Origin of the sequence: Nonomuraea sp. CA-141351 (genome assembly GCF_050944675.1) — a bacterium.
In the GTDB taxonomy this organism is placed as follows: domain Bacteria; phylum Actinomycetota; class Actinomycetes; order Streptosporangiales; family Streptosporangiaceae; genus Nonomuraea.
In genome coordinates this window covers 11636876-12093034 of the sequence record NZ_CP191982.1, presented here as the reverse complement: position 1 = coordinate 12093034, position 456159 = coordinate 11636876, and the positions used below count along the sequence as shown (strand labels likewise).

405 protein-coding genes, 4 tRNA genes, 3 rRNA genes, 2 pseudogenes and 2 riboswitches (2 of these 416 only partly in view) are annotated in these 456159 nt (G+C 68.2%); of the genes and pseudogenes, 230 read left to right on the top strand and 184 right to left on the bottom strand.

Annotated elements, in window-relative coordinates:
• From ACQPWU_RS56890 to ACQPWU_RS56850, 9 genes are all read left to right on the top strand, one after another.
• Window positions 1-1062, top strand: partial view of a hypothetical protein gene (locus tag ACQPWU_RS56890; protein WP_433435415.1) — the 3' portion only. The gene continues 54 nt to the left of window position 1, outside the view; only the last 1062 of its 1116 coding nucleotides appear in the window; its start codon lies beyond the left edge, outside the window; it ends in the stop codon at window positions 1060-1062.
• A gap of 154 nt (window positions 1063-1216) precedes the next feature.
• Entirely contained in the window at window positions 1217-2515 is a 1299-nt protein-coding gene (locus tag ACQPWU_RS56885) for a helix-turn-helix domain-containing protein (protein ID WP_433435414.1), read from the top strand.
• Between the two features lie 55 nt (window positions 2516-2570).
• Window positions 2571-3824, top strand: coding sequence for a hypothetical protein (locus ACQPWU_RS56880; RefSeq protein ID WP_433435413.1), 1254 nt, complete (start codon window positions 2571-2573; stop codon window positions 3822-3824).
• Window positions 3821-7123 carry a hypothetical protein gene (locus tag ACQPWU_RS56875; protein ID WP_433435412.1) on the top strand — a complete coding sequence of 1101 codons (3303 nt, stop codon included), beginning with the start codon at window positions 3821-3823 and terminating at the stop codon, window positions 7121-7123. The genes ACQPWU_RS56880 and ACQPWU_RS56875 overlap by 4 nt, the downstream gene beginning before the upstream one ends.
• A gap of 167 nt (window positions 7124-7290) precedes the next feature.
• A complete protein-coding gene (locus tag ACQPWU_RS56870) occupies window positions 7291-10191 on the top strand; it encodes an RNaseH domain-containing protein (RefSeq protein WP_433435411.1) in 2901 nt (966 codons plus the stop codon).
• 873 nt (window positions 10192-11064) lie between these two features.
• Entirely contained in the window at window positions 11065-13965 is a 2901-nt protein-coding gene (locus ACQPWU_RS56865) for a hypothetical protein (RefSeq protein WP_433435410.1), read from the top strand.
• Entirely contained in the window at window positions 13962-15053 is a 1092-nt protein-coding gene (locus ACQPWU_RS56860; RefSeq protein WP_433435409.1) for a hypothetical protein, read from the top strand. Before ACQPWU_RS56865 ends, ACQPWU_RS56860 begins: the two co-directional genes overlap by 4 nt.
• On the top strand, window positions 15050-20617 hold the full coding sequence (locus tag ACQPWU_RS56855; protein WP_433435408.1) for a DEAD/DEAH box helicase: 5568 nt from the start codon (window positions 15050-15052) through the stop codon (window positions 20615-20617). Before ACQPWU_RS56860 ends, ACQPWU_RS56855 begins: the two co-directional genes overlap by 4 nt.
• Complete coding sequence (locus ACQPWU_RS56850) at window positions 20614-21855, top strand: PD-(D/E)XK nuclease family protein (RefSeq protein ID WP_433435407.1); 1242 nt, start codon at window positions 20614-20616, stop codon at window positions 21853-21855. The genes ACQPWU_RS56855 and ACQPWU_RS56850 overlap by 4 nt, the downstream gene beginning before the upstream one ends.
• On the opposite strand, the gene ACQPWU_RS56845 is transcribed toward ACQPWU_RS56850, so the two are convergent.
• The 14 genes and pseudogenes from ACQPWU_RS56845 to ACQPWU_RS56780 all read right to left on the bottom strand — a co-directional run bounded on the left by ACQPWU_RS56845 (window position 21852) and on the right by ACQPWU_RS56780 (window position 34964).
• Window positions 21852-23687: a Druantia anti-phage system protein DruA gene (locus ACQPWU_RS56845; RefSeq protein WP_433435406.1), complete on the bottom strand. Its 1836-nt coding sequence runs from the start codon at window positions 23685-23687 to the stop codon at window positions 21852-21854. The two genes, ACQPWU_RS56850 and ACQPWU_RS56845, sit on opposite strands and share 4 nt — an antisense overlap.
• A gap of 143 nt (window positions 23688-23830) precedes the next feature.
• The gene (locus ACQPWU_RS56840; protein ID WP_433435405.1) at window positions 23831-25288 is read right to left on the bottom strand and encodes an ATP-binding protein; all 1458 of its coding nucleotides are present in this window, start codon (window positions 25286-25288) and stop codon (window positions 23831-23833) included.
• A 423-nt stretch (window positions 25289-25711) separates the two neighbouring features.
• Entirely contained in the window at window positions 25712-27043 is a 1332-nt protein-coding gene (fxlM, locus tag ACQPWU_RS56835) for a methyltransferase, FxLD system (RefSeq protein ID WP_433435404.1), read from the bottom strand.
• Between the two features lie 136 nt (window positions 27044-27179).
• Window positions 27180-27710: an AAA family ATPase gene (locus tag ACQPWU_RS56830; RefSeq protein WP_433435403.1), complete on the bottom strand. Its 531-nt coding sequence runs from the start codon at window positions 27708-27710 to the stop codon at window positions 27180-27182.
• Window positions 27711-27721: 11 nt separating this feature from the next.
• Window positions 27722-28399, bottom strand: coding sequence for a GNAT family N-acetyltransferase (locus tag ACQPWU_RS56825; protein WP_433435402.1), 678 nt, complete (start codon window positions 28397-28399; stop codon window positions 27722-27724).
• A gap of 29 nt (window positions 28400-28428) precedes the next feature.
• Complete coding sequence (locus ACQPWU_RS56820) at window positions 28429-29478, bottom strand: alpha/beta fold hydrolase (RefSeq protein ID WP_433435401.1); 1050 nt, start codon at window positions 29476-29478, stop codon at window positions 28429-28431.
• A gap of 71 nt (window positions 29479-29549) precedes the next feature.
• The gene (locus ACQPWU_RS56815; RefSeq protein WP_433445600.1) at window positions 29550-29981 is read right to left on the bottom strand and encodes a hypothetical protein; all 432 of its coding nucleotides are present in this window, start codon (window positions 29979-29981) and stop codon (window positions 29550-29552) included.
• 130 nt (window positions 29982-30111) lie between these two features.
• Window positions 30112-30312: pseudogene (locus ACQPWU_RS56810) on the bottom strand (transposase); the annotation flags it as partial.
• A gap of 61 nt (window positions 30313-30373) precedes the next feature.
• Entirely contained in the window at window positions 30374-30904 is a 531-nt protein-coding gene (locus ACQPWU_RS56805) for an NUDIX domain-containing protein (RefSeq protein WP_433435400.1), read from the bottom strand.
• A 28-nt stretch (window positions 30905-30932) separates the two neighbouring features.
• Window positions 30933-31751 carry a phosphotransferase family protein gene (locus ACQPWU_RS56800; RefSeq protein ID WP_433435399.1) on the bottom strand — a complete coding sequence of 273 codons (819 nt, stop codon included), beginning with the start codon at window positions 31749-31751 and terminating at the stop codon, window positions 30933-30935.
• 322 nt (window positions 31752-32073) lie between these two features.
• Entirely contained in the window at window positions 32074-32280 is a 207-nt protein-coding gene (locus ACQPWU_RS56795) for a hypothetical protein (protein WP_433435398.1), read from the bottom strand.
• Complete coding sequence (locus ACQPWU_RS56790; RefSeq protein ID WP_433435397.1) at window positions 32267-32824, bottom strand: GNAT family N-acetyltransferase; 558 nt, start codon at window positions 32822-32824, stop codon at window positions 32267-32269. The genes ACQPWU_RS56795 and ACQPWU_RS56790 overlap by 14 nt, the downstream gene beginning before the upstream one ends.
• Before the next feature lie 54 nt (window positions 32825-32878).
• A complete protein-coding gene (locus tag ACQPWU_RS56785) occupies window positions 32879-33508 on the bottom strand; it encodes a 2'-5' RNA ligase family protein (protein ID WP_433435396.1) in 630 nt (209 codons plus the stop codon).
• The gene (locus ACQPWU_RS56780; RefSeq protein ID WP_433435395.1) at window positions 33483-34964 is read right to left on the bottom strand and encodes a hypothetical protein; all 1482 of its coding nucleotides are present in this window, start codon (window positions 34962-34964) and stop codon (window positions 33483-33485) included. The genes ACQPWU_RS56785 and ACQPWU_RS56780 overlap by 26 nt, the downstream gene beginning before the upstream one ends.
• Before the next feature lie 301 nt (window positions 34965-35265).
• Here ACQPWU_RS56780 and ACQPWU_RS56775 point away from each other — a divergent pair, with 301 nt between their 5' ends.
• The 4 genes from ACQPWU_RS56775 (at window position 35266) to fxlM (ACQPWU_RS56760) (ending at window position 38524) form a co-directional block, all read left to right on the top strand.
• Entirely contained in the window at window positions 35266-36147 is an 882-nt protein-coding gene (locus ACQPWU_RS56775) for an SAM-dependent methyltransferase (protein ID WP_433435394.1), read from the top strand.
• Window positions 36144-36452, top strand: a complete 309-nt coding sequence (locus ACQPWU_RS56770; RefSeq protein ID WP_433435393.1) for a hypothetical protein — start codon at window positions 36144-36146, stop codon at window positions 36450-36452. Before ACQPWU_RS56775 ends, ACQPWU_RS56770 begins: the two co-directional genes overlap by 4 nt.
• 395 nt (window positions 36453-36847) lie before the next feature.
• Window positions 36848-37159, top strand: coding sequence for a hypothetical protein (locus tag ACQPWU_RS56765; RefSeq protein WP_433435392.1), 312 nt, complete (start codon window positions 36848-36850; stop codon window positions 37157-37159).
• 87 nt (window positions 37160-37246) lie between these two features.
• Window positions 37247-38524 (top strand): methyltransferase, FxLD system, encoded by a 1278-nt coding sequence (fxlM, locus tag ACQPWU_RS56760; RefSeq protein ID WP_433435391.1) that lies wholly within the window; start codon window positions 37247-37249, stop codon window positions 38522-38524.
• A 543-nt stretch (window positions 38525-39067) separates the two neighbouring features.
• On the opposite strand, the gene ACQPWU_RS56755 is transcribed toward fxlM (ACQPWU_RS56760), so the two are convergent.
• Window positions 39068-40420, bottom strand: coding sequence for a hypothetical protein (locus ACQPWU_RS56755; RefSeq protein ID WP_433435390.1), 1353 nt, complete (start codon window positions 40418-40420; stop codon window positions 39068-39070).
• Between the two features lie 254 nt (window positions 40421-40674).
• On the opposite strand from ACQPWU_RS56755, the gene ACQPWU_RS56750 reads away from it, so the two are divergent.
• The 13 genes from ACQPWU_RS56750 (at window position 40675) to ACQPWU_RS56690 (ending at window position 51093) form a co-directional block, all read left to right on the top strand.
• Window positions 40675-41124, top strand: coding sequence for a 6-pyruvoyl trahydropterin synthase family protein (locus ACQPWU_RS56750; protein ID WP_433435389.1), 450 nt, complete (start codon window positions 40675-40677; stop codon window positions 41122-41124).
• Entirely contained in the window at window positions 41091-41843 is a 753-nt protein-coding gene (locus ACQPWU_RS56745; protein ID WP_433435388.1) for a 7-carboxy-7-deazaguanine synthase QueE, read from the top strand. Before ACQPWU_RS56750 ends, ACQPWU_RS56745 begins: the two co-directional genes overlap by 34 nt.
• 111 nt (window positions 41844-41954) lie before the next feature.
• Entirely contained in the window at window positions 41955-42593 is a 639-nt protein-coding gene (folE, locus tag ACQPWU_RS56740) for a GTP cyclohydrolase I (protein WP_433445546.1), read from the top strand.
• A 136-nt stretch (window positions 42594-42729) separates the two neighbouring features.
• Window positions 42730-43311 carry a phosphoribosyltransferase gene (locus ACQPWU_RS56735; protein WP_433435387.1) on the top strand — a complete coding sequence of 194 codons (582 nt, stop codon included), beginning with the start codon at window positions 42730-42732 and terminating at the stop codon, window positions 43309-43311.
• Window positions 43295-44116 carry a methyltransferase domain-containing protein gene (locus ACQPWU_RS56730; RefSeq protein WP_433435386.1) on the top strand — a complete coding sequence of 274 codons (822 nt, stop codon included), beginning with the start codon at window positions 43295-43297 and terminating at the stop codon, window positions 44114-44116. The genes ACQPWU_RS56735 and ACQPWU_RS56730 overlap by 17 nt, the downstream gene beginning before the upstream one ends.
• The gene (locus ACQPWU_RS56725; RefSeq protein WP_433435385.1) at window positions 44113-44829 is read left to right on the top strand and encodes a thymidylate kinase; all 717 of its coding nucleotides are present in this window, start codon (window positions 44113-44115) and stop codon (window positions 44827-44829) included. Before ACQPWU_RS56730 ends, ACQPWU_RS56725 begins: the two co-directional genes overlap by 4 nt.
• Window positions 44819-45856, top strand: coding sequence for a radical SAM protein (locus tag ACQPWU_RS56720; RefSeq protein WP_433435384.1), 1038 nt, complete (start codon window positions 44819-44821; stop codon window positions 45854-45856). The genes ACQPWU_RS56725 and ACQPWU_RS56720 overlap by 11 nt, the downstream gene beginning before the upstream one ends.
• Window positions 45853-46962 carry a DegT/DnrJ/EryC1/StrS family aminotransferase gene (locus ACQPWU_RS56715; RefSeq protein WP_433435383.1) on the top strand — a complete coding sequence of 370 codons (1110 nt, stop codon included), beginning with the start codon at window positions 45853-45855 and terminating at the stop codon, window positions 46960-46962. Before ACQPWU_RS56720 ends, ACQPWU_RS56715 begins: the two co-directional genes overlap by 4 nt.
• An 89-nt stretch (window positions 46963-47051) precedes the next feature.
• Entirely contained in the window at window positions 47052-47825 is a 774-nt protein-coding gene (locus ACQPWU_RS56710; protein WP_433435382.1) for a thymidylate kinase, read from the top strand.
• Entirely contained in the window at window positions 47822-48637 is an 816-nt protein-coding gene (locus ACQPWU_RS56705) for an HAD family hydrolase (protein ID WP_433435381.1), read from the top strand. The genes ACQPWU_RS56710 and ACQPWU_RS56705 overlap by 4 nt, the downstream gene beginning before the upstream one ends.
• 4 nt (window positions 48638-48641) lie before the next feature.
• The gene (locus ACQPWU_RS56700; RefSeq protein ID WP_433435380.1) at window positions 48642-49634 is read left to right on the top strand and encodes a phosphoribosylaminoimidazolesuccinocarboxamide synthase; all 993 of its coding nucleotides are present in this window, start codon (window positions 48642-48644) and stop codon (window positions 49632-49634) included.
• A 91-nt stretch (window positions 49635-49725) separates the two neighbouring features.
• Entirely contained in the window at window positions 49726-50391 is a 666-nt protein-coding gene (locus tag ACQPWU_RS56695; RefSeq protein ID WP_433435379.1) for a 3'-5' exonuclease, read from the top strand.
• A 60-nt stretch (window positions 50392-50451) separates the two neighbouring features.
• Entirely contained in the window at window positions 50452-51093 is a 642-nt protein-coding gene (locus ACQPWU_RS56690; protein ID WP_433445545.1) for a mycothiol-dependent nitroreductase Rv2466c family protein, read from the top strand.
• Between the two features lie 92 nt (window positions 51094-51185).
• Here ACQPWU_RS56690 and ACQPWU_RS56685 read toward each other — a convergent pair whose 3' ends face one another.
• Complete coding sequence (locus tag ACQPWU_RS56685; RefSeq protein ID WP_433435378.1) at window positions 51186-51737, bottom strand: NUDIX hydrolase; 552 nt, start codon at window positions 51735-51737, stop codon at window positions 51186-51188.
• Window positions 51738-52207: 470 nt separating this feature from the next.
• On the opposite strand from ACQPWU_RS56685, the gene ACQPWU_RS56680 reads away from it, so the two are divergent.
• Complete coding sequence (locus ACQPWU_RS56680; RefSeq protein ID WP_433435377.1) at window positions 52208-54142, top strand: ATP-binding cassette domain-containing protein; 1935 nt, start codon at window positions 52208-52210, stop codon at window positions 54140-54142.
• Between the two features lie 393 nt (window positions 54143-54535).
• Here the strand turns inward: ACQPWU_RS56680 and ACQPWU_RS56675 are convergent, their stop codons facing one another.
• Both ACQPWU_RS56675 and ACQPWU_RS56670 read right to left on the bottom strand, forming a co-directional pair.
• Window positions 54536-56368 carry a S9 family peptidase gene (locus ACQPWU_RS56675; protein ID WP_433435376.1) on the bottom strand — a complete coding sequence of 611 codons (1833 nt, stop codon included), beginning with the start codon at window positions 56366-56368 and terminating at the stop codon, window positions 54536-54538.
• A 19-nt stretch (window positions 56369-56387) separates the two neighbouring features.
• Complete coding sequence (locus ACQPWU_RS56670) at window positions 56388-57395, bottom strand: LuxR C-terminal-related transcriptional regulator (protein ID WP_433435375.1); 1008 nt, start codon at window positions 57393-57395, stop codon at window positions 56388-56390.
• 1512 nt (window positions 57396-58907) lie between these two features.
• Between ACQPWU_RS56670 and ACQPWU_RS56665 the strand changes: the two genes are divergently transcribed.
• A complete protein-coding gene (locus ACQPWU_RS56665) occupies window positions 58908-59393 on the top strand; it encodes an AfsR/SARP family transcriptional regulator (protein ID WP_433435374.1) in 486 nt (161 codons plus the stop codon).
• Between the two features lie 54 nt (window positions 59394-59447).
• Here ACQPWU_RS56665 and ACQPWU_RS56660 read toward each other — a convergent pair whose 3' ends face one another.
• Complete coding sequence (locus ACQPWU_RS56660) at window positions 59448-59837, bottom strand: helix-turn-helix domain-containing protein (RefSeq protein WP_433435373.1); 390 nt, start codon at window positions 59835-59837, stop codon at window positions 59448-59450.
• A 282-nt stretch (window positions 59838-60119) separates the two neighbouring features.
• Between ACQPWU_RS56660 and ACQPWU_RS56655 the strand changes: the two genes are divergently transcribed.
• Window positions 60120-60881 carry an ATP-binding protein gene (locus ACQPWU_RS56655; RefSeq protein ID WP_433435372.1) on the top strand — a complete coding sequence of 254 codons (762 nt, stop codon included), beginning with the start codon at window positions 60120-60122 and terminating at the stop codon, window positions 60879-60881.
• A 1425-nt stretch (window positions 60882-62306) separates the two neighbouring features.
• Here the strand turns inward: ACQPWU_RS56655 and ACQPWU_RS56650 are convergent.
• Complete coding sequence (locus ACQPWU_RS56650; protein WP_433435371.1) at window positions 62307-62552, bottom strand: hypothetical protein; 246 nt, start codon at window positions 62550-62552, stop codon at window positions 62307-62309.
• A 512-nt stretch (window positions 62553-63064) separates the two neighbouring features.
• Between ACQPWU_RS56650 and ACQPWU_RS56645 the strand changes: the two genes are divergently transcribed.
• The 6 genes from ACQPWU_RS56645 to ACQPWU_RS56620 all read left to right on the top strand — a co-directional run bounded on the left by ACQPWU_RS56645 (window position 63065) and on the right by ACQPWU_RS56620 (window position 67486).
• Entirely contained in the window at window positions 63065-64303 is a 1239-nt protein-coding gene (locus ACQPWU_RS56645; protein ID WP_433435370.1) for a MarR family transcriptional regulator, read from the top strand.
• 145 nt (window positions 64304-64448) lie between these two features.
• A complete protein-coding gene (locus tag ACQPWU_RS56640) occupies window positions 64449-65453 on the top strand; it encodes a DUF932 domain-containing protein (RefSeq protein ID WP_433435369.1) in 1005 nt (334 codons plus the stop codon).
• Between the two features lie 60 nt (window positions 65454-65513).
• On the top strand, window positions 65514-65915 hold the full coding sequence (locus ACQPWU_RS56635; RefSeq protein WP_433435368.1) for a hypothetical protein: 402 nt from the start codon (window positions 65514-65516) through the stop codon (window positions 65913-65915).
• 22 nt (window positions 65916-65937) lie between these two features.
• A complete protein-coding gene (locus tag ACQPWU_RS56630; protein WP_433435367.1) occupies window positions 65938-66495 on the top strand; it encodes a hypothetical protein in 558 nt (185 codons plus the stop codon).
• Window positions 66492-67070, top strand: a complete 579-nt coding sequence (locus tag ACQPWU_RS56625; RefSeq protein ID WP_433435366.1) for a hypothetical protein — start codon at window positions 66492-66494, stop codon at window positions 67068-67070. Before ACQPWU_RS56630 ends, ACQPWU_RS56625 begins: the two co-directional genes overlap by 4 nt.
• Entirely contained in the window at window positions 67067-67486 is a 420-nt protein-coding gene (locus ACQPWU_RS56620) for a hypothetical protein (RefSeq protein ID WP_433435365.1), read from the top strand. Before ACQPWU_RS56625 ends, ACQPWU_RS56620 begins: the two co-directional genes overlap by 4 nt.
• 150 nt (window positions 67487-67636) lie before the next feature.
• Here the strand turns inward: ACQPWU_RS56620 and ACQPWU_RS56615 are convergent, their stop codons facing one another.
• The 9 genes from ACQPWU_RS56615 to ACQPWU_RS56575 form a co-directional block, all read right to left on the bottom strand.
• Window positions 67637-68338, bottom strand: coding sequence for a hypothetical protein (locus ACQPWU_RS56615; protein WP_433435364.1), 702 nt, complete (start codon window positions 68336-68338; stop codon window positions 67637-67639).
• 105 nt (window positions 68339-68443) lie between these two features.
• A complete protein-coding gene (locus tag ACQPWU_RS56610) occupies window positions 68444-69385 on the bottom strand; it encodes a C40 family peptidase (protein ID WP_433435363.1) in 942 nt (313 codons plus the stop codon).
• Window positions 69386-69424: 39 nt separating this feature from the next.
• On the bottom strand, window positions 69425-70315 hold the full coding sequence (locus tag ACQPWU_RS56605) for a replication-relaxation family protein (protein WP_433435362.1): 891 nt from the start codon (window positions 70313-70315) through the stop codon (window positions 69425-69427).
• Window positions 70316-70373: 58 nt separating this feature from the next.
• Window positions 70374-72899, bottom strand: a complete 2526-nt coding sequence (locus ACQPWU_RS56600; protein WP_433435361.1) for a type IV secretory system conjugative DNA transfer family protein — start codon at window positions 72897-72899, stop codon at window positions 70374-70376.
• The gene (locus tag ACQPWU_RS56595) at window positions 72896-74695 is read right to left on the bottom strand and encodes a VirB4 family type IV secretion system protein (protein ID WP_433435360.1); all 1800 of its coding nucleotides are present in this window, start codon (window positions 74693-74695) and stop codon (window positions 72896-72898) included. The genes ACQPWU_RS56600 and ACQPWU_RS56595 overlap by 4 nt, the downstream gene beginning before the upstream one ends.
• Window positions 74692-75645, bottom strand: a complete 954-nt coding sequence (locus tag ACQPWU_RS56590) for a PrgI family protein (protein WP_433435359.1) — start codon at window positions 75643-75645, stop codon at window positions 74692-74694. Before ACQPWU_RS56590 ends, ACQPWU_RS56595 begins: the two co-directional genes overlap by 4 nt.
• Window positions 75642-77099: a hypothetical protein gene (locus ACQPWU_RS56585; RefSeq protein ID WP_433435358.1), complete on the bottom strand. Its 1458-nt coding sequence runs from the start codon at window positions 77097-77099 to the stop codon at window positions 75642-75644. Before ACQPWU_RS56585 ends, ACQPWU_RS56590 begins: the two co-directional genes overlap by 4 nt.
• 245 nt (window positions 77100-77344) lie before the next feature.
• Complete coding sequence (locus tag ACQPWU_RS56580; RefSeq protein WP_433435357.1) at window positions 77345-77743, bottom strand: pilin; 399 nt, start codon at window positions 77741-77743, stop codon at window positions 77345-77347.
• A gap of 302 nt (window positions 77744-78045) precedes the next feature.
• A complete protein-coding gene (locus ACQPWU_RS56575) occupies window positions 78046-78873 on the bottom strand; it encodes a hypothetical protein (protein ID WP_433435356.1) in 828 nt (275 codons plus the stop codon).
• 724 nt (window positions 78874-79597) lie between these two features.
• On the opposite strand from ACQPWU_RS56575, the gene ACQPWU_RS56570 reads away from it, so the two are divergent.
• From ACQPWU_RS56570 to ACQPWU_RS56555, 4 genes are all read left to right on the top strand, one after another.
• Window positions 79598-80509: a hypothetical protein gene (locus tag ACQPWU_RS56570; RefSeq protein ID WP_433435355.1), complete on the top strand. Its 912-nt coding sequence runs from the start codon at window positions 79598-79600 to the stop codon at window positions 80507-80509.
• Between the two features lie 11 nt (window positions 80510-80520).
• Window positions 80521-81399, top strand: a complete 879-nt coding sequence (locus ACQPWU_RS56565) for a TRM11 family SAM-dependent methyltransferase (protein WP_433435354.1) — start codon at window positions 80521-80523, stop codon at window positions 81397-81399.
• A 314-nt stretch (window positions 81400-81713) separates the two neighbouring features.
• Entirely contained in the window at window positions 81714-81992 is a 279-nt protein-coding gene (locus ACQPWU_RS56560; RefSeq protein WP_433435353.1) for a helix-turn-helix domain-containing protein, read from the top strand.
• A gap of 5 nt (window positions 81993-81997) precedes the next feature.
• Window positions 81998-83617 (top strand): tyrosine-type recombinase/integrase, encoded by a 1620-nt coding sequence (locus tag ACQPWU_RS56555; protein ID WP_433435352.1) that lies wholly within the window; start codon window positions 81998-82000, stop codon window positions 83615-83617.
• A 233-nt stretch (window positions 83618-83850) separates the two neighbouring features.
• Here ACQPWU_RS56555 and ACQPWU_RS56550 read toward each other — a convergent pair whose 3' ends face one another.
• Window positions 83851-84153, bottom strand: a complete 303-nt coding sequence (locus ACQPWU_RS56550) for a hypothetical protein (RefSeq protein WP_433435351.1) — start codon at window positions 84151-84153, stop codon at window positions 83851-83853.
• 191 nt (window positions 84154-84344) lie between these two features.
• The gene (locus tag ACQPWU_RS56545) at window positions 84345-84935 is read right to left on the bottom strand and encodes an ATP-binding protein (RefSeq protein WP_433435350.1); all 591 of its coding nucleotides are present in this window, start codon (window positions 84933-84935) and stop codon (window positions 84345-84347) included.
• Between the two features lie 117 nt (window positions 84936-85052).
• Between ACQPWU_RS56545 and ACQPWU_RS56540 the strand changes: the two genes are divergently transcribed.
• Together ACQPWU_RS56540 and ACQPWU_RS56535 are read left to right on the top strand one after the other, a co-directional pair.
• Window positions 85053-85883 carry a helix-turn-helix domain-containing protein gene (locus ACQPWU_RS56540; RefSeq protein ID WP_433435349.1) on the top strand — a complete coding sequence of 277 codons (831 nt, stop codon included), beginning with the start codon at window positions 85053-85055 and terminating at the stop codon, window positions 85881-85883.
• Window positions 85862-86074 carry a DUF397 domain-containing protein gene (locus tag ACQPWU_RS56535; protein WP_433435348.1) on the top strand — a complete coding sequence of 71 codons (213 nt, stop codon included), beginning with the start codon at window positions 85862-85864 and terminating at the stop codon, window positions 86072-86074. The genes ACQPWU_RS56540 and ACQPWU_RS56535 overlap by 22 nt, the downstream gene beginning before the upstream one ends.
• A gap of 177 nt (window positions 86075-86251) precedes the next feature.
• Here ACQPWU_RS56535 and ACQPWU_RS56530 read toward each other — a convergent pair whose 3' ends face one another.
• From ACQPWU_RS56530 to ACQPWU_RS56520, 3 genes are all read right to left on the bottom strand, one after another.
• Complete coding sequence (locus ACQPWU_RS56530) at window positions 86252-86596, bottom strand: hypothetical protein (RefSeq protein WP_433435347.1); 345 nt, start codon at window positions 86594-86596, stop codon at window positions 86252-86254.
• Window positions 86597-87053: 457 nt separating this feature from the next.
• Window positions 87054-87126 (bottom strand) — tRNA-Lys (locus ACQPWU_RS56525).
• A gap of 49 nt (window positions 87127-87175) precedes the next feature.
• The gene (locus tag ACQPWU_RS56520) at window positions 87176-88330 is read right to left on the bottom strand and encodes an acyl-CoA dehydrogenase family protein (RefSeq protein WP_433435346.1); all 1155 of its coding nucleotides are present in this window, start codon (window positions 88328-88330) and stop codon (window positions 87176-87178) included.
• A 91-nt stretch (window positions 88331-88421) separates the two neighbouring features.
• On the opposite strand from ACQPWU_RS56520, the gene ACQPWU_RS56515 reads away from it, so the two are divergent.
• Entirely contained in the window at window positions 88422-88706 is a 285-nt protein-coding gene (locus ACQPWU_RS56515; protein WP_360684829.1) for a PspC domain-containing protein, read from the top strand.
• Here the strand turns inward: ACQPWU_RS56515 and ACQPWU_RS56510 are convergent, their stop codons facing one another.
• Entirely contained in the window at window positions 88707-89969 is a 1263-nt protein-coding gene (locus ACQPWU_RS56510; RefSeq protein ID WP_433435345.1) for an MFS transporter, read from the bottom strand.
• A 110-nt stretch (window positions 89970-90079) separates the two neighbouring features.
• Window positions 90080-90430, bottom strand: a complete 351-nt coding sequence (locus ACQPWU_RS56505; protein ID WP_433435344.1) for a metallopeptidase family protein — start codon at window positions 90428-90430, stop codon at window positions 90080-90082.
• 33 nt (window positions 90431-90463) lie between these two features.
• Between ACQPWU_RS56505 and ACQPWU_RS56500 the strand changes: the two genes are divergently transcribed.
• From ACQPWU_RS56500 to ACQPWU_RS56475, 6 genes are all read left to right on the top strand, one after another.
• The gene (locus ACQPWU_RS56500; protein ID WP_433435343.1) at window positions 90464-92023 is read left to right on the top strand and encodes a metallophosphoesterase family protein; all 1560 of its coding nucleotides are present in this window, start codon (window positions 90464-90466) and stop codon (window positions 92021-92023) included.
• Window positions 92024-92096: transfer RNA gene (locus ACQPWU_RS56495), tRNA-Glu, on the top strand. It abuts the gene before it with no gap.
• A gap of 89 nt (window positions 92097-92185) precedes the next feature.
• A tRNA-Asp gene (locus ACQPWU_RS56490) sits at window positions 92186-92260 on the top strand.
• 5 nt (window positions 92261-92265) lie between these two features.
• Window positions 92266-92342: transfer RNA gene (locus ACQPWU_RS56485), tRNA-Phe, on the top strand.
• Between the two features lie 108 nt (window positions 92343-92450).
• Window positions 92451-93245, top strand: coding sequence for a barstar family protein (locus tag ACQPWU_RS56480; RefSeq protein ID WP_433435342.1), 795 nt, complete (start codon window positions 92451-92453; stop codon window positions 93243-93245).
• Between the two features lie 334 nt (window positions 93246-93579).
• Window positions 93580-93750: a hypothetical protein gene (locus ACQPWU_RS56475; RefSeq protein WP_433435341.1), complete on the top strand. Its 171-nt coding sequence runs from the start codon at window positions 93580-93582 to the stop codon at window positions 93748-93750.
• Between the two features lie 4 nt (window positions 93751-93754).
• Here ACQPWU_RS56475 and ACQPWU_RS56470 read toward each other — a convergent pair whose 3' ends face one another.
• From ACQPWU_RS56470 to ACQPWU_RS56455, 4 genes are all read right to left on the bottom strand, one after another.
• Window positions 93755-94162 (bottom strand): SRPBCC family protein, encoded by a 408-nt coding sequence (locus ACQPWU_RS56470; RefSeq protein WP_433435340.1) that lies wholly within the window; start codon window positions 94160-94162, stop codon window positions 93755-93757.
• Window positions 94155-94484: an ArsR/SmtB family transcription factor gene (locus tag ACQPWU_RS56465; protein ID WP_433435339.1), complete on the bottom strand. Its 330-nt coding sequence runs from the start codon at window positions 94482-94484 to the stop codon at window positions 94155-94157. The genes ACQPWU_RS56470 and ACQPWU_RS56465 overlap by 8 nt, the downstream gene beginning before the upstream one ends.
• Window positions 94481-95017 (bottom strand): TIGR03086 family metal-binding protein, encoded by a 537-nt coding sequence (locus ACQPWU_RS56460; protein ID WP_433435338.1) that lies wholly within the window; start codon window positions 95015-95017, stop codon window positions 94481-94483. Before ACQPWU_RS56460 ends, ACQPWU_RS56465 begins: the two co-directional genes overlap by 4 nt.
• Before the next feature lie 299 nt (window positions 95018-95316).
• On the bottom strand, window positions 95317-95619 hold the full coding sequence (locus ACQPWU_RS56455) for a hypothetical protein (RefSeq protein WP_433435337.1): 303 nt from the start codon (window positions 95617-95619) through the stop codon (window positions 95317-95319).
• Window positions 95620-95629: 10 nt separating this feature from the next.
• On the opposite strand from ACQPWU_RS56455, the gene ACQPWU_RS56450 reads away from it, so the two are divergent.
• The 3 genes from ACQPWU_RS56450 (at window position 95630) to ACQPWU_RS56440 (ending at window position 99127) form a co-directional block, all read left to right on the top strand.
• Window positions 95630-96079, top strand: a complete 450-nt coding sequence (locus ACQPWU_RS56450) for a helix-turn-helix transcriptional regulator (protein ID WP_433435336.1) — start codon at window positions 95630-95632, stop codon at window positions 96077-96079.
• A 5-nt stretch (window positions 96080-96084) separates the two neighbouring features.
• Window positions 96085-96495 (top strand): VOC family protein, encoded by a 411-nt coding sequence (locus ACQPWU_RS56445; protein WP_433435335.1) that lies wholly within the window; start codon window positions 96085-96087, stop codon window positions 96493-96495.
• A 253-nt stretch (window positions 96496-96748) separates the two neighbouring features.
• Window positions 96749-99127 (top strand): ATP-binding cassette domain-containing protein, encoded by a 2379-nt coding sequence (locus tag ACQPWU_RS56440; protein ID WP_433435334.1) that lies wholly within the window; start codon window positions 96749-96751, stop codon window positions 99125-99127.
• Between the two features lie 95 nt (window positions 99128-99222).
• On the opposite strand, the gene ACQPWU_RS56435 is transcribed toward ACQPWU_RS56440, so the two are convergent.
• Window positions 99223-99897 carry a hypothetical protein gene (locus ACQPWU_RS56435; protein WP_433435333.1) on the bottom strand — a complete coding sequence of 225 codons (675 nt, stop codon included), beginning with the start codon at window positions 99895-99897 and terminating at the stop codon, window positions 99223-99225.
• Window positions 99898-100072: 175 nt separating this feature from the next.
• On the opposite strand from ACQPWU_RS56435, the gene ACQPWU_RS56430 reads away from it, so the two are divergent.
• From ACQPWU_RS56430 to ACQPWU_RS56420, 3 genes are all read left to right on the top strand, one after another.
• Window positions 100073-101284, top strand: a complete 1212-nt coding sequence (locus ACQPWU_RS56430; RefSeq protein ID WP_433435332.1) for a HupE/UreJ family protein — start codon at window positions 100073-100075, stop codon at window positions 101282-101284.
• Window positions 101285-101387: 103 nt separating this feature from the next.
• Window positions 101388-102944 carry a fibronectin type III domain-containing protein gene (locus ACQPWU_RS56425; RefSeq protein WP_433435331.1) on the top strand — a complete coding sequence of 519 codons (1557 nt, stop codon included), beginning with the start codon at window positions 101388-101390 and terminating at the stop codon, window positions 102942-102944.
• Between the two features lie 144 nt (window positions 102945-103088).
• Entirely contained in the window at window positions 103089-104093 is a 1005-nt protein-coding gene (locus tag ACQPWU_RS56420; RefSeq protein WP_433435330.1) for a WxL protein peptidoglycan domain-containing protein, read from the top strand.
• A 69-nt stretch (window positions 104094-104162) separates the two neighbouring features.
• On the opposite strand, the gene ACQPWU_RS56415 is transcribed toward ACQPWU_RS56420, so the two are convergent.
• The 7 genes from ACQPWU_RS56415 to ACQPWU_RS56385 form a co-directional block, all read right to left on the bottom strand.
• Entirely contained in the window at window positions 104163-105383 is a 1221-nt protein-coding gene (locus ACQPWU_RS56415) for a cytochrome P450 family protein (protein WP_433435329.1), read from the bottom strand.
• On the bottom strand, window positions 105287-106612 hold the full coding sequence (locus ACQPWU_RS56410) for a cytochrome P450 (protein WP_433435328.1): 1326 nt from the start codon (window positions 106610-106612) through the stop codon (window positions 105287-105289). The genes ACQPWU_RS56415 and ACQPWU_RS56410 overlap by 97 nt, the downstream gene beginning before the upstream one ends.
• Window positions 106609-107187 carry a GTP-binding protein gene (locus tag ACQPWU_RS56405; protein ID WP_349454274.1) on the bottom strand — a complete coding sequence of 193 codons (579 nt, stop codon included), beginning with the start codon at window positions 107185-107187 and terminating at the stop codon, window positions 106609-106611. Before ACQPWU_RS56405 ends, ACQPWU_RS56410 begins: the two co-directional genes overlap by 4 nt.
• Window positions 107168-107518 (bottom strand): DUF742 domain-containing protein, encoded by a 351-nt coding sequence (locus ACQPWU_RS56400; protein ID WP_433435327.1) that lies wholly within the window; start codon window positions 107516-107518, stop codon window positions 107168-107170. The genes ACQPWU_RS56405 and ACQPWU_RS56400 overlap by 20 nt, the downstream gene beginning before the upstream one ends.
• Window positions 107515-107922, bottom strand: coding sequence for a roadblock/LC7 domain-containing protein (locus ACQPWU_RS56395; RefSeq protein ID WP_433435326.1), 408 nt, complete (start codon window positions 107920-107922; stop codon window positions 107515-107517). The genes ACQPWU_RS56400 and ACQPWU_RS56395 overlap by 4 nt, the downstream gene beginning before the upstream one ends.
• Before the next feature lie 55 nt (window positions 107923-107977).
• On the bottom strand, window positions 107978-109558 hold the full coding sequence (locus ACQPWU_RS56390; protein ID WP_433435325.1) for a hypothetical protein: 1581 nt from the start codon (window positions 109556-109558) through the stop codon (window positions 107978-107980).
• A gap of 603 nt (window positions 109559-110161) precedes the next feature.
• Window positions 110162-112201: a cellulose binding domain-containing protein gene (locus ACQPWU_RS56385; RefSeq protein ID WP_433435324.1), complete on the bottom strand. Its 2040-nt coding sequence runs from the start codon at window positions 112199-112201 to the stop codon at window positions 110162-110164.
• 114 nt (window positions 112202-112315) lie between these two features.
• Here ACQPWU_RS56385 and ACQPWU_RS56380 point away from each other — a divergent pair, with 114 nt between their 5' ends.
• On the top strand, window positions 112316-113173 hold the full coding sequence (locus ACQPWU_RS56380; protein WP_433435323.1) for a fructosamine kinase family protein: 858 nt from the start codon (window positions 112316-112318) through the stop codon (window positions 113171-113173).
• Here ACQPWU_RS56380 and ACQPWU_RS56375 read toward each other — a convergent pair.
• From ACQPWU_RS56375 to ACQPWU_RS56355, 5 genes are all read right to left on the bottom strand, one after another.
• On the bottom strand, window positions 113170-113898 hold the full coding sequence (locus ACQPWU_RS56375) for a hypothetical protein (protein WP_433435322.1): 729 nt from the start codon (window positions 113896-113898) through the stop codon (window positions 113170-113172). The two genes, ACQPWU_RS56380 and ACQPWU_RS56375, sit on opposite strands and share 4 nt — an antisense overlap.
• Before the next feature lie 127 nt (window positions 113899-114025).
• The gene (locus tag ACQPWU_RS56370) at window positions 114026-114493 is read right to left on the bottom strand and encodes a hypothetical protein (RefSeq protein ID WP_433435321.1); all 468 of its coding nucleotides are present in this window, start codon (window positions 114491-114493) and stop codon (window positions 114026-114028) included.
• A 105-nt stretch (window positions 114494-114598) separates the two neighbouring features.
• Entirely contained in the window at window positions 114599-115153 is a 555-nt protein-coding gene (locus ACQPWU_RS56365; RefSeq protein WP_433435320.1) for an exonuclease, read from the bottom strand.
• Between the two features lie 19 nt (window positions 115154-115172).
• Window positions 115173-116618: a hypothetical protein gene (locus ACQPWU_RS56360; RefSeq protein WP_433435319.1), complete on the bottom strand. Its 1446-nt coding sequence runs from the start codon at window positions 116616-116618 to the stop codon at window positions 115173-115175.
• Between the two features lie 33 nt (window positions 116619-116651).
• Window positions 116652-117134 (bottom strand): hypothetical protein, encoded by a 483-nt coding sequence (locus ACQPWU_RS56355; RefSeq protein WP_433435318.1) that lies wholly within the window; start codon window positions 117132-117134, stop codon window positions 116652-116654.
• Window positions 117135-117201: 67 nt separating this feature from the next.
• Here ACQPWU_RS56355 and ACQPWU_RS56350 point away from each other — a divergent pair, with 67 nt between their 5' ends.
• Complete coding sequence (locus tag ACQPWU_RS56350; protein ID WP_433435317.1) at window positions 117202-117666, top strand: DUF1772 domain-containing protein; 465 nt, start codon at window positions 117202-117204, stop codon at window positions 117664-117666.
• 33 nt (window positions 117667-117699) lie between these two features.
• Here the strand turns inward: ACQPWU_RS56350 and lpdA are convergent, their stop codons facing one another.
• Both lpdA and ACQPWU_RS56340 read right to left on the bottom strand, forming a co-directional pair.
• The gene (gene lpdA, locus ACQPWU_RS56345; RefSeq protein ID WP_433435316.1) at window positions 117700-119079 is read right to left on the bottom strand and encodes a dihydrolipoyl dehydrogenase; all 1380 of its coding nucleotides are present in this window, start codon (window positions 119077-119079) and stop codon (window positions 117700-117702) included.
• Between the two features lie 20 nt (window positions 119080-119099).
• A complete protein-coding gene (locus ACQPWU_RS56340; protein WP_433435315.1) occupies window positions 119100-119474 on the bottom strand; it encodes a tautomerase family protein in 375 nt (124 codons plus the stop codon).
• Between the two features lie 19 nt (window positions 119475-119493).
• Between ACQPWU_RS56340 and ACQPWU_RS56335 the strand changes: the two genes are divergently transcribed.
• Genes ACQPWU_RS56335 through ACQPWU_RS56325 form a run of 3 tightly spaced genes read left to right on the top strand, consistent with a single transcriptional unit; the run spans window position 119494 to window position 121768 of the window.
• Window positions 119494-120144, top strand: a complete 651-nt coding sequence (locus ACQPWU_RS56335; protein ID WP_433435314.1) for a response regulator — start codon at window positions 119494-119496, stop codon at window positions 120142-120144.
• Window positions 120145-120150: 6 nt separating this feature from the next.
• Complete coding sequence (locus tag ACQPWU_RS56330) at window positions 120151-121203, top strand: quinone-dependent dihydroorotate dehydrogenase (RefSeq protein WP_433435313.1); 1053 nt, start codon at window positions 120151-120153, stop codon at window positions 121201-121203.
• Window positions 121204-121213: 10 nt separating this feature from the next.
• Window positions 121214-121768 carry a GNAT family N-acetyltransferase gene (locus ACQPWU_RS56325; RefSeq protein WP_433435312.1) on the top strand — a complete coding sequence of 185 codons (555 nt, stop codon included), beginning with the start codon at window positions 121214-121216 and terminating at the stop codon, window positions 121766-121768.
• Between the two features lies 1 nt (window position 121769).
• Here ACQPWU_RS56325 and ACQPWU_RS56320 read toward each other — a convergent pair whose 3' ends face one another.
• From ACQPWU_RS56320 to ACQPWU_RS56305, 4 genes are all read right to left on the bottom strand, one after another.
• Window positions 121770-123362, bottom strand: coding sequence for a beta-N-acetylhexosaminidase (locus ACQPWU_RS56320; RefSeq protein WP_433435311.1), 1593 nt, complete (start codon window positions 123360-123362; stop codon window positions 121770-121772).
• On the bottom strand, window positions 123359-124171 hold the full coding sequence (locus ACQPWU_RS56315) for an N-acetylmuramoyl-L-alanine amidase (protein WP_433435310.1): 813 nt from the start codon (window positions 124169-124171) through the stop codon (window positions 123359-123361). The genes ACQPWU_RS56320 and ACQPWU_RS56315 overlap by 4 nt, the downstream gene beginning before the upstream one ends.
• Window positions 124172-124263: 92 nt before the next feature.
• Entirely contained in the window at window positions 124264-124512 is a 249-nt protein-coding gene (locus ACQPWU_RS56310; RefSeq protein ID WP_433435309.1) for a hypothetical protein, read from the bottom strand.
• A gap of 120 nt (window positions 124513-124632) precedes the next feature.
• Complete coding sequence (locus ACQPWU_RS56305; RefSeq protein WP_360684736.1) at window positions 124633-125682, bottom strand: LacI family DNA-binding transcriptional regulator; 1050 nt, start codon at window positions 125680-125682, stop codon at window positions 124633-124635.
• Between the two features lie 155 nt (window positions 125683-125837).
• Here ACQPWU_RS56305 and ACQPWU_RS56300 point away from each other — a divergent pair, with 155 nt between their 5' ends.
• Complete coding sequence (locus tag ACQPWU_RS56300; protein ID WP_433435308.1) at window positions 125838-126488, top strand: TetR/AcrR family transcriptional regulator; 651 nt, start codon at window positions 125838-125840, stop codon at window positions 126486-126488.
• A 131-nt stretch (window positions 126489-126619) separates the two neighbouring features.
• On the opposite strand, the gene bldC is transcribed toward ACQPWU_RS56300, so the two are convergent.
• Both bldC and ACQPWU_RS56290 read right to left on the bottom strand, forming a co-directional pair.
• Window positions 126620-126823, bottom strand: coding sequence for a developmental transcriptional regulator BldC (bldC, locus tag ACQPWU_RS56295; protein ID WP_013133571.1), 204 nt, complete (start codon window positions 126821-126823; stop codon window positions 126620-126622).
• 322 nt (window positions 126824-127145) lie between these two features.
• Entirely contained in the window at window positions 127146-128009 is an 864-nt protein-coding gene (locus tag ACQPWU_RS56290) for a hypothetical protein (protein ID WP_433435307.1), read from the bottom strand.
• Window positions 128010-128116: 107 nt separating this feature from the next.
• Between ACQPWU_RS56290 and ACQPWU_RS56285 the strand changes: the two genes are divergently transcribed.
• Window positions 128117-129196: a Glu/Leu/Phe/Val family dehydrogenase gene (locus ACQPWU_RS56285; protein WP_433435306.1), complete on the top strand. Its 1080-nt coding sequence runs from the start codon at window positions 128117-128119 to the stop codon at window positions 129194-129196.
• 150 nt (window positions 129197-129346) lie between these two features.
• Window positions 129347-129577 (top strand): DUF3073 domain-containing protein, encoded by a 231-nt coding sequence (locus ACQPWU_RS56280; protein WP_433435305.1) that lies wholly within the window; start codon window positions 129347-129349, stop codon window positions 129575-129577.
• Between the two features lie 154 nt (window positions 129578-129731).
• Here ACQPWU_RS56280 and purM read toward each other — a convergent pair whose 3' ends face one another.
• Window positions 129732-130757 carry a phosphoribosylformylglycinamidine cyclo-ligase gene (gene purM / locus ACQPWU_RS56275; protein ID WP_433435304.1) on the bottom strand — a complete coding sequence of 342 codons (1026 nt, stop codon included), beginning with the start codon at window positions 130755-130757 and terminating at the stop codon, window positions 129732-129734.
• Window positions 130758-130824: 67 nt separating this feature from the next.
• Window positions 130825-132261, bottom strand: a complete 1437-nt coding sequence (gene purF, locus ACQPWU_RS56270; protein ID WP_433435303.1) for an amidophosphoribosyltransferase — start codon at window positions 132259-132261, stop codon at window positions 130825-130827.
• Window positions 132262-132492: 231 nt separating this feature from the next.
• On the opposite strand from purF, the gene ACQPWU_RS56265 reads away from it, so the two are divergent.
• Window positions 132493-133485 carry a hypothetical protein gene (locus ACQPWU_RS56265; protein ID WP_433435302.1) on the top strand — a complete coding sequence of 331 codons (993 nt, stop codon included), beginning with the start codon at window positions 132493-132495 and terminating at the stop codon, window positions 133483-133485.
• Here ACQPWU_RS56265 and ACQPWU_RS56260 read toward each other — a convergent pair.
• Complete coding sequence (locus ACQPWU_RS56260; protein WP_433435301.1) at window positions 133482-133919, bottom strand: sterol carrier family protein; 438 nt, start codon at window positions 133917-133919, stop codon at window positions 133482-133484. The two genes, ACQPWU_RS56265 and ACQPWU_RS56260, sit on opposite strands and share 4 nt — an antisense overlap.
• A 114-nt stretch (window positions 133920-134033) precedes the next feature.
• Here ACQPWU_RS56260 and ACQPWU_RS56255 point away from each other — a divergent pair, with 114 nt between their 5' ends.
• A complete protein-coding gene (locus tag ACQPWU_RS56255; RefSeq protein WP_433435300.1) occupies window positions 134034-136094 on the top strand; it encodes a PhoX family protein in 2061 nt (686 codons plus the stop codon).
• A gap of 35 nt (window positions 136095-136129) precedes the next feature.
• Window positions 136130-138004, top strand: coding sequence for an ABC transporter ATP-binding protein (locus ACQPWU_RS56250; RefSeq protein WP_433435299.1), 1875 nt, complete (start codon window positions 136130-136132; stop codon window positions 138002-138004).
• Here the strand turns inward: ACQPWU_RS56250 and ACQPWU_RS56245 are convergent.
• Window positions 137971-139386, bottom strand: a complete 1416-nt coding sequence (locus tag ACQPWU_RS56245; protein WP_433435298.1) for a DHA2 family efflux MFS transporter permease subunit — start codon at window positions 139384-139386, stop codon at window positions 137971-137973. The genes ACQPWU_RS56250 and ACQPWU_RS56245 overlap by 34 nt on opposite strands.
• Before the next feature lie 72 nt (window positions 139387-139458).
• On the opposite strand from ACQPWU_RS56245, the gene ACQPWU_RS56240 reads away from it, so the two are divergent.
• From ACQPWU_RS56240 to ACQPWU_RS56230, 3 genes are all read left to right on the top strand, one after another.
• A complete protein-coding gene (locus ACQPWU_RS56240) occupies window positions 139459-140097 on the top strand; it encodes a TetR/AcrR family transcriptional regulator (protein WP_433445543.1) in 639 nt (212 codons plus the stop codon).
• A gap of 10 nt (window positions 140098-140107) precedes the next feature.
• Window positions 140108-140854 carry a methylenetetrahydrofolate reductase gene (locus ACQPWU_RS56235; protein ID WP_433435297.1) on the top strand — a complete coding sequence of 249 codons (747 nt, stop codon included), beginning with the start codon at window positions 140108-140110 and terminating at the stop codon, window positions 140852-140854.
• A gap of 191 nt (window positions 140855-141045) precedes the next feature.
• The gene (locus ACQPWU_RS56230; RefSeq protein WP_433435296.1) at window positions 141046-142173 is read left to right on the top strand and encodes an integrin alpha; all 1128 of its coding nucleotides are present in this window, start codon (window positions 141046-141048) and stop codon (window positions 142171-142173) included.
• A gap of 77 nt (window positions 142174-142250) precedes the next feature.
• Here the strand turns inward: ACQPWU_RS56230 and ACQPWU_RS56225 are convergent, their stop codons facing one another.
• Genes ACQPWU_RS56225 through ACQPWU_RS56215 form a run of 3 tightly spaced genes read right to left on the bottom strand, consistent with a single transcriptional unit; the run spans window position 142251 to window position 146421 of the window.
• On the bottom strand, window positions 142251-143696 hold the full coding sequence (locus tag ACQPWU_RS56225; protein WP_433435295.1) for an MFS transporter: 1446 nt from the start codon (window positions 143694-143696) through the stop codon (window positions 142251-142253).
• A 16-nt stretch (window positions 143697-143712) separates the two neighbouring features.
• Window positions 143713-144375 (bottom strand): Crp/Fnr family transcriptional regulator, encoded by a 663-nt coding sequence (locus tag ACQPWU_RS56220; protein ID WP_433435294.1) that lies wholly within the window; start codon window positions 144373-144375, stop codon window positions 143713-143715.
• A 33-nt stretch (window positions 144376-144408) separates the two neighbouring features.
• The gene (locus ACQPWU_RS56215) at window positions 144409-146421 is read right to left on the bottom strand and encodes an adenylate/guanylate cyclase domain-containing protein (RefSeq protein WP_433435293.1); all 2013 of its coding nucleotides are present in this window, start codon (window positions 146419-146421) and stop codon (window positions 144409-144411) included.
• Window positions 146422-146617: 196 nt separating this feature from the next.
• On the opposite strand from ACQPWU_RS56215, the gene ACQPWU_RS56210 reads away from it, so the two are divergent.
• On the top strand, window positions 146618-147496 hold the full coding sequence (locus tag ACQPWU_RS56210; protein ID WP_433435292.1) for a hypothetical protein: 879 nt from the start codon (window positions 146618-146620) through the stop codon (window positions 147494-147496).
• Between the two features lie 51 nt (window positions 147497-147547).
• On the opposite strand, the gene purL is transcribed toward ACQPWU_RS56210, so the two are convergent.
• From purL to purS, 4 genes are all read right to left on the bottom strand, one after another.
• Window positions 147548-149800 (bottom strand): phosphoribosylformylglycinamidine synthase subunit PurL, encoded by a 2253-nt coding sequence (purL, locus tag ACQPWU_RS56205; RefSeq protein WP_433435291.1) that lies wholly within the window; start codon window positions 149798-149800, stop codon window positions 147548-147550.
• Window positions 149797-150477 (bottom strand): phosphoribosylformylglycinamidine synthase subunit PurQ, encoded by a 681-nt coding sequence (purQ, locus tag ACQPWU_RS56200; protein ID WP_433435290.1) that lies wholly within the window; start codon window positions 150475-150477, stop codon window positions 149797-149799. The genes purL and purQ overlap by 4 nt, the downstream gene beginning before the upstream one ends.
• Before the next feature lie 207 nt (window positions 150478-150684).
• A complete protein-coding gene (locus tag ACQPWU_RS56195) occupies window positions 150685-151071 on the bottom strand; it encodes an ATP-binding protein (protein ID WP_360684844.1) in 387 nt (128 codons plus the stop codon).
• 219 nt (window positions 151072-151290) lie between these two features.
• Entirely contained in the window at window positions 151291-151536 is a 246-nt protein-coding gene (gene purS / locus ACQPWU_RS56190; RefSeq protein WP_433435289.1) for a phosphoribosylformylglycinamidine synthase subunit PurS, read from the bottom strand.
• A gap of 227 nt (window positions 151537-151763) precedes the next feature.
• Here purS and pdhA point away from each other — a divergent pair, with 227 nt between their 5' ends.
• The 4 genes from pdhA to ACQPWU_RS56170 all read left to right on the top strand — a co-directional run bounded on the left by pdhA (window position 151764) and on the right by ACQPWU_RS56170 (window position 155775).
• Complete coding sequence (gene pdhA / locus ACQPWU_RS56185) at window positions 151764-152855, top strand: pyruvate dehydrogenase (acetyl-transferring) E1 component subunit alpha (protein WP_433435288.1); 1092 nt, start codon at window positions 151764-151766, stop codon at window positions 152853-152855.
• 60 nt (window positions 152856-152915) lie between these two features.
• Entirely contained in the window at window positions 152916-153896 is a 981-nt protein-coding gene (locus ACQPWU_RS56180; protein WP_433435287.1) for an alpha-ketoacid dehydrogenase subunit beta, read from the top strand.
• 11 nt (window positions 153897-153907) lie between these two features.
• Window positions 153908-155350, top strand: a complete 1443-nt coding sequence (locus ACQPWU_RS56175) for a dihydrolipoamide acetyltransferase family protein (RefSeq protein WP_433435286.1) — start codon at window positions 153908-153910, stop codon at window positions 155348-155350.
• A 131-nt stretch (window positions 155351-155481) separates the two neighbouring features.
• Window positions 155482-155775 carry a Dabb family protein gene (locus ACQPWU_RS56170; RefSeq protein ID WP_360684673.1) on the top strand — a complete coding sequence of 98 codons (294 nt, stop codon included), beginning with the start codon at window positions 155482-155484 and terminating at the stop codon, window positions 155773-155775.
• On the opposite strand, the gene ACQPWU_RS56165 is transcribed toward ACQPWU_RS56170, so the two are convergent.
• Both ACQPWU_RS56165 and ACQPWU_RS56160 read right to left on the bottom strand, forming a co-directional pair.
• The gene (locus ACQPWU_RS56165; RefSeq protein WP_349454212.1) at window positions 155772-155996 is read right to left on the bottom strand and encodes a hypothetical protein; all 225 of its coding nucleotides are present in this window, start codon (window positions 155994-155996) and stop codon (window positions 155772-155774) included. The genes ACQPWU_RS56170 and ACQPWU_RS56165 overlap by 4 nt on opposite strands.
• Before the next feature lie 72 nt (window positions 155997-156068).
• Window positions 156069-157007, bottom strand: a complete 939-nt coding sequence (locus tag ACQPWU_RS56160; RefSeq protein WP_433435285.1) for an MBL fold metallo-hydrolase — start codon at window positions 157005-157007, stop codon at window positions 156069-156071.
• Window positions 157008-157228: 221 nt separating this feature from the next.
• Between ACQPWU_RS56160 and ACQPWU_RS56155 the strand changes: the two genes are divergently transcribed.
• Window positions 157229-157678 carry a hypothetical protein gene (locus tag ACQPWU_RS56155; RefSeq protein WP_433435284.1) on the top strand — a complete coding sequence of 150 codons (450 nt, stop codon included), beginning with the start codon at window positions 157229-157231 and terminating at the stop codon, window positions 157676-157678.
• Between the two features lie 29 nt (window positions 157679-157707).
• Here ACQPWU_RS56155 and ACQPWU_RS56150 read toward each other — a convergent pair whose 3' ends face one another.
• The 3 genes from ACQPWU_RS56150 to ACQPWU_RS56140 form a co-directional block, all read right to left on the bottom strand.
• Window positions 157708-158091, bottom strand: coding sequence for a VOC family protein (locus tag ACQPWU_RS56150; protein WP_433435283.1), 384 nt, complete (start codon window positions 158089-158091; stop codon window positions 157708-157710).
• A 31-nt stretch (window positions 158092-158122) separates the two neighbouring features.
• The gene (locus ACQPWU_RS56145) at window positions 158123-158437 is read right to left on the bottom strand and encodes a DMT family transporter (protein WP_433435282.1); all 315 of its coding nucleotides are present in this window, start codon (window positions 158435-158437) and stop codon (window positions 158123-158125) included.
• Between the two features lie 32 nt (window positions 158438-158469).
• A riboswitch (guanidine-III (ykkC-III) riboswitch) is annotated at window positions 158470-158528 on the bottom strand.
• A gap of 25 nt (window positions 158529-158553) precedes the next feature.
• Window positions 158554-159351, bottom strand: a complete 798-nt coding sequence (locus tag ACQPWU_RS56140) for a class I SAM-dependent methyltransferase (RefSeq protein ID WP_433435281.1) — start codon at window positions 159349-159351, stop codon at window positions 158554-158556.
• 102 nt (window positions 159352-159453) lie between these two features.
• On the opposite strand from ACQPWU_RS56140, the gene ACQPWU_RS56135 reads away from it, so the two are divergent.
• The 4 genes from ACQPWU_RS56135 to ACQPWU_RS56120 all read left to right on the top strand — a co-directional run bounded on the left by ACQPWU_RS56135 (window position 159454) and on the right by ACQPWU_RS56120 (window position 163024).
• Window positions 159454-161259: an acyl-CoA dehydrogenase gene (locus ACQPWU_RS56135; RefSeq protein ID WP_433435280.1), complete on the top strand. Its 1806-nt coding sequence runs from the start codon at window positions 159454-159456 to the stop codon at window positions 161257-161259.
• Between the two features lie 166 nt (window positions 161260-161425).
• Complete coding sequence (locus ACQPWU_RS56130; protein ID WP_433435279.1) at window positions 161426-161887, top strand: helix-turn-helix domain-containing protein; 462 nt, start codon at window positions 161426-161428, stop codon at window positions 161885-161887.
• Window positions 161888-161917: 30 nt separating this feature from the next.
• Window positions 161918-162469, top strand: coding sequence for a PIN domain-containing protein (locus ACQPWU_RS56125; RefSeq protein WP_433435278.1), 552 nt, complete (start codon window positions 161918-161920; stop codon window positions 162467-162469).
• A gap of 90 nt (window positions 162470-162559) precedes the next feature.
• A complete protein-coding gene (locus ACQPWU_RS56120) occupies window positions 162560-163024 on the top strand; it encodes an N-acetyltransferase family protein (RefSeq protein ID WP_433435277.1) in 465 nt (154 codons plus the stop codon).
• Here the strand turns inward: ACQPWU_RS56120 and ACQPWU_RS56115 are convergent.
• The gene (locus ACQPWU_RS56115; protein ID WP_360684649.1) at window positions 163003-163545 is read right to left on the bottom strand and encodes a PadR family transcriptional regulator; all 543 of its coding nucleotides are present in this window, start codon (window positions 163543-163545) and stop codon (window positions 163003-163005) included. The genes ACQPWU_RS56120 and ACQPWU_RS56115 overlap by 22 nt on opposite strands.
• Before the next feature lie 71 nt (window positions 163546-163616).
• Between ACQPWU_RS56115 and ACQPWU_RS56110 the strand changes: the two genes are divergently transcribed.
• Window positions 163617-164381, top strand: a complete 765-nt coding sequence (locus tag ACQPWU_RS56110; RefSeq protein WP_433435276.1) for an alpha/beta fold hydrolase — start codon at window positions 163617-163619, stop codon at window positions 164379-164381.
• Here ACQPWU_RS56110 and ACQPWU_RS56105 read toward each other — a convergent pair.
• Complete coding sequence (locus tag ACQPWU_RS56105) at window positions 164359-166374, bottom strand: molybdopterin-containing oxidoreductase family protein (protein ID WP_433435275.1); 2016 nt, start codon at window positions 166372-166374, stop codon at window positions 164359-164361. The genes ACQPWU_RS56110 and ACQPWU_RS56105 overlap by 23 nt on opposite strands.
• 204 nt (window positions 166375-166578) lie before the next feature.
• On the opposite strand from ACQPWU_RS56105, the gene ACQPWU_RS56100 reads away from it, so the two are divergent.
• Window positions 166579-168954: a lysylphosphatidylglycerol synthase transmembrane domain-containing protein gene (locus tag ACQPWU_RS56100; protein WP_433435274.1), complete on the top strand. Its 2376-nt coding sequence runs from the start codon at window positions 166579-166581 to the stop codon at window positions 168952-168954.
• On the opposite strand, the gene mgrA is transcribed toward ACQPWU_RS56100, so the two are convergent.
• Complete coding sequence (mgrA, locus tag ACQPWU_RS56095; protein WP_433435273.1) at window positions 168923-169921, bottom strand: L-glyceraldehyde 3-phosphate reductase; 999 nt, start codon at window positions 169919-169921, stop codon at window positions 168923-168925. The two genes, ACQPWU_RS56100 and mgrA, sit on opposite strands and share 32 nt — an antisense overlap.
• Entirely contained in the window at window positions 169918-172005 is a 2088-nt protein-coding gene (locus ACQPWU_RS56090; RefSeq protein WP_433435272.1) for a S9 family peptidase, read from the bottom strand. The genes mgrA and ACQPWU_RS56090 overlap by 4 nt, the downstream gene beginning before the upstream one ends.
• 439 nt (window positions 172006-172444) lie before the next feature.
• Between ACQPWU_RS56090 and ACQPWU_RS56085 the strand changes: the two genes are divergently transcribed.
• The 3 genes from ACQPWU_RS56085 to rrf all read left to right on the top strand — a co-directional run bounded on the left by ACQPWU_RS56085 (window position 172445) and on the right by rrf (window position 177552).
• A 16S ribosomal RNA gene (locus ACQPWU_RS56085) occupies window positions 172445-173964 on the top strand.
• A 304-nt stretch (window positions 173965-174268) separates the two neighbouring features.
• Window positions 174269-177373 (top strand): 23S ribosomal RNA (locus ACQPWU_RS56080).
• Between the two features lie 62 nt (window positions 177374-177435).
• Window positions 177436-177552: ribosomal RNA gene (gene rrf, locus ACQPWU_RS56075) — 5S ribosomal RNA — on the top strand.
• Together the 16S, 23S and 5S rRNA genes form the textbook arrangement of a ribosomal RNA operon.
• 67 nt (window positions 177553-177619) lie before the next feature.
• Here rrf and ACQPWU_RS56070 read toward each other — a convergent pair.
• On the bottom strand, window positions 177620-178879 hold the full coding sequence (locus ACQPWU_RS56070) for a nucleotide sugar dehydrogenase (RefSeq protein WP_433435271.1): 1260 nt from the start codon (window positions 178877-178879) through the stop codon (window positions 177620-177622).
• Between the two features lie 38 nt (window positions 178880-178917).
• Entirely contained in the window at window positions 178918-179904 is a 987-nt protein-coding gene (locus ACQPWU_RS56065) for a methyltransferase domain-containing protein (RefSeq protein ID WP_433435270.1), read from the bottom strand.
• Between the two features lie 245 nt (window positions 179905-180149).
• Between ACQPWU_RS56065 and ACQPWU_RS56060 the strand changes: the two genes are divergently transcribed.
• From ACQPWU_RS56060 to ACQPWU_RS56050, 3 genes are all read left to right on the top strand, one after another.
• The gene (locus ACQPWU_RS56060; protein WP_433435269.1) at window positions 180150-182429 is read left to right on the top strand and encodes a hypothetical protein; all 2280 of its coding nucleotides are present in this window, start codon (window positions 180150-180152) and stop codon (window positions 182427-182429) included.
• Window positions 182430-182524: 95 nt separating this feature from the next.
• Complete coding sequence (locus ACQPWU_RS56055) at window positions 182525-183586, top strand: ice-binding family protein (RefSeq protein ID WP_433435268.1); 1062 nt, start codon at window positions 182525-182527, stop codon at window positions 183584-183586.
• A 715-nt stretch (window positions 183587-184301) separates the two neighbouring features.
• On the top strand, window positions 184302-184514 hold the full coding sequence (locus ACQPWU_RS56050) for a hypothetical protein (protein ID WP_433435267.1): 213 nt from the start codon (window positions 184302-184304) through the stop codon (window positions 184512-184514).
• Window positions 184515-184517: 3 nt separating this feature from the next.
• On the opposite strand, the gene ACQPWU_RS56045 is transcribed toward ACQPWU_RS56050, so the two are convergent.
• Window positions 184518-186596 (bottom strand): DUF4082 domain-containing protein, encoded by a 2079-nt coding sequence (locus ACQPWU_RS56045; RefSeq protein WP_433435266.1) that lies wholly within the window; start codon window positions 186594-186596, stop codon window positions 184518-184520.
• 726 nt (window positions 186597-187322) lie between these two features.
• On the opposite strand from ACQPWU_RS56045, the gene ACQPWU_RS56040 reads away from it, so the two are divergent.
• The 5 genes from ACQPWU_RS56040 (at window position 187323) to rfbB (ending at window position 192979) form a co-directional block, all read left to right on the top strand.
• Complete coding sequence (locus ACQPWU_RS56040) at window positions 187323-188846, top strand: DegT/DnrJ/EryC1/StrS family aminotransferase (protein ID WP_433445541.1); 1524 nt, start codon at window positions 187323-187325, stop codon at window positions 188844-188846.
• Window positions 188847-188850: 4 nt separating this feature from the next.
• Window positions 188851-189837, top strand: a complete 987-nt coding sequence (locus ACQPWU_RS56035) for a glycosyltransferase family 2 protein (RefSeq protein ID WP_433435265.1) — start codon at window positions 188851-188853, stop codon at window positions 189835-189837.
• A complete protein-coding gene (locus ACQPWU_RS56030; protein WP_433435264.1) occupies window positions 189834-190787 on the top strand; it encodes a WxcM-like domain-containing protein in 954 nt (317 codons plus the stop codon). The genes ACQPWU_RS56035 and ACQPWU_RS56030 overlap by 4 nt, the downstream gene beginning before the upstream one ends.
• A gap of 150 nt (window positions 190788-190937) precedes the next feature.
• Window positions 190938-192005: a glucose-1-phosphate thymidylyltransferase gene (locus tag ACQPWU_RS56025; protein WP_433435263.1), complete on the top strand. Its 1068-nt coding sequence runs from the start codon at window positions 190938-190940 to the stop codon at window positions 192003-192005.
• Window positions 192002-192979 carry a dTDP-glucose 4,6-dehydratase gene (rfbB, locus tag ACQPWU_RS56020; protein WP_433435262.1) on the top strand — a complete coding sequence of 326 codons (978 nt, stop codon included), beginning with the start codon at window positions 192002-192004 and terminating at the stop codon, window positions 192977-192979. Before ACQPWU_RS56025 ends, rfbB begins: the two co-directional genes overlap by 4 nt.
• A gap of 121 nt (window positions 192980-193100) precedes the next feature.
• Here the strand turns inward: rfbB and ACQPWU_RS56015 are convergent, their stop codons facing one another.
• Window positions 193101-196631 carry a DUF4082 domain-containing protein gene (locus ACQPWU_RS56015; protein ID WP_433435261.1) on the bottom strand — a complete coding sequence of 1177 codons (3531 nt, stop codon included), beginning with the start codon at window positions 196629-196631 and terminating at the stop codon, window positions 193101-193103.
• Window positions 196632-196888: 257 nt separating this feature from the next.
• Between ACQPWU_RS56015 and ACQPWU_RS56010 the strand changes: the two genes are divergently transcribed.
• Window positions 196889-199513 (top strand): hypothetical protein, encoded by a 2625-nt coding sequence (locus tag ACQPWU_RS56010; RefSeq protein ID WP_433435260.1) that lies wholly within the window; start codon window positions 196889-196891, stop codon window positions 199511-199513.
• 309 nt (window positions 199514-199822) lie between these two features.
• Here the strand turns inward: ACQPWU_RS56010 and ACQPWU_RS56005 are convergent, their stop codons facing one another.
• The 4 genes from ACQPWU_RS56005 to ACQPWU_RS55990 all read right to left on the bottom strand — a co-directional run bounded on the left by ACQPWU_RS56005 (window position 199823) and on the right by ACQPWU_RS55990 (window position 202440).
• Window positions 199823-199990, bottom strand: a complete 168-nt coding sequence (locus ACQPWU_RS56005; RefSeq protein WP_433435259.1) for a hypothetical protein — start codon at window positions 199988-199990, stop codon at window positions 199823-199825.
• Between the two features lie 179 nt (window positions 199991-200169).
• Complete coding sequence (locus ACQPWU_RS56000; RefSeq protein WP_433435258.1) at window positions 200170-201003, bottom strand: class I SAM-dependent methyltransferase; 834 nt, start codon at window positions 201001-201003, stop codon at window positions 200170-200172.
• A gap of 45 nt (window positions 201004-201048) precedes the next feature.
• Complete coding sequence (locus ACQPWU_RS55995; RefSeq protein ID WP_433445540.1) at window positions 201049-201894, bottom strand: FkbM family methyltransferase; 846 nt, start codon at window positions 201892-201894, stop codon at window positions 201049-201051.
• A gap of 234 nt (window positions 201895-202128) precedes the next feature.
• Window positions 202129-202440 carry a hypothetical protein gene (locus tag ACQPWU_RS55990; protein WP_433435257.1) on the bottom strand — a complete coding sequence of 104 codons (312 nt, stop codon included), beginning with the start codon at window positions 202438-202440 and terminating at the stop codon, window positions 202129-202131.
• Window positions 202441-202637: 197 nt separating this feature from the next.
• Between ACQPWU_RS55990 and ACQPWU_RS55985 the strand changes: the two genes are divergently transcribed.
• The 4 genes from ACQPWU_RS55985 (at window position 202638) to ACQPWU_RS55970 (ending at window position 208790) form a co-directional block, all read left to right on the top strand.
• Window positions 202638-203810 (top strand): glycosyltransferase, encoded by a 1173-nt coding sequence (locus ACQPWU_RS55985; protein ID WP_433435256.1) that lies wholly within the window; start codon window positions 202638-202640, stop codon window positions 203808-203810.
• Window positions 203811-203857: 47 nt separating this feature from the next.
• Entirely contained in the window at window positions 203858-205702 is a 1845-nt protein-coding gene (gene asnB, locus ACQPWU_RS55980) for an asparagine synthase (glutamine-hydrolyzing) (RefSeq protein ID WP_433435255.1), read from the top strand.
• A 661-nt stretch (window positions 205703-206363) separates the two neighbouring features.
• Window positions 206364-207254 carry a glycosyltransferase family 2 protein gene (locus ACQPWU_RS55975; RefSeq protein WP_433435254.1) on the top strand — a complete coding sequence of 297 codons (891 nt, stop codon included), beginning with the start codon at window positions 206364-206366 and terminating at the stop codon, window positions 207252-207254.
• A gap of 252 nt (window positions 207255-207506) precedes the next feature.
• A complete protein-coding gene (locus tag ACQPWU_RS55970; protein ID WP_433445538.1) occupies window positions 207507-208790 on the top strand; it encodes a UDP-glucose dehydrogenase family protein in 1284 nt (427 codons plus the stop codon).
• Here the strand turns inward: ACQPWU_RS55970 and ACQPWU_RS55965 are convergent.
• Entirely contained in the window at window positions 208778-209812 is a 1035-nt protein-coding gene (locus ACQPWU_RS55965) for an NAD-dependent epimerase/dehydratase family protein (protein WP_433435253.1), read from the bottom strand. The genes ACQPWU_RS55970 and ACQPWU_RS55965 overlap by 13 nt on opposite strands.
• 370 nt (window positions 209813-210182) lie before the next feature.
• Between ACQPWU_RS55965 and ACQPWU_RS55960 the strand changes: the two genes are divergently transcribed.
• The 3 genes from ACQPWU_RS55960 (at window position 210183) to ACQPWU_RS55950 (ending at window position 214653) form a co-directional block, all read left to right on the top strand.
• Complete coding sequence (locus ACQPWU_RS55960) at window positions 210183-211313, top strand: glycosyltransferase (protein ID WP_433435252.1); 1131 nt, start codon at window positions 210183-210185, stop codon at window positions 211311-211313.
• 164 nt (window positions 211314-211477) lie between these two features.
• Complete coding sequence (gene asnB / locus ACQPWU_RS55955) at window positions 211478-213367, top strand: asparagine synthase (glutamine-hydrolyzing) (RefSeq protein ID WP_433435251.1); 1890 nt, start codon at window positions 211478-211480, stop codon at window positions 213365-213367.
• Window positions 213364-214653: a lipopolysaccharide biosynthesis protein gene (locus tag ACQPWU_RS55950; protein WP_433435250.1), complete on the top strand. Its 1290-nt coding sequence runs from the start codon at window positions 213364-213366 to the stop codon at window positions 214651-214653. The genes asnB (ACQPWU_RS55955) and ACQPWU_RS55950 overlap by 4 nt, the downstream gene beginning before the upstream one ends.
• A gap of 293 nt (window positions 214654-214946) precedes the next feature.
• Here the strand turns inward: ACQPWU_RS55950 and ACQPWU_RS55945 are convergent, their stop codons facing one another.
• Window positions 214947-216365: a hypothetical protein gene (locus ACQPWU_RS55945; protein ID WP_433435249.1), complete on the bottom strand. Its 1419-nt coding sequence runs from the start codon at window positions 216363-216365 to the stop codon at window positions 214947-214949.
• A 182-nt stretch (window positions 216366-216547) separates the two neighbouring features.
• On the opposite strand from ACQPWU_RS55945, the gene ACQPWU_RS55940 reads away from it, so the two are divergent.
• Genes ACQPWU_RS55940 through ACQPWU_RS55920 form a run of 5 tightly spaced genes read left to right on the top strand, consistent with a single transcriptional unit; the run spans window position 216548 to window position 222114 of the window.
• The gene (locus ACQPWU_RS55940) at window positions 216548-217705 is read left to right on the top strand and encodes a glycosyltransferase (protein WP_433435248.1); all 1158 of its coding nucleotides are present in this window, start codon (window positions 216548-216550) and stop codon (window positions 217703-217705) included.
• The gene (locus tag ACQPWU_RS55935) at window positions 217702-218655 is read left to right on the top strand and encodes an NAD-dependent epimerase/dehydratase family protein (protein WP_433435247.1); all 954 of its coding nucleotides are present in this window, start codon (window positions 217702-217704) and stop codon (window positions 218653-218655) included. Before ACQPWU_RS55940 ends, ACQPWU_RS55935 begins: the two co-directional genes overlap by 4 nt.
• A 45-nt stretch (window positions 218656-218700) precedes the next feature.
• Window positions 218701-219690, top strand: a complete 990-nt coding sequence (locus ACQPWU_RS55930) for an NAD-dependent epimerase/dehydratase family protein (RefSeq protein WP_433435246.1) — start codon at window positions 218701-218703, stop codon at window positions 219688-219690.
• 8 nt (window positions 219691-219698) lie between these two features.
• Window positions 219699-220727 carry a glycosyltransferase family 4 protein gene (locus ACQPWU_RS55925; protein ID WP_433435245.1) on the top strand — a complete coding sequence of 343 codons (1029 nt, stop codon included), beginning with the start codon at window positions 219699-219701 and terminating at the stop codon, window positions 220725-220727.
• A 4-nt stretch (window positions 220728-220731) separates the two neighbouring features.
• A complete protein-coding gene (locus ACQPWU_RS55920) occupies window positions 220732-222114 on the top strand; it encodes a polysaccharide biosynthesis tyrosine autokinase (protein WP_433435244.1) in 1383 nt (460 codons plus the stop codon).
• Here the strand turns inward: ACQPWU_RS55920 and ACQPWU_RS55915 are convergent.
• From ACQPWU_RS55915 to ACQPWU_RS55895, 5 genes and pseudogenes are all read right to left on the bottom strand, one after another.
• On the bottom strand, window positions 222095-222667 hold the full coding sequence (locus tag ACQPWU_RS55915) for a hypothetical protein (RefSeq protein ID WP_433435243.1): 573 nt from the start codon (window positions 222665-222667) through the stop codon (window positions 222095-222097). The two genes, ACQPWU_RS55920 and ACQPWU_RS55915, sit on opposite strands and share 20 nt — an antisense overlap.
• A 62-nt stretch (window positions 222668-222729) precedes the next feature.
• Window positions 222730-224403, bottom strand: a complete 1674-nt coding sequence (locus ACQPWU_RS55910) for a DUF4012 domain-containing protein (protein ID WP_433435242.1) — start codon at window positions 224401-224403, stop codon at window positions 222730-222732.
• An 88-nt stretch (window positions 224404-224491) separates the two neighbouring features.
• The gene (locus tag ACQPWU_RS55905) at window positions 224492-225001 is read right to left on the bottom strand and encodes a hypothetical protein (RefSeq protein ID WP_433435241.1); all 510 of its coding nucleotides are present in this window, start codon (window positions 224999-225001) and stop codon (window positions 224492-224494) included.
• Between the two features lie 546 nt (window positions 225002-225547).
• On the bottom strand, window positions 225548-225688 hold the full coding sequence (locus tag ACQPWU_RS55900) for a hypothetical protein (RefSeq protein WP_433445598.1): 141 nt from the start codon (window positions 225686-225688) through the stop codon (window positions 225548-225550).
• Window positions 225689-225797: 109 nt separating this feature from the next.
• Window positions 225798-225929: pseudogene (locus ACQPWU_RS55895) on the bottom strand (PhzF family phenazine biosynthesis protein); the annotation flags it as partial.
• Window positions 225930-226112: 183 nt separating this feature from the next.
• Here ACQPWU_RS55895 and ACQPWU_RS55890 point away from each other — a divergent pair.
• Window positions 226113-226496 (top strand): cell division protein SepF, encoded by a 384-nt coding sequence (locus tag ACQPWU_RS55890; RefSeq protein ID WP_433435240.1) that lies wholly within the window; start codon window positions 226113-226115, stop codon window positions 226494-226496.
• Between the two features lie 27 nt (window positions 226497-226523).
• Here the strand turns inward: ACQPWU_RS55890 and ACQPWU_RS55885 are convergent, their stop codons facing one another.
• The 5 genes from ACQPWU_RS55885 to ACQPWU_RS55865 form a co-directional block, all read right to left on the bottom strand.
• On the bottom strand, window positions 226524-227855 hold the full coding sequence (locus ACQPWU_RS55885) for a hypothetical protein (protein ID WP_433435239.1): 1332 nt from the start codon (window positions 227853-227855) through the stop codon (window positions 226524-226526).
• Between the two features lie 113 nt (window positions 227856-227968).
• Window positions 227969-229696 (bottom strand): arginine--tRNA ligase, encoded by a 1728-nt coding sequence (argS, locus tag ACQPWU_RS55880; protein ID WP_433435238.1) that lies wholly within the window; start codon window positions 229694-229696, stop codon window positions 227969-227971.
• The gene (locus ACQPWU_RS55875; protein WP_433445536.1) at window positions 229693-231978 is read right to left on the bottom strand and encodes an HAD-IC family P-type ATPase; all 2286 of its coding nucleotides are present in this window, start codon (window positions 231976-231978) and stop codon (window positions 229693-229695) included. The genes argS and ACQPWU_RS55875 overlap by 4 nt, the downstream gene beginning before the upstream one ends.
• Before the next feature lie 49 nt (window positions 231979-232027).
• A complete protein-coding gene (gene plsX / locus ACQPWU_RS55870) occupies window positions 232028-233047 on the bottom strand; it encodes a phosphate acyltransferase PlsX (RefSeq protein ID WP_433435237.1) in 1020 nt (339 codons plus the stop codon).
• A 478-nt stretch (window positions 233048-233525) separates the two neighbouring features.
• Window positions 233526-234083 carry a DUF1707 SHOCT-like domain-containing protein gene (locus ACQPWU_RS55865; RefSeq protein WP_433435236.1) on the bottom strand — a complete coding sequence of 186 codons (558 nt, stop codon included), beginning with the start codon at window positions 234081-234083 and terminating at the stop codon, window positions 233526-233528.
• A gap of 178 nt (window positions 234084-234261) precedes the next feature.
• Here ACQPWU_RS55865 and ACQPWU_RS55860 point away from each other — a divergent pair, with 178 nt between their 5' ends.
• A complete protein-coding gene (locus ACQPWU_RS55860; protein ID WP_433435235.1) occupies window positions 234262-235578 on the top strand; it encodes a KamA family radical SAM protein in 1317 nt (438 codons plus the stop codon).
• Between the two features lie 438 nt (window positions 235579-236016).
• On the top strand, window positions 236017-237045 hold the full coding sequence (locus ACQPWU_RS55855; RefSeq protein WP_433435234.1) for a hypothetical protein: 1029 nt from the start codon (window positions 236017-236019) through the stop codon (window positions 237043-237045).
• A gap of 979 nt (window positions 237046-238024) precedes the next feature.
• Here ACQPWU_RS55855 and ACQPWU_RS55850 read toward each other — a convergent pair.
• The 3 genes from ACQPWU_RS55850 to ACQPWU_RS55840 all read right to left on the bottom strand — a co-directional run bounded on the left by ACQPWU_RS55850 (window position 238025) and on the right by ACQPWU_RS55840 (window position 240442).
• Window positions 238025-238180, bottom strand: coding sequence for a hypothetical protein (locus tag ACQPWU_RS55850; RefSeq protein WP_433435233.1), 156 nt, complete (start codon window positions 238178-238180; stop codon window positions 238025-238027).
• A 467-nt stretch (window positions 238181-238647) separates the two neighbouring features.
• Entirely contained in the window at window positions 238648-239514 is an 867-nt protein-coding gene (locus ACQPWU_RS55845) for an ABC transporter ATP-binding protein (protein WP_360688311.1), read from the bottom strand.
• Window positions 239507-240442: an ABC transporter permease gene (locus ACQPWU_RS55840; protein WP_433435232.1), complete on the bottom strand. Its 936-nt coding sequence runs from the start codon at window positions 240440-240442 to the stop codon at window positions 239507-239509. The genes ACQPWU_RS55845 and ACQPWU_RS55840 overlap by 8 nt, the downstream gene beginning before the upstream one ends.
• A 472-nt stretch (window positions 240443-240914) precedes the next feature.
• Between ACQPWU_RS55840 and ACQPWU_RS55835 the strand changes: the two genes are divergently transcribed.
• From ACQPWU_RS55835 to ACQPWU_RS55815, 5 genes are all read left to right on the top strand, one after another.
• Complete coding sequence (locus ACQPWU_RS55835; protein WP_433435231.1) at window positions 240915-242555, top strand: peptide ABC transporter substrate-binding protein; 1641 nt, start codon at window positions 240915-240917, stop codon at window positions 242553-242555.
• Between the two features lie 128 nt (window positions 242556-242683).
• Window positions 242684-243628 (top strand): ABC transporter permease, encoded by a 945-nt coding sequence (locus ACQPWU_RS55830; protein ID WP_433435230.1) that lies wholly within the window; start codon window positions 242684-242686, stop codon window positions 243626-243628.
• Window positions 243621-244595, top strand: coding sequence for an ABC transporter permease (locus ACQPWU_RS55825; protein WP_433435229.1), 975 nt, complete (start codon window positions 243621-243623; stop codon window positions 244593-244595). The genes ACQPWU_RS55830 and ACQPWU_RS55825 overlap by 8 nt, the downstream gene beginning before the upstream one ends.
• A 13-nt stretch (window positions 244596-244608) precedes the next feature.
• On the top strand, window positions 244609-245643 hold the full coding sequence (locus tag ACQPWU_RS55820) for an ABC transporter ATP-binding protein (RefSeq protein WP_433435228.1): 1035 nt from the start codon (window positions 244609-244611) through the stop codon (window positions 245641-245643).
• Window positions 245630-246643 (top strand): ABC transporter ATP-binding protein, encoded by a 1014-nt coding sequence (locus ACQPWU_RS55815; RefSeq protein ID WP_433435227.1) that lies wholly within the window; start codon window positions 245630-245632, stop codon window positions 246641-246643. Before ACQPWU_RS55820 ends, ACQPWU_RS55815 begins: the two co-directional genes overlap by 14 nt.
• A gap of 50 nt (window positions 246644-246693) precedes the next feature.
• Here the strand turns inward: ACQPWU_RS55815 and ACQPWU_RS55810 are convergent, their stop codons facing one another.
• From ACQPWU_RS55810 to ACQPWU_RS55790, 5 genes are all read right to left on the bottom strand, one after another.
• Window positions 246694-247878, bottom strand: coding sequence for a lipid-transfer protein (locus tag ACQPWU_RS55810; RefSeq protein ID WP_433435226.1), 1185 nt, complete (start codon window positions 247876-247878; stop codon window positions 246694-246696).
• The gene (locus ACQPWU_RS55805) at window positions 247875-248279 is read right to left on the bottom strand and encodes a Zn-ribbon domain-containing OB-fold protein (protein ID WP_433435225.1); all 405 of its coding nucleotides are present in this window, start codon (window positions 248277-248279) and stop codon (window positions 247875-247877) included. Before ACQPWU_RS55805 ends, ACQPWU_RS55810 begins: the two co-directional genes overlap by 4 nt.
• 26 nt (window positions 248280-248305) lie before the next feature.
• A complete protein-coding gene (locus ACQPWU_RS55800; RefSeq protein WP_433435224.1) occupies window positions 248306-249472 on the bottom strand; it encodes a S8 family serine peptidase in 1167 nt (388 codons plus the stop codon).
• Window positions 249469-249966 (bottom strand): hypothetical protein, encoded by a 498-nt coding sequence (locus ACQPWU_RS55795; protein ID WP_433435223.1) that lies wholly within the window; start codon window positions 249964-249966, stop codon window positions 249469-249471. Before ACQPWU_RS55795 ends, ACQPWU_RS55800 begins: the two co-directional genes overlap by 4 nt.
• A 192-nt stretch (window positions 249967-250158) precedes the next feature.
• Entirely contained in the window at window positions 250159-250965 is an 807-nt protein-coding gene (locus ACQPWU_RS55790) for an SAM hydrolase/SAM-dependent halogenase family protein (RefSeq protein WP_433435222.1), read from the bottom strand.
• 111 nt (window positions 250966-251076) lie between these two features.
• Between ACQPWU_RS55790 and ACQPWU_RS55785 the strand changes: the two genes are divergently transcribed.
• From ACQPWU_RS55785 to ACQPWU_RS55775, 3 genes are read left to right on the top strand one after another with little or no spacing between them, the layout of a single operon-like run.
• The gene (locus ACQPWU_RS55785) at window positions 251077-251376 is read left to right on the top strand and encodes a DUF3263 domain-containing protein (RefSeq protein WP_433435221.1); all 300 of its coding nucleotides are present in this window, start codon (window positions 251077-251079) and stop codon (window positions 251374-251376) included.
• A gap of 39 nt (window positions 251377-251415) precedes the next feature.
• Window positions 251416-252186 (top strand): trehalose-phosphatase, encoded by a 771-nt coding sequence (gene otsB, locus ACQPWU_RS55780; protein WP_433435220.1) that lies wholly within the window; start codon window positions 251416-251418, stop codon window positions 252184-252186.
• Window positions 252187-252221: 35 nt separating this feature from the next.
• On the top strand, window positions 252222-252794 hold the full coding sequence (locus ACQPWU_RS55775; RefSeq protein ID WP_433435219.1) for a hypothetical protein: 573 nt from the start codon (window positions 252222-252224) through the stop codon (window positions 252792-252794).
• Between the two features lie 8 nt (window positions 252795-252802).
• Here the strand turns inward: ACQPWU_RS55775 and ACQPWU_RS55770 are convergent, their stop codons facing one another.
• Window positions 252803-254233 carry an alpha,alpha-trehalose-phosphate synthase (UDP-forming) gene (locus tag ACQPWU_RS55770; RefSeq protein WP_433435218.1) on the bottom strand — a complete coding sequence of 477 codons (1431 nt, stop codon included), beginning with the start codon at window positions 254231-254233 and terminating at the stop codon, window positions 252803-252805.
• 31 nt (window positions 254234-254264) lie between these two features.
• Here ACQPWU_RS55770 and ACQPWU_RS55765 point away from each other — a divergent pair, with 31 nt between their 5' ends.
• From ACQPWU_RS55765 to groL, 5 genes are all read left to right on the top strand, one after another.
• Window positions 254265-254819: an RNA polymerase sigma factor gene (locus tag ACQPWU_RS55765; protein WP_433435217.1), complete on the top strand. Its 555-nt coding sequence runs from the start codon at window positions 254265-254267 to the stop codon at window positions 254817-254819.
• Between the two features lie 79 nt (window positions 254820-254898).
• A riboswitch (SAM riboswitch) is annotated at window positions 254899-255040 on the top strand.
• A gap of 13 nt (window positions 255041-255053) precedes the next feature.
• A complete protein-coding gene (thrC, locus tag ACQPWU_RS55760; protein WP_433435216.1) occupies window positions 255054-256286 on the top strand; it encodes a threonine synthase in 1233 nt (410 codons plus the stop codon).
• Between the two features lie 24 nt (window positions 256287-256310).
• Window positions 256311-256586 carry a MoaD/ThiS family protein gene (locus tag ACQPWU_RS55755; protein WP_433435215.1) on the top strand — a complete coding sequence of 92 codons (276 nt, stop codon included), beginning with the start codon at window positions 256311-256313 and terminating at the stop codon, window positions 256584-256586.
• A gap of 244 nt (window positions 256587-256830) precedes the next feature.
• Complete coding sequence (locus ACQPWU_RS55750; protein WP_238503559.1) at window positions 256831-257031, top strand: cold-shock protein; 201 nt, start codon at window positions 256831-256833, stop codon at window positions 257029-257031.
• A gap of 524 nt (window positions 257032-257555) precedes the next feature.
• Window positions 257556-259181, top strand: coding sequence for a chaperonin GroEL (gene groL, locus ACQPWU_RS55745; RefSeq protein WP_433435214.1), 1626 nt, complete (start codon window positions 257556-257558; stop codon window positions 259179-259181).
• A gap of 78 nt (window positions 259182-259259) precedes the next feature.
• Here the strand turns inward: groL and ACQPWU_RS55740 are convergent, their stop codons facing one another.
• Together ACQPWU_RS55740 and ACQPWU_RS55735 are read right to left on the bottom strand one after the other, a co-directional pair.
• Window positions 259260-259790, bottom strand: a complete 531-nt coding sequence (locus tag ACQPWU_RS55740) for a YbhB/YbcL family Raf kinase inhibitor-like protein (RefSeq protein WP_433435213.1) — start codon at window positions 259788-259790, stop codon at window positions 259260-259262.
• 88 nt (window positions 259791-259878) lie between these two features.
• Window positions 259879-261879: a HelD family protein gene (locus tag ACQPWU_RS55735; RefSeq protein WP_433435212.1), complete on the bottom strand. Its 2001-nt coding sequence runs from the start codon at window positions 261877-261879 to the stop codon at window positions 259879-259881.
• 390 nt (window positions 261880-262269) lie between these two features.
• On the opposite strand from ACQPWU_RS55735, the gene ACQPWU_RS55730 reads away from it, so the two are divergent.
• Window positions 262270-262605, top strand: coding sequence for a hypothetical protein (locus tag ACQPWU_RS55730; RefSeq protein WP_433435211.1), 336 nt, complete (start codon window positions 262270-262272; stop codon window positions 262603-262605).
• Between the two features lie 227 nt (window positions 262606-262832).
• Here the strand turns inward: ACQPWU_RS55730 and ACQPWU_RS55725 are convergent, their stop codons facing one another.
• The 3 genes from ACQPWU_RS55725 to ACQPWU_RS55715 all read right to left on the bottom strand — a co-directional run bounded on the left by ACQPWU_RS55725 (window position 262833) and on the right by ACQPWU_RS55715 (window position 266553).
• Window positions 262833-264479, bottom strand: coding sequence for a DNA repair helicase XPB (locus ACQPWU_RS55725; RefSeq protein WP_433435210.1), 1647 nt, complete (start codon window positions 264477-264479; stop codon window positions 262833-262835).
• A gap of 141 nt (window positions 264480-264620) precedes the next feature.
• Window positions 264621-264977, bottom strand: a complete 357-nt coding sequence (locus ACQPWU_RS55720; protein ID WP_433435209.1) for a hypothetical protein — start codon at window positions 264975-264977, stop codon at window positions 264621-264623.
• A 100-nt stretch (window positions 264978-265077) separates the two neighbouring features.
• Window positions 265078-266553: an AMP-binding protein gene (locus ACQPWU_RS55715; RefSeq protein ID WP_433435208.1), complete on the bottom strand. Its 1476-nt coding sequence runs from the start codon at window positions 266551-266553 to the stop codon at window positions 265078-265080.
• A 353-nt stretch (window positions 266554-266906) separates the two neighbouring features.
• On the opposite strand from ACQPWU_RS55715, the gene ACQPWU_RS55710 reads away from it, so the two are divergent.
• Complete coding sequence (locus ACQPWU_RS55710) at window positions 266907-268343, top strand: hypothetical protein (RefSeq protein ID WP_433435207.1); 1437 nt, start codon at window positions 266907-266909, stop codon at window positions 268341-268343.
• A 173-nt stretch (window positions 268344-268516) separates the two neighbouring features.
• Here the strand turns inward: ACQPWU_RS55710 and ACQPWU_RS55705 are convergent, their stop codons facing one another.
• On the bottom strand, window positions 268517-270913 hold the full coding sequence (locus ACQPWU_RS55705; protein ID WP_433435206.1) for a helicase-associated domain-containing protein: 2397 nt from the start codon (window positions 270911-270913) through the stop codon (window positions 268517-268519).
• Window positions 270914-270958: 45 nt separating this feature from the next.
• On the opposite strand from ACQPWU_RS55705, the gene ACQPWU_RS55700 reads away from it, so the two are divergent.
• On the top strand, window positions 270959-271879 hold the full coding sequence (locus ACQPWU_RS55700; protein ID WP_433435205.1) for a hypothetical protein: 921 nt from the start codon (window positions 270959-270961) through the stop codon (window positions 271877-271879).
• On the opposite strand, the gene ACQPWU_RS55695 is transcribed toward ACQPWU_RS55700, so the two are convergent.
• Window positions 271872-272489 carry a TetR/AcrR family transcriptional regulator gene (locus ACQPWU_RS55695; RefSeq protein WP_433435204.1) on the bottom strand — a complete coding sequence of 206 codons (618 nt, stop codon included), beginning with the start codon at window positions 272487-272489 and terminating at the stop codon, window positions 271872-271874. The two genes, ACQPWU_RS55700 and ACQPWU_RS55695, sit on opposite strands and share 8 nt — an antisense overlap.
• 83 nt (window positions 272490-272572) lie before the next feature.
• Complete coding sequence (locus ACQPWU_RS55690) at window positions 272573-272968, bottom strand: hypothetical protein (protein ID WP_433435203.1); 396 nt, start codon at window positions 272966-272968, stop codon at window positions 272573-272575.
• Window positions 272969-273086: 118 nt separating this feature from the next.
• On the opposite strand from ACQPWU_RS55690, the gene ACQPWU_RS55685 reads away from it, so the two are divergent.
• Both ACQPWU_RS55685 and ACQPWU_RS55680 read left to right on the top strand, forming a co-directional pair.
• On the top strand, window positions 273087-273707 hold the full coding sequence (locus ACQPWU_RS55685; protein ID WP_433435202.1) for an HAD family hydrolase: 621 nt from the start codon (window positions 273087-273089) through the stop codon (window positions 273705-273707).
• A gap of 88 nt (window positions 273708-273795) precedes the next feature.
• Window positions 273796-274191, top strand: a complete 396-nt coding sequence (locus tag ACQPWU_RS55680; protein ID WP_433435201.1) for a cold-shock protein — start codon at window positions 273796-273798, stop codon at window positions 274189-274191.
• 266 nt (window positions 274192-274457) lie between these two features.
• On the opposite strand, the gene ACQPWU_RS55675 is transcribed toward ACQPWU_RS55680, so the two are convergent.
• Complete coding sequence (locus tag ACQPWU_RS55675) at window positions 274458-275969, bottom strand: MFS transporter (RefSeq protein WP_433435200.1); 1512 nt, start codon at window positions 275967-275969, stop codon at window positions 274458-274460.
• 125 nt (window positions 275970-276094) lie between these two features.
• Here ACQPWU_RS55675 and ACQPWU_RS55670 point away from each other — a divergent pair, with 125 nt between their 5' ends.
• Window positions 276095-276898 (top strand): DUF3027 domain-containing protein, encoded by an 804-nt coding sequence (locus tag ACQPWU_RS55670; protein WP_433435199.1) that lies wholly within the window; start codon window positions 276095-276097, stop codon window positions 276896-276898.
• A gap of 57 nt (window positions 276899-276955) precedes the next feature.
• Window positions 276956-280000 carry a sacsin N-terminal ATP-binding-like domain-containing protein gene (locus ACQPWU_RS55665; RefSeq protein ID WP_433435198.1) on the top strand — a complete coding sequence of 1015 codons (3045 nt, stop codon included), beginning with the start codon at window positions 276956-276958 and terminating at the stop codon, window positions 279998-280000.
• A gap of 295 nt (window positions 280001-280295) precedes the next feature.
• Here ACQPWU_RS55665 and ACQPWU_RS55660 read toward each other — a convergent pair whose 3' ends face one another.
• Complete coding sequence (locus ACQPWU_RS55660; RefSeq protein ID WP_433435197.1) at window positions 280296-280508, bottom strand: DUF2530 domain-containing protein; 213 nt, start codon at window positions 280506-280508, stop codon at window positions 280296-280298.
• A gap of 83 nt (window positions 280509-280591) precedes the next feature.
• Between ACQPWU_RS55660 and ACQPWU_RS55655 the strand changes: the two genes are divergently transcribed.
• The 4 genes from ACQPWU_RS55655 (at window position 280592) to thpR (ending at window position 284506) form a co-directional block, all read left to right on the top strand.
• On the top strand, window positions 280592-282034 hold the full coding sequence (locus ACQPWU_RS55655; protein ID WP_433435196.1) for an NCS2 family permease: 1443 nt from the start codon (window positions 280592-280594) through the stop codon (window positions 282032-282034).
• Window positions 282035-282153: 119 nt separating this feature from the next.
• A complete protein-coding gene (locus ACQPWU_RS55650) occupies window positions 282154-282606 on the top strand; it encodes a MarR family winged helix-turn-helix transcriptional regulator (RefSeq protein ID WP_360696511.1) in 453 nt (150 codons plus the stop codon).
• A gap of 23 nt (window positions 282607-282629) precedes the next feature.
• Window positions 282630-283853, top strand: a complete 1224-nt coding sequence (locus ACQPWU_RS55645) for an MFS transporter (protein WP_433435195.1) — start codon at window positions 282630-282632, stop codon at window positions 283851-283853.
• A 95-nt stretch (window positions 283854-283948) separates the two neighbouring features.
• Window positions 283949-284506 carry an RNA 2',3'-cyclic phosphodiesterase gene (gene thpR / locus ACQPWU_RS55640; protein WP_433435194.1) on the top strand — a complete coding sequence of 186 codons (558 nt, stop codon included), beginning with the start codon at window positions 283949-283951 and terminating at the stop codon, window positions 284504-284506.
• Window positions 284507-284702: 196 nt separating this feature from the next.
• Here thpR and ACQPWU_RS55635 read toward each other — a convergent pair whose 3' ends face one another.
• Entirely contained in the window at window positions 284703-285671 is a 969-nt protein-coding gene (locus ACQPWU_RS55635; protein WP_433435193.1) for an aldo/keto reductase, read from the bottom strand.
• Window positions 285672-285758: 87 nt separating this feature from the next.
• Between ACQPWU_RS55635 and ACQPWU_RS55630 the strand changes: the two genes are divergently transcribed.
• Window positions 285759-287045, top strand: a complete 1287-nt coding sequence (locus ACQPWU_RS55630) for an MATE family efflux transporter (protein ID WP_433435192.1) — start codon at window positions 285759-285761, stop codon at window positions 287043-287045.
• Window positions 287046-287122: 77 nt separating this feature from the next.
• Window positions 287123-288154, top strand: coding sequence for a hypothetical protein (locus ACQPWU_RS55625; protein ID WP_433435191.1), 1032 nt, complete (start codon window positions 287123-287125; stop codon window positions 288152-288154).
• A gap of 212 nt (window positions 288155-288366) precedes the next feature.
• On the opposite strand, the gene ACQPWU_RS55620 is transcribed toward ACQPWU_RS55625, so the two are convergent.
• Window positions 288367-288732: a hypothetical protein gene (locus ACQPWU_RS55620; RefSeq protein ID WP_433435190.1), complete on the bottom strand. Its 366-nt coding sequence runs from the start codon at window positions 288730-288732 to the stop codon at window positions 288367-288369.
• 71 nt (window positions 288733-288803) lie between these two features.
• On the opposite strand from ACQPWU_RS55620, the gene lhgO reads away from it, so the two are divergent.
• From lhgO to ACQPWU_RS55590, 6 genes are all read left to right on the top strand, one after another.
• Window positions 288804-289991, top strand: coding sequence for an L-2-hydroxyglutarate oxidase (lhgO, locus tag ACQPWU_RS55615; RefSeq protein WP_433435189.1), 1188 nt, complete (start codon window positions 288804-288806; stop codon window positions 289989-289991).
• A gap of 20 nt (window positions 289992-290011) precedes the next feature.
• Entirely contained in the window at window positions 290012-290704 is a 693-nt protein-coding gene (locus ACQPWU_RS55610) for a response regulator transcription factor (protein ID WP_349449128.1), read from the top strand.
• Window positions 290704-292116: a sensor histidine kinase gene (locus tag ACQPWU_RS55605; RefSeq protein ID WP_433435188.1), complete on the top strand. Its 1413-nt coding sequence runs from the start codon at window positions 290704-290706 to the stop codon at window positions 292114-292116. The genes ACQPWU_RS55610 and ACQPWU_RS55605 overlap by 1 nt, the downstream gene beginning before the upstream one ends.
• Window positions 292117-292181: 65 nt before the next feature.
• A complete protein-coding gene (locus tag ACQPWU_RS55600) occupies window positions 292182-292838 on the top strand; it encodes a response regulator transcription factor (RefSeq protein WP_360696520.1) in 657 nt (218 codons plus the stop codon).
• 51 nt (window positions 292839-292889) lie between these two features.
• The gene (locus ACQPWU_RS55595; protein WP_433435187.1) at window positions 292890-294605 is read left to right on the top strand and encodes an ABC transporter; all 1716 of its coding nucleotides are present in this window, start codon (window positions 292890-292892) and stop codon (window positions 294603-294605) included.
• A 2-nt stretch (window positions 294606-294607) separates the two neighbouring features.
• The gene (locus ACQPWU_RS55590; RefSeq protein ID WP_433435186.1) at window positions 294608-296416 is read left to right on the top strand and encodes a GTPase; all 1809 of its coding nucleotides are present in this window, start codon (window positions 294608-294610) and stop codon (window positions 296414-296416) included.
• Between the two features lie 73 nt (window positions 296417-296489).
• Here ACQPWU_RS55590 and ACQPWU_RS55585 read toward each other — a convergent pair whose 3' ends face one another.
• The 3 genes from ACQPWU_RS55585 to tdh all read right to left on the bottom strand — a co-directional run bounded on the left by ACQPWU_RS55585 (window position 296490) and on the right by tdh (window position 299754).
• Window positions 296490-297392, bottom strand: coding sequence for a LysR family transcriptional regulator (locus tag ACQPWU_RS55585; protein WP_433435185.1), 903 nt, complete (start codon window positions 297390-297392; stop codon window positions 296490-296492).
• A gap of 92 nt (window positions 297393-297484) precedes the next feature.
• Window positions 297485-298654: a glycine C-acetyltransferase gene (locus ACQPWU_RS55580; RefSeq protein ID WP_433435184.1), complete on the bottom strand. Its 1170-nt coding sequence runs from the start codon at window positions 298652-298654 to the stop codon at window positions 297485-297487.
• On the bottom strand, window positions 298654-299754 hold the full coding sequence (gene tdh, locus ACQPWU_RS55575; protein WP_433435183.1) for an L-threonine 3-dehydrogenase: 1101 nt from the start codon (window positions 299752-299754) through the stop codon (window positions 298654-298656). The genes ACQPWU_RS55580 and tdh overlap by 1 nt, the downstream gene beginning before the upstream one ends.
• Window positions 299755-299914: 160 nt before the next feature.
• Between tdh and ACQPWU_RS55570 the strand changes: the two genes are divergently transcribed.
• From ACQPWU_RS55570 to ACQPWU_RS55545, 6 genes are all read left to right on the top strand, one after another.
• Window positions 299915-301048: an ROK family transcriptional regulator gene (locus ACQPWU_RS55570; protein ID WP_433435182.1), complete on the top strand. Its 1134-nt coding sequence runs from the start codon at window positions 299915-299917 to the stop codon at window positions 301046-301048.
• Window positions 301049-301199: 151 nt separating this feature from the next.
• Window positions 301200-302111 (top strand): ABC transporter permease, encoded by a 912-nt coding sequence (locus ACQPWU_RS55565; protein WP_433435181.1) that lies wholly within the window; start codon window positions 301200-301202, stop codon window positions 302109-302111.
• An 11-nt stretch (window positions 302112-302122) separates the two neighbouring features.
• Entirely contained in the window at window positions 302123-302989 is an 867-nt protein-coding gene (locus tag ACQPWU_RS55560; protein WP_433435180.1) for a carbohydrate ABC transporter permease, read from the top strand.
• Window positions 302990-303013: 24 nt separating this feature from the next.
• The gene (locus ACQPWU_RS55555; RefSeq protein WP_433435179.1) at window positions 303014-304639 is read left to right on the top strand and encodes a hypothetical protein; all 1626 of its coding nucleotides are present in this window, start codon (window positions 303014-303016) and stop codon (window positions 304637-304639) included.
• 15 nt (window positions 304640-304654) lie between these two features.
• Complete coding sequence (locus ACQPWU_RS55550) at window positions 304655-305824, top strand: Gfo/Idh/MocA family protein (RefSeq protein WP_433435178.1); 1170 nt, start codon at window positions 304655-304657, stop codon at window positions 305822-305824.
• A 233-nt stretch (window positions 305825-306057) separates the two neighbouring features.
• A complete protein-coding gene (locus tag ACQPWU_RS55545; RefSeq protein WP_433435177.1) occupies window positions 306058-306588 on the top strand; it encodes a hypothetical protein in 531 nt (176 codons plus the stop codon).
• Between the two features lie 84 nt (window positions 306589-306672).
• Here the strand turns inward: ACQPWU_RS55545 and ACQPWU_RS55540 are convergent, their stop codons facing one another.
• From ACQPWU_RS55540 to ACQPWU_RS55510, 7 genes are all read right to left on the bottom strand, one after another.
• Window positions 306673-307749 (bottom strand): SPFH domain-containing protein, encoded by a 1077-nt coding sequence (locus tag ACQPWU_RS55540; protein ID WP_433435176.1) that lies wholly within the window; start codon window positions 307747-307749, stop codon window positions 306673-306675.
• 3 nt (window positions 307750-307752) lie between these two features.
• Window positions 307753-308184: an NfeD family protein gene (locus ACQPWU_RS55535; protein WP_360702361.1), complete on the bottom strand. Its 432-nt coding sequence runs from the start codon at window positions 308182-308184 to the stop codon at window positions 307753-307755.
• A 73-nt stretch (window positions 308185-308257) separates the two neighbouring features.
• A complete protein-coding gene (locus tag ACQPWU_RS55530) occupies window positions 308258-309403 on the bottom strand; it encodes an Ig-like domain-containing protein (protein WP_433435175.1) in 1146 nt (381 codons plus the stop codon).
• Window positions 309404-309489: 86 nt separating this feature from the next.
• Window positions 309490-310593, bottom strand: a complete 1104-nt coding sequence (gene fahA / locus ACQPWU_RS55525; protein WP_433435174.1) for a fumarylacetoacetase — start codon at window positions 310591-310593, stop codon at window positions 309490-309492.
• The gene (locus ACQPWU_RS55520; protein WP_433435173.1) at window positions 310590-311363 is read right to left on the bottom strand and encodes a hypothetical protein; all 774 of its coding nucleotides are present in this window, start codon (window positions 311361-311363) and stop codon (window positions 310590-310592) included. The genes fahA and ACQPWU_RS55520 overlap by 4 nt, the downstream gene beginning before the upstream one ends.
• A complete protein-coding gene (locus ACQPWU_RS55515) occupies window positions 311345-312514 on the bottom strand; it encodes a homogentisate 1,2-dioxygenase (RefSeq protein ID WP_433435172.1) in 1170 nt (389 codons plus the stop codon). The genes ACQPWU_RS55520 and ACQPWU_RS55515 overlap by 19 nt, the downstream gene beginning before the upstream one ends.
• A gap of 79 nt (window positions 312515-312593) precedes the next feature.
• Window positions 312594-313223, bottom strand: coding sequence for a helix-turn-helix domain-containing protein (locus ACQPWU_RS55510; protein WP_360696020.1), 630 nt, complete (start codon window positions 313221-313223; stop codon window positions 312594-312596).
• A 76-nt stretch (window positions 313224-313299) separates the two neighbouring features.
• On the opposite strand from ACQPWU_RS55510, the gene ACQPWU_RS55505 reads away from it, so the two are divergent.
• The 3 genes from ACQPWU_RS55505 (at window position 313300) to ACQPWU_RS55495 (ending at window position 315641) form a co-directional block, all read left to right on the top strand.
• The gene (locus tag ACQPWU_RS55505) at window positions 313300-313923 is read left to right on the top strand and encodes a hypothetical protein (RefSeq protein ID WP_433435171.1); all 624 of its coding nucleotides are present in this window, start codon (window positions 313300-313302) and stop codon (window positions 313921-313923) included.
• A gap of 39 nt (window positions 313924-313962) precedes the next feature.
• The gene (locus ACQPWU_RS55500; RefSeq protein WP_433435170.1) at window positions 313963-315078 is read left to right on the top strand and encodes an NAD(P)/FAD-dependent oxidoreductase; all 1116 of its coding nucleotides are present in this window, start codon (window positions 313963-313965) and stop codon (window positions 315076-315078) included.
• A gap of 98 nt (window positions 315079-315176) precedes the next feature.
• Window positions 315177-315641 (top strand): hypothetical protein, encoded by a 465-nt coding sequence (locus ACQPWU_RS55495; protein ID WP_433435169.1) that lies wholly within the window; start codon window positions 315177-315179, stop codon window positions 315639-315641.
• Here the strand turns inward: ACQPWU_RS55495 and ACQPWU_RS55490 are convergent.
• The gene (locus ACQPWU_RS55490; protein ID WP_433435168.1) at window positions 315633-316883 is read right to left on the bottom strand and encodes an MFS transporter; all 1251 of its coding nucleotides are present in this window, start codon (window positions 316881-316883) and stop codon (window positions 315633-315635) included. The genes ACQPWU_RS55495 and ACQPWU_RS55490 overlap by 9 nt on opposite strands.
• Window positions 316884-317060: 177 nt before the next feature.
• Here ACQPWU_RS55490 and ACQPWU_RS55485 point away from each other — a divergent pair, with 177 nt between their 5' ends.
• Window positions 317061-319352, top strand: coding sequence for an MMPL family transporter (locus tag ACQPWU_RS55485; RefSeq protein WP_433435167.1), 2292 nt, complete (start codon window positions 317061-317063; stop codon window positions 319350-319352).
• Between the two features lie 126 nt (window positions 319353-319478).
• The gene (locus ACQPWU_RS55480) at window positions 319479-320774 is read left to right on the top strand and encodes a hypothetical protein (protein ID WP_433435166.1); all 1296 of its coding nucleotides are present in this window, start codon (window positions 319479-319481) and stop codon (window positions 320772-320774) included.
• Between the two features lie 145 nt (window positions 320775-320919).
• Here the strand turns inward: ACQPWU_RS55480 and ACQPWU_RS55475 are convergent, their stop codons facing one another.
• Window positions 320920-321900, bottom strand: a complete 981-nt coding sequence (locus ACQPWU_RS55475) for an aldo/keto reductase (RefSeq protein WP_433435165.1) — start codon at window positions 321898-321900, stop codon at window positions 320920-320922.
• 62 nt (window positions 321901-321962) lie between these two features.
• On the opposite strand from ACQPWU_RS55475, the gene ACQPWU_RS55470 reads away from it, so the two are divergent.
• The 4 genes from ACQPWU_RS55470 to ACQPWU_RS55455 all read left to right on the top strand — a co-directional run bounded on the left by ACQPWU_RS55470 (window position 321963) and on the right by ACQPWU_RS55455 (window position 325973).
• Complete coding sequence (locus tag ACQPWU_RS55470) at window positions 321963-322841, top strand: LysR family transcriptional regulator (protein ID WP_433435164.1); 879 nt, start codon at window positions 321963-321965, stop codon at window positions 322839-322841.
• Between the two features lie 31 nt (window positions 322842-322872).
• Complete coding sequence (locus ACQPWU_RS55465; protein WP_360695993.1) at window positions 322873-323073, top strand: EF-hand domain-containing protein; 201 nt, start codon at window positions 322873-322875, stop codon at window positions 323071-323073.
• 63 nt (window positions 323074-323136) lie between these two features.
• Complete coding sequence (locus tag ACQPWU_RS55460; protein ID WP_433435163.1) at window positions 323137-324282, top strand: helix-turn-helix domain-containing protein; 1146 nt, start codon at window positions 323137-323139, stop codon at window positions 324280-324282.
• Between the two features lie 29 nt (window positions 324283-324311).
• Complete coding sequence (locus tag ACQPWU_RS55455) at window positions 324312-325973, top strand: alpha-amylase family protein (RefSeq protein ID WP_433435162.1); 1662 nt, start codon at window positions 324312-324314, stop codon at window positions 325971-325973.
• Window positions 325974-326253: 280 nt separating this feature from the next.
• On the opposite strand, the gene ACQPWU_RS55450 is transcribed toward ACQPWU_RS55455, so the two are convergent.
• Window positions 326254-326850 carry a TetR/AcrR family transcriptional regulator gene (locus ACQPWU_RS55450; RefSeq protein WP_433435161.1) on the bottom strand — a complete coding sequence of 199 codons (597 nt, stop codon included), beginning with the start codon at window positions 326848-326850 and terminating at the stop codon, window positions 326254-326256.
• 69 nt (window positions 326851-326919) lie between these two features.
• Here ACQPWU_RS55450 and ACQPWU_RS55445 point away from each other — a divergent pair, with 69 nt between their 5' ends.
• From ACQPWU_RS55445 to ACQPWU_RS55435, 3 genes are read left to right on the top strand one after another with little or no spacing between them, the layout of a single operon-like run.
• Entirely contained in the window at window positions 326920-327654 is a 735-nt protein-coding gene (locus ACQPWU_RS55445; protein WP_433435160.1) for an SDR family NAD(P)-dependent oxidoreductase, read from the top strand.
• A complete protein-coding gene (locus ACQPWU_RS55440; RefSeq protein ID WP_433435159.1) occupies window positions 327654-328421 on the top strand; it encodes an alpha/beta fold hydrolase in 768 nt (255 codons plus the stop codon). Before ACQPWU_RS55445 ends, ACQPWU_RS55440 begins: the two co-directional genes overlap by 1 nt.
• A gap of 25 nt (window positions 328422-328446) precedes the next feature.
• Window positions 328447-330195, top strand: coding sequence for a bifunctional metallophosphatase/5'-nucleotidase (locus ACQPWU_RS55435; RefSeq protein WP_433435158.1), 1749 nt, complete (start codon window positions 328447-328449; stop codon window positions 330193-330195).
• 124 nt (window positions 330196-330319) lie between these two features.
• Here the strand turns inward: ACQPWU_RS55435 and ACQPWU_RS55430 are convergent, their stop codons facing one another.
• The 4 genes from ACQPWU_RS55430 to ACQPWU_RS55415 form a co-directional block, all read right to left on the bottom strand.
• Window positions 330320-331060 (bottom strand): cytochrome d ubiquinol oxidase subunit II, encoded by a 741-nt coding sequence (locus tag ACQPWU_RS55430; RefSeq protein ID WP_433435157.1) that lies wholly within the window; start codon window positions 331058-331060, stop codon window positions 330320-330322.
• Between the two features lie 9 nt (window positions 331061-331069).
• Complete coding sequence (locus tag ACQPWU_RS55425) at window positions 331070-332317, bottom strand: cytochrome ubiquinol oxidase subunit I (protein ID WP_433435156.1); 1248 nt, start codon at window positions 332315-332317, stop codon at window positions 331070-331072.
• 97 nt (window positions 332318-332414) lie between these two features.
• On the bottom strand, window positions 332415-333083 hold the full coding sequence (locus tag ACQPWU_RS55420) for a response regulator (RefSeq protein WP_433435155.1): 669 nt from the start codon (window positions 333081-333083) through the stop codon (window positions 332415-332417).
• A complete protein-coding gene (locus tag ACQPWU_RS55415; protein WP_433435154.1) occupies window positions 333080-334216 on the bottom strand; it encodes a sensor histidine kinase in 1137 nt (378 codons plus the stop codon). The genes ACQPWU_RS55420 and ACQPWU_RS55415 overlap by 4 nt, the downstream gene beginning before the upstream one ends.
• A gap of 52 nt (window positions 334217-334268) precedes the next feature.
• Between ACQPWU_RS55415 and ACQPWU_RS55410 the strand changes: the two genes are divergently transcribed.
• A complete protein-coding gene (locus tag ACQPWU_RS55410) occupies window positions 334269-334490 on the top strand; it encodes a hypothetical protein (protein ID WP_433435153.1) in 222 nt (73 codons plus the stop codon).
• Between the two features lie 149 nt (window positions 334491-334639).
• On the top strand, window positions 334640-335956 hold the full coding sequence (locus ACQPWU_RS55405) for an FAD-dependent monooxygenase (RefSeq protein WP_433435152.1): 1317 nt from the start codon (window positions 334640-334642) through the stop codon (window positions 335954-335956).
• Here the strand turns inward: ACQPWU_RS55405 and ACQPWU_RS55400 are convergent.
• Window positions 335878-338757, bottom strand: coding sequence for a BTAD domain-containing putative transcriptional regulator (locus ACQPWU_RS55400; RefSeq protein ID WP_433435151.1), 2880 nt, complete (start codon window positions 338755-338757; stop codon window positions 335878-335880). The genes ACQPWU_RS55405 and ACQPWU_RS55400 overlap by 79 nt on opposite strands.
• Window positions 338758-338856: 99 nt before the next feature.
• Between ACQPWU_RS55400 and ACQPWU_RS55395 the strand changes: the two genes are divergently transcribed.
• The 7 genes from ACQPWU_RS55395 (at window position 338857) to ACQPWU_RS55365 (ending at window position 342865) form a co-directional block, all read left to right on the top strand.
• Window positions 338857-339300: a sulfurtransferase TusA family protein gene (locus ACQPWU_RS55395; RefSeq protein ID WP_433435150.1), complete on the top strand. Its 444-nt coding sequence runs from the start codon at window positions 338857-338859 to the stop codon at window positions 339298-339300.
• 68 nt (window positions 339301-339368) lie between these two features.
• A complete protein-coding gene (locus tag ACQPWU_RS55390; protein WP_433435149.1) occupies window positions 339369-340379 on the top strand; it encodes a LacI family DNA-binding transcriptional regulator in 1011 nt (336 codons plus the stop codon).
• Window positions 340380-340803: 424 nt separating this feature from the next.
• Window positions 340804-341598: an alpha/beta fold hydrolase gene (locus tag ACQPWU_RS55385; RefSeq protein WP_433435148.1), complete on the top strand. Its 795-nt coding sequence runs from the start codon at window positions 340804-340806 to the stop codon at window positions 341596-341598.
• A complete protein-coding gene (locus ACQPWU_RS55380; RefSeq protein ID WP_433435147.1) occupies window positions 341595-342041 on the top strand; it encodes a YdeI/OmpD-associated family protein in 447 nt (148 codons plus the stop codon). The genes ACQPWU_RS55385 and ACQPWU_RS55380 overlap by 4 nt, the downstream gene beginning before the upstream one ends.
• A gap of 76 nt (window positions 342042-342117) precedes the next feature.
• The gene (locus ACQPWU_RS55375) at window positions 342118-342255 is read left to right on the top strand and encodes a hypothetical protein (RefSeq protein ID WP_433435146.1); all 138 of its coding nucleotides are present in this window, start codon (window positions 342118-342120) and stop codon (window positions 342253-342255) included.
• A 6-nt stretch (window positions 342256-342261) separates the two neighbouring features.
• Window positions 342262-342612, top strand: coding sequence for a nuclear transport factor 2 family protein (locus tag ACQPWU_RS55370; RefSeq protein ID WP_433435145.1), 351 nt, complete (start codon window positions 342262-342264; stop codon window positions 342610-342612).
• 37 nt (window positions 342613-342649) lie between these two features.
• Window positions 342650-342865, top strand: coding sequence for a hypothetical protein (locus ACQPWU_RS55365; protein WP_349449176.1), 216 nt, complete (start codon window positions 342650-342652; stop codon window positions 342863-342865).
• A 69-nt stretch (window positions 342866-342934) separates the two neighbouring features.
• Here ACQPWU_RS55365 and ACQPWU_RS55360 read toward each other — a convergent pair whose 3' ends face one another.
• Window positions 342935-343603 carry a TMEM175 family protein gene (locus ACQPWU_RS55360; protein ID WP_433435144.1) on the bottom strand — a complete coding sequence of 223 codons (669 nt, stop codon included), beginning with the start codon at window positions 343601-343603 and terminating at the stop codon, window positions 342935-342937.
• 35 nt (window positions 343604-343638) lie between these two features.
• Window positions 343639-344256 carry a TetR/AcrR family transcriptional regulator gene (locus tag ACQPWU_RS55355; protein WP_433435143.1) on the bottom strand — a complete coding sequence of 206 codons (618 nt, stop codon included), beginning with the start codon at window positions 344254-344256 and terminating at the stop codon, window positions 343639-343641.
• A 45-nt stretch (window positions 344257-344301) separates the two neighbouring features.
• Here ACQPWU_RS55355 and ACQPWU_RS55350 point away from each other — a divergent pair, with 45 nt between their 5' ends.
• Complete coding sequence (locus ACQPWU_RS55350; protein WP_433435142.1) at window positions 344302-345240, top strand: beta-ketoacyl-ACP synthase III; 939 nt, start codon at window positions 344302-344304, stop codon at window positions 345238-345240.
• Window positions 345241-345256: 16 nt separating this feature from the next.
• Here ACQPWU_RS55350 and ACQPWU_RS55345 read toward each other — a convergent pair whose 3' ends face one another.
• Entirely contained in the window at window positions 345257-346270 is a 1014-nt protein-coding gene (locus ACQPWU_RS55345; protein WP_433435141.1) for a LacI family DNA-binding transcriptional regulator, read from the bottom strand.
• A 109-nt stretch (window positions 346271-346379) separates the two neighbouring features.
• On the opposite strand from ACQPWU_RS55345, the gene ACQPWU_RS55340 reads away from it, so the two are divergent.
• From ACQPWU_RS55340 to ACQPWU_RS55315, 6 genes are all read left to right on the top strand, one after another.
• Window positions 346380-347654, top strand: coding sequence for an ABC transporter substrate-binding protein (locus ACQPWU_RS55340; RefSeq protein WP_433435140.1), 1275 nt, complete (start codon window positions 346380-346382; stop codon window positions 347652-347654).
• A complete protein-coding gene (locus ACQPWU_RS55335) occupies window positions 347651-348565 on the top strand; it encodes a carbohydrate ABC transporter permease (protein ID WP_433435139.1) in 915 nt (304 codons plus the stop codon). The genes ACQPWU_RS55340 and ACQPWU_RS55335 overlap by 4 nt, the downstream gene beginning before the upstream one ends.
• Entirely contained in the window at window positions 348562-349326 is a 765-nt protein-coding gene (locus ACQPWU_RS55330) for a carbohydrate ABC transporter permease (protein WP_433435138.1), read from the top strand. The genes ACQPWU_RS55335 and ACQPWU_RS55330 overlap by 4 nt, the downstream gene beginning before the upstream one ends.
• On the top strand, window positions 349319-351151 hold the full coding sequence (locus ACQPWU_RS55325; protein ID WP_433435137.1) for a glycoside hydrolase family 127 protein: 1833 nt from the start codon (window positions 349319-349321) through the stop codon (window positions 351149-351151). Before ACQPWU_RS55330 ends, ACQPWU_RS55325 begins: the two co-directional genes overlap by 8 nt.
• Before the next feature lie 36 nt (window positions 351152-351187).
• Window positions 351188-355198, top strand: a complete 4011-nt coding sequence (locus ACQPWU_RS55320) for an Ig-like domain-containing protein (RefSeq protein WP_433445534.1) — start codon at window positions 351188-351190, stop codon at window positions 355196-355198.
• 154 nt (window positions 355199-355352) lie between these two features.
• A complete protein-coding gene (locus tag ACQPWU_RS55315; RefSeq protein WP_433435136.1) occupies window positions 355353-357452 on the top strand; it encodes a sensor histidine kinase in 2100 nt (699 codons plus the stop codon).
• Here ACQPWU_RS55315 and ACQPWU_RS55310 read toward each other — a convergent pair.
• Complete coding sequence (locus ACQPWU_RS55310) at window positions 357439-358335, bottom strand: SDR family oxidoreductase (protein ID WP_433435135.1); 897 nt, start codon at window positions 358333-358335, stop codon at window positions 357439-357441. The genes ACQPWU_RS55315 and ACQPWU_RS55310 overlap by 14 nt on opposite strands.
• Window positions 358336-358447: 112 nt before the next feature.
• Between ACQPWU_RS55310 and ACQPWU_RS55305 the strand changes: the two genes are divergently transcribed.
• The 5 genes from ACQPWU_RS55305 (at window position 358448) to ACQPWU_RS55285 (ending at window position 363477) form a co-directional block, all read left to right on the top strand.
• Entirely contained in the window at window positions 358448-359119 is a 672-nt protein-coding gene (locus ACQPWU_RS55305) for a winged helix-turn-helix transcriptional regulator (protein ID WP_433435134.1), read from the top strand.
• A 69-nt stretch (window positions 359120-359188) separates the two neighbouring features.
• Entirely contained in the window at window positions 359189-359884 is a 696-nt protein-coding gene (locus tag ACQPWU_RS55300) for a CTP synthase C-terminal region-related (seleno)protein (protein ID WP_433435133.1), read from the top strand.
• Window positions 359881-360750, top strand: coding sequence for a LysR family transcriptional regulator (locus tag ACQPWU_RS55295; protein WP_433435132.1), 870 nt, complete (start codon window positions 359881-359883; stop codon window positions 360748-360750). Before ACQPWU_RS55300 ends, ACQPWU_RS55295 begins: the two co-directional genes overlap by 4 nt.
• 76 nt (window positions 360751-360826) lie before the next feature.
• Complete coding sequence (locus ACQPWU_RS55290; RefSeq protein WP_433435131.1) at window positions 360827-362023, top strand: site-2 protease family protein; 1197 nt, start codon at window positions 360827-360829, stop codon at window positions 362021-362023.
• Between the two features lie 161 nt (window positions 362024-362184).
• Complete coding sequence (locus ACQPWU_RS55285) at window positions 362185-363477, top strand: ArsB/NhaD family transporter (protein ID WP_433435130.1); 1293 nt, start codon at window positions 362185-362187, stop codon at window positions 363475-363477.
• On the opposite strand, the gene ACQPWU_RS55280 is transcribed toward ACQPWU_RS55285, so the two are convergent.
• The 4 genes from ACQPWU_RS55280 to ACQPWU_RS55265 are packed head-to-tail and all read right to left on the bottom strand — an operon-like array spanning window position 363470 to window position 367644.
• Window positions 363470-363928: a DUF1348 family protein gene (locus ACQPWU_RS55280; protein ID WP_433435129.1), complete on the bottom strand. Its 459-nt coding sequence runs from the start codon at window positions 363926-363928 to the stop codon at window positions 363470-363472. The genes ACQPWU_RS55285 and ACQPWU_RS55280 overlap by 8 nt on opposite strands.
• Before the next feature lie 17 nt (window positions 363929-363945).
• The gene (locus ACQPWU_RS55275) at window positions 363946-366180 is read right to left on the bottom strand and encodes a xanthine dehydrogenase family protein molybdopterin-binding subunit (RefSeq protein WP_433435128.1); all 2235 of its coding nucleotides are present in this window, start codon (window positions 366178-366180) and stop codon (window positions 363946-363948) included.
• Entirely contained in the window at window positions 366173-367150 is a 978-nt protein-coding gene (locus tag ACQPWU_RS55270; protein WP_433435127.1) for an FAD binding domain-containing protein, read from the bottom strand. Before ACQPWU_RS55270 ends, ACQPWU_RS55275 begins: the two co-directional genes overlap by 8 nt.
• On the bottom strand, window positions 367147-367644 hold the full coding sequence (locus ACQPWU_RS55265) for a (2Fe-2S)-binding protein (protein ID WP_433445533.1): 498 nt from the start codon (window positions 367642-367644) through the stop codon (window positions 367147-367149). The genes ACQPWU_RS55270 and ACQPWU_RS55265 overlap by 4 nt, the downstream gene beginning before the upstream one ends.
• Window positions 367645-367760: 116 nt before the next feature.
• Between ACQPWU_RS55265 and ACQPWU_RS55260 the strand changes: the two genes are divergently transcribed.
• A complete protein-coding gene (locus tag ACQPWU_RS55260; protein ID WP_433435126.1) occupies window positions 367761-368405 on the top strand; it encodes a TetR/AcrR family transcriptional regulator in 645 nt (214 codons plus the stop codon).
• A gap of 39 nt (window positions 368406-368444) precedes the next feature.
• Here the strand turns inward: ACQPWU_RS55260 and ACQPWU_RS55255 are convergent, their stop codons facing one another.
• Together ACQPWU_RS55255 and ACQPWU_RS55250 are read right to left on the bottom strand one after the other, a co-directional pair.
• Window positions 368445-369209 (bottom strand): class I SAM-dependent methyltransferase, encoded by a 765-nt coding sequence (locus tag ACQPWU_RS55255; RefSeq protein WP_433435125.1) that lies wholly within the window; start codon window positions 369207-369209, stop codon window positions 368445-368447.
• A 44-nt stretch (window positions 369210-369253) separates the two neighbouring features.
• Window positions 369254-370177, bottom strand: a complete 924-nt coding sequence (locus ACQPWU_RS55250) for an AraC family transcriptional regulator (RefSeq protein ID WP_433435124.1) — start codon at window positions 370175-370177, stop codon at window positions 369254-369256.
• A 113-nt stretch (window positions 370178-370290) separates the two neighbouring features.
• Between ACQPWU_RS55250 and ACQPWU_RS55245 the strand changes: the two genes are divergently transcribed.
• Window positions 370291-370842, top strand: coding sequence for an NADPH-dependent FMN reductase (locus ACQPWU_RS55245; RefSeq protein WP_433435123.1), 552 nt, complete (start codon window positions 370291-370293; stop codon window positions 370840-370842).
• A 164-nt stretch (window positions 370843-371006) separates the two neighbouring features.
• On the opposite strand, the gene ACQPWU_RS55240 is transcribed toward ACQPWU_RS55245, so the two are convergent.
• A complete protein-coding gene (locus ACQPWU_RS55240; protein ID WP_433435122.1) occupies window positions 371007-371636 on the bottom strand; it encodes a TetR/AcrR family transcriptional regulator in 630 nt (209 codons plus the stop codon).
• Window positions 371637-371724: 88 nt separating this feature from the next.
• On the opposite strand from ACQPWU_RS55240, the gene ACQPWU_RS55235 reads away from it, so the two are divergent.
• The 3 genes from ACQPWU_RS55235 (at window position 371725) to ACQPWU_RS55225 (ending at window position 374442) form a co-directional block, all read left to right on the top strand.
• Window positions 371725-372699, top strand: coding sequence for an aldo/keto reductase (locus tag ACQPWU_RS55235; RefSeq protein ID WP_433435121.1), 975 nt, complete (start codon window positions 371725-371727; stop codon window positions 372697-372699).
• Window positions 372700-372765: 66 nt separating this feature from the next.
• The gene (locus tag ACQPWU_RS55230; RefSeq protein ID WP_433435120.1) at window positions 372766-373524 is read left to right on the top strand and encodes a DUF429 domain-containing protein; all 759 of its coding nucleotides are present in this window, start codon (window positions 372766-372768) and stop codon (window positions 373522-373524) included.
• Between the two features lie 3 nt (window positions 373525-373527).
• The gene (locus ACQPWU_RS55225; RefSeq protein ID WP_433435119.1) at window positions 373528-374442 is read left to right on the top strand and encodes a hypothetical protein; all 915 of its coding nucleotides are present in this window, start codon (window positions 373528-373530) and stop codon (window positions 374440-374442) included.
• Between the two features lie 22 nt (window positions 374443-374464).
• On the opposite strand, the gene ACQPWU_RS55220 is transcribed toward ACQPWU_RS55225, so the two are convergent.
• Window positions 374465-374845, bottom strand: coding sequence for a winged helix-turn-helix transcriptional regulator (locus ACQPWU_RS55220; RefSeq protein ID WP_433435118.1), 381 nt, complete (start codon window positions 374843-374845; stop codon window positions 374465-374467).
• Window positions 374846-374977: 132 nt separating this feature from the next.
• On the opposite strand from ACQPWU_RS55220, the gene ACQPWU_RS55215 reads away from it, so the two are divergent.
• Window positions 374978-375865: an alpha/beta fold hydrolase gene (locus ACQPWU_RS55215; protein WP_433435117.1), complete on the top strand. Its 888-nt coding sequence runs from the start codon at window positions 374978-374980 to the stop codon at window positions 375863-375865.
• A gap of 4 nt (window positions 375866-375869) precedes the next feature.
• Here ACQPWU_RS55215 and ACQPWU_RS55210 read toward each other — a convergent pair whose 3' ends face one another.
• The gene (locus ACQPWU_RS55210; RefSeq protein WP_433435116.1) at window positions 375870-376742 is read right to left on the bottom strand and encodes an SAM-dependent methyltransferase; all 873 of its coding nucleotides are present in this window, start codon (window positions 376740-376742) and stop codon (window positions 375870-375872) included.
• A gap of 71 nt (window positions 376743-376813) precedes the next feature.
• On the opposite strand from ACQPWU_RS55210, the gene ACQPWU_RS55205 reads away from it, so the two are divergent.
• Window positions 376814-377224, top strand: coding sequence for a helix-turn-helix domain-containing protein (locus ACQPWU_RS55205; protein WP_433435115.1), 411 nt, complete (start codon window positions 376814-376816; stop codon window positions 377222-377224).
• Between the two features lie 109 nt (window positions 377225-377333).
• On the opposite strand, the gene ACQPWU_RS55200 is transcribed toward ACQPWU_RS55205, so the two are convergent.
• Both ACQPWU_RS55200 and ACQPWU_RS55195 read right to left on the bottom strand, forming a co-directional pair.
• Entirely contained in the window at window positions 377334-378575 is a 1242-nt protein-coding gene (locus ACQPWU_RS55200) for an MFS transporter (RefSeq protein ID WP_433435114.1), read from the bottom strand.
• A 136-nt stretch (window positions 378576-378711) separates the two neighbouring features.
• Window positions 378712-379116, bottom strand: coding sequence for a RidA family protein (locus ACQPWU_RS55195; protein ID WP_433435113.1), 405 nt, complete (start codon window positions 379114-379116; stop codon window positions 378712-378714).
• Between the two features lie 209 nt (window positions 379117-379325).
• Between ACQPWU_RS55195 and ACQPWU_RS55190 the strand changes: the two genes are divergently transcribed.
• The gene (locus ACQPWU_RS55190) at window positions 379326-379706 is read left to right on the top strand and encodes a winged helix-turn-helix transcriptional regulator (RefSeq protein WP_433435112.1); all 381 of its coding nucleotides are present in this window, start codon (window positions 379326-379328) and stop codon (window positions 379704-379706) included.
• A 60-nt stretch (window positions 379707-379766) separates the two neighbouring features.
• On the opposite strand, the gene ACQPWU_RS55185 is transcribed toward ACQPWU_RS55190, so the two are convergent.
• Window positions 379767-384362, bottom strand: coding sequence for a CHAT domain-containing protein (locus ACQPWU_RS55185; RefSeq protein ID WP_433435111.1), 4596 nt, complete (start codon window positions 384360-384362; stop codon window positions 379767-379769).
• 78 nt (window positions 384363-384440) lie between these two features.
• On the opposite strand from ACQPWU_RS55185, the gene ACQPWU_RS55180 reads away from it, so the two are divergent.
• On the top strand, window positions 384441-384791 hold the full coding sequence (locus ACQPWU_RS55180; protein WP_433435110.1) for a hypothetical protein: 351 nt from the start codon (window positions 384441-384443) through the stop codon (window positions 384789-384791).
• Window positions 384788-385564 (top strand): hypothetical protein, encoded by a 777-nt coding sequence (locus tag ACQPWU_RS55175; RefSeq protein WP_433435109.1) that lies wholly within the window; start codon window positions 384788-384790, stop codon window positions 385562-385564. The genes ACQPWU_RS55180 and ACQPWU_RS55175 overlap by 4 nt, the downstream gene beginning before the upstream one ends.
• A gap of 130 nt (window positions 385565-385694) precedes the next feature.
• Here the strand turns inward: ACQPWU_RS55175 and ACQPWU_RS55170 are convergent, their stop codons facing one another.
• The 6 genes from ACQPWU_RS55170 to ACQPWU_RS55145 form a co-directional block, all read right to left on the bottom strand.
• Window positions 385695-386144, bottom strand: coding sequence for a spore-associated protein A (locus ACQPWU_RS55170; RefSeq protein WP_433435108.1), 450 nt, complete (start codon window positions 386142-386144; stop codon window positions 385695-385697).
• Between the two features lie 608 nt (window positions 386145-386752).
• Window positions 386753-387034 (bottom strand): hypothetical protein, encoded by a 282-nt coding sequence (locus ACQPWU_RS55165; RefSeq protein ID WP_433435107.1) that lies wholly within the window; start codon window positions 387032-387034, stop codon window positions 386753-386755.
• Window positions 387035-387302: 268 nt separating this feature from the next.
• Window positions 387303-387989 (bottom strand): response regulator, encoded by a 687-nt coding sequence (locus ACQPWU_RS55160; protein ID WP_433435106.1) that lies wholly within the window; start codon window positions 387987-387989, stop codon window positions 387303-387305.
• Window position 387990: 1 nt separating this feature from the next.
• Window positions 387991-390018, bottom strand: coding sequence for a histidine kinase (locus ACQPWU_RS55155; protein WP_433435105.1), 2028 nt, complete (start codon window positions 390016-390018; stop codon window positions 387991-387993).
• Window positions 390015-390713, bottom strand: coding sequence for a hypothetical protein (locus ACQPWU_RS55150; RefSeq protein ID WP_433435104.1), 699 nt, complete (start codon window positions 390711-390713; stop codon window positions 390015-390017). Before ACQPWU_RS55150 ends, ACQPWU_RS55155 begins: the two co-directional genes overlap by 4 nt.
• Before the next feature lie 299 nt (window positions 390714-391012).
• Complete coding sequence (locus tag ACQPWU_RS55145) at window positions 391013-391975, bottom strand: zinc-dependent alcohol dehydrogenase family protein (protein WP_433435103.1); 963 nt, start codon at window positions 391973-391975, stop codon at window positions 391013-391015.
• Between the two features lie 74 nt (window positions 391976-392049).
• On the opposite strand from ACQPWU_RS55145, the gene ACQPWU_RS55140 reads away from it, so the two are divergent.
• Together ACQPWU_RS55140 and ACQPWU_RS55135 are read left to right on the top strand one after the other, a co-directional pair.
• Complete coding sequence (locus ACQPWU_RS55140) at window positions 392050-392619, top strand: TetR/AcrR family transcriptional regulator (RefSeq protein ID WP_433435102.1); 570 nt, start codon at window positions 392050-392052, stop codon at window positions 392617-392619.
• A 214-nt stretch (window positions 392620-392833) separates the two neighbouring features.
• Window positions 392834-393172, top strand: a complete 339-nt coding sequence (locus ACQPWU_RS55135) for a DUF6193 family natural product biosynthesis protein (protein WP_433445532.1) — start codon at window positions 392834-392836, stop codon at window positions 393170-393172.
• 40 nt (window positions 393173-393212) lie between these two features.
• Here ACQPWU_RS55135 and ACQPWU_RS55130 read toward each other — a convergent pair whose 3' ends face one another.
• From ACQPWU_RS55130 to ACQPWU_RS55120, 3 genes are all read right to left on the bottom strand, one after another.
• Window positions 393213-393524 (bottom strand): hypothetical protein, encoded by a 312-nt coding sequence (locus ACQPWU_RS55130; protein WP_433435101.1) that lies wholly within the window; start codon window positions 393522-393524, stop codon window positions 393213-393215.
• A gap of 117 nt (window positions 393525-393641) precedes the next feature.
• On the bottom strand, window positions 393642-393935 hold the full coding sequence (locus ACQPWU_RS55125; RefSeq protein ID WP_433435100.1) for a hypothetical protein: 294 nt from the start codon (window positions 393933-393935) through the stop codon (window positions 393642-393644).
• Entirely contained in the window at window positions 393932-394153 is a 222-nt protein-coding gene (locus ACQPWU_RS55120) for a hypothetical protein (RefSeq protein ID WP_433435099.1), read from the bottom strand. Before ACQPWU_RS55120 ends, ACQPWU_RS55125 begins: the two co-directional genes overlap by 4 nt.
• Before the next feature lie 97 nt (window positions 394154-394250).
• On the opposite strand from ACQPWU_RS55120, the gene ACQPWU_RS55115 reads away from it, so the two are divergent.
• The 5 genes from ACQPWU_RS55115 to ACQPWU_RS55095 all read left to right on the top strand — a co-directional run bounded on the left by ACQPWU_RS55115 (window position 394251) and on the right by ACQPWU_RS55095 (window position 398262).
• Window positions 394251-394517: a GntR family transcriptional regulator gene (locus ACQPWU_RS55115; protein WP_433435098.1), complete on the top strand. Its 267-nt coding sequence runs from the start codon at window positions 394251-394253 to the stop codon at window positions 394515-394517.
• 176 nt (window positions 394518-394693) lie between these two features.
• Window positions 394694-395038 carry an effector-associated constant component EACC1 gene (locus ACQPWU_RS55110; RefSeq protein ID WP_433435097.1) on the top strand — a complete coding sequence of 115 codons (345 nt, stop codon included), beginning with the start codon at window positions 394694-394696 and terminating at the stop codon, window positions 395036-395038.
• Complete coding sequence (locus tag ACQPWU_RS55105; RefSeq protein ID WP_433435096.1) at window positions 395035-396654, top strand: caspase, EACC1-associated type; 1620 nt, start codon at window positions 395035-395037, stop codon at window positions 396652-396654. The genes ACQPWU_RS55110 and ACQPWU_RS55105 overlap by 4 nt, the downstream gene beginning before the upstream one ends.
• Window positions 396655-396782: 128 nt before the next feature.
• On the top strand, window positions 396783-397691 hold the full coding sequence (locus ACQPWU_RS55100; protein WP_433435095.1) for an HNH endonuclease: 909 nt from the start codon (window positions 396783-396785) through the stop codon (window positions 397689-397691).
• A gap of 151 nt (window positions 397692-397842) precedes the next feature.
• On the top strand, window positions 397843-398262 hold the full coding sequence (locus ACQPWU_RS55095) for a transposase family protein (RefSeq protein WP_433435094.1): 420 nt from the start codon (window positions 397843-397845) through the stop codon (window positions 398260-398262).
• Between the two features lie 460 nt (window positions 398263-398722).
• Here ACQPWU_RS55095 and ACQPWU_RS55090 read toward each other — a convergent pair whose 3' ends face one another.
• The gene (locus ACQPWU_RS55090; protein ID WP_433435093.1) at window positions 398723-398956 is read right to left on the bottom strand and encodes a hypothetical protein; all 234 of its coding nucleotides are present in this window, start codon (window positions 398954-398956) and stop codon (window positions 398723-398725) included.
• Window positions 398957-399069: 113 nt separating this feature from the next.
• Window positions 399070-399678 carry a TetR/AcrR family transcriptional regulator gene (locus ACQPWU_RS55085; RefSeq protein ID WP_433435092.1) on the bottom strand — a complete coding sequence of 203 codons (609 nt, stop codon included), beginning with the start codon at window positions 399676-399678 and terminating at the stop codon, window positions 399070-399072.
• 263 nt (window positions 399679-399941) lie between these two features.
• Here ACQPWU_RS55085 and ACQPWU_RS55080 point away from each other — a divergent pair, with 263 nt between their 5' ends.
• The 4 genes from ACQPWU_RS55080 to ACQPWU_RS55065 all read left to right on the top strand — a co-directional run bounded on the left by ACQPWU_RS55080 (window position 399942) and on the right by ACQPWU_RS55065 (window position 407523).
• Window positions 399942-400502: a hypothetical protein gene (locus ACQPWU_RS55080; protein ID WP_433435091.1), complete on the top strand. Its 561-nt coding sequence runs from the start codon at window positions 399942-399944 to the stop codon at window positions 400500-400502.
• Window positions 400503-400762: 260 nt separating this feature from the next.
• Window positions 400763-404023 (top strand): glycosyl hydrolase 2 galactose-binding domain-containing protein, encoded by a 3261-nt coding sequence (locus tag ACQPWU_RS55075; protein ID WP_433435090.1) that lies wholly within the window; start codon window positions 400763-400765, stop codon window positions 404021-404023.
• Between the two features lie 39 nt (window positions 404024-404062).
• The gene (locus tag ACQPWU_RS55070; RefSeq protein ID WP_433435089.1) at window positions 404063-407005 is read left to right on the top strand and encodes an AfsR/SARP family transcriptional regulator; all 2943 of its coding nucleotides are present in this window, start codon (window positions 404063-404065) and stop codon (window positions 407003-407005) included.
• 77 nt (window positions 407006-407082) lie between these two features.
• Window positions 407083-407523, top strand: a complete 441-nt coding sequence (locus tag ACQPWU_RS55065; RefSeq protein WP_433435088.1) for a YbaB/EbfC family nucleoid-associated protein — start codon at window positions 407083-407085, stop codon at window positions 407521-407523.
• Window positions 407524-407535: 12 nt separating this feature from the next.
• Here ACQPWU_RS55065 and ACQPWU_RS55060 read toward each other — a convergent pair whose 3' ends face one another.
• The 4 genes from ACQPWU_RS55060 to ACQPWU_RS55045 form a co-directional block, all read right to left on the bottom strand.
• Window positions 407536-408237 carry a hypothetical protein gene (locus ACQPWU_RS55060; protein WP_433435087.1) on the bottom strand — a complete coding sequence of 234 codons (702 nt, stop codon included), beginning with the start codon at window positions 408235-408237 and terminating at the stop codon, window positions 407536-407538.
• A complete protein-coding gene (locus tag ACQPWU_RS55055) occupies window positions 408221-408550 on the bottom strand; it encodes a hypothetical protein (RefSeq protein ID WP_433435086.1) in 330 nt (109 codons plus the stop codon). Before ACQPWU_RS55055 ends, ACQPWU_RS55060 begins: the two co-directional genes overlap by 17 nt.
• 72 nt (window positions 408551-408622) lie before the next feature.
• On the bottom strand, window positions 408623-409888 hold the full coding sequence (locus ACQPWU_RS55050) for an MFS transporter (protein WP_433435085.1): 1266 nt from the start codon (window positions 409886-409888) through the stop codon (window positions 408623-408625).
• Entirely contained in the window at window positions 409885-410769 is an 885-nt protein-coding gene (locus ACQPWU_RS55045; RefSeq protein WP_433435084.1) for an alpha/beta fold hydrolase, read from the bottom strand. The genes ACQPWU_RS55050 and ACQPWU_RS55045 overlap by 4 nt, the downstream gene beginning before the upstream one ends.
• 99 nt (window positions 410770-410868) lie before the next feature.
• Here ACQPWU_RS55045 and ACQPWU_RS55040 point away from each other — a divergent pair, with 99 nt between their 5' ends.
• The 3 genes from ACQPWU_RS55040 to ACQPWU_RS55030 all read left to right on the top strand — a co-directional run bounded on the left by ACQPWU_RS55040 (window position 410869) and on the right by ACQPWU_RS55030 (window position 413281).
• The gene (locus ACQPWU_RS55040) at window positions 410869-411348 is read left to right on the top strand and encodes a MarR family winged helix-turn-helix transcriptional regulator (RefSeq protein ID WP_433435083.1); all 480 of its coding nucleotides are present in this window, start codon (window positions 410869-410871) and stop codon (window positions 411346-411348) included.
• A 71-nt stretch (window positions 411349-411419) separates the two neighbouring features.
• Complete coding sequence (locus ACQPWU_RS55035; protein ID WP_433435082.1) at window positions 411420-412838, top strand: DHA2 family efflux MFS transporter permease subunit; 1419 nt, start codon at window positions 411420-411422, stop codon at window positions 412836-412838.
• 11 nt (window positions 412839-412849) lie between these two features.
• Window positions 412850-413281 carry a pyridoxamine 5'-phosphate oxidase family protein gene (locus ACQPWU_RS55030; RefSeq protein WP_433435081.1) on the top strand — a complete coding sequence of 144 codons (432 nt, stop codon included), beginning with the start codon at window positions 412850-412852 and terminating at the stop codon, window positions 413279-413281.
• A gap of 13 nt (window positions 413282-413294) precedes the next feature.
• On the opposite strand, the gene ACQPWU_RS55025 is transcribed toward ACQPWU_RS55030, so the two are convergent.
• The 3 genes from ACQPWU_RS55025 to ACQPWU_RS55015 form a co-directional block, all read right to left on the bottom strand.
• A complete protein-coding gene (locus ACQPWU_RS55025; protein ID WP_433435080.1) occupies window positions 413295-413606 on the bottom strand; it encodes a hypothetical protein in 312 nt (103 codons plus the stop codon).
• A 224-nt stretch (window positions 413607-413830) separates the two neighbouring features.
• Window positions 413831-415906: a DUF6571 family protein gene (locus ACQPWU_RS55020; RefSeq protein WP_433435079.1), complete on the bottom strand. Its 2076-nt coding sequence runs from the start codon at window positions 415904-415906 to the stop codon at window positions 413831-413833.
• A complete protein-coding gene (locus ACQPWU_RS55015; RefSeq protein WP_433435078.1) occupies window positions 415906-416136 on the bottom strand; it encodes a hypothetical protein in 231 nt (76 codons plus the stop codon). Before ACQPWU_RS55015 ends, ACQPWU_RS55020 begins: the two co-directional genes overlap by 1 nt.
• 221 nt (window positions 416137-416357) lie before the next feature.
• Here ACQPWU_RS55015 and ACQPWU_RS55010 point away from each other — a divergent pair, with 221 nt between their 5' ends.
• The 6 genes from ACQPWU_RS55010 to ACQPWU_RS54985 all read left to right on the top strand — a co-directional run bounded on the left by ACQPWU_RS55010 (window position 416358) and on the right by ACQPWU_RS54985 (window position 425399).
• On the top strand, window positions 416358-418193 hold the full coding sequence (locus ACQPWU_RS55010) for an ABC transporter ATP-binding protein (RefSeq protein WP_433435077.1): 1836 nt from the start codon (window positions 416358-416360) through the stop codon (window positions 418191-418193).
• Complete coding sequence (locus tag ACQPWU_RS55005) at window positions 418193-420025, top strand: ABC transporter ATP-binding protein (RefSeq protein WP_433435076.1); 1833 nt, start codon at window positions 418193-418195, stop codon at window positions 420023-420025. Before ACQPWU_RS55010 ends, ACQPWU_RS55005 begins: the two co-directional genes overlap by 1 nt.
• Before the next feature lie 162 nt (window positions 420026-420187).
• Entirely contained in the window at window positions 420188-421522 is a 1335-nt protein-coding gene (locus ACQPWU_RS55000; RefSeq protein WP_433435075.1) for an ABC transporter substrate-binding protein, read from the top strand.
• Window positions 421522-422436, top strand: a complete 915-nt coding sequence (locus ACQPWU_RS54995; protein WP_433435074.1) for a carbohydrate ABC transporter permease — start codon at window positions 421522-421524, stop codon at window positions 422434-422436. The genes ACQPWU_RS55000 and ACQPWU_RS54995 overlap by 1 nt, the downstream gene beginning before the upstream one ends.
• Window positions 422433-423242, top strand: a complete 810-nt coding sequence (locus ACQPWU_RS54990; protein WP_433435073.1) for a carbohydrate ABC transporter permease — start codon at window positions 422433-422435, stop codon at window positions 423240-423242. The genes ACQPWU_RS54995 and ACQPWU_RS54990 overlap by 4 nt, the downstream gene beginning before the upstream one ends.
• Window positions 423243-423245: 3 nt before the next feature.
• Window positions 423246-425399 (top strand): family 43 glycosylhydrolase, encoded by a 2154-nt coding sequence (locus ACQPWU_RS54985; protein WP_433435072.1) that lies wholly within the window; start codon window positions 423246-423248, stop codon window positions 425397-425399.
• A gap of 69 nt (window positions 425400-425468) precedes the next feature.
• Here the strand turns inward: ACQPWU_RS54985 and ACQPWU_RS54980 are convergent, their stop codons facing one another.
• Window positions 425469-425741, bottom strand: coding sequence for a restriction endonuclease (locus ACQPWU_RS54980; RefSeq protein WP_433435071.1), 273 nt, complete (start codon window positions 425739-425741; stop codon window positions 425469-425471).
• A gap of 247 nt (window positions 425742-425988) precedes the next feature.
• Window positions 425989-426711 (bottom strand): hypothetical protein, encoded by a 723-nt coding sequence (locus tag ACQPWU_RS54975; protein WP_433435070.1) that lies wholly within the window; start codon window positions 426709-426711, stop codon window positions 425989-425991.
• A 499-nt stretch (window positions 426712-427210) separates the two neighbouring features.
• Here ACQPWU_RS54975 and ACQPWU_RS54970 point away from each other — a divergent pair, with 499 nt between their 5' ends.
• Both ACQPWU_RS54970 and ACQPWU_RS54965 read left to right on the top strand, forming a co-directional pair.
• Window positions 427211-427591, top strand: a complete 381-nt coding sequence (locus ACQPWU_RS54970) for a VOC family protein (protein ID WP_433435069.1) — start codon at window positions 427211-427213, stop codon at window positions 427589-427591.
• 247 nt (window positions 427592-427838) lie between these two features.
• The gene (locus tag ACQPWU_RS54965; RefSeq protein ID WP_433435068.1) at window positions 427839-428216 is read left to right on the top strand and encodes a hypothetical protein; all 378 of its coding nucleotides are present in this window, start codon (window positions 427839-427841) and stop codon (window positions 428214-428216) included.
• A 228-nt stretch (window positions 428217-428444) separates the two neighbouring features.
• Here ACQPWU_RS54965 and ACQPWU_RS54960 read toward each other — a convergent pair whose 3' ends face one another.
• Window positions 428445-428987 (bottom strand): MOSC domain-containing protein, encoded by a 543-nt coding sequence (locus ACQPWU_RS54960; protein ID WP_433435067.1) that lies wholly within the window; start codon window positions 428985-428987, stop codon window positions 428445-428447.
• A gap of 53 nt (window positions 428988-429040) precedes the next feature.
• Window positions 429041-429628, bottom strand: a complete 588-nt coding sequence (locus tag ACQPWU_RS54955; protein ID WP_433435066.1) for a DUF6879 family protein — start codon at window positions 429626-429628, stop codon at window positions 429041-429043.
• 87 nt (window positions 429629-429715) lie between these two features.
• Here ACQPWU_RS54955 and ACQPWU_RS54950 point away from each other — a divergent pair, with 87 nt between their 5' ends.
• Both ACQPWU_RS54950 and ACQPWU_RS54945 read left to right on the top strand, forming a co-directional pair.
• Window positions 429716-431047, top strand: a complete 1332-nt coding sequence (locus ACQPWU_RS54950; RefSeq protein ID WP_433435065.1) for an MFS transporter — start codon at window positions 429716-429718, stop codon at window positions 431045-431047.
• A gap of 10 nt (window positions 431048-431057) precedes the next feature.
• Complete coding sequence (locus ACQPWU_RS54945; RefSeq protein WP_433435064.1) at window positions 431058-431930, top strand: dioxygenase; 873 nt, start codon at window positions 431058-431060, stop codon at window positions 431928-431930.
• Here ACQPWU_RS54945 and ACQPWU_RS54940 read toward each other — a convergent pair.
• The 3 genes from ACQPWU_RS54940 to ACQPWU_RS54930 are packed head-to-tail and all read right to left on the bottom strand — an operon-like array spanning window position 431921 to window position 433952.
• Window positions 431921-432082, bottom strand: coding sequence for a hypothetical protein (locus ACQPWU_RS54940; protein ID WP_433435063.1), 162 nt, complete (start codon window positions 432080-432082; stop codon window positions 431921-431923). The genes ACQPWU_RS54945 and ACQPWU_RS54940 overlap by 10 nt on opposite strands.
• The gene (gene add / locus ACQPWU_RS54935; protein ID WP_433435062.1) at window positions 432079-433011 is read right to left on the bottom strand and encodes an adenosine deaminase; all 933 of its coding nucleotides are present in this window, start codon (window positions 433009-433011) and stop codon (window positions 432079-432081) included. Before add ends, ACQPWU_RS54940 begins: the two co-directional genes overlap by 4 nt.
• Entirely contained in the window at window positions 433008-433952 is a 945-nt protein-coding gene (locus tag ACQPWU_RS54930; RefSeq protein ID WP_433435061.1) for a nucleoside hydrolase, read from the bottom strand. The genes add and ACQPWU_RS54930 overlap by 4 nt, the downstream gene beginning before the upstream one ends.
• 71 nt (window positions 433953-434023) lie before the next feature.
• Here ACQPWU_RS54930 and ACQPWU_RS54925 point away from each other — a divergent pair, with 71 nt between their 5' ends.
• The 3 genes from ACQPWU_RS54925 to ACQPWU_RS54915 all read left to right on the top strand — a co-directional run bounded on the left by ACQPWU_RS54925 (window position 434024) and on the right by ACQPWU_RS54915 (window position 437511).
• Window positions 434024-435016, top strand: coding sequence for a LacI family DNA-binding transcriptional regulator (locus ACQPWU_RS54925; RefSeq protein ID WP_433435060.1), 993 nt, complete (start codon window positions 434024-434026; stop codon window positions 435014-435016).
• 123 nt (window positions 435017-435139) lie between these two features.
• Complete coding sequence (locus ACQPWU_RS54920; RefSeq protein WP_433435059.1) at window positions 435140-436504, top strand: cytochrome ubiquinol oxidase subunit I; 1365 nt, start codon at window positions 435140-435142, stop codon at window positions 436502-436504.
• Window positions 436505-436506: 2 nt separating this feature from the next.
• Window positions 436507-437511 (top strand): cytochrome d ubiquinol oxidase subunit II, encoded by a 1005-nt coding sequence (locus ACQPWU_RS54915; protein ID WP_433435058.1) that lies wholly within the window; start codon window positions 436507-436509, stop codon window positions 437509-437511.
• A gap of 14 nt (window positions 437512-437525) precedes the next feature.
• Here ACQPWU_RS54915 and ACQPWU_RS54910 read toward each other — a convergent pair whose 3' ends face one another.
• Window positions 437526-438764: a serine aminopeptidase domain-containing protein gene (locus ACQPWU_RS54910; protein WP_433435057.1), complete on the bottom strand. Its 1239-nt coding sequence runs from the start codon at window positions 438762-438764 to the stop codon at window positions 437526-437528.
• Window positions 438765-438820: 56 nt separating this feature from the next.
• Between ACQPWU_RS54910 and ACQPWU_RS54905 the strand changes: the two genes are divergently transcribed.
• Genes ACQPWU_RS54905 through ACQPWU_RS54885 form a run of 5 tightly spaced genes read left to right on the top strand, consistent with a single transcriptional unit; the run spans window position 438821 to window position 443205 of the window.
• Window positions 438821-439366, top strand: a complete 546-nt coding sequence (locus ACQPWU_RS54905) for a helix-turn-helix domain-containing protein (RefSeq protein ID WP_433435056.1) — start codon at window positions 438821-438823, stop codon at window positions 439364-439366.
• Between the two features lie 49 nt (window positions 439367-439415).
• Window positions 439416-440225: an AraC family ligand binding domain-containing protein gene (locus ACQPWU_RS54900; RefSeq protein ID WP_433435055.1), complete on the top strand. Its 810-nt coding sequence runs from the start codon at window positions 439416-439418 to the stop codon at window positions 440223-440225.
• A 41-nt stretch (window positions 440226-440266) separates the two neighbouring features.
• Window positions 440267-441643, top strand: coding sequence for a pyridoxal phosphate-dependent decarboxylase family protein (locus tag ACQPWU_RS54895; protein WP_433435054.1), 1377 nt, complete (start codon window positions 440267-440269; stop codon window positions 441641-441643).
• A gap of 52 nt (window positions 441644-441695) precedes the next feature.
• Window positions 441696-442610, top strand: coding sequence for a TIGR04222 domain-containing membrane protein (locus tag ACQPWU_RS54890; protein ID WP_433435053.1), 915 nt, complete (start codon window positions 441696-441698; stop codon window positions 442608-442610).
• Window positions 442611-442653: 43 nt separating this feature from the next.
• Entirely contained in the window at window positions 442654-443205 is a 552-nt protein-coding gene (locus ACQPWU_RS54885; RefSeq protein WP_433435052.1) for a GNAT family N-acetyltransferase, read from the top strand.
• Here ACQPWU_RS54885 and ACQPWU_RS54880 read toward each other — a convergent pair.
• Entirely contained in the window at window positions 443195-444052 is an 858-nt protein-coding gene (locus ACQPWU_RS54880; protein WP_433435051.1) for a hypothetical protein, read from the bottom strand. The two genes, ACQPWU_RS54885 and ACQPWU_RS54880, sit on opposite strands and share 11 nt — an antisense overlap.
• 302 nt (window positions 444053-444354) lie before the next feature.
• On the opposite strand from ACQPWU_RS54880, the gene ACQPWU_RS54875 reads away from it, so the two are divergent.
• From ACQPWU_RS54875 to ACQPWU_RS54835, 9 genes are all read left to right on the top strand, one after another.
• Complete coding sequence (locus ACQPWU_RS54875) at window positions 444355-445299, top strand: pectate lyase family protein (RefSeq protein WP_433435050.1); 945 nt, start codon at window positions 444355-444357, stop codon at window positions 445297-445299.
• Window positions 445300-445483: 184 nt separating this feature from the next.
• Window positions 445484-446161: an HAD family hydrolase gene (locus ACQPWU_RS54870; protein WP_433435049.1), complete on the top strand. Its 678-nt coding sequence runs from the start codon at window positions 445484-445486 to the stop codon at window positions 446159-446161.
• Window positions 446158-446616 (top strand): DMT family transporter, encoded by a 459-nt coding sequence (locus tag ACQPWU_RS54865; RefSeq protein WP_433435048.1) that lies wholly within the window; start codon window positions 446158-446160, stop codon window positions 446614-446616. Before ACQPWU_RS54870 ends, ACQPWU_RS54865 begins: the two co-directional genes overlap by 4 nt.
• Before the next feature lie 3 nt (window positions 446617-446619).
• Entirely contained in the window at window positions 446620-448239 is a 1620-nt protein-coding gene (locus tag ACQPWU_RS54860; RefSeq protein ID WP_433435047.1) for a questin oxidase family protein, read from the top strand.
• 11 nt (window positions 448240-448250) lie between these two features.
• Window positions 448251-448904, top strand: a complete 654-nt coding sequence (gene upp, locus ACQPWU_RS54855; protein WP_433435046.1) for a uracil phosphoribosyltransferase — start codon at window positions 448251-448253, stop codon at window positions 448902-448904.
• Window positions 448901-452662 carry an amino acid adenylation domain-containing protein gene (locus ACQPWU_RS54850; protein WP_433435045.1) on the top strand — a complete coding sequence of 1254 codons (3762 nt, stop codon included), beginning with the start codon at window positions 448901-448903 and terminating at the stop codon, window positions 452660-452662. Before upp ends, ACQPWU_RS54850 begins: the two co-directional genes overlap by 4 nt.
• A gap of 3 nt (window positions 452663-452665) precedes the next feature.
• Complete coding sequence (locus ACQPWU_RS54845) at window positions 452666-452893, top strand: tautomerase family protein (RefSeq protein ID WP_433435044.1); 228 nt, start codon at window positions 452666-452668, stop codon at window positions 452891-452893.
• Window positions 452890-453825: a pseudouridine-5'-phosphate glycosidase gene (locus tag ACQPWU_RS54840; protein ID WP_433435043.1), complete on the top strand. Its 936-nt coding sequence runs from the start codon at window positions 452890-452892 to the stop codon at window positions 453823-453825. The genes ACQPWU_RS54845 and ACQPWU_RS54840 overlap by 4 nt, the downstream gene beginning before the upstream one ends.
• Before the next feature lies 1 nt (window position 453826).
• A complete protein-coding gene (locus ACQPWU_RS54835) occupies window positions 453827-454966 on the top strand; it encodes an LLM class flavin-dependent oxidoreductase (RefSeq protein ID WP_433435042.1) in 1140 nt (379 codons plus the stop codon).
• 41 nt (window positions 454967-455007) lie between these two features.
• Here ACQPWU_RS54835 and ACQPWU_RS54830 read toward each other — a convergent pair whose 3' ends face one another.
• Window positions 455008-455835 (bottom strand): nitroreductase family protein, encoded by an 828-nt coding sequence (locus ACQPWU_RS54830; protein ID WP_433435041.1) that lies wholly within the window; start codon window positions 455833-455835, stop codon window positions 455008-455010.
• A gap of 99 nt (window positions 455836-455934) precedes the next feature.
• Here ACQPWU_RS54830 and ACQPWU_RS54825 point away from each other — a divergent pair, with 99 nt between their 5' ends.
• Window positions 455935-456159: the 5' end (the start) of an acyl-CoA dehydrogenase family protein gene (locus ACQPWU_RS54825; protein ID WP_433435040.1), read on the top strand. 963 nt of this gene lie beyond the right edge of the window; 225 of the gene's 1188 nt are visible here — the first part of the coding sequence; it begins with the start codon at window positions 455935-455937; its stop codon lies off the right edge, out of view.

Here is a 456159-nt window from a genome sequence, read left to right as displayed (position 1 = left end):
CTGCTCTGGAAGCCCAAAGAGGGCGCAACGTCGTCCGTGGAGGAGTTCATTGCCGCGCGGGCGCTGTTCATAGAACTTCATGACGACGCTGACTGGAACCCCTGGGTCCTGAACGACCGGGCCAAGGACCTGGAGAGAGCCCAGCAGATCATGGGCGAATGGGCACGCGCCGAACCAGGCCACCGCCCCATGACCAAGAAGCAGATCGACGCGATGATGGCCCGCCAGGATCGCGAGTTCAAGGCGCGGCAGGCCGCCGACCGTGAGCGTTGTGATCGTGACCGCTTACGATATGACCCAGAGCGCGAGCATGCGAGGCTGTCTCTGCTCGAACTTCAATCTCGGATGGAGTTCGAACTGCATGAAGTTGCCGGACTGCGTGATGGCACACGCTTTCCGGCAATGGACCCGCGCAGACGCGCCGAACAGGTGGCCGAACACGACCGCACCATCGCACAGCTGAGATCAGTGATCGAACGGCTCACCAACCTCGTCGGCGACCCCGAGGACGTCGTCGACGCGCATGGCCGGCTGCCCAAGGGTCGGCGCGAAATCACATTATTCTACTACCGTCTAAATCGGCAGTCCGAGGTCGAGGAGTTGCGCGCCAAGCTCCCCGAGATAGACGCCGCTCTGAAGGCAGCCACAAGCCGAGATGAACGCTCCAAGCTCCAGATAAAGTTGGGCTTGGCACGTCAAAAACTGGAGAAGCTCCTCGCCGTCCCGCCACTTGCGTCCGAGGACATGTGTGCGGACTGTCTGGCTCCCTTCTCCAGCCACGGTTGGTCCACTCCGCCTTGGGATGGTCCATGTCCGGCATGGCCCAGCTGGGCTGCTCGGCTCAAGGAAGCTCGGAAGATCCTTTACAGCGCTTCCGCTCCGAAGCAGCCGGTGGCTCCGTTGAAGCCAAAAGCTGAACCGCTCGCGGTGATTCCGTCAGGCCTGCCGATCCCGGAGGTCGTCGAGCGCTTGAAGGAGCTTCAGGACCAGTACCCCGATGCTGAGGTGCGGCGAGGACGAGCCAACCGCTGGGAGCTCTGGCCTGGATCCTCAACGGCCTGAAGATACGCAGGTGTGCATATCTGCATGACGGGTGGCTTGATCTATCAGAAACGAGCGAAGCCGTGATGGGCCTGCCAGGCACAGCTCGACGATCAGGTCACGGCGCCTGGCCGGCAGATCGGCCAGGCTCTGCTGGTAACGCCATGCAAGCCGGATGATCTGTGTGGATGGCATTATCGGCAGGCGCACAGTTGCAGTGAACAGTTCGCTGCGTTTTCCTGGGAACATGGCACAGTCGATCTCGTCCCAAGCTCTCGCGCGTCAGCGCGAGTTCGTAGGCATGAGCGTGACGGAGCTGGCTGAGGCCGTCGGCGTTACTTCGCGCGCCGTTCGCTACTGGGAAGCTGGAACGCGGACAGTGGGTGATCGTTCCTTTGGGCGGCTGCTTGAGGTTTTGGGTTGTGATGCACAAGATCTGACTGGACGTGAGCGAGGAACTGAGACCCTTACGGATCTGCGGCGCGCCGCGGGTATGAGCGCGGAGGAGACTGCATCCGCGCTGCGAGACAAACGAGCTGCGCAGGGGTTGAATGTCAGCGCGGAGAAGATCCGTGACCTGGAGTCGGGCAGACAGGTACGCGGCTGGACGTGGCGATCTCCGGAGACTCCTGGGCGGGTAGTGCGGTTGCTGGCCCAGGTGTACGGGGTTCCTGATCGCCTGGTGATGGACGCTTGGCGTCGTTGTCGTCCACAAGATTCTCTTCCGGTACTTTCGGCTCGGCAACCCCGCCAGATGCCAACCGAATCTCTGACTGCTTGGCATGGCCTCAACGAGCGGCAACGCATTTATCTGACCTGCATCTTCTTGCAGGACCAGGAGGAAGAAAAGGAGCAGCAGCGCAAGCGGCACGCCGGCGAGGTGAGCCAGCCGGCGGCTGTATGGCGACGTATGACTATGGCGCTCTCGGCCCCACCCAACCTCGTTGGGTACACCACTTTGCAGGAGCGGTTGCGCCAGGCCGGCGTTCATGATCCGGGAGCCGGATCCTCGATGGCGGCCCTGGAGCGGCGCGATCTGATCAGAGCATATCGGGACCGGATTTACATCAACGGGATAGGGGATGTGCCGCGTACTCGGGTGGAGATGACCCGGCGTGGCAGGGCTGTCGCCCGTGCGGGTCTCGACGTTCCTCGCGAAACAGGTCCGCCCGCGCCGCTGCTTTCGCAATGGTTGTGGAAGATCACGATCCGGGTTGCACGGGCTGGTGAACAGGGTGTGGACGGTAGCCTGGCCGGGCGTGGACCGCACTACCTGGCCGTAGGGCAAAGTCCTGACGGGCGCACCCCGAGCAGGGGGTTCATCGTGCTCCGCCACCCGGATGGAGTGACCCATGGACCGTACCGGTGGTTCCTCACCGACTCTGGGAAGCGTCACGTTATCGACTACCTTGACGCTTATCGCACCATGTATCCGGAAGTCGGTACTAAGGGCGTCGAAGAGATTTCCCGTTGATTCTTCCGGGAAGCTCTCCACTTTTTGTCGGCGCCTTGGCGTAGGGTTCCGGCTCGTGACGCACGCTGACGACACAACCGACATTCAGCAGACCCACTCCCTCCTGGAAATCGTCAAGGCATTCGCCGTATGCGAGCACGCGATAGCTGGCGAGGACCTGGATGGTCCAAAGCGTCTGGGGCATCTCATCGAGGCCCACGCCATCCTGATGGCGGTTTGCGGGCCTGGGCATCTGATCCGGTTCGAGGAACTGCTGGGCAGGCTTACCGGTGACCGAGCGGGTTCCCTTGAGGGCCTGTTGCCCGACTGGATCGACACCGAGGCCCTCGCGGGTGTGCGGCTCCTGGACAGCGAAGGCGTGGCTACCGAGGACGGTTTCGACTTTCGGCACGAAGCTCAGCGCGTTATCCGGGCCGCGGAGAAGGTCGGTAGGTTCAGCGGCCAGGTGACGAAGCCCAAGCTCGACGACGAGTACAGCCAGGAAGCCGTCTTCAGCGCGATCAAGGGTCCCTTTTATGTGAGGCACCGCACCACGTTGGTGGAGAATCCGACGGTCCGTGTCGGCGGACTCACCGATCTTAAACTGCCGTCCCGCGCCAATGGCTTCTACAAGCCGGTTCCGCAGTACGCGCAGCACAACGGATGGTGGTGGGCCTGCCCCGCCTGTGGGTGGCCGATGAAAGTGACGGTCACCCGTTCGGGCGCACGTACCCGCGGCAGGGTCCGGTGCCTTTATCACTGGCATGAGGAGACGGGTGCGTCCTACGAATTCGTGATGACCTCCAGGAAGAAGACGGCGCCTGAGCTGAGTCCGACCTTTGAGTGTCGGGTGCCGTCCGGACGGTCCGCCCGCTTGTGGACGGGTGCCGTGCCGCGGTTGCCGGAGGCCAAGCCGGTTGAGGACTACATAGCGCTCGTGCGGCCTGTCTGGCGGTACACAGTTGTTCCGGGCTTGCCGGAACTGAGTCTGCATCGGGCTGTGGCAGATGCGCTGAAGGGTACTTCTTGGACGTCTCACCTGTGGCCCAACGGGGACCAGTGTGATCTGTGGATCGCCCACCAGGACGGCGGAGAATCGAGGTTCCCCGCCGACTTCAAGGACTATACGTGGGTGAATCATCTGGTCAGCAAGCTGCACCTCGACGGCGGTGACAGGGGAGGCGCGGAGTATCTGGTTGTTCCTGATCATCGGCAAGAGCAGGTGGCGCAACTCGACATGGTGTGCCGCATGCACGGGATGAAGGCGGCGATGACGGCAACCGCCTATCTGGAAATGATCGTCACCGAGGTCAGGGAAGGCCAGGTATGAGCGGGGAGATGACGGGGCGCGAGGCGGGTCTGGCAGGGGCACTCGCGCTGGCGGCGCTCTACTTCCCCCGCAAGGACGATGAGGACCGCATCCTGGCGGGATTCGAGGAGGCCACGTTCTTCGCGCACCGCAAACCGCAGGCATGGTCGGGATGGGCCAGCCTACCGGCAACGGAGCGCGACGCCATACGCCAGGTGATGGTCTTGATGTCGCCGGAATGGACCGATCCGAAGAAGCTCAAAGCGGCGGTTCTCGCGCTGCTCGGTACACATGCCCCCGATCCGGCCCTGGCCGATAAGTCAGGCGGTTCTCTGCGTCTACCAGAAGGCGAGCCTCACCTGGCCGACGCGGTCATCCCCCGAGTGGGAGGGGCCTACCTCGCGTACGCACAGCGTGTCACCGGCCCGTTCTTCACCTTCGGCAAACGTCCTAAAGCCCAGGCATTCGCGGGTCCGGGAACCTACAAGACCAGGACCGCCTACCTGGGTAAGGAGCACGGCACGACCAGCCGCACCATCCACATCCCAGAAACCCCCGGCTTCCTCGAAGCACCCGGCCACGAGGCATTGCCCCAGGTGAGGACCCGCCCGCAGCGGGACCGGGTAGCGCCGTCGGTAGAGTCCCTCCTCAAGGTCGCCAAGACCCTGAGCGAACAGGACAAGAGCGTCGCCTACTTGCATCAGACCCTCAAGGGCTTCTTCAAGGGCATGAAGACCACCCGAGGAGAACTGACTGAGCTCGACTTGACGTCAGGAGACCTTCAGGTTCTGAACGCACCCACAGGAAGCGGCAAGACGGTCCTCGTCAGGGTGCTGGCATCGTGGGCCGCCCTCAACAGCATCCGGATCGCTCTCGCGGTGACCGACGTTCGCGCCACCCTGGACATGGCCTGGGACATCAACAAGGACCTTGCCTACTTGCATCGGATTGGAAAGCTCGCTGATCCAGCGCACTGCACTCCGCTGATGTCGCCGGCCAGCATGCATCGTCGGGCCATGGACTACGCGGCCCTCAGCCCGTCTGGCCGGATAGACCAGTGGGATCTCCGGACCAGGACCGATCTCGGCCTACTGTCGGCAGGCTGCGCCCAGCGAGCCTTAATGGACCCGCCGACCCTGTATCCATACGGCGAGGAGAACTGCACCTCACTGACCTCCGTGGCTAACGGCTCCGTTCGTCACACCTGCTCCTTCGCACCGGTGTGCGGTAAGTTCCAGCAGTTCTACCAGGCGACCGACGCGGCCGTGATCGTCACCAACCACGCTAACCTGCTGGAAGGACGCACCCGCATTGGCGTCGTCCTGGACGGACAGGAGTTCCACGGCAAGGCCCGCGGTACCAGCGGCATGAGCGTGCTGGAGCTGACGCTGCGGTCCTGCGACGTCCTCATCATTGATGAGATCGACGCCTTCCAGACGCAGGCCATCAGCCGCTGCACCTCCGAAATCACCCTGGCGTCCCGGAAGCGGACCACCGCGCTCCGAGAGATCGATCAGGACGCCAAGAACCTCCCTCTTGCCCATGAGATGGACCTGGTGTCCCCCGTTAGCCATGCCAGGCTCATGGCGGAGATGCTGCTGTTGTGGCTCTGCTCCGATAGCGGGTTGAAGCTGAACCCGGGCAACGAAACGGATGGCCCAGATGGGGCCAGCCGTGACAACGCCGGCTGGCGGTTGGCCCGCTCCCGTGACCGAGAAATCCTCCAGTTGCTCTTTCCGGACGAGACCTCAGCCGAAGAGATACCCCCAGAACTCTTCTCGCTCCTTGACGAGCTCATGCCCGCACGCTGGTACGACGACTCCGCGCCGGGTGAGAGTCCTGGCTTCCCCAGTGGGGCCGATTGGGAAGCCATTCAGGCTGCCCTCACGATCCTTACCGCACAACGCGGTCAGGACTACCTCACCGAGACCCGCGAGGAAATGCGCAAACTCCTCGCGGACATCGTGCCGAACGCGCACAAGCGGTCCGCCACGGTGAACCTCCTGGTCACCCGCAGCGTGCTACGAGAACTCGACACCGCTTTGGACAACCTTCGGGAACAGGCGCAGGCACTGCGCTACCTCGATCTCGGGTCCGTCCGCAAGATCCTCGAAACCATGCGGAGCGGCACAGTCGTCACTCTCTACCCGCTGGCGATGCTGGGCCGATCCATCCACGGTTACCAGGTCAAGGGAATGGAGAACAAGGAGAGGGAAGCCGAACTCCTCTCCCGCTCCTTCGGCGGCGACCCGCACACCTTCGTCTCCGAACTCGGGGGCCTCACCTCCTTGCTGACCGCCGGCGTGCAACGCCCGATCATGGGACTGTCCGCAACCGCCTACCTCCCACAGGCGGTACAGGAACACATCCACGCCCCCGTCCGCTGGTGGCTGCCCGACACCCGCCCCGAATCCATCGTCACCGTTCCTACTCCCGTCCGCGGGCACAACGGCGATGCCATGAGGATCGGAGGACTTCCACCGGAACGGAAACCCAACGCCCTGCGGGATCTCGGCAGGGGTCTGTACGAGCAGCAACTCGCCAGGCGGTTGGCTTCCTTGGAGCGGAAGGACAAAAACCGGGCCCGCGTCATCCTCGCCGTCAACTCCTATGAGCAGGCCGCCTACCTCGCCTCCGGGGTGGCTCAGGCCGACGGCTTGAGCCACCGGGTATGCCTCCTGGTGAAGAGGACCGAGAAGCAGAGCTATGAGGAGCACCTGCCCGCGCAGGTCGACAGGATGATCCGGGAGGAGCTGAAGGACTTCCCCGAACGTGGAGAAATACTGATCGCTCCCCTCGCGGTCATCGGACGGGGCCTCAACATCGTGGTCGGCACCAGATCGGCGGTCAGCGACATCTACCTGTGTGTTCGCCCTGTCCTCAGCATCGAAGACACTGACTGGCTGCACGCGAGCGTCAACGCCGTCGGTATCAATTCTCTCCCGCCAGGCGGGAGTGATGAGCCCTTGGCCGCCGTCATGACGGCCAGCGAGGCATCCTGGAGGCAGCTCTCCAAGATTCTGCGTTCGCCAGCCCGGTTCTCCAACATGGACCACGACCTCCGCAAGGAACTCGTGGCGAGCATGCTGGTCATGCTCATCCAACTCGCGGGCCGTGCCCGCCGGGGCGAGACCGATATGACGCTGCACATCGTGGACCACTCGATCCACGACAAGAAGTTCAGTTCCGACCTGGCCACGATCATCAAACAGATCTACGCCGACTGGAACCCGGAACAGCGCGCGGTGATGAATGAGCTCTACGGCCAGGCACTACAGGCATTCCTGACGTACGCGGGCCTCGACAGCGCCATCATCTGAACTACCGACCCGTCTTCGTCTCCCCCGGGACGGAGGTCGGCATGCTTCCCACATCCGGGGGAGGAACCCGAAAGGCGAGGTACTCCACGATGGGGCGAGGCAACACGCGGCGGGATCTCACCGCGCACACCACATCGATCAGGTGCACCAGGGAACTCCTGGACGGCATGACAGCCCTGGTCTGGGACTTCGGCGATTTCCACTCGCCGACGCGCCGGGCATGGCGGGACCTGGGGAGCCTGGCCGCACGGAACCAGAAAAGGATCAACGGAGAGCAGGAAGCCGACCCGTTCCTCATCCCCTATTCCATCGCTGTCACCGTGCTCCAGCAGATCACTGATGGCTATGTCTACCTGGACAAGTACCTGGCATTCATGGTCACGCTCAACCCTGTCGAGCCCGCGATCCTCGAGACCGTCTTCACCTACCTGGAAGGCGTCGTCCGCAGGATTCCTCTTGACGAGATTCCCTTCATGGACCGGCCCGACCTGGCCCGCCGGATCTCGACCACCAGCGCACAGCGCCTCAGCCTCGCGGACAACATTCTCCACAAGGAGGACGGCCAACCCGCCAGCCCGGACAGCTGGGCCTATGAAGCGGTGAGATGGCACATCGCCAAGAAGTTGGCCTCCGCTTCGTTCCTCGACCGGGAAATGGAGCCGATTCGGGAGGAATACGAGAGCAAGGACGGCGAGAGCAAGTACAGGACAGTCGGCTGGAAGCCCTCGGGCAACATCGCGGCCGTGGAGTACCGGCCGACCAGCGACGGCGACCTGATCGCTTGGGAAGATCCAATGGGCCCGATCCCAGCGCGTCTCGCCCACCCGGTCAACCTCAGCGATGTGGCCACTGCCCGCCCCGAGAACCCAACCCGGGCTCAGGTTCAGTACGCGCTGTCCCGCCTCTCGATCAAGATGGCCACCTACACAGCCGAACCTGTTCCGATCCTGAACCTGGACGCCCATGTCCGTCGCATCAACAACACCGTGATCCACGCCAGCACCGTCCTCGTAGATCAAGGAAAGGACCGGCCGCTGCTGTCGCTTTCTCTGGACGGGCGCGGCCTACACCGGACGAACAAGCACGCGCTGGAAATCCTCTCGAAGATGGACGCCGACAGGTCCTCTCTCGACCTCATCGAAGACCGTGTGGAACATGAGCACAGCCTGCTGAAGGTCTTGGATGAAAACGGCAAGCGAGTGGAGATCCTGACCCCGGCACCTGGAGCGGTCAGGCCGACCATGCCGAAGACAGACACCTTCGCCGTCGGCGCCGGGGCGGGCATCCACCATCTGGCGCTGCTCAGGGAACACCTCGAGCGCGTATTCGGTGACAAGGTTTCTCCCTTCGACCTGCGGTCGAAGGGAAACGTCTTCGGGAAGAGAGCCCACGAGCCGGCTAGCGCCGCCGAAGGCAAAGAGCGCACGCAGAAGAAGGACAAGGGGGAATACATCGACCTTGTGGGTAAGCCGTCCCCCGAGAGCATCCGTCGGTCGATTGAGGCAGCTGGATATCAGAGGCTTCGTATCCTCTGCCTGTGGTATCGACACGAGACCCGGATGCGTATGATCCACGGCCTCGCCCACTCCTACGATCTCAATCCAGATGATCTCGACCCTGTCGACGGTGAATTCCTCCAAGTCGCGCCCGGAATCGAGGCCGTCTTCTATGACGCCCGAGATCTCCTGGAACACGGGCCCGGCACCGAGCGAGCTGCGGACACCGAAAAGATCACCAGCCGGTTCGCGGAGCCGGACATCCTCCTCGCCGCCTGGTGCGAAACAGAGCTCCCCGTGCAAGGCGAAGCTCATCTGGGCATGAAAGCCACCGATATAAAGAAGGCTCTGGAAGAGAGCGACGCCAAGCACCAGGTCGTGCGCGAGCTCGCCAAAGCAGCGGTGCCATCCCAGTTCCTCATCGGCCGCTCGTACGACCCCTTCACCAAGACCTTCAACGTCATCAAAACGCCTGAGAAGGCATTCGAGGACCATCGCGTCTACATGGGACTGCTGGACCTCTACCGGTCCTGCGGCGTCGTGGACGACCGCTTCGAACGCGCGCTCTACCCCGACGACGACCCCTACCCACTGCCTCGTCTGGCGTTCTGCGGCATCCACATCCGCAAGCAGGCCACCGACTCCAAGTACAAGGGAGCACCCAAGAGGATTATCACCGCCTGCGCGATCATCCCCTCCGCCCAGCCCGGAGGCCCCTGGCGCATGCTCGGCTGGAGCAACATCCACCCGGAATGGGAGCACTACACCCAAGCCCAAAGCCATTTCCACGCAGTGGACTACCCCCTTCACACTCAGGACGGGAATAGTGACTTCCAACGCTGGGCGCAGGCCGGCGAGGACGTCCGCATCGCGCTCCAAGAGCTCCAGGACGAACTCGACGGGCTTCCATACGTTCTGATGATCGATGGCCACGCGTGCCGCCGGGTATGGCCTGGCCTTCAGAACAGCCAACAGGGCCTCGGAAAGAAGCCCGACGATCCGCGGCTCTGGCTCCCCGGAACCGGACTCCCTCCTTCTTGGAATCCCGTCAGCATCATCCGGATGAACTGCGCACAGGAAGAAATGCCGCGCCTAGCCTCCGTGACCGAAAAGCAGAAGAACGGCAAGGATGTTCCGCTTAAGACCTCCAGCGACCTGTACTACCCGGCGGATCAAGCCGAAGGCCATCCGTGGTTTCTATTCACCGAACCGAGAAACTACGGCAAGAAGCGCCACGGCCAATGGAAGACACGCTGGCGCGCCGACCCAGGTCAGGCGTCAAACAACGCCGATGAGCGCAAAGAAAACGAGCTCAACGCCCCGTGGTACGCCATGACCACCCGCGAGATCACCCCGATGTACACGAGAGACGGCTACAGCCGGGAACTCCTCGCTGTCGCTGCCGCGCGGCTGAGCCACCAGGCCCTCTCATGGTCGGACCGGACCCGCTACCCTGCCCCTCTCCACGCCGCACTTCAAATGGATCTCGGTCACCCGCAGTACCGTCGCTCCGCACCGAAAGACCCCGAGAGCATGGAGATCCTTAGGCAGGCCACTGGTAACGATGTGTAGGGGCAAGCCCTGCCTCTTGGGAGGCGTGATCTCGTCGTCATCCGGCTCGGTCGGCCGAACGCTTCTGAGACTGACATTCCATGGAGTTTCGGATGTTCCGCCAGGTAGAAACATCCGAGAGAGTGGGGATTCGGCTCTCAAAGGGAAATCCGATAATTCCACTCCTCTAGTTCGAGGAAGGATAATCTGCCACATGCAATCGAAAGTGATCCTAAATTGGCTTTAGGGGATCGGTGAGTGATTTTTTCGGTCTCAACGGGATCTGGTTCAAACTTCGTGACGCGGTAACTGTGCGCCTGCCGGTAATGTCATCCGGCCAGGTCATGGCCTTGCGGAGTTTCTCCGGGCGTGCGTGAGCTTCGGTCACGCAGCGACGCGAACCGAGTGCGGCATGATGATCGGTCGCGCTCCTTCGCCTGCCCTATCTGACCGTCACGAACGCTTTCGCCGCGCGACGGCTACTGCCAAGGGGCGATCGAGCCAAAGGCATCGGGATCCTCGCTCTGTGCCACCAGATCACCATCCTCGAACGACAGCTCGGCGCCGACGCCAGAGTGAGATTCGCTCCCGAAGACCGTGTCTTCCTGGCCGCCCTCCTACATCGCTGCCTCACGGGGTCCTGCGCCGACTGCGGCTTCTCGTTCGGCCGGGTACCGTCCTGCGCTGGCACCGTGATCTGGTGAAGCAGCGGCGGCCCGTACCTGCCGGCCAAAGCGGCCTAGCTAGGCGCCGCCCACCGTCCGCTCCATCCGTGCCCTCGGGTTGATGGCGGAGCCCCCATGAAGATCGAGGGCAACATTCGCGCTATGGTCCTCCCAAAATGTCAGTGTCCTGTCGCACACTGGGTCCAAGCCAAGACGAGGCATAAGGGAGGTGGCATCGAGTGTGGACGGGATAATACGTAGCGATTCGGCAGAAATTCTCCAATACCTGCACAAACATCTCGATAACCACTTTCGGGCGCTGTGCGAAGGTCGGCAGCTGCTGCAGCCGACAGCTCCTGTCTTTGCGCTGGAGCATGACCTCAGCGGCGTCGAGTTCGAGTTGCTCCTAGCTGCGGTGCGTGGCGCTGTTGCGCACGGATTCGATGCTCGCTACCACCTCTGGTGGTTACCCTTCGTGGTGTACGCCGCCGAGATCGGTTACGACTATGTCGGTGGCGAGTACTGGCCACTCTTTGCCCAGAAGACACCAGGCTGGGAGAGCAGCAAGGGTTGGAACGTTTCCGGCAACCGCGTCCGCATCAAGCAGTGGTTTAAGCAGTTCTCGGTCGACTATGGGGGGGTCGAGCCGAAGGGCAGCTTCGCCACGAACTTCAACATCATAGCCTGGCCGATTACACATGCCGTTATGCCAGCCTACCTCCAGCGGCAGTTGGCCCTGCTTCTGTTCGAGTCGCGCGCAGTACTGACCACGGAGCTGCTGAGTGATCCACGCGCAATGGGTGCATGCTTGGCGTCGCGCACGGGGCGATACAGCGAGCGGTTCCAGATCTTCTGTGCTAACCAGAGCCTTCTCGGCCAGGTCGCCGCGGCGCTGCTCGCAGGCGACGACGAGGAGTCCCCTTATCTTGTGCGGTCGACGCTTATTCGTCTGGTCGACGACCTGTCCAGCGAGCGACAGGCACGTACCTGGTTGACTAGCGCCAAGCGCTCGGCTGACTTGGTACGTTCCAGAGGATTTCGTCCGAACAAATCGGAGCTTGGGGCTGCGCAACGAGGGAAGCGTCTCCCGGCTATCGTCCATCCGAAGCTTCTGCTCCGGCGTGAGAACGATGGCTGGCGTCCGTACGTGGAATTGCCCGATCTCACGCCGCTGCAGGCGCGGCAAAAGCAGGTCGAGCAGGAACTCCGGAATCTGCGCCCGAGGGTGAATGGCCACCGTGGCCCACTTCCCCGAGGAAAACTGATGTATCCGGACACGGTGCTCCTCTCCGCTTGGCCTCGGCCCGATATACCACTTATCCAGTTGGAGCGCGGTTCACCGGCCGTGAACAGTGTTCTCGCCGAGAATTGCTCCATCAGTCGAGGCCCGTGGTGGGTGTTCCGGAAGCAAGCAGACGGGCTGGCTATGGAGGTCAGGGGCAAGTTCGTGCGGCCCGGCCACGAGTATTGCCTAGTTGGAGGGGTCGAGACTGATCCTCCAGCGCTGCCATGGGTTGATAAAGCGATTGTCTTGGCTGACGGAGTGCACGCCTTCGATCTGAAGGTGCCGCAAAACGTTGCTGAAGCGGACATTGTCCGGCTTGCCGCGGTAGGCCTGTCGGTAGTGTCGGATGTCTCTATCCGACCGGTCGGGCTCGTGCCGGGTTCCTGGGATGGGGAAGGTGCTGTCGAGTGGCTGGCCGAGGAGCCAGCAATGCTGGCGGTGCGGTCTACGCGAGCCGCGGATAAGTGCGCGGTGACCGTCGATCACGGCATGCCCTTCGTGCTCGATTGGCCTTCGGCCGAGCCAGAGTTGATCTTCGCTCTTGAGGGCCTCGCAGTGGGCATACATGAGGTGCGCGTGTCGCTACTGACGGCAGGCACGAGCGCATCCCTTGCAGGTGGTTCGCTGATGGTGACGATCCGCGACGCGCACGCGACTTCTGCAGAAGGCACGGAGGGCTCGGGAATCCGGCTGTTTGCCACACCAGCACGCCCAAAGCTGACCGAGCTCTGGGATGGTAAGGCCGCCCTCTCGGTCGATGGACCGCTCAATGCAACAGCGGAACTGACGATCGTGCTGCGTGACGATGCGGGGAAAGAACTGGCACAGCATCCTCAGGTCATCTCACTTCCCTTCAGTGACGGCGCTTGGAAGAGGTTCGCAGATCAGCACCTGCGCAAGGGAAACCTGCTCGGCTCCTACGACGAGGCCGAGGCTTGCGAAATATCGGTGTCTCGGAGCGGAGTGGGCTTCGCGTCGCTGATCTGCGAACGAGGCTTCGACCCTCTCCGTTGGGTGCTTACCAAGCGCCGCCGCGGCGGACACGAAGCACGCCTAATTGATCGCACAGACGGAGGCACCCAGGTGCGCCTGTTTCGGACGGAAGCGCCCCTGATCGGTGAGGAATGCGATGCCCACGAGCCGATAGCCGTCCCAGTGAGTGGCGGAATGCTGGAGGCGACGTCCGGCAACGTGACCGCTGGCATCATACTGCCGCCTGAGCCTAACCGGCTGCGCCAGACGCCGTATGACCGTCCAGTGGTCCGGTACGCAAACCAGTCACTGTCCGAGGTGCAGCGCCTCATCGTTGGCCACCGTCGCTGGCTAGACGCTGATCTGCCTGCTGATCCCTTTGCTCATCGTCAGAGGGAACAGGCTCTCAGCGCCATCACGACCGCCCTCGTGTCCCTTGTCGCCGGAAAGAGGTGGGCTCGCCTGGAACGCAGACGCGTCCCTCTCAGTGGTCGCAAGCCGCCTGACTTGTTGGACGAGATGCAGGAACTCGTGGGCGACGCTCCGTTGCAGCGTGCGGTGGCCCAGCAGATCGCTGACCATCTCTGGCAGTGGTTGGACTCGCCGGCTGCGCTGAGAGAGGGATTCGCCGAAGCGATAGCTGCCATCGCGGGAGGCAGCGGTATCGGCGATTCGCGTACCGCAGCCGAGTTTCTACTGCAACTTGCTAGCAGGCCGGGACATCTCGCGAGTTGGGGCGAGACTGAACGAGATAGGTTCTTGAACTGTGTGCTCCACTCTCCCGTCCTCATCCGGGCGGCCCGATTCGCGGTGCTTGGAACTGAAGAGCTACAGGAAATATCGGACTATCCGATTGCCGGAGATCATCGATGAGCATAATTCCGCTCAGTGGCCGAGAGACTGCAGAACGTACTGTTCGCGCGCTGGGGCTGGATGAGACGGTAACTGACATTTCCTCTACGGAGGCGCTTTGCGCTTCACTTCGCCGCGCGGCTTCGTTCATGTGCCCGGCGACGCCGCGCCAACTCGTGGAGGCCGTACTTGAGGCAGTCAGCTTCCTCGATGAATCATTATCCATGAGCCGTAGCCGGGTCGCGGAGCAGTTGGATCTGTTGGTGTCGATTGGTGACCTGGTCGAACTCCCTCGACCGGGGGGTCATGGAGGGCGGCAGCTATACCTGGCGCCGCCGTCATATGTGAGGAAGGCGCCCGGGCAGCACCTCCTACTTGGCGTGCGCCCCAACGGTGCACCGCTCGTTGACGAGTCGGTGGGCGCGGAGGTGCAGTACGAGAACCATACGCGCTTTGTTGAACTCGACGCCGAGGTGGCGCCTGTCCAACTGCGTGCCGCTGGCCTACACGAGATCCGCCGTGAGCACTGGCTCAAGCACCCGAGTGTGAGTCGAGCTGCCGATGTTGTTGGTGCGATGCGTCAGCGCTTGGATAGGGCGGCGGAGTCTGGTTACATCGACGGCCTGACGATCATTGATTCAGGGAAACCCGTTCGCTACTATCGCGGCCGCTGGCGGCTACTCGCGGACGGCGATTCTGGAGACTTCGTTGGCCGTCGACCTCAGGCATACGGCTCGGACCTGTGGTGCCTCGTGCGTATCGAGCAAGGCGTGCCTCGCGCGCTTGTGGATCTACCTGTCGATGACCTTGCTGGATCAGGGTGCGATGAGGCGTGGCGCTTTCAGGCAGCCATCGATGCCGTGGCGGATCAGCCACAACTGCTACGCGTCCGGTCTGCTGTAGGAGCGGACGGGAGCCGAGTTCTGGACTTGTTTGGCCCTGTGCCCGGGTGGGCGCAGCGCCATCTCGAACTCGTGGGAATCCCTGTCTCGCGGACAAGGGGAGCGTTGATCTCCTATCGCGTACCGATTTCCGTAATCGGCGAGTTGTCGGCTTTCTTCGTTGACATGCTGTGGATGAGCATCAGGGAAGAGGGAGAAGTAGTGTGACGGTGGAAGCGCCTACGATCGCGGAGACGGTCGCGAAGATTCAGGCTGCGCTTCAGGACTACATCGAGGCGACCTACCACGTTGGGCATCCAACCGTGATTGAGCAGCGTCGTGTCCTACTCGAGCAGGAAGGTGTGCTGTTCCGCGCGCCTTTTATCGAGAGCACTCCCCGCTATCAGGCGGGACGACGCTTTGCCGGTCTCGAACTCGACGCTGCTGTCCACGCGCTCTTCGGCAGCCTGACGACACATGTGGGTGGGCTGAGACCGCTGCTTTATGACCCGCCCTATACCCACCAAGCTGAGGCGCTCGAGTGGACGGCTCGCGATGGCCTCAGCCTGGCGGTCACTACTGGCACGGGCTCGGGAAAGACGGAGTCGTTTCTCCTGCCGATGCTGGCGAAGCTTGCGGCGGAAGCTGCCCACAAGCCCGAGTCGTTCGCGGCGCCCGCTGTCCGGTCCTTGATCCTCTATCCGATGAACGCGCTAGTGAACGACCAATTAGGTCGTCTTCGACTACTGCTCGGCGACCCACGCGTCAGTGGCCAATTCAGCGCCTGGGCTGGCCGTCCAGCCCGATTCGCGCGCTACACCAGCCGAACGTTGTACCCCGGTGTACGGAAGGTTGGGAAGGATCAAGCGCGGCTTCGCTCGATCGAGGACTTCTACATTCAGCTGATCGACCAGGCGTCCGACCCGTCATCGCCCTGGCGCGACGACGCAGCAGCTCTCATCGACAAGCTGCGGTCACGCGGAAAATGGCCAGCCAAGCCGGACCTGAAGGCATGGTATGGCGAGAAGGCTTCCCGCTGGAAGAACAAGGATGGCGAGTTTGTCCGGGCTGTCCTTCAGCCCGACGACCCCGAACTGCTGACACGCCATGAGGTGCTAGAGGCACCTCCAGATGTGTTAATCACGAATTATTCGATGCTCGAGTACATGCTGATGCGCCCGCTCGAGCGGCCGGTGTTCGATGCTACGCGGGCTTGGTTGGAGAACAACCCCGACGAGAGGTTTCTCCTGATCATCGATGAGGCCCATCTCTACCGAGGTGCGGCTGGCGCCGAGGTTGCACTTCTGCTGCGGCGCCTTCGCGCGCGGCTTGGGATCCCGCCGGACCGGTTGCAGGTGATCTGCACCAGTGCGAGCTTCGCGAGCGCTGAGTATGCGCGTAAGTTCGCCGCGCAGTTGAGCGGCAAGTCCGAGGTCGACTTCAGGACCGTGGAGGGTCGGCTCGCGTTGCGGGAACTGGCCGAAACAGGCAGCGACCAGGACGCGCAGGCCCTCGCTTCAGTGCCTATGCACGCCTTCTATGAGGGTGAGGGCGACGAGGCTCGCATCGCCGCCGTTCAGGGTCTTCTGAATTACCGTGAGGTAACTGTGACGGAGGGCGCGACAGTCGGCGAACTCCTGCACGATGCACTCAGTGCCTTCGGTCCGATGAATCTACTGGTCAACGAGACCATGAAGCAGGCGCAGCCGGTAAACGAGTTGGGCGCGCTCATCTTCCCAACGGTAGAGAAGGAATTTGCTGACAGGGCCGTTTCCGCGCTCGTGGCGCTTGGCAGCGCGGCGCGCCGGTCGGCGGATGACGCGGGTCTGCTGCCGTGTCGTGTGCATACGTTCTTTCGTGGTCTGCCCGGCCTCTGGGCCTGCCTCGACCCGGACTGTCCGGACGTTGACCGGGAGGCGCACCCGCTTCCGGGGCCGGTGGGTAAGCTCTACGCACAACCGCGGGCAACCTGCAGTTGTGGCGCCAGAGTCTTCGAGTTATTCACATGCCGGCACTGTGGCTCCGCCTATGCGCGGGCCTACACCGATGACGTCCTCGAGCCGTCCGACCTGTGGCACGAGCCAGGGGGAACGTTCCAGTCGGCATCAGGTTTCATTCCAGAACTCCAGCCCCTTGACCTCCTGCTCGAGCATCCGTCCGAGGGGGATGTCCTACCCGCCGACCTCGATCTGATCACTGGTCGGCTCAATCCGGAAGAACTTGGTTCCCGCATCCGCGGCGTCTTCATTCCTCGACTTCGGGGAGGAGAGTCCGTCAAGGGTGACGACGATGACGATGAGGAGCAGGCCGAGGCAAACGGAGAGTTCAAACCCTGTGGTGTCTGCGGGCAACTCGCGGGCTTTGGTCGATCATCGGTGCAGGATCACCAAACGAAGGGTGATCAGCCGTTCCAAGCCCTCGTGACACGTCAGATCGAGGTTCAGCCGCCAGGCGCACAGCCGTATACCGACTTTGCGCCGTTGCGCGGTCGTAAAGTACTCGTGTTCTCGGACTCCAGGCAAGTCGCCGCCCGGCTGGCACCCAACCTGCAGAGCTATTCGATGCGAGACGTCATTCGGCCCTTGATCTTGCGTGGGTGGCGGGAACTGGCGAATCAACCGTTGCTGGCGCCGTCGCTCAGCTTGGAGCGTCTGTTTCTGGCCGTGACGGTCGGAGCGCGGCTACTGTCGGTGCGATTGCGCCCGGAACTGCGTCCCACGGAGACACTCCACATCTTGGGCCAGGTCGCACAAGCGATCGACAAGGGTGCGCTCAAGGGTAACGTGGGTGAGTTGGTGCCACTCCTGAGCACCGCCTCGCCGCCGCAGTCGCTGTTGCGGGCTATGTATGCAACGCTGACAGATAGGTACTACGGGCTGTCGTCCCTGGGGCTGGCTTCTCTCCGTGAGCGGGCGGATCTGACCGATGTGTTGCTGACGAGCCTGCCGGACATCGAGGGGGTCGCGACCAGCGCCGATGCCAAACTCGCTCTCGTGCGATTGTGGCTGGCGCAGTGGAGTACTCCTGCCCGCGGGATCTGGTTCCCGTCAATGACCGACGGTGACTGGTTGCAGACGAAACGCGGCGTCAAATCGCACGCTGGTAAGTTCCAATCGATCGAGCGGTGGCTTGATTCGAGCTCGGCAAAGAAGAAGTTCAGAGATGGCTGGCTGCAGACGTTGCTCACGACTTTCTGCGAACCGGTGGCGGGCAAGTTTCGTTTGTCGGCCACGAAGATTGCCCTGGAAATTGGTGGGCTGTGGGGCTATTGCATGCGCTGCCGCTTTACACAGCGGCCGTTCCCCGGCACAGCTCGGTGTGTCAGCTGCGGCGCCGATCAGGTTAGGACGCTCAACCCTGAGACCGATCCGGTCTTCCAAGCCCGTAAGGGTTACTACCGGGCCAGCGCGGCCCGGGCTCTCAGCGACCCGGCTGAATCGCCGATGAGTATTATTGCCGCCGAGCACACGGCGCAGCTCAATGCTGCCCAGTCCGACGCAGCGTTCTCCAAGGCAGAAGAGCACGAATTGCTGTTCCAGGATGTGGACCTCGGATTGGCCCGCCCAGGAGAGCAGACACGCGCCGCCATCGACGTTCTGTCTTGCACGACAACCATGGAAGTGGGCATCGACATTGGCAGTCTGACCGGCGTCGCTCTTCGCAACATGCCACCATCGCGCGCCAACTATCAACAGCGTGCAGGTCGGGCGGGTCGTAGGGGCAACGCAGTCGCCACTGTGCTCGCCTTCGGGAGCGCCGACACACACGATGACCACTACTTCCGTCAGCCAGAACTCATGATCAGAGGGAAAGTCGATGACCCGGTGCTGACAATGGACAACGATGAGATCGCTCGGCGTCACGTCATCGCGTACCTGCTTCAGCGCTATCACCAGGATCGGCTGCCGACGATTGACCCAGACGAGCAGCCGCAGCTTTTCGAGGTCCTTGGGACTGTCGAGGCATTTGTGAGGACAACCTCACCGCTGAACCGGACCGACCTGGAAGAGTGGCTGAAGACCTGGGAGAGTACGCTCCGTGAGGAGGTTGCGTCGTGGCTTCCCGATGAGTTGAGCCAGGCCGATCGCGAATCCGTTCTCGGAGGCGTCGTCGCGACGACGCTCCATGAGATTGACAAGGCTCTTGACCTTGACCTCGACGGTAGTCTGCCCAATACCTCCGAGGGTGATGCCCCACCGGAGTCCGATGAGGTGGAAGCAGACGGCCCGGCCGAGGACGGTGCCGAGGAGCCGAGCGTCCAGCGGAGTCAGACGAACCTACTCGACCGACTGCTGTACAAAGGAGTGCTGCCGCGCTACGCGTTTCCGACGGATGTTGTTGCCTTTCACGTCTTCGATCTCGATCGATCGACACGCTTCAAGGCCGAGTTCCGCTACGAGCCCAGTCAGGGTCTCCCGGTGGCGCTCAGCCAGTACGCACCGGGCAAAGTGGTGTGGATCGACAACAAGGAGTGGACCTCGGGCGCTATCTACGCGCCGGTCCAGAAGGAACGCTTTCAGGCCTGGCAGGACAAACTGCTCTACTTCGAGTGCCAGGTCTGCCACTACGCCAAGCACTTCCCCTATGACCAGGCTGAGCGCGGGGAAGAACGCGACTGCCCGGCTTGCGGCGCCGTGGACAAGTTCGGTAAGGCCAAGAATTGGATGCGTCCACCGGGGTTTGCGCACCCGGCCGAGAAGGATCCCGGCACAAGTCCCGACGATGCGCCCGCGGTCAGTTATGCCACGCGGGCCAAGCTCATGGCGCCTGGACCAACCGAGAAGACTGCCTGGCAGCGCGTCACTGATTCCCTGGAGCAGACGTATCGCCGCGAGACCCTGCTCGTCAGTAATACGGGCCCGCGCAGCGAAGGTTACACCTACTGCACCCGCTGTGGGCTCATCGAGCCGACAGCGACCGCGTCGGGTGTGGTGATTGGAACGCACAGGAAGCCTTACCCAGACGAGAAGGAACCGAATTGCGCCGGCTCGGCATCGACGCGGGGCTTGGTACTGGGCACGGACTTCATTTCCGATGTGCTCCTGGTTCGCATGAAAGTAGCTGCGCCCATCACCCTTAGGCCAACGTTTCTGTCGACGCACATCGCGCTTCGTACGGTTGCTGAGGCACTGACAATTGCTGCGACTCGAAAGCTAGATATCGAGGCGACGGAACTGCAGGCGGAGTACCGACCTGCGCTGACTTCGTTGGGTAGGGAAGGCCTCGAGGCCGAGATCTACGTGTACGACACACTCGCTGGCGGTGCAGGCTTCACCCGCCGGGTCAACGACTACGGTATGGAGATCTTCGAACGGACACTGGAACGTCTCGAGGACTGCCCAGCAAATTGTGATGAATCCTGCTATCGCTGTCTGCGTAGTTTCCGCAACCGGTTCGAGCACAACCTCCTCGACCGGCACGTCGGCGCCAGTCTTCTGCGCTACTTGATTCACGGAACCCTACCGGTCTTGGACAAGGAGCGGCTCGAGCGGTCATCCGACAGGCTTTTCGAGGATCTCATCGGTCGAGAGATCAGCGGCATCCGGTTCGAACGAGGCATCGCGATCGAGATCGAGGGTATCGGGCCGGTCACTGCGCCCATCCTGGCGACGCGGAGCAGCCAGCAGTGGATTTTCGGTGTGCACGGTCCCCTGACCCCCGATGTGGCACCGACCGATGAGTTACGCGACGCCAAGGAATTCGGCAGTGTCCCGGTAAGTTTGATCGATGACATGGTGATCTCTCGCAATCTCCCGTTCGCCAGCCAACTAGTTCAGCGGGCACTGACGTGAGCGAGAGGATCTCGTTTCCCACCGGCGTCGAGGCATCCGAGGCGCTGTTGCCACGGCAACCTGCATTTTGGAGCCACTCCTCCTTACGCGAGATGGAGGCGTGTCCGCGACGCTGGATGTTGTCGCGGTCGGAGTATCCGAAGCTTTGGGAGAAGCGTGGTTACCCCCAACTCCCTGTCGCCGCGACCCTCTTCGGAGATGTCGTACATGCGGCGCTCGAAACCATCGTCCGGAAGCTAGTGACAGCTGGATGCACATCGCCCCGGAATGCGCAGGCAGTCCAGGTACTCCGCGACCTCGGTGGCATCACAGCTGTGGTGGAGGCGGCATCGGGCGATCGGCTAGCCAGGTTGAAGGGCAATCCTCGCCTGGACGATGATCGAATGAAGCGCATAAGCGTCGAACTCAGTGACCGTGTCCCTCAGGCGCGCGTTCACGTACAGGCGTACTTGAGTCGGACCGCGCTGCCTCCAACTCCGCAGACAGCCAGGCCCCAGGCCGATCCCGGGACGTCGGTGGGTGGACCGGCGTCCGGCCGAAGGCCTGCGGGGCTGGGTACACATCCTGAGATCCCGTTGGTTTCTGAGACGCTGCGGTTGATGGGCCGCGTCGATCTGCTCACTGCTACTCAGGACCGTGTCGCCATCACCGACTACAAGACGGGCGCAGAGGATCCGAGTCACCTCGATCAACTCCGGCTATACGCAGTGTTGTGGGATCTTGACCGGATCGCTAACCCCGACCGGAGGCCGGCGACCGAGCTGACCGCCTCCTATCCAACACATGAGATCACGGTACCTGCACCGGAAGAACCCGAGCTGCGGGATCTGGAGGAAACCGTAAGGCAGAGGATCGCCACTGCGGAGACCGAGTTGATCGCATCCGTACCAAAGGCACTCCCAGATGGCCAGAAGTGTTCACTCTGCCAGGTGCGGCAGCTCTGCGATGCTTACTGGGAGCAAGCGCCGGAAGTCCACACGCTTTCTGCTGGAGCTTGGTTCGACTACCAGGGTGTTGTCGGCCCTCAAAACGGCGCGCGCAGTTGGTGGCTGCTCAGTGAGCGCACCGGTCAGAAGACGATGCTGCTCCGGACAGCGGCGACCACGAATGCGTTACCGACTGGTCGTCGGATTCGCGTGCTGAACCTTCGACTTGACGACGATCCCGAGGTGGAGATAACCGTGGCGACACTGACCGCAGCATCGGAGATTTTTGTCCTGACCAACAAGGAGAGTTAATGGTGTTCGTCGCCACCAGGGTGTTGGGGGGCGAACGAGACCAATTCGTCTTCAATAGGCAACGGTACGCGGGCACCGTGCCGCACCGGCCGGACCAGCCGGTGGGAACGCATGGACTCCAGGACATTCTGGCTCGTCGCCCTCCGCTGGCACCAGCGCTCGAGCCACCAGTCGGCGACCTTGGTGTCTGCGTCGGACAGTTCGGGATTCAGCAGATACTTCGGTTCCCGGTCGATGCCGAGTGAGTAATCTCGCAGGTTCTCGACCAGTGGAACGCCATAGAGGATGCGTTCGCGCCCGTGCCTAAGTAGTTCGTTGGCGGGCCAACCGAGTGCGGCGAGCCCTAGCCGCACCTTGCGTAGGCGAGGGCTGACACCCTCACCGAACAGGCTGTTGACCCGGACGAGTGAGCCGCGCAGCCCCGAAAGCCTGACGAGGGCGTCGACGGTCTCTTCTGAGAAGTGAGAGGTTCCAAATGACCGTGATCGTCCGAGTTCGTGGAAGCCCATACGCGTGTTGCTGTCGCCCCCCATGATCTCAGCAGGCCAGAACAGCCGGTTGTACTGGCTTGATCCGGTGCCGTAGAGCGACGTCGTTCCTACAAAGGAGAGGCGGGCTTCGCGCAGGATGGGACGACCCGCCATCGCCGACGCGATCTCGCTTGGGCGCGCGTACTTCTCGCGGTAAGCGGCCAGTACCCGAGGCGAGACGGCCAGCGCGCCCACCAGTTTCCCCGCTGCCAGCGCGTTGTAGGGTGCCACGGCGCCGCAGACGGTGAGGTCGGCGATGACGGTTCCGACTCGTTCTCCTCTTGCACGGCGCACCACGCGACGCATCTGCGTACGCGCTTTAGGATCCGAAAAGGCCTTTATGAGTCCTTCAACCGTGGGAGGGGAGAGATAGGTCCCGAGCAGAGTCGCAATCTCTAGGGCCTCAGCGAGCGCCGACGAACGCTTGCTCCGAAATAGGTCCGTCGTGGCACGATGCACCCACGCGTCGCGCTCGATGTTGCGGACCTCGCGGATTGTGCCGGCCTGGTGGTGCCTCTGACGATGCCGCTCGGCGTCAGTCCGCAGCCGGGCAATGACCTCAGGGGTAGGTGTCGCCAGGTCGGTGGGTTGGAGAATTCCATCGCGGAGGAGATCGTCGACGTAGATCTCACTTTGCTGGCAATGGATCCGCTGGGCCAGCCAGCAGGCCATATCGCCAGTGGGCTGAGCTTGCACCTGCTTGAGGAACTGATCGGTCTCCCAACCCATCCAGTGGTCGCGCTCAGCGATCTGGACGACCGGGCTGGAGATTGCCGCCAGCCCGATCACGGCGTGGAAATCGGTGGCTGCATCCCGGATCAGGATGGGCATCGAGCGGCCCGGAACAGTCGCGTAGGCGTTGGACCAAGTGTGGCGAAAGTAGCGCCAGATGTCGTGGAGCTTGAAACCGGTCAGCTCGCACGTCGAGGAGTCGACAATCTGCACGTAGGGTTTGATGACATCCGTGGACGCACCGGTACGCTCAAGCGCGTCCGCCAATTCTCGGCCGTCGCGCATCAAGTTGAAGATGGAGACCAACCGGTCACCCTGCTGGTGCGTGCGCTCCATGCTCTCGACGAATCGTCGAACGCTGCCCTTCCTGAGCTGCTCATCCCGGCGTAGGTGCTCTTGACTCCGGATCCGGGCCTTCTCCGCCTCGCGGTTGCTGTGCACCGACGGGGGCGCAAGGACAGCCCTGGACTTGTCGATCCGAACTGTCCAGCCTTGATTCACAAGATCGATGGTGGTGTGAGCCGCTGCAGCAAGTAGAGGCTGGTCGTATAGCTTGGTGATCTTGGCCATCCGGATCCAGTGGTCGCGGTCACCTAGAGCCTCGGCGTCCTCCGTAGTACTCGCGAGGAGGGTGCAGAGTCGGGCGAACCCTTGCCGTTCCCTAGGGGAAGCATCGGCCGGGAGGCTTAGGGGAACGAGCATGGCCTCTTGTTTCATGACTTCTGGAGCATCCGTCCGTAGGTCCTGCTCCACAGTTGCAGGAGAGCGTCGCAGTTGTGGCCGTCACGGTCCAGGAGCGTTGTGGTGCGGGCCAAGGATAGGAGGAACAGTTCGAGTGCAATGCGCAATTCTGCTGCCGCCTCATCACTCAGCGCCTGGAGAGGACGGTACAACGCCGCGAAGGCGGGATGGTCGATGTTCAGCGTTACGTCGAGCGTGCGCCGCTTCAGGACTGAGGTGAACATCGTCTCGATTGGAAGTTGCTCCGACCCGATCCGGTAGCTGAGGGCGCCTGAGCCCTTCCCAGCCGTCCGGATGACGGGCAGGTCGACATCCGCAGCCTCCGCTATCCGGCACGATGCCTCCGTCGCCGCTTGAAACTTGACTTCCTCGAAGGCGTGGCGCACGCGCGAGTTCAACAGCCTGGCGATCGACTCCAACTCCGGCCCGAGGGCCTCCTGAAGGACCTGAGAAGGCCGGATGCCTTGCTTGTTGATGGTAATGCCAAAGTGCTCATCGAGGATGGGGTCGAACTCGATCTCGCAGCGCCACCAGTCGTCATAGTTCTCCCTTCGCTTTGCGCCCATGAGGTGCCAACCGGTTGCGATCTCGCGACCGGCACGGAGGATAGAGACGCCGGCTCCGCCGACGATGCCGATGCGTCGCTTGGTCACATTGTCTAGATGATGCCAGTGGTGAACCGGCAGCATCGCGAACCTAACTGTGACGAAGGCCGTCTCGCCGGACGACGCTGCGAGTTCGTAGCGGAGCGGTTCGAAGGCCAGGCGTGCGCTGTGCCCTTCGACCTTCGCCGTCAGCAGCAGGGGATCGACCGGATCGACCCGTGTCCCGTTGATGGTCAGGGTGAGGCCGCCGTTGCGTAGGAAACGCCGGTACATGCGTCCGAGATCGCGGCGCAAGGCGCGTTCAAGCCAAGCGAGGCGCTGGTACTCGATGCGGTCGCAGTCTCGCCAGATCACCAGGCAGCCCGAGCCTGTGCTGACGCCAGTTTGGCGAGCAGCACGAAGATCAACTGGGGCTCCCGCGGCAATTGCGTCGACGTCTAAGAAGACCTGGTTTGCGGTGTGGCCGTTCTGCCAGGAGGTCACCTCGACTCGCCGAGCCTGACTGAGGGACGCAGCGGGCAGGCCCATACCGAACCGACCGAACGACTGACGCTCGTCGAAACGTGACGTGCCGCCGAAGCGGAGACACGCCTCGAGTTGGGAGCGTGACATGCCTTCCCCGTTGTCCTCGACACGAATTTCCGGTAGGCCGCCTGCTTTGGGGCGTGTGATCGTGACCTCGACTGCTGTTGCGGATGCCTGCAGCGAGTTGTCTATAAGTTCTGCGAGGGCGGTCGCGAGGCTGACGTAGCCTGACTCTCGGACTGCGCGGATGAAGTTGGAGGAGACCAGGAGGTCGTCCTTGCGGTGCGTCTGCCGGCCCATCGCATCTCCCGATGACTTGCTCAAGTTCCTGAGTCGAGAGTAGCTGCATCGAGGTCGCCTGGAAAGTTGATCGTTTCACGGCAACCCCATGCGGATAGGGCCTGTCCAGCGCCGAAACTAGTGCGGAGCGGTTGACCTGGTCTTCTAGGTTTGACTATCGGCCTGTCTCGTCTCCTTGTATCTGCTGGTGGTCCGAGTGGTTCGGCTGGGCGGTTCTGCTCACGCGGAGCAACATTGGCAAGGTAGATGGGTGCTGCGTCGCCAGGTCGTCTGTCCTAAGCGAACTGGGCCGATAGAGCGCTGTGGGCCGCGCTGACACCCCATAGCTTCCGCCCTGCCGGGGCACCTTCGGGAAGAGACGGACACCTGCCCCTGATGGGGATGAGACGGTCGGTGACCCAACGCTTCTCACTGGTGATCGATTTACGGCCAGGCGATGACCATTTGTGTGTGGCGTTTCGGGAAGATCCGGCCGATGGCTGGGACGGGCATCGCGGTGTCTGCGGGGTAAAGGGTGAAGTCGGGACCGTGGCCGTGGCGCCGATCGCGATCCCAGGTCTGCACGTGAGTGAGCAGTCGATGGGCAGGTTCCGCGCCGTGGCGGCCGTGCCCGTGAACGCCGAACTCGTGGTGGTGGAGCCGCTCGCTCTTGCAGTCCCTTTCGCGGACCGTGAGGTAGGCGAAGCTGTCGGGCGTGACGAGGGCCGGGCAGAACCACCGGACGGCGGGCTTGACGACGTCACTGTCCCGGTCCGGGTCTCGCCAGATCAGGCCGAAGGTGTCGTCCACGGTAGCGAGCCACAGATGCAGCGTGCCGAACGGCTCGGTGCTTACGACCACGACGCCGGTCCACACCTCGGTCGGGTCATCGGCGAGCGCCAGATCCAGCGCGGAGGTATTTAGCGCGGGGCCGGCGTCGATCGTCAACGTCACTGCTCCGTCAGCGAGGGCCGCTACCTGCTCCTGGTGCGCTCCCGCACCTTGCATGGGGACGAACCCGCACACCGTCGGGTTAAGCCCGACGAATCGGTCTCCTTCTCGGATGAAGGTTATTGACCGGGTGATTCCGCAGAACCGCAGCGGCACGACCATCCGGCCGCCTGGGGCGAGCAAGTGTCCCCATGGGCAGTCCCAGGCGCCGACCGTGACGAGGATGGCATCGTAGGGCCCGTGTTCTTCGGCGGCGTGCTCAGCGTCTCCGAGCACGACCTTTACCTGTGGGTAGCCGGTCTCTGGGAGGAAGCGGGTGGCTCGCTCGGTGACGAAGGGGTCGATGTCCACGGTGACCACCAACCCCTCAGGGCCGGCGATTTCGGCGATGAGTGCGGCGTTGTAGCCGCCACTGCCGATTTCCAGCACTCTGGCCCCGGGCGCGAGTCGCGCGGCTTCGAGCATCTCGGCTTGGAGCCATGGCGCGCTGACTGAACTGGTCGCCTTGCCGGCAGCGTTGCGCTTGGTGATGACGATGTCCATGGCGGAGTAGGCGGCCGAAAGCGATGACGCTTCGGGAGCGAACTTTTCGCGCGGGACCCTCGCGAAGGCCTCGGCGACTTCAGGGGAGCGGATCGAGCCTCGTTCCTTCAGCTGGGCGACCGTGTCGGCGCGCAGGCGATCGGGAGACGCCGATAACAGAGTGTTAGTGGTCACTCGCTCAACGTTAGCTCCGTCCTCCGGCAGTTTCGGGATGATGGGCGGTGCCCCAGAGCATGACATCAGGATCTCGAAGGTCTCCAGGTAGATCACCACCTTCACCATGACAGCGTCTCGACCAAGCCTGTAGGTCGGCCTCGCAGGTGGCGTATTCGACCTAAGACCTGCGCGAAGCCCAACAGGTGCTCGCCGAGCGCTCGCGAGCTGAGCCGATAGACGCGGATAGTCGTCCCGGTACTGGCTACAGTCTCTCAGCGTCGAGCGGTGCCTGAGTCAGACGCGCCGCCTGAAGGACTACCTGTGTCGACTCCTGCAACAACACGTGTTGGTCGATGATCTGCTCGTGCCCGCCCGGCAGGAGGTCGCGTTCGACATACCACTCCCGCATCTGCTCGGGGGTGAACGCCGCTCGCTGCGGGCGGGATTCATGACGACGGAGGGTCTCCTCCCACGGGATGTCCATGTAGAAGAAGGCGGCGAGGCCGTGGTGCTCGCGACGGAGATCGTCGAGCATCACGGCGTAGCGGCTGGCGGTCAGGATCCCCTCCAAGATCACGTGGTGGCCGTGGCCGAGAGAGTAGAGGCAGATCGTCTTGAGCAGGCCGATGTTGACGCCATCTGGTACGTCGAGTTCGCGGAGCATGTCGCGGCGAACGACGTCTTGGCCGACCAGGGCGAGCCCGCGCTTGCCGTACGTCTCACGCACGGCTCGTGCCAGCGTCGACTTGCCCGAGCCGGAGTTGCCGCGGATCACGATGAGCGAGGTCTCCACGCTGGGCAACGCTACTGGGCCGCCTGGTCGACCGGTGCACCGAAGAGCTCGAGGCAGTCCGGCGTCGCCCCTTCCACGGATACGCCAGGCAGGCGGTGGGCGGCCCAGTCGGAGGCCTCCAGCAGCATGGTGTGCTCTACGATGCGCATTCCATCCCGGCTGAAGGATCGCCGGCCGTTGTAGAAGTACCCGAGCTTGTGCGACACCCTTTCCGACGCGGCGTTGCCGTCGATGAAGGAGGAGCATGCTTCGACGGCTTGAAGGTGGGCGAAGGTGAACTCCAGCGCGGCGGCTCTGGCCTCGGTCCCATACCCCTGAGCCTGGTGGCTGCGGGTGATCCAGGAACCCGTCTCGACGCAACGCACCGTCGCGAAGTCGGTCGCCCACAGGTTTTGCAGACCCACAGCGACACCGTCGATGCGGATGGCCAGATGCAAGTCCCAGCTTGTTGGACGCCAGTGGGCCAGCGCCCGCCAATGATGCTGCAGTAGAAGCCGTTCCATAGTTGGTGACGGCTCGTACAGGAAGGCTTTCTGATATCGGGGCTCCTCGACAGGTTGGATATCGCGCGCCGCTCGTGCCAGGTTCAGCAGATCCCGGTTGTCGGGTGTCACGAGTTCCAGGCGGGGGGTGCGCACCCGGAGCGCGAAAAGCGGCCACAAGGCGGCCAGGTCTTCCCGCACGTTCATCTCTCCCTTCGTAGCGGTTGTCAATCGGTCTACGCGTGAGCGCGGACTCGCCGCACGTGAGCGAGCACTTCGGCGACGACCACCTCCGGCTGATGGCGGTGGACATGATGTCCGGCAGGATCTGCCACGACGTGCCGGGCGCTCGATGACAGGCTTACTAAGTCTTTTTGCAGTGGCTCCCAGATGTCGTAGAACGCCGACCGCCTTGCGATGGCCGTCGGATCCGTCAGGTCGGGGTCGGTGCGGCTAGAGCTGACGACGGTAAGGGGGGTCGAGCCCAGGGTGGGTGCGGCACGGAGCACCTGGCGTGGGTTGATGGTGATGGTGGCCAGCATTTCGCGGAGCTCGCCGCGCCGCTGCTGGTCACTGAAGTCCAGCGTCATCCTGGCCCGGCTCCACTCGGGCGGGAGCCGCCGCGCGGCGACCTCGCGCGTCGCCGCGCCGTTCCAGCCGAGCTCGTTGGCCAGGCGACGCAACCCAAGCGGGGTCAGCCGCCACTTCACGATGCGCCAGAGCATCTTGGTCCTGGTCCAGGGGAAGTGGCGGCCTTGTTCCGGGTGGCTGGCGTCGACTAGGACTACCCCGGCAACCTGCTCGGGTTGCGCGGCGCAGAACAGCCGGACGACGTATCCGCCGGCGGAGTGTCCGACCAGGATGTACGGCGGGCTGATCCCCGCTTGCTGCAGCGCCCGTCGGAGGTCGTCGGCATGTCGGCGGGCGGATCCGGCGCCCCATGCTGGGTCGCTCCACCCCAGATGCGCCTTGTCGAACAGAACCGTCGTCGTCTCCGCGGCGAGCTTGGGCAGCAGCCCGGCCCAGTTCAACGCGGGCTCCCCGAGCGCAGGAACGACCACCACGGCGGGCGAGCCGACGCCGTCGCGCCAGAGATGGATGCGGCGGCCCCCAATGTCCACCAGCATGCCGGGCGGCATAAACCGCTGCCGGTCACGGCGCGAGGCCAAGGTTTGGTAAGCGGCACTGGCCACAGCCGCGGCGCCCGCCGCGAGTGCCACTCGGGTGAGGATCTGGGCCAGGGTGCTCGATCGGCTGGAGCGTGAACGGCCGCGCGTCGGGGTCATCGGCAGGTCCCTTCAGACGATGACTGTCACTGCTGGTGTTACCCGGAAAGGGAAGGGGACTTCTGCGGCCATCACACCCACGCCATGACCAGCTGGGTGTGATGCTTCGGAAAAATCCGACCAACGGCGTGGGCCGGCACCGCGGCGTCGGCGGGGGAGAGGGTGAAGTTCGGGCAAGGTTGGTTGCGCCAGTCTCGGTCCCAGATCTGCACGGGGTCATGAAGCTGTCGGGCAAGTTGGCCGCCGTCGTGGCCGTGGCCGCGGACGCCGAACTTCCAATGACGCTCCTCGGCCTCGTCGTCGTGAGGGACTTCGTGGAGGCTGAGGTAGGCGAAGCTGCCCGGGGTAAGGAGGGTCGGGCAGTGCCAGTGCATCGCCAGGTCGGCCAGGTTGCCTGTCGGATCCGGATCTCGCCAGATCATGCCGAATCGGTCGTCGACCGTCGCGGTCCGCAGGTGCATGGAGTCGAACGGCTTTCTGGGGTAACCCGATTCTGCTCCCATCTCCGTAGAGAGTCACAGCGTCATGGTGGCGGTTAGCAGGCGCTGGATGAACATGTCCTCGCGCTGGCGCAGCCGGAGCCATATGCCGGCTTCGGTCGACTCGGTCAGGCGGCGCCAGCGTCATGCCCGACCCGAAGCCGAGTTCCTGCGGAAGGTGTTCCCAGGTGATCCCGGTGTGCAGTACGAACAGGATGCCCTGGAACGCCAGCCGGTCAGGATGCCGCTTGCGCCTGGGGTGGCGGGCCTGACGCCTGGCCTTGGGCAGCAGTGGCTCAATCACTGGCCACAGCTCGTCGTCGAGTTCCCAGGGCTTCGCCGAGCCACCCAGCACTCCCGGATCATCAGTCCCGGAGCGATCCGACCACCTTCGAGATCATTTTGCTGGGGTCCCTCTACACCCAGCGGTAGTTCGCGTCTGTAACGGGCGGCAGATACGGATTGCCGACAGGGGCATCCGGAGCGGCCAATGCGCTTACGGCGGGCCCGATCAAAGGAAAAAGCGGGAGATCCTTGGCTTTCCTGTAGTTCACCCACTCGATGATGCCCGGCTCCACGCTGCCGTCCTCGAGTTCGTCCCACTCCACTCTGGCGAGCTGGGCCCGCACCTTCGGCGTGATGTAACAGCGGAAGATCATGTGAATTTTGCGCGGCGGCGCTGTGGGGCCCGGCCGGGTCACCATCTGATCTTGAACCCAGCAGAGCTCGGGCGGGGTCGCGTCGTCGAGGCCTAGCCGAAGTTCCTCGGCGAGTTCTCGACGGAGAGCATCGAGCAGGTCCTCCCCAGGCTTCACGTTGCCGCCCGGCGGTGTGTAGTGCGAGCCGGTCGGCCGGTCACGGCGGATCAGCGCGACATCGTCGCCACAGAACACCAGGGCGCCGACGCGGATCTTCACGCGGGAGAAAGGCGCGGTCGGGTCGGTCATGCAGGCAGTATTGCCCCGTGCAGGTCTGTCAGCTGAGGAGTTCCAGAACTCTCTCAGCCTGCCGCTCCACGGTGCCTACCGGGTTGTGCGGTGTCGCCGGCCCATCGGGGCCGAGCTGGAGAAACCAGCCCAGAGCAATCAGGCGGCGGAAATCGCGTACCCGCTGGGCTTCTCCCGGGGTTAGGTCGATGTGGACCAGTAGCTGCTCTGCGTCCAGGGCGCCGTCAACGCGGGAGATATGCTCGCAGACCTCGCCGAGCTCGAAGGCGCGGTCGTTGCGGCCCGAGTCTTCCCAGTCGATGAGACGCATGCGTCCCTCGTGCTCGTCCCATAGGTAGTTGGCGTGGCTTCCGTCCGCCAGCCCGAGGACGGGCGGCAGTGGGTTCGTGGTGAGCTGGTCGGGGGCGTTGGAGGCCAGCCAGGCGACCCCCGCGCGGAACGCCTCCTGTACGAGGGGGTTATTGCCGAGATCAGGCTGCTTGTCGGCCCAGACGCGGGTCTTGTCCACGGCTGCTGCGGGCCGCCAGGCGGCGGGCTCGACTCCTTCCACGACCTCGGGCGGGATCTGGTGCAGCCGGTTCAGGGCGGTAGCCATGGCCTTGATCTGCTCGCCGGTGGCCTGCTCGCCGCGCAGGGTTCGGCCGGGAAGCCTGCTCATCACGATCACGGGTGGGTGAGCGTTGAGCGCGGCTTCCAACGGCGTGGGCGCCAGACCAGGCGCGTGTTCGGCGAGCAGGGTGAGCGCCGCCCATTCCCGGAGGGGCTCTCCTCGCTCCCATGATGTGTAGCGCTTGACCACGACATCGTCACGGAAATCGAGGATGTGGGTGCATCGGCCAGCCGTCATATGCTCGCTTCGCCCTTTCTGTCCCTCCAGCCGGAGGACAGCGGGTCCTCCGGTCACGTCTCGCGGAGGGAGAGGAAGGGCTGAGACTACCGCAGGTCGCGGCCTGCTATCAGGGCGAGCGGAGATCGGGCACCGGCACGATGGGTAGTGCTTGTGCCGTCGCTCGGTGTCGGAGAGGGCGAACCGGCGCGGTCCAACGCGGTGTCCCGCAGATCTGACAGGCGCGGCACCAAGGTGAGCGCCAGTTCCTCGACGGGGTGGAGCAGCCCTAATGAGCAGGTTTTGGCCGTCCAGACGCGGGCGTCGACGGGCCAGGCCATGTTCAGGCCGATCTCTCCCTTGTGGACCACCCGTTGAACGGAACGGGGATGCCTTGGGTGTTCCAGTAAGCGGACGCGTTGGTCGCCTTGGTCTGCTCGAAGACCGGGTAAAACTGCGGGTAGCGGGGGCTGGCGCGGAGCATCCGGAACAGCATCTGCCCCAGCAGCACAGGTGCCGTGCTGGCCGCGGCGCCGTCAGCCAGCCACACCCGTCCATTCGGGAGCAAGGATGGAGTGGACGACCGAATCCCGCCACCCGCTGGCAAGGTTGAGGTGCCCTCGGATGATCCCCTCCTCGACCATGCCCGCCTTGGCCATCACCGCGGCGGACGCCTCGTTGAGCGGGCTCCGTGCACCCCAGATGCGGTAGACGCCGAGCTGCTCGAACCCGAGCTGCAGCAGAAGCCGCACCACCTCCGTGCCGAGTCCCTGTCTCCACCGGTCAGCGCGCAGCGCGAACCCGAGCTGCGCGCTGTTCTGCAGCGGATGGCCGACGTCGATCGCTAGCCGCGCGAACGCCACCAACTCGTCGTCCGGCACCACCACGGCGAGTGAATAGTCCATGCGCGGTTCGGCCTCGGCCGCGCCCCCGACGCCCTCGATGGTCTTCTCTACCTGCTCCCGGGAGCGCGGCTCGAAACTCATATGCTCGGCCACCCGCGGGTCGCCGTAGATGGCCAGCAGCGCGTCCACATCGGCCGGTGTGAACTCCCGCAGGGCCAGCCGCGTGGAGGAGATCGCTACCGGGTACATGCACCACCGATCCTCAAGGCGCAGGTTTCCGCAGGGACAGCATTATCAGGGTGATCAGCTCGCCCCGAAGGGCGCACGCTGGATGAGGTGCCACTGGTAGATGCCGTTATCCCGGTTGATGTCGATCAGCGAGACGCGGTTCAGCATGGCGGGGATCGCGGCTGCGTGGCGGGCGAGTACGTCCCGGATCGGCGTAAGCGGCATCCCGCTGATGTGGGAATAGGCGAGGCTCACGTGCGGGACGAACCCGTCGTCCGTTTCGGGCACCCGGGCGGCGCCCCACACGTCTGCGATGCCGTTGCGGACGGCACGTCGTACCGCAGCCACGGCTTCTACGGGACGGACAGGTAGGTTGATGCCTTCAGGGTCCACGACGGGGGGCCCCAACGTGACCTGCACGGGCCCGATCTCGGCGACGCGCTCACTCACGGCAGCGGCGATCGTGTTCAGGGTCTGCTCGCTCACCTCGTCGGTGAACCCCACGCCCTGCAAGGTCATATGGAGCCAGCCCAGCGGGATCGGACCCACCGCTCCCGTCGCCTCGAGCTCGGGGCCGATCCGCTCCGCGAACTCGTGAATGGCTGGCTGATCCTCTACGAGGATGTGCCAGGTGTAAAAGGAGCGGCCCTGTCGCCAGCCTGGCCGCCACCACCAATGGTTACGCGTGGTCTCTTCCGCTTCCAAGGGCTCGCCTTTCCATCCGCGAGGTCGTCGCCGCCCGGAAGGCGCCGATCGCGTCACTGATCCTTCTGCCATCCCTGCTCGCGCGCAAGGCCGGACGCATCCTGGTAGTGATCTCGTCGAGTTGCAGCAGCAGCGGGGCCGGCCGCGCGTCTGCGGGGGTGTTCAGCACCGGCGCCAACTCGTTGCTGGCGGCGTCGAGATCATCGAGGTCGATGTGGGCGCGTACGACATGCAGTTGGGTCATGCGTTCGGTGCCGAGGTTCCGGTCGGGTGCTGGCTGGGTCTGGGAGAGCGCCACGGACCGTTCGGCCAGCTCCAGCGTCAGAGCGGGCTCGGCGAGCACGAGGTAGGCGTCCGCCCAATAGCTGAGGGCCCGTTCGGGGGTGCAGCTCAGTACCCCGCCCGGACAGTCGTGTTCCTGCATGGCTGAAATGTCACGAGCTTGCTCCAGGAGCGCTCGCGCTTCTCCGAGCCGTCCGAACCGCGCGTAGTCGAGCGCCAAGGTGCTCGCGAGCATCACCTGAGTCTGCCCGCCAGCTCGCCTGGCGAAGAACAGGCCGCGTTCTGCTTGATGGATGGCGTTTTCCCGGTCGTTCGCCCAGTAGGCCGTCACTTGCCGTGTCTTGCACACCCAGGCGCGGAGCGCGTCATGCCCCGACTCTTGTGCGAAGTGCCAGGCGGCTCGGGTGTGGGCTGCTGTCGCATCGACGCGTCCCAGGTCTGTACTCGCCCACCCGAGAAAGGTCATGGTCCAGCCGACGACCAGGTACAGGTCTCTGCGGTATTGAAGCGACTGGTGTCCCTCAAGCAGAGAGAGGGCTTCGTCCCGAATGCGTCTCACGTCCGCGAGAACTTCGCTCATGGGTTTTTTCAGGTAGTTGTGCGCGGCTTGCTGTAGTTCCGCATTGAGCCGGGCGATGGTGTCTGCTCCCACGTTGCTTCGCTCCGCCTGAGTCAGGATTTTGGAGGATTCTCTCGCGTATAGGGACAGTTGCTGCGCAGGGTCGAGCGTGCGGCGATTTCTCAAGTCGATCAGCGAGGGGTGGGATACCTCGGGTGTGCCCGGATATGGCGTGTTCGTGGTGTCCCTCAGTTTGGGCGGCGCATAGTTCTCATCCAGCGGGCGATAGTCGATGAGGTCGATTTCTGCTCTTTCGTCGGCCCTGTAGAGGGCGTACTCGGCCTCGGTGAGCAGGCTGCGGGCCTGTGCCTGGTAGATGCGTGCGAGGGTGTGCAGGGCGGCGACGCTCGGGCGGCGGCCCTGGGTTGGCCAGGTCTCGTACTGGTAGATCCGCGACTTCACCATTGTGGCGTCGCCGGCGTCGAGCGCGTTCCACCGGTCTGCCACGTCTTGGTGGCTGAGGTCGTGTGCCCATCGGAAGGCGACCCGTGGCGATATCTCGGGATGGTCGGTTTCCCAGACGGCGGCGATGTGTTCCCATGTCAGCCCGCGCATGCGTAGCTGGTGTGAGCGGAGGGTTCGCTGCTTTTTGGGGGGAGTTGTCATCGCTCGTCCTTATCGAACGGGAACGCCTCGACCTTCAACACATTACGCTTACCGACCGGCTTCCTAACGGTTAACTTTCGCAGCACCCGACCGGGCAGTTTCGCAGGTCGAAGGGACTGCGAAGCGTTAACTATTTCGGATCTCTCTACGCCTCGCGTCTGAGCGTTTACTGACTTTAGCCCTGACGGACCAAGACGGGAGCGGTCTTGCCCGTACTTCCTTACCGCTCCCCATAGCACCCGAGGCTTCGATGACGACCGACGTACCTGTCGCCCCGTCCTTTGACGACAAGGCGACTGCGGCCAACGCGCTGGCCTCCAGCCTGCGGACGCCAAGCAGCCGTAGTGATCTGTCAGCGATCGCCCGCGCATACGACGTCGGGCTGGGCGGCAAGGACCATCCAGACCGGATCGCGTTCGAGAAGCTGCTGAAGATCGAGCCGAGGCTGCCAGTAGCCATGTCCGAGAACCGCGCCTTCCTCGGCCGCGCGGTCATGGCCGCCTCCCTGCTCGACATCAAGCAGTTCCTGAACCTCGGCTCCGGCCTGCCGTCCCCGGACGGCATCTCCGTGACCGATGTCGCGCGCCGCTACCACCCGGACGCTCGCATCGTTCACGTGGACGTTGCCGAACTGGTCGCCGTATACGGGCGTGCTCTGCTCGCCCGGGACGACAACGTGCTCGTGGTGCATGAGGATGCCCGCGACCCTGATCGGATGCTGAAACAGGCAGCCGAACTGCTCGACCTGGAGGAGCCGGCCTGCATCATCGCCACGGCCGTGGCGCACTTCTGGGCCGACTCGGACGACCCAGCCGGCGTCTTGCGCCATTACATGCGGGCGTTCCCTGCCGGGTACCTCATCCTGTCGCACGCCTGCGGCGAGGAGATGTCGCCCGACGATTTCGCCCAGCTCCGCGCCACGTACGAGGAAGCGTTCGCATCCATTTACCCGCGCACCCGCGCCCAGATTGTCACGTTCCTGGACGGGCTGGAGCCCCTTGAGCCGGGCCTGGTGGAGGCGTCCCAGTGGCGCAACGACGACCGGCAGATCGACGTTGGCAAGGCGTACTTCCTCGCAGCCGTCGCCGGGTTCGGCCTGTACGCCCAGAAGCCCGCGAGGAGCGCGGCATGACCGTCGACAACGCCACCGAGGTCGTGAGCGACGAGGCAGCCCAGCGCCTGGCCGCGCAGTTGCAGGAGTCGTGGGGCGGCCGCTGGCAGGTGATGTGGGAGCCTTGGGGCCGCAAGTTCCGGGCGTTCCCGGCGTACGACATGGACGTCAACACCCCGGTCCAGGGCGAAAATCTCCGCGAGCTGTGGCGGGCCGTCCTCGACGTCGATCAGGCGCTGCTGTTCGCTGTGGCCGAGGCCATCCCGGCGCACCCTCCCACGGTCGTCTACATGCCCCCCGGCTTCCTGCAGGAGGTGTTCGGGTGATCAGACGGGACGTGGCCGGGCCGGCGGCCCCGCGCGCAGGCGGGAATGCCGCGCCACGTCTTGGCGCGGCCCGGCCCGCGGATAGGGGCGGTGCTCTCCTTGCCGGCCGCGCACCACGGTGCGGGCTTAACCAACCCTCGGAAGCCATTCCCTCCTGGCCCGCGCCGCCTACCACTCGTGCCCCACGCTGGAGCCCTTGTCCGGCGTGGGGCACGAGATCCACGAGTTCGAGGCAACCAACCGAAGGTCACCGATGGACGCCCTCATGCTGGTCGCGCTCCGACGCGGCTACCTGTTCGCTTACCGCAGCTCCACGCCCGCAGAGGGAGCCTGTTTGCGGGTTACCGCTCGATCGCCCGCACCACCATGCGCCGTATCGAGCACGGAGACAGCAGATGACACAGCCTGCTCGCCACGAGCGGCGAGCTGACGCACCCACCGCCGACACGTTCAAGTGGATGCCGTACGTCTCGCACGGCGGCATTCTCCGGATCGGCGATACCTCGTGCTGCGGCCGGTACGAGTTGGCATCCGAGGGGGGCCAATTCTTCGTGCTACGCCACACCGACGACGGTTACGAAGAGACCGGCCGAGGCCGCGCCCATCCCAAGGTGGTCGAGATCTACACCGCCTTGGTGATCGAGCATCACAACGACAAGCACGCCCGCCGCGGGGAGAGGCCGAAGCTTGACGACTTCCTCCTCTGAAGGGGACGGCGTGGCTAATCCCGGGGCTGCCCCCAACAGCGACCATCGATCAGTTGCCCATCACGACCAAGAAGAGGGGACCTACCTGTGACCACCGACAACGACGTCCAGGACGCCACCGCGCTGCGTGATGCCATGACCACCGCCGTGGCGGTCAAATGCGCGGAGTGGGGCTTCCCGCTGCCCGTGCGGGTCGAGGCCGCGTTCCGTACGGTTCCCAGGCACCTCTTCGCCCCCGAGGTGGCGCCGGACAAGGCGTATGCGCTGGACATCGTCGTAGTCAAGCACGACGAGCACGGCGCGCTGATCTCCACCATGTCCGCGCCCGAGATCCAGGCTATGCAACTCGTGCAGGCCGACATCAGCGCGGGGATGCGCGTGCTGGAAATCGGCTCAGGTGGGTACTTCGCTTCCCTGCTTTCGGAGCTGGTCGGCCCGACCGGTCAGGTCACGACCGTGGACATTGACGCCGACGTGACGAGCCGGGCCCGCGCCTGCCTGGACGCCGCCGGGTATCCGCAGGTGCGGGTCGTCACGGCCGACGCCGAATACGGCTGGGAGGCCAACGCTCCGTACGACCGGATCATGGTCACCGTGGGCGCGTGGGACATCCCTCTGGCTTGGCGCGAGCAGCTCGCCAAGGGCGGCAGGATCGTTATCCCGCTGCGAATGAAGGGCATCACCCGCTCCCTCACCCTCGAACGCGTCAACGACCACCTGGTCAGCGTGTCGCAGGGCGTCTGCGGCTTCGTCAAGATGCAGGGCGCCGGCGCCCACGACGAACACCTGCGCCTCTTGAACGGCGAGAAGATCGGGCTGCGTTTCGATGACGGCAACCTTGCCGACCCGCACAAGCTGGACGGCGTGCTCGCCAGCGAGCCCGCCGCGGCATGGTCCGGAGTGACCGTGACCCCCGCCGAGCCCTTCCCCGACCTGCCCCTGTGGATGGCGACAGCGCTGCCCGGCTTCTGCAACATGACCGTGAACACCCCCGAAGGCGAAGACCCCGGCATCGTGTCCGAGGAGGGCGGGCGCTGGTTCCCCTACACGGCAGTGCAGGGAGACTCGTTCGCCTACCTGTCCATCCGGCCTGCCGGAGAGGGCCGCGACGAGTTCGGCGCACACGGCTACGGCCCCCACGGCAGCGAGGTCGCCCAGGCGATCGTGGAGCAGGTCAAGGTCTGGGACCGCGACTACCGCGGCGGACCCGGCCCGCAGTTCCAGGTGTGGCCGATCGACCACCCTGTCGAGGTGCTTCCCAAGAGTGTGGTCATCACCAAGCAGCACACTCACGTCACGATTTCCTGGCCGGAGGTGGGAGAGGCAGTTCAGGACCAGGTTGCTCCACCCATCCAGTCACAGTGAGAGGAGGAAGGCCATGCTCGGTACCACCGCTACGGCGACGGCGTCGGAGCTCACGTCTTGCAGCCGGCCCACTGAGGTGTGCCCCTCACCGTCGGAGGCCCTATCACGGGAAACGCTCTGACCAGAACTCCCCGTTGTGCTCTGACACCGAGCAGGTTCCTCGGCATTCCCACAGGCCTGCGGTATCGACGACGCCCCGCCGCGCTGTGAGCCACATCACGAATGCCGTCACGACGCGCCTGGCCCGGCGTTCGAGCCGGCACAGGCCCACCGCGAGCGAGGAGCACCTGCCACGACAAAACCGCTGACCATCCGTGCCCCACCTCACCCGGTAGCAGCGACCTAGCGACCCAGGAGGCCACGGCTATGTTGATGTCTTTGTTCTGCGCTGTGGAGTGGGGCCCGTTCATGCTCGCAGCCGCCCCCGCCCAAAGGATGACTCAGCATGGAGTCTGCGCTGCCCCGTCAACGCAGCCTCACGGCCTTGATGGCGCCTCAGCCACGCCATACGTCCCCGACAGCAAGCCGCTCTTGCTCAGAGGATCACATACTGGCGAAAGCATCGTGGAAGGCACTGGCCTCGGCGCATTCTGGCCACCGCTGAAGCAGCTCGACCTCCAGCACGCGCAGCTCCTGGCGGATCCGAGCCGAGCCGGTCTGATGGGCGGCCGTGAGCGCTTCCATGCCCAAACTCGTGGCCCGCGACGGATCCTCTTGCGCAACGGCGACCGCCAGCTTGGCGGTGAGATGGCCACGATCCCGAGCGAGATTGCCGGCGAGGCTCGCAATCTGCTCCTCCAGGATGGCCACGGCCATCCCGGTCTTGCCAGCGGCGCGATAGCAGACAGCGCTCTGCTCTCGCAGCGTGGCCAGATCGTAGTGATGCAGGTAAACGGGCACGTTGGGTTCGCGCACCTGAATGTGGTCGGTGAGCGTTTGCGCGGCCCGGTCCAGCAGGGCGAAGCATTCGCCAGACTCACCGAGCATCACCAGGCCACGAGCCTGCTGCTGTGCCGCCAGTGCATCCAGCTTGGGCTCCCGACCGTCCAGGCTGCGACGCGCCGCAGAGGCGAGCTGGACCACCGCGGCGTAGTCGCCGGCGAGGGCGGCGATGTTGGCCTGCCGCACCAGTGCATACGCCGACATGGAGGTATCGCCGGCGCATTGCGCCCATTCGCCGGCGCGGCGCGTCCACTGTGTGGCCGCCTCCAACTGCCCCAGGTCCTGATGCAGCCAGCCGGCCATCTCGGCGTAGTGAGCGAGTACCTGCAGCAGAGGTTCGGCGTGTGCCGCTCCCGCACTGCGGCGCAGGTCGTCGAGCACGTCAATCTGTGCGAGTACCGGCTTCAGCAGGGATCGCGGGCCGAGCATCTTGTCGGCGGCGTAGTGCTCGGCCAGCACCCGCCGGAAGTAGTTGAGAACCTCACCGTCGAGGCGAGTCGGCGATGTGATCGTCTGTGCCACGCGCTGAATCTGGTCGGGATCGGTGAACCCGGGGAAGATCGAAGCGGACGCGCCACTGGCGAGCAGCTGGGTGAATTCGCGTCGCGAAAGGGTCACAGGCACGCTCCTTCCCTCCAAGTGAAGCTCCAGCATGACCCGTTCACCGCCGCTCCCGCCACCGACCGCCGCGGTCAAAGGGGCGGCGTGTCCGTCATCGGCTATCTGCCGCAACGCCACGAGCAGCCCCTTCGTGGCGAACACCTCGTCCAATGCCGCCGCTTGGTGTTCTGGGAGAAGGAATTCGCCGCGTTCGGCCCTGCCGAGCCGGCTGAAGTCGTAGTGAGCGAGCTCGCCCGTCTCCCGCAGCGTCATACAGGCGCTGGTTCGCAGATGCCGCAAGACCAGCCCGATCATGCGAGCCGCGCACGCGTGCTGCTCATCCACCCGCTCCACGGCGATCAGCTCCTCTCCTGCCCGGCTGTCTTGTGGCCGCCACAAGACAGCCACAGCAGCCCTGTAGCCGACCGCCCATCACCGGGTGACGATGCGTTACAAGAGGTTGATCGGAGCGTAAGCCCGAAGGTTGAAGAACGCAGCAGGTTTCATCAGACCCTCACCGCGCGGTCACAAGCCGAACTGCGCCACGAGCCGCCGCACATCGCCCATCTGCATGTGATCTGGCCGGCGGCAGAAACGGAGAGACCACGATGACATCGCCCCGCCCCGGCCTGGCGCCCTCCTGGCCTCAGCCTGAGCTGCAAGGCCTGGGCAGCGCCCGGCTGACCATCGGCAAGACCTTCACCTTCGAGGCGTCCCATCTCCTGTACGGGCTGCCTGACGGGCACAAATGCGCCCGCCTGCACGGTCACAGCTACCAGGTGGCCGTCGAGCTCACCGCCGACCAGTTGACCGGCCCAGGATTCGTCACCGACTTCGGCGACCTGTCGCCGTTCGGCGCCTACGTCGCTGAGTACTTCGACCATCGCCACCTGAACGACGTGCTCGACGTCGAACCGACCTCCGAGCGGCTGGCCATCCACCTGGCCAGGTGGTTCCTCGACAACGTGCAACCGGTCATCGCCGGGCGGCTGGTCGCCGTCACCGTGAGCGAGACCCCGAAGACGTGGGCGCGCTGCACGGTCGGAGACGCATCATGACCGCCACAGCGGTGTCCGCACCATCCCGCGCCGCAGAGCTCTTACTCGCCGAGCGCTTCGGCCCGACGCTGCAAGGCGAGGGACCCAGCATCGGCCAGTCCGCGCTGTTCATCCGCCTATCACGATGCAACCTGTCATGCACCTGGTGCGACACGCCGTACACGTGGGACAGCGCGCGGTTCGACCTGCGGCAGCAAAGCGAGCGCACCTCCGTCGCCGACCTGGTCGCGTGGGCGCTGGCCCACCCTGTGCCTCTGATCGTCATCACGGGCGGCGAACCGCTGCTGCAGCAGCGCCACCTGCCCGCGCTGGCCGAGCCGCTGCTGCAGGTCGGCCGCCGTCTGGAGATCGAGACCAACGGCACCGTCGCTCCCGATCCGGCGCTGCTGCTGGACGGGCTGCGCTTCAACGTTTCCCCCAAACTGGCAAACACCGGCATGCCAGCCGACCGACGCATCAAGTCCGCCGCCCTGGAGACGCTGTCGGCCAGCGGGCAGGCGGTGTTCAAGTTCGTCGCCCGCGACGCGGCCGATCTTGACGAGATCGCCGAGCTCGCCGAGCGGTTCGCCATGAAGCAGGTATGGGTGATGCCTGAAGGCGTCACCGCCGAGCACGTGCTCGGCCGCGCCCAGGCGCTGGCCGAAACGGTCATCGCCCGCGGCTGGTCGCTGTCCCTACGGCTGCACGTCCTGCTGTGGGGCGATGAACGTGGCCGATAACCGCGCTGCCGCTCGCGCATGCGCCCCCTCTGCCTGGCCTCTGACGAGCCACCGCTCCGTGCCTCGTGGCCCAGTCCCTGGAAGCGAGGAAGGAACATGACCACGAACGCCGTGCAGTCCTTTGATACGGCGCATCCCGGCCGAGCCGTTTCACAGCCGACCGATGACGTACCACGCTCGACGGTAGACACGCCCCGCGTGACCGAGCTCATCCGCGAACTGCTCATCGCTCTCGGAGAAGACCCGCACCGCGAGGGCCTGCTCGACACGCCGACCCGCGTCGCGACCTGGTGGCGCGACTTCCTGTCGCCGGACCCCTCGGCGATGGCGACGTGCTTCACCGAGACCCACGCCAGTGACCAGCTGGTGGTGGTCGGGGGGCTGACCGTGTGGTCCCTATGTGAGCACCACATGCTGCCCATGAAGCTGGACGCGCACGTCGGCTACCTCGCCGACGGCACTGTCCTGGGGCTGTCGAAGTTCGGCCGGATCGCGCAGCGCTACGCTGGGCGCCTCCAGATGCAGGAGCGCTTCACTCGCCAGCTCGCCGACGAGGTAGTCGCAGCCATCGGCAGCGAGGACGTGGCCGTCACGGTGCACGGCCTGCACCTGTGCATGAGCATGCGGGGCGTCCGAATGGAGACGGCCCTCACTTCCACCGTGCACGCCGGCGGCCGGTTCAAGACCGATGCGCTGCTCTCCCAGCAGTTCCTCACTCTCACCGCCGCCGGCCAGCGAGGGACAGCGTGATGGCGATCAACCCTCAGCGGTGGCGCCTTCCGGCATCTCCAGCGCCTGCACCTGCTGGCGTCCGCCGACGCCCACGGACGCTGACGACCAACGCAGGTCACTGCCCCGAGGGTGACGAGGAAGCGAGGCGACATTCATGTCGGACGCACTACCTACTCAGAGCGCCGTTTCCGAACCTCATGCCGCAGCGGTCCTGCCAGCGACGGCGACGGGTAGCGACGGGCGGGAGGTCACGCACCTGACGTGGCCTCGAACGGAAGAGCTGGTCAGCCGGATTGCCGAGGCGATCAGGGATGACAGCGCACCCCAGACCCTGGTCGCAGTCCTGCGCGGTGGTGGCATTCCGGCCGTCTGGCTCGCCCACAAACTCCAGCTGCGGGATGTCCGAGGGGTCGAGGTAACCCACACCGCGGACGACAGCACCAACGCCGCGAAGACCCCGCAGCCAGTGGCCGTCAACCCGGACTCGCTGGGCAACCTCACCGGCCGAGACGTCCTGATCGTGGACGACGTCGCTGGCACCGGGCACACCCTCGCCGCCGCGGCCCGACTGGCCGCCGACGCAGGAGCCAGTCGGGTTCGGACCGCGGTGTGCGTGGTGAACGAGGACAACTGGACCGGCCGCCTCCCGGCTGAGGCGACCGTCACCTACATCGGCACGGTCACCCACGGGTGGGTGGTCTTCCCCTGGGAGGGGCACGATGAGCACGAGCACTGAGCTTCCCGAGCAGTTCCGCACCCGGCCCGGAACCCCCATGATGGGGCCCTACAGCACCAACCAGATGGATGACTTCTACGCGGCGCTGCACCGCGGGGAAGCTAACCCATCGGGGCTGATGAACCTGATGCAGCACCTCATCGTCGCCGAGCGGTGCGCGCCGGGCGCGACGGTGCTGGACGTGTGCTGCGGCCGCGGCCTGGCGCTGCCGCTACTGCGCCGGTACGCGCCGGACATCGCACAGTACGTCGGGCTGGACATCAGCCCCGGCAACCTGAACGAGGCTCGAGAACGGCTCGCGTTCTTGCACGAGACGTACGGAGAGCTCTTCCCGGTCGAGTTCGTCGAGTGCGATGTGGCCCAGCCCTGGCCGCAACTGCCCGCCTTCGACGTGGCGCTGTACACCTCGGCGCTGGAGCACCTGCCCTTCGAACTCGGTGTGCGCAGCCTGCGCAGCACAGCCGAGGCGCTCGCGCCCGGCGGGGTGCTGTTCCTGTCCACGCCGCAGGCGTTCGGGCCGCCGCCGCGGCCTCTGCAGTACCGCGTCCACGTCTACGAGTGGTCGCGGGAGGAGGTGGAGCAGGTCGTCGGCGAGGCGGGCCTGGTAGTCGAGGACGTGATGGGCCTGCTGCCCGAGCTGGACGCGGTGGTCGACGAGCTCACCGAACGGTACGGGCAGGGTGCGGCCGACTGGTACCGCGACCTCACCGCGCGCGTCCCTGGGGCGTTGCTGGACACGGTCTCGGCGGTGTTGGTGCCGAAGACAGCGACCGAGCTGCTGTACGTGTGCCGGAGGCCCGCATGAACTCCGCCGCTGTTCCCGCGCCGCGCCGTGAGCCCGCCTTTGCCCGGCCGCTGTGGGTGACCATCGAGGGCATCAACGGCGTCGGAAAAACCATCGCGGCCCGAGCGCTCGCCGCCTCGCTCGGTGAGCGGTGCCTGCTGCTGGACGAAGTTACCGACCAGGCCGGCTACACCCTGACCGGACGCGTGATCTCCGCGCTGGCCGCGGAGGACGACGTGTGTCTGCGCACCGGACACCCAGTCGTGGAGACGTTGGCCCTGCTCGCGCTGAAGATCCGCGAGGCCGAGCGTCTCGCCGCCATTCCGACCGTGCCCGAGGTGGTCATCGAGGACCGCGGCGTCGACACCGTCGCCGTCTACCAGGCCGCGATCCTCTGTGCGCAGGTGCCGGAAGCCGATCCCGCGCACGTCGCACGGCACGTGCTCTCGACTATGTCACGGTGGCGGCCCCTGCCCGACGCCACCATCCTGCTGACCGGCAACCGACAGGTGTGCACGTGGCGCTTCGCCGACCGGATCGGACGGACGCTGGCGCCACGGGACGTGCACGTGATCGAGCAGGCCGACGCTCTCTACGCCGGGCTGGCCGCCGCTGAGCCCGACCGCTACACCGTGATCGACACCGCCGGGCGGCCCGTCGAGGCCGTCGCCGACGCCGTGGGCGCGGTCGTGCAGGACCTCGTGAAGCAGCGGGAGGCTGACCGTGCCGCGTGATGCGACTCTGCTCTGGGGCCTGCGCTCGCCCTGCGCCTTCGCCTGCCCTCACTGCTACTTCGGCACGATCGAGGAGCACAAACAGGCTCCGCCCGACGAGGTCGGCGTTCTGTCGCACTTGTCCCGCACCGACCTGCCGCCCCGGGCGCTCAAGGCGTTCGCGCGGACCCTGGACGGCTCGCCGATCCAGCGGGTGGTCATCGCCGGCGGCGAACCGCTGGACTGGCCTCCCACGCTGGAGGTGATCGAACTCATCAAGGAGGCCGGCTGTCAGGTCGTGATCGCCACCAACGGGATTCCGCTCACTCGCCCGCCGGTGGTCGAACGGCTTATCGAGCTCTGCGTCGACGGCGTTTCGGTCTCCGTGGACAGCGCGAACGCGCAGACCAACGACCGGCTGCGCCCGTCCCGTTCTGGGCGCTTTGGCTACGTCGATGTCCTGGCCGGTATCCGCGCCCTGCTGGACGCCCGGGGCGACCGGCACGCGCCGCGGGTCGGGATCTACACCGTGGTGATGCGGGAACGCTCGCACGAGATCACCGACATGGCCCATCTGGCCGACGAACTCGGCGTGGACTACTACGTCCCCCAGCCGATCTCGCTGACGCCCGACCACAAGCTCTTCGCGGAGCTGACCCACCGCGGCGAAGACGTGCAGGCCGTAGCTGAGGAGCTCAGCCGTCTCTACGACGAGCCGGGCAGGCTGGCGCTTCCGGACCCCTCCTACGCACGGCGCTTCATCGCCGCGATCTCCACCCAGGACAGCGGGCATGTGCCCGACTGCTTCGGCGGCGCCCGCCTATTCTTCATCCAACCTGACGGCTCGGTCTGGGACTGCCCGTCCGATCGCCGGATCGCCGCCACCCCACCCGAGCGGCGGCGCACCATTCGAGACGGCGACGCACGCACGCTGTTCGCCGAGAGGCCCGCGTGCACGAACTGCTCGCTGTTCAGCCGAGACTGCGTGAACATGTGGCCGCTCGTGCTGGACATGCCGCGGCTGCTGAACCCGGAGGCTGTCCGATGACACTCCCTCCGGTCTCCGGCGGCGCACAGCCGCTCGCAGATCAGCTCGCCGCCGTGCTCCATCAAATGCCCGACCCGAGCGGTGGTCCGGCCGCCGGACAACTGGAGCGCGACCTGGCCGAGGCGTTCGGCGTCCCGCACGCTGTCGCGGTAGCCTCCGGCACCGCGGCCCTGCACGCCGCGCTGTCCGCCTGCGGCATCGGCCCCGGCGACGAAGTACTCGTGCCGGCGTTAACCGTCGTCATGACCGTGGCGCCCCTCCACGCCCTCGGGGCAACGCCAGTGTTCGTCGATAGCGACACGGCCACCCTGGACCTGGACTACAACGACGCGGCCCGCAAGGTCACCTCGCGGACCCGGGCGATCATCCCGGTGCACCTGTGGGGCCGGATGGGAGACCCGGCGGCCCTGACGGCGTTCGCATCCGAGCACGGGCTCGCCATCGTCGAGGACGCCGCGCAGGCCGCCGGCACCGCGCACGACGGGCAGCAGGCCGGCACGGTCGGCACCGTTGGCTGCTTCAGTATGAAGGACGGCAAGATCCTGTGGAGCGGCGAGGGAGGCTTCCTGCTCACCACCCGCCGCGACGTGGCAGAGCACGCCAGGGCGTTCCGCAGCCACTGGCAGCCGGCTCCTCCGGGCGAGGCCCCGCTGAGCCGCCTGGCAACCAACTCCCGCCTCGCTGCTCCCCTCGCCGCAATCGCCCTGGCCAACCTCCGCCGCCTCACATGCCTGGTCGAACTGCGCCGTGCACAGACCCGCTACCTGCTGCATGCCCTGGAGCAGGCACCCGGCCTGATCGCCCTCGCCCCGGCCATGCGCGAGGAGTGGAACGGCTTCGCCCCGCTTCTACACATCGACCTGCCGAACCCCCGGGCGTTCGCCGAACACCTCACGCAGCAGGGGGTGCCGAACTCCACCGGCAGCTTCCGGCTCGTCCCCTGCGACACCCGCCCTATGTTCACCGACCGCGACCGGCCGTGCCGCGGCGCCGCCCAGATCCTCGACCACATGCTCGCCGTCATCCTCACCGAACGCGACACCGAGACCACACTCGACCGCTACGCCGCCGTCATCACCACAGAGGCCACCGCATGGGCCACGTGACCGCCAACCCGGAACCCAGCACCGACCAACCCGACCGGGACGACTCTTCCGGCAGCGCCCTGTCCTCGCCCCTGAACGGATCTTGCCGCATGACGATCACACCGGTACGCCATTCCTGCACCCGAGGCCCGCTGATCTCCGTCGAAGGCATCACCGGAGTCGGCAAGACGTATCTGACCAACCGCGCCGTCGACGAAGCCTTCGACGACAAGCCGCTGAGGCTCGACGGGTTCTCCCAGCGGGCGAACGGGCGCCCTGGACTGGGCGAAGCCCTGCTCCGCTGCCTGCGTGAGGCCAGCGCCGGGGACCCGTTCCTTCGCGGGGGCACTCCCTTGGCCGAGGCGGTGTTCCTGCTGGCCATCAAGCGGTATGACCTGGACACCGTCATTCCCGAGCTGTCCAGCGGGCGTGCCGTCGTCGAGGGCCGCGGCGTCGATTCCACGGCGGTGTGCCAGGCTCTGCAATTGCGCCCCGACGACCCGGACGCTGCCCTTGAGACGGCAACCGCCCTGCTGGAGTTCGCCTCCTCCTACCGGCCCCTCCCTGATCTCACGATCCTCGTCACCGACGATGCCTGCGAGGCCGTCGTGCGCGCGCAGCGGCGTGACCGGTGGGTCTTCACCACCGAGCAGGCCACGTTCATGCGTGAGGCATGTGCGCTCTTCGAGCGGCTCGCCGCCACCGATCCGGCACGCTACCGGGTCGTGGACCGGCGCAGCGTCGGCGAGTACGAGGCGGCCGAGCTGATCCGGGCGTGGATCCACGACGCCGGAACCAGCCTGGGCTGCTTGCCCGAGCCGTGGCAGGGCCCGGGAGTCCGGTGCATGTGCTGCGGTCACCGCGCGGAATCGGCGCCGGCATGAAGCAGGCGGCCCGCCCCTCGACCTCCCCGGCCCCGGCTTCACCGAGGTGCTGCGCGCCCGCGATCCCCGACGGCATCGAGGCCCTACTCGTCGACTTCGACGGAACCCTCGCCGACACGACGCCCAGCCATGAGCAGGCACTACGAGCGGCACTACAGCCACACGGCGTCGACCTGGACCACGACTGGTATGGCCGACACGTCGGCCTGTCCATCCGCGACCTGCTGGCCGCGCTACCAGACGGCCGGCAGTTGCCTCACGACGAGATCATCCGACAGAGCCGCACCCACCTGCTGGCCAACGTGCACGCCATCACCCCCATCGCGTGCGTCATCTCCCTCTTGCGCGCCGCGCGCCGTGCTGGACTGCCCTGCGCCGTGGCGTCGGGCGCCAGCCGACTTCTCGTCGAGCCCGGGATCGACGCTTTGGGCCTGAGACCGGAGTTCGCAGCCGTCGTCGCGCGAGAAGACGTTCCGCACGGCAAGCCGGCCCCGGACCTGTACCTCGCGGCTGCCCGACGCCTCGACGTCCCGCCGGACCGCTGCCTCGCCGTCGACGACGCTCACGACGGCGTTACCTCCGCCCACGCAGCCGGCATGCACGTGATCGCGGTGGTAGACGGCCACCTGGCTCCCACCGACGAAGGCGGTGAGGGAGCCTCCGCTTTGCTTCAGGCGCCAGGGCGCCGATGCCGAGCGGGACGCCACGGCGTAGCGGGCTCCGGCCAGCCGCCGCCCGCGAGGCGGCGGTCGCACCGAACGACGCTTCGCCGGACACCACGGCGCCACGATCAGCAGATTCCCGCCAGATGACGGCATGAGGCCGTCGCACCAGGAGAGCATGATGCCCGTCCTCCACTCGACCAAGAACCTGGAGATCATCGAACCACCCACGACGAGGAGGGAAGGGGTCGGAATCTTCGAGTACACGGACAACTACACGGTGTTTCATTACGGCAGGATGCCGGACCTGATCCCCGGGAAAGGCGAGGCGATCTGCCGCATGGCCGTCTTCAACTTCACAATGTTGGAGGCGGCGGGCGTGCGAACCCATTTCCGCCGGTTCATCGCCCCGAATCGGATCGAGTTCGATCTCGCGCGTGTCCCGGACCCAGACGCCAGGCCGCTCAACCCGGACGCTGGAAACTATCTCGTTCCCGTGCAGGTCCTCTTCCGCAACGAGCTCCCTCAAGGTAGCTCCGTTCACCGCAGGCTCGCAGATGGGGCGCTGACACCGGCCGAGGTCGGCCTCCGCGGCATCCCCGAGGTCGGCAAGATGCTGCCGCATCCGCTCATCGAGTACGCGACGACGCGAGAAGACGTCAACCGGTTCATCGGCGAGCCCGAGGCCCAGCGCCTCGCCGGCCTGAACGACGAGCAGTTCCAGACGATGCGCGACACCACTGTCAAGGTCAACGAGGTGCTGACCGAGCACGCACGCAAACTCGGGCTGAGCCACTCCGACGGCAAGCTCGAGTACCTGGTGTCGAGCGATGCGCGCATCGTGCTTGCCGACAGCCCGGGTACACCTGACGAAAGCCGCCTGATGTTCCACGGAGTGCACTGCGGGAAGCAGGTCCTGCGGAACTGGTACGTGGACAACGGGCTCGAGGTGCCAGTCAGCAAGCTGACCGCCGACGGCGTGCCCAGGAGCCAGTGGCCGCGTCCGGCACCACTCCCGCCCGAATTCCTGCCGGTGATGTCGGACCTGTACCGGTCCCTGTGCGAGACCTGGACGGGCGAGCGCCTCTGGAACGCGCCGGACCTGCACACCGCCACTCAGGCCGTTGCCCGCCTCATCGGTCAGTGACGGCACACGACGGCTGGCACTCAGGCATGCTCTCCTCGATGTGGCGGACGTGGGCCGGCAACGCCGCGGACCCTGCGAGAACGGTGGATACATGGGCGGATTGACGGAAGACCCTGCCTTCCTGGCGACGACGTTCGTGGTCATCGACTTCGAGGCAACAACCCCCAAGGGCTACCCGGCCCAGCCCATCGAGGTCGCCGCTCTCGCACTCCGCTACGAGGAAGGCGCGTGGACGGCGGCCTGCAGGCCGTTTGCATCTCTCATCCGGCCGCCCGCGTTCGCCCCGGTGACGCCAGCCGTTACGGCTCAAACCGGCTTGACCGTCGAGCAGGTGAATCAGGCCCCCAGCCCGGCCCAGGCGCTGGGCGCGCTCGATAGACGGTTCGCCGCGGGCAAGCAGTACCTGCTGGTGGCTCAACACGCCGCCACCGAGGCCAACATCATCTACAACCAGCGCGAGCACTGTCCGGCGCTGGCCCGCATTGATCTTCTTGACACCATCCCGCTTGCCAAATACGTCGTCCCAGGCCTGCCGAGTTACCAGCTCGACATGCTGCTGGCGCACTTTTGCATCAAGCAGCCGGCGGATCGCCACAGGGCCTACGCCGACGTTGACGTCACCGCGCAGGTGTTCGTCCGGCTCGTCAGCGCCGCGGACGAGGGCGGTCAGCTCAGCGATCTGGCGGCTCTGGTGAAAATCGCGGGGCGCACGGCCAAGTGCAACATGCCCGCCCAAGGCGGATTGTTCGATATCTAATCTCCCGGCCGGGAGAGGTCATAGGCGAAATCGGTCTGAGAGAGGACGGTGCTCATCTTGATGATCAAGGAACAGCCGGACCGCGACGAGGTCCCGTTCTGGTTCGATCCGCTGTGCCCCTGGGCGTGGATCACCTCGCGCTGGCTCCTGGAGGTCGAACAGGTTCGGCCAGTGCACCCGGATTGGCGGATCATGTCGCTGGCCTACCTAAATCTCGTCCAGCGCGAGGGCAAGGGACTCAGCGAAGCCTACCGGGACCTGATGACGAAGGCATGGGGTCCGGTGCGCATCTGCGCGGCAGCCGCTGAGCACGGTGGCCGTGGCGTCCTCGGACCGCTGTACACCGCCATCGGCACCCGGCTGCACAACCAAGGACGTCGCGATGATCCCACGGTCATAACCGAAGCTCTCGCGGAGGCGGGCCTGCCCGACTCACTGGCCGCAGCCGCCCCAAGCACGGAGTTCGATCAGCTCATCAAGGACTCGCACGACGAGGCGTTCAACGAGGTCGGCCTCGATGTCGGGACGCCCGTTCTCCGCATCGCGGGTACGGCCCTGTTCGGCCCCGTCCTCAGGCAGGCCCCCCGCGGTGAAGCTGCCGGACGTCTCTGGGACGGGCTGGTCCTGGTCGCCGGGACGCACGGCTTCTTCGAGCTCAAGCGGAGCCGGGACCGAACCGTCAAACCGTCCTTTGAGGAGTAGACACCATGGCCCGGCCGACGTCGGCTGAGGTTGCGACCGGTGCGCATCGTGATCCGGCGCCGCTGCCGACCGGAAGCGTTCGCCGGGGCCGGTCAACCGATCCGGGCCGGTACCGCTCGCGCAATGCGGTGCCCGACAAGGCGCTCGGCCTCGGCGAGCGGGTACCAGGCGGCACCCGTCACCTCGGACTCCTGGATACGCCCCACGTCCGCATCTGTCACGAAGGCGAATCCGATGTCGAGGTGATAGTGCTCCGGCTCATCCTTCGCTGGCCGGGCTGGAACCGCGCCGTACTCGATGTAGACGGGGGTCTGCGACGCCGGGACAACCTCTGCGGGGTCAATCCCGGTCTCCTCCGTCAACTCGCGCACTGCCGCACCGATCAGCGTGGTATCGGTCGGCTCCAGGTGACCTCCGGGCTGCAACACGATCCCGTACGCGAGGTGCTCGACAAGGAGGACCTTGGCGCCACCGCGGACCAGCAGCGCACCGACAGTCACGTGCATCAGAAAATTCCGCCGCGAGGCGAAATCCCCTCCCTGAGACAGCAGGTGCACCGGCTCAGACAGCAGCGCGGCCTCGTCTGGGTAGCGGTCAAGGTAGGCGGAAAGCGCGCTCGAGATGTCGGAGTCACTGATCGCCACGGGACACCCCCACACCAGCCCGAGAGCGAAGTTCTTCGTGACCGACTGCTCGGATGCGAGCGATGAGCACTGACACAGTCAGCTCCTCCTCTGGAGGCTCGACAAGACCGACACGCCAGACACCCAACGACACATGAGCCCATGTGTCATCGACGCGAGAAACACTATCCCCATCGACCTCACCGGCACCGATGAAACTCCAAGTGCGTGAGGGATCTCAGGCCCCGCCATCCCGGCCTTCTTCTCCAGGCCCTCCTCTGATCATGCAAGGAAGGAGTCGATCACGGTGAGCGGCGGAATTGTCGGTGGCACCTGAGACTGTTACTCACAGCACTTGCTAAGGAGCTCTTCGTAATGACGATGGGAGGTGAGGCAGCCAGTCGAGTGACGTCCGGGCCGTACGCGCAGTACTGCAGAGCACGCAATGCCCTCGCCCCGTTCGCCCCCGCACCGGAAAGGAGCCCGCTGACGTGTCCGACAAGGCAACCGTCGCCGATCCCACCCCCGAACAGCACCAGCACGGCGAAGAACAGCAGCACAACGAAGAGCTGACGTTCAACTTCAGCGGCGGCGACACCGAATGGACAGATCACCTCACCTGGAGGCAACTCAGCCGACGCCTGCCGCAACTGGTCCGCCGATCGTTCGCTCTGGCCTGGGCCGTGGACCGGCGCGCAGTGATCGTCCTGCTGGTCTGCCAGATCATCTCCGGCCTGGCGGAGGCGCTCGGCCTGCTCGCCACGACCGCGGCGCTCGGCGCGCTGATCCAATCCGCCCATGACCCCGCGCACCTGCGTGAGGCCCTGCCCTCGATCGTGGTCCTGGCCGGTGCTGCCGGTCTGCGCGCACTTCTGGGCATCGCGGTAGGGGGCCTGTCGAACCGGCTGGGCCCGCGCATCGGCCGCGAAGCCGAGTACCGCCTCCTGGAGGCGGCCACGAACGCTGAGATGGCCGCCTACGACCACCCGGGGTTCGATGACCGGTGCGACAAGGCCGACCGGGGCGTCAGCGTCAGCCAGGACATGATCGGGGAATCTCAGAACCTGGTCGCATCCCTGACCACCCTGATCGCCGCCACGGTGGTGATCGCCACACTGGCGCCGGTCCTGCTGCCCCTGCTTGTGCTGACCACCGTCCCGCAGGCACTGGCGTCCCTCGCCGGTGAGCGGGTCGCCTACCTGGCGATATTGAAGACCTTCCAGGAGCGCCGGATGCTGAGCATGCTGCGCTGGCACCTGACCCACAAAGAGCAAGCCGATCAGATCCGTACGGACACCCTGGCCCCCTACCTGCTCGCCAAGTACAGGGCGTTCGGCGTGCGGGTGGACCGGGTCAACGATGACGCCGCCTGGAAACGCGCCAAGATCAACCTCGTAGGGTCCTCCATCGGCGGCCTGGCCTCGGCCCTGATGTGGGCCGGGGTGATGCTGCTGCTCGGCACCGGGGCCATCACCGCCGCAGCGGCCGGCACGCTGGTCTTCGCGCTGCGCTCGGCCTCCTCAGGGCTGCACGGCATCGTCGGGTACGGCTCGGAGCTGATGCGCACCGGCCGGTACATGGACGACTGGGAGGCATTCATTCAGGAGACCGCCGGGCAGCGCCTGGATCGGGGGACCATCGTGCCGGACCGCCCCAAGCAGGTCGCGCTACACCAGGTCACCTACCGCTACCCCGAGGCCGAAGCCGCCACCCTGCACGAGGTGGACTTCGAGGTCCGGCAAGGCGAGATCGTCGCCGTGGTGGGGGAGAACGGCTCCGGCAAGACCACGCTCATGAAGCTGCTGTCCGGGCTCAACCTGCCCACAGAGGGCGTGGTCACCTGGGACGGCGTCAGCACCCGCGACCTGGACCCGCACGCCCTGTGGAAACAGTGCGCGGTCGTGCCGCAGGAGTTCGCCCGCTGGCCGATGACCGCCCGCGAGAACATCCACCTCGGCCAGCCCCAGCCCGGCGGGGATGACGCCGTCCATCGCGCGGCGGCCGCCAGCGGCGCCGACGCGGTGATCAACGTGCTGCGTAGTGGCTTGGGTACGCTGCTGGCGCGTGAGTGGTGGGGCGGCCAGGCCCTCTCCTCTGGGCAATGGCAGCGCATCGCGGGAGCCCGAGCGATCCACCGGAACGCCGGCCTGCTGGTGATGGATGAGCCTACCTCCGACCTGGACGCCCGTGCCGAACACCTGGTGTTCACCGGGCTGCGCGAACTCGCGCAAGACCGGGCGATCGTTCTGGTCACCCACAACCTCGCCAACACGGTCGTCGCGGACCGGATCGTGGTCATGGAAGGCGGGCGCGTGACTGCCGAGGGCACGTTTTCCCAGCTGACGACCCAGCCCGGTCTCTTCCGCGATCTTTGGCTCCTCCAGCAGGACCGCGGTAACGCTTCGCTGGAGGGGAAGACATCATGACCGCTACCAGACAGCGGTCTTCGGCCATGATGGACGGCCGTCCCGCCGGACGGCCGCATCTGCCACCTTCCCCTGGCCGGGTGGGAACTTTGCCTCCGGTTCCGGCCGCATCTCCGAGGTAGCCGCGCGGGGGCACATCCACGCAAGCTGGCGCAGGGCACGCTCTGATCTAAGTAGCGATCTTCAGGCCGTGGCTGCGAACCCCAGATACCTGGCCACGGCAAAGCGCCTCCGAGGTAAGGCCCGGCCCGGAGGCGTGGCCGTGGGGCGACGGCTGAGCATCGTCCCACGGCCACCAACCTGGTGTCCGGCGGGAACAAGGACACGACGTCATGGACCTCTGACGGCGCTCATCTGAAAGATGAGCGCCGTCAACTGTTCTATCTAGAACTTTCAGCCCACATGGAGCGGTTTGGGGCGGTCGGCCGTGGTGGCGATCAGATGGTTGTGGAGGAACGCGCTGATGGCCTCGTACGCGGTCAGTTCGTTGGCGCGGTTGGTAAAGCCGTGGCCTTCGTCGGGATAGATGTCGTAGCGGACTTCGACGCCGCGTTCGCGTAGCCGGGTGACGATCTGGTCGGATTCGGCCTGAGGAACGCGTGGGTCATGGGCTCCCTGGAGAACGAACAGGGGAGCGTTGATGCCATCGGCGTAGGTGACGGGACTGCGCTCTAGGAGGTGTTCGGCGCGCGTGTCGGGGTCGCCGAGGACGGTGGCGACAAAGGTCTTCCAGGTAGGGGGCGACGCCTTCGCCAAGGTTAGGAGGTTACTCGGACCGCACATGGAGACGCCCGCGGCCCAGGGGTAAGGGAGACGGGCCAGGCAGGACAGAGCGGCGAAACCACCGTACGAAGCTCCCATGACGGCGAGGCGGTTCGGGTCGGTCCAGTCGAGGGTGTGGAGGTACTTGACGGCGTGGTCCAGGTCGTCGAGGTCGATGCCGCCCCAGTCACAGTAGATGAGCTTCTGATGCGCGGTGCCGTAGCCGGTGGATCCGGCGAAGTTGGGGGCCAGGATGGCGATGCCCTGGTGGAGAAGATGCTGATAGAGACCAGAGCGGGCGTAGAGGGGGCGTTCCTGCGATTCCGGGCCGCCGTGGATGGACAGCAGGACCGGGTGCGGGCCGGGGCCGTCCGGGCGGTAGAGCAGAGCGTGGACGTCGCGTCCATCGCGAGCCGGGTAGGTGATCAGCTCGGGGGCGACGGGGTCGATGACGTGCAGTGCCGGAGGGCGGGTGTCGGTGAGGTAGCGAAACTCGTGGCGGGCTAGATCCAACACCGCTATTTCCGCCGGCCTCGCCGCGGAGTTGATCAGGACGACCGCGAAAGAGGCGTCAGGCGCCAGGGACAGCGCGGAGATGACGCCGGGCGGGATGCCGGGCAGCGAGATGGGGCTGCCGTCGCGGTCGGCGTGCAGGCGGGAGCTGCCGCCCTCGTTGACTGACCAGATGCGGACTCCCGCGGCGGCGTCGAGGACCTCGACGTCCCACTTCGGGCGCGCGATCGCCTGCAGGGATCTGGCTGCGAGGTCGTAGAAGGCGGCGGCGGTGAACTCGCTCCAGTGGTCGGTGAGCAAGTGGAAGCCGCTGGAGTCTGCTGCCCAGACTCCGGGGTCGAAGACGCCCTCACCCAGGGCGGATGTCAGGCAGACCGGCTCGGCGTCTGGGTCACTCAGGTCGGTGAGATAGACGGCTATGTCGGTGTTGGAACGGAACCCGGTCGCCAGCAGCCAGCGGCCGTCGGGGGAAAGGCTGACGGCCTCGAACGCGACCCCTGGCGGGGGCGTGAAGCGGCGGAGCTCACTGGTCTCCAGATCGTGGACGATGAGGTCCTGAGCGGCGGGGTCGCGGTCGTTGGCGGTGTAGGCCAGGAAGCGGCCGGTCGGGTCGAACGGCGACGTGGCCAGGACACGCTGACAGTCCGGACCGGAGCTGATCTCGGTCAGGCCGCTGCCATCCAGAGCGACGAGGTAGAGGCGGAACTGCTCGTCCCCGTTCTCGTCGGCGGTGAAGACCAGCCGACCGCCGGAGGGGGTCCAGGCGATCTGGCGGACTGTCCGGTCGTCGAAGCCCGCCACGCGGCGCGACTCGCCACCGGTGACGGGAACGACCCACAGGTCGTAGCGCCCAGAGGCGTGGCTGGAGTAGGCGACCAGTTGACCGTCCGGGGACAACGCAAGGGTGGGCTGGAATCGTTGCTGGGGCACGAAGTCCAGGTATTCGGGCATGTGACAGGGCCTCTCGGGTTCAGTTAATCCAGCCGCGGCGCGCTGCGGCGGCTCCGGCGGCGAAGCGGGTCTCCACGTCCAGCGCATCGCGGATGGCGGTCCAGTGTCTGCGCATGGTGTTGACGCTGATGTCCATCCGCCGGGCAATCGCCTCGTCGGATAGTCCTTGATTGAGCAACTGCAGTACCTGCGACTGCGCAGGGGTGAGTGGCCCGACGGCTTCCATGCTTCCGAGCGGGATCGCCTTCTCCCAGAGCAGTTCGAAGTACTCGCGCAGCGCACCGACGATGACGGGCGAGCGTATGAGCAGAGCCCCGCCCATCCCTGTGGGCGTCAGCGGAAGGAGCGCGACTGCCTCGTCTGCGAGCTTCATCTTCATCCCGATGCGAGGCAGCAGCCGCGCCTGTTCCCCGGCTTCCACCGCAGCCTCGATCGTCTTCGCACCGATCGGGTGCTCAGCGCAGCGGGTCTCATAGATCGCCCGGCATTGCACCTGGCCCTCGAAGACCGGTAGCGGTACGTACCCGGTGGAGTCCTCGACGGGCGCCTCCAGGACGTAGTTGTCCAACGTGAGCCAGTCGTGCCGCGCGGCGTTGATGAGTGCGTAGGACAGGCGGCTGATCTCGTCCCGATCGGTGACGATCTGCACGAGCCGGTCCATCGCGGAGTTCGAGGACGCTGCGGCCGGCGTCTGGTGGAACTCCCTCAGTCGCTTGTGTCCCGCCAGCAACCGCTCCTGATCGCTGACGAGACGGCGTGAAAGATCCGTCAAGACGCCCTGCAGCGCGAGCTCTGGGGGAGCGGGTACGAGACGCGGCGGCATCGAGGGGCCGTCCGGCCGGCGATGAGCCATCCCACGGGCCGTAAGTTCCGCGACCTGCTCACTGCTTCCCAGCAGGGACGCGGCGTCGTCCTCAGGGCAGCCGCCCTCCGTGAGCAGCATGGAGTACGACACGAAGATCTCTTCCGGGACTACGCCCTCCAATAGGCGCTGCGCTTTGACCTGATCCTGTCCGTCCACCGCCACCTCCGATCAGAGAGTAGTGGCCCTAACACGTGCTGTGATGGCTCTTTCTGCCGTGTCGGGCGATGAGTGGTTCCGAGCGATGGTGAGTTCTCACCATCGAGCGCTGTGCTCCAGAGGCCCGCTGTCATAGGCGTTCTCGCTGTCCTGGACACCGCGCTATCGGCCAGTAGCTGCCGTGGAGAGTTTCACCACCCCTGTTGCGGTGCCGCGCACGGTCTGATCAGTGCGAAGGCTCAGAAGTGGCAGGGAGGCAGTATGCGGCGGCAGCTCGTCGTAGACGTAGCGAGGAAGCTGAGCGCAGCGGTTGCGGCGTCAATTCTGGTTGGCGTCAGTTCGCCAGCCAGTGCGTTGGCTAACGCAGAGCCTTACTGTCCGCAGGTGGGCCGAGCGCCACGTCAGGTGTACGACATCGAGAAGTTCTGTGCGTTGGTGTATGGCGACCTGATGGAAGGCCGGGCGCTGGATCTCCTGGAGTTGCTGGAACGGTCGCAGCGCAATCCGGTGCATGCCTCGCTCTCTCCAAAGCCGCAGAAGGTGTCGAAGCCACGTGATGTGGTTGTTTCTACGGTGAAACAGCCTGAAGCTGAGCCAGCTAGATTTCGTAGTAGCGATGCCGAACCGCGCATGCCGCGTGAAAGCGGCCGGGAAGCTGACCGGGCTCCGAGTCGAGTTCTGAACCGAGATCGTCAGGCAAGGGCCGACCGTCAGCAGCGCCAACGGAGGGACCGTAGGGAGCCATCGTCCACGATGGTTCTCACACCACCGGCTCCATCGGAAACGCCGTCGGCATCGGCCTCCACGTCTTCCCCTGTGCCTGCACTGGGCGATGCGGTGAGGCCGAGGACAGAGTCTGAGGCGAGAGGCCCGCTGGGTGCTGCACTGGCGTTCGGGCTCATGCTCATGGTCCTAAGCGCTGCGCTTATCCGTCGTCTACGGTCCTGGCCCGTGCAGGCGAGCGCGGGCTCTGCCGTGAGCCTGTCTGGAGGTGCCGCCTGTCCACGCGATATCGATGGTCGCAACGGTGAGGACGCCGCAGTACCCCCGGCGGTAGTCCTGGCATCCGCTGGGGCGCAGGCACCTGCGGTCGACTGCGTGACGACGGAGTCGGTTGCCGTCGTTAAGGGCAGTGAATCTCTGGCGGTGCCTACGTCTCAGCTTGACCAACCCAGCTCCCGCCCGGCGGTCGCAGAGGCAGGTGCGGAAGCGGAGGCTGAGGCACCCTTCGTGCCAGGCGCTTCAGCCGGGCCAGGGTCAGGGTTCGTAGCGGCGGAGGGGAAGGCGAAGGTCGAGGTGCTAGGGGTACCGCGACTGTCGTTTGGCAGGTCGGAGGTCTCCTTCGGCCGTGCCGAGGCGCGGGAGTTGTTTGCGTTGCTCTCGGTGTCGCGGGACGGAGTTTCGGCGGAGGGGATCGCCGAGACGCTGTGGCCGGGGGAGGTTGGCGGGCGCCGGTTGGAGTCAGCGGTACGGGAGATCAACCGGGCTATGCGGCAGGCGGTGGGGTGTGCGGCCGGCGTGCGGTTCGTGCTGAAGTCCGGGGAGCGGCGACTGCTGCCTGCGGCATCGTTCGATGTGGACTTTTGGCGGTTCGAGGACGCGTGCAAGCTGGCCTCGATCGCGGCCGAGGACGCTATGCGGGTGGCGGCGTTGCATGAGGTGCTGGCCTTGTATCGGGGGGCGCTGCTGGCTGGGTGTGATGATCTGTGGGTGCTGCCGTTGCGGCAGGCCGCTCAGCGGCAGGCGGCGGATGCCGCTGAGCGGCTGGCCGAGCTGGTGCGAGCCGATGATCCAGGCCGGGCGGTGGACGTGCTGCGGTTGGCGGTCGAGCGCATCGATCCGTGCAGTGAGACGTTGTGGTGCCTGCTGATGTCGGTTCAAGGCGAGCTCGGGCGCCTGCCTGCGGTACGGCGTTCGTTCGAGTTGTTGAGGGAGCGGCTGGCGGAGATCGACGCGGTGCCGAGTGCGCAGGCGCGGCAGGTGTATGAGCGGTTCATTCGTTAACCGGGCGTCGATGAGCGGCGGATAGTGGAGACCTGGCGATGCCCTGGCCGGGGCTCACCCTTCTTCGTGAAGAATGCGCTGGTCGTGCCCTGCGTAGGTGGCCAGCATCTCGGCCGTGAGCAGATGGGCGGGGCGGGTCCTGTAGATGCGGGCCAGCAGGCAGAGCGTGGAGACGGAGGGGCGCCGGCCTGCTTGCGGCCAGTTCTCGTAGTCGTAGAGGCGAGACTCGCGCAGTCCGGCGCCGATGGTGTCGGCGAGCTGGTGGAAGACCTCGATCGTCTGCGCCGCGGTGAGTCCGGCGGCATGCCGGTAGAGGCGGAGCGGGGTGGCGGGGTGGTCGAGGCTGAGGATGACGGCGATCTGGTCCACGGTGAAGCCGTGCTGGCGTAGGTATCGGCTGCGGCGGCGGCAGTCGAGAAGCGTCTGGTATCCGGTACCTGACATGCGTTGACATCCCCTTTCCCGCCCACGCGCGGTGGGCGAGTCGGTGCCCCGCACCCGGGGTTGGGGGGACAGTAGGCGGCCTTTGGGGAGGGGCTCCAGTCTCCGCGTGGGGTGATCGCCGGGGTCGGTCTCGGGTGTCGGCGGTAGTGGGAATGGTGTTGCCGCAGGCCGGAGCGGGTGGGCGCGTGGTGGCGGGTTGGGGGTGTGATTCGGGCGGCGAGGTGAGTGATCGTGCAGGCCGCTCCCCGGATGGGCCGGGGGCGTGACCGAAGGGACATCCGCATGGACACACGCACACAGCACGCCAGTTCGGCCGAGCTGAACCCTCTCCTCGTTTCGTCGAGGTGCCAGCGGCCGTCAGCGGTGGAGGAGTTCCCGGATCTGGCGCCGGGGCTGGTGATGTCGACACTGCGCGCCTCGCAGGTGTGGAGCGGGATGGCCTGGCGGCGGGCCTTTCCCGGGCGGGGAGATCAGTCGGCTCCCGCGCGCCGCATGGTGGGCGAGCTTCTGGCCGACACCGGCCGGGTGGATGACGCGCGGTGGGTGACGGCCGAGCTGGTCAGCAACGCGCTGCGGCACTCGCGTTCGGGCCGGGAGCGGGGGTTCTTCGTGGTCGAGGTGCTACGCGGCACAGACGTGGCCCGGATCGTCGTCTATGACCTGGGCGGCGGCCCATCCCCAGACTTCTCCCGCGCGCCGGGCTCAGTGCCCGAGGCGGCCGAGCACGGGTGGGGCCTGGCCGGGGTGGCTGAGCTGGCGGCCCGGACGGGGATCGCGGGTGATGCGATCACGGGCCACGCGGTCTGGGCTGATCTCGCGCTGGAGCCGGTCCCTGCTGGGCCGAGTGACCCGGTGATCATCGGCGAGGTCGCCTGCCCCCGCTGTGCGTTCGTGGGGGAGCAGGGAGCCTCGGGCGATGTACCGGATGGTCGGCTGGGCGCCCTGCGGGAGGGCGTGACGGTTTCGGCGAGTAGGCCGGGGCTGGTTGGCGAGGAAGGAGCTGCTGGCCTGGACCCTTCCGCAGGCTTGTGGGAGGCAAGCTGAGGCCGAACGCGGACCAGGTGTCCGCATTCGGGCAAGAGCCGTGGGCACAGCAGGCGCTGGCCGGGCTGCGCTGGGACTGGCCCGACTGGGCCTTCCTGGTGGTCGGCTACCAGTGGCTGGCAATGCGCGGCAAGCAGGTCATCATCAGCGCGACCGGGCCGCAGGAGTTGCGTCATGCCCTGCCACCCATTCCGTCTAGGCCAAACTCGGCCGTGCCGGGCGCGTTCGAGCGCGGTGGCCCAGAGCCTGGTCCGGTACTGCCGGCTTTGGCCGGGTTGCTGGATGGAGAGCCGGGCGTGAGCTGGACGAGGGCGAGTGCGTCCCCCCCGTTGGACTCGGCGTCGATATCGGGCGCGGGCGCGGGTGGGGCGCATGCGGGTCATGGTTGCGATGCTGGGCTAAGCGGCACGCTGACGGCCGCTGCGCCGCCGCCGGGGGCGTTGGTCGCCGAACGGTCGATGACGGGCACGTGGGCGGTTGCTGGCGCTGACGGGGCGCGGGCGGGGCGGTGGCCGAACGGATGGTGGCGGTGGGGTCGGCGTCGGGGCCGCTCGCAACCAGGTGCGCGAGCCGGGGAAGATGCTCGTCCAGCTGGCCGTGCCGGGCACGTGGATGGGGGTGGGCCTCGTCATCGCCGTACTCGGTCGAGGTCCTCGAAAGTGGCTGCCGCGGTCGCAGTCTGAGGCCGGAGCCCAGCCCCGACATGATGGCCGGTGCTGGCTTGACACCTGGGGCGCAGGTGGGCGTCGATACCGGTCCGCCCGTCCCGTGCGGAGGGGGCGCTGGGCGGGCGGACCCGGGTGGGTTCGCCTCGCGTAGGGGGCGAGACGAATCCACCGCTGAGGGACAACCGAGGTACCACGTGGGTGTCGCGGTCGCTGTAGCGGGTTCAAAAGCAGGGCGTTGTTCGCTGTCGCGCTCGGTGTCGCCCTTTGTTGTCGCGTCCGCTGTCGCCGCTGAGAGCGCATCACCCGTGGGCGGGCCGTCTGCTCAGGTCATGCGGGTTTCGTCCGAGGCGATGCACGCCCCGACTCGCCCTAAGGCGAGCCTAGGAATATATGTGCGGGCCCGTTGTGGTGCGGTCCTCATATTATTGCCGGGGTTCCCGTCGTTGATTGCTTTCCGTCTTCTGCTGGCCGGCCTTCTCACGGCCGGCGCGAGGCCGGCCGTTGGGAGGCCGGCCGTTGGGAGGGCCTCGAAGGAAGCGAGCAGAACCTCGCCCGCCCGGTCGGTCGCCGTCCGCCGAGGTTCGGCCGGTTGCCTGACCGCGCTGTCCGGGGCAGCCGGTCGCGTGCGGCCCGGTGCCTGTGCCGGGTGTGGTGCGTACCGCCCCGGCCCGCGCGGAACCGTTGTCGGATGGGGTTGAGTATCGGTAGGGGCCCCGGTTCGCCGCAGGGCGTTCCGGGACCGGGGTATCACGTGGGACTAGCTGATGGCCAGGGTGCCAACGGGCGAGACATCCGTGTATGTCGGGAGATCAGCCCGCATGGGATGGTGGTCACAGAGGATGTCGGTCAGGTCGGCGGCGATGGTGTCGTCGTCGTGGGGATCGCCTTGTTCGGCGCGGTTGTCGCGTAGCTGGCACATGTCCTCGTAGCTGATGATCTCCAGTAGGGCGGCGTCGTCGCCGCTTTTGGGACGGGTGATGACGGCGTCGGTGCCGTCCCACATCAGCGTTCATCCGGGGCCGTAGGCCGACAGCCCGCGTACGTGCGAGGCGTTCACGATGACCTCGTCGTCGGCGGTAATCGTGTGTCGCATCATGCGTGCGTTTTCCTTTCGCTTCCCGGTTCCGAGCGCTGGGGGTCCCCGCGCATTTCTATGGACGCTCGGCTTCTAATTGATGTCAAGCCTGATGCGCGATTATTTGCGAGGTGCTGCCAGCTCCGAATCGGGCAACATGGCATGGTCCGCCGTCGTTCGGATAAATGTCGGGTGACTCGTACGCGCGTCTATTGTCAAGCCGGTCCGGCGACCTTCTCGCGAGATGTTTTCCAAGTTTGCAGAAGGTGTCGTTAGGTAAGCCTCTCCAGCCGTCGCGGTGACGAAAAATGTTTCCGGTATCCCTTGCTATGCGCCACGACGCGAGACATGGTCGAGCCGCAAACGAAAACATCGGCCGCGCACCGGCCGGGAATTCAACCGGGAAGGGCATCGGAAGAATGGCTATTCAGGCCACGGAAATGGTTGTCACGGAAAACGCCGCCAATGACACGGACGCCCTCGCTGGCGCGCCTGTGGCGGCCCCTGACGGCCCGGCTATCCAAGCCTCGGACACCGACAACGAGGGCGGGGCGGAAGCCCGTGTGGCGGCGGTACGGGCCGCGCTGATCGCCACGCCGGGCGGGTCGGCCACGGCGATCGGGGCGGCCGCCGGGATGAGCCGGGTGGCGGTGGGCAAGATCCTCAACCAGCTCGAAGGCGACGGTCGGGCCCGGCGTGTGGCGGGCGGGCATGACGGTCAGGGTCGGGGGCGCACCCCGGACCGGTGGTATCTGGCCGACAACGACGACATGACCGACAGTTCCACGGCCGCCTTGGAGCAGATCGTAAAGGTCGACCTCCCCGATCCAGCGGAGGCCACGCCTACGGCTGCCACAACAGACGACCTGAACGTGGCTGATCTGTATGAGACGACGGAGGACGCCACCGGGCTGGACACGCACCAGGAGGCCGTACTGGCCGCGTTGGAGGGCAACTCCGGCTGGTCTGCCGCCGCGATCGGCGTAGCGGCCGGGCTGACCCAGGAGGCCGCGATCAAGGTGCTCGATCAGCTGGTGGCGGCCGGGCTGGCCTCGCGCGGAGACGACGAGGACCGGAACAAGGACGAGTGGTACCCGGCATCCGGCGACGAGCCGACCGCCTGCGACGAGGCTCCCGAGGTGAACGTGGAGCCTATCCAGACCTTCCCGCCGGACGCCGACGAGACTCCAGTTGAGCCGACCGCTGAGCCGGTTGCCGACACCGATCCGGCCTGGGCGAGGGTACGGGCCGAACTCCTTGAGTTGGCTGACCTGCTGTCCGGGACGGTCACCGCGAAAGACGACAACGGCGATGCGGTGATGGCGTTGGGTCGCCTCGAAATGGCGATGGCCAAGGCCGCTCAGGTGCATCGGACGGCCCGCGCGGTGCTGACCGGTGTCACCCCCGCCCCGGCGCGGACGCCGTCCACCCGCGCTGGCAACGACGGCGGGGGCGGGGTGACGGTCCGGCCGGGCGCGCTGCGTGATCGGGTGCACGCCCACCTGACCGAGCACCCCGGTAAGGAGTTCACCCCGTACGAGATCGGGCGGGTGTTGGACGCCTCGTCCGGCGCGGTGGCCAACGCGTTGGACCGGCTCGTCAGCCTCGGTCAGGTAGCGCTGACCTGTGAGCGGCCCCGCCGGTTCGCCCTCGCCGCCACCGACAGCACTAGCGACTGATCTTCACGCGGGCGGGCTACCCCACCAGCCCGCCCGCCCCGGGCACGCGTCGCCTGGACCCCGGCCTGTCCCTGGGACGGCCACACCAACGATCCGCATCAACAAGTCGCCTTACCTGCTTCATCACGCCTGAGGAGGCACCGTCATGGCCCACGAGATAGAGATCTTCGCCAACGGCTCAGCCGGTTTCGCCGCTGCCGGGAAGCCCGGCTGGCACGGGCTCGGCTACACCGCGCCCGGCCCGATGACCGCCGAGGAACTCCTGAACAACGCCCAGCTTGCCGGATGGGATGTGCGCAAGGTCGGGGTCGGTCCGGTGACCGACCCCGTCACCGGACAGCCCGTTACCGCCGATGAGGATTTCCTGGTCGTCCGCACGAACCCGGTGACCGGTCAGCCCGAACGGCTCGGCATGGTCGGCAAGGACTACAAGGTCGTACAGAACGAGGAGGTCACCGACTTCCTGCAGACCCTGGTGGACGAGTCCGGCGCGGTCTTCGACACCGGCGGTTCGCTGAACGGCGGACGGCGGGTCTTCGTCACCATGCGCCTGCCCGAGCCGCTCATGGTCGGCGGGTTCGACCAGGTCGACCTGTACCTGGCGGCGTTCTCCCGTCACGACGGTTGGGGCGCGTTCACCACCGTTGCGACCCCCGTCCGTGTGGTGTGCGCGAACACCGAACGCGCGGCGTTGCGTAACCACGCGGCCAAGTTCACTGTCCGGCACACCGGTCACATCGCCGGGCGCATCGCGGAGGCACGCGAGGCGCTCAAGCTGACGTGGCGACACGGGCAGGCGTTCGCCGCCGAAGCCGAGAAGCTTCTTTCGGTTCCGATGGACGTCAAGGAGTTCCGGCAGTTCGCCGCCGCCCTCCACCCCATGGACCCCAACGCCAAAGAGTTGCGGCGCAAGAACCACGAGATGACGATGCGCGAGCTGGAGTGGCTGTTCACCAGCGCCCCAACCCAGGAACCGATCAGGAACACCCGCTGGGCCGCCTACAACGCCGTCACCGAGCGGCTCGACCACAAGAGCCCCGTGTTCGGCAGCCGTGACATCGGCACCGTGCGGGCCGAGCGAGCCCTGCTCGACGACCACGACAACACCAAGACCAAGATCCGCGCGTTCAAGCTCCTCACCACCGCCTGAGCGCCCGGCTGATCCGGTACGGCCCGTTCAGGGCCGTACCACAACCTCAAGGAGAAGATCATGGGACAGCTCGAGACCATGGCCGAGACGCATTACACGCGCACCTCGATCGAGGCGTGTGAGGCGATCGACAAACTCACCTACGCCGCCGAGTCCGGCAAGGGCCTCGCCTCCGAGGACCTGGCCCGGCTCGCCGTCACCCAGTTCGTCTGCGGCTGGTGGCAGCAGGTCATGGACCTGATCAACAGTGAAGGGCTCGACGGCGCCGAGGCCGTCATGCGCACCCGTCACCAGGCCGAACAGCACCTCCTGAACGGCAGCCCGCTCCTTTACGCCGACCTCTTCGCGCAGGCGATGGCTCAAGCCCGCCGCCAGGCCGCGCAGGGGTTCCTGGCCACCACCCGGTCCTTGGCCGATGCCCTGGCCGGGCCTGCCACCCCGGCAAGCCACTTCGCGAAATAGCCCTCCAACCAAGGAACCCAGCATGACGAACATGCCCCCTGACCACCGTCAGCCGTATGAGAAAGGCGGTACGGACGTATCCGGCGCGCTTGATCAGCAACCCACGGTCACTCCCGACGTGCCACCCACTGAGACAGAAGACCAGCTCACACGGATCGAGTGGCGGGTAAAGCAGGTGCTCGCCGCTAACCAGCACGCCGCCTACGCCGCTGCCGCCGAAGTGGCGTACCTGTTGCAGCGTGGGCTCCGGCTGACTGGCGAGCCGCTCTACCAGGCCAGCTTCACCCAGGCGCTGCGCATGTGGTGGGAACTGGTGGACGAGCAGATCAACCAGCACCACCTCGAAGCCGACCACGCGGTACGCCGGGTCCGCTCGTGGGCCCGTACGTACCTGACCGCCGAGCCCACCTCCACCAAGCCGGGAACCCTGTTGGACCACGGCCTCGCGCACGCATCCCGCGCCGCAGCCCGCCGGTTCCTGGCCGCCACCGGCGAGCTGCTCGCCGAACACGCAACGTGCCGGGGAAACGCCCCGGCCCCGAACTCGAACATCGACTCAGAGCGGAGGAGCACCTCATGACCAGCCATCCCTCGAGCCCGCCCACCAGCCCCAGCCCGCCCGCGCTCGCTTCCCGAGCGGTGTCACCGCGCGCGGTGGCCGAGCGGGCGCAGCAGACACACGAGGAGGTGGTGCGTGACCTGGCGCAAAGCTTCGCGCAGGGGCAACGCGTGACGGCCCGGCAGGTGACCGTCGGGCTTCGCGCGCAGACACTGCACACCTGGTGGAGCATGATCCTGCGGCACGACGCCGACATGAACCCCAGCGGTGGTGGGGACAGCATCCACGGACTGGAGCGGTACGCGTCCTGGATCGCCAGCTACCTCACCCACCACCCTGCCGACGGCGCCGCCGCTCCCGCAACTCAGGAAGTGGCGGAGCGGGGGTTGGCGGAAGAAGACCTGGCTCTCGTGCACATCGACTACGGATTCGCTCTCGTCCGGCGTTCGGCCGCACGCGAGTTCCTCAAGGTAGCGGCGAGTATCTCGCCGACAGTTCCGGCGGAGCGTCTCCGCGACCAAGACGGCGGTCGTGGAGACGCTCGCTTGCGCGGATCGGCTTCTCCGGCGGCGGCATGGAGGGGGACGGGCCGATGAGCGCCAGCACCATCAGGACCGGTCAGTCCAGCGGCGACGCGGAGGCGGTCACGAACTCGGCCGAAGGTTCGTACGGCGAGATGTTCCAGCTCATGGCGTGGCGGTGGAACGTCTCACACGCCAAGAAGCTGACGGCGGACCGTACTCCGGGCGGACGAGTCGAGGTGGCTGCCTGGGCTGGGCTGCTGCAGCTGATCCACATCGACGATGAGCACGCCCAGCAGGTGGATCTGTCCGAGCCGCTGATCGTCGTACCGGTCCCCAACGGGGGCCTCCTGGTCATCGACGGCTGGCACCGCATCCGCAAAGCGCTGACCAGCGGGGTGAAGCACCTGCTGGCTCACGTGCTGAGCGTTGAGGAAGAACTCGCCTGCCGCGTTCACGGCGGGGAGAAGGGCGAGGGCTGGATCCGGTAGTCCGGTCCGGTGGCGTAGGTAGCCTGCCCCGGCCAGCACAGGCGAATTGTGCTGGCCGGGGCAGACCTCCTGCACCACCGGCCCCGACCTCTCGATGGACACGGCCTGGGTAGCCGCAGGAACCGAGATCGCAGTGCTCACTCCCGCGTTCTACTCTGCGGCTTTGGCGCGGGCCCGCTCGATTCTGGCCTGCACCTCGGCAAGCTTCAGCTTCGCAGCGGCATCGGCTTCGCGTAGCTCTCGAGCTTCTGTCTGGTTGGTGTCCTTCTCGGGCTCCGGCTTGATCATCTCAAGAAGTGGTGTCCCGCCGTCGGCGGCCGAGGAAGGGCAGGGATAAAGGGTGTGGCCGAGGAGCCGCAATGTCCATGGAACCGCCTGGAGGTATTCGACCAGGCTGGTTTCGTCCTCATCAGAGAGGGTGAGGTCGCGAGGGCGGTTTCGATTCTGCAAGTCGACCTGTGCGGCGTCGGCGAGGCCGTCGTAGAGCTTCCCTTCCAGCCAGGCGGCCTCTCCGCTGTGCAACTGGTGGCCGCCTTCGCTCCGGATGAGCAGGGCGCGGTACCAATGATCACGTTGTAGCTGTTCAAGTACGCGCTTGCGCAAGCCCGGCGTGGTGGCCTTGCCGACGTAGGCTCCCCATCGGTCCATCGCGTCTGGTCGGTCCATGAGGAGATATACGCCGGGGACGTTCCAGTCTTCCGGCGTGCGGATGGCGTAGTCCCGGTCGACGACGAGCATGCCCGCGACTTTGTGCTTGGGCTGGATCTTCAAGGGGCCATTCAGATCGAGCGGAAGGCTCACGATGAGCGGCGGCGGGGCCAGGCGCAGCGCGTTCGTCTGAATCTCCTCCAATCGCACCGTCGTACGAGGGCTTCCCGGACAGTATCGAAGGTGTACCTCAGCGTGACCGCGAATTGGAGAAGAAAGCCTTGCACCTCACCCGCCCTACAGCTCTTGTCAGCGGGGATTGGAACGGCTGAGGGGCCGGGTGAATCCGATCAGATCCCGCCGCTGGTAGGAGCTGATTTTGACGACTTCTCGGCGGTTGGGTGCATGGATCATCTGACCATTGCCGATGACGAGGCCGACGTGTCCGGGGCCGTCGTCTTGCATGTTGAAGAAGGCGAGGTCGCCGGGCTGTTCCTGGCCGGTCGGGATGCGCGGACCGTGTCGCCATTGGTCAGCGGCGACGCGTGGGATGGCGATTCCGGCGGCTTGGAAGGCGCGCATGGTCAGCCCGGAGCAGTCGAAGGCATCCGGACCCTCGGCTCCCCATACATACGGCTTACCGAGCTGAGCCTGGGCGTAGGCGATGACGACCGCCGCGTGCTCGCCGGGCATGACGGTGACGCAGGAGCCGGTGAGGGCGTCGACGGTTCGCTGTGCTAGCGGCTCCCATGAGGCGTACGCGTTTGGGGTGTTGGAGCGTTGGACGGCTTGGGCCGCCTTGGTCAGCGGCAGCTGTACCCAGTCAGGGACGGCGACAAGGTGGGTGTAGAACTGGCGGGCCGCGTAGGTCGGGTTGAGGATCTGCTCGGGCGTTCCCCATCCCTGGCTGGGACGCTGCTGGAACAATCCCAGCGAGTCGAGGTGACCGTAGCGCAGGTTGCGGAGCTTGGATTCTTGGAGGGCGGTCGCTACCGCGATCACCGCTGCTCGGGAGGGAAGGCCCAGTTGGAAGCCGGTCTGCACGATGAGCGCGGCGTTGCTCTGCTGCTCCTCATCCAGACCGTCGAGGGAGGCCACGGCCGGGCCGCCTTGCGAGTTGCTGTTCGTGGTCGTGATGACGCAGCCGATCCCTCCGGGCGTTCCGGAGCTGGTGAGGATGCTCGTGATGGCTGCGATGAGCGCGAAGACGATGAGCAGCAGGAGGGCGGCGCCGGCCGCGGCGTACTTCACCTTGGTGTGCCTCCTCTCGGCGAGGCGATGTTCGGTGGGCTACGCGTCGATCTCGTCCTGCTTGGTGGCGGGGTGGGCCAGATCAGGCCAGGCGTCAGCGAGCTCGGCCAGCCGGAGTCGAGGGCCGTCGTGGTTGACGGGTAGCCAGACAGGTCCGGCTGGGCCGTCGCCCAGGCTGGTGTGGATGGCGGTGGCGACCGGCACTTCTACGTTGGCCAAGAGCCTGCGCAGGTTCGTCTCTCGAGCGCGGCTGGGCAGCCATAGCAGCACGGGCGTCGTGATCTGGGTGGCGTCGGCGAGCTCGGCGTAGTCGGGCAGCTTGGCGGCGACCTTGTTCAGGGACTCTGTGCCGGTGTCGTGTTCGAGGAAGAAGTCGATGACTCGGCCGTTCTCGGCCCAGCGGCCGTAGGCGTCGGGGCGGGCCAGGTCGCCCCAGAGCTTGGCGCAGCGCTTCTCGGACCACCACGCCAGCACCTCCGCACTGGTTTCGGCTCTAGCGTGGCGGGCTTGGTAGTGCAGGTCGGCGAAGAAGTCGTTGACTCCGACCTGGTGGCCGGTCTTGGTCGAGACGGAGATGGACATGGCCAGGTCGGGGTGGTAGCCGAACTCCTTGACCGTCACGCCTTCGCGGATGGCGAGGAGCTCGGCACCGGCGCGGCCGAGGATCCAGTGATTGGGTGCGGAGCCTCCGTACGGGGTCCAGGGTCGGAATCGGGTGACGGTGTGCAGCTTGTGCAAGATCCCCATACGGCGGCGCGTGGACTGCGGGATAGCGAAGAAGATGCGTTGGATCTGATGGGTGGTCAGGACGCGGTGCTCGTGCAGATGGGCGAGGATGTCGTAGTCGCGGGGCGTCAGGCGGGCGGCGAGTTCGGCCATGGCGGCGGCATCGAAGCGAGGCAGGCCGCGCGGGATGCGGGTGGATCGCATGGGCTTCTCCTTGAGGTGAGAGCGGGGCGCGGATTGGAGCGGGCGGTGATGTGTTGAGTCATGAGTCCGGCTCTTTGGCCGGTGGCGCTACGGCGGTCTGAGCGCGGGGGCGTGGGTCGGTGCCGGAGGCGCTCGCGCGTCGCCTGCGTCCCGCTCTGGGCATCGCAGGGTCGGCGGGTGGCGTGGTGAAGCGTTCACGGGATGCCTCTCGGATGGCTTGCTCGCGCCCTGCTGTTGCGGGTGGCAGCGGTCGGGTGCGCAGGGTGAAGGCGGGTGCCTGCTGGCCGTCGATGATGAGGCGGGCGGCGGCTTGGTAGGCGCCGAGGTGGGTGAGGTCGTGCGGGGTGATCAGTGGCGAGGTGTGGTGTTTGAGGTCATTGGCGTCTTTGGGTGACGCGGCGAAGTAGATCTTGTTGCGGGCGTCCGCTGAGAGGGCTTCGCGGAGGTCGGCTGGAAGCTGGTCGAGATGCTGGTGGGCCAGGACGAGGGAGAGCCGGTAGCCGCGTGCCTCGGCCAGGACGTCGTTGATGTGGCCTGGCAGGTTGAGGAAGTTGTGGCATTCGTCGATGACCAGCGAGGCGTCAGTGCGGCTGGCTTCGGCGAGGTGGGCGCGGCGAGTGGCGGCCTGCCAGGTGTGAGCGAGCAGGATCGAGCCGAACAGGCGGGCGGCGTCATCGCCGAGAATGCCTTTGGGCAGGCGGGCCAGGACGAGGCCGCCGTCGCTAAGGAGCTGGCCGATGGGAACCGTGGTGTTCGGGCTGGCCAGGGCCTGCCGGACGAATGGGCGTAGGAGCACGGCGCGCAGCTTGTTCATGACGGGGCCGATGACCGTGGCTTGTCCGGCTGGGGTGAGTGCTTGGTAGGAGTCCCAGAAGCCGGCCAGAAGCTCGTCGTCGAGCCGTTTGGTGACGCGGGCTCGGAAAGCGGAGTCAGTCAGCAGCCGGGGAACCTCGCCTAGAGTCGCCTTGTGGCCGAGCACTTTCGTCAACGTCAAGCAGGTCGAACGGAGGAGGTCATCCACGCGTGGTCCCCAGGCCGAGGAGAAGCAGCGGTGGAAGATGGTGACGACCGAATCGACGGCGAAGGCGGGATCGTGTCCAGCCAAGATGTTGATGGAGGGCGGCCGGGCCGGGTCTTGCGGGTCGAACACGACCGTCTTGCCGATCGCCCGCCGGGGCAAGCGGGCGAGAATGTCGGAGATGAGGTCGCCTTTGGGGTCGATGACCAGGGAGCCTCGACCGGCCTGGGCGTCGGCGAGGACGAGGTTGGCGAGCAGGGTGGATTTGCCGACACCGGTGCCGCCGAGGACGTGGGTGTGGTGGCGGCCGTCGGCGATGGGCATGGCGACGGGCCGCGTATGGCCGCTGTCGCTGTCGCCCAGCACGCGGACCGGCCCGGAATCTGACCCTCGTGGTACGACCGGCGGCGGGGCTATGGGACGCGCCCCGGCGCGGGTGATGCCGGGGGCGTCAACATCCCAGGGCAGGTGGGCGAGCGCGGCCAGCTCGCCGACGGAGAGCAGGTAGCCGGTATCGAACCGGCGGGAGCTGGTCCGGGCATGGGGCCGGAAGAGCCGGGCTCTGCGCAGGTACTGGTGACCGGAGGTGAACAGGGCGAAGACGCCGGCGAGGGTGTGTGCTTGGCCTCGCAGCCAGCCGCGGACGGAGTCCGGGTGGGGGTGGGAGTCGTTGGCACGGCTCGTGGCGACGGCGTAGTGGATGGCGACGGTGTAGCGGGGCTGGCCTGCCTTGGCGAGAACAGCACGTACCTGCTCGGCTCGTTCGGGGAACATGCGGGCCAGTTCGCCGAATCGATGATGGCTGGAGGCAGGCGCGAGTTCGTCGAGGACGTGGCCGAGAGTGGTCTGAGTGCGGGCGCCGCGCAGGGCGGCTGCTGCTCGATAGGCGTGACGCAGGCGTTTGCCTGTTGTGGGGCGCGCCAGAACCTGGACAAGCGCGTGTTCGCCCTCGCGGAGAGTGCTCATGGCGGTGAGCAGCGAGCGGATCGGGTCGTTGTCGTGGTCGGTTTTGAGCGGGTAGTGTTCGGGCCTTCCCAGGACGAGCTTCCCGCCAGCGGCCCTGGCATCCGAGGGCAGCGGTGGAGAGGCTGTATGGGTGGTGGTAGTTGCGCCAGGCCAGGCGGCCTGGATGGCCTTCTCCACGGTGCCGGGTGGGATGACGCCGGGCACCCACAAGCGGATCCGTACACCGGATTCACTGGCGAGGTACTCCCAGGCTAGGTGCGGTTGGCCGGTGAAGAGGCGCTTCCAAGCGGGTCGGAGAAGTCCGATCAGCTGGCTCCAAAGCACGACCGCGCCCTGTGGGTCGCTGGTGGGTGGGGAAGAAATTTCGATCAAGCGAGCGTTCGGAACGAGTTCGGCGTGGTGGAGCCAGCCCAGCAGGTAGCGGACGACGGTTGTCACCACGCACAGCACTAGAACCGAGAGAGCTAGACGAGGTCCGTAGGCGAGCAGAAACTCAGGCAGCCGTGCAGGTAGCTCGCGCAGGAAGTCCAGGATGGTCTGCACATCGTGGTCGTCGATGTCGCAGAGCAGGCACGGCCCAGCAGAAGCGGATGACGTCATAGCGGGTCGCCTTCGTCGTCGTGGTGATGATCGGCCGCAGGCGTGGGAGCCTGTGGCGTACGGCGGTCGATCTCGGCCAGCTCGGCGGGGTCGGTCGTGATCAGGTCGTTTTCAGCGGGCGACGCCACGATGCTCAGCGCTGCTCGATTCGCGGGCCCGGCGATGAGCAGGGCTTCGCCCCGATCTGCTGTGAGCAGGAACTGGCGTTCACCGTCGGTGAGGTCGAAGGCGTCACCGACGGCGCCGATGGCCTGCGGTGCTTGGCGGAGCAGGATCTGGCTGGCGGCATTGGCGACGATCGCCTGCCCCAGCTCCGAGCCGAGCAAGTCGGCGGCATCCTGAGTGACGACCGCCAGCCCAGCCCAGTGCTTCCGCGCGGCCTTGGCCATCCGGAACAGGAAACGGGCGCCCTCAGGCTCCTTCATCAGCAGCCAGGCTTCGTCAACGACGACCAGGCGTTTCCTGCGGTCGCGGGGGTTGGCGACCCGCCGCCAGACCGCATCCAGTGCCAGGAGGGTGCCGACCGCTTTCATCTCTTCGGGGAGGTCGCGCAGGGAGAAGACGATCAGGTGTCCGGCTGGGTTGGTCGTGGTCGGGCCGTCGAACAGTTCGCGGTAGGAGCCGGACACGTACGGCGCCAGCTGCGCGGCCAGCTCAGCCCCTTGTTCCGAGGACTTCAGGGTGGTGACGAGGTCGGCCAGTAGGGGCGCGGGCTTGGTCCAGGTCACCGGGTTGTGGGTGATCCCGGCCTCCTGGTAGGTGGCTATGACGGCCGCGTCCAGCGCCGCGCGTGCCTGTGCGGTGAGTTGGCCGCCGAGCATGGTGGCGGTCAGGGTTTGCAGGAACATGGCTCGCCGGGCGAGCACGTCGTCTTGTGGGCCGTGGCTGGCGGGCAGGTCGAGGGGGTTCCAGCGCACTCCGGCGGCACCGAGGTGGAGGCACGTGCCTCCAACTGCGCGGGCCAGGCGGGCGTACTCGTCTTCGGGGTCGACGACAGCTACTTCGACGCCTTGATACAGCAGGCGCAGGGCTTCGAGCTTGGTGAAGAAGCTCTTGCCGGCGCCGGAGCGGGCCAGGACCACGGAATTGTGGTTGTCCTGGTTGTAGCGGTCCCACACGATGACGCCGGAACCGGTGGCGCTCAGCCCGTACAGCACTCCCGTATCACCGACCGGAGCCGCGAGGTCAGATGAGGTGAACGGGAAGGCGGCGGCCAGGGCGGTGGTGTCGAAGCTGCGCGTCATGCGCAGCGAGTCGACCGCCAACGGCAGGCTCGTTGTCCACGCTTGCAGGGCCCGGAAGGTGGTCGGCTGAGTGTCCAGCAGGAGGGATGAGGCCAAGGCGCGGACCCGCTCCACCTCTGCTGCCAGCTCGGGTTCGGTAGAGGCGTGGATGGTGAGGTAGAGGCCGACTTTGAACAAGCGGCCGTGTCCCCGGGCAAGGCTGTCGGCCAGGTTGGTGGCGTCGTCGGCGGCTGCTTCCGCCGCGAAATCTTGAAGACGGCCATGCTGGGCGTCGGTTCGGCTGGTTGATTCCAGGCGGGCGAGCTGGCGGCGCAGCCGCATCGCCGCCACGGCTTGGGGAATCGGCTCGACATACAGGGACACGTCCAGGCGCCCCGGATAGGTGAGCAACGGCTCCAGCCAGCCCGCGCCGACTTCACGGGGGTAGCCGGTTACGGCGAAGGACGCGGTCATCCCGTTGGGCAAGGTGAGCTTTCGAGCGCCGACCTCCAGGGAGCCTGGCTCGGTGAGGGCGCTGGCTTCCGTTGGCTGCGTTCGACGGCGTAGTTTCATGCGGCCTCCTCACCGCTGATGAAGGCGTCAGGGAGGGCTTGGCCGGCGGGATGCCAGCCGCCGGGATCGAGGCACTCGGTCAGCACCTGGTGCGCTGCGGAGGCGTCGAGGACACGGGTGGTGACGCCGAGCGCGGCCAGGCTGCGCTCGGCTTCTGCGGCTCGACGCAGCGCCACGGCGGCGGAGGCCTCTCGCCGTACCGAGCGCCGTCCTCGCCCGGCGGCGTGGTTGTCGCGCAGCACGATGAGGACCTGACGGGCCAGCAGCTCGCGCGAGCAGTTCAGCTCCTCGAGGAAGGCAACGTGCTGGCTGGCGGCGTCGGCGAGTGCTGGATGTGGTGAGCTCTCGGCGCACCGCTCCACAGTGTCGATCAGATTGCCGAGATCAACCGGCCGCGCGCGGACGAGGATTTGAACTGGTGATTCAAGGGAGTTGAGCCAGCGACCGAACGCGCCGGCCAACGCGGCCTGCTCGCCTGCGGTGCGCAGGTGGAAGGACAAGGTGCCGGTTTCGACGAGTACGGCGACACCGCCATCAGCCAGATCCAGGGCTCCGTCAGTACGGATGGCCCGCACCGGCAGCCGCAGCGGCGTGGGCAGCTTGCCACGCAGACGGCACCAACGCGGCGGCTCAACGACACCCGCCGGAGCGGCCACCAATCTCTTCGTCGAACGGGCGAACCGCAGCGCGGCGAAGACGAACTGGTCCAGGCTCAGGCCGTCACGGCGGCCGAGCGCGATGGCCATGCCGAGTGCCGCCAGCGGAAGCAGGACAGCGGCGAGGATCACGATGGGCAGGAGCTGGTGGAACAGGTAGTAGATGGCGGCGGCGACGCCGCCGGTGGTGGCGATGATGAGGATTTGGCGGACGGTGAGCCCGTAGGCGATCTTGTCTGGGCGGTCGATGTCGGATGGGATCTGGGCGATCAACAACTGATCCGCCTCGTTCATCGGCTGTCCCTTCTCGGGATGCGGCTGTTTCTCAGGACGCGCTGTGGCGGCGGGTCCAGCCGCAGGCGGAGCTGGCCAGGCCGGGGCGCGCGGGTGGGCATGCCGGGCAGCCGGTCTTGGATCCAGGGCGGGCGCGGACGGATCCACGGTCCGGTGGCGGGCGTGGGCGCTCTTGGTGGTGCGGGCGTGCGTGGGAGGCGGGTGACAGGGAACGGCAATGCCAGCTGCCGGCCCTGCCGAGCTCGCCGCGCGGCCGCCGAAGACGCTGCGGGAGCGGACGCCGAGGTGGTGGTGGAGTTGGGCGGCGGGCCGAGGGGTAGCTGGAGTTGCTGCCAGGTGGGTGTGCGGGTGGGCATGGGTGACGCTCCTGTAGGTGTGGCGGACGGGCCGGGGCCGTTGGGGCCGCGTCCTCGTGGTCCACGGGGGCCGCGCTGCGGGCCGCCGCTGGGCGGCCGTCCGCCGTGCCGGTGGGCGGCGGTGGTTGTGGCCTTGCGCTGGGCCGCGCGCTGTCCGGCCTTGCCGAGAGCCCGAGCGGCGCCGAGGGTCTTGTAGACGATCACGGCCTTGATCAGCCGTTTGAGCATGTGGGGCTGGCCCTGCTGCCAGATGGTGCGCGCAACCCAGCCGGGAATCTTGATCAGCACGTAGAGAATGCCGATCACGATGAGAGCGTCCAGGGTTCGGTTCACCGTCGGGCGCACTGCTGTGAGGGCCGCCTCCCCGATGCCTGGATCGGCAGGCGGAGGCAGGTAGGTGTCGGGCGAGTCGGTGAGGAACAGCTTGAACGCCAAGATCAGACCCAGTGCCTGGAGGATCTGGATGGCGAGCAGCCCGATGAAGCATCGCCACCACAACCGCGCGATGCCTTCGGTCTGCGGCAATGCGTGGCACAGCAGCGCCAGCGGTGCGGCGATGATCACGAACAGCAGCAAGGTGACACGGATGATGGCGATGAAGGCCAGGAGGAAGCCCATCAGAACGGCGGCGCCAATCAGCAGCACGAGGAACAGCGCCGTCCCCTTCGGGTCCTTGATCAGCGCATCGACCTTGGCCGCGATCAGGTTCCCGGCACGCTGACCGTTCACCCCATCGCCGAGCAGAGCCGCGACGAGAGAGTTGGCGAGTTCGATGGCGTACTGGCACACGGTGAGTGAGGAGTTCAAGGCGATCACGGCGACCACCAGGCGTGGGATGACCTCACTGGGCGTGGTGGAGGTTTGTGTGCTGCCGTAGGCCATGACGATCACGCCTGCGGCGAGCACCATGAGGGCGAGCAGCGCGTTGGCCACCAGGCGTACGTGCTGGGACAGCTCCTGGATGCGGGCGAACATCGATGGCGGCGGCGCGGACAGTAGAGCTTGGCCGACCAGGACGAAGGCGGGGTTGATGGCGTCGGTGACCAGAGTGGTGAACCAGCCGTTCATTGCCTGGTTGATCTTGCAGCCGATGTCCATCCACCCGCACCCGTCCACACCTGTGGACGGTGTGGAGGCGGGTGGAGAGATCCAGCTCACTTGCGGCGACGGCTGCGGGCTCCGACCGGAGCTGGGTACTGGGCTGGGCGTTGGTGTGGGCACCGCGGAGGCCGCGACCGCAGGGAGGGCGAGCAAGGTAACGACCGTCACCATGACCGTGAGCGCCTTACGCAGCCACCGAGTGAGCGAGCCCGGCAGATCTGGTGGGTGCTGGCGAGTCATTGTCAGGCTCCCACGATGCCTTGGAGGATCGAGACCAGGAGCGGAGCCAGGATGGCGATGCCGTAGCCGAGGGCGGCGTAGCGGAGTGTCTTCTTGGCGGCTTCGACTTCGCCGGGATCGCCGCCGGCCAGGATGTATCGGACTCCTCCGACAGTGAGGAAAAGTGTCGCCAAGGCGACGAGCAGACCCACGATGACGTTGCGCAGGTTGTCGATCACCGTGTTCAGCGAGGTAGGCGCCTGCTCCGGTTTGGCCAGGGCGTTCGCGGCCGTGCTGATGTGAACGGCGAGGGCGTATTCGAGCAGTGTGCCCAGGACGATGGAACCGAGGATGAAGCCGGCGATGAGCAGAACTTTGAGGGCGAAGCGGGGTATGGCGGTACGACGCGGGCGGGATGTCATGTGGTGCCTCCCGACGGATGCGAGCTGGCTTGGGTGGGTGAGGCTGACCCTCATGGGGAGGGCGGCGCGGAGGCACCGGACCCGGCGCGGGGCCGAGTGGGCGTCCTCCTTCAAGCGGCGGATGGCGGTGGACCGGGGTGACAGGGACCGGTGACCAGGTGCGGCCCCGGGCCGGGTCGGTGTTCTCCGCGCTGCCTCTCTACCTGGACAAAGACCAGGTCGAAGAGCCGAGTTAGGACATCAGCGCCAGCGGAGTTTGCTCACTCTTTGCTGCGAGCCGCCGCGGGAGCCGATGGCGATCGCTACAGGCCGCCGTCGAGGAGCGCCTGGTAGAGAGCGTTCTCGGCACGCTGGCGGCGCTTGAGAGCGGTGCAGTAGAGCAACCCGCGGTGGCGGCAGTAGGAACTGAGCGGGATGCCCTCCAGCCGGGTGAAGCCGATCATCTGCGCGTCCTCAGCGGTGATGACACGCTGGCGGACGGCTTGGGCTAGGAGCAGGTCGGGGTGGCCAGCAGGATAAGTGAGCGCCTGCTGCTCGCCGTCGTTCCGATCGGGGTCGGCCAGCAGGTCTGGCCGTTCGGGGGCGTGGGCGCGTAGGACGGCGAACTGGGTCAGCCGCGACAGCCGCAGCACCGGATGGGACCAGGTCAGGTTCACCCGGCAGACGGCTTCCATGTAGCAGGCCAGTACTTCGGCCTCCAACTCTTCCCGATCGACGGAGATCCTGTCGGCGAGAGCTGCGGTGAGGCGATGCAGCATCGGGATGGCCAGCACGACCGTGGCGACCATCCACGCGCCTCGCTGGGCGCGCGCCTGGCCGATGAGATGGCGCCATACGTGATCGCGGGTGGTACGCGAGCAGCTCGGGTGCAACACCATCGCGCGCAGGTCGTCCAGCGCGATCATCCGGGCGGGCAGGCCGTGACCGAGCTGGCCGCCGTCGACTGAGAGCGGTTGTGGGCCGCGCATCAGCAGCTCGAAGGAGCGCTCGGCCACATCCAGCGGCAGCGAGTTGCCCCGACGGCTGGGGTCGTCCACGTGGCAGGTCGTCTCGCAAGCCGTCGTGTCGGTGGGGTCGAGGGCAGGGGCGGTGGTGGTGTCCGTGGAGGGACGGGCCGAGGTGTGGAACATTGCAGCTCCCGAAGACGTGATCGGTTCGGACGCTGCTCATGCCGTCAGAAGGCCTGGGCAGGAGCCGTGCAAAAAGCGTGCAGACATCGGGCGAGGAAAAGATCTCTTCAAGAGCAAGTCATTCCACTGAACCGCCTCTGACCTGCGAAAACGTCGAGAGTTGCGCTACGTCAACCCGAAGAGAAGTTATGGTCGAACGTCGCTCGAAAGGCCGCTGACCAGCGGAATCGGTCAGGCCCTAAGATTCCCGGGTCAAAGATCGTTCAAGTTCGCGACGGCCTTGAGATCCGCTCGCCCGCTTCCCGAGTCTTCCCGTTGAACACGGCGCCCGAGATGGCTGCGTTCGTGGCTGGGTCAGTTCGCCGAGATCGTCCGCCGCCTCCCCGCTGAGAATGAACGGGCGAACGCCGACTTCCGGCCGGTGTCCGCTTCTTGCACGAGAACGCTATGAACTGCGAAAACACGTCAATGGGCCGAGGGGAGGCTGGGGCGCTGGTCGAACAGAGCGGTGGCCAGGCCGACAGGCCGTCACCACCAGGCATTACCGATCCTTTGCGTGATGGGCTGTCCTAACTCGTGCCTGGCGGCAGGTATTTGGATAAGTGACAGGATCCGGTGGCCCGAGTGATGGGGCCACACCCGCATGACAGCACGCACTACCTGCTCCACCCGTTCCAACCATGGTTCCGACTCCGCTCACCGGGCCGCCCGCGAAGCTCAGGAAGTGGCTCGGCGGCATCTGCCGCTGAGCGTCTGGCTGGCCGCAGCCGATGCCGAGTCCATCTCCGCCTGCGAGCGTGGGTGCTGCGTCCCGGTGAGCGGGCCGCTGGCCCGTCACCTCCTCTCGGCGTGCACCCGGCTCGGCGATACCGTCATCCACCTCGGCGCCACCGACCACCAGCTCGTCTCTGCCGCCTTGTTGATGGGCTGCCGAGCGACCGCCACGTTCGCCGATCCCGCCCTGGCCGGGGTCACCTGGACCCGGCTGACCCGTACTCGCCTCGAGCACGACCTCCAGGTCGCCGACCTACGCGTCATCCGGCCGGAGAACTCCGCGCAAGGGCTGGAGGACTTGTCAGGCACCGCTGCGCTGGTCGTAGTCCAGCAGTCGTGCACGCCGTCACCTGGAGACGCCGGCCGTTCCGCTGCCGACGCGGATGCTTCGGACGTCCGGCTGATTGACGTGTCCGCCGCGGCGGCACTGCTGAAGCCGGGCGGGCATCTCGCGGTAGTCACTGGCCTGCACCGCGCAGAAGATCGTGTGGTCGACCCGGTGCCGGAGATCATTACGCGGGCGCGGGGAGTCCGGCTGAGGTACCTGCAGCACATCATTGCGTTGCGTCTCCCGGTGCGGGGCGAGCGGATCGACCGAGCGATGTCGCATCGCGAGGTCGCAGCGGCGCAGGCGTTGCCGCCGTGCGCCGGGCTGCCGGTCAGCGCCCGCGTTCACTCCGACGTGCTGCTGTTCACCAAGGTAACGGGGCTCTCTGATGGCTCCTGCGAGTTGGGGGAGTCTCGGCACAAGCCCGAGGCGGGAGAACTTGCCAGCTCCAACAGTTCGGCCCCGGCAGCCGATCCACCCTCACCAACTGGGGCCGAGCAGAGCGGCACGACTCAGGCCGGTGGCGGCCGTTGATGATGGTCGAGGTGACAGCGTCAGTGTGGGCGACTGGGCAGCGGCAGTCGCGGGTGCAACGGCGGGGCCGGTACGTGCCGGAGTCGATGCGGCATCCGGGCAAGATGCTCCCGTCCATCGCCTCCAAGGTGATCGAGACGTACACGCGGCCCGGCGAGCTCGTGGTCGATCCGATGTGCGGGATCGGTACCAGCCTTGTCGAGGCTGTCCACCTGGGGCGGCATGCAGCCGGAGTGGAGTACGAGGAGGGCTGGGCGCGGCTGGCGGTCGCCAACCTTGCCCACGCCCAGCGGCAGGGTGCGTCCGGGCTTGGCCGGGTGGTCGCCGGGGACGCGCGCAACATCGCCGCTCTGCTTCCCGATCTGCTCGGGCGAGCAGCGCTGGTGCTTACCTCGCCGCCGTACGGGGCGGCCACCCATGGTCACATCCGTTCCAGCCGCGACAGCGGCCAGCCCGGCGTGCGCAAGTGGAACCACCACTACTCCAGCAACCGCGCCAATCTCGCCCACCAGAGCCTGCCCACGCTGCTGGAAGGCTTCGGCAGGATCCTGTCCGGCAGCGCGCGACTGCTGCGGACGGGCGGCGTCGCGGCGATCACCGTGCGCCCGTATCGCGTCAAGGGCGAGCTGATCGATCTGCCCGGCCACGTGCAGAAGATCGCCAGCCAGGCAGGGCTGGTGTTCGCTGATCGGCTGGTGTGCCTGCTGTGCGGGCTCGGTGACGGCAAGCTCATCAACCGCTCCTCCTTCTTTCAACTTCACGAAGCCCGCAAAGGTTGGGCACGCGGGCTGCCCATCCACGCCAGCGCGCACGAGGATCTGCTGATCTTTCGCAAGCAGACCCGGCCACCGTCCGGACTGGCGGACTCAGGGGTCCGCGAGCAGGAATAACCCGGGATGCGTCCCGGACCCGGCCGGGCCCTGGGTGGGCCGGGTGACCAGCGGATTTCGCTTGACGTGGGCCATGGAGGTGGGCGTCGATACCGCCCGCACCGGTCACGCCCGGACCGGCACCTCCACGGCCCGCTGTGCCCGCCCGTCCATGAATGACACGGCATAGACGGGCCTCGTGTGCCGGGCGGTCGGGGCCGGGGCGTAGCGCCCGTACAGCCCCATCCCCGGCCCTGCCTTTCGGACGCGTGTCGCGCACTGCGGCCCGTGCCGGACGGGAAATCGCACAGATCTTCATTCTGCGGAGGTGATCAGTGAAGCACTCGAACCGACTGGAGCTCCTGCATGGAGACGCGGAACTCGCCCCGTCTGCGGATGGGCCCGAAGTGATGGGCCTGGTGGCAGCGGGCCGCCTGCTCGGGATGGGCCGCACCAAGGCGTACCGGCTTGCCCGAGCAGGGCAGTTCCCGTGCCGGGTGCTGCGGGTCGGCGGCAGGTACGTGGTGCCGGTACGCGGCGTGCGGGCGCTGCTCGGCTACATCAACGACCGCGATGGCGAAGGCCGTCTCGGCAGCGAGCGTGAGAAGGGATAACCCTGGTGGCGAACGGATCCACCTACAAGACCTGTGCCTGCAAGGACGAGGAGAGCGGCAAGAAGCTCGGCAAGAAATGTCCGAAGCTGCGCCGGGTCGGCGGCAATGGCGCGCGCTGGAGCAGCACCCACGGCAAGTGGGCCTATCAGCTGGAGCTGCCCGCCCACGCTGACGGGCGTCGGCGTAGCCCACTCCGGAGAAGCGGCTTCGCCTCCTTGGAGGACGCCGAAGCCGAACTCGACCACGCCCGCGGCTTGCTGGTTCTCGATGATGACGCGCGAGTGCGGCGGCAGATCACCGAACTGATGCTGTCGGTGCTCAAAGACACCAAGAGGCTGCCCGACATTGAAGAGGTGCGGCGTAAGGTCCGTACGCACCAAGATCTCAACCGGCAGGTCACGGTGGCCGAGTGGCTGGAGGAGTTCATGAAGCGCAAGCGGGGCCTGGATGACACCACCCGCCGCGCCTATGAGTCGCATGTCCGCCTCTACCTCAACCCGTACCTGGGAGACATCCGGCTGGATCGGCTGCGGGTCTCCGACATCGCGGGCATGTTCGACGCGATCGAGGAGTTCAACGAGGTCATCGCCACCGAGCGGGCCAGCGGCGACCCGGCCCGCCAGGCCAGGGTTCGCTACCGACGTCCGGTCGGACCGTCGACGGTGCATCGCATCCGCGCTACTTTGCGCCACGCGCTGAACGTGGCGATCAAGCAGGACCGGCTGCTGGACTTCAACCCCGCCGCCGCGGTTGAGCTCCCGCCCGCCGTACGGCCCAAGCCAGTGGTGTGGACCGAAGGAAGGGTCGCACAATGGCGCCTGGATCACGAAGCGCACCTGGACAGAACCCGGCGGCTGCGCGACGGTAAACGGGTCGACCCGATCGCGGTCTATGTCGGTGCGCCTCGGCCGTCACGGGTGATGGTGTGGACCGCCCCACAGACCTCGGACTTCCTCGCCTTCGCCAGGCGAGACCGGTTGTTCGCTCTCTACCGGCTGATCACCTTGCGCGGGCTGCGCCGTGGCGAGGCGGCGGGGCTGCGCTGGAGCGACGTCAACTTTCGCGAGGCGACGATCGGAGTGCACTGGCAGATCACCCAGCTTGGCTGGCGGCCGGTGCAGGGCAAGCCGAAGACCGAGGCCAGCGATCGCACGATCGCGGTCGACGCTGAGACCATGGCGATCCTCAAGGAGCACAAGAAGCGCCAAGCCAAGGAGCGCCTGGCCGTAGGGGAGGCGTGGGTCGAGAGCGGCTTCGTCTTCACCGACGGTCTGGGTCGGCCCCTGCATCCCCAGCATGTGACTGATGCCTTCTACTGGCTGGCCTACCAGGCAGGACTCCCACCTGTCCGTCTCCACGACCTCCGCCATGGGGCGGCCACGATGATGCTGGCCGCCGGAGTCGAGTTGAAAGTCGTCCAGGAAACGCTCGGGCATGTCTCATCCGCCTTCACCCGTGACACCTACACCAGCGTCTATCCCGAGGTTGCAGCCGCTGCTGCTGAGTCTGTTGCAGCCCTGGTCGCGACCCACCCCGTGTCGCCCAATCCGCCCCGGCCCGGCCGGGGTCGGCGAGCCTCTGCCGGTGATGGGGGCGGAGTACTCATCCATCTGCCGACCACGTAACCGCCGCCGATCCGACTCGTGGCGATAGCAAGGGGACAGCTGGTCCGCCGGACGATCCAACGGCGGGCCAGCTTTCCTGTCTTGCTTCTCCTGGAGGGAGATCGGCTGCTTGGCCGGTGCTCTACGGCCGTGAGCACCCGCCCCGGCAGCCTTGAAGTCCGGCAGCAGCTTATGGAGGGACCTGCCGCCGGACGCATGTGACGGGTGGGCGGCCCTGGCGTCAGAGTGCGAGTTCAGCTGGGGCAGCTTGCGGGGGTCAGCACGTGATGGATGCGCTGGGCAGCTGGGGCGAGTTCACCGACGGTCGTGATCTCCTCGCCCCAGGACCATCGGAAGCACCACGTTCCCTCCGCCGGCGTGGCCGTGATGATCTCGGTGAGCGTGGCCATGTCGGGGTTGATCACGCGCAGGTGTGGCAAGCCCTGCGGTGGGGTGAGCAGACGTGCGTGCAGGCCTCGCTCGTGCAACTGGTCAAGGAGCTGGGTGAGGTGGCCGGTGGCCTCAGCCGCGACGGTCGGGTCGACGGGTTCAGACATGTACGGCTCCGGGTGTGGTGGGTTCTTGATCGGGAGGAACGCGGCGTGCTCCAACAGCTCAGCGCGCCGCAGGTCGCCGCGCGGACCGGTGTGATGGCGCGGTAGGTCGGTGGGTGGTGACGCGTCCGGCGCGTTGTCGGCGCCACAGCACCCCCAGGACGAAGACGGCCGGGAAGAACATCAGCCGCTCATCACATGAGGGCTGGAAAGCGTAATTCGATGTCTGGCTCGGTGGGGTTGGTGTCGAGGTAACACCAGACGACGCGATGCGCGCTTTGGGGCAGAATGTGACTTCCCCAGCGACCCCGCGAGAGCGTGGCCACGATGGCGAGTCCGCGGCCGTTCTCGGCCCGGCGGTTCAGACTCGGCAGCTGAGGCGGAATGCAGTACGGCACTGACACGGTCGAGCCTGGATCGGTTACCGCGAGCCGGAGAAAGTCCTCGCTCCGCGATAGCTGAATGCGAACCCAGCGCCGGTCGAACCCGGTGTCGGCATGTTTCACAGCGTTGGTGACCAGCTCAGAGGCGGCCAGCATCGCGGCTTCACGCGCGGGATGGTCGCGGCCGATCCATGCGGTCACCGCCTGACGGGCGAGGCGCAGAGCCAGGGCATTGCGCGTCAGTTCGGAAATTCCCAATTCCACCAGGCCCGTCGTCGAGAGCATGCCAATCACCGCCTTGTCGCATTTATCAATCTTTATGGCGCAGCATGCCACATGGATTTCTAGATCAAATGTTGGATAGGAGTTGTGGAGTCTCTTGTTTCCCTGTGGCCTCTTCATAGCTTGCTGCCTAGGCGGTATTTTGTGGGGCAGTCTCCGACGCCATTCATCCGACAGGTTGTCGGCTCAGTGTGCGTCGGATGCGCGGATGGTGTGGGTTCCTCATGGGAGGTGGGCATGCCTGCGGCACGGAAGCTCGATCCGAACGCGAGCAGGCCAGCGGCCTTCGGAGCTGAGCTGCGGCGATTGCGTGGCGAGGCGCGGCTCACTCAGGCCGAACTCGGGCATCGGGCCGGCTACTCGGCAAGTCAGATCGGCGCGGTCGAGGTTGGTAAGCGTCCGCCCACCGAGCAGTTCCTCACCGAATGCGACAGGGTGTTGGGGGCGGGACTGCGGGAGTTGTGGGCCTCGTTGTCCCATTACAAGGACAGCGCCCCCACCTGGTTCGCGCCCTGGCTGGAGGAGGAAGAGCAGGCGCAGTCGCTGCGGACCTGGCAGCCTCTGGTCGTTCCGGGGCTCTTGCAGACCGCCGATTACGCGCAGGCCCTGCTGGAGCGGGAGTCGGGCTTCGACCGGGAGCGGATCGAGACTCTGGTAGCCGGACGGCTGGCCCGGCAGAAGATCCTTACCCGGACCAACCCGCCGCGGTATCTGGTGGTGCTCGATGAGGGCGTCCTCAGTCGCCCGATCGGCGGGCCAGAAGTCATGCGTGAGCAGCTTGCGCGGCTGGTGCAAGCCGCGCAGGCGCCGCACATCACCATCCAGATCTGTCCGCTCGGCGCCAGCCCCGGCCTGAGCGGAGGTATCGTCATCGCCCAAGCACCCAACGGCAGCCGTCACACGGTTTACCTGGAGACGGCTGCCGAACCCGTCGTGACGAGCAATCCCGAGGTGGTCGCCGTCGTTACCATGAAGATGGACGCCATACGGGCGGAATCCCTCCCACAAAGCGCGTCGGTCGAGTTCATCCAGAAGGTGGAGGAGACATGGACCTCACGGCCGAGCTGAAGACGGCGGCCTGGCGCAAGGCAACACGCTCGACCGGTAATGGCGGAGACTGTCTCGAAGTCGCTCCGCTGTCGAATGGCCGAGTCGGCATCCGCGACACCGAATCCCCCGAGCAGGCGCCGTTCGTCGTACGGGCTGAGGTATGGGCCGCGTTCGTTGACGGAGCCAAGAACGGCGAGTTCGACTTCTAACTTCTGCCACCCCACTGCCGCGAAGACCCCCGGCCTTCACGCTGGGGGTCTCGCATGAAATGGCACAACCGAGCCGGTTGTGGCCGCGCCGAGTTGAGGCGCCCCGGCCAGGCCCCCGCCTGCCGCTCAGCTGGCGCCATGCACGCAGGCGGTGCGAGCCTGACTGGTCGGCCCGGCCTATCCGAGAAAACCGGCACGTGAGACCCAGATTGAGGGTCGGCAGGAGCCGAATGCACGGCCTTCGCACAGTTTGAAGACGGTGATGCGGCTGAGGTGGGTGGTGTCGGTTCCGCAGCCCCAGCGGGCGCCGTCGGAGTCGACCACGGTCCACTTCTGCAGGTACGTGGTGGCGTATTCAACCCGGACGGCGCGGCCGTCCCGGCTCAGGTCGCAGACCGTGATGTGCTTGCGGTCGGGCGAGACCGTGACCGAGCCCCAGCCGGCGTCATCCTGCCAGCCGTCAGAGGAACTCGCGGCAGCTGGCGAAGCTGCCAGGAGGGCGGTGAGGGCGGTGGCCGCCAATGCGATACGAGGGAACACGTGCGATCCGTTCCGGTGAGGAGATCAGAACGGAGCCAATGTGGAGGCAAGGAGCCCTTAGATCCCGCAGGACAGCGCCCCTCATGACGTGCCTTGATCAACATTTGCCCTGCAGCTCACCATGACGCCCGGCGTCCCTCTTGCCGCGCTGCTGCTTGACGAGAATCCGTTAGCCAGAGGGAACCCTGCCCCTTGACCAGCGTTTTGCGCGGCTTGCCAAAAGGGGGATGCTCGGCCGGATGAAGTCTTCCGCCTTGGTCTTCTCTTGACCTTCCGAGTGGTCTGCCCAGACGTTGGGTGCCTGAACGATCTACCGGCCCCGGTCACATGTGCCCAATCCGTGCCCGCGAGCAGCCGACGAGCAACCATCCGCGCGTCTCGGCCTCGCGCAAGGCACCTCGGGACCGCGAAATTGCAGGTCAGATGGGGTGTAGGGTAGTAGGGCGCCCGGGGCTCGAACCCGGAACCTACGGATTAAAAGTCCGCAGCTCTGCCAATTGAGCTAACGCCCCTCGCAACAGCAAGGGTACAGAGATTACCGCCCTGCCCGCGACGCCCGCATCACCGGTAAGCGGCCAGTCCCGTCAGCGCCTCCCCGAGCACCAGCGTGTGGATCTCTTGCGTCCCCTCGTACGTCAGCACCGACTCCAGGTTGTTCATGTGCCTGATCACAGGGTACTCCAGCGTGATCCCGTTACCGCCCAAGATGGACCGGGCCTGGCGGGCGATGTCGAGGGCGGCGCGTACGTTGGCCAGCTTGCCGAAGCTGATCTGCCGGGGCTCCAGCTGCCCAGCGTCCTTGAGCGCACCCAGATGCAGGGCGGTGAGCCCCGCCTGGGCGGCGCCGACGTACATCCAGGCGAGTTTCTCCTGCGTCAGCTGGAACGCGCCGATCGGCTTGTCGAACTGGACGCGGGTCTTCGCGTACTCCACCGCCGCCTCAAGGCAGGCGCGGGCGGCGCCCACGACGCCCCAGATGATGCCGAAGCGGGCCTCCGAGAGGCAGGAGAGCGGGCCGCGGAGGCCGGCGACGCCCGGGAGGACGGCGGAGGCGGGCAGGCGGACGTCGTCGAAGTAGAGGGACGAGGTGATCGAGGCCCTTAGGGACAGTTTCTTGTGGATCTCAGGGGCGGAGAAGCCGGGGGTGGAGGTCGGTACGACGAAGCCGCGGATGCCTTCGTCGGTCTGCGCCCACACCACGGCCACGTCGGCGATGGAGCCGTTGGTGATCCACATCTTGGAGCCGTTCAGGATCCAGTCGGATCCGTCTTTCTTGGCATAAGTCCGCATATTGGCGGGGTCGGACCCGTGGTCCGGCTCCGTCAGCCCGAAGCAGCCGATCGCCGTCCCGGCGGCCATCCGGGGCAGCCACTCATCCTTCTGCTCATCCGAGCCATATCGCCAGATGGGGAACATGGCCAGCGAGCCCTGGACGGAGACGAAGGAGCGCAGGCCCGAATCGCCGGCCTCCATCTCGCGGCACGCCACCCCGTACGACACCGCGTCCGTCCCCGCGCAGCCGTACCCCTCCAGGTGCATGCCCAGCAGGCCGAGCGAGCCTAGCTCGGGCGCGAGCTCGCGGGCCGGGAAGACAGCCTTCTCGAACCAGTCGCCCACGTACGGCAGGATGCGGTCGGAAACGAACGACTTGACCGTGTCGCGGATCAGCCGCTGGTCGGCGTTGAGCTGGTCGTCCAGGCGAAGCAGGTCGTCCATCGCGGGTCCCTTCGTTACATAGGGGGCTACCAGGGTTCTACCAGGGGGAATCCTGATGTGCGAACACCGGGTACAAGGGCAGTCTTGGGGCATGAGCGAATACAACGTCAAGAAGCTGCGTCGGACTCACAAGGGCAGGATCGTCGCGGGCGTCTGCTCCGGCATCGGCGAGTACGTCGGGATCGACGCCAACCTGGTGCGCATCGCACTGGCCATCGCGACGCTCTTCGGCGGACTGGGTGTCGGCGTCTACGCGATCGGCTGGCTCCTCATGCCCGAGGAGGACAGCGACACCTCCATCGTGCAGGACCTGATCCACAAGCAGCAGGACCGCAGCAGAACGGACTGGAGCGGCGAGCACAAGCCGCAGCAGTGATCAGGCCGTGGCGGGCACGTGTTCCCGGGCCTCGGTCCAGATCATGGCGAGCACGGCCGCGCAGATCACCCCGGTGATCCCGGCCAGCGCGACCACCGGCTCTGGACCGAGTCTCTCCGCCGCGAACCCGCCGGCCAAGATCCCGATCCCCTGTACGGCCATCAGCCCCGACTGCACGAGGCCGAACGCCTGGGCGCGACGTTCGGCCGGAACATGCTGGACGAAGGCGGCATTGGCCGCGAGCTGGTACGCCCCGCCGATCCCCGACAGAACCCACGCGGCGAGCACCACGGCCAGCGGCGGCCGGAGCGCCGTCACGATCAAGGGCGCGCAGCTCAGCATGGCCATCAACCCCATAAGCCGCAACCTCCGCTGCGGCCCTACGAACCTGCTGAAAAGGAACGCCCCCACCACCGTTCCGGTCGGCATCGCCGCCATCAGCAACCCGGTGATCACGGGGACCGGCAGCGTCCCTGTGGCGAGCTTGGCCGCGTACGGCACCGCGATGCCCTCAGGCAGGATGTAGAAGCCGCACAACCACGCGAACAGGACAAGCGTCCGCAGCGGCCGCGATCCGAAGACGAGCCGGGCTCCCGCCGCGGTCATGGTCCACATGGACGGTTTCGTGCCGTCGCGGTTGGCGGCGGGGCGGCGCCGTACCCCGGAGATCAGGATCAACGCGGAGCCGAGGAACGTCGCGGCGTCCAGAGCGAGCGCCCGGTAGGGGCCTATGGTCGCGATGACCGCTCCGCCAGCCGCGAAACCGAGCATCTGTACGGCCTGGTTCGTCATGTTCTGGAGGGCCGAGCCGATGACGTACTGGTCGCCTTCGAGCACTTCGGGCAGCAGCGCGGCCCGCGCGGCCGAGAACGGCGCACTGAGCAGCACCACCAGGAACACCAGCGCGCACAGCGCCCAGAACGGCATGCCGGGCACCGCCATCACGCCCACCAGCACGGCCCTGATCAGGTCGCAGATGAGCATGACGCCCCTGCGCGCGAACCGGTCCGCCAGGCCGGCCAGCAGCGGCCCTCCCACGATCGGCGGGAGGTACGTCAGCGCGTACACCGCGGCCGTGGCCAGCGGCGAGCGCGTGCGATCGTAGACGAGTACGGCGAGCGCCACCTGCGCGAGCTGGTCACCCAGGAGCGAAAGGCCCTGGCCGTACCAGAGCGCCCTGAACTCCCTGATGGCGATGACTTCTCGGTATGTGGCTTGGTCCTCGGCACGGCGATGCCGTCCCTGCGGCCGTCGCGCCCGCATGGCCCCCATTGGACTCCGCTGTGCCTGACTTACGGTGCTCGGTGTGTTACCTAAGGTGCCCGATCATTATGGCAAGCCGCAACCCAAAGCAGCGAACCAAAAGCAAAGGGTTACCAACCCAGCTCGTGAAGTCTGGCGTCGTCGATGCCGAAGTGATGCCCGACCTCGTGGAGGACCGTGATGCGGACCTCGTCGACGACGTCCGCCTCCGTATCGCAGATCTGACATATCGGATGACGGTAGATCTCGATGCGGTCGGGCAGGACTGCTGAGTACCAGTCGCCGCGTTCGGTGAGGGGGACACCGGTGTACAGGCCGAGCAGGTGGGGCTCCGGCGGGTCATCGACGACCGTTACGACGACATTGCTCATGGCGCGGGCGAGGTCAGGGGGAATCGTGTCCAATGCCTCGGCCACGAGTTCTTCGAACTTCTCCCGCGAAACCTCGATCACGCTGCCCATTCTGCCTCGTCGCTCGGGTAGGCAAGAAACTGTATGAAGTTCGTTCACAGGTCAAAAGCAGTCATCAACTCCAGGACGGCGAGAGCGGCGGCGGTGCTCCTCGTCGCCGCTGTGGGTGCCTGGCTGGGCATCTTCCTCAGCGGCACCGTACGCGCCCAGATCGGTCCCGTGGAGACCGGAATGTCGCTCCGCCCGGCGTGGAACGGCGAGACGGTCGTGGACGCCAGTCCACTGGGCACGCTCACGTTCCGCACGCACGACGCGCCGCTGCGGCTGCGCATCACGCTCGAGAACATCGACCAGGACCGCGCCAAAGCCCTCATAGAGGACCCGCGTCTGGCCGACCGTCTGCCCGGTCTCATCGAGAGCGACCTCCTGGACGGCGTGCGCGCCCTTGTGATCCGCTCGCTCCTGTGCGCGGGGGCGGGGGCGTTGATCGCCGTCCTGATGGTCTTCAGGCGCCCCCGTGTGGCCTTCGCGGGCCTTTTGGCCGCCGCCGTGGGTCTGGCGGCCACGGGAGCCCTCGCAGCGCTCACCTTCCGTCCCAGCTCGCTCGTCGAGCCCCGCTACTCGGGGCTCATCGCCGCCGCGCCATCGCTGGTGGGCAGCGCCGAGTCGATCGTGTCCCGCTTCGAGTCGTACAGGTCGCAACTCACCAAGCTCGTCACGAACGTCTCGAAGCTCTACGACACCGTCTCCACCCTGCCTCTGTACGACACCAACCCCAGGACCATCCGGGTCCTCCATATCTCCGATATCCACATAAATCCCATCGCCTGGAACGTCGTCCGCTCCCTCAAGGACCAGTTCGGCGTGGACATGATCATCGACACGGGCGACATTTCCGACCACGGCACCAAGGCGGAGAACAAGTTCGTCGACGAGATCGGCCGCCTGGGGGTCCCGTATGTGTACGTACGGGGCAATCACGACTCGATGACCACCCAGAAAGCGGTCGAGAAGCAGAAGAACTCCGTAGTCCTCGACAACACCACGGAGACGGTGGCGGGCCTGAAAATCTACGGCCTAGGGGATCCTCGCTTCACCCCGGACAAGTCCGTGGCGACAGACTCGGACCCCGCCGTACTCAGCCAGTTCGCCCGCTCCCACCTCGGCCAGGTCGGCAGCCCGGACGTGATCGCCGTACACGACCCGGACGTCGGCAAGGGCTTCTCCGGCGTGGCGCCCTTGATCCTCGCCGGCCACACCCATGCGCGCAAGACGACCCTGCTCCCTTCGGGCACCCGCCTGCTCGTCCAGGGGTCGACCGGCGGCGCCGGCCTGCGCGCCCTCGAACACGCCCAGCCCACGCCCGTGCAGGCCTCGGTCCTGTACTTCGACAGGGAGACCAAGCGCATGCAGGCGTGGGACGACATCACGCTGGGCGGCCTGGGGGAGCAGTCGGTGTACATCCAGCGTCACGTGGAGCCCGACCCACAACGTATGATTTCTCCGGAGCCAGCGAACGCCCCGTCGCCAACGGGACCGGTCACTGGCACTCCGACGCCGACCACCGGTCAGCCGCTTTGGCATCAAGGGCAATCGTCCCCTATGCTTCAGAGGTCTCCGACGGAAGGCGACAGGGAATCCTGAGCCCCCATCGTCTAGCGGCCTAGGACACCGCCCTTTCAAGGCGGCGGCACGGGTTCGAATCCCGTTGGGGGCACTGCGAGCGTTTGGCGCACCGGAAAACGGCTGGTCCAAGACCACCGAAGAGCTGGTAAGCTAAGCGAGCGCAAACGGCAAGAAACGCAAGGTCCTGTAGAGCAGTTTGGAGTGCTCGCCACCCTGTCAAGGTGGAGGTCGCGGGTTCAAGTCCCGTCAGGACCGCTCTGGGTCAGGTAGCTCAGTTGGTACGAGCGTCCGCCTGAAAAGCGGAAGGTCGGCAGTTCGACCCTGCCCCTGACCACCATTTTGAGCAGCAAGAACGCCCCGAACGGATCCTCGTTCGGGGCTTTTTTGATCTCCTCTGACAGTAACAGTGACAGCAATGTCATTGATCGCGGGTGAGGATGGGTGCATGGATTCCGTCCAGCCGAAATTTCTTCTGGTCGACGAGGATGATCAGATTCTCGGGGTGTGCCTCGATGCCGAGGGCGTCTTCGTCGAGCCGACGGAAAGTGACGAGGACCTCACGGTAGAAATCCTGGGATGCTCTCTTGCTCAGCGCTTACGTGACTACCTTGAGGGATCCAAGCGCTATCGCCAGAGGAATCCACTGGACTCGTTATGGCTCCGGATGCTCGACATGGCAGGGGAGCCGCTCGTGGACTTCTGGGCGGGCGAGATTCTCGAATGGCGACCCTCGCGACTCGATCCTGAGCGGGTCGACATCGTCGCTCTGTGGGGGCTCGACAGTCCGTCGGCCGGCGCGCGGGATGTCTGGGAGCGCTGGCGTTCGGCTCGGCCTGATCAGCTCAACCAGTGGGCGGTGTACGGGCCGGAGGGCAGACGGGAATGGCTGACCATCGTCGGCCGCAGCAAGTTTCGGAGGGCCGGAGGACTCGATCGTCTGCCAGGATGCGTGTACCACCTCGATGGAACCCACGTCACCGATGAGGCCGCCTTCTACCTTGCGATTGGAGAGGCCATCAACGGGCCTGGCGGCTACTTCGGCTGGAACCTCGCCGCGCTGGACGACTGTCTGCGGGGTCGCTTCGGAGCTAGGACGCCGTTCACGCTGGTCTGGAGCGACTCCCAAGTTGCGCGGCGGTCCCTGACAAGGGCCTCGGAGGAGGCGGATGACGCTCCGGCCTTTTTCGAGATCGTTCAGACGATCTTCGGGGAGCGTGATGTGGATGTCGTGTTGAGGTGACTACCAGTCTCGTACGCCGGCAGTTGACCATGCACCTTGACCGCTCACCCGCCCAGGTGGAGAAGGCGTCGTCATGGTGTCGCAGCGCGAATACGAAGCGATGCGCGAGACGCTCTGTCCTCGTGCAGCCACAGGTCCCATCTCTGCCGATCTTCCCTCGTGCCCAGCCGGTCGGGTGCCGGTCGTCTGGTAGCAACAGGTGCTCGCGTTCGGGTGCAATCTGATTGATTGAGGCTGAGACCATCGCCAGTCCTCCAGCGACAGCGGACGTCTGCCACAACCTCCTTGCGGACTTACGTCCAGGGACCAGCGGCTCACGAAGGTGGCGTCACTCGTGTTCGGGGCTCAGCTGCAGGCCGACACGGGGGAGTGGAGCAGCTACGCGAGGCACGAGCAGGTGACCGGGACCCCGGGGACGCGCATCGCCGGCGGCACCGGCGAGATCCAGCGCAGCACGGTCGGCCGAGCGCGTGCTCGGCCGCCCCGGGAGCCCCGGCCGACCTGATCGATCAGGCGGCGGCGGTGGTGGCCGCCGTCTGAGCGAGGATGCCGAGGAAGTGCGGCCAGCCCTCGGCGTGGGGCGGGACCTGCGACTCCGGCAGGTTCGAGTGGGTCAGGTCGACCCGCGTGCCGGTGGCCGTCGGCGTAAGGCGGAACGCCACCTTGGTCGATCCGGCGGGGAGGACGTCGTTGGCCTCCAGGCCCCAGGTGACGATGAGCGAGCGGGGCCGGTCAACCTCGACGAACTCGCCGCGGATCGGGTTCCCGTCGATGTCGACGGCGAACACGCCGCCCGGCCGGGGATCGAGCTCGGCGCGCTGGCCCATCCACGCCAGCACCCCGTCGACCGTGACGAGGTGGTCGAACACGATCTCGGGCGGGGCCTCGATGTCGATGGAGGTTGCGAACTCAGCCATTGGTCCTCGCGGTCTTCTCGGCGGCGGCCTTGAGAGCTGCCAGGTGATCGGGCCAGAAGCCCTCCAGGAACTGGCGGACGACGGCGAAGCCGTCGGCGCGCACGACGAACAGGTGGCGGGTACCCTCCCGCGTCTCGGTGACGAGCCCGGCCCCCCGGAGCACCCGGAGGTGGTGGGAAACGGACTGTTGGCTCATCGCCATAGCCTCGGCGACCTCGCCCACCGCCCGGGGTTCGTCCCGAACGATGCTCAGGATGGCGCGGCGGTTGCCGTCGGCCAGCGCCCGAAGGGTGCTGTCCAGCACCTCGGCGGCGGCGCTCACGGCGTCCGGCCGAGGTAGGCGACGAGCTGCTCGGACGGCGTGGCGCCGATGTCGAGCGCCGGGCCGAAGGCGTCGCCGCGCTGCGCCTCCCCTACGGCCGCGTGGGCGAAGGCGAGGATGGCGAGCGCGAGGTCGTCCGGGATGGACGCCGCTTCGCCGCTCGCCTGGCTGATGTCCCAGCCGTGGACGACGGCCTCGAGCAGGTTCGTCGACGCCATGACCGGCCCGGGCATCGCCCCGAACGGCGGTTCGTAGGTGCGGTCCATCGCGCCGGGCTGCCTCCAGGCGAGCCGGGTCCGGGTCGCGAGGTCGGCCATGGCGGCGTCCCATGGTCCGGTGGCGGTGGCGCCGCCGCCGTCGAGGGCGTCGGCGAAGATCGCCAGGCTCTCGACGGTGTGGTCGAGCAGCGTCCGGAGGTCCCAGTCGTCGCAAGGGGTGGGGGCGTCGAGGGCATCGGCCGGGACGGCGGCGATGCGGGCCGTCGTCCACGCCAGGCCCTCGTCGACCAGGTCGAGGGTGTCGGTGATGAGCATGGACACTATACAAACATTGATTTGTACAAAAATCAATTGGTCATTTGTGGACGGACCGTGAGGTAGGACGTCTCCCGACATCGGAGGAGCCATGGACGTGCGCAACCTCGCCCAGCTGTACGACCTCGAGCCCCTCGACTGGGGTTCGATCCAAGCGGCTGACACCGGCGCCGCATCTGCTGAAGTCGTGCTCCATGGCACATCACCGTGGTCTCGGTGAGCCTCTGGCGCTAGTCGTGATCAGCCCGGTTCTGAAGCATCTGCCGTCAGTCGTGCTGCGATGTCGTCCCAGTCCGGTCCTACGCGGACAGGCCGGGCGGAGTAGTGCCCCGTACCTTGGCGAACACGTCGATGACGACCATGCGCGAGCCGGGGTTGCGTTCCAGCCATCGGGCGATGGCCTGGTCTCCGCCTCTTGAAAGGGTCTCGTACGCGGTCGCCAAGGTAAGGCCGCGTGGTGCGGAGCTGCTTCCCAAGATCTTGCCATACGGGATTGGAGACGGCGCGGCGTGTCCTCCCTGGTACCCCTTGAGCTCGTAGGCCTCGATGTGGAACAGGGTGGGACGCCGGCGGCGCTGGGCAAGTCCGGTGCGACGTGGCACGATCGCGTAGGTGACCAGCAGACCCGCCGCGGCGCAGCACCTGCGCGACCTCGCGCGGTTGCGCCGCGTACGCGACCGGATCGACCGGGAGTACGCGAAGCCGCTCGACGTCGAGGCGCTCGCCCGAGGCGTGAACATGTCGGCCGGGCACCTCAGCCGTCAGTTCCGGCTCGCGTACGGCGAGTCGCCGTACGCCTATCTCATGACGCGGCGCATCGAGCGCGCGATGGCGCTGCTGCGACGTGGCGACCTCAGCGTCACCGAGGTCTGTTTCGCGGTCGGCTGCGCGTCGCTGGGCACCTTCAGCACCCGCTTCACCGAGTTGGTCGGGGTGCCGCCCAGCACCTATCGGATCCAGACAGCTCACGCGACGGCGGGGATGCCGTCGTGCGCGGCGAAACAGGTGACCAGACCGGTCAGGAATCGAGAAGCGCGGGTCACGGAGCCGCAACTAGCCTGACCGCCATGTGCATCACCATTCACGCGAGCTTCCTCCCGCACGACGACCCGGACGCGTCCCTGGCCTTCTACCGCGACATCCTCGGCTTCGAGGTCCGCAACGACGTCGGATACGGCGGGATGCGCTGGATCACCGTCGGCCCCGCCGACCAGCCCGATACGTCCGTCGTCCTGCAGCCGCCGGTCGTCGACCCCGGCATCACCGACGACGAGCGCCGCACCATCGTCGAGATGATGGCCAAGGGCACCTACGCCGGAATCGTCCTGGCCACCACCGACCTCGACGGCACCTTCGAGCGCCTGCAGGCCGGCGACGCCGAGGTCGTCCAGGAGCCGGCCGAGCAGCCGTACGGGGTTCGCGACTGCGCCATCCGCGATCCCGCGGGCAACCTGATCCGCATCCAGGAGCTGCGCTGAGCCGTCCGGCGACCGCAGCACAGACGGCACCCGTGAAGGCGCCGAGGTGAACGGGCTGCCCGGCCGCGAGTCGATGCGCGACGGACGCTGCCTCGGACGCGCATCGCGCCATGCCGGACCACACCGCCGATCAGGTAGACAGTAGACCGTTGCCGCGACCGCGCTGAGGCGTACTGCTCGAGGCTGGTCATATCGAGCCAGGCGACGCCGATGGAGACCGCGAAGGCGGCCCCCCGTAACAGATGGAGACACGATGAGAACGGACGCGCAGTCGCCTGCGCCGCACGTTGCCGACAGCCACGACTTGATCCGCGTGCACGGCGCGCGCGTGAACAACCTCAAGGACGTCAGCGTCGAGATCCCGAAGCGCCGGCTGACGGTGTTCACCGGCGTCTCCGGCTCGGGCAAGAGCTCGCTGGTGTTCGGCACGATCGCCGCGGAGTCGCAGCGGATGATCAACGAGACCTACAGCGCCTTCGTGCAGGGCTTCATGCCGACGCTGGCGCGGCCGGAGGTCGACGTACTCGAAGGGCTGACGACCGCGATCATCGTCGACCAGCAGCGGATGGGTGGCGACACCCGCTCCACGGTCGGCACCGCCACCGACGCCAACGCGATGCTGCGCATCCTCTTCAGCCGGCTCGGGCAGCCGCACATCGGCTCTCCTCAGGCGTTCTCCTTCAACGTCGCCTCGATAAGCGGAGCGGGTGCGGTCACGCTGGAGCGCGCCGGGAAGACCATGAAGGAGCGTCGCAGCTTCAGCATCACTGGCGGCATGTGCCCGCGCTGCGAGGGCAGCGGCTCGGTCAACGACATCGACCTGACTCAGCTGTACGACGAAACCAAGTCGCTCAACGAGGGTGCGCTCACCATCCCCGGCTACAGCATGGACGGCTGGTACGGCCGGATCTTCTCTGGCTGCGGCTTCTTCGACCCGGACAAGCCGATCAAGAAGTTCACCAAGAGAGAGCTCAACGACCTGCTCTACAAGGAGCCGACCAAGATCAAGGTCGACGGCATCAACCTGACCTACGAGGGTCTGATCCCGAAGATCCGGAAGTCGATGCTGTCCAAGGACGTCGACTCGCTGCAGCCGCACATCCGCGCCTTCGTGGAGCGGACGGTCACCTTCGCCATCTGCCCCGAGTGCGACGGCACCCGGCTCAGCAAGGAAGCCCGGTCGTCGAAGATCAAGGGGATCAGCATCGCCGACGCCTGCGCGATGCAGATCAGCGACCTGGCCGAATGGGTCCGCGGCCTCGACGAGCCGTCGGTGGCGCCGCTGCTCACGACTCTGGTGCGGACCCTCGAGTCGTTCGTGGAGATCGGGCTGGGCTACCTCTCGCTCAACCGTCCGTCGGGCACGCTGTCCGGCGGCGAGGCGCAGCGCGTCAAGATGATCCGCCACCTCGGCTCCTCGCTCACCGACGTCACGTACGTGTTCGACGAGCCCACCATCGGCCTGCACCCCCATGACATCCAGCGGATGAACGACCTGCTGCTGCGGTTGCGGGACAAGGGCAACACGGTGCTCGTCGTGGAGCACAAGCCGGAGGCGATCGCGATCGCCGACCACATCGTCGACCTCGGCCCCGGCGCCGGTACGGCGGGCGGCACCATCTGTTTCGAGGGCACCGTCGAGGGGTTGCGGACCGGCGGCACCATCACCGGCCGCCATTTCGACGACCGGGCCGCCCTCAAGGAGACGGTACGGACGCGCAAGGGCACCCTGGAGATCCGTGGCGCGACGGCGAATAACCTGCGGGACGTCGACGTCGACATCCCGCTCGGGGTGCTCTGTGTAGTCACCGGCGTGGCGGGCTCCGGCAAGAGTTCGCTCATGCACGGGTCGGTCCCCGCCTCGGCGGGTGTGGTGTCGGTCGACCAGGCGCCCATCCGCGGCTCGCGACGGAGCAACCCGGCGACGTACACCGGACTGCTCGACCCGATCCGCAAGGCGTTCGCGAAGGCCAACGGCGTGAAGCCGGCGCTGTTCAGCGCCAACTCCGAGGGCGCCTGCCCCACCTGCAACGGCGCCGGCGTCATCTACACCGACCTGGCAATGATGGCCGGCGTCGCCAACACCTGCGAGGAGTGCGAGGGGAAGCGGTTCCAGGCAGCGGTGCTGGACTACCACTTCGGCGGCCGCGACATCAGCGAGGTGCTCGCGATGTCGGTGAACGAGGCCGAGGAGTTCTTCGGCGCCGGCGAGGCGCGTACGCCGGCCGCGCACGCCATCCTCGGCCGGCTCGCCGACGTCGGGCTCGGCTACCTCGGCATCGGCCAGCCGCTCACCACGCTGTCCGGCGGCGAGCGGCAGCGCCTCAAGCTGGCCACCCACATGGCCGACAAGGGCGGCGTGTATGTCCTCGACGAGCCGACGACCGGCCTGCACCTCGCCGACGTCGAGCACCTGCTCGGCCTGCTCGACCGGCTCGTCGACTCCGGCAAGTCGGTCATCGTCATCGAGCACCACCAGGCGGTCATGGCGCACGCCGACTGGATCATCGACCTCGGCCCCGGCGCCGGCCACGACGGCGGCCGGATCGTCTTCGAGGGCACACCCGCCGACCTCGTCGCCGCCCGCTCCACCCTCACCGGTGAGCACCTCGCGGCCTACGTCGGCGCCTGATCGAGGCCCTCGCGGACACCGCGAGACGATTCACCCCGGCGAACTCGAGCGTTCGCCGGGGTGGCCGACTCGTCACCCATGCGCCCACAGGCCGGCTAGTCGAGCCAGACCACGATGCCGGTCAGGCCGTTGAGCACGGCCGCGACACCGGCCCGGACGGCGCGTCCGGCGCGCTCGGCGGTGAAGGTGGCGGGATCGTACGTCGAGGACATGCCGAGCCCCTCGCCGCGGAACGACGCGCCGGTCCAGTCGGCGGCGGTGACGTTCTCCGTGGGCTCGGCCAGCTCGGCGCCGACCACGAGGAACCGCTGGTCGAGGTGGTTCGGAGTGACCATGGCCAGGGGGTCGACGAGGTCGTTGCCGGCGCTGATGATGAGGTCGGGCGTGAGGTTGATCGCCCTGCTGATGCTCGGGATGTACTGGTCCGGCTTCGTGGCCGCGATGGTCTTGAGGCTGACGTCCTCCTCCTCGGCCCACTCTGTCACGGCGTTCACCAGCGTCCTGGTCTGAGGGTCTTCTCCCGCGGTGAGCAGCACCACGCGGTAGCCCTCCGACGGACGGACCCCGTCCCAGGAGCGGGGCCGCGGCGTGATCGTCGCCTCCGGGGCGGGCGGTGCGGCCGGGTCGGAGAACCCCGGGCCGAGGGTGCCGACGGCGGTGGGCTTCTCGTGCGGCCGGGACCAGTCGTCGCTTGAGCTGCACCCGCTGACCAGTACGGCGGTCGCGACTGCCGCGGCCAGGATGCCGGCGGGCAGAAGCCGGGAGCGCATAGAGATCGTCCTTCGGGGGTGGTGGGGAAGTGCGCCTACTTCCTACCCCATCACCTGGGGCTTTTCGAGACGGCGGCTCTTTCCGCCGGGAGTGGTTCGTCGTCGGTTTGCGCGTGAGCTGCCGTTCGTTCATCTGAGCCGAGCAGATTGCGTTCGCAAACCGAAGAGGAGTCACATGTTTCACGCCGCTCGGCGTCGTGCCTGTGCCGTCGTCGCCGCGGTAGCCGTGGCCGTTCTGCTCAGTGCCGTGCCCGCTCTTGCCCACGGGTTCACCTCGACCGTGTACGTCGACCTCACCTCGCCCGGGATCGGGCACGTCCGCTCCGAGCTCGAGCTGGAGTACGACCTGCTCGTCGTCTCGGCTGCCGACTCCGAGAAGGACGATCCGCTCTTCCGGGCGGGCACCGCGGCGTTCGAGGCCCACGACGCGGCGGAGCAGGCCGCCGCGCTCCACGCCCACGCCGGCTCGGTGGTCGCGTACGTGACCGAGCGCTTCGGCGTCACGGCCGAGGGCGCGGCGTGCACGGCGGCCCAAGACGGCGACTTCACGATCGAGCAACGCGAGGGTGTCCCGTACGCGCTGCTGGTTCTCGACTACCGGTGCCCGGAGTCCGCGGAAGCGCACGAGGTGCGCAGCGGGCTGTTCCCGGATTCCGAGGGCTATGTGCGCGACACCAAGACGGTGGTCACCTACGACCTCGACCTGACGTCCGGAAGCGCCGCACTCGACGCCAAGCAGCGGTCGTTCTCCACACAACAGTCCTGGGCCGAGCGGTTCTGGGAGTTCTTCCGGCTCGGAGCCGAGCACCTGCTCACTGGGCTCGACCACATCCTGTTCCTCCTGGCGCTCATCGCGGGGTCACGCCGCCTGCGCGAGATCGTGCTGGCGGCGACGACGTTCACGGTGGCCCACTCGGTGACCTTCATCCTTGCCGCCCTCGGCCTCGTGCAGGTGCCCGCGTCGTTCGTCGAGCCTGTCATCGCCCTCTCGATCGCGGTCGTCGCGGGCTGGCATCTGTGGCGGATCCGGCGGCGCCGATCGCATGCCACAGATCTCGAGAAGTTCGGGCGCGGCCACCTCGGCCTGGACCCCGCCGGCTGGGCGCGGCTCGCGGTGGTCTTCTGCTTCGGCCTCGTGCACGGACTCGGCTTCGCCGCGGCGCTGGGCATCGACCAGGCCTTGTCGTGGACGCTTCTGTGGTCGCTGCTCGTCTTCAACGTGGGCATCGAGGCCGTTCAGCTGGCGATCATACTCGTCGTCTTCCCGCTGCTCGCCCTGCTGCGCCACCGCCGACCTGGCGCGGGGCTGTGGGCGACCGGGGCGATCGCGGCGGGGGTGTCCGTGATGGGCCTGGTGTGGTTCGTGCAGCGAGTCCTCGGAATCTGAGACCGCGTCACAACTTCTGCCGTGCGCAATGGTGCGCCCGCCCCGCGTTCACCCCGAGGACACGGAACTCCACAATCTTGACAAAGCTCACTATCACCATCAAATGGACGGAAACCTGATGAAGCTCGACAACCGGGCAGAAGGCCCGGGGTTTGCTCGACGCCGGCTGGCTTTGGGTGCCACCGCGGTGGTCATGGGTGTGACCGCGGTGCTCGGCAGCGGCCTGACGACCGCGGCCAGCGCTGCCGATGGCGCGCAGCCCACCGGCATCATCCTCGGCGTGGGCGCCGACGAGTCGCAGCGTGTCGTGTCCTGGTACTCCTCGGCCAACACCGCGCAGGTGGTCCAGGTCGCGCCGGCTTCCAAGCTCGTCAACGGCAAGTTCCCCGCCGACGCCGTGACCTTCCCGGCCACGGTCGCCGCGAACACCGTCAACGGCGGCTACAACGGTCACGCCACGATCGACGGCCTGAAGCAGAACACCGCGTACTCCTACCGCGTGGGCGCCGATGGCAGCTGGTCCACGACGTACTCGTTCAAGACCCAGGACTTCAACGGCAACAACCTCGACTTCCTGTTCTTCGGCGACCCGCAGATCGGCTCGTCCGGCGACGTGGCGAAGGACGGCGCCGGGTGGGACGACACCCTGAACGTCGCCCTCGCCGCCAACCCGAACGCCGAGCTGCTGGTCTCGGGCGGTGACCAGGTCGAGAGCGCCAACAACGAGCCGCAGTGGAACGCGTTCCTCGCGCCCGACAAGCTGCGCCAGTACCCGTGGGCCGCCACCATCGGTAACCACGACGTCGGCGGCAAGGCGTACGAACAGCACTTCTGGACTCCGAACACCGACCGATCCGCGCCGTACTACAACGGCGCGGCAGCCACCCGGTCGGGCGGTGACTACTGGTACATGTACAAGAACGTCCTGTTCATCGACATCAACAGCAACGCCTACGCCAGCGGCTCCGACGCCGCGCACATCGGCTACATCACCGATGTCGTCAAGAAGCACGGCGCCGATGCCAAGCACACGGTGCTCGTCTACCATCACTCGATCTACTCGCCGGCCGATCACGCGAACGACAGCGACAACAAGCAGCGTCGTCAGGACTTCCCGACCGCCTTCTCGCGCCTCGGCGTCGACCTGGTCCTGCAGGGTCACGACCACAGCTACTCCCGCAGCTACGTGATCAAGAACGGCCAGAAGGCGAACAAGGGTGAGCAGCCCGGCGCCGCGCAGGTGTCCAAGGGCCCGGGCGGCGTCATCTACGTGACGGCGAACTCCGCGTCGGGTTCGAAGTACTACGACCTCACCGCCCCGGACACGACCAAGGACCCGAACTACGGCCCCGACCCGCTCAACCCCAAGAGCCACTGGGCCAACTCGGTCGAGAACCAGGAGCACGTCCGCACCTACGTGAGGGTCCAGGTGCGTGGCAACAAGCTCGTCGTCGAGAACATCCGCAGCGGCACCTGCGCCGCCCCCAACGCCGCGGTGGAGCTGGGCAAGGTGTCGTGGTGCGGCCCGGGCAACGGCACCGGCGCCGCTCCGGCGGTCGGCTCGACCGTCGACAAGGTGGTCATCCACTCGAACGGCACGGACAAGGGCAAGGCCGACGAGGCCAAGCCGGCCACGACTGAGGCCGACTGGCTTCAGTAGAGAACCCAGGGTGGTGCCGAGGCGCTCACGCTGCAACGCGCTGAACTGATCCGGCCCGCTCCACCTGGTGGGGTGGGCACTCTCGGGTGCCCACCCCACCGCGCTTTCCATCCCGCCGCTTCCAGACTGCCCGAGGATCACCAGATGTTCCCGCCCAGACCGCGTACGACCACAGCAGTCCGAACCCTCACCCAGGCCACTGTCGTGGTGCTGCTCGCCGCGCTCGGTTTCCTGGGGCTGGGGGCCGGACCTGCGGCGGCGGACGGCGACGTCCCCTGGACGGTCGGCACGGCCTCCAATGACTTCGGGTCAGACCGGCAGAACTACAGCTACACCCTCAACCCGGGCGGGCGGCTCAAGGACGGTCTCGTGGTCGTCAACCGCGGCGCCACACCGCTCCACCTGGCCGTGTACGCCGCCGACGCGTTCACCGCCGAGGGGGGCAAGCTCGACCTGGTCACCAAGGACGCGAAGTCGGCAGAGGTGGGTGCGTGGGTCCACACGGACCGGCCCGACGTGACGGTCCGGCCGGGGGAGTCGGTCGAAGTACCGTTCACGGTCACTCTTCCGGACGACGCCGCGCCCGGCGAATACATGGGCGGCATCGTCACCTTGCTGACGGATGGAGTCAATGCGGACCGGCGTCTCGGCATCCGGATCCGTCTGCGCGTGGGTGGCGAGCTCAAGCCGGGCCTGGCGGTAGAGGACCTGCACGTGCGCTACTCGGGCACGCCCAATCCGTTCGGGAAGGGTGACGCCACCGTCACGTACACGATCCACAACACGGGCAACGCCATCCTCACCGCTCGGCAGGCGGTGTCCATAACCGGCCCCTTCGGGCACGTGGGCGTCCGCGCGGGGCAGATCGACGACTCGCCCCAACTGCTCCCGGGCGATACCTGGAAGGTGTCCGTCCCGGTACACGAAGTGGTTCCCGCACTGAGGCTGACGGGGACGGTCGCCGTCGTCCCACTGCTCACCGACGCGTCGAACTCCGTCGCTCCGCTCGCCGTCGTCGAGACCACGACGCACGCCTGGACCGCCCCTTGGGCACTGCTGCTTTTCGTCGTCGTCCTTTGCGGGCTGGTCGTCGCGGTCTTCCGGCGCCGCCGCCGTCAGTCCAAGCTCCGCGAAGACGCTCAGGAGTGACGTCGGCGGGTCCTATAAGGAGCAAGCCCGGCCGGTGAAGCTGTCCCGGCCGGGCGTCGCCTGTGACGGTCAGCGGTGCAGCTGGAGCGGGAGGCTGCTCCAGCCGTGCGCGATGAAGGACGGGACGTGCGTCAGCTCGCTCTCGTCCACGGCCAGCCGGAGGTCCGGGAACCGGGCGAACAGCGCGGGCAGGGCGGTGAGCGCCTCCTGGCGGGCGAGCGGAGCCCCGATGCAGCGGTGCACGCCGACGCCGAAGGCCAGGTTCTCGTCGCGTTCCTTGGTCGGGTCGAACCCGTCGGCGTCCGGGCCGTGCTGGTCGGGGTCGTGCCCGGCCGCCAGGTAGCTGGTGATGATCGCGTCGCCCGCCTCGATCCGTACGCCGCCGATCTCGATCGGCTCGATGGCGAACCGCAGCGGCAGGTTGGCGATCGACGGCGCCCAGCGCAGCGTCTCCTCGATCACCGCGTCCCAGGAGATCTCTCCCGCCAGGACACGCCGGAGGTGGTCCGGATGGGTGAGCAGGGCCTGCATCGCGTTGCCGATCAGGTTGACGGTCGTCTCGTGCCCGGCGGCGATGAGGAGCAGCAGGGTGTCGCGCAGCTCGTCGTCGCTGAGCGAGTCGCCGCTGTCGCGGACGTTGATCAGCTCTGTGGTCAGGTCGTCGCCCGGGTGCTCACGCTTGTAGGTGACCAGAGCGGGCAGTACGGTACCGATCTGGACCGCCGTGGCCGCCGCCTGCTCCGGGGTGGCGGTGGTGTCCATGATGGCCTCCATGATCTGGGCCATCTCCACCCGCATGTCCGCGGGGACGCCGAACAACTCGCAGATCACCCGCATCGGCAGCGGGTGGGCGTAGGCGCTGCGCAGGTCGACGGCCTGGCCCGGCGGCACCGCGGCCATGGCGTCCAGCAGCTCCGCGACGATGCCCTCGACGATCGGCTGCATGGCCTTGGTACGGCGCGCGGTGAAGCTCGGGGCGATCAGCTTGCGCAGCCGGCGGTGCTCCTCGCCGTAGGCGCTGAGCATGTTGGACACGCCGATCCAGGTCATGATCCAGGTCCAGCCGGGCTCGGTGAGCGCCTGGGGCAGCAGCCGCCAGTGCCGTTTGTCCTTGCTCACCAGCGGGTCGAGGATGAGCTGCTTGAGCAGGTCGTGCCGGGTGACCGCCCAGGCCGGGATGCCTCCCGCGAGCTCTACGAGGACCAGGGGGCCGAGGTCACGTAGCCGGCGGACCTCGCCGGGGAGGTCGGAGCCGAAGGGATCGAGGACGACGGGGGCTGCACTGCCCACGGGGATTCTCCTGGCTGATCGGGACGGATGGGGGTGAAACGCACCGGCAGGTGTGCCAGCGCACGGTGGAACGGGCCGGGCCGCCACAACAGCTCGTCGCGGGGCACGGTCAGTTCGAGGTCGCACAGGTGAGAGGTCAGGCGCTCGATCGCGGTCATGGCGATGACCACGGCCGGGTCGCTGGCCGGGCAGCGGTGCGGCCCGGCGCCGAAGCCCAGGTACGCGCCGCCGTCGGAGCGCAGCTCCTCGGGAACGTTGGTGGGCTCGGTGTTGGCCGCGGCGTAGGAGACGAGGACCAGCTCGGCCGGCTGGATCCAGGTGCCGTGGAAGTGCACGGGCTGGCGCACGAAGTACGGGCCGTAGTTCGACATGGCGGGCTCGGCGCGCAGGGCTTCCATGAGGGCGTCGTACGTGCTGAGCGCCCCGTTGGTCAGCGAGCTGTAGTAGCGGTCGTCGCTGACCATCCGGGAGATCGTGTTGGAGATCAGGTTGGCCGTGGGCTCGTAGCTGGCGGCCATCACCAGCACGATGTTCTGCGCCAGCTCGTCGGGGTTCAGCGCGGCCGGATGGTCGATGAACCAGGAGGTCAGGTCGTCGCCCCGCTGGGCGTACTTGGCCTGGATCAGCTCGCCGATGTAGCGGCTGAACGCGTCGCTGCCCCGCGCGCCCCTCTCGCCGTCAGCCTCCATCAGGTCCGCCAGGGCCTCGATCAAGCCGGCGCTGTCGGAGTCGGGCCGCCCGAAGAGCAGGTTGAAGACGCGCGCCGGAATGAGCTGGGCGAAGTCGGCGACCAGGTCGGCCTCGCCCTTCGCGGCGAACTGGCCGATGAGCGAGTCCGACACCTCGCTCACCATCTGGCGCAGCTTGTGCGGCTGGATCTGCTGGAAGCAGTCGGAGATCACCTTCCGGTAGCGGGCGTGCTCGGCCCCGTCGGAGAACAGCGCGTTCGGCCGGTGGCCGAGCATGGCGATCGCCCCCGCGGCCTCCGGAGTGTCGGGGAGCCGCGTCTGCCAGGCGCTGGGGTTCTTGCCCCAGACGCCGCCGGCATTGGTGAGCACGTCCAGGGCGGCCTGGTAGCCGATCACCAAATGGGCCTCGATGCCCGGGGCGATCTCCACGGGCGCGACCGCGCCGTGCCGGCGGCGCAGCTCCGCGTAGATCGCCTGCGGGTCCCTGGCGTACTCCGGCCCGTACAGGCGCCCGGCTTCGGGCATATAGCGCATGGTCATGACAGCACCAGCTCTCTGATGTGCTCCACCAGCGCGATCAGCGAGGCGCGGGCGGAGGCGGGGTCGCGGGCGTCGCACACCACCAGCGGCGTGCGCGGGTCCAGGTCGAGCGCCTTGCGCAGCGCATCCGGCGGGTAGTCCGGCGAGTCGGGGAAGTGGTTGACGGCCACCGCGTAGCGGATGCCGGCGTTCTCCACCAGGTCGAGGACGGCGAAGCTGTCGTCGATGCGGCGGGTGTCGGCCAGCACCAGCACCCCCAGCGCGCCGCGGACCAGCTCGTTCCACAGGACCTGGAACCGGGTCTGTCCCGGCGCCCCGAACAGGTACAGCACCACCCCTGGCAGGGTGAGGCGGCCGAAGTCGATCGCGGTGGTCGTGGTCGTCTTCTCGTTCACGCCGGTGAGGTCGTCCACCAGAGTGCCCGCCTGAGTGAGCACCTCCTCGGTGTTGAGGGGCTTGATCTCCGAGAGGGCACTCACGATGGTCGTCTTGCCCACGCCAAACGGCCCCGCGATGACCAGCTTGACCGGGATGTGTTCGGTACTGATACGGCTGTCAGAGAGCGCGGAGGCCACTGAGCACCAACTCCAAGATCTCGATGTCGGGCAGGTCGGTGGCCGGCGGATCGCGGGTCAGCAGCGTTCCGCCGCCGACCAGCCCGGCGACCAGCAACCGCACCACGCAGTACGGCAGGCCCAGGTGCGCGGCGCACTCGTACACCGACAACGGCCCGTCCCGCAGCAGTGCCAGCAGATGCGACCCCGGAGGGTCCAGCCCGTCGGTGGCGGCGTCGGGCGCGATGTAGACCAGGGTGGTGCGCTCGACGCTGATGTGCTCGGGCACGGTCAACCTCGCGGCGGCCATGTAGTCCGGGACGACCCGCCGCCGTTGCCGTCCGGAGGTCATGTCCGGACGCCCGGCACCCTGGCCGTGCTGGCCTCGTCGAGAGCCTTGATCAGCTTCTGCACCTGGAGCTGCACCTCGTAGGCCAGCGCGCCGATGTTGACCGCCCCGGTGGCGGCGACGACGATGGCGGCGCGGTCGCCGGCCGGGGCGACGTAGTAGTAGCCGCTACCGGCGGAGATGACGATGTCCACCACCTCGCCGTCGGCGCCGTTGCTGAGGCCGTCGCACAGGGCGCGCGCGGCCCCCAGTACGGAGCTCGTCATGGCGGCGGCGCGCTCGCCGCTCTCGGTGGTCACGTCGGCCGAGCCGCCGAGGATGAGCCCGTCACGGCTCAGCACAACGCCGCGGGCGACACCGGGCAGTGCCAGCAGGGGTGACAGGACCCAGGACACGTCGAGGGACAACGGGCGACCCTTGGTCTGAACACGGCCGGAAGCACTGTGAGTGTCCATGGAACGGTCAATTCCCTTCGGTGATGTCGTGCTGCTCGGTCGGGAGCGCTTCGCGGCGGCCCGCTTCCGCTCCGACCTGGAAGTCTCCCCACCGTTTCTGGGCCTCTTCCGGGGTGGTGAGCAACCTGCCGTCAGAGCCGTGAGAACTGCCTCCAGTGGGCCTGGAGCCGGACGTGGCACGCGGCGGCGACTGGCGGCGACGCTGCGGCAGCGGCGCCAGATCCTCCGCCGGTCGTTGCTGGGGCGCCGTCGCGGGCTCGGTCCGTACGGCCTCGGCCCGTACGGCCTCGGTCCGTACGGAGGAGGCGACGGGCTCCGGCCGCGAGGCCGCCACCGGCTCCGGCTGGACGGCCGGGGCGGCGGCCATGGGCCCCGGCCGAATGGCCGTGGCGGCGGTCGGGACGGCGGCGCGGACCGGCTCGGGCGCCAGCACCGACGGTCGGCTGTCCTCCGGCATCTCCACCAGCAGGGCGGTGGGGATGTTCAGCACGGCCTGCACGCCACCGAAGGCGCTCTTCTTGACCGTGACCTGCATGCCGTAGTGCGCGACCTGGCGGCCGATCGCGGCCCAGCCGGTGCGGGGCGGGTTGCCCATGTCGACCAGGTGGACCGGCTGCGTGCCGCTCAGCAGGCGGGACGCGCGAGCGTACTGGTCCTCGTTGAGGCCGACACCGGCGTCGTCGATGACGATGGCGGCGCCGTTGTTGGTCTCGTGCACGGCGATGGTCACCTTGAGCGTGCCGTGGGAGTGGTGGACCGCGTTGGCCAGCAGCTCGGCGGTGATGAACAGGATCGACTCCGCGGCGCGGGCGGCGACCCCGATCCGGCGGCGCAGGTGGTTGGCAGGGCCCTCGATGCGCAGCTCGAAGTTCTCCACGCGGGAGATGGCGCCCACCATCAGGTCCACCAGATAGGTGTCATCACGCGACAGGCCGGTCGTGGCGCCGCAGGCGATGCCGGTGACCTGCACGCGACGGATGATCAGTTCGTTGAACATGTCGAGCCCCAGCACCTCGCGCAGCAGCGCCGTGTGCTCATCGCCGCTGTAGCGCTGCTGCACGCCGGCGAGCAGGTCCTGGGCGCGCAGCGCCTGGGTCTGCACGCGGGACATGGCGCCCCTGACGACCGCCTGGGCCGCCTCGTCGATGCGCTCGCCTTCCTCGCGGACGCCGCGGGTGAGCGCGTCGAGGACGGCGCGGTGCTGCCTGTCGATGTCGGTGCCGGCGAGCGCCGGGTTCTGCACGCCGGGCACGATCACGTGCGGGGCGCGCAGGTGGGACAGCAGGGCGGGGATCCGCTTGGAGATCAGGTGCTCGGTCTCGGCGCGCACGAGGTCATGCTGGGCGCGGGCCTCGCGCAGCAGCTCCGCGCCCTCCTGGGTCTGGCGCTCCGCCTGGACCAGCCGCTGGTTCCTGGCGCTGGTCTCGCGCGTCAGGTGCTCCTGTGCCTGACGGGCCTGAACGAGCTGCCCACGGGCCTGGGAGAGGTCACGGCGTACGCGCTGGTGGAGGATCAGGACGCCTCCGAGAGCGAGGGCGAGAACTACGGCGGCGATCATTATCGGGACGCTGAAGGAGTCTGGCGGCATGACAAGTCCTGGGGTCGGGGAGAGCCGGCGGGAGATGTCGACCGCCGAAGAGCCCGCTAGCGGCGCGTGTCGGTTTCACAAGGTGGCCGGCGGGGACCGCGTCGGCGTGGCCCGCGCCCTTCCGCGACGTCGGCACGGCTGCGTGCCTGGTGCGGCTCTGCCTGAGGCGTGGCGGGGCCAAGCGACATGGGCAACCTCGGTCTCAGCGGAACGACGGCCAAACGGGAAAACCAGTATTCCCGTTTAGTCACGATAGTCAACCGTGTGTAAGGCCGCCGCTGCGTTCAGCTGCACATTTTGTCCGCTTTGTCCGAATTGGTAAGCAAGTGTGTATGAAGGAGGCCCGGACGATCAGTCAGGGGGACAGTCGGAGCCCGCACTCGTCAATTCCCACCTTGGTTCGGCAGCGCTTCAGAGCATTGTTCCGGGCCGTTCTGGTAAACGACATATCCGCTTCGGCACGCCTTGATGAAGTGCGCGTTCTTCGCTGAGCGCCTTTTAGCCCCGGCAATTCTCCCCGTGGAGGTCGCCCTTCTTGCACGAGATGTAGTCGCGCCCGCGTGCATCGGCCGCCCAGGGGCATGGCCCCCGGGCGGCGCGCGGTTACTGGGTCGTGCAGACGGTGCCGTTGAGAGTGAAGACGGCGGGCAGGACGTTCGGACCGCTGTAGTTGCCGACGAAGCCGATCGTGGTGGACGCCCCCGTGGCGAGGGAGCCGTTGCCGGACTCGTTGACGGCCTTGACGTCCGGCCCGTTCTGCGTCCAGACGGCGCTCCAGCCGCTGCCAAGGCTCTGCCACGTCCTGGGCCAGCTGAAGTTCAGGGTCCAGCCGTTGATCGGGGCGCCGTTGTTGGTGATGTCGATGCCGCCGACGTAGCCGCTGGCCCAGTCGGTCTGGACGGTGAACCGCACCGAGCAGGAGCTGGACGCCGGCGTGCCGGTGGTGAAGGTCAGCGGCGGTGAGGCCCAGGAGAGGCCGCCGCCGCTGTCCCGTGCGATCACGTTGAGCGTGTAGCGGGTGCCCGGCTTGAGGTTGTTGACCGTGAACGAGGTCCCGGAGGTCTCGCCGAGCTGCTCGCTGATGGCTCCGTTCTGACGGTAGAGCTCGTACTTGACGATCGGGCGTGAGCCGGGAGCGGCGGCGGGCCAGGAGATCGTGGCGGCCTTGTCCGTCACCTGAGAGGCCGTGGGCTGTCCCGGCGCGCCCGGTCGGCCGGTCTGAGCTGTGGCGGGGTGCAGGATGAGCGTGGTCAGGGAGAGCGGCGGCAGGGTCTGGCTCGCCGCGCTGCCGGTGCTCGAGGTGGTGATGGTGGTGGCCCCGTTGGTGTAGGTCAGTACGGTGGGCGCCCCGGAGGCAGGGGTGTAGCCCGAGTAGTCGATCGCGACGGGGTACGACGTGTCCGACGAGGTGTTGATCAGCATGACCGCCAGGTCGCCGTTGGGCCGGCGGGCGGCGTGCGCGCTGACCTTCGCCTGGTCGGTCGCGGCCCGGATGAACTGGTCGCCCGGCCGGGCGAACTTGCTCACCATCTGGAGCGCGTAGTACGGCGCGAAGGGCGTGTTGAGCGCCGGCTCGCAGACGCTGCCGTCGGACGTGCAGACCCCGCTGGACAGCAGGCCGAAGTCGCCGTAGTCGGTGTGCCCCTCGACCTGCGTGACGTTGCCGATGCCGTTGTGCACGTTCCACCAGTCGACCGTGAACACCCCGTTCGCCAGCAGCGTCGCGTAGGAGTCGGCGGCGGCCAGCGCGCCGGGCTGGGTGTTCGTGCCGTTGCTGCTCGACCCGGTGTTGAACTCGGTCATGGCGATGCCGATCCGCTCGGAGCCGGGCCCCGCGTACTTCGCGATCTGCTGGCGGGTGAGCTGGATCGTGTCGGGCACGTGTCCGGCCTTGTCCAAGGCGCCCGGATACCAGTGGACGATCACGTAGTCGATCTTCGGGCCGGCGATCGACAGGACGACCTTGTTCCAGGTGCCGCTGTCGCCATCGGCGACGATGGCGTCGGGCCAGTTGGCGGCCGTGGTCAGCACCGCGCCGATCTTGATGGTCGGGTCGACCGCCTTCATGGCGTCCGCGTAGGCCACGACGTTGCGGGCATACTCGGCCGGGCTCTTGTCGGCGTGGTCGTCCGCCTCCCAGGCGGAGCCGTAGTGGCCGTTGCCGTAGTTCTCGTTGCCGATCTCCCAGTACTTGACGCCGTAGCCCTTGGTGACGTTGGCCTGGCGCACCCAGGCCGCGGCCTCCTCGGGGGTGCCGGTGCCGTAGTTGGCGGTCACCATCGCCTGCGCTCCGGTGCGCCGCACGCCGCGCATGAAGGTGTCGAAGTCGGTGTTGGGAGCCACGTAGCCGCCTGGGGCGGTGTGGTCGGCCCAGTGATAGATGTCGGAGTAGGAGCCGCCCGGATAACGCAGCATTTTCACGCCCGCGTCCTTGAGCCGGTCGGCGGTCTCGTCAGTGCCCAGGTTGGTGTCCCAGATCGCATGGTTGGAACCGATGCCGGTTTCGGGGACGGTGGACAGCGCGGCGCGCGCGTTGACGGTCACCGCTACAGGGGTGACGTCGTCGGCGTACGCCGCTGGGGCGTTCAATGCGGTAAGCGTCAGCAGGAAGGCGGACGCGGCTCGTAACAACGTTTTGGGCATCGGCGTACCTCGCCTGGTCAGCGGTATTCACTCGACGCCTCCTCCTGACCGGGAGGCACCATGATCCTGAGGGGGTGTGGCCAGACCCGTCAAACAACGGTGAAACTTTCAGACGTGGATCTTCTACTTGTACGGCTGCGCGAAGCCGGGTTCGACGCCGTGTCCGCGGAAATGGCCGGCGGGGGAGTGGTGGCGCTGGCGGGCCTGGCGACTCTGCGCGACGGCTCGCGCGTGTTCGCGAAGACCCTGCGCACGCCCGTACAGGACCTGTTCGAGGTCGAGGCCGAAGGGCTGCGGGCGCTGCGCGAGCTGGGCGGCGTCACCACCCCCGAGGTGCTGGCGGCCACCGCCGATCTGCTCGTACTCGAACCCTTACCGCCACGCCGCGGCGACGACGAGCGCTTCTGGGAGGCGCTGGCCCGCGCCGTCGCCACCCTCCACACAGTCAAGGCCGACCGGTTCGGCTGGCACCGGGACGGCTGGCTGGGGCGCCTGCGCCAGGACAACACCTGGGACGAGGACGGGCACGCCTTCTTCGCCCAGCGCAGGATCCTGCGCTGGCTGCCGGAGCCGCTGGTGGAGGCGGCGTTCGACCGCGAGGAGCGCCGAGCGCTCGAACGCCTCTGCGCCGCCCTGCCCGAGTTGCTCCCGCCACAGCCACCGGTGCTGACGCACGGTGATCTGTGGTGCGGGAACATCCTCTCCGGCTTGGCCGGAGGCCCGGCGCTGGTCGATCCGGCCGTCTCCTACAGCTGGGCGGAGGCCGACCTCAGCATGCTCTGGTGCTCGCCGCGCCCGCCCGCCTCGGACCGGTTCTTCGAGGTGTACGCGGACGCGGCGGGCCTGGCCGACGGCTGGCGGGACCGCATGCCGGTGTTCCACCTGCGCGAGCTGCTGAGCAGCATCGCCCACGACGACTACGCCCGGGAGTGCGCCGCGGAGGTGCGCGAGATCATCAGGCCCTTCGCCTAGTTGTACTTGTAGAGCCTGGTGGCGACCCGCCGGTTGTGGTTGTACACCGAGGCACGGTACATGCTGACGGCCAGGTCACCGTGCTCGGCCTTGCCGCAGGTATTCACCCCGGCCAGCTGGTGGATCTCGAAACGCGCGGTCGGGTCTCCGGCGACGAAGTACTGGGCGCGGGCCTGGTACGTGTCGGCGCCCGTGTCGCAGGCGAAGACGAACGTGTTCTGCTCGCCGAAGCACACGGTCGCGGCGCCCTTGGTCGACGTGCAGGTCTTGGCTCGGGCCCGGGCCTCGGTGGGCGTCACCCGCGTTTCCCGCTTTACTGGATATTTCGTCATATCGCGTACGGTTTTCCACCGCCCGAACTTGACCCGATGATTCCCCTCGTAGAGCGCCGCCCGGAAGGTCACGATTTTTCCGATCTCCCGGTTGCCTCGGACCTCACCCTTCCGTCCCAGGTTGTGGATGACGTACTTGGTGCCGAGGTAGCCGTTGAGGTAGTACTCGACGGCGGGATGGAGGTTGTCGTTGGCCGTGTCCTCGATCGTGACCCCGGGCCGATCGCTCCCGTCGGGCCCCACGCACGCCTCCGCGCCCTTGATCCGAAGGCACTCGGGCTCCTTCTCGACCGCGGCCGGTCGGGTGACGACGGGAGCGGACGCGGTGACCGCCGGAGTGGCCGGCTGGGGCTCCGCTTCGGCCGCGGCAGGGCTGAGCACAGTAGTGGTCATCGCGACTGCCGCGATGAATATACGACTTAACGCCATTCGAACCTCACCGGCCTCACATGTCACAGGTCGCCTGTTTGGGTGTGACGCGGAAAATACGGGAAAGGTTCCGAATTTCGGCAAAGCGCGTTCAGCGGTCGTTCATGCGGTGACGGGACGTCAGCGTGGCCAGCGTGAGCAGGAGCGCGCTCTGGGCGAGCATGCCGGGCGCGAGCGGTGGCGCCTGGCCGACCGACTTGGTGAGCGCGTACCACCATTGGGTGAGCGGGGAGAGGGCGTCCCACGAGAGATCGGCCGCGCCCGCGCCGTGGTTGACGGACACGTGCATGAAGACGCCGTACGCGGACGCGAGCAGGACGGCCAGCGCGATCACGCGTACCACGGTGGTCGTCCGAGGGGAGTCACGCAGGGCGAGCAGCACGAGCGCGAGCCCGAGCAGCGCCAGGGCCGCCCACGGGATCAGCTGGACCGGGCTCTGCCAGTGGCGTTCGAAGGCGAGCTCGAGGGCGGCGCCCAGGATGCCGATCGCGACGAGCCCCAGGAGTCCGAGGCGCACCAGGGCGGGGCGGGCAGCCAGTGCCGGTGAGGTCGAGGTCATGTGGGATCACCATCCGGGTACAAGAGGCTCTCCGGTCGCCTCCAAGCTCTCCGGGCTCCCTCAGAGGTTCCTGTGCGAAACCTGAAGATCTCGTGAAAAAACCGCTCAACCCCGCGGCTGGCGGAGAGCCGCCTCGAACACCTGCGCCAGCTCCGCCGCGTCCTCCCCGGCATGATGCGTGTGCGGCACCCCTTCGAGCTCCAGCTGATGCTTGATGGCCCCTTTGCGCGTCTCGACCCACTCGCAGCCGGTCCGCCCCATCCAGTAGCTCCGCAGATCCACGCCCGAGCCGGTCGCCCCGAACGGGCTCTTGCCGGTGAACCGCATGAAGTACCAGTGCACGAACATCCCGTCCCACACCGCGGGCGCGGCGAGGAACACGGGACGCCCGATCTCGCGCAGGCCGTTGACCCAGCGGGCGGCCGCCGCCATGGCCTCCTCGGGGGCGGGTGCCTCGCGCAGGAGCCGGTCGCGGTCCAGCCCCGAGACGGCCAGCGCCGCGGGCACGAAGTCGTCGGAGATCGGCCGCAGCTCCGTGTAGAACGTCAGCTCCGCCCGCCCGGCCACGGCCATACCGAGGGAGATCATGCTGTACGGGCCCGGGATCGGCCCGTCGGCCTCCACATCGACGGCGACGTACAGCTCAGGAAGTCGAGACACGGCTGAAAGGCTAGCCCCTTCAGAAGACGCGCCACTCGTCGAACCAGGACCCCGCCTCGCCCGCCGGCACGCCCGCCCGCTCCGCCAGCCCCATGAACGCGTCGCCCGCCTCCTCCCGGCGCAACGTGTCGATCAACCCGTGGCGCTCGTCGAGGGCGTTGAGTGTCTCGACGAACTCCCTGAGCACCTCCCTGGCGTCCGCCACCGCACCGGGATCGTCGGGGCTCAACAGCCCGATGGCCTGCGCGGCGGCCGCGTACGCCCGGCACGCCGCCGCCCCCGCCCGCCGATCGTCGTCCACCCAGTCGCGCAGCGGGTTGTCGATGTTGGCCGCCAGCCACTTGTCCGACTTGGCCCCACGCAGCCGGACCCGGACCTCCGAGCCCCGGTAACGCTCCTTGATCGGTCTGCTCTGGCTGCTCCTGAGCGAGGCGACGCTGAGGTGCCGGAGTGGCCCGCCGGGCGGGGGCAACATCGGCGCCTCGACCCCGTACGCGTCGATCAACTGCAGCGTGTGCAGGCTCGGGAGGGCGGCCTCTCCGACGAGCCCGCCGTACGGGCCGAGCCACTGCACGCGCAGCGACTCCAGGTCGGCGAGCCCGCCCAGCGTCGCGAGCGGCAGATCGCCCGCCACCTCCATCGCCACGTCGCGCACCCCGCGTAACCCGGCGGGGACGCCGGAGCGGGTCGTCAGGCGGATCCATCGCCCGTCGCCGGCCGCCGTGACGGTCTCCGGCGGCGGCCCGTCCGGGCTGAGGGACAGGCTCGTCAGGAAGGGCGGCAGAGCGAGCCGGCGCGGACCGGCACCGGCGAACGTCAGACCGTGGAGGTGCGTCCCGCCCAGATCGACCTCGTCCGGAGGGTCCAACCAGTGCAGGCCGGTGATGATCGGCCGGGCCTCGAGCGCGGCGGCGAGGCCGCGGTCGGACCCGGCCCAGGTCAGCGCCGTCACCCGGGGCAGCGCGTCCAGCCCGGCCCAGCGGACCTCGCCCTGGAGCTCCCGCAGGTCGAGCGCGGACACCATGGCGGGCCTGCGCATCCGCCGGACGCCGAAATCGGCCTCGACCTGCCCGGGTTTGGCGGCCTTGTAGGCCGCTTTCGCCTCGGCGGGCACGTGCAGGTCCCACTGGCGCTGGAGGACCACCTGGATGCCCAGGCCCGGCCACGCGCCGTACGAGTTGGTCGAGCGCGGCATGCCGGGCTCCACCGGCAGCCACCCGAGCCGGACGAAACCGGCCGGCAGCGGCTCGGACGCGTCGACGGACAGGATCTTGGGGACGCCCTCCCAGCTGTGGTGATCGACGACCAGCGGGCCTGCCCCGCGCAGGTCGTCGAGCGCGGGCATCCCTTTGGAGTGCCAGTCGAGCACGCACACCGTCAGCTCGGCGTCCGTATCCGTCACCTGGCACGCGCCGAAGCCGCCGAGCGGCAGCGGCATGACTATGACGTCCCCGATCTCCAGCATGCCCGGCACGCTAGCAACCGCCGCCGACAGTGTTCATGGCCTCCACTTCGCGGAGGCGGCTCGGTCGCCGGGGAGCCGCCGCCTTCCCTCGTCGCTCTGGTCGCTACGCTCCCTGCGCTCCTCAGTCCAGGCGACGGCGCTGCCTCGCGTGTTCATGGCCTCCACTTCGCGGAGGCGGGCTCGGTCGCCGGGGAGCCGCCGCCTTCCCTCGTCGCTCTGGTCGCTACGCTCCCTGCGCTCCTCAGTCCAGGCGACGGCGCTGCCTCGCGTGTTCATGGCCTCCACTTCGCGGAGGCGGGCTCGGTCGCCGGGGAGCCGCCGCCTTCCCTCGTCGCTCTGGTCGCTACGCTCCCTGCGCTCCTCAGTCCAGGCGACGGCGCTGCCTCGCGTGTTCATGGCCTCCACTTCGCGGAGGCGGGCTCGGTCGCCGGGGAGCCGCCGCCTTCCCTCGTCGCTCTGGTCGCTACGCTCCCTGCGCTCCTCAGTCCAGGCGACGGCGCTGCCTCGCGTGTTCATGGCCTCCACTTCGCGGAGGCGGGAGCCTCCCGTGGAAAAGAGGCCACCCGGGGAGGATCATTGCCGCATGGACGTACTCGCGGCCGTAGCGGCGATCCTCGCCCTCGTGCTCAACGGCCTGATGGCCGGCCTCTACTTCGCGTTCTCGACGGCGGTGACGCCGGCCCTCGACGCCATCGACAAGGACCATGCGGCCGACGCCATGCGCAGTGTCAACAGGAAGATCCTCAACCCACGGTTCCTGCCCACGTTCACGCTGTCGCCGGTCGTCGCGCTGGTCGCCGGGGTCCTGCTGCTGCTGGCCGGGGCCGGCCTGCCGGGCGTCCTGGCCATCGCGGCCGCGGTGGCCGGCTTCCTCGGCTCGATCGTGGTGACGGCCGTGGTCAACGTGCCGCTGAACAACGCGCTCGACGCGGGCAGCGTGGACTGGCCGGGCTACTCGCCCCGCTGGACCCGCTGGAACAGCCTGCGCGGCTGGGCCTGCGCGCTCGCCGTGGCCCTCCTGGGCGCGGCGCTCTACCTCTGGAAGTGACCGGTACGGTCGCACCGTACCGATCACCAAGGGTCACATGTTGATCATGTGGCCGGCGAGGCCGTGGATCGCCTCCTTGACCGCCTCGCCGAGCGTGGGGTGCGCGTGGACGTTGCGCGCGACCTCGTGCACCGTCAGGTCCCACTGCTGGGCCAGCGTCAGCTCCGGCAGCAGCTCGGTGACCTCGGGCCCGATCAGGTGGGCGCCGAGCAGCTCGCCGTGCGTGTCGTCGCTGATGATCTTGACGAACCCGGCCGTGTCGCCCAGCCCGTGCGCCTTGCCGTTCGCCGTGAACGGGAACTTCGCCACCTTCACGTCATAGCCCAGGTCACGCGCCTGCGCCTCGGTGTAGCCGAAGCTGGCGACCTGCGGCTGGCAGTACGTCGCCCGCGGGATCATCACGTAGTCGAGCTCCATGGTCTCCGCGTCGGCGATCGTCTCGGCGGCGATGATGCCCATGGACTCCGCGGCGTGCGCCAGCATCAGCTTGGCGGTGACGTCGCCGATGGCGAAGATGTGCGGCACGTTCGTACGGCAGCGCCCGTCCACCGCGATGGCGCCCCGGTCGGTCAGGGCCACGCCCGTCTTCTCCAGGCCGTAGCCGTCGACGCGCGGCTGGAACCCGATGGCCTGCAGCACCTTGTCGGCCTCGAGCACCTGCGTCTGGTCGCCCCTGGTGACGGTGACCTTGACGGAGGCACCGCTGTCCTCGATGGCGTCCACGCGGGTCGAGGTCAGCACCTCGATGCCGAGCCGCTTGTAACGCTTGGCCAGCTCGGCCGACACCTCCTCGTCCTCCAGCGGCACGACCCGGTCGAGGAACTCCACGATCGTCACCTTGACGCCGTAGTTGTGCAGCACGTACGCGAACTCCACCCCGATCGCGCCGGCGCCCGCGATGATGATGCTGCCCGGCAGCTCCTCGGTGAGGATCTGCTCCTCGTACGTCACCACGCGGTCGGACAGCTGCGTGCCGGGGATCAGACGAGTGGTCGCCCCCGCCGCGATGATGCAGTTGGAGAACGTGATCGTCTCGCCGTTCACCTGGATCGTGTTCGCGTCCAGGAACGTGCCGCGACCGTCGTACTCCGTGATGGCGTTCTTCTTCATCAGGTAGTGAACGCCCTTGACCCGCCCGTCGGCCACCTTGCGGCTGCGCTGGAAGGCCGCCCCGTAGTCGAAGCTGACCTGGCCGCTGATGCCGAACGTCTTGGCCTCGTTGTTGAAGATGTGGGCCAGTTCGGCGTTGCGCAGCAGCGCCTTGGACGGGATGCAGCCCACGTTCAGGCAGACGCCACCCCAGTACTTCTCCTCGACGACCGCGGTGCGCAGTCCGAGCTGGGCGGCGCGGACCGCGGCCGTATACCCTCCCGGACCCGCGCCGAGAACGACGACGTCATAGTGAGTGCTCATGAGTCGGACCATACCGTCAGCTAGACATCGACCTTGTACGAGAGGGTGAGCTCGTCGGCCGGCACCCCGCGGATGCCCCAGTTCGTCTTGGGCATCTCGATGATGGTGATCTCGACGTCCTTCGGGTCATAGGCGAATTTGTCGTAGATCTCCCTGATCAGGGCCCGTTTGGCGTCGTCGCTCCGCCCGGTGAAGCAGATCACCTCGATGATGAGGTAATTCTCACTACGCCCCGGGCAGACGAAGTCGTCCTCGTCCAGCAGCAGGAACCGGTGGAAGCGCTTCTCCGGAGGCAGACCCCACGCGCTCACCAGGCACGACTGCACCAGATCGGAGATCTCCCGCTGCCGTCCGGCCCACACGTCCCTGCGCCCGTACACCTTCACCTGTGCCATGTCGGCCAATATAGAGGTCGTGATCCGCATACTCCTGGCCGACGACGAGGCCATGATCCGCGCCGGGGTCAGGGCGATACTCGCGTCCGACCCGTCGCTGGAGGTGGTGGCCGAGGCGGGCGACGGCAGGCAGGCCGTCGACCTGGCCATCAGCCACCGGCCCGACGTGGCGCTGCTCGACATCCGCATGCCCAGGCTCGACGGGCTGGCCGCGGCCGTGGAGCTGCGCAGGGTCGCGCCGCGGACGGCCGTGGTGATGCTGACCACATTCGGGGAGGACGACTACATCGCCAAGGCGCTCGACGTGGGGGCGAGCGGGTTCCTGCTCAAGTCGGGCGACCCGCGCGAGCTGATCGCCGGGATCCACGCGGTGGCCGAGGGGGCCGCGTACCTGTCGCCGAAGGTCGCCCAGCGGGTGATCGCGCAACTCGGGGGCGGCAGGATGGCCAAGGGAGCCAGGGCCCGCGACCGCATCGAGGTGCTCACCGACCGCGAGCGCGAGGTGCTCGCCCTGGTCGGAGCGGGCATGTCCAACGCCGAGATCGCCCGCGAGCTGCACATCGTCGAAGGCACGGTGAAGGCGTACGTGAGCGCCATCCTCACCGGTCTCGACGTACGCAACCGGGTGCAAGCCGCGATCATCGCCCACGAGGCCGGGTTGGTAGCCTGACCCGTGATGTATCGCCTCGTGTTCACGCAGGTCTTGCGGCGTTTCGACGCCGAGGCCGTGCACCATCTCACCGTGAGCGCCTTCGCGCTCCTCGCCCGGCTGCCCGCGCTCAAGCGGCTGCTCCACCGGGCGCTCGCCCCGCACGACCCGGCCCTGCGGGTGACCGCGTTCGGCGTGCACTTCCCCGGCCCGCTCGGGCTGGCCGCCGGGTTCGACAAGGACGCCGCGTGTGCCGAGGCCATCGCCGCGCTCGGCTTCGGCCACGTCGAGGTCGGCACGATCACCGCGCACGCCCAGCCGGGCAATCCGCGCCCCCGCCTGTTCAGGCTGGTGCGGGAGCGCGCGCTGATCAACCGGATGGGCTTCAACAACTCCGGGGCCGCGGCCGCCGCCCGCAGGCTGCGCCGCGCCCGCGGCGTCCCCGTCGTGGTCGGGGTGAACATCGGCAAGACCAAGGTGGTGCCCGAGGCTGGGGCCGTGGCCGACTACGTGGCCAGTGCCAGGCAGCTCGCCCCGCTGGCCGACTACCTCGTGGTCAACGTCAGCTCGCCCAACACGCCGGGTCTGCGGAACCTCCAGGCCGTCTCGCTGCTACGGCCGCTGCTCACCGCGGTCAAGGAGGTCGCTGACGCCACGCCCCGTCGCACGCCGCTGCTGGTGAAGATCGCGCCCGACCTCGCGGACGAGGACGTTGACGCGGTCGCCGACCTGGCGGTGGAGCTGGGCCTTGACGGGATCATCGCCACCAACACCACGATCAGGCATGGTGGAGAGACCGGCGGGCTGTCGGGCCGCCCGCTCAAGGGCCGCTCGCTGGAGGTGCTCAGGCGCCTGCGCGCCAAGGTCGGCGACCGCCTCACGCTGGTGTCGGTGGGCGGCGTCGAGGACGTGGACGACGTCTGGGAGCGCCTGCTGGCCGGGGCGACCCTGGTCCAGGGCTACACAGGCTGGATCTACGGCGGCCCGCTCTGGGCCTCGCGCATCCACCGCCAGCTCTCCAGGCGCGTGCGCCGCCACGGCCTGAAGTCCATTACGGAGGCCATAGGTCGTACGGCCTAATCTAGGACGGGTGATCGAAGATGTACCCCTTTCGGACGGCGTCATCCTGCGCCTGGCCGCCGTGCAGGACGCCGAGGCCCTCCTGCACGCCTACAACCGCAACCGCGACCACCTGAAGCGGTGGGAGCCCCGCAGACCGGCGGAGTTCTTCACCTTGCAGGGACAGGCCCTGCGGCTCAAGGACCTGCTGGAGCAGCAGACCCAGGGCCGCTCCATGCCGTGGGTGCTGGCCGACGGCGACGAGATCGTGGGCCGCGTGACGCTCAGCGGCATCGTCCGCGGCCCGTGGCTGAGCGCCGATCTCGGCTACTGGGTGGACGGCGGCTACACGGGCCGCGGCCTGGCCACCGGGGCCGTGCGGGAGGTGTGCCGCATCGCCGACGAGGAGATGGGGCTGCACAGGGTCGCGGCGAGCACCCTGCTCGACAACGTGGCCTCACAGAACGTGCTGCTCAAGGCCGGGTTCGAGCCGTACGGCACCGCCGAGCGCTACCTCGCGATCGACGGCAGGTGGCAGGACCACCGCCTCTTCCAGCGCATACTCAACGACCGCCCGGCCCCCTGAGTCACACGCTCGGCCGGGTCGACTCCGCGTCGTGGGTCATGGCGTCGATGCGGCCCATCACGTCGGAGACGTTCACCACGCCCGGCCGGTGCGGGCGCCGCCGCTGCCATGGGTGTGGCCCCGCGAGAGGCCGGTACTCCACCCCGATCGCGTCCAGCCGCCCCAGGTGCTCCTCCAGCCGCCCCGTGAAGCCGTCCGAGGGCGATCCAGCCCAGGCCACCTCCGCCAGGGCGCAGGCCCTCGGCCACAGGCGGTAGTCCACCGTGCGGGCGTCGGGCACGCGCTCGGTCCAGAGCTGCGCCTGCACCCCCAGGACCCGCGCACGCTCCTGGTCCGTCCACGAGGCGGGTGCGGGGTCGAAGGCGGCCACGTCGGAGACGGTGATCGCGTCCCCGATGGCCATCGGCTCGTCGGCGGAGGACGCCTCCGCGTAGTCGAAGTACAGCGGGAACACCGGAGTCGCCACCACGTCGTGCCCCGCCGCGGCGGCCCGGCGGCCCACGCCCATGCCCCGCCACGGCATGACCACGGTGTCCTCGCGCAGCCTGCCGCTGACGAACGCCTCGTCCCACACCACGGCCCGCGCGCCCCGCTCGGCCAGCTCGTCCGCGAGCCGCCGCAGGAACCACGCCTGCAGGTCGTTGGCGGAGGCCAGCCCGAGCGAGTCGCGGTACGCGGCGATCTCCGCCGACTCGGTCCAGTGGTCCAGCACGACCTCGTCACCGCCGATGTGCACGTAGGGCGTCTCCCCCAGCGCTCCGATCAGCTCGTCGAAGATCGTGGTCAGGAACTCGACAACCGGCGGCAGCGGCGACAGGATCGCGGAGGAGATGCCCCAGCGGTCGAGCACGTCGTACGGCTCCCCGGTGGCCCCGAGCGCCGGGTAGGCCGCCAGGATCGCCGACGCGTGCCCCGGCACGTCGATCTCGGGGACGATCGTGACGCACCGCGCGCGGGCGTAGGCGCCGATCTCCGCCAGGTCGTCGAGCGTGTAGTAGCCGCCGTGCGGGACCCCGTCGTACGTCTCCGGCTCACGCCAGAAGTTGGTCGCCGTGCGCGGGCGGTGCGAGGAGACCTCGTGCAGCAGCGGGTACGCCCTGCTCTCCACCCGCCACCCCTGGTCGTCCACCAGATGGAGATGGAGGCGGTTGAGCTTGTGCATCGCCATCAGGTCGATCAGGCGGAGTATCTCCCGCTTGGGAAAGAAATGCCGCGCCACGTCCAGGTGCAGCCCGCGCCAGGCGAACCGCGGCGCGTCCTCGATCCGCACCCCGGGCACGAGCCACGAGGCCCCGGTGGAGAAGCGGTAGGAGGCGTCGGGCAGCAGCTGGTGCAGCGACTGCGCCGCGTAGAAGGCTCCGGCACGCCCGCCGGCCACGATCTCCACGCCCCGGGAGCCGGTCGTCAGCCGGTAGGCCTCCTCGCCCAGCCCCGGATCCCGCCGTACGTCGATCTCACCCGAGTCGCCGGGGCGTAGGTCGAGGCAGGGGAGCGCGAGGCGTACGGCGTCGACCAGGTCGCCGGACACGGTCGCGCCCGAGGTCAGCTCGAAGGAAGCGGAAAGCTCGGTGAGCAGCTCTGGGCGAGGGATCATGCCTTGAGATACTGCTGCAATCCGTTCGCCAGCGCCACTGCGACCCTCTGCCGGAACTTCGGATCCTTCATCTTGGCCGCGTCCCCGGCGTTGCGCATGTTGCCGCACTCGATGAAGATCTTCGGCACCGTCGACAGATTGAGCCCGCCGAGGTCGTTGCGGTAGTCGAGCGCGTTGCGGCCGATGTAGTTGGAGTACGGGACGCCGGTGCCCTTGGCATAGGCGTTGCGTACGGCGATCCCGAGCTTGCTGGAGGCGCCCACGACCGGGTCAACGGGGCCGTTGATCTTCTTGGGCATGATGATGTGGAAGCCGTGGTTGCCCGGGGCCGACCCGTCGCCGTGGATGGAGATCGCCGCGGCGGCCTTGGCCTTGTTGCCGATCGCGGCCCGCTGGGTGATGCAGGGGCCGACGCCGTTGTTGCCGGACCTGGTCAGCTTGACCGTGGCCCCGCGGTCTTCGAGGATCTTGACGAGCCGCTGTGAGACGTCCCACGTGAAGGCGGCTTCGGTGTAACCGCTGTTGGTCTCGGTGCCCGTCGTGTCGCAGGGCTTCCACTGGGTCAGCACGTTGACCTTGCGGTTGATGGCCTTCGGGTCGCGGTAGTTGCCGCCGTTGTGGCCCGGGTCGATCACGACGACCTTGCCCTCGAGCGGCTTGGCGCTGGGCGGGGCCTGTTTGGCTGGAGCCTGCTCCACGACGGTCGCGGGAGCGGCCTGACCTGCCGCGGCGCCACCGGAGCCGGTGCCGCCACACGCGGAGGCGATCAGGCCGCAAACGGCGAGTACTGAGGCTTGCAGAGCACGCATGGCATCCAACTTACGACAAGCCTGGAGCTCAAGCCCGCCTTATGCCGACTACGGCGAGTGGAGGGGGCCGTGCGTCCTCTGGGCCCGCGCCCTCACCAGACGTGCTCGCCGACCTCCTGCCGCTCCAGCAGGGCGGCCAGCTCCCGCGCGTCCTCGGCGTCGAGCCCGAGGACGACGCGGGGACGGCCCCATGGGTGGTCGAGGGAGTGGGCGACGTAGCTGGCGACCGACTCCGCGGTGCCGTCGTTGCCCCGGCCCCTTCCCTCCCGCCAGTGCCCCCAGGCGCGCTCGAGCTCGGCCGCAGCGCGCTGGGCGCAGGACACCAGTTCCGGATCACGCATGACTGTTCCCCCGGATCAGATCGTGACCGGAGTGAATCCGGCCACAATTAGCATGACCCTGACGAGTAAACAGCCGCGCGGCCACGGCACCGCGCGGCTTGACCCAGCCTTGGGGCTCTTTTAAGCCGGACCCGTGCTACGTCGCACGATCAGCTCGGGACGGATCTCCCGCAGGCGCGAGACCTTGGCGGGATCCCCGATCCGGTCGCTCAGCAGCGCCGCCGCCGACCTGCCCATGGTGCGGCGAGGCTGGTCGACGGAGGTGAGCGAGATGTGATGGGAGGCCGACAGGTGTGTGTTGTCATAGCCGACCACCGAGAGGTCTTGCGGGACACGCAGGCCCAGTTCGCTCGCAGCTGACAGCACGCCGAGCGCTACCACGTCATTGGCGGCGAAGATCGCCGTAGGCCTGGGGTCGCGGGTCAGCAGCGCGAGCGCCGCCTCCCTGCCGCCCTCCTCGGTCGAGTCCGCGGCCTCGACCATGATGTACGGCGCCAGCGAGTGCCTGCGCATCGCCACGAGGTAGCCCTCGCAGCGCGACGATCGGCGGCCCTCGATGTGCGCGATGCGCTTGTGGCCCAGCTCGACCAGGTGGTCGATGGCCAGGCGAGCGCCGAGCTGGTCGTCGTCGACCACGATGTCGACGCCGTCGAGCTCGATGTCACGTTCCCCTACGACGACGGTCGGGGTGTAGGCGGTGGCCTCGATCAGCGTCTCGCTGGTCGGCGCGATGCCCAGGAGGACCAGCCCGTCCACCCGGAGCTCGAGGAAGGCCTCCACGGCCTCGTCCTCGAAAGCCGGGTCCCACTGGCTGTTCCCTATGAGCATGCGCAGCCCGTCGCCGTGCAGGCTCTCCTGCAGGCCGTCGAGGAACTCGGCGTAGAACGGATTGTGCAGGTCGGCGACGAGCGCGCCCACCAGATGCGTACGGCCTTCCACCAGGCTTCGCGCGACCGCGTTCGGCCGGTAGCCGAGTTCGCGGGCGGCCTGTAGCACGGCCTGGCGCCGGTGCTCGCTCACGTGCGGGGAGCCGCGCAGCACGAGAGAGACCAGCGATTTCGAGACGCCGGCTCGTTCGGCGACGTTGCGGATGGTCGGTCTGGGCCGAGGCAGCGTGTCTACCTCTCTGAGCTCAGTAATGGTTGAAGTGTTGACGGGCGGTCCTGACATGTGTCTCCCCCGCGATGCGGATATGGGCACCTGTCTGACCAAACGATCGAGTTAGCCGCAGGGTACGGCCTCGGTCACTGATTGACTCAGGGATGCCGATATTGACCGGATAGCCACACGTCAACCGGCGGCATGGCGTCGGCTACTGTGCAGGTGTGACACCCGGGAAGTCAGCCGAGACGGCACGACCGGCGCGGCGCAGGCTGAGCGTCGACCGGCGTCGCGAGGAGCTCATGGCGGCCGCGCTCGAGCTGTTCAGCACCCGCGACGCGGAAGACGTCTCGATCGACGACGTCGCCTCCGCGGCAGGTGCTTCGCGGGCCCTGGTCTACCACTACTTCGGGGGCAAACAGGAGCTCTATGTGGCCGCGCTGAAGAGCGCGGCGGAGCAGTTGGAGTCCCGGCTGCGCCCCCAAGAGGGCGGCAGGCCGCTCGACGAGCTGGCCTCGGGGCTCAGGCGTTACTTCGATTTCGTCGAGGAGCACGCGACCGGTTTCGCCGCGTTGCTGCGTGGGGGACCCGCCAACAGGGCGGGCGAGATCGGTGAGATCGTCGACGGTGTGCGCCTCCGCCTCTTCCGCCTCATCCAGAAGCAGATGAACGTCGAGGAGCCGAGCCCGGTGCTCCGCATGACCCTGCGGTCGTGGATCGCCTCCGTGGAGACGGCCGGCCTCGACTGGCTCGAGCGCCGCGACATAGAACGACCGACGCTGGAGAAACTGCTCGTCGATCACATGGTCGCGCTGCTCGGCGTGGCCGCCGCGCACGACGACGACGTGGCCAGGCTGCTCGAGCGGCTGGCGTAGAGATCCCTCGCGGGAAGAATGGCGCCGGGCGGGCGGCGCCAAGTCTCCCATGCGACGTTGTCGTCACAGTGGTGCACCAGGCCGTCGGCCTGGCTCACCAAACCCCCCTGAGGTTCGTGACGACCCCTCACTTACTCCGAGCGCTGCTGCGGAATGCCCGCGAGCAGTGCCCGGACCTCGGTCTCCCGGTAACGCCGATGACCGCCGAGGGTGCGAATCGACGTCAACTTACCCGCCTTGGCCCACCGCGTAACGGTCTTGGGGTCGACCCTGAACATGGTCGCGACCTCGGCGGGCGTGAGCAGTGGCTCGGCCTCGGGTGTACGAGCTGACATTTGTGCGGCCTCTCCTCCGTGTGGACCGGCTTAGCGATCCTGTGACTGCCTTTGCGCGTGTCACGGATGTCCCCCTATGGCACAGAGCGTGCGGCTTTTCTGAGCCATATGCGGCATCACCCGATGTGACCATACCGCCACGCAGAGCGATTGGCGAGCCCTTCTTTGACCCAACTGCCCGCCCTCATGGGGATGTCACGCTCGGTGATTCTAGCGACACGGTTCGTGGTATCGCAGTGAAAACGGCAAACTACTCAGTTCGCAGAAGAGAGCAGCCGCGAGACGTGACCTACTCATGCAGGTCAGACGGTCGTATTGGGCCTCAGTTGGCAGATTCCAGCTGTTGCATTGACTTCCACCGGAGGATCACCCTCTGGTACATGGCGTAGGCAAGTTCTTCTTGACCCGTGTCCAGGCCCGTCAGAGCGGCCGCGAGCTCCGCGACCGACTGGTCCGCCTGCAGCGCGTCGTCGTCCATGAGGTGGACCAGCCCGCCGTAGTCGAGCTCGACCAGGGAGTGGGGGTGGAACTCCTCCAGCCACCTGGCGATGTCCTCCACGTCGAAGTTGGCCGCGGCATCCCCCAGGTGCCGGCGCATCACGCCGAGCGCGCGAGCCGTCCGCCTCCTCGCCTGTGCCATGGAGGTGACATAGATGAGGTTGCGTCCGGTAGTGGTCGTCACATCCTGTCCAGGTGTGGAGGAGCCGAGCACCAGCCAGCGCTCGTTTCCATCAAACGGCACGAACCACGATGGCGGCACATGCCACGCCGTGGTGCGAATGTGGGTGCGCAACGCGGACGAACCGGCCTGCCGCTTGAACCGGTCGAAGTCGTCCGCGGTCTGGTCGGCGATGGCCTTGGGCACGAGACGGTCCATCAGCTTCACGGGAGTGGTGCCACGCAGCCTTGAGAAGGCCAGCCACGAGCGCAGACGGGTTTGCCAAGGGCATACGTATAGCCGGTCCTCAACGCGCCTCAGATAGGCGTTGGGGCTCTCCTGGGCGGGAACGGGTTGAGGGGGCATGCCGAGAAGGCGCATCACCGACTCGCCGTGCTCCGCATTGAGCGCGTTCGCGCGCCGTGGGCGGTCTCGTGAGTCGGCGTAGTCGGCCCACAGCTTGCGCTCGGACTCGTCGAACGCGGTCAGTGGCTCATAGACGCGGAGGTAGGCGGCATAGGGCAGCACGGAGGCATCGTGTCACGAAGCGAACCTGCGTGCACCGTTGAGGCTTACTACGCTGAGAGGCGATCTCCGTCGCGAAGGCGCGGCGGACCGGACAGGGAGTCACCACCGTGACCGACGTCTTCGGCTCGTCCCACAAGGACGTCCACGAGCAGGTCGTGTTCTGCGCCGACGAGCAGAGCGGCCTGCGTGCCATCATCGCCATCCACAACACGGCGCTGGGCCCGGCCCTGGGGGGCACGCGGTTCTACCCGTACGAGAGCGAGAGCGCGGCCCTGGCCGACGTGCTCAATCTCGCCAAGGGCATGGCCTACAAGAACGCGCTGGCCGGGCTCGACCTGGGAGGCGGCAAGGCAGTCATCATCGGCGACCCGGCTCGCGACAAGAGCGAGGCGCTGCTGCGCGCGTACGGGCGATTCGTGCAGTCGCTCGGCGGCCGCTACATCACGGCGTGCGACGTGGGGACCTACAGCGAGGACATGGACGTCATCGCCCGAGAGTCCCGCTTCGTGACGGGCCGCACCCGGGCGCATGGCGGGGCGGGTGATTCCTCCATCCTCACGGCCTTCGGTGTGTTCCAGGGCATGCGGGCCTCGGCCGAGCGCGTGTACGGCACGCCGTCGCTGCACGGCAGGCGAGTCGGCGTCGAAGGGGTCGGCAAGGTGGGCCACCGCCTGGTCGAGCTCCTGCGCGAGGACGGCGCCGAGGTGGTGATCTGCGACGTCGATCCCAAGGCGGTCGAGCGGGTGCGCCAGCGTCGCCCGGAGGTGGACGTGGTGGCCGACGCGGTGGAGCTGACCGGGTCCGACATCGATGTGTTCGCGCCCTGTGCGCTGGGCGGTGCTCTCGACGACGCCGCGGTCGCCAGGCTCCGGGCCAAAATCGTCTGCGGCGCGGCCAACAACCAGCTGGCCCATCCCGGTGTGGACAAGCAACTCGCCGAGCGGGGCATCCTGTACGCGCCCGACTACGTCGTCAACGCCGGGGGAGTGATCCAGGTCGCGGACGAGATCGAGGGCTTCGACATGGAGCGAGCCAGGTCGAAGGCGACCCAGATCTATGACACGACTCTGAAGATCTTCCGAATCGCGGCCGATGAGGGCGTTCCTCCCGCCGTCGCAGCGGATAGGCTAGCCGAGCGCAGAATGTCGGAAGTCGGGCGTATTCGGGGCATTTGGCTGGGCCGCTGACGCCCCGCGCCCATACGACGTACCGAGCTGGGCACAAAACAGGTACGGTAATAGGCGAACGATAGGCTGACGCCCAAAGTGAGCGGCGTCAGTGTGTGGTGCGTTAGCGACGAGGGGTCGGGGACGACCCCACACGAGGGGGTCGAGCCAATGGGGCGCGGCCGAGCAAAGGCCAAGCAGGTCAAGGTTGCTCGCCAGCTGAAGTACAACAGCGGTGGCACGGATCTTGACCGTCTTCGCGACGAACTCGGGGTCGGAGACTCCAGCAGTGACGACGCCGACGACCTCAACGATGAGCTGGCGGATCGCTATGCCGATTACGCCGATGACTATGGCGCCGGAGACGACGACGATGATGGCCGTCCTTCCGGCCGTCGGTAGCCGTCCTGGTTGATGTGGCGAAGGCCCCGGCGCGGGTCCGCGTCGGATCTTCCCATGCTCGTCGGGCCCCACGGGCAACCGTGGGGCTTCGTCACGTGGACGTTGTTTACGCTTTGAGCCCCCGCCCGCCAACGGGCCGGGGGCTCAAAGCGCGCTACCGGTAGTGCGCCTGCCCGTCTCCAGGGACGATCTCACCCATCACCCAGGCGTCCACTCCCCGGGCCGCGAGCACCCGGACGGCCTCGTCCGCGGAGTCGGCGGCCACCACGGCCGCCATCCCGACCCCGAGGTTGAACGTGCGGTCCATGTCCGCCTGCGCGATCCCGCCGTGCCCGGCCAGCACGCCGAAGACGGCCGGCGGCGTCCACGAGGACCGGTCCAGCACCGCGTCCAGATGCCCCGGCAGCGACCGCGACAGATTGCTCTCGATGCCCCCGCCCGTGATGTGCGCGTAGGCGTGCACGTCGACGGCCTTGGCCAGCTCCAGGCAGTCGAGCGAGTAGATCCGGGTGGGCTCCAGCAGCTCCTCGCCCAGAGGCCGCCCCAGCTCGGGCAGCACCGCGTCAAGGGAGAGGGAGGCCTCGCGCAGCACGTGGCGCACCAGCGAGTAGCCGTTCGAGTGGACGCCCGAGGACGCCAGCCCCAGCACCGCGTCGCCCGCCTGGACCCGCGAGGGCCCCAGCATGGAATCGGCCTCCACGACGCCCGTGCCGGCCCCGGCCAGGTCGTACTCGTCCGCTCCCATCGCCCCGGGGTGCTCGGCCGTCTCGCCGCCCACCAGCGCGGCCCCCGCCAGGCGGCAGCCCTCGGCGACCCCGCCGACGATCTCGGCGATGCGCTCGGGGACCACCTTGCCACAGGCGATGTAGTCGGTCATGAACAGCGGCTCGGCCCCGCAGACCACCAGGTCGTCGAGGACCATGCCGACCAGGTCGATGCCGATCGTGTCGTGCTTGCCGTACTGCTGGGCGATCATGACCTTGGTGCCCACGCCGTCGGTGGAGGTGGCGAGCAGCGGCCGCCGGTAGCGCAGCAGCGCCGAGGCGTCGAACAGCCCGGCGAACCCGCTGGCGTCATCGACGACCTCGGGCCGCCGTGAGCGCGCCACCTTCTCCTTCATCAGGTCGACGGCGCGCTCGCCCGCCGCGATGTCGACGCCGGCGGCCTCATACGTACTCACGCAGCCTCCTTCGTCGGCAGCGTGAGCACAGTACTGCTGTGTCGATTGGTTCGCTCGCTACGCTCGCTCACGCTTTGCTCTCCAGCACGAACTTGCCCACGTTGTCCTGGTCGATGGGAATGGGGTACGAGCCGTCGAAGCAGGCCCTGCAGAGGCGCTCCGCGGGAATGGTGGTGGCCTTGGTGAGGCCCTCCAGGGAGATGTAGCCGAGCGAGTCGGCGCCGAGCGAGGCCCGGATCTCCTCGACCGTCAGCGACCCCGCGATCAGCTCCGCCCTGGTGGCGAAGTCGATGCCGTAGAAGCACGGCCAGGCCACGGGCGGCGAGGAGATGCGTACGTGCACCTCCTTGGCTCCGGCCTCGCGCAGCATGCGGACGATGGCCCGCTGCGTGTTGCCGCGCACGATGGAGTCGTCCACGACCACCAGCCGCTTGCCCTCGACCACCTCGCGCAGCGGGTTGAGCTTCAGCCGGATGCCGAGCTGGCGGATGGTCTGCGAGGGCTGGATGAACGTGCGGCCCACGTAGGAGTTCTTGACCAGGCCCTGCCCGTACGGGATCCCGCTCTCCTGGGCGTAGCCGACGGCGGCCGGGGTGCCGGACTCCGGCGTGGGGATGACCAGGTCGGCCTCGACCGGGTGCTCGCGGGCCAGCACGCGGCCGACCTCGACCCGGGTGACCTGCACGCCGCGCCCGGCGATGGTGGTGTCGGGGCGGGCGAGGTAGACGTACTCGAAGAGGCAGCCCTTCGGCTCGGCCAGGGCGAACCTGCGCGACCTGACGCCGCGCTCGTCGATGGTGAGCAGCTCGCCCGGCTCGATCTCGCGGACGAACGTGGCGCCCACGATGTCGAGCGCGGCCGTCTCGGAGGCCACCACCCAGCCCCGCTCCAGCCGGCCCAGGACCAGGGGGCGGATGCCCTGCGGGTCGCGGGCCGCGTAGAGCGTCTTCTCGTCCATGAACACGAGCGAGTAAGCGCCCTTGACCTGCGGGAGCAGCTCCGTCGCCGTGTCCTCGATGGAACGGCTGCGGTCCTGCGCGAGCAGCGTGGTCAGGACCTCGGTGTCGGTCGTCGCGCGGGTGGAGCCGGGAGCCAGACGCTGGGCCAGCTCCGGGGTGTTGATGAGGTTGCCGTTGTGGGCGAGCGCGAGCCCGCCGACCTCGGTGGAGCTCAGCGTGGGCTGCGCGTTCTCCCACACGCTCGATCCGGTGGTGGAGTAGCGGCAGTGGCCGATGGCCAGGTGGCCGCGGAGGGTGCTGAGCACCGACTCGTCGAAGACCTGGGCGACCAGGCCCATGTCCTTGTAGACGAGAATACGGCTGCCCTCGCTGACCGCGATGCCCGCGGACTCCTGACCGCGGTGCTGCAACGCGTACAGCCCGTAGTAGGTGAGTTTGGAAACTTCCTCGCCCGGAGCCCAGACGCCGAAGACGCCACAGGCGTCTTTAGGAGCGCGGTCATGGGGGTCCAGGTCATGGCCGAGCCGGCCGTCGCCCTTCAGCACATGCCTCAGTCTAGGTTGACGGCTTCTGTGCTCGCACACTCGGGGGCGATATCGAGGACCTGGGTTGACCTGCCTGGCCGTGGTTCGCGGGCCCACCGCAGGGCCGGCCCTCGCCGCTTTGTCGCATGGAGACCCAAGTATGGGCGTCCTTTTACCGTGTCGTCTGGTTTAACCGGTGCCCTCCGCGAAAGGGTGAAGTATCCGGCATGCAGACCGTCGGGGAGACGCAGCGTGACCACATCTGGGGACCCGAACGAGCCCCGCCCGGGGCAGGACCCGCGCGAAGGCCGTCGGGAAGAGGAAGAGCCGGGCCGGCCCGCGCCCGATTGGTGGCGCGAGGGGGAGACTCCCGAGGAGGGCGGAGAGCGTCCTGGGGAGGGCGAGGAGCCGATCGCTCCTGTGCCACCCGTGGTGCCGCCGCCCGACGTGCCGCCGACTCATGAGCCGAGGCCGGGCGGTGAGCCGACCCATCCCGACCTGCCCACCTCGCCCGAGACCCCGCCGCCCGTCGGCGGCGATGCCGAGAAGACCCAGGCGTTCCCCGTTCCGGGGGCCACTCCGACGTACCCCGGCTGGGAAGGCACCCCCGGCGAGGGGGAGCCGCCGGTCAAGCCGACGCCGTCGCGCTATGAGGAGGGCGGGCCGCCGTCCTTCACGCCGCCGGAGCAAGGCGCGCCACCGTCCGGGGCGGACGCCGAGACGACCCCGCCCGGGGGATTCCCCCCGCTAGGGGGAGGCCCTCCGCCGACTGGTCAGGGCATGCCTGCCGGCGGCCCGTACCAGGGCGCGTACGGCGCCCCGCAGGGCCAGGAGCCGACCGTCCCGGGCACTGTGCCCTCCAGCCCGTACGGCGGCCCGCCCGGCTACGGACCGCCACCCGCTGGAGCCCCATACGGCGTCCCTTACCAGCAGGCCCAGCCGGGCAGCGGCCTGGCCACCGCGTCACTGGTGCTCGGCGTGGCCAGCCCGTTCCTGGTGTTCGTCTGCTTCACCGGCGTGATCACGGCCATCCTGTCGATCGTCTTCGGCTGCGTGGCGCTCGCCAAGCGCGTCGGCAAGGGCCGCGCCATAGCCGGCATCGTGATCAGCGCCCTCTCGCTCGTCCTCTTCGCGATCGTGGCCATCTGGTTCTGGAACGTGGTCCAGGAATGCGCCCATTTGCCGGGCCAGCTCGCCGACAGGTGCTTCGAGCAGAAGTTTCCCTGGATGAGCGGCAGCCGCTAGAGCGGTAGATGCTCCGACAGGTCCGCCCGCGCCCCGCTGGCGGACACCAGGCCTTTCGCCATGGCCTCGGCCCAGGTCAGGCGGCCCAGGGCGAGCTCGATCCAGGTGCGCCCGTCCATCTCCACCACGTTCGGCGGCGTGCCCCGGGTGTGGCGGGGGCCTTCGATGGCCTGGACGGCGGCGTACGGCGGGACGCGGACCTCGACGGTCCTGCCCGGCGCGGCGGCCGCCAGCTTGTCGAGCAGGAAGCGCACCGCCTGCCTGCCCGCGTCGCGCTCGGGCTTGACCCCGCGGTCGTAGGCGGCCAGCACGGCGGCCACGAGGGCGTCGGGGAGCGAGGAGGCGGGGCCGTCGTAGGGAGGCTCGTCCAGGGCGACGAGCTGGCCGTCGAGCGCCGATCTCAGCTTTTCCTGATCCAGTTTGCGTGATGGCACCCCACCATTGTCTCCCTGGAAGCGTTCATCGAGACGGAGCTCCTCGTTCACCGCAGGTTTCGCCGGCAGCCGTACTCTCCCGGCGGTACAACCGCGCACACTTATGGAGGACCTGTGGCGAACCCCAACGCGGGCGGGCGGCTGCTGCCGTTGCTCTCGACCCCGCACAAAGGCGGTCGCTCCGCGCTGACCTGTCAGTTCCGCTGCGGCAACGCGTGCGCGCATGACGTGGCCAACACCACCGGCAACGCCTACTTCGGCGATGTGGTGAAGGAGGCGCTGTCGCGGCGCGGCGTGCTGCGCGCCGGCGCGCTCGGCGCCCTCGTGGCCGGCGCGGGCATCGCGGGGGCCGCGCCTGCCATGGCCGACGACCCGGAGGCGGCGGCCGCGGCCAAGGGTGGGCCGGTCGGCGACATCCGTTTCACCCCGGTGGCGCCGAACAAGAACGACGCGTTGAGCATCCCCGAGGGCTACCGCTCGTCCGTGGTCGTGCGCTGGGGCGACCCCGTGCTGCCCGACGCGCCCGCCTTCGACTTCGACAACCAGAGCGCGGACGCGCAGAACAAGCAGTTCGGCTACAACTGCGACTACGTCACGCTCCTCCCGATGGGGCGCGACCGCGGCCTGCTCTGGGTGAACCACGAGTACACCGACGAGAGCCTGATGTTCCGCGGTTACACCGGCGGCGCGGCCGCGACCGAGGAGCAGATCAAGATCGCGCTGGCCGCGCACGGCGGCTCGGTCGTGGAGATCGAGCGGGCGAACGGCGCGGGCGAGTGGAAGCTGGTCACCAAGGGACGTCGCCGCTACAACCGCCGCATCACCGCTCAGACCCCCATGATCTTCTCCGGCCCCGCGGCCGGCAGCGACCTGCTCAAGACGGCCGCCGACTCCGAGGGCCGCAAGCCCGTCGGCATGCTGAACAACTGCTCGGGCGGCACCACCCCGTGGGGGACCGTGCTGACCGCCGAGGAGAACTTCGACCAGTACTTCGTCAACGGCGACAAGGTGCCCGCGGAGCAGAAGCCGTACATCTCCCGCTACACGATCACCACGGGCACACCTTCGAGCAGCCGCAGGTTCGACCGGGTCGAGGAGCGCTTCGACCTGGCCAAGCACCCGAACGAGGCCAACCGGTTCGGCTGGATCGTGGAGATCGACCCGTTCGACCCCGACTCCACGCCGATCAAGCGGACCGCGCTCGGCCGGTTCAAGCACGAGGCCGCCAACACGACGCTGGCCCGCGACGGCCGCCTGGTCGTGTACATGGGTGACGACTCGCGCTTCGAGTACATCTACAAGTTCGTCTCGAAGAACCGCTACATCCCGGGCTTCGACCGGCACAACCGGACGCTGCTGGACGAGGGCACCCTGTACGTGGCCAAGTTCACCGGCGACAGCCCCGCCTCCGAGATCGACGGGAGCGGCAAGCTGCCCTCCGACGGCGAGTTCGACGGCTCGGGCGAGTGGATCCCGCTGGTCTCGGGCGACAAGTCGTACGTGGACGGCATGACCGCCACCGAGGTCCTCGTCTACACCCGCGTGGCCGCCGACAAGGTGGGCGCGACCAAGATGGACCGCCCGGAGGACATGGAGCGCAACCCGGTCACCGGCGGCGTGTACGTGGCGCTGACCAACAACACCAACCGCACCGCGGCCCAGGTGGACGAGGCCAACCCGCGCCCGTCGAACAAGCACGGCCATGTCCTGGAGATCGTGGAGAAGCGGAACGACGCGGGCGAGAAGACGTTCGCCTGGTCCCTCCCGCTGGTCTGTGGCGACCCGAACGACGCCACCACGTACTTCGGCGGCTACGACAAGACCAAGGTCTCGCCGATCTCGTGCCCGGACAATGTGACGTTCGACAAGGACGGCAACCTGTGGATCGCCACGGACGGCAACCAGCTCGGCAGCAATGACGGCATGTTCGTGATGCCCGTACGCGGCAAGGAGCGCGGCCACCTGCGCCAGTTCCTCACCGTCCCGGTCGGGGCCGAGACCTGCGGCCCGCTGGTCACCCAGGATCAGCGCAGCGTGTTCGTGGCGGTGCAGCACCCGGGCGAGACCGACGGCGCCAGCCCGGACAACCCCTCCAGCCACTGGCCCGACGGCGACCAGCCGCGCCCGTCGGTCGCCGTGGTCTGGCACGGCCAGGGCAAGAAGATCGGCGCTTGACCTCAAGTTAACTCGAGGCCGTACTGTTCCGTGCCATGAGCATGGAAATGACCGCCCGGCACCAGCTGTACTCGATGAACAACCAGACGGAGCGTCGCCCTGTCACCAGGGCGACGCTCCGTCGCATAGGCGGCTTCGCCCGGCCGCACCGCCTGAGAATCACACTGTTTCTGCTGCTCAGCGTGGTGATGGCGGGCCTGGCGGTGGGATCCCCGCTGCTCGCGGGCCGGGTGGTGGACGCGATCTTCCACGGCGAGCCGCTGGACGTGGTCGTCGTGGTGGCGCTGGCGATCGCGGGCCTGGCGCTCGCCGAGGCGGGACTCGGCCTGCTGAACCGGTGGCTGTCGGCGAGCCTGGGCGAGGACCTGATCCTCGACCTGCGTACGGCCGTCTTCGACCACGTCCAGAAGATGCCGATCGCGTTCTTCATGAGAACGCGCACCGGCGCGCTGGTCAGCCGCCTGAACAACGACGTGATCGGGGCGCAGCGGGCCTTCACCGACACCCTCTCCGGCGTGGTGGGCAACGCCGTGACGCTTCTGCTGACGCTCATCGCGATGATCGGCATCTCCTGGCAGATCACGCTGCTCGCGCTGCTGCTGCTCCCGGTGTTCCTGCTGCCCGCCCGGCGGATGGGCACGAGGATAGCCAGGCTGCGGCGCGAGGCGGCCGACCACAACGCGGCCATGGGCACGCAGATGACCGAGCGCTTCTCGGCGCCCGGCGCGACGCTGGTGAAGCTGTTCGGAAGGCCCGCGCACGAGTCGGCCGAGTTCGCGAGCAGGGCCAGGCGGGTGCGTGACATCGGTGTGCGCTCCGCCATGAACCAGTCGACGTTCGTCACCGCGCTGACGCTGGTCTCCGCGCTGGCCCTGGCGCTGGTGTACGGGCTCGGCGGCTTCTACGCCCTGCGCGACCAGCTCGCACCGGGCGCGGTCGTGTCGATGGCCATGCTGCTCACCCGCCTCTACGCGCCCCTGACCGCGCTGGCCAGCGCCCGCGTGGACGTCATGAGCGCGGTCGTCAGCTTCGAGCGCGTCTTCGAGGTCCTCGATCTCAAGCCGCTCATCCAAGAGAGGCCCGGCGCCCGCGAGGTGCCGGAAGGCCCAGTGCCGGTCGAGTTCGACGACGTGCGCTTCGCCTACCCCTCGGCCGACAAGGTCTCCCTCGCCTCGCTGGAGGAGGTCGCCACGCTCGACTCGCGCGGCGGCGTCGAGGTGCTGCACGGCCTGTCGTTCAAGGCCGAGCCCGGCCAGATGGTGGCGCTGGTCGGTTCGTCCGGCGCGGGCAAGTCCACGATCGCGCAGCTGCTGCCCAGGCTGTACGACGTCGACTCGGGTTCGGTACGGCTCGGCGGCGTGGACGTACGCGACCTGACCGCCGACTCGATCCGCGACACGCTCGGCATGGTCACCCAGGACGGCCACCTGTTCCACGACACGATCAGGGCGAACCTGCTGCTGGCCAGGCCCGAGGCGGGCGAGGACGAGATCTGGGACGCCCTGACCAGGGCCAGGCTGGCCACCCTGATCGAGTCGCTGCCCGACGGGCTCGACACGGTCGTGGGCGAGCGCGGCTACCGCCTGTCGGGCGGCGAGCGCCAGCGGCTGACGATCGCCAGGCTGCTGCTGGCCAGGCCCAGGGTGGTGATCCTGGACGAGGCCACGGCGGCGCTCGACTCCACCTCCGAGGCGGCCGTGCAGGCGGCGCTCGGGGAAGCGCTCGAAGGCAGGACCGCCGTGGTGATCGCGCACCGGCTCTCCACGATCCGCGCCGCCGACCTCATCCTGGTGATCGAGGACGGGCACGTGGTCGAGCGCGGCACGCACGCCGACCTGCTCGCCGCCGGTGGCCGCTACGAGGAGCTGTACCGCACTCAGTTCGACGAGCCCACGGTGGCGGCGGCCTGAGGCGCGTCCCCCTGCTCCTCGCGATGGGTGGCGCGCAGGGAATAGAGGGCCACCGGGATCGCCGCCAGCACCACGACGGCCGCGATGACCAGGGTGAACTGGTACGCGTCCAGGAAGGCCGTCAGCGGCGGCTGGTCGCTGCCGCTCTGCCTGGAGCTCAGGATCGCCCCCAGCACGGTGACGCCGAGCAGTCCGAACACCTCGCGTGACACGTTCAGGACGCCCGAGGCGATGCCGGACCTGCCCTTGGGCATGCCGCCGATGATCGCGGCGGTCAGGGGCACCAGCATGCCGCCGCCCAGCCCGTAGAGGAGGAACCAGGGCGCCACGTCCGCGTAGTCGGCGTCGGCGCCCACTCCGGAGAGCAGGTAGATCGCCGTCCCCATGAGCGCCATCCCGAGCGCCACCGTGCGGGCGATGCCGATCCGCGCGCTGATCCGCTGCGACAACATCGCGATCACGGCCATGACCAGGGCCATCGGTACGAACGCCGCGCCCGCCTGGGTGGGGGAGAAGCCGAGCACGTTCTGCAGCCACAGGGCGCTGAAGAAGTAGATGCCGAAGACCCCGAACGACCAGACGCCCATGGTGAGCAGCCCGCCCGTGAACACCCTGGCCCTGAACAGCGACACCGCGATCATGGGCTCGGCGGCCCGCGTCTCGGCCAGCACGAACGCCACGGCCGCCGCCGCGAACACGCCGAACGCGGCCAGGATCTCCGGCGAGGTCCAGCCGGCGCCCTGGCCCTCGATGAGCGCGTAGGTCAGGGCGAACAGGGCGACGGCGGAGGTGGCCAGGCCCGGCAGGTCGATGCGGCGCCGTACGCGGGTGAAGGCGGGCCTGACCGCCCACATCCCCAGGCCGAAGGTCACCACCCCGATCGGGACGTTGATCAGGTAGATCCAGCCCCAGTGGAGGTTCTGGCTGATGAAGCCGCCCGTGATCGGGCCGAGCGCCATGGACAGCGCCCCCGCGGCGCTCCAGATGCCCACGGCCCTCCCGCGCTCGCCAGGCTCGGGGAAGATCTGGGTGATCAGTGTCAGCGCGGTGGGCGTGAGCAGCGCCGCACCGACGCCCTGCGCGGACCGAGCGGCGATCAGGGCCGCCCCGGAGCCGGCCAGCCCGGCGGCCAGCGAGGACAAAGTGAAGACCGCCAGCCCGCCGAGGAACACCCTGCGGGCCCCGAACACGTCCGCGAGCCGCCCGCCGACCAGCATGAGGCCGGCGAAGACCAGGATGTACGAGCTCGCGATCCACTCAAGACCGGAGATCGTCAGCCCGAGCTCCCGCTGGATCGTCGGCAACGCGACGTTGCCCACGTTGTTGTCCAGATAGGTCATGAAGGTGCCCAAGGTCACCGCGACCAGCGCCCACCATCTCACGATATTTCCTCCTATACGCCGTACTTGTACGTCGTATAGTTGAACTTGTACGGCGTATAGTTGTCAACCGTGATGGGAAAACTGACCGCGCAGGCGATCGCGGAACGGGCCCTGGAGATCGGCGACACCGAAGGGCTCGACGCCGTGACGATCCGGCGCCTGGCCACGGACCTGGGCGTGACCCCGATGGCGCTCTACTGGCACTACAAGAACAAGGAGCAGCTGATCGTCGGCATGGCCGACCACCTGATCGGCGGCTTCGCCCCCAAGCGGGCCGACGATCGCCCGTGGCAGGAGCAGTTGCGCGATCTGATCGAGGGCCTGGTCAGGACGCTGCGCACGCATCCCTGCGCCAAGGGCGTGATCGAGCAGATCGACCCGGTCGAGGTGCCGAACTTCCTCGCCGTCTGGGACCAGGCGCTCGGCCTGGCCCGCAGAGCCGGGTTCGGCGTCGAGGAGAGCTGCCTGATCAGCAAATACCTGCTGCAGAGCGCCACCGCCATCGCCGACGCCCCCGTGCACGTCAAGGTCGTGGACCCGGCCGTGGTCAGGGCCAAGCTGGTCGGCCTGCAGTCGTTGCCCGAGGAGACGTACCCGTACCTGGTCGAGATGGCCTCACCGCTCGTCAGAGGGACGGAGCCGGGGCTGTATGACACGTTCGGCGTGGATCTCGTGCTCAGCGGCATCGAGGCGCTGGCGGCCAGGCGTTAGAGTCTCGACCATGTCCTTCGAGCTGATCTGCGAGATCGAACCTCCCACCAAGCCCGATCTGAAGCACGTCAGGCACCAGATCGGCACGATGAGCAAGATCGCCCACTCGTTCCTCATCCCGGACAACCACATCGGCCGCGCGACCGTGTCGAGCGTGGCGGTGGCGCACGAGGTCGAGGCGATGGGCGGGCGCGGCATCGCCTGCCTCAACTCGCGCGACCGCAACCTGCTCGGCTTCCGCCGCGACCTGCTGACGGCGGCGGCGTACGGGGTGGAGCAGTTCCTCTTCGTCTTCGGCGACAAGCCGACGAGCGGCAACCGCACCAGCGACCTCACCGTGCGCTCGATGATCGAGGAGGCCCGCGAGTTCTCCCCGGGCTGCCGTCTGGGCGCCGCGGCCTCGATGCGCTCGCTGCCCGCCTGGAAGCGCACGGCCGACTTCCTGTTCCTCCAGGTCGGCTTCTCGCTGGAGGCGCAGCTGCGCTGGCGCGAGTCCCACCCGGTCGACGTGCCGGTCTACGCGGGCGTCATGGTCCTGGCCAGCGAGCGCCACGCCCGCACCCTGGCCGCCGCGATCCCCGACATCGACCTGCCCGAGGAGCTGATCGCCAAGGTGGCGGCGGACCGCATGGCGGGCGTGGAGGCGGCCTGCGAGCAGGTGCTCGCGATCCGCGACTCCGGCGCCTTCGACGGCGTCCACCTCGTCCCGGTCTCCCGCTACCGCGACGTCGAGTCCAGGCTCGCCGCGATGCTCTAGATGAGGCCGAGCCGCACAGCATGAGCAATGACAAGGCACTTCTCCGCTTATCCCGGAGACGGGTCAGTGCCGGAGGCGCAACGGTCGTCATGCGGACCGCATGGAGGCTGGGGTGGCTGGTCGTCGCGCTCGTTCTCACTGCCACGTCATGCACGTCCACCGATGGACCGACGCCGAGTTCGCTGAGACAGGTGACGTTCGACTGTTCTCGAGCGAGCGCACGCGACGTCGACGGTGATGGGCGGGACGACATCGCCGTCCTGTCCGACGAAGGCGTCTACCTGCTGTCGGCCGGCAAGATCGTGCCGCTGCCGGCGCCGGAGGAGGCAAGGCACGATCTCTCGACTCTGGTCCTGGCCCATGTCAACGATGACAAGTGCGCTGATGTGGTGGTGGGAGCGCCACGCAACGACCCCTCGCCTGGCTCCGTCTACATCTACTATGGCGGCGACCTCCGTCGGCCCACCAGATTGGACTCCCCGCAGCCGCAAGAGGGTGGCTCGTTCGGTTACGCGCTGGCCGCGTATGGCGATCTGGTGGCGATAGGGGCGCCGGGTGAGGCAAAGTCGCGAGCGGGAGCGGTTCATCTCATGCGTGGCGGGGCCATTCTCCGGACGATCACCCAAGATTCACCGGGGGTGCCCGGCAACAGCGAGCCCCTCGATGAGTTCGGGAGCGCCCTGGCACTCGGCCCGATGGCGGGTGGCCAGGTCAGCCTTGCCGTGGCTGCGGAGCAAGAGCGGAACGACGGCCCCGGGAGGCAATCGAGGAAGTCCGAAGAAGGCGAGGGGGCAGTGACCGTCGTGCACGACCTGCTGTCCGCCCACTTATCAGGAGCAAGACTGAAGGTGCCCAAGATCAGGCAGCCGATCGGGTCCTTCGGCGAGAAACTGGTATCGGCGCCAGGCCGTGGGCTGGTGGCCAGCGCATGGGGTGACGACTATGGGCAGACTCATTTGCAGTTCTTCGATGATGAGCTGACGCGCGGGCGAACCGTCCGGCTGCCCTCAGGGACGCCGCTGGATAGCCATGATGCTGTCGCCATGGCCCCCGACGGGCGTGTCGCGTTCGTCATCGAAGTCGATCCTCCTTTCAAAGTGAAGATCTTTTCACCGAGCGGACCCAAGAATGACCGGGCCATCCCCCTGCCGAAGAACTGGCGCAGAGACGACGGCAACGCCCTGGCATTCAGCGGAAACCGGCTGGTGCTCGGCAGGTACTGGATGAACAGAGTGATCGTGATGAACTTCGATACCGGAGCCATCGAGTTCGACGTCTCGACGGGGATACCGGGGTTCGGCTTCGCGGTTGCGGGTTAGCGTTCACGGAGGGAGTCAACGATCAACGCCGCGAACGTCCTCGGTCGCCGTTTCGATCAGCTCGTTGATCTCCATTGTCATCGTCTGTCGCTCCTGCGCGCCACAGCGGCCAGCAGCGCGCCTACCACGGCCACCGCGAACAACACCGCATACGTCCGCTGGAACCCGTCCATGAGCTGCCCCACCGCCACCGGCGACAGCTTGGACAGTGTGCCCGCGTACACCTGGGCGCGCAGTTCGGGCCCCACGGACGCGGTCAGGACGCTGAGGGACAGGCCGACACTGATCACGATGCCCACGTTCATGATCATGACGCGGAAGCCGTTGACCACCCCCAGGCTGCCGCTCGGCAGAGCCCGCATGACCTGGGTGGTGTTGCCGGTCAGGAACGTTCCGCTGCCGCAGCCGGCCACGAACAGGCCGATCCCGATCATCCAGTACGGCGTGGCAGGGTCGGCCGTCAGCATCAGCGTGCCGAGCCCGAGAGCGCTCATCGCCGCGCCGCCGATGGACAGCGCGTACGGCGACACCCTCCGCCCCAGCACGCCCGTGATCGGCGAGGCCAGCCCGATCCCGACGGGCACGGGCAGCACGCTCAGCCCCGCCGCGAACGCGTCCACCCCCCTCGCCGCCTGGAAGTACAGCGCCACCACCAGGATCAGCGCCGACCGCGCCAGGGCGTTGCAGAACGAGGCCAGGTTCGCGTAGGCGAGCAGCCGCCCCCCGAAGAGCCGTAAGTCCAGCACCGGGTTGGACGAGCGCCGTTCGGCCAGCGCGATCAGCGGCAGCAGCACCAGGAAGATCCCCGCACCGGCCAGCACCACGGGGCTGGACAGCCCGCCGGAGCCGGCCTCCGAAACCGCCAGGAGCACCGCCGACAGCGCCGCGAACAACAGCACGTTGCCCAGCGCGTCCACCGGCTCCTTCGGCCTCTTGGGCATCTTCCGTAAGATCGCCGCGCCCACGCCGAGCGCCACCAGGCCGGCGGGCACGTTCACCCAGAAGATCCACTGCCAGCCGGCCGTCTCCGCGATCAGGCCGCCCAGCGTGGGCCCGGCCAGCTGCGCCACCGACAGCGTGCCGATGTAGACGCCCATGCCCTGGCTGAGCCGGTCGGGCGGGAACGCGTCCGTGATGATCACCGTGCCGTTCGCCAGGATCATCGCCGCCCCGACCGCCTGGAGCACGCGCATCGCGATCAGGAACCACACGCCCGGCGAGAGCCCGGCCAGCAGCGAGGCCACCGTGAACAGCGCGAACCCCGCCAGATAGACCTCCCGCCTGCCGAGCAGGTCGGCCACCCGGCCGAAGAACACCAGTGAAGCGGTGTTGACCAGCAGGAACGCCAGCAGGATCCAGCCTGACTCCAGTGCGCCGGCGTGGAAGTGCCGCACGATCGCCGGGAGCGCGACGTTGAGCGTGCTGCCGGCGATGCCGATGAGGACGAGCCCCAGGCTGGTGACCGCGCACACGCGCCAGGCGTAACGCAGGCGGCTGTCGTCGTGAGGGGTGACGGCTACCATGTTTTGGCGTACGGCGTCATCGGGCTCTTCTGCGCAGCCCGTCGAGGTCGTGGATGACCACGCGCCGCCGGCCCGTCTCGATCAGCCCCCGGTCGCGTAGCGTGCGCAGCGCCTTGCTGACGGCCTCGCGGGAGGAGCCGGTCCAGCCGGCCAGCTCGTCCTGTGACAGAGGCAGCGCCACGCGCACCCCGCTGTTGGTCTTCTCGCCGTACCGGTCGGCCAGCTCCAGCAGGCGCGTCGCGACCCGGCCCGTGGTGTCGAACGCGCCGTACTCGATGCGTTTCCTGTCGGCGTCCCGCAGCTTGGCGGTGACGAGCTGCATGAGCAGCACGGCGATGCGCCCGTGAGACTCCAGGAACGACGAGAAGTCCCGCACCACGATGCCCGAGATCGGCTCCAGCGCGGTCACGGTGGCCGAGCGCGGCGATCCGTCGATGGATGACATTTCTCCGAGCAGCGCGCCGGGGCCGCGCACGGCCAGTACGACCTCGGTGCCGGCGCTCGTGTGCGACGAACACTTGACCCGGCCTTCCATCAGCACGAGCACCCAGTCGGACGTGTCGCCCTCGTTGATCACGGTCGTGCCGCGATCCCACCGCCGCGGGCGGCCGGCCGCGCGCAGGGCCGCGACCTCCTCGTCGGTGAGCATGGACAGGAACTCGCCGGACTCTGGCTCCATGCGCCCGATTATGTCGGTACGGGAGTCACCCTTCTATTGCAAATCAGTCAGAACGTACGCGGCCACGAGCTCCTCCTTGCCCTTGAGGCTGAGCTGTCCCAGGGGGTTCACCGACGCGCCACGTCCCAGTTGCCTGAGCGTCGTCTCCCCGATGACCACCGTGCCGGGCTCGGCGATGCCCTCGAGCCTGGCCGCCACGTTCACGCAGTCGCCCATCGCGTTGAAGCCGCGCAACTCGGGGCTGCCGATGTTGCCGACCAGGGCGGGGCCCGTGTTGACGCCCACCCTGAACGTCGGCCACTGGACGTCGTCCACCCGCTTCCACGCCATCTCCTCGGCCACCTCGGCGGCGGCCCGCTGCATGTCGAGCGCGGCCCGGCACGCGGCCCTGGCATGGCCCGCCTGCGTGGCGGGGGCGTTGAACAGGGCCAGCAGCGCGTCGCCGACGAACTGCACGATCGTGCCGCCGTTGTTGAGGATGCAGGGGACCGCGGCCGTGTGGTAGCGGTTGAGCATCTCGACGATCTCGCCGGGTGTGACCTTCTCGGAGAAGGTCGTGAAGCCCTTGAGATCGGCGAAGAGCGCGGTCAGCTCCTTCAGCTCGCCGCCGAGCGCCGCCTGCGCCGGGTCGGCCAGCAGGGCGTTGGCCACGTCCGGCGACATGTACTGCCGGAAGAGCGTGTCGAGCTCCTGGTAGAGGCGGGCGTTCTCCAGGGAGATGGACAGCTGCCCGGCCAGGGTGGCGGCCAGCGCCTCGTCCTGTGGGGTGCGGCCGACGGGCACCTCCAGCACGCCCGCCAGGTGACCCTTGACTGTCAGGGGGAAGGCCAGCAGGTCGTTGCGCCTGATGGGCTGGTTTCCGGCGAACTCGTACTCGCGGGAGCCGATCTGCGTCTTGCCCTCCGCGACCAGGCCGATCTTCACGTCGCCGTACGCCTGGCGCACCCGCTCCAGCGCCGTGGCGAGGAGCTGGCCCTCGGGGAGGCCCACCTTGGTCTGGGCGCTCACCGCCACCAGCGCGGTCAGCCGCTCGGACAGCTCGCGCTCGTTGGCCAGCGCCTCGCCTGCCCGGTCGAGCACCGCGGCCTGGCCCTCGTTCAGCCGGAACTTGCCCGACAGCCGGGTCGCGGCCAGCGGCTCGCCCCGGCGTACGTGCTCGACCAGCTCCTCCAGGGCCTGGTCATAGTCCTGCTGGATGCGCGCCACGGTCGCCGACAACGTCACCGAGTCGAACAGGCCCGCGCTCGACCCCTCGCGCCTGAACTGCAGGTACGCGCTGTAGGCCACGAAAACGAAGGCCAGCGTGAGCAGGAGGTGCCACTCCCACCAGGACAGATGCCAGTTGAGCTGGGACATCCCGGCGACCATGGTCTCGGCCAGCAGCGCGTACGCCGTGATCAGGCTGATCAGCATGGCCGACGGGCGCCGCCGGTGCAGCAGGAACATCATCACGCTCGCCGCGCCGTACAGCAGGACGCCGGGAATGGACGCCCAGGCCAGCCAGGGGACCGGCGACTGGGGCGGCGGCTCGCTGAGCGGCGTCAGCCCCGGGATCAGCGACACCAGCCCCCAGGCGACAATGAAGCCGAAGAGCACCGCGCGGACGAAGTGCTGGGAGTCCAGCACGGCCTTGGCCGCCCGCTCGCCCAGTGGCAGCGCGGAGGCGAACGCGAACGCCGCCGCGATCGTGAGCCCCGCCTGCTGGCCCAGGTCGAACCCCAGCGAGCCGGTGGGCAGGATGATCTTCGGGGTGGCCAGCCCGTGCAGGAAGAAGAACCCGGCGCTGCTCAGGAAGACCATGGAGACCAGGAACAGCCGGGCGTCCTGCCGCCGCGACGAGGCCTCGCTGATCATGATGCCCAGCACCACGTTGAGCCCGGCCACCGTGATGATCATCCAGAAGTGGCTGGGATTGTGCTGCCAGGGGATGTTGACGTCCGGGTGCGCCAGCAGCAGCCAGAGGCCCAGCAGCGGCAGCACCAGGTGGATGCCCCAGACCACGCCCCGCACGGGGTGGGTGGCCGGGGGCAGGTAGGGGGTCGGCACAGACCCGATTATCCACGGGCGATCGTGGCCGCCAATGCGTTGTTTTACCCACAGGGGTCACCAATTCCAGTCAATCTGGTCAGTAACCCTCCGTTTCGTGACAAATACGTTACGTAGTTTCTGTCACCCCTTGGAACGTTTGAAACGTGAATCTCTTGCACAACACGAGCATCACTCGTTCTTTGGAAGGACAACCGTGGCTATCAAGGTTCGCGGTGGGCGCACGCTCACCCTCGCCGCCGTAGGCGCACTCGCCGCCTCGCTCCTCACCGTCGGCGGGGTCGCCACCGCCTCGTCCGCCGCCGGCGAGGTGCACGCCTGCGTGCACAAGAAGTCGCGGTACGCCCGCATCGTCAACCCCGAGACGAAGTGCCGGAAGACGGAGGAGCGGATCCTGATCGGCGGCACCTCGACGACGACCGTCCAGCAGGGCCAGCAGGGGCAGCAGGGCGAGCAGGGCAAGACCGGTGCCCAGGGCCCCCAGGGCCCCCAGGGACCTCAGGGCCCGAAGGGCGCGACCGGCCCGGCCGGACCGCAGGGTCCGAAGGGCGAGACCGGCGCGCAGGGTCCCAAGGGCGATGACGGCAAGGACGGCCTCCCGGGCAAGCAGGGAGAAGAGGGGCCAAAGGGCCCCATCGGTCCGCAGGGCCCCAAGGGTGAGACCGGCCCGACCGGTCCCCAGGGCAAGCAGGGCGAGCCGGGCAAGGATGGCCTTCCGGGCAAGCAGGGCGAGCAGGGTCCCCAGGGCAGGACCGGCCCGCAGGGTCCGAAGGGCGAGCCCGGTGACGGCGCCAGCTACACGACCTACACCAAGACCGCGTCCCTGAACTCGATCGGCTCGGCGACCGCCAGCTGCGGCAAGGGCGGCATGGTGACCGGCGGCGGCTTCTCGTTCGGTGCGCTCAAGAACGCCATCGTCATGAGCAGCGCGCCCGACGGCGGCGATGGCTGGACGGTGAGCGTGGCCAAGGACGACAACGGCAACAACACCTACGCCACCACCACCGGCGACCACGGCAACAACGGCACCAGCGTCAGCGGCACCGTCTACGTGGTCTGCCTCAAGAAGGCGTAGCACGCGACGAGGGCCGGCACGGAACCCCGTACCGGCCCTCTCAAGCGGTCCTCAGCCGAACAGCGCCGGCAGCGCCGCCGAGTGCGTCTCCCGCAGCTCCTCGACCGGCACCTCGAAGGCGCCCTCGACAATCAGCGACGCGCCCCCGGTCGTGCCCAGCCCGTAGCAGGGCACGTCGTGGCGACCGCACAGCGACGCGAACTCCTCGTAGGCCTCCGGCCGCACCGCGACCAGCGCCCGCGCGGAAGACTCGCTGAACAGGTCGGTGAACGCGTCCCCGCTCAGCACCACCGAGGCCCCGACGCCCCGCGCCAGGCAGGACTCGGCCAGTGCGACGGCCAGCCCGCCGTCCGACAGGTCGTGCGAGCCCTCGAGCAGCCCCCGCCTGGCGGCCTCCACCAGCACGGTCGCCAGCGCCTGCTCGGCCTCCAGGTCCGCGTGCGGCGGCAGCCCGCCCAGGTGGCGGTGCACGACGTGGGCCCACTCCGAGCCGCCGAACTCCTCGCGCGTCTCGCCGAGCAGCACGACCTTGAGCCCCTCGGCGGTGAACCCGGACGGCACCCGCCGGGCCACGTCGTCGATGACGCCGAGCACGCCCACGACCGGCGTGGGGTTGATGGCCGTCGAGCCCGTCTGGTTGTAGAAGGAGACGTTTCCGCCGGTCACCGGCACACCAAGGGTCCTGCACGCGTCGGCCAGGCCGCGCGTGGCCTCGGCGAACTGCCACATGACCTCGGGGTCCTCGGGGGAGCCGAAGTTGAGGCAGTTGGTCACGGCGAGGGGCTTGGCGCCGGTCACGGCCACGTTCCGGTAGGCCTCGGCCAGCGCCAGCTGCGCACCCGCGTACGGGTCGAGCTTGGCGTAGCGACCGTTGCCGTCGGTGGCCAGCGCGATGCCCCTGGTCGTCGGCTCAGCTCCAGCCATCGCCTCCGAAATGCGCAGCATGCCCGCGTCCGCCGGCTGGGCCAGCACGGTGTTGGAGCGGACGTAGCGGTCGTACTGGGAGGTCACCCACTCCTTGGAGGCCAGGTTGGGCGAGCCGAGGAGCTGGAGCAGCGTGGCCCGCAGGTCGGCGGGCCGCTCCAGGCCGTCGGGGGTGTCGGCGTTGAGCGCCGCCTGCCCGGAGGGCTCGTGGTACGGGCGCTCGTAGACGGGCCCCTCGTCGGCCGCGGTGCCCGGCGGGATGTCCACGATGACCTCGCCGTCCCAGGTCATGACCAGGCGGCCGGTGTCGGTGACCTCGCCGATGACGGTGGCGGGGACGTCCCACTTCTGGCAGATCGCCATGAACGCCGGGATGTCGTCGGGCCTGACGACGGCCATCATCCGCTCCTGCGACTCGCTCATCAGGATCTCCTCTGGCCTGAGCGAGGGATCGCGGAGCGGGACGAGATTGAGGTCGACCTGCATGCCACCGGTGCCCTTGGCGGCCAGCTCGGTCGTGGCGCACGACACACCGGCCGCGCCGAGGTCCTGGATGCCGACGACGACGTCGGCCGCGTACAGCTCCAGGCAGCACTCGATGAGCAGCTTCTCCATGAACGGGTCGCCCACCTGCACGGCGGGCCGCTTGGCGTGCGACTCGTCCTCGAACGTCGCCGAGGCCAGGACGCTCGCCCCGCCGATGCCGTCGGGGCCGGTGGACGCGCCGAACAGCACGACCTTGTTGCCCGGCCCTGGCGCGGTGGCCAGCTTGATCTGGTCTTTCCTCAGCAGGCCGACGCACAGGGCGTTGACCAGGGGATTGCCGATGTAGCAGGGGTCGAAGACGACCTCGCCGCCGATGTTGGGCAGGCCCAGGCAGTTTCCGTAGTGGCTGATGCCCTCGACCACGCCGGGCAGCACCCTGCGCGTGTCGACGGCGTCCGCGCCGCCGAAGCGCAGCGAGTCCATGACGGCGATCGGGCGCGCGCCCATCGACATGATGTCGCGCACGATCCCGCCGACGCCGGTGGCCGCGCCCTGGTGCGGCTCGACGTAGGACGGGTGGTTGTGCGACTCGATCTTGAACGTGGCCGCCCAGCCGTCGCCGATGTCCACCACACCCGCGTTCTCGCCCATGCCCACCAGCAGCGCCTCGGACTTGGGCGCCTTGGTGGCGAACTGCTTGAGATGCACCTTGGACGACTTGTACGAGCAGTGCTCGGACCACATGACGCTGTAGATGGCCAGCTCGGAGCCGGTGGGACGACGGCCGAGGATCTCCTTGACCCGGTCGTACTCGTCCTGCTTCATCCCCAGCTCGGCGAAGGGCATCGGCTCGTCGGGCGTATCCGCCGCCCGCTTCACGCTATCCGTCGTCATGCGTTCACCAGCTTCTTGAGGATGGAGGCGAAGAACCCGAGCCCGTCGGTGCTCGGGGCGCCGACCAGCTCCTCGACCGCGTGCTCCGGGTGCGGCATGAGGCCGACCACGTTGCCCGCCTCGTTACGGATGCCCGCGATGTCGTTGAGCGAGCCGTTGGGGTTGCCGATGTAGCGGACGACCACGTGACCGCCCGCTTCGAGTGCCGCCAGCGTGTCGTCGGAGGCCACGTAGCGGCCCTCGCCGTGCTTGACGGGCAGCACGATCTCCTGGTTCTGGCCGAACGAGTTGGTCCACGCGGTCGCGGTCTGCTCGATCCTGACCTTCTGGTCGCGGCAGACGTAGTGGAGGGAGCCGTTGCGGGTCAGCGCGCCGGGCAGCAGGTGGGCCTCACAGAGGATCTGGAACCCGTTGCACGTGCCGAGCACGGGCAGCCCCGCCCTGGCCGCCGGGATGAGCTCCTCCATGAGCGGCGCGAACCGCGAGATGGCGCCGCAGCGCAGGTAGTCGCCATAGGAGAAGCCGCCGGGCAGGAAAACGGCGTCGACCCCCTTCAGGTCGTGGTCGGCGTGCCACAGCGGAACCGCCTCCGCGCCCACGAGGCGCACGGCTCTGGCGGCGTCCTGGTCGTCGAGAGTTCCTGGAAACGTGACTACGCCCACACGGGCAGCGCTCATGACAGTCGTCCCCTCCGAGGAATGCGCGCGCACGCGCCACCGTCTGTCGGACGGCAGCGGTGTACTCAGGTTATCGGGTGCTGTCGCGTGGTCCGCATCGGCTCGTGCGTCCGGCGGACGTGCGAGGGAGCGCCGTCGCCTGGACCGAGGAGCGTCGGGAGCGTGGCGACCGGGCCCGCCTCTGCGGAGCAGAGGCCATGGACGCGGTCAGACGGCTGCCAGCTCGCGGGGACGGGCATCGGCCTCGTCGTCCCAGGCGAGCTGCTTGCGCAGGTGGACCGTGGTGCCGCGGCCGGGTGTGACGCCGAAGGAGATCTCGTCGACCACGGAGCGCATGATCAGCAGGCCGCGGCCATTCTCTGTGTCAGGCGGGGGGAAGTGCAGCGGCATCGTCGGCAGGCCCTCGCCGTTGTCCGCGACGCGTACGTCGCAGCGACCGTAGCCGATTGCCGCGGTCACCTCGTAGCGGTTGGCGGGACCCCCGTGCCGCACCGCATTTGAGCACGCCTCGGAGACGGCGAGCAGCATGTCGGCGATGCACGTCTCGCTCACGTTCAGTGAACGCATGGCATCGCCTAGCACTCGCCTGACCATCGGTATGCCGATCGCATCCCGAGGCAGTGCCAACGAGAACTCAATATCCACCGGACTCCTCCGGGCGCCAGAATGTCACCTGGAGTAGGTTTCCCTGTGAAAACGGGGCTAACCGCAAAATCACCCTGTTGTTATTTAGTGTTGGCATGCCCGTGGCATTGTGGCATGTCCGAACCGGGCTTTAACCGGCCAGGGGGAAATCCGGGGACCTAATCTCCCTTACCCCTCAACCCGGACGCTGTAGTCCTCGATCACGGTGTTGGCCAGCAGGGTCTCGGCCATCTTACGGACCTCGCCGAGCGCCGTCTCGTCGGCGGGGCCGTCTAGCTCGATCTCGAAGCGCTTGCCCTGACGCACGGCCGCCACGCCGGAGAAGCCGAGCCTGGGCAGCGCCCTGGCGATCGCCTGGCCCTGCGGGTCGAGGATCTCGGGCTTCAACATGACGTCCACGATGACGCGGGCCACTGCGTTCCTCCTGGATGCGGTGGGTGACTGGGAAGCACAGCCTACCGGCGCGTGTGGCTGACGACACAACGGGAACGGGGAGGGCATGGGGCTTGCGCGGAGGGTTGTGATGTCTGCCACCATGGCCCCAAACGCGTACGAACCACCACCAGATGGTTCCGCGCATGGACGGCTGGCCTAAGGTGGCAACCCCATCGAGACCTGCCCCGACGATGCACAGGAGTGGCATGACAGCCGAAGCCTCTCAGGGTGCTACCGCACCTCCGGAGCTCGTCCAGCTGCTCACCCCCGAGGGCGAGCGGGTCGAGCACCCCGACTACGACATCGACCTGACCGACGAGGAAGTCCGATCGCTCTACCGCGACCTGGTCCTCGTCCGGCGCATCGACCTGGAGGCCGTGGCGCTGCAGCGCCAGGGTGAGCTGGGCATCTGGGCCTCGCTGCTGGGCCAGGAGGCGGCCCAGATCGGCTCGGGCCGCGCGCTGACCGATTCCGACATGGCCTTCCCCACCTACCGCGAGCACGGTGTGGCCTGGTGCCGCGACGTGGACCCGGTGAAGCTGCTGGGCCTGTTCAGAGGCGTGAACCACGGCGGCTGGGACCCCCAGGAGCACAACTTCCACCTCTACACGATCGTGATCGGCAGCCAGACCCTCCACGCGGTCGGTTATGCCATGGGCATCCAGCGCGATGACGCCAACGCCGCCACGATCGTCTATTTCGGCGACGGGGCCACCTCGCAGGGCGACGTGAACGAGTCGTTCATCTGGGCCAGTGTGTTCAACGCACCGATCGTGTTCTTCTGCCAGAACAACCAGTGGGCCATCTCCGAGCCCCTGGAGAAGCAGACCCGCATCCCGCTCTACCGCCGTGCCTCGGGCTTCGGCTTCCCCGGGATCAGGGTGGACGGCAACGACGTGTTCGCCTGCCTGGCGGTGACCAGGAAGGCCCTGGAGGCCGCCCGCACCGGCCAGGGGCCCACGCTCATCGAGGCGTTCACGTACCGGATGGGCGCCCACACCACCACCGACGACCCGACGCGCTACCGCGTGGCCAGCGAGCTGGAGGCGTGGAAGCTCAAGGACCCGATCGAGCGGGTCAGGTCGTACCTCTTCAAGAACGAGCACGCCGACCAGGCGTTCTTCGACTCCGTCGACGCCGAGGCCGACCAGCTCGGAGCCGACCTGCGCAGGCGATGCCTGGCCATGCCCGACCCCGGCCCGCTCGACATCTTCGACCACGTCTACCGCGAGCCCCACGCCCTGATCGACCAGGAGCGAGCCCAGTTCGCCTCGTACCTGGAGGGGTTCCGTGACTGAGCGAAGCGAAGGCACCAATAAACACAGCATGACTGTCATGAGGCCGACGAAGGAGGCGTCATGACGATCTTGAGCTTGTCGAAGGCGCTCAACGAGGGCATGCGCAAGGCCATGGAGGACGATCCCAAGGTTCTCATCATGGGCGAGGACGTCGGCAAGCTGGGCGGCGTCTTCCGCGTCACGGACGGCCTGCAGAAGGACTTCGGCGAGGACCGCGTCATCGACACCCCGCTGGCCGAGTCGGGCATCATCGGCACCGCGATCGGGCTGGCGCTGCGCGGCTACCGGCCGGTGTGCGAGATCCAGTTCGACGGTTTCGTCTTCCCGGCCGCCGACCAGATCATCACGCAGCTCGCCAAGATGCCGATGCGCTCGCTGGGCGCGATCAAGCTCCCCGTGGTCGTACGCATCCCGTGCGGCGGCGGCATCGGCGCGGTCGAGCACCACAGCGAGTCGCCCGAGGCGTACTTCACCCACACCGCCGGGCTGCGCGTCGTGGCCTGCTCCAACCCGGCCGACGCCTACACCATGATCCAGCAGGCCATCCGCAGCGACGACCCGGTGATCTTCTTCGAGCCCAAGCGCCGCTACTGGGAGAAGGCCGACATCGACACCTCCTCCACCGACTGGTGGCCGTCGCTGCACGCCGCCAAGGTCGTCCGCCCGGGGACCGACGTCACGTTGCTGGCCTACGGTCCCATGGTCAAGACGTGCCTGGAGGCGGCCAAGGCCGCCGAGGACGACGGCCGCTCGCTCGAGGTGGTCGACCTGCGCTCGCTCAACCCGCTGGACGAGCCGCTCGTGATGGACTCCGTCCGCCGTACCGGGCGGGCGGTGGTCGTCCACGAGGCGCCGGTCAACAGCGGGTTCGGGGCCGAGCTGGCGGCCAGGATCACGGAGCAGTGCTTCTACCACCTGGAGTCGCCGGTGCTCCGGGCCGGCGGCTTCTCCACCCCCTACCCTCCGTCTCGGCTGGAGGAGCACTACCTGCCCGACCTGGACCGGGTGCTCGACGCCGTCGACCGGGCATTCGGGTACTGAGGGGGGTTGTCATGCGACGCGAGTTCAAGCTCCCCGACGTCGGTGAGGGGCTGACGGAAGCCGAGATCGTCCGCTGGCACGTCAAGGCGGGTGACCCGGTCAAGGTCAACCAGATCGTCGTGGAGATCGAGACGGCCAAGTCGATCGTCGAGCTCCCCATCCCGTGGGACGGGGCGGTGACGGACCTGCTGGCCGACGAGGGCCAGACGGTCGACGTCGGCGCCCCCATCATCGCCGTCGACACCTCCGAGGCGGGCGCCTCGGAGGAGGTCAAGGCGCTGGCCGACGACATGGTGCCCAGGCCGCCGGCGGAAGGAGCCGTCGAGCCGGGCGCTCACGGCAGCCCTGCCCCCAAGGAGGAACGCCAGGCGGTCCTGGTCGGCTACGGCGTGAAGACCGGCGCCACCAAGCGCCGCCCCCGCAAGCGCCAGGCGACCGGCGCCCCGGCCGGCCCGTCCCGCGTGGAGGTGGACGGCCGCCAGGCCCCGGCCCCCACGCCACCGCCCGCCGCCACCACTCCCGGCGCCGGGCCGGCGGGATCTGGTACGGCGGAGGGCGGCGCAACGCGCACGGACATCAGCCGGATCTCCGTCCTGGCCAAGCCACCGGTCCGGAAGCTGGCCAAGGATCTCGGCGTAGACCTGGCCGGCGTCACCGGCACCGGTCCTCAGGGCTCCGTCACACGCGAGGACGTCCACGCCGCGGCGGAGACCAAGGAGGCCGTGGCAGTAGAGGCCGTGGCGGCAACTGAGCGGCCGGAGGAGCGCATCCCCATCAAGGGCGTGCGCAAGATGACCGCCCAGGCCATGGTCACCAGCGCCTTCAGCGCCCCCCACGTCACCGAGTTCCTCCAGCTCGACATGACGAACACCATGGAGACGGTCCAGCGCCTGCGCACCTTCCAGGACTTCGCGGAGGTCAAGGTCTCCCCGCTGCTCCTGGTGGCCAAGGCGGTGCTCACCGCCATCAAGCGTCACCCCATGATCAACTCATCGTGGGACGAGGCGGCCCAGGAGATCGTGGTCAAGCGCTACGTCAACCTGGGGATAGCCGCAGCCACCCCCAGGGGCCTGGTGGTGCCCAACGTCAAGGACGCCCACACCCTGTCGCTCCCCGACCTGGCCAAGCAGCTGGGCGGGCTCACGGAGACGGCCAGGGCAGGCCGCACCCAGCCGGCCGAGATGGCGGGCGGCACGTTCACCATCACCAACGTGGGCGTCTTCGGCATCGACGCCGGCACCCCCATCCTGAACCCCGGCGAGGCCGCCATCCTCGCCTTCGGCCAGGTCAGGGACATGCCATGGGTGGTGGACGGTGAGCTGGCCGTACGCAAGGTGACGACCCTCGCCCTCTCGTTCGACCACCGCATCGTGGACGGCGAGCTGGGCTCGCTCTTCCTGCGCGACGTGGGCGCCATGCTGGAGGACCCCCTGCGCATGCTGGCCTGGGGCTAGCCGGGAAAGAGCCACGGCGACCGCCGGGAGGACCCCTCCCCCGGCGATCGCCGTAGGCCCGGGACACCCGCACCCACCACGTACAGAGTCACGTCGGACCGGTTTGATACACGACCGATAAGATCGATCGCATGATTCGCCACATCGTGCTGTTCACCTGGGCCGACGCCGCCACCGACGAGCAGAAGGAGACGGTGACGGCCGAGCTGCGCAAGCTGCCCGGCGTCATTCCCCAGCTCCGTTCCTACACGGTGGGCGCCGACGCGGGCATCAACCAGGGCAACCACGACTACGGGATCGTGGCCGACTTCGACAGCGTCGACGACTACCTGGTCTACCGCGACCACCCGCAGCATCAGGCGGTGATCGCCCAGTACATCAAGCCCATCGTGGCCTCGCGCGCCGCGGTGCAGCTGAGCCTCTAGATCTCCGGCGGGTTGTTCTCGCGACGCATCAGCCTGTCATCGGAGGTGCGCCCCCTCCTGGGGGCCAGCACGATGCTCAGCACCACGCCGATGCCACCGACGATCATGAAGATGAGCCCGACGACGTCCATGTGGACGCTTTTGCCGAACACATCGGGCTCGATCGCGAACCTCAGGATGGCGCCAAGCGTGAGGAAAAAGATGCTGACCCCGACACCCATGACGACCTCCACGCAAAACGGCGAGTACAGCCACGGTCATACCCGGCTATCGGTGATCACACCCGTGGCTTCTCAGGCGAGGCACGACAGCGGCTTGCCCCCGTTGTAGGTGATCATGTCGAGCACGGCGGCGACCAGGTCGATCGGGGCGCCGAGGGGCTGCCCGTCGAGCTCGGCGTACGCGCGGTGCAGGTTGCCCACGATGCGCTCGGAGTCGAGCAGCCCGCCCCACTCGCCCAGGTCCGCCTCCCTGGCCGCGTCCAGCGGCGACAGCCCCGCCGCCCGGCCCCGCTCGGCGACCTCCTGTACGAACCGCAGGTAGCCCTCCACCCGGTCGTACACCTCCGGCCCGCACACCCCTCCGTGTCCCGGAACGATCGTCTCCGCCCCCAGCTCCCTGAGCTGGCCGAGGGCGTCCAGCGCCCCGGCCACCGAGCCCATCAGCACGAACGGCGTGCCGCCGTTGAACACGAGGTCGCCGGAGAACAGCAGCCGCCGCTCGGGAATCCACACGTACGAGTCGTTCGTCGTGTGGGCGGCGTGGCCGACGTGCCTGACCTCGCACCGCAGGTCGTCGGAGTACACGGTGATCCGGTCGGTGAAGGTGAGGAAGGGCGGCGCCACCTCCATCTCGCCCCAGTCCACCTCGGGCGTCCACGCGGCGCGGTAGGCCGGGACGCCGTCGGCCAGGACCTGCTCGCGCACGCCCTCGTGGCCGACGATCGTGGCCTCAGGGAAGAGCCAGTTGCCGAACGTGTGGTCGCCGTGGTGGTGGGTGTTGATCAGCGTGGTGATCGGCCGGTCGGTGACCTTGCCGATGGCCTCGCGGAACGCCCGCGTACGGCGCTCGGTCGAGCAGGCGTCGACGCAGATCACGCCGCGCCGCCCGGCCAGGAAGCCGGTGTTGTTGATCCACCAGCTCCCGTCGGGCTGGATGTAGGCGTAGACGCCGTCGGACACCTCCTGGACCCGGGGAGGTGGCAGGGGATGGTCGTGACTGCTCGAGCTCATGCCGCGACGGTACCCGTACGTGTCCGTTTACTGCAGGGCACGGTCCTCCTCACGAATCACCCGCACACGCACCATCCAATGCGCCTTCCCATCCAGATCCTCTCCGGTCAGCCTGTCGCGTGGGCACGTCCGTGGGTCGCTATCACCCCGGGACCCCCCAGGGTCGAAATCAGGGTCTGTCCCCGATGTCCAGGGGCGCCCGGAAATGCAGCATGGATGACATGAACGAAATCAGCCGACGCGATGAGATCTCGCTGTCGGGCGCCGCGCTCCGCGGCGCCCCTTGGAAGGCCGCCGCCATCGGCGGCGGCGCCGTTTCCGCGGCCAGCTTCGGCCTGGGCGTGCTCACGGGCGGTGGCGACCTGGTCTGGGCGCTGGGCCTGGGCATCAGCCTGTTCGCCCTGATCGCCGCCATCGGCGCGGTCGCCAAGCCGGACGAGGGCGACCGGGTGACCCGCCAGGCCAGGCTCTGGTCGTTGCGGCACCCGTGGAGGTTCTCGCTGTTGCCCGCGGGCATCACGGCCGTGCTGGACTATCCGGTGCAGCTCGTGCTCGACGGCGAGGGGGTCTTCGGCTCGGCCGTGCAGGCCCTGTGGCACGGCGCGCTGGTCTACCTGATCGCAGGCGTCCTGACGCTCGTCATGCAGGGCCGCGCCCGATCCGGCCAGTGAGTCAGCGCCGTGAAGTCGGCGCTGTGAGCTCAGCTCTGCGCCTCCCTCTCCGCCTGACTCCGGCACACGCAGAACTCGTTGCCCTCGGGGTCGAGCATGGTCACCCAGCCGGTGCCGTCGGGCTGCCGCCGGTCGTCGAAGACGGTCGCGCCCAGCCCGATCAGCCGCTCGACCTCCTGGTCACGGGTCCTGCCCTCGGTCCCGTTGACGTCGAGGTGCAGCCGGTTCTTCACGGTCTTGCCCTCGGGCACACGGATGAACAGCAGGAACGGGTCCTGCTTGGTACGCAGCATGACCTCGTCGTCGCCCGGCTTGTCGCCCTCGCCGAGGGGCAGCCCGGTCGCCTCGCTCCACCAACTGGCGATCTCGTACGGGTCGGCGGCGTCGATGGTGACGGCATGGATTTCAATCACGCAGCCACCTAAGCCGGGGCGGCCCGCGACGTCAAGCGAGTAGCCGCAGCCCGACGACCCCCATCAGGATCAGCGCGATCGAGATGAGGCGCGGCAACGAGACCTGGTCGCCCATGGCGATCATGCCGAGCACCGCCGTGCCCGCCGCGCCGACGCCGGTCCAGACGGCGTACGCGGTGCCGACCTCGAGGGTCCTGAGCGCGTACGAGAGCAGACCGAAGCTCAGCACGGCCGTCACGAAGAACGACAGCGCCCACCACACACTGCTGAACCCGTTGCTGAGCTTGAGCGAAAGGGCCATGGCGACTTCGAAGACGCCGGCCAGCACGAGGACGATCCACGCCATGATCCGAACTCCCTTGAGACGAGGCTGTTGCGGATGCGTCGTCTTGGCGTTCCGGGTACGGCGCGTCTCGTCCGGGAGTTGTCAGCTCATCCACACGAACACGGCGCTCAGTGGGATCATTCCCACCAGATGGTGACCCACCGGTCGCGGGGCACCGGCCACATGCCCAGCTCCAGCACGGTATCCGCCACCTCCTGCGCCCTTGACGGGTCGAGGCACACCCGGCGGCACACGCTCCTCGCCAGCTCCTCCAGCGACGTGAATCGTTCCAGGGGCGCTTCCCGTTCCTCCACCTGCACCGCGTAGCCGAGCGCCGCCACCAGCGCCACGCAGTCTTCGGCGATGGGCCGCACCGGCCGGTCCACCCCGTGGAAGTGCTGCCACAGCGGCGTCATCCAGCTCATGGGATGGCGGTGAGGCAACTCCAGCACCACCCGCCCCTGCGTGCGGGCGTCGAGGGCGCGCAGGAAGTCCGCCAGATCGGGGACGTTGTAGACCACGTGCGCGGCGACGGCGGCGTCGACCAGGGGCACCTGGTCGGCCACGTCGGGCCAGCGGCCCTCGATCGCCGTGAGCGGCACCCCGAGCTTCTCCGCCCTGGCCGCCAGCCCCTCCAGCATGGGCGCCGAGGTGTCGACCGCGTAGAGGTGGCCGATGCGCTCGTGCAGCGGCAGGGACGCCGCGCCCGGGCCTGAGCCGACGTCGAGCAGCGTGCCCTTGTCGGGCAGCGCCTCGGAGAGCCGGGTCATGGTGGGCCCGTCGTCGGGCTCGGCAAGAGCCCTGTCGGTACGGGAGCCGAACCGCTCGGGCGAGTGACTCCACGGATCAGCGGGAGCCTTGGCCATGATCTCGGCGGGGATGGCCCAGGATTCCAGTCGCTCTCGCCATCTGGCGGCGAGTTCTTCGGCGTCCATGGAGAGCAGCATGCCATGCATGGCCCGGGTTACCCGCGGGTAGCATTTCAGAGTAAGGTTACTCGCCAGTACAGAAACCTCGGTTCAAGGAGATCGACACCCATGGGCCACTACAAGAGCAACGTTCGTGACCTGGAGTTCAACCTCTTCGAGGTGTTCGGGAGGCGCGAGATCCTCGGCACAGGGCCCTTCGCGGATGTGGACGAGGACGTTGCCCGCGGCATCCTGGACGAGCTCAACAGGCTGGCCACCGGCCTCCTCGCCGACTCCTTCGAGGAGGGCGACAGGCACCCGCCCGTGTTCGACGCGGCGACCGGCTCCGTGACGGTTCCCGAGGGCTTCAAGAAGTCGTTCAAGGCGCTGGTCGACGGCGGCTGGGCGAGCCTCGACCTGCCCTCCGAGCTTGGCGGCCCGGGCATCCCGAGGAGCCTGGCCTGGGCCGCGGCCGAGCTGGTGCTCGGCTCGAACCCGGCGCTCTACATGTACGCGGCGGGCCCCAACTTCGCCTACACGCTCTGGAAGGTCGGCACGCCGGAGCAGAAGCGCTTCGCCGAGCTCGCCATCGAGCGCAACTGGGGCGCCACGATGGTGCTCACCGAGCCGGACGCCGGATCCGACGTGGGCGCCGGGCGTACCAAGGCGGTGCGGCAGGAGGACGGCAGCTGGCACATCGAGGGCGTCAAGCGCTTCATCACGAGCGCCGAGCACGACATGTCCGAGAACATCTTCCACCTCGTCCTGGCTCGCCCCGAGGGCCACGGCCCCGGCACCAAGGGGCTGTCGATGTTCCTGGTGCCCAAGTTCCTCGTGAACGTGGAGACGGGCGAGCTCGGCGAGCGCAACGGCGTCTACGTCACGAACGTCGAGAAGAAGATGGGCCTGAAGGTCTCCACGACGTGCGAGCTGACCTTCGGCGACAGGCACCCGGCGATCGGCTACCTCGTGGGCGACGTGCACGAGGGCATCAGGCAGATGTTCATGGTGATCGAGCACGCCCGCATGATGGTCGGCACCAAGGCCATCGCCACACTCTCCACCGGCTACCTGAACGCGCTGGAGTACGCCAAGGCACGCGCGCAGGGTGCGGACCTGACCCGGACGGCCGACAAGAGCGCCCCGCGCGTGACCGTGACGCACCACCCCGACGTGCGGCGCGAGCTCATGCTGCAGAAGTCGTACGCCGAGGGCATGCGGGCCCTGGTGCTCTACACGGCCACGTTCCAGGACACTCTGCTCGTCAACCCGGACGACCGGCACGCCCACGACATGAACGACCTGCTGCTGCCCATCGTCAAGGGCGTCGGCTCCGAGCGGTCGTACGAACTGCTCTCCCGCTCGCTGCAGACCCTCGGCGGCTCGGGCTACCTGCAGGACTACCCGATCGAGCAGTACATCCGCGACGCCAAGATCGACTCCCTGTACGAGGGCACGACCGCGATCCAGGGCCTCGACCTGTTCTTCAGGAAGATCCTGCGCAACCAGGGCGCCGCGGTCGGGTCGCTGCTGGCCGAGATCGGCGAGTTCGCCGGCTCGGAGGCGGGCAACGGCCGGCTGAAGGAGGAGCGCAAGCTGCTCGCCGAGGCCGCCGGTGAGGTCAAGGCCATGGGCGACACCATGGCCGGCTGGGCGCTGTCCTCGCTGGAGACGCCGGCCGAGGTGTACAAGGTCGGCCTGAACACCACCAGGCTCCTGCTCGCACTGGGCGACCTGGTGATCGGCTGGCTGCTGCTGCGCCAGGCCGAGGTGGCGCTGGAGAAGCTCGCCGAGGGCGAGGACCCGTTCTACCTGGGCAAGGTCGCGGCGGCCTCGTTCTTCGCCAAGACCGTCCTGCCCCGGCTGGCGGCCGAGCGGCGCGTGGTCGACTCCACCGGCCAGGAGCTCATGGAGCTTCCCGAGGAGGCCTTCTAGCCAGGAAGTAACCTTCCAAGATGTATTCAGAGGGACTAGTCCCTCCTGCCCGCAATGCCCGATGCGGTCCATGACGTGCATCTCTCGGCCCTCCGATCGTTCGTTCCGTCGTGTTTCGTTTCGTTCGTTTCATGGGTAAGGTGAGGGCGAGGATCGGAGGGATGTCATGACGGTGGAAGTGACCGAGCGGACCGTGCTGCCGCCCGGGGTGCCGTTGGACCGCCTGGCCGATGTGGTGCGGCACGCGGCAGGTGGACGCGCGGAGTTGGTGAGTCCGGCTGGGGAGCGGGTCGTGCTGCCCGATGAGGTGCTCGACGTGCTGCGGCTGGTCGTTCTGGCCATGGCGGCAGGTCAAGCGGTGACGATCGCCCCGCACCATCAGACGTTGACCACTCAGGAGGCCGCCGACCTGCTGGGGGTGAGCCGCCCGACGGTGGTGCGGCTGCTGGAGCGCGGCGAGATCCCCTACAGCCAGCCCGGCCGGCATCGGCGGATCCTCCTCCGCGATGTGCTGGCCTATCGGGAGCGGCGGCATCACCTGCGGCGGGCCGCGCTGGACCGGATGGTGGAAGTCTCCGAGGAAGCCGATCTGTATGAGGCGACCGCCACTCCGCGATCCACCCGCTGACGATGACACCCCCACTTCGCGGAGGATGCAATGTCCTACAGCGTGGTCCTCGACACCTGCGTGCTGTATCCGGCCTACCTGCGCGACACACTGCTGCGCTTGGCCGAGGCCGCGCTGTTTCGTCCCCTGTGGTCGGCCGACATCCTTGAGGAGCTGGGCCGTAACCTAACGGAGGCCGGTATCCCCGCCGAGGTGGTCCGTCGCCTCCTGACGGAGATGCAGGTCGCCTTCGAGGGAGCAGACGTGGCCGGCTACCAGTCGTTCATCTCTGACATGACCTGCGATCCCAAGGATCGGCATGTGCTGGCCGCGGCCGTGTCATCCAGGGCAGATGCTCTGGTCACCTTCAATGTGAAGGATTTCCCGGCCGCCTCGCGTGCGCCGTATGACATCGAGCTGCTCAGCCCGGATGGGTTTCTCCTCGGATTGCTGGACGCCGAACCCCGGCTTGTCGTGCACACTCTCGCCGAGCAGGCCGCCTGCTACAAGCGAGAGCCGCGGTCTATCTGGGGGCTGTTGACCGCGTTGGAGCGGGCAGGTGTGCCGGGATTCGCGGAGGAGATCCGGCGTCAGTTCGGCTGATGGAGAGGGCGAGGTATTAGACAGATAGCCGCCCAAGTCTGATGCGATGCGGTAGCCCGAGCCCTGAGTCGTCCCTGACATCATTCGGACATGCAGCAAACAGAGAAAGTGCTCTTCCGCCCCGCCCGCAAGGAGGACGTGCCCGCGATCGTGGCGATGCTCGCCGACGACCATCTCGGCGCCACGCGTGAGGGAGACCCGGAGGACGAGCGTTACCTGGCGGCGTTCGAGCGGGTCGACGCCAACCCGTACGACGAGCTGATCGTGGCCGAGCAGGACGGCGAGGTGGTGGGCACCATGCAGCTCACGTACCTGGCCGGGCTGTCACGGCTGGGCGCGGAGCGGTGCCAGATCGAGGCCGTCAGGGTCGCCGCCTCCACCCGCGGCCAGGGCCTCGGCCGCCGGATGATCGAGTGGGCCATTGACAGGGCGCGGGAGCACGGCTGCGCGGTCGTGCAGCTCACCTCCGACAAGTCACGTACGGACGCGCACCGCTTCTACGACAACCTCGGCTTCACGGCCTCCCACGTGGGCTACAAGCTCTCGCTGAGCTGAGCCAGCATCCACCGGCACCAGTCGGCCCGATGCCGTTCGTAGCTCAGTCCGCACCGCAACGTCGCGTAGTTGCCGAACCGGGGATCGCCGAACGCGGGCGGCCCGTCGAATGACGCCTCCTGCCGCTCGTACTCGGCCAGCCGCGCCTCGTGCGCGGCGAGCTGGTCGGCGAACATCCGCCTGACCAGCTCCGGCTCGGCCAGCCACGACGCGTACGTCTTCAGCACCAGCTCGTCTCGCTCCGGTCGCTCGCGCGGCGGCTCGGTGACCCACTCCCGCAGCGCCCGCATGCCCTCGGCCGTCAGGTGGTAGACCTTCCTGCCCTGCGGCCCCGGCCCGTGCTCGGCCTCGAACCCGACCAGCCCGCCCGCGCGCAGCTTCTGCAGCTCGGCGTGGATCTGGCTGTGTCCGGCCGTCCAGAAGTAGCCGATCGGCCGCCGCATGGCCGCGGCGAGGTCATATCCCGTGCGGTCGCCGCGCGCGAGCACGGCGAGAATCGCGAATCCGAGCGTTGAGGTCATGGTTCGCCCAAGGATAAAGTGCTTCCACAACTATGTCAGTTCTGACATAGTCTGCCGGGAAGGGGGCGGTCATGCGCGGGTTCATCGGTGTCATGGGGCTCGTGGTGGCACTGACGGCGTGCGGGAGCGGGGGCACCGCGGGGGCGGCCCCCGCTTCGACTGGCCCGGCCGTCCCCGGTACGAGCGTCCCCAGCGAGAGTGCCTCCGCGAGCACCCCGCCGCCCACCGGCCCCAACGTGTCGGGGTGCTACCACACGAAAGACGGCAAGATCTTCACCTACGGTGGCGGCATGCCCGGGATCATCGGGGGCACCGGCTCCGTCGGCGTGGTGATCACCTACGAGCGCCGCGGCACCGTGTGCTCCTGGCGCCCGCTCTTCGACCGCCTCGCTCCCCACTACCGCGTGCTCGTCTACACCAGGTCATCGCAGGCCCTGCCCGAGGACACCGCCGTCGCCATGGCCCGGCGCCTGCTCAAGGAGCGGGGCGTCGAACGCGTCTTCATGCTCGGCGGCTCGATCGGCGCCACCACCGCGGTCCCCGCGGCCCTGCGGCTCGGCCCCGAGGTGGCCGGCGTCGTGGCCGTCTCAGGCCAGATCAGCCAGGAGAACGCCGGCAAACTGACCGTCCCGCTCCTCCAGATCGGCTCAGAGCACGACGGTTACGGCGGCGCCGGCGACCTGACGAGAGCGCACGACGCCGCCACCAAGGCCCCGGACAACGAACTGCTGGTCATCCCGGGGGAGAGCCTGCACGCCTCGGCCCTGCTGGCCGGCCCTCACGCGAAGCAGGTGCTCGACAAGATCGATGCCTTCATGGCGCGGCACAAGGGCTGATCTCGACCAGGTTGTCGTGGAAGCCGGGGCCCCGGCCCATGTCCCCGTCCCGCTCCGCCACGACCGCGTTCGGGTTGGCGCCGCCTGGGGTGAGCTTCGGCCAGCGGCCCTTCGGCGAGGCCACCACCCCGGGTGCCACGCGGTCGCTGATCTCCACGTCCGCCAGGAACTCCCCGCCGTCGTTGTGCACGCGTACCCGCTGCCCGCCTTCCAGACCGCGCGCCGCCGCGTCGGCCGGGTTGACCAGCACCACCGGGTCCTTGGCACGCCGCCGCAGCTCGGGGTTGTTGCCGAAGGTGGTGTTGAGGAACGTGTGCGAGGCGGGCGTGACCAGCGCCAGCGGGTACGGCGAGCGCCCCCGCGCACGGGCCGTGTGGGGCGGCGTGTACGCCTTGCCCACCGGAGGGAAACGCAGCTTGCCGGACGGCGTAGGGAAGCCTTCGGCGAACGGTGTGAAGGGCTCGGGGTAGTTCATCCGCACCCAGCCCTCCTTGCGCAGCCGGTCGAGCGTGACGCCCTCCAGCGACGGATGCCCGCTGGAGAGCAGCTCCTCGGCCAGCTCCAGATCCGAGTCGAACAGCGACGGCTCGGTCATCCCCATGTGCGCCGCCAGCCGCCGGAACGTCTCCGTCGTGGACAGGCACTCGCCGGGCGGCGGCACGGCGGGCTCGTTCCACAGCAGGTAAAGGTGCCCGTACCCGGCGTGCAGGTCATGGTGCTCGGTCTGCATGGTCGCCGGCAGCACGATGTCGGCGTAGTCCACGGTGTCGGTCGGGAATTGCTCCATGACCACCGTGAACAGGTCCTCGCGGGCGAGCTGCCGCCTGATCGCGTTCGCGTCGGGGCTCGAGCCCGCCGGGTTGGCCGCGTACACCCACAGGCACTTCACGTCGTCGAGCTGAGACGCCAGCTTGGTCATGACCAGGGTGCGGACCGGCTTGGCCAGCAGGTCGTCGCGCGTGTCGATGTCGAAGTGGACGTGGCCGCTGGTCGAGTACGCGATGCCGCCGCCGGGGTGGCGCCAGTCGCCGGTGACGCCGGGGATCGACGCGATCGTGCGCAGCGCGGTGCCGCCGCCCTCGTGGCGCTGGAGGCCCTGGGTGGCGCGGATGGCGGTGGGTCGGGTGTGAGCGAGCCGCATCCCCAGGCTGTGGATGGCCTCGGCGGGGACGCCGGTGATTTCGGCCACAGTCTCGACCGGATATTTGAGGATTTCCTGGCGGAAGCCCTCCCAGCCGTCGGTGTGCTCGGCCAGGAACTCCTCGTCCTGCGCGTTCTCCGCCAGCACGATGTTGAGCAGCCCGAGCGCGAGCGCCGCGTCCGTGCCCGGCCTGATCGCCAGGTACTCGTCGGCCTGGTCGGCCGTCCTGGTGCGGATCGGGTCGATGGCCACGACGTGCGCGCCGTTCGCCCGCGCGTCCTGGATGAACTTCCACAGGTGGTGGCCGCTGGTCAGCGTGTTCGTGCCCCAGAGCAGGATCAGCTTGGCCAGCGCGAAGTTCTCCGGGTCCATGCCGGCCGCGGTGCCGTTCGTACGGGCCAGGCCGCTGCTGCCGGCTGACGAGCAGATGTTGAGCCAGTGCTTGGAGGCGCCGAGCACGTTCCAGAACCGCCGCCCGGCCACGCCCTCGCAGCCTTGCAGGTAGCCGAGCGTGCCCGTGCCCAGGTAGGGCCAGATGGCCTCGCCGCCGTGCTCCTCGACGATGCCGCGCAGCCGTACGGAGATCTCGTCGAGCGCCTCGTCCCACGTGATGCGCTCGAACTGGCCGGACCCCTTGGGCCCCGTACGGCGCAGCGGGTAAAGGATGCGGTCGTCCGCCTGGGTGTGCTCCAGGTACCGGTTGACCTTCACGCAGAGGGCGCCTCTGGTGTAGGGCTGGTCGGGGTTGCCGCGTAGTTTGACGGCCTTGCCGTTCTCCACTGTGACGATCCAGGAGCACGTATCGGGGCAGTCCAATGGACATGCACCCAAAACCCTCAGTTCACCCGACATAGCTCACAGACTACGTCCCGAACCTGGGATGACGAGAGACACGGAAAGCCGTGTAGCCTGCCCCGTGCGACGACTACGGGGACGATTTAGCAGACTGGAAATCTGGAGATCGTACGGTCGGGCCGGGAAGGTGCAGAATCTCTGTCGGTGGCCGAAATCAGGGAACGAGATGACACGGAGGACCTCACGGAGGGGGATCCAGCCGTGGCAGAGTCACGCGCGCAAAGCGACATCTACGTCGTAGAGCCGCTGCTGCCCCAGCGCCTGCGCCGCCCCTCCGACCTGCTGCGCTTCTTCGCCACGCTCATCACGCTCGCCGCGGCCATCCTGCTCATGCTGGTCGCCAAGCAGACCCTCATAGGGCTCGAGCAGGACGTCAAGGAAGGCGCGCAGCTGGTGCCCCTGCTCAGCAGGGTCGCCGCGTTCCTCGGCGGCGCGGCCGTGCTCATCGTGCCCGCGGCGTTCGCGGTCGAGCGGGTCTTCCACCGCGACGGCCTGCGTGTCGCGGAGGGGCTGATCGCCGCGATCGTCGGCATGGCCGGATCGTTCCTGCTCGGGCAGTGGCTCGTGGCGGGCAACGCCGACGATCTGCGGGTGCTGCTGACCGGCGACAGGACGATCGAGCCGCTGAACACGCTGCTCACCTCGGTCGTCGCGTACGCCACCGCCGTCCGCATCTCGCGCCGGCCCACGTGGCGCATGCTGATGTGGACCACGATCGCGCTCTACATCCTCGCGTTCTTCTCCGGCAGGCAGATCACGTTGCCCAGCGCCATCGTCACCGTGCTGGTCGGCATGGCCATCGGCTACGCCACCCTCTACGGCGTCGGCAGCCCCAACACCAGGCCGCCGGGGAGCGCCGTGGTGGCCGCGCTGCGCAAGCTGTCGTTCCCGGTGGTCTCGGCCCGCCGCATCGAGGACGACCACCAGGGCAGCCGCCGCTACGCCATCGGGCTCAAGGACGGCGCCGGCCTCGATGTCACCGTGCTCGACCGCGACCTGCAGGTGGCCGGGCTGCCGTACCGGCTGTGGCGGCGCATCAGGCTCAACTCCGAGACCCGGCGCAAGGCCATCAGGTCGCTACGGGCCGAGCTCGAACGCGAGGCGCTCATGGCGTACGCGGCCCAGGCGGCCGGCGTCAGCACGCCCCGGCTGCTCGGCACCAGCGAGATCGGCACCGAGGCCGCGCTGCTCGCGTACGAGCACATCGAGACGCGTCCGCTCGACGAGGTGCCCGACGAGCAGATCGACGACGACCTGCTCGCCCAGATCTGGGAGCAGGTCGAGCTGCTGCAGGTCCAGCGCCTGGCGCACCGGCGCCTCACCGGCGACAGCATCCACCTCGACCGCGCGGGCCGCGTCGTGCTGACCGACGCGCGCAGCGGCGAGATCGCCGCCGGAGACCTGCTGCTCAGGCTCGACGTCGCCCAGCTCCTCACCTACCTGGCGCTGCGGGTGGGCCCCGAGCGCTCGGTGCGGACCGCGGCGGCCGCCATGGGCCCGGACACGCTGGCCGCCGCCATGCCGCTGCTCCAGCAGATCGCGCTGGCCCGGGAGACCCGCGCGGCCCTGTCGAAGGCCAAGCACGTGCTGCCCGGCATCCGCGAGCAGATCGTCGCGCTCAAGCCGCAGGGCAAGGTCGAGGAGGTACGCCTCGAGCGGTTCAGGCCGCGCACCCTGTTCACGATCATCGCCAGCACGATGGCCGCGTACTTCCTGCTCTCCCAGCTCAGCCGGGTCAACGTCTACGAGGTGGTCACGACGGCCAACTGGGGCTGGTCGGGGCTCGCGCTGGTCGCGTCGTTCGTCAGCTTCGTGGCGGCCGCGCTGATGCTGAGAGGGTTCGTGCCCGAGCACCTGCCGCTCTGGCGCACGGTGCTCGTGCAGTTCGCCTCCTCGTTCGTCAAGCTCGTCACGCCCGCGGCCGTGGGCGGCGTCGCCATCAACACCCGCTACCTGCAGAAACGCGGCATCTCGCCGGCCAGCGCGGTGGCCAGCGTGGGCGCCTCGCAGCTCATCATGCTGGTCTTCCACATCGCGCTGCTGCTGCTGTTCGCCTACATCACCGGCTCCAACACCAACACCTCGTTCACGCCGTCGCGCGGGCTCGTCCTGGTGCTGCTGGCCGTGGCGGTGCTGGTCGTGGTGGTGCTCGGGGTGCCGCCGCTACGCAGGATGGTCACCTCGCGGATGCGCAAGCTCTTCTCGAACGTGCTGCCGCGGCTGCTGGACGTGCTGCAGTCGCCGCGCAAGATGGTCGAGGCGTGCGCGGGCACGCTCATGATCACGATCGCGTTCGTGGTCTGCCTGGACGCCTGTGTGGCGGCGTTCGGCGGTGACATCAGCTTCACCGCCGTCGCCGTCGTCTACCTCACGGCCAACGCCATCGGCTCGGCCGCGCCCACTCCCGGCGGGCTGGGCGCGGTCGAGGGCGCGCTCGCGCTGGGGCTGACCGTGGCGGGCGTGCCGGCCGAGCTGGCCACCTCGGCCGTGCTGCTGCACCGGCTCCTCACGTTCTGGCTCCCGGTGCTGCCCGGCTGGGCCTCCTTCACTTACCTCCAGCGGCACGAGGCGCTGTGATTTCGTCTATGGCCTGGAGTTCGTCCTCCGTGAAGGCGGGGCCGTCCACGCAGGCCACGTTGTCCTCGAGCTGCTTCACGCTGCTCGCCCCGATCAGCGTGCTCGTCACCCGCGGATCCCTGAGCGTCCACGACAGCGCCATCTGAGCCAGCGTCTGCCCCCGGCCCTTGGCGATCTCGTTGAGGTCGCGCGCCAGCTCGCGGTTGATCCGGTCCTCGCTCAGGAACCGGCTCGTGGCCGCCCGCGAATCGGCCGGCACGCCTTCGAGGTAGCGGTCGGTCAGCACGCCCTGCGCCAGCGGCGAGAACACGATGCAGCCCATGCCCGCCTCCTCCACCGCGTCCAGCAGGCCGTCCTCGATCCACCGGTTGATCATCGAGTAGGACGGCTGGTGGATGAGCAGCGGCGTGCCCAGCTCACGCATGATCCGCGCGGCCTGGGCCGTCTGCTCGGCCGAGTAGCTGGAGATGCCCGCGTAGAGCGCCTTGCCCGAGCGCACGGCTCGGTCGAGCGCCCCCATGGTCTCCTCCAGCGGCGTCTCCGGGTCGGGACGGTGGCTGTAGAAGATGTCGACGTACTCCAGGCCCATGCGCTCGAGCGACTGGTCGAGGCTGGCCAGGAGATACTTGCGCGAGCCCCACTCGCCGTACGGGCCCGGCCACATGTCGTAGCCGGCCTTGGTGGAGATGATCAGCTCATCCCGATATTTCGCGAAATCCTCGCGGAAGATGCGCCCGAAGTTCTTCTCCGCCGAGCCGTACGGCACGCCGTAGTTGTTGGCCAGGTCGAAGTGCGTCACCCCCAGGTCGAAGGCGCGCCGCAGGATCGCCCGCGAGTTCTCGATCGGCCGGTTGTCGCCGAAGTTGTGCCACAGCCCCAGGGAGACCGCCGGCAGCTTCAGCCCGCTGCGGCCGCTGCGGTTGTACGGCTGCCGCTCGTAGCGCCGACCGTCGGCTTGATAGGTCACGAGGTGCCCCTCTCGATGATCCAGGACAGCGCGAAGGCCTCTTCGCGCCAGGCATCGTAGCGTCCGCTGCGGCCGCCGTGGCCTGCGCCCATCTCCGTCTTGAGCAGGAACGGCCCACCACTCGCGGTCGCCCGCAACCTCGCGATCCACTTCGCCGGCTCGTGGTACATCACACGGGTGTCGTTCAGGCTCGTGATCGCCAGGATCGGCGGGTACGGCCTGCCGTCCACGTTCTCGTACGGGGTGTAGCTCTTCATATAGGCGTAGACGTCGGGGTTGTGCAGCGGGTCGCCCCACTCGTCCCATTCGATCACGGTCAGCGGGAGCGACGGGTCGAGGATGGTGTTCAGCGCGTCCACGAACGGCACTTCGGCCACCACGGCCGCGAACTCCTCCGGCGCGAGGTTCGCCACCGCGCCCATCAGCAGGCCGCCCGCGGAGCCGCCCCTGGCGATGATCCGCTCGCTCCAGCCGGTCGCCTTCAGGTGCCTGGCCACGGCCACGAAGTCGGTGAACGTGTTGCGCTTCCTGGTGAGTTTGCCGTCCTCGTACCAGTGGCGGCCCATCTCGCCACCGCCCCTGACGTGCGCGACGGCGAAGACGAACCCGCGGTCGAGCAGCGAGAGCCTCGCGACCGAGAAGCCGGGGTCGATGGAGGTCTCGTAGCTGCCGTACCCGTACAGCACGGTCGGCGCGGGCTTGGCGGCGTCCTTGCGCTTCACGATGGACACCGGGATCCTCGTGCCGTCCTCGGCCGTGGCCCACTCCCTGAACTGCTCGTAGTCGGCCGGGTCGTAGCCGCCCAGCACCGGGCGCTGCTTGAGCAGGATCAGCTCGTGCGTGTCGAGCTCGTAGTCGTACACGCTGGGCGGAGTGACCATGCTCGTGTACGCCAGCCTGAGCCTGGTGGTGGTGAACTCCGGGTTGCCCGCGGGGCCGACGTCGTAGAGCGGCTCGGGGAAGTCGATCTCGTACGCGTTCCGCTCGGCGGCCTCTATCCGCTCGCGCCAGTTCTGCGCGTCGGGATAGGGGAGGATCCGCAGGCCGGTCAGCCCGTCGCGGCGGAAGTGCACCACGGCGTGGTCGGAGAACGCGTCGATCTCCAGGAGCCTGGTGTCGTCCCGATGGGCGGTCAGCGGGGTCCAGGTGGCGGGGTCGTCGAGCGGCGCGGTGGCCAGTTCGAAGTTCTCGGCGTTCTCGTTGTGGAGGACGTAGAAGAAGTCGCCCGCGTGCTCGACGCCGTACTCGACACCCGTTTTCCTGGGGCGTACGACCTTGAACTCACCCGTGGGATCGGTGGCGTCGAGAAGACGCACCTCGCTGGTGATCTTGCTGCCCGCGCCGAGCACCAGATACTTCTCGCTGCGCGTAAGCCCGATGCCGACCCAGTAACGCTCGTCGGTCTCCTCGTAGACCAGCACGTCCTCCTCGGTACCGAGGGTGTGCCGGTAGACCTGGTACGGGCGCCAGGCGTCGTCGACGCGCGTGTAGAAGAACGCCGAGCCGTTGGCCGACCAGGCGCCCCCGTAGAAGATGTCCTCGATCTCGTCGGGGAGCACCTCGCCCGTTTCGAGGTTCTTGAACCTGAGCGTGAATCGCTCGTCGCCCTTGTAGTCGGTCGAGTAGGCCAGCATCGTGCCGTCGGGCGTGACGGAGCTGGTGCCTATCGAGAAGAACGGGCTGTCGCCGGCGAGCTCGTTGCCGTCGAGAATCACCTGCTCGCGATCGAGCTGGACGCCCGGCGTGATCTCCGGGGGAGCGTCGCTGTCCGCGGGGACGCGGCAGGAGACGGCGTACTGCTTGCCTTCCTCCGTACGCGAGAAGTACCACCAGGCGCCCTTGCGGCTGGCCACGGACAGGTCGGTTTCCTGCGTGCGGCCCTTGATCTCCTGGAACACCTGCTCCTGGAGATCGGAGAGGTGAGCGGTCTCCTGTTTGAGGAATTCGTTCTCCGCCTCCAGATAGGCGGTGGTATCTGGATCTTCCTTGTTGCTCAGCCAGGCGTACTCGTCGATGACGGTGTCACCGTGGTGAGTGCGCTCCGTCGGGACCTTCTTCGCCACTGGCGGCGTGTTGCTGCTCACGTGGGGAGTCTATGTTCGGTCGTGATCGATCTGTGTCCGTAGAAGGAGAAGAACCGGCTCGAGGGGTCGGGAGCGCTGCTAATCTTGAACAGCCGCCGCGCTACGGCGCAACTCTTCTCCTCCTCCTTCACTCCGGTGGACGTTCGTGTCCACTCGTGAGGGCTGGTAAGTTAGAGGGGTTGTCCCGGAAACGGGGCGGCACGGCTTAATTTCTGCAGATCGAGCGAGTCGGGTCAATTTGACAGGGACTTGAACGGCTGAAAGAATTAAGACACAACGAAATGAACGCCTCCGAGCGAAAAGCCTGAATGGTTTCGAGTGAGGGGTACGCGTCCGTTTCTTGAGAACTCAACAGTGTGTTAAAAGCCAGTGCATGAGATTTACATGCATGACCCCGTCTTTTTGACGGATAGCTCGGATTGATTTCCGGACAAGACATTGTTTGGAGAGTTTGATCCTGGCTCAGGACGAACGCTGGCGGCGTGCTTAACACATGCAAGTCGAGCGGAAAGGCCCTTCGGGGTACTCGAGCGGCGAACGGGTGAGTAACACGTGAGCAACCTGCCCCTGACTCTGGGATAAGCCCGGGAAACTGGGTCTAATACCGGATATGACGCGCTTTCGCATGGGATGCGTGTGGAAAGATTTTTCGGTTGGGGATGGGCTCGCGGCCTATCAGCTTGTTGGTGGGGTAGTGGCCTACCAAGGCGACGACGGGTAGCCGGCCTGAGAGGGCGACCGGCCACACTGGGACTGAGACACGGCCCAGACTCCTACGGGAGGCAGCAGTGGGGAATATTGCGCAATGGGCGGAAGCCTGACGCAGCGACGCCGCGTGGGGGATGACGGCCTTCGGGTTGTAAACCTCTTTCAGCAGGGACGAAGTTGACGTGTACCTGCAGAAGAAGCGCCGGCTAACTACGTGCCAGCAGCCGCGGTAATACGTAGGGCGCAAGCGTTGTCCGGAATTATTGGGCGTAAAGAGCTCGTAGGTGGCTGGTCGCGTCTGCCGTGAAAGCCCGCAGCTTAACTGCGGGTCTGCGGTGGATACGGGCCGGCTAGAGGTAGGTAGGGGCAAGTGGAATTCCTGGTGTAGCGGTGAAATGCGCAGATATCAGGAGGAACACCGGTGGCGAAGGCGGCTTGCTGGGCCTTACCTGACGCTGAGGAGCGAAAGCGTGGGGAGCGAACAGGATTAGATACCCTGGTAGTCCACGCTGTAAACGTTGGGCGCTAGGTGTGGGGGTCTTCCACGATCTCCGTGCCGGAGCTAACGCATTAAGCGCCCCGCCTGGGGAGTACGGCCGCAAGGCTAAAACTCAAAGGAATTGACGGGGGCCCGCACAAGCGGCGGAGCATGTTGCTTAATTCGACGCAACGCGAAGAACCTTACCAAGGTTTGACATCACCCGGACACCTGCAGAGATGTGGGCTTCTTCGGACTGGGTGACAGGTGGTGCATGGCTGTCGTCAGCTCGTGTCGTGAGATGTTGGGTTAAGTCCCGCAACGAGCGCAACCCTTGCTCCATGTTGCCAGCACGCCTTTCGGGGTGGTGGGGACTCATGGGGGACTGCCGGGGTCAACTCGGAGGAAGGTGGGGATGACGTCAAGTCATCATGCCCCTTATGTCTTGGGCTGCAAACATGCTACAATGGCCGGTACAGAGGGTTGCGATGCCGTGAGGTGGAGCGAATCCCTAAAAGCCGGTCTCAGTTCGGATTGGGGTCTGCAACTCGACCCCATGAAGTCGGAGTCGCTAGTAATCGCAGATCAGCAATGCTGCGGTGAATACGTTCCCGGGCCTTGTACACACCGCCCGTCACGTCACGAAAGTCGGCAACACCCGAAGCCCGTGGCCCAACCACTTGTGGGGGGAGCGGTCGAAGGTGGGGCTGGCGATTGGGACGAAGTCGTAACAAGGTAGCCGTACCGGAAGGTGCGGCTGGATCACCTCCTTTCTAAGGAGCTACTTTCACCTTTCACCGGCGCGTGTTCGGTGGGGTGACAGCTCACTAGTGGAGCACTGGCTACTCGGCACAACGTGGTCAACGGCCGGCTGGTACCGCCTCTCTTCGGAGGGGAGTGGGAACGCTGGTTCTGCGGTCGCGGGGTGCCGGACACACTGTTGGGTCCTGAAGGAACGGGCATGCGTGTCTGGTTCTTCGGAGACAGGGCCAGCGGACGCCTCGCTGCTTTGGTGGGGCGCGAGCTGGTTTGCTGTTTGTTGTTTGAGATTTGCATAGTGGACGCGAGCATCTTTGTGGCCAAGTTTTTTAGGGCACACGGTGGATGCCTTGGCATCAGGAGCCGATGAAGGACGTGGGAGGCTGCGTTAAGCCTCGGGGAGTCGCCAACCAGACGTTGATCCGGGGATGTCCGAATGGGGAAACCTAGCACCAGTCATGTGGTGTTGCCTCCGCCTGAATGTATAGGGCGGTTGGTGGTAACGCGGGGAAGTGAAACATCTCAGTACCCGTAGGAAGAGAAAACAATATGTGATTCCGTGAGTAGTGGTGAGCGAAAGCGGATGAGGCTAAACCGGGCGTGTGTGATAGCCGGCAGGCGTTGCATGTCCGGGGTCGTGGGACCTTCTAGCAGTCTCTGCCGGGGTTGCGAACAGTGATAAATCGATGGGGTAGTTGAAAGCTCTGGGAAGGGCTGCCGTAGACCGTGAGAGCCGGGTAGGCGAAACCTTGTCGACTGTTTGAGGGGATCCCAAGTAGCACGGGGCTCGAGAAATCCTGTGTGAATCTGCCAGGACCACCTGGTAAGCCTAAATACTCCCTGGTGACCGATAGTGCACGAGTACCGTGAGGGAAAGGTGAAAAGTGCCCCGGTGAGGGGTCGTGAAATAGTACCTGAAACCGTGTGCCTACAAGCCGTAGGAGCTTAGTCGTTCTTCGGAGCGGCTGTGATGTGACTGCGTGCCTTTTGAAGAATGAGCCTGCGAGTTATGGTGTGTGGCGAGGTTAACCTGTGTGGGGGAGCCGTAGCGAAAGCGAGTCTGAATAGGGCGTTTGAGTCGCATGCTGTAGACCCGAAGCGGAGTGATCTACGCATGGGCAGGTTGAAGCTCAGGTAAGACTGGGTGGAGGACCGAACCCACCAGGGTTGAAAACCTGGGGGATGATCTGTGTGTAGGGGTGAAAGGCCAATCAAACTCCGTGATAGCTGGTTCTCCCCGAAATGCATTTAGGTGCAGCGTTGCGTGTTTCTTGCCGGAGGTAGAGCACTGGATGGCTAATGGGCCCGACAAGGTTACTGACGTCAGCCAAACTCCGAATGCCGGTAAGTGAGAGCGTGGCAGTGAGACTGCGGGCGATAAGGTTCGTAGTCGAGAGGGAAACAGCCCAGATCACCGACTAAGGCCCCTAAGCGTGTGCTAAGTGGGAAAGGATGTGGAGTCGCAGAGACAACCAGGAGGTTGGCTTAGAAGCAGCCACCCTTGAAAGAGTGCGTAATAGCTCACTGGTCAAGTGATTCTGCGCCGACAATGTAGCGGGGCTCAAGTACACCGCCGAAGTCGTGGCATTGACAGCTTTCGGGTTGTTGATGGGTAGGGGAGCGTCGTGCAGCCGGTGAAGCAGCAGAGTGATCTAGTTGTGGAGGCTGTGCGAGTGAGAATGCAGGCATGAGTAGCGAATCGAGGGTGAGAAACCCTCGCGCCGGATGACCAAGGGTTCCTGGGGCAGGTTAATCCGCCCAGGGTAAGTCGGGACCTAAGGCGAGGCCGACAGGCGTAGTCGATGGACAACGGGTTGATATTCCCGTACCCGCTTCAATGCGCCCATATCGAACCTCGTGATGCTAAGAGTCCTTAGCTCGGGTTGTCCTTCGGGACGGCCGTCAGGGTGAACGCTCGGACCGATCGGGTAGTAGGTAAGCGATGGGGTGACGCAGGAAGGTAGTCCAGCCCAGGCGATGGTTGTCCTGGGGTAAGCATGTAGGGCGGGACGTAGGTAAATCCGCGTTCCTTGTGCCTGAGATGTGATGCCGAGCCGATTGTGGTGAAGTGGATGATCCTATGCTGCCGAGAAAAGCCTCTAGTGAGTGTTGTGGCGGCCCGTACCCTAAACCGACTCAGGTGGTCAGGTAGAGAATACCGAGGCGATCGGGTGAACTGTGGTTAAGGAACTCGGCAAATTGCCCCCGTAACTTCGGGAGAAGGGGGACCTCTGCTGGTGATGAGTTTTGCACTCGGAGCTGGTGGGGGTCGCAGTGGCCAGGGGGAAGCGACTGTTTACTAAAAACACAGGTCCGTGCGAAGTCGTAAGACGATGTATACGGACTGACGCCTGCCCGGTGCCGGAACGTTAAGGGGACCGCTTAGTGTGAGTAATCATGCGAAGGTGAGAACTTAAGCGCCGGTAAACGGCGGTGGTAACTATAACCATCCTAAGGTAGCGAAATTCCTTGTCGGGTAAGTTCCGACCTGCACGAATGGCGTAACGACTTCCCCGCTGTCTCAACCGCAGACCCGGTGAAATTGCAGTACGAGTAAAGATGCTCGTTTCGCGCAGCAGGACGGAAAGACCCCGGGACCTTCACTACAGCTTGACATTGGTGTTTGGAACGGCTTGTGTAGGATAGGTGGGAGACTGGGAAGCTCGGACGCTAGTTCGGGTGGAGTCATTGGTGAAATACCACTCTGGTCGTTTTGGATGTCTAACTCTGGTCCGTGATCCGGATCGGGGACAGTGTCTGGTGGGTAGTTTAACTGGGGCGGTTGCCTCCTAAAGGGTAACGGAGGCGCCCAAAGGTTCCCTCAGCCTGGTTGGCAATCAGGTGTTGAGTGTAAGTGCACAAGGGAGCTTGACTGTGAGACTGACGGGTCGAGCAGGAGCGAAAGCTGGGACTAGTGATCCGGCATCGGCATGTGGAAGCGGTGTCGCTCAACGGCTAAAAGGTACCCCGGGGATAACAGGCTGATCTTCCCCAAGAGTCCATATCGACGGGATGGTTTGGCACCTCGATGTCGGCTCGTCGCATCCTGGGGCTGGAGTAGGTCCCAAGGGTTGGGCTGTTCGCCCATTAAAGCGGTACGCGAGCTGGGTTTAGAACGTCGCGAGACAGTTCGGTCCCTATCCGCTGCGCGCGCAGGAGACTTGAAAGGGGCTGTCCCTAGTACGAGAGGACCGGGACGGACGAACCTCTGGTGTGCCAGTTGTACCGCCAGGTGCACGGCTGGTTGGCTACGTTCGGGAGGGATAACCGCTGAAAGCATCTAAGCGGGAAGCTTGCCTTGAGATGAGGTCTCCCACCTGTGAGGGGTAAGGCTCCCGGTAGACGACCGGGTTGATAGGCCGGAAGTGGAAGCGCGGTAACGTGTGGAGCTGACCGGTACTAATAGGCCGAGGACTTGACCACAAAGCATTCTTGCTCGCGTCCACTAGGCAATTCTGAGACAGCAAACAGCTGTTTCGCAGGGTTGCGGCGGTTATGGCGGGAAGGAAACACCCGGTTACATTCCGAACCCGGAAGTTAAGCTTCCCAGCGCCGATGGTATTGCACTCGGGAGGGTGTGGGAGAGTAGGTCACCGCCGCACAAATATTTAATGAGAGGGCCACCCTTCGGGGTGGCCCTCTTTTTTGGTCCGGACAGATCCACAGCGTTCAGATGCGTTCGACGTTGGCGCCGCGGCAGCGGTTGCGAGTGTCGAAGACGAAGGGACTGGCCTCTTCCACCAGGTCGTAGTCGAAGCAGTCGTGGTCGGTCAGGATGGCCACGGCGTCGGCGGCGGCGAGCTCCTGGCGGGTGGCCTCGACGATCTCGACGCCTGCCGGTAGCTGGTGATCGTCGACGTACGGGTCGGCGGCGCGCACGTGGGCGCCGAGCTTACAGAGTGCGCGGGCAATGTGGATGGCGGGCGACTCGCGGCAGTCGCCCACGTTCTTCTTGTAGGCAAGGCCGAGGAGGAGCAGCCGGCTGCCCCTGAGGGGTTTGGCGCGGTCGTTCAACGCCACCGTGAGGCGGCGCACGACCTGGTCGGGCATGCTGTTGTTGATGTCGTTGGCCAGCTCCACGAACCGGAAGTTGTGCCCGAGTCCCCGCTTGACCGCCCAGGACAGGTACGACGGGTCGATCGGCAGGCAGTGCCCCCCGACGCCGGGGCCAGGGATGAAGCGCATGTAGCCGAACGGCTTGGTAGCGGCGGCGTCAATGGCCTCCCAGGCGTCGATCCCGAGCTGGTGGGCGAAGATGGACAGCTCGTTCACCAGGGCGATGTTGACGTGCCTGAAGGTGTTCTCCAGAAGCTTGCACAGTTCGGCCGCCTGGAGTGTGGACACGGGGACCACCTGCTGGACCAGCCGCTCGTAGAACGCCCGGATCCGATCCAGCGATGGCTCGTCGATGCCGGAGACGACCTTCGGCGTGTTCTCCAGCTGCCACCGCTCGTTGCCCGGGTCGATGCGTTCGGGGCTGTAGCCCAGGTGGAAGTCCTCGGGAGCGCGCAGCCCCGAGCCCTCCTCGAGCAGCGGCAGGAGGTACTCCTCCGTGGTGCCGGGGTAGGTGGTGGACTCCAGGATCACGGTGGCGCCCGGCCGTAGCAGTGGTGCGATGGAACGCCCCGCCGACGCGATATGGCGCAGGTCGGGAGCTCCGTCGCACAGTGGCGTGGGCACGGTGATCAGGCAGACATCGAACGCCTCGGCGTCCGCGTAGTCGTCGCTGGCCAGGTAGCGGCCCGTACGCAGGGCCTCGGCCAGCCGTTCGTCAGTGATGTCCTCGACATAGGACTCGGCGGCGTTCAGCCGCTTCACGCGCCACGGGTCGACGTCGATTCCCACGACGTCGAATCCCGCCTCAACCGCTCGCATGGCCAAGGGCAGGCCGACATAGCCCTGCCCCACGACCACCAGTTTCTCCCCCATATATGGACCCCGTCATTGTCGAGATGGAACACGGTCGGCTATTTGACGCCGCGGATCACGTACAGCCCTCGATGCCGTTCGACCCTGAAGCTCCGCAGCCGCAGATCCATCGCCCACCGCTGCAGGCGCCGGCGTGGCTGGGGTCGCTCGTACCGCGGCGCGAGCCAGTCGAACGTGTCGAGCACCGACCAGTCACGGATGGTCCTCTTGTCCCGCAGGTTCAGGTGCCGGTGAGTGGCGACGGGCACCAGGCGGGCCAGGCACGGCCCCGCGACGGGAACGTCGGAGAGCCCCATGGCGAGCGGGAGGAGCTTCGGTGCCGTCTCGTCCACGATCGAGTACAGGCGTGCGGGAGGAATGCGCTTGGTCAGCGGGCGCAGCAGCTGCCGTGGATGCAGGTACGAGATCGGCGCCGCGTACACGTCGATGCAGAACCGCCCACCGGGCCGCAGATAACGGAACATCGCCTTGAAGGTGCGCTCCACGTCGGGAGTGTGCTGGATGACGCCGAAGCAGAAGAGGAAGTCGAACGACTCCTCGGGCAGTGGCAGGTCGTAGATGCTGGCCTGGAACAGGCGCAGGTTGGGAAACCGGCCGTTCGACGCGGCGTTGGCATGGACCGCGCTGGAGATGTCGAAGGACGTCACGATGGCGCCGGTCTCGCAGAGCACCTCGGTGAAACGCCCGGCCCCGCTGCCGCATTCGAGCACGCTCTTGCCGTGCAGTTGCTCAGCCGTCCAGCCGCTCGCCTTCATGACGCGATCGCGGGAGATGGTCGTGCCGGAGTGGGAGTCGAGCTGGGTCAGCCGGTGCCGGTTCCACTGGTAACCGAACCCATCGGCGTAGTTGTCCGCGGGAACGAATCTCGGGATGCCGCAGTCGATCGGATAGGCGGCTGCGCAGGTCTCGCAGACGAGTTCGCTCTGGACGGTACGAAGCGAGGCGCGGCAGCGAAGGCACCGCAACTCGGAACACCAGGGAATTTGCGGATCGATGCCAGGAGGCGCTTGTTTCGGAAGAGTCATGCGGTTGACCGTTCGGTAGGCGAAACAGGATGACCGGGGCCAAGAGCGGCCACATCCTCACAGTCGCTTCATGTTACGTTGCGTGATCGAGCGGCCACGAGAATGAACGGCGGCGTGTCCCTGACCGCCCGGAGAGCGTGGAGACCCGGGGACCAGGGAAAACGCCCGCCAAGCGGCGGCAAGGACATCGCGCTGTCCAGACGTTCGCGGTGCCCGCGAGCTCCGGCCTCGTCAGGCTTGCGCACATGACCGAAGTCGAGCTCTTGCCGCGTTCGGAGCCGTCTCCCGCGCCTGCCGCCGACGGGTCGCCGGTCGGGGGCAGGCGCGCCGCCCCACTCCTGAGGTGGGCTCCAGCAGCCGCCCTGGCCGCCTGCGCGGGAGTGGTGTGCGGGCGCTACGGCGTCTCACTCTCGGACTTGACGCTGTTCGCCCTTTACGTGGTGCTGGGTCTGGCGCTGCCCGGGCTGCTGTGGATCCGCGCGCTTTACCGTCGTGACCACACCTTTCCTGAGGAATTGGCGTTGGGTACGGCGCTCGGCTACGCACTGGAGGTGCTGACCTACATTCCCGCCCGGGCGATCGGCGCGCCCCTGTTGGTCATGGCGTGGCCGCTCGGCACGTACGTCCTGTTCCTCGCGGTGCCGAGGCTGCGGGGGCACTGGAGGGCCGGGCCGCGCACCAACCGCACGCCGCGCTGGTGGCCGTGGGCCCTCACGCTGATCGTGATCTGCCTGATCCTCTGGACAGCCGTCACCTTCTTCGGCACCCACGCCCTCACCTGGCCGGCGATGGCGTCGTCCTATGTCGACATGCCCTATCACCTGGCCCTGATCGGCGAGTTGAAGCACCACGTGCCGCCGACGGCCCCGGGCGTCGCCGGCGAACCCCTGGCGTACCACTGGTTCGTCCACGTGCACGTCGCGGCGGCGAGCTGGGTGACCGGGGTGGAGCCGCTGGTCCTGCTCTACCGCCTCGCAGTCCTGCCCATGCTGGCCGCGCTCGCCGTGCTGCTGGCGGCGGTCGGCCGGCGGGTCACGGGATCGTGGGTGGGTGGGCTGGCCGCACTCGCGAGCACGGTGTTCGTCGCGGCGCCCAGCCTGTACGAGGGCAGCGCCGCCGGCGTGTTCAGCTGGGCGTCCGTGCAGTCGTGGTCGAGCCCGAGCCAGGTCTTCTGCGCCCTGCTGTTCGCTCCGGTCGTGCTCCTGGTCGTCGATCTTCTTGACGGATCGCGGCCGGCTCGGGGCCGTTGGGTGCTCCTGGCGGTCATGATGTCGGCGGTCATGGGAGCGAAGGCGACGTATCTGCCCCTGCTCGCGGCGGGGCTGGTGGCGGTCGTGGTCGTGGAGACGATCCGGTGGCGCAGGCTACCGCGGCGTGCGCCGGCCGTGCTGGGACTGACCGCAGTGTGCGTGGCCCTGTCGTATGTGCTGCTGTACAAGGGTGAGAGGCAGGGGCTCGTCCCCGATCCGCTGTCGATCATACGCGTGACCTGGAGGAATCTGACCGGCGCGGGGCCGTCGGCGGACGTGCCCTGGACCGCCGTGCTCGGGATCGGCGGGCTCTGCCTGCTGTGCGGGGCGATCACCTGGTGTGGCGTGCTGGGCCTGGTCGTGCGGCCACGGGAGCTGCTGCGCACCCCCGTCGTGCTCGGACTCGGCATGAGTCTGGCCGGGCTCGCGGCGTTCCTGCTGCTCGGGCACCCCGGCCTGTCTCAGGGGTACTTCCTGGAGGCCGCCTGCCCCTACCTGGCGATGGTGGCGGTGTCGGGGGCGCGACTCGCCATACGCGAGGCGGGCCTGACGGGCAGGGCCGTCGCCTGCGCGGGCGGCGCGGGCGTGCTGGCCGCTACCGCTGTCCGGCTGCTCTTCGGCGTCAGGATCCCGCTGCGGCCCGGCCAGAGCGAGCTGGCCCTGTACCTGCCGTACCTCGTGCTCCTCGGCGTGGTCGTGCTGGTCGCCGCCCGATGGGGCGGGCGCCGTACGCTCGCGCTGACGATCTGCCTGGTCACGGCGGCGGGGACGCCTGCCGCGTGGCTCGCGCATACGCCACTGGATCCGTACGACGGAGCATCGGCACAGGACGTACCCTCAGGGCTCCTCGAGGCGAGCCGGTGGCTGCGCGACCACTCGCTCCCTGACGACATCGTGGCCACCAACACGCACTGCCGCCTCGGATACGAGGAGCCGTGCGACAGGCGTGCCTACTGGACGGCCGCACTGACAGAACGGCGGGTGCTGGTCGAAGGATGGGCCTACGCGGCGCGCAACACCGACGGCTGGCGCCCTGGCGAGGCGGTGGCCGGCCGCCCGTTCTGGGATCGAGAGCGCATCCGGGCCAACGACGCGGTCTTCGAACGCCCCTCCGCGCAGGCGGTCCGGCGGCTGCGCGACCGCTACGGAGTGCGATGGCTCTTCGTGGACGAACGCCGCTCGGCACCCGGCTCCTCCCTCGGGTCGCTCACGAGCTTGCGGTTCCGCTCCGGCGATTTCGGCGTCTATCAGGTGGGTCGTCCGGTCCAGCGGTGACGCCAGGTCGGGGCTCGCCCAAACTGTGGCAAGGAGATCGCCCCGTGCTGATGTCCGGGCAGGACTGGACGTGTCCGATCGCCAGACTTGCGCGCATGATGAGGACCCTGCCTTCGTCCTGGTCGGCCGCAGCCGTCGTCGGCGCCCTCCTGATGAGCACGCTCGGGGCGGCCGTCCCCGACACGCGCGTGCGCCAAGAGCCTCCCGTCGACCTCGGAGAAGCGGCTGACTGCGTGGCGATGGCCGGGGAGAGGGTCACCAACACGGGCCTCACCACGCTCACCGGCGAACTCGTCGTGAATCCGGGGAGCGAGGTGGTCGGGTTCCCACCAGGGGAGGTGCGGGGAGAGATCCACTTGGGGGGTGACGCCCACGGCACCGAGGAGAAGGAGGACGCGGTCGCCGCTTATCGGGAAGCGGACGGACGTGCCTCCAACAGCGTCATCCCGCCACAGCTCGGCGGCCTTACCCTGTCGCCCGGTGTCTACGAGAGCACGGACGGCACGTTCCGCATCGACGGCACCCTCACATTGGACGCCCGCGGCGAGCCGGACGCCGTCTTCATCTTCCAGGCGGACTCGGTGTTGACCACAGCCAGGGTGAGCAACATCGACCTGGTGAACGGCGCCCAGGACAACAATGTCTTCTGGCAGGTCGGCGCCGACGCCAGCCTCGGCAAGTACTCCACCTTCCGCGGCAACCTCCTGGCGTGGAACTCGATCAGCGTGGCATTCGGCGCGGCGGTCTACGGCCGCACCATGGCGCTCAATGAGGCGCTCCACTTCGAAGGCACCGACATCCTGCCCGCCACCCGGGTCACGCTGCCGGTCAACCCGCCCACCTCGACGTCTCTGACGTCTTCTCCCAACCCGTCACGCAACGGGGAGCCCGTCACGTTCACCGCGACGGTCAGCGGAAACGTGCAGGGATTCCGACCCACGGGGACGGTGCTCTTCATGGAGGGCACCACCATCATCGGTTCGGCCTACGCCGACGAGACCGGGGTCGCGCGGTTCACCACGGCCGAGCTCACCAGAGGCGTGCACGAAATCCACGCGGTCTATACGGACGGAGGGACCGCGGTACACGAGGCCTGGGTCCTCTTCGCGCCGAGCGAGTCTTCGGTCATAACGCAACAAGTGCTTAATCGGCGGTAAGTAATCGTATATGCGGACAGGTCGGGCGCCTTTGTCGAAGGATGGGCGCTGTTTGCCGGCAACGTAGTCCATATCAGGCGTTGCCCATTCAGTGTCGGGGTATTTCGGGCACGTCAGAAAGGGGGCTATCGTGATTTCTCGCCGCGGTATATCGGCCGTCGCATTGATGCTGGCCTGTGGGACATCGGGCGTGGTGGACGCGGGAGCCGCGCGGGCCGGCTCTGTCGCTGGGACGGTGCCGGCGGCTGTTTCCGGCCTGTGGATGAACCAGGGGCACCTGGCGGCTTCCTGGCGGTGCCACGGGAAACGCTGCCGCGTGTGCCGGCGTGGTTCGTGTGTGCGCGTGTTTCGCGGACCGAGAGGCCTGCGAGGACCGATCGGGCCGATAGGGCTGCCGGGCTTCAGGGGCTCGGAAGGCCCCACCGGTCCGCGGGGATTCAAAGGAACGCGAGGTCCCGAGGGACCACAAGGCCCCGCAGGTCTGAAAGGTCCCCCAGGACCGGCGGGACCGGCGGGACCAGAAGGCCCGGAAGGCCCGGAAGGCCCCAGAGGGCCGCAGGGCCTGCCCGGGTCGTCCACCGCGGTCGACTCGACGCTCGTCTCCCTGACGTTCCCGCCCTTCGACACGAACTTCACCGCGTACGCCTCGGACGGGATCGCCTGGATCCTGGACCCGCGCACCCCCCTGCCCGGGGCGTGGCACAGCCTCGCGTCGGTGCCGGGGTACCCCGAGGGCGTGGTCGGCGTCTCGCTGACCGAACTCGCCGAGCCCCTCAGCAGCCTGCTGATCACCGTGGCGACCTCCGGCGGCGGTCTCGCTCAGACGAAGTGCATTCTGACCGAGCCGCCACCGCCACCGGGGCCGGCCTGGGGAACCAAGTACTGCGACAGGTTCACCGCCATCCCCCCGCCGAAGGACCAGCAGTGATGATCAGGGTGCCTCGAATATGAGGTCGACCCAGTAGTTGCTGGCGTTGTAGGTGCTGGTGGGGAAGGACGGCGAGGCACCGTAGGTGTAGACGTCGTTACCGCCCTCGAAGCCGTCTTCGAGGGCGGTGAGAGGACCGCTGTCGCGGGCCGAGGTGAAGTAGGGCCGGTTGTAGGACCAGAACCCGGATGTGGTGTGGTACGAGGCGATGTAGGTGGTGTCGGCGTCGATGGAGACCGGCGTGGAGAAGTAGGCCTCTTGCCAGCCGGTTGCGGATTCGCCGGTGAAGGTGACGCTGGCCAGGAGTTGGCCGCCGGTGGTCCACAGGCCGCCGGTGTGGGTGCCGGTGTTCTGGGAGCCCTTGTAGAAGCGGATGCCCTGGACGACCCCGTCCGAGATCGACCTGAACTTCACGCCGAGGGTGACCGCCCGGTTGTCCGATGACTGGTTGGCAGGTGTCGCCGAGTCGCTCCAGAGGCTGTCCGCCGATGTGAACATGACGTCGACCCAGTAGTTGCTGGCGTTGAAGGTGCTGGTGGGGAAGGACGGCGAGGCGCCGTAGGTGTAGACGCCGTTGCCGCCGTCCGCGCCGTTCCGAAGCGCGGTGAGGGGGTCGTGGGTGAACGCGGTCGTGAAGTAGGGCCGGTTGTAGGACCAGAATCCGGATGTGGTGTGGTAAGAGGCGATGTAGGTGGTGTCGGCCTTGATCGTGACCGGCGTGGAGAAGTAGGCGTTCTGCCAGCCGGTTGCGGATTCGCCGGTGAAGGTGACGCTGGCCAGGAGTTGGCCGCCGGTGGTCCACAGGCCGCCGGTGTGGGTGCCGGTGTTCTGGGAGCCCTTGTAGAAGCGGATGCCGTGGACGAGCCCGTCCGAGGCCGACCTGAACTTCACGCCGAGGGTGACCGCCCGGTTGTCCGATGACTGGTTGGCGGGCGTCGTCGAGTCGCTCCAGAGCGAGGTCGTCACGTCCTGGACGACGACGTTGGATGTGCTCGGCGCGAAATTGATCGGCTGTTCGCCGTTGAAGGTGATGCCGCCCAGGAAGACGGCGGTGATGTAGTGCTGGCCCTCGGTGAAGTCCGGGACGGTCACCGTGGCGGGAGTTTCGCCGTCGAAATGGTCCTGCCCGATGGTGGTCGCGCCATCCTTGAAGACCACGTCGCCTTCGGGAGTCACCGGCTCCGAGCCGCCGTCGACCGTCGCCGAGAAGGTGACGCTGTCGTCAGGGGTGGAAGGGTTGAGCGATGAGGACAGGGCCGTGGTGGTGGGCGGGCGGTCCGGCAGGCTGACTCGCGTGGCCGGGATACCCCCCGTCCCCTGGATCGTGACCGAGGAGTTGAGTGAGAAGACCCGGCCGAACACCGCCGCTCCGCTGTTGACCGTGGCCGCGGTCGACGCGAGCGCGTTCCCGCGGAAGGTGCAGAACGTGCCCAGGGTCACCGAGCCGGTGATCTGCCAGAAGACGTTCTTTTCCTGGGCGCCGCCGACCAGGTTGATGTTGCTGACGTTGGCCGTCGTGAGCGAGGACGCTCTGAAGACGAAGACCGCGTCGGGGTCGGCCTGGGCGTCGAGCGTCAGGGTCCCGCTGATGCTGAAGGTTCCGTTGGTGGAGGCGTAGACGCCCGGGGTCTTGGTCGTTCCGCCGAGCGCGGGAGCGACGGTGTTGTCGACCGGGCGGCTGGCGAGGTCGTTGTAGGCGCTCACCGCGTCGGCCTTCGCGGCGATCGCGGTGGAGTCGTTCGTGTGGATGGTGCCGCTCACCGTGCCGGGCGGGAATCCCGACACCGAGGTGCCCGGGCTCACGCCCAGATCTCCGGTGACCGCGGTCTGACCCGAGTTCGACACCGACGTTCCCGCCAGCACCGCGAAGGACTGGGCGTCGCCGAGGTCCACCGGGCCTGTGTCGGCGTGCGCGGCGAGCGGGGTCGCGACGATCGCTCCGGTCGCCAGGACGGACGCGAGTATCCCTGCGAGGAGGGAGTGGCGCCGGCGACGACGAGGAGAACTTCCGCCGGGCGGGTTCGTGTGGGTGGCGTTGGTGGACTGGCTGGTTGGCCCGTGATCAGGCTGAGAATTATGCATGGAACTCAACTTCTTGGGTGATTCTCACGGAATGTCTGGTGACAGCTCTACGGGTATGCGGCGCGTAAAGCCCAATATCGCTATTCGTCCGGATTTGGTGCCCACGACAGTATTCGAGGGCCCTAATGGGGCGAAGTTTAATGACTTTACTGCGGCAACTCTTCGCAGACCAGCAGCGAAACCAGAATTTCGCCTGGTGGACAGCTGTCGACCGCATTTCGCGCTATTTTGTGTTTTACAATGAAATAGCGTGAAAGGCTCGGTGGAAACAGTCGCGACACGCCCCCGACCGTGTCAGAGGCCGACGTGCTACTTACTGTGGGTACGACTGTGATCCCTCAAGGTGATCGCGCGAGATCGCCCAGCCATCTACGGAGGCATCGTGTGCGGCATAGCCGGAATCGTGTCGATGTCGCGGCCCGACAGCACCTGGCCGGGGCGGGGCGCTGCTGCAGATTCAGGAAAGGTCCCGCAGTGGCGCCAAGAGATGGATCCGGCCTCCGGCGCATCGCGCTCCTCATCGGACAGCTGCTGCTCGCTCGTGCAGTGCCTGCCGATCCTGGCGCACGTGACCGTCGCCGGCGTGGTCGTCTGCTGACGGTGTCGACAGCTCTGCCGTTCTTCCTCGCCGTGCGCGGGCTGTAGCCGATCTCGCCGCGCCTGGACCGCGATCTCGTACGGCTTCAGCTCAGCCTCTCCAGCAGATACCACGTCGGCTGGGTGGCCATGTACCTCCTCGTCACCATCGACGTCGTGCTCCTCAACGTCATGGACTCCTCGGCCGAGGTGGGCGCCGCACTCGCGTCGACCGTCACCTACATCCTCATGGCGTTCATGGAAGCGTCCCGTTTCCTCAGATCCACGGGGCTGGCGGCGCGGGAGCTGGTCCCCGGTCCGGCCGACCTGCGGCCCCGCAGCCCGCGGCGCTGTGACACCGGCGTACTCCGCAAGCCGCCGGTAATGGCTCGGCAAGGAATGGCCGAGCGGGGCGCGCCTAGGGCGCCTCGGGCCGGTGGTGCCCGCGTTGAATGGATTTCGCCTGTCCGGGCAGCCTCGACCGCCGCACGCAGCAAAGGCCCGACGATGCACCCTGTTGACGGATATCCACCCTGCCCTTCCACGGAGGGCCTCGGCACAGGACCGGGCGAAGCGGCGGACCGCATCCTGATCAATGATCTCGCCCGGCACGCGGGCTCGACGGGGTCCGCTGTGCAAGCGGCCGTAGAGCGCGTACTCAAGAGCGGTTGGTACGTGCTGGGGGAGGAGGGGGAGTCCTTCGAACGGGATTTCGCCGACTACTGCGGCACGACTCACTGCGTGGGCGTCGCGAACGGGACCGACGCCATCGAGCTCGGCCTTCGCGCGCTCGGAGTCGGCGCGGGCAGCCGGGTCGCCACGGTCGCGAACGCCGGCTTCTACACCGCCACCGCGCTGCTGGCCCTCGGTGCCTGGCCCGTGTTCGTGGACGTGGACCGGGACACGAAGCTGATGGATCTGGCCCAGCTCCGGCGTGCCGTGGACGGCGAGCGCCTGGACGCGATCGTGGTCACCCACCTGTTCGGCCTCCTGCATGACATGGAGGCCGTCCTGGCAATCGCAGCCAGGGCCGGCGTGCCGGTGTTCGAGGACTGCGCGCAGGCCCACGGCGCCGCCCGGGACGGGCGGCGGGCCGGCGGCTTCGGCGCGGCCGCGGCGTTCAGCTTCTACCCGACGAAGAACCTCGGCGCGCTCGGCGACGGCGGCGCCGTGGTCACCGGCGACGCGGACGTGGCCACCCGGCTGAGGCGGCTGCGGCAGTACGGGTGGGAGTCGAAGTACCGAGTCGGTCCCGGTGGGGGCCGCAACAGCCGCCTGGACGAGTTGCAGGCGGCCGTCCTGCGCGCCAAGCTGCCCTTCCTGGACGGCTGGAACCGGCGACGCCGGGACATCGCGACCCGCTACTCGCGGGAGATCATCCATCCGCGGGTCCGGTGTCCGCCTGTTCACGGCGAGGAGTCCGTCGCCCACCTCTATGTGGTGGTCTGCGACGAGCGCGAGGTGCTGCGTGCCCGGCTCGCCGGCGCGGGCGTGGCGACCGACGTGCACTATCCCGTTCCCGATCATCGTCAGCGCCCGCTCGCCGATCTCGGTCTCCGCCAGAGGCTCGCGGTGACGGACGACCTGGCGGACTCGATCGTGACGCTTCCCTGCTATCCCGAACTCTCCGACGCCGAGGTCGCACGCGTGATCTCGTGTATCAACACGTGGTGAGGCCATGCTCTCGGTGATCGTTCCCGTATACCGCAATGCGGAGTTCGTCCCACGATTGATCGCTGAGTTCACGGACATCAGCGCGACCGTCGCGGAACGTCACCGCATGCCGGTGGAGTTCGTCTTCGTCGTGGACGGAAGCCCCGACAACAGCTTCGACCTCCTCAAAGCGGCCCTGCCGGAGGCGCCGTTCCGATCGCAGTTGCTGCTGCACGCGCGGAACTTCGGCTCCTTCGCCGCCATTCGCACGGGTCTCCGAGCCGCCAAGGGCGACTACTTCGCGGTCATGGCGGCGGACCTCCAGGAGCCACCCGACCTGGTGATCACGTTTCTCGACAGGCTCGTGAACGACGTCGCCGACATCGTGGTGGGTGTGCGCGAGAGCCGGGACGATCCGGGGATGACGCGTCTGTCCGCCAATCTCTTCTGGCGCTTCTACCGGCGTTTCGTCCTGCCCGAGATCCCCGCGGGCGGGGTGGACGTCTTCGGCTGCAACCAGCGCATCCGTGACGAGCTGCTCCGGCTGGAGGAGGCCAACACCTCGCTGGTGGGGCTCGTGTACTGGCTCGGCTTCCGGCGCGGCGAGGTGCCGTACCGGCGGCGGGAACGGGCGCACGGCAAGAGCTCGTGGACACTCGCCAAGAAGATCGACTATCTCCTGGACAGTGTCTTCGCCTTCACTGACCTGCCCATCCGCATCCTCACGGTCATCGGCCTCCTGGGCTTCCTGGTCGCCGGATGCCTGGCGATCTTCGTCTTCGCCATGCGGCTGGCCGGCCAGATCGAGGCGGCGGGCTACGCGGCCACGATCGTGGTCATCACGTTCTTCGGCGCGCTCAACACGCTGGGCGTTGCCTTCATCGGGTCCTATGCCTGGCGAAGTTACGAGAACACGAAGAGACGGCCGCTCGCTCTCGTCCGCACCGCGCGCTCTTTCGAGGGATCGTGCGACAGCGGCGTCGGCCTCGTTTCCACAGGCGGGCGGTCATGAACGACGTCTTCATGCATCCGCGGGCCCTGTGCGAGAGCGTGACCGTCGGCTCGGGCACGCGGGTCTGGGCGTTCGCGCACGTCCTGCCGGGCGCTCGGATCGGCCGCGAGTGCAACATCTGTGACGGGGTGTTCGTCGAGAACGACGTCGTGCTGGGCGACCGGGTTACCGTCAAGTGCGGCGTCCAGCTCTGGGACGGGATCACGATCGAGGACGACGTCTTCATCGGCCCCAACGCCACGTTCACCAATGACCGGTTCCCGCGCAGCAAGGTCTATCCGGATTCGTTCGACCGTACCGTCGTCAGGGCCGGAGCCTCCATCGGCGCCAACAGCACCATCCTGCCCGGAGTCGAGATCGGCACCGGTGCGATGGTGGGCGCGGGGGCCGTGGTGACGCGGTCTGTGCCGCCGAACGCGATCGTGGTCGGCAACCCCGCCCGGATCACGGGCTACGTCGCGGACAGGGAGGATCCTGGCATTCCGCTGCTGCGAGCCGATGGCGCTGGGTCGCCCGGCAGGGTGGCGCTGGGCGTGGGGAGCGCGAGCCTGCACGAGCTGAGGGTGGCGAAGGACCTGCGCGGCGAGCTGTCGGTCGGCGAGTTCGAGCGCGAACTGCCCTTCACGCCCGCGCGCTACTTCCTCGTCTTCAACGTGCCGAGCAGGGAAGTGCGGGGCGAGCACGCGCACAAGCAGTGCGAGCAGTTCCTCGTCTGTGTGCACGGCTCGTGCGGCATCCTCCTCGACGACGGGCGCAACCGGCGCGAGATCACCCTCGACCGCCCCAGCCGCGGCGTGTACATGCCGGCCATGCTCTGGGGGACGCAGTATCGCTACTCGCCGGACGCCGTGCTCCTGGTGTTCGCCTCGCACCATTACGACCCCGACGACTACATCCGTTCGTACGACGACTTCCTGCAGATCGTCTCCGGCGCACCGGTGCCCATATGAGGAACTAACTCTCTTACGTTGGCAACGGGTGGCAAGCCCTTCGGCAAAAGGAAAGGTGGCGCACGGCTCGCCCGATTCGCGCCGCGCATAAATTCGAGTGGACAGAGTTCCAGTCCACCATGCGTTCCTCGCGGAAGGGTACATGGAGCGGTGAAGGCACTTGTTCTGGCGGGCGGTAAGGGCACCAGGCTGCGCCCGCTTACCCACACTTCGGCGAAGCAACTGGTCCCCATAGCCAACAAGCCCGTGCTCTACTACGGGCTTGAGGCGATCAAAGACGCCGGTATCACCGAGGTCGGCATCATCGTCGGTGACACGGCCCGCGAGGTGCGGGAGGCGGTGGGTGACGGTTCCAGGTTCGGTCTGGAGGTGACCTACATCCCGCAGGAGGAGCCGCTGGGGCTGGCGCACTGCGTGCTGATAGCCAGGGACTTCCTCGCCGACGAGTCGTTCGTCATGTACCTCGGGGACAATTTCCTGGTGAACGGCATCGCGGACCTGGTGGACGCCTACCGAAGGGCCGACTACGACGCCCAGATCCTGCTCACCAAGGTCGCCGAGCCGCAACTCTACGGAGTCGCGGAACTCGGTCCCGATGGGGAGATCATCGGGCTGGAGGAGAAGCCGGAGCACCCGCGCAGCGATCTCGCCATCGTCGGCGTGTACACGTTCTCTCCCGCGATCCATGACGCGGTCCGCGCCATCAACCCGTCGGCGCGCGGCGAGCTGGAGATCACCGACGCGATCCGCTGGCTCGTCGACAACGGCCATCGCGTGCAGTCGCACCTGGTCAGCGGCTACTGGAAGGACACCGGGCGGCTGCAGGACATGCTGGAATGCAACCGTATCGTCCTGGAGACCGTGGAGCGCGACATCAAGGGGACCGTCGACGCGCTCTCCGAGATAACCGGGCGCGTCGTCATCGAGCCCGGCGCCGTGGTCGAGCACTCGGTGATCCGCGGTCCCGCGGTCCTCGGCGCCAACACGAAGATCATTGGATCTTACATCGGTCCCTACACCTCCGTCGGGGAGGGCTGCGTGCTGGAAGGGGCCGAAGTGGAGTACAGCATCATCCTCGGGGAGTCCTCCATCGTCGGGGTCTCCGGCCTCACCAACTCGCTCATCGGCCGCAACGTCGAGGTCACCCGCGCCACGGGCCTGCCCAACATGAACCAGCTCATGGTCGGCGACCACAGCAAGATCCAGGTGCGCGCATGAAGATCCTGGTCACGGGCGGCGCTGGATTCATCGGCTCCCACTACGTGCGATCGCTGCTGTCCGGCCGCCATGCCGGCTACGAGGGTGCCCACGTGACGGTGCTGGACAAGCTCACCTACGCCGGTAACCCGGCGAACCTCCACCCGGTCGCCCGGCACCCGCGCTACGCCTTCGTCCACGGGGACATCACCGACGCGCGGCTGCTCGCCGACGTGGTGCCGGGCCATGACGTCATCGTGAACTTCGCCGCCGAAACGCACGTCGACCGGTCGATCGACGGTCCCGGCGACTTCGTCCTCACCAACGTGTACGGCACGCAGCGGCTGCTGCAGGCCGCGCTCGAGGCGGACGTGAGGACCATGATCCAGGTCTCAACCGACGAGGTGTACGGATCGATCGACACGGGATCGTGGACCGAGCGGGAGCCGCTGCTCCCCAACTCGCCGTACTCCGCGGCCAAGGCCGGCTCCGACCTGCTGTGCCGCGCCTACCACCAGACCTACGGGCTGGACATCCGCGTGACGCGCTGCACGAACAACTACGGCCTGTACCAGTACCCCGAGAAGGTCATCCCGCTCTTCGTCACCAACCTGATCGACGGACTGCCCGTGCCCTTGTACGGCGACGGCGGCAACGTCCGCGAATGGCTCCACGTCGACGACCACTGCCGCGGCATCCAGCTCGTGCTAGACAAGGGCTCGCCCGGCGAGACCTACAACATCGGCGGCGGCGTCGAGCTCACCAACAAGGAACTCACCCAGCGGCTGCTCGACGCGTTCGGCGTCGGCTGGGAGATGGTCACCCACGTGGACGACAGGCTCGGGCACGACCGGCGCTACTCGGTCGACAGCGGCAAGCTCCGCGCCCTCGGCTACGAGCCCCTGGTCGAGTTCAAGACCGGGTTGGCCGAGGTGGTGCGCTGGTACCAGGAGAATCAGTCGTGGTGGCGGCCGTTGAAGCGGGCGGCCGGCTGAACCGTACGCACTGCTCGCTCTCACGAAATTGCGGCCCGGCATGTGCGCATGCCGGGCCGCCCCATGTGCGGAGACCGGGGGAGCGCGGGCCCACCGCCTTCCCCCGGTCCCCGGTCCCCGGTCAGGGGGAGAACACCAGGTCCACCCAGTAATTGCTCGAGTCGAAGGTGCTGGTCGGGAAGGTGCTCGTCGCGCCGTAGGTGTAGACGCCGTTGCCGCCCGATGCGCCGTCCGCGAGCGCGACGAGGGGGTTCCTGAAATACTGCGTGGTGAAGAACGGCCTGTTGACGGAGAAGAAGCCCGTCGGCGTGTGATAGGCGGCTATGTAGGTGGTGTTCGCGCTGATGGCGACGGGCGTCGAGAAGGCCACCTGCTGCCAGCCGGACGCGGTCTCGTTGGTGAAGGTGGCGCTCGCGAGGAGTTGACCGTCCGTGGTCCACAGGCTTCCCGTGTGGGTGCCCGTGTTCTGCGGGCCCTTGTAGAAGCGGATGCCCCGCACCAGGCCGCTCCTGGTCGCCTGGAACTTCACGCCGAGGGTGACCGCCCTGTTGTCCGCGGACTGGACGGCCGGCACCGCTGAGAGGTCCCAGAGGCTGCTCGACGGCACGAAGACCAAGTCGACCCAGTAGTTTCTTTCGATGTAGGTGCTGCTCGGGAACGTGGGCGTGGCCCCATAGCTGTAGACGCCGTTGCCGCCGACCGTTCCACTCGCGGGAGCGGTGAGCGGGCCGTTCGCGTAGCTGTCATCGAAGTAGAAGGACGACACGGCATACCGGCCGACTGTTGTGTGATACGAGGCGACGTACGTGGTGCCGGCGGCGATGACGACGGGAGCGGAGAACGTCACCTGCTGCCAGCCGGACGCGGTCTCGTTGGTGAAGGTTGCGCTGGCGAGCAGCTGGCCGTCGGCGCTCCACAGGCTTCCGACGTGGGTGCCGGTGTTCTGCGTGCCCTTGTAGAAGCGGATGCCCTGCACGATGCCGCTGGTGGACGCCCTGAACTTGACGCCGAGCGTGACGGCCTTGGTGTCGCCGGCGATGGTCGAGGGGGTCGTCGAGTTGTCCCAGAGGCTGCTCGACGGCACGTAGTCCACGTCCACCCAGTAGTTGCTTTCGTTAATGGTGCTGGTCGGGAACGTGCTCGTCGCGCTGTAGGTGTAGACGCCGTTGCCGCCGGCGACCGCCTTGCTGGCTGGAGCGGTGAGCGGGCCGTTCGTGTACTGCGTGGTGAAGTAGTGCCGGTCCACCGAGAAGTGCCCATTCGGGGCGTGGTAGGAGGCCACGTACGTGGTGCCGGCAGTGACGGGGACGGGTGTGGAGAAGTTGACCTGCTGCCAGCCCGACGCCGTCTCGTTGCTGAAAATCGCGGTGGCCAGCAGCTGGCCCGTGGAGCTCCACAGGTTGCCGGTATGCGTACCCGTGTTGCCGGCTCCCTTGTAGAACCTGATCCCGCGGATGTAGCCCGGGCTGCTGGCCCGGAACTTCACGCCGAGTTCGACGGCGTTCGGATCGTTCTGCGAGGTGATGGTCGGCACGGTCGTGGATGGCCACAGCGTGCACGGCGGGCAGTTCAGGCCGACCGTGACCGTCCGCTGCGTGGTCGTCGTCTGGATGTTGCCGATGTCGTCGACGGCCCTCACCATGATCGTCACTGGGCCCGCGGTGGCCGGCGTCGTCCAGCTGAACTGCCAGTTGGTCCGGCCCACCGCCTGCCGCCACTGGTTGCCACCGTCCACGGAGACCTCGACCGCGGCCACCACGCCGCCGCCCGTGTCGGTCGCGGTGCCCTGTATCTGGGTGAGCGTTGCCGTCGAGACGACGCCGTTGCTCGCCGGGTTGGTGATCGCCGCAGTGGGCGGCGCCGTGTCGGTGGACGGGATCGCGGGCACCAGACCCGACTGGATGCTGGCGGGCTGCAGGCCCATGTCGGCCAGAAGGTTGACGGTCGCCTGCTGCATGTTGATGTTGGCGGGCGGGCCCGGATTGTCGTGGACGGCGTCGAGGCCCCACGCCCACTGGACGGTCCCGGCCCCGAACACGTAGGTGCCGTTGGAGGTCCGGTAGAGCGTCAGGCTGTGAGTGGCGGTTCCCGCTCCGTACGTGGCGCCGAAGTCGAGCAGGTACAGCGACGAGGTCGTCACGGTCGTCCTCGAGAATCTCACCAGGCCGAACGGGCTGAACTGGTCGTCGGGGGCCTCGTCCCATTCGTAGCCGAGCGTGCCCGTCGGGAAGACGGCAGTCTGCCCCGGCTGGAGGTTGGCCACCGACGTGTTCCGCCACAGTCGCATGCTGGCGAACTCCGAGGGCACGGTGATGGCGTCATTCGCGCGCCCGTTGATGCGGAACAGCGTCCCGGTGAGCGCGTTCTCCGGCCTGCCGCCGTTCGACGGTGGGGAGAAACGCGGGTCACGCCAGGTCCCCGTCCACTGCGGGGAGGGGTCGATCTTGGCGTTCGCCAACGTCTCCTTGTAGCAGACGAGCGTGCGGAAGGGGGTGTTGGTGCCGTCGATACTCGCTTCCCAGCGGGTCTTCCAGAAGACCTCGTTCCCGGAGAAGAAGGTCAGGTTGACCCCGCCGTCCCTGGCGGCCTGGACGTTGTCCCGCATGTCGTCGGACCAGTACTCGTCGTGGCCGGACGACATGTAGACCTCGTGATTCAGCAGTTGCCCGGGCTTGGAGGACGTGTCCACGGTGCTGAAGTAGCTGACGTCGTAGGCGTTGGCCTCGATCCAGCGCACCATGGGGTACTCGTCGTTGAAGAACCTGCTGCGGGTGTCGTAGGGGCGGTTGAAGCTCACCTTGTACGCACGGTTGTCCGGCGAACCGCGATAGAGGCTGTTGCCGCCGTAGCGGTTGTACGCCTGCCAGGTGGAGTCGGAGGCCTGGATCAGGAGTTGGGAGTTCCTGGCGTCGTCACGTATGACGAAGATCATTTGGCTCATGCCGGAGACGCCGTCCTCTCTGATGAGGTTGGCGATGTAGACGCCTGAGACGGCGGTGGTCGGCACCGGCCACGACGCCGACTCGGCCCAGTTACCGCAGTCGATCAGTCCGGTCGTCGTGTCGTTCAGGCAGTCCGGCTGTGACTGGGGAAGGGGCACGGAGGGTTGGACGGTCGCCATTTGCCGGGCACCCAAGCCGCTGTAGTAGCCGAGCCTGAAGATCTCGATACGGTAGTCCGTGGCAGCGGTGCTCACCTTGAAATGAACGGTCTCGCCCTTGTTCACGCTGGCCTGCGTAGGGAAGCCGGAGATGAACGCGTTCTGAACGGACAAGTCCCATTGGCTCGGCGGGTTGCCGGGCAGGCTGTTCTCGATGCAGATGACGGAGTCCGGCGGGCAGTCGGCCCGCTTTTTCTTGGCCCGCGCGGATGCGGCCCTGATCCGCTTGCGGAAGGCAGCGGAGTTTTCCTTCGGTTTCATGCCCGGCAGCCGTGGGAAAGCCGTCTCGGAGAGCTGGTTCTCCGGCTGCTCTGCGCTGTGCGAGTGGTCCGCGGACGTCAGCGCCGCCGACGGTGGCGGCGTCGGTGGCGCGGGCGGTGAGTCGGGGCCCAGCAGGCTGATCAACGACACCACGCCGCCGCCGAAACCGACGAGCGCCGTCCGCAGCAGCCGCCGCGTCCAGCGACTGGCACTCTTCTGGTTGTGTCGCACGAAGCCTCCGGTAGCCATCCATCGCCGTAGCCAGATGGGAAGGAGTTTGGCGACGCGGCCCGCCGGGGAACATTCTGGATGACCTCATGATCCGATGTTTTTGCCGTCACTTTCTTGCGCCCTAAACCAGCGAACCCGACACGGCCGAATCACGCGGATACGTGCCGGCCCGCGCTGCTCACAGAGGGTTTCATCGCACCGTCCTGCTTCGTTACGGCGTTTCTGGAACAGACCTGGCGTTTTTGGCGGCCTGTGTCGTGCTCGCTCTCGTGCTTTCCGGCCTGCTGCTCGTGCTGCTGTTCCGGCTGGGTGCGCTGCCCATGCTCGCCCTCGGCCTGATGGTGATGGCGGTCAACGCGATGACCAGGCGCGGACCGCTGTGGCCGGCGATGGTCGCGCTCGGGATGACGGTCGCCGCGGGCAGGCTCCTCGCCTCTGCTCTCGCTCACGACCTTGTTAGGGAATGGCAAGGACTCCCCCAGTGGCGAGGGTCCTGGACTCGTGATGATCCTCAGCGCGGACACACTCCATTCATGGCCACATCTCAACAAGGATCGCTAACAAACGTCCAACCAACGTGGCTCCCTGGACAGAGGGAACATTCCGTTCGCTCCGGGTGGGCGCGGCGTGCCTTTGACTGGCTGCCGGGGGTGCTCACGCTCGGCTTCACTGCGGCCGTGCTGAATCGCTATGGCGTTTCCGTCTCGGATATGGCTTTCTACAGTGCGTATCTTGTGCTGTGTGTCGCGCTCCCGGGCCTGCTCTTGATCCGTGCCCTCTATGGTGGCACGCGCACTCTCGCAGAGGAGTTGGCGCTTGGTCTCGCGCTCGGACTCGCCGTGGAACTGGCGGTCTACATTCCGGCCCGGGCGGCGGGATCTCCGCTGCTTGTCCTGGTGTGGCCGATCGCCACGTACATCATCTTCCTCGCCGTGCCTCGGCTTCGCACGCACTGGAAAGCCGGCCCCAGGTCCTCCTCCCCGCTCTGGTGGCCATGGGCGCTCGCACTGATCGTCTGCTATCTCGTGGCCGAGAGTGCCTATAAACACTTCGGCGCCGAACCGCTCACCTGGCCGGCATTGGCGCAGTCTTCTCCTGTCGACACCTCTTATCACCTCGGGCTCATCGGTGAGTTGAAGCATCACGTGCCGCCGATGAATCCCGCAGTCGCCGGCGAACCGCTTCTTTATCACTGGTTCGTGTACGCGCACTGGGCCGCCGCCAGCTGGATAAGCGGAGTGGAGCCCATGGTGTTGCTGCTTCGACTGGGCGTGCTGCCCATGCTGGCCGCGTTCGTCGTCCTGGTCGCGATGCTTGCACGGCGGGTGATCGGATCGTGGATGGGCGCCGTGCTCGCTGTCGTGGTCACACTCGGCCTGGGTGCCCCCCGCTTGTTCCTCGGCTCATTCGCGGCGTTCACCTGGGGCGGAATCCGCGATGCCGCATGGACAAGCCCCACGTTCACCTTCGGGTCGCTGCTGCTCGTGCCGATCGTCCTGATCTCGGTCGATCTGCTCGGGCGGCGCAGGAACGACCTCGCGGTATGGCTTCTCCTGGGCGTCTTCCTCATGGCGGTGATGGGTGCCAAGGCCACCTGTCTGCCCATGCTCGTCGTGGGGCTGGCAATGGTGACGGCGGTGACGTGGTGGAAGCGGCGCCAACTGCTGTGGCCCGCGCTCGCCGCGCTCGGGATGACGATCGCCTGCCTGCTTTTCGCGCAGTTCGTGCTCTTCGGCGGGGCTCGGCAGGGAATGCTCATCGCGCCCTTCTCCTACATGGGAACCATATGGCATGACCTGACCGGCACGTCAGTGGACATCCAGCCACCGCTGATGTCCTTGTTCGGCGTGGCAGCGGTGTACCTGCTGGCGTGGGCTGTCACATGGAGCCCGGTCCTCGGACTGCTGAGTCGGCCATGGTTGCTCATCCGCTCCGACGTGGTGCTCATGCTCGGTATAGCCGCTGCCGGCCTCGGCGCGGTGGTCATGTTCGACCATCCGGGCAGGAGTCATTTGTACTTCCTGTGGGGGTCGTTTCCTTATCTCGCGATCATCGCGGTGTTCGGGGCCTTCGTCATGCTGCGGCAAGCACGCGTGCCGCTCCGCGTAACCCTGTGCGCGATCGGCGCAGGACTGGTCGGCGCCTACGCCATCCCCGTCCTGTGGGGCCTTCGACCGCCGCTCGACCCCGGCCAGCTGGACACCGTCTACGTACCATATGTCGCGCTGGTGGTCGTCATCGCACTAGGGGCCACGGCTGTCGTGGCCACGAGGTCGGGGCTCCGCGGATGGGCTCTCGTAATCTCGGCGGTCGCTGCCATTGGTCTGCCTGCTGCCTACCACGTACGTGTTTTCACCTTCTTGTCACGCGGTGGCGAGGAAACGTCCGCCTCCGCGGCGCAGGCGTCGGCGATTCCGCAAGGCGTTCTGGCAGCGGCACGATGGATTCGCGCCCACTCGGCCCCTGACGATCTGGTCGCCACGAACGTGCATTGCCGGTGGGGCTACGAGAACCCATGCGACGGCCGGCAGTTCTGGTCTTCCGCGCTGACCGAGCGGCACATGCTCGTCGAAGGGTGGACATACACAGTAAAGAATGTGGAAAGCTGGAAACCAGGGCAATTGGCCCGGAACCAGCCCTTCTGGGATCCGGAACGACTCGAGGCGAACGAAGCGGCCTTCCAGTCGCCGTCACCAGGCACGATCCAGCGTCTGCGAGTGCAGTACGGCGTGCGCTGGCTCCTGGTTGACGAACGCCGGCTGCCCCCAGGCTCCCGGCTGGGGGAGTTCGCCGAACTGCAGTACCGTGCCGGCGACTACGCCGCTTACCGGCTCCCCGCATCGGACAGGATAGCCGTGCCTCAGCCCGGATCCGCGGCTTGATCTCTCTTGATCACCGTGTCGGTCCAAACCCTCGATGAGCAGGGGCTCTCGCACGTAGGGTCCCGGTTCCGCGGCGTGATGGACCAGCCATGCGCGAGTCGCGGTCTGTCCGTGGGTGAAGGGTCGGGGGCTGGAGTGGCGCGGGCGCTGATGGTGGCCCAGCGGACAGCCTGCGCTCGGACAGCACACGTAGACGCTTCCCACTCCGCGGACGGGACGGGGGAGTGATCGTGACGAACGACTCCAAAACTGTGCCCTACCTGCGCGAACGAGCAGGTAGGGCACGGGAAATCGATGGTTTCGGGAGCATCACCCGGCGCGGGCAGAGGATGACAGCGCCCCTCCCGGGATGTTGGTGTGCACCAGCAGCCACGTGCGCGCCCGCTGGTCATGTCCGTCCACACGGCTGATCGCGATACCAGGGCGCCCTCCGATGCCCACCTGGCCGGCCAGCCACGTCTCGAGATCGTCGGTCATGGGACGCCACGTTCCGGCACCATCATCCGCAAGGTGCCGGGGGCCTTCGCCCCGATGTCGAGCTCGGCACCGCCGTTTCCAGACGAGGCAGCCAGCCTGCTACCGGCCGGTCCTGACAGCCGCCAGGACCGGACTTCCACCGGTGAGCTTGTTATCCCGATCAAATGCACCTGTGTGCTTCATGATCGATCTGGCGCCGGCGCCTCAAATACATACTCGTTGCAGCCGAGTCCACCGGCACACGTTGTAAGGTGCCGGAGCTCGAAATGACGCTCCCGGAGGAACGCGAACACCTGCTCCGGTTTTGCCACTTCGAAAGGAAAGCCCCCCATCCAGTCGATTAGATCGTGTCTCCTCGACATGCCTCGGCGCGTGACCTCACGCGGGGCGGATGCTCCGGCCGCGGCCCGTATCAGGCGTCCCGCAAGGCCGCGGCTCCGGAAGTACGCGTCACCGGACAGGATCAGGGACTTCCGCATCAGCGGACCTGCCTGTACATATTGGCGCTTGAGCCGCCACCATAGCCGGCTGGCGGAACCTTGGTCGTTGTAGATAGCGATGTACAGCAGTCCCGCTGGCTTGACCAGGGAGGCGGCGACGTTGATCGCCCGCCACATGTCTCCGGTGTGGTGCAGAACTCCCCAGGAGTACACCACGTCGTGGCGACCGAGCCCTTGGGTGTAGTCGTCGTCCAGAATCGAGCCCTGCTCCACGATCCAATCGCCGGCAGGGGCGAACCTGCGACGCAATTCCGCTGACGCGGCGACCGACATGTGATCGTAGTCGAACGCGCGGACTCTCGCGCCGAGCTGGTGAGCGGCCAGCGAGAAGAGGCCGCTGCCGCAGCCGACGTCCAGGAAGGAGAGGCCGGTGAGATCGTTGATTCCGAGCGCCCGGGTCAACGATTCCTTTGCCTTTCCGATGCGGGTCTCGTCCACCAGTTTGACATAGTCCAGCCAGTTGTCGCCGAAAGCGAACCGGGCCTCATCAGAATTCTTGCAGCTCGTGGCCATCAGGTCATTCCAATCGTGCTCAAGGTCGCAGCGCGACTAAAGAGTTTATGGGATGGTTTCCGATACGCGAGGACGTGGGGTTATCAAGAAGTTGTGATCCCCGCCCGGATGCCGATAGCCGTCACCCGCCGGAAGCAGACGCTCTTCGCGTACGTGGTAGAAAAATTCGTAACCGAACTTTCCAGCCATCTCCGTGATCTCGTCCAGAGCGCCCTGGTTCAGGCACTCGGCGACTATATGGGGCTGATGCCACTTGATGACATTCGACATGCCCTCGAGCACGCGCGTTTCCAGGCCTTCGACGTCAATTTTGACCAGACCGACCGGTAGGTTTTCGAGGGCCTGGTCGCCGGTGGTCACCTCAATGCGGACAACGGCCTGTCCCGCCGCAACGGGAAGCAGGCTCGCGGCGCTGTTGTCAGAAGGGACGCTGAGTTCAGCGTGACCACACGATGAGGACAGTGCCTTGTTCACCACGGTCACCCGCTCGGCCAGATCGTTGGCGACAATGTTCGCCATCAGGCTCGGGAGCATCTCTGGATTTGGCTCGAAGGCCACCACTCTCAGCCGAGGGTTCGCGATGCAGGCGAGAATCGAGTAGATACCTGAATATGCTCCGACGTCGACGAAGACGTCAACGTCCTTCGCCAGTTCGAAGAGCAAACGCTGCGTCGACCGCTCCCAGTCCCGCATATCTGTCCATACGATACGCCTGGCCAGGAGATCGGTTGTGGATACTGAATGGTAGAAAAACGGTGTGCCGTCGGGTGCATGCAGCTTCCAGACGCCGGAAGGATGAAGTCTCCGCCAAACGGTGGAGGACAAGTGGCCGCGAAGTGCAGCCTCGCGTACGAGTCGCTGAACGGGGGCTCTGAGGATAAGGTGACGCATTCCCAGTAGGAGCCGCTTCGACAGCATATGTTCCTCTGATTGTATTACGAAAAGGACTTCCGCGTAGGAAGATACTCCAACCAGAGGACGGATATCGTGTTCGCCGGTCAACGGCGGACGCGACTTCGGTAAAGGATAACGTACGGTGTGGCTCATCCGCTGGGCGAGCGTTGTGTTTCAACGGCGCCGGCTTTGACGGAGGCTGATGTGTCCCGAGTTCGGTAGAGCCGACCGTCAAACAGCTCTCCCACGACCTGGGGATCCGCGATTCTGATCCGCCCGGTGCACGCCGGCGTGCGCGAAGTCTGCTGCGTGCACGCCGGCGTGCGCGAAGTCTGCTGCGTGCACGCCGAACTCATCCTGGGCCGCGGCATCAGCGTCGACACGGCGCGATGGCCAGATGTGGGTCACCGACATCACCGAGCATCCGACACGTGAGAGCAAGGAGTACTGCTGCGTGGTGCTGGACGACGACTCGCGGCGCGCAGCCCCCGGGTCGATCGACTCGACGCGGACCGCCACCTTGGTGACCAGCGCAATGGGCATGGGCATCAAAATCGCAGCCGGCCGGGCGGGAAGCCACGCACAGTAGCCATTCCCAAACCCGAGTCAGACCCAGAATCTGGTCATCGTTGTCACGTATCGCCGTGACCTGCGGCGACACGCCTTATGCGGCCTTGACCATGGTCGTAGTGGGAGACACCCTCGGTAACGAATCATCTCAGCTGGATTCTCATTGAAGGGTGGTGACCGTGGCACCCTGCCTACGAAGGCGCTTGGCGCCCAGGCACCGAGTTGCCCTCTGGCGAGTCGCGTTCCTGATCAACGAGTTGAAGCTCGGGGGAACGGAGACCCAGGTGTGCCTGCTGGCCCGAGAGCTCCGAGCGAGGGGGACCGACGTGCATGTGCTGGTCCTGCGAGGGGGAGGCGCTCACGTGGCCGCATTGCGCCTGGCAGGGATCCAGGTGCACGAGATCGGTTTCGCCACCTCAGGATCATGGCCTGCGGTGCTGGCCGGCGCCCTGAAGTCGGGAGCCACCCTTGTCCGGCTGCTGCGGCGGCTGAAACCCCAGGTACTTCATGCGTTTCTGTACCGCAGTTACGTTCTGGGGCCGCCGGCCGCCCGTCTGGCAGGGGTTCCTATCGTGGTCGCAGGCAGGAGGAGTCAGAGCTTCTTCAAGCAGGGGCGACGATGGGTCTTCGCGCTGGAGAGGGCTGCAACCCAGATGACTGATCATGTCATCGCCAATGCCGTCGCAGTCGCTGAGGACGCCCGCACGCTGGAGCGGGTTCCGGCACACAAGTTGAGCGTGATCTACAACGGCCTTCCGGCGTCGGCATACGAACGGATCGCGGCCGCCCAGATTGACACATGTCTGCCCGTGATCGTGTGCGTGGCCAATCTCCTGCCAGTGAAGGGACATCATTTCCTCCTCCAAGCCGCGGCGATGCTCTCACAGAGGGGCCGGGCCTGCACCCTGGTGTTTGTCGGCGAGGGACCGGAGCGGGAAAAGGTTGAGAGAGAGGCGTCCGATCTCAAGGTCGACGTTCGGTTCACGGGGCCTGTCACCGATACGAGAGGTCTCCTCGCACGCGCGGACGTGGTGGTTCTTCCCTCCCTCCACGAGGGCTTGAGCAATGCGATCATGGAGGGGATGGCGGCCGGCCGGCCCATCGTCGGTACCGCTGTAGGTGGGACGCCTGAACTGCTGGATGGCCGTGGGCTCCTTGTTCCTCCGGCCGACTCCAAGGCGCTGGCGGATGCCGTGTGCCGGCTCCTCGACGATCCCGAGTTCGCCGCTTCATTGGCGGGTACGGCACGCGCGTGGGCTCGCAAGAATCTCGACGCCACGGTCTTCGCCGATGAGCACGTGAAGCTGTACCAGCGACTCTTGGAGGCCCGATGTGTGGGATAGCCGGTATGGCGTCCACCTTGTGCTCCGCCCCAGACCTCGTCAGCCGCATGTGCGAGGTGATGGTCCACCGCGGTCCCGATGGCGCCGGCTTTCACAGCGACGACTACGCGGCGCTCGGCATGCGCAGACTGGCGATCATCGATGTGGCGAAGGGAGATCAGCCCGTCTACAGCGAGGACGAGAATGTTGTGGCGGTGTTCAACGGTGAGATCTACAACTTCCGCGAGCTCCGGCAGGAGCTGACACTCCGTGGACACCGACTGAGCACCGAGGGAGATTCCGAATGCCTCGTGCACCTTTATGAGGAGCACGGTCCCGATCTGGTCCACCACCTCAGAGGAATGTTCGCCTTCGCCATCTGGGACCGTGCCCGGCAACGTCTGGTCCTGGCGCGGGATCGCGTCGGGAAAAAGCCGCTCTACTGGCGGTCCGATGGCCATTCGATCTGGTTCGGGTCGGAGTTGAAGGCGCTGACGCGGGATCCTGGGCTGCGCCGGGAGATAGACCTGGTCGCGCTGGATCACTACCTCACTTACCTGTACGTCCCTGCTCCATGGTCGATCTACGAGGGAGTTCACAAGCTACCTCCGGGCCATGTGCTCATCTGGGAGAAGGGGAAGATCACCATCCAGCGCTACTGGCGGTTGGACCGTACGCCGCGGGCGGCAGTGGACGAACAGGAGGAAGAAGAGCGACTGCGCGAGCTGTTGCTGGAGTCGACCCGGATCAGGATGGTGAGCGAGCGGCCCATTGGAGCGTTCCTCTCCGGCGGAATCGATTCCTCGGCGGTGGTGGCGGCCATGGCCATGCAGAGCAAGGAAAGAGTGAAAACGTTCTGCATCGGCTTCGAGGACAGTCGGTACGACGAGCGTCACAAGGCGAGATTGATAGCAGATCGCTACGGCACCGAGCATCACGAGCTCGTCGTCACGGGCAATCTGCTCGATGTCCTGCCCGGACTGGCCTGGCACTTCGACGAGCCGTTCGCCGATTCATCAGCGATTCCCAGTTTCTGGGTGGCGAAACTGAGCCGACAGCATGTCACCGTCGCACTGAACGGTGACGGTGGCGATGAGTGTTTCGGAGGGTATCGGCGTCACGTACTCATGTCGCGAGCCCGTCGTATTCCGGTGATGCCGCCCAGGCCCGCCGCCGCGGCAGCGCTCGTCGGCTCTGCCATCGTGGCACGGACCGCCGCGGGCACGCGGCAGCGGCGGCTCGGTCAGATGCTGCAGTTCATCGCTGAGCGTCCCGCAAATCGGTATGCCCGCCTGATGTCGTGCCTCGGTCCCGAGCAGAAATGGGCGATCTACAGCGACGAGCTGAGGAGCGCCTTGGCCGGTGCGGACGCCTATCGAATGCTGGAGCAGATCTTCCGGGAGTCGTCCGCCGAGAACGATCTCGGACGGATCCTCGACGTCGACACTCTCGCCTATCTGCCCGGTGACCTGCTGGTCAAGGCCGACATCACCACGATGGCCCATTCCTTGGAGGCCAGGTCTCCGTTCCTGGATCACCATCTCATGGAGTGGGCGGCGAGTCTGCCGAGCGCGTTGAACGTGCGGAGATTCGAGACCAAGCGCCTGCTGAAGCGGGCCGTCGCTCCGTGGATACCGGAGGAACTCCTCCGGTATCCCAAGAAGGGGTTCGGCGTGCCCCTCGCCAGATGGCTACGGGGGGAGTTGCGGGAGATGGCATTTGACCTGCTCACCGATACCACCGCCCGCAGCCGAGGGCTCTTTCGAGCGCCGGCTGTCCGGTCGTTGCTCGATCGTCACATGAGTGGCGCGGATCACGGCTCTCAGCTGTGGGCGCTGTTGCAGTTGGAGCTGTGGCACCGGGCGCACGAGGTGCCGAGCCGGGGACCTGCTTGCGGGCACGTGCCGCGCTGACGGCTTGTCCCCATGCTGGACGGCTGGCTGGCGGTGGACGAAGACCATCGCCGTGTCAGCCTCCGTGAACGTCGGCTCGATGCGCCAGGACTTGTTCGCAAATATGTCTATGAGCGTCCAGCTCGGATGGTTCCAGGCTATTTGAGATGTATATCTAAGTACGGTCCGAAAAAGCGCTGCTGTTGGCACGGTGCGCCTTCGGGGCTTCTGGGCCGAGAGATGCTAGCTTGATGGGAAAGGTCACTCATGGCAATCCTTCAGGATCATTCCGTGAAAGCTTGAGGTCTCGCCTTTCCGGCCAATATCAGGCCCGTGCGACGAAGTGGGCGGCGTAGAAACTCCAAACCTGAAAAAGACATTTGAAGTAAGCGGCGCGACCATCGAACGATCAGCGATATTTCGCGCAGTTGGCTTTGGGTTCGCGCTCGGTCCTGAACCCGAACTGCGCCGTCGAATTGTGTGGAAAATGCCGCGCCTTTGCGCTCCGCTGTCAGATGGGCATGAACCTACTGAGCGCGGAGCCGAAACTCGGAAGGAGGGGTCCCCGCGTGAGCTCGTCAAGTATCACGTGGCCGGCGACGCTGCGGTCTTTCCGCGTCGCGGTGCCTATCGTGTCTCGACGGGAGCCAATTGCTCTGAGGATCGATGACGGGAGCAGTTCATGCTTGTAACCGTTCTCACGCCCAGCTTCAACCGGGCAGAGTACCTGCCGGAGCTGTATCGAAGTCTCCTGACCCAGGACGTTGATCTGGAGTGGCTGATCGTCGACGATGGTTCGCAGGACGACACCGAGGAGGTCGTCCGGGAGCTCAAAGCGCAGAGTCCGTTTCCGATTCGCTATCGACGGCAGCCCAATCTCGGTAAGCATTGGGCATTGAATCATGGGGTCGCGGTAGCCGAAGGCGAAGTGATCGCCCAGGTGGACTCGGACGATCTGATGTGCCCTGGAGCCCTGCGCCGGCTCCTCGAGCACTGGCGTGACGTCTCCGACCCTCGCGTCATAGGGCTCTTGGGGCACTGCGTGGATGAGTCGGGCCGTTTGATCGGAACCAGGTTTCCGAGCGAGCCGATCGACGCGAATTGGCAAGAAATGACATACCGATATAGGGTTACAGGGGATAAGTCGGGAATCTTCAGGACTGACATTCTTCAAGCTCATCCGTTTCCGGAAGTTTCGGGCTATGTTGCCGAGAGCGTTGTCTGGAGACGGATAGGACGAAGATACCTGACGCGCCATGTCAATGAAGAGATCGTCGTCTGCCGGGCGTCCGCGGCAAACCGCATCACCGGACGCCCTTTCGCAGAAGTAGCTTCCGGGGCGAAGTTGCAGCACGGTATCACCCTGAGTGACGACATCGCATGGCTTCGCTCGCGGCCGGCAGCGTTTTGCAAGGCGGCGGTCCACTACTCGCGAGCCTGTTTTCATCTGAAGGAGCCGGTGTGGTCTCGCGCCCTTGAATTGGACGTCGCGATTTCCAGGGCCATGGTTCTCGGCGGCGTGCCGCTCGGGTGGCTCCTCTATCAACGGGATGTCCGGCGCTCCCTACGTTGAGATATCTCGTGTGGGCTTCCACCATTCCCTGGCGCGAGCGTCGACCTCGGGCACAACGGCAAATTAACGGCTCTCTGATGAACGAGCGGCGAGAACACCGGAAGCACCGATACGGGGCCGACGGAGATCGCTGATCAAGAGGCCGGCAGACATGGCGAAGAATCGATAGAGGGAGATACCTTGCAGCAAGACATCGCAACGAGCGCCCGAGCCGAGTCGTCGCAATCCCGGGAATCGCCGGGCTGCCTCCGTATAAGCGTCATCGGCTGTGGGTATCTGGGTGCAAGCCACGCCGTGGGCATGGCGCAACTCGGCCACGACGTCATCGCCCTTGACATCGACAAGGACAAGATCGCCGCTCTGTCGGCCTGTGAACTCCCCTTCTTCGAGCCCGGTCTCGGCGAGTTGCTACGCAAGAGCGTGGAATCCGGCCGGCTACGCTTCACCACCAGCTATGACGAGATCGCCGGGTCCGACGTCCATTTTGTATGCGTTGGAACGCCACAGCTCGCCGGCTCATTCAACGCGGATCTGCGATGGGTCGAATCGGCGTTCGTCGAGCTGGCGCAGCGGGTAACCGAACCGGCAATCATCGTGGGTAGGTCAACGGTACCCGTGGGAACAGCGCGGCGCATGGCGGACGTCGTGCGAGGCCACGGGAGCCGCGCCGAGGTGGCGTGGAATCCGGAGTTCCTTCGCGAAGGACGCGCGGTTGAGGACACGCTCCAACCTGCTCGTCTTGTCTTCGGCGTGGAGTCGCCGCAGGCAGAGCAGCTGCTTCGGGCCGTCTACCGGCCGATCATCGAGGACGGCAGTCCTGTCGTGGTCGCCGATTACGCCACCGCCGAGCTGGTCAAGGTTTCGGCGAACGCGTTTCTCGCGACGAAAATCTCCTTCATCAACGCCATAGCACAGATATGCGAGGCGACAGGCGCTGACGTCCTGCGGATCGCCGAGGCACTCGGCTATGACAACCGGATCGGCCGCGACTTTCTCGGTCCTGGACTGGGTTTCGGCGGCGGCTGCCTCCCCAAGGACATCCGTGCCCTATACGCGTGTGCGGCAGATCTCCGTCTCGCCGACGTCGCCACGTTCATCAGGCAGATCGACGTCATCAACGCGAGCAGAAGGGACCGCGCGCTTTCCCTCGGGCGGGAGCTCCTGGGTGGCTCCTATGCGGAGAAACGCGTCTGCGTCCTCGGCGCCGCCTTCAAACCGAACACTGATGACGTCCGAGACTCTCCCGCGCTGGCAGTGGCAGTCGCCGCTCATCAAGAGGGCGCGCGGGTCGTCGTGCATGACCCCGTCGCCACGGAGAGTGCGAGGGGAGTGCATCCCGAGATCGAGTACGCCGATCGCATCGTCATGGCCGCACGGGACGCCGATCTCATCATGCTGCTGACGGACTGGACCGACTTCGCGGACATTGATCCCGTCCAGCTCAGCGGCGTCGTGCGATGCCGCAACATGCTGGACGGGCGCAACGTCCTCACACCGGAACGCTGGCGTTCGGCGGGCTGGACCTACCGAGCCTGACGGCCGCTCGAAGTCGCCGACATGATGGTCGCTCTGCTTCGAGAGGCTGACTCCACTTGTCTCGTCAACCCGGTGCGCAGGTCGATTGTGGGTTGATATCCGATCACGTCCTTCGCGCGAGAGACGTCGGCATGCGTTTCACGCGCCTCACCGGCCTGTGCCTGCGCGAATTCGAGGGGTACCGGTCGGCCGACGATGTCGCCGACGAGGTTGGCCACATCGAGCACCGATGTCGTGACGCCTGTGCCGATGTTCAACACCTCGGCCTCGACATCCGCGTCCATGGCCATCAGGTTGGCCCGTACGATGTCCGCCACGAACGTGAAGTCCCTTCGCTGCTTCCCGTCGCCCAGAACCGTAAAAGGTCTCCCGGACAGCGCCGACTCGATCAGCTTGCTTATCAGCATGTCGCCACGTTGCCGGGGACCATAGACCGTGAAGTAACGCAGGGCCACGACGGTTGGCCCCGATGGTGTACAGCGGGCGTGGGCGAGAGCCAGCTGCTCCGCTGCGAGCTTCGTCACCCCGTAGGGAGACAAGGGGGCGGGCAGGTCTCCTTCGGTTACCGCTCCATCGGGCGCACCGCCGTACACGCTCGACGAAGAGGACACCACGACACGGCGAACCCCGGAACGGGCAGCCGCTTCCATCAGGAGATGGGTGGCGACGATGTTGCTCGTCGTATAACTGGGGAACTCCGCTCCCCATGACGAGCGAACCCCGGGTCGAGCAGCGACGTGAAAGACGGTATCGGCTCCCTCGAATTGCGGCTCCAGAGGTATGTCCGCGAGATCGCGGCGAACCAGGGTGAAGAGCTCACTGTCCATATTGGGCCGGAGGTTCCGCTCCGTGATCTCGGTCGGGTGCCCCTGGCAATGGTCGATTCCCACCACATGATGGCCTTGGTCCAGCAGCGTCCTCGTGATGTGGGAGCCGATGAATCCGGCGACACCCGTCACCACGATGCGTTTCCCCGGCGTTGTCTTCGAAACGTCTACCGAGGAGGCCGTTGCGCGCGTCATGGAATTTCCTCCACTGTCTCGAGAATCTCTTGTCAGGGGGTCTGCTAAATACTCTGCCAGGCAATCGTGCCGAGAATGAGCGTAGGCAACTTTCCGGCGGAGGCGTGTCGCGACGCGCTCGGACGCCAGGCATGCCAGGGGCGCGTCGCCGAATCGAGCACCGTCAACTCTCCTTAATCGTTTCGGCAAGATTGCGCGGTTTTTGCTCGCCGTATTCGGGTCTCCTGGAGATTCCCGGATCATGCTGTACAGGTGGCCGATCCAGCGCCGCTGTTTCTGTTGTGCGCGGTCCGCGAACCGATTACCAAAAGCGGTGGGCGGGTGGACGTGCTGATTACATGATGAGAGCAACAGGTCGAAAGGCTGAGTCATGCCGAAACGAGACCGTTCGGTTCTCCGCCGTGTCACACTTCTCATCGGGCAGTTGGGACGGGGAGGCGCCGAGAGGCAGATAGTTCTGCTTGCACAGGGCCTGCACGCCAGGGGCATCGAGGTTCATGTGCTGCTCATGTCCAAGGGCGGACCACATGAAATGATCCTCCGTGACGCCGGGATCAAGGTGCGTCGTCTCGGTTTTGCTCGCAGGGCGTCTGGAGCGCCTGATCTGCTGCGATGCTTGCGGGGTTTCGCGCGCCTCATCCTCTATCTGCGGAATATCCGCCCCGAGGTTCTGCACGCATACCTCTTCGAGTGCCGCCTTCTAGGGGCCCTTGCGGCTCGGCTGGCCGGCGTTCCGGTCATGGTCGCCGGCTGGCGCAACGCCGGCGAGCCACGGCGGCGGAGCGTGCTAGCACTTGAACGAGTAGCGGGCCGGATGACCGATCATGTTGTGGCGAATGCCGTCGCCGTGGCCGAGGAAGCGCGCGCAGTCCTGAAGGTCCCAGCACGCGAGCTGAGTGTGATCTACAACGGTCTCCGACCCTGCGCGTTCGATGAGGTCGAGCCGCAGGGCGTCGACACCGGCCTGCCCGTGGTGCTGTGCGTGGCGAGCCTGTCGTCGCAGAAGGGGCACCGTTTCCTCCTCGAGGCTGCTTCGTTGCTGCAACGGCGAGGCCGGCCGTGCACGTTCGTACTCATCGGTGAAGGTCCGGAGCGTCGCCGCTTGAATGGGCTGGCGCGCGAGTTGGGCGTGGACGCTCGATTCCTTGGAGAACGCCCGGATGTCCAGGCGTTTCTGGCCCGTGCCGACGTGATGGTTCTTCCTTCGCTGTGGGAAGGAATGAGCAACGCCGTTATGGAGGCAATGGCCATGGGACGGCCGATCGTCGCCACCGCGGTAGGCGGCACACCCGAACTGCTGGAAGATCGTGGTCTTCTGGTCCCGGCCCGTGATGCTGAAGCCTTGGCCGACGGCATCGCCCGTGTTCTCGACGACCCGGATTTCGCGGCCGCGCTGGGACGCGCCGCCTGCGCCTGGGCGCGCAAGAACCTCGACGCCGATGCCATGGTCGATCAGCACATCCAACTCTATCGACGGCTCGTGGACACGCCTTCGCGATGAAGGGTGACCTTCACTACGGATCGTAAGATCGTATGCGTTCTCCGTTAAGTGGTGAGGTGCGGACGGGCTTCGCGCTACATGCCCATGACGCCTCTTCCGATCGGCGGAAGGGAACCGGGGTCGGACCGGCACGTCGCCCTATCCCGACGATTTCTGGAGGCCTTATGTGCGGTATAGCAGGTGTCGTCTCCTCCGCAGGCGTCAACCCCGAGCTGGTGCGGGACATGTGTGAGGTCATCAGCCACCGTGGGCCGGACGGCGAGGGCTACCATGTGGAGCCCACCGCCGTACTAGGCATGCGCCGCTTGGCGATCATCGACGTCGGCGGCGGACAGCAGCCCGTCTCCAACGAGAACGGCACCGTGGTCGCCGTCTTCAACGGTGAAATCTACAACTTCCCAGAATTGCGCCGAGACCTCCTGGCGCGGGGGCATCACCTGACCTCGGCGGGCGACTCCGAGTGCCTGGTGCATCTCTACGAGGAGTACGGTGACGATCTCGTGCACCGGCTCAGGGGAATGTTCGCCTTCGCAATCTGGGATCGGCCCCGGCAACGCCTGCTCCTCGCCCGTGATCGCCTCGGGAAGAAGCCCCTTTACTGGCATGTCGGTCAGTCGTCCATCCGGTTCGCGTCGGAACTGAAATCCCTCCTGCTCGATCCCACAGTGCCCCGTGACGTGAACCTGGTCGCCCTGCACCACTACCTCACGTATCAGTATGTCCCGGCGCCTTGGTCGATCAGGGAAGGCGTCTGCAAGCTCGCTCCCGGCCACCTGCTCGTGTGGGAGGGAGGCACCGCGGAGGTGCGCCGATACTGGCAGCTGGACTCCACCCCGCGCCTCGTTACCGACGAGCGAGCGGAGGAGGAGCGCCTTCGCGAGCTGCTGCTGGAGGCGACCAGGATTCGGATGGTCAGCGAGCGCCCGCTCGGCGCGTTCCTCTCCGGCGGGATCGATTCATCGGCCGTGGTGGCCGCGATGGCCATGCAGTCGAGCGAGCGCATAAAGACCTTCAGCATCGGCTTCGAGGACGCCCGCTTCGACGAGCGCAGCCACGCCCGATCGCTGGCCAGACATTACGGCACCGACCATCACGAATTCGTGGTCACGCCCGATCTCCTCGACATGCTGCCACGCCTCGCCTGGTACTTCGACGAGCCGTTCGCCGATTACAGCGCCATCCCCAGCTTCTACGTCGCCCAGCTCAGCCGCGAGCACGTGACGGTCGTGCTCAACGGTGACGGCGGCGATGAGTGTTTCGGCGGCTACCGACGTTACGTCCTCGCTGCTCGGTCGGCGAGGATTCCCATGGCTCCGCCCTCCGTCGCTCCCGCGCTGGCCAGGATTGGTGCCAGGCTCGCCCGGCGCAACTCGCAGCTCCTGCGACGGCGGGCAGGAAGAGCACTGCAATACCTGAGCCAGCCCGCACCTCGGCGACACGCACAGCTCATGTCATCCTTTACTGCCGAGCAGAAGACCTGGCTCTACAGCGAATCACTCCGCTCGCGGCTGCGCGAGATCGACAGCCACACCCTGCTCGACGACGCTTACCTATCCTCGAAGGCCGGCACCGGTCTGGGCCGCATTCTGGACGTCGATGTCAACACCTATCTTCCCGGGGACCTCCTCGTGAAGGTCGACACCACTACGATGGCTCACTCGCTCGAAGCGCGCTCACCACTGCTCGACCATGCGCTCATGGAGTGGGCCGCGGGGCTGCCCGTCGACCTCAAGGTCCGGGGAGGCGAAACCAAGCGGATCTTCCGGAGAGCTGTCGCATCGTGGCTGCCGGATGAGCTCGTCACCCGGCCGAAACAGGGCTTCGGCGTCCCACTCGCGGCGTGGCTCCGGGGGGAGCTACGCGAGCTGGTCTTCGACACCCTTACCGATCACTCAGCGAGAACCAGGGGCTACTTCCGGCCCGAAGCCGTTCTCCACCTGCTCGAGAGCCACCAGAAGGGCGCATCCCACAGCGGCAGGATCTGGGCGCTTCTCCAGCTCGAACTGTGGCATCGTGCCCATGAGCGCACAGAGGCCAGGTGCCCCGCACCGTGATCTCTTCGCACACCTCGCCTGACACCCCATCACGAACCTCGGACAAGGCGAAGGTCGCCTTGTCCATGGCCACTCAGGTGCTCCGGCTGGTCCTGGGCATGGCCACCGGCGTGCTCCTCGCTCGAGCGCTCGAGCCGGAGGGCCGTGGCGTGTACGCCGTAATCACCACCACGGGGATGACCGCGATCATCATCGGCCATCTCTCTGTGCCCTACTCGCAGATCGCCTTCTGGAAGGACGGCCTGCTGAACCGGGTTCTTGCGGCGAACGGCCTTCTTCTCGGTCTGGTCTCGGGTTCCGTGGCCGCGATCTCCGCTCTTGCCTTGAGCCCGATCATCCTGCCGGAAGCGCCTGTCCTGGTCGCGGCAGCACTGACGGTGGTGCCCCTGGGCGTCATCATCAGTAACCTGCGCGGCATCCTTTTGCTCCAGGGACAGGTGAACCTGGTAAACCGGAGCAACCTCATCTCAGCCTTGATCCAATGCGTGGGGATGGCGTTGCTGGCCGTGATCGGTCACGTGAACATCGCCGCCGTGATCGCTCTGTGGTGCGTGTTCACAGCCGCTCCGCTGTTCCTGTATGTTCGAGCGCTCCGCCCGCGCCTCGCCCATGCCGATCGAGGCCTCGCGCTGCGCCAACTCGGCTTGTCCTGCCGCTATCACGGTGGCCCGATCGCTGTGCACCTGCTGATCACGTGCGATGTATTCCTGCTTAACGCGATGGTCTCGCCGTCGGAAACTGGGCTCTACACCGTGGCGGCCAGCGTGCTCGCGCTCGCCTATGTTCCTGCGGACGCCATAACAATGGTGGTGCTCCCGCGGCAGGCCAGCGACGACCCGACGGGCTCCAAATCCGCCACCGCTCGCGCACTCTGGGTCACCCTGTTGTCATCCTCTGCGTGCGTGGGGTTGCTCGCTGCGGCGTCTCCCATCATGGTTCCCTTCGTGTACGGCGACGCATACGCGAAAAGCGTCACCTCCATCTTGCTGCTGGCTCCGGGAGTGGTCGCGCTGTCCATGGTGAGGCTGACAGAGCAGTATCTGGTCCGGCTCCGTCGTCCCCTGTCGATGGCCGGAATCTGCACCGGGGCGCTCATCTTCAACGTCGCTCTCAATCTTTTTCTCATCCCCCGCTGGGGCGCGGCCGGCGCCGCCGTCTCGTCAACCCTGTCCTACGGCTTGCTGGCGCTTACCGAGTTCGCGTGGTTCCGCCGAACGCACCGGACTTCCTGGCGCCGAGCAACCGATGAACACAAGGTCGAGACTTCGCGTGCATCTGGCGCATAGATCCGCTTGATCTTGGTGTTCCCGCCTTCGGTGCCGCCGTTGCGGTTGGCCAAGGTGACGGGCGCTCGGACAGCATCGCGGTCCTGGTCAAGGCCACGGAGGAAGGCATGAGATGAGGGAGACCGGCGGTGGGCCAGGCGGCGTGGTGAGATGGGCAGGCGGTCGGCTTCGATCCGGCCTCGGGTGATGCAGTTGAAGCTCCCCTGTAGCCGAGGCGCGGTGACCCACGCAGATCGGCACGGACCTCGCGCGGATCCGTTGGGCGATGCAGGAGATCCTGGTCAAATGCTAGATCAGCTGAGGGGAATCCTTGCGGATGCGGCAGGATCCTCGGCTTCAGAGGCAAGGGCCTGGGACTGCTCTCGAGGAATCCGGCTCCACGCCACCGCGGACAGCACACTGGTGACGAGGACGATAGGGATGCGCTGGCGGAAGATCAGCCCGATGTTGGCCATGGTCGTGGCATAGGCGATCGTGCCGGGCACGATGAAGAGCAGGAGCACCAGAAGTGCCCTGCGGTTACGGCGCCAGAGCTGGGAGGCGCCGCGTGCCGCGTAGAAGAGTAGAAAGTACCAGATGACCACGTCGATCTTGCCCAGTTGAAGCGCGAGGCTGCCCTGCGTCCACAGGAACGGCGACAGGACCGTATAGACCAGTTTCGGCCCGAGCGCACTCCAGGGGTCACCGCCGTCGTCGAAAGTGACTCCAGACCCTCCGTCGGCGTTGGCTCGGCGGATGTCCTCGGACTGACCGCTGTCCAGTTGCTGCTGCATCTGCTCGAAGGGTGTGTCGTCGAGGACGCCGCTGACGAAGAGCATGACCACGGCCAGCAGCGCGCTGAAGGCGAACAGCTTGCGAATGGACACGTTCGACCGGGAGATCATCACTCCGAAGAGCAACGGTATGGCGCACATGAAGACCATGTAGGGACGCACGTACCACAGGCACCACAACAACGGTGCCACCAACAGGAGCCTGCCCATCCTGAAACGCTTGGCGAGGGAAGCGGCGATGCCGACGCAGGAGACCACGAGGAAGGCGTTGAACCCGTCCTTGTACATGTCCGAGGTGTGCATGAGGAACGCGGGCATGAAAGCGGTCAGGAGCAGAAGGCGAAACGCCGCACGGTCGTCGGCTCCCATCAGCCTGGCGAACCTGTAGACGACGACGCAGAGGACGCAGGCGAGGAGCGCGACGACAGCTGTGCAGGCCACCGGTGCGGGCCCGCCGCACAAGTAGATGATCACGGCGAAGACGTTGCACGGAACGGCGACGGAATAAAGCGAAGCGATTTCGTCGGACGTGACGAACGAGAAACCCTCGAGCCGCCAGTAGCTCACGATCTGCATGGCCCGGGCCTCGTAGCCGAGGTTGTCGCCACCGTACTCGATGAGGCCGGCGCGAAGCACCAGGACATGAACGATCAGTCGCACGGCGAAGGCGAGGAGCAGAACCGGCAGCACCCGCCTCGCCGCCACCGCGTCCAGGTTCGCTGTGACCAGCAGAACGAGCGCCAGGGCTGCGGCGGCGACGATGACATATTCCATGAGAGCGACCTTCTGGCACAAGTAACACGGCGACGACGACGCTAGCGCCGAGGGTCGCTCCACAGTGCTTTCCGCAGACGGGCATGGCTCGCTGATTACCCCGCTTTGTGAATTCTTTTCGACAAGGCCGCTTTCCCGGTGAAGCCCGTGTCGAGGGCGCGTCACAGGACTTAGGGAAAGTAAGCACCGACTGCCCGACGATCACGTCTAGGTAGGGAGCGAGAAAACATTTCACCACTCACCGCGACGGCATGAGCGGAACTGACCGATTCCCTAGCTAGCTTCGCGGAAGTGAGCCAGGACCGTCGTCGAGGAGCCGCATGAAGCCGGACAGTCGAATTCGCATCATGGAAGTGATCGCGCGGATGAACGTCGGCGGTCCCGCTACTCAGGTGCTCGGGCTCTCGCAACGGCTGAACACGAGGGAGTTCGACCACCGGCTCTACACCGGCCATGTCGACGACGAGGAGGGCGACCATCTGGGCCTGAAAGGCGCAGGTGTGCGCGTGCACCGGATTCCCGGCCTCGGCCGATCGATCAGACCCACCGACGACGCCCGCGTCCTGTTCCGGCTGGTGTCCGCGATGCGGGCCTTCCGCCCGCATGTCGTGCATACGCGTACCGCCAAGGCGGGCGCACTCGGGCGGGTGGCCGCGAAGTTGTCGGGCGTCGGAGCCGCCCAGGTTCACGTCTTTCACGGCCACCTGCTCAACGGCTATTTCACCGGTGCGAAACGGACGATTTATGTGCGTTCCGAGCGCCTGCTTGCGGCCATGTCGGATCGCCTGGTGACCGTGGGGGCCAAGGTCCGCGACGACCTTCTCCGTGCCAGGATCGGACGTCCTGAGCAGTATGTTGTGATCCCTCCCGGCGTCCGGCTGGGCCCGGTGCCGGATCGCGTGTCCGCCCGCCGGGCTCTCGACCTTCCGCTGAGCGCGCCCGTGGTGGCATTCGTCGGCCGGCTCACCCAGGTCAAGCGGCCCGATCGGTTCGTCGCCACGGCGCACAGGATTCTGGCGCGGGTGCCGGACTGCCGCTTCGTCATCTGCGGCGGCGGCGACCTCCTCGCCCGGCTGGAGCAGGACATCGCGCCGATACGGCACGCCTTCCATCTGGTCGGCTGGCGCAAGGACGTGGAGACCGTCTACGCCGCGGCCGACGTGGTCCTGCTGACCTCCGACAACGAAGGCACCCCGCTCACGCTCATCGAGGCGCAGATGGCCGGCACTCCCGTGGTCTCCACCCGCGTGGGCAGCGTCGCCGAGGTCGTCCAGGACGAGCGCACCGGGCTGCTCTCCTCGACCGACCCGGCCGAACTGGCGGAACAAACCGTACGAGTCATCTCGGACCCCCTGCTCGCGCGCCGGTTTGGCGAAGCTGCGCGCCACTGGTCAACCGCCTCGTTCGACGTGGACCGCCTCGTCGCGGACACCGAGGCCCTATATCGGTCACTGGGCGAGCCGCGCCGGGATCGTCGTGTCACCACAGGAGGGATCAACAGGTGAATGTACTCGTAACCGGCGGGGCCGGCTTCATCGGCGCGAACCTTTGCCGGGCGCTCGCCGCGCGGCCCGAGATCGACAACGTCACGGTGCTGGACGACCTGAGCAGCGGAGACCTCGCCAATCTCGACGGCGTCGCAGTGCGTTTCGTGCACGGCAGCATCCTGGACGCGGATCTGCTGACCGGCCTCGTCGCGGACGTCACAACGGTTGTGCACCTCGCGGCGCGCCCTTCGGTCCCCAGGTCGCTGGCGGATCCGCTGGCCACGCACGACATCAATGCCACAGGAACCCTGCGCGTCCTGGAGGCGTGCCGGGTGGCGAAGCCGCATGTGATCCTCGCGTCGTCGTCATCCGTCTACGGCGACTGCACGGAGCCGTACAAGCATGAAGAGCTGCCGACCAGACCGCTCAGTCCTTACGGCGTGAGCAAGCTGGCCACGGAGGCGTACGCGCTCGCGTATGCCTCCAGCTTCGGCCTGCCCGTGCTGCCGTTCCGCTTCTTCAACGTGTACGGCCCGCTCCAGGCCGCGAATCATGCCTACGCGGCGGTCATCCCGTCGTTCGTCTCCAAGGCCCTGGATGACCGTCCGGTGCCGATCTACGGTGACGGGCTCCAGGCGCGTGACTTCACCTACGTGGGGACGGTCACGCAGGTCATCTGCGACGCGGTCGTCCGCCGCGTGACGAGCGGGAAACCGGTCAATCTCGCGTTCGGTACCCGTACCTCCTTGCTGGAGCTCAAGGAGGTGCTCGCCTCGGTGCTGGGCAAGCCCATCGAGGCCGATTTCCTCCCGCCGCGGGCAGGCGACATCCGTGAGTCCCAGGCGTCCCCTCACCTGCTCAAGGAGCTGTTTCCCAGCGTGTATCCGATGTCGGTTGAAGACGGGCTCCGCCGGACGGTGGCCTGGTTCCAGACGGCGGTGGTCGCGAGTGCCGGCGTACCTGCCTGAGCCGCCGCCATCTCCGGCCATAGAACGCATTAGCGAGGAAACCCTGTGAGAAAAGCATCGAAGTCCACATATCTAATAACGGGCGGGAGCGGATTCGTCGGATCCCACCTGACCGACACCTTGATCGCCCGCGGTGACTCCGTCGTCATTCTCGACAACCTCTCGACCGGCAGGCTCGCCAACCTGCGGCCACACCCGAACATGCGCTTCGTCCAGGGCTCGATCCTGGACGAGCTGATCGTCGACGAGCTCGTCCACCAATGCGACGCCGTCGTCCATCTCGCCGCGGCCGTCGGCGTCAAGCTGATCGTCGAGCAGCCGCTGCGTTCCCTGACGACCAACATCCGGGGCTCGGAGATCGTCATCGAGGCCGCGCACCGGTATCGCAAGAAGATCCTCGTCGCCAGCACGAGCGAGGTCTACGGCAAGAACTCCTCTGGACCGCTCCAAGAGGACGCCGACCGCATCCTCGGCAGTACCGCGGTCGTCCGCTGGGCCTACAGCACCGCCAAGACGGTGGACGAGATCCTGGCCAACGCCTACCACAAGGAGCGTGGCCTGCCGGCGATCGTCGTCAGGCTCTTCAACACCGTGGGGCCGCGGCAGAGCCCCGCCTACGGCATGGTGATCCCTCGTCTGGTACGGCAGGCCCTGGCGGGGAACCCGCTCACCGTCTTCGGCGACGGCACCCAGACCCGCTGCTTCGCGCATGTCGCGGACGTGGTCGACGGACTGGTCCGGCTCCTCGACAACGAGGCGGCGGTCGGTCAGACCTTCAACATCGGATCGGGCAACGAGGTGAGCATTCTGGAGCTCGCCAAGCTGATCGTCGAGCACACCGGCTCCACGTCGGGGGTCGACCTGATTCCTTATCACGAGGCGTACCGGCAGGGCTTCGAGGACATGACCCGCAGGGTCCCGGACACCACCAAGATCCGCGAGCTCACCGGCTGGGCTCCACGGCACACGCTCGACGAGATCCTCAGCGAGATCGTCCAGGAGGCCCGCGAGGAGCTCGCGGCGGCCATGCGGTGAGCGGAACGGTGACGTTGGCCGCCGGCGCGGCGGCCTGCCTGCTCAGCGCCTCGACGGCCATCCCGCTGAAGCGCCTCGCGTTGCGATGGGGCCTCACGGACAGACCCGGCGGGCACAAGTCGCATGCCCGCCCCACCCCCTACCTGGGTGGCATCGCGATCCTGCTGGCCACGGTCCTGACCACGGCCGCCGCCACGGGCCTCGCCGACTGGAGGCTCACCGCCATGCTGCTGGCCGCCTCTGCGGTGGCCATGCTCGGGCTCATCGACGACGTCGGGTCGTTGCCGGCCGTCACCAGGCTGGTCGTGGAGACGGTGGTGACCACCGCCGTGGTGCTCGCCGGAATCAGGCTCACCGTGACAGGGGGATGGCCGGACATCCCGATCACGGTGATCTGGATCGTCCTGGTCACCAACTCCTTCAACCTTCTGGACAACATGGACGGTTCGCTCGGAGCGGTCAGCACCATCACGGCCGTCGTCCTGTCCGCCATGGCGTTTCTACAGGCGCGGCCGGTCTTGGGAATCTTCCTGGTGGTGCTCGCGGGCGCCGTGCTCGGCTTCCTCGTGCACAACTGGCCGCCCGCGCGGATGTTCATGGGGGATTCGGGATCGTTGTTCATCGGCTTCGCGCTCGCCTGCTCCGCGGTCGTCCTGGTCATGGGGCAGGGCCCTGACGTGGTGGCAGGAGGGTTGCTCCTGTGCACCTTCGTGGCGACGGTCGACACCGGGGTCGTCATCCTGTCCCGGATGCGGGCGGGCCGGTCACCGCTGGCGGGCGGCACCGATCACGTGTCGCACCGGCTGCGCAAACTGGGCCTCGACGCGCGTCTGGCCGCGGTCGTGCTGGGCCTCATCGCGGCGCTGACCTGTGCACTGTGCATGGCGATGATGCTCGGCAAGGTACCGCCGCTCATTGCGGCGCTGGTCGCGGGAGTGACCGCGATCGCATGCGTCTGCCTCCTGCAGGGCGTGAACGTCTACCCGCCACATCGTTCACTCGAGAACCCTCCACGAATCCGCGAAAGGCGGCGATGACCAGTTGGACCTGCTCCATTTCATACGACTGGCACGCAAGAACTGGGTGCTCATCCTGGCTTCGCTGATCATCTCGCTGGGCGCGGCGCTGGTGGTGACCGCCAACATGCCGCCCAAGTACGTGGCGACGATCACCATGCTGTTCTCCAGCCACGACAAGCACGGCGCCTTCTCGCCTGCCTACCAGGTGGGCACCCTGTCGCAGGGCGCGCAGTCCTATGCGAACCTGCTGACGAGCCGCAGCATGGTCAGCCGGATCACGACGGCCGAGGACGTCCCGCGCCTGCAGCAGAACATCACCGCTGAGGTCGTGCCAGGGACGGTGCTGCTGCGCGCGATGGTCAGTGATCGGGATCCCGTGCGGGCCGCCTCACTGGCCAACGCCCTGGGAGCCAAGTTCGCGCTCCTCATCGACCAGATCGAGCGGCCGACGCCCACCAGCCGGCCGACGGTCAAGGTCACCGTCGTCGACCAGGCAGAGGTCCCCACGGAGCCCGTCAGCCCCATGCCCGTGGTAAATGTCCTGGTAGGCATGCTGATCGCAGTGGTTGTCGCGTTCAGTTCGCTGATTCTGCGTGATCGGCTGGACACCACCATCAAGAGTCCGCACGAGCTGCAGCACACCTCGAAGAGCTCCACGCTGGGCATCATCGGCTACGAGCGCGCGGCCCGCCGCCACCCGCTGATCGTACGAACGCAGGGGCGCTCAAGCAGGGCCGAGGCGTTCCGCTCGCTACGCACCAACCTGCAGTTCATCGGGGTCGACAGGCAGCCCAAGTCGTTGGTGATCACCAGCTGCCTGCCGAACGAGGGCAAGTCCTCGACCTGTTCCAACCTCGCCATCACACTCGCGCAGGCGGGCTGGCGGGTTCTGCTCGTGGACAGTGACCTGCGCCGTCCACGCCTTCCCGACTACTTCGGGATCGAGGGCGCGGTCGGTCTGACGGACGTGCTCATCGGCAAGGCGCGGCTGGACGAGGTGATCCAGACGTGGGGCGAGCCGAAGCTCTTCGTGCTGCCCAGCGGCCAGATCCCGCCGAACCCAAGCGAACTGCTCGGCTCGCGCATCATGCGTGAGCTGCTCGACCAGCTAACCGACAGGTACGACATCGTGATCATCGATGCGCCGCCGCTGCTGCCCGTCACTGACGCCGCGACTCTCGCGGCTGTCTGCGACGGCGTGATGCTCGTCGCGAGGTACGGCAAGACGAGGCAGGAGCACATCGAGCGTGCCATGGAGCAACTGTCGTCCATCAACGCCAGGATCGTCGGCACCGTGCTCAACTTCGTCCCGGCGAAGGCGAGCAGGTACGACGGATACGGGTACGGCTACGGCCATTACGAGTCGGAGACGGCCAAGGAGACCGTCACGACGACGGCGGTTTGAGCAGCTCCAGCGGGACGGAGAGCGCCTTCGCGATGCTCCGTCCCGCCGCCCGGTAGGCCCACATCCAGCGCCCCATAGGGTCGGGGATGTCCGGCTGGTCCACCGTGACCAGGCCACGCAGCCCCTGCGCCTGCTCGACCAGCGCGCGGGCACGCCGTACAGCGTCGCGATGACGCGTGATCTCCTCGCGCTCCGCCGCCGCGGTGAGGGCGCCGAACTCGACGATCGTGAAGACGCGGGGCGCGGCCTGCAAGTGCCTCGTCACCGACTCCGCCCGGTGCGCCCTGGTGGCGGTCAGCACCAGATCGGCGCCGGCCAGCAACTCCGCGGTCAGCGGCTGGGAGACGAACCCGGCCGGGTCACCGCCGAGGCTTGTCAGAACCTGCTGAGCCCTCTCGGCCATCTCCACGCCGGGCTCGGCGTGGGTGCCCGCGCTCGTCACCAGGAACTGCGGGCCCAGAACCGACCGGGTCAGCCGCTCGGCCAGCGGAGAGCGGCACATGTTGCCCGTGCACACGAACAGGATGTGGAAGCGGGCCTCCCCTGACGTCATGGGCGTGACGATAGGGGGAACGAGCTCGGTGGGCCGTCGCGGCGCACCGGGCTTTACCTCTTCTAACGCTCGATGTCACGATCCACCGGAGTGCAGCTCCCGTCATGCAGGGTGAGCCTGGTCTGCTGCGGGCGAACCAGTGGCTGCACGGGGATCACCGGGGGAGCGGCTGAGGCGGGTTCCAGCATGTCGAACTCCAGCGTCCGGGTCCGCCTGGGGGCGAACTTGAGCACAGTGGAGTAGACGGGATGGGATCGTTCGACTTCCTTGATGATCGGTGCGGGCTTCCCGTCGATGCGCACGGCGCCGAGCTTGGCGCCGACCGCGGCGTAGAACGACACCCACACCAGGTTGGACCCGACAGCGGGGCGGTGTTTCCAGGCGTCGAGCCGGTCGGTGACGTACCTGGGCAGCTTCGCGCGCGGCACGTCGTTGCCGAGCCGGATCCGCACTCTCGTGGGCTGCTGCCCGTCACTGCGGCAGGTGCCCAGCTCGTAGTGGAGCGAGCGGTCCAGGTAGTAGTCGAGCTTGGTGCCGCCGGAGTTGTTGATCACGAGCCCGGCGAACGGCCCCGGCTCCTCCGGCAGCACGCCGCCGAACGGGGTGGCCGCGAGGCGTTGCTGTTCGGCGTCCCTGCGGCTCCAGATCTGCATCCTTCGCTCGTTCATCAGCTTCGACAAAATAGGGAACGCTGTCGCGGGATCCAGGCGTGCCCTGGTCATCGCCTCGCTCACCGTAGCCGCGACCGTGATGAGGAACCTCTTGCGCTCGACCGGATCGGAGTAGCGCGCGTAGGCCGCCCGCTCGGTGAGATCGACCACGTTCTCCGTGGTCACCGTCTCGCCGCTGGGGAGCTTGACGGGGCCGATCAGCTCCAGCAGATAGGACAGGCCGACCGGATCGGTCGCGATCGCGCCGTCCAGTTGCTGGCCGGTCTGGCGTCGCCACAGCCCGGTCCAGGTCGTCGCGGCGTAAGGGAAGTGGGGAGAGAGATTGGAATTGGACAGCAGGGAGACCGCGCTGGACCCGTAACGTGCGAGGAAGTCCGGGCCGTGATCGGCTACCTGGGCCGAGCCGGACTCCAGGCCGTTGTTGGGGGAGAGCCGCTGGATGCCGATGTGGCCGTCGCCGGCCTTCAGAATGCCGAACGCGCCGACCAGCCCTCCGGTTCCGCGTGCTTCGGCATTGGTCTGGAAGGCCAGGAAGTAGCGGCGCGGGCCATGGTGGCCCAGCATCGGGGGCAGCAGGGCCGCGGCGTCTTCGGCGGCGCCGAGCCAGCCGCCCAGTCGTTCGGCTTGGTCCAGAGCAGTGGCGCGGGCCTGGTCGATCTCCTCCATGCCGGTGTCGTCGGGGGTGGCCGCCAGGCGGGACCGCGTCAGATCGATGCGGTCGGAGGCGGAACGCAAGACCGGCGCGGCGGATTCAAGCCCGGCCAGCAGGGTCCCCATGTCGTCCATGGAGAGCCCTTTGGCCGTCATCAGCCCCGCGCCGGCCTGCTGGAGATCCGTCAGGGCACTCGTCAGCTCCGCCGCGGTCTCGGCCAGCCCGCGGACGGTCGTCGCGCCCTCTCCCACCACGGGAGTATGGGCGATCAACGACCAGTCCAGGCCGCTGGTGAGCCGGCGTGCCTCTGCCGCGTGCCGTTTCGCCTCCGCGAGCGTCACGGCGGCCCCCGCCGGGTCGCTCATACGGAGCCGGACCAGTGCGTCCCTGGTCGCCTGCAGGTGATCCCGCACGCTCAGACCCAGGTGCGCCGACCAACCTGCGGCCAGCGCGAGGCCTGCCGAGGAGCAGAGCAGACCTGCGACGACGCGCCGGCGTTTCTTACTTGGCACTGGCAGATCGGCGGCGCCGTACGGCGATGATCGTCCCCGCGGCCCCTATGATCAGCAGGCCTCCGCCCGCCGCGGCCAGAGTCGCCACGGGCGCGCCGGTGAACGGCAGCTCCTTGCCCACATGCTCCTCCTCCACCTGCTCCTCGGTACCGTGGAAGTTGTTGAAGAAACGACGCGGGGCGCGATCGTCGACCTCGACGTCCACATCGTTCTGGTTGCGTATGAACGAGTCGCTGTTGTCACGGTTGAAGTCGTCCTCCCTCTCCACCTCCCTCGGGTCGAACTCGAATTCCTCTTCCTCCACTTCTGAGGCGGTGGGCGAAGGCGGATACGGCGAGATGGTGGTGGGTGGGATCGTGGTTCGGGTGATTGTAGGCGCGGCCTGGCTGTACGCGGCAGTCGGCCCCGCAGTCCCGAACGCCAGTACGGCGCTCCCCAGTGCGAGTCCGCTCCCGAGCACTGCCGCGAGCAAAACAGGTTTCTTGATCTTCTCTGCCATTTCGGTCTCCCGTAGCGGTTCCTCGGCCAAGCGAACATTTCGCCCGGAATCTTGGCGACATGTTCGCTACGGAACCGTTATATGTGGTCAGCCGATGGATGCTCCTCCCCCCGTACGTTTCTTGCCAAATGGTCACTGAAGGTTCTCCGTACTTTGACGATCGGTTCGGATGTTGCGTTCGGGTGCCTTCGATGATGCCCTTGACCAGGGGAAACGTCGATTTGACGCGGTGGTGCGCGCGATGGGGCTTCGCGAGGCGACGTGTGCTTTCGTGCGTCAGCCCGGGTGTCCTTGCGACCCTTTATGTCGCGAATGCGGCGAGTTCCTACCACTCTCTGAAAAGAGCGAAAATTTCCCCCAAATGGGTCTATCTCACGCCTCCTCGGTCGCGTGCCTCACCCGAATGGGTGAGGTCGCCGTGGAGGTGGCTGGGGCAGGCCATGCGGCTGGGAGTCGCGCCCCGAGCATCTCCGTGCCGCTGAGCCGCTCCGTCCGGTAGGCGGCCATGGCGCAGCGCGCCGAGTCCCTCGGGCGGACCTTTTCGTCTTACTCGAGCTCCGCCAGCAGGTCGAGGCGGCCATTTCCGACCCGTACCGCAGTGGCGCCGAGCGCTTTCTCCAAGTCGGCGGGGCTCGCCGTCTTGGCCGGGAAATCGATGGCGATCCTGCCGTTCACCAGGCGATTCACGGGAAGCGAGCCACCCGCCATCCGGAATTCGAGCTGACCCGTAGCCGGGTCCACCGAATAAAGCACATGAGCGGTTGGAGCGTGACACATGCCTCGACGCCGGATCGCCGAGCAGGGCGGCGGTCCCGGAGAGGTTCGGCTCGGTGGCTATGCTCCCCGTCCAACGCTCAGTAATCGGAGAGGCCAGTGGGCAGACACCGGCGGGATTACCGTGGAAAGCTGTCTCTGTGATGGCGCTCACACTGAGAGGCGCGGGAGGCTCATGGCATCCAGGGGGTCGGATATCCAGCTGCAAGCGGGCTGCAAGCCGTACAAAATGGAATTAGGGCTGGGCGTGTCGCGTGGCGAATGCGGAATCGTCGGTTACCGTCCAATGAGTAGGGACGTGCCGATTACGGTGAGTTCCTGAAGAAAGGACAAGCCGATGGGGGCAGTGCGCAAGGTGGTGAGCTACCTTGGCCTGAGCGGGGTCGATCACTACGACGAAGGCTACGACGACGACGAGCACTACGAGGACGAGTACGTCCCCGCGACGGAGCGGGCCGCCAAGCGGTGGCGCGCGAACGTCGACTCGTCGCGCATTGTGATGATCCAGCCGCTCAAGTACAACGACGCGCCGTTGATCGGTCAGCACTTCCGTGAAGGGCAGACGGTGATCATGGACGTCTCGGGCATGGCGATGCCTGAGGCGACGAGGATGGTCGACTTCGCCGCCGGGCTGGCCTACGGGTGCGAGGGGCGGATCGAGCGCATCGCCGACCGCGTCTTCCTGCTCGCGCCCGCTCACGTGGAGATCGAGACCACCTGAGCGAGGCGCCGGCCTCAGGTCGGCCGGCTATGCAGCGCGCGGGCCGCGACGGATCAGCCGGGTAAGCTCGGTTGCGTCCTCCGCGGCCTGTTTCGCGCGCGTGTCCGCCTCCCGCGCATAGGAGTGCAGGGCCCACACCGCGCCCTCGGCCAACTCTCTCAGCTCGTTGACCTGCGCCGCCGCGTATCGCGCGTCGGTCTCGACGAGCTTGCGGCGCTGCCAGAGCTGCCAGCCGGCCAGGCCGATCATGGCCACGCCGGCGGCGGCGAGCAGATTGCTGGCGAACACCGCGCCGATGAGGCAGACGACCCCCGCCACGAGCAGCACCATGGCCGCCCACGGACGGGCGCGGGGCACGAAGCCGTCCGCGATGATCGCGCTCTCGGCGGCGGCGAGCGACGACGGCTCGGGCCCCTCGGGGAGCAGCTGGATGCGGTGGCCGAGCAGCACCACGGTGAGCGTGTCGGGCGGCGCGAGGCGGCTGTCGGCCTCGAGCTCCTCGGCCACGCCGCGCAGGATCGGCGCCGCCACGTGCAGAGCGATGGCGGCGAGGTGCGGGTCGGCGCCTGGGCGAAGGTCGTCGAGCAGGTACGTGCTGAGCGATGCCATCGGACCCGCCGGGCCGCCCGAGCCGATCAGGGAGCGCAGGACGGCGAGCGGCTCGTCCTCGGACCAGGTCGCGGCCGGGCTGCCGGTGCTGTTGTCGAGCGGGGCGGAGGCGTCGCGTTCGGTCTGCCTCGTGGAAGTGACCTCCGCGCACCGCCCGCGCAGCCTGGCCAGCCGGGCGGCCGCCACCGCGGGCCTGGCCAGCTCGGGGATCTCCGCCATCTCCGGGAAGTCGACCAGCGAGGGCGGGACGACGACCGACGGCTCGCCGGGCGCCAGCGCCTGCACCCACTGGTCAGGATCGGTGTGCTCCTGCACGGCCAGGGCGTCGAGCTTACGCAGCACGAAGATCTTGCCGGCGGGGCCGTACGCGCCTCTGGCGGCGGCCAGCCAGAGCGAGCGCTGGCCGTGGGAGACCGGCCGGTCGAGTGAGAGCTCGCCGAAGGCGGTGCCGAGCCAGGAGGCATGGATGCGGCTGCCCTGCCCGGACACCGCGAGTGCGAGGCAGAGGAAGAGCGCGGTCTGCTGCTGGTTGCGGCCGGCGGCCCTGCTGAGGGGCTCCAGCGGGTCCTCGCCTGCGAGGATGGCGACCAGCGCTTCGACGGCCGGAGGCAGCCAATAACCGGGTATGTCGCGAAAACGCGGTGCGGCCGGAGGCGCGGCGCCCTTGGCGGCGAGGTGCGCCAGCAGCGCCTCGGCGTAGCGATGCAACTCCGCGGCTGCTGGGGGACTCGCAGTCAGGTCCGTGCTCAAGGCAGAGAACTCCCCCATTTCGGCCTCTATTCATGACCGCACAGAAGCCTAGCCGTTCGGGCGCGCCAACCAGGTGGAGGCGCGCCCACAACGGATCTGGGGACTTTGAGTGGTTACATGCGCTCGGGGACCGGGACGCCCAGGAGGTCGAGCCCGGTCTCCAGCACACGCAGGGTGAGCGAGCAGAGGGCCAGGCGCTGCTTCCTGGTCTCCGGATCGACGCCCTCCTTGATCACCGGGCACTCGTCGTAGAACGTGCTGAACAGGCTGGCGGTCTGGAAGAGGAAGCTGCACAGCCGGTGCGGCTCGGACTCGGCTGTGACCTGGGAGACCAGCTCGGCGAAGCCCAGCACGTGGAGGCCCAGCGCGCGCTCGGCGGGCGCGGCCAGCACGATGGGCCCCGCCGCGTCGGCCGGGTCCACCCCCGCCTTACGGAAGATCGAGCGGATCCTGGCCGTCGCGTACTGCATGTAAGGGCCGGTGTTGCCGGTGAAGCCGAGCATCCGGTCGAAGTCGAAGACGTACTCGCTGTCGTGACTGACCGACAAATCGGCATATTTCACCGCGCCCATGCCGACGGCGTGCGCGATCTCCTTGGTGGTGGCCTCGTCGTAGCCCCGCTCGGCGATGGCGGCCGTGGCCCGGTCGATGGCCTCCTGGAGCAGGTCCATCAGCTTGACGGACTCGCCGGAGCGGGTCTTGAACCTGCGCCCGTCCTTGCCGAGCATCATGCCGATCTGGACGTGCTCGGCCGAGACCGAGTCGGGCAGCCAGCCCGCCAGCCGCGCCGCGGCGAACACCATCCGGAAGTGCAGCGCCTGATCGGCGCCCACGACGTAGAGCATGCGCTCGGCCTTCAGGTCGTGGACGCGGTAGCGGATCGCCGCCATGTCGGTGGTGGCGTACCCGTAGCCGCCGTCGCTCTTCCTGATGATGAGCGGCAGCGGCTTGTCGTCGGAGCCGGTGAAGCCGGGCGGGAAGACACAGAGCGCGCCCTCGCTGATCACCGCCGTCCCGGACGTCTCCAGGTCGTCGCACGTCTTCTGCAGCATGGGGTTGTACATGCTCTCGCCGGCGATGTCGGCGTCGGTCAGCGTCACACCGAGCACGCTGTAGATCTTGTTGAAGTAGCGGACGGTCGCGTCCATGAACACGTGCCAGAGCCGCAGCGTGTCAGGGTCGCCCGACTGCAGCGTGGTCACCCGCACCCGGGCACGCTGCCTGAACGCGTCGTCGCTGTCGAACTTGGCCCGCGCCGCCTGGTAGAACTCCGTGCCCTGGCCGGCCTCCAACTGCGCGACCGCGGCCTCCTCGCCTATGTCGAGCAGGTGCTCGATGAGCATGCCGAACGGCGTGCCCCAGTCGCCCAGGTGGTTCTGCCTGATCACGGTGTTGCCGAGGTGCTCGTGCAGGCGGGCCAGCGAGTCGCCCACGATCGTGGTGCGCAGGTGGCCGACGTGCATCTCCTTGGCCGCGTTGGGCGCGGAGTAGTCGACCACCACGGTCTGCGACGGCGTGATCGTGCCGACGCCGAGCCGGGGGTCGGCCAGCATCCGCGTGGCCTCGGACTCGATCCACGACTCGTCGAGCGTGATGTTGAGGAAACCGGGGCCGCTGACCTCGACCGTGCCGGGAAAGTCGGACAGCTCCGCCTTGATCGCCTCGGCGACCTCCCGCGGCGCCCGTCGCAGTCGCTTCGCCAGGCTCATCGCGACGTTCGCCTGGAAGTCGGCGAACTGGGACGGCCGGATCAGCGGGTCTGCGTCGGCGTGCTCGGAGCCGAACGCGCCGGCCAGCGCCTGCTGGACGCGCTCGGTGAGCATTATCTGCGGGTCGGTCATGTTCTAAGGGTACCGGCGACCTTGACAGCGACGCTTATCATTACCGCCGCCACGACCGAGATGCCGACGGCGGTCAGGCCGTTGCTGACGTCGCCGGGTTCGAGCGCGAAGAACTGCCTGACGAAGGGCATCGTCAGCCCGATCGCGAACGCCGCCGCCATGGCTCCGACCAGGGCGATCCGCCACCAGTTGAGCGGCCTGGCGATCAGCACGAGCACCCACCAGGTGGTGAGGAAGAGCGTGATCACCGCCGCCGACTGGTCCTCGACGAGGGTGGAGGTGCCGCTGTGCGCGGCCCAGAACGACAGCAGCACCGCCGCCGCACACAACACCCCTGCGGGTACGGCGAAGCGCAGCACCCTGGGGACGAAGCCGGGCTTCGAACGTTCGAGCGTGGGCGCGAGCGCGAGGAAGAGCGCGGGGACGCCGATGGTCAGGGCGTTCGTCAGGGTGGAGTGGCGGGGCGCGAACGGGAACATCACCCCGGCCACGCCGACCAGCAACGACAGCACGATCGCGTAGAACGTCTTGGTGAGGAACAGGTTGGAGACCCGTTCGATGTTGGCCAGCACCCGCCTGCCCTCGCCCACGACGTGCGGCAGCGTGGCGAACTTGTCGTCGAGCAGCACCACCTGCGCCACGGCCTTGGTGGCCGGGCTGCCCGCGCCCATCGCGATGCCCAGGTCGGCGTCCTTCAGCGCGAGCACGTCGTTGACGCCGTCGCCGGTCATGGCCACGGTGTGGCCCCGGGCCTGGAGCGCCCCGACGAACTGGCGCTTCTGCTGGGGGCTGACGCGGCCGAAGACGGCGTGGGAGTCGAGCAGCTCGCCCAGCTTGTCCGGGTCGTCATGGGGGAGTGCCCGCGCATCCATGGAACGGTGGGCGTCCGGGATCTCCAGGTCGGTGGCGATCGCGGAGACGGCGACCGGGTTGTCGCCGGAGATGACCTTGACCGTGACGCCCTGCCTGGCGAAGTAGCGGAGGGTCTCCCGGGCGTCGGGCCTGATGCGCTGCTTGAACGTGACGAGCGCCACCGGCTCCAGGCCCTTCGCTGCCGGAAGGGACTCGGCGCGGCACAGCGCGAGCACCCGGGTGCCGGTGGCGGCCAGCTCGGCGGCCTGGTCGTAGCCGTCACCGCCGTCGAGCAGCACGTCCGGGGCCCCGAGCACCCACGCGCCCTGCTCGCCGAAGTCGGCTCCGCTCCACTTGCGCGCCGAGGAGAACGGCACCGTCTCCCCGGCCGCCCACCCGTCTCCCGGGGCCGGGTAACGGGCCCGGACGGCCTCGGCGGTGGCGTTCGGCCGGCTGTCGAGGTGTGCCAGGGCGGCCAGCGCGTCCTCGACCGGCTGGCCGTCGCGCAGGGGCAGCACCTGGTCGAGCTCCATGCCACCGGCGGTGAGCGTGCCCGTCTTGTCCAGGCACAGCACGTCCACCCTGGCCAGCCCCTCGATCGCGGGCAGCTCCTGGACCAGGCACTTGTGCCGGCCGAGTCGTATGACGCCGACGGCGAACGCGATCGAGGTCATCAGCACCAGGCCCTCGGGGATCATGGTGACGATGCCCGCGACCGCGCCGGTGATCGCGGTGCCGAAGTCGGCGGAGTTCTTGAGCTGGCTGTAGATCAGCAGGGCGCCGATCGGGACGACCAGCCAGGTGATGTACTTGATGAAGTTCGCCACGCCCTCGCGCAGCTCGGAATGGGCGAGGTGAAACCTGCTCGCCTCTTCCGCCAGTTTCACGGCGTACGCGTCGGTGCCGACCCTCGTGGCCACGAACGACCCTGCCCCCGCCACCGCGAAGCTGCCCGACAGCACCTGGTCGCCCGGCCGCTTGTGCACGGGGTCGGCCTCGCCGGTCAGCAGCGACTCGTCCACCTCAAGCCCGTCGGACTCGACCACCTCGCCATCGACCAGCAGGCGGTCGCCGGGGCCCAATAAGACCAGGTCGCCCAGCACCACCTGGCGCGGCTGGACCTGCTGCTCCCGGCCGTCGCGCCGTACTCTGACCGGAGCCTCGTTGATCACCGCGAGCTTGTCGAGTGTGCGCTTGGCCCGTAACTCCTGAACGATCCCGATCAGCACGTTGGCCACGATGACCAGCCCGAACAGGCTGTCCTGCCACTCGCCGAAGATCAGGACCAGCGCCCAGAGCACACCGATGACCAGGTTGAACAGGGTGAAGACGTTCGCCCTGACGATCGCGCTCAGCGACCGGCTCGACCTGCGCGGAACATGGTTGGCCTTGGCCACCGCCGCCTGTGCCGAGGTGAGCCCGTGCACCATTGACTCCACATAGCCCCCTGTTTCTGTGGATCGGTGCCACCCTACGGGGTTACCAGAGCCTGTGGGAGCGGTGTGTGGCGCCCAGCTTGTCGCCGATTCGGGAGACGATTCCGGCCGCGGACAGGTCGGCCGCGAGCTTGCAGGCCGCGCTGATCCCTTCGGCCCTGGACGAGCCGTGGGCGATGACGACGGTGCCGTTCAGGCCGAGCAGCACGGCGCCCCCGTACGCCTCGGGGTCGAGGCGGCGGCGCAGCTCGCGGATGCGGGAGCGCTGCATGGCGGCGCCCAGCCTGGCCAGCCTGCTCTCGCTGACGACCTCCCTGAGCTCGGAGAACGCGAAACGGACCGCGCCTTCCATGGTCTTCAGCGCCACGTTCCCGGTGAACCCGTCGGTCGTGATCACGTCGGCCTTGCCTGCCAGCAGGTCGTGGCCCTCGACGTTGCCCGTGAAGTGAATGCCGGCGGAGGCCAGGAGGAGCTCGTGGGCGCGTTTGACGAGCTTGTTGCCCTTCTCGGCCTCACTGCCGATCGTGAGCAGGCCGACTCGGGGCGTCTCGATGCCGTACGCCAGCTCGGCGAAGGCCGTCCCAAGATGGGCGAACTGCACCAGCATCTCCGGCTTGGCCTCGGCGTTCGCGCCCGCGTCGATGAGCAGGGCGGGCTTGGGGAGGGTGGGGATGGCGACCGCTATGGCCGGTCTGAGCACGCCTTGCTGGCCTTTGAGGCGGAGCCTGCCGGTGGCCACGATCCCCGCCGTGGAGCCCGCGGACACGACCGCGGCGGCGTCGCCGCGGCGTACGAGGTGGCAGGCGACGGCGATGCTGGAGCGGGGCCGGCGCAGGCTGGCCAGCGCGCCCTCGTCCATGGCCAGGGCCTCCTCGGCCCGTACGATCGGGACTTCCTTGGTGGCGTCGTGGTCGGCGAGCGCCTCGTAGAGCACGCGAGGGGAGCCGACGAGCACGACGCGGAGGCCGCGCTCCCGCACGGCATGCACCGCTCCCGCCACGATCGCGTGTGGTGCGTGGTCGCCGCCCATGGCGTCGAGCGCGATGGGCCTGCTGTCGGACAATGATCACCTCGTACGGCATCGAGCCCGCCGCCACGGCATGGCCGGGACGCGGGCTCGGGGGTATGTCCGCATCGTAGGCAAGGCAGTAGCCAGGTTAACCGGCGGGTAGGCCCTGTTGGTTCCCCGCACGCCCCTTCCAGTCCCACTATGCGGCACACCGCCCGATTCGTCGCGCCGGCGGCCTCCGTTACGACGCCCGGCCCCACCGCCCATTCACCGCCGCACGGGTGGCCCCGCCACGCCGTCACGCGCGCGTCGCCGGGGACGCGCCATCGACGGGGGTCCGCTGTGGCGTCGCTCACGTGTCGGCGGGGACCGCTGCGCCATTGCCTGCGCTGCCATTCGGGCGTCGCCGCGGGCTGCTCGCCGTCGCAGCCCCGCCGGTCGCCCGTTGCGGTGGGTCACCCGTTACCGGGCCGCTCGCCGTTGGCGGGTGTGCGCTTCCGCGTGCCGGACAGCGCACACCGCGTCACGGCGGTCAGTGGAGGTTCCAGTCGTCCATCCCGCGCGACACGATCACCTTGGAGAACTTGGACGACCCCGTGACCCGGATCAACGGCCCGTCCGCCTCCGACCCGCCCGTCACGTTGCGCTTGCCGAACATCGAGCTGCCCTCGTCGATCACATGGGCGTTGCCGGGAACGCGCACGATCATCTTGCTGAACCACGCGTTCGTCTCGATGGTGATCTCGCGTCCGGGCAGCACCGCGTCCGACAGGTCGATGATGAGGGCGCCGAACCGGGCGGACAGCCGGGTGTTGCGGGACGCCACCCACCGCCCCTTGCGGACGATCTTGCTGAACTTCGAGTCGATGACCTGCTGCTCGATGGCAGTGGGCACGTTGGAAGCGGACACCTCGGGCAGATCCCGGGTGAGGGGGACGAGCTCGCTCATGGTCTTCGCCGTGTAGGCGACGTCCAGGCGGTCGGCGTGCTCGACGCTGGTGAGTCTTCCTGTCGCGAGCGCCTCGGCCAGGACCGCGGCCACGCGGTCTCGGTCGGCGTCTGAGGCGCGCAAGTCCGGATCGTGGGTCACGAAAAATCAGTGTATGCCGAATCGCGATATGTCGCGAGTGCCCGCAAACCTGAAGGAAAACTTGGAGACCAGTGGAACCGGTGACGCCGCTGGTAGCGTCCGGGTATTAAGAACCGTAGACGCGCGACGGGGTCGTGAGGTTTACATCCGATCGAACAAAAAAGATGGGAAAGGCCTAGTGATCTTGAACCAAGCAGGCACGCGACGCTTCAAGGCGTACACGTCCAAGCACCTTGACGAGCTCCTGAAGCGTGCGGGGCTCGGCGACGAGGAGCGGCTGAAGGTCCGCGCCGTCGCCACAGTGCTGCCGTTCCGGACCAACGCCTACGTCGTCGATGAACTCATAGATTGGTCGGCCGCGCCCGACGACCCCATCTACCGGCTTGTCTTCCCGCAGGAGGACATGCTGCCTGCTGCGGACGTCGCCCGGCTGGCAGACCTGCTCAAGGCCGAGGCGCCGAACGTCGAGATCCAGGCCGAGGCGAACCGAGTACGAGCGCAGCTCAACCCGCACCCCGCAGGCCAGAAGGAGCTCAACGTCCCGAAGATCGGGGACGAGCCGGTGCCTGGCATGCAGCACAAATATCCAGAGACCGTGCTGATCTTCCCCAAGCAGGGGCAGACCTGTCACGCGTACTGCACCTACTGCTTCAGATGGGCGCAGTTCGTCGGTGACGCGGACCTGAAGTTCGCCTCCGACGACATCGGCCAGATGGTGGCCTACATTCGCCGGCATCCCGAGGTCACGAGCGTCCTGATCACCGGCGGGGACGCGATGATCATGGGCGAGCCCGTCATCAGACGATATATCGAGCCATTGCTGGAACTGGAGCAACTGGAGTCGATCAGGATCGGCACCAAGGCGCTGGCCTACTGGCCGCAGCGCTTCACCACCGACCCCGACGCCGACGCCACGCTCGGGCTGTTCGAGGAGGTGGTGAACGCGGGCAAGAACCTCGCGTTCATGGCCCACTTCACGCACCCGCGCGAGCTGGAGTCGCCACTGGTCGAGTCGGCGGTCAAGCGCATCCTCGGCAGCGGGGCCACGATCAGGACCCAGGCGCCGCTGATCAGGTCCATCAACGACGACCCCGCCGTGTGGTCGCGCATGTGGCGGCGGCAACTGCGGATGGGGTTGATCCCTTATTACATGTTCGTCGAGCGTGACACCGGGCCTGCGGACTACTTCGCGGTGCCGCTGGCGCGCGCGTACGAGATCTTCAGGGACGCGTACTCGAGTGTCTCCGGGCTCTGCCGCACGGTCCGCGGTCCGTCGATGTCGGCCACGCCGGGCAAGGTGTGCGTCGACGGTGTGACCGAGATCGCGGGGGAGCAGGTGTTCATGCTCCACTTCATCCAGGCGCGCGACCCGTCGCTGGTCGGGCGGCCGTTCTTCGCGCGCTACGACCCGTCGGCGGTGTGGCTGACGGACCTGCGCCCGGCCTTCGCCGACCGTTTTCCGTTCGAGCCGGCGGGAGCCCTGCTGCCCGCCTGACCGCTCACGCGTCCACCGCGACCGCGACCGAGAAATCCGTGCCCCCGGCCCGTGACATTTGTTTTCGTCATCCCTTGTTCACGGGCCGCGGGGCACATGAATTTTCCGGCTCAAGGTCGCGTGTACGGGTCCGTGCTCGCGTGCTCGCGGCGCCGAAGCCGAGCGCGTGCAATATCAGAAACAAGACCCTCCTATTTCCCGTTTTGTCTCCCGCTCAACGCTCCCCCTCCACTCGGTAACCGGCCTGCAAACCCCAGTTACATGGGCATTCATGCGCCTGCGGCCGATCACAGCCAGTGATAGAACTGCTCGCGTAGCTCAGCCGTGACGGCACGCATCATGTGGTGCCCATAGCGCGCCCGCCGCGGCATTCGGAGGTTATCGATTCGCATTTTCACCTCATTAGAGCGCGATCGATCACGAGCCGGGAAGGCAACCATGAATCGACTAGTCAAGACGGCTGCCGCCGTCACAGCATTCGGCTTGGCGGCGGCTTTGGCCGTGCCAGCTCAAGCGGAAGTTCAATACGACACCGCCAGGCACGAGGGCTCGGGCGGGGGCACCACTGCGGGAATCCCGGTCGACGGCCTGCTGGGCGGCGTCGTCGGCGGGAGCCTGCTGAACGGCCTGCTGGGCGACGCCGCCCAGGCCAGGTCCGGTGCTCGCCCCGCGGGCCGGATGACGGAGGCCGAGCTGGACGCCGCACACGCGAACCGGCAGCAGCGCGTCACCCCGCCGAACGCGGCCGAGGACATCACACTCCACGGTGGTCCGCTGCCCGAGCTGTCGCCGATCACGAGCGGGCTCCCGCTCGGCGGAGGGGGCCTGACAGAGGCCCTGCCCGTACCGGCCCTGCCGGGCGCGGCACGGCTGGCGCAGCCCGCCGCGCCCTCGGTGAAGCCCGGCAAGCGCGGCAAGGGTCAGGCGGTGACCGGGAGCACGAGCCGGCGCGGCGCCTACGACGCGCTGACAGGCCTGCTCCACACGTCCCCCGGGGACGTGATGAACAAGGTCGGCAGCACCGCTCTCACCGGGGATGTGATGAACAAGGTCGGCAGCACCGCGTTGCTGCCGGGCGCGGGCTCCAGTGTCACGGACCTCAGCCGCACCGCGACCAAGACCATGAACAGCACCACCAAGGGCGTCGCCTCCCTGTCGGCCGAGAGCGTCGTGACCGGCCTCAGCGACGCGGCCAAGCGCGCGCTGCCGCACGTCAGGAGCGGCCGCCTGTCGCCGATGCTCGGGCAGGTCGCGCCCGCCGAGGTGGCGCCGGTCGTCGAGGCGCTGCCCGGGGCCACACAGGCCGCCTCCATGGACGGGGTCAACCCGCTCGTCGAGGACGCCACCGGCTTCGTATCCACCAACGGAACCAAGGCCACCAGCACGTACAGTGATGTGCTGGTGGCGCTTGGATGGACCACCGACGCGCTGACGAGCTCGGTGCGGGACTCCTGGAATCGCGACTAGACGCGATGCAGGCGCCAGAGCGGCGGCTCGCTGAGAGCCGGTGTGACGGTTCGCGGGTGTCCTAGGTGCCGACACCCGGGGACCGGCCGGGCCGGCTACGACGCGGCCCCGTTCACGCGCCCCAGCTGTTCCTGACGACATCCTTTCCCTTTCCCGGGGATCCAGCGCCGACGTCGGCGTCCGGCTGTATGGCGGTCCGCACGGCAATGTGCGTCCGTGCACGGCGGTCGGAACGGCCTGTCCGGGGTCATCTGCACGGTGGCCGGCATGGTGATCTGTCCGGGGTCATCTGCACGTGGCCGGCACGATGATCTGTCCAGGGCCATCTTCACGGTGGTCCGCGCGCGTCCGTTGGTGCCAGTCTGCGCGCGTCCATCCTGGTGAGGCAGGCTTGACGCGGCAGGTCTGTGCCGACGTGGGGCGTGGCGGTCCGAGTGCCGCGGGTCCGGTGCGGCAGGTCTGTGCCGTTGCCGCGACGTGGCGGTCCGTGTGCCGTTCGTTCTGGTGCTGGAAGCCTGGTGCCGCCGTTCCGGTGCGGCAGGTCGGCGGGGCCGATTGGGAGATGTCGTCGCACTGACGCGGCAGGCCGACGGGCGCTCACAGGTGCCGGACGCCCGAGGCACTGACGCGCGTGGGTTGTGAGACCCCGCGAAAGCGAGTGGTCTCCATGACGGGCCTGGGCGGACGCGCCCGCGCCCTGGCTCGTGCACTGCGCCGCTTACTGCAGGGCGGCGGCGCCGCACGAGCCCCGCCGCCGGCCCCGTTCTTGTTGGGGTCGGCGGCCTTTTACTGAGCTTGTCGAGTGTGGTGCAGCGCCGTGCGTGCTCGCCGCCGCTTTCAAACCCCCATCTTGTACGGCTGCGCACGGTGGGCGCCACCCGCCGCACGTGGCCGAGGGCCTCCAGGGTGACGCTCGCTGACCCGCACATGGCCGGCCGCCGTCACGCCGCCTTCTTGACGACCCGCTCCCTCAAGCCGGCTACGGCAGGCGGACGCCGGTGCGGCGGGCTATCTGGGCCTGCAGTCTGGCCATCTGCCAGTGCAGCTCCAGCAGTTGCTCGGCGAGCCGCGTCCGGGGGATCTCGGACACGTCCTCGGTGGCCAGGTGGTCGATCGCGGTCGAAAGCTCCACCATCGCGCGCTCCCACTCCATCAGCGACCCTCGGATCGAATTGACGTTCGAATCCTATCGGAACGCCAGGCTCGCTGTCAGTCATTTGTCACAGTGGTCTCCCCTGTGTTTCGCACAAGAGATCGAACTGCCGGGAGGTCGGACTTCTGCTGAGGCCTGGGAGGAGTGGTGGTGTTCAGGTCCTCGGCGGCGGCTGAGTGGAGGCGTCCGGCCCTTTGATGGCGCGAGACGTGGCGCGGGGTGGTGGTTCTCGCCTACGGCCGGCGTCGGACCGGGTGCGGGGTCGTGGCACTCACCTGCCCGGCAGCGTCGGACCGGGTGCGAGGTGACGGTGTACACGTACCGGGCGGCGTCGGACCGGGTGCGGATGGCCGAGGGCAGATTCCCGGCGTGTCGGGCGTGGCCGCCGGACTCTGGCTCGTGCGTCCCGAGGTGACGACACCCCGGGAAGGACGCCGGAGGGGCAGGGGTCAGCCCTTGTTGTAGGCGGCGATGACTTCCTTCGGGTCGCCGTCCATCTTGATCTTGCCCTTGTGCAGCCAGATGACGCGGTTGCAGGTCTCCTCGATGACCTTGAGGTCGTGGGCCACGAGGAAGACCGTGCCGGCGGACTCGCGGATCTGGCGGATGCGCTCCTCGCTCTTCTTGCGGAACTCGCGGTCGCCCGTCGCCAGGGCCTCGTCGATGAGGAGGACGTCGTGGGTCTTGGCCGAGGAGATGGCGAAGCGGAGGCGGGCGCCCATGCCGGAGGAGTAGGTGGACATGGGCAGCTGGACGAACTCGTCGATGCCGGAGAAGTCGACGATCTCCTGGTACTTCTCGCGAACCTCGGCAGGCGTCATGCCCATGGCGTAACAGCCGAGGATGATGTTGCGCTCGCCGGTCAGCTCGCGCATGAGAGCCGCGTTGACGCCGAGCAGCGAGGGCTGGCCGTCGGTGTAGACGGCGCCCTCGTGCGGGGGGAGGAGGCCCGCGATGGCCCGCAGCAGCGTGGACTTGCCCGAGCCGTTGCGGCCCACGATGCCGATGGCGTCGCCGTGGTAGGCCACGAACGTGACGCCCTTGACCGCGTGGACCTCCTTCATCTGCGGCCGGCCCTGGCGCTTGAGGAGGCGCGTGAGGGCGTTGACCGCGTTGCCCTTCTCGGCGTCCGAGGCCGCGCCGTAGACGCGGTAGACGATGTGGAGGTCGTCGACGATGACGGTCGGAGTGCCCGTGGGGACGTCGAGCGGCGACTTGCCCTGGGGCTCCGGATTGGGATGCACTCTCACATCCTTGCCGGGGACGGCGGGCTTCTCGCCCTTCACCTGTGACAGCTCCTTGGTCAGTTCAGCCACGCCCGTACCTCTCCTCGGACCGCCAGAAGTACCAGAAGCCGAAGCCAAGCGCGAACACCGCCCAGAATACGCAAGACACCAACACCATCGTCGGGGGGTGGTGGCCGAACTTCGTATTGTGGGTCGAGATGAGGATCTCCCGCATCCATTCGATGAAGGAAGCGGTGGGGTTGAGATACATCACGTCGGCGACCCACTGGGGCAGCTTGGCGGAGGACACCACCTTGTCCTGGATGGAAAAGAAGACGCCTGAGGCGTAGAGCCAGAAGCGGGTGATGAACGGCAGCAACTGGTTGAGATCGCGCATCTGGGCGCCGAGCCGGGCGACGACCAGGCCGACACCCACGTTGAACATCGTCTGGAGCAGCAGCACCACCGGGACCATGAGCCAGAACCAGGTGGGCCATTCACCGGTGATCGTGACGATGACGAGGAGCACGCCCATGGAGATGGCGAGCTGCTGCAGCTCCTGGATCGCGTAGGCGAGCGGCAGGGACGCCCTGGGGAAGTGCAGGGCCCGGATCATCGAGAGGTTGCCCGAGATCGACTTGGCGCCGGTGGTGACGGTCCGCTGCGTGTAGGTGAAGACGAACATCCCGGTCAGCAGGAAGGCCGGGTAGTTCTGGATGCCGTTCTTGCCGCCCAGGATGACGCCGAACATCACGTAGTAGATCGCCGCGTTCAGCAGGGGGGTCAGCACCTGCCACAGCTGGCCGAGGGCCGAGCTGGAGTACTTCGAGACGTTGCGCGACGTCGCGTACGTGAGGATGAAGTGTCGCCGCTCCCATAGCTGGCGTAGGTAGACACCGAACCTCGGCCGCGCGATGGCACGGCGAAGCCCGTATCTCTGGGCGAGCTTGGCCAGCGGCTCCTGCCCGCTTCGGCCGCCCGCCTGGGCGTCCGCGACAGCGGATTCCGGCTGGCTCATGGCAAGGACTCTATTGGATCCAGGTCAGTGGGGTGCCTGTCACGCGGGTTGGCGACAGTCAGTTGGACGGAGTCTTACGACGCCGGGTTCCCAAGGTGCCGTCAAGACCTGCTCAACCGTAGCCCAGCGGGCCGGGGTGTGGTGGGAAGGGCGCGGCCACTCTCCTGTAGGGGGTAATTTTCATCGACTGTTCACGTCCAGGCCGTGCCAGTTACGGGGTGTTTGTACGGTTTAATGCTTCTTGCGACGAATGTCTGTGACGCTGGATTGGCGCACGTGTGACCGAACTGCAACGCGCCAGAGACTCCCTGGTGGCAAGTAGTAAGGGATAGTCGCGAACGACTGGCAGGGCGTCGGCTGGTTTGACCATGTCAGCCAAACCCGGGGGGATACCAGGACCCCCCGTCAGGCTGCTCACGATCACCGCAGCTCAGCGCTTACGCCCACCTGTAGAGGGAGGAATTCTTTCACCATGCGTGTTACTAAGGGCGCACAGATCGTCGCCGGTACCGCGCTGCTCGCCCTCGCGGTTGCCGCGTGTGGCGGCGGTGCCTCTGACAGTGGCGGCGGCACTGCCGCCGGCGGCGGCGAAACGCCGGTCCGCATGGAGATCGGTGAGCCCCAGGAGCTCCTGGTTCCGCCGAACACGACCGAGACCGAAGGTTCCGAGGTCCTCGCCGCTGTGTTCTCGCCGCTCGTGAGCTACGACGAGAACAAGCAGCCAGTCGAGGAGGCTGCCGAGTCGATCAGCACGTCGGACAGCAAGGTCTGGACGATCAAGCTCAAGTCCGGCTACACGTGGCACGACGGCACGCCGGTGACCGCCGCGGACTACGCCCGCGCGTGGAACTTCGCCGCCAACCAGGACAACGCCATGGCCTCGTCCTACTTCTTCGGCCGCGTCGACGGCTACGCCGACGTGCACCCGGGTGAGGGCAAGACGCCGACGGCCAAGGAGATGAAGGGCCTCAAGGTCGTCGACGACCTCACGCTCGAGGTCACGCTCACGGCGCCGTTCTCGCAGTTCAAGACGATGCTCGGCTACACCGCCTTCTACCCGCTGCCGAAGTCGGCCTTCGGCCCCGACGGCAAGGTGACCCAGGCCTACGGCGAGCAGCCGATCGGCCAGGGCGCGTTCAAGGTGGACAAGCCCTACAAGAAGGGCACCGACCAGACCATCGACATGACGGTCTACGACAAGTTCCCGGGTGCCAAGCCGAAGAACTGGAAGAAGCTCCAGTTCAAGGTCTACACCAGCGCCGAGACCGCGTACAACGACCTTCAGGCCGAGAACCTCGATGTCGACGACTCGCTGCCGGCCTCGGCGATCGCCAGCGCCAAGGCCGCGCTGGGCGACCGCTACTTCGACGAGCCCGACGCCGCGGTCGGCTACATCGGCGTGCCGCTGAAGTACAACCCGGACTTCAAGAACCCGGACGTCCGCAAGGCCATCTCGCTGGCCATCGACAGGAAGACCATCACCGAGACGGTCTTCTCCGGCACCCGCGCGCCCGCCGACGACTTCATCAACCCGGCCATCCCCGGTTACCGCCAGGGCGCCTGCACCGCGTGCACGTACAACCCGGCCGAGGCCAAGAAGCTGTACGACGCGGCCAAGGGCCCCAAGACCATCGAGCTGGGCTACAACGCCGACGGTGGCCACAAGGAGTGGATCGAGGCGGTCGCCAACAACCTCCGCGCCAACCTGGGCATCGAGGTCACGCCGAAGCCGTTCGAGAAGTTCCAGGGCATCCTGGACGCCTTGGACGCCAAGGAGTACAAGGGCCTGTTCCGTATGGGCTGGTCCATCGACTACCCGTCGGCTGAGAACTACCTGACCCCGATCTTCGGCACCGGCTCCATCGGCACCGGCTCCAACTACGGTGGCTACTCCAACAAGGAGTTCGACGACCTGGTGGCCAAGGGTGACCAGGCCGCCGACCCCGCCGAGGGGCTGAAGTTCTACCAGCAGGCGGACGACATCCTGGTCAAGGACCTTCCGTACATCCCGGTTTACTTCTACCGGAGCAACTTCGGGCACTCCACCAAGGTCAAGAATGTCAAGCTCAACCTGCTCAACCAGGTTCAATGGGCGGACATAGAGAAGGCCTGACGTCATTCGCGAAGTGGGCGGCTCTTGCCGCCCACTCGCAGGAGGGCTGAGCTTGGAGGCAGCCACCCGAGCCGGGTGAACCATGGGCTCCGGGGGGCTGCCTCCAAGCTATGTACCGGAGGGCTTCAATGGGCCGTTATGTCATCAGGCGTCTGATCCAGGCGATACCCGTCCTGCTCGGCGCCACCCTACTCATCTTCGTGATCGTCTTCGCGCTGCCTGGGGACCCCATCGCGGCGCTCTTCGGAGACAAGCGTCCGGACCCCGCGGTGGCCGAGGTCCTGCGCGAGCAGTATCACCTCAATGATCCGCTGCTGCTGCAGTACTGGTACTACATCAGCGGCGTGCTCTTCCGCGGCGACTTCGGTGTGAACTTCGCCGACGTGCCCGTGTCCCAGATCATGGCCGGCAAGTTCCAGGTCACCCTGAACCTCGCCCTGACCGCCCTCGTCATGGAGGCGATCATCGGCGTCGGCCTCGGACTGTGGGCGGCGCTGCGCCGCGGCAAGGCCACCGACACCATGATCCTCGCCTCCACGCTGCTGCTCATCTCGGTGCCCACGCTGGTGACCGGCTTCGTGCTGCAGCTCGTTCTCGGCGTGAAGCTCAAGCAGTGGACCGGGGCGGACATCTTCCCCGTCGCGGGCACGTTCGCGGGCTGGCGCAGCTACATGCTGCCCGGCTTCGTGCTCGCGGGAACGTCGATCGCTTACCTGACCAGGCTCACCAGAACCAGCCTGGCGGAGACGCTGAGAGCGGACTACATACGCACGGCCACGGCCAAGGGCCTGCCGAGACGCCGCGTCATCGGCAGACATGGGTTGCGTAACGCGCTGATCCCGCTGGTCACCTATCTGGGCGCCGACCTCGGCAACCTGATGGGCGGCGCGGTGATCACCGAGACGATCTTCAACCTGCCGGGGATCGGGAATCAGCTCTACACGAGCGTCTACTTGCGAGAACAACCAATTGTCGTGGGTATCGTGACCATCCTGGTGCTGATTTACATCCTGGCCAACCTGGTCGTCGACTTGTTGTACGCCGTGCTCGACCCGAGGATCCGCTATGAGTAACCCAACCCCGCCGGTGGGGCCCGGACTCCCGGAGACGCAGACCCTGGTCACCGACACGGTGACAGCCCCGGCGCCGGCACGACATGGCAAGAAGCCCAAGGACGGCAAGCCGGCCAGCCTGTGGACCGACGCCTGGTACGACCTCAGACGGCGGCCGATGTTCATCATCTCGGTGATCATCATCCTGATCCTGCTGGTCATGTCGTTCTGGCCGTCGCTGTTCACCTCGATCGACCCGTACAACGCCAGGACCTGCGATCTGTCCACGGCCAGGCACGTGCCCGGCGCCGGCCACCTGTTCGGCAAGGACAACCTGGGATGCGACGTCTACGCCAGGACGATCTACGGTGCACGCAACTCGATCTTGATCGGCGTGTTCACCACGATCATCACCACGCTCATCGGCGGCCTGCTCGGCATCGTGGCCGGCTACCGCAGCGGCGTGGTCGACACGGTGTCGTCGCGGGTCACCGAGATCTTCTTCGCCATCCCCCCGATCCTCGGCGCGCTGCTCATCGCGGCCACGTTCCGCGGCAGGGCCAACAGCATCCTGCTGGTCATCATCGCGCTGGCGGTGCTCGGCTGGCCGATGACGTTCCGCATCATGAGAGCAGCCGTGATCACCGCGAAGAACCAGGACTTCGTGGTAGCGGCCAGGGCGCTGGGAGCGGGAGCCGGGCGGATCATGTTCCGCCACCTGCTGCCCAACTCGCTGGCCCCGGTCATCGTCGTGGCCACGATCAACCTCGGAGGCTTCATCGCGGCCGAGGCGGCGCTGTCGTTCCTCGCCGTCGGCGTGCAGTCGCCGGACATCTCCTGGGGCCTCATGATCGCCGACGCGCGACCCAGGTTCCTGGAGGCGCCGCTGCCGCTGGTGTTCCCAGCCGTGTTCCTCTGCATCACGGTGCTCGCTTTCATCATGATGGGCGACGCCGTACGCGACGCTCTCGACCCGAAGCTCAGGTAGAAGGGGGGATCAAGTGAAGAAGACGTCAACAGATGTGTTGCCCGCCGAGGGAGGGCTGGGCGACGAACCACTGCTCGCGGTCGACAACCTGCACGTGGAGTTCCACACGCGCCAGGGGGCCGTCCACGCGGTGAACGGCGTGAGCTACACGGTCGCCCCAGGCGAGACGCTCGCCGTGCTGGGCGAGTCGGGTTCGGGCAAGTCCGTGACCGCGCAGGCGATCATGGGCATCCTGGACATGCCGCCGGCGGTCATCCCCAAGGGGGAGATCCGCTTCAAGGGCACCGATCTGCTCAGGCTGTCGGAAGAGGCACGCACGCAGGTGCGCGGCCAGCGCATCGCGATGATCTTCCAGGACGCGCTCTCCGCGCTCAACCCGGTGTTCACCGTGGGCTGGCAGATCAGCGAGATGTTCCGGGTGCACCGGGGCATGTCCAAGGGCGACGCCATGAAGAAGGCCGTCGAGCTGATGGACCGGGTGCGCATCCCGGCGGCCAGGCAGCGCGTGAACGACTATCCGCACCAGTTCTCCGGGGGCATGCGGCAGCGCATCATGATCGCGATGTCGATCGCGCTGGACCCCGAGGTGCTGATCGCGGACGAGCCGACCACGGCGCTCGACGTGACCGTCCAGGCGCAGATCATGGAGCTGCTGGCCGAGCTGCAGCGCGAGAGCCAGATGGGCCTGATCCTGATCACGCACGACCTCGGCGTCGTGGCCGACGTGGCCGACAAGATCGCCGTCATGTACGCGGGGCGCATCGTGGAGAACGCCCCCGTGCACGACATCTACAAGGGGCCCGCCCACCCGTACACGAAGGGCCTGCTCGAGTCGATCCCCCGGGTCGACCTCAAGGGCCAGGACCTGTACGCGATCAAGGGCCTGCCGCCCAACCTGCTCGACCTGCCTACCGGTTGCGCGTTCCATCCCCGGTGCCCGTACCGGCAGGACGACTGCGTGACCGACGTCCCCCCGCTCCACGAGATCAGCGGCACCAGAGGCAGCGCGTGCCACTACTGGAGGGAGGTCCTCGATGGCGATCGGTGAGCGCATCCTCGAGGTTCGGGACCTGGTCAAGCACTTCCCGCTGACCCAGGGCATCGTCTTCAAGCGGCAGATCGGTGCGATCAAGGCCGTCGACGGCGTGTCGTTCGACCTGCACAGGGGCGAGACGCTGGGCATCGTGGGCGAGTCGGGCTGCGGCAAGTCCACGCTCGCCAAGGTGCTGATGGCGCTGGAGCGGCCCACCTCCGGCTCGGTGAAGATCAACGGCCGCGACATCGGCAGGGCCAAGGGCGGCGAGCTCAAGCGGATGCGCCGCAACATCCAGATGGTGATGCAGGACCCGTACACCTCGCTGAACCCCCGGATGACCGTCGGCGACATCATCGGCGAGCCGTACGAGATCCACACCGAGGTGGCGCCCCGGGGCGGCCGTCGCAAGAAGGTGCAGGAGCTGCTGGAGGTGGTGGGGCTCAACCCCGACCACATCAACCGCTACCCGCACCAGTTCTCCGGAGGGCAGCGGCAGCGCATCGGCATCGCCCGAGGGCTGGCCCTCCAGCCGGAGATCATCGTCTGTGACGAGCCGGTGTCCGCCCTGGACGTGTCCATCCAGGCGCAGGTGATCAACCTGCTCGAGCGGCTGCAGAACGAGTTCAACCTGGCGTACATCTTCATCGCCCATGACCTGTCGGTGGTGCGGCACATCTCCGACCGGGTGGGCGTGATGTACCTCGGCAAGTTCGTGGAGCTCGGCAAGGACACGGAGATCTACGACCGGCCGGCGCATCCGTACACGCAGGCACTGCTGTCGGCGGTGCCGGTGCCGGACCCGGACGGGCGGGAGCAGCGGGAGCGGATCATCCTCCAGGGTGACCCGCCGTCCCCGGCCAATCCGCCGTCGGGGTGCCGCTTCCGTACCCGGTGCTGGAAGGCGCAGGCGATCTGTGCCGAGGAGGAGCCGCTGCTGCAGGTGCGGCCGGGCACCGGGCACGAGAGCGCCTGCCACTTCGCGGAGACGCACGACGTGGTGCACGTGGGCTGACACCTGCGTACCAAGGCCCTCCGAGGAGCTCTCCTCGGAGGGCCTTCGAGTTATGTTGTGGCGATCAGGGCGGAGCCGTGGCCGAAGAGGCCCTGGTTGACGGCGAGGCCGACGCGGGCGCCCGCAATCTGGCGCGGGCCCGCCCCACCTCGCAGCTGGAGGGTGAGCTCGCAGAGCTGGGCGATCGCCTGGGCGGGGATCGCCTCGCCGAAGGAGGCCAGTCCGCCCGAGGGGTTGACCGGGATCCGGCCGCTCAGCCCCGTCTCCCCGTCGTGCAGGAGCTTGGCCGACTCGCCGGGCGGGCACAGGCCGACGTCCTCCATCCAGTCCAGCTCCAGTGCCGTGGAAAGGTCGTACACCTCCGCCAGAGAGACGTCCTCCGGCCCGACCCCCGCCTCTTCGTAGGCCGCGTGCGCGATCGCCGCTCTGAAGGGCCTCTCAGGGGCGGGTACGGCGGCGCTGGAGTCGGTGGCGAAGTTCGGCAGCTCCAGGATCGTGTTGGGGAAGGTCGGGGTGACGGTGGACACGGCGGCCACGCGTACCGAGGCGGGCAGGCCCCGCCGCCGGGCGTAGGGCTCGGAGGCCAGGACCACCGCCGCGCCCCCGTCCGAGGTGGCGCAGATGTCCATGAGGTGCAGCGGGTCGGCGACCATGGGGGAGGCCAGCACCTCCTCGGCGGTGACGGGATTGCGGTAGCGGGCCATGGGGTTGAGCGATCCGGCCAGCGAGTTCTTGACCTTGACGGCGGCGAAGTCGGCCGGGCTCGAGCCGTACAGGGCCATGCGCCTGCGGGCGTAGAGGGCGAAATAGGCGGGGTTCGTGGCGCCCAGCAGCCGGAAGCGTTGCCAGTCAGGGTCGTCCGGACGGTCCCCGCCGACCGGCTTGAAGAAGCCCTTCGGGGTCGAGTCCGCCCCCATCACGAGCGCCACGTCGCACAGGCCCGCCAGGATGCGCGTGCGGGCGATGTCCACGGCCTGGGCGCCCGAGGCGCAGGCCGCGTAGCAGGACGCGACCCTGGCACCCGACCAGCCCAGCGCCTGGGCGTACGAGGCTCCCGCGATGAAGCCCGGGTAGCCGTTCCTGATCGTGTCCGCCCCGACCACGAACTCCACGTCGGTCCACGCCACCCCCGCGTCGCGCAGGGCCGCGCGGGCCGCCGCCACCCCGTACTCCAGGAAGGGCCGGCCCCACTTCCCCCACGGATGCATCCCGACGCCCAGCACCACCACGCTCATGAGGCCCGCTCCCACATCCACACCAGCGGCCCGTCGGCCAGCGGTCCCGAGGTGAGCTCCAGCTCCATGCCCACCTCGAGCTCCGCCACCGTGAGGCCCTTGACCTGCCCGAGCACCACGATCCCCACCTCGTCGAGCTCCACCGCGGCCAGCGTCACCGGCACGTACGGCTCCGCCGCGACGTAGGGCGCCGGGGGCGGGTAACAGGCGTTCGTGTACGACCACACCCTCCCGCGGCGTGGAAGCCGGATCTCCTCCATCGACGTCTCCTCGCAGCGCGGATTGGGGCAGAGGCCGCTACGGGGCGGGAAGCAGACGGTCCCGCAGGTGGCGCACCTGACGCCCAGGAGGAAGACGCCGTCTTCGTCGATGGCGAACCAGCCCTCGATCGCAAACGTCATAGTCCGGAGTATCGCACAAGCGCTTGCTAGGTTGGGAGAGTCGTCTTCGTGGATCGCCTGCGGCGCTTGCGGTGGCGCACGATCACGCGCGCCGACATCGCCGCCACCAGCATCACCATGCCCGCCACCACCGGCCACCTGGAAACAGGCGGTGGCCCATCGCCGAAGTACGGCCCCGGCCGGGCGGGGGGCGGTGCGGGCACGTCCAGGCGGTCGGCCTCCCGCAGGGCGAGCAGCGCGTTGGCCACCCCGTGCCCGTAGGCCGGGCTGTGGCCGTCCGCGGGCCGTTTCCGGGTGCCGAGCTCGATGGCCATCCGCACGTGGTACGGCGACATGTCCGGATGCGCCGCCTTGATCAGGGCCGCGATGCCCGCCACCATGGCCGCCGCCGAGCTGGTGCCGTCGCTCACCACGTACGAGTCGTCCCCGTCGGCCGTGACGATCTCCGTGCCGGGGGCCACCACCGAGAGGTAGTCCTGGCGGTTGGAGAACCCGGCCACGCGCAGCGATTTGTCCACCGCCCCCACGGCGATCACCCCGGGGTAGGCGGCGGGGAAGTTCATCCTGTTGGCCGTTTCGCCGTCGTTGCCCGACGAGGCCACCAGCACCGCCCCATTGGCGATCGCGTACTGGACGGCCTCCTCCTCCGATGCCGAGCCCTCCCAGGCGCCGCTGCCGCCGCCCAGCGACATGCTGATCACGTCGGCGCCGTGGTCGACCGCGTACCGGATGCCCTTGGCCAGCGCGTCGCGCCCGCCGGAGCGCTGCTGCACACGCAGCGGGTCGCCGTTCTCCAGCGTGACCCTGATGGACAGCACCTTGGCCGCGGGGGCCACCCCGATGACGCCGCCCCTGCGCTCGTCGCCGTGGCCGCGCCCGGCGATCAGGCTGGCCATGGCGGTCCCGTGCCGCCCCCAGAGCCCCTTGGCGGCGCCGGTCAGGTCGGGGCCCTGGATCACGGCGCCCCGCAGGTCGGGGTGGCGGCCGTTCACGCCGGTGTCGAGCACGGCCACGACCACGCCCTCGCCCTTGCTCGACCGCCACGCCTCGGGCAGCCGCATCGCGGCGAGTTGCCACTGCCCGGCCCGCGCCATCTCTCCCACGTGGTCGAAGCCCACGTCGTCGGAGGCGCTCGCCGGGGCGACCCCGACCACCAGAGCGGCCACCAGGGCGGGGACGATGAGCCGGCTCATCGGGTCAGCGCCCGGAGCAGCGCCGTCGCGATCTGCCGCGCGGCGTCGCGCAGCCGCGGCACGAGGCGGTCACCCGGCTGGTACGGTCTGCCGTCGGCGTATCCCGCGGCCGTCGCCACCATGTAGTGCTCGTAGGATCCGACGACCACCCCGGTGAAGTACTGCCGCTCGCCGAACCTCTCCGCGGGCCCCTCGGGAAAGGCCACCGGCCGCACGGTCGCGGGCCGCCCCGTGCGGGAAGAGCCTGACCAGACCCTGTCGAGCACGGCGATGCCCACGGTGGCGACGAACGTCTGCGTGCTGTCGGCGTACGTGGCGCGCAGGGCCATGCGGCAGCCGCGTAATACGGCGGCGGGCTGGAACGCCGTCCGGCAGGGCGCTTCGGGCGCGACCCCGGCCAGCACGTACGTGATCCGTGCCCCCGACGGGCTCACGCCGGGCACGGTCTCGGGGAAGATCTGCGCCACCGGCCACGCACGCCAGCGCTCTGACACGGGCGGCTCCGGTAGCGGCCAGATCACGGAAAGTATGGAGAGCAGCACAACGGACAGTTGGAACACGTTGACCTCGAGCGGGAGATCTCGAGCGGGAGGGGAGGATGCCCGCGCGTGCATTCTGACACGTGACTGGAGGTCATTTGGTGAACAGACCGATACGCGGAGTAATTCCGATCTGCGAAGTTCGACCTAAGGGGTAGGGGAAAGTCGGACATGTGCTCCAGGTGGGAGCCCCAGCCGCTGCGCCGCGTCGCCGGAATTGACCGCGATCGCGACCAGCCCCGCCGAGTCCGCGAACGCCACCAGCTCCCCGGGCGGCACCGCCGCGAACGTCTCCCGGTACGGCAGCGCGAGTTGCCTCCGCCCGAGCCATACCCCGAGCGTGTCGCCCACCCGTACGCCGAGCGCCTGCAGGTCGCCGGCCGCGATCGAGAGCTGGGTGTTGCCGTAGCGGTCGACCGAGACGACCTCGCCCTCCACCGAGCCGTCGCGCAGCAGCGAGGTCGGCTCGGGCAACGAGACCAGCCGGCCGACCGGCACCTCGGGCCCCAGGTCGGACGTTCGCAGCCCGCCGCACAGCCGCCCCGCGACCGGCGAGAACACGTCGCGCCCGTGGAAGGTGGGGGAGACCGGCCGCAGGAAGTGCGCGTCGTTGCTGATCTCGTACGCGGCCTCGGCGCCGCCGCTGGCGCGCACCGCCCACGACAGCAGCCCGTTGTCGGGGCCGATGAACACCCGGCCGCCCGCCTCGACGGCCACCGCGCGCCTGGCGCCGCCCGCGCTGGGATCGACCGCGCCGATGTGGATGCCCTGGGGGAGGTAGGGGATGGTCTGGGCGAGAATCGCCGCACCACGCCGTACGTCTCCCGCGGGGACCAGGTGACACACGTCGATCACCCGCGCCTCAGGGGCGATCCCGGCGATCACTCCATGACACGCCGCCACATAGCCGTCTTCGAGCCCATAGTCGGTGAGGAGTGTGATGACTGAGGTCACATTTCGTGACTGTACGTCTCTCAATCCGCCGTGAACAGCCGCACTCGGCACATTACGATGAGGACGGGCCGCCTGCGCGCATCGGCTCACGCCCCTTTCGAGGAGGACACCATGGGAGCACCGCTCAGCGGTGACAATGCTGCCCAGGAACCGTCCGGCCAACCACTCTCAGAACGCGATATCGAACTCCTCGCCTTCGAGCGCCAGTGGTGGCGCTACGCGGGTGCGAAGGAGCACGCCATCAAGGAGAGCTTCGGGTTCTCCGCCACGCGCTATTACCAGTTGCTCGGTGAGTTGATCGACAGGCCGGAGGCACTCGAGCACGATCCCATGCTGGTCAAGAGGCTGCGCAGGTTACGATCCACCCGCAGGCGTGACCGTGCGGCCAGAAGGCTCGGCATGCGTCCCTGACCGGCTGGGTACGGCAGCCGCGTGAGGAACATCCCTGGAATGGAAGCGATCTTGAAGGATCCGGCCGGCGCCGTGATCGGGCTCGATTTCGACGGCACCCTGTCGCCGATCGTGCCCGACCCCGCCAAGGCCGTGATCCACCCGAAGGCCCCCGAGGTGCTCGCCGAGCTGGGTGCCCACGTCCTGGCGGTGGCCATTGTGACCGGCAGGCCGCCGGCCACCGCTCTGGAGCTCGGGCCCGGCCTGGCCGACGTGCCCGGGCTGGTCGTGCTCGGGCACTACGGCTTCGAGCGCTGGGAGAACGGCCGGATCTCCGGGCCCCCGCCCCCTCCGGGCGTGCTCCGGGCCGAGGCGGAGCTGCCGCTGCTGCTCGACGCGTTCGGCCTGGAGGGCGTGGCCGTCGAGGACAAGGGCCGGGCCGTGGCCGTGCACACCAGGCGCAGTCCCGACCCCGAGGGCGCGCTGGCCAGGCTGCGCGAGCCGCTGGCCAAGCTGGCCGAGAAGCACGGCCTGGTGGTCGAGCCCGGGCGTTTCGTGCTGGAGCTGCGGCCGCCCGGCATGGACAAGGGGCAGGCGCTCAGCCTGTTCCTGGCCGAGCGGGCCGCCAGGTCCGTCATGTTCGTCGGCGACGATCTGGGCGACCTGGCCGCGTTCGAGGCCGTACGCACCTCCGGGCTGCCCGGCGTGACCGTGTGCAGCGGCTCCGCCGAGGTCACCGCCCTGGCGGAGCAGGCCGACATCGTGGTGGACGGGCCCGACGGAGTCGTGGCGCTGCTGCAAGAACTTGCGTCGGCTTTCAGTCGTTCGTGATTGGTCTGCAAGTCTCGCTGCCTAGGGTCGGGCGCATGTCCAAGCGATACCTCGCCGCCGCGGCCGTGGCCGCTGCCACCCTCCTCGCCGTCTCCATGCCCGCGAGCGCCGCGCCCGCCCAGCCGCTCAAGCTGCGTAACGGCCTGACCCTCTACATCCCCATCAAGTGGAAGGTCCACGGCGCCGGCACGGACGCGGTGCAGATCGTGACCGGCAAGTGCGCCAAGCCGCAGGGATGGGGCACGCCCGAGTGCGACGCCTTCTACGTCTTCGGCCCCAAGTACATCAAGCACGGCCGGGAGTGGTTCGGCCCCTACACCGGCAAGGACCCGTTCTACACGGCGAGCGACGTACAGCCCTGCCCGGTCAACAAGAAGTGGGGCGAAAGGATCGGTCCCGAGGTCACGAGGGGCCTGCGCCAGGTCGGGGCGGGGCACAAGGCCGCCTACAACGCGTGGCGGTCCACCTGCGCCGGCTACTCCGGCACGAAGGTGCTGGCCCGTTTCACGCAGCGCGAGTGGTACCTGCCGAAGAGCAAGATCCTGGTCGTCGACCAGTGGGACACGCCGGGGCTGGCCGACGTGCTCAAGAACGCCGACTGGAGCTGAGGACCACCCTAGATCTCGGCGAGGGCGTCGAGCTGGGCCGCGAGCCACTTCTGCGGCGGCAGGGCGGTGGCCGCCGCGTGCAGTTTGTCGCGGCGCATCCGGCGCTCGTCCTCCGGCATGACGAGCGCCTGGTGCAGCGCGGCGGCAGTGCCGCTGATGTCGTACGGGTTGACCACGAGGGCGTGCGGGCCCAGCTCGGCCGCCGCCCCCGCCTCGCGTGAGAGCACCAGCGCGCAGCGCGGCGACAGGACCGGGCCCTCCTTGGCGACCAGGTTCATCCCGTCGCGGATGGGGTTGACCAGCAGCACGTCGGCCATCCGGTACGCGGCCAGAGAGCGCGGGTAGTCGTCGTTGACGTTGAGGATCAGCGGGTCCCAGTCCTCGGTGGCGTACTCGTCCTCGATCTCCTGGGCGCAGCGCTGCACCGACGCGGTGTACTCGCGATATTCGGGCAGGTCGTGCCGGCTCGGGTACGCGAAGGCCAGATGCACCACCTTTCCGTGCCACTCGGGGTGCGCGTCGAGGAACTCGCGGTAGGCCACCAGGCCGCGCACGATGTTCTTCGACAGCTCGGTGCGGTCGATGCGGACGATCAGCCGCCGGTCGCCCACCTGCTCCCTGAGCGCGGCCATGTGCGACTCGACGTCGGGCTCGCAGGCCCGCTCCCACAGCGCCTCGCCGTCCACGCCCAGGCTGTGGACGCCGATGCGGGTGGTCCTGCCCTCGTAGGTGACGCTGCGGCCGGCGCGGTCGGCCTCCGCGCCCAGCAGCGCCTCACAGCAGTCCATGAACGCCTGCGCCCACCGGTCGGTGAGGAACCCGGCGTGATCGGCGCCCAGGATGCCCTCCAGGACCTCTCCGGCCACTTCGTCGGGCAGCAGCGAGAAGTATTCGGGCGGCGCCCACGGGGTGTGGCTGAAGTGGGCGATGCGCAGGTCGGGCCGCTCGGCGCGGAGCATCGCGGGGGTCAGCGTCAGGTGGTAGTCCTGCACCATCACGCGGGCGCCGTGGCCGGCCTCCTCGGCCAGCGCCAGCGCGAAGGCGCCGTTGTAGTCGCGGTAGGACTCCCACTCGCGTTCGAACCTCGTGCCGAAGTTGGGCGCGTTGGGGATGTCGTAGAGCAGGTGGTTGACGAACCACAGGGTCGAGTTGGCCACGGCGTTGTAGGCCCGGTGGAAGATGGCGGGCGGGATGTCGAGCATGCGCAGCGGGCCGGTGTCGTAGCCGGCGTGGTCGATCCTGCCGCCGGGCGCCAGGCGAACCGCGCTGCGGTCGCCGTCGGACAGCGCCGCGCACACCCACAGGACGCCCTCTTTCCTGGCCACCCCGGACAGCCCTGACACCAGGCCGCCGCCACCGCGCTTCATGGTCAGCTCACCGTCGTCGGACACGGTGAACGAGACCGGTCCTCTGTTGGAGGCCACCAGGACGCTGTTCATCTACGCTCCCTTCGCCCATAGGATCCCAGCTATGGCGCTTGATGAGCTAACCGAGGAACTCGCCCGCTCCGCCGCTGCAGGAGATCATCGCGCACTTGGCGAGCTTCTGGCGCGAATCGAGCCCGATGTGATGCGTCACTGCGCCCGGATCCTGCCCTACCACCAGGACGCCGAAGAGGCCTCGCAGGACACGTTGCTGGCCGTGGCGCGCAACATCGGGCGGTTCGAGGGCCGGGCGAGATTCAGCACCTGGCTCCACATCGTGACGGCCAACTGCGCGCGCACCACGTACAGGTCGCTCAAGCGCAGGGCGGCCGAGCAGAGCTCCGACGAACTGCCCGTGCAGAAGCCCGACGTGCGGCGGGTGAGCGTGATCGCCGGCTCGCGGCTGGACCTGCTCGACGCCATGGAGGCGCTGGAGGCCGACAAGCCCGACCTGGCACAGGCGTTGGTGCTGCGCGACATCGTCCAGCTCGACTACAGCGAGGTGGCCGAGCAGCTCGGCATCCCGCTCGGCACCGCCAAGTCGCGCATTCACCAGGCGCGCAAATACGTGCAGGGAGTGCTGGGTGAGGACTACCGTTGAGACGGCACGTCTCAAGTTCTGAGACGAGTAGCCATTTCGGCCCCCTGGGCAGGTAGAGTCCATTTCAACAACTGAATATTGCTCATCCAGAGGGGTGGAGGGACCGGCCCTACGAAGCCCCGGCAACCCTCCCGGCTTGAGGCTCGCGACCTGGCGAGGCCGACCGGGACAAGGTGCCAATTCCGGTCTGCGGTCAAGGTGGCCGCGGGCGAAGATGAGGGAAGGCCTCGCTTCATGTCGCTTGACTTTGGTCCTGCTGTCGGTCTGTCCTGCCGCGAGTGCGGTACGCGTTACCCCCTCGGTCCCAGCTTCGCGTGTCTGGAGTGTTTCGGGCCGCTCGAAGCGGCCTATTCCTTCGGCACCGTGACCCGGGCGGACATCGAGTCGGGCCCCGCCAACATCTGGCGTTACCGGTCGTTGCTCCCCGTCCCTGTCGACGTCGCCAGTAAACCCAACATGAACCCGGGATGGACCAAACTGGTCAAGGCCGGAAACCTCGGGCGCGCACTCGGTCTCAAGTCCCTGTACGTCAAGGACGACTCGGGCAACCCCACTCATTCATTCAAGGACCGCGTGGTGGCGATCGCCGTCGAGGCGGCGCGTAACTTCGGCTTCCACACGCTTTCCTGCTCCTCCACCGGCAATCTCGCGGGTGCGGTCACCGCCGCGGCGGCGCGGGCCGGGCTCGAGGCGTGCGTGTTCATCCCGGCCAATCTCGAAACGGCGAAGATCGCTATGGCCCGCGTGTTCGGCGGCAAGCTGATCGGCATCGACGGCACGTACGACGAGGTCAACAGATTCTGCTCGGAGCTGATCGGCGACCCGCTGGGCGACAAGTGGGGGTTCGTCAACGTCAACCTGCGGCCGTACTACGCCGAGGGCTCCAAGACGCTCGCGTACGAGATCGCCGAGCAACTCGGGTGGCGGCTGCCGGAGCAGATCGTCATCCCCATCGCCTCGGGCTCGCAGCTCACCAAGATTGACAAGGGCTTCCGGGAACTGATCCAGCTGGGCCTGGTCGAGGACACGGCGTACAAGATCTTCGGAGCCCAGGCGGCCGGATGCTCGCCGGTCTCCACCGCGTACAAGGCCGGGCATGACGTCGTGCAGCCGGTCAAGCCCGACACCATCGCCAAGTCGCTGGCCATCGGCAACCCGGCCGACGGGCCTTACGTGCTGGACATCGCCCGGCGCACCGGGGGTGCCGTCGAGGACGTCACCGACGCCGAGATCGTGGCCGCGATCAAGCTCCTGGCCTCGACCGAGGGCGTCTTCGCCGAGACCGCGGGCGGGGTCACCGTGGGCGTGCTGAAGAAGCTGGCCGAGAGCGGGCGGCTCGATCCCGAGGCCGAGACCGTGGTGCTCAACACGGGCGACGGACTCAAGACGCTCGACGCGATCAGCGACGACGCCAAGCCCACGGCCGTGATCCGGCCCTCCCTCGACGCGTTCCGCGCGGCTGTCTGACAACCAGGAAAGGCGAGTTTAACCATGAGCGTTACTGTGCGGATTCCCACCATTCTGCGCACGTACACCGGGGGCAACGCGGAAGTCAGTGGCGAGGGCGCGACTCTTCGTGACGTCCTCGTCAAGCTCGACTCCGACTACCCGGGGATCGGCGCGAGAATTCTGGATGAATCGGGCAAGATTCGGCGTTTCGTCAACGTTTACGTTGGGGAAGAGGATGTCCGATTCGTCGACGGGCTCGACACTCCAGCACCTGAGGGCACTCAGATCTCTATCATCCCGGCAGTCGCCGGCGGCTGAGTGCCATAGATCACAGTGTTGAAGGCGCCCCTAGTGGGCGCCTTCTGCTTTTCCAGGCCAAATGAACCTTTCAACGGCCTTCGATGCGAAGAAATGCGACGTTTGTGGATTGACTCTGTTGCCAAACCCCGTGCCACAGGTATGGTCGAGGGCGATCGTCTGGCTGATTTTCCGTTAAGTCAGGTGATTACGGGTCTCGCGGAGGAATGGGCGAGATCTGTGGGCCCAGTAAGAGGAGTCGGAAGTGGCGCAGGGCACCGTCAAGTGGTTCAACGCGGACAAGGGCTACGGCTTCATCGCGGTAGACGGTGGTAAGGATGTATTCGTCCATTACTCAGCGATCCTGATGGACGGGTACAGAGCTCTCGAACAGGGGCAGAGAGTCGAGTTCGAGATCACGCAGGGCCAGAAGGGTCCCCAAGCAGAGGCCGTTCGCGCGGTCTGATACGCCCCCGCTGGTATGCACCGGCAGGGTCGCGCGGCAGCGCAGTCCGTGTGAACCTGCCACCTTTCTTTCGTCGACTCGGGTGCGGCGAGCCGCATGGGGTGGCTCGCCGCACCTTCATGTCGCTGGGGAGCCGTCGCCTTCCCTCGTCGCTCTGGTCGCTTCGCTTCCGCTGCTCCTCGGTCCAGGCGTCGGCGCTCCCTCGCGTGTTCATGGCCTCCACTTCGCGGAGGCGGCTCGGTCGCTGGGGAGCCGCCGCCTTCCCTCGTCGCTTTGGTCGCTACGCTCCCTGCGCTCCTCAGTCCAGGCGTCGGCGCTCCCTCACCTGGGAAGGAACACCCGGGGGAGGTCTCTCGCTTGCACTCGGCAGGGTAGAGTGCTAAACAGTTCGTTGGCACTCTCTACAGCAGAGTGCCAACTCGGATCGGGACGATGGGGTCTGCCGAAGGAGATGCTGACCCATGCCGTCGCGGGCGTCGGCTCGGTCCACGACAAGCCACCCTGCATCTGGGAGGTCTAGCCTTATGGCAGCCAAGATGATCGCGTTTGACGAGGACGCCCGGCGCGGTCTCGAGCGCGGTATGAACCAGCTCGCCGACGCCGTCAAGGTGACCTTGGGTCCCAAGGGCCGCAACGTCGTGCTGGAGAAGAAGTGGGGCGCTCCCACGATCACCAACGACGGTGTGTCCATCGCCAAGGAGATCGAGCTCGAGGACCCCTGGGAGAAGATCGGCGCAGAGCTGGTCAAGGAAGTCGCCAAGAAGACCGACGACGTCGCGGGTGACGGCACCACCACCGCCACCGTGCTCGCCCAGGCGCTGGTGCGTGAGGGTCTGCGTAACGTCGCCGCCGGCGCCAACCCGATGGCCCTGAAGAAGGGCATCGAGGCTGCCGTCGAGCGCGTCAGCGAGGAGCTCTCCAAGCTGGCCAAGGACGTGGAGACCAAGGAGCAGATCGCCTCCACCGCCTCCATCTCCGCCGCCGACCCCGAGATCGGCTCGCTCATCGCCGAGGCGATGGACAAGGTCGGCAAGGAAGGCGTCATCACCGTCGAGGAGAGCAACACCTTCGGCCTCGAGCTCGAGCTCACCGAGGGCATGCGCTTCGACAAGGGCATGACGTCGATGTACTTCGTCACCGACTCGGACCGCATGGAGGCCGTGCTCGAGGACCCGTACATCCTGATCGTCAACAGCAAGATCTCGGCCAACAAGGACCTGCTGCCGCTGCTCGACAAGGTCGTCCAGTCGGGCAAGCCGCTGCTGATCATCGCCGAGGACATCGAGGGCGAGGCCCTGGCGACCCTGGTCGTCAACAAGATCCGCGGCCTGTTCCGCTCCGTGGCCGTCAAGGCCCCGGGCTTCGGCGACCGTCGCAAGGCGATGCTGGCCGACATCGCGATCCTTACCGGTGGCCAGGTCATCGCCGAGGAGGTCGGTCTCAAGCTCGAGAACGCCACCCTCGACCTGCTCGGCCGCGCCCGTAAGGTCGTGGTGACCAAGGACGAGACCACGATCGTGGACGGCGCCGGTGACGCCGAGCAGATCGCGGGGCGGGTCAACGAGATCCGTGCCGAGATCGAGCGCACCGACTCCGACTACGACCGCGAGAAGCTCCAGGAGCGTCTGGCCAAGCTGGCCGGTGGCGTGGCGGTCATCAAGGCCGGTGCCGCGACCGAGGTCGAGCTGAAGGAGCGCAAGCACCGCATCGAGGACGCCGTGCGCAACGCCAAGGCGGCCGTCGAGGAGGGCATCGTGCCCGGTGGTGGCGTGGCGCTGCTGCAGGCCGGCGCCAAGGCCTTCGACAAGCTCGAGCTCAACGGTGACGAGGCCACGGGCGCGGCGATCGTGCGCAAGGCTCTGGAGGAGCCGCTGAAGCAGATCGCGGTCAACGCCGGCCTCGAGGGCGGCGTCGTGGTGGAGCGCGTCCGCAACCTCACCCCGGGTGAGGGCCTGAACGCCGCTTCCGGCGAGTACGTCAACATGTTCGAGGCGGGCATCCTCGACCCGGCCAAGGTGACGCGCTCCGCGCTGCAGAACGCCGCCTCCATCGCGGCGCTCTTCCTCACCACCGAGGCCGTCATCGCGGAGAAGCCCGAGAAGACCCCTGCCGCTCCGGCCATGCCGGGCGGCGGCGACATGGACTTCTAGGTCTTTCCTCGCTGTTCGAACGCAGGGCGGCCCGGGTCTCCCGGGCCGCCCTTGTGCGTATCAGGATGGATCCGCCGGTCATACGCCGTAGACGGGGATGATGTGGCCGCGGGCCACGGTGTTGGCGGTGATGTTGAAGCCCACCACCGCCGGGCTGGTGTCGCTGTCCACGCCCAGCTTGTCGACCCCCAGGGCGTGGACCGTGAAGACGTAGCGGTGCGGGGCACCGGGAGGCGGGGCCGCCCCGCCGTACTCCTTCTTGCCGTAGTCGTTGCGGGCGTGGATCGCCCCGGCGGGCAGGCCCTTGAACTCAGGGCCGGTGCCCGCGCCCCCGGGCAGCTCGGTCACGGAGGCCGGGACGTCGAACAGCACCCAGTGCCAGAAGCCGCTACCCGTGGGGGCGTCTGGGTCGTAGCAGGTGACGGCGTAGCCGCGGGTCTCGGCAGGCGCGCCCGACCAGCGCAGGTGGGGCGACTGGTTCTGGCCCGTCATGCCCCAGTCGTTGAAGACGTGGAGGTCGCTCAGCCTCTCGCCGTCCTGGATGTCGTCGCTCTCGACCACGAGCGCGGGAACCGACGGCAGGTATTCGTGTGGAAGCGGTGCGGGCACGGCATCCTCCTAGGTTGAGAGCTGGTTGCCCAGCCATCCTAGAAGTGGCCGTGCCCGCCGCCAGTCAGGTGATCAGTCCGTTTCGCGCCTAGGCCGTCAGCTCGGCGGGCAAGGGCTTGTCGTGCAGGACCGTCAGTGACGTGACAGCTCGGGTCAGCACCACGTACAGCCTGGCCAGGCCCCGGGGCTCGGCCGCGACGATGTCCGCGGGCTCCACGACGATGACGTGGTCGTATTCCAAGCCCTTGGCCAGGGTCGCGGGGACGATCAGGAGGCGGTGCTCCTCGGCGGAGTCCGGGTCCAGTACGGCGTGGGGAAGGCCGGCCAGCGCGCGGGAGACCTCGGTGATCAGGGCGTCCGGGACGATGACGCCGATGGAGCCCTCTCTGGCGAGGGCCTCGGCGGCGGCCTCCGCGACCGAGCCGCCGGGACGTACCGTGAGCGAGCCCAGGCCAGGGCGGAGCGAGCGGGGAGCGGCCAGCTCGGGGGCGATGGAGGGGAGCAGGCGGGCGGCGTAGTCGAGGACCTCCCGCGGCACGCGGAAGCCGAGCGTGAGCTCCGTCACCTCGCCCTCGCGCTGGCCCAGGTGCTCGAGCACCGACTCCCAGGAGCTGGTCGACCATGGGGTCGTGCCCTGGGCCAGGTCGCCCAGGACCGTGGCCGAGCCGTTGCGGCAGCGGCGGCCGAGCGCTCTCAGCTGCATCTCGGAAAGGTCCTGGGCCTCGTCCACCACCAGGTGGCCCAGGGACGCTGTGCGTTCCATCAGGTCGCCGAGCTCGTCCAGGAGAGCGGCATCCGCGGCCGACCATTTGGCGGACTTCCAGCCGCGGTACGGTTTCCGCCAAATGAGCAGTTCTTGCTCTTCTGGCGACAAATCAGATTTAGCGGCTTTGGCGAGAAATTCCGGATCTGCGAGCAGACGATAAAGGACCTGTTCTGGCGTTAGTTTAGGCCAGACCGTATCTACGAGTTGCTTCACCGGTTTCGACCTGGCCACGGCGTCCTGAACCCGGTCATCGGGCGACTCGCCGCGCTGCTCCATTCGTACCAGAACCATGTGAGCCAACCGCTGGGCCAGCGCCGCGCGGCCCGGGTTGTATCGCGTGGTGCCGCGCAAGGAGGCCACGATCTCGCGTACCTCGTAGTCGGCCACCCTGTAGCGGTATGCCCCCTTGGTGAACACCACGCCCTCCTCGGGCTTCACGATGTGCAGCCAGAGCGCGCGCTCGAGCACCGCCGCCATCCTGGCGTCGCCCTTCATCGCCGCCACCATCGGGTCCTCCGGCGCCGCGTGCGCGCCGAGCAGTCCCGCGACCGTGGTCTGGTCGACCTTGACCTCGCCGAGCGCGGGGAGGACGGAGGAGATGTAGGAGAGGAAGGCGCGGTTGGGGCCGACGATCATGACGCCGGCCCTGGCGAGGCGCTCGCGGTGGGTGAACAGGAGGTACGCCGCCCGGTGCAGGCCCACGGCGGTCTTCCCCGTGCCTGGCGCGCCCTGGACGCATACCGTCTGGGCCAGGGTGGAGCGGACGATCTCGTCCTGGTCCGGCTGGATCGTCGCGACGATGTCGCGCATCGGGCCGGTTCGGGGACGTTCGATCTCGTCGGTGAGGATCTTCGACGGGCCGATCTCAGTGCCGTCGCCGAGCGGCTCGTCCTCGAACGCCGTCAGTGCGCCGCCGTGGTAGCCGAAGCGGCGCCGCCGTGCGACGCCCATGGGGTCGGTGGGGCTGGCCTGGTAGAACGCGCGCGACACGGGGGCGCGCCAGTCGATGACCAGGGGCTTGCTGCCGCCGTCGTGCACGTGACGGCGGCCGACGTAGATCGTGCTGGGCAGGTCGTCGCCTGCGGTGCGGTCGAGGCGGCCGAAGAACAGCGGCGTGTCCGGGTGGTCGGCGAGCGCGGCCACGCGCTGGTCGAGAAGGGCCTGGAGGATCTGCTGCGACACCCAGTCACCCGCCGCGTCCGCGGACAGAGACTGGGCGTGTGCGCGCATGGCCTTGAGCGCGGCCCTGGACTGGGCCAGGTGCGCCTGCTCGGCGGCGAGCACGTCGGAGGGTATGTCGGGGGCCAGTTGGTGTCCGGGCATGCGAAAGCGCCTCCCTGGGTGGTGTTCGGAGGTGGTTAAGGCAGCGAATCGGCCAGTCTAATGGCGACGCCGGGTGGCTTCCAAAGCATTTCCCGGCCGCGTCCGCCGTTTCGGCTGGCCGGGCTTCTGTCTCCCGGGCCCGCCGCGCGCCACCTCTCGCCTACGGGGCGCGGCATGTCGGGACGTCGCACAGGTCGTCGGCGAGACGGGTGGCGGCGCGCTTCGCCCGTGCGGGTCCCTCGGATGCCGGTACGGCGGGACGGTGCACGGCGGTGCTCGGCGCAATGCGTGCGGCGCCCAGGCACGTCGCCGACGGGACGCGGGACGAGGACATGGGAGGCCGGTCAGGGCGGGCGAGTAGCGGTTGTCCGGGAGGGGTAGGGATTGGTGATGGCGCGGATTCAGCTGCGTTTCTCGCCGATCATTCCCACGATCGCGAGCTTCCTGCTCGCAACTCTCTGGACGTTGTCGGTGTTCGCGGACTGGGGCCTGGAGGCGTTCTGCGCGGGCGGCGAGTCCGCTTCGACGTGCTCCCAGCGTCTTGGTACGGTCTCCACGGCGTCAGGGCTGTTCGCCGTGCTCGCCGCCGGCTGCACGGCGGCCGCCTGGCTCCTTCCGTGGTCCAGGAACGACCCGCGCACGTTCGGGCGGATCATGGGCGTGGGCGTGGTCTCCTGGGTCGTCGCGGAGGGCGTGCTGTTCCTCGGTGGCCTGATGGTGCGGTAAGAGCCGGACCGCGCCTCGCCGCAGTGAACCCACCGATAGGTTAACTAACGGGTAATACCGAAAAATTCGGGCATATCAGGTGGGTTTGTCGGATCATGGGGGTATGTCGCAGGCGGCGTGATAGTACGCAGGTGAGGGGGGTGGTTCGATTGTCTTCGGCCCGAGGAGTCTCGTGGACGTGAGACCACGCTGAACATGCCTGGCCGCTCGAGACGAGCGGCCGGGCATTACACCTCGCCGAACACGTCGTCGGCGTCGATGATCTGGTAAGCGTACCCCTGCTCGGCCAGGAACCGCTGCCGGTGCGCAGCGAACTCCTGGTCCACCGTGTCCCTGCTGACGATCGTGTAGAACCGGGCGCCCCCGCCGTCGGCCTTGGGCCGCAGCACCCGGCCGAGCCGCTGGGCCTCTTCCTGGCGTGAGCCGAACGTGCCCGACACCTGGATCGCGATGGCCGCCTCCGGCAGGTCGATGGAGAAGTTCGCCACCTTCGACACCACCAGCACCTGGATCTCCTTGTCGCGGAACGCCTGGTAGAGCCGCTCGCGCTCCTTGACCCTGGTCTCGCCCTTGATGACCGGTGCGTTGAGGTGCTCGCCGAGCTCGTCGAGCTGGTCGATGTACTGGCCGATGACCAGCACCTGCTCGCCCAGGTGACGGCGGACCAGCGCCTCGGTCACGTGCGTCTTGGACGGTGTGGTGGCGCAGAAGCGGTAGCGCTCCTCGGACTCGGCCATCGCGTACGCCAGCCGCTCCTCGTCCGTCAGCGTGACGCGTACCTCCACGCAGTCGGCGGGCGCGATCCAGCCCTGGTTCTCCATTTCCTTCCAGGGCGCGTCGTACCGCTTGGGCCCGATCAGCGAGAACACGTCGCCCTCGCGCCCGTCCTCGCGCACCAGCGTCGCGGTCAGCCCGACGCGCCTGCGTGCCTGCAGGTCGGCGGTCATCCTGAAGATCGGCGCGGGCAGCAGGTGCACCTCGTCGTAGACGACGAGGCCCCAGTCGCGGGCGTCGAACAGCTCCAGGTGCGAGTAGACGCCCTTACGCCTGGTCGTCATCACCTGGTACGTGGCGATGGTGACCGGGCGGATCTCCTTCTTCGAGCCGGAGTATTCGCCGATCTCGTCCTCGGTCAGCGACGTGCGCTTGAGCAGCTCGGTCTTCCACTGGTGGGCCGAGACCGTGTTCGTCACCAGGATGAGCGTGGTGGCCTGTGCGTGCGCCATGGCGGCCGCGCCGACGATGGTCTTGCCCGCGCCACAGGGCAGCACGACCACGCCGGAGCCGCCGTTCCAGAACGCGTCTGCCGCCTCCCGCTGGTACGGCCGCAGCCCCCAGCCGTCCTGCAGCAGCTTGATCGGGTGGTGCTCGCCGTCCACGTAGCCGGCCAGGTCTTCCGCCGGCCAGCCCAGCTTGAGCAGGGCCTGCTTGACGTTGCCACGGTCGCTCGGGTGCACGACGACCGAGTCGGCGCCGAGCCGCTCGCCCAGCATCGGCTGGATCTTCTTGGAGCGCAGCACCTCCTCCAGGACCGCCCGGTCGGTGGAGGTCAGCACCAGGCCGTTGCCCGGGTCCTTCTCCAGCCGCAGCCGGCCGTACCTGGCCATGGTCTCGGCGATGTCCACCAGCAGCGCGTGCGGCACGGGGTAGCGGCTGAAGCTGATCAGCGCGTCGATGACCTGCTCGGCGTCGTGCCCCGCGGCACGGGCGTTCCAGAGGGCCAGGGGGGTGACGCGGTAGGTGTGTACGTGTTCTGGAGCGCGCTCGAGCTCGGCGAACGGCGCGATCGCCTTACGGCAGTCGCCCGCTCGTTCGTGATCGACTTCGAGCAGCAGTGTCTTGTCTGACTGGACGATCAGCGGTCCATCGCTCACTGGGACTTCTCCGTGGGTTCGTACGGGGCCTCGCGCAACAGGACCATCGTCTCCTGATCCCGGCTGCCCCGCTCCGAGACTCCAACAACCCGCGAGCCCGGATTAGTCCAAGGCCCTGCCGCCGAAGTGCCGTGACAGACCTCAGGTGCGGTCGTCCAGGTAGCCGGCGAGGCCCAGGAAGACGAAGACGGCGACGGTCAGCACGAAGCCGACCCCGAACAGGACCCAGCTCCAGATGACCATCGTGCGGGCGGTCTGCGGCTCAGTGCGGGCTCGGCCGAGCGCCAGGCCCGCCAGGATCGCGCCGGGCAGGCCGAGGACGTTGCAGCACGAGACGAGCGCGAGAAGGTTGAGCACGAGCGAGACGATCGCGTTGGCGCTCGGCCCGTCGTTGCGCGGAGGCGGGGGATAGCCATAGCCGTACTGCGGCGGCGGCTGCTCACCGTAGGGGGCGCCATAGGGCTGGTACGGATAGCCCGACTGATCTTCCTGGCTCACGTTCACCTCCAGACACGTCAACAATTATCACGGAATTGAGACGCGCCCGACCGCAGTGCACGATCTGGCCATAGATCCCGAAACCCCTGCCAGCCTTGGGCTAGAGCCGCGCGCGTAGGGCCTTTCTGTCGAGCTTGAGCACGCTCGTGACCGGCACCGAGTCCACGAACCTCACCTCGCGCGGATACTTCACCCGGCCCACCCGCTCGCGCGCCCACTCGATCAGCTCCTCGGCCGTCGCCGACGCTCCCTGCCTGAGCTGGACGAACGCCACGACCTCCTCGCCGACGCGCGGATCCGGCCGGCCCACGACGCCCGAGATCACCACGTCGGGGTGCCGGTTGAGCGCGTCCTCGACGTCGCGCGGGAACACGTTGAAGCCGCCGCGGATGATCAGGTCCTTCTTCCTGTCGACGATGTGGAGGTAGCCGTCGTCGTCCAGGCAGCCGATGTCTCCGGTATGCAGCTCGTCGCCGGCCAGCGCGGTGCCCTCGGGGTCCGGCTCGTGCTCGCCCCAGTAACCGAGCATCAGCGAGTCCCCCGAGACGCAGATCTCGCCGACGTCCCCGATCTCCATCGCCTCGCCGTCGCCGTCGCGGATGGTGATCGTGTAGCCGGGCAGCGGCAGGCCGACGCTGCCGGCCTTGCGCCTGCCCGGCGGGTTGAACGTGGTGACGGCGCTGGTCTCGGTCAGTCCGTACCCTTCGAGGATCTGCACGCCCGGCATCCTGCGCTCGAACTCCTCCAGCACGTCCCTCCCGAGCGGTGCCGCGCCGCAGGTGAGGTAGGAGAGGTGGGGCAGCGGGTGCGACTCGAGCGGCTCGGCGAGGAGCAGCTGGATCATGGTGGGCACGACGGTGCCGAACTGGACGCGCTGCTCGGCGGCCAGCTCGAGGAACGCCTTCGGCTCGAACCAGCGCATCAGCACCGCCTGCTGCGGCTCCGTGGCGTGCATCGAGGCGACCGAGATGATCAGCCCGTACGCGTGCGAGAGCGGCACGGGCAGGAGGGCGCGATTCTTGCCTTCCTGGTGGGACATGTCCCAGACGTCCTTGGCCACCTTCCAGAGTCCCTGGTGGCTCAGCATGACGCCCTTGGCCTTGCCCGTCGTGCCGCCGGTATACATGAGCGCCGCCAGATCGCCCGGGTCCCTGGTCACCGGGCCGCGTTCGGACGCCCGTTCCAGCTCGCTCGTGTCCACATAAATCGGTATATCTGCGGTGGCGGCCCGTACGGTCTCCGCCAGCTCGGGCGAGGTGACGATCGCGGACGCGCCACTGTCGAGCAGGATGTGCCGCAGCTCCTCGGCGCCCACCAGGAACACCACCGGCGTCACCACCGCGCCCGCGGCCCAGAGCGCCTGGTAGACCAGCGGCACCTCGGGCGAGGTCGCCATCATCACGACCACCCGGTCGCCGGGCCTGATCCCCGCCTCGACGAACCCGCCGCACATCCGGCGCGCCCGCTCGGCGAGCGCGTGGCCGCGATGCCAGACCCCTTCGTAGAAGACCGCGTCGTGGTCGTCGAAGCGGCCCCATGACTTCTCGGCCAACCGGCCCAGCGTTTGCTCGGACATCACATGCCCAACCTGATGCGATCGAGGTTCTGGAGTCAACCCTTGACTGGTCCCAGTCGGCGGGGCCCGGATGGGGGGTAAATAGCGATAATCGCCCTCTATGGCTATTCTTGTTTTCTTGTCGTCCTAGATCATGTAATGGTGGGAGATCAAGCGGCCGTAGGGCCTGCCAAGAGCAACGGAGGGCATGATCGACATGTCCGCGACAGCGGCCCCGGCTGCGCGTCACGCGCTGAAAGCCTGGTCGGAGCGGCTTGATCACGCTGCGCGACCGCCTTGTATTAAACGAAAAAACTTGTTAGGCGAAGATATTTTCTGTAGAAAAGTTTCCAGTCAACCCTGGGGTGACTTTCGTGACCGAAACGCCTGAATTGGGCGAGATCGATCTCGACGACATAACGCTCCGCCAGCGCCTCATAACCATCTCCGACCACGTGCGGTCGGTTGCCGCGCCGGTCACCAGAGACCTCAACAGGCGGGAGGCCGACGCGCTCCTGCGTTCCTACCTGGAGCCGGACTGTTTCCCCGAGGCCGTGCGCAGGCTCGCCATCCGCCACCTGCTCGTGCTCGTGGGCGAGGAGGAGATGGGCAAACGTCTAGGGGCCATCGCGCTGCTTTCCCGTATGTCCCTGGCCGACGGCGCGATCACCGTGCTCTCGCCCGCCGGCACCGCCGCCGAGCTGCTGTCCAAGACCGACTACGAGCCGGGCAGGGCGTACCTGGTGCACGACTGGATCGCGGAGAGCACCGACAGGCTCCAGCTGGTCAACCTGGCGCGCAAGCTGGCCGAGCTGGGCTCGTACCTGGTCATCACCAGGAACGGCGCGCCCTCGCAGGCGGTCGAGGTGGAGCAACCGTGGTCCGCGCCCGACCCGGGGGAGCTGTTCGACTTCTGCCTCAGCACGTATGACGTGCGCGCCGGGCGGACCTCCGAGGAGATCACCCGGGCAAGGGATCTGGCGCTGGTCCTGCCGACGCCGGCCGAGGTCGTGAGCCTGGCCTCGCGGCTGGTGCGGGACGAGGGGCCGGCGGGGGAGGAGGTGGCGGCCTGGTTCGACACCAAGCCGCCGCTGCACGAGGTGCGGGCGGCGGCGGCGCTGGCGTTCCTGCACCGGGTGGCCGAGCCGGTCTTCGAGCGGCAGTTCGCCCGGCTCGAGCGGATCTGCCAGACGCACGAGAAGCGCGGGCCGCAGCCGATCGGCAGTCCTCATCCCTTGATCGGGTCCCATGAGGGGCGGGTGGGCTTCCTCGTGCCGCACCATCGGGGTCAGGTGCTCGCCGAACTGGTCGGCCGGTACGGGTTCTGGCTGTGGCAGCCGTTGCGCGAATGGGTCCGTTCGCTGGCCTTGGAGGGGCTCGACGTGTCTGCGCCGGCTTCGGAGGGTGTGGCGTCGCTGGCGGCGTACTCGCTGCAGGAAGCGCGGGAGGAGTTCCTGGAGGTGTGGGCGCGGGGCGGGAACGCGGAGCGGCTGGCGGCGGCGAACGCGCTGTCGTACATGTGCGCCGACGACACGCTCGCCCCTGAGGCGCTGCGGCTCGCGCTGGACTGGGCGGTCGATCCCGGGGACCCTCGGGCCCTGGCGGCGGCGGTGGCGCTGGGCGGCGGGCTGTCCGCCCGGTACCCGGCCGACTCGGTGCGGCTCCTGCGGCGGCTGGCATCCGGCGACGGGTCCGCGGCGAGGGTGGCCAGAGGGTCGCTGGCGCTGCTGCTCAGACAGGCCGGCAAACGAGACGACGCCCACGCCCGCACATTGATCGCCCTGGCCGCCACCACCGCCACGGGCCCTTGACCCGGCGCGCTTCACACCCTGCCCGCTTGCCCGGCAGTCGCCGGCCCAGCGCCGCTCGCCCGCTGCAGGAGACCATCGGCACAGTGGCGCTGGGCGGCACGGAAAGGCCGGTGTGCTCTGGACGTGCCGCGCGGAGGCGGGGCGTGGCGCGCAGGGGCGCGGCCGGAGGCGGGTCAGAGGCCGGAGACTCCGGTGATGCGGTGGAGGGCGAAGCGGTGGACGGCCGCTCGGGTCTCGTCGTAGGCGGTCAGGTAGCCGCCCTCCATCCGGGCCGGTTCCAGGATGCGCGAGGTCGCGTTGCCCTGTGAGTCGAGGTAGCCGATCCACACGCGCACCCCCTGCTTGATCGCCTCCTGCAGGGCCGAGATGGTGGCCGTCGCGGGCCCGCGTGGCACCTGCCCGCCCGGTGCCTCCACAGGCTCGCGCCGCGACAGGTGCGCCGCGTCGCCGGCCCGCAGAGCGCGTACGGCCGCCGTCGCCACCTCGGGATCCAGCCCATTGCCTGCGGCGACCGTACGGACCGGCGCAGGCCCCTCGGTACGGCGGCTGTCGAGCTGAGAGATGATCACATCGCCGTCGAGCGACTCGGCCACGGGCGCGTACCCCATGGCGCGCAGCGAGTCGACCAGCGCCGCCCTGGACGAGCGGGAGGCGATGACGGTGGGGGCCAGCCGGCGCAGCCGCAGCGCGGCGGAGCGCCGGTCGGCGGTGATCTGGTCGAGCAGCGCGGGGTCGTCGCAGCGGACGTACGCGCTCGCGGTGCCCACGCGGATGCGGCCGTGGCGCCTGGCCACGTCGGTCACCAGGTAGGACAGCGCCTGCGGCACCGGCGTGGCCGAGTGGCGGGCCAGCATCGACACCAGTTCCTCGCCCCCGTGCCCGGCGTCCAGCGCCCGCCGGATGGAGCCCTCGCTGAACCGGTAGACCGTCGCACCGCCCTTCGACTCCACGTCGGCGGTGAGCGTCATCCAGCGGTTGAGCTCGCTCGTGAGCGGCCCGGGCGCGACGGCGGTGAGGTCTGCCTGGAGCAGCACGTGATCGACGGGCTCGGGCAGCAGCGGCGCGAGCACCTCCGCCGGGTCGCCGCCCTCGAGCAGCGCCCGCCCGTGCGCCGACAGCGCGCCCAGTCCCGTCACGCCCACCTGCTCGGCCTCCCGCAGCGCGAACTCGGTGAGCCGCTCGCGCAGCGGCCCCCGGCGGCGCGGCTGCTCCCACGTCAGCCGTTCGAGGATGGAGTCACGTGAGGGCGCGAGGCCCGGCTCGGCGGCCAGCACGCCCAGCGTGGCCGCCCTGATCCCGGGCGCGGAGGCGCGGCGCAGGTCGGTGTGCAGGGCGTTGAGCGGCCTGTCACGCTCGTCCCGCTCACCGACCAGGCCGGGCACGCGGTCCATGTGCAGCCATGTGGTCGCGAGTGCGACCCACCGGTCAGCGGTCGCCCTGACCCGCCACAGGTCGTAGCCGGAGGTGGGCAGCCACTCGCCGTCCACGCCGCCGCCGGCCGCGATCAGCCCGGCCGCGTACGCGACCTCGATCACCAGCGCCGCCACCCACTCGGGCAGGTCCAGCTCGCCGGCCGTGCGCTTCAGATCGCGTACGCCCAGGCCGCCGGTACGCAGCACGCCCGGCGGATCGACGCTCCACCGATCGCACAGCTCCTCGACCGACCTGACGAACGAGAACGCCTGCCCGGCCGCCGTACGATCGGCCAGGTCCTTGTCGCGTGTGGCCCCTTCGAGCGGCGGGGGAACGGCCAGCAGACCGCGGTGCACCCGGCCGCCACGCAGGTAGAGCCCCACTTCGCGGGGCAGTGTCACGCTCTCCTCACCGGTGGCCGCCAGCAGCCCTCTGGCCAGCAGCTCCTCGATGGGCGAACGGGCGGACGCCACGCGTACTTCGCGCCTGGCGTTGGGCACGCGGCCGGTCGGCGGGCCCCAGGCGAGCTGGTCGAGAGCGCCTCTGGCCTCGGGCGAGACGGACCCGATGAGCGTGGCGGGCTCGGCCAGCGCGGCCGCCAGTCGTTCCTTGCCGGAGCCCCGGGTGCCCGGCGCGATGTCGTCGGCCATCTCGTCGAGCTGCTCCGGCGGGTGATGCCGGAACGCGTCAACCGCCCTCGGCCCGAGCCCGGCCGGGTCGTCGAGCACCTTGCGCACGCCGGGACCCAGGTCGAGCGCGTCATCGGGCCCATAGACCAGCGCCAGGTCACACAGCCTGTCCAGCGCCGCCGACAGCGCGGGCTCGGCATCGGCCCCGCCGCCCGCCGGGACAGCCTCGGTCCCGCCGCCCGCAGTGCCGGCGTCGGGCTCTGGGCCGGCGCCGCCGAGGGCCGCGCTCACGAGCTCACGCAGCCGTTCCTTTGCCACCGGCCCGTCCTGCACGGCCAGCGTCTCCACGACCGCGAGCGTGAAACGGTCGAGCCGGTCGAGCACCCTGCCGATCGCCGACGGGCTGCCCGCCCGCGACGCCAGGCCTTCCAGATGCGCGGGCACCGGAGTGATCAGCTCGGGCCGCGCGGAGACGAGCGCCCGTAGCTGTTCGTCGGTGCGCCCCCTGATCCACTCCGTGAACTCCATCGATGCCATGGTATGTCCCCCCTGATTGGGGCAGCATTGCTAGACGTGATAGAGCGCGCGGACCAGCTCGTGCTGAACTACGTCTCCAAGGCGGCCGACGCCGCCCACGGCGTGCTCAGGGCCGACCAGCGGCTCGACTTCGCCAAGCGGCTGCGGGCCAGGATCGAGGTCGAGCGGCGCGGCAGCCAGAACGCCCGCGAGGTGTCGAAGGTGCTGGCCAGGTTCGGCGACCCGGTGGCCCTGGTGGAGCGCGAGGCCCGCAGGCTCGCCGAGGCCGGCGTTCCCACGAAGCGCGACGCGTCCACTTACGGTCCCTCCACCGGCCACGATCCCGGGGGGCCGCCGCAGGCCGCCGCGGCGCCCGCCCAGCGTCCGGGGACGCTGGGCGAGGAGCCGGCCCTGCGCCAGGAGACGGCCTCCACGATGCGTTTCCCCACGATCGTGGACGACGGTGACGCGCCCCCGGGCGTGCAGGCGTACCGGAGGATCGCGCAGGAGAGCCTCGGCAGGCGGCCGGGCCGGGGGCTGCCGTTCGCGGGGCTGCGCAGGGTGGCCATGTCCAGCGCGAACCCGATGGCGACCGGCGGCAGGGACGCCAGGACCATCGTCAAGGAGCACCCGCGCGAAACCGCCGCGATGGTCATCCTGGTGGTGGCGGCGTTGCTGTTGCCGTTCGGTCTGCCGCCGGTGGCGATCTTCGAGGTCCCCGTGCTGGTGTGGGCTGCCGGCGCGGTGATCGTGCTGTTCAGCGAGAGCTGGACGCTGCGCGACAAGCTGCTCGGGATCGGTGCCCCGCTGTTCGGCTACGTGGTGGGCGGCGTGCTCATCGGGGGTCTGCGGGTGGGGGGCGAGCCGGGGGTACAGGCGTTCTTCACGCAGTTCTACGACGTCAGCGGCACGATGTTCATACTCGGGACCGGGGTGGGCGTGGTGTGGCTGGCCTATCGGCTGCTGGACGTCAGCTGACGGGCGCGGGGCTGGGGAGCAGGCCGACCGCCAGGCGTACCCAGGCGGCGACGAACTGGTCCTTCTCCGCGTGCCCGGGCAGCTCGCCCACGGTCTCCTGGAACAACCGGTAGTGCACCACGGAGCCGCCCAGCACCGCCGAGATGCCCGTCCAGTCGAGTTCGACGTCCGTGTACTCGGGCTGTGCCCTGAACCAGGTCACGATCGCGTCGAACATGGGCTGCAGCAGCCCCTCCCGCACCACTGCCACCAGCTCGGGGAACTGGCTCAGGTCGCGGAAGAACACCCTGGTCAGCTCGGACTCCTCGCGCACCTTGGCCAGCCCGGCGCGGCACACGTGGGACAGTCGCTCCTCCAGATCCACCGACGCTTCCATGGTGCTCAGCTCGGCCAGGCTCTCCGCCACCTGACTCCTGGTACGGGTGGCGTGCTCGTTGATCGCCGCGGCCAGCACCTCGTACTTGGACTTGAAGTGCCTGTAGAGCCCTCCGGCACCGGGAGACAGCCCTGAGGCGGCCTCGATCTCCGCTACGGAAGTGGCGGAGTAGCCCCGCTCGGCGAACAACCGCAGGGCCTCATCGATGATCCGCTCACGGGTTGATCTGGTCATATCTATCCTGTTACCTCCGCCTTGAGAGTAGTCGTAACGGCGGGCCGCCTTCAGCGGTCCGCCGCATGTAGCGGGGGCTGCGCTCATGGCGCGGCGCGCCGGATCAGGCCCGCGAGCGCGGAGCCGATGATCAGCCACACGACCGCGGCGAGGCCGTAGTTGACCAGCGTCGTCCAGCGCGGGTCGGCGAGCTCGAACAGATTGGCCAGGCCCAGGGACAACGATGAGGCGAGCGACTCCACGAACCGGTACCAGACGTTGGCGGCGTTGGCGTTGAACACCGTGAACACCGCGTAGAGCACCACGACCAGCGCGGCCACTCTGGAGGCGACCTTCACCAGGTAGGCCAGGGCCCCAACGGTCCGGTGCCACGCCGTCACGGCAGGGCCGCCCGGTCGGGCGGGTCTGTGGGGGCGCGGCGGGGCGGAGGAGGCGACGAGCCGGTCTCCGGTGTGCGGCGGTTTGGGGGTGTCGGTCACAGCCGCTCCTCTCCGATAAGTAATTCCTTTCATCCCATTCCTACGGTCCCACAACAAGGGGTGCCAGTGGGGGGACCGCCGTTACGTGTGGTTGGGCGGCGTTTGGCATCCTTCATGTGTGACGACTTCGGTGGGATTCGACCTTGACATGACATTGGCGGACACGCGAGCGGGGATAGCCGCCGTTTTCGACGAGCTGGCGGTGCGTTTGGGCGTGCCCATTGACTCGGCTGCAGTGGTGAGCAGGCTGGGGCCGCCGCTGGAGATGGAGCTGGCCAACTGGCTGCCTGCCGCGGAGGTCGCGGCGGCCGCCGACCTCTATAGGGAGATATATCCGGAAATGGGGGTTCCGGTGCACACGGCCATGGCGGGCGCGTACGACGCCATCGAGGCCGTACGGGCCGGTGGCGGCCGGGTGATCGTGGTGACGGGCAAGAACCGGCGGGACGCCATCGGCACGGTCAAAGTTCTCGGCCTCGCCGTGGACGAAGTGGTCGGCTCGGTCTTCGGTGCAGCCAAGGGCTCCGCACTCGCGCGGTTCGGCGCGGCGGCTTATGTTGGTGACCATGTCGCGGACATCGAGGCGGCACGTGCGGGCGGCGCCGTGAGCGTGACAGTCGCGACCGGCCCCTACACGGTGGAAGAGCTGCGTGAACACGGAACAGATGTGGCGCTGGCCGACCTGACCGAATTCGCCGCCTGGTTCGCCGGTTGGCGCAAGCATGATGAACTCCGGTAATTGTTCGGGATTTACCCGGTCGCCCTGGCGCTCTCAGGGGCATAACCTACATCCATCCATCTTTTCGACTGTTTGAACGAGGTCCCCTGTGCCGAGTGGCAAGGTCAAGTGGTACGACGCCGACAAGGGGTTCGGCTTCCTCACCCGCGACGACGGCGGTGAGGTCTTCGTGCATTCATCCGCGCTGCCCACCGGTGCGGCCCCGCTCAAGCCTGGTCAGAAGGTCGAGTTCGGGGTGGCCGAGGGCCGTCGCGGCCAGCAGGCGCTCTCGGTCAGGATCCTGGAACAGCCGCCGACCCTCGCCAAGACCAAGCCCAAGGGCAAGCGGAAGAAGCCGGACGAGATGGTGGTCATCGTCGAAGACCTGATCAAGTTGCTCGACGACGTTTCGACGTCCTACCAACGCGGCAAGCACCCGGACGTGGCGCACGCCAAGAAGATCGCGCAGGTGCTCAGGGCCGTCGCCGACGACCTCGACGCCTGAGCCTGCCGCGCCTTCGGCCGCCGCAGGCCGTGCGTCCGACTTCACCCGCCGCCCCAGAGACTGCCGCAGTGCGCGCGTCTGACACCACCTCAGGCCGCGCACCCCAGGCCGCGCACCTGAGGCCGCCCATCGCACTCCGCACCGCGTCGCCGCGTTCCCCGCAGTGGCGCTGTGCCGACGAGACCGGCCACCAAGCGCCGGCGCGCCCTGTGGCCCAGCGGCACGCGGCCGTGCCACACAGGGCCGGGTGTGCTCGAAACGGCGGCTCAGGTGTTGGGGTTGGTGAGGGGTTTGGTCGGGTCGAGGGTGTCGGCCCGCTGAGGGTCGTGCGCGCCGGCCTCGGCCCGTTCCCTGCGGAGCTTGGCGTCGGTCGCGCGCACGCGCTTCCTCCTGGAGATCAGCAGCCAGCCGAGCGCGGCCGTCAAGGCGGCGGCCAGCGCGACCAGCCCGGCCACGCTGCTCTCGGTCAGCGACAGCACCAGCCCGACCAGGCCGCCGAACACCCAGGCGAGCTGGAGCACCGCCTCGACCACGCCGAACGTGGACGAGCGCACCTCCTCGCCGATCTCCCGCTGCACGATCGCGTCGAGCGCCAGCTTGCCCAACTCCTGCGCGAAAGCCGTGACGAGCGAGATGGCGATCGCGGTCCACAGGCCGAAGAAGACCGCGGTCGCGATGCCGGTCACGACGGTCACGGCCAGCGTGACCAGCACGATGAGCTGTGGCGAGTGGTTGCGCGTCCAGTTGGCCACGGCGGCGCCGACCAGGCCGCCCAGCCCGGCCGCGGCCGCCAGCAGCGCGATCGTCTTGGGAATGTCGAAGAACGGGTCCTGCGCCCCCACGGTCAGCCACGGCACCGCCCTGTCCTGCACCAGGAACAGCAGGAAGAACAGCAGGAACCCGGAGAAGACCCGGAGCGCCACGTTCGCCCAGACGGCCTCGGCGACCGCGGGGCCCACCTTGAGCAGGGTGCGCCACCGGGGCGCCGCGCCCTCTTCCTCCAGGTCAGGCGAGTCGATGTGGCGCGGCAGGCGTACCGCCGCGACTCCCAGCAGCAGGAAGGCCACCATCGCGACGCGCAGCACCATCGCGCTGCCCAGCCACGCGGTCAACCCCGCGCCGACCGGCACCGCGACGCCCGCGGCAACTAACGTGAACAGGGCCACCCGCGCGTTCGCCGACACCAGCGTGATGTCGGCGGGCAGCACGCTCGGCATGATCGCCGCTCGCGACACGTTGTACGCCTTCGACAGCACCAGCACGCCCAGCGCCCCGATGAACAGCGTCGGCAGGTCGCCCGGACCCACCGCGGCGGCCATCGCGAAGCAGAGCAGCCCCCGCCCGAACAGCGTGCCCGCCATCACGTAGCGCCGCCCCGACCTGAACCTGTCGAGGATCGGCCCCACGAACGGCGCGAGCAGCCCGAACGGCAGCATCGTGATGACCAGGTAGAGAGCCACCGAGCCGCGGGCCTCGCCCACGGGCACGCCGAAGAACACCGTGCTCGCCAGCGCCACCGTGACCAGCGCGTCGCTCGCGCTGTTGCCCGCCGACAGCTCGATCAGGCGGCCGAGCCCGGTGCGGTCCGCGCCGTTGGCGTGGGTGAGGCGCCGGGTGGCTTTGCCGACTTTTCGCGCACTTTTTACCGTGGCCCTGCCGGCCCTCGCTGTGCCGCCGGCCGTGGCCCGGCTCGCGCGCGCAGTCGCGCGCCCCGCGTCGGCGACGCCATGCGCCACCCGCCGCGAGACCTCACGTGCCCGGCCCCAACCACCCTCCACGAATACCAGTCTTACCCGATTCGTCCGCGATCTCGGAGCGGGATCCCCGGTTGTTGGCGTCTCCGGTCCGCCCATGGGTGAGAATGAAGTGTGAGCGAACAGCACCTTTCGGCGGAGGCTGCCCGATGAGTCGCACCAGGGCCCGCGTCTCCGCTCCCGACCAGGCCTGTGTCGCCGCGGTCGATCTGGCGCGCGCTGCGGCAGAGGAGCTCGCGCGTCCGGGGGAGCCCGGCGAGCACCTCGGCTTCGAGAGCGAGGGCGACCGGATCGTCACCCACTACTTCGCCTGTCTCGACAGGGCCTACCGCGGTTGGCGCTGGGCCGTCACGGTCACGCGCGCCTCGCGGGCCAAGAAGGTCACGGTCAGTGAGGCCGTCCTGCTGCCCGGCTCGGGAGCGCTGCTCGCGCCCGAGTGGCTGCCGTGGAGCGAGCGGCTGCGCCCCGGCGACCTCGGCGTGGGCGATCTGCTGCCGACCCCCGAAGACGACGACAGGCTCACTCCCGGTTTCACCGAGACCGACGATGACGCTGAGCAACAGACGGTTTTCGAGTACGGCCTGGGCCGGGCCCGTGTGCTCTCGGCCATCGGCAAGGACCGGGCAGCCAGGCGCTGGCACTCGGGCGAGCACGGGCCGCACACGCCGATCGCACACGCCGCTCCCGCGCAGTGCTCCACCTGCGGCTTCTACTGGCTGCTCGCGGGTGGCTTGCGGCAGATGTTCGGGGTCTGCACCAATGAATACGCGCCGGACGACGGCAAGGTCGTGGCCGCCGACCACGGCTGCGGCGCCCATTCGGAGGCCGCCGTGCTGCCGCCCTCCGTCGAGCAGGGCATTCCCATCCTCGACGACCTGGGCTACGACCTGATGGAGGAGGAGGCGGCGGGCTCGGTCGACGAATCCGCCACGGAAGAACTCGGCCATTCCTGATCGCGAAAGGCCGCTACCCTACGCCTGGCCTCTACCTCTCAATCAGGATCGTGATCGATGACGCCCGACATCTCTGGCACCTACGGCACTGACCGGATGCGAGCCGCCGTCCTCTCCGCGTGGACGGCCTCGCCCGCCAGGTTCCGCGAAGACGCCAACGCGGAAGAGGATTTCGCGCTCGGCGGCTACCGCGACCGGCTGATCGTCGAGCTCGCCCAGAACGCCGCCGACGCGGCCCTGCGCGCGGGCGTGCCAGGGGTGTTGCGGTTGACGCTCAAGGGCGACGTGCTGACGGCCGCCAACACCGGCGCCCCGCTCGACGCCACCGGCGTGGAGGGTCTGTCGACGCTGCGCGTCTCCGGCAAGCGCGACGAGATCGGCGCGGCGGGGCGGTTCGGCGTCGGGTTCGCGGCGGTGGTCTCGGTCTGCGACGAGCCGTCCGTCGGCTCGCGAGCGAGCGGTGCGGTCCGCTGGTCGCGCGCGGACACCACCGCGGCGGTGTCGGAGATCCCCGCGCTCGCGGGCGAGCTGGCCGACCGTTCGGGGCACGTTCCGCTGCTCAGACTGCCGTTCGACGCGCCGCCGCTCGACGTGCCCGAGGGTTTCGACACGCTCGTACGCCTGCCGCTGCGCGACCGGGCCTCCGCCGACGCGGTCCGTCGCATGCTCGACGAGACCAGCCCGGCGCTGCTGCTCGGCATGCCGGCGCTGGAGACCATCGAGATCGACATCGACGGGTCCGTACGCACCGTGGTCGCCGACGGCTGGCACGTCGTGTCGGAGTCGGGCGAGTTCACGCCCGAGGAGGTGAGCGGCCTCTTCGCCGACCGGCCCACCGAGGAGCGCGCCCGTCCCTTCTGGTCCCTGCGCTGGGCGGTGCCCGTCACCGGCACCGGTGAGCCGGGGCCGCTGCCCGCCACAGTGCCGCCCGTCGTGCACGCGCCCACGCCCAGCGACGAGCCGCTCGATCTGCCCGCGCTGCTGATCGCGTCGTTCCCGATGGCCACCGACCGGCGCCACTTCGCCAAGGGGCCGCTGGCCGACTTCCTGGTCGAGCGGGTGGCCGACGCGTATGTGCGGCTGCTGCGGGAGCTGCCGCGCACGCCCAAGCTGCTCGACCTGGTGCCGTCCCTGATGGGCAAGGGCGAGCTGGACGCCAGGATCCGCCGTGCCGTGCTGGCCAGGCTGCCTTCGACGCCGCTGCTGCCCGCGCTGTCCGCGCCCGCGCCCGCCGTACAGACGCCGTCTTTCGCCGACGCCGAGGTCTACGAGCCCGACGCCGAGTGGCAGGTCGAGCACCCCGCGCGCGAGCCCGAGGACGACACGTGGGTGGTCGCCGGCCGGGAGGCGGCCGTGGTGCCGTCCGGCTCCGGTGAGCTGCTCGCGGCGGTCGCCGACTTCGTACCCGGGCTGCTGCCCGCCGGGTGGCCCGCCAGGCACCCGGCCATGGCCGCGCTGGGCGTGCGCAGGGTCGAGCTGGCCGACGTGGTCGATCTGCTGTCGGGCGAGGCCGTCGAGGCACGCGAGCCGTCGTGGTGGCGTTCGCTCTACGAGGTGCTGCCCGCCGACGACCCCGAGTCGCTGGGCGCCCTGCCGGTGCCGCTGACCGACGGCCGGCTGGTGCGTGGGCCGCGGGGCACGCTGATCCTCACCGACGGCGGGGCGGAGCTGGACCTCACGCCGCTGGGGCTGCGCATCGTGCACCCCGAGGCGGCCCACCCCACGCTGCTCAGGCTCGGGGCGGCCGAGGCCACGCCGCGCACGATCCTCGAAGACCCGCTGACCAAGGCCGCCGTGGCGCAGTCGCTCGACAGCCCCGACCCCGAGCCGGTGGCGCGGGCCGTGCTCTCGCTGGTGGAGGCGTCGGCGCTGGCGCCAGGCGAGGCGCCGTGGCTGGCCGAGCTGGCCCTGCGCGGCGCGGACGGCGAGCTCTACCCTGCCGGGGAGCTCATGCTGGCCGACGGGGCGCTGGCCGGGCTCCTGGAGCCCGACACGCACCTCGGGGTGGCCGCTTCCGAGCTGGAGGAGGAGTACGGCGCGCGGGTGCTGGCCGCGGCGGGCGTGCTCGACGGGTTCGCGATGGTGTCCGAGGCCGACGTGCTGCTCGACCACGACGACTGCGACCACGACCTCGACGGTGAGGACGACTGGCTCGACCACGTGCTCGACCTGCTGCCCGAGCTCGGCGTGCCGCCGCTGGTGCCGGAGTTCCTGGCGGTGCGCGACCTGGAGCTCGTGGCCGACTGGCCGGCCGCCCTTGAGCTGCTGGCCCGCCCGCCGCTGCGTGCCGCCCTCCACCCACTGCGGGTGGCCGGGGTGGAGGTGCCGTCCTATACGGCGTGGTGGCTCGCCAACCACCCGGTGCTGGGCGGGCGCAAGCCGCTGGAGCTGCGGCTCCCCGGGGCCGACCCGCTGCTCCAGGGCCTGTACGAGGACGCGCCCGCGGGGCTCGACGAGGCGGCCCTGTCCATGCTGGGGGTCCGTACGACGTTGCCGGAACTGCTCGCGTCGCATGGTGGGCCCGAGGAGCTCCTTGACCTGATGGCCGACGACTCCGTAGAGGTGGACCGGGCGCAGCTCCGCGCCCTGTGGATCGCGCTGGCCGCCGTGGACCCTTCTCGCGTGGCGCCGCCGTCCCGGGTGCGTGCGGTGCTGGCCGGCTCCATCGTGGTGGCCTCCGCGGACGACGCGGTGGTGGTGGAGGCGCCCGACCTGCTGCAGCTCGTGGCCGACCGGCCGCTGGTGCTGGCGCCGTACGACCTGGCGGAGTCCCTGTCGGAGCTGCTCGACCTGCCGCTCGCCGGGGAGCTGACGTCTGGCGAGGTCACCTCGCAGGGGCAGGTGCGTCCTGTGCCTTCCGCGGTGCTGGCCCTGCTGCCTGCGGCGCCGTCCACTTATGTGGAGCACGAGAAGCTGCTGGTGGATGGGGTGGAGTGCAGCTGGCGCTTCTTCGAGGGCGCCGTGCACTGCACGGGGCTCGACGGGCTCGCCCGCGGCCTGGCCTGGGCCACCGGCCAATGGAACGACCGCCTCGCGGTTGCGGCCCTCCTCCGCGACCCGGATTCCGTGCCGCTCCTCCTAGCCGAGTCCGACCTGTCCTGATCCTTTGCCCACGGTGCTTTGCGTCTGCGCCCTGTGCAAACCACCATCTTTTACGGCTGCGCACGGTGGGCACCACCCGCCGTCGTGGGTGACCGGCCCTCCAGGGAGACGCTCACCAGCCTCACCGCAGCCCCGCCGCAACGGCGCTCGCTTGACCGGCTTCTTCGCACCTTCGGTCACCGCGAGCGCCATGTTGCGGATCGTCAGGCGGCGCAGGTTGTCGATGGGGCAGGGACCTTGCCCTCCAGCAGGTACGCGTCCGCCGCCCGCATGATGCACGTGTCGCCGCTCAGTGTCAGTTCCTGCGCGGCCGGCGTACGAACCAGATGCCGAAGAACCCGAACCCGATCCCGACCAGGCAGGTCCAGATCCACCACGTGTTCTCCGGGGCGGGGCGGAAGATCAGCAGGACGACCAGCGCGACGGCCCAGAGCGCCGTGCCCACGGCGATGGCGGCGGTGTCGTTGGTCTTGATCGGCTCCGGATTGGGATGCCACTGCTGCTTCACGTTGTCCAGCCTAGCTTCCAATCGGGTCTCGATCTCATCACTGACTCTTTTCGCAGGTCACCACGACTGTCACTCTTCGCGTCGTGAGTGACACTCGTAATGCAATAGATCGTTTCTTCGCAATCTCCGCAAGAGGCTCAACACTCTCCCGTGAGGTCCGCGGAGGCCTGGCCACGTTCTTCACCATGGCCTACATCGTGGTGCTGAACCCCATCATCATTGCCAACGGCACGGACGTGGAGAACCAGGTCATCGGCGACGGCACGACGCCCAACGTGGCGCTCGTCGCCGCCGGGACGGCTTTCGTGGCAGGCGTGCTGACGATCCTCATGGGCGTCGTCGGCAAGGTGCCCTTCGCGATGGCGGCCGGGCTCGGGCTGAACGCCTTCGTCACCTTCAACATCGCCAAGGTGATGACCTGGGAGGAGGCCATGGGTCTGGTCTTCCTGGAAGGCGTCATCATCGCCATCCTGGTGCTGACCGGGCTCAGAACGGCGGTCTTCCACGCCATCCCCGCCCAGCTCAAGACCGCCATCAGCGTCGGCATCGGCCTGTTCATCGCGTTGATCGGCTTCGTGGACGCCGGCTTCGTGCGGCGGGTGCCCGCCGGGCCGCCGCTGGAGATGGGCATCGGGGGCAACCTGACCTCGTGGCCGATCTTCGTGTTCGTGATCGGGCTGCTCGTCACGGCGACGCTGGTCGCGCGGAAGGTCAAGGGCGCCATCCTGATCGGCATCGTCGGCACCACCGTGCTGGCGATCATCGTGGAGGCCCTCACCAAGGCCGGCGCGTTCTCGGCCAAGAACCCGGGCGGCTGGCAGCTGAACGTCCCCACCCTCCCCAAAGAGATCTTCGGCTTCCACAACCCGCTCACGCTGTTCACGGAGTTCGACCCGTTCGGCGCGTTCAGCCGGGTGTCCGTGATCCTGGCCGTGCTGTTCGTCTTCACGCTGCTCATCACGGACTTCTTCGACACGATGGGCACCATCGTGGGCGTCGGCCGCCAGGCGGGTCTGGTACAGGAGGACGGGACGCTGCCGCGTACCAGGGAGATCCTGCTCGTCGACTCGATCGGCGCGGCGGCCGGCGGCGCGGGCTCCGTCTCCTCCAACACCACCTACATCGAGTCGGCCGCAGGCGTCGGCGAGGGCGCGCGCACCGGTCTGGCCAGCGTGATCACCGGGTTGCTGTTCCTCGTGGCGATCTTCTTCGCGCCGCTCGTCACGGTCGTCCCGTACGAGGCCGCCACGCCCGCGCTGGTCGTCGTCGGCTTCCTGATGATGACCGCGATCCGCGACATCGACTGGAACGACTACGAGATCTCCATCCCGGCGTTCCTCACCATCGTCGTCATCCCGTTCACCTACTCGATCTCCAACGGCATCGGCGCCGGCTTCATCAGCTACGTGCTGATCAAGGCGGTGCGGGGCAAGGCGCGCGAGATCCACCCGCTGATGTGGGTGGTCACGGCGCTGTTCGTCCTGTACTTCGCGATCGGGCCGATCCGAACGCTGTTCGGAGTCTGAGAACGAGGGAAGAAGCCGCCCTGCGCGTGCGGGGCGGCTTCGAGGTACCAAGGAGACAGGCGGATATTTGATTGGGGAAATATCTTGAGATGCCGTATAGTTAGCAAAGGTAATGACACATGCTAACCAACACCCAGCCCAAGACGGACCTGCGCAGCGACGCAGGCCTGGCTTCAGCCCTGCGCGTGTCAATGGCAAGGCTGACCAGGCGCCTACGACGACAGGCAGCGGCTCACTCGCTGACCCCCACACAGTTCGCGACGCTCGCCGCGGTGGAACGCCATTCCGGGATAACCCCCGGCGAATTGGCCGAGCTCGAGAAGGTACAGCCGCCCTCGATGACCCGCGTGATCGCCGCGCTCGAGGAGCGCGGTCTGGTGTCGCGCGGCCCGCACCCGACCGACCGGCGTCAGGTGACCGTGAACGTGACCGAGGCCGCCCAGAAGTTGCTGAAGGAGGAGCGGCGCCGCAAGGAGGCGTGGCTGACACAGCGACTGAAGGAGCTCACACCGGAGGAGCGGTCGATCCTCAGGCAGGCGGCACCGATCCTGGAGAAGCTCAGCAGGATATAGAGCCCGAAGAACCCAAGACCGGGATGTTCCGGTCTCTCAAGGTTCGTAACTATCGCATGTTCGCAGCCGGGGGCACCGTCTCCAACGTCGGCACCTGGCTGCAGCGCACCGCCCAGGACTGGCTGGTGCTCGATCTGACCCACGGCAGCGCGGCGGCACTCGGAACGGCGACCGCGCTGCAGTTCCTGCCGATGCTGCTGTTCGGGATGTTCGGCGGCGTGCTCGCCGACCGCTACCCCAAGCGGCCCATCCTCATCGCCGCCCAGACGCTGATGGCCACGCTGGCCCTCACGATCGGCGTGCTTACCATGACCGGCTCCGCCCAGGTCTGGCACGTGTACGTGATGGCGTTCCTGCTCGGCATGATCTCCTGCGTCGAGGTGCCGACGCGGCAGGCGTTCGTGGTCGAGATGGTCGGCCGGCAGGACCTGCCCAACGCGATCGCACTGAACAGCTCCATCTTCAACCTCGCCCGCGTGGTCGGCCCGGCGCTGGCCGGTGTGCTGATCTACGTGCTCAGCGGCACGGGGCCCATCTTCCTGATCAACGCGCTGACCTTCGGCGGGGTGATCTCGAGCCTGGTCTTCATGCGGACGTCCGAGCTGAACCCCTCCGCGCCCGTGCCCCGGGCCAAGGGGCAGCTCCGCGAGGGGCTGCGCTACGTGATCCAGCGCGAAGAGCTGCTCATGCCGGTGCTGCTGATCGGGTTCGTGTCGATGTTCTCGCAGTCGTTCTCGATGTCGATCGCGCTGATGGCGCGCGAGGAGTTCGGCGCGGGAGCGTCCTCGTTCGGGCTGGCCTCCAGCATGTTCGCGGTGGGGGCGCTCGGCGGCGCGCTGCTCGCGGCGCGCCGGGCGCGGCTGACGCGGAAGGTGCTGATGGCGGGGGCGCTCGGCTTCGGGCTCTTCCAGATCGCCACCGGACTGGCCCCGTTCTACCCCGTCTACCTGCTGCTGCTGATCCCGACCGGGATCGCGCTGATCACCATCAACACGGCCGCGAACGCCAGCGTCCAGATCGCCACGTCGCCGGACATGCGGGGGCGGGTCATGGGGATCTACATGCTGGTGTTCACCGGCGGGGCTCCCGTGGGCGCGCCGCTGATCGGGTGGCTGTCCGAACTGGGCGGGCCGCGGACGGGCGTGATCCTTTCCGGCGTGCTGGTCCTGGTCGGCACCGGGCTGGCCGTGCTGATGACGCGTCTGATCCGCACCCGGGTCGCCGAACCGGCACTCGCCGTCGCCTGAGCCCGGGGCACTCGCCCCGGGACCGAGCCAGGTGAGGCTCCGTGGGTGGCCCCTCTCCGGTGAGGCTGGGCGGCGGCGGGGGAGAATCGGGTGGTATGAGGCTCTTTGCAGCGCTGGTGCCGCCCGACGAGGTGCTGGACGAGATCTCGAACGCCATCGCCCCGCACGTCGGACAGGTGCCGGGGCTGCGCTGGCCCGATCGTGCCACCTGGCACATCACGCTGGGCTTCTTCGGCGAGGTGCCCGAGCGGGTGCTGCCGGAGCTGGAGGAGCGCCTGGCCCGCGCCGTACACCGCTACAGCGTGCTCGACCTGGCCTTCGAGGGCTTCGGCGCCTTCTCGTCCGCACGCCGGGCCAGGGTCTTCTGGGTGGGCGTCACCGGCGACTCCATGTCCAGGCTGGCCGACTCGGTCAAGGCGGGGGCGCGGCGGGCCGGAGCCGGACAGACCGATGAGAAGCGGTTTCACCCGCACCTCACGCTCGCCCGCGCCAAGACGGAGACGGACCTCCGCCCGCTGGTGGAGTCGCTGTCCGGGTTCAGCGGCTCGCCGTGGCGGGCAGAGCACGTCCGTCTCGTCCGCAGTCACACCGGGCCCCAGGTGAGGTACGAGTCACTCGCCGAATGGGCGCTGGCACCCGCCGCGCGGAGCTAGGCTCCAGGTCGTGGATCGTCCTCGCCCGTGGCTGCTGCCCGTCGTGCTCGGCCTGCTGCTGCTCATCGTCGTGCTCGGCGCACTGCTGACCTGACGATGAAAAACCTGCTGAGTGGACTGCCGCTACGGCCCTGACCCGGCACGACAGTAGGGCGGCGGTCCAGCGAGCAGGTTTTTTGTCGGGGAACGCCGCAGGCTACCAGGCGTAGTCCTCCGGGGCCGTCTTGTGGCCGGGGAAGATCTCGTCGAGCCGGGCCAGGGCGGCCTCGTCGAGGTCGATCTCCAGGGTGCGCAGGCTGCCCTCGAGCTGCTCCAGGGTCCGCGGGCCGATGATCGGCGCGGCGACCGCCCGCTGCTTGAGCAGCCAGGCCAGGGCCACGTACGCCGGGTCCTCGCCCAGCTCGTCGCAGAGCTTCTCGTACTGCTCGATCTTGTCGCGGTGCTTCTCGAGCTGCTTGACCATGTGGTCGGCGGCCGAGCGGCCCTTGTCGATCTTCCGCAGCACACCGCCGAGCAGACCGCCGGCCAGCGGGCTCCACGGGATCACACCGAGCCCGTAGTCCTCGCACGCGGGCAGCACTTCCAGCTCGACCGTGCGGGTGAGCAGGTTGTAGTGGGACTGCTCGCTGATGAGGCCGTTGACGTTACGCCGGGCGGCCGACTCCTGGGCCTTGGCGATGTGCCAGCCGGCGAAGTTGGACGACCCGACGTAGACGATCTTGCCCTGCTGACGCAGGACGTCCATCGCCTCCCAGAACTCCTCGTACGGGGTGTCCCGGTCGACGTGGTGTGCCTGGTAGATGTCGATGTAGTCGGTCTGCAGGCGCTTCAGCGAGGCGTCGCAGGCCTTGCGGATGTTGAGCGCGGACAGCTTCTGGTCGTTGGGCCAGTCGCTCATCTTGCCGTTGAGCTTGGTCGCGATGACGGTCTTCTCCCGGCGTCCACCGCCCTGGGCGAACCACCGGCCGATGATCTGCTCCGTGATGCCCTCGCCCAGCTTCCATCCGTAGACGTTGGCTGTGTCGAAGAAGTTGATCCCCAGATCAAGAGCCCTGTCCATGATCGCGAAGGAGTCTTCCTCCGAGGTCTGCGGGCCGAAGTTCATGGTGCCGAGGCAGAGCGGGCTCACCTGGAGGCCGCTGCGTCCGAGGTTGACGTATTCCATGACTCAACCCTAAAGACCTGGAGTGCGCTCCAGGCCATACACTAGGTCCATGATCTCGAATGGAGCGCTGCGGGAAACCCGCGCTTCATGATCGTTTTACTCCGGGCCGCCGTGCCGCTCTTCCTTGCGATGATCGCGGGCACGGTCGGGTCGCTGGTGGTCACCTCGGTGCTCGGCAAGCATGACACCGTCACCCTCGCCGCGTTCGCGGTCGTGACCGCCGTGCTCAATCCGGCCGGCACCGCGGTGGCGGGCGCGCTGCGCGGGCTCGGGCCGTTCATCGCCCCCTACCGGGACGACCCGGCGAGTGCTGTGCCGATCGTGCGGGACGCGCGCTGGCTCAGCCTCACGGTCGGCGTGGCCGGCGCGCTCGCCGTGATCTGCGTGCCGCTGCTCGCCGGCGCCGCCGGGGTGCCCGGCGAGGTGGTGCGTGAGATGGGCCTGCTGCCGTGTCTCCTCGCGCTGTATCTCCTCGTCTTCGCCTCCACCGGTGGCGCGAGCACCATCCTGATCGGGCTCGGACGCAGCCGTAACGTGCTCTGGCCGACGCTGGTCTCGGGTGCGACGCTGGGCGTTCTCACCGTCGTGCTCGTGCCGCCGCTGGGGCTGACCGGGGTGGGCCTCGCGTATCTGATCGCGGGCACGGCGGCGGCGGGCGTGGCCACCTTCAACGTGCGGCGCGCGCTGGGGCGGCCCGTCGGGCAGGCCAGGCCCAGGATCGCCGAGATCGTCAACCTGGCCAAGGTGAGCATCCCGCTGGCCGGCACCGTACTGATCAAGTTCGGCGTGCTCGGGGTCGTCACCTTCGCCGCGAGCACCACGAACACGCGCGACACCGCTGCCCACGCGGTGCTGACCACGCTCACCGGCTTCATCATGCTGGCCTCGCTCTCCGTTGCCCAGGCCTCCGTGCCGGAGGTGGCCCGCGCCGCCAACGCAGCGGAGGCGCGGCGGGCCGCCCGGACCGCGGCCCTGCTCGCCATGACGGGGTCGCTCGTCGGTGCCCTTCTGCTGCTCGTGTTCGGGGATTGGCTGCTGGTGCTGTTCAGCGACGACGCCGCGGTGCGGGAGCGCGTGCTGGGGCTGCTGCCGCTGATGCTGCTGTCGTCGGTGCTCGACGGCACCCAGGCGGTTCAGGGCATCGGCCTCACCGCCCTCAAACGGTCCGCGTCGAGCCTGGGCTATTTCGCGATCGGGTACGGGCTGCTGGTCGTGGCGGCCGTACCCGTGGCCAGGACCTGGGGGATCACGGGCCTGTGGGTGGCCATGGCGCTGGCCAACGGGCTCCTGGTGGTGCTCCAGGGCACCGGCTTCCACCGCCACAGCGCCAAGGTCGGCTCAGAGGCCAGCCGTAGCACCGCCCTGCGCCGGTGACGTGGGTGGTGCCTCTCCTTTCACCGGCGGACACGAGCGGCGGCGTTGGACGCCGGCGCGTGGGGCATGATGTCCGCGTGGGGGATGTCGTTTTTCGGGCGCTGGGGGCTGTTGTGGCGGCGGCCTGCGTGCTGCTCGCCTTTCCCGCCCAGGCGACGGCGGACGACGGGCAGAAGCGGCTCTTCACCTTCAAGGATCCCCGGATCACGGAGTCGAGCGGCCTGGCCGTCTCGCCGACCCACGACGGCGTCTACTACACGCACAACGACAGCTCCGCCGCCCCGACCTTCTACGCCGTGGACGGTAAGGGCCGGACGATGGCCACCTTCCAGGTGCGGGGCGCCCAGGCCAGGGACTGGGAGGCCATGGCGGCGACCAAGGACCCGGCGACGGGGCGGGGCGTGCTCTGGTTCGCCGACATCGGCGACAACCTCGACGGGGCATGGCCGGACGTCTCCATCTACCGGGTGATGGAGCCGCAGACCCTCGAAGACGCCACGTTGCCCGCGACCCGCTACCGCTTCCGCTACGCCGACGGCGGCCGCAACGCCGAAGGCATCATGATCAACCCTCGGACGGGCCGCCTCTACGTGGTGTCCAAGGAGTTCGCGGGGTCGGTCTACGCCGCGCCGAAGAAACTCCGTACCGACAAGACGAACATCCTGCGCAAGGTGGCCTCCGCCCCTCTCATGGCCACGGACGCCGCCTACGCCCCGGACGGCTCCTCGTACGTCATCCGCACGTACTTCTCGGCCACTCTCTACCGCCCATCGGGCGAGATGATCAGCAGGGTGTCCATGCCGGAGCTGAAGCAGGCGGAGTCGATCGCATACACCGCCGACGGCAAGGCCCTCCTCACGGGCACGGAGGGCCCCCGCAGCCCGGTCTACCGCGTCCCGCTCCCGGACAACGCCCGCTCGTCCACCACTCCCAGCCCCACGTCGTCCACTCCCACGAAGAACACGACCCCCGCCTCACACACGGCCGCGGACCCGGGTCAGACACGTGCGGCCGGGACGGGATTAACGGCCAAGAACATCCTGATCTGGCTCGCCGCCGCCGCGACGGCCCTGGGCACCATCACCTTCATCGCCCGCCGCACCCGCTGACCCCGCCTCCACGAAGACGCGATGCCAGAAGGGGCGAAGAAGCCGGTCAAGCGGGCGCCGTTGCGGCGGGGCTGCGGTGAGGCTGGTGAGCGTCTCCCTGGAGGGCCGGTCACCCACGACGGCGGGTGGTGCCCACCGTGCGCAGCCGTAAAGGATGGTGGTGGGCACAGGCGCAGAGGTAAGGACTGCGCGGACCTGATAGCGAGCGGTGCTCAAGAGAGGCGCATGGTGAAAAGGTCGCCTCGGAGGGCGCGTTCGACGACTTCGATGGAGCGGGACAGTCGCACCAGACGTGGCCCCTCCTCCCGGTACGCGTCCAGAACCGCCTCGATGGCGTGCGGCGGCAGGTGCCCCTTGAGGTCGACCGCCGCCCCGCGGTAACCGGCCCGGGCGGCCTCGACGGCGGAGGTGACGTGGTGGCGGGCCATGCTGGCGAGCGCCACCGGGTGCCGTCTGAGCACCTCATACGCCCGATAGTCCGGCGGCACCGCGTCGAGGAGCCAGGCCACTGCCGACGTCTCCCAGTCGGGAACGCTGGGCGGACGGACCTCGGCGGGCCACTCTGGCGGGACGTACATGTGGACATCGTACTCATGTTCGATTCGTCCGGATATGGCGGGGACGGCCGGTTAGCCGGAAAATCGTCAATGTGACGGAGAAGATCGGGGTCGTGGGAGCCGGCATCGTCGGCCTGGCCGTGGCGCGCGAACTGGCGAAGGTCAGGGGCGCCGAGGTGACCGTGCTGGAGAAGGAGTCGCGCGTCGGCGCCCACCAGACGGGGCACAACAGCGGGGTCGTCCACGCGGGCATCTACTACCCGCCCGGCTCGCTCAAGGCCAGGCTGTGCCGCGAGGGCGTGGCGCTGCTCAAGGAGTACTGCGCCGCGCACGCGCTGCCGTACGACGAGGTCGGCAAGCTGGTCATCGCGAGCACCCGTGCCGAGCGGCCGCTGCTGAGCGCGCTGGCCGAGCGGGCGCGTGCCAACGGCGTGCCCGGCATCGCCGAGCTCGACGGGCTCGCCCTGCGCGAGATCGAGCCGCACGCGGTCGGCGTCGGCGCGATCCACTCGCCGCACACGGCGATCTGCGACTTCCCGGCCGTCGCGCGCCGCCTCGCGCTTGATGTGGCGGAGATGGGCGGTTCTGTACGTCTTTCGCATCCGGTCAGGGGGATCAGGGAGCGTGCAGGAAACGTCGAGGTGGTGGCGGCGAGGCGGAAGTTCACCTTCGACCGCCTGGTGGTCTGCGGCGGGCTGGGGACCGACACGGTGGCCGAGATGGCGGGGCATCCGGGTGATGTGCGGATCGTCCCGTTCAGAGGGGAGTTCTACGCGCTCAGAGATGTGGCAAAGGACCTCGTGCGCGGGCTGATCTATCCGGTGCCGGATCCGCGGTACCCCTTCCTCGGGGTGCATCTGACGCGCCAGATCGACGGCGGGGTACTGGTGGGGCCGAACGCGGTGCTCGCCCTGGCCTACGAGGGGTACAGGTGGCGAAATATCGGTAATGTGAGGCAAATCCTCGGCTGGCCGGGCACGCTCCGCATGGCCAGGGCACACTGGCGCACCGGGCTCAAGGAGGCGTACGGATCGCTCGTCAAGAGCGCGTTCCTCAGCGGGGCCCGCCGCTACGTCCCCGAGCTCAGCGCCGCCGACCTCGTACGGGCCCCCGGCGGCGTCCGCGCCCAGGCCGTCTCCAGGGACGGCCGCCTGCTCGACGACTTCGTGGTGGACGTGCACGGCAACATCGTCCTGGTACGCAACGCGCCCTCGCCCGCGGCCACCTCCAGCCTGGCAATTGCCCGGCATATCGCCGGAATTGTCCCAGCACTCGTCTGATGAGGGCATCCTTGAATGTGATGGAATCACGCCTGCTGATAGTCGAGGACGACCCGAACATCCTCGAGCTCCTGGCCGCGAGCCTGAGGTTCGCGGGTTTCGACGTGACCACCGCGAAGAGCGGCCACGATGCCGTCGCCGCCGTGCAACGGCACCGCCCTGATCTCGTGGTGCTCGACGTGATGCTGCCGGACCTGGACGGGTTCGAGATCGTCAGGCGGCTGCGCGGCGGCGGGCTGCACACGCCCGTGGTGTTCCTCACTGCCCGTGACGAGACCGAGGACAAGATCCGCGGGCTCACGATCGGCGGCGACGACTACGTGACCAAGCCGTTCAGCCTGGAGGAGGTGGTCGCCAGGATCCACGCGGTCCTGCGCCGTACGAGCGGCGACCTCCCGGCGGCCCCGCCGCGGCTGACGTTCGCCGACATCGAGCTGGACGAGGAGAGCCACGAGGTGTGGCGCGGGGGCAACGCGGTGGCGCTGTCGCCGACCGAGTTCAAGCTGCTGCGCTACTTCATGACGAACGCCGGCCGCGTCCTGTCCAAGCCGCAGATCCTCGACCACGTGTGGGACTACGACTTCCGGGGCGAGGTGGGCATCGTCGAGTCGTACGTGTCCGTGCTGCGCCGGAAGATCGACAACCGCAGCCCCCGGCTCATCCACACCCTGCGCGGTGTCGGATACGTGCTACGCCTGCCGCCGAGCCCCTGATGCGCCGCCTGCCGCTGCGGATCAAGCTCATCGCGTCGATGCTGGCACTGCTCGGGTTCGGGCTGACCTTCATCGGTCTGGTGAGCGTCTCGGTACTGCACGGCTACCTCATGGACCGGGTGGACAGCCAGCTCACCCTGCTCAGCGCCCGCATGGTCAAGAAGGTCAAGAGCGACTGGCGGAACAGCAGGGAGACCACCGACCGGCCGATCCTCATCGAGTCCGATGCGATCGCCCTCGTCAAGGAGCCGGGCGGCCAGTTCGTGCCGATGCTGACCGACCGCGACGTGGACGTGAAGCCGAAGCCGGTGCTGTTGACCTCGCCGAGCTCGGAGCCGTACACCGCGCACGCGGTCAGCGGCGACGGCGAGTGGCGAGTGCTGGAGAGCACCGTCCAGCGGCGCACGCTCTTGGTCGCGGTGGACATGGAGGAGGTCGACGCGATCACCAGGCGGCTCGTCCTCATCGAGCTCCTGGGCGGCGGCGGCATCCTGCTCCTGCTGGCCGTCGTGGGCGTCACCATCGTGCGGCGGAGCATGCGCCCGCTCGGCCAGATCGAGCGCACGGCCGAGGCAATCGCCGACGGAGAGCTGGGCCGCCGGGTGCCGGACGCCGACCCGCGTACCGAGGTCGGACGCCTGGCCAGATCCCTGAACGGGATGCTCGCCCAGATCGAGAGCGCGTTCGCGGCGAGGTCGGCGTCCGAGGCGGCGGCCCGCCGCTCCGAGGACCGCATGCGCCAGTTCGTCGGCGACGCCTCGCACGAGCTGCGCACCCCCCTGACCTCGATCCGCGGGTTCGCCGAGTACGCCAGGCAGAACCCCAGTGCCGACCCCGCCGAGCTGATGCAGCGCGTGGAGAAGGCCGCGGGCCGGATGAGCCTGCTGGTGGACGACCTGCTGCTGTTGGCCAGGGTGGACCAGCAGCGGCCGCTCAAGATGCGCCCGGTGGACATGCTGGCCCTGGCCGCGGACGCCGTGCAGGACGCCAGGATCCTCGCACCCGACCGGATCATCAAGCTGGACGTGGTCGGCGGCGCGGCCCTGATCGTCTCGGGCGACGAGGTACGCCTGCGCCAGGTCATCAGCAACCTCGTCAGCAACGCGATCATCCACACCGAGCCCGGCTCGCCGATCATCGTCCGGGCCGGGGCGGGCGCGGAGAAGCTCTTCTTCGAAGTCGTCGACCAAGGCCCGGGGCTCACCCCCGAACAGGTCGAGCACGTTTTCGAGCGCTTCTACCGCGCCGACTCCGCCAGGTCGCGCCGACGTTCCGGTGAGGACAGGGGCAGCGGGCTCGGCCTGGCCATCGTGCAGGCACTCGTCCACGCGCACGGCGGCACGGTGACGCTGGACAGCTCGCCGGAAGGCGGCTCCACCTTCCGGGTGGAACTCCCACTCGCCTTGGAGTGAGCCTTCAGCTAACCCTCAGGTGGCTGAGCCAGTCTGGAGAGGTGACGAAACCCGAGGCGCTGATCATGGTGGTGGACGACGAGCCCAGCATCAGGGATCTGCTCTCCGCCAGCCTGCGCTTCTCCGGGTTCGAGGTGCTGACCGCCGCCGACGGGCAGGAGGCCGTGGAGGTGGCCGATCGGGCCTCGCCCGATCTCGTGGTGCTCGACGTGATGCTGCCGGATCTGGACGGGTTCGAGGTGGCCAAGCGGATCGACGCCCCCGTGCTGTTCCTGACCGCCCGCGGCGACACCGAGGACAAGATCGCGGGGCTGCGGGTCGGCGACGACTACGTCACCAAGCCGTTCAGCCTGGAAGAGGTGCAGGCCAGGATCCGGGCGGTGCTGCGGCGCACGCGCGGGGAGGGCGCGCCTGCCAGCAAGCTCAAGGTGGCCGACCTGGAGCTGGACGAGGACGCCCGCGAGGTGTGGCGGGCCGGTCGGCAGGTACGCCTGTCGCCGACGGAGTTCAAGCTGCTGCACTACTTCATGGTCAACGCGGGCCGCGTCCTGTCGAAGGCGCAGATCCTCGACCACGTGTGGAACTACGACTTCGGCGGCGACGCCGGCGTCGTCGAGTCGTACGTCTCCTACCTCAGGCGCAAGGTGGACGATGTCGAGCCGCGGCTCATCCACACTCTGCGCAGCGTCGGCTACGTGCTGAGGGAGCCACCAGCGGGCTGATCGCGCCGCTGTGGACCGCTGAACGCGGCCCACCCTGGGTAGCTTGAGCTTATGGACCTGCTGGCAGCGTTGGAAGCGCTGCGCCGGCCGCTGGATCGCGAGCTGTTCCCGCTGGCGGTCGGCGAGGCGGCGAGTGACCGGCGCGCGCTGCGCGAGCTCGCCGGACAGCTCGACGACTACCTGCTGCCCCGGCTGCGCGCCCTCGACGCGCCGCTGCTGGCTGTCGTCGGCGGGTCCACGGGGGCGGGCAAGTCCACGCTGGTCAACTCGCTGGTCGGGGCCGACGTGACCGAGCCCGGCGTGCTGCGGCCCACCACGCTGGTGCCCACGCTCGTGGTCAGCCCGGCCGATCGCGCCTGGTTCATGGGCCAGAACGTGCTGCCCGGCCTGTCCCGCGCCACGGGCACCGGGCCCGGGGCGCTGCGGGTCGTCACGTCGGAGGCGCTGGGCGCCGGTCTCGCGCTCCTCGACGCTCCTGACATCGACTCCGTGGTGGTCGCCAACCGGGAGCTCGCCGCCCAACTGCTGGCAGCCGCCGATCTGTGGCTGTTCGTCACGACCGCCGCCCGGTACGCCGACGAGGTGCCGTGGAGCTTCCTGCGCTCCGCCCGCGAACGCAGCACCGCCCTGGCACTCGTACTCGATCGGGTGCCCCCTGACGCGGCCGGCCCGGTCTCGCGCGACCTCACCCGCCTCCTCGCCGAGAACGGTCTCGAAGGCACCCTGCTGTTCAGCGTCCCTGAGACCGCGATCCCCTCCGAGAGGGCCAGGCTGCCCTCGGACACCGTGCGACCCATCTCCTCCTGGCTCACCGGGCTGGCCGCCGACGCCGCGGAGAGGTCCCGCGTCGTGCGCCAGACGCTGTCGGGAGCGCTCGACAGCCTGTCCACCCGGGTCCCCGCGCTGGCCGAGGCCGTCGAACGCCAGCAGGCCGCCTTCGAGGGCCTGCGCTCCATCGTGGCGGGCGCCTACGCGGGCGGGCTGGCCGACTTCGACGCGGGCATGCGTGACGGGTCGCTGCTGCGAGGTGAGGTGCTGGCCCGCTGGCAGGACTTCATCGGCACCGGCGACCTCATGCGCACCCTGGAGAGCCGGGTCGGCTGGCTGCGCGACAGGATCGTCGGCTTCTTCACGGGGCGGGTGCCGGAGCTCCAGCTCAGGGACGCCCTGGAGAGCGGGGTGGGGGCGCTCATCAGGGGGGCCGCCGACGCGGCCGCCGAACGTGCCCTGGAAGGCTGGTCGGCCGCTCCCGGCGGTCCCGGCCTGCTCGAACGGCTCGGGCCCATGGAGTCCGCCCGCCTCGGCCGCGCCTCGCCCGACCTGGGCAAGCGCTCTGAGTCAGCGGTCCGCGGGTGGCAGGAGTACGTCCTGGACCTCGTACGGGAGGAGGGCGCCGAGCGGCGGACGGCCGCCCGCGTGGCGTCGTTCGGGGTGAACGGGGCGGGGCTGCTGCTCATGCTGGGCGCGTTCGCCTCGACGGGCGGGCTGACCGGGATCGAGGTCGGCATCGCGGGCGGGACGAGCCTGCTGTCGCAGAAACTGCTCGAGGCCGTCTTCGGGGACCAGGCGGTCCGCACGTTGACCGTGGCGGCGCGGGCGGATCTGCGGGATCGGGTGCGGATCCTGCTGGATGAGGAGTCGTACCGGTTCACGGCCCAGCTGCTGGCGGTGGAGCCGCCCAGCGGGACGGCGAACGCGCTGCGGGCGGCGGCTGAGCGCATCCACATCCACCGCGCGGAGCTCCCTGTCTCCGCCGAAGGAGAGTGACGATGAAGCTGCTGCGCCGCAGGGAAGGCCCGTCCCTCGACTCCCGGCTGGCGGCCCTGCTCGAGGCGGCCTCGCTGGCCGAGGGGCGGCTGGGCGAGGAGGTGGTCTCCAGCGCACGCGCGGTCGCCGAACGCGCCGGGGCACGCCGTACCCTCTCGATCGACCACACGGTGGCCGCGCTCGCGGGGGCGACGGGCAGCGGCAAGTCGTCGCTCTACAACGCCCTGGCCGGAGAGGACCTGGCGGCGGTGGGCGTCGTCCGGCCCACCACCTCGACCGCCCAGGCAGCGCTTTGGGACGGCGAGGGCTCCGGCCAGCTGCTGGACTGGCTGGACATCCCCCAGCGCCACTCCGCCACCCTCACCCCCGACTTGTCCGGACTTATCCTCCTGGACCTGCCCGACCACGACTCCATCCAGCTCTCCCACCGCCTGGAGGTGGACCGCCTGGTGGAGCTGGTGGACCTGCTGGTCTGGGTGGTGGACCCGCAGAAGTACGCCGACGCCGCCCTGCACGAGCGCTACCTCCGCCCGCTGGGCGCCCATCGGGACGTGATGCTGGTGGTGCTCAATCAGACGGACCGCCTCCCTGAGCACGCGGTGGACCGCTGCCTGGGAGACCTGCGCCGCCTCCTGGACGAGGACGGCCTGACAGGCGTCCCCGCACTCGCCGTCTCCGCCCGGACCGGGGCCGGCCTGGCGGAGCTCCGGACAGTCCTCGCCGACCGCGTCGCACATCGAAACTCCTGGTCCACTCGTCTGGCCGCGGACATCACCACCGCCGCCACCCACCTGGCAGGACAGGCGGCGGACGGCGGCGCGGCGAGGGCGGTGGAGGGCGGCGCCAGGCGGACGGCGGGGATGGATCGAGCGCTCACGGAGGCGCTTTACCAGGCGGCCGGGGTGCCGCTGGTCGTGGAGGCCGTCGCCAAGGGGCACCGGCACCGTGCGGTCGTCGCCACCGGATGGCCCGTCACCCGCTGGATCCGGAAACTCAGGCCCGACCCACTCCGCAGACTGCGCATCGGCATGACCGTCCCGGCAGGCAGTAGACCGGGCGAGCCACCGAGCAGGCGGCGAGGGGAGCCGCTGGAGAGACCGCAGGGCGAACTGTCGGGCAGGCCGCTGGGCGAGCCGTCGGGCGGGCCGTCGAGTGGACCGTCCGGTCAGCCGCTGGGCGGGCCGCCGGACGGGCCGGCCGGTCGGTCGCCGCGGGCCGAGATCGTCGGTCGTACCTCCGTTCCCGCGGCCTCGGCCGTACAGAAGGCGAAGGTCGAGACGGCGATCAGGGACGTCGGTGAGGCGGCCGCGGCAGGACTGTCCGGCCCGTGGGCGGCGGCGGTACGGCAGGCGGCGCGGTCCCGCTCCCAGGAGCTGGCCGACACGGTGGACAGGGCGGTGGCCACGACGTCCAGCCGCGCCACCAGGCGCCCCACGTGGTGGCGGGTCGTGAACGGCCTGCAGTGGCTGGTGTTCGCGGCCATGCTGGCCGGTGCCCTGTGGCTGGGCGTGCTGTTCGCGATGGACTACCTGCGCCTGCCCCAGCCGCCGCTCCCGACCCTGGGCGTGGTGCCGTGGCCGACGGTTTTGCTGCTGGGCGGGGCGCTCGCGGGCGTGCTGATCGCGTTGTTGTCGCGGCTGGCCGCGTGGGCGGGCGGAAGGAGAAGGGCCAGGCGTACGGCCAGAGCCCTGCGTACGGCCATCGGCCAGGTGGGCGACGAGCTCGTGCTGGCTCCCGTAAGAGGGGAGCTCGACCGGTACGCTCGCTTCACCGGGGCACTCGACCTGGCCCGAGCCCTGGACCGCCCCTGAGGGGCCGCGCCGGAGCAGCACGGCCGCCATCACCGTCGCCCCTCGGGAATGTCGTCGGGTAAGCCGAGACGTTTCACCCGGTCCCGAGCGAGCCGGCGATCGCGCGCAGCGACGACAGGAGCGGGCGCAGGAGGGGATGGGCGTCGGCGCCGCGGCGTATGGCGGCGAAGACGCGGCGCTCGGGCCCCGGCGTCTGGCGGACCACGACCCCCGCCAACGCCATGTCACGCAGGGCCAGTCGCGGCACGAGAGCCACCCCCGCCCCCGCCCCGACCAGGGCGACCACGGCGCGGAAGTCGTCGGAGCAGTGCGCGAGGTTCGGCGTGAAACCCGCCTGCCGGCACGCGAACGTGATCACGTCGTGCACCGGGTTGCCCGGATACGGCCCGATCCAGGTCTCGGAGGCGAGCGAGGGCAGGGTCGCCGACTCGGCCAGGGGGTGGTCGTGGGGGAGCACCAGGTCGAACGGCTCGGCGTACAGCGGCAGACGCGACAGCCGCCGGTCGGCCGCGTCGGGGGCGCCCCGGTACTCGACCGTGATGGCCAGGTCGGCCTCGCCGTCCAGCAGCATGGCCAGGCTGTGGTCGCCCTCGGCGTCCAGCACGCGTACGTGCACGCCGGGAGAGGCGGAACGCAGGACGGCGATGGCAGGGGAGAGCACTGCGCTGATCGCGGTGGCGAAGCAGGCCACCGTGACCTCGCCCGCCTCGCCCGTGGTGTACGCGGCCACCTCGGCCTCGGCGCGTTCGAGTTGGGCGAGGACCTCGTTGGCGTGGCCGAGCATGATCTTGCCGACGGCGGTGAGGTGCACGCCGCGCCCGTCACGGGTGAGCAGCCGGTGGCCCACCTCGTGCTCCAGGGCGACGAGCTGCTGGGACACCGCCGACGGGGTGAGGTGCAGCGCGGCCGCCGCGGCGGTGACCGTGCCGTGGTCGGCCACCGCCCGCAGCGTGCGCAACCGCCGCGTGTCTATCACGCGGTGAGCATACTCATTGCGGGCATGAGCATCTGCCCTGAGAGCGGCCGTTCGCGTAGCGCCGAGCGCGGGTCCGTCAACCTGCGGCCGCGTCAGCCCCGCGCCTGGACGAAGGCCTGGACCGCGCGGTCGACGTCCTCCGGCGAGTGGGCGGCGGACAGCTGGACGCGGATCCTGGCCTGGCCGTGCGGCACGACGGGGTACGAGAAGCCGATGACGTAGATGCCCAGGTCGAGCAGCCGGTCGGCCATGGCCGCGGCCTCGGCGGCGTCACCGATCATGACGGGCACGATCGGGTGGTCGCCGGGCAGGATGTCGAACCCGGCCTTGGTCATCTCACTGCGGAACCGCGCGGTGTTCGAGCGGAGCTGCTCACGTGCCTCGCTCGAGGTCTCCAGCAGGTCGAGGATGCGCAGCGACGCCGAGGCGATGACGGGGGCGAGCGAGTTGGAGAACAGGTACGGGCGCGAGCGCTGGCGCAGCAGCTCGCAGATCTCCTTGCGGGCCGAGACGTAGCCGCCGCTGGCCCCGCCGAGCGCCTTGCCCAGCGTGCCGGTGATGATGTCGATCCGGTCGGTGACGCCGTGCAGCTCGGGCGTGCCGCGGCCGGTGGGCCCGACGAAGCCGACCGCGTGGGAGTCGTCGACCATCACCATGGCGTCGTACCGCTCGGCCAGGTCGCAGATGTCCCGCAACGGCGCGAGATATCCGTCCATGGAGAACACGCCGTCGGTCACGATCAGCCGCCGCCGCGCCTCCGACGACTCCTTCAGCCTGGCCTCCAACTCGGCCATGTCGCGGTTGGCGTAGCGGAAGCGCTGGGCCTTGGAGAGCCTGATGCCGTCGATGATGCTGGCGTGGTTGAGCGCGTCGGAGATCACCGCGTCCTGGGAGTCGAGCAGGGTCTCGAAGACGCCGCCGTTCGCGTCGAAGCACGAGCTGTAGAGGACGGTGTCCTCCATGCCGAGGAAGTCCGACAGGCGCGTTTCGAGCTCCTTGTGCACCTCCTGGGTGCCACAGATGAACCGTACGGACGCCATGCCGAACCCCCACCGGTCCAGCGCCTCCTTCGCGGCCTCGATCACGGTGGGGTTGTCGGCGAGGCCGAGGTAGTTGTTGGCGCAGAAGTTCAGGACCTCGCGCCCGGCCACGCCCACCGACGAGCTCTGCGGGGTGCTGATCACGCGCTCGGGCTTGAGCAGCCCGGCCTCGGTGATCTCTTCAAGAGTCTCACGCAGCTGCTGGCGCACGTTGGCGAACATCAGGCACTCCTGTTCATGGTCGCGGCCGCTTCGGCCTCCGTTGGCTCGTCCCTTGCTCTCTCCGGCCGAGCTCCTCCGCTCCAGTCGAGAATGACCTTGCCCGTCCGGCCGCTGGCGGCCGTGTCGAAGGCGGCGTCGAAGTCTTGGTACGGGAACCGGTCGGTGATCACAGGGGAGAGGTCGAGACCCTTTTCCAGCAGGACGGACATGTTGTACCAGGTCTCGTACATCTCCCGGCCGTACACGCCCTTGATCGTGATCATGGACGTCACGACGGTCGCCCAGTCGATCGCGAACTCTTCCGCGGGCAGCCCGAGCATGGCGATCTTCCCGCCGTGGGTCATGTTCGCGATCATGTCGCGCATGGCCCGCGGGTTGCCGGACATCTCCAGCCCCACGTCGAAGCCCTCGCGCATGTGGAGTTGACGCATGCCGTCGGCGATCGACGACCTGGAGACGTTCAGGGCGAGGGAGACGCCGAGCTTGCCGGCCAGGTCGAGGCGCTCGTCGCTGACGTCGGTGATCATCACGTTGCGCGCGCCCACGTGCGTGGCCACGGCCGCGGCCATCAGCCCGATCGGACCCGCCCCCGTGATCAGCACGTCCTCGCCGACCAGGGGAAACGACAGAGCCGTGTGTACGGCGTTCCCGAACGGGTCGAAGATGGCCGCCACGTCGGGGTGGACCGGGCCCCGATGCACCCAGACGTTGGAGGCGGGCAGCGTGACGTATTCGGCGAAGGCGCCGTTCCGGTTGACTCCGAGGCCGACCGTGTTGCGGCACAGGTGCCTGCGGCCCGCCATGCAGTTGCGGCACTTGCCGCACACGATGTGGCCCTCGCCGCTGACGAGGTCGCCGACGGAGACGTCCTCGACGCCCGGCGCCACCTCGACCACGTGGCCGGAGAACTCGTGCCCGACGATCAGCGGAAGGCGCAGGGTGTGCCGCGCCCAATCATCAAATTTCCGGATATGAAGGTCGGTGCCGCAGATGCCGGTCCGCAGGACCCGGATCTTCACCTCGCCGGGGCCCACCTCCGGCTCCGGCACGTCCACAAGCCAGAGGCCGGCCTCGGCCTTCTCCTTGACCAGCGCTTTCATGGCTGCATTCCCCCTAGTCCGAACCTAACGCACTGTGCCCGCTCACCTCCGAGCATGTCCATCGAGGGATTCTTAAGTGCCCCCACAGCTCTGCTTCACGCTGCGGCAAAGCCAGGCATAATTAGGCAACCATCTTGGACTAAATGACAGGAGCCCCGTGGTGCGGCAGCAGAGCGGCGACGCCTCCCTTCTGCGCAGGCTCAACTCGGCGGCGATCCTGCGCATCCTGCGCGAGTCCCAGGTCGCGACGCTGTCCGAGCTGGCGAGGGCGGCCCGCGTGTCGAGGCCGACGGCCGAGGTCATCGTGGACGAGCTGGTGGCGGAGGGCTGGGCCGAGGAGTGCGGTGAGGAGCCCGGCGACCGCCAGCGGGGCCGTCCGGCCAGGCGGTTCAGGTTCCGCGCGTCGGCCGGCCACGTGCTGGGGCTCGGCATCGGCGGCTCCCGCCTGCGTGCCATGGTCGCCGACCTCAACGGCACGATCGTGGTCACCCGCCGCGCGCCCAACCACCGCGACATGCCCGCGGGCGCCCGCCTCGACGCCGTCGCCGCGCTGGCCGCCGAGGCCGCCGCCGAGGCGGGTCTCGCGCTCGCGGACATGGCCGCTGTCGGCGTGGGCACGACGGGCATGGTGGACGGGGCGGGGCGGGTCGTGAAGAGCATGGTCCTGTCCGGCTGGACCGGCCTCGACCTGCAGGGCGAGCTGACCCGCAGGCTGCCCGCGCCGGTGCTGGTCGAGAACGACATGCGTCTGGCCGTGCTGGCCGAGCACTGGCGCGGCGCGGCCAGGGGCCGCGACGACGTGATCTACCTGTTCACCGGCGACAGGATCGGCATGGGCCTGCTCATCGGCGGCCGCCCCCACCGCGGAGCCCATGCCGCCTCCGGCGAGATCGGCGCCCAGCCGCACGAAAACTGGACCTCCTACCGCTACGTGATGGACTACGCGATGGCCGTGGAACCGGGGGAGCTCCGTTCCGCCAGGCAGAGCGCGGAGTTCGCGATCGCCAGGGCGCGGGCGGGCGACGAGAAGGCCGGGCAGACGGTCAGGGAGTTCGCGCGCGGCCTGGCCGCCGGCCTGATCACCGTGGTCAATCCCCTCGACCCGGAGATGGTGGTGATCGGCGGCAGCCTGTCGTCGGCCGGTGACCTGCTGGTGGAGCCGGTCAGGGAGCTGTTCGAGGAGTACTGCCCGTATCCGCCCGAGGTGGTGGCGTCGGAGCTGGGCAGCGAGTGCATCTCGCTCGGGGCGGTGCGGTTCGCGCTCGACCACGCCGAGCGCCACCTCTTTACGTAGACGACTTGGTTAATTAGGTAACTCTTCCGTCACGGGCATGTCGCTGGGCAGCATCGATCCATCTGATGTGCTCGGAGCTGCAAGATTTACCCTAGTTAATTGCATAAATACGTACTAGCCTCCAGCCAACTCGTACGGACTGGAGGTGAGCGTGGCCGCTGTTCCCCTGCTTGAGCGGCTGAAGCGCGACTGGACGCTGCTGGTGCTGTGCCTGCCCGGCATGCTGTATTTCGTAGCGTTCTTCTACGTGCCCCTGCTGGGCAACGTGATCGCCTTCAAGGACTACGCGCCGTTCCTCGGCATCGCGGGCAGCCCGTGGGTGGGGCTGGACAACTTCGTGATGCTGCTGGAGGAGCCGGAGTTCTGGAGCGCGGTCGGCAACACCCTGCAGATCACCCTGCTGCAGCTCATCCTCTACTTCCCGGCCCCGATCGCGCTCGCGCTCCTGCTGAACTCCCTGGTCGGCCACCGGATCAAGCGTTTCGTCCAGAGCGTCGTCTACCTGCCGCACTTCCTCTCGTGGGTGGTCGTGGTCGCGATGTTCCAGCAGGTCATCGGGGGTGCGGGGACGGTCAGCACGTTCCTGAACTCGCACGGGATCACCATCGGCAACCTGATGTCGAACCCGGACACGTTCAAGCTCCTCGTGACGGCCCAGGTGATCTGGAAGGACTGCGGCTGGGGGACGATCATCTTCCTCGCAGCGATCACCGCCATCGACATGAGCCAGTACGAGGCCGCCGCGATCGACGGCGCCGACTGGAAGCGCCGCCTGTGGCACGTCACGCTGCCCGGCATCCGCTCGGTCATCCTCATGATGCTCATCCTGCGGCTGGGCGACATCCTGTCCGTCGGCTTCGAGCAGATGGTCCTGCAGCGCGATGCCGTGGGCGCCGGCGCCGCCGAGGTGATCGACACGTACGTCTACTACCACGGCATCCGGGACGGCGACTGGGGCATGAGCACCGCGGCCGGGCTCATGAAGGGCCTCATCGGAGCGGCGCTGATCTACGCGGCCAACAAGCTCGCGCACCGCTTCGGAGAGCAGGGGATCTATCGATGAGGCCGCCGTGGATGGAGCGTCCGACGATCGCGGGGCGCACGCTCAAGTTCGTCGTGCTGGCCGCGATCACGCTGGCCGTGCTGTATCCGTTCGGGCTGGCCGTCGGCACCAGCCTGATGGGCCGCGCGGAGAGCATCGCCAACGGCGGCAGCTACGTGTTGTGGCCCTCTCACCCGACGTTCGAGGCGTACGAGCTGATCCTTTCCGGCGGCGCGGTCACCAGGTCGGTGCTGATCAGCATCGGGATCACGGTCACCGGCACCGCGCTCAGCCTGATCTGCACGGTCTTCCTCGGGTACGCGCTGTCGCGGCGCGGCATGCTCGGCGGCAAGCCGATCCTGCTGATGGTGCTGGCCACGTTCCTGTTCACGCCGGGCATGATCCCCAGCTACCTCATGGTCAAAGAGCTCGGAATGATCGACACGTACCAGTCGCTCATCGTGCCCGTGCTGGTCAACGCGTTCAACGTGGTCGTCGTCAGGTCGTTCTTCCAGAACCTGCCGGAAGAGCTCTTCGAGGCCGCGCGCATGGACGGGTGCGGCGAGTTCCGGATGATGTGGCGGATCGCGATTCCGCTGTCCAAGGCCGTGATCGCTGTCGTGGGGCTGTTCTACGCGGTCTCGTACTGGAACACGTTCTTCAACGCGATTCTCTATATCAACGATCCGACCAAGCACCCGATCCAGGTCGTGTTGCGCCAGTACATCTTCCGCGGCACCGCGGCCACCGGCTCGGACGTCGCGATCGTGCGCGACCTTCCCGCCTCGTCGGTGCAGATGGCGGTGCTGATCACCGCGCTCGTGCCGATCCTGCTGGCCTACCCCTTCCTCCAGAAGTACTTCACCAAGGGCGTCCTCACGGGCGCCATCAAGGGATGAACCCCCCGTTCGCAGGAGAGAACCATGTCATCAATGATGTCCCGCCGCGGCTTCCTCGGACTCGCGCTCGCCGGCGTCACGGTCGCCGGGCTCGCCGCCTGCGGGGGCGAGGGCGGTGGCGCGGCCGGCGTCAAGAAGGGCGGCGCTGAGCTGTCCAGGAAGCTGGCCCTGCCCACGTACACGGCCGCCAAGATCCCCACGCCTGACCTGCCGACCGACGCCGGCCAGGACCCCGCGTACCTGAAGTACCCGAGCGAGCTGGTCAAGTCGGTCGCCGCCCCGCCCGGGGACGGCCAGAAGATCACCTCGCTGACCCAGACCTGGGACGTGGCGCCGCCCGCGCCCGGCGAGAACACCTACCTGCAGGAGCTGGGCAAGGCACTGGGCTCCGAGTGGAGCATGAACATCGTGGTCGGCGACGGCTACCCCGACAAGTTCAACGCGATCATCGCCAGCGACGACCTGCCCGACCTCGTCTGGTTCCCGCCGAACCAGGGGCTGCAGCGGGTGCCCGAGCTGCTGGAGGCCAAGTTCCACGACCTGACGCCGTACCTGAGCGGTGACGCGATCAAGAAGTATCCGAACCTGGCCAACCTGGGCGACCTGACCTGGAAGTCGGCCGTCACCAACGGCAAGCTCTTCGGCGTCGCGGTCGCGTACAGCAGGTTCGGGCAGATCTTCGGGGTGAACCAGGACTACTGGGAGCCCGTCGGCGGACTCGGATTCGCCGGCGCCGACGACTTCGTGGAGAAGGCCAAGCAGCTGCTCGACGTCGGCAAGAACAAGTACCCGCTCGAGCCGTCCTACTACAACCACGTCAGCATGTTCAGCCAGTGGTACGGCGCGCCGAACACGTGGCGGCTGGAGGGCGGCAAGCTGACCCACCAGTTCGAGACGCCCGAGTACCAGGCGGCGCTGGAGCTCGCGGTCAAGTGCTTCAAGGCGAAGCTGTTCTGGCCCGACCCCGCGCTGGCCACCATCCAGGACAAGGTGGCCAACGGCCAGATCGGGGCCTTCGTGGAGTCGTTCCCCGGCTTCATCAACCTGGCGAAGACGCAGAAGTACAAGCTCGGCGCCATCGTGCCCTTCGCCGCCACTCCGTCGTCCAAGCCCGTCTACAACGCCGGCCTCGGCTCCGTGGGCTTCACCTCGATCAGCAAGAAGGTCGACCCCAAGCGCATCGAGACGCTGCTGGGCGTGCTGAACTACCTGGCGGCGCCGTTCGGCACCGAGGAGTTCCAGCTCCTGAACTTCGGCGTGGAGGGCACCCATTTCACCAGGAAGGACGGCGACCTGACCTTCACCGACAAGGGCAAGGCCGAGGTGCCCACCACACTGCAGCCGATCACGTTCGTGATCGGGTCGCCCTCCGCGCTCTTCCTGCCCGGCCAGCCCGAGCGCACCAAACTGATCCACGACTTCGAGACCAAGGTCGCGCCGATGCTCCAGCAGCGCGTCACGACCGGCCACTTCTCCGACACCTACACGCAGAAGAACGGCGAGCTCAGCACCATGGGCACGGACATGGTCGTGGACATCGTCACCGGCCGCAAGCCGCTGTCGGACTGGGCCGGCTTCGTGAAGAAATGGCTGAGCAAGGGTGGTGAGGCGATGCGGGGCGAGTACGAAGCCTCCATCGCCAAGGGTTGATTGAGAAAGGACACAATGGAAGACCTGCGTATCGGAGTCATCGGCCTCGGCCTGCGGACGAGCCTGGCCCTGCACGCGCACCGGCCGGGCAAGGGCTCGATCGTGGCCGCGCTGTGCGACTCCGACCCGGCGGCGCTCAAACGGCAGGCGGGGAGGTTCGAGGCGGAGTTCCTGACCACGGACTACCGCGAGCTGCTCGCCCGGCGCGACCTCGACGCGATCATCGTCAACACCCCCGACGACACCCACGAGTCCATCGCCATCGACTGCCTCCAGGCGGGCAAGCCCGTCTACCTCGAGAAGCCGATGGCGATCACCGTGGAGGGCTGCGACAACATCCTGCGCACCGCCCGCGACACCGGGACCCGCCTGTACGTGGGGCACAACATGCGTCACATGGGCGTGGTCCGCCTCATGCGCGACATCATCCTCAAGGGCGTCATCGGCGAGCCGAAGACCGTCTGGGTGCGCCACTTCGTGTCGTACGGCGGCGACTACTACTTCAAGGACTGGCACGCCGACCGCACCCGGACCACGGGCCTGCTGCTGCAGAAGGCGGCACACGACCTGGACGTGATCCACTGGCTCGCCGGCGGCTACACGACCAGGGTGAACGCGTTCGGCGACCTCATGGTCTACGGCGACCTGCCGCGCCGCGCGCCCGGCACGCCCCGGCCCGACGGGTGGCTGCAGGAGTACGAGTGGCCGCCGACCTCGCGCACCGACCTGCACCACATCGTGGACATCGAGGACGTGTCCGTGATGAACATGCGGCTCGACAACGGCGTCATCGCCGCGTACCAGCAGTGCCACTTCACGCCCGACTACGTACGCAACTACACGGTCATCGGCACGGAGGGCCGCCTGGAGAACTTCGGCGACGGGCCGGGGGACACGGTCAAGGTGTGGAACACCGGCCCCACGGCCTACCGGGACGACTGCGACATCGCGTACAAGGTGCCTCTCGCGCAAGGGTCGCACGGGGGCGCGGACGAGCAGATCGTGGCGGAGTTCTGCCGGTTCGTCCGGGACGGCGGTGCCACGGACACCTCTCCGGTGGCGGCCAGGATGAGCGTGGCGGCGGGCTACATGGCCACGATGTCGCTGCGGAACGGCGGCACGCCGTACGACGTGCCGCCGCTGGATCCTGAGCTGACCGCCTACTTCGACGCCGGGCAGGGCTGACCGGGCTACGCCGGGGGAGAGATTTCTCGGGAGCACTCGCCGTAACGACGCCCGTCGCGCACGAACCGCGCGGCGGGCTTTGCCATGCGAGCAGCGGGTGTTCCAGGGTTGGAAACGCCGTTCTAACTGTGCAACCCCGTTGCAAGATTGATACATGTTTGGTCGAGGAAGACATCAGCGCGACGAAATCAACGCAGCCTTCAAGGCGGTCCGCAAGATCCAGAGGAGGGGTCATGACTACGTGGGATTTCCGCGTCACTCTGAATCGAGCGCCCACCGACGAAGAGGCGGATGCGCTCTATGAGGCCGGTCTGGATGACTGCACGATATCGGGAGGCAAAGAAGGAAGCACGTACGTCTCGTGCCACCGCGAGGGGGAGAGCCTGCTGGAGGCCATCACGTCCGTGCTCATCCAGGTCAGGACGGTCCCGGGGCTGTGGGTGGTCGCCGTCGGGCAGGGCGACGGGGTGACGCTGGGTGACGCGGCCCGCCGGCATGGGGGGCGCACGCAGGCCAGCCTGCGACAGCTCTCCGCGGGCCAGCGCGGTCCTGGCGGCTTCCCTGCTCCCCTCATCGAAGCCGACAACATCAGCATCTACTCGTGGGCCGAGATAGCCGAATGGCTTCGCACCCGTATGGGCGACGACATTCCGCCGGAAAACCCGGACATCGCGCTGGCGGACGCGCTCGTCAGGCTCAGCTGCCGGGCCCGGGCAGCGCATCGGGAGGACGGGCTTCGCCACCTGTTCGAAGCCGTCGCCTGACCCGGACCCTCAATCACCCCTCGACATCAACCAGCCCCCACGCAGAGGCACCCACCGCTTCGGGCGGGCGCCTCGGGTGAAACGTCAGCGTTCGGCTTCCTTGGGCTCGCGGTCCAGGTCGGGGAACGGGGACGGCTCCTGGGCGCCCTTGGTGAGCTGGCGCGGCCCGCCGGGGCCTTCCGCCTCCTGGGCGTCCGCGACCGCCTCGGCGGCCGCCTCCGAGGCCTTGAGCACCTCCTCGTCCATCTGCGAGGTCTCGGGCACCTCGTCCCGCGTAGCCGCCGACCGCGGCAGCGCTTCCGTGAACGCCTTCGAGACGCCCTGCAGCGCCGACGTGACCTCGCTCGGGATCACCCAGAACGTGTTGCCGTCGCCCTGCGCGAGCTGCGGCAGCACCTGCAGATACTGGTACGCCAGCAGCTTCGGGTCGGGGTCGTTGCGGTGGACCGCCTGGAAGACCTGGTCGATGGCGCGTGACTGGCCCTCGGCCTCCAGGATGGCCGCTGCGCGCTGGCCCTCCGCGCGCAGGATGCGGCTCTGCTTGTCGCCCTCCGCCGTGAGGATCTGCGACTGCCGCTGGCCCTCGGCGGTGAGGATCGCCGCGCGCTTGTCGCGTTCGGCCCGCATCTGCTTCTCCATCGCGTCCTTGATGGTCTTGGGCGGGTCGATGGCCTTGATCTCGACGCGGTTGACGCGGATGCCCCACTTGCCGGTGGCCTCGTCGAGCACGCCACGTAGCTGGCTGTTGATGGTGTCACGCGAGGTCAGGGTCTTTTCCAGGTCCATGGAGCCGACGACGTTACGCAGCGTGGTGACGGTCAGCTGCTCGACGGCCTGGATGTAGTTGGCGATCTCGTACGCCGCCGCCCGCGGGTCGGTGACCTGGAAGTAGAGGACCGTGTCGATCTCGACGACGAGGTTGTCCTCGGTGATGACGGGCTGCGGGCGGAAGGAGACGACCTGTTCGCGCAGGTCGATCATGGTGTAGACGCGGTCGATGTACGGGATGACGAAGTTGAGACCCGGCTTGAGCGTGCGGTGGTAGCGGCCCAGGCGCTCGACGTTGCGCGCCCGCGCCTGCGGGACGATGCGAACGGCCTTGAGCACGGTGAGCAGGGCGAAAAGTATGACGAGTATTCCGACCAGCAAAAGCGGATCCATGAGTCACTCCCGGGGATAGACGAGGGCTGTCGCCCCTTCGATCTCGATGATGTCGACGGTCGCCCCCGCGGGGATCACCAGCGTCTCGTCGTAGGCACGCGCCGACCACTCCTCGCCCCCGATGCGAACGCGGCCGTCGCGGCCCGTCACCTCTGAGACCACGTAGGCGGGCTTGCCGACCAGTGCTTCCACGCCGAACCGCTGCAGCGGCGGCTGCGTGATGTGGCGCAACGCGATCGGCCTGAGCACCAGCAGGCCGGTCGCGGACGAGACGGCGAAGAACAGCAGTTGCAGGGGGACGGGCAACCCGATGGCCGCGGTGGCGGCGGTCAGGAGAGCGGCCGCGCCCAGGAGCCCGAGCGAGGCGGTGAGGGTGAATATCTCAGCCACGCCGAGGACTACCGCGAGGATTATCCAGACGATCCAATCAGCCATGTCCGGCCCTCCTGATGGGACAACGGGCCTGTGTCTGCGAGTAGTTCCCCCCGTCTCTACCGTAATCCCGGAATCATCCCTGCGGCACCCGAGCGTCGCCCAGTGCGCTTCCTTGCCGCCATTTCTCCCACGACAGCTGCCAGAAACCCCATCCGTTGTTCCACTCGAGCTCGCGGTCGGTGCCGGTGATCGTGACCGGGTCGCCGCGCAGCGACCCGGCGTAGAACCAGGCCGCCTGGTCGGGGCTGGCGTTGATGCAGCCGTGACTGACGTTTGCCCGGCCCTGCGCCCACACGTTGTCCTTGGCGTGCACATATTCGCCACTGTTGGAGATGCGCACGGCGTGGTCGATCATCATGTCGTAATAGCCGGGCTCCCCTTTGACGCGCCCCGGGGAGATCATGCGGACCGGGTTGCCCTTGTCCATGGTCAGGTGGATGCCGCTGGTCGTGGTGTATTCGGGGGTGGTGGCCACGCCCGCGCTGATGGCCATCTGCTGCACGATCTCGCCGTCGCGGCGGACGACCATCTGGTGGGTCCTGGTGTCGATCGCGCTGGTCTGCGCGCGGCCGACGGTGAAGGCGAAGGTGGAGTCGGTGGCGCCGTAGAGGCCCGCGCCCGCGCGCACGCCGGCCAGGTGCGCGGTGACCGTGACCTGCTGGTGCGGGGCCCAGAACCGGCGGGGGCGGTAGATCACCTGGGTGTCGCTGGTCCACCGCCAGGCGCCCTCGACCGGGCTCTCCGCCTTGACCTCCAGCGTCCGCTCGACGGCCGCCTTGTCCTCTATCGGGGTGTCGAAGTCGATGATGACGGGCATGCCGGTGCCGACCGTCTCGCCCGGCAGCGGCGTCGTCGAGGCCACCTGGAAGCCGCGCGTGGCCGGCCGGGTGCGGAAGCGCCCCATCGCCACGGTGGCCGGCCCGCGGGCGCCCGTGGCCGTGGCGGTCACCGTGTATTCGGCCGCGGGCTTGAGCGTCCAGTCGGAGCGCCAGATCGTACGGGAGTCGTCGAGCCGGCCGGGCACCTGCTCCCCGCCCTCGGAGACCAGCACCCGGCTGAGCGTGCCGCCGAGCGCCCTGACCACGAGGCCGCGGTCGGTGCGGGCGCGCCTGGCGTCGAAGGCCGGCGAGACCTGCACGACCGGTGGCGAGGGCGGGGTCTCGGCCGTCACGGACGTGCAGCCGCAGACCAGGAGGAGGAAGGTGACACAAGTCAGCACCGCCTGCCGCATGTCACTCCTGTGGGGTCCGAGGGAGGGTCAACCACAGGGTAGCGGTGGGTCAGCAATCAAGCACGTTGAGTCACTTATCCGATAGTTCCGGAAACTTCTCCCAATGTCAGGTCGCCAGCGTTTGCCCGGATGGTCACCGTGTCCCCGCCCTCGAGGAATGAGCGCGTCTCGCCGCTCGCGAGCTTGAGCGGCTCGCTCCCGTTCCAGGTCAGCTCGATGAGCGAACCGCGCTCGCCCCGCGAGGGCCCCGAGATCGTGCCGCTGGCGAACAGGTCTCCGGTACGCAGCGAGGCCCCGTTCACCGTCATGTGCGCGAGCATCTGGTCGGGCGTCCAGTACATGCTCGAGTACGGCGGCCGCGAGACGACCTCCCCGTTGAGCAGGACTTCGAGGGAGACGTCCAGCCCCCAGTCGCCCTGCCTGCGTAGGTATTCGACCGGCTCCGGATCCTGGGGGCGGCCGGGGATCCTGGGCAGCGCCTCCAGCGGCGTGATCCACGGCGAGATCGACGTGGCGAACGACTTGGCCAGGAACGGCCCGAGCGGCACGTACTCCCACGACTGGATGTCACGCGCGCTCCAGTCATTGACCAGCGTCACCCCGAACACGTGGTCCTCGAACGCCCCGGCGGGCGAGCCGCCCGTGCTCGGCGCGCCGACCACGAACCCCAGTTCCGCCTCGATGTCCAGCTTCGCGCACGGCCCGAACACCCCGGGCCCGAGCTGCCCGTGCGGGCGCCTGACCGGCGTGCCGGACACGACGACCGTCCCCGCCCTGCCGTGGTAGCCGACGGGCAGGTGCCGCCAGTTCGGCTGCAGCGGCTCGGTGCCGGGCCGGAAGATCTGGCCGATGTTGCTCGCGTGGTCGATCGAGCAGTAGAAGTCGACGTAGTCGGCCACCTCGAACGGCAGGTGCAGCCGCACCTGCTCCAGCGGGACCAGGTGCCGCTCCGTCATGGAGGCGTCGTCGGTGAGCTTGTTCTGGATGAGCGTCCTGGTGTCGTGCCAGGCCGCGCGCCCGCGGGCCATGAACGGGTTGAGCGAGGGGGCGCTGAAGACCTCGTCGTGCAGGGCGGGCGCCAGGTCGAGCACATGGTCGCCGTACCGCACGCCTACGCGGGGCGCCTCACCGGGGCGCGAGAAGACCCCGTACGGAAGATTGTCCACTCCGAAAGTCACGTAATCAGCCCCAGTGTGCGTAGGTCCTCGACGGGGGTGCTGGTGCTGCATGAGCCGTAGCTCACCAGCAGCCGCCGCGCCCGTTTCGCGGTGTCGTCCGGTACGGACTGCGCGAGCCGTACGATGTGCCCGACGTCGGTGGCGCGCAGCACGGGCACGGGGTCGCGGCCTTCCACGGCCTCGCAGACCGCCAGCACCAGGTTCAGGAAGCCGTGCCGGTCGACGCCGAGCGAGGGGTCGAAGTGGCGTATGGCGTGATGCAGCCCGGCCGTGGCCTTGAACGGGATGTCGTGCTCTACGCAGAACTTGAGGAACATCGCGAGGTGCTCCGCCGGTGGGAACGCCTCCGCCGTCAGCCCGCCGCAGCGCACCTTCAGCCCCACGCCGTCGGGCACGTCGACGCCCGGCCTCCCCGCCGCGACCTCCACGAAGAGCCGCACGCTCGCCGGCAGCCCGAGCCCGCGGGCCAGCGCGTCGATCGTCATTCCCGGCGGCAGCGCGGCCTCGACGAAGTCCACGGGCAGGTCGTCGAAGCCGGGCACCTCCTCCTGGTCCACGATCAGCCCGATCCGCCGTGGACAGTAGTCCATGTCGCGCAGCCGGTGCAGCCGGCTGGCCGGGCACAGGAAACGGTGTGTGAGCACGGTGTTGCCGTGCTCCAGATCGCGCCGGTTGCGGGCCAGCGCCTCGTCCATGTGCAGGGACGTCGGCGGGAACAGCCCCGCGTCGTCCACCAGTGCCGTGTAGACGTTCATCGTGACCACGTCCACGCGTAGCCGGGATCCTCGCAGGACAGTGCGCCCTGGCCCAGGTCGAGCGGGCGGAACGTGTCCACCATGACGGCCTTCTCGCTCGTCGTCGTGACGCCGCGGGAGACCGCGTCGATCACCGCCTCGACCGCCCCGGGCTGCGGCCCGTGCGTGAACCCGGCGGGATGCAGCGAGATCGAGCCGACGTCGATGCCGGAGCCCTTGCGCGCGGAGTAGTCGCCGCCCACGTAGAACATGAACTCGTCGGAGTCCACGTTGTGGTGGTTGTACGGGATCGGCACGGACTCGGGATGGAAGTCGAGCGGCCGCGGGCAGAACGAGCACACCACGAACCCCGGCCCCTCGAACGTCTGGTGGACGGGCGGCGGCGCGTGCGTCTTCTTCACGATCGGCTCGAAGTCGTCGATGTTGAACGCGAACGGGTAGAGGTAGCCGTCCCAGCCCACCACGTCGAACGGGTGGTTGCGGTAGACCAGCCTGCTCAGCCCGCCGCGCGTGCGCACCAGCACCGGCACCTCCTCGCCCTCGACGAGGAGCGGCTCGACCGGGGCACGCAGGTCACGCTCGCAGTAGGGCGCGTGCTCCAGGAGCTGCCCGTACTGCGACAGGTAGCGCTTGGGCGGCCTGATGTGGCCGCCCGCCTCGATGGCCAGCACGCTGACCTGGCCGTCCGGGACCCATCGGTGGATCGTGCCGGTCGGGATGACGATGTAGTCGCCCGCCCCGGCCTCGATCACGCCGTACGTGGACTCGAACCTGACGTGGCCCTCCTGCACGTAAACGCACTCGTCGCCCATCGAGTCGCGGTAGAGCTCGCTCGCCCGGTCGCTGGTGGCGTACGACAATCGGACGTCGCCGTTGCCCGCCAGCAACATGCGCCCCGTGACCAGGTCGCCCGCGCTGGACAGCTCCTGCGTGCGGAAATGGCGCGGCGAAAGCGGCAGGTTGGGCTCCAGCCGCGTCTCCGACGTGGGCGTGACCGCCTCCGCCTTGACGATCGCGGTCGGCAGGTAGCGGTGGTAGAGCAGCGAGGAGTCGGACGAGAAGCCCTCCTCGCCCATCAGCTCCTCGGCGTAGAGACCGCCGTCCGGCCGCCTGAACTGCACGTGCCGTTTGCGCGGCACCTCCCCAACGACGCGGTAGTACGGCATCCCCTACCTCCGTAGTGTCCGTTAATCGGACGGAAGTGTCCTTTATGTGTAACAACCGTCCGCCATGGGGCTGGAGATGTCAACCCAGCGCGGCGGCCAGTTCGGCGGCGGCGGCGACCACCCGAGGGCCCGTGGACCCCTCCAGCGGCCCGAACGTCACCACCCCCACCGAGGCCTCCAACCAGGGCAGCCCGGTGACGGGCGCGGCGACGCCCCGCGCCCCTTCCTGCAACTGCCCCTCCGTCGTGAAGTAGTCGTCACGCCCTTCGCGCAGCGCCAGGATCGCCCGCCCCGCCGCGCCTTTCGTCAGCGGATGGCGCGAGCCCTCCCGATAGGCCACGTGCATGTCGGTCCAGGACGGCTCCACCACCGCCACGGCCAGCCCGTCCTCGCCCTCGGCCACGGTCAGGTGCGCGGTCGCGCCCACGTCCTCGGCCAGCCGTCGCAGTGCCGGCACGGCCGCCGCCCGCAGCAGCGGCTGCACGGCCTGCGCCAGCACCAGCACCCCGAAGCCCAGATGCACCCGCCCTTCGGCGTCCCTCCGGACGAACCCCTCGCTCATCAGGGTCGTCAGCAGCCGGTACACCACGGGACGGCTCAGCTCCAGCTCGGCGCTCAGCTCGGTCGGCGTGCGCCCGCCTCTGCCGTCGGCGAGCAGTCTGAGCAGGCGGAGCCCGCGTTCGAGGGTCTGAGCGGATTCAGCGGCCATGCGACCGATTATCCAGTGATCTAGTGACGCTGTGCGGCGAAGAGGGTACGTACCGGAACAGACGGTCGGGGGGATCATGATGCGGCAGTGGTGGGTGCTGGTGCTCGCTGTGCTCGCCATGTGCGCGCTGTACTCCGCCGTGCCCAGGCTCGCCCTGACGTTCACGGCCCGGCATGTCCCGCTCGATCCCCCTGGCGACAGCCTGGTCGAGGACACCTTCCACGTCACCGAGGGCATCGAGGTACGCAAGCAGCTGCTGCCCACCACGAAGGGCGTCTCGTTCCGCCCCGCCTATCTCGCGGTCGGGATCAGGGTCGACCAGAGCGGCCTGCTGTACGGCACGCCGCAGCGCTCCGGCACGTACGTCGCCCCGATCCGGCTCTGCGCCGGCCAGTCGTGTCAGGAGCAGCGGCTCACCCTCATCGTGTACGGCAACGTGCCCTGGGAGCCGCGCGAGCTGACCTTCCCCGGCCGGGCCGGCATCCCGCTGAACGACGAGATCGGCATCAACGGCGGCCCGGCGGACGTGGTGCCCACGTTCACCGTGACCGACCGCGCCAGGATGCCCCGCGGCGTGACCATCGGCCCCGACGGCCACGTGGGCGGCGTGCCCGCGGCGGCCGGCATCTCCGAGGTGCCGGTGCGGATCTGCGTTGCGGGCAACTGCGCGGGCGTCGTGGTACGGCTCATCGTCGTCTGAGTCTTGCGGTCCCGTGCCGTTTCCGGTCACCGTGGTCCCATGAAATCGGTCATTGTGGTCGGAGCGGGCATATGGGGCTCATCGCTGGCACTGCGGCTGGCCGACGCCGGTTGGGAGGTGACGCTCGTCGAGCAGCACAAGCCGGGCCACGTACGGCAGGCCAGCGCGGGGGAGACGCGGTTGTTGCGCTGCGCGCACGGTCACGACGACTGGTACGCCAGGCTCGCCTGGCAGGCGCGGGACGGCTGGCGGCGCCTGGAAGAGAGGTCCGGCGAGAAGCTGTTCCACGAGGCGGGCATGGTGTGGTTCGCGCAGACGCCGGACGGGTGGGAGCACGCCAGTGCCCGAGTCCTGAAAAATCTGGACATCCCGTGTGAGGTGCTGGACCCGGCCGACGGGACGCGGTTCTTCCCCGACTACCGCGGTGACGACCTGAGCTTCCTGCTCTGGGAGCCGCACGCGGGCGTGGTCAGGGCCAGGCGGGCGACCCAGGTGACCGCGGGGCTGGCGGTGTCGGCCGGGGTCCGGCTGGTGAGGGCGCGTGCGGTGCCGGTCACAGGGTCCGCGGCCGTCGATATCGACGGCGAGGTACGGCACGCCGACCGGGTGGTGTGGGCGTGCGGCGCGTGGCTGCCCGAGCTGTTCGAGGGCGTGCCCATCACCGTGACCAAGCAGGACACGCTGCACTTCGCGGTGCCGCCCGCCTGGTCCGTGCCCGAGACGCCCGCCTGGGTGGACCACGGGGCCTCCGCCTACGGGCACGGCGACGTGGACGGGGTCGGGATGAAGGCCACCTCGGACCTGGAAGGGCCGCCGTACGAGCCGGAGCACGGCGAGCGCGTGGTGGACGCGGACAGCGTCGAGCGGGCCAGGAGCTATTTGCGGCGCAGGTTCCCGTCGCTGGCGGACGCGCCGGTGCTGTTCAGCCAGGTGTGCCAGTATCCGCTCACGCCCGACGCCGAGTGGCTGATCGCCGAGGTGTCGCCCGGAGTGTGGCTGCTGGGCGGCGACTCGGGGCACGGGTTCAAGCACGCTCCCGCGCTGGCCGGGTACGTGGCGGCCGTGCTCGACGGCGACCACGGGCCGGAGGGGCGCTTCGGGCTGCACGAGCGCGCCCCCTCCCGCGGGCTGCGGACGAGCGGCCGGCCCCGGTAGGGCGCGCCTTACCGGAACTCGGGGGACGGCGGGCATGATTCCGCCAGGGCTCACGGCGGAGACTCCAGGTACAACCGCTCACCTATCGGAGGCCCGCCATGAGCACCGTCATGGACCCGCGCAGAACCGACCCGCCGCCTGTCGTGCAGACCGCCGCCACGCTCTGGCTGGCGGCCGTGGCGTTCGGCGCGTTCGAGACCGTCCTGATGGTCTCCCAACTGCTCTACGAGGGCACTGCCACGTTCGCGGAGGTGCTGCCCCAGGCCGGGGTCCGGGTGGCGGTGTTCGCCGCGGCCGTCTTCCTGGCGCTGCGGCTCAGGCGCGGGGAGAACTGGGCGCGGCTGACCCTTGCCGCGACGCTCGGGATCTTCGGTACGCTCTCGCTCGTGATCGAGCCCGTCCAGTGGCTGCTGGCCGGGGGCTCGATCAGCGAGGCCGTCGCCGGTGCGGACGCGATGGGGCTGATCTTCGCGGCCAGCAGGATCCTGCACGTGGTGGCCGTGCTGGGGGCGGTGACGCTGATGTTCCAGCCGAGGGCCAACGCCTACTTCAAGTCAGCGTGAGACCGGCTCGCCCTCCGGCGCTCTGAGATTGCGCACCCCGGGGGAGAGCAGGGCGGCGAGCGTGGACAGCACGATGATGACCGCGCACCCGAGCAGCGACTTCTCCGTGCCGAACAGGTTCGCCGCCTGCCCCGCGAGCATCAGACCGATCGGGCCGAACATCAGCGAGCCGAGCGCGTCGTACGAGCTGACCCGTGACAATGCCTCGCCCGGGATCTCGCGCTGCATCGTGGTCTGCCACAGCACGCCGAACACGTCGAAGCTCACGCCCAGCACGAACGCCCCGATCACGATCGCCCAGAGCGGAGCGTCCAGCCCGAGCAGCACGTACGGCAGCGCGGGCGGGAAGCAGAGCAGCACGGCTACCAGAATGGGACGGCGCGGCCGCAACCGCATCGCGGTCAGCACCCCGACGATCGTCCCCACGGCCTCGCCCGCCAGGAACGCCGACCAGGCCGCCGGTCCGCCCAGGGTCTGCTTCGCCAGCAGCGGGCCGAGCACCCCGTGACCGGCCTGGATGGCCATGACCATCAGCGAGAACTGCGCGACCACCACCCAGATCCACTGCCGTGAGATGAACTCCCGCCAGCCGTCCCGCAGATCGGCCACCACCGAGTGCCGCCGTTCGGCCGCTCGCGGCTCCGCGACCGGCTTCATCCGCATCATGGCGATCAGCAGGCCCGCCGTCGAAAACATCGCGCCGCTCACGATCAGCGCCCAGCCCCCGCCGAAGAGCACCACCGCGCCGCCGCCCAGCACCGCGCCCGCCACGCGCGCGGCGTTCGCACCCAGGCCGATCAGCGCGTTGCCTGCCTGCAGCCGGTCGACCGGCACGACCTCGGGGATGATCCCGGTGAACGCGGGGAACGCGATCGCCGTGGCCGCCCCGCTCAGCGCCGAGGCCACGCACAGTGCGGGCAGCGGGGTCCAGCCGGTGAGCAGCATCGCCGCCAGCGCGAAGTACCCCGTCGCCATCAGGAGGTCGCCGGCCATCAGCACCCAGGTCCGCGGCAGCCGGTCCGCGAGCACGCCGCCGAACAGGATGAGCGCGATCATGGGCACCGCCTCGGCGGTGAGCACGACGGACAGGGTGGAGGCGGTGGCGCCGGGCAGGCCGAGCACGCCGAACGCCAGGGCCACCGGTGCGAACGCGCTGCCCAGGACCGCGATGGTCCTCGCCGACACCAGCATCGCGAACCGGCGATCCCGGAGCAGCCCGAGATCGCTTAGATAGCTGTGCACCGGCCCAAACCCCCTGGAAAACGTCAAACCACGCTAGTCTGCCGTTCTTCGCGGCCCCTGTCGTGCGAATATTCCTCCGGTAACAAGACCGGACGCGGAATGTGTCCGCCTTTGGCAAGAATCCGAACCCCGTTCTCCCGTAATTTGCTAGAGCCCTGCTGTCGGCGAGGGGACTCCATGGGTCGGCTGGTCTATCGCGGTAGGTGGACGCTCCTGGCGCTGAGCCTGGTGGCGGCCCTGCTCCTCGCGCCGCTGGCCCTGTCAGGCCGGGCCGCGGGCGGCGCCTTCGAGGACCCGCGCAGCGGCTCCGCGACCGCCGCGCGCTGGAGCGAGCAGTGGTACGGCGGCCAGAGCCCCGACGTGGTCATCATCTACCGGCACCCGGCGGTCACGGTGTACGACTCGCGGTACAAGAAGGCGGTGCACGACTCGCTGCGCGGGCTGCCGGATGCCTACGTGCGCCGGAGGGCCACGTACTGGACGACGGGCTCGAAGGAGATGGTGTCCAAGGACGAGCATTCGACGTACGCGCTGGTCACGCTGAAGGGCGCCAAGAGGGAGAGTTACGCGGCGATCGCGGGGCGGCTCAGGAGCGCCAAGAACCTCTACGTCGAGGTCGGCGGGGCGGTGCCGATGCAGGCGGAGCTGGACGGCCAGGCGGCCGCCGACCTGGCACGCGTCTCGGCCATCGCGGCGCCGGTGCTGCTGGTGCTGCTCGTGGTCGTGTTCGGAAGCCTGGTGGCGGCGCTGCTGCCGCTGGTCGTGGGGCTGCTCGCGGTGCTCGGCGCGCTGGCGCTGCTGCCCGAGGTGTCCGTCTACTCCTGGTATGCCGTCGTGCTGCTCGGGCTCGGGCTGGCTGTCGATCATTCGCTGTTGATGCTCAGGGCCTTCAGGGAGGAGATCAGGGGCGGGGCGACGAGCGAGCAGGCGGTGGCGCGGACGATGGCCTCGGCCGGGCGGGCCGTGACCGTCTCGGGGGCGACGGTGGCCGCGTCGTTGCTGGCGCTGCTGCTGTTCCCGCAGCCGTTCCTGCGCTCGATCGGGCTGGGGGCGGCGGTGGTGGCGCTGGTCGCGGCCGTGGCCGCGCTGCTCGTGCTGCCTGCCCTGCTGGGGGTGCTCGGGCCGCGCGTGGACGCGCTGAGGGTGATACCCGACCTCGGGCCCGTACGGCGGGACGCCGGCGGGTGGCACGCCATCGCGTCCAGCGTGGTGCGCCGGCCGGTCGCGTACCTGGTGGCGGTGACGGTCGTGCTGGTGGCGCTGGCCGCGCTGCTCTCGCACGTTCAGTTCGGGAACACTGATCACAGGGCGCTCCCCGCCGCCTCCGAGAGCCGCCGGGTGGCCGAGACCCTCGATCGCGACTTCCCGAGGAACGCCCTCTCGCCGATCGACGTACACGTCCTGGCCGACGACTCCGTCTATGCCCGGTCCTTCATGGATCAGGTGGAGCGGCTGCCGCACGTCACGGGTGTCGAGATGGTGGGGGAGTCGAAGAAGAACGGCGCCGTGCGACTTGCCGTACGGCATGACCTCGACCCCATGTCGGCGGAGGCTGAGGGGCTGGTCACGTTGATCAGGTCCGTGGCTCCCGGGCCGGACATCCATCTGGTCGTGGTCGGCGGGCCCACCGCCGCGCGGCTCGACCTGCGGAACAGCCTCTCCGCGACCCTGCCGTGGCTGGCGGTGGTGGTCTGCTCGGTGATGCTGGTGCTGCTGAGCGCGGCCTTGGGGTCCTTGGTGCTGCCCGTGCGCGCGCTGCCGGCCCTCGTACTGTCCGCCGGGGCGTCGTTCGGGGTTCTCGCGTGGGCGTTCCAGGGCGGCCTGCTGGGCTTCACGGGGCCTGTCGACGCTTCCGTGGCGATGCTGATCGTGGTCGTGGCCTTCGGCATGTCCGTGGATCACGAGGTGTACCTGGTGTCCCGGGCACGTGCCGAGTGGCTGCGTACCGGGGGCCACGCGGAGGCCGTGGCGGTGGGGCTGCGGGAGACGGGCGGGGTGATCACGGGTGCGGCGCTCCTTCTGATGGCGGTCGCCGGGACGTTCGCGACGGCCGGGATCACGGTGGTGCGGCTGCTCGGGGTGGGGCTGTGCGTGGCGATCGCGGTGGACGCCGTACTGGTGCGCGTGCTGCTGGGGCCCGCCTCCATGCGGTTGCTGGGCTCCGCGGGCTGGTGGCCGCTCCGCTCCCGCGAGCGCCACGAGCTCCGAGAGGACCCGTCCCCGGCTCCCCTTCCGCTGCCGCCCGCGGATCGTCGCCCGATCACGGCGGGCGGCTCGGAGAGGCGCCCGATGCTGACGATCAAGGGAAGACCGGCCGTCTTCGGCGCGGACACCGATCCCGTGCCGGCGCCCGCCGAGCCCGCGGAGGTCTCACGGCCGGGGTGGGAGAAGGTGGCGGAGGGCCGTACCAGGGCGGTGCGTGCCAACGCGGACGGGTCCGGCTGGACGTGGGTCGAGGTGGACGAGTGAAGCCCCGACTCACCCGGCGACTATCCGTTGACGACGGCGTGAAGAAGCCGTGGATCTCATTGAACGTTATTGATCGTCCAGATAGTGTGCGATATGCCCACGATCATTCCCTGGAAGTAAGGTGCCATGCGACTGCGGTTACGGCAGCTCTTCGCCATCGGACTCGCCCTCTCACTCCTAGGCATCGGTGTTCCGGCGTGGTCGGAGGACGACCCGAGGGGCTGTAACGACCTGATGTCCGCCGACACTCCGGCGTATGTGGTCTGCCGCTGGATGGCCACCCCCGAGGAGGCCGCGGACATCGCGAGGTTCTGGCTCGAGAACGACGGCGAGCACATGCAGGAAGCCGGCCCCCAGAACCCGATCACGGTGGACTGCTCCGAAGAGGGCAACAGCTGCCCGACCGACTCCGAGGGCGACGGCGAGATGCACGACGTCGACTCCCCGGACGTCCCGGGCGCCGAGGACGGCGGCACGCCCGACTGCCAGAACGGCGATGAGTGCGGCTACGTCGACCCCACCGGGGTCACCGCCGCGGAGAAGGCCTCCGCCCAGGAGACGCCCGCGGGCAAGGCCTCGCAGGCCGCCGCGCAGACGAACATGCGCCTCTGGATCGAGACCGAGCTGGCCGACGACTACAAGGCGGGCAAGCTGGCCGATGCGGTCAAGAAGATCGCCGCGCTGGTCGCCGCGCAGCCGGGCGTCGTCGGGATCAGGTTCACCTCGCAGCTCGGCTTCAACCAGACGTTCACCACGGCTGACGAGCTGGACAAGTTCGTCAACGAGACCACGGCCGCGCTGCGTACCGCGGTGCCGGGCAAGAAGCTGGCCGCGCACACGGTGGTCCCGGTGTTCGGCTGCGGCGCGAACGACGCCTGCAAGGCCGAGATGACCAAGAAGTACCCGCTGCTCGACCCCGACCGCATCGGCACGTGGCTCACCAAGGGCCTGATCGACCAGCTCGCGCTCGACGAGGGCCACCTGGCCACCGAGTACGCCACCTGGAAGATCGACGCCGCCGAGGCCCAGCGCAACCAGTGGATCCAGGTACGCGCCCGCGCCTGGGACGCCTACGCCCAGATCGCCGCCGAGGACGCCTCCTTCGCCGCCTCGGGCACCTCCCAGCTGAACGAGGAGCAGGCCACCAAGGCCATCACCGAACGCGTCGCCTCCCCGCTCCAGGACGACGCCGCGGAGACGGTCACGCTGTGGACCCGCTGGCAGAACGACCAGGGCCAGGTCAGCCGGGTGTACGGCGAGAAGTGGGCCGCCAACGTCACCTGGGACCAGCTCAAGAAGCTCGACTCGGTGCGCGCCCGCCTGGCCACCATCTACGACCCGGCCAACCCCGAGGTCGACGTGGCCACCGACCTGAAGAACCTGTCGGAGGTCTTCGGCCAGGTCTACCTCCACGCCGCCTGACCCTCCCCGACAGCCCGGTCACCGCATCGCCGGTGCCCGGGCTTTCGTTTTGACCGGGCACTTTTGACCGGGCACCTTTTACTGGGCACCGCGCCCACGACGCCAGGGCGCGGGCATCACCCGGCACGAGGCCGCCGGTGTCGGCTCAGAGGAGCGTCCCGCCCGTGACCTCGAACCTGGCCAGGGCCGCGTCGATCCGGGCCAGCGTGTCCGGGTGCAGGGTGAGGTCGGCCGCCGCGAGGTTCTCCTCGATGTGGGCAGGGGTGCGGCTGCCGGGGATGGTCACCACGTGCTGGTCCTGGTGCAGCAGCCAGGCCAGGGCGAGCTGGGCCGGTGTGATGCCCAGCTGCGCGGCCAGGGCCCTGATCGGGGCGTAGCGGTCGTTGTTGCTCGCCAGGTTGCCGGCGGAGAAGCGGGGCGCGTTGTGGCGGAAGTCGCCCTCGTCGAGCGTCTCCACCGTGCCGGTCAGGAATCCGTTGCCCAGCGGGCTCCACGCCACGATCCCCACGCCCAGCTCCCCCGCGGTCGCCAGCAGGCCGGGGTCCACGGGGCGCCACATCGACCACTCGTTCTGCACGGCCGTCACCGGATGCACCGCGTGCGCGGCTCTGAGCTGGGCGGCCGTCACGTTGGACAGGCCGATGTGCTTGACCAGGCCGTCCTTCACGAGCTCGGCCAGCGCGCCGGTCATGTCCTCGATCGGGACGCCGGGGTCCGGATAGTGCGAGTAGTAGAGGTCGATGACGTCCGTGCCCAGGTTGCGCAGGCTGCGTTCCGCGTAGCCGCGGATCAGGCGGGGGTCGGCGTTCACCCGTAGCTCGTTGAACGCGTACCCGACCGGATGCGACCGGCTCGGCTCCCCCTCGGGGATCGCCAGGCCGAACTTGGTGGCCACCACCACCTCGTCCCTGCGGCCCTTGATCGCGCGGCCTACAAGGCGCTCGTTGTGGCCGTTCACACCGTAGGCGTCGCTGGTGTCCACGTGGGTGGCGCCACTGTCCAGCGCGGCCTTGAGCGCCGCCTCGGCGCGGGTGTCGTCGATCTCGCCGTAGACGCCCGGCGACAGGACCATGGCGCCGAAACCGATGGCGGGGACTTGCAAGCTGCCAAGCGTTCGTGTCTTCATGCCCTCGATCCTGCTGCGCGGACGTCCGCCGCGTCCAAGACCCCTTGGTATAACCATCGGTTATGGATGTGCACTTGCGGGAGCTGCGGTACTTCGTCGCGGTGGCCGAGGAGCTGAACGTGACGCGGGCCGCCGAGCGGCTGTTCGTCTCCCAGCCGGCGCTGTCCAAGCAGCTCAGGGTGCTGGAGCGGCAGCTCGGGTTCCGGCTGTTCGAACGGGTGCACAGCGGCGTGGCGCTCACCCGGCAGGGCGAGGCACTCCTGCCGGCCGCCCGTGAGCTGCTCGAACGGTGGACGGCCGGGGTCGAGTCCGCGCGGGCGGCGGCGCCCGCGGGGACGCTGGTGATCGGGATGCAGACGGCCGTGGGCAGGGGGCTGCAGCAGGAGGCGCTGCGGCGGTTCCGGGCGGCCATGCCGGGGTGGGAGGTGTCGTTGCGGCTGGTGGGCTGGGACGACCCCAGCGGCGGGCTGGCCGACGGGTCCTCCGATGTGGCGTTCATCTGGCTGCCGGTGCCGTCAGGGCTGAAGACGTACGTGCTGGCCACCGAGGGCAGAGGGGTGGCCATGCCGGACGATCATCCGCTGGCGGAGCTGCCGGAGATCCCGTTCGCGGCGCTGCGCGACGAGCCGTTCATCGCCCTGCCTCCGGCGGCCGGGCCGCTGCGGGATTTCTGGCTCGGGGTGGACGCCCGCGACGACGAGCCGGTGGTCGGGGTCACCGCGAACACGCCGGAGGAGGTGTTCGAGGCCGTGATCAGCGGGCTCGGGGTGGTGCTCGTGGCCGAGGGGAACGCCGCGCTCTACAACAGGCCCGGCATGGCCTACCGGCCGGTGACGGGGCTGCCCCCCGGGGAGCTCGCCATCGCGTGGCGCGAAGGGGATAGAAGCCCACAAGTCGCGGCATTCATCGACGCACTGCGACAGGTGACCACTAAGGTCTGACGCGACATCGGATCCCGCGGAAGGGCGAGACATGAGCGACTACGCCATCACCTTCGACCTCATCGACGCCGACCACGACGGCCGTATCTCCGCCGTCGAGCTCGTACGGTTGATGGAGGTGCTCGGCCAGCCGGTCACGCTGGAGGCCGCGCAGGAAGGCGTGCGCAAGCTCGACAAGGACGGCGACGGCCTGATCGACAAGGAGGAGTTCGCCGACTTCCTCCAGAAGTGATAAAAAACGAGCTCTTGTACACAATCTCCTGTTGCCTGGGTCACAATGGCGACGGGAGGGACGATGGTCATCACGAGTGATATCCCCGTGCAAGCGCTCAGGGCGGGCATCGGCACGGTCACGGAAGAGGTGATCGAGGAGATCCAGGCCCGGATCCCCGAGTACGCCCGGCCATCGGACGGTCTTTACCTCAAGGTCATCAGGATGGCGGTCGAGCAGGCCATCGAGGGCTTCCTCGACCGCATCGAGAACCCTGGCGCGCCTTGGGACCCCGAGCCGTTCCGCATGATCGGCAAGGGTGAGGCGGCCGAGGGCCGCAACCTCGAGCCGCTGCAGACTGCGATGCGGCTCGGCGCCCGGGTGGGCTGGCGGCGCCTCACAGAGCTCGCGGAGCCGCTCGGGCTGTCCCCGCAGACCCTGTACGACCTGGGCGAGGCCATCTTCGTCTATCTCGACCAGCTCGCCGACGCGGCGGCCGAGGGCTTCGAGGAGGCCAGGGCGCACGCCGCCGGCGAGGTCGAGCGCCGCCGTGCCCGCCTGCTCGACCTGCTGCTCAGCCGCCCGCCCGCCGGTGCGGAGGCCGTCGCCGACCTGGCCAAGTCCGCCGGGTGGCGGCTGCCCAAGACCGTCGCCTGCGTGGCACTCGACGACCGGCACGGTGTACCCGCGCTGGCTCCCGACGTGCTCCTGGGTCTGGACAGGTCCGTCCCATGCCTGCTCGCGCCCGACCCCAACGGACCCGGCCGCGCCCGGCTGCTCGAGCATGCCCTGCGCGGGCGCTGGGCCGCGATCGGCCCCGCCGTGCCCCTGGCCGCCGCCGCGACCTCGCTGCGGTGGGCCGGCGAGGCGCTCGAGCTGTCGCGGCGCGGCGTCCTGCCCCGGGGGCCGCTGCGGTGCGAGGACCACATGGCGACGCTGGTGGTGTTCAAGGACGAGGAGCTGGTCGACGCGCTGGCCGAGGTGCGGCTCGCACCCCTGGCCCACCTGCGGCCCGCGCAGCAGGACCGGCTGGCGGAGACGTTGCTGGCCTGGCTGCGGTACGGCCGCGGCGCGGGCGAGGTGGCCGCCAGACTCCACGTGCACCCGCAGACCGTGCGCTACCGGCTGCGGCAGCTCGAGGAGCTGTACGGAGATCAACTCGCCGATCCGGACGTCCGCTTCGAGCTGGAGATAGCGCTCCGCGCCAGGCAGGCCTTGCAGGGCGCGTGATCGCGCCCGTGGCGGGTAGCTGGCGCCCCATGCGACTGACGTACACCTCCGACGTCTGGTACAAGAATGCCGTCGTCTACTGCCTCGACGTGGAGACGTTCAAGGACGGGAACGGCGACGGCGTGGGCGACTTCCGCGGGCTGACGCAGCAGATCGACTACCTCGCGGGGCTCGGTGTGACGTGCCTCTGGCTCATGCCGTTCTTCCCCACCCCCAACAGGGACGACGGGTACGACATCACCGACTTCTACAGCATCGACCCGCGACTGGGCACCCTGGGCGACTTCGTGGAGTTCATGCGCACCGCCAACGACAGGGGTCTGCGGGTGATCGCGGACCTCGTCGTCAACCACACGTCTGACCAGCACCCCTGGTTCGTCGAGTCCCGATCGAGCAGGGACTCGCCCATGCGCGACTGGTACGTCTGGTCCGACAACCCCGAGCCGGACGACCCCTCGCAGGTCGTCTTCCCCGACAAGGAGAACAGCGTCTGGCAGTACGACGAGGGGTCGGGACAGTACTACCTGCACAGCTTCTACCGGCACCAGCCGGACCTGAACGTCGGCAACCCCGAGGTCAGGGACGAGATCGCGCGCATACTCGGCTTCTGGATGGAGCTCGGGCTTTCGGGGTTCAGGGTGGACGCGGTGCCGTTCCTCATCGAGAACGTCAACCCGAAACTGGCGAACCCGCACGAGTTCCTGGCCGACCTGCGGGCGTTCATGACGCGGCGCAAGGGCGGGTCGATCCTGCTGGGCGAGGTCAACGTCCCGTACAAGGATCTGATCGCATACTTCGGCGACGGCCTCGGCGACCAGCTCAGCATGTGCTTCGACTTCATCGGCATGCAGAACGCCTGGCTGTCGATGGCCCGCAGCGACGCCAGGCCCCTCGCCCGCGGCCTGCGCGAGCGCCCCCAGCCGCCGAAGGACTGCCAGTGGGCCATGTTCCTGCGCAACCACGACGAACTCACCCTCGACAAGCTCACGGACGAGGAGCGGCAGGAGGTCTTCGAGGCGTTCGGGCCGCGTAAGGACATGCAGATCTACGGCCGCGGTCTGCGCCGCCGCCTGCCGACCATGTTCGGCGGGGACCTGCGGCGCATCAAGATGGCCTACAGTCTGCTGTTCTCGCTGCCGGGCACGCCGGTGATCTTCTACGGCGAGGAGATCGGCATGGGGGAGAACCTCGACGAGGAGGGCCGCATGGCGGTCCGCATCCCCATGCAGTGGTCGGCGGACGGCGGGTTCACCCAAGGCGAGCCGGTACGCGAGGTCCCGGAGGGCTCGTTCGCGCCCGACCGGGTGAACGTGGCCGACCAGAAGCGGGACGTGAACTCGCTGCTGCGCTGGTTCCAGCTGCTGATCGAGCGCTACCGGGAGTGCCCTGAGCTGGCGTGGGGCCGCTACACGGTGCTGGAGACCGGCCACCGCGCGGTCCTCGCCCACCGCTGCGACGCCGACGGGGCCACGGTGGTGGTCGTGCACAACCTCTGCGACACCGCCCGGGACGTGGAGCTGACGTTGGAGGGGTTAGCGGGCTACCACCTCACGGACCTCCTGGTGGACGGCACGCTGGAGGTGCCGGCGGACGGCTCGGTACGGGTCCCGCTGGGCCCCCACGGCTGCCGCTGGCTCCGCGCCTCACCCCCGCGGATTCCCCCGGAGGACGCCTCGGTCAAAGCCCTCTGACCCTCGACATCCGGGGGTGATGTCTTGGCGCCTTGAGGGCGGGCCGAGGGGCGCACGCGGTGCCCCTGCGCCGTCTCCGTGGCGCCGTGCTGGGCGTCGTGCGCATTGCGCCGGGCCAACGGACGATCCGTCGTCGCGCCTCGGCTACGCCTGGCCCGCCCCTGCACGTGCGCTGCGACGTGATGGCGAGTGCCGTCCTTTCCGCATTGGGGCGTCCCGAGAGACGTGCGCGGCGCCCCCGCCCGGCAGTGTTCCGCGGGGTCACGGGGTGGTGCGAGGGTCAGGGCGGTGGGGTGGAGGGCCAGGCGGACATGGCGAGGGCGGCGGTGTGGAGCAGGGCGGCGGCGGGAGCGCCGTCGCGGGACTGTGTGGACATGCCCTGGATCACCGCCGCGTAGAACGTCGCCAGCCCCTCCGTGTCCGTGTGGGCCGGCAGGAGCCCGGCCGCCACGTCCTCGTCGATCCGCTCCTTGAGCGCCCCCTTGGCCGCCTCCCTGAACCCCCGCAGCAGCTCCTGGACCTCGGCTGACTCGGGCCCGCAGTTCACCGCGGCCGTGATGATCAGGCATCCCGCCGGATGCGAGTCGCTCGCGTACTCGGCGGCTGACTCCCGCAGCACCCGCTCGATGGCCGCGCGCCCCGTCGGCTCCTCCGCGAGTGCCCGTGTCGTGAAAGCCCCGTACGTCTCCTGGTACCGCCGCACCGCCTCCTCGAACAACTGCCGCTTGTCCCCGAACGCCGCGTACAGGCTGGGCGGCCTGATCCCCATGGCGGCGGTCAGCTCGGCGACCGAGGTCGCCTCGTAGCCGTGCCGCCAGAACATGAGCAGCGCCTCCTCCAGCGCCTCCTCTTTGTCGAACGCCCGCTGTCTTGCCATGCCCAACATTCTATAGCGATCGCTATGTTATGGTTTCTGTATCGATCGCTAAAGATAGGAATGGCAAAGATGAAGACTGCCCTAGTGACGGGAGCCAGCAGGGGGATCGGCCGCGCCATCGCGTTGCGCCTGGCCAGGGACGGCCTCCGCGTGGCCGTGAACTACGCCAGGGACGAGACTGCCGCCAAGGAGGTCGTCGGCCTGATCGAGCAGGACGGCGGCAGCGCGTTCGCCGTACAGGCCGACCTTGGGCGGCAGGAGGACGTGCACCGGCTCGCGGAGCGGCTGAGGAGCGAGACGGCCGTCCTGGACGTGCTGGTCAACAACGCGGGCATCGGCATGTCCAAGCCCATCGCGGAGGAGACGCCCGAGGCTTACGACAGGGTGTTCGCGGTCAACGTCAAGGGGTTGTTCTTCCTCACCCAGCGGTTGCTGCCGCTGATCCCCGACGGCGGCAGGATCGTCAACATCACCTCGGGTGTGGCTCGCATCGCCTTCCCCGAGGGGATCGCGTACGCGATGACCAAGGGCGCGGTGCAGGTGTTCACGCTGGCGCTGGCCAAGGAACTGGGCCCGCGCGGCATCACGGTCAACAACGTCGCGCCCGGCATCATCGACACCGACGCCAACGCCGCCTGGCTGCGCGGCGATCCGGAGGCGGAGGCGTACGCGGCCGGCAGGCACGCCCTCAACCGGATCGGCCAGGTGGACGAGATCGCGAACGCGGTGGCGTTCGTCGCCTCGCCGGAGGCGAGCTTCATCACCGGCAGCACCATCGACGCCACCGGCGGCGGGAACCTCTGATGCCCACAGTCATCCACAGCTCGGGACAGGTCCACTACCTCCGGGAGGGCAGCGGCCCCGGCCTGGTCATGGTGCACGGCACCGGCGGCGACGCCGTCACCAACTACGCCCACCTCGTGCCGGGCCTCGCCGACATCCGCACCGTGATCACCCCCGACTACGCTGGCAGCGGCCAGACCGCGGACCCGGGCGGCGACCTCACGCTCGACCTGCTCGCGGGACAGGTCGCGGCCACGTTCGAGGGGCCGTCCGACCTCGTCGGCTTCTCGCTGGGCGCGGCCGTGGCCGCGGCGGTCGCGGCCGAGCACCCCGAGCTGGTCAGGCGCCTGGTGCTGATCGCCGGCTGGACGCACGCGGAGGACTCCCGGCTCAGCCTCGGCCTGCGAACCTGGGCCAGGCTGGCGGCCACCGACCCGGAGAGCTTCGCCGCGTACGGGCCGCTGGTGGCGTTCAGCCCCGGGTACGTGAGCGCGGCTGGCGCCGAGGCCATCATGGCGGGCGAGCCCCCGCACGGGACGCTGAGACAGATCGAGCTGGACCTCCGCGTCGACATCAGGGACCTGCTGCCGAAGATCACGGCCCCCACGCTGGTCATCGGCAACACCCAGGACTACCTGATCCCGGTGGAGCACGCCCGCGCGCTGCACGCGGCGCTGCCCGGCAGTGAGTACGCCGAGCTGGACAGCGGCCACGTCGTCCTGCACGAGCGGCCGGCCGAAGTCACAACGCTTATCCGAGAGTTCATCACCCGCGTAACCAACGAGTGATTTGTCCTGATTACTCTCCAGCCTCATGCAGACCAAGAAGCTCGCCGTCACCGGGGCCGCCACGCTGTGTGCGCTGGCCCTGGTGACGCCCCCCGCGCAGGCCGGTGCCGCCCCGGTCACCGTCACGGTCCTGGGCACGTCCGACATCCACAGCAACGGCCTCAACTGGGACTACTTCAAGGACGCCACGTACGCCGACAGCGCGGGCAACAGCGTCGGCCTGGCCAAGGTGTCCTCCTTGGTCAACCAGATCAGGGCCGAGCGCGGGGCGGACCACACGCTGCTGTTCGACTCGGGTGACACCATCCAGGGCACTCCGCTGGCGTACTACTACGCCAAGGTCGAGCCGATCACCGAGACCGGCCAGATCCACCCCATGGCCAAGGCCATGAACGCCATCGGGTACGACGCCGTGACGCTGGGGAACCACGAGTTCAACTACGGGCTGCCGCTCCTGGCCACCTGGATCAAGCAGATGAAGGCGCCGGTGCTGGGCGCGAACGCGGTCTACGAGAAGACCGGGCTGCCCGCGTACAAGCCGTTCGTGATCAAGACCATGAAGGTCGAGGGCGAGAAGCCGATCAAGGTGGGCGTGCTCGGCCTGACCAACCCCGGCGTGGCCATCTGGGACAAGGCGAACGTCGAGGGCAAGCTCCGCTTCACCGACCTGGTGGAGTCCGCGAAGAAGTGGGTGCCCGTCATCCGGGGCCTCGGCGCGGACGTGGTCGTCGTGACCGCGCACGCGGGCGACAACGGCATGTCCTCCTACGGCGGTGACCTGCCGGTCGAGAACGCCTCCGCGATGGTGGCCGAGCAGGTGCCGGGCATCGACGCCGTCCTGTTCGGGCACGCGCACAACGACGTGCCCCAGCGGTTCGTCACGAACAAGGTCACGGGGCAGCAGGTGCTGCTGACCGAGCCGGGCAGGTGGGGCCAGCGCCTGTCGAAGCTGGACTTCCAGCTCACCAAGCAGCACGGCAGGTGGGTGGTCACCGGCAAGTCCTCCACCACGATCAACACGAACACGGTCGCGGAGGACCCCAAGATCGTCCAGCTGCTCAGGCCGCAGCACGACGCGACCGTCGGCTACGTGAACAAGGTCGTGGCCAAGTCGACACAGGAGCTGTCGGCCGCGGAGTCGCCGTACAAGGACACGGCGATCCTCGACTACATCCAGCACGTGCAGGTGGAGACGGTCAAGCAGGCGCTGCCGGACAACACGCTGCCGGTGCTGTCGATCGCCGCGCCGTTCAGCCGCACCGCCGTCTTCCCCGCCGGTGACATCCGCGTCAGGGACGTGGCCGGCCTGTACGTCTACGACAACACGCTGCTGGCAATCAAGCTGACCGGCGCGCAGATCAAGGACTATCTGGAGTACTCCGCCAGGTACTTCAACCAGCTCGCGCCCGGTGCCCCGGTGGACGTGACCAAGCTGACGAACGCCGGCAACACCCCCGACTACAACTACGACCAGCTCTCCGGCGTGTCCTACGACATCGACGTCTCGAAGCCGGTGGGGCAGCGGATCGCCAACCTGACCTACGACGGCGCCCCGGTCCCGGCCGACAAGGAGTTCGTGGTCGCGATCAACAACTACCGGCAGTCGGGCGGCGGCGGCTTCCCGCACGTCACGAGCGCCCCGGTGCTCTACAACGCGCAGGTGGAGATCCGCCAGGCGCTGATCGACTACGCCACCGCCAAGGCCACCATCGACCCGGGCGACTTCGCCGTCCAGAACTGGAAGCTGACCAGGGACGGGGTTCCCGTCTTCTAGGTTCTTGTACGGCTGCGCACGGGAGGACCCACCCGCCGACCGTGGCTGGCCTCAGTCCAGGGAAACGCTCACCGTGCGCACGTGGCGGGCCGCCGCGACGTGCGCACGGGCACCGGCTGGGTGGTCACAGGTAGGACGGCCCCGTGACCCGGTCCCGGAACGTCCACCACACCCAGCCCTGGGCGGCCACCAGCAGCGGGATCAGCGCCAGGATGACCGGCACGAGCAGGGAACCCGATGTGCCGGGGTGCAGCGGCAGCCGGAGCCCCGCCAGCACCCCCACGGCCAGCAGCGCGGCGGCGGTCAGCGCGTAGGTGCGGGCCTCGCCCGCCCCGCCGGAAAGCACGGCCGCCCGTTCCCGCAGGGTCCCGCGCAGCCGCAGGGCCGCGAAGGCCAGCCCGTGCGTGGCGAACAGGGCGGCCAGCACCAGGGCGGGCAGCGCGGCGATCGGGCCGCGGATGCCGAGCAGCACGTGACTGAGCAGCGAACCCCAGCTCAACGCCAACCCCCAGCTCCCGGCCACGATCGCGCCGTCCCAGAACGCCTGCCACCGCGGCCCCGGCACCCGTCCACGCAGCCACAGGCCCATGTCGCGGACGACCCACGCCAGGACCAGCGTCACGACCAGCGTGTAGTTGCCGCTCAGCAGCGCGCCCTCCAGCTCGGGGAACAGCCCGGCCAGCACCCCCGCCGTGGCCACCAGCCAGACCTCGTTGCCCAGGAAGAAGGGCGCGATGGCGGCGATCACCTCGCGCCGCTCGGCCGCCGACCTGCCCAGGTACGGCAGCGCCATGCCGACCCCGATGTCGGCCCCGGCCAGCACGAGGTAGCCGAGCGCGAAGAAGGCCAGAACGAAGATCTCCATGACGGCTCCTCAGAGGGAAAGGGCGGGGGAGGGGGCGGGAGCGGTGGCGCCCAGCGTCGCGGCCTCGGGCCCGCGGCGGGCGTGCCTGGCCAGCAGCCAGTAGTTGATCGCGATGAGCACGGCGAACACCGTGGCGAAGGCGGTGATGGAGAAGCGCATCTGGGCGGCGGACACCGGTGACATCGCGTCGGCCGTCTTCAGCAGCCCGTACACGGCCCACGGCTGGCGCCCCATCTCGCGGAAGATCCAGCCGGACAGCATGGTCACGAACGGGACTGGGATCATCAGGATCAGCAGCCAGTGCCACAGCCTGAACCCGCGCACGGCCGGGCGGAAGAGCACGAGCAGGCAGCTCAGCGACGCGACCACCGTCATCACCAGCCAGAGCATCATCATCGTGATGGCCGCGGCCTGCACGGGGCCCACCGGCGGCAGGTAGTCGCCGGGGCCGTGGGCAGCCACCATCTGTGCCTGGAGCGCGGCCTTCTCGGCAGCCGAACCGGACCACGCCGCCGCCTTCGCCGGCTGCAGGGTCTGGAACCCGAGCCCGCCGAACGTCACGGTGACGAACAGCGCGGGCACCACCACCCCGATCCCGATCCGCAGCGACTTGCGGAAGAAGTCCTGCTCGGCGGTGCGCTTGAGCAGGTGGTACGCGCTCACCCCGGCCATGAAGAAACCGCCGGTGATCATCGCGCCGCCCATGATGTGGCCGAACGCGACCAGCGCCGCCGGGTTGGCCACCATCGCCCCGATGTCCACCAGCCGCAGCACGCCGCCGTCCACCACGTGGCCGGCCGGGTGCTGCAGGAAGCCGTTCGCCACCATGATCCAGAACGCCGACGCGTACGCGGTCAGCGTCACGACCCAGATCAGCGCGAGGTGTGCCCACCGGTTCAGCCGGTCCCAGCCGAAGATCCACAGACCGAGGAACGTGGATTCGACGAAGAACGCCACCAGCGTCTCGATCGCCAGCGCCGACCCGAAGACGTTCCCCGCGTACTCCGTGAGCCCGCTCCACGACAGCCCGAGCTGGAACTCCATGACCAGCCCGGTGACGATGCCCATCGCGTAGTTGATGATGTAGAGCTGGCCCCAGAACTTCGTCATCCGCAGGTGTACGGGATCGCGGCTGAAGGTGGCCCTGGTCTGGATCGCGGCGACCAGCGTCGCCAGGCCGAGCGTCAGCGCCACGAAGAGGAAGTGCGCGCCCGCCGTGAGCGTGAACTGCAGGCGGGCCAGGTCCACGGTGTCCATGGTCAGAGATTCCCGGTACGGTTCCGCCCGCCGCGTCATGCCCGGGCGGCAACCTGCCGTACATCTCTGGTCGCACCGAGATCGCCCGGCGTACGACTCAGGGTGTAACCCAGCCCGGAACGATCATGCCGGCCTCGTACGCGATGATCACGAGCTGGGCCCTGTCACGTACCGACAGCTTGGTCATGATGCGGCTGACGTGCGTCTTCGCCGTCGCGGGGCTGAGCACGAGCCGGGCCGCGATCTCGTCGTTCGACAGGCCGCCGGCCACCAGCGTCATGACCTCGCGCTCGCGCTCGGTGAGCGAGTTCAGCTCAGGGCCCGGCTCGGGGCGCTTGACCCGGCCCGCGAACTCGGCGATCAGCCGCCGCGTGATCGACGGCGCGATGAGCGCGTCGCCCCTGGCCACGACCCTGACCGCGTGGATCAGCTCGGCCGGCTCGGTGTCCTTGACCAGGAAGCCGCTCGCGCCGGCGTGGAGTGCGGCGTACACGTAGTCGTCCAGGTCGAACGTGGTCAGGATGATCACCTTGACGCCTTCGAGCCGGGGGTCGGCGGTGATCTGGCGGGTGGCCTCCAGGCCGTCGAGTTCCGGCATGCGGATGTCCATGAGCACCACGTCGGGCCGGTGCTCGCGGGCCCCGGCCACGGCCGCCGCGCCGTTGGCGGCCTCGGCGACGACCTCGAAGTCGTCCTCGTCGCTGAGTATGGACCGGAACCCGGCCCGTACCAGGGTCTGGTCGTCGGCGAGCAGTACGCGGATCATCCGGCCCCGTTCGATGGCAGGTTCAGTGGCAGGCGGGCGACCACGCGGAAGCCGCCCTCGGGGCGCGAGCCGGCCTCCAGGGTGCCGCCGAGCGCCATGGCGCGCTCGCGCATGCCCTGCAGGCCGAAGCCGCTGCCCTCGTCGTACGTGGCGCCCGGCCCATCATCCTCCACGCGGATCATGATATTTCCGGATGCGTTGGAGATCGTGAGCGTTGCCTGGGTTGTGCCGGAATGGCGGGAGACGTTGGCCAGCGCCTCCCTCACGATGCGGGCGGCGGCCAGGTCCACCTCGGTCGGCACGGCGTCGAGCGGTCCGGACAGCTCCGTACGCACCTCCAGCCCCGACGCCGCGACCAGCGCCTCCACCCGAGCCAGGCTGTCGGCGGGCGTGGTCGGCGCGTCCTCGTCCACCTGGCGCAGCACGCCCAGGGTGGTCCGCAACTCGCGCAGCGTCTCCTTGCTGCTGTCCTTGATCGTCCGCAGCGCCGTCTCGGCGTCCTCCGGCCGCTTCTTCAACCCGTGCAGCGCCGCCGAGGCCTGCACGTTGATCATGGAGATGTTCTGCCCGAGCACGTCGTGCAGTTCGCGCGCGATCCGCAGCCGCTCCTCGCTCGCCCGCCGCCTGGCCTCCTCTTCCTTGCTGTGCTCGGCCTCGAGCGCACGCTGCTCGACCGCCCGCAGGTAGGCGCGACGGCTGCGGGTGACGCCGCCGAACGCGACGGCCGCGACCTCCCAGCCGGCAAGCATGAGGAACAGGGTGTTCTCCACGTGTCTGACGCCGCCGAGCTCTCCCAGCCCCATGCCCAGCAGTGACGCCGCCCCGATGGCGATGGCCGCGGTGAGGTGGCCGCGGTCGGCCGCGGTGTAGAGGCTGACGAACGGGAGGATGCCGAGCGGCCCGTCGAGCCCCGCATACCGGTAGTAAGCGCCGACGGTCACCATCACCACGATCAGTGTGCCGACGGGATACCGCTCCCGTAGCAACACCGCGCAGCAGGCGATGACCGGCAGCAGCCAGTCGAAGATGTTGGTCGGCTTGTCGCCCCCCGTCGCGAAAATGAGGGCCGTGCCGACCAGCGTCGCCGCGATCACCACGAGTGACACGATCGTGCTGGGGGAGGGCCTTCGCATGCCTCCCATTGTGGGGGGTAATCGGCGGGACGCATCTGGGTAGAGCAGGTAAATGAGCACAAAGGACGAACTCCGGCGGATCGAAGAGGATCTGGCCCGGTTGAGAGCCGAGAATCAGGACCTGCGCAACCAGATCCGCGACTTCGGTGCGACCGACCAGGTGGAGATCTCGGCCGTGATCAGTCAGGCGGACGAGCAGGAAGAGCTCATCGCCCAGCTCGAGGGCCGCCGGGACACGCTGCTCCAGCGCCTCCAGCAAGAAGGCGTCACGTAGGTTCGGCAGGGTGCCTACCGGCTGGACGGCCACGTCGTCCGCATCGGCCCCGCGCAATACCACCGCGCCCGCGTGGCGCTGTTCCATCGGCTACGCCCCTGAAAGCGGCTGACAGAGATCTGGCAGCGCCCCCGTGCATCGTCGTCCCCATGACAAACGTGCTGATCGTCGGCTCCGGGCCGACAGGACTGACGCTGGCCATCGAGCTGGCCCGCAGGGGCGTCGACTTCCGCATCGTGGAAAGCTCCCCGCAGCCGAACGCCGGCGTGCGCGGCAAGGGGCTGCAGCCGCGCACGCTGGAGGTCTTCGACGACCTCGGTGTGATCGACGAGATCCTCGCCACCGGCCGCGAATACCCGAGCCTGCGCAGCTACCAGGGCGACCAGGTCGTCTGGGAAGGGCGCATGGACGAGATCCGCGAGCCGTCGGAAGGCGTGCCGTACCCCAACCTGATCATGCAGCCGCAGTGGCGGACCGAGCGGATCCTGCGCGACCGGCTGGCCGAGCTGGGGCATCAGGTGGAGTCCGGGGTCGAGCTGACCGGCTTCGAGCAGGACGGCGAGGGCGTGACGGCCGACCTGGGCACGGGAGAGCACGTCCGCTGCGCCTACCTGGTCGGGGCGGACGGGGGCCGCAGCGTCGTACGCAAGCGGCTCGGCGTCGGCTTCGCGGGTGAGACGTACGAGAGCGAGCGCATGCTGCTGGCCGACATCAAGACGGGCGACCTCGACCACGAGCACTGGCACGTCTGGGGCTCGATGGCGGAGCAGGCCATCCACTTCACGATCTGCCCGCTGCCGAACACCGGCGTCTTCCAGCTCGTCGCCCCGTACACCGGCGACGACGACCTGCTCGGGCTCGTCGGCCGGCACGCGCCGCACGTCCGGATCGACGAGGTCGTGTGGCGCTCGGAGTACCGGGTCAACATACGCATGGCCGAACGGTTCAGGGTCGGCCGGGTGTTCCTGGCCGGGGACGCGGCCCACGTGCACACGCCGGCGGGCGGCCAGGGGCTCAACACCGGCGTCCAGGACGCCTACAACCTGGGCTGGAAGCTGGCCATCGGCTCCGAAGCGCTGCTGGAGACGTACGAGGACGAGCGGATGGCGGTGGCGGAGCACGTGCTGGGCCTCAGCACCCGCCTGTACAGGGAGAACGACACCAGGCGCGGGGACGACACCAACCAGCTCGATCTGGCCTACCTCGGCAGCCCCCTGTCGGTGGGCGAGCGCGGCGGCGAACGGCTCGGCGCGCTCTTCGCCGAGCAGCGCGGCACCGGCTTCCTGCTGCTGGCGGACACGGCGACGAAGTATCCCTTCAAGGTTCTTCCGCCGCTCGACGGCCGGCAGGGCGTCATGCTCGTCCGCCCCGACGGCTACATCGGCTATCACGGGGACGAGAGCGGCCTCAGCGCGTACCTCTCGGGGTTCGGCATCGTGGAGCCCCTCTCCGACGCCGCGCGGTAGCCGTCCTCGCCCAGCGCGGCCCGGCACTTCGCCGCGAGCTCGTTGACGTGGGGATCGGCGGACTCACCGATCCCGCGCAGCGCCCGAGCGGCGCCGAGCAGCTCGGCCGCCACCACAGGCTCCATGTGCTCGGCCACGCCCTCCAGCACGGTCGCCCGTGCGGTGCTGTCGGAGCACGTGACCATCAGCTCCAGGGCCCGGCGCAGCGGCTCGCGGGGCTCGCGCACCCTGGCGAGCTCGACGTACATGAACGCCCTGGCCTGCGCGGGAAGCTCGACGTCGAGACCGAGCGCCGCCTCCAGCAGCCGGGCGGCCTCCTCCGGGCGGCCGGTACGCCTGGCCAGCTCGGCCCTGGCGTGCATGACCCTGGCCACGATCGCCCGGTCCTCGGACCTGACGGCCGCGGCCCACGCCTGCTCCAGCGCGGCGGCGGCCCCGGCGTGGTCCCCCGCGCGCCCCTTGAGCTGCCCGACCCGCAGCGGGAACGTCATCACCCCCATCGGGGTATCGGGCCCCGTCAGCTCGGCGGCCAGCCGCTCCGGCTCCTCGGCCAGGGCGACCGCCGCGGCGAAGTCTCCCCGGTTCTCGGCGGCCAGCGAGAGCCAGAAGAGCCCGGCCCACTGCCCCCACCGGTCGCCGGTGACCCGGAGCCCCTCGACCGCCGGCTTCAGCAGGTCCTCGGCCCCGGCCACCGTCCCGTACTCGAACCGCACGATGCCCGCCGCCAGCAGCGCCGCCGACCTGGTCCACAGGTCGGGATGATCGCGCAGCCGCTCCGCGGCCCGATCGGTGAGGTCCACCACGTCGGCGGGCGGCGCGCCCCCGCTCATCGCCCCCATCGCCCAGGAGTTGAGCGCGGCCGGATGGTCGGACTCCAGCACCGCCTGGGTGGGTTCGGCCCCCGTGACCACCCGGCAGATCCCGTGCGCCAGCTCCCGGCCCGGCGGCGGCACGTCTCCCACCCTGCGCAGCACCGCCTCGGCCTGCTGCAGGATCTCGCGCTGCCTGCCCCGCATGATCCACGGCCAGAACCGCGGCAGGATGAGCCTGAGCGGGTCGTCGGTGTGGCGCAGCGCCGCGTCCAGGTTGCCCCGCTCCGCGTCCAGCACGGTCAGCCATGTGAGCTGGTCGCCGGTCCGCAGGTGCGGCTCCGCGGTCTCGGCCAGCTCCGTGTAGTAGCGGGCGTGGGCCAGGCGGAGCTCGGGGAGGTCGGCGGCGGCGTACTGCCTGATGGTCTCCAGCATCGTGTAGCGGTCACCGGAGATCTGGATGAGCGACTTGTCCACCAGCGAGGAGAGCAGGTCCAGCTCGCCGCCGCAGACCTGGGAGATCGCCTCGTACGTGGCGCCGCCCGAGAACACCGTCAGGCCGCGGAGCAGGTCGCGCTCGCGCTCGGAGAGCAGGTTCCAGCTCCAGTCGATGACCGCGCGCAGCGTGCGGTGGCGGGGCTCCGACGTGCGGCCGCCGCGGAAGGCCAGCCGGTCGCCGAGCTGCTCGACCAGCACGGACACCGGCATCGTACGCAGGCGCGCGGCGGTCAGCTCGATGGCCAGCGGGATGCCGTCGAGCTCGCGGCAGATCCGCGCGGCCTCCTCCCGCCTCAGCTGGAGGGCGGGCCTGGCGGCGGCGGCCCGGTCCATGAACAGCTCGGCCGCCTCCTCCTCGGGCAATGGCAGTACCTGGTGCAGCGTCTCGCCCGGGATGTCGAGCGGCTCCCTGCTGGTGGCGAGGATCCTCAGCCCTCCTATCTCGGACAGCAGCCACCGCGCGATCTTGGCGGCGTCCTCGATCAGGTGCTCGCAGTTGTCCAGCACTATCAGGGGCGCGGTGCCGCGCAGGGCTCTGGTGAGGTCGGTCGCCCTGAGCACCCCCTCCACGGCGGCCCGTACGTCGGTGGCGGCGGCCAGCTCGACCAGCCACACGCCGTCCGGCACCTTGAGATTCGCGGCCGCTTCGACGGCCAGCCGGGTCTTTCCGGCCCCGCCGGGTCCGACGAGCGTGACCAGCCTGGCCCGGCCGAGGAGTCCGTTCAGGCGGGAGATGTCCTCCGATCGGCCCACGAAGCTCGTGAGCCGGGCGGGCAGGTTGGTCTTCGGCTCGGCGTCCTTGAGCGCTTCCAGATGGGCTTCCCGCAGCTCGAGCCCGGGATCGACGCCCAGCTCGTCGGCCAGGGCGGCTCTCATCCGTTCGAAGACGTCGAGCGCCTCCGCTCGCCGTCCCCTCATGGCCAGGGCGCGGATGAGCAGGGCGTGGAACGGCTCGCGTAACGGATGGGCGGCGACCAGCTCCTCCAGCTCGGCCACCAGGTCGGGCCTCGCCTCGGCGGCGGCTCCGCCATCGGCCGTGAGGTCGCCGGCGGTGAGGTCGGTGGCGATCCTCGTGGCCAGGGTGGTGAGGCGCAGCTCCTCCAGGCGGGCCGCAGGGGCCGCGGCGAAGGGCAGCTCGTACGCGTCCGCCAACGCCGCGCCCCGCCACAGCGCCAGTGCCCCGTGCACGTCACCGGCCCGTACGAGCCGCTCGAACGCCCACGCGTCCACCTCGTCCGGCGGCACGTCGAGCACGTATCCGGCGGGGTGGGACGTGATCAGGCCGGGTGCTTCCCTGCGCGCCCTGGACACCAGCGACTGCAGCGCCGCCATGGGATGGGCGGGCGGCTCGTCCGGCCACAGGTCGTCGATCAGCCGATCGGCGGTCACCACGCGGCCGGGGTCCAGCGCCAGACGTACCAGCAGCGCCCGCACCCGGGCACCGCCGACCTCGCACCCCGCCACCTGAAGCGGCCCCAGGATCCCGACCCGCACCCCGCCCTCCCCGCGCACGCCGATTCCACAGTATGCACCCCGCGGCGCCCGCGCCCCGTTCCTCCGGCAGCGGCCCGCCCCCCTCCCGCGGCGGTGCAGGTGGCGCTGTTCTCCATGGCGTCGGCGGGCATCTCCTTCCCCCAGCTCGTCCGGGCCGTCTGGGGCCTGGACCCGCCCTTGCCGGAGTTCGCCGAGCACTACGCGCGGGAGGTCGAGAAACTCGTGGGCCACCTGCGGGGCGCCCCAGCTCGTAAGGAGTGGTTTCCTGTAAATATGCCTGATCTCGTTGTGGACGGCGGCGACAAGCTCTGTGTGCAGTTGCTCATCGAGCTGCGCGGTCATGTGCGTACGGCCGGTCCCGGAGCCGTGATCCATCTGATCGCCTCCGATCCCGCCGCGCCCGTCGACCTGCCCGCCTGGTGCCACCTGACCGGGCACACCTATCTCGGGCCCGTGCCGGGCGCGGAGCGGCCCACGTACGCGCTGCGCGTGGCGGGCGAGTCGAACGAGACCGAGGACGCCAACCCGTGGCATGTGGCTTAAGCGGTTAATTCCCTTATCGGAAGGGGTGGCCTAGAGTATGAGGGTTATCCGGTTCAGAAGGGGAGAGCGTGAAGCGACCCACGATCGCCGACATCGCCAGCCGGGCCGGGGTGTCCAAGGTGGCGGTCTCCTACGCGCTCAACGGGCAGCCGGGGGTGTCGGACGCGACGCGGGCCAAGATCGTCGCCATCGCCGAGGAGATCGGCTGGCGGCCCAACAGCGCGGCCCGGGCCCTCAACGGCGCCAGGGCCAACTGCGTCGGCCTCGCGCTCTGCCGTCCCGCCCGCATCCTGGGCGTGGAGCCGTTCTTCATGGAGCTGATCAGCGGCATCGAGGGCGTGCTCGCCGACCGGTCCTACGCGCTGCTGCTCCAGGTCGTCCCGAGCCACGAGCAGGAGAGCGAGGTCTACCGGCGCTGGTGGGGCGAGAGCCGGATCGACGGCGTGTTCCTCGTTGATCTGCACTATTCGGACACCCGGGTGGGGGAGCTCGAGCAGCTCGGCATGCCGGTCGTGGTCATCGGCCACCCCTCGGAGTCGGGCTCGCTGTCGGCCATCTGGTCCGACGACGGCGAGGCGGTGCGCGAGACCGTCGGCTACCTGGTGGCGCTGGGCCACCGCCGCATCGCGCGGGTGGCGGGGCTGCCCGAGCTGGTGCACACGACCGTACGCGACCAGGCGTTCGCCCAGGCGTGCGAGGGCGTGGCCGAGCACGTCACCGTGCACACCGACTACACCGGCGAGGAGGGCGCCAGGGCCACCAGGCGGCTGCTCAGCTCCCCCCACCGGCCCACGGCGATCGTCTACGACAACGACATCATGGCCGTGGCGGGCCTGTCGGTCGCCCAGGAGATGCGGGTGGAGGTGCCACGCGACCTGTCCATCGTGGCCTGGGACGACTCGCCGCTCTCCCAGGTCGTCCGGCCGCCGCTGACGGCGCTCACCCGCGACATCCCCGCGTACGGGGCGCACGCCGCCCAGCGGCTGCTCGCGCTTATCGCGGGCGAGAGCGTGCCCCCTTACGAGGACCAGGCGGCCGTGCTCACGCCGCGCGGCAGCACCGGGCCCGCTCGCCCATAACTCCTTTTTCCTGTTTTACGGCTTCGCCGGGGTTGCCCGCACACGCCGTAGACAGGTGCCGTCTGTCCTGGCCGGTCGTGAAGGCTCACGGGTTGTTCGCCGTGACGGAGCGCCTTCTGGGCCGGGTCCGTGGTCCGGGGTGGTCCCGGCGCGTGCCGCGGGCGGGCGCAGGCGGCTGGCAGACCACCGGGCCCGGCCCGCGGCACGTGCCGTCCCCTCCTTCGCGGCACGTTGCCTGGAACCGCCCCCGCGCCCCCCGCGCTGAGACGACTCCCACCATGACGGAGTGCGGAGAGGAACGCCTGAGTACGCCTATACCTAAACGAGATGGGAAATCGCACGAACTGTGACCGGAGCCCTCGTCCCAGTCTTGACAATTTTTTTTGTCGGCATCTACTCTCATTCCCAGGGAACGGAGGAAAACATGAGCAAGGTCATCTCGGCGGACGGCACCTCCATCGCGTACACCCGCGCAGGCCAGGGCCCCGCCGTCATCCTCGTGGACGGCGCCATGAGCTACCGCGGGCAGAGCATCAACACCGACCTCGCCACCGCGCTGGCCGCGAGCTTCACGGTCTACACCTACGACCGGCGCGGCCGCGGCGAGAGCGGCGACACCAGGCCGTTCGCCCCCGAGCGCGAGATCGAGGACCTGGCCGCGCTGGTCGCGGAGGCCGGAGACGCGGTCCGCCTGTACGGCACGTCGTCGGGCGCCGCCGTCGCGCTCGCGGCCGTCGAGAGCGGGGTGCCGGTCGAGAGGCTGGCGCTGTACGAGCCGCCGTTCATCGTGGACGGCAGCAGGCCGCCCATCCCCGACGACTACGTGCGCCGGCTCGACGAGATGGTCGCCGAGGGCCGCGGCGCCGACGCCATCCGCTACTTCATGCGCAGGGGCGTCGGCCTGCCGGCGGTGGTCGTGGCCATGATGCGGTTCATGCCCGCCTGGTCGACGCTCAAGGCCGTGGCGCACACGCTCCCGTACGACGCGGCGTTCGTGGCCCCGTACGAGCACGGCACCCCGTACCCGGCGTCGAGCTGGGCCTCCGTGAAGGTCCCCACGCTCGTCATGGACGGCGGCAAGAGCCAGGCATGGATCCGGAACGCCGCCAGGTCGCTGGCCGAGCTCCTGCCCCACGCCGAGCACCGCACGCTTGAAGGCCAGACCCACATCGTCAAGCCGGCGGCGCTGGCGCCCGTGCTGGAGGGTTTCTTCCGATGAGATTCCGCACCACGGTCGAGCTGGGCGGCAAGACCGCCACGGGATTGGAGGTCCCGGCCGAGGTCGTCGAGGGGCTCGGGGCCGGCAAGCGGCCCTCCGTGACGGTCACGATCAACTCCCACACCTACCGCAGCACGGTGGCCCCGATGGGCGGCCGGTTCATGCTGCCGCTCAGCGCGGAGAACCGGCAGGGCGCGGGCGTGGCGGCAGGCGACGAGGTGGAGGTGGAGGTCGCGCTCGACACCGCGCCCCGGGAGATCGAAGTGCCCGCCGATCTGGCCGAGGCGCTCGAGCACGCCCCCGAGGCGAGGAAGTTCTTCGAGAGTCTGTCCTATTCGCGCAAGAGGCGGTACGTGCTGCAGATCGAGGGCGCCAAGAAGCCGGAGACCAGGCAGCGGCGCGTCACCGACACGATCGCCAAGCTCGCGGACGGCATCGGGTGAGACATTTGCCCAGCGTAAAGCGCCGTCCGGCTGGAGAGAGGCGCGTAACGCGGTGTTCGGCGGGTATGCGGCCACCATGACTGAGGGCTTTGAGAGCGACACGCTGTGGGATGAGTTGCATCGGCCGGTGAACATGAACTCCGAGGAACTGCGCGCGCACGTGCCGCCCGACCCCGAGCTCATGTCCGTGGGCCACGATCGGCTGAGGGGGTAGACCGCCATGGTCGAGCCGAGCCGGTGGATCGAGGGCTACGTACGGGCCTGGAACACCAACGATCCCGACGACATCTCCGCACTCTTCACCCAGGACGCCCTCTACTACACCGAGCCGTACAGTTCGCCCTGGCACGGGCGTGACGACATCGTCTCGCAGTGGCTGGGGCGGCAGGACAAGCCAGGTGAGGCCACGTTCGAGTGGCATCCGGTGTCCGTGACCGATGACGTCAGCGTTATCCAGGGGGTCACTACGTATCCGGACAAAACGTACAGTAATCTGTGGGTGATCAGGTTCGTACCCGACGGCCGCTGCCGCGAATTCACCGAATGGTGGATGAGACACGACGTCAAATGATGCAATGGGCCGAACCGTCTTCATCCGAGGAGATCCGTTGAGAGACAACCTCGACCTCGCCGCGAGCGCCCAGGAACTGGCTGACGCCGCCCCGACGGGATCGATCGACCACGCCGCCGCTTCGTCCGTGGCCATCACGCTTGCCACCACCCGCGACATCTCGCACGCCAGGAAGACACTGGACGGGGTCGCCCCGGACGAGGTCCGGGAAGCGGCGGTGGCACTTTTCGAGCGGTTGTCCGCAGGCGCCTAGCACACGGCCTTGCTCCCCGGTCGCCCCGCAGGTCCGGCGACCGGGAGTAACAGGCTGTCCGTCGGCGGGCTAAGAGGCCGAGGTGGTGTGGCGCTCGAACACCCGGTTCGTGACGCGCGAGGCGACGACCGTGAGCAGCCAGAAGTACTTGCCCCAGGAGGGGCTGACGAAGCTCACCGGGATCGACAGGAGGAACACCGCCGCCGCCGTGCCCGTGCCCACCACCAATCCGCGCATCGAGTGCGTGGGCGTATCGGCACGCAGGAGGTGAGCGCGGATCGCGTGGCGCGTCATCAGCACCATGAGCAGCGCGATCGCGCTGATGACGATGGCGTACAGGACGGGGCCCAGGATGAGATCCCCGACCGCGGTGCTCACCCGGGTGGCGAACGGCACCACCACGATGAGGAACAACCAGGTGAGGTTGTACCGCCGCAGCGTGGCGTCCACCACGTGGATCTTGCGGAAGTACTGGTGGTGGGCGACCCAGAACGCGGCGATGACCCCGAAGCTGATCACGAAGCTCAGGTACTCGTCGGGGAGCAACTCCACGAACGAGTGCCAGACCTCGGCGTCCGTCCGCCCGTGCGGTACGGGCAACTCCAGTGCGAGTAGCGTCATCGCGATCGCGATCACCGCATCGGAGAAGAAGACCAGCCGATCGCGGACATGCCTTCGGTCCTCTTCGTCCGAGAAGTGAGGAGAGTTCTGGCTGTCCGCGCTGCCCTTGTTTAACACGGTTTGCAAGTGTGCCACGGATGGGGTCGCCGCACTCAGGCGCACAGGCGTTCAGGATCGCCCAGGCGGGCTTGTACGGCGCGGCGGGCGCGGTCCGGCGCCCGCGGGTCGCGGTGCAGCTGGATGGCGTGGTTCAGGGCCATGACCATGCCGAGCAGTTCGAAGGCGAGCTGGTCGGGATCCGTCAGCTCCGGCAGGTCCCCGGCGTCCACCGCGCGCTGGGCCTCCTTGCGCAGCCGCCCGCGCCAGGCGTCGAACCGGGATTCGACCGCGTCCCGCACCGGCCCCCCTCTGCCGTCGAACTCGTGCGCCGCGGCCACGAAGAAGCACCCGCCGGGGAAGACCTCGCGTTCCAGGTACGAGATCCACGCCTCGCAGAGCACCCGCAGCCGGGTCAGGCCGGGCGCGGCGGGGAGGGCGGGCTCCCAGACCTCGGCGCGGAAGATCTCCCCGGCCCGGTCGAGGACCGCGAGCTGCAGCGCCTCCTTGGAGCCGAAGTGCCCCAGCACGCCCGACTTGCTCATGCCCAGGTCGCCGGCGAGGCGGCCGATGGTCAGCCCTTCGAGCCCCTCGGCCGAGGCGATGGCGACTGAGCGGTCGAGGATGGCCGCACGCGTGCCGAGGGCTTCGGCGACGGACCTACGCGGACTCATGGCGCATACTTTAGCGTCCGAACGTTCGCTTGCTATAGTCCGCCCATGAACGGATCACGACTTGTCGCCACAGGCCACTATCAGCCAGCAAAAATCCTGACAAATGAGGATTTGGCGACCATGGTGGACACCAGCGACGAGTGGATCAGCAAGCGGGTCGGCATCCGTACCCGGCATGTGGCCGGGCCCGAGGAGAGCGTGGCCGACCTGGCCGGGCACGCAGCCGCCAAGGCCCTGGCGGCGAGCGGCCTGGACGCGTCCGACATCGACCTCCTGCTCATCGCCACCTGCACGCAGACCGAGCGCGCCCCCAACGTCGCCTCCCGCGTCGCCGCCAAGCTCGGCGTGCCGGGCGCGGCGCTGATGGACATCGGCGTGTCGTGCTCCGGCTTCACCCACGCCCTGGCACTGGCCGACCACACCATCCGGGCGGGGGCGGCCACGAACGCCCTGGTCGTGGGGGTGGACAAGATGACGGCGGTCACCGACTGGACCGACCGGACCACGTGCGTGCTGACCGGCGACGGGGCCGGCGCGGCCGTGGTCAGCGCGGCGGCCGAGGCGGAGATCGGCCCGGTGGTGTGGGGCTCCGCGCCGGAGCTGGGCACCGCCGTACGCATCGAGGGCACTCCGACCCGCTTCTCCCAGGACGGCCAGACCGTCTACCGGTGGGCCACCACGCAGCTCCCCGCCATCGCCCGCCGGGCGTGCGAGCGCGGCGGCGTACGGCCCGAGGAGCTGGCGGCGGTGGTGTTCCACCAGGCGAACCTGCGCATCATCGAGCCCGTCGCCGCAAAGCTCGGCGCGGTCAACGCGATCGTGGCGCGTGACGTCGTGGAGTCGGGGAACACCTCGGCCGCGAGCGTGCCGCTGGCGCTGTCGAAGCTGCTGGAGCGGGGCGAGGTCCGGCGCGGGGCGCCGATGCTGCTCTTCGGGTTCGGGGGGAACCTGTCCTACGCGGGCATGGTCGTACGCTGCCCCTGAGCATGCCTTCAAGCGGTCAGGAGATGCCCGGCGGGGAGGTGGAGTCGCGGATCACGAGCTGGCAGGGCATCTTGTGGATCCCCGGCGTCGCCTTGCCGTCGATGGCGGCGAAGAGGTGCTGGGCGGCCGTCCTGCCCAGCTGTTCAAGGTTCATGTCCACCGTGGTCAGCGCGGGCCGGGTCTCCGTGGAGAGCACCTCCCAGTTGTCGTAGCCCACCACCGCGATGTCGTCCGGCACCCGGCGCCCGCGTTCCCTGGCCGTCTCCACGAAGCCGGCCGCGATCTGGTCGCTCCCGCAGAACACCGCGTCGACCTCCGGCTCGGCCATCAGCAGCATCTCGGACGCGTGCCGCCCCCACCGCTGCGACCACGGCCCCGAAAGCGTCTGCCCGGCCTGCGCCACGCCCGCCTCCTTGAGCGCGAGCCGTAGGCCGTCCTCGCGGTCGCGCGCGGCCTTGTAGTGCGTCGGGCCGGTGATGTGCGCGATCCTGCGGCGCCCCATGGCCAGCAGGTGGTTGACGGCCATGGCCGCCGCGCCCACGTCGTCCGGCACGAAGGACACGTCCGACGGGTCCTCCGACGGGCCGTACGCGTACACCACGGGGACCGGGAGGTCCTTGCTCACCGACGGCCGCGGGTTCGTGCTCTCGCCCACCACGATCAGCCCGTCCACGCGGCGTGACAGCAGCGCCCGCACGTGGTGCTGCTCCCTGATCGCGTCGCCCCGCGCGTCGCAGAGCAGCACGGCCATCTCGCCGGCGCCGAAGGCGTCCTCCGCCCCGAGCAGCACCGGGATGCCGAACCGGCCGACGCTGTCGGAGGTCAGCAGGCCGACCGTGCGCGTCTGCCCTGAGATCAGCCCCCTGGCCAGGGCGTTCGGCTGGAAGGAGAGCTCCGCGGCGGCGGCGAGCACGCGCTCGCGCGTCGCCGCCCGCACGTCCTGGCGTCCGTTGAGCGCTTTTGACGCCGTGGCGATCGATACCCCCGCCAGCGAGGCCACATCATTGATGGTCGCCCGCTTACCCGCCATGTTCGAAACCCTTTTCGGTCGCTGTGAACTGCATAGAACCTTAGCACCCATTGACATGGACACTTGTTTCTTCTACGTTTCCGAAAACCTTTAAGTCCAGGAGCACATCATGAGACGAAGGCTGGCCGGGATCTCCCTACTCGGTGTGTTAGCGCTCACAGCGGCGGCCTGCGGCAGCGGCGGCGGCGGCGGTGGGGGTGGAACGCCGTCGGCGCAGGGCCCCGTGACGATCACCATGTGGACCCGCGCGGCCACCCAGACGCAGAGCGAGCGGCTGGTCAAGGCCTACAACAGCAGTCACAAGAACCAGGTGAAGCTCACCGTCATCCCCACCGACAACTACCAGCCCCGCATCGCCGCCGCGGCCGGCGCCAAGCAGCTGCCCGATGTGTTCGCGTCCGACGTCATCTTCGTCCCGAACTACACCTCGCAGGGCCTGTTCATGGACATCACGGACAGGATCGCCAAGCTGCCGTACAAGGACAGCCTCGCTCCCTCGCACATGAAGCTCGGCACGCTCGACGGGAAGCAGTACACGCTCCCGCACACGCTCGACCTGTCGGTCTGGTTCTGGAACAAGGACCTGTACCAGAAGGCCGGGCTCGACCCCGAGAAGGGGCCGAAGTCGCTGAAGGAGTTCGCCCAGCAGGCCACCACGATCCAGGAGAAGCTGGGCAAGGACGGCAAGGTGCACGGCACCTTCTTCGGCGGCAACTGCGGCGGCTGCTACGTGTTCACCTTCTGGCCCTCGGTCTGGGCCGCCGGCGCCCAGGTCATGAACACAGAGGGCACCCAATCGCTCAACGACCAGCCCGCGATGACGAGCGTCTTCCAGATCTGGCGCGACCTCTACGAGAAGAAGGTCACCGGCCCGACGGCCAAGGAGGAGCAGGGCCCGACCTGGACCGGCTTCTTCCCCAAGGGTGAGATCGGCGTCATGCCGATGCCCTCGACCACGCTCGGCCTGATGCCCAAGGACATGAAGATCGGCGTCGCCCCGATCGCGGGCCCCGACGGCGGCGAGTCGACGTTCGTGGGCGGTGACTCCGTCGGCATCTCCGCCACGTCCAAGAACCCGGACGCGGCCTGGGACTTCCTGTCCTGGACGGTCTCCGACGACGCCCAGGTCGAGGTCATGGCCAAGAACAAGGACGTGCTCGCACGCACCGACCTGGCCGGCAACAAGTACTCCTCTGAAGACCCGCGCGTGGTGCTGATCAACTCGCTGGTGGCCAAGGGCCAGACGCCGTACGCGCTGCGCTTCGGCCAGACCTTCAACGACCCGCAGGGGCCGTGGCTCCGGCTGGCCCGCGAGGCCGTGTTCGGTGACGCGGCGAAGATCCCCCAGCTCAACACTGAGATCACGAAGTCGCTGCAGCAATGACCTTGACGATCATCCGATCCGGGCGGCGGCCGGCTCACTCCGCGCCCTCCGCCCGGTGGCGGAGCAGGAAGGTCCAGGGCTGGCTGTACGCGGCTCCGACGGCCGTCATCGTGGGGGTGCTCTTCATCGTGCCCCTGGTGCTGGTCGTCTGGATGTCGCTCAACCGCTGGCCCCTGCTCGGCCCGGCCACGCTCAACGCCCCCGACAACTACCTCAAGATCGGTGACAACCCCCTCTTCGTCGACGCGGTCCTCTTCACGCTGAAGTACACCGCCATCACGACGGTCCTGCTGTCGGCCGTCGCGCTCGGCCTGGCCCTGCTGGTGCAGGACCGCAGGCCGGGTATCGGCTTCTTCAGGACCGCGTTCTTCCTGCCCGGCGCCGTGGGCTTCGCCGCCGCCGGTCTGCTGTTCTACGGGATGCTGAACAACGACTTCGGCCCCATCGACCCCATGCTCCAGGCGCTGGGCATCACCAGCGAGCCGGTCAAGTGGATCGGCACGCCCAACATGGCGCTGTTCTCCACGATCGCGCTGGTGCTGTGGCGCTTCGCCGGGTTCAACATGCTCATCCTGCTGACGGGCCTGCAGGCGATCCCGACCGAGGTGTACGAGGCCGCCAGGAGCGACGGCGCGAACCGCTGGCAGGTGTTCACCAAGATCACGCTGCCGTTGCTGCGCCCCACCCTCGCGCTGATGCTGATCCTCAGCGTCACGGGCTCTTTGCTGGCCTTCGACCAGTTCTTCGTCTTCACCAACGGCGGCCCGGACAACAGCACGGTCTCGATGGTCATGGTCGTCTACCGCGACGCGTTCTTCCGCTTCGACCTCGGCGGCGCGGCGGCGCTCTCGGTCGTCCTGCTGGTCGCCCTCGTCGGGCTCAACACGGTGATGATGCGGAGGCTGCGATGAGCCGGTATCTCACGCTGTCCGCCCTGGCGGTGCTGTTCCTGTTCCCGCTGGTGTGGAGCGGCTACGCCTCGCTGGAGGAGCCGTCGAACTACCTGGAGATGGCCCGCTTCGGCGAGGGGCTCGGCACGTACGCGACCAACAGTCTGCTCGTGTCGGTGATGACCGTGGCGGGCACGCTGGTCATCTCCGCGCTCGGCGGCTACGGCTTCGCCCGCTTCGACTTCCCGGGCAAGAACGTGCTGTTCCTGGCCACGCTGGCCATTCTCATGGTGCCGTACGCGACGATCCTGATCCCGCTGTACGTCCTGCTCGGCTACATCGGCCTGCAGAACTCGCTCGTCGGCCTGTCGCTGGTGTTCGTCATGTTCCAGCTGCCGTTCGCGCTGTTCATGATGCGCAACGCGTTCGAGGCGCTGCCGCGCGAGCTGGAGGAGGCGGCGTTGGTGGACGGGTGCGGCACGTTCGGGGCGTTCGCCAGGATCCTGCTGCACGCCGTGCGGCCCGCGCTGATCACGGTGGGCCTGTTCGCGTTCCTCGCCTCGTGGAACGACTTCTTCGCGCCGCTCATCCTGCTCAACGACGGGTCCTCGTTCACCCTGCCGGTGGCTGTGGTGAGCATGACGCAGCACACGTTCGGCGCGATCGACTACGGAATGCTCCAGGCCGGCGTCATGGTCATGGCCATCCCCTGTCTCATCCTCTTCATCGTGTTGCAGCGCCACTACGTGCGCGGATTCATGTCAGGAGCTCTGCGTGGCTAACCCTGTCCTGCCCTCATCGGGCGTTCTGTCCCCCCTCGGCCTCGACGCGGTACGGCTGAACCCCGGCTTCTGGGGCGACCGGGCCGCGCTCAACCGCGAGGTCACGATCGCTCACTGCCAGGAATGGGAAGAGCGAGAAGGCTGGATCGGGAACTTCCGCGGCGAGCGGCCCCGCAGGGGGCGGGAGTTCAGCGACTCCGAGATCTACAAGCTGCTGGAGGCCATGGCCTGGGCCGACCATCCCGGGCTCCCGGCACTGGCCGAGACCGTGGCCCAGGCCCAGGAGGGCGACGGCTACATCAACACCCGCTGGTCCGGCAGCCGTTACACCGACTTCGAGTGGGGCCACGAGCTCTACTGCTACGGCCACCTGATCCAGGCGGGGGTCGCCCGGCTGCGCATGCACGGTGAGGACCGGCTCACCCAGGTCGCCGTCAAGGCCGCCGACCACGTGTGCCGCCGCTTCATGGAGGGCACCAAGACGTGCGGCCACCCGGTGATCGAGATGGCGCTCGTCGAGCTCTACCGCGTCACCGGCACCGAGCGCTACCTGGAGATGGCCCGCCGCTTCGTCGAGCGGCGCGGCCTGCCCGCGCTCGCCGACATCCCGTTCGGCCGCGCCTACTACCAGGACGACATCCCGGTCAGGCAGGCGCAGGTGTTCCGCGGGCACGCGGTACGCGCGCTGTACCTGGCCTCCGGCGTGGTGGACGTGGCGGTCGAGACCGGCGACGAGGAACTGCTGAAGGCGGTCGAGTCCCAGTGGGAGCGGACGATCGCACGGCGTACGCACCTGACCGGCGGCATGGGCTCGAGGCATGCCGACGAGTCGTACGGCGAGGACTACGAGCTCCCGCCGGACCGCGCCTACAACGAGACCTGCGCGAGCATCGCCTCGGTCATGCTGGCGCACCGGCTGCTGCTGGCCACCGGTGACGTCCGCTACGCCGACCTGGCCGAGCGCACCCTGTACAACATGATCGCCACAGGCGTGGCGCTGGACGGCAAGTCGTTCTTCTACGCCAACCCGCTCCAGGTGCGGGTGCCGGCGACGCCGCTGGAGGGGGTCAACCACGCGGCGGAGGGCGGGCTGCGCTCGCCCTGGTTCGACGTGTCCTGCTGCCCGAACAACATCGCCCGCACGCTCGCCTCCCTGGCCGCCTACGTCGCGACCTCTACCGTCGACGGCATCCAGATCCACCACCTCACGCCGTCGGAGATCCGGCATGACGGGCTGGCGGTGCGGGTGGAGACCGGCTATCCGTGGAAGGGCTCGGTGAGCGTCCGGGTGCTGGAGGGCGGCGAGGGCCGGATCGGGCTGCGTGTCCCGGCCTGGGCCACGGACGCCACGCTCGCGCGCGTTCCGGCGTCCTCGCCCGACGCGCCGCTGGAGGAGAGCCCGGCGGTCCGGCCCGTCGATCCCGGCTACGCCTACGTCGAAGGTCCGTGGCGGGCCGGTGACGAGATCCGGCTCGAGCTGCCGATGGCGCCCAGGTGGACGTTCCCCGACCGGCGGATCGACGCGCTGCGGGGGAGCGCGGCGGTGGAGCGGGGGCCGCTGGTCTACTGCGCGGAGTCGGTGGCCGACGAGCCGCCGCTGGGCGACCTGACCGCGCGGGTCCAGCCGCCCGTGGAGCACGAGGCAGATGGCGCCGTGGAGCTGGAGGTCGAGGCGTCGCTGGGATCCGGCGACGGCGGCGGCTGGCCGTACGCGCCTGCCTCCGACGGGCGGGTGAGCAGCGCGGACGTCACGCTCCGGCTCGTGCCCTACCACCGATGGGGGAACCGCGGCCCCGCGACCATGCGTGTCTGGCTACCGATCTAGGAGATGCAAGTGCGTAAACCGTTGGTTTGCTTGGCTGTGTTAGCGCTCACAGCTTCGCTTGCCGCGTCACCCTCGTACGCCGCGGAGGACAACCTCGGCATGCCGGTGTTCACCGGCGCCGACCCCGTGCCCGCCGAGCCCGTGGCGTACGACTCCCGCAAGATGATGGACGAGATCTACAAGAAGGAGAAGGGCGGCGACTCGTACTGGATCGACCGCATGCTGGCCAGGCCGGGCGACGATCCGGCGGGGACGTGGTTGATGTCGCGCGGGCGGGCGCTGTTCATGAAGGAGCACGACCCGTCGGTCATCGGGTTCGGCGGGTACGTGGCGTACTGGGAGAGCATCGACAACCGCGGCGCGTACGAGATCTCGCTGGGCACCGAGCTCACCGAGGACGTCGCCAAGCGGCTGCAGATGCCCAGCCACTGGACCGGGAAGTACACCGGGGACGGGCTGTCGGTCGGGGTGAAGAAGTTCATCACCCACGAGAACGTGGCCGTGACGACGCTGGAGATCACCAACACCGGATCCGCGTCGCGTTCGGTGCCGATCACCGTGACCTCGCCCTACACCAAGACGCCCGACGGCGACCGGGAGCTGACCGGGGTCGTCGCGGCCAAGAACAAGCTGACCACGATCTTCCCCCGGCTCAGCGGTGACGGGCTGAAGGTCTCCGACGGCGCGCTGAAGGGCTCGGTGACGGTCGAGCCGGGCAAGACCGTGCGCGCCAAGGTGCAGATGGGCTTCGTCACCGAGGAACTCGCCGGGTCGCGGGCCGAGTACGACGGCTACAAGGGGCGCTCGCCTGAGCAGGCGCTGCGGCGGCAGCTGCAGGACTACAACGCCTGGTGGGCCGAGAACCTGCCCTACATCGACGTGCCCGACGAGAACATCAAGAAGTTCGTGTACTACCGCTGGTGGCTCATGCGCTTCAACTTCCTCGACGCCGACATCCCCGGGAACGACTTCCAGTTCCCGACCTCGGTCGAGGGGGCGCTGGGCTACAACAACGCGATCGTGCTGACCGTGCCGATGTTCCTGCAGGACCTCAAGTACCTGCGGGACCCGATCTACTCGTACGGGCCGTGGGTGTCAGTGGGCGAAGTCTCACGAAACTCGAAATATACGGACAATCCGGGCGATCCCGAGAACTGGTCGAACAGCTACACGCAGTACATCTCGGCCTCGGCCCTGGAGAGCTACCAGATCCACGGCGGGCAGCCGTCGATCCTGCGCAACCTCGCCCGCTACGCCGAGAAGGACGTGTACGGGCAGCTCGACGCGTACGACTCCAACAAGAACGGCGTCATCGAGTACGACTGGGAGGCCATGACCGGCAACGACGCCGACGCGGTGTCGTTCCACTACTACGACCGGGCCAACGAGCGGCTCGAAGGTGCCTACGTCTACGCCAACGCGATGGCGGCGGCGCAGGCGTACGAGCTGTCGGGGAACGCGGCGCCGGGAGGTCGGTCGGGGTCGGTTGGTTGGGAAAAAAAGGCCGCCGAGATGCGCGGCGTGGCCGACAAGGTCAAGAACGGCATCCTCACCCTGCTCTGGGACGACAAGGACAAGCTGTTCAAGCACCGCGACCTCCAGACGGGCAACCTCATCCCGTGGAAGGAGTCGAACAACTACATCCCGTACGCCACCGGGCTGGTGCCGACGGACGACCCGAAATACCGTGAGGCGCTCCGCCTGTGGGCCGACCCCGCGGAATACCCGATATTCCCGGCGTACACGGCTAACCAGAAGGACAAGGCGGAGGCCGCGGCCGCAGGGAACCCCGGCTCCAACAACTTCTCGCAGATCAACTCCACCCGGAACTTCGCGCTGTTCTCCAAGGCGCTGCGGCAGTACACCTCGCCGTACATCACGGCCGACCAGTACAAGCAGCTCCTGTACTGGAACGCCTGGTCGCAGTACATCGGCGGCGACACCCGCTACCCCGACGCCAACGAGTTCTGGGCGAACTGGAACCCCACGACCAAGAGCATCGACTACCGCTCCTGGATCCATCACACGATCCTGGGCAGCAGCAACTGGACCGTCATCGAGGACGTCATGGGCCTGCGCCCGCGTTCGGACGGCAAGGTCGAGCTCTGGCCGGTGGACATCGGCTGGGACCACTTCACCGTCAACGGCATCAACTACCGGGGCAGCGACCTGACCATCGTCTGGGACAAGCCGGGCGACGGGAAGAAGCACTACGCCGGGGTGCCCGAGGGGTACTCGATCCTGATCGACGGCAAGCGCAAGGTCACGCTGTCCGGGCTCGCGCACGCCGTCTGGGACCCGGCGACCGGCAAGGTCGAGGGCGGTCAGGTCGTCTACTCGGAGAAGGCCGGGTCGATGAAGGCACCCGCCGAGGTCAAGCTGACCGGCGACCGCGTCGAGGACCTGTTCCAGAAGGCCGGCGTGGACCTGCGCTCCGACCGCCAGAACCTGGTCAGGTCCGCCACCGCCTCCCACGGCGACGCGGCGGGCGCGGCCGACGGGTTCACGATCAACGAGCCGTACTGGGGCAGCAAGGGCTCGGGCAAGGCGCAGGACTGGCTCGAGGTGGACCTCGGCTCTGCACAGCCGGTGGACCTGGTCAGGCTGTACTTCTACAACGACCGCAAGACGACCGGGTACAGCGAGCCCGCGTTCTACTCGGTGCAGTACCAGGACGGCGACACGTGGAAGGACGTGCCGAAGCAGGCCAAGGCGCCGGTCTATCCCCGGGCGAACCTCAACGAGGTCCGCTTCCCGGCCGTCACGGCGCAGAGGCTCCGGGTGCTGGTCACGCACCGGCCCGGGTACGCGACCGGGCTCAAGGAGGTCCAGGCGTACTCGACCGGCGCGCGGCCGCCGTCCGCGTCCAACAAGGCGCCGTACGTGCTGGCCGTGCCGGACGCGACGTTCAGCCGTCCCGGGCAGGCCCGCGTGGACGCCGTGGTCAAGGACGACGGGCTGCCGTCGGGCACGCTGACCACGCAGTGGTCGAAGGTGGACGGGCCGGGTGACGCGTTCTTCACCGACCCGGCCGGCACGAGCACGGTCGTCTCGTTCACGGAGGCGGGCACGTACCGGCTGAAGCTGACGGCCGCGGACGGCGAGAAGAGCGCCTCCGCGATCGTGACCGTCACCGCCGCGGCTCAAGGCGAGCAGGCGAACGTGGCCCCCTACGCCACGCCCACCGCCTCCTACACCTCGCCGTGGGAGAAGGTCACCGCCGTCAACGACGGCATCGACCCGCCGCGCTCCAACGACGGCGCCAACCCTCGCTGGGGCACCTGGCCGCAGCAGGGCACGCAGTGGGTCCAGCTCGAATGGCCCGCTCCGGTGCGCGTGAACAAGGCCGAGGTGTACTTCTTCGACGACGAGGGCGGCGTGCGCGTCCCCGCCTCGTGGAAGATCCAGCAGTGGGACGGCGACTCGTTCGAGGACGTCACCGGCGTCGCCTCCTACCCGACGGCGGTGGACGCCTACAACACCGTCTCGTTCGACACTGTGACGACCTCGAAGCTGCGGATCCAGCTCGAGTCCGGCTCGGCGTCGGTCGGACTGCTCGAGGCGAAGGTCTACGCGATCCCGCCCGACTCGGTGCGCCCCGTGCACGTGCCCACGCTGGTGGACACGCTGCCGAAGCTGCCGGCCACGGTGGAGACCCTGTACGCGGACGGCACCCGCGGCCAGGCAGCCGTCACCTGGCAGCAGGTGACGGCCGACCAGGTCAAGACCGGCGGCACCAGCTTCACCGTCGCCGGGCTGGCCGAAGGCGTGCGCCAGCCCGCCCAGGCCACCGTGTACGTCCGTACGACGTCCGCGGTGACGATCACCTCGATCGCCGAGGAGGCGGTCACGACCAGGGCCGGGGTCGCTCCTCCGCTGCCCAAGACCGTCGTGGCGACGTACAACGACGGGTCCAAGGACAGCTCGGTGGCGGTCACCTGGGAGGCGATCAGCCCTGACAAGTACGCCCAGCCGGGCACGTTCACGGTGAGCGGCCGGGTTTCGGGCACGACCGTTGCCGCCAAGGCGACGGTCACCGTGGAGTAGCTCCCCGGCTCCCTGCCCTGGCCCTGCGGGATCGCGGGTCAGGGCAGGGTCTCCACGAGCCTCCGAAACGATTGGCACCTTTATCCCGATAATGCGGTCATAATCCTCTTCAACGGGAGGCGTGCTCTGGCATCGGAGGGGCGGGGCGAGGGGAATGGCTGGGGGATTCGCCGAGACCGCCGGTGATGCGGAGGCGTCCAGGACCGGGAGAGTGGCGGGCGTGCGGGCCGCCGCCGTCGCCATGGCGGTGCTGTCGCCGCTGCTCATCGTGGTCGCGCTGGCGATCTGGGCCGGGTTACCCGCAGAGTGGACGCCCGCGAGGACGGTGAGCCCACAGACGGCCGCCGGCCTGACCTTTCCCGCGGTGGGCGCGTTCCTCCTGTTCAACCGTCCCCGGCTGAACCTGGCGTGGCTCATGTGCGCAGGCGGTCTCGCGGCGGGGATCAGCGATCTCGCCCAAGCGCTGATGTTCCGTGCCGCCGCCGACGGAGATCTCGTTCTCGGGGGCTACATGCGCCTGCCGGCCCAGCTCGGGTGGGCGGTGTGCGGCGTGACGCTCACGATGGTCCTGCCGCTGTACTCGCCCGACGGCCGTCTGCCCTCTCCTCGGTGGCGGCCGGCCCTGGCGCTGGGCGTCGCCTCGATCACGACCGACTTCCTGCGCGCCGTGCTCCGCGTGCCGCCGGCCACGACGCCGTACCCGCGGGCCATCCCCAACCCGCTGCAGGTTCTCGCGCTCGCCCCGTACGCCGACACGGTCTCGGTGATCGCCTGGACGGGCATCTACGTCTCCATGGCGCTGGCGGCGCTGTCGCTGGCGGTGCGGTTACGGCACGCGGACTCCGTCACCAGGCGGCAGATCGGCTGGCCGCTGCTGGCGTTCGCCGGCTACATCGTGTTCCTGGTCGTGACCGCGTTCGTGCCCGAGATCGGGTGGGTCGCGCTCGGCTGGGCGGCGCTCATCCCGGTCGCGACGGCGTTCTCGGTGATGCGGTACCGGCTCTACGGGATCGACACGGTGATCAGCCGGGCGTTCGTGGCCGCCGGGGTGGTGGCCGTGGTCAGCGCGGTCTACTTCGGCGCCGGGGCGCTGTCGAGCCTGTTCGTCTCCGGCTACGGCCAGGTCGCCGGGGTCGCCGCCGCGCTGTTCGCGGGCGCGTTCTTCCAGCCGCTGCGGCGCGCGTTGCAGCGGGCGGTGGACCGGCTCCTGTACGGGGCCGTCGGCGATCCCGGCGTGCTGGCGGAGCGCCTGACCCAGGCGGTGCGGCGCGGCGACCCGGCCAGGGCGCTGACCTCGGTGGTGAGCGTGCTGCGCGACGGGCTGGCGGTCGAGGGCGTGGCCGTGGAGGTGGCCGACGGCGAGCCCCGTTACGTCGAGAGCGGCCGGGTGGGCACGGGCGTCCGCGAGGTGCCGCTGATCTGGCACGGGGAGCGCGTCGGCCGCCTGCTCGTCGGGCCGCCGGGCCCGCGCCGCTTCCCCACCGCGCACAACGAGCGGGTGCTGGCCACGCTCTCCCCGTACGCGGCGGACGTGGCGCACGCGGTGCGGATGGCGGCGGACCTGCAACGTTCCAGAGAGCGCATCCTGACGACCAGGGAGGAGGAGCGCCGCCGCCTGCGCCGCGACCTGCACGACGGGCTCGGCCAGACCCTCTCGGCCATGGCGATGACCATCAACATGGCCAGGCTCAGCCTGAAGAAGTCCCCGGAGGCGGCCGACGAGCTGCTGCGCGAGCTGCACGCGGGCATGGGCGCCGTCACGGGGGACATCCGCGAGCTCGTGTACGGCCTGCGCCCGCCCGCGCTCGACGACCTGGGGCTGGTCCGCGCGGTGGGCGAGCTGGCCGGGCAATCCTCGCCACCCGCCGAGGTCGAGGTGGAGGGGGACCTGTCGGAGCTGCCCGCGGCCGTCGAGGTGGCGGTCTACCGGATCGTCCAGGAGGCCCTCACCAACGTCCGGCGGCACGCCCAGGCCACCACTACCAGGATCGTCCTGCAGCGGGAGCGGTCGGTGCTGCGCGTGCTGATCGCCGACGACGGCAAGGGACTGCCCGAGGGGCATCGTTCGGGCGTGGGGCTCGGGTCGATGCGCGAGCGGGCGGCCGAGCTGGGCGGGATCTGCGTGGTCAGCGGCGAGCCCGGCGCGGGGACGCGGGTGGAGGTCATGCTCCCGCTGCTGACCGCACCCCTGGAGGCCGGCGAGAGCCACTTCGACGGCCTGTACGCGGAGGAGGCTCCGGTCAGGCGGGAGTGACGCTGTAGTCGGTGGCGCCGCGGAAGACGTCCGCGTTGCGACGGGCGAACTCCGCGAAAGTGGTCGGTTCGATTCCGAAGTACTCGTGGGTGGTCAGGTCGACGGTCGAGCGGCCCAGCCGGCTCCGCTCCTGGAAGAGCTGTGCGAACGCGCTCGCGCGCGGCGGCGGGTACCCGGCCTCCAACCAGGCCCGCTGCTTGTCCTCGGAGGTCACGTCGCAGTAGCGGACCGGTCGGCCGATGGCGTCGGAGATGTGGCCGGCGACCTCGGCCATGGTGAGGGCCTCGGGGCCGGTCATGGCGTACGTCCTGCCTTCGTGACCGGGTGTGGTCAGCACGGCGTAGGCGATTTCGCCGATGTCGTCGATGTCGATCGGGGCCATCGTCGTGTCACCGAGCGGCAGCCGAAGCTCGCCGGAGCGGACGATGTCCGGCACCTCCTCGAAGTAGACCTGCATGAACTGGCTCGGCTGGAGCACGGTCCACGGCGTACCGGAGGCGAACAGGTAGCGCTGGATCTGCTCGTGGCTCCGGGAGGAGCGGAACTTCTCATTGTCGAATCCTTCGACTGAGTCCTTGCCGGAGAACTTCACGATGTGGCCTACTCCGGCCCTGGTCGCCGCGTCGATGAACGTGCACTGGGTCTCCAGCATCTCCGGGCCGGCGTTGCTGATCACCAGTACGCGGTCCACCCCGGCCAGCGCGGACTCCAGCGTCTCGGGCCAGAGCATGTCGCCGTCTACCACGTCGACGCCCGGCAGTGCCCGCAGATCGTCGGCCTTCTCCGGGTTCCGCACGAGTGCGCGGACCGGTGTGCCGTGACGTGCGAACTCGCGCACAACGGCCGATCCGGGGCGTCCGTTCGCTCCTGTGACGAGGATCATCGCTTCTTCTTTCTGTTCGGGAATGATTGAAGGTTACATACAAGTACCTCTTAGTACAATAAAGGAACTAAATGCATCCAACTTGGAACGAGGCTTGGTTAGACTTGGTGGCATGGGAAGCATGCGGACCTACGGCGATGCCTGCGCCGCCGCCCACGCCCTTGACCTGGTGGGTGAGCGCTGGGCTCTGCTGGTCGTACGCGAGCTGCTCCTCGGCCCCAAGCGCTTCAGCGACCTGCGGAACGGGCTCCCGAACGCCGGCCCCAACCGCCTGTCACAGCGGCTGCGCGAGCTCGAGGAGACCGGCATCGTCCGCCGCCGCAAGCTCGGCCCGCCGGCTCGATCCTGGGTGTACGAGCTGACCGACTGGGGACGGCAGCTCCAACCGGTCCTCGTCCACCTCGGCCGCTGGGGCCGGCACTCCCCATTTCGAGACCTCGAGGCCGACATCAGCGTCGACGCCCTCATGCTGGCCCTCCACGGGGACTTCGACCCGGCGGCCGCCGGTGGCCTGGCCGCGGCCTACGTGCTGGTCTTCGGCGACGACCACGTCACCGTGCGCGTCGCCGACGGCCACATCGACATCACCCGCGGCGAACCCTCGGCGCCCGACGCGACCATCACCACCGACACCAGGACGTTCGCCGCCGTGCTGACCAGGAAGCGTGCTCTGGAGGAGGCCGTACACGCCGGCGACCTGGCCGTGTCCGGTGACGTGACCGTGGTCGAGCGCCTGCTCGGCTCCTTCCCCAGGCCGGAAACGGCCGAGGCGCCGAAGACATGAATTTTCGCTCATGTCCCTCGCGCGTTTGAGCATTGGCCCTCATGCCCCTGACCTCGCATAGTGGGGCCCATGAAGCCTTCCCTGCAGGTCGTGGTCGTCGGTGACCACGACGCGACGTACACCCCGCATGTGGCCACCGACGACGCGCTGCGCCACGCCGCCGATCACCTGGGTGCCGGGATAGAGGTCCGCTGGCTGGCCACCGAGCCGCTCGAGTCGGACCTGTCCGGCGTGCGGGCCGCCGACGTGCTGTGGTGCGCCCCCGGGAGCCCGTACCGCAGCCTGCGTGGCGCGCTGGCCGCACTCCGTCACGGCCGTGAGCACGGCGTGCCCACCCTGGGGACGTGCGGCGGCAGCCAGCACATGGTGATCGAGTACGCCCGCCACGTGCTCGGGTTCGAGGACGCGCAGCACGCCGAGTACGACCCCTACGCCTCCAGCCTCTTCGTCTCCGAGCTGGCGTGCTCGCTGGCGGGCAGGACCATGCCCGTCACGCTCACGCCCGGCTCCATGGTGGCGGGCCTGTACGGGGAGAGCGAGGTGAAGGAGCAGTACTACTGCAACTTCGGCCTCAATCCGGCCCACCAGAGCGCCCTGCACGAGGGCGGCCTGCAGGTGACGGGCGTGGACGGCGACGGTGAGGCCCGGGTGCTGGAGCTCCCCGGGCACCCGTTCTACCTGGCCACGCTGTTCGTGCCGCAGACGAGATCGTCGCCCGGACATCCGCACCCGCTGGTCGTGGGGCTGCTGCGCGCGGCGCTATGACGTTCACGCAGCTCAGGATCCTGCAAGCGGTCGCGCGTACGGGCAACATGACCCGCGCGGCCGAAGAGCTGAACACCACGCAGTCCGCGGTCAGCCACGCGTTGCGCGGCCTGGAGAGCGAGCTCGGAGTCTCCCTGCTCGTCAGGGGAAGCCACGGGGTGAGCCTGACCGCCGCGGGGCGTGCCGCCTGCCGCCGTGCCACGCTCATCCTCACCCAGCTCGAAGCCCTGGAGCAGGAGGTGGCGGCGGCGCGCGGGGAGGAGCGCGGCAGCCTGCGCGTGGGCGCCATCCCGAGCGCCAACGCGCGCCTGCTGCCGCGGATCCTGCGGGCGTTCGGGGAAGCGCATCCCCGCGTGCGGCTCACCGTGATCGAGGGCTCGGACGGGGAGGTGCTCGACTGGCTCCAGACCGGCGCAGCCGACATCGGCACCCTGACGGCCGGGGCCGTCGCCGCGGACACGTCCGATCTGGTCTTGCGCCCGCTCACCACCGACCGGATGCTGGCCGTCCTGCCCAGCGGGCATGCGCTGGCCGTACGCCACTCCGTGCCGGTCGCGGACCTGGCCCGGCACCCGTTCATCATGTCCACGGGCGGGTGCGAGCCGCTCATCACGGCGCTCGCGCGAGAGGCGGGGGCGAGCCTGCGCTGCCACTACCGCGTCCGCGACACCAACAGCATCCTCGCGATGGTCGCCGAGGGGCTCGGCGTGAGCGTCCTCCCCGAGCTGTCCCTGCCCGCCCACCACGCGGGCATCCACGCGGTCCAGCTCGAACCGGCCGCGGACCGCACCATCCTGCTCGCCCTCCCCGCCGACCCGCTCCCCGCGGCCACGGCGTTCGCCGAGCTGGCGGGCGCTTGGGCTTGACGCCTGAGCTGGCCTGAAACGTGCCTGTTCGGGCAGTTGGCCATGGGGTGCGTAAGTCGATCCCCAGGGAGGCGAGATGCGTTCATCGATCCCGTTGGGCCGCATCGGGGGCGTGCAGGTGGGGCTCAACATCAGCGTTCTGGTCATCGTCGCGATCCTGGTGTTCGGGCTGGCCTTCGGGCGGTTCCCCGTGGTCTTCCCCGGACACCCCCTGGTCGTCTACCTGGTGGCAGGGCTGGTGGCGGCCGTGCTGTTCATGGCCTCGCTGCTCGCGCACGAGCTGGCGCACGCGATCATGGCGCGGCGGGAGGGCGTCGAGGTGTCGCGGATCACGCTCTGGCTGCTCGGCGGGGTGGCGGAGCTACGTGGTGAACCGCGCACGCCCGGCGCGGATCTGAAGATCGCGGTGGTGGGCCCCGTGACGAGCCTGCTCGCCGGGCTGGTGTTCGGGGCGGTGGCGTGGCTGATCTCGGGGCTGGTCCCGGGCGTGTCGCTGGCGGCCGGGGTGTTCACGTACCTGGCTGCGGTGAACGTGCTGCTCGCCGTGTTCAACCTGGTCCCGGCGGCGCCGCTGGACGGCGGACGAGTGCTGCGAGCGATCCTGTGGATGCGCTGGCACGAGCGGGCGCGGGCGGCGATCGTCGCCGCACGGGCCGGACGCTGGTTCGGGTACGCGCTCATCGTGCTGGGGTTCCTGCAGGTGGCCACCGGGCGCAGCTTCGACGGGCTGTGGCTGGCCCTGATCGGCCTCTTCCTGGTGAACGCCGCCACTGCCGAGGAGCAGCAGACCCGGCTGGGCAGCGCCCTGCACGGGATCCGTGTCGCGGACGCGATGTCGGGGCACCCCGTGGTCGCCTCGCCGGACGAGACCGTGTCCGGGCTCATCGAGCGGGTGATCCTGCGGCACCGCCTGTCCACATATCCGCTGGTGGGCGCGGACGGGTCCTTCCGCGGCCTGGTGACGCTCAACCGGATCCGCCAGGTGAAGCCGGAGGTGCGCGACACCGTACGGCTCGCGGACATCGCCTGCCCGCCGCAGGACGTGCCGCAGGCCCGGCCCGATGAGCCGCTGACCGACCTGCTGGCCAGGATGCAGGGATGCGCCGACGGGCGGGCGGTCGTGCTCGATCCGGACGGGCGGCTGGTCGGGCTGCTGACGCCCACGGACATCAGCAGGACGATCCAGACGGCCGACCTGCGCGGCGCGCTCTCGGGGCCGCGGGGCGCGGACCTCGCCCCGCCGTACCACGGCCATCACCGCGACGCCGCATGACGTGTGGTGCTTTTACGGGACAGGCCGCACCACAGACCTGGGTGTAATGGGCCGTGGTCGTTTGCGCGTCTTGATAGGTTGTTGACGGGTGTGCCGGGAAGTCTGGTCGGCGATCGTTCCGTCGTTCCCAGGAGTTCGCCGCCGATGTTCCCGAAAGCCTCATGACCGTCACGGCCTGGGTCGCGGTGGCCGCGTTCCTGTTCGCGTACACGCTGATCGCCACCGAGAAGGTGCACCGGGTCGCCGCGGCCCTCGGCGGCGCGGGGGTCATGCTGCTGATCCACGCCACCGACGCGGGCGCGGCGTTCTTCGACGAGCACACCGGGATCGACTGGAATGTGATCTTCCTGCTGCTCGGCATGATGGTCATCGTCGGCGTCCTGAAACAGACCGGGATATTTGAATATTTGGCGATTTGGGCGGCTAAACGCGCCCGAGGACAGCCGTTCAGGCTCATGGCGCTGCTGATCGTGATCACCGCGTCCGCCTCGGCGTTGCTGGACAACGTGACCACCGTGCTGCTGATCGCCCCCGTGACGTTCCTGGTGTGCGAGCGGCTGGCGGTGCCCGTGGCCCCGTACCTGATCGCCGAGGCCATGGCGTCCAACATCGGCGGCGCGTCCACGCTGGTCGGCGACCCCCCGAACATCATCATCGCCAGCCGCGGCGGCCTGACCTTCAACGACTTCCTCGTGCACATGACGCCGCTGATCGTCGTGCTGGTGGCGGTGTTCATCGGGCTGTGCAGGTGGCTGTTCAGGGCCTCGTTCCGGTACGACCCCGAGCGGGCCGCGGAGATCATGGCGTTGAACGAGCGGGAGGCCATCGCCGACCGCAGGCTCCTGTGGCAGTCGCTCGCCGTGCTGGCCCTGGTGATGGCGGCGTTCGTGCTCCACCCGGTGCTGCACTACGCGCCGTCCGTGGTGGCGCTGCTCGGCGCGGGGGTGCTGGTGGCGGCCACGAAGGTGACGACCGAGGAGGCCATCCGCGAGGTCGAGTGGCCGACGCTGGTGTTCTTCGCCGGCCTGTTCGTCATGGTCGGATCGCTGGTGGAGACGGGTGTCATCGACCAGGTCTCGAAGGCCGCCGCACAGGCCACCCACGGGCAGCTCGGCCTGACCACGATGTTGCTGCTGTGGGTCTCGGCCGGGCTGTCGGCCGTCGTCGACAACATCCCGTACGTCGCCACCATGAGCCCCATCGTGGCCGACCTCGTGCAGGCCAACGGGGGCAGCGGGCCGGCCAAGGTGCTGTGGTGGGCGCTGGCCATCGGGGCCGACCTGGGCGGGAACGCCACGGCCGTCGGGGCGGCGGCCAACGTCGTCATCCTCGGCATCGCCGCCCGCAACGGCACCCCGATCAGCTTCTGGCAGTTCACCAAGTACGGGCTGGTGGTCACGTTCGTGACCGTGGCGCTGTCGGTGCCGTATCTGTGGTTCCGCTACCTCACCTGAGGGGCAGCACGTCCACACCGCGCTCGTCGTCACCGCGCGGGCCGAAGATGCGGCGCTCGCTCTCCTCGATGCGCACGTCGTTGATGCTCGCCTCCCTGCGCCGCATCAGCCCCGACTCGTCGAACTCCCACTGCTCGTTGCCGTAGCTGCGCCACCACTGCCCGGTGACGTCGCGTGACTCGTACTGGAAGCGGACCGCGATGCGGTCGCCGAGCACGCCCCACAGCTCCTTGCGCAGGGCGTAGTCCAGCTCCCTGTCCCACTTGCGGCGCAGGAAGGCCCTGATCTCGTCACGGCCGGTCAGGAACTCGCTGCGGTTGCGCCACACCGAGTCCTCCGTGTAGGCGAGTGCGACCTTGTCGGGGTCGCACGTGTTCCAGGCGTCCTCGGCGGCCTGCACCTTGATGCGGGCGCTCTCCTCGGTGAACGGCGGGACGGGCGGGCGCGACATGATCGCCTCCTCGGCACTCAGAGAGGAAGCAGCTTATCGAGCGTGATCGGCAGATCACGGACCCGTTTGCCCGTGGCGTGGCGCACGGCGTTCGCCACCGCCGCGCCGACCCCCGTGATGCCCACCTCGCCCACCCCGATCAGTCCCAGCGGCATCGTCGGGTCCGGCTCGTCCAGCCAGTCCACGTCGATGCGCGGGATGTCGGCGTGCACGGGAACGTGGTACTCGGCCAGGCTCGCGTTCACGATCCGCCCGGTGCGCTGATCGACCAGCGTCTCCTCCGACAGCGCCAGGCCGATGCCCATCACGATGCCCCCGCGCAGCTGGCTCGCCACCGTCTTCGCGTTGATCACCCTGCCGACGTCGAACACGCCCACCCAGCGCGACACCCGTACCTCGCCCGTGTCCCGGTCCACCCGCACCTCGCAGAACTGCGCCCCGGACGCGGCCTTCACCCACCGCCTGCGGTCGCGGACGGTCTTCGCCAGGAACCTGAGCATGCCCATCCCGGCCGCGGCCTCCAGATGGTCGCGGCCGGCGCGGGCCAGGATCGCCGCGTACGTCTCCCCACGGGAGCCCTGGTAGAGCCCGCCGTCCCGGGCCTCTGGAGCGGTCACGCCGCGCAACGGGGAGTCCGGCGACTTCCGCGCCAGATCGAGCGCGGCACGCCGCAGCTTGCGGCAGGCCTCCACCACGCCTGCTGCCACGCTCGCCGTCTGCCCCGAGCCGCCCGCCATCGGGCCCTCGGGCAGCTCGGAGTCGCCGATCTCGACGCGTACCGACTTCAGCGGCACGCCCAGCTCGTCCGCGGCGATCTGCGCCTGCGCGGTCGCCGCGCCCACGCCGATCTCGTGCAGGCCACACCGCACCACGACCCCGCCGTCCGCGCCCAGCCGCACGGTGACGCTCGCCGGGAGCTGGAAGGCCGGGTGGTACGCGGACGCCACGCCCATGCCGACCAGCCACCGCCCGTCGCGCATCGACCCGGGCCGCGGATCGCGCTCGCGCCACCCGAACCGCTCCGCCCCCACCTCGTACGCCTCGCGCAACATCCGGTGCGCGAACCGCTTGCCGTCGAGCGGGTTACGCGCGGGCTCGTTGCGCATCCGCAGCTCGATCGGGTCCATGCCCAGCTCCCAGGCCAGCTCGTCCACGGCCGATTCCAGGGCGAAGGTGCCGATGGACTCGCCCGGGGCCCGCATGAACGTGTTCGAGACCAGGTCGAGCTGGACCAGGCTCTGGCGCAGGCGGATGTTCGGGGAGTCGTACAGGTGCCTGGAGGCCGAGGTGATCTGCTCGGGGCCGCCGCCGACCCGGCCCGTCCTGGCGACGCTGGTGTGGATCAGCGCGGTCAGCTTCCCACCGGAGTCCGCGCCCAGCGCGACCCGCTGGGTGCTCGCGGTCCGGCCGCCGACCGTGTGGTAGACGCCCGCCCGGGTGAGCGCCAGCCGTACCGGGCGCTTGGTGGCCCGGGCGGCCAGTACGGCGAGCAGCGTGCCCGCCCACACCGAGCCCTTGCCGCCGAACCCGCCGCCCACGTAAGGGGAGAGCACGCGGACGTTCCCCTGGGGAACGCCGAACCGCTGTGCGAGGTGGCTGCGCATCCACGCGATGCCCTGCGTGCCCTCGTGCACGGTCAGGTGGTCGCCGTCCCACACGGCGGTCGTCGCGTGCGGCTCGATCGCGTTGTGGTTGTGCGACGGCGTGGTGAAGCGCAGGTCCACCGAGACCGCCGCGGTCGCCAGCGCCGCCTCCGCGTCCCCCTTGTTCGCCGCCGCCGGCATCAGCGCGTTGCCCTTCTGCGGGGTGGCGTTCGGCTCCTCGGCCGCGAAGTCCACCACGGCGGGCAGCTCCTCGTACGTGGGCCGCACCAGGTCCGCCGCGTGCCGCGCCGCCTCGGGCGACTCGGCCACCACGACCGCCACAGGCTGGCCGTTCCAGTGCACCTCGTCCGTGGCCAGGTAGTTGACCGACGTCCCGATGACCATCGTGCTGGGGTTCAGCAGGCTCTGGGAGGGCGGGGGCTTCATGGCGGGGGCGTTCTCGTGCGTGAGAACGTCGATCACGCCCTTCACGGCCCGCGCCGCTTCGGTGTCGATGGCGGTGATGCGGCCTCGGGCGATCGTGGCGTGCACGAGCGCGGCGTGGGCGAGGTCCGGGTACGGGTGCTCGGCCGCGAAACGAGCCTGCCCGGTGGTCTTGGCCCGGCCGTCCAGCCGATCGACGGGACGGCCGACGTACTTGTCACTCATCCACAAGCTCCCTCAACGTGGCCACGATCGTGGCCCGGGCCAGCTCGACCTTGAACGCGTTGCCCGGCCGGACGGTCGCGGGGACCAGTTCGGCCTCAGCTGCCCGGCCGAACGCCTCCTCGGTCGCCGGACCGCCGACCAGGGTCCGCTCCGCCTCGTGGGCGCGCCACGGCTTGGCCGCGACGCCGCCCAGCGCCAGGCGGGCCGCCGTCACGGTCCCGTCCCGCACCTCCAGCGCCGCCGCGACCGAGACCAGGGCGAACGCGTACGACGCCCGGTCGCGCACCTTCCGGTAACGGGAGTTGGCCGCGACCGGCGCGGGCGGCAGCTCGACCGCCGTGACCAGTTCGTCCGCGGCCAGCGCGGTTTCGACCTCCGGGGTGTCGCCGGGCAGCAGGTGGAAGTCCGCCAGCGGGATCCGCCGCGTCCCGCGTACGCTCCTGACCTCGACCGTGGCGTCCAGGGAGGCGAGCGCCACGCACATGTCGGAGGGATGGGTGGCGATGCAGTTCTCGCTCACGCCCAGGACGGCGTGGCCGCGCGTGAACCCGCCGAGCGCGTCGCAGCCGGCGCCCGGCTCCCGCTTGTTGCAGGCGTACGCCTGGTCGTAGAAGTAGCGGCAGCGGGTGCGTTGCAGCAGGTTGCCGCCCACGGTGGCCATGTTGCGCAGCTGGGGCGAGGCTCCGGCGAGTATCGCCTGCGACAGGACCGGGTAGGCGGCGCGGACCCTTCGGTCGGCGGCGAGGGCGTTGTTGCGTACCAGCGCGCCGATCCGCAGCCCGCCGCCGGGCAGCTCGTCCACCTCGTCGAGCGGCAGCCCGGTGATGTCGACCACCGTTTCCGGGTGTTCGATGCCCTCGCGCATGAGGTCGACCAGGTTCGTGCCGCCGCCGAGGAACTTCGCGCCGGGGCCGATCGCTTCCACGGCCTCCGCGATGTCGAGGGGCTTCACGTACGCGAACGGCTTCATGGCGCCTCCTGCGCGGCGACGTCCCTGATGGCGTCGAGGATGCCGTTGTAGGCGCCGCAGCGGCACAGGTTCCCGCTCATGCGCTCTCGGATCTCGTCGTCGGTCAGCTCTGTACCGCCTCGGTACGGGGTGACGGAACTGGGCATGCCCGCGGCGTGCTCGGCCAGCATGGCGACGGCCGAGCAGATCTGGCCCGAGGTGCAGTAGCCGCACTGGAGCCCGTCATGGCGCACGAACGCCTGCTGCATCGGGTGCGTGTCCTCGCCGTCCTTCGCGATCCCCTCGATCGTGGTGATCTCCTTGTCCGCGTACTGCATGGCCAGGGCCAGGCAGGCGTTGATCCGCACGCCGTCCGCGAGGACCGTGCAGGCACCGCATGCGCCCTGGTCGCAGCCCTTCTTGGGGCCGGTCAGCCCCAGGTGGTCGCGGAGGGCGTCGAGCAGGCTCACCCACGGCTCGATGTCGAGGGACTCGACCACGCCGTTCACCCGCATCCGTATCTCGGTCACACGCTTCCTCCCTCTGTAGGAGGCCGACGCTAACAGAACAGCGTTCCCTTAACAAGAGAACGGTATTCTCTAAACTCTTGGTCGGTATGCTGGAGCGCGACATGACGAGGGCATTCGTCCGGGCCAGGCGGCCGGAGCACAAGCAGCAGCGGCGCGAGGCGATCCTCGCCGCCGCCCGCGACCTCGCCGTCGCCTCCGGGGTGCGCAACGTCAGCCTGGGCGCGGTCGCGGAGGCCGTCGGGCTGGCGAAGTCCAACATCATGCGATATTTCGGGACTCGCGAGGAGATCTTCCTCATCCTGGCCGCCGAGGAGTGGCAGGAGTGGTCGGCAGCAGTCATCGCCCGGCTCGAGGTCTCGGACGACGCGGTGACGGCACTCGCGGAGACGCTCGTGGACCGGCCGCTCCTGTGCGACCTGATGAGTCACGCCTCGACCTCCCTGGAGCAGAACGTGTCCGTCGAGGCGGCCCGCACGTTCAAGCGCGCCATCCTGGCCGTCATCGCCGACCTGGGCACGCGCGTCTCCCAGGTGACGGGCTTGACGGACAGTGAAGGGGTGGAGCTGGTCTCCGCTGCCAGCGCCCTGGCCGGGGTGCTCTACCCCGTCTCGAACCCCTCGCCGGCCCTCGCCGAGCTGTACGCCCAGGACCCCGACATCGCCGCGACCTGTCCCGTCTTCCTCCCCACCCTTAGCCGCGCGCTCAAGGCGCTGGCCGCCGGCCTCCCCGCGCTCAGGGAGGACTGAGCACGCCGGTCCGCTCGGCGCTGTGTGTGCGCACGCTCCCTAGGGCATTCCGGGAGGGACGGGTTCCGCGGTACCGCGCCGCGCCACGAACACGAACTCCCTGCCCGGCCGGTCGGGTGCGTCGCGTACGTCCTCGACGACGAAGCCGTGCTCGTGCAAGTCCCGCTCGATCTCCGTACGTTCGCGGAAGCGGAGTGTCGATTCCGAGGTCAGCACGTCCCCGTCCGCAGCGAACACGTGCGTACCCCGGAAGCTGACCAGCGGCAGGCTCACGTCCGTCAGCTCGGCCCAGGTCTCGACGTGGCCGACGCCCGGGATGTCCGTCATGCGGTACGTGGTCTCGCGCGTCCACTCCGCCCACTCCTCCCACACGCGCTGCGCCGGATCGCGCGTCTCGAAGACAAGCCGCCCGCCGGGCCGCAGCGCCTCGTACGCGCCACGCAGCGTCGTACGCCATGCCTGCGGATCGACGATCGCCTGGGCGACGTTCCCGGTCATCGTCACCAGGTCGATCTGCATGGGCGGCAGGTCTCCAGCGTCGCCGTCGAGCCAGCGCACCCGCTCCGAACCCGGCTTGCCACGCGCGACGTCGACGGACGCCCGCGCGGGATCGATCCCGGTGACCGTGATCCCGCGCTCGGCGAGCAGCAGCGCGAACACGCCCGTGCCGCACCCGATGTCCAGCACGGACCGCGCGCCGAACTCCTCCGCCATCGCGAGATACGCGTCGAGATCGCTGCGGTCCGGATCGAGTGGGTCGTAGATCGTGGCGAGGCGCGGATGCCCGAAAGTTGCGTCAATCATGGAGGCGAACGTATGTGGCCCCGAGCCCGCGCGGCCACTGCTTTCTAGGCCACCGCGACTTGGCGGCGGTACCGGCCGGGCGCCACGCCGAACTCTCGCTTGAAGGCGTTGCCGAAGGCGAACTCCGACCCGTACCCCACTCGCTCGGCCACCTCCGCCACCGACGCGTCGGACTCGCGCAGCATGCGCGCCCCGCTCATCAGCCGCCACCAGGTCAGGTACGCCAGCGGCGGCTGCCCGACCAGTCCCGTGAAGCGGCGGGCGAAGCCGGCGCGCGACATGCCCGCGTGGGCGCCGAGCGACTCGACCGTCCAGCGGCGGGCCGGGTCGCGGTGGATGGCGTCGAGCGCGCGGCCGATACCGGGGTCGGCCAGCGCGGCGGCCCAGCCGGACAGCGTGCAGGGCTCGTCCTGAGTCTCGAAGTAGGCCCGCAGGACGTACAGCTGCAACATGTCGAGCAGGGACGACACGACGGTGTCCGTGCCGGGACGGGGGGTGTCGATCTCGGCGGCCAGCAACTCGACGGCGGCCCGCAGCTCCGGGTGGCTGCCGAGCGTCGCGGGCAGGTGAATCACGCCGGGCAGCGAGTCCAGGATCGGGTGCGTCCTGTCGAGGTCGAGCCGGTAGCCGCAGGACAGGGTCACGGTCTCGGGCCCGGCGCCGCCGAAATCGGCCGAGGCGAACAGCTCGGAATGCGGGTCGCAGTCCGACTCGACCAGCGGCCGCGCGGGATCGTCGGCCAGCCCGAACGAGTCGCCGTGCGGCAGGAACACCAGGTCGCCCACGCTCAGCGGAACGGGCTCGCCATCCTGGGGAATGAGCCAGCAGGATCCGCGCAGCACCACCTGGAAACCGGCGAACCCAGGCGCCGCGCGGAACGACATGCCCCAGGGCACCCGCCAGGAGACGCGGGCGGAGGTGGGGCGCCCGCACCGCATGAAGGCCACCACGTCGCTCAGCACATCCATGCGACGAGTCTATAACCTGAGACGCTGGCGTATAAATGTTGGACAGCAGCGCATTCAGTATCTCAGTAGGTCTCCCTACGGTGGTTCGCGTAACCGATTGAGGGAGCATTGACATGCTGAAGGTAGGCATCATCCTGGGCAGCACCCGTCCTGGCCGCAACGGCGAGGTTGTGGCGCACTGGGTCCGCGATCTGGCGGTCAAGCGAGGCGACGCCGAGTACGAGCTCGTCGATCTGAAGGACTACGACCTGGGCAACCTGGACGAGCCCGAGCACCCCGCCATGGGCAACTACCAGCACGAGCACACCAAGCGCTGGTCGGCCAAGGTCTCGTCCCTGGACGCGTTCGTGATCGTGACCCCCGAGTACAACAACTCGTACCCCGGCGCACTCAAGAACGCCCTCGACTTCCTGTACACGGAATGGAACAACAAGGCGGCCGGGTTCGTCGGCTACGGCGTGGACGGCGCGCCCCGGGCGATCTCGCACCTGCGGCACGTCCTGGGCCTGCTCAGCGTGGCCACCGTGTCGAACCAGGTCGGGCTGTCGATCCACACCGACTTCGCGGACGGCTTCAAGCCCGCCGCCGCCCAGGAGGACCGGTTGAACCTCGTCCTCGACCAAGTCCTCGCCTGGGGCTCCGCCCTGCGTCCGCTCAGGGGGTGAGCCGGCGACGGATGGGCGTCCCCGTCAGGCGCCCACCCCGGTCCGGCTGTCGTTGAGCCGGGCGTTCGGCACCCACGCCTCGTCGAGCCGGCGGCCGAACTCGCACGGTGGGGCCGCCCGGTCGACCGGGCGGCCGCATCAGCCCTTGGTCTGGTGCCGGGCCGTCAGCGGGCGTCGCGCAGGCGCAGGAGATGCCCGGTGATGTGGTCGCGGGCCGCGGTGACGGCGCGGGCCGCATGATCCTCGACGTCTTGCGGCGGGCGGGTGCCGTTGAAGAGCAGGGTGGCGTAGCCGTGCGTGGTGGACAGGTGCACGTAGACGAAGTCGGCGGTGTCGGCCCAGGAGGTGTCGGTGGGCAGCACGTCCGAGGCCAGGCGCATGAGTACGGCCGTGAGGCGGCGGCTCTGCTCCTGGATGGTCGGTCGGTTGGGCTCGGCGAAGTCGTAGGAGTAGAGGAGGTCGAGTCCGGCGCGGTGCTCCAGGACGTAGCGGGTGTAGGCGCCCGCGGTGGCGGCGAGCCGGTCCACGGGATCGGGCCCGGCACCTTCGGCCGCCTCGACGAGGAGGGCGGTGATGTCGCTGAGGATGGCGGCCGCGCAGGCGGCGAGCAGCGCCTCTCGATCGGGGAAGTGCCGGTACGGCGCGGCCGACGACACACCCGCGCGGACGGCGACCTTCGCCACGGAGAAACCGGCGACGCCCGACTCGGCCAGGAGTGCGAGGCCCTCGCGGATCAGCTCGGCGCGCAGGTCGCCGTGGTGGTACCCGCGTTTCGGCGGCGTGGGACTGCTCACGGCGAACGATTCTCCCTCCCCTTCCAATGTTAGAGTACTCTTACTTAATGTTAGAGCTCTCTTACATCTACGGGAACGAGGACGCGCCATGGAACAACGGACTCTCGGACGGCAAGGGCTGACGGCGTCAGCACTGGGATACGGCGCGATGGGCATCTCCCTGGCGTACGGGCCGTCGGATGAGAACGAGGGGGCCGCGACGATCCGCCGCGCCCACGAGCTGGGCGTGACGTTCTTCGACACGGCCGAGCTCTACGGACAGGGCGAGAACGAGCGGATCGTCGGGGCCGCGCTCGCCCCGGTGCGCGACGAGGTCGTCATCGCGACCAAGTTCGGCTTCGACTTCACCGGCACCCGGGAGGGCGGGGTCGACAGCCGCCCCGAGCACATCCGTGAGGTCGTCGACAACAGCCTGCGCTACCTCGGCGTCGACGTCATCGACGTGCTCTACCAGCACCGGGTCGACCCCAATGTGCCGATCGAGGACGTGGCCGGGACGGTCAAGGAGTTCATCGACGCCGGCAAGATCCGCTATTTCGGTTTGAGTGAGGCGGGGGAGACGACCATCCGCCGGGCGCACGCCGTACAGCCCGTCTCGGTCCTGCAGACCGAATACTCGCTGTTCGAGCGGGATGTCGAGATCCTCTTCCCCGTCCTGCGCGAGCTTGGGATCGGGTTCGTCCCCTATTCGCCGCTCGGCCGCGGCTTCCTCACCGGCCAGGCCAAGCCCGGCGCCGAGTACGATCCCACCGACATGCGCAGCTGGGACGCCCGCTTCCAGCCCGGCAACTACGAGAAGAACCTGGAGGCCACCCGACGGCTCGCCGACCTGGCCGCGACGAAGGACGCCACCGTCGCCCAGCTCGCCCTGGCCTGGCTCCTGGCCCAGGGCGAGGACATCGTTCCCATCCCCGGCACCCGCAGCATCGAGCGGCTGGAGGAGAACGTCGGCGCCGCCGGCCTCACCCTCGATGACACCGACCTGAAGCACATCGCCGAGATCCTCCCGACCGGCGGCTTCGGCGCCCGCTACCCGGAGGGCATGCTCCCCACCTGGGACTGACCCGCCCTGCGTCTGATCTCGTCTCATATGGTGAGCCCTTGGTGAGTCGGGCCCTATCGTGAGGGTGTGTTGACGGTCGGCGTCGATCTCGCCGCGGAGGCGGTACGGACCGCGGTGGCCTGGCTCGACTGGTCGGGCGGCCGTGCCCGGCTCGTCCGGGTGGTGGCCGGGGCGGACGACGATGTGATCGTCGATGCGGTGATGGGCGCGAGCAAGGCGGGGATCGACTGCCCGCTCGGCTGGCCCGACAGGTTCGTCGACTTCGTCACCGCCCACCGCGCCGGCCATGTCCAGGTGCCCGAGGGTCTCGCGGGCCGGGCCTGGCGGCGTGATCTCGCCCTCCGCGTCACGGACCAGGTGGTGCACCAGCAGACCGGGCTCACGCCGCTCAGCGTGTCAGCCGACCGCATCGGCCACGCCACCATGCGCTGTGCCGCCCTGCTGGCCGAGCTGGCGCGCCGGGGCCGGCCGGTCGACCGGCGCGGCGTCGGGGCCGTCGTGGAGGTCTACCCGGCGGCCTGTCTCAAGCGATGGGGACTGCCGTACCGGGGCTACAAGCGCGCCGCCAACCTCACCGAGCTGGGCCTTCTCGTGAACCGGCTGCTGGAGTCGGCGCCCTGGCTGGACCTCGGCGAGTACGAGCCGCTCTGCCGGGCCTCGGACGACGCCACCGACGCCGTCGTCTCCGCACTCGCCGCACGCGCATCGGCCCTCGGCCTGGTGACCGTACCGACAGGGGAGCAGTCCGACGCGGCGTCCACGGAGGGCTGGATCGCCCTACCCACCACGACCCTGAACATTCTGAGAACCTCCGACATCTCATGATGCATGAGATTTCGTACGGCTCTGGGGACACTTCTCCTGACCCCCATAACACTGATCGCACAGCCTGCGGCGGCTGCCGCGCCGGCCACGATCGCGTACGCGCAGCTGACGCAGACCTGGGAACTGGTGCTCACCGACGGAGACGTGGTGGAGGTGCCGGAGGCGCTCGCCAAGGCGCCTGATGACGCGGTCAATGCCGGTGCCCGGGCGCCGTTCCTGGTCAGTGGGGATGGGCGGCATTTCCTTTATTTCCGGAAATCGGACAAGCGGTTCGTCGAGCGCACTCTGAGCAGCAGGGAAAGGGTCGTGTCGCGGAAGTACACGACGGACACGATCTACGAGGAGTGGCCGTGGGTGTCGGACGACGGCAGTTACGTGGTCACGGGTACGTCGGCGCCGGGGCTGGGGGTCTTCGCGGACCTGCGGAAAGGCAAGGTGCTGCCGCCTCCAGGAAAGACGGATGAGTGGGGATTCGTGGGATTCAGCCCGGACGGCAAGCGGCTGCTGCTGGACGGGGAACGGCTGACGCTGTTCGACCGAGGGCTGCGCACCCGGCTGCGGCTGAAGACGCGGCTGGGGCCGACGGCGCTGGCGAACGACTACGTGACGACGGCGGTGCTGGTCGGCACGTACCCCAAGTACCGCAAGCTGCGCCTGCTCAACCTGCGTACCGGCCGCGCGGGCGGCACGGTCACCGTGCGGTTGCCGCGCGGGCAGTACATCGACGACCTGGACTTCGACCGGGCGGGACACGTGATCGTCCGATCGAGGACCAGGACCGGCGTGGCGATCTACCGGGTCTCGAAAGCGACCGGCAAGGCGACGCCGCTACGGACGATCGCAAGGCCTGATGTGGCGGTCTGGGTGCTCCCGGGGGACAGCACGTACGAGCCGTGGACGGAAAAGAAGAGCAAATGAGGCTGTTCCGCGCGATATGGAGCTACGCGTCGGCGTCGTCGGCCTGGCCTTGGCTGATCGCATTGGCACGGTCGATCTCGGCCATGTTCTCCTCGGCCCAGGCCCTGACGGCGGCGAGCGCGACCTCGAGGGACAGACCCAGGTCGGTGAGCCGGTAGTGCACGCGCGGCGGCACGGTCGGCTCGACGCGACGGGTAACCAGGCCGTCGCGGGTCAGGCTCTGCAGGGTAGTGGACAGCATCTTCTGCGACACACCGGGCATCCGCCGCCGAAGCTCGGCGAAGCGCACCTCTAGCGGGGATGCCTGCGCGAGGACCTTGACCGCCATGGACGTCCATTTCGTGCCGATGCGATCCAGCAGTCGACGGGTCGGGCATTCAGGATCGAAGAGGTCACCGCGCACGCCCTTCGCCGTGCCGGCTGGAGAGGAGGTCACCTGCAGCTCACCACCTGTCGAGAAAGTGCCGTCTTGGCCTCGTAGATGAGGTTACCTAATCTCTGGTGGTAACCACTGGTTACCGACTTCGGAGAGATCATGCCTGGTGCCGTCCCTGCCCCCGCCATCCGCCATTCCACCCCTCAGACCTCCCTACGCCGGGTCGCGGCCAACGGCATCGAGATCAACGTGGCGATCGCCGGGGATGGGCCCGCCGTCCTGCTGCTGCACGGCTTCCCGCACACCTGGCGACTGTGGACCGAGGTCATCACCGGCCTCGCCGGGCGATACCGTGTCATCGCCCCCGACCTGCGAGGGCTCGGCGGCACGACGAGAGCAGCGGACGGCTATGACGCCGGCACCCTCGCCATCGACGCCGAAGAACTCCTCGACACGTTGGAAGAACCATCGGCGGCGGTCGTGGGCATCGACGCGGGCGCCCCTCCGGCCTTCTTGCTGGCCATGCGACGGCCCGCCCGCGTACGACGGCTGGTCCTCATGGAGTCATTGCTGGGCCGGCTGCCCGGCGCCGAGGACTTCCTCACCGACGGGCCACCGTGGTGGTTCGGGTTCCACTCGGTTCCAGATCTCGCCGAGACGGTCCTGACCGGGCACGAAGCCGACTACATCGACTGGTTCCTCACCACCGGAACCCACGGCCGCGGTTTGCCACGCCGGATCCGAGACGCCTTCGTCAGCGCCTACACCGGACCCGACGCCCTGCGCTGTGCCTTCTCCTACTATCGAGCCCTGCCCACCAGCGCACGACAGATCCAGAACGCCGTCGACTCTCACCGGCTCACCGTGCCCACGATGGCCATCGGCTCCCACCCCGTCGGCGCCGCCCTCGAACGGCAGTTGCGACCCCTCACCGACGACCTCACCGGCCATCTCATCGAGGACTGCGGCCACATCATCCCGCTCGACCGCCCCGACGCCCTGCTCCCGCTGCTGACATCCTTCCTCGGCGCCGATCAGCACGCATGACCGCTCATGCCACAACCGCCCAGCGACGGGTACGAACGGCGGTGAGGAAACCTCCGCTCGCGGGACCGGGGGCGGGACGGCCGTAGCAGGCGGCGAGTTCGGCAAGATCGTTGATCTGGGGTTGCCAGCCGTGCCGGCGGAGCCAGCCGGGAGCGTCTTGGCCCAGTCCTCCCTTCCACAGCGATGTGTACGGGTCCATCGTCGGCATGCCACGAGCCTGGGCGAGGAGCACGGAGCCGGCGATGTCGCCATGCTCGAAGGCCAGTTGGCTGCCCGGCGCGGACAGCTCGCCGACTGCTGTCAGCAGACGCGCGGCCTCATCGGCCGTCAGGTAGAGCAGCAGCCCCTCCGCCAGCCACGCTGTCGGAGCCGCGTGATCGAACCCGGCCGCGACCAACTCGCCCGACCAGCTCTCGCGCAAATCGACAGGAAGAACGCTGCGCTCGCACGTCGGCACCGCATCGCATCCGGCCAGTACCGCCTCCTTGAAGGCGAACACCTCGGGAAGGTCGAGTTCGAACATCCTCACACCGCCCGGCCACGGAAGCCGTAGGGCACGCGTGTCGAGCCCCGCGGCGAGTAGAACCACCTGTGCGCAACCGGCGGCCGTGGCGGTGAGCAGATAGTCATCGAAGAACCGCGTGCGAAGTACTCCGTGGAAGGCGAACACGGCGCCCAAGGACGCCAGCGGCCCCAGTTCCGCGAGGTCTTCGGCGGATGTGGGCTCCTCGGGGAAGGCCCGGGGCGCAGCGTCCAGGAATCTCTGAGCGTACGGGTCGTTGAACAGCCGATCGTCCCTGAGGCTCTCGCCTGCCCTCACCATCGCCACCCCCAGCGCCGTCTTGGCCACGCCCTTCAGCGAGCCGTGTGGTCCCATCGCTGCCTCCTCTCTTTCATCGCTGACGATACATCGCTGGCGATATTTCTGCAGCGATGTATCCTTCGCGAATGGATGGCGGACAGTTGCACCGGTTGGGGAAGCGCCTCATCGAGCTCTCCTCACAGGTCACCGGCGAGGCCGGCGACCTGTCGCTCACGCCTGGAGAGGCCGCGGTCCTGGAAGACGTGATCAAGCACCCCGCCAGCTCGATCAGCGAGATCCACCAACGGACAGGCTTTGTGCAGAGCCACGTGTCCGCGTCGGTATCGCGCCTCAAAGCGCGTGGACTGGTGGAAGCCGAGACCGACCCGGGCGACGGGCGGCGCACCCGGGTCCGAGTGACCGACGGAGTCCTTCAGGCGGTCACCCGCCGCGCAGCCCGCAGCGTCGACCAGGTGATCGGCCGCGCCATCGGCGACACCGCTCGAGCTCGCCGGACGACCGAGTTGCTGGAGGAGCTGGCCGGCATCCTGCTGTGACTCTCTCCACTTCTACGGCCAAAGGAATGAGGTGGTGGCGCAGTCGCGTGTCAGCATTGCCCCCGGACCGGACCCGCCGACGGGGGATCCGGTCCGTCTCGGCTGCGGGCTACCGGAGCACGGCGCCGTCACCGTCGGTCTGCTCGGCTGGTGATGCAGTTGCTTCGGTCACCCTGATGGCACGTCGCTGGAGCACCAGTGCCCAGATCGTGGACAGGAGCGCGAACACACCGAGGGCGGCGAAACCGAATCCCACACTCGTGTGATCGGTGACGGTAGCCACGAGCAGCATGATGGCGATGGTCGCGGCGAGCCCGCCGCCGTTGGCGAGACCGAAGACCCGGCCGATATCCGCACGATCGGCCCGGGCCATCAGCAAATTTCGCGAGGAGATCCTGGCCTGGCCGAAGACGAACGCGCCGATGGGGACCAGCACGGCCAGTCCGGTGACACCCAATTGTCCCTGAACGACGATGAGCAGGCTACACGCGAGGAAACCTGCCACGGCGATGCGCAAATCGGAGTACCGCTGGGCGAACAGCCGGTACCCGGCAGCGGCGGCAAGGAAGCCGAGGCTGCCCAGAGCGTCTATGACGCCGAAGGTGCCCGCGCCGCGATTGAGCTCGAGCAAGACGTACGTGGGCAAGAGCGCGTTGAAGACAGTGACCACGACACTGCCCTGCGCGTACAGAAGGATCAGGCTGCCCATCGGAAGCGGAAGGTGGCCCGTGCCCGTGTGGTCTACTGGCTGGGAGTCGAGGCCGGTGACAGCCCTGGTTCGGCCGGTGGCGGCCACACACAGGGCGGACACGGCGAAGGTGCCCGCGTTGAAGACGAGCAGGGGTACGGCGCCGAAGACCTGGAGGGCGAGTCCGCCGACGGTCGCGGACAACAGCATGCCGGCCTGAGTGGCCATCTCGTAGTGGCCGTTGAAACGGCGCAGGACCGTACCAGCGGGAACTCGTTCCTTGATCAGCGCCGCGCTCGCCGGAATGAAGATCGCGCTGACCAGGGCGAGCGCAAAGTTCGCGGTGTAGATGCCGACCTCGCTCGCACCGCCCGCGGCCAGCCACAGCGGCAGGCCGAGGGCGACGATCGCGCTTACCGTGTCACAGGCGATCCACAGGAAGCGGCGATCCAGGCGGTCCGCGAGTCGTCCCAGGTACGGAGACAGGACGGCCTGGGGGAGCGCGACCGCGATGAACAACCAGCCCACGGCCATCATGTTCTGCTGTTCCCTGGCCAGCAGCAGCGCCCCGGTGATGAGCTGAATATTGTTGCCAAGCGCGGTTGTGAAGGCCGCAGCGATGAGCAGCCGCATAGGGGACCGGTGGTTGATCTGAACGGGCATGCGCATAGTCTCCGGAGCTTCACTGACATCAAATGTCAGTGAAGGCGCGTTTCTCTTATCCGGGACCGGTCCCCGTTCGTCCCTCGACGTCGTACCGCTGAGGTGGCGGGATGGCCCTCCCTCCGCGTGGCCGCCTTCAATCGATGATTGCGGTGACTTCGGCCTCAATGAGAATGCCGGGCTCAAAAAGGATGTCCACCCCGATCAGCGCCGCCGGCGGCGTAGCGATATCGAACTCGCGGGCCGCCTGTTCGATGCCCGCGTTGAAGGCGGCGTACATCTCTCTCTTCCAGCCTGCGGCGTACCACGTGAAGCGGACGACATCGTGAAACGTTGCTCCTGCCGCATCGAGCGCCTTGGCGACGTTGCGGTAGACCTGGGCGACCTGCCCGGCGAGATCGCCCGGTGCCACGAGTTCGCCGTTCTCGTCCCAGGCGACCTGTCCCGCGATGTGGACCTGCCTGCTCCCCGTCGCCACCGCGACGTGGTGGTAGATCGGGATTCGGACATGCCTGTCAGGGTTGATGAGCGAAACAGCCACGAGATCTCCTAGTCAGTCTTTCAAAGGCAACCGAGCGCCGTGGTCGGCCGCTTCGGCGCTCAGTGGTCAAGAGCATCTGTTCAGTGTCTGGGCACCGGGGCTCACGTCGGCCGAACCAAGACACCCGTGCTCTCTTGCGGTTACTCAGAAACCATAGGAGAGTATGCGCTGACGTGGAAGGGCGCACTTTTCAGTGACTGGGGAACGTAATGGTGACCAAGCCGTTCAGAGGCTCGTCCGACGAGGCGGACCTGAGGCGCGCGGACTCCCTGGCGCGAGAGATCTTCTCGGATGTCGCCAACAAGTGGGCGTTGCTGATCATCGAGGCTCTCGGTGAGCGCACCCTCCGCTTCACCGAGCTGCGCAACGAGGTCGAGGGCATCAGCCACAAGATGCTGACCCAGAACCTGCGCATGCTGGAGCGCAACGGCCTGGCCGAGCGAAAGGTGTACCCCACCGTGCCGCCGCAGGTCGAGTACACCCTCACCGAGCCGGGCCAAGCCCTGCGTGCAACGGTCGATCTCATCTGCGGCTGGACCCACCAGTACTTCGGCCACATCGAGACCGCCCGCCACCGCTTCGACGCCTGATGCGGGTAGCGGACATCGCCGCCGCCACCACGACCGGTTCCACGCGCGAACAGCTTGCCGTCAGGCCCCGATGTGGACAAAGGGTGCCCAAGTCATCGGGCTGCCGGACTCGGAACGTAGGCGCGTGACCGCGCGGTGCAACGCCAGAGCCGGTTCTGTGGCGTCATTTCGGGTCAGTTCCTCGTACACGTCCTGGGCCACCTTGGCTGCGGTGGCGTCGTTCAGCGTCCAGAGGGTGCCGATGACGTGCCGGTAGCCGGCCAGGTGGAACGCCGCGGCCAGATGGATGGCCTCGTCGGTGAGGGCGGTGTCGCCCTGGGCGGTCTCACAGGCCGACAGGAAAGCCAGATCGCCGCCGTCCACACCCACGGCGGTCAGGTCGAGCACGGTCAGGTCGGCGTCGTACAGGGCCAGATGACTCGCCGAAGGCCGGCTGGGGTCCTGGTCGCCGTGGCAGGCGAAGTGGACGCGTGGGTGCGCCGGGATGGCGTCGAGCACCGCCTGCCGAGTGGCGCGGGCCTCCTCCAGCACGACGGCGCGTGCTCCCAGGGCGTCCCGGATCGCCTGCACCTCGGTGGGGACATGGGGCAGGTCGGGGTAGCGGTCGTCCGGGCGGGGTGTGACGCTCAGCGCCGTCACCAAGGTCGTGGCGGACGGCGGCGCAGGAGGCGTGTTCCTGGCGCGAAGCAGGGCTTGCAGGGTGGGCGTGTAGGAGGAGGCGACATACTCGCCGGCCCACGTGGTGGTGCCGCCAGGACGATGCCGGCCGGCGGCGTGCAGCGGCAGCGTGGCCAGCGGCCCGGTCGGGCACCACCAGATCCTGGACACCCCGGGCAGTGCGAGCGCGTCGAGAACCGGCTGCGTCACGGCGTCCCACAGCCACTCCAGGGTGGCCAGCACGGTCTGGGTCGCGGCGATCCAGGCCGCAGGACCCTGGGAGGCCACGGCGAGGGCCTGGTGGAAGGCGTGTGCTCGCCGGGTGGCCTCGTCCTTGCTGAGCCTGGGCAGCGGGAGTACGCGCAGCCCACCGGTCGTGAGCAGCAGCGCGTCGCAGCGGAGGCGGTCCACGTTGACGATCACGACGGGCCCCCGGTCCGCGGTCCGCAGCAGGGTCGCGAAGTCGGGGGGCCGCAGGAACGCCGCGAAACCGGGCAACTCCCGGACCCGGTCGCGCAACTCGCTGAACCGGGCCGTGGCGTCGCGCCGCCGATCCGCCTCCTGATGCGGGGTGAGGCGCCCCAGCGGGCCGAGCTCGCCGGGCTGGATCGATCCGGCGGCCTGCGGGTCGTCGCGGCCGTCCAGTACGGCGCTCACTTCGTCGAACTCGGCTGCGAGCTCCGGATGCCGGGCACGCAGCTCGCTGCGGTCGCTCCTGGTTTCGAGCAACTGCGCCCACAGCACACTCCTGCCCTGCTCCAGGAGCTGGACGGCGGCCCTGGGGGAGTCGCAGGCCAGCGCGGCCGCAGCCGCTTCACCGGCCAGCCCGCCGACCTGTTTGAGCTGGTTCTCCTGGGATGCGCGGTCGAGGCCGCGCCAGGCCGCCAGCGGCAGCAACTCCTGCACGCAGGCGCGGTAATGCTCCAACGCCTCGGCCGGGCTGTCATAACGCAGGCAGTAACCGGCGAGCAGGCGCGTGTGCACAAGGCGGGTCAGAGCGCCGGCCGAGGTCACCCCGGCCGCCATCCGGAAGGCGGCCATGGCGCCGTTGCGATCGCGGGCGCGGCCGCGGCTCTCGTACCTCTCATTCAGCGCGAGGCCGAGCTGGCCGGCGCGGGGTCCCAGCGCGGGATCGTCGAGCGGGGTGGCGGACACCGACGCCTCGAGAGCACGGATGGAGGCCCGCAGGTCGCGGGCACGACGCGTCTCCCAGAACCGCAGGAGCATCCCGTGCCCCACCACATGCTGATGACTTGCCCACGAGGAGTCGTCCTTCCTGGTAGCCGCCAGCCCCTCACTGCCCAGGCGGATGATCTCGGTGAGGTCGTCGCGGTTGCCACCGTCGTAGCGCGTGACGTACAGCAGTGCCAGGCCCTTGGCGACGATGGGACGATGCGGATGGCGCTGTGGCAGCGCGGCCAGTGCCGCCTGGGCCGCCTCGATGGCGTCGTCGAGGTCGGCGCGCTCGCCGTGGACGTCGAAGCGTTCCCGCAACATGCCGGCCTTGTTGTAGAGGAGGACGATCCGCTGCCGGTGGTCGATGGTGGGGACGGCCAGAGCCAGATCGCTGATCTCGATGGCCTCGTCCAGGTCGCGGAGGTCGCCGCGGTGACCGGCCCGCTTCCACAGATTCCCGCTGAGGATCTCGTACGCCAGAAGCAGCACCGGTGAGTGACCAGGCAACTCGGCCAGCACGGATCGGGCGATCTCGACGCACTTGTCGATGTCGGCCGGATCGCCGATCAGCGTGAAGCGTTGCGCGAGCACGGTGGCCAGCTGTAAGCGGCAGAGCAGGCGGCGCAGGTCGCCCACCGCCAGGCCCTCGGCGGCGACGATGACGTCCATGGCGGTGTCGACGTCGGACCGCCGGCCGGTGCGCTGACTGCGTATCCACAGCACGTCGGACAGGCTGATGGCGGCCATCACCCGGCCCTGGGCACCGCCGGGCTCCCGCCATCCCTGCTCACCTGCCTCCACAGCGGCGTCCAGATCGGCGGGCGAGCCGGTCAGCTCGGCCCGGATCTTCAGTGCCTCGGACAGTCCGGCGAGGGCGGTCGTGCGATCCGTGCGGCCCAGCGGTAGCCCGGCTACGGCTCGCCGGTACGCGTCGATCGCGGCGTCGACCGCCGCGACATCCCCCGTGAGGAGGAACTGCTGCGACCTGGCCCGGCCCACCGACAGTAGCGCGCGGGACCGTTGGTCTCCGGTCGGCGCCCTGCGGGCCGCGCGTTCGGCCATGCCGATGGCGGTGGCATTATCCGCCGACCTGCCGCGCGCCGCCCGTTCCAGGAATGCCTCGCTCAACTCGGCCTCGCATGCGGCGCGTAGAGGATTCCTGTCAGGCAGCGCGTCGCGCGCCGCCTGGTAAGCCGCGATGGCCGCCTCCAAGTCGGCAAGATCACCATCGCGCCGGTAGCGGCGCAGCGCCGTCTGGCCGAGCGCGTAGTCGACGAGTCCCCTGTCAGCGGCCTCCACCGCACCGGCGGCCGCCGTGAAGATGCCGGCCGCCTCGGTGGCGTCGGCGGAGGCGGCCCGCAGGTCGGCAGGGTCTCCGGTGACGTCGTATTTCGCCGCCTTGTGCAGGGCGAGCTGGGTCAGAAGATGGCCCCGCAGGGGGCCGCCATCGGGTACGCCGGAGATCGCATCCGTCAGCAGGGCGAGGCTGCGATCCAGATCCCGGCGGTCGCCGCGGTGGCTGAACCGGGCATACAGCGCCCCGCTCAGGCTGATGCGCAGGTTGCCGAGCCGGTGCTCGTCGTGGCCGGGCGAGCCCAGCACCCTCTCGGCCGCGGCGATGGCCGCTTCCAACTCCTCCAAGCTGCCGGTGATGGCGTTGAACACCCTCGCGGACGCCCGGCTCACCTCGTCCTCAAGGTCGTCCCCCGAGGGCAGGTCGGCCTGGTCGCCGGTGATGGAGAACCGGGCGCTGAGCGCCTCGTACAGCTCCTGGCGCAGCTCTTTGTCATCGGGCGTGTCCGCGAGCAGGGCACGGAGCCGGGCGATGAGCTCGTCGACGTCACCCAGGCGCGGGCCCGGGGATATGCGGTTCCAGAGGAGGGTCCGCAGCAGCTCGTCGCCGACCCGCTCGATCGCGGACGATCCGGGATGCGGGTCGCCGAGCGCCTCGCGCAGCACCGTGATCGCCCGGTCCCGATCGGCCCGGTCACGGGTCTCGCCGAAGCGGGTGTAGATCATGATGCCGTACTGAATGTGGGCCAGGTGGCGGCTGGGCAGGTCGGCCGGCATGCTCTCCAGCAGGGCGGCGCAGGCGGCGGTGGTGACAGCCAGGTCTTCGGGGCGCCGCGTCAGGAGATAGCGGTTGGCGAGCACGGACACTTTCGGCAGCTCGAGTCCCCAGCGCAGTGGGCCGTTTCCCGGAAGCAGAGCGAGCGCGTCGTCCATCGTCTCGACCGCGGTCTGAGCGAGCGCCTGGTCTTCGGCCTCGACCGCCCGCGCGCTCATGACCAGCGCCAACTTGCTCAGGTGCGTCGCCAGGCCGGCGTCCCGGTCCTGGTCGGCATCGGAGTCGCCGGCTGTGCGGTCGATGGCGACGGCCTCCTCGCAGAGGATCAGTGCCTCGGCCAGGTCTCCGGCGTCACCCGCCCCCAGCAGCCGCCGCCTGGCGATCGTCAGCCCCAGCTTCGACAGGGTCGCGGCCGACCCCGGTGCGAGGTCGATCGCCTGCCGATACCAGCCGATCGCGGTCTCCACGTCAGCCGGATCGGACCTGGCGTCCCACCGCACGACCAGCGCGTCGGCCGCGCCGGCCAGCACTTCGGCCTCCTCGGGACTCTGTTCCAGGGCCGCCAACATGGCGGCCACGGCCCGGTCCAGGTCCTCCTGCGCGCCCGTGCGGCCGTAGCGCTGCAACAACGCCCTGCCGTACGGCACTCCTGCGTCCGCCTCGTACTGGGTGATGGCCTGGTCGAGGGCGTCGAGGTCGTCCTCGCGCTCGAAGCGGGCCACCAGATCGGCTGCGTTGTCGGCCGTGTGATCCATGTCACTCCAGAGTACGATCTGTGCTCGACGAATACCGGCCGTCCCGTAGTCGGCCGACTCGGGGAACGGATGGTGACCATGACCGAGGCCGAGGCGCGGGCCTGGCTCTGTACCGAGCTGCCCTCCTTACGGCAGGGCGCCGAGGAAGGCGGCTGGACCGCGTTCCTGGAGGACGCGCTGGCCGTGCTGGACGAGGGTGGCACCGCCCTCGACGTGCTGGCGCTCCTCGATCCCGGCTCGTCGGCCGGGCAGGCGAACCAGCGTGGCGACCACCAGCCATACTTGCTTTTCGGCGTCGGTTCCTCTGCGTTACGTGGTGACTACACCTGCCCGGACGGCTGGTGCTCCCGGCGCGCGGATCGGGACGCCAGAAACCGGCCCCCCGTGTGCCCGCTGCGCGGCCGGCCCATGCGCTTCGTCGAGCAGTGACCGCCGTGATCGACGCCCTGTTCACCGAGTTCGGCAAGAAGGCCACGGAACGCTGGCTGACCCCGGCATGGCTGCTCGGCCTCTCCTTCGTGGCCGCCCTGTGGTGCGCCGCCCTCCTGGGCCACGCGCACGCGCTGGACCTCACCATGCTCATTCAGCGGACCCGCTCTCACGTGAACCGGGTCGGCGCCGACCCGGTCACCGTGGCGGTCCTGGCGGCCGTCATCATCATGGCCGCCCTCGCCGCCGCGGGCCTCGCCCGGCTCCTGGTCGGAGTGGTGGAGCGGCTATGGCTGCTGGAGCTTCGGGGGCGCAGGCTCACCTGGCCGGGCCGCCGCCTGGCGTTGCTGGACCAACGGGTGCAGGCCGAGTACCACGGGCTGCGGGTGGCCCTGATCTGGCCCCGGCTGTGGTCGATCCTTGAGGATCACAAGCGTCTGCCTGTGCAGAACGCCCGTGCGGGTCTGGACAACGCGGCGATCACTGTGAGCTGGGGACTGCTGTACGCGCTGCTCGGCTGCGCTTGGTGGCCCGGGTTGCTGGTCGGGGTCGGCCTGGCGTTCGGGGGCTGGAGGCTCGCCCGCCGGTACGCGCACGCGTACGCGACCCTGGTGGAGAGCCTCGTGGATGTGCATCAGGGAGAGTTGGCCAAGGCGTTGGGCGTGGAACTGCGGCACGGCGTGATCACAGCGGACGAAGCCGGCCAGATCAACGCCCGCCTCAGCAAGGGAAGCGCTGATCAGCCAGAACGGCTTCGGCGCAAACGCGGCTGAACAGCGATGAGTGCGCTGTCGCACTAGCTCACTCAGGCAGATAGATGACTCGACTTCCATCGGCGGACGGACCTTGCTGCCAAGATCCGTACCGATCCTCCTCCAACCTGGCTATCGGTGCCGCAGGCGGTCACACGTCGTAATTGCCGGTGCTGCACCTGAGGGGCTTGTGGGTGTCGGTGAAGCCCCCGCTGTCCGTCTTGCCGCCGTAGGTGATGCCGCCGGAGAACAGGCAGTCACCAGAAGAACCTACGTGCATGCGGATCGGGCCGGCGTAGTACGCGTAGCTTCCCGAGTCCGTCTTCTGGTCTCCAGAGTTCCACTGCTTGAGCCACGCCTTGGTCGACGCGGCTTTGCCATAGGCCGAACCGGTGTGCAGGGTCACGACACATGCGTAGGCGTTGCCGCTGTTGTAGAGCAGGTAAGTCCTGGCATAGGTCATGGTCACGTATCTCACGACCTTGTAGCCGCTGCCGCAGACGCCCTCCGGCGTGTAGCCCGCGGCATCGGCGGGGGTCGAGACGGCAGCGAGGGTCGCGGTGGCGACAGCCGCGGCGGTGAGCCGCTTCGTTAGCTTCATGAGTCCCCTATCTCCAGCTAGGAAAGTGCGTGGCACGGTACTACTCGCACGGTGATCGAAGATCGCCATAAGGTGATCATCACTTGAACGATCACGGAAATCATGAGATCGGCCCGCTTGCGAAACCGGCGGTCTGCCCTCCTCGTACCGTCCTGACCCGAGTGGGTGGCTGCCCTCGCGTGGCCTACAGCGATCGTGACTATCTGATTGCGTTGGGTGACGTCCAGCGGGGATCGGCTCTACCTGCGGCACGGGCGCTGAAGCTCTTCATCCTCAGGCGGCCTGGGCGACCCGGAGATTCTCAAGGACGGCGATGGCCTTGCACAGGTAGCCGGCCTTGGAAGGACTGCAGCGTAGCTTGCGGAGGACCTTTCAGCTCTTCGGTTGGGCGTTCGCACGCACGGGCGTCAGCCGTCCCGCGGCCCGGCCCGGAGCGTGTTTCAAAAGCGTTGGGATCGGCCTGAGCCTTCGGTTGCAGAGCGAGGGCTCAGGCCGAGTCTTATGTGGGGTTCGGTGAGGGATGGGGATTGGAGCGGGAGTGGCTCATTGTGCTTTGCCGGGAACGGGATCTTTGCAGCATCGTGGCCGGTTGGATGTGGAGCACTCGTTCACATGCCGTCTCGACGGCCTGCCGCCTCGACACCGAGAATGGCGAGGCCTTGTCGTATCTCGGTCCAGATGTCGTCGATGTCAGTCTTCGCCTCGGCCATGCCTGTCGCGGTGGTGGCGTTGTCGTGGTTGGGGCACTGGCCGGCTTTGAGCGTGCGGAGGTGCAACAGTAGCTCGAAGATCTGTGCCTCTAGGTTCACGTACTCCTGCCTTTCCCTGTCTTTGCGCAGCTCCGGCGGGTTCCCGGGCCTGATGAGGGGCCGGGTCTTGCTGTAGCACACGGTGGCAGACGGGCCGCGTCCACGCAGCCATCGTTCGTGGCCAGGGTGGGGTTCTCTATGCCGGCGCTGATGTTGTTTCTTCCGCGGGACTTGAACGGGCACCATGCGCGAATGGGCCCATGAGCAGGGGAACGGGGAGAAACGACCGATCACAGACGGGCTCGCCCTATGGGACTGGCGTGAGGCGCCGGGCCTAGATCCTGAACCAGAAGCCCGAACTCGTGGACTGCTGAACGGCCCGCACTCCGGCGGGGAGCGGTGATCCAGTTCACACCGTCCCCGGGCCGCCGGGTTCCGGGGTGCCGAATCCCACGCGCCGGGCCCGTACGATGGCCTGCGCTCGGTCGTCGACCCGTAACTTCGCGAAGATGCTGGATACGTGGTTGCGCACCGTCTTCTCGCTCAGGAAGAGGCGGCGGGCGATCTCGCTGTTGTTGAGCCCGTCGGCGACCAGCCGCAGCACTTCGATCTCGCGGTCGGTGAGCTCGGGCAGGGGCCGGGCGGCGCGGCCTCCGGCGGGGGCGGCGGCGAAGTAGGCGAGGGCGCGCTCGGCGATGCCGCTTCCAAAGATCACCTCTCCCAGGACGACGGCCCTGACCGCGCGGACGATCTGCTCCTGCTCGGCGCCCTTCACGAGGTAGCCGCGCGCCCCCGCCCGCATCGCCGTGAAAAGCGACTCGTCGTTGTCGAACATCGTGAGCACCAGGACCGCCACCTCGGGCAGCCGCCTCCGCAGCTCGCCGATCGCCTCGATGCCGTTCGTGCCCGGCATGTCGAGGTCCATCAGCACCACATTCACGCCCAGGTCGGCGGCGAGTTCGACGGCGGCCCGGCCGTCCGCCGCCTCACCGGCGACGACCAGCCCGTCCACGTCGGCGAGCGCCGCGCGCAGGCCGTACCGGAACATCGGGTGGTCATCGGCGATGAGCACCCTGATCGGCTCCTCGGTGGCCACCTCATCCCTCCAGCCTCAGCGTCGCGAGGACCAGTGTGCCCCCGCCGTCGGCGGGGCCGATCTCGCACGTTCCACCGAGCTCGGCCGCCCGTTCCGCCATCGACCGCAGCCCGATCCCCCGGCCCGGCCCGCTCCGCTCGATGCCCACGCCGTCGTCCCGTACGCTCAGCCGGAGCACGCCGGGACCGGTGGACACGTCGATGTCACACACCTGGGCATGCGCGTGCCGGGCCACGTTGGTCAGCGCCTCCAGCACGATGCGGTAGGCCGCGACCTCGACCGCGGAGACGAGCGACGGCAGGTCCTCCGGGGCCGTGACCGTGATCGACAGAGCACCGCCCGTCCGGGCCGACAGCGTGTCCGCGTGCCGCCGCACGGCCGCGACGAGGCCGAGGTCCGCGAGCCCCGCCGGACGCAGATCGGCGACCATGCGGCGCACCTCGTCCAGGCCGCCGACGACCTCGGACTCCAGACGTCCGAGCAGCTCGGCGGGGCCGGACTCGCCGACCGCCCTCCGTGCCGCGCCCAGGCCGAGTGCGACCCCGGCCAGCGTCGGGCCGAGCCCGTCGTGCAGGTCCCTGCGGATGCGGTGCCTTTCCTCCTCGCGGGCCGCCAGCACCCGGTCCCGGGAGCGCCGCAGGTCACGGGTGAGCCGGACGCCGTCGGCGGCGGCGCCCGCGTGCCGGGCGAAGTCGTGCAGGAGACGCTCGTCGGCCGGGTCGAGCCGGCGCTGCCCCTCACGGAGCCCGATCGTCAGCCGTCCCACGTCCTGCCCCGCGTGCCGGAGCCGCAGGTGGACGAGGCCGGCGGACGGCTCGCCGTACAGGGAGGCGGGAAGGTGCTCCCCCTCGAGGGTCACCTCGGCGTACGGCAGGCGCAGGCCGACAGCCACCGTCCGCACGATGATCGCCAAGACCTCGTCGGGGGCGATCGCAGCCGACAGCTGGCGTCCCAGATCCGTGATGACGGTGTAGGGGTCGCGGCTGCCCCCGTACAGGAGGCGGTCGATCGCCCGCTGGACCAGCGCCTGGGCGGGCGACAAGCCGAGAGCGATCACCACGGCGGCGGCCACGGCGCCGGTGCCCTGACCGCCGAGGACGTTCGAGGCCAGACCGACGAACAGCCCGAACACCCCCGCGACCAGGACGGTCAGGGCGACATAGACGAGAGTGCGGCTGAGCAGACGGTCGGCCCCGAACAGCCCGTGGCGGACCGTCGCCACGCCCAGCGCAACGGGGAAGAATCCCCACGCCGCGGCGGGAAGCAACCCGGTGTCGTCCGGCGGCAGCTGGGCAAGCAGCCCGACGAGGAACGGGACGAAGAACCAGCCGATGCGCCGCCGCTCGGGCCCCTCAGCCCGTCGCAGGCGCAGCACCAGCCCCGCCGCGCCCGCCAGACCGCAGGCGACCGCCACGGCGAGTGACGCCCCCGCCACCGCCATCAGCGTCGCGTCGGCCCCAGGCGGCAGGGCGAACGGATCGGTCCACCGGGGGAACTCGTCCCGCATCGGCGCGCCGGACAGGAAGACGGCTACCGTGCCGCACGTAACGGCGGCGCCTCCCACCCACAGCAGGGGACGCCACCTCGGCGAGGCGGCCCTGCCGTCGGGGAACAGCGGGATGATGAACGCGGCCGCGAGCAGCATCCCGGGGAACCACACGTAGGCCCCCAGGAACGCGGCCAAGCCCGCCAGCGGCAGCGGCGGCGTCCGCTGCGCGTACTGCGCGCCGAGCACGCACAACCCCTGGAACTGGCCCTCCGCGACGAAGATCCAGCCGAGCGCGTGGTTCGGCCGGCTCCGCACGATCACCGCCCCCACGATGCCGAAGGACACGGCCACGGCGGCCCCGGTCACCTCGTTCTGGCCGACCAGCCGGGCCGGGGCCTGCCCGTTCACCCGCGCGAGGACGGCCCACAGCAAAACCTCGACCACGGCGGCAACGCCGAGGGCGACGGCCGCCGTGGACCGGGCGGCCCGGCGGCCGTTGTCCGCGGGCACGGCCACCGTCGCCGGGCCGGTAAAGGTCATCGCCGCTCCATCACGCCGCTGCGGCCGTCGAGGCTCTCCGCCACGGGCGTGCGCAGCAACGCCACGGCCATCCAGACCAGCCCGGCGGTCGCGATCAGCGTGCTCGGGAACGGCGGGCTCACCAGCTCGGTCAACTGGAAGGCGACCAGCAATGCCGCGGCCGCCCGGGGGAGGGCGCGGGAGCGCCAGACGGCCACCATCATCACGACGATACCGACGAAGGCCCCGACGAAGAACATCGCCATGAAGACCGTTCCCGGCAGCGAGGGGTCGGGGGCGTCGCCCACCACCGCAGAGAATACCCCGGGGTCGATCTTCCCGCTTCTGGCGACCATGTAGCCGACCAGCCCGACTCCGCTGATCACGGCCTGCCCGGTGAGCCCGAGGACCAGCAGCACGGCCCCGGCCCAGGCGAGCCGCGGGGATCGGCGCCGGGACAGCAGCAGCCAGACGGCGGTGGCGCCGAGGAGGCTGGGCGTGGCGAGCATGTCGGCCGTGATGGCGATCCCGGCGGGGCCGGGGTGGGCGGCGGTCCAGGTCAGCGAGGCTGCGCCGTTCAGATCGGGTTCGATGACGTCCGCGATGGCCCACAGCAGGCCGGACAGGGTCAGGGTGAGCGCGCCGGCGACACGGGCCGGGCCGCTCCAGGAGGCGGCGGGAGACGTGGTGCGGACGGGACTGTCGAGCGATGTCATCGGAGGCTCCGTTCGTGACCGGCCGGGATCCGGCCGCGTGGCAGAACGGTCCACTGGGACCTGTCCCGGGCACATCCGACCGGGGTCCCGTCCCGGCCCGGGCGGTGAGGCACGGGAGTACGGCCCAGCTCGGCCGGAGGGAGCGCGGCGGCCCGGACGGGCGGAGCAAGGACAACCGGTTCCGTGCACTGTCATGCCGCGACCGCATGGTCGCCGAACTCGGACCGAGCGCACGGCAAGCAGCAGATGAGTGCGCTTGGACGACAGACCCGGGGGCGCCGTGCTGTCGTGGTAGGTGACTACGGGGTCAGCACGATCCTCCCGAAGACCTCTCCTGCGTCCATCTTCTGGTGTGCCAGTACGGCGTGCTCCAGCGGCAGCACCTCGTGCACCACCGTCTGGAGCTCGCCACGACCCGCGGCAGCGAACTGCTCCATCCGCACGGCACGTCGAGCGGGCTCCGCTACCGTCGCGGCGCTGAGGGTGGCGAAGGACATCGACCTCTGGAATGCGGCCATCAACCTCGTGCCGAAGTCTGCCGGCGGATGGCCCCCGACCGCGCCGACAACCACGAGTCGACCATTAGGGTTGAGCCTGTCGAAGAACGAAGGCATGTCTTCACCTGCTACGACGTCGATGATGACGTCGTAGCCCGGGGGATCGTCCGGCCCTCCTTGCCCGGAGCGGTCCAGCACGTGGGTCACACCGAGGTCGCGCAGTCGACGGCCACGCTCAGGGGAGGAGGTGGTGGCTGCCACGGCGCTGGCACCACCGCGCGCCGCGAGCTGGACCGTCATGATCCCGATGCCGCCGGCCGCGCCGCGCACCAGCACGGTCTCGCCCGAAGAGAAGTGAGCGTGGGAGAGACCGAAGTGGGCCACGACCCCGGAGCTCCCGAGCGTCACGGCGTCGACGGCGGAAAGGCTCGCCGGGAGGGGCAAGACCTCTCCGATCGGCGCAATCGCTTGCTCGACGTAGCCGCCGCCTGTACCGGTGAACGCCCACACGCGCTGCCCGACCCATGCGGGGTCGACGCCATCGCCCACCGCGGTCACCGTCCCCGCCACCTCGCCGCCTGGGACATGGCCCTCCCGGAAGCCGTAGGCAGCGAGAGCACCGCTTCGGATCATGACGTCGACGCCTCCGACGCCGATCGCCTCACTGGCGATCAACACCTGTCCCTGAGCGGGAGCCGGGCCAGGGATGTCGATGACTGCCAGCCCCTCGGGACCCCCGAACTCCTTGATCGCGACTGCCTTCACTGTTGTCCCTCCGCCGACCCCTGGTTGCTTGGGACGCTAGCGGACGCCGGCGTCCGTTTAGCTAAAGTGAGAGAGTGATCGACCGTTTGCCTCAGACGCTGCGTTCGGACGCGCTGGACAACCGCGAGCGCATCCTCGACGCGGCTCGGGCAGTGTTCGCCGCACAAGGCCTGGACGTGCCGATGCGCGAGATAGCCCGGCGCGCCGGGGTCGGCCCTGCCACCCTGTACCGCCGCTTCCCCACCAAGCAGGCGCTGGCCACTGAGGCCTTCACAGAGCAGATGCATGCATGCCACGCCATTGTCGAGGAGGGGCTCGCCGACCCGGATCCGTGGCACGGCTTGTGCCTCGTGATCGAGAAGCTCTGTGAGCTGCACGCACGAAACCGAGGCTTCACCACGGCGTTCACCTCGGCCTTCCCCCACGCCATTGATCTCGCCGCGGGGCGCGAACACGCGCTCACTTCGCTCGCCGAGCTCGCGCGCCGTGCCAAGGACACCGGCCACCTGCGGCCCGACTTCGTCCTGGACGACCTCATCCTCATGCTGATGGCCAACGGCGGCCTGCACGCCACATCGACAAACGCCCGGGTTGCTGCCTCCCGCCGCTTCGCCGCGCTCGCCATTCGGGCATTCCGAGCTTGATCGGCACTCACTGCAATGCCCCTGCGCGTTCGCCACCCTCTTCGCCAGAGGCCTGCGCGAGTACGTTAGGAACTGGAGAGCCGAAGAATCCCCCTTCGCGGTCGTGGGAACCGTCACGGGGGCCGGGGCGGCGGTCGCCGTAGTCATCCAGGTTGACGCTTGTTCCTCATGGAATTCTGGGAACGAGGCGTCATGATGGCCAACGGCAAGACCACTGACCTGGCCGCCGCAGCAGGCGCGACCGGCGCCTGGCAGACCGGCAGCAGTCTCGCGGCATTGCGCGAGGCATGGCCCTTCGTGCGCTACGGCGAACTCCAAGAGGCCTTCGAACGCGGCAACCCTACCCCGGTCAAATGGGAGATCCTCCGGCGCTCGAAACGGCCAGCTCATCGACCAGGATCTCAACTCGCCCTATGGGACTGGCCACATCACAGAAGCCGAAACCGCAGCCGAGGCTGTGGCGATCATGGTCGCCCACCTACCAGCTGGATGCGGCCGGGCGATCGACGGAACAGCCGACGACCTTGACGACCCGACCCCTGATTCCACATGAAGGGCGGCAGGTCGGTGGACGGGTCCCGCGCAACACGCGCTCAGGGGCACCCATTGGCGCCCTCCGCTTCGAGGGCAGCAGACCGTAGGTCGTTCCAGTGATATCCGCAGTTCTCAGGTGGAAGGCCTTCGAACGTGTGAAGAGGATCAATTTCTAGGTCGCACACTTGCTCATCCTGCGAAAGCGCGTGGTATGCCACGGCTTTATTCATGGCACTCGTCACATCAGGCGCCTCCACAACCCACGTGTAGGGGGCCTCTCCGTCGAACCGTTCAGGACCCGCAATGGTCACTGTGAAGATCTTTATCACCTGTTGCTTCCTCCTGCAGCCAAGATCGATGTCACGGTCCAATGTCGGCAATCATCAAGGCATTCGACGCCGACGGTCATGCGGAGCGTCGGTCCTTTGTCATGGAACTGCTGGTCGGCGATGATCTCCCCATCAACGCCATCCGTACGGCGGTCGACATCACCACGCCTGACCGGTCACGATCTGCAACCACAGGTCCCGAGCAGCGCGGGCGGACATCCAGGCACTCTCCACGATGACCTCGGGAGCTTCGTTGGTGAGGCGCCGGACGAACCACAGTCCGGCTGCTGTGCACAGCTCGAACATCGGGAACGTGCATGCGCAGGTGTGCTCGCGGATCCGCAACCGATCGCTGCGCGGCAGGCTCCGGGCCCAGTTCACCTGTACGGCCTGTGCGTGCGCGGCTGCGACGTGCAGGCCGTGATAGGCGAAGTGCGACGGTGGACGCCTCACGACCTCACCATCATCCGGGTCTGGTCTTCAAGCAGAGACACGAACGTCGTCACGTCTTCCGCGCTCACCGTCTGTCGCAGGCCCTTGTCGATGTCGACGTTACGGAGCCGGACGCCGCGGCGGGTTGCGTAGAACACGCCTGCATCGCTGCGGAAGAACGACCAGGCAGGGAACGCGGCGCGCAATGCGTCAAGGCCATAGCCGGATGTCTCTTGCATACTCGCAGGCTACTCCGACCCTCCTAGTCATGCCTAGGGGTACCCCTAGGTACCCTGGGGAAGGAATGGGAACCTATGGGTTCCTACCGTTACCTACATGGAATTCAAGCCCGATGAGCTGCGCTGGCAAGCCGTGGCAAACGAGATCCGGCGCAGAATCGCCGAAGGGGTGTACCAACCAGGCATGCCTGTCCCCGGTGAGCCGCGGTTGGCAGTCGAGTTGGGCGTGTCCAAGGGGACAGCCCGCAGGGCGCTGAACGCCCTGCTCGCGGACGGCACACTCTATTCGGTCCTGGGCAAGGGCACCTTCGTCAGCCCACTCAACGACATCAAGACCTCCGAGGACCGGGAATCCAGCGGCTAAGTTCGAAGCGACCACAAACGCCCACCTCTGTTCTATCGTGCCCATATCGCACTAATTTGATTGCGATGGACGGGCATTGGTCGGATTTCCTCGCTTTAGAGTCATCTAGGAAGATTGCTCCTGTACTCTGGTTGCGTTGTACGTGATCAGGAGGAACACGTGGACGGGAGCGACCTTTGAGCATCAACATCCGGATCGATGGAGAATACGCCGAGCAGGAATTGCGGTCGTTATACGACTGGTTGCGCAATGAGCCAAATATTCGGCAACATGCAGAAATCCGTCTGCTCTCGAAAGAGCTAAATCCTAACGAGATGGGCGACACGCTTGACCTCATCAGCTTGATAATTACCAGCAGCCTCCAACTCCCCACCCTGGCCGACGTTGTCCTTGGATGGATGGCAACGCGACGACGTCGGCCGACGGTAACAATTGAGCGTGGGGAGATGCGAGTGGAGGTGTCTGGGGCCAATATGGAGGAAGTTGTGAAAATTCTGAACGCCATGGGGTCTCACGATTGACGCCGCCTAGCGTAACTAAGTCGCGCGCAGTTCTCATCGGCACAAGCAAATATCGGTGTATGCACGAGCTGCCGGCCGTTGAGAATAATCTCCAAGCACTACAAGAGGTGCTTCACGATGAGACGCTCTGGGGACTTCCTCCAGAGAACTGCGCAGTTATATCGAACCCGCAATCGCCAGTCGAAATGCTTGATCCAGTTCGCGAGGCCGTCGCCGCAGCGAAAGATACGCTACTGGTGTATTTCGCCGGGCATGGTTTGTTTGATTCGACGGCGAGCGAACTATACTTGACGCTGCCTGGTTCAGATAAGAACCGTTTGTACACCGCAGTGCGATATGAGCACTTAAGAAATGAGCTGCTCGATAGCCAAGCTCGGCATAAAATTGTCATTCTTGACTGTTGCCATAGCGGTCGCGCTCTCGATGTTATGAGCAGCGAAGATGACACCGGGGTCATGGCAGACAGTGCTGCAACAAGCGGGGCTTACGTAATGGCTGCCTCAATGAAGAATGCTGTAGTAGCCGGGGAGTTCAGCGCATTTAGTGGCGAATTGATTGACTTGATCCGCAACGGTGACCCCGGCAAGCCGGAATTCCTCACCGTAGATATGCTTTTTAAGCATGCGCGGACGGTGTTAAGAGAAAAAGGTTTACCCATTCCCCAAAATCGTGAAAGGGATTTCGGGGCCGATCTTCCGATCTTCTACAATAAGGGATATAATAAGCCGATTAAATCGCACTACGGACCTGTTAAAAGCACAAAATCACTTCCTCTGTTCGGAAGCCGTCGTGAGTTGCATGATGCTGGAATTCATCGGCCGCTACAGGCGGGCATATGCGGCACTGCGGAACGTGGTGGCGCTGAGTCCATCGTAGTCTCAGGCGGGTATAAGGATGACCGTGACTATGGGAGTGTGATTATCTATACAGGTCACGGTGGACGTGATCCAAATAGCGGCAAACAGATTACAGATCAATCCCCGAAGCATTCTGGTAATGCCGCTTTAATTCAGAATATCATAACAGGGCTTCCCGTTCGCGTTGTGCGAGGTGCGGCTGGCAATCCGGAACACTCTCCAGACTACGGCTATAGATATGATGGCCTATTCAAGGTAACCGACTATTGGACGAAGCGAAGTATCGACGGTCCTATTGTTCTGCAGTTTCGCCTAGAAAAGAGCTCTGATCACGTAGATGGGCCAAGTGGTACAGCTATCCATCAGCCAGACCTTGGCCGCTGGGAGAGAATTTCGGCGGACGTTTATGCAGACATAGCGCTGTCTGATAAGCTAAAACAGCTTTATGGCTACTCTTGTCAAGTCTGCGATGTTGTCTTGGAAGCGCCAGGCGGACTGCGTCTTGCATATACTGTCCACGTCAAGGGATTGGGGCTGCCTCACGAAGGCCCCGACACTCTCGATAACATGCTGTGTCTATGCTCAAATCACCGTGATCTATTTAAATATGGCGCCATTGTTGTCGATGATAATTTTCAAGTCATCAGCCAGATTGATGACGAGCCGCTTGGCGGGTTGACTGTAAAGCATGACGTCAAGAAAATCTATCTGCGCTATCATCGTGAACATCATGTAAATCTCTATCCTCGCAATAGGTAGACTTGCAGCGTCCCGCGCAGATTCGGGCACATCGGGATTTTGGCCACCGAAACATTCCGTCTTGTAACGCTTGCCTTCGAGCCCTAGCGAGTACGGCGACCATAGGTGTAGAAAGACATGCTGTGATCGTGCCTCTTGGAGACGACCTCGGCAGCCGAGTGCGGGCGGCAGCTATGACGTGGCTCCGTCAACGGTGCACGCCCGAAAACCCTGTTGTCTGGCGTGATGAACTGCTCAGCTTCCAGATTGAGGGGCGAACGTTCCCGTTGATCGACAACCGATTGGGCATCAGGAAGCCCCAAGGCATGACCGCTGCACTGTCGATCCTGACGACCTACACCTCCGAGGATGCACGCGCGCCATACGAGGATTCCGTGAGTGATGACGGCCTGCTGCGGTACAAGTTCCAGGGCAACCCACAGCATTACACCAACATGGGGCTCCGGGTCGCCTTCGAGCAAAGAGTTCCGCTGATGTGGTTCTTCGGCATCAAGCAGAGCCTGTACCTGCCCTTCTTCCCCGTCTGGATCGTTGCAGTCGAGACCGAGCAGTCCCAGGTTGCGGTTGCACTGGATGAGGCTCAACGGCATCTGTCAGTCGATGGCGTGACGAGCGAAATCGAACGCCGCTATTCCCAGAGGATTACCAAGCAGCGGCTGCACCAACCGGTGTTTCGGCAACGAGTGATTCAGGCGTACGAGAGTGTCTGCGCCATGTGTCACCTACGGCATCGGTCGCTCCTCGATGCCGCCCACATCATTCCTGACCGCGAGGCCCATGGTGTCCCTGCTGTGTCCAACGGCGTTTCCCTCTGCAAGATCCACCACGCGGCGTACGACGAGAACATCCTCGGCGTCCGGCCTGACTACGTCATCGAGGTACGTGCCGACATCCTCAAGGAGATCGATGGACCGATGTTGAAGCACGGGATTCAGGAGATGCAGAACCTAAAGCTCAAGCTTCCTCGGCGGCGCGCTGATCACCCGGATCCCGAACTTCTCGAGGAGCGCTACGAACGTTTCCGCGCTGCGGTATGACAGCAGGGCCGAAGCGTTCTCGGTTGATGGGATGCACGCTGGCTCGATGAGGCAGGTGGTTGAGGGCACTCCGGAGTACACATGACAAACGCGACCCCTGATGATCGTTGGTTGTCTACGCCAGTCGATCAATAACGGGGGCCGCGTTCGCGTGCTATCATCCCGGATCGACGTGCTCGCCCGCCAACTGGAGCACGTCACCGACGCCAGCCTGCCCGCCGACCTGCTCGATCTGACCACCCTGGCCGAGGTCCTGGACGCGGTTCCTGACCCGCGCAGCCATTGGGGACGCCGCTATCGGCTCGGCCCGCTGCTGGCGTTATCCCTGCTCGCCGTGCTCGGCGGAGCAACCTCCCTGACCAAGATCGCCCGGTTCGTCGCCGGATACAACCCTGCCCGACCTGCGGGCCCGGGCCGACCTACCCGGCGCGGTGCGACCGGCCGCCAGCACCCTGGCACGGCTGTTCGCCGCCTCGACGGCGACGCCTTCGACACTGCGACCTGCATCTATCTGGCCGCGCTCGCCTTCTCCAACGTCGGCCCGGAACTAGTTCGCCGCCCCGAGAGCTGATCGCTTGATGAGGCAGATGTTCGGCCGAGCCAACTTCGACCTTCTTCGAACTCGAGTCCTCCGCTACATCTGACGGCGTCACGCTCCGTCACCGAGATCATCAAAAGTGAGCCAGCGCCCACGAACTTGTCGCTTCCACTGTCATGAACCCGAAGCCCAACAACTTGTCGACGACAAGAGTAAGAGTGCCGCCAAGGACTCTGGTGCCTGGTCGTCCAGGTGCGTGACGATGTGCCGGTTCCGGTGCGGCACGATGTTGTAGCTCGATCTCTGTCAGCCGAGCCAGGGACGTCGCTGGCCCGCACGTCCCTTCTGATCAACGGGTCGACATGGCACCGGCGGGGCCGATGGCCCAGACGTATGACGATGCAATGGCGGGAACCTGGCAAAGTGGGCCAATTGTCGGTATCGGCAGGGGACCAGATGACGGCGGAGAGTATGGAGGACGCTTCGATGGGCTTCACCGGTGACGCTGGGGATCGAGGACCCCTCCTGCGTGAAGCAACCACACCGAGCGGGACAAGACGCGGCTGGAACACACCTGGGAGATCGCCAAGGCGTGCGGGCTGAAGGACTTCGCCTCGGCCGAGGCCGAGCCGGCGGGCAAGGTGCAGGCGCACGCGCGGAACACCGGCGACGGCCCGACCGCGTTGTTCCAGTACGCGGTGCGCTGGCCGCGCCAGAAACCGGACATCGGTAGCGGCTAACCGTTGTGATCGTCTTCCTGGCAGGGATCCGGCTGACGGGCTCGCCAGGCGCGGACCCGGCAGGGCTCGGCCGCTTCTTCCTGAGTGGAGGCCTGCGGTTTCAGGCTCCCGCCGGTCCGCTGTAGTCGGTGGCGGCATAAACCTTCAGCAGCCTCTCGACTCCGCGCAGAAACGTCTCGCAGATCAGCGCCGGGTCGAACAGGCAGCCGGCGGCCATGGCGCCGTCGCGCATCATCACGAAGTGGCGGGCGGCGGGCTCGGCGCCGGTCTCCTGGATCTTGGCCAGCAGTTCCGTGACGGTGTCCAGGAACCATTGGCGGTGGGCGAGCACGGCCTTGTGCACCGGGGACTTGGGGTCGGGATACTCGGCGGCGGCGTTGAGGAAGGCGCATCCCCGGAAGCCGGGGGACTGGATGCTCTGGGCGATGGACTTGCTGAGGGCCTGGATGGTGTCGGCGGCCGGTAGTCCGGCGGCGATGGCCTCGTCCGCCTGGCTGCGCATCGCCCGGTCGACCTCGTTCAAGTAGGCGAGGACGAGGTCTTCCTTGCCGGGGAAGTGCCGGTAGAGGGTGGCCCGCGTCGTCGGCGCTTCGGCGACGATGCGATCGATGCCGACGGCGTGGATGCCCTCCGCGTAGAAGAGCCGGGTGGCCGTGTTGAGCAGCCGGGACCGCGCTTCGGACGGCCGGCCTTCGGATTGGCTGGACATGCCACCATCCTAGAGGGTAGAACGTTCGGTCTTGACAGTCCGTGCCACAGATTGCCATGCTGTGACGCGACAGAACGTTCGGTCTAGCGGGGGAGGTAGCACCTTCGCCCGAACGAGCGAGGCTGCGGCTTGGCACACCATCCCGTCCTGGTTCCTGGTCAGCAGGCAGGAGCAGGCCATCGCCGGTCGCCCTGATCGGGAAGGCCGGCCGGTGGACGCGCTGAAGCGTTCTCCTCGTCACTCATCCCCTTGAAAGGATCACCATGAGCAATCTCGCTGCTTCGCCCGGCATTTCCGGGACCGCGTCCGCGCTTCGGCGGCTGTACTTCGGCCGGTTCGCGTTCGCCATCGTCTGGGCCCTCGCGATGTTCACGACCGCCTCGAAACTGGGTCCGGTCGCGGTCACTCTGCTCGTGCTCTACCCGCTGTTCGACGTGGCCGCCGCCATCATCGACGCCCGCGCGTCGCGCACCACCGGATCACCTGCCCTGCTGTACGTGAACATCGCGGTCAGCCTGATCACCACCATCGGCGTGGCCGTCGCCTGCGCGTCCGGTATCCCGGCGGTGCTGCGGGTGTGGGGCGCCTGGGCGGTGGTGGCCGGGCTGGTCCAGCTGATCGTGGGTGTCACCCGCCGCAAGATGGGCGGCCAGTGGCCGATGATCCTCAGCGGCGGCATCTCCGTGCTCGCCGGTGCGTCGTTCATCGTTGGCGCCTCCGCGGACAACCCGACGCTGACCAACGCGGCCGGCTACGCCATCCCCGGCGGCATCTTCTTCCTCATCTCGGCTTTCCGTCTCGGCCGCGCCGCGAAGGGAAACTGACATGGACAGCAACACATACGACGTCGTCGTCATCGGAGCGGGGCCGGTCGGGGAGAACGTCGCCGACCGGGTGGTGCAGGGGGGCTGAGCGCCGCCACCGTCGAGCGCGGCTGAGCGACGAACCGCGTGCCTGTGCACACATGCTCGACATCAGAAGGGGCGGCCGCTGGTCGGATGTGTCTGGAAAATTGGGCATTTACGAGGTCCGGCTTATTTGTTAAGAAGGTTTATTAACGAATAGATCGGCCCTGGGAGGCCCCGTGGCGCGCTCTCGGCTCATCCTCATCCTGCTGTCGACCTGCGCATTGCTGGTGAACGCCGGAGGTGCGGCCCTGGCCGCATCCCAGAAAGCGCAGGCCATACCGGCAACGACCGCCCTGACGGGATACAAGATCCAGTCCTCGGCGAAGGTGTCGGACTCCGGCGCCACGATCTCCACGCCCGGCTACGCGGCCAATGGCTGGTATCCGGTCGGCCCCCGCTCCACCGTCCTGGCCGGGCTGCTGCAGAACAACGTCTACCCGGACCCGTTCTACTCCACGAACATGCAGTCGATCCCGACAGCGGACTTCGACGTGCCATGGTGGTACCGCTCCGACTTCACTCTGGGCAGCGAGTCCGGGTTACGGACGTTTCTCGACGTCAGCGGTGTGATCTCCAGTGCGGACGTGTGGGTGAACGGCACCCAGGTCGCCACCGCCGCCCAGGTGGCCGGGGCCTACACCAGGCACGAGCGGGACGTCACCGCTCTGGTGCACCCGGGCGTCAACTCCGTGGCTTTCCGCGTGAACCCGAACAATCCCGACAACCACCTCACGATCGGCTGGATCGACTGGGTGCAGCTGCCGCGCGACGACAACATGGGCATCTTCCGTGACGTCCTGATCAGGCGCAGCGCCGATGTGTCGCTCCGCGACGCGCATGTGATCACGAACCTGGCGGTGCCGGCGCTCGACCGTGCCGACCTCACGATCAAGGCCGATGTCCGCAACGGCACGGGCAGCGCGGTGACCGCCACGGTCAAGGGGACGATCGGCTCGCTCGAGTTCTCCCAGGACGTCGCGCTGGCGGCGAACCAGACCAAGAGGATCACGTTCAGCCAGACGCTGGCCAACCCGCAGGTGTGGTGGCCGCACACGATGGGCGCTCAACCGCTCTATGACCTGAACCTCACGGCGACGGTCGGTGGCGTGGAGAGCGACACGCTGACCCAGCGCTTCGGTGTTCGCAAGGTGGAGTCGGGCAAGAACGCCAGCGGGCGCCGCTACTACAAGATCAACGGCAGGCCGATCCTGATCAGAGGTGGTGGATGGTCTCCCGACGTCTTCCTCCGCAAGAACCTGGGCTACCTGGAAGACAAGATCCGCTACGTGCGGGACCTCGGTCTCAACACGATCCGTGTCGAGGGCCACCTGGACGCCGATGAGCTCTACGACCTGGCCGACAGGTACGGCATCCTGACCATGCCCGGCTGGGAGTGCTGCGACAAATGGGAAGGCACGTTCAGCAGCTCCGACTACGCGATCGCCAAGGCGTCCATGCAGGCGGAAGCCACACGGTTACGCAACCATCCCAGCGTGATCTCGTTCCTGATCGGCTCGGACAACCCGCCATCGGCGCAGAAGGAGACCAACTACCTCGACGCCCTCACGGCCGCCGAGTGGCAGCTCCCGATCGTGTCCGTGGCCTCCGACAAGTCCAGCCCGCAGTTGGGCAACTCGGGCATGAAGATGCCCGGGCCGTACGACTGGGTGCCGCCGAGCTACTGGTACAACAAGCGCGAAGGCGGGGCGTTCGGCTTCAATTCCGAGACCAGCGCAGGTCCCGACATCCCGACGCTCGACTCGCTCAAGCGCATGATGACCTCCGCGCAGATCGACTCGCTCTGGCAGAACCCGAGCGCGACGCAGTACCACCGCTCGCCGTCGAGCACGTTCGACAACCTGACGATCTACCACAACGCCCTCAGAGGCAGGTACGGCGTGCCGTCCGGGCTGGCGGACTACGTGAAGAAAGCGCAGCTCGCCCAGTACGAGGCGGTCCGAGCGCAGTTCGAGGCCTATGGCCGTAACTTCACCGACTCGAGCAACCCGTCCACGGGCGTCATCTACTGGATGCTCAACAGCGGCTGGTCGTCGCTCCACTGGCAACTCTTCGACTACTACCTGGACCAGGGCGGCTCCTACTGGGGCGCCCGTGAGGCCAACAGGCCGTTGCACGTGCAGTACTCCTACGACAACAAGTCCGTCGTCGTGGTCAACTCCGGCATCTCGGCCGCCTCGGGCCTGACCGTCAAGACCGACGTGTTCAACACGGACGGATCCTCCAAGTACACCAACACGTCGACCGTCAGCGTCCCCGCCGACGGGGGCAAGGCCACCGCGGTGACCATACCTGCCATCAGCGGTCTTTCCACGACATATCTGGTACGGCTGACGTTGCTCCGCAACGGCCAGGAAATCGACCGCAACGTCTACTGGCTGTCCACGTCGGACGACGTGATCGACTGGGCGAACAACGACTGGTACTACGTCCCGACCTCCCGCTACGCCAACCTGACCGGCCTCAACGGCCTGGCACAGTCCCCGATCACCGCCACTGCCTCCGCGCCCTCCGCGGGCAACGTCACGGTGACGATCAAGAACACCGGCACCGGCGCGATCCCCGCCTTCATGCTGGACGCCGACGTGGTGGACGCCGCGGGCAAGCCGGTGCTGCCGATCCAGTGGTCGGACAACGCGATCAGCCTCTGGCCAGGTGAATCCAAGACGCTCACCGCCACCTACCGGGCCTCCGACCTGACCGGTTCCCCGAGCGTGCGGGTGTCCGGGTGGAACACCACGACACTCACCGTTCCGACCGGGCCACCCGACACCGAGAGCCCGACCGTGCCCGGCAACCTGCGCACCACCGGCAAGACATCGTCCAGCGTCTCGCTGGTCTGGGACGCCTCCACCGACAACGTCGGCGTCACCGGCTACGACGTCTACAACGGCACCAGCCTGGCGACGACCGTCACCGGCACCACCACCACGGTCTCGGGCCTGGCGGCCGGCACGCCGTACACGTTCACGGTCAAGGCCCGCGACGCCGCGGGCAACTCCTCCGGCGCGTCGAACCCCGTCACCGAGACCACCGGCAGCGGCCCGGTCGTCTACCAGGCGGAGGACGCGACGATCTCGCAGGGCGTGGTGGAGTCCAACCATGCGGGCTTCACCGGCACAGGGTTCGTGAACTACGACAACGTGACGGGCAGCTACGTCGAGTGGACGGTGAACGCCGCCACGGCCGGCCCGGTCACCCTGGAATTCCGCTTCGCCAACGGCACCACGACGAACCGGCCGATGACCATCGCGGTGAACGGCACCACGGCCACCCGCGACTTCAACGGCACCGGCGACTGGTCCACCTGGCAGACCGTCACCGTCGCCGCCGACCTCACACAGGGAGTGAACAAGATCCGGGCCACGGCCACCACGTCGAACGGAGGGCCCAACGTCGATCGGCTCTCGTTGAACTGACCGCGCGATTCGTCGCGTATCTGTGGATACGGGCTTGCGGTGTCCGGCGCGCGGACGATGATCGGTCTTCCTGTCCCTCCCCTCTCGACCGTCATCCGCCTCGTGGGCAACAATCGGCGCAGACGCCACAAGTGCGCCACAGAGTCACCACAAGCGAGGAGCGGGGCTTTGGCCGATGCCACTTACAACGTCTTGGGCCCCGTGCGAGTTTGCCGGCCCGATGGCCAGCAGGTTCACCTGACCGGCATGCAGCGTGCTCTGCTCGCCAGCCTCCTTCTCAACGTCAACACGCCGGTTTCCAGGGAACGGCTCGTGGAGGCGCTCTGGGAAGATCCTCCCGCCTCGGCCATCGCCAACCTGCAGACCTATGTCGCTCAGCTACGCAAGGCGCTGCCGCCCAGCGCGCGGCTTCTCACCAAGGAGACGGGTTACCTCTTCGAGGCGCGCGTCGAAGAGGTGGATCTCCTGGAATTCGACGAGGCGATACGGCTGGCACGGGACAGGGCCGAGCAGGGCGATGCCGACACTGCCGCCGGCCAGTTCGAAAAAGCACTGTCGATGTGGCGGGGAAAGCTCGCCGAAGGCACCAAGCTCGCCGGTTCCATGCTGGCCCGCGTGACCGAAGTGGAAGAACGGCTGACAGCGGCGAGACTGGACTGGGCCGAAGCGAAGCTCGCTCTGGGCCGGCCCACGGAGGTGATCGAAGACCTCCGCCCTTTCGTCACCGAGCAGCCGCTGCACGAGCGCGCCTGGGGGCTGCTCATGCTCGCGCATTCACGGGCGGGGCAACGGGACAAAGCGCTTGAGGTCTTCCGGCACGCCCGCTCGGTGCTCATCGACGAGCTGGGCATCGAACCCAGCGAGGAGCTCCAGCAGCTCCACGCCGCCGTCCTGGCCGGCACCGCGCCGGTGCGCGGGCCGGCACCGTGGACGTCGACCTGTCAACTCCCGTCGGACGTCAAGCACTTCAGCGGCAGGGAGACCGAACTGGCCACCCTGGACGGGCTTCTCCCGATCCCGGGCGACGAGCCGTCACCCACCGCCATGACATGCGTGATCAGCGGCACGGGCGGGGTCGGGAAGACCTCGCTCGCCGTGCACTGGGCCCACGGGGTGCGCGACCGCTTCCCCGACGGCCAGCTCTACGTGGACCTCCGCGGGTTCAGCCCGGCCGCGACACCCATGCCGGCGACGGAGGCGGTACGGATCCTGCTGGGGTTCCTCCAGCCGCTCCACCATCGGATGCCCGCCACCTTCGACGAGCAGATCGGGCTCTATCGGAGTCTGCTGGCCGGTCGGCGGGTGCTCATCCTCCTGGACAACGCCCGAGAGCCGGATCAGGTGCGCCCGCTGTTACCGCCGTCACCGGCCAGCCTCGCCCTGGTGACCAGCCGGAACGTACTCACCGGTCTGATCGCGGCAGAGGGCGCCCACTTGCTGCGGCTGGCGCCGCTCTCCAACGCTCAGGCCGGCCGGCTGCTGAAACGCCGCCTGGGTCAGGACCGGCTGGCGGCCGAACGCGAGGCGGTGGACGACATCATCAAGGCGTGCGCCGGGCTGCCGCTCGCCCTGGGCATCGTCGCCGCACGGGCCACCATCAGCGCCGACCTTCCCCTCACCGCGCTGGCGGAAGAACTGCAGGCAGAGAACACCCGGCTGGACGCTCTGCAGACCGGCGAACTCAACACCGACCTGCGAGAGATCTTCGGCTCCTCCTTCCACGTGCTGTCCCCTGGGGCAGCCGAGACCTTCGCCTATCTGGGCCTGGCGCCAGGCCCGGACATAAGCCTGCAGGCCGCGGCAAACCTCACCGGACACCCGGTCGCTCACACCCGCACTCTGCTGCGTGCCCTGGAAACGGCCCATCTGCTGCATCAGCATGTCCAAGGCCGTTACCGGATGCACGATCTCGTCCGCCTGTACGCCATCGAACGCGCATCCCTCGACCTGAGCGTGGATGCGCGCGCCGCCGCGGTGCGCCGCCTGGTGGACTTCTTCCTGCACACGTCGTACGCGGTCGATCGTCTGCTCTCCCCTCAGCGCCGGAACGTCATCGAGGTGGATACGTCGGCTCCTGGTTGCCTTCCGCACGCGTTGGCGGACGCGGCGGCGGCCCAGGCCTGGTTCAGAGCCGAGCACCCGTGCCTGCTCGCTGCTCAGCGGCTGGCCGTCGAACATGGACTGCACCTCGCCGCATGGCAACTGGCCTGGACGCTCGACACGTTCCATCTGGCCCACAACCTGCTCCCGAACTGCGTTTCGGCATGGCGCACGGCATTGGGTGCCGTTGAACACCTGGACGATCCGGACGCCCACGCCCTGGTCAACCTGTTGCTCGGTCGCGCCTGCGGCCGAGCGGGGCACCATGCGGAGTCGCTGACCCATTTGGGCGAAGCTCTGGCTCTGTCTGAGCGATCCGGAAACATCGCCGGCCAGGCTACTGCTCGCCATACGCTCGCGCTGGCCTGGGCGAGCCGGAAGGAGTATGAGGAGACGCTGTTCCATCTGGAACACGCGCTGCGACTGTACAAGGAGGTAGGCGACGCCCTGGGGGAGGCCAACGTGCTCAATTCCCTGGGCTGGTTCCACGCGATGCTTGCCGACTTCGCCCAGGCCCAGAGGCATTGCGAGCAGGCGCTTGCCCTGCTCCGCCGTCATGGCGACCGGCTCGGCGAGGCGGCGACTCTCGACAGCCTCGGCTATATCGCCCACAACACCGGTCATCACGTTCAAGCTCTCGGCTACTACCACCGCGCCCTGACGTTGCGCCGCGAGAGCGGCAATGCCAGCACCGAGGCCGGAACTCTCTCCCGCCTCGGCGACGCGTACCACGCCCTCGGCCGGTACGCCGAAGCCGGCCGGACCTGGAGCGAGGCACTCGCCATCTACCGAGATCAGCACCACACCGCGCAGATGAAGTACGTACAGGACAGACTCGACGCGCTGCGAGAAGAGTCATTCCAAACGGCTGACCGATCTTGAGACCGGTGGGAAACCGCCGGGAAACAGGCTTGTGCTATTACCGTCCGTGAAGAACGTACGTGGATGGAGGAAAGCACGTGGAAGACCCGCTCGGAAATTTCGCGAACATCGACGTCGAGGCGTTCCTGCGGGATTCCGAGAGACGGGTGGCCGACTTCGACGAGGCGCAGAAAGGGGTCGCGGCGGCGGTCGGCCGGGCCACGGCCGCAGACGGTCTCATCGCGGTCGAGTGCACCGCGCAGGACGGCGTGAGCCGGCTCGACATCGATCCGAGGGCGAAACGGATGAGCGTCCACGAGATGTCCGCGGCGATCCTCGCAGCCATCCGCGACGCCGACGCCGACCTTCAGTACCAGCTGTCCGCGATCATGACAAGCGTGTTCGGAGGGCTTGGCCCGGCCATGGGCGACCCGGAGACTGCCCGGGCGACAATGGCCGAGGCGCAGCAGGCCTATGACCGGATGATGAGCGACGCGATGGGCGAGCTGGACCGCATGCGTAAGAAGCTCGGCTACTGAGCATGCGGGCGGTCAGACCTCGGCGGTGCCGGCCTGGGTCCCTCCCGCCGCGTACTGCGGGTTCTTGAGGCCGTCCGTGAGGCTGCGCTCGACCATCCAGGCGGAGCCGTACTTCAGGGCCATGCCCAGCACGGTCCTGAGCACGAAGATCTGCAGCTCGCGGAGCTTCTTCTCGGCAAGTATCTCCAGCGACTTCGCCTCGAACTTGTAGTAGTACCTTCCCGGCCCGAAGAGCATGGCCTTGACCACCGTGGCCGCCGCCAGGCTCGCGATGCCGAGGTTGAAGTAGATGTACGCCGTCCAGAGATTGGCCACCACCCTGAGCAGCCACGAGAGGCCGTGGGCTGAGCCGGACGCGGCGTCCGACTCCATCGCGTAGTCGGCGACCTTCTGCCCGTAGAGCACCCGCTCCGGCGCCTGCCAGCTGGCCGAGGAAACGCCGTTGTGCTGCTCCTGCGCTGTCACGCCCGCGGCGTAGACGCCGTTCGCGAGGGCGCTCCAGCCGTCCGCGGCCCTGTGCATCACCTGTGGGTCGGCCGGTACCGACAGCCCGTACCCGACGACCGTCCGCATGAACCCGGGAAAGAACGCGGCGGAGAACGCGTACATGGCCAGGGTGGAGTACTGCATCTGCTTGAGGTCGCCGCCCTGGTCACCCGGCTGGAACGGGTCCGGGGTCCCGCCGGGGACGGGGATCTTAAAGCCCTCGGACATTGTCCACGTTCCTGTTCTCCGTGGTCTGAATGTTGTCGGCGACCAAGTGCAGCCGGTCCCGATCATCATGCAGGCCTTCGATCGTGCTGTAGACCGTGTTCTCGGCGTAGCCGACGATCTTGTCGTGTTCCTTGGTCAAGGGCCATCCGAGCACACCCATGGCCCACGGTCCCATGCGCATGTTCGCGGGGAAGTCGCTGACCTGGTCAAGGTGCGACACCGGGGAGGTGCCTTCGACGTCGTCAACGAGAGCGTCGCCCAGCGCTCTGATCGCTGACAGACGGTGGATACGTGCTGCTTCGTCTTGGGTCAAGACTGCTCCAAGTACGTGATCCATAACTTGACTGGACATATTAGCCGTGTTCGCCGAGCGGGGCGGGCGAGGTCAGGCGGTGCGGCCGAGCGTGGCGGTGCGGATGCCGCGGCGGAGGAGGGCGGGGAGACACAAGATCGTGCCGAGCGCGCCGATCCACACCGTCGCCTCGAGCCCGCCGAGCGCGGTGGCGGCGGAGGCGAGCAGGGACCCGAGCGCGACCGCGCCCCACAGCAGGAACCGCTGCACGGCGGCCACCCGCCCCAGGAGCTCGGGCGGGGTCTGCGTCTGGCGCAGGGTCAGCGAGGTGGGGTTGAACGCGCCCTCGCCCACGCAGTGCACGATGCTGCCTATGACCAGGCCGGCGGCTCCCAGGCTGCCGTGCGCCCCGAGTACGGGCATGGCCACGATGCCCAGCACCGACACGGTGGCGGCGAGCATGAGCGCGCGCGGACTGCCGAGACGCCTGATGAGGACGGCCGAGGCCAGGTTGCCGATCGGGTAGCCGGCCGCGGCGGCGCCCACCACGATCCCGATCCACTGCGGGGACAGCCCCAGGACGTTGCGGCAGTACAGGACCAGGCTGGTCTCGACCATGGACAGGAACAGGAGATAAACGGTGCCGCAGGCAAGGACCGGCTCCAGAATCGGGTGTCCGAGCGCGAACCTGAGCCCGGTCGCGACGTCTCGCCGTACCCAGCCCCGCTCTTGCACGGTGACGGCGGGCGGCGCCTCCCGGTGCCGGATCATGACAAGCGTCACGAACGAGGCGGCGAAGCTGAGCGTGTTGGCGAGGAGTGCGCCGGCCACGCCGAGCACCCCGATGACCGGCCCCGCGGCCATCGGCCCGACCGCCTTGGCGGTCGACTCCGACAGCGCCAGGCGCGTGTTGCCGATGTGCAGCCGGCCCGGGTCGGGGAAGAGCCCGGGCAGATATGAGGTGTACGCGACCTGGAAGAACACCACCGCGCAACCACTCAGCAGGACCAGCGCGAACAGCAGGGGAAAGTTGAGAACGCCGGTGACCGCCGAGACCCAGATCGCGCCGAACGCGATCACCTGCACGCCGTCACAGACCAGCATGACGGTACGGCGCGGCAGCCGGTCCACGATGGCGCCCGCCGGCAGGCCGAGCGGCAGGAAGGGCAGGAACAGCGCGAACGGCAGCAGCGCCGCCTGGGCCGGAGTCGCGCCCAGCACCGTCACCGCGAGCAGGGGCAGCGCCAGCGTCATGAACTGGTCCCCGAACAACGACAACGACTGCCCGGCCCACAGCAACCCGAAGTCGCGGCGTGCCGTCGGCCGCCCAAGCTCCACCGGCTTCGGCGGGGAGGTCATGCCTGCTGCCAGAAGTCACGCAGCAGCGAGTGGACGGTTTCCGTCTCCTCGACATGGCCGAACGAGCCGCTGCGCTCCAACATGTGGAAACGGGCCTGGGGCGCGAAGCGCTGGAAGTCACGCTGCAGCGCCGGATGCAACGCCCGGTCGTGGCGGCCGGCCAGCACCATCAGGGGAACGCCGATCTCCTTGAGCCGGGGTCGGAAGTCCGGGATCCTGGCCACCTCACCCCCGATCACGAAGTCGACGTCGTCGCCACAGAAGATCGGGTACAGCTCCTGGTTCCTGGCACCGGGCTCGTCGGCCAGCAGGGCGGCGTTGGCGGGATGGTAGAAGCGGACCAGAGCCGCCGCCTTGGCGAACTCCTGCCTGAGCGGCCCGTCGGTGGAGCGCAGTCCTTCCAGCCGCAGCGCCTGGATCCGCTCCCACACCTCGGGGAACTGGGTGGCCAGCTCGCGGTTGATGTTGGCGTGGTTGAGCTGCCACATCTCGGGGCTGTGCAGGGTGTTGGCCAGGGTGACGGTACGCGCCATGGCCGGATGGTCCAGGGCGATCGCCTGCGCGATCAGGCCGCCGTACGAAAAGCCGTACAGGTGCACGGGGCCCAGCTGCTCGAGCAGCGCGGCCACGTCGGCGACGTCGTCGGCGAAGGTGATCTCGGTGAGGTCCTGGGGACGGCCGGAGCGGCCGCGGCCGTACAGATCCACGTAGATCACCCGGTGGTCCGCTGCCAGGGCGTCGAAGTGCGGATGGAAGATCACATGCGAGCCCGCGGGGCCCAGCCCTGCGAGCAGCAGGACGGCGTCGCCCTCTCCGTGCTGCTCCACCCAGATGCGACGGCCGCGGAGCTCGTACGCCTGGCCGGGGGGATGTTCAATCATGGCGTTCATCTTCGCCAAGCTTGGAGCGGATGAACGGCGGATATCGGACCTCGCACTGGGCCCGGTAAAGATAATCCGCAACGAAACTAGAATGGGTCCATGACCGCCATGGCGCCATCACGCGCGGAGCCCGACCTGTCGTTCCTGCTCGACCACACCAGCCACGTCCTGCGTACCCAGATGGCGGCGGAGCTCGCCGAGATCGGGCTGACCGCTCGCATGCACTGCGTGCTGGTCCACGCCATCGAGGAGGAGCGCACCCAGATCCAGCTCGCGGAGATCGGCGACATGGACAAGACCACGATGGTGGTCACGGTGGACGCCCTGGAGAAGGCCGGGCTGGCCGAGCGCCGCCCGTCCAGCACCGACCGGCGGGCCAGGATCATCGCGGTCACCGAGAAGGGCCGGGAGGTCGCCGAGCGCAGCCAGCGGATCGTGGACGGCGTTCACCGCAAGGCTCTCGACGCGCTGCCGAAGGACGAGCGCGAGGTGCTGCTCCGTGCCATGAACCGGCTGGTCGAAGGGCACCTCGCCACTCCCGCGGAGGCGCCGCGGCCGGCACGGCGAGCACGACAGTAGGTCCGCAAGGGATCGTCTACAACAAAACTATCTGCTACGGTTTCTCTTGTTGCGTCTGAACAGGAGAGACCATGTCGTATTCCAAACTCCGTGCCCTCATCGTGCTGTCCGCCGCGATGTTGATGACGATCCTCGACGGCAGCATCGTGACCGTGGCCATGCCCTCGATGCAGCGCGACCTGGGCTTCACTCCGGCCGGGCTGAGCTGGACCGTCAACGCGTACCTGATCGCGTTCGGCGGATTGTTGCTGCTGGCCGGACGGCTCGGCGACCTCATCGGCCGGAAGAAGATGTTCCTGGCCGGCAACGCGGTCTTCACCGCCGCCTCCCTGCTGGCCGGGGCGGCCACCGGCCCCGGCGTGCTGATCACCGCGCGTTTCCTGCAGGGGGTGGGCAGCGCGATGGCCTCGGCGGTGGTGCTGGGCATCCTGGTGACGCTGTTCACCGAGCCCGCTGAGCGGGCCAGGGCCATCGGCGTCTTCAGCTTCACCGGCGCGGCCGGGGCCTCGATCGGTCAGGTGCTGGGCGGGGTGCTCACCGATGCGCTCAGCTGGCACTGGATCTTCTTCATCAACGTGCCGATCGGCCTGGCCACCGTCGCGCTGGCGATCAAGGCTCTCCCGGCCGATCGGGGAGCGGGCCTGACCGGGGGTGCCGACGTCCTCGGCGCCGTGCTGGTGACCGCGGGGCTGATGCTGGGGATCTACACCGTCGTCAAGGTCGAGGAGTACGGCTGGCTGGCCGCCCACACGCTGGGCCTCGGCGCCGTGTCGCTCGTCCTGCTGGCCGCGTTCCTCGTCCGCCAGGCGACCGCGCGTACTCCGCTCATGCCGCTGCGCATCTTCCGCTCGCGCAACGTCTCGGGCGCCAACCTGGTGCAGATGCTGGCGCTGTCGGGCATGTTCGCCTTCCAGATCATCGTCGCCCTCTACATGCAGAAGGTCCTCGGCTACGGCGCCCTGGCCACGGGGCTGGCGATGCTTCCCGCGGCGGTGGCCATCGGCGGGGTGTCGCTGTTCGTCTCCGCCCGGCTCAACAACCGCTTCGGCGCGCGCGCCGTCCTGGTGGCCGGCCTGGTGCTGTTGACGGGGGCGATGGCCTGGCTCACCCGGGTGCCGGTGCAGGCGTCGTACGCGGTCGACCTGCTCCCCGTGATGCTGCTCATCGCGGGCGGCGGGCTGGTGCTTCCCGCGCTGACCACGCTGGGCATGTCCGGCGCCAAGGCCGACGACGCGGGGCTGGCGTCCGGGCTGTTCAACACCACTCAGCAGATCGGCATGGCCCTCGGCGTCGCCGTACTGTCCACGCTCGCCGCCTCGCGCACCGGCGTCCTGCTCGCCTCCGGGGCCACCGAGGCGGCGGCGCTGACGGGCGGGTACCGGCTGGCCTTCACCGTCTCCGCCGGGCTCCTCACGGCCGCCCTTCTCATCAGCCTCGCCGTACTGCGCCGTCCCGCTCCCGCTCCGGTGCTCGAGCAGGTCGCCATCTGATGGGAGAGCACATGAACGAGAACCAGTCAGGGCCCGCGCCTCGGTCGCTGACCGAGGAGGAGCTGGTGAGGCTCCTCGGCGAGCAGCAGTTCGGCGTGCTCGCGACAGTGAAGCGCAGCGGCCACCCGGCCATGTCCACCGTCCTCTACCGGTGGGACCCCGCCGAACGGGTCATCCGGATCTCCACGACGGCCGACCGGCTCAAGGCCCGTCAGGTGCGCAACGATCCGCACGTCGCGCTTCACGTGAGCGGGCCGGACGTCTGGTCGTTCGCGGTGGCCGAGGGTGAGGCCGAGGTGTCGGGTAGCTCTGAGGAACTGCTGGCCTTCGCGGGCGATCAGGCTGATCCGGCCGCCTATCTGGAGCAGCAGGTGGGGGAGGGGCGCGTGGTGATCAGGATCAAGGTCTCCCGCCTGTACGGGACGGCCCTGGACATCCCGTGACCTGATGCGGCTGTTATTTGGGGGTGGACAGGAGGAGGGGCTTGAGCTGGCGGACGAACTCGATGGCGTCCGCCCGCGGGTCTCGGCCAGGGGCGCCTGGAGTGATCCAGATGGAGAGCCTGCGGCGGGCGTCGCCGGTCCAGGCGTAGGCGTATGTGCTGCGCCCGTTCTTGCCTTCGATCTGGGCGGTGAACCCGGGGCCGAGGTTGGCTGGCAGGTCTACCCCTTTGTCGTGCTCTTTGGTGCTTTCGAGCTCTTCCAGCGAAATGGCCGACGGGTTGTGGAGCTCGATCGACAGCTGTGCCCCGAATCCGTCACGCTGCATTTTCGTGACGATGCAACGTGCGAAGGGTTCACCCGGTTGGCTACCTGAAGCGAAGAAGTCCTCCAGGCCGGTGGCCCGCGTGATGGCCTGCCTGGAGATCAGGCCGCATTCCTGCGGTTGCGCCGTAACGCTCCCCAGCGGCCGCGTGTCAGGAGGTGGGGAGGACGAGCAGGCAGACATCGCCAACAACGCCGCAACCAGCAGCGTCTCTGCGAGGGGCACTCTCATTCGTGCTGCCCTCCGTAACCCGCCGCTTGATCGAAGCCGTTTTGGACGGCTCTTGCGGGATCGCGGAAGACCTGACCGGTGTCCGGCAGGTGAAGCCATTCGTTGTAGGCCTCGCGCTGCGAATCGTTCATCTGGCTCCACGGCACGATCTTGTCGCCGTCCACGAAGTCGCCTTCCGAGCCGCGCGGATAGTTGATGGACGCGTATGGGTGCGTTTCGGCGGGGACGTCCCCGTCGCCGAAGAGCCCGTGCCGCATCATCACATCCGCCGTGATGTCGGTGAACATGTCGCTGCTCTGGCCGAGGGTGGTGTCTGCCTGGCTGCGTGCTGCTTCTCCCTGCTGGGGGGCGAACTTTCCATACACCTGCGCTTTGGCCTGGTCGAAGAGAAGTCCGGCGATCTTGTCCTGAGGCCCGGGAACCAGATCGGCCACGCTGGTGACGGCGTCCTTGAAGGCGCCGAACATCTTGTCATGCGCGTCCGCTTTGGTGATGTTGGCGAGGTTTCCCGCATCGGTGATTGTGTACAGGGTTCTGCTTAGTCCCTCCACGGCCGTGCTGAATCCCGCCCCGCCGGCTCCTGCCATCCGGTCCGTCAGGATCTTCTGGCGCTGGGCGTCGATCTCGGCGGCGGTCGCATGCGGGTGGGCTCTGTGCCACTTCTCGAAGTCGGCGCGGTTCAGCGCGGCAATCTTCGCGGCCCGTTCGTCCAGCACATTGATGCTGTATTGGCCATGGGCCGCTACAACCGTCTTCAACGCCGCCGGGTCGTCGAACGCCCACTTCATCACACCTTTGATCCCCTCGCTGTCCAGAATGGCGCCGTAGGGTTGCACGCCCTGCAGAAGCGGGTCGGGATCGGAGGCGGAGGTGACTCCTGCCTTGTGCGAGAGCCGATCCTCCGACAAGCGATGCACATCGCTCATGTACGAGGCGAGGATGTTGGCCACGTTCTGACGGGTGTCACGCAGGTTGGACTGGACGGCGGGGTTGCTCCAGAAACGCATCGCCCAGGAGGCGATCAGCGCCGACTTGTAGCCGCGTGATTCACCCGGCGGCAGGTCGTGGTCGCGGAATGTGGTCGTGGCCGCCTCGAGTGCCCGGCCGAGGTCGCTGTCCGTGGCCTCGTACCAGACGCGCCCGCGCATCAGGTAGTCGAGTGGCTTGCGCTGGGGGTCGGTGAAGAAGTCCTGGGCGACTCTGGGGTTGTTGGCCAGGGCTGCCGCGACGGCGGCCATCGGGTCCTTCTGTGCCGCCGGGAGGTCGTTGGCCGGCTGGGTGGCGGGCATGATGTTGCGCCAGTAGAGCGAGCTCTGCGGTTGCTCGCGTTCGTAGTCGTAGATCTTGTTGGCCAGGTCGCGCAGGAAGGCGTCGTCGAACTTGCCGTGCCGCAGGAGCTTGTTGAGGGCGAATGCCGTCTCGGGGGTGTCGAGGTGCTCCAGCAGCTGGTCGCCGTAGCCTTTCGGCAGCTTCATGTCGCCCGCGCCGCGTGAGGCGGTGCCGAGGATGGTGCTGAGGGCGGCGGCGAGCTTGTCCTGCTGGGCCAGCGCGTCGGGGTCGGGGCCCGCCGAGGTGGTGTGGCGGCGGTAGAGCGACGTGAGCAGCTGCTTGAGCTCCCGGGGTGGCATCTGGGTGGCGAAGGCCACGGCGAAATAGGGGTCGTCCTGGTGCTGCTGCAGTTCGGCGAGGGTCTTGTCGTCGATCGTGCCGCCGTGCTTCATCCCGGTACGCAGGGCGTCGGCCAGGCGCTTGGCCGTGGCGGTGCCTTCCGCCGGCGTGGCGGACAGCCATTTGGACTCGTCGGCCCACAAGTTGTGCGACGTGTCGAGAGCGACCTTCTGCGCGGCGAGCATCAGATCGAGCCGCCGCTGCAGGTCGGGGACCTTCGTGCCGATCCGGTGGCCGATGTCGCGTGCGGTGCCCGGGCCGTACAGGGACAGCTTGAGCGTGCTCAGCGCCTTGTCGACCTGGGCGCCCACCTCGGGAACGGTCTGGCTGAGGCGCTTCATCGTGGAGATGAGCTGGGTCATCAGTGTCGGCTCGATGCCGATCAGCGATGGTTTGGGCCCCATCAGCCCGCCTCGTCCGGGTGGAGCGTGTCCAGCATGCCCAAGGCGCGGCTGAACAGGCCTCTGTACGCCTGCTCCCAGCCGTGCACCTCGCGCAGCAGCTCGTCAGCGGCGGGGCCCTTGATCGCGCCGGCGTCAATGACCTGGATCAGAACGCGTAGGTCGCCACCGTGCTGATCACGCAATCGCTCGATCTGCCGTCGGGCGGCGTCGATCTGCTCCTGCGTCGCCATCCTCGATCCCCTGGATCTGCTGACGGACAGTTGGCCATTCGAAGCGTAACGACACCTTGGGCGGAGCGTGAGGGGGTACCGGGTAAAACACCGAACGGATATGGATGCGGTCCTGTCCGGGAGCGTCCCTGGGGCCGCGGAAAAGCACTGGGAAACTGTCGGTGGCCAGTGATAGAAAGCAGGTTCGATACTGCCAGCTCGCGCTCGGGGGAGGCCTGCTCGTGACCACCAGCAGTTCGGAGTTCTCGATCTCCGGGCCGCGCTACAACCGGGGTGGCCCGGTGCGCTGGCTCGGGTCCCATCTGCGCCGCCACCCCCTGCACCTGCTCGGGTTCCTCGGCGGGTCGCTGGTCATGGTGGTGCTCAACGCCATGGTGCCGCAGTTCACCGGTGACGCCTTCGACGCCGTCCTGGGCAAACGGGGCGAGCCGCTGGACGCGCTCGGGCTGATCGCGCTGGCGTTGCTGGCGATCGTGGCGGCCCGGGGGGTGTTCGATCTCGTCGCCCGGCTGTCGAGCGAGGTGCTGGCCAAGCGGCTGGAGCGGGACGCGCGTGACGAGCTGTACGTGAGCCTGCTCGGCAAGAGCCAGACCTTCCACAACCGGCAGCGGGTCGGCGATTTGATGGCCAGGGCCGCCAACGACATCCGGCAGCTCTCCATCATGATCACGCCTGGGGCCGACCTGATCGTGGACTCGGGGCTCACCGGGTTGGTGCCTCTCTTCTTCATCGGGGCGATCGACCTGCGGCTGCTGCTGGCGCCCGGGGTGTTCGCGGTGGTGTTCGCGTTCGCGCTCTGGCGCTACATGAAGCAGCTCAACCCTGTGGCGACGCGCATGAGGGAGCAGTTCGGCGACCTCAACGCGGGGCTCAACCAGGCCGTACGTGGCATCGAGGTGATCAAGGTGACCGCGCAGGAGGGGCAGGAGCGGCGGCGCTTCCGGGCCAACGCGCGGCGCTATCGTGACTCGTTCGTCAAGAACGGGCTGGTGCAGGCCCGCTACCTGCCGACCCTGCTGTTCTCCTTCGCCATGGCGGGGGCGTTGTGGCACGCCCTCTATCTCCAGAGCACCGGGGCGATCACCATCGGGGAGTTGGTGGCGTTCATGGGGCTCATGGGCATGCTCGGGTTCCCGACGCAGATGTCGATCTTCACGTTCTCGCTGATGCAGATCGGCATCGTCTCCGCGCGGAGGATCCTCGGCATCATGACCTCGGAGAGCGAGATCGAGCAGCGGGCGGACGGGCACGCCGCGCCGATCAGCGGGGAGATCGTCTTCGAGAACGTGACGTTCGGCTACGAGGACGACGAGGATCCGGTGCTGCGCGGGGTGACGTTCACCGTGCGGCCGGGGGAGACGGTGGCGATCGTCGGCGAGACCGGGTCGGGCAAGAGCACGGTGACCAAGCTGGTGCCGCGGATCTACGACGTCACGTCCGGGCGGATCCTCGTCGACGGCGTGGACGTGCGCGAATGGGACCTGGACTCGCTGCGGTCGCAGATCTCCACCATCGAGCAGGACATCGTGCTGTTCTCCCGGTCCGTGACCGAGAACATCGCCTTCAGCCTGGGACAGCGGGCCGATCACGAGGCCGTGGTGAGGGCGGCGGAGGACGCTCAGGCCGCCGAGTTCATCGCCGAGCTGGACGACGGCTACGACACCGTCATCGGGGAGCGTGGGGTAACCCTCTCCGGAGGGCAGCGCCAGCGGCTGGCCATCGCGCGGGCCCTGCTGACAGATCCGGCGATCCTCGTGCTCGACGACTCGACCAGCGCCATCGACTCCGCGACGGAAGACAAGATCCAGCAGGCGATCGGGCGCATCCTCGAGGGGCGTACGACTTTGCTGATCACCCACCGCCTGTCGCAGATCCGGTGGGCGGACAAGGTGCTGCTGCTGCGGCGGGGCGAGGTCGTCGACTTCGGCACGCACGACGAGCTGATCACACGTAGCCGCCTCTACCGCCGGATCTTCGCGCACTACGACGAGGTGGAGATGGACGGAGAGGGCGCCGAGGACGAGGTCCTGGCAGTGGAGCAGGGAGGGGTGCGCTGATGGGCTTCATCATGGACGGCCTCGACGCCGAGGACTACGACCGCACTTACAGCGACCGCGACCTGCTGCGCCGCATCATCTCGTACTTCCGGCCGAAGCTCGGGGCGATGGTGCTGGTCGCCACCATGATCGTGCTGATGTCGGCGAGCCAGGCGGCCATCCCCACGCTGGGGAGCCTGGCCGTCGACGCGCTCGCCGATGGGACGATCGGCCAGGTCGGCTGGCTGCTCACGGCGGGCATCCTGGTCACGGGCGGGCTGTCGTGGGTGTTCAACTACATCCGGCAGAAGAACAGCGCGCGGGTCACCGGGGATGTGGTGTTGCGGCTGCGTGAGGACGCGTTCGACGCGGTGCTGGAGCGCGACCTTTCGTTCTACGACGAGACGCCGTCCGGCAAGATCGTCAGCCGGGTGACGTCCGACACCGACGACTTCGCCACCGTGTCCACGCTGACGATGGACCTGATCAGCCAGACACTGATGGTCGGTTTCGTGACGGTCCTGCTGTTCGTGCGCAGTGTCGAGCTGGCCCTGATGACGCTGCTGGTGGTGCCGATCGTGGTGGGCTTCGCGCTGCTCTTCCGGCGCCTGGCCAGGGTCAGCACCCGCAGGGCGCAGCGCTCGCTGAGCCGGGTCAACGCCAACCTGCAGGAGACCATGGGCGGCATCGCGATCGCGAAGAACTTCCGCCAGGAGCAGCAGGTCTACGACGAGTTCCGGCCCATCAACCAGCAGAGCTACCAGGTGACGCTCAGGCAGGGATTCGTCTTCTCCACCATCTTCCCCGTGCTGTTCCTCGTGGCCGGGCTCGCGACGGTGGGCCTCGTCCAGCTGGGCGGCTCGGCGGTGCTCGACGGTGGTCTGTCCGCCGGCGACTGGTACCTGTTCCTGCAAGGAGTGTCGCTCTTCTGGTTCCCGCTGACGTCCATCGCCGCGTTCTGGTCCCAGTTCCAGCAGGGCCTGTCCGCGTCCGAGCGGGTCTTCGCGCTGATCGACGCCCCGCCGCGCGTGGTGCAGACCGCGGCGGAGCCTCCGGGGCGGCTGGCGGGCCGCATCGAGTTCCAGGGCGTCACCTTCGGGTACGACCCCGAGCACCCGGTGTTGCGCGACTTCGACCTGCTCATCGAGGCCGGGGAGACCGTGGCGCTCGTCGGCCACACCGGCGCGGGCAAGTCGACGCTCAGCAAGCTGATCACCCGGTTCTACGAGTTCCAGGAAGGCCGGCTGCTGATCGACGGGCGCGACATCCGCACCTTGGAGCTGGGGGACTACCGCCGGCAGATCGGTGCGGTGCCGCAGGCGCCGTTCTTGTTCAGCGGCACGGTCGCCGACAACATCCGCTACCCGAGACCGGACGCGAGCGACGAGGAGGTGCGCGCGGCGGCGACGGCGGTCGGCGGCGGCGACTGGATCGACGCGCTGCCCAACGGCCTGCGGACGGATGTGGGCGAGCACGGGCGTGCGCTGTCCATGGGGCAGCGGCAGCTCGTCGCGCTGGCCCGGCTGCTGATCCAGGATCCGGCGATCGTGGTGCTGGACGAGGCCACGGCCAGCGTCGACCCGCTGACCGAGGCGCAGATCCAGGAGGGGCTGGACCTGGTGCTGGCCGGGCGGACGTCCATTGTCATCGCGCACCGGCTGTCCACCATCGAGCACGTCGATCGCATCATCGTGCTGGACCACGGGCGGATCGTGGAGGAGGGCGACCACGCGACCCTGCTGGCTCGCGGGGGCCGCTACTGCGAGGTCTACAACACCTACTTCCGCCACCAGTCGCCCAACTACCGGGCCGGCACCGGCTTCGTCTCCGTCGCCGGCGGCGAAGCCGGCTGACCATCGGTCCCGGCTCGGACGGGCCTACCTATGGGTAGGCCCGTGATGCCGGGCAGTCGCCGATTTACAACGATGTAACAACCACTCCGCTGCTGTTTACAACGTTAGATACAACGATGTAGAACGAGGCATCACCACAAGGGCAGCAGGAGTGTGATGCAGATGTCCCTGGATAACCTCACCCGGCGGCGCGCGCTCGGTCTCGGTCTCGGCGCTCTGGTCCTCACCGGATGCGGCGGGGGCGGAGGGCCGCGGCAGGCGGGGCAGCAGCAGACGGGCGCGCAGGCGACGGCCGCCCCCACGACCTACACGGGCCCCGCCGTCTCCCTGGCGTTCTGGAACGGCTTCACGGGCGGCGACGGCCCGTTCATGAAGCGGCTGGTCGATCAGTTCAACGGCGAGCACCCGAACATCAAAGTCACCATGAACGTCTACCAGTGGTCGGACTACTACGCGAAGGTTCCGGCCGCCGTCTCCGCAGGTCAGGGCCCGGACATCGGCATCATGCACGTCGACAGCGTGGCCACCAACGCCGCCCGGCAGGTGGTCCTGCCGCTCGACGACGTGGCGAAGGCGCTCAACCTGACCGAGGCTGACTTCTCGCCGCCGGTCTGGCAGGCCGGCGTGTACAAGGGCGCGCGTTACTCCATCCCGCTGGACGTGCACCCGCTCGGCATGTTCTACAACAAGACGGTCATGGAGAAGGCCGGGCTCGATCCGGACAACCCGCCCAAGAACGGTGAGGAGTACCTGGCCGCCCTCGAGAAGCTCAAGAAGGCCGGCATCCAGGGGCACTGGGCGACGCCGTTCCCGTTCACCGGGAGCATGCAGTTCGGCACCCTGCTGCACCAGAACGGCGGCCGGCTGTTCGCCGACGACGCCAGCGTGTCGCGCTTCGCCGAGGAGCCCGGCGTGCAGGCGCTGACCTGGCTCGTCGACCTGGTCGACAAGGGCTACAGCCCCAAGAACGTGGGCCAGGACGCCGACTTCATCGCCCTGCAGAACGGCAAGGCCGCCTTCAACTGGAACGGCATCTGGTCCATCAACACGCTGCGCGAGGTCAAGGGCCTGGAGTGGGGCGTGGCGCCGCTGCCGCAGATCGGCACGCAGCCCTCCGCCTGGGCGGGCTCGCACCAGTTCGTCGTCTTCAAACAGCGCAAGCCCGACCAGAACAAGCTCTCCGCGGCCAAGGTGTTCATCAACTGGATCAGCGGCCACTCGATCGAGTGGGCCAAGGCGGGGCAGGTCCCGGCGCGCAAGTCCATCCGCGAGAGCGCCGAGTTCAAGGCGCTGAAGGAGCAGGCGGCGATCGGCTCCCAGATCGACTACCTGTACTTCCTGCCGTCCGTGGCGGGGATCGGGGACGCCTCGGCGGTCGTGGACCAGGCGGTCAACGCGGCGATCCTGCTGAAGAAGAGCCCGAAGGACGCGCTCACCGAGGCGGCCGCCAAGGCGGACAAGATTCTCGAGCAGAACCGGAAGAAGTACGGCGCCTGATGGTCACGCTCACCGTCACAACAGCCCGGAAAGCCAGATCCGAAGCGCTCACCTGGTCCGGGCGGGCCACGCCTTACCTCTTCATGGCGCCGTACCTCGTGCTCTTCGGCGTCTTCGTGCTGGCGCCGGCCGTCTTCGGGATCTGGGTGAGCCTCCACGACTGGGACTACCTGCTCGAAGGCAAGCCGTTCGTCGGTCTGGAGAACTACTCCGCCCTCTTCGACCCCTCGTCGGCCGTCTATGACGACTTCTGGACGTCGATGCGGGCCACCGGGATCTTCACGCTGTTCAGCGTGCCGTTCCTGGTGGTGCTGCCGCTCGGGATCGCGCTGCTGCTCAACCGGCCGTTCCGGGGGCGGACGTTCTTCCGAGGGCTGTTCTTCGCCCCGTACGTGCTGGGGGTGGCGGTCGTCTGCCTGATGTGGCGGCTGTTGCTCGACCCGAACCTCGGCCTCATCGACTGGCTGCTCGGCACCGACATCGCGTGGACGACCTCACTGCCGTGGGGGTGGGTCGCCCTCGTGGGCGTGACCGTGTGGTGGACGCTGGGGTTCAACGGGGTGATCTATCTGGCGGGGATGCAGGACATCCCTCGCGAGCTGTACGACGCCGCCAAAGTGGACGGTGCCGGGCGGTGGGCCGAGTTCCGGCACGTGACGTTGCCCGGGTTGCGGCCCGTGGCGTTGTTCGTGGTGACCACGACGATCCTGGCCTCGGCCAACATGTTCGGGCAGTCGTACCTGCTGACCCAGGGCGCGCCGGGCGGGGAGACCAGGACCGCGATCAACTACATGCTCGACGTGGGGCTCAGCCAGTACAAGATGGGCAGCGCCTCCGCGATGAGCTACGTCCTCACGCTCGCCCTGATCGTCGTCAGCGTGCTCAACTTCCGGCTCTTCAGGGGGCGGTCGTGAGACGTTACACGGTCCTCGTCGCGCTGGCCGTGGTCTTCGTGGCGCCACTGCTGTGGGCGCTCGGCACCTCGTTCAAGAGCAAGACCGAGGCCACGCGGGTGCCGCCCACGCTGTGGCCCGCCGAACCGGCCGCCGACGCCTACGGCAAGCTCTTCGAGGGCACCACGCAGACGCCGGTGCTGCGCTGGTTCCTCAACAGCCTGATCGCCGCCACCGGGCACATGCTGCTCGTCCTGCTCGTCTCGTCGCTGGCCGCGTACGCGCTGGCCAGGCTGGAGTTCCGGGGCAAGCGGCTGATGTTCGGCGTCATCGTGGGGACGCTGCTGGTGCCCGGGTTCGTCTTCCTCATCCCGCAGTTCCTGATCATCGACCAGCTGGGCTGGCTGGACAGCCTGACCGCGCTGATCGTGCCGGGGGCCGCGGGGGCGTTCGGGGTGTTCTTCCTGCGGCAGTTCTTCCTCGGGCTGCCGCGCGAGCTGGACGAGGCGGCGCTCATGGAGGGGGCCAACCACTGGCACATCTTCCTGCGGGTCACGCTGCCGCTGTCGAAGCCCGCGCTGGCCACGCTGGCGGTGCTCAGCTTCATGAGCAACTGGAACGACTTCATCTGGCCGGTCTTCGTGATCTTCAGTCCCGACTACTTCACCCTGCCGCCTGGGCTGTCCATCCTGCAGGGCGCGTACACGATCGACTATCCCGTGATCATGGCGGGTGCCGTGCTGGCGAGCGTTCCGGTGCTGATCCTGTTCGCGCTGACCCAGCGGTACGTCATCGAAGGCATCTCTCGTAGTGGCTTGAAAGGCTGATATATGCGTATCGCAGCGGTTGTTTCGCTGGTCATGTCGTTACTCACGCCTTCACTCGCTGGGCAGTCGTACGACAATCCCGTGTCAGCGGGGTTCGCCGACACCTTCGCCGATCCCTCCGTGATCCGCGGCCTCGACGGCTACTGGTACTCCTACGGCACCTCCGACCCGCTACGCGAGGGCGAGGGCAAGCACCACCGGCTGCCGATCGCCCGCTCCACCGACCTCGTCTCATGGACGTACGTGGGCGACGCGTTCGGCGAGGACAACCTGCCCCCGTACGCCGCCCCCGGCAGCCTGCTCTGGGCGCCCGACGTCCGTTACCTCGACGGCCGGTACGTCATGTACTTCACGGTCACCAACACCACCAGCACCCCGCACGAGTGGGACTTCTCGATCGGCGCGGCCACCGCCCCGACCCCGACCGGCCCGTGGACCCACCTCTCGGCCCCGGTGGTCGCGCCGCGGCCGTCCGGGGACTCGTACTGGAACACGATCGATCCGGCGCAGTTCACGGACGTGGACGGCCGGAAATACCTCTACTTCGGCGGATTTTTCGGGGGATTGTGGGTCACGGAGCTGACCCCGGACGGCCTCCACACCGTGGGACAGCCGACGCAGGTGGCCATCGACAACAAGTTCGAGGGCTCGTACGTGGTGCGCCACGACGGCTACTACTACTTGCTGGCCTCGTCCGCGAACTGCTGCGCCGGCCCCACCACCGGCTACTCGGTCCTGGCCGGCCGCGCCACCAGCCCGCGCGGCCCGTTCGTCGACCGCGAGGGCCAGCCGCTGCTCGCGTCCCGCGCCGGCGGAACCCCTGTCCTCGACCAGAACGGCAACCGCTGGATCGGCACCGGCCACCACGCCCAGCTCACCGACCTTTCCGGTCAGGACTGGATGTTGTACCACGCGATTGACCGGAACGACCCGTTCCTGGACGAGCCGTACGGGATCAACGAGCGGCCGATGCTGCTCGACCGGCTGGACTGGATCGACGGCTGGCCGGCGGTGCGGGCGGGCGCCGGGCCCTCGGAGCGGTCCGACCAGACGCCGGTCACGCGTGGGTTCGTGAGCCTGACTGATGATCTGTCGGGATGGCGCGGTGCGGGCTGGACCGTACAGGAGGGATATGTGCGGCACACCGACAAGGGCACGCTGACGGCGCGGCAGGCGGTCGGCGGGGATGTTCGCGCTGAAACGGACCTCCGCCTGGCCGGGCAGTCGGCCGGGCTGCGGATCGGCGGCGCGACCGCGACGGTGTCCGGCAGCGGCCTGACCGTCACGGCAGGGAACGCGCACCGTACGGTCGCCCTGCCCGGCGGCGCCGCGACGTGGCGCAACCTGGCCGTCACGGTCAAGGGGCGGACGATCACGGCCGAGGTCTCGTCGAGCCGGCTCGGCGACCCTCAGGCCAGGGTCCGCCTCGACTCGCCGGCTCCGCTGTCCGGCACGTTCGCGCTGGTAGCCGATGGTGTGGCCGACTTCGACAACGTCAGCGTGGCCAGGCTGGCCAAGCCCGTCACCCGTCCGGCGCCGGTGCCCCGTACCGGCGGCCTTGCCGACGCCGACGAGTTCGACGGCGCGGACTCTTCCTGGCAGTGGGTCCGCCAGGATCCGAACGCCCGCGTGGAAGGCGGCGTGCTGCGCTGGCCGGTCCAGAGCGCCGACCTGGTGGGCACCGCCAACACCGCGAGCGTCCTGCTCCGGGACGCGCCGGAGGGCGACTACATCGCGGAGACCAAGGTGACCCTCGACCTCGGTGAGGACACCGTACGCAACTACCAGCAGGCGGGCCTGATCGCCTACGTCTCCGACGACGAATTCGCCCGCCTCAGCCAGGTGGCCATCTGGAACACCCGTCAGGTCGAGTACGGCCGGGAGCTCCCGTTCGCCGGCCGCCTCTCCTACGGCGGCAACATCGTCGGCCCGCCGGCCAGGACGACCTGGCTCAGGCTGGCCCACCATGTCGACCCGGTGAGCGGGGAGCACGAGTTCCGCGCCGGTTCGAGCCGCGACGGCAAGACGTGGACGTGGGGCGGCGTGTGGACCTTCCCGAAGGACACCGCGCCGCGCATCGGCCTCGTCGCCCACGGCGGTGCCCAGCCGCCCGTCGAAGCCGAGTTCGACTACGTGCGTATCTACCGGACCAAGTGATTTCCGCCCCCGGAGCCAGGGCGTTCACCCGACTCCGGGGGCACTGCGCTGGTGCTTCCGGCGCGCGGATCAGCCCGCCAGTTCGTCGCCCTCGATCAGCGGGCCGGTCAGGCGCCTGGGCAGCAGTGTGACCTTGCCGATCAGCCAGTCGGCCAGGCGGTCCCGCTCGACGACGATCAGCGGCCGGCGTGCGCTGATCGCCTCCTGGCGGGCTTGGCGGGTGAGATTGCCGGAGGTGATGTCCACTCCACCGTCCCCGGCGCCGCCCCTCACGGTCACCCGGCGGAATCCCTCAGCGATCATCCGTTCGGCGACCAGATGCTCGAATGCGTCGCCGGTCATCCCGGGTATCTGGCTATGAGAACGACTGCGATTACGGCCCCCAGAAGGGCGAGCACCCACAGATCTCCACCGGACTTTCGTCGTCTGTTCCTACCTCGCCTGGATCCCCTCGCCATAGATCCCTCCCGAATTCAGGTGTCGATGGCGAGTGTGAAGCGCGGGTCCGACAGTTTCCACATCGACAGACCCTGCGGCGGCCGCTCCTCGACGGCGGGTCGGACGGGCCCTGGGATACGTGAGCGCCTCACTATCGTTTGATGCCCTCATCCTGAAGTGCTTTGTAAACAGTATCCCGAGCAAGTCCAGTGAGCGAGCTTATCCGCCGTATGTTCGTTTCGCCGTGCTCGTAAAGGGCTACCGCTATTCGCTTGCGTGTCCCGGTGGAAGTGCCCGTGTTCTTCGCCTCGATAGCTTTGGCGGCCAAGGCGGCCAGTTCGGCAGCCTCCACGTCGTTGTCGTCCAAGGGCATGCGCGGCACCGTGTCAGTCGTCTCGGCTCCGCATGCGAAGAGCATTTGCGTGAGAACCTCGGAAAGGTCGGTCGTTTTGTCGGTCTGCAGGCTGATGCCGAGATGGTTCATGAGTAGGTAGGCGAAGGACGATAAGGCGGCTGAAGCATTGTCGTAGACCCAGGAAGCAGGCGTCTCCGGAGTGTCCCGAAGAAATCCCTGGACTTCCCAGACGTCGGTTTGATCCTCCTGAACCGACTCCACGGCTCGTTCGTGAATCCTCGCCTCGTTTGTCTTTTTGTCGTGCACCACTTCCTTTATTTTGTTGGAGACCTTGCTCGTGCGGACGACGGCGTAGTGCCGGAATATGATCGGGACCTCACCGCGACATACGTCGAGGTAGGACACCTTGAAGCGTGTCGCGCTCCTGATCGCCTCTATGGCGTCCCGTGATAACGCGAATGTGTTGCGCGCACCCAGTAGGCGAGCGCGCGATAGTTCTATGTCGGTACCCGGCGACATGGCTGCCTCCACATCTGGCGATGAATCATACAAAAGTGTCCGCTGTTCGACATGTCGAAAGTCGACACACGGCAATCCATGGGCGAAAAACATCTCCCGGTGGAGTGGAACTGCTTGCCAACGTAGAAGATTCCTATTCCGGATGGCTTGGGGCGCTGCTGGCGCACATGCTGATCAAGGTCTACGTTTGGCCCAGCAAATCGGTACGCAAAGGAAGGAGTTTGGAAATGTCCTATTACGAGCCAGATTGGTGGAAAGTGCTCGCGCGAGAAATTGGAGGGACGGTGCGGTCTACGATTCGAAGCACAGGCCGCACCGCCCGTCTCTGCGCCTTGTTGATCGCTCTCGCTCTAGCAAGCTCGCTAGTGCTCGCGGTCTACAAGACAACAGCAGGTTAGCTGTTACTGCGGGAGAGGGCCAGGCGTTCCACGAGTTGTCGAAAGTGGTCGCCTGGCCACCTTCTCCAGTCGCAGCGTGAGCCATGGATAGCATTCGAGTCATGATTCGGATCGAGCGCCTTGACCACCTGGTTCTTACCGTTGCGGACGTCGAGAGGTCCGTCTCGTTCTACAGCCAGGTGCTGGGCATGGAGCCGGTGACGTTCGGGGCCGGCCGTCGTGCGTTGGCCTTCGGCGTTCACAAGATCAACTTGCATGAGGCGGGTAAGGAGTTCGACCCCAAGGCCGCCAGGCCGACGACTGGGTCCGCCGATCTCTGCCTGATCAGCGCAGTCCCGATCGAGGAAGTCGTACGGCATCTGGAGGCCTGCGGTGTTCCCGTCGAGGAGGGGCCGGTCTCGCGGACCGGTGCCCAAGGTCCAATAACGTCGGTCTACTTCCGCGACCCCGATGGAAACCTGATCGAAGTCTCTACCTACTAGCCGTCGCGCTCGCCGATCGACCGGACTCCAGCGACAACATCGTCCAACGACCTTCCCCCGCACATGCGCAAGCTCGCCGAGGTCGCAGCGATAGTGGCCGCGGCAGATGTAACTGCTGACTGGCCGTACCACCTCGAAGACGACATGTGTGCGCTGCCCGTCATGATCCCTGCCGACCCGGACTGCGACCAGAGCTGTTCCTTGAAGCCGTCAAGCCCCTGGAGGCGGTCACTGAAAGGATGAGCCGATGAGTAAGGCGATCACCTATGTCATCACCCACGAGAACGGGCGGTGGGTGTCGCGTTGCCCCACCGGGGAGACCGAGGGCGTCGGTGTGGCCGGCTCTTTGTCGCAGATGGAGCGTGACTTGGCGGAGATCCACGCCTGGGCTTGGCCCGAGGACACCCCTGGCGTGGAGTTCGTCTTCGATCTGCCCGAGGACGTGGCCAGTGTGGTGGCCGAATACCACCGCGAGAAGGAGCTGGCCGAGGCTCACACCCAGCACGCGGCAGAGCTGGCCGTCAAGGCCGCGAAGGCTCTCACGAGTCGCTGGTCGGAGCCGGACACGGCTCGTGTCATGGGTCTGTCCAAGCAGCGTGTTCACCAGTTGAAGGTCAGCGCCTGAAGGGTGTCATCGAGTACGACACCTGTAGCGCGTCGGGTGTGGAACGGGAAGTCCCGCGTGCGATCGCCCCGCTGCAGCCCGCCGCTCACTGTGCTGAACGGACCGGCCGCCGCCGGTCAACGCCGAGTTCGACTACCTGCGTATTTACCGGAGCAGGTGATTCGCTCCCGGAGCCCGGTCGGTCACCGGGCTCCGGGCCGTCGTGGACCGTTGGGCCGGAGCCTGGTGTCAGACCCGGTCGAGGGGGCGATGAGGCTCAGCCGGGAGCTCTACCTTGATCGAGTCGCCGGGGCGCACGACGCCCCCGGCTCTGACGATGCTCATGACCCCGGCCCTGCGCACCAAGTTCCCAGCCCCGTCGCGGCCGACGACCTGCTTGAGCAGACCGTCCTGGAAGTTGTCGATCTGTACGCAAGGATTGCGCAGACCAGTCAGCTCCACAACGGCCTCGTCGCCGATGCGCAGCAGCGTGCCGACCGGCAGGCCGAGTAGATCGATGCCCCTGGTGGTGATGTTCTCGCCGAGCTCGCCGGGCCTGACCGTGAAACCCGCCTCGCCGACCTGGGTGAAGAGCTCCTCGTGGATGAGGTGGACCTGACGCAGGTTCGGCTGGGTGGGGTCCTGAGCGACCCGAGAGCGGTGCTTGACCGTCACACCCGCATGGACGTCTCCCTCTACCCCGAGACCGGCGACCAGGGTGATGCTCTCCCGGTTCGGCTTGGTGAAGGAATACTCGCCGTTGCTGCTGACCGCCGTGACTGCCCCGCTCATCAGGCTTGACCCCTTCTGTATGTTCTGACCCACTCAGGACCCTAATTCAGCCATCAGCGTGCGCCCCCTCTGAGGGTCCAGTAGGAACGCAGGTCCTCGCCCTTCTCGAACAGGTCGGCCAGGATCGGTATGCAGGGCTCGATGAAGTCCCGGTCGGTGATCTTGCGGGCGCCGATGTGCCGTCCGGCTTCGTCGTAGAGCACTTCATAGAGCAGGGCAGGGTTGAACAGCACCAGCTCCGGCACGGGGCCGTCGGCCTCGTACGGGTGCACCGCGGAGACCGGCACCACCCGGCTGTTCTCGCCTTCCTCGGCGCGCATTGAGAGGAGCGCCAGCTCCCAGCGGACATATTGGGTGAACGGCTCCTCCGTCACCCTGATCCGCCGGAAGTCCATCCGATCGGGATTGTCGGCACGGAACCCCGGACGCATCTTGTCGGCCAGCTCCATCGCCAAATCCCAGTCGCCCGCGAGCATGGCCAGGTAGCTCGGCAGATCCCCCTCGTCGAAGTGCTGAGCGCGTTCGAGTTTCCAGAGCACCCCGCTCGCGGCCTCGAACTTCCCGGCGAAGTCGGCCCCGTACTCGGCCGAGTCCATCGTCTTGGCGGGCGCGGACCGTAAGCGGCTCAGGACATCACTCATCAGGCCTCCTGAGAATCAGGGCTCGTGACCATCGATGATGCATCATGTAGCGTCGCGAGAAACGCGGGACCTACCGAGGAGCGGTAGATGGTTGAGGAGCAGCGACTCGACGCGACCGAACAGCAGACGAGAAGACAACTGGTCCGGGCGGTGATCGCCTCCGCCGTGGGCACCTCGATCGAATGGTACGACTTCTTCCTCTACGGCTTCGCCGCCAGCACGATCTTCGCGGAATTGTTCTTCCCGAAGAGTGACCCCACGACGGGTCTCCTGCTGTCTCTGGGCACCTACTTCGGCGGGTTCGCCGCCCGCCCGATCGGGGCGGCGATCTTCGGGCACTACGGCGACCGGATCGGTCGCAAAGCCACCCTCATCATCACGCTCCTGAGCATGGGCATCGCCACCGCGCTGGTCGGGGTGCTGCCGACGTACGAGCAGATCGGGATCTGGGGCGGCATCCTGCTGACCGTGCTCCGGCTGCTCCAGGGCATCAGCGTCGGCGGCGAGTGGGGCGGGTCCGTGCTCCTGGCCACCGAGTGGGGCAAGTCGCGTGGCGGGCGGCGCGGGTTCCTGGGCAGCTGGCCGCAGTTCGGGGTGCCGGTCGGGCTCGTGCTCGGCTACCTGGCACTCGAGGTGTTCCAGCCGCTCGACCCCACCTGGGGATGGCGCATTCCGTTCCTGCTCAGCATCGTGATGGCCGGCGTCGGCCTCTACATCAGGCTCGGCATCCTGGAGACGCCGGTCTTCGCCAAGCTCCTGAAGGAGAACAGGGTCGAGCGCGTCCCCGTGCGCGAGGTCATCGTCAGGAACTGGCGGGAGATCGTGCTGAGCGCGCTGCTCAGGACCGGGCAGCAGGCGCCGTTCTACATCTTCACCGTCTTCATCCTCACGTACGCCACCAAGACCCTGGGGTTCAAGGCGGGCGACATCTATCCGTACGTCATCGCCGCCGGAATCGTGTCCCTGTTCACCGTGCCCTTCTGGGGATACATCTCCGACCTCGTGGGGCGGCGCAGGCTGTACATCATCGGCGCCGCGGTCATGGTCGTCTGGTCGTTCGTCTACTGGCCGCTGCTCGACACCCGCGTCCCCTCGCTGGTCTTCCTGGCCATCGTGCTGACGGCGCCCATCCACGACATCCAGTACGGCCCGCAGGCCACGTTCATCGCCGAGAGCTTCACCGGGCGGCTGCGCTACAGCGGGGCCTCGCTCGGCTACCAGCTGGCCTCGGTGACGGCGGGCGGGCCCGCGCCGTTGATCGCGGTGTGGTTATATGCGACGTACCAGAGCTCGTTCGCCATCGCCGTATATATGGCGATATGTGCGTTGATCAGCGTAGTCGCGGCGGCCGCGCTGAAGGACCGGTCGCAGCAGGACTACGCGGTCGAGTACGACGACGTGCAGTCCAAGACCACTTAGGCAGGAACGTGTGACACCGCTGCTGCGACAGGTCCTGAGCCAGGTCGGCGGGGCCGACCCCCGGATCAACGAGGTCGTCACCGCACTCATCACCCACCTGCACGCCTTCGTCGAGGAGGTCAGGCCCACCGAGGAGGAATGGACGGCGGGCCTCGGCTTCCTGATCGAGACCGGGAGGATGTGCACGCCGGAGCGCGACGAGTTCGTCCTGCTGTCGGACATGCTCGGCCTGACCAGCGCGGTCGACGACGTCAACCACGAGGGGCCCGAGGGCATGACCCCGTCCTCCGTCCAGGGCCCCTTCCACTCCCCGGCGCCCGCGCGCGAGCTCGGCGACTGGATCAGCCACGGCCCGGAACGCGACCGCGCGGTCCCGGCCGTGGTGCACGGCAGGGTCACGGACTGCGACGGCGTCCCGCTGGCCGGGGCGAAGGTGGAGCTGTGGCAGGCCAGCGACGCCGGCCTGTACGACTCCCAGGACGAGGCCCAGGAGCCGGGCAACCTGCGTGGCCTGTTCACCGCCGATGCCGACGGCCGCTACTGGTTCCGTACGATCCGGCCGAGCAGCTACCCGGTCCCCACCGACGGCACCGCCGGCAGGCTGCTGCACGCCATCGGACGCCATCCCATGCGCCCCGCCCACCTGCACTACCGGGTCACCGCGCCGGGCCACCGGCCGCTGACCACGCACGTGTTCCTGGCCGGCGACCCCTACCTGGGCTCCGACGCGGCGTTCGCGGTCAAGGAGGAGCTCATCCGGGAGGCGCGACCGCGGACCGGGGGATGGGGGATGGACGGGCCGTACGAGGAGATCGAGTTCGATGTCAGGCTCGTACCGCTCCGTCCTCCCCCCGGAGTGCCCCCTTCCGCGCGTCAGCCGTAAGCGCGTACCTCCAGCAGCCCGACCGAGGCCTGGCCGCTCTGCAGCACGACGCGGAGCCGGGTGGTGCTGACGGAGGTGAACGTGACCCCGTTGTACGCGCCGGCCACGATCCCGTACCCGCTCGCCCCCGGGCTGGCAACAAGGGCTGTCAAGATGCGGTGAAAATTTCAGTTCCGAAAGCCGCGGCGGCCGCGTGAGCCTGGGCGAGCCGCTCCTGCTCGGCCGTCCAGCCGGCGAACTCCTGGGCCAGTGTGGTCGCCGCCGTGGTGCGCGTGTCGGTGCTGACGGTGACGGGCAGCCCGGCGGCCAGGAGCCGGGTGGCGGGGTGTTCGGCCAGGCTGGGTACGGCGCCGGTCAGCACGTTGCTGGTCGGGCACATCTCCAGGGCGATCCGGTCGCGCCGCAGCCGGTCGAGCAGCGCGCCGTCGCCCGCGCACCGCACGCCGTGGCCGATCCGGCGCGCGCCGAGCACGTCGATCGCCTCCCACATGCTCTCCGGGCCCGCCGCCTCCCCGGCGTGCACCGTACACGGGAGGCCCGCCGAGTGGGCGAGGTCGAAGGCGGCCCGGTGCGGCGCGGCGCCGTGCAGCCGCTCGTCGCCGGCCAGGTCGAGTCCGGCCACCTTGTCGCGGTGCCGCAGCGCCGTCTCGGCGACGGCGAGGCTCTCCTGCGGCGTCTGGTGCCGCAGGCAGCACAGCAGCAGCCCGGTACGCACCCCGGTGGCCGCCCGCCCCGCCGCCAGGCCGTCGGCGACGGCCGCCACGGCCTCGTCCTGGGACATGCCGTGGCGGCCGTGCAGTTGCGGGGCGAAGCGCACCTCGCCGTAGACGACGCCGTCTGCATGCCAGTCCTCGACCAGCTCGCGGGCGGCCCTGCTCAACGCGTCGGGCGTCTGCAGCACCAGGAGGGGCACGTCGATGTAGGTGAGGAAGCCGGCCAGGCTTCCGCAGCCGTCGGGCGCCGTGACCAGCCGCTCGACGGGGCCGTCCAGGGTGATGCCCTGGCGGCGGGCCAGGTCGGCGACGGTGCCCGGGCGTACGGATCCGTCGAGGTGGCAGTGCAGCTCGTAACGCGGTGTCATTGTTGTCCTCCCAGGGCACAGGTGTCGAACAGCAGCTGCTTGAAGCCGCGCTCGTCGACCCGCCGGACCAGCGTCAGGTTCGGGGCCGGGGCGGAGCGGCGACGATCGATGATCAGCTGGCCACAGGTCTCGTCGCCTAGGGAGACGTCCACGTGCACCTGCTCCTGCTCGACGATCAGCTCGGGCCGGAGCGCCACGGCCATCGCGACGGGGTCGGGCAGGTCGTATCCGTCCAGGCCGGTGACGTTCCGGGCCCACGCGGCGACCTTGCGGTTGACGCGGTGGGCGAAGGCGGCCATGGGGGTGTCGAGCTGCTCCAGCCGGAGTTGGTCAGCGGGCGTCATGACGGCGTCCTTGCGCGAGACGTCCCAGCCGATCCAGGTCACCTTGTCCGGCGTGGCCGACTCCAGCACCACCCGGGCGGCCTCGGGATCGGCCCACACGTTGAACTCGGCGGTGGCCGAGATGTTGCCGCGCATGTCGGCGGCGCCGGCCATGCAGTAGACGTGCCGGTACCGGTCGAGCAGGTTTCGGTCGCGGAGCAGGGCGACTGCGAGGTTGGTGAGCGGCCCGAGGGTGACGAGCGTCAGCTCGTCGGGGTGCCGGCGCGGATGATGCACGAGGACGTCGACCGCGTGTTCGGGCTGGGGAGCGTGCTCGGGGACCGGCAGGCCGATGTCACCCATCCCGTCATGGCCGTGCACGTGCTGGGCGGTGGAGAGCAGGCGGGTCATCGGACGCTCGCAGCCGGGGTGGACGGGAATGTCGCCGCGCCCGGCCACCTGTAAGGAGACGAGCGCGTTGCGGGTGCCGGTCGGCAGGGGCACGTTGCCCGCCACCGTGGTCACGGCGCGGACGTCGGCCAGCTTGCCGGCGGCGGCCAGCAGCAGCGCCACCGCGTCGTCGGAGCCCGTGTCGGTGTCGATGATCAAGGGCAGCACGGCGCGCCTCCATGGATCTAATCGTTTAGATAGCCATATCTAAGCGATTAGATGCGAGAATGTAAACCGCTATGACGAAACGCCCGAGCACTCTGGCCGACGTGGCCCGCAGAGCGGGGACCTCGACGGCGGTGGTCAGCTATGTGATCAACAACGGCCCCCGTCCCGTGGCCGCCGCGACCCGCGAGCGCGTCCTGGCCGCGGCGGCCGAGCTCGGTTACCGCCCCAACCGCATCGCCCGCGCGCTGCGCTCGCGCACCACCGGGGTGGTGGGCCTGGTGCTGGCCGACGCGTCCAATCCGTACTTCGGCGCCCTGGCCAGGCACGTCGAGCAGGCGCTCGAGCGGCGCGACCGGCTCACGCTGGTGGGCAACGCCGGGTTCTCCGCGGAGCGCCAGCGGCATCTCGTCGAACGTTTCCTGGCCGCCCAGGTCGATGGGCTGGTGATCGTCTCAGCGGACACCGCTGGTGACGCGGCGGCGTTGGCCGAGGCGGCCGGCGTACCTGCCGTGTACGTCCACCACGGTCCCCCGCACGGGCACGCGCCGGTGGTGGCGGCCGACAACCAGGCGGCCGTACGGGAGGCGGCCGCGCACCTGCGCGGGCACGGGCACCGGAGCATCGCCTTCCTGGCGGGGCCGCACGACGAAGGGCCCGTGGGCGTGCGGCGGGAGGCGTGGGACGCGGCCGTCTCCGGAGACCCCGTGCTCCTGCGCTGCGACTACTCGCGTGCCGAGGCGGACGCCCTGACTCGCCGCCTCGTCTCGGAGGGCGCCATGCCGCGCGCCTTGATCACGGCCACCGACGAGCAGGCCATCGGCATCCTGTCCGGCGCCTGGGCCTGCGGCCTCGCCGTCCCCGACCAGCTCGCCCTGATCAGCCTCGACGGGACCCCGGAGAGTGCCTACACCGCTCCCGCGCTGACGGTCACCGAGCAGCCGCTCCAGGCCATGGCCGAGCAGGCCGTGGACCTGCTCCTCTCGCCCGCCGCGCTCACCGAGCCACCGACCCGGGCTGGGGAGGCGGCCCTGATCCGGCGGCGCAGTTGCGGGTGTGGGGGATGACCCCCTGAGCTGCAGGGATGCGTTAGGGGATCTTGGCGTTACCCGTGCCCGATGTTGGGGAGGATCCGCGGCGGGATCGATCTGAGCAGCGGGGGAACGAAGGTCATGTGTCACGGGGCCGCGATGACCGTTCATGCCCTGGACGGCGTCGGCGGCGCCGACCTGTGGGCCGCGCGGATGCAGATGGCACTGTCGCTGGGCTGGCACATCGTGCTCGCCTGCTTCGGCGTCGGGATGCCCGCCATCACGCTGATCGCCGAGTGGCGCGGCCACCGTAGCGCCGATTCGCACTACCGGCTGCTGGCCCGCCGCTGGGCCAAGGCGATGGGCGTGCTGTTCGCGGTGGGCGCGGTCTCCGGCACGATCCTGTCGTTCGAGATGGGCCTGCTGTGGCCGGGCATGATGGGCGTGTACGGTGAGGTCATCGGCCTGCCGTTCTCCCTGGAGGGCATCGCGTTCTTCATCGAGGCCATCTTCGTGGGCATCTACCTGTACGCCTGGGACCGGCTGCCGCCCAGGACGCACATGCTGGCCGGGATCCCGATCGTGCTGGCGGGGGTGGCCAGCGCGTTCTTCGTCGTCAGCGCCAACGCGTGGATGCAGCAGCCGACCGGCTTCCAGGTGAGGGACGGCCGCATCGTGGCGGTCGACCCGTGGGGCGCGATGTTCAACCCGTCCACGCCGCCGATGACCACACACATGATCCTGGCCGCGTTCATGGTCACCGGGTTCGGCATCGCGAGCGTCTACGCCGTCGCCATGCTGCGGGGCCGCCGTGACCGCTACCACCGGCTCGGCCTGCTGCTGCCGCTGACCGTGGCGGCGATCATCACCCCGGTGCAGATCGGCGTGGGGGACTGGGCCGCCCACTCCGTGGCCGACCACCAGGCGGTCAAGCTCGCCGCCATGGAAGGCGTGTTCAGGACCGCGCGCGGGGTCCCGCTCCATCTCGGCGGCATCGCGACCGACGACGAGATGCGGTACGCGCTGGAGATCCCGTACGGGCTGTCCCTGCTGGCGCACTGGGATCCGAACGCCGAGATCCACGGGCTGGAGGAGGTGCCGCCCGCCGACCGCCCGCCGGTCAACGTGGTGCACTGGGCGTTCCAGATCATGGTCGCGCTGGGCTTCGCCCTGCTGACCCTGGCCGCCTGGCTGGCGTTGGAGTGGAGACGGCGACGTGACCTGCCCCGATCGCCCTGGTTCCTGCGTGCGGCGGCGGTGTCGGGGGTGGCCGCGGTGCTGGCGCTGGAGGCCGGCTGGGTCGTCACCGAGGTGGGCCGCCAGCCGTGGATCGTCTTCAGGGTGATGCGCACGTCGCAGGCGGTCAACCCGGCGCCCGGCCTGGTGTACGGGTTCGTGCTGGTGGCGGTGGTCTACCTGCTGCTGACCGTGGCCACCGTTTACGTGCTGCGCCGCCTGGCCCGCGACGTCCCGGTGCCGGTCGCGCCTCAGGAACGCGACGTCAGCGGTTACAAGGTCGTGTGAGCATGCCGCTGCCAGAGATCATGCTCGCGGTCCTGTGGCTCGGCCTGACCGCGTACGTGCTGTTCGGCGGCGCGGACTTCGGCGGCGGCATCTGGGACCTGCTCGCCGGCGGCGCCAAGGCGGGGCAGCGGCAGCGGGCACTGATCGAGCACTCGATCGGCCCCGTGTGGGAGGCCAACCACGTGTGGCTGATCTTCGTGATCGTGCTGACGTGGACCGGCATCCCGTCGGTGTTCGCCGCCGTCGCCTCGACCCTCTACATCCCGCTCACGCTCGCCGCGCTGGGCATCATCGGCCGCGGCGCGGCCTTCGCCTTCCGCAAGGTCTCCACGGAGCTGTGGCAGCGGCGGCTGTTCGGCGCCGCGTTCGCCTTCTCCTCCGTCGCCACCCCGTTCTTCCTCGGCACGGTCGCCGGCGCGATCGCCTCGGGCCGGGTGCCGCCCGGCATAGCCAAGGGCGACCTGGTGGGCAGCTGGCTGAACCCCACCTCCGTGATCGCCGGAGCGCTGGCCGTCGGCACCGCGGCCTATCTCGCCTGCGTCTACCTGACCCGGGACGCCCAGCGCGAAGGGCACGCCGATCTCGTGGAGGCCTTCCGGCGGCGGGCGCTGGGCTGCGGCGTGGTCGTCGGGGTGCTGTCGGCCGCGGGCCTGCTCGTCCTGTGGGCCGACTCGCCCCGCCTGTTCACCGAGCTCACCTCGGGGCGGGCGCTGCCGCTCCTCCTGCTGTCCGTGCTCGCGGGGCTGGCCTCGCTGGTGCTGATGTGGCGGCGGGCGTACGTGGCCGTGCGGATCACCGCCGCGCTGGCCGTGACGGGGCTGCTGTGGGGCTGGGGAGTCGGGCAGTATCCGGCGCCGCTGCCCGGCGTCCCTGTGGACGAGGCGGCCGCCACCGACTCCGTCCTGGCGGCCAGCCTCGGAGCGCTGGCCGTGGGCGCGCTCCTGCTGCTGCCGTCGCTGTGGTGGTTGTACGCCACCTTCCAGCGAGACCGCGGGACCTCGTCGTAGGGGCCATGGGGTCGCTAAGGGATGAGCCACTCCGCGATGTCCGCGACGACGGCCGGGTCCACGTGCTGGGCCGGCTCGTAATCCGCCGGGCCGGAGGGGCCCTCGCCGGGAAAGAACAGGTGGTCGTCGGCGTCGTAGACGCGGAACGTGACGTCCGGCCGGTGCGCGAGCCCCGCCTTCCACCGCGCGAGGTCGTCCTCGACAGTCACCTGGTAGTCACGGGCGCCCTGGAGCAGGAGCATCGGCTTGTCCAGCGCGGCCGCGGTCGCGACGGGGTCGTAGCCACGCATGTCCAGCCAGTACGAGCCGGAGCAGCCGAACAGCAGCTCCGCGGCGGGCGTGTCGGGTGACAGGTCAGGGCCGGCGACCATGGCGGCCTGCCGTTCGATGGTCTCGACGGCCGCCTGCGCAGCGGGGTTGAGCGCGGCGAGGTAGCGCACGGTGCGGACGGCGGCCTCGTGCATCGGCTGGGCGTCACCGGCCAGGATCACCAGACCGGCCACGGACGGCTCGGCGGCCGCGATCCGCGGGGCCGCCTTGCCGCCCATGCTGTGGCCGAGGACGAAGACCCGCGCGGGATCCACGTTCGGCCGGCGCTGGAGCAGGTGGACGGCGGCCACCGTGTGCGGGACGTACTCGTCGGCCATCGTGAAGTCATCCGCCAGGGCGTGGACGTGGGTCACCTTGTCGTACCGCAGGACCGCCACCCCCATGCCGGCCAGCCCCCAGGCCAGGTCCTTGAGCGGCTTGTTCGGCCCGCTGGTGGCGTCCCTGTCGAACGGACCCCCGCCGCTGAGCAGCACCACGCCGGGCCACGGGCCGCCCCCGCGCGGCAGGCTCAACGTGCCCGGCACGGCCAGCGGGCCGGAGCCGACGGTGACCTCGTGCTCGTCGAACGTCTCCGGACGGGCGTAAGGCGGGGGCGCCCACTGCGCGACGCTCGCGGGCGCGAGCCGCAGGCCGTTCAGCAGGCCGGCGTCGTCAACCGACATGACGACCGTGAGCCCTCCGCGCTCGCATGTCACCGGAACGCTCACCCGGACCAGTCCCTCCTGGATCGGCTCGCTCACCGGCTCTCCCACAGCGGAAACAGGCCCTTTCACGCCCGTCTCGGCGGCCCAGGCGGCCCGGAGCGTCTCAGCGGACACCACCGCCCGCAGCGGCGCCGCGAACAGGTCCTCGATTTCCGTGAAGCGCCCGTCGCGCGCCATTCCGACCACTGTCGTGGCGGTCGCCGCCGGATCCGATGCCATCCCTGTCACCTTTCTCGATTTTTGAGAAAGGTAGCACATCATGAGATCGTAGGGGAATGGACCCGTTGGAGCTGCTGGGGCAGCCCGTACGGCTGCGCATCGTGCACGCGCTGCGCGGCGGCCGGACGCTGACCACCTCCCAGCTGTGCGCTCGCATCCCCGACGTCTCGAAGGCCACCGTCTACCGGCACATCGAGCTGCTGGCCGCCGGGGGGATCCTGGAGGTGGCCGAGGAGAGGCGCGTGCGCGGCGCCGTGGAGCGCCTCTACCGGCTGCGGCAGGACCGGGCCACCATCGACGCCGGCACCGCCGAGTCGCTGACGCCCGAGGATCATCGGCGCGGGTTCGCCGTGGCGATGGCCGCCCTGCTCGCCGAGTTCAACGCCTATCTGGACAAGGAGCACGCCGATCCGGCGGCGGACCTCGTCGGATACCGCCAGCACGCCGTCTGGCTCAGCAGGGAGGAGTTGCTCGAGCTGATCGCCCAGATGCGTCGCGCGATCCTGCCCGTGCTGGACAATCCCCCCGCGCCAGGGCGGACGCAATACCTGATCAGCCCCATCCAGTTCCCGATCGAACAGCCGTCCGCCGACCCCGATTGAGCGCCCAACCTGGTGCTGTTTCAGCCGCTTTCGCGCTATGAAGTGATATGTGGAATCTGTCCGCTACTGGCGTTACCACGGGCTCGGCGGCCTGGACCTGATGCATGCGCAGTTCGTCCGGCACCGGTTCGCCCGGCACAGCCACGAGACCTATGCGATCGGGACGGTGGAGGCCGGTCAGGAGGAGATCCGGTTCGCCGACGGCGTGCAGTACACGGGCACGGACGAGGTCGTGCTGATCGAGCCGGGCGTCGTCCACACGGGCGGGCCCCACACAGCAGACGGATGGACGTACCGGGTGCTGTACCCGAGCGTCGAGCAGGTGCGGGAGGTCGCCGACGAGATCGGTGTGCCCGGCGGGACCCCGTCGTTCGAGCGGCGGGTGGTCGCCGATCCGCGGATGGCCCGGCGGGTGGCGGCCGCCCATCGCGTGGCGGAGTCCGGCGCGTCGCTGGCCGCCGACTCCCAGCTCCACACGCTGCTGGCCCTCATGCTCCGCGCGTACGGCACGCGCCGGCCGCAGCGCCAGGCCCGCAGGACCGGCAGGCGGAGCGTGGCCCAGGTACGGGATCTGCTGCACGCGACGATGCCGGACCCGCCCGGCCTGACCGAACTGGCGGCCGTGGCAGGAGTCACGCCGTACGCACTGGTGCGCTCGTTCCGGCGCGCGTACGGCATGCCGCCGCACGCCTACGTGACCCAGCTACGCGTCGCTAAGGCTCGCGAGCTGCTGCGGCAGGGAATGCCGCCGGCGCAGGCGGCGGTCACGGTGGGGTTCTGCGATCAGTCGCATCTCTCGCGGCACTTCCGCCGCCTCGTCGGGGTGCCGCCGCGGGCCTACCAGCGTGGGGTGCAATAACGTCCAATCCTTCGCGTACGCCGCGTATCTACCGTGCCCGCATGACGACCGACGAACGTGCTCTTCCCCTCGAACTCGACCCCTCCGCCATCGCGCGGCTGGGCCGGCAGGCGGTGGACTTCCTGGCCGACTGGGTCCGCGAGCTGGACTCGGCGCCCGCGAGCGACTACGAGCAGGCCGAACGGCTGACCACCACGCTGCGGAGGCCGCCCGGCGACGGTCCTGGCGACTTCGCCGCGCTCCTGGAGCTCTTCCGCCAGGCCGCCGGGCAAGGCGTGGACACGGCCGGTCCGGGCTATCTCGCCTACTTCCCGGCGGGCGGGCTGGTCACCGCGGCGCTGGCCGAACTGCTGGCCCAGACCGTCAACCGCTTCACCGGCGTGGCCCAGGTGGCGCCCGCGCTGGTCGCCATGGAGCACGGGGTGCTGACCTGGTTCTGCGACCGGTTCGGGCTGCCCGCGGGCGCGGGCGGGCTGGTCACGACGGGCGCGTCGGTGGCGACGCTCTCGGCGCTGCTCGCCGCGCGCCACGCCCGGGGAGACGGCACCTTGTACGTGACCGAGCACACGCACTACTGCGTCGCCAAGGCGGCCCGCATCGCCGGCCTGCCCGCCGAGCGGATCCGTACCGTGCCCGCCACCGCCGACCTGCGCATGGACGTTTCGGCGGCGGCCGCGATGATCGCCGCCGACCGCGCCGCGGGGCTGCGCCCGTTCCTGCTGGTCGGCACCGCGGGAACCACCAGCTCCGGCACCGTCGACCCGCTTCCCGAGCTGGGCGAACTGGCTCGCGGGGAAGGGCTGTGGTTCCACGTGGACGCCGCCTACGGTGGGGGATTCCAGCTCACCGAGCGCGGCCGGGCCCGGCTCGCCGGCATCGAGGCGGCCGACTCGATCGCGCTGGATCCGCACAAGAGCCTGTTCCTCCCGTACGGCACGGGCCTGCTGCTGGTGCGCGACCCGGCCGTACTGCATGCCGCCCACGCGGCCGACGGCCGGTACCTGCAGGACCTCAGCCCGATGGACGACCTGCCCGACTTCGGGCACCTCGGGGTGGAGCTGACCCGGGAGTTCCGCGGGCTGCGGCTGTGGCTGCCCCTGCACCTGCACGGCGTACGGGCCTTCGAACGGCAACTGGACGAGAAACTCGACCTCGCCGCCTACCTCCACCGCCACCTCGCCCAGGACCCGCGCTTCGAGGTGCCGTGGCAGCCGGACCTGACGGTGCTGCTCTTCCGGCTGCGCGGGACGGACGAGGACAACAGACGGCTCCTGGCCGAGATCAATTCCAGCCGGCGCGTGTACCTGAGCAGCACCACCATCGAGGGCAGGTTCTTCCTGCGCCTGTGCGTGCTCAGCTTCCGCACCCATGCCGACCGTGTCGAGGAGGCCCTGGGCATCATCCGCTCGGCGGGCTGACCGGAACCTTCATGTCCTCCTTATGCGTTGATCGGGACACGGGGAGGTTCGGATGGACGTTGTCCTGGCTCTCGTGTCGGCGCTGCTGGGGGCGGTCACCGTCGGCACGGTTCTCACGGCGGAGTTGTCGCGGGCCCGGGCCCGCCTGAGGGTCGGCGGGCTGAGGGACGTCGAGCTCGGCTACTACGACCTCGCCTATCTGGCCGGCGGCCCCGCGCGGGTGGCGGACACCGCGGTGGGGCTGCTTTCCAGGGAGGGCGAGATCCGGGTCACGAGAGGGGGCAAGCTGCACCGCGTTCGCGGCGCCGTCTCCGCGGGATACCCGGTGGAGCAGCGGGTGCTCGCGATCATGGCCGGGCGGTCGGTCGGGCAGCCGGCCGTGCGCGTCAAGCGCGAGCTGGCAGGGAGCGCGGAGGTCGCCGAGATCAGGGACAGGCTCGTCGGCCTGGGCCTGCTCGTCGACCCCCGGGCCCTGGCCGGGTACCGCGTCTGCCAGGACCTGCTGAGATGGATCCCCTGCATCGCGGTCGGCGGGATGGTGGTCAACGTGATCGTCATGATCATCATGGGCTCGCCGGAGTTGTCGGTGGCGAGCCTGCTGGGGTTCGGCGCGAGCTGGCTGGTAGCCAAGAAGATCAGACCCCTGTACGCAAGGAGCCGGCGGATCACGCTCGGCCGGGCGGGGCGCCACCACGTGGAGAAGGCGCGGCGGGAGCACCCGCACGGGGTCGTCGCCGACGCGGTGGCGATGCCGCTGGCGCTCTACGGGCTGAGCCACCTCGGCGACCCCACGCTGTCGGCCGAGATCAGCACCCGGGCGATCCCCGACGGCCACCTTTACCCGGCCGACCTGGGTCTCCGTGACGCGTGTGGCGCCCACCACACGCCCATCTTCGGCGACGGCGGCTCGGGCTGCGGAAGCGGCGGTTGCGGAAGTGGGGGGTGTGGAGGCGGCGGAAGCGCTTGAACGCCTTGCCTGACCTCGGTGGCCACGGGGAGAATTTCCGATCATGAAGCCGCAGGTCATCGAAGCGGGGTGGCTGACCCTGCGCCCGTTCACGCCCGAGGACATCCCATGGGTCTACGAGGTCTCGCTGGACCCGGCGCTGCAGCAGTTCGTCGAGCTGCCCTCGCCCTACCGGCTCGAGAACGCGAGATTCTTCGTGGAGGAGCTGGCCATCGCGGGCTGGGAAAGCGGCCATCGCCTGGAGTTCCTCGCGGAAGACGCCGCCACCGGCACCCGCCTGGGCCGGGCCGGACTCGGCGTGGGCCATGAGGGCATAGCCGAGATCGGTTTCTGGGTCGACCCCAAAGCCCGCCGGCGCGGCGTCGCCACCACAACGGTACGTACCGTCTGCGCGTGGGCCTTCGAGACCCTCGACCTGGAGATCATCGAATGGCGGTGCGAGGTCGGGAACCACGCGTCCCGGCGAGTCGCCGAGAAGGCCGGCTTCCTCATGGAGGGAACGCTCCGCAAACGCCTGTTCCACCGCGGTGAGAGAGTCGACGCCTGGGTCGGCTCCCTGCTCAAGGACGAAGCGCCCGGCCGTGTCAGTGCCTGATGGGCAGGTCCTTGCGGGCCTGGTCCAGGTCCTTGGCCCAGATCCACAGCCGGTCCGGCGGCGGGACCTCGTGGTAGCCGTACAGGCCGACTTCGGTCAGGGTACGCAGGTCCACGCACACACGCTGGTAGGCCTCCGCGATCGCGTCCGCGGGGTCGTCCAGGTGCTGGGTGCCGAGCTTGATACAGGCGCGGTACTCGTAACCCAGCAGCAGATCCGGGCCGAAGTGCGCCCACGCGCCGAGCTTCTCCCGCCATGCCGTCGCGGCCTCGTCTAGCAGCAGGTTCAGGTCGAAGGCGGGCGGGATGGACGGATAGATGATGAAGGTGGCGGCCCAGCCGAGCGCCACCATGTCGAGGTTGAAGGTCCGCCGCTTGGGGTCGTCACGCGGCGGCAGCGGATCGGACGCGCCGCCTGAGAACCAGGGCGCGGTGTAGGCCAGCAGGCGTCCGTGGCCTTCGACGAGCTCGCCGGTGGCGACGACCGCCATCTTGCGCTGCGTCCCGTCCTGGCGGGTCAGCCGGGTCTTGACCATGACCTTGTGTGCCTCGGCCGCCAGCTGGCCGGCGGTCAGATGGTGCAGGGCGGCGTCGGGGGTGATGCGCGAGACGAGGTAGTCGCGCAGGTGCTGGGGGAGGGCGTCGTACGTGCCGTCCTGCAGGCGTGCCTTGGTGCGTTCGAGCGCGGCTTGGGCGGTCGGCGGGTTGCCGCCGTAGTGGCTCTCCGGGGTGTCGATCGACACCATCCGGATCGACATCTCGATCTTCGGGGTGTCGCCGTCGGTCACTTCGACGAACTTGTAGTCGTTGGCGGGGCGGCTGGGGCCGACGAAGTCGAGATCAATCATTGCTGGTGCTCCGTGACGACTAGACCTGGAGCACCAACATCGCAGCCGACTGGGCTTCCGCGCCGCCGGACACGCTTGTCCACACTGCCGAAGATCGTAAATTTCCGACATGAAAGTTTCACTTGGAGAAAGTGGCACTGTTAGCCGTTGGCCAGCGGCGATGCCTTTTCGGCGGGGATGGCGCCCCTCCCTGGCATTGACGGCAGGAAAGCGCTTTCCTACCGTTGCGGTCGTTCGGTCATGTGTGTCCCGTTCGCAAATGTGAACGGAAAACGACCTACGAGCACGGGAGGAGTACAGAGATGCAACGCACCTCCAAACTGATCGGCGGACTGACCGCCGCGATCACCGGGCTGGCCGGGCTGGCCATCACCACGCAGCCCGCCTCGGCCGACACCGCCCTGGTCGGATGGGCCACTCAAGGCGGCGGCACCACGGGCGGCGGCAGCGCGGCCACGACGACGGTGAACTCGTCCTCTGCCCTGTCCAGCGCCCTCTCATCCGGTTCGGCCGCGGTGATCAGGGTGTCGGGGACGATCTCCTGCTCCGGCATGCTCCGCGTGGCCTCGAACAAGACCGTCATCGGCAACTCGGGCGCGGTGATCGCCGGCTGCGGCTTCAACGTCTCCAACGCGGCCAACGTCATCATCCGCAACCTCACCTTCCGCAACTGGAACGACGACGGCATCAACGTCCAGTACTCCACGCGGGTGTGGATCGACCACAACTCCTTCAGCAACGGCTACGACGGGGCGGTGGACGTCAAGCGCGCCAGCGACTACGTCACCGTCTCCTGGAACAGGTTCTCGAGCCACGACAAGACCATGCTGCTCGGCCACAGCGACAGCAACGGCGGCGAGGACCGCGGCCACCTGAGGGTGAGCTACCACCACAACTGGTTCGACGGCACCAATCAGCGCCACCCAAGGGTGCGCTTCGGCAACCCGGTGCACGTGTACAACAACTACTACGCCAACATCGGCAGCTACGGTGTGGCGTCCACGTGCGAGGCGGGCGTCCTCGTCGAGGGCAACTACTTCGAGAACACCAAGGACCCGTTCCACCGTGGCGAGGGCAGCTCTCCCGCGGGCAACCTCGTCGCCCGCAACAACTACTTCGTCAACTCCGGCAGCGGCAGCGCCGGAGGCAGCGTCGGCTCGATCCCGTACTCCTATCCCCTGGACACCCCGTCCAGCGTCAAGTCGATCGTGACCGGCGGCGCGGGCGCGGGCCGCATCAGCATCTGACCCCACTCGCCAGCGGCCTCCCCGGGATCCTCCACACCCGGGGAGGCCGCTCTCATGTTCGGGAATGCGCCGCGTCCAGAAATCCCCATAAAACCCACTTGATTTGTAGAAAATACGAGCTTACGTTTGAGCTCCGACACACATGGCCCCTACAGGCTCCCTCTCCGAAGCCCGAAAGGAAGTCATGCGCCACCTGACCGTCTTCGACCTCGACGGCACGCTCGTCGACACTCCCCGCGCCATCGTGGAGACCTTCACCGCCGCGTTCGGCGCCCTGGGCATCGCCCCTCCGGACGCCTCGGCCATCCGCGCGACGATCGGGCTCCCGCTCGGACAGGCCTTCGGCGCGCTGCTCGGCCTCCCGGCGGACGACGAGCTGGTTGCGTCCGGCGTGCGCCGGTACCAGATCCACTTCAAGGAGATCATCCTGCCCCGAGCTCCCGAGCTGATGTTCCCCGGCGTCACCGAAGGGCTCGACGAGCTGCGCGGTCTGGGGATCACCCTCGCCGTCGCGACGAGCAAGGTCCACGCCAGCGCCGACGCGCTGCTGAGGTCGGCGGGCCTGCGCGATCTCTTCGCCCTGGTCGTGGGCGCGGACCAGGTCGCCCATCCCAAACCCCACCCGGAGTCGGGGCGGCTGATCCTGCGGACCCTCGGCGTCCCGGCCGAAAGCGCGGTCATGGTCGGCGACACCGTGCACGACCTGCACATGGCGCGGGCCGCCGGCATGCGGTCGATCGCCGTCACGTACGGCGTCCACGGCCCCAGGGAGCTGGCCGAGGCCCGGCCCACCTGGATCGCGGACACGTTCGACGACGTCGTGGGCCTCCTGCGGGCCGCGCCCAAGGGGCTGGCGGGATGACCAGGCGCGCGGTCGACTGGCTGCTCGCGCTCGCGGGCGGCGTGCTCCTGACCCTGATGACGTCGTCCAACGCCGTGCTCGCCCGCCACACCGACGCGGTGTACGCCTCCTGGGCCGCCCACGGGCTCGGGGCACTGGTGGCCCTGGTCCTGGTGCTGGCCGTCCGCCGCACACCCAAGCCATCGGGCGACGACGAAGGCAGGACGCCGTTCTGGTACCACCTCGGCGGCATCCCCGGCGCGTTCGTCGTCATCATCTCCGCCGTCGCCGTGAACAGCGAGCTGGCCCTCGGCGGGACCGTCGCGCTGATGCTGGCGGGGCAGATCGTCTTCGGCACCGTGTCCGACCACCTGGGCCTGCTGCGCATCCCCAAGCGCCGCGTCACCGCCACGGACCTGCTGGTCGCCGGGTGCGTGCTCGCGGGCAGCGCGCTGATCGTGCTCGGCGGAGCGTGACCGGTGCTCTTCTCCATCCTGCTGGCGCTGCTCAACGGGGCGCTCATCGGCACGAGCCGCGCGATCAACGGCCAGCTCAGCACCAGGAAGGGCGCCTTCGGGGCCTCCGTCTGGAACCACGTGGTGGGCTTCGTCTTCCTCACGGCGGTCCTGCTCGTCCTGCATACCTGGCCGGACGCGTCGGACGTGCCACTCGCCGCCTACGTGGGCGGGGTGTTCGGGGCCCTCTTCGTCGCGGTCAACAGCTACGTGTTCCCCCGGCTCGGCGCGATGAACGCCGCCGTGCTCGTCATCAGCGGCCAGGTGCTCTCCGCCGTCGCGATCGACTGCGTCCAGCAGCGGTCGCTGCCCGCGCCGGTCAGGCTCGCGGGGGTCGCGCTCGTGCTCCTGGGGCTGTGCCTGCCCCGGCTGACATCCCAGCGAGGAAAGAAAGGAGACCCGGCGTTGTCCGAACGCGAACTGATCGACGATCTGCTCGACGACCGGACGTACCACATCGAGTTCAACGGTCATCTCACCAACCACGCCAAGCACGCGGTCGTCGCCCTGGCCGGCCTCGGCGTCCCGGCCCGCGACATCAAGGCCTACTACGACGACTACGCGAAGCTGACCTCGTACGGGTACGGCCTGGAGCCGCCCAAGCCAGACCGGCACACCATCACGGAGGAGAACTGGCGGCGCCACCTCGGGCAGCGCACCAGCTTCTGGTCCTACTGCGACTTCTTCGACCAGCGGGAAAGAGAGCTCGGCCTCGACGAGGTCCTCCGCCGTTACGTGCCCGAGCTGCTGCCCGGCTGGACGGGCGCGTTCACGCACGCCACCATCCACCTGGGCTGGGCGCTCGACGTGGGGCACCGCTGGATGGCCATCGAGGGGCTGGCGTACATGGCCTTCTCGTACGCCACATGCCATCCCGAGCGGGCACTGCCGAGCACGGGCAAGGACGCCTCTCCCGCGGACTCGCTGCTGCGCCTGGCCGCCGAGTGGGAGGAGCGCCGCGACGAGCTCGCGCACTGGGTCGCGGAGACCCTGGCCGACACGTCCCCCGTCGACCGCGGCGAGATCCACCCGGAGCTCCTGCGTTCGGGCCTGCAGTTCCGCATCGCCCGCACGCTGAGCGAAGGACATCCCCTCTTCTATGACACACCCGCCTGGGTCGAGGGCTCCGACGACGTCTGGGAGCCGCTGTACTACGCGGTGACCCTCCTCTACCTGTCGCAGCCGGCCGACTTCGTGCTCCTCCACCTGATCACCTCGCTGCACGCGATGGAGCAGATCGCCCTGCGCCTGCCGGAGGACGTGCGGCGGGACGCGGTGCGCTGCTTCTGGATCGGACTCCTCGGCACGGTCTTCTCCGGCGGCGGCTTCCCGCGTCGCGCGAAGCTCGCGGCGCTGCACGAGCTCTTCGCGCACGCCGTGGACGGCGGCTCGAAGGAGGAGGACTGGAGCACGATCGTCAGCCGGGCCGTGATCGAGGAGGAAGAGCACAACCCGAAGCTCGTCCACGTCCTGCGACGGGTGTGGGCGCGCAGCGGCCGTCGCGCCGTCTTCCGCGTCGCCGCCGGTCAGTTCACCGCCACGCCCGATCTACCGCCCAGCTTCGAAGAGCCACCCACCGCGTGACAGGACAAGACATGGGAAACGTCCATCTTCTTCCACAGACCCGTCAATTACGCGCCTTACACACGGTCGTCCGGGACCGGCACGCCCCGCTCGACGACTTCGTGCGGCACTCCCGCCGCATCATCCGCCTCCTCCTGGAGGCCGGTCTGGACCAGCTCCCCTTCGCCGACCACGCCGTGACGACGCCCGTCGGGGCGACCTACCAAGGGCTCAAACCGGCCGGAAAGATCTGCGGTGTCGCCGTGATCAGGGCCGGCGAGAGCATGGAGGCCGAGCTACGCGACCTCTACCCGGGCATCCGCATCGGCAAGATCCTCATCCAGCGCGACAAGCAGACCAAGCTCCCGCACCTGTACTACTCCCACCTGCCCGGTGACATCGCCGACGGCCACGTGCTGCTCCTGGAGCCGATGCTGGCCACCGGAGGGTCGGCGAACGCGGCCATCGACGTGCTGCTCAAAGCCGGCGTGCGCGAGGAGAACGTCGTGCTGATCGACTTCCTCGCCGCTCCGGAAGGCATCCGCGCGGTCCACGAGGCCCATCCGCACGTGAAGATCGTCGTCTCCTCGATCGAGGAGCGGCTCAACGACAACGCCTTCATGGTCCCCGGCATCGGCGACTTCGGCGACCGCTACTTCGGAACCACCGACTCGGGGGTGCGATGATCATCCTTCCCTCCGTCCCCGCCCCGGCGCTGCGCAGCCCCGTCGGCGTCGGGGCCTGCCTGCCCGACCTGCTGCTCCAGCAGGCGGAGAGCCGGCCCGACGCCATCGCGGTCACGGACGCCGGCCGGGGCCTCACCTACCGGGAGCTCGTACGCGCGGCCGGCGGGCTGGCGGCCGCCCTCGGCGACCTGTCCATCGGCCCCGACGACCGCGTCGGCCTGTACGCGGAGTCCTCGGCGGACCTGGTGACAGGCGTCTGGGGGATCCTGCTGGCCGGGGCCGCGTACCTGCCGCTGTCTCCCGACTATCCCCGCGCCCGGCTGCGCTTCATGATCGAGGACAGCCGGACCACCGTCGTCGTCGCGCAGGACCACCTGGTCCGGGACCTGGCGCAGCTCGCACCGCCAGGAACCAAGATCGTCAGCCTCGCCGACACGGCCGCGGAACACGACTGGAGCCCGGACAGGGCCGCCTGGCGGCCCGGCTCCCTGGCCTACGTCATCTACACCTCGGGCAGCACGGGGACGCCGAAGGGCGTGATGATCGAGCATCACAGCATCGCGTCACAGATGCGCTGGCTGCACACGTGCGGGCATGTCGGCCCGCACACCACGGTCCTGCAGAAGACCCCCATGAGCTTCGACGCCGCCCAGTGGGAGATCCTGGCTCCCGCGCTCGGCAGCAGGATCGTGACGTCCCCGCCGGGCAGCCACCGTGACCCGCAGGCCCTCATCGAGACCATGGTCGCGTACGAGGTCACGACCCTGCAGTGCGTGCCCACGCTGCTCCGGGCGCTCATCGACACCGAGGAGCTACGCCGCTGCACGGCGCTGACCCGGGTCTTCTCCGGTGGCGAGGCGCTGAGCCGGGAGCTGGCCCGCGACTTCTTCGCCGAGCTGCCGGGCGCGTCGTTGATCAACCTGTACGGCCCCACCGAGTGCACCATCAACGCGACCGCTCACGTAGTGGACCCCGAGGCGATCGGCGACGGCGGGGGCACGCTGCCGATCGGCGTGCCGGTGGACAACACCCACTGCTTTGTCCTCGACAAGAGCCTCGCCCCGGTGGACATCGGGGAGACCGGGGAGCTGTTCATCGGCGGCGCCCAGCTGGCGCGCGGCTATCTGCACCGGCCCGAGGAGACCAGGCAGAGGTTCATCCCCTCACCGTTCATCCCGACCCAGCGGCTCTACCGCACCGGCGACCTGGCCTACTGGAACCCGGACGGCACCATCCAGTTCGCCGGCCGAGCGGACAACCAGGTCAAATTACGCGGCCACCGCATCGAGCTGGACGAGGTGGCCCTGGCCGTCGAGCGGCACCCCTGGGTGCGCCGGGCGTCCGCGGTAGTCGTGGACGACGACAGGACGGGCTCTCAGCAGCTGGTGGTGTGCGCCGAGCTGGATCCGAGGGAGGCGGCCCTGATGGACCAGGGCCACCAGGCGAGCCACCACCGCTCCAAGGCCAGCCGGTTCCAGGTGCGGGCGCAGCTCGCCAACGCCGCCGTACGGAGCGCCGAGGGCCGCCGCACGGTGCCGCTGCCCGGACGGCGGGAGACCGCGGAGCAGCGACGTGCGGCCTTCGCCCGCAAGACCTACCGCTTCTACGAGGGAGAGCAGGTCACTCGCACTGATCTGCTCTCGCTCCTCACCCCTCGATCGGCCGACGCGCGGAGCCGGGATCTCGACGCGCTCGACCTGGCCGGGCTGGGGGAGATCCTGCGGTGGTTCGGCCAGTTCCACAGCGATCAGCGGCTGCTGCCCAAGTACGCCTACGCCTCTCCCGGCGCCCTGTACGCGACCCAGCTCTACCTGGAGACCGGCGGCGTGGCCGGTCTCGCGCCGGGCGTGTACTACTACCACCCGATCGACCACGCCCTGATCCGCATCGGACCGGCCCGCCTGCGCGGCCTGCTGGTGCACCTGTCCGGCAGGAAAGACGCGATCGAGCCGGTGTACCGGGAGAACGTCCACGAGGTGCTGGAGTTCGAGGCCGGCCACATGGTCGGCGTCTTCGAGGACGTCCTTCCGGGGTACGGCCTCGGCATCCGCCCGCTGGACCGGCTCGCCTCCGTGAAGGACCGGCTGGATGTGGCGGCCGATGACCACTATGTGGGCACCTTCGAGATCGGCCCGTACGACGGCGTGCCGCGTACCGACCCCGTCGAGATCTACGTGCAGGCGCATCCGGGGCGGGTGGCGGGCCTCCCGGCCGGCCAGTACCGCTACCTCGAGGGCGCGCTGGAGCGGATCTCGGACGAGCTCGTCCAGCGCCGGCACGTCGTCGCCATCAACCAGCAGGTGTACGACAGGGCGGCCTTCGGCATCACCGCGGCCGGCCGGGGCGGCCCGCCCTGGCTCGCGTACGTCGCGCTGGGCGCCAAGGTCCACCACCTGCAGCGCAACGGCCTCGGCATCGGCCTCATGTCCTCCGGATACAGCTCGAAAAGCGGCGATCCGATGCCTGCCGCGCGGGAAGTGGACGCCATCCTGGCCGGCAGCGGGATCGCCCCGCCCGACGCGACGTACTTCGTGCTCGGCGGCAGGGTCAGCGCCGAGCAGATACGCGGCGAGGACATGCGCGAGGACGCGGTCCACATGAAGGGCCCCGCGGAGCTCATCAAGGACGAGCTGGGCCGCATGCTGCCCGGCTACATGCTGCCCAACCGGGTCCTCGTCGTGGAGAGACTGCCGCTCACGGCCAGCGGCAAGGTGGACGGTCTCGCCCTGAGGTCGCTTACGGACCTGCGGCCGGACGGTCCCTTCACGCCACCGGCGACCCCGGCCGAGCGGTGGCTGGCCGAAGCGTGGGGGAAGGCGCTGAGGTACGAGCGCGTGTCGGCGTCGGACGAGTTCTTCGCCTGCGGGGGCAACTCCCTGACCGCGGTGGCGCTGGTCAACCGGATCAACCGGGAGTTCGGGACGCGGCTGCCGTTCCAGGCGCTGTTCGAGTCTCCGCGGCTGGCCGACCTGGCGGCGCGCATCGACGGCGGGCGGCGCGAGCGGTCCTCACGGCTGGCACCTCTGAAGAGCGGGACCGGCCGGCCCGTGTTCTGCTGGCCGGGGCTGGGCGGCTATCCCATGAACCTGCGGCCACTGGCTCACGCGAGCCCCCTCGACCGGCCGTTCTACGGCGTCCAGGCGTACGGGCTCAACCCCGGCGAGACGCCCCACCCGACGATCGGGGAGACGGCCGCCGCCGATCTGGCCGAGATCCGGCGAGTCCAGCCCGGCGGCCCCTACACGTTGTGGGGCTACTCCTTCGGCGCCCGGGTCGCCTTCGAGGCCGCCTGGCAGCTCGAGCAGTCAGGCGAGAAGGTGTCCGAACTCGTCCTGATCTGCCCGGGTAACCCGAAGATCGGGGAGAGCCGCGCACGCCAGGCGTCGTACTCCGACCCGGTCTACGCCACGATCCTGCTGTCCGTCTTCACCGGCGGGGTCGGCGATCCTCCGCGGGTGCGTGACGAGGACGGTTTCGTCGCCCTGGTCCGCGAGCTCCTGCCCGATCTGGACGAGCCGCTGGTGCGGCGGATCATCCGGTTGGTCGGCCGGACCTACGAGTTCGAGTACACCTTCCGCGAGCTGGTCGAGCGTCGGCTGAGCGCGCCGGTGACCGTCCTCAAGGCGGCCGGGGACGACTACTCGTTCATCGACGCCCACCTCGGCGAGGCGACCGTGATCCAGCTGGCCGGCGATCACTACGGAGTGCTCAAGGAGCCCGCGGAACTCGCGGGCGCCATCCCCACGAAGGAGTCATGACAAATGCCTCATGTCACCATCCAGCACTTCCCCAAGGACCTCACACCCAAGGAGAAGCAGGTGCTGGCGGACAGGCTCACCGCGGTCATAGTGGAGCAGCTCGGCACGTACGAGGGTGCCGTGTCGATCGCGCTCGAACCGGTGGACCCGGCCGACTGGGACGCGACGGTCCACCAGCCGCAGATCTCCGGCCGCGGCCACCTGCTGATCAAGGCCCCGGAGTACAGGTGACGGGCATCCCGCTGGTCGTCGCCGACGAGGTCGCCCAGGCGCTGGCGGACGGCAGGGCGGTGGTGGCCCTGGAGTCGAACGTCATCACGCACGGGCTGCCGTACCCGGACAACGCCGCCACCGCGTACAAGGTCGAGGGCGCGGTGAGGGGCGGAGGAGCCGTGCCGGCGACGATCGGCGTGGACGGGGGGCGGCTCCTCATCGGCATGAGCGAGGCGGACATCGAACGGTTCGCCTCGACGCCCGGCATCCCCAAGGTCAGCAGCAGGGACCTGCCCATCGTGCTGGCGAGGGGCGGGCCGGGTGCCACCACCGTCGCCTCCTCGCTCGTCGCCGCCGAACTGGCGGGCATCCCGTTCTTCGCGTCCGCGGGCATCGGCGGCGTGCATCGGGGCGCGGAGACGACGATGGACATCTCCTCCGACCTCGTCCAGTTCACCCGGTCGAAGGTGGCGGTCGTCTGTGCGGGGGCGAAGAACATCCTCGACCTGAACCTGACCATGGAATACCTGGAGACCCAGTGCGTGCCGCTGGTGTCGTACCGGTCGGACGACTTCCCGGCCTTCTACTGCGCCTCGAGCGGCATCCGCAGCCCGCACCGCATCGACGACGCCGACCTCGTCGCCCGCGTCGTCGAGAACCACTGGGCGGCGGGCAACGACAGCGCCGTCGTCATCACCACCCCGCACCGCGCCGAGGACGCCGTGGACAGCGAGGTGGCCGAGGCGGCGGTGCGGAAGGCGCTGGTCGCCGCCGAGCGGGACGGCGTCAAGGGCAACGCGATCACGAAGTACCTCCTGCGGGCCGTGGACGAGATCACCGGCGGGCGTACCGCCCAGGCCAACATGGCCGTGCTCATCAGCACGGCCGAGGTCGGGGGAGAGCTCGCCGCCGCACACGCCCGCCACCGCCGATCCGGAAGGGAACATTGACATGCCCGTGGAGTTCCTCGGCATCGCCTACACGAACGACTCCTCGGAGACCACCGCGCGCTCCGGGCTCTCCTTCGACAAGGACTACACGCTCCGGCTGGCCCGCGCGCACGAGGACAACGGCTGGGACCGGGTCCTGTTCGCCTACGGCTCCAACACGCCCATCCCCACCCCGGCCGCCGCGTACCTGGCCTCGAAGCTGGACCGGCTGCACCTCCTCCTCGCGCACCGGCCGAACGTCTCCTACCCCACGTACGCCGCGCGGTCGTTCGCGACCGTGGACCACATCAGCGACGGACGGCTGACCATCCACTTCATCACCGGCGGCAACGATCACGAGCAGCGCCGCGAGGGCGACACGCTCACCAAGGACCAGCGTTACAGCCGCACCCGCGAGTACATCCAGATCGTCAAGAAAGTCTGGACCAGCACAGAGCCGTTCGACCACCAAGGCGAGCACTACCGCTTCGACGACTTCGTCAGTGACATCTTCCCCGTGCAGAAGCCGCATCCGGGAATCTCCTTCGGCGGCTCCTCGCCCGCCGCCTACGCCGCGGGCGGCGCGGAGGCCGATATCTACTGCCTGTGGGGTGAGCCGCTCGCCGACACCGCCCAGCAGATCGAGTCGGTGTGGGCCGCGGCGCGCGCGGCCGGGCGCAGCGACCTGCCGCGCATCCAGGCGGCCTTCCGCCCGATCATCGCGCCCACCGAGGAACTGGCCTGGGAGAAGGCTCACCGTACGGTCGCCGCCATTCGCGAGCGTCGCGCGAAGGGGCGGGAGGCGCCGCGCGGCCACAAGCCGGACGGCCCCGAGAACACCGGCGCACAGCGGCTGATCGCCATCGCCGCCAAGGGTGAGCGCTTCGACCGTGCCCTGTGGACGCCCACGTCCGCCGCCACCGGCGGAGAGGGCAACTCCAACGCCCTGGTCGGCACCCCTGAGACTGTGGCGCGGGCCCTGCTCGACTACTACGACCTCGGCGTGGACATCATCTCCGCGCGCGGCTACGACCTGCTCGGCGACGCCGCGGACTTCGGCCGGTACGTCATCCCCATCATCAGGGAGGAGGTGGCCAAGCGGGACCGCGAGGGCGCGGAACGCGGCCCGCACCTGCTGCAGAAGATCCTCGCAGGCATCTAGCCCCGCCTGCCCCGGACCGCCCGGCCGGGGCAGGCGGCGGGTCACCTGAGAGGGAAGCCCTGACGATGGAACGAGTCGCGGATGGTGTGGCGGCCGTCGAGGCCGCCCTTGTCCGCGATGCGCCAGGCGAGGCGGTCCAGCACCCAGTCGGCGGGCCGCTCCTGCTCGGTGTAGTAGCGCCCGATCCGCTCGCGGTAGTCGGTGATGGCGGCGGGGTCCGGCGGGGTGTAGGTCTCCTGGTGGAGTACGACGTCCTGCCCGAGCCGGGGTTTGACGTCGGCGGGATCGTCGGGGTGGGGCACGCCGATCGCCAGGCCGAAGAGCGGGAACGTCCATTCGGGCAGCTCGAGCTCGGCGCAGACCTCGTCGACGCGGTTGCGCAGCGCGCCCACGAAGGTGATGCCGTAGCCGAGGGACTCCGCGGCGACGGCGGCGTTCTGGGCCGCGAGCGCCACGTCGAGGATGCTGGAGATGGTGCTGTCGAGGTAGTTCGCCCCCGCGGCCGGAAGGCCGTGCTCCCGGGCGATCGACACCGATCGCGACCAGTCGGCGACCCACACCAGGAACGCGCCCGCGTCGCGCACCAGTTGCTGATCGCCCGCGTACGTGGCCAGCCGATCGCGCCTGGCCGCGTCCCTGACGCTGACGACGCTGGTGAACTGGAAGTTCGCCGAGGTGGAAGCCGATTGCGCCGCCGCCACGATGAGACGGACGACCTTCTCGTCCAGGGGCTGCGGGAGGAAGGTCCTGACGGTCCGATGGTTCAGCAGCAGCTCGACCACGCCGTTCTCGAGGCCGTCGGCAACGTGTTCCGCCACGCCGAAGCGCCGCCGGAGCAGGTCGCCCACCGTTCGCCGATCTTCTGGCATTGAAACCTCTCTCAAGTACACCTTGCATCAATCTGGAAAATGATCGATCCTTCTAAAGCTGTACTTTAGATCAGCCGGTTCGTCATGGGGAGATCCGAGATGGCTTCCAACACACCTCCGACCACAGCCGAAGCGGCCCTGGAGGCCGCCCGCCGGATCGGCGCCGAGCTGGCGCCCGGCGCCGCCGGCCGGGACGCGCGGGTCGAGCCGCCGGCCGACGCGCTCGCGGCCATCGCGAAGAGCGGGCTGCTCGGCGTCTCGGTCCCCCGTGAACTCGGGGGGACGGGCCTGTCGAACGCCGAGCTGCTCGAGGTCGTCAGGATC

What these genes read in the sequence shown, in the direction of transcription:
- ACQPWU_RS55555 (WP_433435179.1), top strand. Translation starts at nt 303,014, where the DNA reads ATGTCATCAATGATGTCCCGCCGCGGCTTCCTCGGACTCGCGCTCGCC.
- ACQPWU_RS56695 (WP_433435379.1), top strand. Translation starts at nt 49,726, where the DNA reads ATGGGCGGATTGACGGAAGACCCTGCCTTCCTGGCGACGACGTTCGTG.
- ACQPWU_RS56180 (WP_433435287.1), top strand. Translation starts at nt 152,916, where the DNA reads ATGACGATCTTGAGCTTGTCGAAGGCGCTCAACGAGGGCATGCGCAAG.
- ACQPWU_RS55210 (WP_433435116.1), bottom strand. Translation starts at nt 376,742, where the DNA reads ATGGGACCACACGGCTCGCTGAAGGGCGTGGCCAAGACGGCGCTGGGG.
- ACQPWU_RS56130 (WP_433435279.1), top strand. Translation starts at nt 161,426, where the DNA reads ATGACGGTGGAAGTGACCGAGCGGACCGTGCTGCCGCCCGGGGTGCCG.
- ACQPWU_RS56505 (WP_433435344.1), bottom strand. Translation starts at nt 90,430, where the DNA reads ATGGGCAGCGTGATCGAGGTTTCGCGGGAGAAGTTCGAAGAACTCGTG.
- ACQPWU_RS56235 (WP_433435297.1), top strand. Translation starts at nt 140,108, where the DNA reads ATGTCCTTCGAGCTGATCTGCGAGATCGAACCTCCCACCAAGCCCGAT.
- ACQPWU_RS55960 (WP_433435252.1), top strand. Translation starts at nt 210,183, where the DNA reads ATGCCGAAACGAGACCGTTCGGTTCTCCGCCGTGTCACACTTCTCATC.
- ACQPWU_RS55855 (WP_433435234.1), top strand. Translation starts at nt 236,017, where the DNA reads ATGAATCGACTAGTCAAGACGGCTGCCGCCGTCACAGCATTCGGCTTG.
- ACQPWU_RS56515 (WP_360684829.1), top strand. Translation starts at nt 88,422, where the DNA reads ATGAGCGAATACAACGTCAAGAAGCTGCGTCGGACTCACAAGGGCAGG.
- ACQPWU_RS55035 (WP_433435082.1), top strand. Translation starts at nt 411,420, where the DNA reads ATGTCGTATTCCAAACTCCGTGCCCTCATCGTGCTGTCCGCCGCGATG.
- ACQPWU_RS56780 (WP_433435395.1), bottom strand. Translation starts at nt 34,964, where the DNA reads ATGCGCGGGCTGACATGGGAACACATCGCCGCCGTCTGGGAAACCGAC.
- ACQPWU_RS55595 (WP_433435187.1), top strand. Translation starts at nt 292,890, where the DNA reads ATGGACCTGCTGGCAGCGTTGGAAGCGCTGCGCCGGCCGCTGGATCGC.
- ACQPWU_RS55915 (WP_433435243.1), bottom strand. Translation starts at nt 222,667, where the DNA reads ATGACGTCAGGGGAGGCCCGCTTCCACATCCTGTTCGTGTGCACGGGC.
- ACQPWU_RS55255 (WP_433435125.1), bottom strand. Translation starts at nt 369,209, where the DNA reads ATGATTGACGCAACTTTCGGGCATCCGCGCCTCGCCACGATCTACGAC.
- ACQPWU_RS56420 (WP_433435330.1), top strand. Translation starts at nt 103,089, where the DNA reads ATGTTCCCGCCCAGACCGCGTACGACCACAGCAGTCCGAACCCTCACC.
- ACQPWU_RS56135 (WP_433435280.1), top strand. Translation starts at nt 159,454, where the DNA reads ATGGGCCACTACAAGAGCAACGTTCGTGACCTGGAGTTCAACCTCTTC.
- ACQPWU_RS55775 (WP_433435219.1), top strand. Translation starts at nt 252,222, where the DNA reads ATGTCCAAGCGATACCTCGCCGCCGCGGCCGTGGCCGCTGCCACCCTC.
- ACQPWU_RS55825 (WP_433435229.1), top strand. Translation starts at nt 243,621, where the DNA reads ATGAGTAACCCAACCCCGCCGGTGGGGCCCGGACTCCCGGAGACGCAG.
- ACQPWU_RS55440 (WP_433435159.1), top strand. Translation starts at nt 327,654, where the DNA reads ATGCCCACAGTCATCCACAGCTCGGGACAGGTCCACTACCTCCGGGAG.
- ACQPWU_RS54975 (WP_433435070.1), bottom strand. Translation starts at nt 426,711, where the DNA reads ATGTCGCCGGGTACCGACATAGAACTATCGCGCGCTCGCCTACTGGGT.
- ACQPWU_RS54960 (WP_433435067.1), bottom strand. Translation starts at nt 428,987, where the DNA reads ATGAGCGGGGCAGTCACGGCGGTCAGCAGCAACGGCGAGTATTCCTTC.
- ACQPWU_RS55235 (WP_433435121.1), top strand. Translation starts at nt 371,725, where the DNA reads ATGGAACAACGGACTCTCGGACGGCAAGGGCTGACGGCGTCAGCACTG.
- ACQPWU_RS55270 (WP_433435127.1), bottom strand. Translation starts at nt 367,150, where the DNA reads ATGAAGCCGTTCGCGTACGTGAAGCCCCTCGACATCGCGGAGGCCGTG.
- ACQPWU_RS55435 (WP_433435158.1), top strand. Translation starts at nt 328,447, where the DNA reads ATGCAGACCAAGAAGCTCGCCGTCACCGGGGCCGCCACGCTGTGTGCG.
- ACQPWU_RS56165 (WP_349454212.1), bottom strand. Translation starts at nt 155,996, where the DNA reads ATGGGTGTCGGGGTCAGCATCTTTTTCCTCACGCTTGGCGCCATCCTG.
- ACQPWU_RS54985 (WP_433435072.1), top strand. Translation starts at nt 423,246, where the DNA reads ATGCGTATCGCAGCGGTTGTTTCGCTGGTCATGTCGTTACTCACGCCT.
- ACQPWU_RS55385 (WP_433435148.1), top strand. Translation starts at nt 340,804, where the DNA reads ATGAGCAAGGTCATCTCGGCGGACGGCACCTCCATCGCGTACACCCGC.
- ACQPWU_RS55975 (WP_433435254.1), top strand. Translation starts at nt 206,364, where the DNA reads ATGCTTGTAACCGTTCTCACGCCCAGCTTCAACCGGGCAGAGTACCTG.
- ACQPWU_RS55430 (WP_433435157.1), bottom strand. Translation starts at nt 331,060, where the DNA reads ATGGAGATCTTCGTTCTGGCCTTCTTCGCGCTCGGCTACCTCGTGCTG.
- ACQPWU_RS54885 (WP_433435052.1), top strand. Translation starts at nt 442,654, where the DNA reads ATGAAGCCGCAGGTCATCGAAGCGGGGTGGCTGACCCTGCGCCCGTTC.
- ACQPWU_RS56770 (WP_433435393.1), top strand. Translation starts at nt 36,144, where the DNA reads ATGACCGTCGACAACGCCACCGAGGTCGTGAGCGACGAGGCAGCCCAG.
- ACQPWU_RS55630 (WP_433435192.1), top strand. Translation starts at nt 285,759, where the DNA reads ATGATCGTTTTACTCCGGGCCGCCGTGCCGCTCTTCCTTGCGATGATC.
- ACQPWU_RS55380 (WP_433435147.1), top strand. Translation starts at nt 341,595, where the DNA reads ATGAGATTCCGCACCACGGTCGAGCTGGGCGGCAAGACCGCCACGGGA.
- ACQPWU_RS55015 (WP_433435078.1), bottom strand. Translation starts at nt 416,136, where the DNA reads ATGGCGACGCAGGAGCAGATCGACGCCGCCCGACGGCAGATCGAGCGA.
- ACQPWU_RS54915 (WP_433435058.1), top strand. Translation starts at nt 436,507, where the DNA reads ATGCCGCTGCCAGAGATCATGCTCGCGGTCCTGTGGCTCGGCCTGACC.
- ACQPWU_RS56690 (WP_433445545.1), top strand. Translation starts at nt 50,452, where the DNA reads ATGATCAAGGAACAGCCGGACCGCGACGAGGTCCCGTTCTGGTTCGAT.
- groL (WP_433435214.1), top strand. Translation starts at nt 257,556, where the DNA reads ATGGCAGCCAAGATGATCGCGTTTGACGAGGACGCCCGGCGCGGTCTC.
- ACQPWU_RS56500 (WP_433435343.1), top strand. Translation starts at nt 90,464, where the DNA reads ATGAAGTTCGTTCACAGGTCAAAAGCAGTCATCAACTCCAGGACGGCG.
- ACQPWU_RS56430 (WP_433435332.1), top strand. Translation starts at nt 100,073, where the DNA reads ATGTTTCACGCCGCTCGGCGTCGTGCCTGTGCCGTCGTCGCCGCGGTA.
- add (WP_433435062.1), bottom strand. Translation starts at nt 433,011, where the DNA reads ATGACACCGCGTTACGAGCTGCACTGCCACCTCGACGGATCCGTACGC.
- ACQPWU_RS56620 (WP_433435365.1), top strand. Translation starts at nt 67,067, where the DNA reads ATGAGCGCCAGCACCATCAGGACCGGTCAGTCCAGCGGCGACGCGGAG.
- ACQPWU_RS56120 (WP_433435277.1), top strand. Translation starts at nt 162,560, where the DNA reads ATGCAGCAAACAGAGAAAGTGCTCTTCCGCCCCGCCCGCAAGGAGGAC.
- ACQPWU_RS56710 (WP_433435382.1), top strand. Translation starts at nt 47,052, where the DNA reads ATGACGATCACACCGGTACGCCATTCCTGCACCCGAGGCCCGCTGATC.
- ACQPWU_RS55170 (WP_433435108.1), bottom strand. Translation starts at nt 386,144, where the DNA reads ATGAAGCTAACGAAGCGGCTCACCGCCGCGGCTGTCGCCACCGCGACC.
- ACQPWU_RS56725 (WP_433435385.1), top strand. Translation starts at nt 44,113, where the DNA reads ATGAACTCCGCCGCTGTTCCCGCGCCGCGCCGTGAGCCCGCCTTTGCC.
- ACQPWU_RS56595 (WP_433435360.1), bottom strand. Translation starts at nt 74,695, where the DNA reads ATGAAACTACGCCGTCGAACGCAGCCAACGGAAGCCAGCGCCCTCACC.
- ACQPWU_RS54875 (WP_433435050.1), top strand. Translation starts at nt 444,355, where the DNA reads ATGCAACGCACCTCCAAACTGATCGGCGGACTGACCGCCGCGATCACC.
- ACQPWU_RS55480 (WP_433435166.1), top strand. Translation starts at nt 319,479, where the DNA reads ATGCGACTGCGGTTACGGCAGCTCTTCGCCATCGGACTCGCCCTCTCA.
- ACQPWU_RS56435 (WP_433435333.1), bottom strand. Translation starts at nt 99,897, where the DNA reads ATGCGCTCCCGGCTTCTGCCCGCCGGCATCCTGGCCGCGGCAGTCGCG.
- ACQPWU_RS54830 (WP_433435041.1), bottom strand. Translation starts at nt 455,835, where the DNA reads ATGCCAGAAGATCGGCGAACGGTGGGCGACCTGCTCCGGCGGCGCTTC.
- ACQPWU_RS55090 (WP_433435093.1), bottom strand. Translation starts at nt 398,956, where the DNA reads ATGTCCGGTTTCTGGCGCGGCCAGCGCACCGCGTACTGGAACAACGCG.
- ACQPWU_RS55940 (WP_433435248.1), top strand. Translation starts at nt 216,548, where the DNA reads ATGGAAGTGATCGCGCGGATGAACGTCGGCGGTCCCGCTACTCAGGTG.
- ACQPWU_RS55470 (WP_433435164.1), top strand. Translation starts at nt 321,963, where the DNA reads ATGGATGTGCACTTGCGGGAGCTGCGGTACTTCGTCGCGGTGGCCGAG.
- ACQPWU_RS54845 (WP_433435044.1), top strand. Translation starts at nt 452,666, where the DNA reads ATGCCTCATGTCACCATCCAGCACTTCCCCAAGGACCTCACACCCAAG.
- ACQPWU_RS55840 (WP_433435232.1), bottom strand. Translation starts at nt 240,442, where the DNA reads ATGAGCCAGCCGGAATCCGCTGTCGCGGACGCCCAGGCGGGCGGCCGA.
- ACQPWU_RS56540 (WP_433435349.1), top strand. Translation starts at nt 85,053, where the DNA reads ATGCCTGCGGCACGGAAGCTCGATCCGAACGCGAGCAGGCCAGCGGCC.
- ACQPWU_RS56005 (WP_433435259.1), bottom strand. Translation starts at nt 199,990, where the DNA reads ATGACCGACGATCTCGAGACGTGGCTGGCCGGCCAGGTGGGCATCGGA.
- purQ (WP_433435290.1), bottom strand. Translation starts at nt 150,477, where the DNA reads ATGAGCGCTGCCCGTGTGGGCGTAGTCACGTTTCCAGGAACTCTCGAC.
- ACQPWU_RS56545 (WP_433435350.1), bottom strand. Translation starts at nt 84,935, where the DNA reads ATGAAGAGGCCACAGGGAAACAAGAGACTCCACAACTCCTATCCAACA.
- ACQPWU_RS56650 (WP_433435371.1), bottom strand. Translation starts at nt 62,552, where the DNA reads ATGTGGGACGGCACCGACGCCGTCATCACCCGTCCCAAAAGCGGCGAC.
- ACQPWU_RS55500 (WP_433435170.1), top strand. Translation starts at nt 313,963, where the DNA reads ATGAAATCGGTCATTGTGGTCGGAGCGGGCATATGGGGCTCATCGCTG.
- ACQPWU_RS56105 (WP_433435275.1), bottom strand. Translation starts at nt 166,374, where the DNA reads ATGTCGGGTGAACTGAGGGTTTTGGGTGCATGTCCATTGGACTGCCCC.
- ACQPWU_RS55335 (WP_433435139.1), top strand. Translation starts at nt 347,651, where the DNA reads ATGACCTTGACGATCATCCGATCCGGGCGGCGGCCGGCTCACTCCGCG.
- ACQPWU_RS55250 (WP_433435124.1), bottom strand. Translation starts at nt 370,177, where the DNA reads ATGGATGTGCTGAGCGACGTGGTGGCCTTCATGCGGTGCGGGCGCCCC.
- ACQPWU_RS56225 (WP_433435295.1), bottom strand. Translation starts at nt 143,696, where the DNA reads ATGGTAGCCGTCACCCCTCACGACGACAGCCGCCTGCGTTACGCCTGG.
- ACQPWU_RS55275 (WP_433435128.1), bottom strand. Translation starts at nt 366,180, where the DNA reads ATGAGTGACAAGTACGTCGGCCGTCCCGTCGATCGGCTGGACGGCCGG.
- ACQPWU_RS55890 (WP_433435240.1), top strand. Translation starts at nt 226,113, where the DNA reads ATGGGGGCAGTGCGCAAGGTGGTGAGCTACCTTGGCCTGAGCGGGGTC.
- ACQPWU_RS55645 (WP_433435195.1), top strand. Translation starts at nt 282,630, where the DNA reads ATGTTCCGGTCTCTCAAGGTTCGTAACTATCGCATGTTCGCAGCCGGG.
- ACQPWU_RS56310 (WP_433435309.1), bottom strand. Translation starts at nt 124,512, where the DNA reads ATGCGTGATCCGGAACTGGTGTCCTGCGCCCAGCGCGCTGCGGCCGAG.
- ACQPWU_RS55370 (WP_433435145.1), top strand. Translation starts at nt 342,262, where the DNA reads ATGGTCGAGCCGAGCCGGTGGATCGAGGGCTACGTACGGGCCTGGAAC.
- ACQPWU_RS55155 (WP_433435105.1), bottom strand. Translation starts at nt 390,018, where the DNA reads ATGACCTTTACCGGCCCGGCGACGGTGGCCGTGCCCGCGGACAACGGC.
- ACQPWU_RS56305 (WP_360684736.1), bottom strand. Translation starts at nt 125,682, where the DNA reads ATGTCAGGACCGCCCGTCAACACTTCAACCATTACTGAGCTCAGAGAG.
- ACQPWU_RS55180 (WP_433435110.1), top strand. Translation starts at nt 384,441, where the DNA reads ATGACCGAGGCCGAGGCGCGGGCCTGGCTCTGTACCGAGCTGCCCTCC.
- ACQPWU_RS55535 (WP_360702361.1), bottom strand. Translation starts at nt 308,184, where the DNA reads ATGGCTGATTGGATCGTCTGGATAATCCTCGCGGTAGTCCTCGGCGTG.
- ACQPWU_RS56590 (WP_433435359.1), bottom strand. Translation starts at nt 75,645, where the DNA reads ATGAACGAGGCGGATCAGTTGTTGATCGCCCAGATCCCATCCGACATC.
- ACQPWU_RS55465 (WP_360695993.1), top strand. Translation starts at nt 322,873, where the DNA reads ATGAGCGACTACGCCATCACCTTCGACCTCATCGACGCCGACCACGAC.
- ACQPWU_RS55620 (WP_433435190.1), bottom strand. Translation starts at nt 288,732, where the DNA reads ATGTACGTCCCGCCAGAGTGGCCCGCCGAGGTCCGTCCGCCCAGCGTT.
- ACQPWU_RS55905 (WP_433435241.1), bottom strand. Translation starts at nt 225,001, where the DNA reads ATGGCAGAGAAGATCAAGAAACCTGTTTTGCTCGCGGCAGTGCTCGGG.
- ACQPWU_RS56700 (WP_433435380.1), top strand. Translation starts at nt 48,642, where the DNA reads ATGAGGCCGTCGCACCAGGAGAGCATGATGCCCGTCCTCCACTCGACC.
- ACQPWU_RS55405 (WP_433435152.1), top strand. Translation starts at nt 334,640, where the DNA reads ATGACAAACGTGCTGATCGTCGGCTCCGGGCCGACAGGACTGACGCTG.
- ACQPWU_RS54955 (WP_433435066.1), bottom strand. Translation starts at nt 429,628, where the DNA reads ATGAGTGATGTCCTGAGCCGCTTACGGTCCGCGCCCGCCAAGACGATG.
- ACQPWU_RS55510 (WP_360696020.1), bottom strand. Translation starts at nt 313,223, where the DNA reads ATGGCCGCTGAATCCGCTCAGACCCTCGAACGCGGGCTCCGCCTGCTC.
- ACQPWU_RS55450 (WP_433435161.1), bottom strand. Translation starts at nt 326,850, where the DNA reads ATGGCAAGACAGCGGGCGTTCGACAAAGAGGAGGCGCTGGAGGAGGCG.
- ACQPWU_RS54835 (WP_433435042.1), top strand. Translation starts at nt 453,827, where the DNA reads ATGCCCGTGGAGTTCCTCGGCATCGCCTACACGAACGACTCCTCGGAG.
- ACQPWU_RS55810 (WP_433435226.1), bottom strand. Translation starts at nt 247,878, where the DNA reads ATGAGCGTGGTGGTGCTGGGCGTCGGGATGCATCCGTGGGGGAAGTGG.
- ACQPWU_RS56645 (WP_433435370.1), top strand. Translation starts at nt 63,065, where the DNA reads ATGGTTGTCACGGAAAACGCCGCCAATGACACGGACGCCCTCGCTGGC.
- ACQPWU_RS55340 (WP_433435140.1), top strand. Translation starts at nt 346,380, where the DNA reads ATGAGACGAAGGCTGGCCGGGATCTCCCTACTCGGTGTGTTAGCGCTC.
- ACQPWU_RS55085 (WP_433435092.1), bottom strand. Translation starts at nt 399,678, where the DNA reads ATGTCCAGCCAATCCGAAGGCCGGCCGTCCGAAGCGCGGTCCCGGCTG.
- asnB (WP_433435255.1), top strand. Translation starts at nt 203,858, where the DNA reads ATGTGCGAGGTGATGGTCCACCGCGGTCCCGATGGCGCCGGCTTTCAC.
- ACQPWU_RS56550 (WP_433435351.1), bottom strand. Translation starts at nt 84,153, where the DNA reads ATGTCTGAACCCGTCGACCCGACCGTCGCGGCTGAGGCCACCGGCCAC.
- ACQPWU_RS56030 (WP_433435264.1), top strand. Translation starts at nt 189,834, where the DNA reads ATGAACGACGTCTTCATGCATCCGCGGGCCCTGTGCGAGAGCGTGACC.
- ACQPWU_RS55600 (WP_360696520.1), top strand. Translation starts at nt 292,182, where the DNA reads ATGGTGGTGGACGACGAGCCCAGCATCAGGGATCTGCTCTCCGCCAGC.
- ACQPWU_RS56580 (WP_433435357.1), bottom strand. Translation starts at nt 77,743, where the DNA reads ATGACATCCCGCCCGCGTCGTACCGCCATACCCCGCTTCGCCCTCAAA.
- ACQPWU_RS56350 (WP_433435317.1), top strand. Translation starts at nt 117,202, where the DNA reads ATGGACGTACTCGCGGCCGTAGCGGCGATCCTCGCCCTCGTGCTCAAC.
- ACQPWU_RS56635 (WP_433435368.1), top strand. Translation starts at nt 65,514, where the DNA reads ATGGGACAGCTCGAGACCATGGCCGAGACGCATTACACGCGCACCTCG.
- ACQPWU_RS56370 (WP_433435321.1), bottom strand. Translation starts at nt 114,493, where the DNA reads ATGACCTCGACCTCACCGGCACTGGCTGCCCGCCCCGCCCTGGTGCGC.
- ACQPWU_RS55540 (WP_433435176.1), bottom strand. Translation starts at nt 307,749, where the DNA reads ATGGATCCGCTTTTGCTGGTCGGAATACTCGTCATACTTTTCGCCCTG.
- ACQPWU_RS56360 (WP_433435319.1), bottom strand. Translation starts at nt 116,618, where the DNA reads ATGCTGGAGATCGGGGACGTCATAGTCATGCCGCTGCCGCTCGGCGGC.
- ACQPWU_RS56775 (WP_433435394.1), top strand. Translation starts at nt 35,266, where the DNA reads ATGACGACCGACGTACCTGTCGCCCCGTCCTTTGACGACAAGGCGACT.
- ACQPWU_RS55850 (WP_433435233.1), bottom strand. Translation starts at nt 238,180, where the DNA reads ATGGTGGAGCTTTCGACCGCGATCGACCACCTGGCCACCGAGGACGTG.
- ACQPWU_RS56195 (WP_360684844.1), bottom strand. Translation starts at nt 151,071, where the DNA reads ATGGTCAGGCGAGTGCTAGGCGATGCCATGCGTTCACTGAACGTGAGC.
- ACQPWU_RS56330 (WP_433435313.1), top strand. Translation starts at nt 120,151, where the DNA reads ATGTATCGCCTCGTGTTCACGCAGGTCTTGCGGCGTTTCGACGCCGAG.
- ACQPWU_RS54925 (WP_433435060.1), top strand. Translation starts at nt 434,024, where the DNA reads ATGACGAAACGCCCGAGCACTCTGGCCGACGTGGCCCGCAGAGCGGGG.
- ACQPWU_RS55080 (WP_433435091.1), top strand. Translation starts at nt 399,942, where the DNA reads ATGAGCAATCTCGCTGCTTCGCCCGGCATTTCCGGGACCGCGTCCGCG.
- ACQPWU_RS56825 (WP_433435402.1), bottom strand. Translation starts at nt 28,399, where the DNA reads ATGAACGTGCGGGAAGACCTGGCCGCCTTGTGGCCGCTTTTCGCGCTC.
- ACQPWU_RS56160 (WP_433435285.1), bottom strand. Translation starts at nt 157,007, where the DNA reads ATGAGCTCGAGCAGTCACGACCATCCCCTGCCACCTCCCCGGGTCCAG.
- ACQPWU_RS56715 (WP_433435383.1), top strand. Translation starts at nt 45,853, where the DNA reads ATGACACTCCCTCCGGTCTCCGGCGGCGCACAGCCGCTCGCAGATCAG.
- ACQPWU_RS56730 (WP_433435386.1), top strand. Translation starts at nt 43,295, where the DNA reads ATGAGCACGAGCACTGAGCTTCCCGAGCAGTTCCGCACCCGGCCCGGA.
- ACQPWU_RS56320 (WP_433435311.1), bottom strand. Translation starts at nt 123,362, where the DNA reads ATGATCCCTCGCCCAGAGCTGCTCACCGAGCTTTCCGCTTCCTTCGAG.
- ACQPWU_RS55650 (WP_360696511.1), top strand. Translation starts at nt 282,154, where the DNA reads ATGCTAACCAACACCCAGCCCAAGACGGACCTGCGCAGCGACGCAGGC.
- ACQPWU_RS56575 (WP_433435356.1), bottom strand. Translation starts at nt 78,873, where the DNA reads ATGTTCCACACCTCGGCCCGTCCCTCCACGGACACCACCACCGCCCCT.
- ACQPWU_RS56280 (WP_433435305.1), top strand. Translation starts at nt 129,347, where the DNA reads ATGGGGCGCGGCCGAGCAAAGGCCAAGCAGGTCAAGGTTGCTCGCCAG.
- ACQPWU_RS54950 (WP_433435065.1), top strand. Translation starts at nt 429,716, where the DNA reads ATGGTTGAGGAGCAGCGACTCGACGCGACCGAACAGCAGACGAGAAGA.
- ACQPWU_RS56860 (WP_433435409.1), top strand. Translation starts at nt 13,962, where the DNA reads ATGAGCATAATTCCGCTCAGTGGCCGAGAGACTGCAGAACGTACTGTT.
- ACQPWU_RS56170 (WP_360684673.1), top strand. Translation starts at nt 155,482, where the DNA reads ATGATTCGCCACATCGTGCTGTTCACCTGGGCCGACGCCGCCACCGAC.
- ACQPWU_RS54865 (WP_433435048.1), top strand. Translation starts at nt 446,158, where the DNA reads ATGACCAGGCGCGCGGTCGACTGGCTGCTCGCGCTCGCGGGCGGCGTG.
- ACQPWU_RS54870 (WP_433435049.1), top strand. Translation starts at nt 445,484, where the DNA reads ATGCGCCACCTGACCGTCTTCGACCTCGACGGCACGCTCGTCGACACT.
- ACQPWU_RS55550 (WP_433435178.1), top strand. Translation starts at nt 304,655, where the DNA reads ATGGAAGACCTGCGTATCGGAGTCATCGGCCTCGGCCTGCGGACGAGC.
- ACQPWU_RS55505 (WP_433435171.1), top strand. Translation starts at nt 313,300, where the DNA reads ATGATGCGGCAGTGGTGGGTGCTGGTGCTCGCTGTGCTCGCCATGTGC.
- ACQPWU_RS55670 (WP_433435199.1), top strand. Translation starts at nt 276,095, where the DNA reads ATGAGTCGCACCAGGGCCCGCGTCTCCGCTCCCGACCAGGCCTGTGTC.
- ACQPWU_RS55120 (WP_433435099.1), bottom strand. Translation starts at nt 394,153, where the DNA reads ATGCAAGAGACATCCGGCTATGGCCTTGACGCATTGCGCGCCGCGTTC.
- ACQPWU_RS56480 (WP_433435342.1), top strand. Translation starts at nt 92,451, where the DNA reads ATGGATTCCGTCCAGCCGAAATTTCTTCTGGTCGACGAGGATGATCAG.
- ACQPWU_RS55415 (WP_433435154.1), bottom strand. Translation starts at nt 334,216, where the DNA reads ATGCGAAGGCCCTCCCCCAGCACGATCGTGTCACTCGTGGTGATCGCG.
- ACQPWU_RS55030 (WP_433435081.1), top strand. Translation starts at nt 412,850, where the DNA reads ATGAACGAGAACCAGTCAGGGCCCGCGCCTCGGTCGCTGACCGAGGAG.
- rfbB (WP_433435262.1), top strand. Translation starts at nt 192,002, where the DNA reads ATGAAGATCCTGGTCACGGGCGGCGCTGGATTCATCGGCTCCCACTAC.
- ACQPWU_RS55245 (WP_433435123.1), top strand. Translation starts at nt 370,291, where the DNA reads ATGCTGAAGGTAGGCATCATCCTGGGCAGCACCCGTCCTGGCCGCAAC.
- ACQPWU_RS55765 (WP_433435217.1), top strand. Translation starts at nt 254,265, where the DNA reads ATGGCGCTTGATGAGCTAACCGAGGAACTCGCCCGCTCCGCCGCTGCA.
- ACQPWU_RS54965 (WP_433435068.1), top strand. Translation starts at nt 427,839, where the DNA reads ATGAGTAAGGCGATCACCTATGTCATCACCCACGAGAACGGGCGGTGG.
- ACQPWU_RS56045 (WP_433435266.1), bottom strand. Translation starts at nt 186,596, where the DNA reads ATGCATAATTCTCAGCCTGATCACGGGCCAACCAGCCAGTCCACCAAC.
- ACQPWU_RS54895 (WP_433435054.1), top strand. Translation starts at nt 440,267, where the DNA reads ATGACGACCGACGAACGTGCTCTTCCCCTCGAACTCGACCCCTCCGCC.
- ACQPWU_RS56175 (WP_433435286.1), top strand. Translation starts at nt 153,908, where the DNA reads ATGCGACGCGAGTTCAAGCTCCCCGACGTCGGTGAGGGGCTGACGGAA.
- ACQPWU_RS56155 (WP_433435284.1), top strand. Translation starts at nt 157,229, where the DNA reads ATGAACGAAATCAGCCGACGCGATGAGATCTCGCTGTCGGGCGCCGCG.
- ACQPWU_RS56240 (WP_433445543.1), top strand. Translation starts at nt 139,459, where the DNA reads ATGGGAAAACTGACCGCGCAGGCGATCGCGGAACGGGCCCTGGAGATC.
- ACQPWU_RS55495 (WP_433435169.1), top strand. Translation starts at nt 315,177, where the DNA reads ATGAGCACCGTCATGGACCCGCGCAGAACCGACCCGCCGCCTGTCGTG.
- ACQPWU_RS55785 (WP_433435221.1), top strand. Translation starts at nt 251,077, where the DNA reads ATGGGAGCACCGCTCAGCGGTGACAATGCTGCCCAGGAACCGTCCGGC.
- ACQPWU_RS55425 (WP_433435156.1), bottom strand. Translation starts at nt 332,317, where the DNA reads ATGGACACCGTGGACCTGGCCCGCCTGCAGTTCACGCTCACGGCGGGC.
- ACQPWU_RS56440 (WP_433435334.1), top strand. Translation starts at nt 96,749, where the DNA reads ATGAGAACGGACGCGCAGTCGCCTGCGCCGCACGTTGCCGACAGCCAC.
- ACQPWU_RS55060 (WP_433435087.1), bottom strand. Translation starts at nt 408,237, where the DNA reads ATGTCCGAGGGCTTTAAGATCCCCGTCCCCGGCGGGACCCCGGACCCG.
- ACQPWU_RS55610 (WP_349449128.1), top strand. Translation starts at nt 290,012, where the DNA reads ATGGAATCACGCCTGCTGATAGTCGAGGACGACCCGAACATCCTCGAG.
- ACQPWU_RS55310 (WP_433435135.1), bottom strand. Translation starts at nt 358,335, where the DNA reads ATGATCCTCGTCACAGGAGCGAACGGACGCCCCGGATCGGCCGTTGTG.
- ACQPWU_RS56125 (WP_433435278.1), top strand. Translation starts at nt 161,918, where the DNA reads ATGTCCTACAGCGTGGTCCTCGACACCTGCGTGCTGTATCCGGCCTAC.
- ACQPWU_RS55735 (WP_433435212.1), bottom strand. Translation starts at nt 261,879, where the DNA reads ATGCCCGGACACCAACTGGCCCCCGACATACCCTCCGACGTGCTCGCC.
- ACQPWU_RS55260 (WP_433435126.1), top strand. Translation starts at nt 367,761, where the DNA reads ATGACGAGGGCATTCGTCCGGGCCAGGCGGCCGGAGCACAAGCAGCAG.
- upp (WP_433435046.1), top strand. Translation starts at nt 448,251, where the DNA reads ATGGGAAACGTCCATCTTCTTCCACAGACCCGTCAATTACGCGCCTTA.
- ACQPWU_RS55025 (WP_433435080.1), bottom strand. Translation starts at nt 413,606, where the DNA reads ATGCAGCGTGACGGATTCGGGGCACAGCTGTCGATCGAGCTCCACAAC.
- ACQPWU_RS54890 (WP_433435053.1), top strand. Translation starts at nt 441,696, where the DNA reads ATGGACGTTGTCCTGGCTCTCGTGTCGGCGCTGCTGGGGGCGGTCACC.
- ACQPWU_RS55420 (WP_433435155.1), bottom strand. Translation starts at nt 333,083, where the DNA reads ATGATCCGCGTACTGCTCGCCGACGACCAGACCCTGGTACGGGCCGGG.
- lpdA (WP_433435316.1), bottom strand. Translation starts at nt 119,079, where the DNA reads ATGAGCACTCACTATGACGTCGTCGTTCTCGGCGCGGGTCCGGGAGGG.
- ACQPWU_RS55990 (WP_433435257.1), bottom strand. Translation starts at nt 202,440, where the DNA reads ATGCCCATTGCGCTGGTCACCAAGGTGGCGGTCCGCGTCGAGTCGATC.
- ACQPWU_RS55305 (WP_433435134.1), top strand. Translation starts at nt 358,448, where the DNA reads ATGGGAAGCATGCGGACCTACGGCGATGCCTGCGCCGCCGCCCACGCC.
- ACQPWU_RS55560 (WP_433435180.1), top strand. Translation starts at nt 302,123, where the DNA reads ATGGAGCGTCCGACGATCGCGGGGCGCACGCTCAAGTTCGTCGTGCTG.
- ACQPWU_RS55635 (WP_433435193.1), bottom strand. Translation starts at nt 285,671, where the DNA reads ATGGAATACGTCAACCTCGGACGCAGCGGCCTCCAGGTGAGCCCGCTC.
- ACQPWU_RS55375 (WP_433435146.1), top strand. Translation starts at nt 342,118, where the DNA reads ATGACTGAGGGCTTTGAGAGCGACACGCTGTGGGATGAGTTGCATCGG.
- ACQPWU_RS56470 (WP_433435340.1), bottom strand. Translation starts at nt 94,162, where the DNA reads ATGGCTGAGTTCGCAACCTCCATCGACATCGAGGCCCCGCCCGAGATC.
- ACQPWU_RS55545 (WP_433435177.1), top strand. Translation starts at nt 306,058, where the DNA reads ATGACTACGTGGGATTTCCGCGTCACTCTGAATCGAGCGCCCACCGAC.
- ACQPWU_RS56750 (WP_433435389.1), top strand. Translation starts at nt 40,675, where the DNA reads ATGACATCGCCCCGCCCCGGCCTGGCGCCCTCCTGGCCTCAGCCTGAG.
- bldC (WP_013133571.1), bottom strand. Translation starts at nt 126,823, where the DNA reads ATGTCAGCTCGTACACCCGAGGCCGAGCCACTGCTCACGCCCGCCGAG.
- ACQPWU_RS55580 (WP_433435184.1), bottom strand. Translation starts at nt 298,654, where the DNA reads ATGTTCGCCAACGTGCGCCAGCAGCTGCGTGAGACTCTTGAAGAGATC.
- ACQPWU_RS56110 (WP_433435276.1), top strand. Translation starts at nt 163,617, where the DNA reads ATGCGCGGGTTCATCGGTGTCATGGGGCTCGTGGTGGCACTGACGGCG.
- ACQPWU_RS56250 (WP_433435299.1), top strand. Translation starts at nt 136,130, where the DNA reads ATGAGCATGGAAATGACCGCCCGGCACCAGCTGTACTCGATGAACAAC.
- ACQPWU_RS55965 (WP_433435253.1), bottom strand. Translation starts at nt 209,812, where the DNA reads ATGACGCGCGCAACGGCCTCCTCGGTAGACGTTTCGAAGACAACGCCG.
- ACQPWU_RS56140 (WP_433435281.1), bottom strand. Translation starts at nt 159,351, where the DNA reads ATGGACGCCGAAGAACTCGCCGCCAGATGGCGAGAGCGACTGGAATCC.
- ACQPWU_RS55205 (WP_433435115.1), top strand. Translation starts at nt 376,814, where the DNA reads ATGGATGGCGGACAGTTGCACCGGTTGGGGAAGCGCCTCATCGAGCTC.
- ACQPWU_RS55515 (WP_433435172.1), bottom strand. Translation starts at nt 312,514, where the DNA reads ATGCCGTACTACCGCGTCGTTGGGGAGGTGCCGCGCAAACGGCACGTG.
- ACQPWU_RS55280 (WP_433435129.1), bottom strand. Translation starts at nt 363,928, where the DNA reads ATGTCGCGCCCGCCCGTCCCGCCGTTCACCGAGGAGAGCGCCCGCATC.
- ACQPWU_RS55590 (WP_433435186.1), top strand. Translation starts at nt 294,608, where the DNA reads ATGAAGCTGCTGCGCCGCAGGGAAGGCCCGTCCCTCGACTCCCGGCTG.
- ACQPWU_RS55605 (WP_433435188.1), top strand. Translation starts at nt 290,704, where the DNA reads ATGCGCCGCCTGCCGCTGCGGATCAAGCTCATCGCGTCGATGCTGGCA.
- ACQPWU_RS56000 (WP_433435258.1), bottom strand. Translation starts at nt 201,003, where the DNA reads ATGGCCACGAGCTGCAAGAATTCTGATGAGGCCCGGTTCGCTTTCGGC.
- ACQPWU_RS56845 (WP_433435406.1), bottom strand. Translation starts at nt 23,687, where the DNA reads ATGGCCAAGATCACCAAGCTATACGACCAGCCTCTACTTGCTGCAGCG.
- ACQPWU_RS55835 (WP_433435231.1), top strand. Translation starts at nt 240,915, where the DNA reads ATGCGTGTTACTAAGGGCGCACAGATCGTCGCCGGTACCGCGCTGCTC.
- ACQPWU_RS56815 (WP_433445600.1), bottom strand. Translation starts at nt 29,981, where the DNA reads ATGGGAGCAGAATCGGGTTACCCCAGAAAGCCGTTCGACTCCATGCAC.
- ACQPWU_RS56840 (WP_433435405.1), bottom strand. Translation starts at nt 25,288, where the DNA reads ATGGGCCGGCAGACGCACCGCAAGGACGACCTCCTGGTCTCCTCCAAC.
- ACQPWU_RS55695 (WP_433435204.1), bottom strand. Translation starts at nt 272,489, where the DNA reads ATGACCAGATCAACCCGTGAGCGGATCATCGATGAGGCCCTGCGGTTG.
- ACQPWU_RS55800 (WP_433435224.1), bottom strand. Translation starts at nt 249,472, where the DNA reads ATGAGCCGGCTCATCGTCCCCGCCCTGGTGGCCGCTCTGGTGGTCGGG.
- ACQPWU_RS56315 (WP_433435310.1), bottom strand. Translation starts at nt 124,171, where the DNA reads ATGCGTGCTCTGCAAGCCTCAGTACTCGCCGTTTGCGGCCTGATCGCC.
- ACQPWU_RS55265 (WP_433445533.1), bottom strand. Translation starts at nt 367,644, where the DNA reads ATGCGGGTGAACGGCGTGGTCGAGTCCCTCGACATCGAGCCGTGGGTG.
- ACQPWU_RS56520 (WP_433435346.1), bottom strand. Translation starts at nt 88,330, where the DNA reads ATGGACGACCTGCTTCGCCTGGACGACCAGCTCAACGCCGACCAGCGG.
- ACQPWU_RS56630 (WP_433435367.1), top strand. Translation starts at nt 65,938, where the DNA reads ATGACGAACATGCCCCCTGACCACCGTCAGCCGTATGAGAAAGGCGGT.
- ACQPWU_RS55225 (WP_433435119.1), top strand. Translation starts at nt 373,528, where the DNA reads ATGAGATTTCGTACGGCTCTGGGGACACTTCTCCTGACCCCCATAACA.
- ACQPWU_RS54880 (WP_433435051.1), bottom strand. Translation starts at nt 444,052, where the DNA reads ATGATTGATCTCGACTTCGTCGGCCCCAGCCGCCCCGCCAACGACTAC.
- ACQPWU_RS55445 (WP_433435160.1), top strand. Translation starts at nt 326,920, where the DNA reads ATGAAGACTGCCCTAGTGACGGGAGCCAGCAGGGGGATCGGCCGCGCC.
- ACQPWU_RS56390 (WP_433435325.1), bottom strand. Translation starts at nt 109,558, where the DNA reads ATGCCGCCAGACTCCTTCAGCGTCCCGATAATGATCGCCGCCGTAGTT.
- ACQPWU_RS55665 (WP_433435198.1), top strand. Translation starts at nt 276,956, where the DNA reads ATGACGCCCGACATCTCTGGCACCTACGGCACTGACCGGATGCGAGCC.
- fxlM (WP_433435404.1), bottom strand. Translation starts at nt 27,043, where the DNA reads ATGGTGAAGGTGGTGATCTACCTGGAGACCTTCGAGATCCTGATGTCA.
- ACQPWU_RS56060 (WP_433435269.1), top strand. Translation starts at nt 180,150, where the DNA reads ATGACCGAAGTCGAGCTCTTGCCGCGTTCGGAGCCGTCTCCCGCGCCT.
- ACQPWU_RS56510 (WP_433435345.1), bottom strand. Translation starts at nt 89,969, where the DNA reads ATGCGGGCGCGACGGCCGCAGGGACGGCATCGCCGTGCCGAGGACCAA.
- ACQPWU_RS55285 (WP_433435130.1), top strand. Translation starts at nt 362,185, where the DNA reads ATGACCGTCACGGCCTGGGTCGCGGTGGCCGCGTTCCTGTTCGCGTAC.
- ACQPWU_RS56820 (WP_433435401.1), bottom strand. Translation starts at nt 29,478, where the DNA reads ATGACCCCGACGCGCGGCCGTTCACGCTCCAGCCGATCGAGCACCCTG.
- ACQPWU_RS55005 (WP_433435076.1), top strand. Translation starts at nt 418,193, where the DNA reads ATGGGCTTCATCATGGACGGCCTCGACGCCGAGGACTACGACCGCACT.
- ACQPWU_RS56600 (WP_433435361.1), bottom strand. Translation starts at nt 72,899, where the DNA reads ATGACGTCATCCGCTTCTGCTGGGCCGTGCCTGCTCTGCGACATCGAC.
- ACQPWU_RS55040 (WP_433435083.1), top strand. Translation starts at nt 410,869, where the DNA reads ATGACCGCCATGGCGCCATCACGCGCGGAGCCCGACCTGTCGTTCCTG.
- ACQPWU_RS54910 (WP_433435057.1), bottom strand. Translation starts at nt 438,764, where the DNA reads ATGGCATCGGATCCGGCGGCGACCGCCACGACAGTGGTCGGAATGGCG.
- thpR (WP_433435194.1), top strand. Translation starts at nt 283,949, where the DNA reads ATGAGGCTCTTTGCAGCGCTGGTGCCGCCCGACGAGGTGCTGGACGAG.
- ACQPWU_RS56425 (WP_433435331.1), top strand. Translation starts at nt 101,388, where the DNA reads ATGGACGGAAACCTGATGAAGCTCGACAACCGGGCAGAAGGCCCGGGG.
- ACQPWU_RS55995 (WP_433445540.1), bottom strand. Translation starts at nt 201,894, where the DNA reads ATGCGTCACCTTATCCTCAGAGCCCCCGTTCAGCGACTCGTACGCGAG.
- ACQPWU_RS55730 (WP_433435211.1), top strand. Translation starts at nt 262,270, where the DNA reads ATGGCGCGGATTCAGCTGCGTTTCTCGCCGATCATTCCCACGATCGCG.
- ACQPWU_RS55315 (WP_433435136.1), top strand. Translation starts at nt 355,353, where the DNA reads ATGGCTGGGGGATTCGCCGAGACCGCCGGTGATGCGGAGGCGTCCAGG.
- ACQPWU_RS56735 (WP_433435387.1), top strand. Translation starts at nt 42,730, where the DNA reads ATGTCGGACGCACTACCTACTCAGAGCGCCGTTTCCGAACCTCATGCC.
- ACQPWU_RS54995 (WP_433435074.1), top strand. Translation starts at nt 421,522, where the DNA reads ATGGTCACGCTCACCGTCACAACAGCCCGGAAAGCCAGATCCGAAGCG.
- ACQPWU_RS56445 (WP_433435335.1), top strand. Translation starts at nt 96,085, where the DNA reads ATGTGCATCACCATTCACGCGAGCTTCCTCCCGCACGACGACCCGGAC.
- ACQPWU_RS55330 (WP_433435138.1), top strand. Translation starts at nt 348,562, where the DNA reads ATGAGCCGGTATCTCACGCTGTCCGCCCTGGCGGTGCTGTTCCTGTTC.
- ACQPWU_RS56870 (WP_433435411.1), top strand. Translation starts at nt 7,291, where the DNA reads ATGACAGCCCTGGTCTGGGACTTCGGCGATTTCCACTCGCCGACGCGC.
- ACQPWU_RS56460 (WP_433435338.1), bottom strand. Translation starts at nt 95,017, where the DNA reads ATGCTCATCACCGACACCCTCGACCTGGTCGACGAGGGCCTGGCGTGG.
- ACQPWU_RS55770 (WP_433435218.1), bottom strand. Translation starts at nt 254,233, where the DNA reads ATGAACAGCGTCCTGGTGGCCTCCAACAGAGGACCGGTCTCGTTCACC.
- ACQPWU_RS56660 (WP_433435373.1), bottom strand. Translation starts at nt 59,837, where the DNA reads ATGTCAGGTACCGGATACCAGACGCTTCTCGACTGCCGCCGCCGCAGC.
- ACQPWU_RS56605 (WP_433435362.1), bottom strand. Translation starts at nt 70,315, where the DNA reads ATGCGATCCACCCGCATCCCGCGCGGCCTGCCTCGCTTCGATGCCGCC.
- ACQPWU_RS56355 (WP_433435318.1), bottom strand. Translation starts at nt 117,134, where the DNA reads ATGAACACGCGAGGCAGCGCCGTCGCCTGGACTGAGGAGCGCAGGGAG.
- ACQPWU_RS55475 (WP_433435165.1), bottom strand. Translation starts at nt 321,900, where the DNA reads ATGAAGACACGAACGCTTGGCAGCTTGCAAGTCCCCGCCATCGGTTTC.
- ACQPWU_RS56340 (WP_433435315.1), bottom strand. Translation starts at nt 119,474, where the DNA reads ATGGCACAGGTGAAGGTGTACGGGCGCAGGGACGTGTGGGCCGGACGG.
- ACQPWU_RS56145 (WP_433435282.1), bottom strand. Translation starts at nt 158,437, where the DNA reads ATGGCGTGGATCGTCCTCGTGCTGGCCGGCGTCTTCGAAGTCGCCATG.
- ACQPWU_RS56875 (WP_433435412.1), top strand. Translation starts at nt 3,821, where the DNA reads ATGAGCGGGGAGATGACGGGGCGCGAGGCGGGTCTGGCAGGGGCACTC.
- ACQPWU_RS55200 (WP_433435114.1), bottom strand. Translation starts at nt 378,575, where the DNA reads ATGCCCGTTCAGATCAACCACCGGTCCCCTATGCGGCTGCTCATCGCT.
- ACQPWU_RS56055 (WP_433435268.1), top strand. Translation starts at nt 182,525, where the DNA reads ATGATGAGGACCCTGCCTTCGTCCTGGTCGGCCGCAGCCGTCGTCGGC.
- ACQPWU_RS56035 (WP_433435265.1), top strand. Translation starts at nt 188,851, where the DNA reads ATGCTCTCGGTGATCGTTCCCGTATACCGCAATGCGGAGTTCGTCCCA.
- ACQPWU_RS56765 (WP_433435392.1), top strand. Translation starts at nt 36,848, where the DNA reads ATGACACAGCCTGCTCGCCACGAGCGGCGAGCTGACGCACCCACCGCC.
- ACQPWU_RS55190 (WP_433435112.1), top strand. Translation starts at nt 379,326, where the DNA reads ATGGTGACCAAGCCGTTCAGAGGCTCGTCCGACGAGGCGGACCTGAGG.
- ACQPWU_RS55460 (WP_433435163.1), top strand. Translation starts at nt 323,137, where the DNA reads ATGGTCATCACGAGTGATATCCCCGTGCAAGCGCTCAGGGCGGGCATC.
- argS (WP_433435238.1), bottom strand. Translation starts at nt 229,696, where the DNA reads ATGACCGACCCGCAGATAATGCTCACCGAGCGCGTCCAGCAGGCGCTG.
- ACQPWU_RS56625 (WP_433435366.1), top strand. Translation starts at nt 66,492, where the DNA reads ATGACCAGCCATCCCTCGAGCCCGCCCACCAGCCCCAGCCCGCCCGCG.
- ACQPWU_RS55150 (WP_433435104.1), bottom strand. Translation starts at nt 390,713, where the DNA reads ATGACATCGCTCGACAGTCCCGTCCGCACCACGTCTCCCGCCGCCTCC.
- ACQPWU_RS55295 (WP_433435132.1), top strand. Translation starts at nt 359,881, where the DNA reads ATGACGTTCACGCAGCTCAGGATCCTGCAAGCGGTCGCGCGTACGGGC.
- ACQPWU_RS55705 (WP_433435206.1), bottom strand. Translation starts at nt 270,913, where the DNA reads ATGGAGTTCACGGAGTGGATCAGGGGGCGCACCGACGAACAGCTACGG.
- ACQPWU_RS56115 (WP_360684649.1), bottom strand. Translation starts at nt 163,545, where the DNA reads ATGACCTCAACGCTCGGATTCGCGATTCTCGCCGTGCTCGCGCGCGGC.
- ACQPWU_RS55000 (WP_433435075.1), top strand. Translation starts at nt 420,188, where the DNA reads ATGTCCCTGGATAACCTCACCCGGCGGCGCGCGCTCGGTCTCGGTCTC.
- ACQPWU_RS56800 (WP_433435399.1), bottom strand. Translation starts at nt 31,751, where the DNA reads ATGACGGCTGGCCGATGCACCCACATCCTCGATTTCCGTGACGATGTC.
- ACQPWU_RS55455 (WP_433435162.1), top strand. Translation starts at nt 324,312, where the DNA reads ATGCGACTGACGTACACCTCCGACGTCTGGTACAAGAATGCCGTCGTC.
- ACQPWU_RS55485 (WP_433435167.1), top strand. Translation starts at nt 317,061, where the DNA reads ATGGGTCGGCTGGTCTATCGCGGTAGGTGGACGCTCCTGGCGCTGAGC.
- ACQPWU_RS54970 (WP_433435069.1), top strand. Translation starts at nt 427,211, where the DNA reads ATGATTCGGATCGAGCGCCTTGACCACCTGGTTCTTACCGTTGCGGAC.
- ACQPWU_RS56675 (WP_433435376.1), bottom strand. Translation starts at nt 56,368, where the DNA reads ATGCCCGAATACCTGGACTTCGTGCCCCAGCAACGATTCCAGCCCACC.
- ACQPWU_RS54920 (WP_433435059.1), top strand. Translation starts at nt 435,140, where the DNA reads ATGACCGTTCATGCCCTGGACGGCGTCGGCGGCGCCGACCTGTGGGCC.
- ACQPWU_RS55345 (WP_433435141.1), bottom strand. Translation starts at nt 346,270, where the DNA reads ATGGCGGGTAAGCGGGCGACCATCAATGATGTGGCCTCGCTGGCGGGG.
- ACQPWU_RS56805 (WP_433435400.1), bottom strand. Translation starts at nt 30,904, where the DNA reads ATGACCGACCCGACCGCGCCTTTCTCCCGCGTGAAGATCCGCGTCGGC.
- ACQPWU_RS56040 (WP_433445541.1), top strand. Translation starts at nt 187,323, where the DNA reads ATGTACCTCCTCGTCACCATCGACGTCGTGCTCCTCAACGTCATGGAC.
- ACQPWU_RS55350 (WP_433435142.1), top strand. Translation starts at nt 344,302, where the DNA reads ATGAACGGATCACGACTTGTCGCCACAGGCCACTATCAGCCAGCAAAA.
- ACQPWU_RS56655 (WP_433435372.1), top strand. Translation starts at nt 60,120, where the DNA reads ATGGACACACGCACACAGCACGCCAGTTCGGCCGAGCTGAACCCTCTC.
- ACQPWU_RS55185 (WP_433435111.1), bottom strand. Translation starts at nt 384,362, where the DNA reads ATGGATCACACGGCCGACAACGCAGCCGATCTGGTGGCCCGCTTCGAG.
- ACQPWU_RS54980 (WP_433435071.1), bottom strand. Translation starts at nt 425,741, where the DNA reads ATGACCGGCGACGCATTCGAGCATCTGGTCGCCGAACGGATGATCGCT.
- ACQPWU_RS55355 (WP_433435143.1), bottom strand. Translation starts at nt 344,256, where the DNA reads ATGAGTCCGCGTAGGTCCGTCGCCGAAGCCCTCGGCACGCGTGCGGCC.
- ACQPWU_RS55815 (WP_433435227.1), top strand. Translation starts at nt 245,630, where the DNA reads ATGGCGATCGGTGAGCGCATCCTCGAGGTTCGGGACCTGGTCAAGCAC.
- purL (WP_433435291.1), bottom strand. Translation starts at nt 149,800, where the DNA reads ATGACGACGGATAGCGTGAAGCGGGCGGCGGATACGCCCGACGAGCCG.
- thrC (WP_433435216.1), top strand. Translation starts at nt 255,054, where the DNA reads ATGTCGCTTGACTTTGGTCCTGCTGTCGGTCTGTCCTGCCGCGAGTGC.
- ACQPWU_RS56585 (WP_433435358.1), bottom strand. Translation starts at nt 77,099, where the DNA reads ATGGACATCGGCTGCAAGATCAACCAGGCAATGAACGGCTGGTTCACC.
- ACQPWU_RS55805 (WP_433435225.1), bottom strand. Translation starts at nt 248,279, where the DNA reads ATGACGTTTGCGATCGAGGGCTGGTTCGCCATCGACGAAGACGGCGTC.
- ACQPWU_RS56640 (WP_433435369.1), top strand. Translation starts at nt 64,449, where the DNA reads ATGGCCCACGAGATAGAGATCTTCGCCAACGGCTCAGCCGGTTTCGCC.
- tdh (WP_433435183.1), bottom strand. Translation starts at nt 299,754, where the DNA reads ATGAAAGCGCTGGTCAAGGAGAAGGCCGAGGCCGGCCTCTGGCTTGTG.
- ACQPWU_RS55215 (WP_433435117.1), top strand. Translation starts at nt 374,978, where the DNA reads ATGCCTGGTGCCGTCCCTGCCCCCGCCATCCGCCATTCCACCCCTCAG.
- ACQPWU_RS56705 (WP_433435381.1), top strand. Translation starts at nt 47,822, where the DNA reads ATGAAGCAGGCGGCCCGCCCCTCGACCTCCCCGGCCCCGGCTTCACCG.
- ACQPWU_RS55755 (WP_433435215.1), top strand. Translation starts at nt 256,311, where the DNA reads ATGAGCGTTACTGTGCGGATTCCCACCATTCTGCGCACGTACACCGGG.
- ACQPWU_RS56070 (WP_433435271.1), bottom strand. Translation starts at nt 178,879, where the DNA reads ATGGGGGAGAAACTGGTGGTCGTGGGGCAGGGCTATGTCGGCCTGCCC.
- ACQPWU_RS56065 (WP_433435270.1), bottom strand. Translation starts at nt 179,904, where the DNA reads ATGACTCTTCCGAAACAAGCGCCTCCTGGCATCGATCCGCAAATTCCC.
- pdhA (WP_433435288.1), top strand. Translation starts at nt 151,764, where the DNA reads ATGACAGCCGAAGCCTCTCAGGGTGCTACCGCACCTCCGGAGCTCGTC.
- ACQPWU_RS56400 (WP_433435327.1), bottom strand. Translation starts at nt 107,518, where the DNA reads ATGACCTCCGGACGGCAACGGCGGCGGGTCGTCCCGGACTACATGGCC.
- ACQPWU_RS56885 (WP_433435414.1), top strand. Translation starts at nt 1,217, where the DNA reads ATGATCTGTGTGGATGGCATTATCGGCAGGCGCACAGTTGCAGTGAAC.
- ACQPWU_RS55875 (WP_433445536.1), bottom strand. Translation starts at nt 231,978, where the DNA reads ATGGTGCACGGGCTCACCTCGGCACAGGCGGCGGTGGCCAAGGCCAAC.
- ACQPWU_RS54850 (WP_433435045.1), top strand. Translation starts at nt 448,901, where the DNA reads ATGATCATCCTTCCCTCCGTCCCCGCCCCGGCGCTGCGCAGCCCCGTC.
- ACQPWU_RS56385 (WP_433435324.1), bottom strand. Translation starts at nt 112,201, where the DNA reads ATGCCCAAAACGTTGTTACGAGCCGCGTCCGCCTTCCTGCTGACGCTT.
- ACQPWU_RS54905 (WP_433435056.1), top strand. Translation starts at nt 438,821, where the DNA reads ATGGACCCGTTGGAGCTGCTGGGGCAGCCCGTACGGCTGCGCATCGTG.
- ACQPWU_RS55410 (WP_433435153.1), top strand. Translation starts at nt 334,269, where the DNA reads ATGAGCACAAAGGACGAACTCCGGCGGATCGAAGAGGATCTGGCCCGG.
- ACQPWU_RS56375 (WP_433435322.1), bottom strand. Translation starts at nt 113,898, where the DNA reads ATGACCACTACTGTGCTCAGCCCTGCCGCGGCCGAAGCGGAGCCCCAG.
- ACQPWU_RS55300 (WP_433435133.1), top strand. Translation starts at nt 359,189, where the DNA reads ATGAAGCCTTCCCTGCAGGTCGTGGTCGTCGGTGACCACGACGCGACG.
- ACQPWU_RS56410 (WP_433435328.1), bottom strand. Translation starts at nt 106,612, where the DNA reads ATGACCATGCGCTATATGCCCGAAGCCGGGCGCCTGTACGGGCCGGAG.
- asnB (WP_433435251.1), top strand. Translation starts at nt 211,478, where the DNA reads ATGTGCGGTATAGCAGGTGTCGTCTCCTCCGCAGGCGTCAACCCCGAG.
- ACQPWU_RS55050 (WP_433435085.1), bottom strand. Translation starts at nt 409,888, where the DNA reads ATGACCTCCCCGCCGAAGCCGGTGGAGCTTGGGCGGCCGACGGCACGC.
- ACQPWU_RS55020 (WP_433435079.1), bottom strand. Translation starts at nt 415,906, where the DNA reads ATGGGGCCCAAACCATCGCTGATCGGCATCGAGCCGACACTGATGACC.
- otsB (WP_433435220.1), top strand. Translation starts at nt 251,416, where the DNA reads ATGGAAGCGATCTTGAAGGATCCGGCCGGCGCCGTGATCGGGCTCGAT.
- ACQPWU_RS55830 (WP_433435230.1), top strand. Translation starts at nt 242,684, where the DNA reads ATGGGCCGTTATGTCATCAGGCGTCTGATCCAGGCGATACCCGTCCTG.
- ACQPWU_RS56790 (WP_433435397.1), bottom strand. Translation starts at nt 32,824, where the DNA reads ATGTACCCGGTAGCGATCTCCTCCACGCGGCTGGCCCTGCGGGAGTTC.
- ACQPWU_RS55290 (WP_433435131.1), top strand. Translation starts at nt 360,827, where the DNA reads ATGCGTTCATCGATCCCGTTGGGCCGCATCGGGGGCGTGCAGGTGGGG.
- ACQPWU_RS55115 (WP_433435098.1), top strand. Translation starts at nt 394,251, where the DNA reads ATGGAATTCAAGCCCGATGAGCTGCGCTGGCAAGCCGTGGCAAACGAG.
- ACQPWU_RS55045 (WP_433435084.1), bottom strand. Translation starts at nt 410,769, where the DNA reads ATGATTGAACATCCCCCCGGCCAGGCGTACGAGCTCCGCGGCCGTCGC.
- ACQPWU_RS55715 (WP_433435208.1), bottom strand. Translation starts at nt 266,553, where the DNA reads ATGTCCGAGCAAACGCTGGGCCGGTTGGCCGAGAAGTCATGGGGCCGC.
- ACQPWU_RS56535 (WP_433435348.1), top strand. Translation starts at nt 85,862, where the DNA reads ATGGACCTCACGGCCGAGCTGAAGACGGCGGCCTGGCGCAAGGCAACA.
- ACQPWU_RS56220 (WP_433435294.1), bottom strand. Translation starts at nt 144,375, where the DNA reads ATGGAGCCAGAGTCCGGCGAGTTCCTGTCCATGCTCACCGACGAGGAG.